General features: G+C 43.2%; 451 protein-coding genes, 24 tRNA genes, 3 rRNA genes, 5 pseudogenes, 6 riboswitches and 4 other annotated features (1 of these 493 cut by a window edge). Of the genes and pseudogenes, 353 read left to right on the top strand and 130 right to left on the bottom strand.

Annotation, left to right across the window (positions count from 1 at the left end; translation table 11 throughout):
* The first annotated feature begins 32 nt into the window (after positions 1-32).
* The 3 genes from WCV65_RS17080 to WCV65_RS17070 all read left to right on the top strand — a co-directional run bounded on the left by WCV65_RS17080 (position 33) and on the right by WCV65_RS17070 (position 2,056).
* Entirely contained in the window at positions 33-674 is a 642-nt protein-coding gene (locus WCV65_RS17080; RefSeq protein WP_338778121.1) for a response regulator transcription factor, read from the top strand.
* 62 nt (positions 675-736) lie between these two features.
* On the top strand, positions 737-1,408 hold the full coding sequence (locus tag WCV65_RS17075; RefSeq protein ID WP_035411005.1) for an SIMPL domain-containing protein: 672 nt from the start codon (positions 737-739) through the stop codon (positions 1,406-1,408).
* Positions 1,409-1,672: 264 nt separating this feature from the next.
* Positions 1,673-2,056, top strand: a complete 384-nt coding sequence (locus WCV65_RS17070) for a hotdog fold thioesterase (RefSeq protein ID WP_338778119.1) — start codon at positions 1,673-1,675, stop codon at positions 2,054-2,056.
* 171 nt (positions 2,057-2,227) lie between these two features.
* On the opposite strand, the gene WCV65_RS17065 is transcribed toward WCV65_RS17070, so the two are convergent.
* From WCV65_RS17065 to WCV65_RS17030, 8 genes are read right to left on the bottom strand one after another with little or no spacing between them, the layout of a single operon-like run.
* Positions 2,228-2,920, bottom strand: a complete 693-nt coding sequence (locus WCV65_RS17065) for a DNA alkylation repair protein (protein ID WP_338778117.1) — start codon at positions 2,918-2,920, stop codon at positions 2,228-2,230.
* Positions 2,910-3,275, bottom strand: a complete 366-nt coding sequence (gene mnhG, locus WCV65_RS17060; RefSeq protein ID WP_035410991.1) for a monovalent cation/H(+) antiporter subunit G — start codon at positions 3,273-3,275, stop codon at positions 2,910-2,912. Before mnhG ends, WCV65_RS17065 begins: the two co-directional genes overlap by 11 nt.
* The gene (locus tag WCV65_RS17055; protein ID WP_035410988.1) at positions 3,259-3,543 is read right to left on the bottom strand and encodes a Na(+)/H(+) antiporter subunit F1; all 285 of its coding nucleotides are present in this window, start codon (positions 3,541-3,543) and stop codon (positions 3,259-3,261) included. The genes mnhG and WCV65_RS17055 overlap by 17 nt, the downstream gene beginning before the upstream one ends.
* A gap of 1 nt (position 3,544) precedes the next feature.
* Positions 3,545-4,021 (bottom strand): Na+/H+ antiporter subunit E, encoded by a 477-nt coding sequence (locus WCV65_RS17050; protein WP_035410985.1) that lies wholly within the window; start codon positions 4,019-4,021, stop codon positions 3,545-3,547.
* 5 nt (positions 4,022-4,026) lie between these two features.
* Positions 4,027-5,508 (bottom strand): Na+/H+ antiporter subunit D, encoded by a 1,482-nt coding sequence (locus tag WCV65_RS17045; protein WP_035410982.1) that lies wholly within the window; start codon positions 5,506-5,508, stop codon positions 4,027-4,029.
* A complete protein-coding gene (locus tag WCV65_RS17040; RefSeq protein WP_035410979.1) occupies positions 5,501-5,842 on the bottom strand; it encodes a Na(+)/H(+) antiporter subunit C in 342 nt (113 codons plus the stop codon). Before WCV65_RS17040 ends, WCV65_RS17045 begins: the two co-directional genes overlap by 8 nt.
* Positions 5,842-6,279 (bottom strand): Na(+)/H(+) antiporter subunit B, encoded by a 438-nt coding sequence (locus WCV65_RS17035; protein ID WP_082883893.1) that lies wholly within the window; start codon positions 6,277-6,279, stop codon positions 5,842-5,844. The genes WCV65_RS17040 and WCV65_RS17035 overlap by 1 nt, the downstream gene beginning before the upstream one ends.
* On the bottom strand, positions 6,276-8,678 hold the full coding sequence (locus WCV65_RS17030) for a Na+/H+ antiporter subunit A (RefSeq protein ID WP_035410975.1): 2,403 nt from the start codon (positions 8,676-8,678) through the stop codon (positions 6,276-6,278). Before WCV65_RS17030 ends, WCV65_RS17035 begins: the two co-directional genes overlap by 4 nt.
* Before the next feature lie 206 nt (positions 8,679-8,884).
* Here WCV65_RS17030 and WCV65_RS17025 point away from each other — a divergent pair, with 206 nt between their 5' ends.
* Positions 8,885-9,121, top strand: a complete 237-nt coding sequence (locus tag WCV65_RS17025; protein WP_338778105.1) for a hypothetical protein — start codon at positions 8,885-8,887, stop codon at positions 9,119-9,121.
* A 69-nt stretch (positions 9,122-9,190) separates the two neighbouring features.
* Positions 9,191-9,748, top strand: a complete 558-nt coding sequence (locus WCV65_RS17020; protein ID WP_035410969.1) for a DUF5366 family protein — start codon at positions 9,191-9,193, stop codon at positions 9,746-9,748.
* 70 nt (positions 9,749-9,818) lie between these two features.
* On the opposite strand, the gene WCV65_RS17015 is transcribed toward WCV65_RS17020, so the two are convergent.
* Together WCV65_RS17015 and WCV65_RS17010 are read right to left on the bottom strand one after the other, a co-directional pair.
* Positions 9,819-10,217 carry a thiol-disulfide oxidoreductase DCC family protein gene (locus WCV65_RS17015; protein ID WP_338782341.1) on the bottom strand — a complete coding sequence of 133 codons (399 nt, stop codon included), beginning with the start codon at positions 10,215-10,217 and terminating at the stop codon, positions 9,819-9,821.
* 1 nt (position 10,218) lies between these two features.
* Positions 10,219-12,084: a transglycosylase domain-containing protein gene (locus WCV65_RS17010; RefSeq protein ID WP_338778102.1), complete on the bottom strand. Its 1,866-nt coding sequence runs from the start codon at positions 12,082-12,084 to the stop codon at positions 10,219-10,221.
* A 233-nt stretch (positions 12,085-12,317) separates the two neighbouring features.
* Between WCV65_RS17010 and kapD the strand changes: the two genes are divergently transcribed.
* Positions 12,318-12,938 carry a 3'-5' exonuclease KapD gene (kapD, locus tag WCV65_RS17005; protein ID WP_035410967.1) on the top strand — a complete coding sequence of 207 codons (621 nt, stop codon included), beginning with the start codon at positions 12,318-12,320 and terminating at the stop codon, positions 12,936-12,938.
* Positions 12,939-12,978: 40 nt separating this feature from the next.
* Here the strand turns inward: kapD and WCV65_RS17000 are convergent, their stop codons facing one another.
* On the bottom strand, positions 12,979-13,356 hold the full coding sequence (locus WCV65_RS17000; RefSeq protein ID WP_338778099.1) for a kinase-associated lipoprotein B: 378 nt from the start codon (positions 13,354-13,356) through the stop codon (positions 12,979-12,981).
* Positions 13,357-13,493: 137 nt separating this feature from the next.
* Between WCV65_RS17000 and WCV65_RS16995 the strand changes: the two genes are divergently transcribed.
* A complete protein-coding gene (locus WCV65_RS16995; protein ID WP_338778096.1) occupies positions 13,494-13,682 on the top strand; it encodes a hypothetical protein in 189 nt (62 codons plus the stop codon).
* 202 nt (positions 13,683-13,884) lie between these two features.
* Here the strand turns inward: WCV65_RS16995 and WCV65_RS16990 are convergent, their stop codons facing one another.
* The 3 genes from WCV65_RS16990 to WCV65_RS16980 all read right to left on the bottom strand — a co-directional run bounded on the left by WCV65_RS16990 (position 13,885) and on the right by WCV65_RS16980 (position 15,227).
* The gene (locus WCV65_RS16990; protein ID WP_338778094.1) at positions 13,885-14,112 is read right to left on the bottom strand and encodes a hypothetical protein; all 228 of its coding nucleotides are present in this window, start codon (positions 14,110-14,112) and stop codon (positions 13,885-13,887) included.
* A gap of 380 nt (positions 14,113-14,492) precedes the next feature.
* Positions 14,493-14,720, bottom strand: a complete 228-nt coding sequence (locus WCV65_RS16985; RefSeq protein ID WP_156505965.1) for a hypothetical protein — start codon at positions 14,718-14,720, stop codon at positions 14,493-14,495.
* Positions 14,721-14,999: 279 nt separating this feature from the next.
* The gene (locus WCV65_RS16980; protein ID WP_338778092.1) at positions 15,000-15,227 is read right to left on the bottom strand and encodes a hypothetical protein; all 228 of its coding nucleotides are present in this window, start codon (positions 15,225-15,227) and stop codon (positions 15,000-15,002) included.
* A 224-nt stretch (positions 15,228-15,451) separates the two neighbouring features.
* On the opposite strand from WCV65_RS16980, the gene WCV65_RS16975 reads away from it, so the two are divergent.
* Positions 15,452-16,003 carry a superoxide dismutase family protein gene (locus WCV65_RS16975; RefSeq protein ID WP_338782339.1) on the top strand — a complete coding sequence of 184 codons (552 nt, stop codon included), beginning with the start codon at positions 15,452-15,454 and terminating at the stop codon, positions 16,001-16,003.
* A 7-nt stretch (positions 16,004-16,010) separates the two neighbouring features.
* Here WCV65_RS16975 and WCV65_RS16970 read toward each other — a convergent pair whose 3' ends face one another.
* Entirely contained in the window at positions 16,011-17,357 is a 1,347-nt protein-coding gene (locus tag WCV65_RS16970; protein WP_338778091.1) for a HAMP domain-containing sensor histidine kinase, read from the bottom strand.
* A 130-nt stretch (positions 17,358-17,487) separates the two neighbouring features.
* Positions 17,488-18,657 carry a MalY/PatB family protein gene (locus tag WCV65_RS16965; protein WP_338778090.1) on the bottom strand — a complete coding sequence of 390 codons (1,170 nt, stop codon included), beginning with the start codon at positions 18,655-18,657 and terminating at the stop codon, positions 17,488-17,490.
* Positions 18,658-18,734: 77 nt separating this feature from the next.
* Between WCV65_RS16965 and WCV65_RS16960 the strand changes: the two genes are divergently transcribed.
* Positions 18,735-18,998, top strand: a complete 264-nt coding sequence (locus tag WCV65_RS16960) for a DUF1871 family protein (RefSeq protein ID WP_156505964.1) — start codon at positions 18,735-18,737, stop codon at positions 18,996-18,998.
* A gap of 43 nt (positions 18,999-19,041) precedes the next feature.
* On the opposite strand, the gene WCV65_RS16955 is transcribed toward WCV65_RS16960, so the two are convergent.
* Complete coding sequence (locus WCV65_RS16955; RefSeq protein WP_035412403.1) at positions 19,042-19,869, bottom strand: alpha/beta hydrolase; 828 nt, start codon at positions 19,867-19,869, stop codon at positions 19,042-19,044.
* A gap of 226 nt (positions 19,870-20,095) precedes the next feature.
* Here WCV65_RS16955 and WCV65_RS16950 point away from each other — a divergent pair, with 226 nt between their 5' ends.
* Both WCV65_RS16950 and WCV65_RS16945 read left to right on the top strand, forming a co-directional pair.
* Positions 20,096-20,596 carry an Lrp/AsnC family transcriptional regulator gene (locus WCV65_RS16950; RefSeq protein WP_338778089.1) on the top strand — a complete coding sequence of 167 codons (501 nt, stop codon included), beginning with the start codon at positions 20,096-20,098 and terminating at the stop codon, positions 20,594-20,596.
* A complete protein-coding gene (locus tag WCV65_RS16945; protein WP_338778087.1) occupies positions 20,596-21,798 on the top strand; it encodes an aminotransferase in 1,203 nt (400 codons plus the stop codon). Before WCV65_RS16950 ends, WCV65_RS16945 begins: the two co-directional genes overlap by 1 nt.
* A gap of 241 nt (positions 21,799-22,039) precedes the next feature.
* On the opposite strand, the gene WCV65_RS16940 is transcribed toward WCV65_RS16945, so the two are convergent.
* Positions 22,040-22,336 carry a helix-turn-helix transcriptional regulator gene (locus WCV65_RS16940; protein WP_051860836.1) on the bottom strand — a complete coding sequence of 99 codons (297 nt, stop codon included), beginning with the start codon at positions 22,334-22,336 and terminating at the stop codon, positions 22,040-22,042.
* A 154-nt stretch (positions 22,337-22,490) separates the two neighbouring features.
* On the opposite strand from WCV65_RS16940, the gene WCV65_RS16935 reads away from it, so the two are divergent.
* The 3 genes from WCV65_RS16935 to yugI all read left to right on the top strand — a co-directional run bounded on the left by WCV65_RS16935 (position 22,491) and on the right by yugI (position 25,196).
* A complete protein-coding gene (locus WCV65_RS16935; protein ID WP_035412394.1) occupies positions 22,491-23,048 on the top strand; it encodes an RNA polymerase sigma factor in 558 nt (185 codons plus the stop codon).
* On the top strand, positions 23,041-24,687 hold the full coding sequence (locus tag WCV65_RS16930; RefSeq protein ID WP_338778082.1) for a hypothetical protein: 1,647 nt from the start codon (positions 23,041-23,043) through the stop codon (positions 24,685-24,687). Before WCV65_RS16935 ends, WCV65_RS16930 begins: the two co-directional genes overlap by 8 nt.
* A 116-nt stretch (positions 24,688-24,803) precedes the next feature.
* Positions 24,804-25,196 (top strand): S1 domain-containing post-transcriptional regulator GSP13, encoded by a 393-nt coding sequence (gene yugI, locus WCV65_RS16925; protein WP_035412386.1) that lies wholly within the window; start codon positions 24,804-24,806, stop codon positions 25,194-25,196.
* A gap of 171 nt (positions 25,197-25,367) precedes the next feature.
* Here yugI and WCV65_RS16920 read toward each other — a convergent pair whose 3' ends face one another.
* The gene (locus WCV65_RS16920) at positions 25,368-25,601 is read right to left on the bottom strand and encodes a DUF378 domain-containing protein (RefSeq protein ID WP_035412381.1); all 234 of its coding nucleotides are present in this window, start codon (positions 25,599-25,601) and stop codon (positions 25,368-25,370) included.
* A gap of 183 nt (positions 25,602-25,784) precedes the next feature.
* Between WCV65_RS16920 and WCV65_RS16915 the strand changes: the two genes are divergently transcribed.
* Positions 25,785-26,948 carry an iron-containing alcohol dehydrogenase gene (locus tag WCV65_RS16915; protein WP_338778077.1) on the top strand — a complete coding sequence of 388 codons (1,164 nt, stop codon included), beginning with the start codon at positions 25,785-25,787 and terminating at the stop codon, positions 26,946-26,948.
* A 52-nt stretch (positions 26,949-27,000) separates the two neighbouring features.
* On the opposite strand, the gene WCV65_RS16910 is transcribed toward WCV65_RS16915, so the two are convergent.
* Positions 27,001-27,525, bottom strand: coding sequence for a GNAT family protein (locus WCV65_RS16910; protein ID WP_051860835.1), 525 nt, complete (start codon positions 27,523-27,525; stop codon positions 27,001-27,003).
* 187 nt (positions 27,526-27,712) lie between these two features.
* On the opposite strand from WCV65_RS16910, the gene WCV65_RS16905 reads away from it, so the two are divergent.
* Together WCV65_RS16905 and WCV65_RS16900 are read left to right on the top strand one after the other, a co-directional pair.
* Complete coding sequence (locus WCV65_RS16905) at positions 27,713-29,062, top strand: glucose-6-phosphate isomerase (protein ID WP_035412375.1); 1,350 nt, start codon at positions 27,713-27,715, stop codon at positions 29,060-29,062.
* 93 nt (positions 29,063-29,155) lie between these two features.
* Positions 29,156-29,560, top strand: coding sequence for a YugN-like family protein (locus WCV65_RS16900; RefSeq protein WP_338778074.1), 405 nt, complete (start codon positions 29,156-29,158; stop codon positions 29,558-29,560).
* A 247-nt stretch (positions 29,561-29,807) separates the two neighbouring features.
* Here the strand turns inward: WCV65_RS16900 and WCV65_RS16895 are convergent, their stop codons facing one another.
* Together WCV65_RS16895 and WCV65_RS16890 are read right to left on the bottom strand one after the other, a co-directional pair.
* Positions 29,808-30,797 (bottom strand): potassium channel family protein, encoded by a 990-nt coding sequence (locus WCV65_RS16895; RefSeq protein WP_338778072.1) that lies wholly within the window; start codon positions 30,795-30,797, stop codon positions 29,808-29,810.
* Positions 30,790-31,047 carry a protein mistic gene (locus tag WCV65_RS16890; RefSeq protein ID WP_338778070.1) on the bottom strand — a complete coding sequence of 86 codons (258 nt, stop codon included), beginning with the start codon at positions 31,045-31,047 and terminating at the stop codon, positions 30,790-30,792. The genes WCV65_RS16895 and WCV65_RS16890 overlap by 8 nt, the downstream gene beginning before the upstream one ends.
* A 130-nt stretch (positions 31,048-31,177) precedes the next feature.
* On the opposite strand from WCV65_RS16890, the gene WCV65_RS16885 reads away from it, so the two are divergent.
* The 10 genes from WCV65_RS16885 (at position 31,178) to WCV65_RS16840 (ending at position 44,225) form a co-directional block, all read left to right on the top strand.
* Positions 31,178-32,500 carry a hemolysin family protein gene (locus WCV65_RS16885; protein WP_338778068.1) on the top strand — a complete coding sequence of 441 codons (1,323 nt, stop codon included), beginning with the start codon at positions 31,178-31,180 and terminating at the stop codon, positions 32,498-32,500.
* Positions 32,501-32,589: 89 nt separating this feature from the next.
* Complete coding sequence (locus WCV65_RS16880; RefSeq protein ID WP_338778066.1) at positions 32,590-33,825, top strand: dicarboxylate/amino acid:cation symporter; 1,236 nt, start codon at positions 32,590-32,592, stop codon at positions 33,823-33,825.
* A gap of 357 nt (positions 33,826-34,182) precedes the next feature.
* Positions 34,183-35,850, top strand: a complete 1,668-nt coding sequence (locus tag WCV65_RS16875; RefSeq protein WP_338778064.1) for an alpha-glucosidase — start codon at positions 34,183-34,185, stop codon at positions 35,848-35,850.
* Positions 35,851-36,025: 175 nt separating this feature from the next.
* A complete protein-coding gene (locus WCV65_RS16870) occupies positions 36,026-37,648 on the top strand; it encodes a response regulator (protein ID WP_338778062.1) in 1,623 nt (540 codons plus the stop codon).
* 86 nt (positions 37,649-37,734) lie between these two features.
* Positions 37,735-38,097, top strand: a complete 363-nt coding sequence (locus WCV65_RS16865) for a response regulator (protein WP_035412351.1) — start codon at positions 37,735-37,737, stop codon at positions 38,095-38,097.
* Position 38,098: 1 nt separating this feature from the next.
* Positions 38,099-40,978, top strand: coding sequence for an ATP-binding protein (locus tag WCV65_RS16860; RefSeq protein ID WP_338778060.1), 2,880 nt, complete (start codon positions 38,099-38,101; stop codon positions 40,976-40,978).
* A 634-nt stretch (positions 40,979-41,612) separates the two neighbouring features.
* The gene (locus WCV65_RS16855) at positions 41,613-42,116 is read left to right on the top strand and encodes a phosphoribosylanthranilate isomerase (RefSeq protein ID WP_338782336.1); all 504 of its coding nucleotides are present in this window, start codon (positions 41,613-41,615) and stop codon (positions 42,114-42,116) included.
* Positions 42,117-42,409: 293 nt separating this feature from the next.
* Entirely contained in the window at positions 42,410-43,207 is a 798-nt protein-coding gene (locus WCV65_RS16850; RefSeq protein WP_338778058.1) for a phosphotransferase, read from the top strand.
* 299 nt (positions 43,208-43,506) lie between these two features.
* Positions 43,507-43,905: a secondary thiamine-phosphate synthase enzyme YjbQ gene (locus tag WCV65_RS16845; protein ID WP_035412342.1), complete on the top strand. Its 399-nt coding sequence runs from the start codon at positions 43,507-43,509 to the stop codon at positions 43,903-43,905.
* 65 nt (positions 43,906-43,970) lie between these two features.
* Positions 43,971-44,225 carry a hypothetical protein gene (locus WCV65_RS16840; protein ID WP_035412339.1) on the top strand — a complete coding sequence of 85 codons (255 nt, stop codon included), beginning with the start codon at positions 43,971-43,973 and terminating at the stop codon, positions 44,223-44,225.
* A gap of 5 nt (positions 44,226-44,230) precedes the next feature.
* Here WCV65_RS16840 and WCV65_RS16835 read toward each other — a convergent pair whose 3' ends face one another.
* Positions 44,231-45,046 (bottom strand): protein-glutamine gamma-glutamyltransferase, encoded by an 816-nt coding sequence (locus WCV65_RS16835; protein ID WP_035412337.1) that lies wholly within the window; start codon positions 45,044-45,046, stop codon positions 44,231-44,233.
* 237 nt (positions 45,047-45,283) lie between these two features.
* On the opposite strand from WCV65_RS16835, the gene WCV65_RS16830 reads away from it, so the two are divergent.
* The 3 genes from WCV65_RS16830 (at position 45,284) to WCV65_RS16820 (ending at position 47,795) form a co-directional block, all read left to right on the top strand.
* Positions 45,284-46,669: an L-cystine transporter gene (locus tag WCV65_RS16830; RefSeq protein ID WP_338778053.1), complete on the top strand. Its 1,386-nt coding sequence runs from the start codon at positions 45,284-45,286 to the stop codon at positions 46,667-46,669.
* A 120-nt stretch (positions 46,670-46,789) separates the two neighbouring features.
* On the top strand, positions 46,790-47,287 hold the full coding sequence (locus WCV65_RS16825; RefSeq protein ID WP_338778051.1) for a DinB family protein: 498 nt from the start codon (positions 46,790-46,792) through the stop codon (positions 47,285-47,287).
* A 166-nt stretch (positions 47,288-47,453) separates the two neighbouring features.
* Complete coding sequence (locus WCV65_RS16820; RefSeq protein ID WP_338778049.1) at positions 47,454-47,795, top strand: DUF3243 domain-containing protein; 342 nt, start codon at positions 47,454-47,456, stop codon at positions 47,793-47,795.
* A 55-nt stretch (positions 47,796-47,850) separates the two neighbouring features.
* On the opposite strand, the gene WCV65_RS16815 is transcribed toward WCV65_RS16820, so the two are convergent.
* Positions 47,851-48,510: a type 1 glutamine amidotransferase domain-containing protein gene (locus tag WCV65_RS16815; RefSeq protein WP_338778047.1), complete on the bottom strand. Its 660-nt coding sequence runs from the start codon at positions 48,508-48,510 to the stop codon at positions 47,851-47,853.
* Positions 48,511-48,654: 144 nt separating this feature from the next.
* Here WCV65_RS16815 and WCV65_RS16810 point away from each other — a divergent pair, with 144 nt between their 5' ends.
* On the top strand, positions 48,655-49,395 hold the full coding sequence (locus WCV65_RS16810) for an alpha/beta fold hydrolase (RefSeq protein WP_338778045.1): 741 nt from the start codon (positions 48,655-48,657) through the stop codon (positions 49,393-49,395).
* A 155-nt stretch (positions 49,396-49,550) separates the two neighbouring features.
* On the opposite strand, the pseudogene WCV65_RS16805 reads toward WCV65_RS16810, so the two are convergent.
* Both WCV65_RS16805 and WCV65_RS16800 read right to left on the bottom strand, forming a co-directional pair.
* Positions 49,551-50,588: pseudogene (locus WCV65_RS16805) on the bottom strand (MFS transporter); the annotation flags it as partial.
* 10 nt (positions 50,589-50,598) lie between these two features.
* Complete coding sequence (locus WCV65_RS16800) at positions 50,599-51,015, bottom strand: MerR family transcriptional regulator (protein ID WP_338778043.1); 417 nt, start codon at positions 51,013-51,015, stop codon at positions 50,599-50,601.
* Between the two features lie 133 nt (positions 51,016-51,148).
* On the opposite strand from WCV65_RS16800, the gene sspJ reads away from it, so the two are divergent.
* Complete coding sequence (gene sspJ / locus WCV65_RS16795) at positions 51,149-51,307, top strand: small acid-soluble spore protein SspJ (protein WP_338778041.1); 159 nt, start codon at positions 51,149-51,151, stop codon at positions 51,305-51,307.
* Positions 51,308-51,351: 44 nt separating this feature from the next.
* On the opposite strand, the gene WCV65_RS16790 is transcribed toward sspJ, so the two are convergent.
* Positions 51,352-51,639, bottom strand: coding sequence for a DUF3817 domain-containing protein (locus WCV65_RS16790; RefSeq protein WP_197491626.1), 288 nt, complete (start codon positions 51,637-51,639; stop codon positions 51,352-51,354).
* A gap of 249 nt (positions 51,640-51,888) precedes the next feature.
* Between WCV65_RS16790 and WCV65_RS16785 the strand changes: the two genes are divergently transcribed.
* Both WCV65_RS16785 and WCV65_RS16780 read left to right on the top strand, forming a co-directional pair.
* Complete coding sequence (locus tag WCV65_RS16785) at positions 51,889-52,785, top strand: sulfite exporter TauE/SafE family protein (RefSeq protein WP_338778039.1); 897 nt, start codon at positions 51,889-51,891, stop codon at positions 52,783-52,785.
* A gap of 319 nt (positions 52,786-53,104) precedes the next feature.
* Positions 53,105-54,253 (top strand): glucosaminidase domain-containing protein, encoded by a 1,149-nt coding sequence (locus WCV65_RS16780; RefSeq protein ID WP_338778037.1) that lies wholly within the window; start codon positions 53,105-53,107, stop codon positions 54,251-54,253.
* A 42-nt stretch (positions 54,254-54,295) separates the two neighbouring features.
* Here WCV65_RS16780 and WCV65_RS16775 read toward each other — a convergent pair whose 3' ends face one another.
* Positions 54,296-55,474 (bottom strand): glycosyl hydrolase family 18 protein, encoded by a 1,179-nt coding sequence (locus WCV65_RS16775; RefSeq protein WP_338778035.1) that lies wholly within the window; start codon positions 55,472-55,474, stop codon positions 54,296-54,298.
* Positions 55,475-55,659: 185 nt separating this feature from the next.
* Here WCV65_RS16775 and gnd point away from each other — a divergent pair, with 185 nt between their 5' ends.
* From gnd to WCV65_RS16710, 13 genes are all read left to right on the top strand, one after another.
* Positions 55,660-56,562: a phosphogluconate dehydrogenase (NAD(+)-dependent, decarboxylating) gene (gene gnd, locus WCV65_RS16770; RefSeq protein ID WP_338778032.1), complete on the top strand. Its 903-nt coding sequence runs from the start codon at positions 55,660-55,662 to the stop codon at positions 56,560-56,562.
* Between the two features lie 196 nt (positions 56,563-56,758).
* The gene (locus tag WCV65_RS16765; RefSeq protein ID WP_035412302.1) at positions 56,759-57,049 is read left to right on the top strand and encodes a hypothetical protein; all 291 of its coding nucleotides are present in this window, start codon (positions 56,759-56,761) and stop codon (positions 57,047-57,049) included.
* 46 nt (positions 57,050-57,095) lie between these two features.
* The gene (locus WCV65_RS16760; RefSeq protein ID WP_231889970.1) at positions 57,096-57,434 is read left to right on the top strand and encodes a CHY zinc finger protein; all 339 of its coding nucleotides are present in this window, start codon (positions 57,096-57,098) and stop codon (positions 57,432-57,434) included.
* Positions 57,435-57,478: 44 nt separating this feature from the next.
* Positions 57,479-57,587, top strand: a riboswitch (TPP riboswitch).
* Positions 57,588-57,638: 51 nt separating this feature from the next.
* Positions 57,639-57,741, top strand: a riboswitch (TPP riboswitch).
* Between the two features lie 65 nt (positions 57,742-57,806).
* Positions 57,807-58,421, top strand: a complete 615-nt coding sequence (locus WCV65_RS16755; protein WP_035412299.1) for a thiamine phosphate synthase — start codon at positions 57,807-57,809, stop codon at positions 58,419-58,421.
* Positions 58,415-59,500 carry a glycine oxidase ThiO gene (thiO, locus tag WCV65_RS16750; protein WP_338782334.1) on the top strand — a complete coding sequence of 362 codons (1,086 nt, stop codon included), beginning with the start codon at positions 58,415-58,417 and terminating at the stop codon, positions 59,498-59,500. Before WCV65_RS16755 ends, thiO begins: the two co-directional genes overlap by 7 nt.
* Positions 59,501-59,504: 4 nt before the next feature.
* Positions 59,505-59,708, top strand: coding sequence for a sulfur carrier protein ThiS (gene thiS / locus WCV65_RS16745; protein ID WP_035412296.1), 204 nt, complete (start codon positions 59,505-59,507; stop codon positions 59,706-59,708).
* Position 59,709: 1 nt separating this feature from the next.
* Positions 59,710-60,480 (top strand): thiazole synthase, encoded by a 771-nt coding sequence (locus WCV65_RS16740; protein WP_338778024.1) that lies wholly within the window; start codon positions 59,710-59,712, stop codon positions 60,478-60,480.
* Entirely contained in the window at positions 60,473-61,492 is a 1,020-nt protein-coding gene (locus tag WCV65_RS16735) for a ThiF family adenylyltransferase (protein ID WP_338778022.1), read from the top strand. The genes WCV65_RS16740 and WCV65_RS16735 overlap by 8 nt, the downstream gene beginning before the upstream one ends.
* A 141-nt stretch (positions 61,493-61,633) precedes the next feature.
* Complete coding sequence (locus WCV65_RS16730) at positions 61,634-62,599, top strand: ABC transporter ATP-binding protein (RefSeq protein WP_338778020.1); 966 nt, start codon at positions 61,634-61,636, stop codon at positions 62,597-62,599.
* On the top strand, positions 62,596-64,116 hold the full coding sequence (locus tag WCV65_RS16725; RefSeq protein WP_338778018.1) for an ABC transporter permease/substrate-binding protein: 1,521 nt from the start codon (positions 62,596-62,598) through the stop codon (positions 64,114-64,116). The genes WCV65_RS16730 and WCV65_RS16725 overlap by 4 nt, the downstream gene beginning before the upstream one ends.
* 167 nt (positions 64,117-64,283) lie before the next feature.
* Positions 64,284-65,828 carry an alpha-amylase gene (gene amyS, locus WCV65_RS16720; protein WP_338778016.1) on the top strand — a complete coding sequence of 515 codons (1,545 nt, stop codon included), beginning with the start codon at positions 64,284-64,286 and terminating at the stop codon, positions 65,826-65,828.
* A gap of 157 nt (positions 65,829-65,985) precedes the next feature.
* Positions 65,986-66,465 (top strand): hypothetical protein, encoded by a 480-nt coding sequence (locus WCV65_RS16715; RefSeq protein ID WP_051860832.1) that lies wholly within the window; start codon positions 65,986-65,988, stop codon positions 66,463-66,465.
* A gap of 83 nt (positions 66,466-66,548) precedes the next feature.
* The gene (locus tag WCV65_RS16710) at positions 66,549-67,718 is read left to right on the top strand and encodes an AI-2E family transporter (protein ID WP_338778014.1); all 1,170 of its coding nucleotides are present in this window, start codon (positions 66,549-66,551) and stop codon (positions 67,716-67,718) included.
* 86 nt (positions 67,719-67,804) lie between these two features.
* On the opposite strand, the gene WCV65_RS16705 is transcribed toward WCV65_RS16710, so the two are convergent.
* The 3 genes from WCV65_RS16705 to WCV65_RS16695 form a co-directional block, all read right to left on the bottom strand.
* Positions 67,805-68,635, bottom strand: coding sequence for an undecaprenyl-diphosphate phosphatase (locus WCV65_RS16705; RefSeq protein ID WP_338778012.1), 831 nt, complete (start codon positions 68,633-68,635; stop codon positions 67,805-67,807).
* A gap of 143 nt (positions 68,636-68,778) precedes the next feature.
* On the bottom strand, positions 68,779-69,309 hold the full coding sequence (locus WCV65_RS16700; protein WP_338778010.1) for a DUF420 domain-containing protein: 531 nt from the start codon (positions 69,307-69,309) through the stop codon (positions 68,779-68,781).
* 694 nt (positions 69,310-70,003) lie between these two features.
* Entirely contained in the window at positions 70,004-70,984 is a 981-nt protein-coding gene (locus tag WCV65_RS16695) for a zinc-binding dehydrogenase (protein WP_338778007.1), read from the bottom strand.
* A gap of 130 nt (positions 70,985-71,114) precedes the next feature.
* Here WCV65_RS16695 and WCV65_RS16690 point away from each other — a divergent pair, with 130 nt between their 5' ends.
* The 14 genes from WCV65_RS16690 (at position 71,115) to gvpU (ending at position 78,842) form a co-directional block, all read left to right on the top strand.
* Complete coding sequence (locus WCV65_RS16690; RefSeq protein WP_338778005.1) at positions 71,115-71,486, top strand: helix-turn-helix domain-containing protein; 372 nt, start codon at positions 71,115-71,117, stop codon at positions 71,484-71,486.
* Positions 71,483-72,343 (top strand): LysR family transcriptional regulator, encoded by an 861-nt coding sequence (locus tag WCV65_RS16685; protein WP_035412264.1) that lies wholly within the window; start codon positions 71,483-71,485, stop codon positions 72,341-72,343. Before WCV65_RS16690 ends, WCV65_RS16685 begins: the two co-directional genes overlap by 4 nt.
* Positions 72,344-72,633: 290 nt before the next feature.
* A complete protein-coding gene (gene gvpQ / locus WCV65_RS16680; RefSeq protein ID WP_051860831.1) occupies positions 72,634-73,212 on the top strand; it encodes a gas vesicle protein GvpQ in 579 nt (192 codons plus the stop codon).
* A gap of 22 nt (positions 73,213-73,234) precedes the next feature.
* Positions 73,235-73,498 (top strand): gas vesicle structural protein GvpA, encoded by a 264-nt coding sequence (gene gvpA, locus WCV65_RS16675; RefSeq protein ID WP_035412262.1) that lies wholly within the window; start codon positions 73,235-73,237, stop codon positions 73,496-73,498.
* A gap of 76 nt (positions 73,499-73,574) precedes the next feature.
* Positions 73,575-73,841 (top strand): gas vesicle protein GvpO, encoded by a 267-nt coding sequence (gene gvpO / locus WCV65_RS16670; RefSeq protein ID WP_035412425.1) that lies wholly within the window; start codon positions 73,575-73,577, stop codon positions 73,839-73,841.
* A gap of 27 nt (positions 73,842-73,868) precedes the next feature.
* Positions 73,869-74,783, top strand: a complete 915-nt coding sequence (gvpN, locus tag WCV65_RS16665) for a gas vesicle protein GvpN (protein WP_338777999.1) — start codon at positions 73,869-73,871, stop codon at positions 74,781-74,783.
* Between the two features lie 12 nt (positions 74,784-74,795).
* A complete protein-coding gene (locus WCV65_RS16660) occupies positions 74,796-75,560 on the top strand; it encodes a GvpL/GvpF family gas vesicle protein (RefSeq protein ID WP_035412258.1) in 765 nt (254 codons plus the stop codon).
* Positions 75,557-75,814 (top strand): gas vesicle protein GvpG, encoded by a 258-nt coding sequence (locus WCV65_RS16655; protein WP_035412256.1) that lies wholly within the window; start codon positions 75,557-75,559, stop codon positions 75,812-75,814. The genes WCV65_RS16660 and WCV65_RS16655 overlap by 4 nt, the downstream gene beginning before the upstream one ends.
* 9 nt (positions 75,815-75,823) lie before the next feature.
* On the top strand, positions 75,824-76,666 hold the full coding sequence (locus WCV65_RS16650; RefSeq protein ID WP_035412254.1) for a GvpL/GvpF family gas vesicle protein: 843 nt from the start codon (positions 75,824-75,826) through the stop codon (positions 76,664-76,666).
* The gene (locus tag WCV65_RS16645) at positions 76,644-76,904 is read left to right on the top strand and encodes a gas vesicle protein (RefSeq protein WP_035412251.1); all 261 of its coding nucleotides are present in this window, start codon (positions 76,644-76,646) and stop codon (positions 76,902-76,904) included. The genes WCV65_RS16650 and WCV65_RS16645 overlap by 23 nt, the downstream gene beginning before the upstream one ends.
* Positions 76,879-77,187 carry a gas vesicle protein K gene (locus tag WCV65_RS16640; protein ID WP_051860830.1) on the top strand — a complete coding sequence of 103 codons (309 nt, stop codon included), beginning with the start codon at positions 76,879-76,881 and terminating at the stop codon, positions 77,185-77,187. Before WCV65_RS16645 ends, WCV65_RS16640 begins: the two co-directional genes overlap by 26 nt.
* Positions 77,188-77,232: 45 nt before the next feature.
* Positions 77,233-77,541 (top strand): gas vesicle protein, encoded by a 309-nt coding sequence (locus tag WCV65_RS16635; RefSeq protein ID WP_338782332.1) that lies wholly within the window; start codon positions 77,233-77,235, stop codon positions 77,539-77,541.
* A gap of 54 nt (positions 77,542-77,595) precedes the next feature.
* The gene (locus WCV65_RS16630; protein WP_338777989.1) at positions 77,596-78,438 is read left to right on the top strand and encodes a YtxH domain-containing protein; all 843 of its coding nucleotides are present in this window, start codon (positions 77,596-77,598) and stop codon (positions 78,436-78,438) included.
* Between the two features lie 26 nt (positions 78,439-78,464).
* On the top strand, positions 78,465-78,842 hold the full coding sequence (gene gvpU / locus WCV65_RS16625; protein WP_338777987.1) for a gas vesicle accessory protein GvpU: 378 nt from the start codon (positions 78,465-78,467) through the stop codon (positions 78,840-78,842).
* 103 nt (positions 78,843-78,945) lie between these two features.
* Here the strand turns inward: gvpU and WCV65_RS16620 are convergent, their stop codons facing one another.
* The 4 genes from WCV65_RS16620 to WCV65_RS16605 form a co-directional block, all read right to left on the bottom strand.
* Positions 78,946-79,308 carry a P-II family nitrogen regulator gene (locus tag WCV65_RS16620; RefSeq protein ID WP_035412240.1) on the bottom strand — a complete coding sequence of 121 codons (363 nt, stop codon included), beginning with the start codon at positions 79,306-79,308 and terminating at the stop codon, positions 78,946-78,948.
* Between the two features lie 17 nt (positions 79,309-79,325).
* Positions 79,326-80,552: an ammonium transporter gene (locus WCV65_RS16615; protein WP_035412237.1), complete on the bottom strand. Its 1,227-nt coding sequence runs from the start codon at positions 80,550-80,552 to the stop codon at positions 79,326-79,328.
* A 224-nt stretch (positions 80,553-80,776) separates the two neighbouring features.
* Positions 80,777-82,270 (bottom strand): peptide MFS transporter, encoded by a 1,494-nt coding sequence (locus tag WCV65_RS16610; RefSeq protein ID WP_338777983.1) that lies wholly within the window; start codon positions 82,268-82,270, stop codon positions 80,777-80,779.
* Positions 82,271-82,408: 138 nt separating this feature from the next.
* Entirely contained in the window at positions 82,409-83,779 is a 1,371-nt protein-coding gene (locus tag WCV65_RS16605) for a L,D-transpeptidase family protein (protein ID WP_338777981.1), read from the bottom strand.
* A 163-nt stretch (positions 83,780-83,942) separates the two neighbouring features.
* On the opposite strand from WCV65_RS16605, the gene WCV65_RS16600 reads away from it, so the two are divergent.
* From WCV65_RS16600 to WCV65_RS16590, 3 genes are all read left to right on the top strand, one after another.
* Positions 83,943-84,368 carry a VOC family protein gene (locus tag WCV65_RS16600; protein WP_338777979.1) on the top strand — a complete coding sequence of 142 codons (426 nt, stop codon included), beginning with the start codon at positions 83,943-83,945 and terminating at the stop codon, positions 84,366-84,368.
* Between the two features lie 281 nt (positions 84,369-84,649).
* On the top strand, positions 84,650-87,301 hold the full coding sequence (locus WCV65_RS16595) for an ATP-binding protein (protein WP_338777977.1): 2,652 nt from the start codon (positions 84,650-84,652) through the stop codon (positions 87,299-87,301).
* 15 nt (positions 87,302-87,316) lie between these two features.
* Complete coding sequence (locus WCV65_RS16590) at positions 87,317-88,174, top strand: protein-glutamate O-methyltransferase CheR (RefSeq protein ID WP_035412226.1); 858 nt, start codon at positions 87,317-87,319, stop codon at positions 88,172-88,174.
* Positions 88,175-88,235: 61 nt separating this feature from the next.
* Here the strand turns inward: WCV65_RS16590 and WCV65_RS16585 are convergent, their stop codons facing one another.
* Complete coding sequence (locus WCV65_RS16585; protein ID WP_035412223.1) at positions 88,236-89,375, bottom strand: fused response regulator/phosphatase; 1,140 nt, start codon at positions 89,373-89,375, stop codon at positions 88,236-88,238.
* A gap of 105 nt (positions 89,376-89,480) precedes the next feature.
* On the opposite strand from WCV65_RS16585, the gene WCV65_RS16580 reads away from it, so the two are divergent.
* The 7 genes from WCV65_RS16580 to WCV65_RS16550 all read left to right on the top strand — a co-directional run bounded on the left by WCV65_RS16580 (position 89,481) and on the right by WCV65_RS16550 (position 95,195).
* Positions 89,481-89,885: a hypothetical protein gene (locus tag WCV65_RS16580; protein WP_338777970.1), complete on the top strand. Its 405-nt coding sequence runs from the start codon at positions 89,481-89,483 to the stop codon at positions 89,883-89,885.
* Positions 89,886-90,190: 305 nt separating this feature from the next.
* Positions 90,191-91,066 carry an SMP-30/gluconolactonase/LRE family protein gene (locus WCV65_RS16575; protein ID WP_338777968.1) on the top strand — a complete coding sequence of 292 codons (876 nt, stop codon included), beginning with the start codon at positions 90,191-90,193 and terminating at the stop codon, positions 91,064-91,066.
* 97 nt (positions 91,067-91,163) lie between these two features.
* Positions 91,164-91,925 carry a sugar phosphate isomerase/epimerase gene (locus WCV65_RS16570; protein WP_338777966.1) on the top strand — a complete coding sequence of 254 codons (762 nt, stop codon included), beginning with the start codon at positions 91,164-91,166 and terminating at the stop codon, positions 91,923-91,925.
* Positions 91,926-92,119: 194 nt separating this feature from the next.
* Positions 92,120-92,488: a GntR family transcriptional regulator gene (locus WCV65_RS16565; RefSeq protein WP_035412212.1), complete on the top strand. Its 369-nt coding sequence runs from the start codon at positions 92,120-92,122 to the stop codon at positions 92,486-92,488.
* Positions 92,489-92,502: 14 nt separating this feature from the next.
* Complete coding sequence (locus tag WCV65_RS16560) at positions 92,503-93,192, top strand: ABC transporter ATP-binding protein (RefSeq protein ID WP_338777964.1); 690 nt, start codon at positions 92,503-92,505, stop codon at positions 93,190-93,192.
* Positions 93,189-94,016, top strand: a complete 828-nt coding sequence (locus WCV65_RS16555) for a hypothetical protein (RefSeq protein WP_035412206.1) — start codon at positions 93,189-93,191, stop codon at positions 94,014-94,016. Before WCV65_RS16560 ends, WCV65_RS16555 begins: the two co-directional genes overlap by 4 nt.
* Before the next feature lie 12 nt (positions 94,017-94,028).
* On the top strand, positions 94,029-95,195 hold the full coding sequence (locus WCV65_RS16550; RefSeq protein ID WP_035412203.1) for a hypothetical protein: 1,167 nt from the start codon (positions 94,029-94,031) through the stop codon (positions 95,193-95,195).
* 40 nt (positions 95,196-95,235) lie between these two features.
* Here the strand turns inward: WCV65_RS16550 and WCV65_RS16545 are convergent, their stop codons facing one another.
* Positions 95,236-96,078: an STAS domain-containing protein gene (locus tag WCV65_RS16545; protein ID WP_035412201.1), complete on the bottom strand. Its 843-nt coding sequence runs from the start codon at positions 96,076-96,078 to the stop codon at positions 95,236-95,238.
* 347 nt (positions 96,079-96,425) lie between these two features.
* Between WCV65_RS16545 and WCV65_RS16540 the strand changes: the two genes are divergently transcribed.
* From WCV65_RS16540 to WCV65_RS16530, 3 genes are all read left to right on the top strand, one after another.
* Entirely contained in the window at positions 96,426-97,193 is a 768-nt protein-coding gene (locus tag WCV65_RS16540) for an SDR family oxidoreductase (RefSeq protein WP_035412199.1), read from the top strand.
* 66 nt (positions 97,194-97,259) lie between these two features.
* Positions 97,260-98,735, top strand: a complete 1,476-nt coding sequence (locus tag WCV65_RS16535; protein WP_035412196.1) for a methyl-accepting chemotaxis protein — start codon at positions 97,260-97,262, stop codon at positions 98,733-98,735.
* Positions 98,736-99,073: 338 nt separating this feature from the next.
* Positions 99,074-99,568, top strand: a complete 495-nt coding sequence (locus WCV65_RS16530) for an STAS domain-containing protein (protein ID WP_338777957.1) — start codon at positions 99,074-99,076, stop codon at positions 99,566-99,568.
* Here the strand turns inward: WCV65_RS16530 and WCV65_RS16525 are convergent.
* Complete coding sequence (locus WCV65_RS16525; protein WP_338777955.1) at positions 99,565-100,140, bottom strand: CBO0543 family protein; 576 nt, start codon at positions 100,138-100,140, stop codon at positions 99,565-99,567. The genes WCV65_RS16530 and WCV65_RS16525 overlap by 4 nt on opposite strands.
* Before the next feature lie 94 nt (positions 100,141-100,234).
* Here WCV65_RS16525 and WCV65_RS16520 point away from each other — a divergent pair, with 94 nt between their 5' ends.
* From WCV65_RS16520 to WCV65_RS16500, 5 genes and pseudogenes are all read left to right on the top strand, one after another.
* On the top strand, positions 100,235-101,047 hold the full coding sequence (locus WCV65_RS16520; RefSeq protein WP_338777953.1) for a uroporphyrinogen-III synthase: 813 nt from the start codon (positions 100,235-100,237) through the stop codon (positions 101,045-101,047).
* Between the two features lie 109 nt (positions 101,048-101,156).
* Complete coding sequence (fdhF, locus tag WCV65_RS16515; protein ID WP_338777951.1) at positions 101,157-104,165, top strand: formate dehydrogenase subunit alpha; 3,009 nt, start codon at positions 101,157-101,159, stop codon at positions 104,163-104,165.
* The gene (locus tag WCV65_RS16510; protein WP_035412183.1) at positions 104,158-104,694 is read left to right on the top strand and encodes a DUF1641 domain-containing protein; all 537 of its coding nucleotides are present in this window, start codon (positions 104,158-104,160) and stop codon (positions 104,692-104,694) included. Before fdhF ends, WCV65_RS16510 begins: the two co-directional genes overlap by 8 nt.
* Before the next feature lie 75 nt (positions 104,695-104,769).
* Positions 104,770-106,025, top strand: a pseudogene (locus tag WCV65_RS16505) (OFA family MFS transporter).
* 84 nt (positions 106,026-106,109) lie between these two features.
* Positions 106,110-106,286: a hypothetical protein gene (locus WCV65_RS16500; protein ID WP_197491623.1), complete on the top strand. Its 177-nt coding sequence runs from the start codon at positions 106,110-106,112 to the stop codon at positions 106,284-106,286.
* Between the two features lie 49 nt (positions 106,287-106,335).
* Here the strand turns inward: WCV65_RS16500 and WCV65_RS16495 are convergent, their stop codons facing one another.
* Complete coding sequence (locus WCV65_RS16495) at positions 106,336-108,378, bottom strand: molybdopterin-dependent oxidoreductase (RefSeq protein ID WP_338777950.1); 2,043 nt, start codon at positions 108,376-108,378, stop codon at positions 106,336-106,338.
* 428 nt (positions 108,379-108,806) lie between these two features.
* Here WCV65_RS16495 and WCV65_RS16490 point away from each other — a divergent pair, with 428 nt between their 5' ends.
* The gene (locus tag WCV65_RS16490) at positions 108,807-109,742 is read left to right on the top strand and encodes a DUF3298 and DUF4163 domain-containing protein (RefSeq protein ID WP_338777948.1); all 936 of its coding nucleotides are present in this window, start codon (positions 108,807-108,809) and stop codon (positions 109,740-109,742) included.
* Positions 109,743-109,871: 129 nt separating this feature from the next.
* Here WCV65_RS16490 and WCV65_RS16485 read toward each other — a convergent pair whose 3' ends face one another.
* Positions 109,872-110,363 carry an SH3 domain-containing protein gene (locus tag WCV65_RS16485; protein WP_035412174.1) on the bottom strand — a complete coding sequence of 164 codons (492 nt, stop codon included), beginning with the start codon at positions 110,361-110,363 and terminating at the stop codon, positions 109,872-109,874.
* 228 nt (positions 110,364-110,591) lie between these two features.
* On the opposite strand from WCV65_RS16485, the gene WCV65_RS16480 reads away from it, so the two are divergent.
* From WCV65_RS16480 to WCV65_RS16465, 4 genes are all read left to right on the top strand, one after another.
* A complete protein-coding gene (locus tag WCV65_RS16480; protein WP_035412171.1) occupies positions 110,592-110,843 on the top strand; it encodes a FeoA family protein in 252 nt (83 codons plus the stop codon).
* Complete coding sequence (locus WCV65_RS16475; RefSeq protein ID WP_338777940.1) at positions 110,836-111,552, top strand: FeoB small GTPase domain-containing protein; 717 nt, start codon at positions 110,836-110,838, stop codon at positions 111,550-111,552. Before WCV65_RS16480 ends, WCV65_RS16475 begins: the two co-directional genes overlap by 8 nt.
* The gene (locus tag WCV65_RS16470) at positions 111,530-112,915 is read left to right on the top strand and encodes a nucleoside recognition domain-containing protein (RefSeq protein ID WP_035412164.1); all 1,386 of its coding nucleotides are present in this window, start codon (positions 111,530-111,532) and stop codon (positions 112,913-112,915) included. The genes WCV65_RS16475 and WCV65_RS16470 overlap by 23 nt, the downstream gene beginning before the upstream one ends.
* A 111-nt stretch (positions 112,916-113,026) precedes the next feature.
* Positions 113,027-113,410, top strand: coding sequence for a VOC family protein (locus WCV65_RS16465; protein WP_338777937.1), 384 nt, complete (start codon positions 113,027-113,029; stop codon positions 113,408-113,410).
* Between the two features lie 68 nt (positions 113,411-113,478).
* On the opposite strand, the gene WCV65_RS16460 is transcribed toward WCV65_RS16465, so the two are convergent.
* The 3 genes from WCV65_RS16460 to WCV65_RS16450 form a co-directional block, all read right to left on the bottom strand.
* Positions 113,479-114,192: an FTR1 family protein gene (locus tag WCV65_RS16460; protein WP_338777935.1), complete on the bottom strand. Its 714-nt coding sequence runs from the start codon at positions 114,190-114,192 to the stop codon at positions 113,479-113,481.
* Positions 114,193-114,370: 178 nt separating this feature from the next.
* On the bottom strand, positions 114,371-116,764 hold the full coding sequence (locus WCV65_RS16455; protein ID WP_338777933.1) for a penicillin acylase family protein: 2,394 nt from the start codon (positions 116,762-116,764) through the stop codon (positions 114,371-114,373).
* A 170-nt stretch (positions 116,765-116,934) separates the two neighbouring features.
* The gene (locus WCV65_RS16450) at positions 116,935-117,120 is read right to left on the bottom strand and encodes a hypothetical protein (protein ID WP_035412153.1); all 186 of its coding nucleotides are present in this window, start codon (positions 117,118-117,120) and stop codon (positions 116,935-116,937) included.
* Positions 117,121-117,465: 345 nt separating this feature from the next.
* On the opposite strand from WCV65_RS16450, the gene WCV65_RS16445 reads away from it, so the two are divergent.
* Positions 117,466-118,443, top strand: coding sequence for a peptidoglycan-binding protein (locus WCV65_RS16445; protein ID WP_338777930.1), 978 nt, complete (start codon positions 117,466-117,468; stop codon positions 118,441-118,443).
* A gap of 95 nt (positions 118,444-118,538) precedes the next feature.
* Here WCV65_RS16445 and WCV65_RS16440 read toward each other — a convergent pair.
* Positions 118,539-118,611, bottom strand: a tRNA-Ala gene (locus tag WCV65_RS16440).
* A gap of 211 nt (positions 118,612-118,822) precedes the next feature.
* Here WCV65_RS16440 and WCV65_RS16435 point away from each other — a divergent pair.
* The gene (locus WCV65_RS16435; RefSeq protein ID WP_035412150.1) at positions 118,823-119,164 is read left to right on the top strand and encodes a hypothetical protein; all 342 of its coding nucleotides are present in this window, start codon (positions 118,823-118,825) and stop codon (positions 119,162-119,164) included.
* A 40-nt stretch (positions 119,165-119,204) separates the two neighbouring features.
* On the opposite strand, the gene WCV65_RS16430 is transcribed toward WCV65_RS16435, so the two are convergent.
* On the bottom strand, positions 119,205-119,699 hold the full coding sequence (locus tag WCV65_RS16430) for a DinB family protein (protein ID WP_051860828.1): 495 nt from the start codon (positions 119,697-119,699) through the stop codon (positions 119,205-119,207).
* Between the two features lie 67 nt (positions 119,700-119,766).
* Positions 119,767-121,386 carry an AMP-binding protein gene (locus WCV65_RS16425; RefSeq protein WP_338777928.1) on the bottom strand — a complete coding sequence of 540 codons (1,620 nt, stop codon included), beginning with the start codon at positions 121,384-121,386 and terminating at the stop codon, positions 119,767-119,769.
* 122 nt (positions 121,387-121,508) lie between these two features.
* On the opposite strand from WCV65_RS16425, the gene WCV65_RS16420 reads away from it, so the two are divergent.
* Positions 121,509-122,381: a DMT family transporter gene (locus WCV65_RS16420; protein ID WP_035412142.1), complete on the top strand. Its 873-nt coding sequence runs from the start codon at positions 121,509-121,511 to the stop codon at positions 122,379-122,381.
* A 100-nt stretch (positions 122,382-122,481) separates the two neighbouring features.
* On the top strand, positions 122,482-123,015 hold the full coding sequence (locus WCV65_RS16415) for a GNAT family N-acetyltransferase (RefSeq protein WP_035412140.1): 534 nt from the start codon (positions 122,482-122,484) through the stop codon (positions 123,013-123,015).
* A 38-nt stretch (positions 123,016-123,053) separates the two neighbouring features.
* Here the strand turns inward: WCV65_RS16415 and WCV65_RS16410 are convergent, their stop codons facing one another.
* Entirely contained in the window at positions 123,054-123,245 is a 192-nt protein-coding gene (locus tag WCV65_RS16410) for a hypothetical protein (protein WP_338777925.1), read from the bottom strand.
* 160 nt (positions 123,246-123,405) lie between these two features.
* On the opposite strand from WCV65_RS16410, the gene WCV65_RS16405 reads away from it, so the two are divergent.
* Entirely contained in the window at positions 123,406-124,578 is a 1,173-nt protein-coding gene (locus WCV65_RS16405) for a processed acidic surface protein (protein WP_338777922.1), read from the top strand.
* Positions 124,578-125,216 (top strand): class D sortase, encoded by a 639-nt coding sequence (locus WCV65_RS16400; RefSeq protein WP_338777920.1) that lies wholly within the window; start codon positions 124,578-124,580, stop codon positions 125,214-125,216. The genes WCV65_RS16405 and WCV65_RS16400 overlap by 1 nt, the downstream gene beginning before the upstream one ends.
* Before the next feature lie 12 nt (positions 125,217-125,228).
* Here WCV65_RS16400 and thiT read toward each other — a convergent pair whose 3' ends face one another.
* Positions 125,229-125,807 carry an energy-coupled thiamine transporter ThiT gene (gene thiT, locus WCV65_RS16395; RefSeq protein ID WP_035412132.1) on the bottom strand — a complete coding sequence of 193 codons (579 nt, stop codon included), beginning with the start codon at positions 125,805-125,807 and terminating at the stop codon, positions 125,229-125,231.
* 94 nt (positions 125,808-125,901) lie between these two features.
* Positions 125,902-126,002: riboswitch (TPP riboswitch) on the bottom strand.
* Positions 126,003-126,145: 143 nt separating this feature from the next.
* Between thiT and WCV65_RS16390 the strand changes: the two genes are divergently transcribed.
* From WCV65_RS16390 to WCV65_RS16270, 25 genes are all read left to right on the top strand, one after another.
* Positions 126,146-126,361: an MGMT family protein gene (locus WCV65_RS16390; RefSeq protein WP_338777914.1), complete on the top strand. Its 216-nt coding sequence runs from the start codon at positions 126,146-126,148 to the stop codon at positions 126,359-126,361.
* Between the two features lie 330 nt (positions 126,362-126,691).
* Positions 126,692-128,230 (top strand): 16S ribosomal RNA (locus WCV65_RS16385).
* Positions 128,231-128,475: 245 nt separating this feature from the next.
* A 23S ribosomal RNA gene (locus WCV65_RS16380) occupies positions 128,476-131,402 on the top strand.
* A 133-nt stretch (positions 131,403-131,535) separates the two neighbouring features.
* Positions 131,536-131,651 (top strand): 5S ribosomal RNA (gene rrf / locus WCV65_RS16375).
* The 16S, 23S and 5S rRNA genes sit together here with 21 tRNA genes alongside, the layout of an rRNA operon.
* A gap of 343 nt (positions 131,652-131,994) precedes the next feature.
* A tRNA-Val gene (locus WCV65_RS16370) sits at positions 131,995-132,070 on the top strand.
* 308 nt (positions 132,071-132,378) lie between these two features.
* Positions 132,379-132,454 (top strand) — tRNA-Thr (locus WCV65_RS16365).
* 36 nt (positions 132,455-132,490) lie between these two features.
* Positions 132,491-132,566, top strand: a tRNA-Lys gene (locus WCV65_RS16360).
* A 15-nt stretch (positions 132,567-132,581) separates the two neighbouring features.
* Positions 132,582-132,663: transfer RNA gene (locus WCV65_RS16355), tRNA-Leu, on the top strand.
* A gap of 11 nt (positions 132,664-132,674) precedes the next feature.
* Positions 132,675-132,749 (top strand) — tRNA-Gly (locus WCV65_RS16350).
* Positions 132,750-132,758: 9 nt separating this feature from the next.
* A tRNA-Leu gene (locus WCV65_RS16345) sits at positions 132,759-132,844 on the top strand.
* A 15-nt stretch (positions 132,845-132,859) separates the two neighbouring features.
* Positions 132,860-132,936: transfer RNA gene (locus tag WCV65_RS16340), tRNA-Arg, on the top strand.
* Between the two features lie 3 nt (positions 132,937-132,939).
* A tRNA-Pro gene (locus tag WCV65_RS16335) sits at positions 132,940-133,016 on the top strand.
* Between the two features lie 14 nt (positions 133,017-133,030).
* Positions 133,031-133,106 (top strand) — tRNA-Ala (locus WCV65_RS16330).
* 22 nt (positions 133,107-133,128) lie between these two features.
* Positions 133,129-133,205, top strand: a tRNA-Met gene (locus WCV65_RS16325).
* A 4-nt stretch (positions 133,206-133,209) separates the two neighbouring features.
* Positions 133,210-133,286: transfer RNA gene (locus WCV65_RS16320), tRNA-Ile, on the top strand.
* Between the two features lie 13 nt (positions 133,287-133,299).
* A tRNA-Ser gene (locus WCV65_RS16315) sits at positions 133,300-133,392 on the top strand.
* A gap of 91 nt (positions 133,393-133,483) precedes the next feature.
* Positions 133,484-133,560 (top strand) — tRNA-Met (locus tag WCV65_RS16310).
* A gap of 4 nt (positions 133,561-133,564) precedes the next feature.
* A tRNA-Asp gene (locus WCV65_RS16305) sits at positions 133,565-133,641 on the top strand.
* A gap of 156 nt (positions 133,642-133,797) precedes the next feature.
* Positions 133,798-133,873, top strand: a tRNA-Phe gene (locus tag WCV65_RS16300).
* 14 nt (positions 133,874-133,887) lie between these two features.
* Positions 133,888-133,963, top strand: a tRNA-His gene (locus tag WCV65_RS16295).
* A gap of 6 nt (positions 133,964-133,969) precedes the next feature.
* Positions 133,970-134,043 (top strand) — tRNA-Gly (locus WCV65_RS16290).
* Positions 134,044-134,057: 14 nt separating this feature from the next.
* Positions 134,058-134,131, top strand: a tRNA-Ile gene (locus WCV65_RS16285).
* Positions 134,132-134,137: 6 nt separating this feature from the next.
* Positions 134,138-134,212 (top strand) — tRNA-Asn (locus WCV65_RS16280).
* A 62-nt stretch (positions 134,213-134,274) separates the two neighbouring features.
* Positions 134,275-134,365, top strand: a tRNA-Ser gene (locus WCV65_RS16275).
* Between the two features lie 7 nt (positions 134,366-134,372).
* Positions 134,373-134,444 (top strand) — tRNA-Glu (locus WCV65_RS16270).
* Between the two features lie 58 nt (positions 134,445-134,502).
* Here WCV65_RS16270 and WCV65_RS16265 read toward each other — a convergent pair.
* Positions 134,503-134,973 carry a GNAT family N-acetyltransferase gene (locus tag WCV65_RS16265; protein ID WP_338782330.1) on the bottom strand — a complete coding sequence of 157 codons (471 nt, stop codon included), beginning with the start codon at positions 134,971-134,973 and terminating at the stop codon, positions 134,503-134,505.
* A gap of 554 nt (positions 134,974-135,527) precedes the next feature.
* On the opposite strand from WCV65_RS16265, the gene glgB reads away from it, so the two are divergent.
* Genes glgB through WCV65_RS16240 form a run of 5 tightly spaced genes read left to right on the top strand, consistent with a single transcriptional unit; the run spans position 135,528 to position 143,472 of the window.
* Positions 135,528-137,456, top strand: coding sequence for a 1,4-alpha-glucan branching enzyme (glgB, locus tag WCV65_RS16260; protein ID WP_338777912.1), 1,929 nt, complete (start codon positions 135,528-135,530; stop codon positions 137,454-137,456).
* Positions 137,401-138,570 (top strand): glucose-1-phosphate adenylyltransferase, encoded by a 1,170-nt coding sequence (locus WCV65_RS16255; protein ID WP_338777910.1) that lies wholly within the window; start codon positions 137,401-137,403, stop codon positions 138,568-138,570. Before glgB ends, WCV65_RS16255 begins: the two co-directional genes overlap by 56 nt.
* A 39-nt stretch (positions 138,571-138,609) precedes the next feature.
* Positions 138,610-139,638 carry a sugar phosphate nucleotidyltransferase gene (locus WCV65_RS16250; protein ID WP_338777908.1) on the top strand — a complete coding sequence of 343 codons (1,029 nt, stop codon included), beginning with the start codon at positions 138,610-138,612 and terminating at the stop codon, positions 139,636-139,638.
* A complete protein-coding gene (glgA, locus tag WCV65_RS16245; RefSeq protein ID WP_338777906.1) occupies positions 139,635-141,089 on the top strand; it encodes a glycogen synthase GlgA in 1,455 nt (484 codons plus the stop codon). Before WCV65_RS16250 ends, glgA begins: the two co-directional genes overlap by 4 nt.
* Positions 141,076-143,472, top strand: a complete 2,397-nt coding sequence (locus WCV65_RS16240; RefSeq protein ID WP_338777904.1) for a glycogen/starch/alpha-glucan phosphorylase — start codon at positions 141,076-141,078, stop codon at positions 143,470-143,472. The genes glgA and WCV65_RS16240 overlap by 14 nt, the downstream gene beginning before the upstream one ends.
* A gap of 45 nt (positions 143,473-143,517) precedes the next feature.
* On the opposite strand, the gene WCV65_RS16235 is transcribed toward WCV65_RS16240, so the two are convergent.
* Positions 143,518-144,243 (bottom strand): lipase family protein, encoded by a 726-nt coding sequence (locus WCV65_RS16235; RefSeq protein ID WP_338777902.1) that lies wholly within the window; start codon positions 144,241-144,243, stop codon positions 143,518-143,520.
* A gap of 236 nt (positions 144,244-144,479) precedes the next feature.
* Between WCV65_RS16235 and WCV65_RS16230 the strand changes: the two genes are divergently transcribed.
* Positions 144,480-145,313 (top strand): LysM peptidoglycan-binding domain-containing protein, encoded by an 834-nt coding sequence (locus WCV65_RS16230; RefSeq protein ID WP_338777900.1) that lies wholly within the window; start codon positions 144,480-144,482, stop codon positions 145,311-145,313.
* Between the two features lie 37 nt (positions 145,314-145,350).
* Here the strand turns inward: WCV65_RS16230 and WCV65_RS16225 are convergent, their stop codons facing one another.
* From WCV65_RS16225 to WCV65_RS16215, 3 genes are all read right to left on the bottom strand, one after another.
* Entirely contained in the window at positions 145,351-145,815 is a 465-nt protein-coding gene (locus WCV65_RS16225; RefSeq protein ID WP_035409889.1) for a TspO/MBR family protein, read from the bottom strand.
* A 373-nt stretch (positions 145,816-146,188) separates the two neighbouring features.
* Positions 146,189-146,932: a TraR/DksA C4-type zinc finger protein gene (locus WCV65_RS16220; RefSeq protein ID WP_338777897.1), complete on the bottom strand. Its 744-nt coding sequence runs from the start codon at positions 146,930-146,932 to the stop codon at positions 146,189-146,191.
* Between the two features lie 86 nt (positions 146,933-147,018).
* Positions 147,019-147,954 (bottom strand): 1,4-dihydroxy-2-naphthoate polyprenyltransferase, encoded by a 936-nt coding sequence (locus WCV65_RS16215; RefSeq protein ID WP_338777894.1) that lies wholly within the window; start codon positions 147,952-147,954, stop codon positions 147,019-147,021.
* A 247-nt stretch (positions 147,955-148,201) separates the two neighbouring features.
* Here WCV65_RS16215 and WCV65_RS16210 point away from each other — a divergent pair, with 247 nt between their 5' ends.
* The 8 genes from WCV65_RS16210 (at position 148,202) to WCV65_RS16175 (ending at position 156,384) form a co-directional block, all read left to right on the top strand.
* Positions 148,202-149,614, top strand: coding sequence for an isochorismate synthase (locus WCV65_RS16210; protein WP_338777892.1), 1,413 nt, complete (start codon positions 148,202-148,204; stop codon positions 149,612-149,614).
* On the top strand, positions 149,601-151,352 hold the full coding sequence (menD, locus tag WCV65_RS16205; protein ID WP_338777890.1) for a 2-succinyl-5-enolpyruvyl-6-hydroxy-3-cyclohexene-1-carboxylic-acid synthase: 1,752 nt from the start codon (positions 149,601-149,603) through the stop codon (positions 151,350-151,352). Before WCV65_RS16210 ends, menD begins: the two co-directional genes overlap by 14 nt.
* Positions 151,345-152,148 carry a 2-succinyl-6-hydroxy-2,4-cyclohexadiene-1-carboxylate synthase gene (gene menH / locus WCV65_RS16200; RefSeq protein ID WP_338777888.1) on the top strand — a complete coding sequence of 268 codons (804 nt, stop codon included), beginning with the start codon at positions 151,345-151,347 and terminating at the stop codon, positions 152,146-152,148. The genes menD and menH overlap by 8 nt, the downstream gene beginning before the upstream one ends.
* A 13-nt stretch (positions 152,149-152,161) precedes the next feature.
* Complete coding sequence (gene menB / locus WCV65_RS16195; RefSeq protein WP_035409875.1) at positions 152,162-152,980, top strand: 1,4-dihydroxy-2-naphthoyl-CoA synthase; 819 nt, start codon at positions 152,162-152,164, stop codon at positions 152,978-152,980.
* A 93-nt stretch (positions 152,981-153,073) separates the two neighbouring features.
* A complete protein-coding gene (locus WCV65_RS16190; protein ID WP_338777886.1) occupies positions 153,074-154,534 on the top strand; it encodes an o-succinylbenzoate--CoA ligase in 1,461 nt (486 codons plus the stop codon).
* Positions 154,534-155,640 carry an o-succinylbenzoate synthase gene (gene menC, locus WCV65_RS16185; RefSeq protein ID WP_338777883.1) on the top strand — a complete coding sequence of 369 codons (1,107 nt, stop codon included), beginning with the start codon at positions 154,534-154,536 and terminating at the stop codon, positions 155,638-155,640. The genes WCV65_RS16190 and menC overlap by 1 nt, the downstream gene beginning before the upstream one ends.
* A 130-nt stretch (positions 155,641-155,770) precedes the next feature.
* Positions 155,771-155,944, top strand: coding sequence for a hypothetical protein (locus WCV65_RS16180; protein WP_338777880.1), 174 nt, complete (start codon positions 155,771-155,773; stop codon positions 155,942-155,944).
* 227 nt (positions 155,945-156,171) lie between these two features.
* Positions 156,172-156,384 (top strand): hypothetical protein, encoded by a 213-nt coding sequence (locus WCV65_RS16175; protein WP_338777877.1) that lies wholly within the window; start codon positions 156,172-156,174, stop codon positions 156,382-156,384.
* Between the two features lie 222 nt (positions 156,385-156,606).
* Here WCV65_RS16175 and WCV65_RS16170 read toward each other — a convergent pair whose 3' ends face one another.
* The 3 genes from WCV65_RS16170 to WCV65_RS16160 form a co-directional block, all read right to left on the bottom strand.
* A complete protein-coding gene (locus WCV65_RS16170) occupies positions 156,607-156,768 on the bottom strand; it encodes a DUF1540 domain-containing protein (RefSeq protein ID WP_338777875.1) in 162 nt (53 codons plus the stop codon).
* A 65-nt stretch (positions 156,769-156,833) separates the two neighbouring features.
* Entirely contained in the window at positions 156,834-157,880 is a 1,047-nt protein-coding gene (locus WCV65_RS16165; protein ID WP_211560109.1) for a cytochrome d ubiquinol oxidase subunit II, read from the bottom strand.
* A 35-nt stretch (positions 157,881-157,915) separates the two neighbouring features.
* Positions 157,916-159,277 carry a cytochrome ubiquinol oxidase subunit I gene (locus WCV65_RS16160; RefSeq protein WP_051860765.1) on the bottom strand — a complete coding sequence of 454 codons (1,362 nt, stop codon included), beginning with the start codon at positions 159,275-159,277 and terminating at the stop codon, positions 157,916-157,918.
* A gap of 264 nt (positions 159,278-159,541) precedes the next feature.
* Between WCV65_RS16160 and WCV65_RS16155 the strand changes: the two genes are divergently transcribed.
* A complete protein-coding gene (locus WCV65_RS16155) occupies positions 159,542-160,189 on the top strand; it encodes a pentapeptide repeat-containing protein (RefSeq protein ID WP_051860764.1) in 648 nt (215 codons plus the stop codon).
* 184 nt (positions 160,190-160,373) lie between these two features.
* On the top strand, positions 160,374-160,631 hold the full coding sequence (locus WCV65_RS16150; protein ID WP_035409867.1) for a type B 50S ribosomal protein L31: 258 nt from the start codon (positions 160,374-160,376) through the stop codon (positions 160,629-160,631).
* 47 nt (positions 160,632-160,678) lie between these two features.
* Here the strand turns inward: WCV65_RS16150 and WCV65_RS16145 are convergent, their stop codons facing one another.
* A complete protein-coding gene (locus WCV65_RS16145; protein ID WP_231889905.1) occupies positions 160,679-162,253 on the bottom strand; it encodes a M4 family metallopeptidase in 1,575 nt (524 codons plus the stop codon).
* A gap of 679 nt (positions 162,254-162,932) precedes the next feature.
* A complete protein-coding gene (locus WCV65_RS16140) occupies positions 162,933-163,907 on the bottom strand; it encodes a metal ABC transporter substrate-binding protein (protein ID WP_338777869.1) in 975 nt (324 codons plus the stop codon).
* A gap of 388 nt (positions 163,908-164,295) precedes the next feature.
* On the opposite strand from WCV65_RS16140, the gene WCV65_RS16135 reads away from it, so the two are divergent.
* A complete protein-coding gene (locus WCV65_RS16135) occupies positions 164,296-164,856 on the top strand; it encodes a carbonic anhydrase (protein WP_035409979.1) in 561 nt (186 codons plus the stop codon).
* On the opposite strand, the gene yidD is transcribed toward WCV65_RS16135, so the two are convergent.
* A complete protein-coding gene (yidD, locus tag WCV65_RS16130; protein WP_338777865.1) occupies positions 164,837-165,076 on the bottom strand; it encodes a membrane protein insertion efficiency factor YidD in 240 nt (79 codons plus the stop codon). The genes WCV65_RS16135 and yidD overlap by 20 nt on opposite strands.
* Before the next feature lie 188 nt (positions 165,077-165,264).
* Between yidD and WCV65_RS16125 the strand changes: the two genes are divergently transcribed.
* The 5 genes from WCV65_RS16125 to WCV65_RS16105 all read left to right on the top strand — a co-directional run bounded on the left by WCV65_RS16125 (position 165,265) and on the right by WCV65_RS16105 (position 168,412).
* Positions 165,265-165,738: an S-ribosylhomocysteine lyase gene (locus tag WCV65_RS16125; protein WP_338777863.1), complete on the top strand. Its 474-nt coding sequence runs from the start codon at positions 165,265-165,267 to the stop codon at positions 165,736-165,738.
* A 343-nt stretch (positions 165,739-166,081) separates the two neighbouring features.
* The gene (locus WCV65_RS16120; RefSeq protein ID WP_338777861.1) at positions 166,082-166,531 is read left to right on the top strand and encodes a FixH family protein; all 450 of its coding nucleotides are present in this window, start codon (positions 166,082-166,084) and stop codon (positions 166,529-166,531) included.
* Between the two features lie 144 nt (positions 166,532-166,675).
* Positions 166,676-166,945, top strand: a complete 270-nt coding sequence (gene rpsN / locus WCV65_RS16115) for a 30S ribosomal protein S14 (protein WP_338777860.1) — start codon at positions 166,676-166,678, stop codon at positions 166,943-166,945.
* Positions 166,946-166,975: 30 nt separating this feature from the next.
* Positions 166,976-167,311: a hypothetical protein gene (locus WCV65_RS16110; RefSeq protein WP_338777859.1), complete on the top strand. Its 336-nt coding sequence runs from the start codon at positions 166,976-166,978 to the stop codon at positions 167,309-167,311.
* Between the two features lie 162 nt (positions 167,312-167,473).
* Positions 167,474-168,412 carry a manganese-dependent inorganic pyrophosphatase gene (locus tag WCV65_RS16105; RefSeq protein WP_338777858.1) on the top strand — a complete coding sequence of 313 codons (939 nt, stop codon included), beginning with the start codon at positions 167,474-167,476 and terminating at the stop codon, positions 168,410-168,412.
* A 197-nt stretch (positions 168,413-168,609) separates the two neighbouring features.
* On the opposite strand, the gene WCV65_RS16100 is transcribed toward WCV65_RS16105, so the two are convergent.
* Both WCV65_RS16100 and ytzI read right to left on the bottom strand, forming a co-directional pair.
* Entirely contained in the window at positions 168,610-168,753 is a 144-nt protein-coding gene (locus WCV65_RS16100; RefSeq protein ID WP_156505868.1) for a lmo0937 family membrane protein, read from the bottom strand.
* A 96-nt stretch (positions 168,754-168,849) separates the two neighbouring features.
* Positions 168,850-169,014: a YtzI protein gene (gene ytzI / locus WCV65_RS16095; protein ID WP_338777857.1), complete on the bottom strand. Its 165-nt coding sequence runs from the start codon at positions 169,012-169,014 to the stop codon at positions 168,850-168,852.
* A gap of 141 nt (positions 169,015-169,155) precedes the next feature.
* Here ytzI and WCV65_RS16090 point away from each other — a divergent pair, with 141 nt between their 5' ends.
* A complete protein-coding gene (locus tag WCV65_RS16090) occupies positions 169,156-169,596 on the top strand; it encodes a Dps family protein (protein ID WP_338777855.1) in 441 nt (146 codons plus the stop codon).
* A 32-nt stretch (positions 169,597-169,628) separates the two neighbouring features.
* Here WCV65_RS16090 and WCV65_RS16085 read toward each other — a convergent pair whose 3' ends face one another.
* Positions 169,629-170,099, bottom strand: a complete 471-nt coding sequence (locus WCV65_RS16085; RefSeq protein ID WP_338777854.1) for a MarR family transcriptional regulator — start codon at positions 170,097-170,099, stop codon at positions 169,629-169,631.
* A gap of 348 nt (positions 170,100-170,447) precedes the next feature.
* On the opposite strand from WCV65_RS16085, the gene WCV65_RS16080 reads away from it, so the two are divergent.
* Genes WCV65_RS16080 through WCV65_RS16060 form a run of 5 tightly spaced genes read left to right on the top strand, consistent with a single transcriptional unit; the run spans position 170,448 to position 174,147 of the window.
* The gene (locus WCV65_RS16080) at positions 170,448-171,086 is read left to right on the top strand and encodes an efflux RND transporter periplasmic adaptor subunit (protein WP_338777853.1); all 639 of its coding nucleotides are present in this window, start codon (positions 170,448-170,450) and stop codon (positions 171,084-171,086) included.
* Between the two features lie 43 nt (positions 171,087-171,129).
* Positions 171,130-172,752, top strand: a complete 1,623-nt coding sequence (locus WCV65_RS16075) for a DHA2 family efflux MFS transporter permease subunit (RefSeq protein ID WP_035409842.1) — start codon at positions 171,130-171,132, stop codon at positions 172,750-172,752.
* A gap of 27 nt (positions 172,753-172,779) precedes the next feature.
* Positions 172,780-173,304 carry an NAD(P)H-dependent oxidoreductase gene (locus tag WCV65_RS16070; protein ID WP_035409840.1) on the top strand — a complete coding sequence of 175 codons (525 nt, stop codon included), beginning with the start codon at positions 172,780-172,782 and terminating at the stop codon, positions 173,302-173,304.
* A gap of 16 nt (positions 173,305-173,320) precedes the next feature.
* A complete protein-coding gene (locus WCV65_RS16065; protein ID WP_338777851.1) occupies positions 173,321-173,668 on the top strand; it encodes a hypothetical protein in 348 nt (115 codons plus the stop codon).
* A 35-nt stretch (positions 173,669-173,703) separates the two neighbouring features.
* Positions 173,704-174,147 (top strand): MarR family transcriptional regulator, encoded by a 444-nt coding sequence (locus WCV65_RS16060; RefSeq protein ID WP_338777850.1) that lies wholly within the window; start codon positions 173,704-173,706, stop codon positions 174,145-174,147.
* 112 nt (positions 174,148-174,259) lie between these two features.
* Here WCV65_RS16060 and WCV65_RS16055 read toward each other — a convergent pair whose 3' ends face one another.
* The gene (locus tag WCV65_RS16055) at positions 174,260-174,463 is read right to left on the bottom strand and encodes a hypothetical protein (protein WP_338777849.1); all 204 of its coding nucleotides are present in this window, start codon (positions 174,461-174,463) and stop codon (positions 174,260-174,262) included.
* Between the two features lie 117 nt (positions 174,464-174,580).
* Between WCV65_RS16055 and WCV65_RS16050 the strand changes: the two genes are divergently transcribed.
* The 3 genes from WCV65_RS16050 (at position 174,581) to ytkD (ending at position 175,920) form a co-directional block, all read left to right on the top strand.
* Positions 174,581-174,979, top strand: a complete 399-nt coding sequence (locus WCV65_RS16050) for a phage holin family protein (protein ID WP_338777847.1) — start codon at positions 174,581-174,583, stop codon at positions 174,977-174,979.
* 63 nt (positions 174,980-175,042) lie between these two features.
* Positions 175,043-175,378, top strand: a complete 336-nt coding sequence (locus WCV65_RS16045) for a hypothetical protein (RefSeq protein ID WP_035409830.1) — start codon at positions 175,043-175,045, stop codon at positions 175,376-175,378.
* Between the two features lie 68 nt (positions 175,379-175,446).
* Entirely contained in the window at positions 175,447-175,920 is a 474-nt protein-coding gene (ytkD, locus tag WCV65_RS16040; protein ID WP_035409829.1) for an RNA deprotection pyrophosphohydrolase, read from the top strand.
* A 30-nt stretch (positions 175,921-175,950) separates the two neighbouring features.
* On the opposite strand, the gene WCV65_RS16035 is transcribed toward ytkD, so the two are convergent.
* The 3 genes from WCV65_RS16035 to WCV65_RS16025 are packed head-to-tail and all read right to left on the bottom strand — an operon-like array spanning position 175,951 to position 178,522.
* On the bottom strand, positions 175,951-176,763 hold the full coding sequence (locus WCV65_RS16035) for an ABC transporter permease (RefSeq protein WP_035409827.1): 813 nt from the start codon (positions 176,761-176,763) through the stop codon (positions 175,951-175,953).
* Positions 176,750-177,520, bottom strand: a complete 771-nt coding sequence (locus WCV65_RS16030; protein ID WP_338777842.1) for an ABC transporter ATP-binding protein — start codon at positions 177,518-177,520, stop codon at positions 176,750-176,752. The genes WCV65_RS16035 and WCV65_RS16030 overlap by 14 nt, the downstream gene beginning before the upstream one ends.
* A 15-nt stretch (positions 177,521-177,535) precedes the next feature.
* A complete protein-coding gene (locus tag WCV65_RS16025) occupies positions 177,536-178,522 on the bottom strand; it encodes an ABC transporter substrate-binding protein (RefSeq protein WP_338777840.1) in 987 nt (328 codons plus the stop codon).
* A gap of 126 nt (positions 178,523-178,648) precedes the next feature.
* Between WCV65_RS16025 and WCV65_RS16020 the strand changes: the two genes are divergently transcribed.
* From WCV65_RS16020 to WCV65_RS16010, 3 genes are all read left to right on the top strand, one after another.
* The gene (locus WCV65_RS16020) at positions 178,649-179,440 is read left to right on the top strand and encodes a prolyl oligopeptidase family serine peptidase (protein ID WP_338777839.1); all 792 of its coding nucleotides are present in this window, start codon (positions 178,649-178,651) and stop codon (positions 179,438-179,440) included.
* Between the two features lie 42 nt (positions 179,441-179,482).
* A complete protein-coding gene (locus WCV65_RS16015; protein WP_035409820.1) occupies positions 179,483-179,725 on the top strand; it encodes a DUF2584 domain-containing protein in 243 nt (80 codons plus the stop codon).
* 167 nt (positions 179,726-179,892) lie between these two features.
* The gene (locus WCV65_RS16010) at positions 179,893-182,364 is read left to right on the top strand and encodes an alginate lyase family protein (RefSeq protein ID WP_338777837.1); all 2,472 of its coding nucleotides are present in this window, start codon (positions 179,893-179,895) and stop codon (positions 182,362-182,364) included.
* A 59-nt stretch (positions 182,365-182,423) separates the two neighbouring features.
* Here WCV65_RS16010 and pckA read toward each other — a convergent pair whose 3' ends face one another.
* Positions 182,424-184,010: a phosphoenolpyruvate carboxykinase (ATP) gene (pckA, locus tag WCV65_RS16005; RefSeq protein WP_338777835.1), complete on the bottom strand. Its 1,587-nt coding sequence runs from the start codon at positions 184,008-184,010 to the stop codon at positions 182,424-182,426.
* A gap of 1,022 nt (positions 184,011-185,032) precedes the next feature.
* On the opposite strand from pckA, the gene WCV65_RS16000 reads away from it, so the two are divergent.
* The 11 genes from WCV65_RS16000 (at position 185,033) to WCV65_RS15950 (ending at position 196,786) form a co-directional block, all read left to right on the top strand.
* Positions 185,033-185,287: a hypothetical protein gene (locus WCV65_RS16000; RefSeq protein ID WP_338777834.1), complete on the top strand. Its 255-nt coding sequence runs from the start codon at positions 185,033-185,035 to the stop codon at positions 185,285-185,287.
* Positions 185,288-185,415: 128 nt separating this feature from the next.
* Positions 185,416-185,545, top strand: a riboswitch (SAM riboswitch).
* Positions 185,546-185,758: 213 nt separating this feature from the next.
* Positions 185,759-186,952 (top strand): methionine adenosyltransferase, encoded by a 1,194-nt coding sequence (metK, locus tag WCV65_RS15995; protein ID WP_338777832.1) that lies wholly within the window; start codon positions 185,759-185,761, stop codon positions 186,950-186,952.
* A 367-nt stretch (positions 186,953-187,319) separates the two neighbouring features.
* Positions 187,320-188,009, top strand: coding sequence for a response regulator transcription factor (locus WCV65_RS15990; RefSeq protein ID WP_338777830.1), 690 nt, complete (start codon positions 187,320-187,322; stop codon positions 188,007-188,009).
* Positions 188,006-189,049, top strand: a complete 1,044-nt coding sequence (locus WCV65_RS15985) for an ATP-binding protein (protein ID WP_338777828.1) — start codon at positions 188,006-188,008, stop codon at positions 189,047-189,049. Before WCV65_RS15990 ends, WCV65_RS15985 begins: the two co-directional genes overlap by 4 nt.
* 2 nt (positions 189,050-189,051) lie before the next feature.
* On the top strand, positions 189,052-190,194 hold the full coding sequence (msrB, locus tag WCV65_RS15980; protein WP_338777826.1) for a peptide-methionine (R)-S-oxide reductase MsrB: 1,143 nt from the start codon (positions 189,052-189,054) through the stop codon (positions 190,192-190,194).
* 118 nt (positions 190,195-190,312) lie between these two features.
* The gene (locus tag WCV65_RS15975) at positions 190,313-191,545 is read left to right on the top strand and encodes an ABC transporter substrate-binding protein (RefSeq protein WP_338777825.1); all 1,233 of its coding nucleotides are present in this window, start codon (positions 190,313-190,315) and stop codon (positions 191,543-191,545) included.
* Complete coding sequence (locus WCV65_RS15970) at positions 191,526-193,184, top strand: ABC transporter permease subunit (protein WP_338777824.1); 1,659 nt, start codon at positions 191,526-191,528, stop codon at positions 193,182-193,184. Before WCV65_RS15975 ends, WCV65_RS15970 begins: the two co-directional genes overlap by 20 nt.
* Before the next feature lie 3 nt (positions 193,185-193,187).
* The gene (locus WCV65_RS15965) at positions 193,188-194,141 is read left to right on the top strand and encodes an ABC transporter ATP-binding protein (protein WP_338777823.1); all 954 of its coding nucleotides are present in this window, start codon (positions 193,188-193,190) and stop codon (positions 194,139-194,141) included.
* Positions 194,125-194,787, top strand: coding sequence for a TVP38/TMEM64 family protein (locus WCV65_RS15960; RefSeq protein ID WP_338777822.1), 663 nt, complete (start codon positions 194,125-194,127; stop codon positions 194,785-194,787). The genes WCV65_RS15965 and WCV65_RS15960 overlap by 17 nt, the downstream gene beginning before the upstream one ends.
* Complete coding sequence (locus WCV65_RS15955) at positions 194,780-195,361, top strand: CDP-alcohol phosphatidyltransferase family protein (protein ID WP_338777820.1); 582 nt, start codon at positions 194,780-194,782, stop codon at positions 195,359-195,361. Before WCV65_RS15960 ends, WCV65_RS15955 begins: the two co-directional genes overlap by 8 nt.
* Before the next feature lie 12 nt (positions 195,362-195,373).
* On the top strand, positions 195,374-196,786 hold the full coding sequence (locus tag WCV65_RS15950) for an FAD-dependent oxidoreductase (protein WP_338777818.1): 1,413 nt from the start codon (positions 195,374-195,376) through the stop codon (positions 196,784-196,786).
* 52 nt (positions 196,787-196,838) lie between these two features.
* On the opposite strand, the gene WCV65_RS15945 is transcribed toward WCV65_RS15950, so the two are convergent.
* The 3 genes from WCV65_RS15945 to WCV65_RS15935 all read right to left on the bottom strand — a co-directional run bounded on the left by WCV65_RS15945 (position 196,839) and on the right by WCV65_RS15935 (position 199,331).
* Positions 196,839-197,981 (bottom strand): glycosyltransferase family 1 protein, encoded by a 1,143-nt coding sequence (locus tag WCV65_RS15945; RefSeq protein WP_338777816.1) that lies wholly within the window; start codon positions 197,979-197,981, stop codon positions 196,839-196,841.
* Positions 197,982-198,016: 35 nt separating this feature from the next.
* Positions 198,017-198,577 (bottom strand): phosphatase PAP2 family protein, encoded by a 561-nt coding sequence (locus WCV65_RS15940; protein WP_338777814.1) that lies wholly within the window; start codon positions 198,575-198,577, stop codon positions 198,017-198,019.
* A gap of 226 nt (positions 198,578-198,803) precedes the next feature.
* Complete coding sequence (locus tag WCV65_RS15935) at positions 198,804-199,331, bottom strand: gamma carbonic anhydrase family protein (RefSeq protein ID WP_338777812.1); 528 nt, start codon at positions 199,329-199,331, stop codon at positions 198,804-198,806.
* A gap of 107 nt (positions 199,332-199,438) precedes the next feature.
* On the opposite strand from WCV65_RS15935, the gene WCV65_RS15930 reads away from it, so the two are divergent.
* Positions 199,439-200,251 carry an alpha/beta hydrolase gene (locus WCV65_RS15930; RefSeq protein WP_338777810.1) on the top strand — a complete coding sequence of 271 codons (813 nt, stop codon included), beginning with the start codon at positions 199,439-199,441 and terminating at the stop codon, positions 200,249-200,251.
* Positions 200,248-201,318 carry a tetraprenyl-beta-curcumene synthase family protein gene (locus WCV65_RS15925; RefSeq protein ID WP_338777808.1) on the top strand — a complete coding sequence of 357 codons (1,071 nt, stop codon included), beginning with the start codon at positions 200,248-200,250 and terminating at the stop codon, positions 201,316-201,318. Before WCV65_RS15930 ends, WCV65_RS15925 begins: the two co-directional genes overlap by 4 nt.
* A gap of 43 nt (positions 201,319-201,361) precedes the next feature.
* Here the strand turns inward: WCV65_RS15925 and WCV65_RS15920 are convergent, their stop codons facing one another.
* The 5 genes from WCV65_RS15920 to WCV65_RS15900 all read right to left on the bottom strand — a co-directional run bounded on the left by WCV65_RS15920 (position 201,362) and on the right by WCV65_RS15900 (position 205,319).
* The gene (locus WCV65_RS15920) at positions 201,362-202,111 is read right to left on the bottom strand and encodes an amino acid ABC transporter ATP-binding protein (protein WP_338777806.1); all 750 of its coding nucleotides are present in this window, start codon (positions 202,109-202,111) and stop codon (positions 201,362-201,364) included.
* Between the two features lie 12 nt (positions 202,112-202,123).
* On the bottom strand, positions 202,124-202,807 hold the full coding sequence (locus WCV65_RS15915) for an amino acid ABC transporter permease (protein ID WP_035409787.1): 684 nt from the start codon (positions 202,805-202,807) through the stop codon (positions 202,124-202,126).
* Between the two features lie 15 nt (positions 202,808-202,822).
* Positions 202,823-203,611: an amino acid ABC transporter substrate-binding protein gene (locus WCV65_RS15910; protein ID WP_338777802.1), complete on the bottom strand. Its 789-nt coding sequence runs from the start codon at positions 203,609-203,611 to the stop codon at positions 202,823-202,825.
* A 173-nt stretch (positions 203,612-203,784) separates the two neighbouring features.
* Positions 203,785-204,357, bottom strand: a complete 573-nt coding sequence (locus tag WCV65_RS15905) for a class I SAM-dependent methyltransferase (protein ID WP_338777800.1) — start codon at positions 204,355-204,357, stop codon at positions 203,785-203,787.
* Entirely contained in the window at positions 204,354-205,319 is a 966-nt protein-coding gene (locus tag WCV65_RS15900) for a TIGR01212 family radical SAM protein (protein ID WP_338777798.1), read from the bottom strand. Before WCV65_RS15900 ends, WCV65_RS15905 begins: the two co-directional genes overlap by 4 nt.
* 154 nt (positions 205,320-205,473) lie before the next feature.
* Here WCV65_RS15900 and WCV65_RS15895 point away from each other — a divergent pair, with 154 nt between their 5' ends.
* The 9 genes from WCV65_RS15895 (at position 205,474) to WCV65_RS15855 (ending at position 211,253) form a co-directional block, all read left to right on the top strand.
* Positions 205,474-205,737 (top strand): YtzC family protein, encoded by a 264-nt coding sequence (locus WCV65_RS15895; RefSeq protein WP_035409777.1) that lies wholly within the window; start codon positions 205,474-205,476, stop codon positions 205,735-205,737.
* A 14-nt stretch (positions 205,738-205,751) separates the two neighbouring features.
* Positions 205,752-205,901 carry a hypothetical protein gene (locus WCV65_RS15890; protein ID WP_035409773.1) on the top strand — a complete coding sequence of 50 codons (150 nt, stop codon included), beginning with the start codon at positions 205,752-205,754 and terminating at the stop codon, positions 205,899-205,901.
* A gap of 66 nt (positions 205,902-205,967) precedes the next feature.
* Positions 205,968-206,141, top strand: a complete 174-nt coding sequence (locus WCV65_RS15885) for a hypothetical protein (RefSeq protein WP_156505866.1) — start codon at positions 205,968-205,970, stop codon at positions 206,139-206,141.
* 83 nt (positions 206,142-206,224) lie between these two features.
* Positions 206,225-206,920, top strand: coding sequence for a hypothetical protein (locus tag WCV65_RS15880; RefSeq protein ID WP_338777795.1), 696 nt, complete (start codon positions 206,225-206,227; stop codon positions 206,918-206,920).
* Positions 206,921-207,023: 103 nt separating this feature from the next.
* Positions 207,024-207,413, top strand: a complete 390-nt coding sequence (locus tag WCV65_RS15875) for a GntR family transcriptional regulator (protein ID WP_338777793.1) — start codon at positions 207,024-207,026, stop codon at positions 207,411-207,413.
* The gene (locus WCV65_RS15870; protein WP_338777791.1) at positions 207,406-208,284 is read left to right on the top strand and encodes an ABC transporter ATP-binding protein; all 879 of its coding nucleotides are present in this window, start codon (positions 207,406-207,408) and stop codon (positions 208,282-208,284) included. Before WCV65_RS15875 ends, WCV65_RS15870 begins: the two co-directional genes overlap by 8 nt.
* Positions 208,278-209,228 carry an ABC transporter permease subunit gene (locus WCV65_RS15865; RefSeq protein ID WP_338777789.1) on the top strand — a complete coding sequence of 317 codons (951 nt, stop codon included), beginning with the start codon at positions 208,278-208,280 and terminating at the stop codon, positions 209,226-209,228. Before WCV65_RS15870 ends, WCV65_RS15865 begins: the two co-directional genes overlap by 7 nt.
* 17 nt (positions 209,229-209,245) lie before the next feature.
* Positions 209,246-209,944, top strand: coding sequence for an ABC transporter ATP-binding protein (locus tag WCV65_RS15860; RefSeq protein ID WP_338777787.1), 699 nt, complete (start codon positions 209,246-209,248; stop codon positions 209,942-209,944).
* Entirely contained in the window at positions 209,934-211,253 is a 1,320-nt protein-coding gene (locus WCV65_RS15855) for an FtsX-like permease family protein (protein WP_338777785.1), read from the top strand. Before WCV65_RS15860 ends, WCV65_RS15855 begins: the two co-directional genes overlap by 11 nt.
* A gap of 50 nt (positions 211,254-211,303) precedes the next feature.
* Here WCV65_RS15855 and WCV65_RS15850 read toward each other — a convergent pair whose 3' ends face one another.
* Entirely contained in the window at positions 211,304-212,401 is a 1,098-nt protein-coding gene (locus WCV65_RS15850) for an AbrB family transcriptional regulator (protein WP_338777783.1), read from the bottom strand.
* A 263-nt stretch (positions 212,402-212,664) separates the two neighbouring features.
* Here WCV65_RS15850 and WCV65_RS15845 point away from each other — a divergent pair, with 263 nt between their 5' ends.
* The 7 genes from WCV65_RS15845 (at position 212,665) to WCV65_RS15815 (ending at position 221,652) form a co-directional block, all read left to right on the top strand.
* On the top strand, positions 212,665-213,864 hold the full coding sequence (locus WCV65_RS15845; protein ID WP_338777781.1) for an MFS transporter: 1,200 nt from the start codon (positions 212,665-212,667) through the stop codon (positions 213,862-213,864).
* A gap of 371 nt (positions 213,865-214,235) precedes the next feature.
* Entirely contained in the window at positions 214,236-215,348 is a 1,113-nt protein-coding gene (locus tag WCV65_RS15840) for an IS110 family transposase (protein ID WP_338777767.1), read from the top strand.
* A gap of 675 nt (positions 215,349-216,023) precedes the next feature.
* Positions 216,024-216,233: a hypothetical protein gene (locus WCV65_RS15835; protein WP_338777779.1), complete on the top strand. Its 210-nt coding sequence runs from the start codon at positions 216,024-216,026 to the stop codon at positions 216,231-216,233.
* A gap of 142 nt (positions 216,234-216,375) precedes the next feature.
* A complete protein-coding gene (locus WCV65_RS15830) occupies positions 216,376-216,882 on the top strand; it encodes an SMI1/KNR4 family protein (RefSeq protein ID WP_338777778.1) in 507 nt (168 codons plus the stop codon).
* A gap of 200 nt (positions 216,883-217,082) precedes the next feature.
* A complete protein-coding gene (locus WCV65_RS15825) occupies positions 217,083-217,415 on the top strand; it encodes a DUF4257 domain-containing protein (RefSeq protein ID WP_338777776.1) in 333 nt (110 codons plus the stop codon).
* A 92-nt stretch (positions 217,416-217,507) separates the two neighbouring features.
* Positions 217,508-217,726: a binding site (T-box leader), on the top strand.
* Between the two features lie 75 nt (positions 217,727-217,801).
* Positions 217,802-220,216: a leucine--tRNA ligase gene (gene leuS, locus WCV65_RS15820; protein ID WP_338777773.1), complete on the top strand. Its 2,415-nt coding sequence runs from the start codon at positions 217,802-217,804 to the stop codon at positions 220,214-220,216.
* A gap of 323 nt (positions 220,217-220,539) precedes the next feature.
* Positions 220,540-221,652 (top strand): IS110 family transposase, encoded by a 1,113-nt coding sequence (locus tag WCV65_RS15815; RefSeq protein WP_338777767.1) that lies wholly within the window; start codon positions 220,540-220,542, stop codon positions 221,650-221,652.
* A gap of 532 nt (positions 221,653-222,184) precedes the next feature.
* Here the strand turns inward: WCV65_RS15815 and WCV65_RS15810 are convergent.
* Entirely contained in the window at positions 222,185-222,418 is a 234-nt protein-coding gene (locus WCV65_RS15810) for a hypothetical protein (RefSeq protein WP_338777771.1), read from the bottom strand.
* 129 nt (positions 222,419-222,547) lie between these two features.
* On the opposite strand from WCV65_RS15810, the gene WCV65_RS15805 reads away from it, so the two are divergent.
* From WCV65_RS15805 to WCV65_RS15795, 3 genes are all read left to right on the top strand, one after another.
* Positions 222,548-222,856 (top strand): rhodanese-like domain-containing protein, encoded by a 309-nt coding sequence (locus tag WCV65_RS15805; RefSeq protein WP_338777769.1) that lies wholly within the window; start codon positions 222,548-222,550, stop codon positions 222,854-222,856.
* Positions 222,857-223,149: 293 nt separating this feature from the next.
* Positions 223,150-224,262 (top strand): IS110 family transposase, encoded by a 1,113-nt coding sequence (locus WCV65_RS15800; protein WP_338777767.1) that lies wholly within the window; start codon positions 223,150-223,152, stop codon positions 224,260-224,262.
* A gap of 690 nt (positions 224,263-224,952) precedes the next feature.
* Positions 224,953-225,174: a hypothetical protein gene (locus WCV65_RS15795; protein ID WP_338777765.1), complete on the top strand. Its 222-nt coding sequence runs from the start codon at positions 224,953-224,955 to the stop codon at positions 225,172-225,174.
* Positions 225,175-225,383: 209 nt separating this feature from the next.
* On the opposite strand, the gene WCV65_RS15790 is transcribed toward WCV65_RS15795, so the two are convergent.
* The 3 genes from WCV65_RS15790 to WCV65_RS15780 are packed head-to-tail and all read right to left on the bottom strand — an operon-like array spanning position 225,384 to position 227,366.
* On the bottom strand, positions 225,384-225,851 hold the full coding sequence (locus WCV65_RS15790) for a DUF2691 family protein (RefSeq protein WP_338777763.1): 468 nt from the start codon (positions 225,849-225,851) through the stop codon (positions 225,384-225,386).
* Positions 225,852-225,893: 42 nt separating this feature from the next.
* Positions 225,894-226,538 (bottom strand): response regulator transcription factor, encoded by a 645-nt coding sequence (locus tag WCV65_RS15785; RefSeq protein ID WP_338777762.1) that lies wholly within the window; start codon positions 226,536-226,538, stop codon positions 225,894-225,896.
* Positions 226,539-227,366, bottom strand: coding sequence for a histidine kinase (locus tag WCV65_RS15780; protein ID WP_338777760.1), 828 nt, complete (start codon positions 227,364-227,366; stop codon positions 226,539-226,541).
* Between the two features lie 310 nt (positions 227,367-227,676).
* Here WCV65_RS15780 and WCV65_RS15775 point away from each other — a divergent pair, with 310 nt between their 5' ends.
* Together WCV65_RS15775 and WCV65_RS15770 are read left to right on the top strand one after the other, a co-directional pair.
* Complete coding sequence (locus tag WCV65_RS15775; RefSeq protein WP_338777757.1) at positions 227,677-229,065, top strand: PepSY domain-containing protein; 1,389 nt, start codon at positions 227,677-227,679, stop codon at positions 229,063-229,065.
* A 40-nt stretch (positions 229,066-229,105) separates the two neighbouring features.
* On the top strand, positions 229,106-229,636 hold the full coding sequence (locus WCV65_RS15770; protein WP_338777754.1) for a copper resistance CopC family protein: 531 nt from the start codon (positions 229,106-229,108) through the stop codon (positions 229,634-229,636).
* A gap of 117 nt (positions 229,637-229,753) precedes the next feature.
* On the opposite strand, the gene WCV65_RS15765 is transcribed toward WCV65_RS15770, so the two are convergent.
* From WCV65_RS15765 to nikA, 5 genes are all read right to left on the bottom strand, one after another.
* A complete protein-coding gene (locus WCV65_RS15765) occupies positions 229,754-230,524 on the bottom strand; it encodes a dipeptide/oligopeptide/nickel ABC transporter ATP-binding protein (RefSeq protein WP_338777753.1) in 771 nt (256 codons plus the stop codon).
* A gap of 90 nt (positions 230,525-230,614) precedes the next feature.
* Positions 230,615-231,421: an ABC transporter ATP-binding protein gene (locus WCV65_RS15760; RefSeq protein WP_338777750.1), complete on the bottom strand. Its 807-nt coding sequence runs from the start codon at positions 231,419-231,421 to the stop codon at positions 230,615-230,617.
* A gap of 11 nt (positions 231,422-231,432) precedes the next feature.
* Positions 231,433-232,200: a nickel transporter permease gene (gene nikC, locus WCV65_RS15755; protein ID WP_338782325.1), complete on the bottom strand. Its 768-nt coding sequence runs from the start codon at positions 232,198-232,200 to the stop codon at positions 231,433-231,435.
* 38 nt (positions 232,201-232,238) lie between these two features.
* Positions 232,239-233,174, bottom strand: coding sequence for a nickel ABC transporter permease (gene nikB, locus WCV65_RS15750; RefSeq protein ID WP_338777748.1), 936 nt, complete (start codon positions 233,172-233,174; stop codon positions 232,239-232,241).
* Positions 233,171-234,700: a nickel ABC transporter substrate-binding protein gene (nikA, locus tag WCV65_RS15745; RefSeq protein ID WP_338777745.1), complete on the bottom strand. Its 1,530-nt coding sequence runs from the start codon at positions 234,698-234,700 to the stop codon at positions 233,171-233,173. The genes nikB and nikA overlap by 4 nt, the downstream gene beginning before the upstream one ends.
* Before the next feature lie 411 nt (positions 234,701-235,111).
* Between nikA and WCV65_RS15740 the strand changes: the two genes are divergently transcribed.
* The 4 genes from WCV65_RS15740 (at position 235,112) to WCV65_RS15725 (ending at position 239,098) form a co-directional block, all read left to right on the top strand.
* On the top strand, positions 235,112-235,936 hold the full coding sequence (locus WCV65_RS15740; protein WP_338777743.1) for a class I SAM-dependent methyltransferase: 825 nt from the start codon (positions 235,112-235,114) through the stop codon (positions 235,934-235,936).
* Positions 235,929-237,251 carry an opine metallophore biosynthesis dehydrogenase gene (locus WCV65_RS15735; protein ID WP_338777742.1) on the top strand — a complete coding sequence of 441 codons (1,323 nt, stop codon included), beginning with the start codon at positions 235,929-235,931 and terminating at the stop codon, positions 237,249-237,251. The genes WCV65_RS15740 and WCV65_RS15735 overlap by 8 nt, the downstream gene beginning before the upstream one ends.
* A complete protein-coding gene (locus tag WCV65_RS15730; RefSeq protein ID WP_338777741.1) occupies positions 237,244-238,137 on the top strand; it encodes a DMT family transporter in 894 nt (297 codons plus the stop codon). The genes WCV65_RS15735 and WCV65_RS15730 overlap by 8 nt, the downstream gene beginning before the upstream one ends.
* Before the next feature lie 61 nt (positions 238,138-238,198).
* Complete coding sequence (locus tag WCV65_RS15725; protein WP_338777739.1) at positions 238,199-239,098, top strand: GTP-binding protein; 900 nt, start codon at positions 238,199-238,201, stop codon at positions 239,096-239,098.
* Between the two features lie 51 nt (positions 239,099-239,149).
* Here the strand turns inward: WCV65_RS15725 and WCV65_RS15720 are convergent.
* Positions 239,150-240,336 (bottom strand): annotated as a pseudogene (locus WCV65_RS15720) (GTP-binding protein).
* A 180-nt stretch (positions 240,337-240,516) separates the two neighbouring features.
* Positions 240,517-241,692 (bottom strand): FAD/NAD(P)-binding protein, encoded by a 1,176-nt coding sequence (locus tag WCV65_RS15715; protein ID WP_338777737.1) that lies wholly within the window; start codon positions 241,690-241,692, stop codon positions 240,517-240,519.
* Between the two features lie 154 nt (positions 241,693-241,846).
* On the opposite strand from WCV65_RS15715, the gene WCV65_RS15710 reads away from it, so the two are divergent.
* The 4 genes from WCV65_RS15710 (at position 241,847) to WCV65_RS15695 (ending at position 244,396) form a co-directional block, all read left to right on the top strand.
* Entirely contained in the window at positions 241,847-242,854 is a 1,008-nt protein-coding gene (locus tag WCV65_RS15710; RefSeq protein ID WP_338777735.1) for a permease, read from the top strand.
* 12 nt (positions 242,855-242,866) lie between these two features.
* Positions 242,867-243,838, top strand: coding sequence for a TIGR03943 family protein (locus WCV65_RS15705; RefSeq protein WP_338777733.1), 972 nt, complete (start codon positions 242,867-242,869; stop codon positions 243,836-243,838).
* Between the two features lie 137 nt (positions 243,839-243,975).
* Positions 243,976-244,212: a DUF2553 family protein gene (locus WCV65_RS15700; RefSeq protein ID WP_338777731.1), complete on the top strand. Its 237-nt coding sequence runs from the start codon at positions 243,976-243,978 to the stop codon at positions 244,210-244,212.
* 4 nt (positions 244,213-244,216) lie between these two features.
* Positions 244,217-244,396 carry a sporulation protein Cse60 gene (locus WCV65_RS15695; protein WP_035409708.1) on the top strand — a complete coding sequence of 60 codons (180 nt, stop codon included), beginning with the start codon at positions 244,217-244,219 and terminating at the stop codon, positions 244,394-244,396.
* 444 nt (positions 244,397-244,840) lie between these two features.
* Here WCV65_RS15695 and WCV65_RS15690 read toward each other — a convergent pair whose 3' ends face one another.
* The gene (locus WCV65_RS15690) at positions 244,841-246,124 is read right to left on the bottom strand and encodes an NAD(P)/FAD-dependent oxidoreductase (RefSeq protein WP_338777729.1); all 1,284 of its coding nucleotides are present in this window, start codon (positions 246,122-246,124) and stop codon (positions 244,841-244,843) included.
* A 173-nt stretch (positions 246,125-246,297) separates the two neighbouring features.
* On the opposite strand from WCV65_RS15690, the gene WCV65_RS15685 reads away from it, so the two are divergent.
* Complete coding sequence (locus WCV65_RS15685; protein ID WP_338777728.1) at positions 246,298-247,923, top strand: polysaccharide biosynthesis protein; 1,626 nt, start codon at positions 246,298-246,300, stop codon at positions 247,921-247,923.
* 32 nt (positions 247,924-247,955) lie between these two features.
* Positions 247,956-248,684 carry a pseudouridine synthase gene (locus tag WCV65_RS15680; RefSeq protein ID WP_338777726.1) on the top strand — a complete coding sequence of 243 codons (729 nt, stop codon included), beginning with the start codon at positions 247,956-247,958 and terminating at the stop codon, positions 248,682-248,684.
* A gap of 60 nt (positions 248,685-248,744) precedes the next feature.
* On the opposite strand, the gene WCV65_RS15675 is transcribed toward WCV65_RS15680, so the two are convergent.
* Positions 248,745-248,966, bottom strand: coding sequence for a DeoR family transcriptional regulator (locus WCV65_RS15675; protein ID WP_035409698.1), 222 nt, complete (start codon positions 248,964-248,966; stop codon positions 248,745-248,747).
* 416 nt (positions 248,967-249,382) lie between these two features.
* Between WCV65_RS15675 and WCV65_RS15670 the strand changes: the two genes are divergently transcribed.
* Entirely contained in the window at positions 249,383-249,535 is a 153-nt protein-coding gene (locus tag WCV65_RS15670) for a hypothetical protein (protein ID WP_338777725.1), read from the top strand.
* A gap of 112 nt (positions 249,536-249,647) precedes the next feature.
* On the opposite strand, the gene WCV65_RS15665 is transcribed toward WCV65_RS15670, so the two are convergent.
* Complete coding sequence (locus tag WCV65_RS15665) at positions 249,648-250,946, bottom strand: NCS2 family permease (protein WP_035409695.1); 1,299 nt, start codon at positions 250,944-250,946, stop codon at positions 249,648-249,650.
* 179 nt (positions 250,947-251,125) lie between these two features.
* On the opposite strand from WCV65_RS15665, the gene pepV reads away from it, so the two are divergent.
* A complete protein-coding gene (gene pepV, locus WCV65_RS15660) occupies positions 251,126-252,508 on the top strand; it encodes a dipeptidase PepV (RefSeq protein ID WP_338777723.1) in 1,383 nt (460 codons plus the stop codon).
* A gap of 366 nt (positions 252,509-252,874) precedes the next feature.
* On the opposite strand, the gene WCV65_RS15655 is transcribed toward pepV, so the two are convergent.
* The 3 genes and pseudogenes from WCV65_RS15655 to WCV65_RS15645 form a co-directional block, all read right to left on the bottom strand.
* Positions 252,875-253,729 (bottom strand): DUF2785 domain-containing protein, encoded by an 855-nt coding sequence (locus WCV65_RS15655; protein WP_338777721.1) that lies wholly within the window; start codon positions 253,727-253,729, stop codon positions 252,875-252,877.
* Between the two features lie 78 nt (positions 253,730-253,807).
* A pseudogene (locus WCV65_RS15650) lies at positions 253,808-254,126 on the bottom strand (IS1595 family transposase); the annotation flags it as partial.
* 84 nt (positions 254,127-254,210) lie between these two features.
* Positions 254,211-254,378: a hypothetical protein gene (locus WCV65_RS15645; RefSeq protein ID WP_338777719.1), complete on the bottom strand. Its 168-nt coding sequence runs from the start codon at positions 254,376-254,378 to the stop codon at positions 254,211-254,213.
* Between the two features lie 192 nt (positions 254,379-254,570).
* Here WCV65_RS15645 and WCV65_RS15640 point away from each other — a divergent pair, with 192 nt between their 5' ends.
* The 14 genes from WCV65_RS15640 to WCV65_RS15575 all read left to right on the top strand — a co-directional run bounded on the left by WCV65_RS15640 (position 254,571) and on the right by WCV65_RS15575 (position 268,449).
* Complete coding sequence (locus WCV65_RS15640; protein WP_338777717.1) at positions 254,571-255,797, top strand: acyl-CoA dehydrogenase; 1,227 nt, start codon at positions 254,571-254,573, stop codon at positions 255,795-255,797.
* A 10-nt stretch (positions 255,798-255,807) separates the two neighbouring features.
* Entirely contained in the window at positions 255,808-256,584 is a 777-nt protein-coding gene (locus WCV65_RS15635) for an SDR family oxidoreductase (protein WP_338777715.1), read from the top strand.
* Between the two features lie 46 nt (positions 256,585-256,630).
* Positions 256,631-257,383, top strand: coding sequence for a glucose 1-dehydrogenase (locus WCV65_RS15630; protein WP_338777713.1), 753 nt, complete (start codon positions 256,631-256,633; stop codon positions 257,381-257,383).
* A gap of 18 nt (positions 257,384-257,401) precedes the next feature.
* Positions 257,402-259,024, top strand: coding sequence for a long-chain fatty acid--CoA ligase (locus tag WCV65_RS15625; RefSeq protein WP_338777710.1), 1,623 nt, complete (start codon positions 257,402-257,404; stop codon positions 259,022-259,024).
* A gap of 57 nt (positions 259,025-259,081) precedes the next feature.
* A complete protein-coding gene (locus WCV65_RS15620; protein WP_338777707.1) occupies positions 259,082-259,651 on the top strand; it encodes a TetR/AcrR family transcriptional regulator in 570 nt (189 codons plus the stop codon).
* 294 nt (positions 259,652-259,945) lie between these two features.
* Positions 259,946-260,830 (top strand): 3-hydroxyacyl-CoA dehydrogenase family protein, encoded by an 885-nt coding sequence (locus WCV65_RS15615; RefSeq protein WP_338782323.1) that lies wholly within the window; start codon positions 259,946-259,948, stop codon positions 260,828-260,830.
* Entirely contained in the window at positions 260,830-261,609 is a 780-nt protein-coding gene (locus tag WCV65_RS15610; RefSeq protein WP_338777706.1) for an enoyl-CoA hydratase, read from the top strand. The genes WCV65_RS15615 and WCV65_RS15610 overlap by 1 nt, the downstream gene beginning before the upstream one ends.
* Before the next feature lie 14 nt (positions 261,610-261,623).
* Entirely contained in the window at positions 261,624-262,028 is a 405-nt protein-coding gene (locus WCV65_RS15605) for a thioesterase family protein (RefSeq protein WP_338777705.1), read from the top strand.
* Positions 262,029-262,045: 17 nt separating this feature from the next.
* A complete protein-coding gene (locus tag WCV65_RS15600) occupies positions 262,046-263,110 on the top strand; it encodes a phosphotransferase family protein (protein WP_338777704.1) in 1,065 nt (354 codons plus the stop codon).
* Entirely contained in the window at positions 263,091-263,834 is a 744-nt protein-coding gene (locus WCV65_RS15595; protein ID WP_338777703.1) for a 2-phosphosulfolactate phosphatase, read from the top strand. The genes WCV65_RS15600 and WCV65_RS15595 overlap by 20 nt, the downstream gene beginning before the upstream one ends.
* 262 nt (positions 263,835-264,096) lie before the next feature.
* Positions 264,097-265,881: an acyl-CoA dehydrogenase family protein gene (locus WCV65_RS15590; protein ID WP_338777702.1), complete on the top strand. Its 1,785-nt coding sequence runs from the start codon at positions 264,097-264,099 to the stop codon at positions 265,879-265,881.
* Between the two features lie 15 nt (positions 265,882-265,896).
* Positions 265,897-266,667: an SDR family oxidoreductase gene (locus tag WCV65_RS15585; RefSeq protein WP_338777701.1), complete on the top strand. Its 771-nt coding sequence runs from the start codon at positions 265,897-265,899 to the stop codon at positions 266,665-266,667.
* A gap of 14 nt (positions 266,668-266,681) precedes the next feature.
* Positions 266,682-267,455 carry an enoyl-CoA hydratase gene (locus WCV65_RS15580; protein WP_338777700.1) on the top strand — a complete coding sequence of 258 codons (774 nt, stop codon included), beginning with the start codon at positions 266,682-266,684 and terminating at the stop codon, positions 267,453-267,455.
* Positions 267,456-267,465: 10 nt separating this feature from the next.
* Positions 267,466-268,449 carry an NADPH:quinone oxidoreductase family protein gene (locus WCV65_RS15575; RefSeq protein WP_338777698.1) on the top strand — a complete coding sequence of 328 codons (984 nt, stop codon included), beginning with the start codon at positions 267,466-267,468 and terminating at the stop codon, positions 268,447-268,449.
* A gap of 95 nt (positions 268,450-268,544) precedes the next feature.
* Here the strand turns inward: WCV65_RS15575 and WCV65_RS15570 are convergent, their stop codons facing one another.
* Positions 268,545-269,183, bottom strand: coding sequence for an alpha/beta fold hydrolase (locus WCV65_RS15570; protein ID WP_338777696.1), 639 nt, complete (start codon positions 269,181-269,183; stop codon positions 268,545-268,547).
* Between the two features lie 213 nt (positions 269,184-269,396).
* Between WCV65_RS15570 and WCV65_RS15565 the strand changes: the two genes are divergently transcribed.
* Together WCV65_RS15565 and WCV65_RS15560 are read left to right on the top strand one after the other, a co-directional pair.
* Positions 269,397-271,073, top strand: coding sequence for a long-chain-fatty-acid--CoA ligase (locus WCV65_RS15565; protein WP_338777694.1), 1,677 nt, complete (start codon positions 269,397-269,399; stop codon positions 271,071-271,073).
* Positions 271,070-272,071 carry a phosphotriesterase-related protein gene (locus WCV65_RS15560; protein ID WP_338777692.1) on the top strand — a complete coding sequence of 334 codons (1,002 nt, stop codon included), beginning with the start codon at positions 271,070-271,072 and terminating at the stop codon, positions 272,069-272,071. Before WCV65_RS15565 ends, WCV65_RS15560 begins: the two co-directional genes overlap by 4 nt.
* Before the next feature lie 40 nt (positions 272,072-272,111).
* Here WCV65_RS15560 and WCV65_RS15555 read toward each other — a convergent pair whose 3' ends face one another.
* From WCV65_RS15555 to WCV65_RS15545, 3 genes are all read right to left on the bottom strand, one after another.
* Positions 272,112-273,533 carry a substrate-binding domain-containing protein gene (locus WCV65_RS15555; RefSeq protein WP_338777690.1) on the bottom strand — a complete coding sequence of 474 codons (1,422 nt, stop codon included), beginning with the start codon at positions 273,531-273,533 and terminating at the stop codon, positions 272,112-272,114.
* Positions 273,534-273,641: 108 nt separating this feature from the next.
* Positions 273,642-276,197: a bifunctional lysylphosphatidylglycerol flippase/synthetase MprF gene (gene mprF, locus WCV65_RS15550; protein WP_338777688.1), complete on the bottom strand. Its 2,556-nt coding sequence runs from the start codon at positions 276,195-276,197 to the stop codon at positions 273,642-273,644.
* Positions 276,198-276,313: 116 nt separating this feature from the next.
* The gene (locus WCV65_RS15545; RefSeq protein WP_338777687.1) at positions 276,314-276,667 is read right to left on the bottom strand and encodes a MerR family transcriptional regulator; all 354 of its coding nucleotides are present in this window, start codon (positions 276,665-276,667) and stop codon (positions 276,314-276,316) included.
* Positions 276,668-276,763: 96 nt separating this feature from the next.
* On the opposite strand from WCV65_RS15545, the gene WCV65_RS15540 reads away from it, so the two are divergent.
* From WCV65_RS15540 to WCV65_RS15525, 4 genes are all read left to right on the top strand, one after another.
* A complete protein-coding gene (locus WCV65_RS15540) occupies positions 276,764-277,525 on the top strand; it encodes an SDR family NAD(P)-dependent oxidoreductase (RefSeq protein WP_338777685.1) in 762 nt (253 codons plus the stop codon).
* Positions 277,526-277,666: 141 nt separating this feature from the next.
* Positions 277,667-278,836 carry an MFS transporter gene (locus WCV65_RS15535; protein WP_338777683.1) on the top strand — a complete coding sequence of 390 codons (1,170 nt, stop codon included), beginning with the start codon at positions 277,667-277,669 and terminating at the stop codon, positions 278,834-278,836.
* Positions 278,837-278,923: 87 nt separating this feature from the next.
* The gene (locus WCV65_RS15530; protein WP_338777681.1) at positions 278,924-279,151 is read left to right on the top strand and encodes a hypothetical protein; all 228 of its coding nucleotides are present in this window, start codon (positions 278,924-278,926) and stop codon (positions 279,149-279,151) included.
* Between the two features lie 16 nt (positions 279,152-279,167).
* Positions 279,168-280,379, top strand: a complete 1,212-nt coding sequence (locus WCV65_RS15525; protein ID WP_338777679.1) for an MFS transporter — start codon at positions 279,168-279,170, stop codon at positions 280,377-280,379.
* Here WCV65_RS15525 and WCV65_RS15520 read toward each other — a convergent pair.
* A complete protein-coding gene (locus tag WCV65_RS15520) occupies positions 280,376-281,248 on the bottom strand; it encodes an AraC family transcriptional regulator (RefSeq protein WP_338777677.1) in 873 nt (290 codons plus the stop codon). The two genes, WCV65_RS15525 and WCV65_RS15520, sit on opposite strands and share 4 nt — an antisense overlap.
* 191 nt (positions 281,249-281,439) lie before the next feature.
* On the opposite strand from WCV65_RS15520, the gene WCV65_RS15515 reads away from it, so the two are divergent.
* Positions 281,440-282,273: a phytanoyl-CoA dioxygenase family protein gene (locus WCV65_RS15515; protein WP_338777675.1), complete on the top strand. Its 834-nt coding sequence runs from the start codon at positions 281,440-281,442 to the stop codon at positions 282,271-282,273.
* On the top strand, positions 282,270-283,058 hold the full coding sequence (locus tag WCV65_RS15510) for a sugar phosphate isomerase/epimerase (RefSeq protein ID WP_338777673.1): 789 nt from the start codon (positions 282,270-282,272) through the stop codon (positions 283,056-283,058). Before WCV65_RS15515 ends, WCV65_RS15510 begins: the two co-directional genes overlap by 4 nt.
* Before the next feature lie 169 nt (positions 283,059-283,227).
* Here the strand turns inward: WCV65_RS15510 and WCV65_RS15505 are convergent, their stop codons facing one another.
* Positions 283,228-283,584: a helix-turn-helix domain-containing protein gene (locus tag WCV65_RS15505; RefSeq protein WP_035409589.1), complete on the bottom strand. Its 357-nt coding sequence runs from the start codon at positions 283,582-283,584 to the stop codon at positions 283,228-283,230.
* Between the two features lie 180 nt (positions 283,585-283,764).
* Here WCV65_RS15505 and WCV65_RS15500 point away from each other — a divergent pair, with 180 nt between their 5' ends.
* The gene (locus WCV65_RS15500) at positions 283,765-284,559 is read left to right on the top strand and encodes an SDR family oxidoreductase (protein WP_338777670.1); all 795 of its coding nucleotides are present in this window, start codon (positions 283,765-283,767) and stop codon (positions 284,557-284,559) included.
* A gap of 93 nt (positions 284,560-284,652) precedes the next feature.
* Here WCV65_RS15500 and cysK read toward each other — a convergent pair whose 3' ends face one another.
* Entirely contained in the window at positions 284,653-285,585 is a 933-nt protein-coding gene (gene cysK, locus WCV65_RS15495; RefSeq protein ID WP_338777668.1) for a cysteine synthase A, read from the bottom strand.
* Positions 285,586-285,719: 134 nt separating this feature from the next.
* Between cysK and thpR the strand changes: the two genes are divergently transcribed.
* From thpR to WCV65_RS15465, 6 genes are all read left to right on the top strand, one after another.
* The gene (gene thpR, locus WCV65_RS15490) at positions 285,720-286,286 is read left to right on the top strand and encodes an RNA 2',3'-cyclic phosphodiesterase (protein ID WP_338777666.1); all 567 of its coding nucleotides are present in this window, start codon (positions 285,720-285,722) and stop codon (positions 286,284-286,286) included.
* Positions 286,286-286,672 carry a CidA/LrgA family protein gene (locus WCV65_RS15485; RefSeq protein ID WP_338777664.1) on the top strand — a complete coding sequence of 129 codons (387 nt, stop codon included), beginning with the start codon at positions 286,286-286,288 and terminating at the stop codon, positions 286,670-286,672. The genes thpR and WCV65_RS15485 overlap by 1 nt, the downstream gene beginning before the upstream one ends.
* On the top strand, positions 286,669-287,349 hold the full coding sequence (locus tag WCV65_RS15480) for an LrgB family protein (protein ID WP_338777662.1): 681 nt from the start codon (positions 286,669-286,671) through the stop codon (positions 287,347-287,349). The genes WCV65_RS15485 and WCV65_RS15480 overlap by 4 nt, the downstream gene beginning before the upstream one ends.
* Before the next feature lie 11 nt (positions 287,350-287,360).
* Positions 287,361-288,302: a nuclease-related domain-containing protein gene (locus tag WCV65_RS15475; protein WP_338777660.1), complete on the top strand. Its 942-nt coding sequence runs from the start codon at positions 287,361-287,363 to the stop codon at positions 288,300-288,302.
* 134 nt (positions 288,303-288,436) lie between these two features.
* On the top strand, positions 288,437-290,581 hold the full coding sequence (gene pulA, locus WCV65_RS15470) for a type I pullulanase (protein ID WP_338777658.1): 2,145 nt from the start codon (positions 288,437-288,439) through the stop codon (positions 290,579-290,581).
* A 259-nt stretch (positions 290,582-290,840) separates the two neighbouring features.
* Entirely contained in the window at positions 290,841-291,647 is an 807-nt protein-coding gene (locus WCV65_RS15465) for a phosphotransferase family protein (protein WP_338777656.1), read from the top strand.
* Position 291,648: 1 nt separating this feature from the next.
* Here WCV65_RS15465 and WCV65_RS15460 read toward each other — a convergent pair whose 3' ends face one another.
* Entirely contained in the window at positions 291,649-291,927 is a 279-nt protein-coding gene (locus WCV65_RS15460) for a YtzH-like family protein (RefSeq protein WP_035409567.1), read from the bottom strand.
* A 232-nt stretch (positions 291,928-292,159) separates the two neighbouring features.
* Here WCV65_RS15460 and trmB point away from each other — a divergent pair, with 232 nt between their 5' ends.
* Complete coding sequence (gene trmB, locus WCV65_RS15455; RefSeq protein WP_035409565.1) at positions 292,160-292,813, top strand: tRNA (guanosine(46)-N7)-methyltransferase TrmB; 654 nt, start codon at positions 292,160-292,162, stop codon at positions 292,811-292,813.
* 133 nt (positions 292,814-292,946) lie between these two features.
* On the top strand, positions 292,947-293,789 hold the full coding sequence (locus WCV65_RS15450) for an MBL fold metallo-hydrolase (protein ID WP_338777652.1): 843 nt from the start codon (positions 292,947-292,949) through the stop codon (positions 293,787-293,789).
* Between the two features lie 149 nt (positions 293,790-293,938).
* On the opposite strand, the gene WCV65_RS15445 is transcribed toward WCV65_RS15450, so the two are convergent.
* Positions 293,939-294,250, bottom strand: a complete 312-nt coding sequence (locus WCV65_RS15445; RefSeq protein WP_338777651.1) for a hypothetical protein — start codon at positions 294,248-294,250, stop codon at positions 293,939-293,941.
* A gap of 108 nt (positions 294,251-294,358) precedes the next feature.
* Between WCV65_RS15445 and WCV65_RS15440 the strand changes: the two genes are divergently transcribed.
* Together WCV65_RS15440 and WCV65_RS15435 are read left to right on the top strand one after the other, a co-directional pair.
* Positions 294,359-295,432 carry a M42 family metallopeptidase gene (locus WCV65_RS15440; protein ID WP_338777650.1) on the top strand — a complete coding sequence of 358 codons (1,074 nt, stop codon included), beginning with the start codon at positions 294,359-294,361 and terminating at the stop codon, positions 295,430-295,432.
* 25 nt (positions 295,433-295,457) lie between these two features.
* Complete coding sequence (locus WCV65_RS15435; RefSeq protein WP_338777649.1) at positions 295,458-295,988, top strand: DUF84 family protein; 531 nt, start codon at positions 295,458-295,460, stop codon at positions 295,986-295,988.
* Positions 295,989-296,031: 43 nt separating this feature from the next.
* On the opposite strand, the gene WCV65_RS15430 is transcribed toward WCV65_RS15435, so the two are convergent.
* Positions 296,032-296,472, bottom strand: coding sequence for a YtoQ family protein (locus WCV65_RS15430; RefSeq protein ID WP_338777648.1), 441 nt, complete (start codon positions 296,470-296,472; stop codon positions 296,032-296,034).
* 140 nt (positions 296,473-296,612) lie between these two features.
* On the opposite strand from WCV65_RS15430, the gene WCV65_RS15425 reads away from it, so the two are divergent.
* From WCV65_RS15425 to murC, 6 genes are all read left to right on the top strand, one after another.
* Positions 296,613-297,113: a hypothetical protein gene (locus tag WCV65_RS15425; protein WP_035409549.1), complete on the top strand. Its 501-nt coding sequence runs from the start codon at positions 296,613-296,615 to the stop codon at positions 297,111-297,113.
* Between the two features lie 77 nt (positions 297,114-297,190).
* Positions 297,191-297,505 carry a thioredoxin family protein gene (locus WCV65_RS15420; protein WP_035409548.1) on the top strand — a complete coding sequence of 105 codons (315 nt, stop codon included), beginning with the start codon at positions 297,191-297,193 and terminating at the stop codon, positions 297,503-297,505.
* A gap of 24 nt (positions 297,506-297,529) precedes the next feature.
* Positions 297,530-298,348, top strand: a complete 819-nt coding sequence (locus WCV65_RS15415) for a DUF1444 domain-containing protein (RefSeq protein WP_035409546.1) — start codon at positions 297,530-297,532, stop codon at positions 298,346-298,348.
* Between the two features lies 1 nt (position 298,349).
* A complete protein-coding gene (ytpR, locus tag WCV65_RS15410; protein WP_338777647.1) occupies positions 298,350-298,955 on the top strand; it encodes a YtpR family tRNA-binding protein in 606 nt (201 codons plus the stop codon).
* Positions 298,956-299,549: 594 nt separating this feature from the next.
* Positions 299,550-302,264, top strand: a complete 2,715-nt coding sequence (locus WCV65_RS15405) for a DNA translocase FtsK (protein ID WP_338777646.1) — start codon at positions 299,550-299,552, stop codon at positions 302,262-302,264.
* A 264-nt stretch (positions 302,265-302,528) separates the two neighbouring features.
* Positions 302,529-303,827, top strand: coding sequence for a UDP-N-acetylmuramate--L-alanine ligase (murC, locus tag WCV65_RS15400; RefSeq protein ID WP_338777645.1), 1,299 nt, complete (start codon positions 302,529-302,531; stop codon positions 303,825-303,827).
* A gap of 183 nt (positions 303,828-304,010) precedes the next feature.
* Here murC and WCV65_RS15395 read toward each other — a convergent pair whose 3' ends face one another.
* Entirely contained in the window at positions 304,011-305,129 is a 1,119-nt protein-coding gene (locus WCV65_RS15395) for an aminopeptidase (protein ID WP_338777644.1), read from the bottom strand.
* Positions 305,130-305,347: 218 nt separating this feature from the next.
* Here WCV65_RS15395 and WCV65_RS15390 point away from each other — a divergent pair, with 218 nt between their 5' ends.
* The 5 genes from WCV65_RS15390 (at position 305,348) to ccpA (ending at position 309,584) form a co-directional block, all read left to right on the top strand.
* Complete coding sequence (locus tag WCV65_RS15390; RefSeq protein ID WP_035409537.1) at positions 305,348-305,785, top strand: DUF948 domain-containing protein; 438 nt, start codon at positions 305,348-305,350, stop codon at positions 305,783-305,785.
* A gap of 29 nt (positions 305,786-305,814) precedes the next feature.
* Positions 305,815-306,267, top strand: a complete 453-nt coding sequence (locus WCV65_RS15385) for a YtxH domain-containing protein (protein WP_035409534.1) — start codon at positions 305,815-305,817, stop codon at positions 306,265-306,267.
* A gap of 86 nt (positions 306,268-306,353) precedes the next feature.
* Positions 306,354-306,683 carry a bacillithiol system redox-active protein YtxJ gene (gene ytxJ, locus WCV65_RS15380; protein ID WP_035409532.1) on the top strand — a complete coding sequence of 110 codons (330 nt, stop codon included), beginning with the start codon at positions 306,354-306,356 and terminating at the stop codon, positions 306,681-306,683.
* A gap of 581 nt (positions 306,684-307,264) precedes the next feature.
* On the top strand, positions 307,265-308,341 hold the full coding sequence (locus WCV65_RS15375) for a bifunctional 3-deoxy-7-phosphoheptulonate synthase/chorismate mutase (protein WP_035409530.1): 1,077 nt from the start codon (positions 307,265-307,267) through the stop codon (positions 308,339-308,341).
* Positions 308,342-308,582: 241 nt separating this feature from the next.
* The gene (gene ccpA / locus WCV65_RS15370) at positions 308,583-309,584 is read left to right on the top strand and encodes a catabolite control protein A (protein ID WP_035409528.1); all 1,002 of its coding nucleotides are present in this window, start codon (positions 308,583-308,585) and stop codon (positions 309,582-309,584) included.
* Positions 309,585-309,632: 48 nt separating this feature from the next.
* On the opposite strand, the gene WCV65_RS15365 is transcribed toward ccpA, so the two are convergent.
* From WCV65_RS15365 to WCV65_RS15355, 3 genes are all read right to left on the bottom strand, one after another.
* Positions 309,633-310,808, bottom strand: a complete 1,176-nt coding sequence (locus tag WCV65_RS15365) for an acetoin utilization protein AcuC (protein ID WP_338777643.1) — start codon at positions 310,806-310,808, stop codon at positions 309,633-309,635.
* On the bottom strand, positions 310,805-311,449 hold the full coding sequence (locus tag WCV65_RS15360; protein WP_338777642.1) for an acetoin utilization AcuB family protein: 645 nt from the start codon (positions 311,447-311,449) through the stop codon (positions 310,805-310,807). Before WCV65_RS15360 ends, WCV65_RS15365 begins: the two co-directional genes overlap by 4 nt.
* Before the next feature lie 69 nt (positions 311,450-311,518).
* Positions 311,519-312,151: a GNAT family N-acetyltransferase gene (locus WCV65_RS15355; protein WP_338777641.1), complete on the bottom strand. Its 633-nt coding sequence runs from the start codon at positions 312,149-312,151 to the stop codon at positions 311,519-311,521.
* 457 nt (positions 312,152-312,608) lie between these two features.
* On the opposite strand from WCV65_RS15355, the gene acsA reads away from it, so the two are divergent.
* From acsA to WCV65_RS15325, 6 genes are all read left to right on the top strand, one after another.
* Positions 312,609-314,324, top strand: coding sequence for an acetate--CoA ligase (acsA, locus tag WCV65_RS15350; RefSeq protein WP_338777640.1), 1,716 nt, complete (start codon positions 312,609-312,611; stop codon positions 314,322-314,324).
* Between the two features lie 502 nt (positions 314,325-314,826).
* Positions 314,827-315,789 carry a YafY family protein gene (locus WCV65_RS15345; protein ID WP_338777639.1) on the top strand — a complete coding sequence of 321 codons (963 nt, stop codon included), beginning with the start codon at positions 314,827-314,829 and terminating at the stop codon, positions 315,787-315,789.
* A 74-nt stretch (positions 315,790-315,863) separates the two neighbouring features.
* Positions 315,864-316,496, top strand: a complete 633-nt coding sequence (locus WCV65_RS15340; protein WP_338777638.1) for a type 1 glutamine amidotransferase family protein — start codon at positions 315,864-315,866, stop codon at positions 316,494-316,496.
* 298 nt (positions 316,497-316,794) lie between these two features.
* Positions 316,795-317,550 (top strand): DeoR/GlpR family DNA-binding transcription regulator, encoded by a 756-nt coding sequence (locus WCV65_RS15335; protein ID WP_338777637.1) that lies wholly within the window; start codon positions 316,795-316,797, stop codon positions 317,548-317,550.
* Complete coding sequence (gene pfkB / locus WCV65_RS15330; RefSeq protein WP_338777636.1) at positions 317,547-318,461, top strand: 1-phosphofructokinase; 915 nt, start codon at positions 317,547-317,549, stop codon at positions 318,459-318,461. The genes WCV65_RS15335 and pfkB overlap by 4 nt, the downstream gene beginning before the upstream one ends.
* A gap of 12 nt (positions 318,462-318,473) precedes the next feature.
* A complete protein-coding gene (locus WCV65_RS15325) occupies positions 318,474-320,354 on the top strand; it encodes a fructose-specific PTS transporter subunit EIIC (RefSeq protein WP_338777635.1) in 1,881 nt (626 codons plus the stop codon).
* Positions 320,355-320,727: 373 nt separating this feature from the next.
* Here the strand turns inward: WCV65_RS15325 and WCV65_RS15320 are convergent, their stop codons facing one another.
* Positions 320,728-321,612, bottom strand: a complete 885-nt coding sequence (locus WCV65_RS15320; RefSeq protein ID WP_338777634.1) for a putative glycoside hydrolase — start codon at positions 321,610-321,612, stop codon at positions 320,728-320,730.
* Between the two features lie 35 nt (positions 321,613-321,647).
* A riboswitch (cyclic di-GMP riboswitch) is annotated at positions 321,648-321,738 on the bottom strand.
* A 65-nt stretch (positions 321,739-321,803) separates the two neighbouring features.
* Between WCV65_RS15320 and WCV65_RS15315 the strand changes: the two genes are divergently transcribed.
* Genes WCV65_RS15315 through pelG form a run of 5 tightly spaced genes read left to right on the top strand, consistent with a single transcriptional unit; the run spans position 321,804 to position 328,638 of the window.
* Positions 321,804-323,030: a hypothetical protein gene (locus WCV65_RS15315; protein ID WP_338777633.1), complete on the top strand. Its 1,227-nt coding sequence runs from the start codon at positions 321,804-321,806 to the stop codon at positions 323,028-323,030.
* Complete coding sequence (locus WCV65_RS15310) at positions 323,027-323,935, top strand: hypothetical protein (RefSeq protein ID WP_338777632.1); 909 nt, start codon at positions 323,027-323,029, stop codon at positions 323,933-323,935. Before WCV65_RS15315 ends, WCV65_RS15310 begins: the two co-directional genes overlap by 4 nt.
* The gene (locus WCV65_RS15305) at positions 323,932-325,782 is read left to right on the top strand and encodes a DUF2194 domain-containing protein (protein ID WP_338777631.1); all 1,851 of its coding nucleotides are present in this window, start codon (positions 323,932-323,934) and stop codon (positions 325,780-325,782) included. The genes WCV65_RS15310 and WCV65_RS15305 overlap by 4 nt, the downstream gene beginning before the upstream one ends.
* Positions 325,779-327,215 (top strand): GT4 family glycosyltransferase PelF, encoded by a 1,437-nt coding sequence (gene pelF / locus WCV65_RS15300; protein ID WP_338777630.1) that lies wholly within the window; start codon positions 325,779-325,781, stop codon positions 327,213-327,215. Before WCV65_RS15305 ends, pelF begins: the two co-directional genes overlap by 4 nt.
* Entirely contained in the window at positions 327,175-328,638 is a 1,464-nt protein-coding gene (gene pelG / locus WCV65_RS15295; RefSeq protein ID WP_338777629.1) for an exopolysaccharide Pel transporter PelG, read from the top strand. The genes pelF and pelG overlap by 41 nt, the downstream gene beginning before the upstream one ends.
* A 203-nt stretch (positions 328,639-328,841) precedes the next feature.
* On the opposite strand, the gene WCV65_RS15290 is transcribed toward pelG, so the two are convergent.
* The gene (locus WCV65_RS15290; protein ID WP_338777628.1) at positions 328,842-329,693 is read right to left on the bottom strand and encodes a YihY/virulence factor BrkB family protein; all 852 of its coding nucleotides are present in this window, start codon (positions 329,691-329,693) and stop codon (positions 328,842-328,844) included.
* A 163-nt stretch (positions 329,694-329,856) separates the two neighbouring features.
* Between WCV65_RS15290 and WCV65_RS15285 the strand changes: the two genes are divergently transcribed.
* Positions 329,857-330,009 (top strand): YjcZ family sporulation protein, encoded by a 153-nt coding sequence (locus WCV65_RS15285; protein WP_082883724.1) that lies wholly within the window; start codon positions 329,857-329,859, stop codon positions 330,007-330,009.
* Positions 330,010-330,154: 145 nt separating this feature from the next.
* Here the strand turns inward: WCV65_RS15285 and WCV65_RS15280 are convergent, their stop codons facing one another.
* Positions 330,155-332,998: a transglycosylase domain-containing protein gene (locus WCV65_RS15280; protein ID WP_338777627.1), complete on the bottom strand. Its 2,844-nt coding sequence runs from the start codon at positions 332,996-332,998 to the stop codon at positions 330,155-330,157.
* A gap of 122 nt (positions 332,999-333,120) precedes the next feature.
* Positions 333,121-333,345 (top strand) — a binding site (T-box leader).
* Between the two features lie 56 nt (positions 333,346-333,401).
* Here WCV65_RS15280 and tyrS point away from each other — a divergent pair.
* Positions 333,402-334,661, top strand: coding sequence for a tyrosine--tRNA ligase (gene tyrS / locus WCV65_RS15275; RefSeq protein ID WP_035409500.1), 1,260 nt, complete (start codon positions 333,402-333,404; stop codon positions 334,659-334,661).
* Positions 334,662-334,908: 247 nt separating this feature from the next.
* Here the strand turns inward: tyrS and rpsD are convergent, their stop codons facing one another.
* Entirely contained in the window at positions 334,909-335,511 is a 603-nt protein-coding gene (rpsD, locus tag WCV65_RS15270) for a 30S ribosomal protein S4 (RefSeq protein ID WP_035409497.1), read from the bottom strand.
* A gap of 340 nt (positions 335,512-335,851) precedes the next feature.
* Here rpsD and WCV65_RS15265 point away from each other — a divergent pair, with 340 nt between their 5' ends.
* Complete coding sequence (locus tag WCV65_RS15265; RefSeq protein ID WP_338777625.1) at positions 335,852-337,681, top strand: diguanylate cyclase; 1,830 nt, start codon at positions 335,852-335,854, stop codon at positions 337,679-337,681.
* A gap of 216 nt (positions 337,682-337,897) precedes the next feature.
* On the opposite strand, the gene WCV65_RS15260 is transcribed toward WCV65_RS15265, so the two are convergent.
* Positions 337,898-338,377 carry a GAF domain-containing protein gene (locus tag WCV65_RS15260; RefSeq protein WP_035409495.1) on the bottom strand — a complete coding sequence of 160 codons (480 nt, stop codon included), beginning with the start codon at positions 338,375-338,377 and terminating at the stop codon, positions 337,898-337,900.
* 131 nt (positions 338,378-338,508) lie between these two features.
* On the opposite strand from WCV65_RS15260, the gene refZ reads away from it, so the two are divergent.
* Complete coding sequence (refZ, locus tag WCV65_RS15255; RefSeq protein WP_035409494.1) at positions 338,509-339,141, top strand: forespore capture DNA-binding protein RefZ; 633 nt, start codon at positions 338,509-338,511, stop codon at positions 339,139-339,141.
* On the opposite strand, the gene hisJ is transcribed toward refZ, so the two are convergent.
* Positions 339,113-339,934: a histidinol-phosphatase HisJ gene (gene hisJ / locus WCV65_RS15250; RefSeq protein ID WP_338782321.1), complete on the bottom strand. Its 822-nt coding sequence runs from the start codon at positions 339,932-339,934 to the stop codon at positions 339,113-339,115. The two genes, refZ and hisJ, sit on opposite strands and share 29 nt — an antisense overlap.
* A gap of 401 nt (positions 339,935-340,335) precedes the next feature.
* Between hisJ and ezrA the strand changes: the two genes are divergently transcribed.
* Positions 340,336-342,045 (top strand): septation ring formation regulator EzrA, encoded by a 1,710-nt coding sequence (gene ezrA / locus WCV65_RS15245; RefSeq protein WP_338777622.1) that lies wholly within the window; start codon positions 340,336-340,338, stop codon positions 342,043-342,045.
* Positions 342,046-342,084: 39 nt separating this feature from the next.
* On the opposite strand, the gene brnQ is transcribed toward ezrA, so the two are convergent.
* A complete protein-coding gene (brnQ, locus tag WCV65_RS15240) occupies positions 342,085-343,428 on the bottom strand; it encodes a branched-chain amino acid transport system II carrier protein (protein ID WP_338777620.1) in 1,344 nt (447 codons plus the stop codon).
* Between the two features lie 199 nt (positions 343,429-343,627).
* Here brnQ and WCV65_RS15235 point away from each other — a divergent pair, with 199 nt between their 5' ends.
* From WCV65_RS15235 to WCV65_RS15215, 5 genes are all read left to right on the top strand, one after another.
* Entirely contained in the window at positions 343,628-344,773 is a 1,146-nt protein-coding gene (locus WCV65_RS15235; protein ID WP_338777618.1) for a cysteine desulfurase family protein, read from the top strand.
* 4 nt (positions 344,774-344,777) lie between these two features.
* Complete coding sequence (thiI, locus tag WCV65_RS15230; protein WP_338777616.1) at positions 344,778-345,986, top strand: tRNA uracil 4-sulfurtransferase ThiI; 1,209 nt, start codon at positions 344,778-344,780, stop codon at positions 345,984-345,986.
* Positions 345,987-346,088: 102 nt separating this feature from the next.
* The gene (locus WCV65_RS15225) at positions 346,089-346,292 is read left to right on the top strand and encodes an alpha/beta-type small acid-soluble spore protein (protein ID WP_035409483.1); all 204 of its coding nucleotides are present in this window, start codon (positions 346,089-346,091) and stop codon (positions 346,290-346,292) included.
* 177 nt (positions 346,293-346,469) lie between these two features.
* A complete protein-coding gene (locus WCV65_RS15220) occupies positions 346,470-348,047 on the top strand; it encodes an acyl--CoA ligase (RefSeq protein WP_338777612.1) in 1,578 nt (525 codons plus the stop codon).
* A gap of 108 nt (positions 348,048-348,155) precedes the next feature.
* Positions 348,156-349,754 (top strand): amidohydrolase, encoded by a 1,599-nt coding sequence (locus WCV65_RS15215; protein ID WP_338777610.1) that lies wholly within the window; start codon positions 348,156-348,158, stop codon positions 349,752-349,754.
* An 88-nt stretch (positions 349,755-349,842) separates the two neighbouring features.
* On the opposite strand, the gene WCV65_RS15210 is transcribed toward WCV65_RS15215, so the two are convergent.
* Complete coding sequence (locus tag WCV65_RS15210; protein ID WP_035409476.1) at positions 349,843-350,643, bottom strand: NAD kinase; 801 nt, start codon at positions 350,641-350,643, stop codon at positions 349,843-349,845.
* 173 nt (positions 350,644-350,816) lie between these two features.
* On the opposite strand from WCV65_RS15210, the gene sppA reads away from it, so the two are divergent.
* The 7 genes from sppA to WCV65_RS15175 all read left to right on the top strand — a co-directional run bounded on the left by sppA (position 350,817) and on the right by WCV65_RS15175 (position 356,351).
* Positions 350,817-351,812: a signal peptide peptidase SppA gene (gene sppA, locus WCV65_RS15205; protein ID WP_338777607.1), complete on the top strand. Its 996-nt coding sequence runs from the start codon at positions 350,817-350,819 to the stop codon at positions 351,810-351,812.
* 13 nt (positions 351,813-351,825) lie between these two features.
* Positions 351,826-352,317: an RDD family protein gene (locus WCV65_RS15200; RefSeq protein ID WP_338777605.1), complete on the top strand. Its 492-nt coding sequence runs from the start codon at positions 351,826-351,828 to the stop codon at positions 352,315-352,317.
* A 193-nt stretch (positions 352,318-352,510) separates the two neighbouring features.
* Complete coding sequence (locus tag WCV65_RS15195) at positions 352,511-353,206, top strand: DUF2953 domain-containing protein (RefSeq protein ID WP_035409470.1); 696 nt, start codon at positions 352,511-352,513, stop codon at positions 353,204-353,206.
* 11 nt (positions 353,207-353,217) lie between these two features.
* A complete protein-coding gene (gene ytfJ, locus WCV65_RS15190) occupies positions 353,218-353,697 on the top strand; it encodes a GerW family sporulation protein (protein WP_035409468.1) in 480 nt (159 codons plus the stop codon).
* A gap of 136 nt (positions 353,698-353,833) precedes the next feature.
* A complete protein-coding gene (locus tag WCV65_RS15185; RefSeq protein ID WP_338777599.1) occupies positions 353,834-354,454 on the top strand; it encodes a hypothetical protein in 621 nt (206 codons plus the stop codon).
* Between the two features lie 210 nt (positions 354,455-354,664).
* On the top strand, positions 354,665-355,165 hold the full coding sequence (gene tpx, locus WCV65_RS15180; protein WP_338777597.1) for a thiol peroxidase: 501 nt from the start codon (positions 354,665-354,667) through the stop codon (positions 355,163-355,165).
* Between the two features lie 214 nt (positions 355,166-355,379).
* A complete protein-coding gene (locus WCV65_RS15175) occupies positions 355,380-356,351 on the top strand; it encodes a class I SAM-dependent methyltransferase (protein ID WP_338782319.1) in 972 nt (323 codons plus the stop codon).
* Between the two features lie 72 nt (positions 356,352-356,423).
* On the opposite strand, the gene WCV65_RS15170 is transcribed toward WCV65_RS15175, so the two are convergent.
* Complete coding sequence (locus WCV65_RS15170) at positions 356,424-357,623, bottom strand: MFS transporter (protein ID WP_338777595.1); 1,200 nt, start codon at positions 357,621-357,623, stop codon at positions 356,424-356,426.
* A 311-nt stretch (positions 357,624-357,934) separates the two neighbouring features.
* Here WCV65_RS15170 and pxpB point away from each other — a divergent pair, with 311 nt between their 5' ends.
* The 5 genes from pxpB (at position 357,935) to WCV65_RS15145 (ending at position 363,015) form a co-directional block, all read left to right on the top strand.
* Positions 357,935-358,642 (top strand): 5-oxoprolinase subunit PxpB, encoded by a 708-nt coding sequence (pxpB, locus tag WCV65_RS15165; protein WP_338777593.1) that lies wholly within the window; start codon positions 357,935-357,937, stop codon positions 358,640-358,642.
* 1 nt (position 358,643) lies between these two features.
* Positions 358,644-359,636: a biotin-dependent carboxyltransferase family protein gene (locus WCV65_RS15160; protein ID WP_338777591.1), complete on the top strand. Its 993-nt coding sequence runs from the start codon at positions 358,644-358,646 to the stop codon at positions 359,634-359,636.
* Position 359,637: 1 nt separating this feature from the next.
* A complete protein-coding gene (locus tag WCV65_RS15155) occupies positions 359,638-360,390 on the top strand; it encodes a 5-oxoprolinase subunit PxpA (RefSeq protein ID WP_035409458.1) in 753 nt (250 codons plus the stop codon).
* 16 nt (positions 360,391-360,406) lie between these two features.
* Positions 360,407-361,597, top strand: coding sequence for an NRAMP family divalent metal transporter (locus WCV65_RS15150; RefSeq protein WP_338777587.1), 1,191 nt, complete (start codon positions 360,407-360,409; stop codon positions 361,595-361,597).
* Positions 361,598-361,830: 233 nt separating this feature from the next.
* Complete coding sequence (locus tag WCV65_RS15145; RefSeq protein ID WP_338777586.1) at positions 361,831-363,015, top strand: acetate kinase; 1,185 nt, start codon at positions 361,831-361,833, stop codon at positions 363,013-363,015.
* Between the two features lie 33 nt (positions 363,016-363,048).
* On the opposite strand, the gene WCV65_RS15140 is transcribed toward WCV65_RS15145, so the two are convergent.
* The gene (locus tag WCV65_RS15140) at positions 363,049-363,312 is read right to left on the bottom strand and encodes a hypothetical protein (RefSeq protein ID WP_338782317.1); all 264 of its coding nucleotides are present in this window, start codon (positions 363,310-363,312) and stop codon (positions 363,049-363,051) included.
* Positions 363,313-363,513: 201 nt separating this feature from the next.
* Between WCV65_RS15140 and WCV65_RS15135 the strand changes: the two genes are divergently transcribed.
* The 3 genes from WCV65_RS15135 to WCV65_RS15125 are packed head-to-tail and all read left to right on the top strand — an operon-like array spanning position 363,514 to position 366,337.
* On the top strand, positions 363,514-364,725 hold the full coding sequence (locus WCV65_RS15135) for an argininosuccinate synthase (protein WP_338782315.1): 1,212 nt from the start codon (positions 363,514-363,516) through the stop codon (positions 364,723-364,725).
* Entirely contained in the window at positions 364,722-366,128 is a 1,407-nt protein-coding gene (argH, locus tag WCV65_RS15130; protein WP_338777585.1) for an argininosuccinate lyase, read from the top strand. The genes WCV65_RS15135 and argH overlap by 4 nt, the downstream gene beginning before the upstream one ends.
* Before the next feature lie 47 nt (positions 366,129-366,175).
* Entirely contained in the window at positions 366,176-366,337 is a 162-nt protein-coding gene (locus WCV65_RS15125) for a hypothetical protein (protein ID WP_338777584.1), read from the top strand.
* Positions 366,338-366,353: 16 nt separating this feature from the next.
* Here the strand turns inward: WCV65_RS15125 and WCV65_RS15120 are convergent, their stop codons facing one another.
* Positions 366,354-367,667: a cytosine permease gene (locus WCV65_RS15120; protein WP_338777583.1), complete on the bottom strand. Its 1,314-nt coding sequence runs from the start codon at positions 367,665-367,667 to the stop codon at positions 366,354-366,356.
* Positions 367,668-367,843: 176 nt separating this feature from the next.
* On the opposite strand from WCV65_RS15120, the gene WCV65_RS15115 reads away from it, so the two are divergent.
* From WCV65_RS15115 to WCV65_RS15090, 6 genes and pseudogenes are all read left to right on the top strand, one after another.
* Complete coding sequence (locus WCV65_RS15115; protein WP_338777582.1) at positions 367,844-368,608, top strand: SDR family oxidoreductase; 765 nt, start codon at positions 367,844-367,846, stop codon at positions 368,606-368,608.
* Positions 368,609-368,861: 253 nt separating this feature from the next.
* Positions 368,862-369,020: a hypothetical protein gene (locus tag WCV65_RS15110; protein WP_338777581.1), complete on the top strand. Its 159-nt coding sequence runs from the start codon at positions 368,862-368,864 to the stop codon at positions 369,018-369,020.
* A 147-nt stretch (positions 369,021-369,167) separates the two neighbouring features.
* Positions 369,168-369,392, top strand: a complete 225-nt coding sequence (locus tag WCV65_RS15105; RefSeq protein ID WP_338777580.1) for a hypothetical protein — start codon at positions 369,168-369,170, stop codon at positions 369,390-369,392.
* 6 nt (positions 369,393-369,398) lie between these two features.
* On the top strand, positions 369,399-370,517 hold the full coding sequence (ald, locus tag WCV65_RS15100) for an alanine dehydrogenase (RefSeq protein ID WP_338777579.1): 1,119 nt from the start codon (positions 369,399-369,401) through the stop codon (positions 370,515-370,517).
* Positions 370,518-370,695: 178 nt separating this feature from the next.
* Positions 370,696-371,375 (top strand): annotated as a pseudogene (locus WCV65_RS15095) (metal-dependent hydrolase).
* Positions 371,376-371,645: 270 nt separating this feature from the next.
* Positions 371,646-372,962: a CBS domain-containing protein gene (locus WCV65_RS15090; RefSeq protein ID WP_035413626.1), complete on the top strand. Its 1,317-nt coding sequence runs from the start codon at positions 371,646-371,648 to the stop codon at positions 372,960-372,962.
* Positions 372,963-372,994: 32 nt separating this feature from the next.
* Here WCV65_RS15090 and WCV65_RS15085 read toward each other — a convergent pair whose 3' ends face one another.
* Positions 372,995-373,297 (bottom strand): YtpI family protein, encoded by a 303-nt coding sequence (locus WCV65_RS15085; RefSeq protein WP_035413625.1) that lies wholly within the window; start codon positions 373,295-373,297, stop codon positions 372,995-372,997.
* 150 nt (positions 373,298-373,447) lie between these two features.
* Between WCV65_RS15085 and WCV65_RS15080 the strand changes: the two genes are divergently transcribed.
* Entirely contained in the window at positions 373,448-374,395 is a 948-nt protein-coding gene (locus tag WCV65_RS15080) for a bifunctional oligoribonuclease/PAP phosphatase NrnA (RefSeq protein ID WP_338777578.1), read from the top strand.
* A 2-nt stretch (positions 374,396-374,397) separates the two neighbouring features.
* Here WCV65_RS15080 and WCV65_RS15075 read toward each other — a convergent pair whose 3' ends face one another.
* From WCV65_RS15075 to WCV65_RS15065, 3 genes are all read right to left on the bottom strand, one after another.
* The gene (locus WCV65_RS15075; RefSeq protein ID WP_035413630.1) at positions 374,398-374,622 is read right to left on the bottom strand and encodes a hypothetical protein; all 225 of its coding nucleotides are present in this window, start codon (positions 374,620-374,622) and stop codon (positions 374,398-374,400) included.
* Positions 374,623-374,716: 94 nt separating this feature from the next.
* Positions 374,717-375,220, bottom strand: a complete 504-nt coding sequence (ytrI, locus tag WCV65_RS15070; RefSeq protein ID WP_035413622.1) for a sporulation membrane protein YtrI — start codon at positions 375,218-375,220, stop codon at positions 374,717-374,719.
* Entirely contained in the window at positions 375,217-375,549 is a 333-nt protein-coding gene (locus WCV65_RS15065; RefSeq protein ID WP_035413620.1) for a YtrH family sporulation protein, read from the bottom strand. The genes ytrI and WCV65_RS15065 overlap by 4 nt, the downstream gene beginning before the upstream one ends.
* Positions 375,550-375,801: 252 nt before the next feature.
* Between WCV65_RS15065 and dnaE the strand changes: the two genes are divergently transcribed.
* The 8 genes from dnaE (at position 375,802) to WCV65_RS15025 (ending at position 386,541) form a co-directional block, all read left to right on the top strand.
* A complete protein-coding gene (gene dnaE / locus WCV65_RS15060; protein ID WP_338777574.1) occupies positions 375,802-379,167 on the top strand; it encodes a DNA polymerase III subunit alpha in 3,366 nt (1,121 codons plus the stop codon).
* Between the two features lie 107 nt (positions 379,168-379,274).
* Positions 379,275-380,510 carry a malic enzyme-like NAD(P)-binding protein gene (locus WCV65_RS15055; RefSeq protein WP_338777572.1) on the top strand — a complete coding sequence of 412 codons (1,236 nt, stop codon included), beginning with the start codon at positions 379,275-379,277 and terminating at the stop codon, positions 380,508-380,510.
* 5 nt (positions 380,511-380,515) lie between these two features.
* Positions 380,516-381,145, top strand: coding sequence for a GntR family transcriptional regulator (locus WCV65_RS15050; RefSeq protein ID WP_338777570.1), 630 nt, complete (start codon positions 380,516-380,518; stop codon positions 381,143-381,145).
* 103 nt (positions 381,146-381,248) lie between these two features.
* Positions 381,249-382,103 carry an acetyl-CoA carboxylase, carboxyltransferase subunit beta gene (gene accD / locus WCV65_RS15045; protein WP_035413614.1) on the top strand — a complete coding sequence of 285 codons (855 nt, stop codon included), beginning with the start codon at positions 381,249-381,251 and terminating at the stop codon, positions 382,101-382,103.
* Positions 382,103-383,080, top strand: coding sequence for an acetyl-CoA carboxylase carboxyl transferase subunit alpha (gene accA / locus WCV65_RS15040; protein WP_035413613.1), 978 nt, complete (start codon positions 382,103-382,105; stop codon positions 383,078-383,080). Before accD ends, accA begins: the two co-directional genes overlap by 1 nt.
* A 222-nt stretch (positions 383,081-383,302) precedes the next feature.
* Positions 383,303-384,262: a 6-phosphofructokinase gene (pfkA, locus tag WCV65_RS15035; protein WP_035413611.1), complete on the top strand. Its 960-nt coding sequence runs from the start codon at positions 383,303-383,305 to the stop codon at positions 384,260-384,262.
* Positions 384,263-384,313: 51 nt separating this feature from the next.
* Positions 384,314-386,074, top strand: a complete 1,761-nt coding sequence (gene pyk, locus WCV65_RS15030) for a pyruvate kinase (protein WP_035413609.1) — start codon at positions 384,314-384,316, stop codon at positions 386,072-386,074.
* Positions 386,075-386,154: 80 nt separating this feature from the next.
* On the top strand, positions 386,155-386,541 hold the full coding sequence (locus WCV65_RS15025; protein ID WP_035413607.1) for an FxsA family protein: 387 nt from the start codon (positions 386,155-386,157) through the stop codon (positions 386,539-386,541).
* 49 nt (positions 386,542-386,590) lie between these two features.
* On the opposite strand, the gene ytvI is transcribed toward WCV65_RS15025, so the two are convergent.
* Positions 386,591-387,697 carry a sporulation integral membrane protein YtvI gene (ytvI, locus tag WCV65_RS15020; protein ID WP_338777560.1) on the bottom strand — a complete coding sequence of 369 codons (1,107 nt, stop codon included), beginning with the start codon at positions 387,695-387,697 and terminating at the stop codon, positions 386,591-386,593.
* A gap of 86 nt (positions 387,698-387,783) precedes the next feature.
* Between ytvI and WCV65_RS15015 the strand changes: the two genes are divergently transcribed.
* From WCV65_RS15015 to WCV65_RS14895, 25 genes are all read left to right on the top strand, one after another.
* Positions 387,784-388,242 carry a DUF441 domain-containing protein gene (locus WCV65_RS15015; protein WP_338777558.1) on the top strand — a complete coding sequence of 153 codons (459 nt, stop codon included), beginning with the start codon at positions 387,784-387,786 and terminating at the stop codon, positions 388,240-388,242.
* A gap of 375 nt (positions 388,243-388,617) precedes the next feature.
* Complete coding sequence (citZ, locus tag WCV65_RS15010) at positions 388,618-389,736, top strand: citrate synthase (RefSeq protein WP_035413602.1); 1,119 nt, start codon at positions 388,618-388,620, stop codon at positions 389,734-389,736.
* A gap of 132 nt (positions 389,737-389,868) precedes the next feature.
* Positions 389,869-391,164: an NADP-dependent isocitrate dehydrogenase gene (icd, locus tag WCV65_RS15005; RefSeq protein ID WP_269449385.1), complete on the top strand. Its 1,296-nt coding sequence runs from the start codon at positions 389,869-389,871 to the stop codon at positions 391,162-391,164.
* Between the two features lie 102 nt (positions 391,165-391,266).
* Positions 391,267-392,211 carry a malate dehydrogenase gene (gene mdh, locus WCV65_RS15000; protein WP_035413597.1) on the top strand — a complete coding sequence of 315 codons (945 nt, stop codon included), beginning with the start codon at positions 391,267-391,269 and terminating at the stop codon, positions 392,209-392,211.
* A 133-nt stretch (positions 392,212-392,344) separates the two neighbouring features.
* On the top strand, positions 392,345-392,821 hold the full coding sequence (locus WCV65_RS14995; protein WP_035413596.1) for a MaoC/PaaZ C-terminal domain-containing protein: 477 nt from the start codon (positions 392,345-392,347) through the stop codon (positions 392,819-392,821).
* 193 nt (positions 392,822-393,014) lie between these two features.
* Positions 393,015-393,737 (top strand): response regulator transcription factor, encoded by a 723-nt coding sequence (locus tag WCV65_RS14990; RefSeq protein WP_035413594.1) that lies wholly within the window; start codon positions 393,015-393,017, stop codon positions 393,735-393,737.
* Positions 393,730-395,490 carry an ATP-binding protein gene (locus WCV65_RS14985; protein ID WP_035413592.1) on the top strand — a complete coding sequence of 587 codons (1,761 nt, stop codon included), beginning with the start codon at positions 393,730-393,732 and terminating at the stop codon, positions 395,488-395,490. Before WCV65_RS14990 ends, WCV65_RS14985 begins: the two co-directional genes overlap by 8 nt.
* 605 nt (positions 395,491-396,095) lie before the next feature.
* Positions 396,096-397,088, top strand: a complete 993-nt coding sequence (hflK, locus tag WCV65_RS14980; RefSeq protein WP_338777551.1) for an FtsH protease activity modulator HflK — start codon at positions 396,096-396,098, stop codon at positions 397,086-397,088.
* On the top strand, positions 397,078-398,007 hold the full coding sequence (locus WCV65_RS14975; protein WP_035410947.1) for a protease modulator HflC: 930 nt from the start codon (positions 397,078-397,080) through the stop codon (positions 398,005-398,007). Before hflK ends, WCV65_RS14975 begins: the two co-directional genes overlap by 11 nt.
* A 117-nt stretch (positions 398,008-398,124) precedes the next feature.
* Positions 398,125-400,758 (top strand): DNA polymerase I, encoded by a 2,634-nt coding sequence (polA, locus tag WCV65_RS14970; protein WP_338777548.1) that lies wholly within the window; start codon positions 398,125-398,127, stop codon positions 400,756-400,758.
* A gap of 17 nt (positions 400,759-400,775) precedes the next feature.
* The gene (gene mutM / locus WCV65_RS14965; RefSeq protein ID WP_338777546.1) at positions 400,776-401,627 is read left to right on the top strand and encodes a DNA-formamidopyrimidine glycosylase; all 852 of its coding nucleotides are present in this window, start codon (positions 400,776-400,778) and stop codon (positions 401,625-401,627) included.
* An 82-nt stretch (positions 401,628-401,709) separates the two neighbouring features.
* Complete coding sequence (gene ytaF / locus WCV65_RS14960; protein ID WP_211559739.1) at positions 401,710-402,342, top strand: sporulation membrane protein YtaF; 633 nt, start codon at positions 401,710-401,712, stop codon at positions 402,340-402,342.
* A gap of 14 nt (positions 402,343-402,356) precedes the next feature.
* Positions 402,357-402,959 (top strand): dephospho-CoA kinase, encoded by a 603-nt coding sequence (gene coaE, locus WCV65_RS14955; RefSeq protein WP_338777542.1) that lies wholly within the window; start codon positions 402,357-402,359, stop codon positions 402,957-402,959.
* Between the two features lie 457 nt (positions 402,960-403,416).
* Positions 403,417-404,436, top strand: coding sequence for a glyceraldehyde-3-phosphate dehydrogenase (locus WCV65_RS14950; protein WP_035410932.1), 1,020 nt, complete (start codon positions 403,417-403,419; stop codon positions 404,434-404,436).
* A 354-nt stretch (positions 404,437-404,790) separates the two neighbouring features.
* Positions 404,791-405,171 (top strand): adenosylmethionine decarboxylase, encoded by a 381-nt coding sequence (gene speD / locus WCV65_RS14945; protein WP_035410928.1) that lies wholly within the window; start codon positions 404,791-404,793, stop codon positions 405,169-405,171.
* 139 nt (positions 405,172-405,310) lie between these two features.
* On the top strand, positions 405,311-405,712 hold the full coding sequence (locus tag WCV65_RS14940; protein ID WP_338777540.1) for a cytosolic protein: 402 nt from the start codon (positions 405,311-405,313) through the stop codon (positions 405,710-405,712).
* A 65-nt stretch (positions 405,713-405,777) separates the two neighbouring features.
* Positions 405,778-406,239, top strand: a complete 462-nt coding sequence (gene nrdR, locus WCV65_RS14935; RefSeq protein ID WP_035410924.1) for a transcriptional regulator NrdR — start codon at positions 405,778-405,780, stop codon at positions 406,237-406,239.
* 70 nt (positions 406,240-406,309) lie between these two features.
* Entirely contained in the window at positions 406,310-407,740 is a 1,431-nt protein-coding gene (locus tag WCV65_RS14930) for a DnaD domain protein (RefSeq protein WP_338777537.1), read from the top strand.
* A 23-nt stretch (positions 407,741-407,763) separates the two neighbouring features.
* The gene (gene dnaI, locus WCV65_RS14925; protein ID WP_338777535.1) at positions 407,764-408,696 is read left to right on the top strand and encodes a primosomal protein DnaI; all 933 of its coding nucleotides are present in this window, start codon (positions 407,764-407,766) and stop codon (positions 408,694-408,696) included.
* Between the two features lie 123 nt (positions 408,697-408,819).
* Positions 408,820-409,662, top strand: coding sequence for a putative sporulation protein YtxC (gene ytxC, locus WCV65_RS14920; protein ID WP_338777533.1), 843 nt, complete (start codon positions 408,820-408,822; stop codon positions 409,660-409,662).
* Between the two features lie 360 nt (positions 409,663-410,022).
* Positions 410,023-411,954, top strand: a complete 1,932-nt coding sequence (gene thrS / locus WCV65_RS14915; protein ID WP_338777530.1) for a threonine--tRNA ligase — start codon at positions 410,023-410,025, stop codon at positions 411,952-411,954.
* A 248-nt stretch (positions 411,955-412,202) separates the two neighbouring features.
* Positions 412,203-412,332 (top strand) — a sequence feature (ribosomal protein L20 leader region).
* Positions 412,333-412,437: 105 nt separating this feature from the next.
* Complete coding sequence (gene infC / locus WCV65_RS14910) at positions 412,438-412,941, top strand: translation initiation factor IF-3 (RefSeq protein ID WP_035410914.1); 504 nt, start codon at positions 412,438-412,440, stop codon at positions 412,939-412,941.
* Between the two features lie 21 nt (positions 412,942-412,962).
* The gene (gene rpmI / locus WCV65_RS14905; protein ID WP_035410913.1) at positions 412,963-413,163 is read left to right on the top strand and encodes a 50S ribosomal protein L35; all 201 of its coding nucleotides are present in this window, start codon (positions 412,963-412,965) and stop codon (positions 413,161-413,163) included.
* Positions 413,164-413,203: 40 nt separating this feature from the next.
* The gene (gene rplT / locus WCV65_RS14900; protein ID WP_035410911.1) at positions 413,204-413,563 is read left to right on the top strand and encodes a 50S ribosomal protein L20; all 360 of its coding nucleotides are present in this window, start codon (positions 413,204-413,206) and stop codon (positions 413,561-413,563) included.
* A gap of 135 nt (positions 413,564-413,698) precedes the next feature.
* A complete protein-coding gene (locus tag WCV65_RS14895) occupies positions 413,699-413,971 on the top strand; it encodes a DUF1294 domain-containing protein (protein WP_338777525.1) in 273 nt (90 codons plus the stop codon).
* Here WCV65_RS14895 and WCV65_RS14890 read toward each other — a convergent pair.
* Positions 413,968-414,363, bottom strand: coding sequence for a sigma-w pathway protein ysdB (locus WCV65_RS14890; protein ID WP_338777523.1), 396 nt, complete (start codon positions 414,361-414,363; stop codon positions 413,968-413,970). The two genes, WCV65_RS14895 and WCV65_RS14890, sit on opposite strands and share 4 nt — an antisense overlap.
* A 95-nt stretch (positions 414,364-414,458) precedes the next feature.
* Between WCV65_RS14890 and WCV65_RS14885 the strand changes: the two genes are divergently transcribed.
* Together WCV65_RS14885 and WCV65_RS14880 are read left to right on the top strand one after the other, a co-directional pair.
* Complete coding sequence (locus WCV65_RS14885; RefSeq protein WP_035410907.1) at positions 414,459-414,953, top strand: dUTP diphosphatase; 495 nt, start codon at positions 414,459-414,461, stop codon at positions 414,951-414,953.
* A gap of 70 nt (positions 414,954-415,023) precedes the next feature.
* Positions 415,024-416,109 (top strand): M42 family metallopeptidase, encoded by a 1,086-nt coding sequence (locus WCV65_RS14880; protein WP_338777521.1) that lies wholly within the window; start codon positions 415,024-415,026, stop codon positions 416,107-416,109.
* Between the two features lie 333 nt (positions 416,110-416,442).
* On the opposite strand, the gene sspI is transcribed toward WCV65_RS14880, so the two are convergent.
* Positions 416,443-416,652 carry a small acid-soluble spore protein SspI gene (gene sspI / locus WCV65_RS14875; RefSeq protein ID WP_035410902.1) on the bottom strand — a complete coding sequence of 70 codons (210 nt, stop codon included), beginning with the start codon at positions 416,650-416,652 and terminating at the stop codon, positions 416,443-416,445.
* Between the two features lie 114 nt (positions 416,653-416,766).
* On the opposite strand from sspI, the gene WCV65_RS14870 reads away from it, so the two are divergent.
* The 4 genes from WCV65_RS14870 (at position 416,767) to WCV65_RS14855 (ending at position 421,988) form a co-directional block, all read left to right on the top strand.
* Positions 416,767-417,519 (top strand): RNA methyltransferase, encoded by a 753-nt coding sequence (locus WCV65_RS14870; RefSeq protein WP_338777518.1) that lies wholly within the window; start codon positions 416,767-416,769, stop codon positions 417,517-417,519.
* Positions 417,520-417,880: 361 nt separating this feature from the next.
* Positions 417,881-418,915 carry a phenylalanine--tRNA ligase subunit alpha gene (gene pheS / locus WCV65_RS14865; protein ID WP_035410896.1) on the top strand — a complete coding sequence of 345 codons (1,035 nt, stop codon included), beginning with the start codon at positions 417,881-417,883 and terminating at the stop codon, positions 418,913-418,915.
* A gap of 14 nt (positions 418,916-418,929) precedes the next feature.
* On the top strand, positions 418,930-421,344 hold the full coding sequence (gene pheT / locus WCV65_RS14860; protein ID WP_338777513.1) for a phenylalanine--tRNA ligase subunit beta: 2,415 nt from the start codon (positions 418,930-418,932) through the stop codon (positions 421,342-421,344).
* Between the two features lie 131 nt (positions 421,345-421,475).
* Positions 421,476-421,988 carry a GNAT family N-acetyltransferase gene (locus WCV65_RS14855; protein WP_338782312.1) on the top strand — a complete coding sequence of 171 codons (513 nt, stop codon included), beginning with the start codon at positions 421,476-421,478 and terminating at the stop codon, positions 421,986-421,988.
* A gap of 41 nt (positions 421,989-422,029) precedes the next feature.
* On the opposite strand, the gene rnhC is transcribed toward WCV65_RS14855, so the two are convergent.
* Positions 422,030-422,968 (bottom strand): ribonuclease HIII, encoded by a 939-nt coding sequence (gene rnhC, locus WCV65_RS14850; protein ID WP_338777511.1) that lies wholly within the window; start codon positions 422,966-422,968, stop codon positions 422,030-422,032.
* A gap of 123 nt (positions 422,969-423,091) precedes the next feature.
* On the opposite strand from rnhC, the gene zapA reads away from it, so the two are divergent.
* The 12 genes from zapA to trxA all read left to right on the top strand — a co-directional run bounded on the left by zapA (position 423,092) and on the right by trxA (position 435,119).
* On the top strand, positions 423,092-423,349 hold the full coding sequence (gene zapA / locus WCV65_RS14845; protein WP_035410884.1) for a cell division protein ZapA: 258 nt from the start codon (positions 423,092-423,094) through the stop codon (positions 423,347-423,349).
* An 8-nt stretch (positions 423,350-423,357) separates the two neighbouring features.
* The gene (locus WCV65_RS14840; protein ID WP_338777509.1) at positions 423,358-423,903 is read left to right on the top strand and encodes a CvpA family protein; all 546 of its coding nucleotides are present in this window, start codon (positions 423,358-423,360) and stop codon (positions 423,901-423,903) included.
* A 58-nt stretch (positions 423,904-423,961) separates the two neighbouring features.
* Positions 423,962-425,683, top strand: a complete 1,722-nt coding sequence (polX, locus tag WCV65_RS14835; protein WP_338777507.1) for a DNA polymerase/3'-5' exonuclease PolX — start codon at positions 423,962-423,964, stop codon at positions 425,681-425,683.
* Positions 425,684-425,703: 20 nt separating this feature from the next.
* Positions 425,704-428,070: an endonuclease MutS2 gene (locus tag WCV65_RS14830; RefSeq protein ID WP_338777505.1), complete on the top strand. Its 2,367-nt coding sequence runs from the start codon at positions 425,704-425,706 to the stop codon at positions 428,068-428,070.
* Positions 428,071-428,088: 18 nt separating this feature from the next.
* Complete coding sequence (locus WCV65_RS14825) at positions 428,089-428,493, top strand: DUF350 domain-containing protein (RefSeq protein WP_035410870.1); 405 nt, start codon at positions 428,089-428,091, stop codon at positions 428,491-428,493.
* 216 nt (positions 428,494-428,709) lie between these two features.
* Entirely contained in the window at positions 428,710-429,210 is a 501-nt protein-coding gene (locus WCV65_RS14820) for a DinB family protein (RefSeq protein ID WP_338777502.1), read from the top strand.
* Positions 429,211-429,342: 132 nt separating this feature from the next.
* Entirely contained in the window at positions 429,343-431,031 is a 1,689-nt protein-coding gene (locus WCV65_RS14815) for an AMP-binding protein (RefSeq protein WP_338777500.1), read from the top strand.
* 137 nt (positions 431,032-431,168) lie between these two features.
* Complete coding sequence (locus WCV65_RS14810; RefSeq protein ID WP_035410861.1) at positions 431,169-431,756, top strand: TetR/AcrR family transcriptional regulator; 588 nt, start codon at positions 431,169-431,171, stop codon at positions 431,754-431,756.
* A 22-nt stretch (positions 431,757-431,778) separates the two neighbouring features.
* On the top strand, positions 431,779-432,552 hold the full coding sequence (locus tag WCV65_RS14805; RefSeq protein WP_338777497.1) for an enoyl-CoA hydratase: 774 nt from the start codon (positions 431,779-431,781) through the stop codon (positions 432,550-432,552).
* An 83-nt stretch (positions 432,553-432,635) separates the two neighbouring features.
* Entirely contained in the window at positions 432,636-433,409 is a 774-nt protein-coding gene (locus WCV65_RS14800) for an electron transfer flavoprotein subunit beta/FixA family protein (RefSeq protein ID WP_338777496.1), read from the top strand.
* Positions 433,410-433,475: 66 nt separating this feature from the next.
* On the top strand, positions 433,476-434,453 hold the full coding sequence (locus tag WCV65_RS14795; RefSeq protein WP_338777495.1) for an electron transfer flavoprotein subunit alpha/FixB family protein: 978 nt from the start codon (positions 433,476-433,478) through the stop codon (positions 434,451-434,453).
* Positions 434,454-434,804: 351 nt separating this feature from the next.
* Entirely contained in the window at positions 434,805-435,119 is a 315-nt protein-coding gene (gene trxA / locus WCV65_RS14790; protein ID WP_035410850.1) for a thioredoxin, read from the top strand.
* A gap of 357 nt (positions 435,120-435,476) precedes the next feature.
* Here trxA and WCV65_RS14785 read toward each other — a convergent pair whose 3' ends face one another.
* Positions 435,477-435,986, bottom strand: coding sequence for a hypothetical protein (locus WCV65_RS14785; protein WP_338777493.1), 510 nt, complete (start codon positions 435,984-435,986; stop codon positions 435,477-435,479).
* 99 nt (positions 435,987-436,085) lie between these two features.
* Here WCV65_RS14785 and uvrC point away from each other — a divergent pair, with 99 nt between their 5' ends.
* Positions 436,086-437,858: an excinuclease ABC subunit UvrC gene (uvrC, locus tag WCV65_RS14780; protein ID WP_338777492.1), complete on the top strand. Its 1,773-nt coding sequence runs from the start codon at positions 436,086-436,088 to the stop codon at positions 437,856-437,858.
* A gap of 65 nt (positions 437,859-437,923) precedes the next feature.
* Positions 437,924-438,099: riboswitch (Lysine riboswitch) on the top strand.
* A 116-nt stretch (positions 438,100-438,215) separates the two neighbouring features.
* A complete protein-coding gene (locus WCV65_RS14775; protein ID WP_035410844.1) occupies positions 438,216-439,448 on the top strand; it encodes an aspartate kinase in 1,233 nt (410 codons plus the stop codon).
* A gap of 38 nt (positions 439,449-439,486) precedes the next feature.
* Here the strand turns inward: WCV65_RS14775 and WCV65_RS14770 are convergent, their stop codons facing one another.
* Complete coding sequence (locus WCV65_RS14770; protein ID WP_338777490.1) at positions 439,487-439,942, bottom strand: YslB family protein; 456 nt, start codon at positions 439,940-439,942, stop codon at positions 439,487-439,489.
* A gap of 572 nt (positions 439,943-440,514) precedes the next feature.
* Here WCV65_RS14770 and WCV65_RS14765 point away from each other — a divergent pair.
* From WCV65_RS14765 to WCV65_RS14715, 11 genes are all read left to right on the top strand, one after another.
* Complete coding sequence (locus WCV65_RS14765; RefSeq protein WP_035410837.1) at positions 440,515-441,123, top strand: succinate dehydrogenase cytochrome b558 subunit; 609 nt, start codon at positions 440,515-440,517, stop codon at positions 441,121-441,123.
* Between the two features lie 31 nt (positions 441,124-441,154).
* The gene (gene sdhA / locus WCV65_RS14760) at positions 441,155-442,918 is read left to right on the top strand and encodes a succinate dehydrogenase flavoprotein subunit (RefSeq protein WP_035410834.1); all 1,764 of its coding nucleotides are present in this window, start codon (positions 441,155-441,157) and stop codon (positions 442,916-442,918) included.
* Complete coding sequence (gene sdhB / locus WCV65_RS14755; RefSeq protein WP_035410832.1) at positions 442,915-443,676, top strand: succinate dehydrogenase iron-sulfur subunit; 762 nt, start codon at positions 442,915-442,917, stop codon at positions 443,674-443,676. The genes sdhA and sdhB overlap by 4 nt, the downstream gene beginning before the upstream one ends.
* A 272-nt stretch (positions 443,677-443,948) precedes the next feature.
* Complete coding sequence (gene gerE, locus WCV65_RS14750) at positions 443,949-444,173, top strand: spore germination transcription factor GerE (protein ID WP_035410829.1); 225 nt, start codon at positions 443,949-443,951, stop codon at positions 444,171-444,173.
* Positions 444,174-444,322: 149 nt separating this feature from the next.
* On the top strand, positions 444,323-444,769 hold the full coding sequence (locus WCV65_RS14745; RefSeq protein ID WP_035410827.1) for a MarR family transcriptional regulator: 447 nt from the start codon (positions 444,323-444,325) through the stop codon (positions 444,767-444,769).
* Between the two features lie 9 nt (positions 444,770-444,778).
* Complete coding sequence (gene racE / locus WCV65_RS14740; protein ID WP_338777487.1) at positions 444,779-445,594, top strand: glutamate racemase; 816 nt, start codon at positions 444,779-444,781, stop codon at positions 445,592-445,594.
* Between the two features lie 117 nt (positions 445,595-445,711).
* On the top strand, positions 445,712-446,788 hold the full coding sequence (locus WCV65_RS14735; protein ID WP_035410821.1) for a GerMN domain-containing protein: 1,077 nt from the start codon (positions 445,712-445,714) through the stop codon (positions 446,786-446,788).
* Between the two features lie 117 nt (positions 446,789-446,905).
* On the top strand, positions 446,906-447,664 hold the full coding sequence (gene rph / locus WCV65_RS14730; RefSeq protein ID WP_338777486.1) for a ribonuclease PH: 759 nt from the start codon (positions 446,906-446,908) through the stop codon (positions 447,662-447,664).
* A gap of 4 nt (positions 447,665-447,668) precedes the next feature.
* A complete protein-coding gene (locus WCV65_RS14725) occupies positions 447,669-448,262 on the top strand; it encodes an XTP/dITP diphosphatase (protein ID WP_338777484.1) in 594 nt (197 codons plus the stop codon).
* Positions 448,263-448,275: 13 nt separating this feature from the next.
* Positions 448,276-448,788 carry a metallophosphoesterase gene (locus WCV65_RS14720; protein WP_338777482.1) on the top strand — a complete coding sequence of 171 codons (513 nt, stop codon included), beginning with the start codon at positions 448,276-448,278 and terminating at the stop codon, positions 448,786-448,788.
* A gap of 135 nt (positions 448,789-448,923) precedes the next feature.
* Positions 448,924-448,997 (top strand) — tRNA-Arg (locus tag WCV65_RS14715).
* Positions 448,998-449,423: 426 nt separating this feature from the next.
* On the opposite strand, the gene WCV65_RS14710 is transcribed toward WCV65_RS14715, so the two are convergent.
* On the bottom strand, positions 449,424-449,753 hold the full coding sequence (locus WCV65_RS14710) for a helix-turn-helix domain-containing protein (RefSeq protein WP_338777480.1): 330 nt from the start codon (positions 449,751-449,753) through the stop codon (positions 449,424-449,426).
* Between the two features lie 350 nt (positions 449,754-450,103).
* A complete protein-coding gene (locus WCV65_RS14705; RefSeq protein WP_338777478.1) occupies positions 450,104-451,864 on the bottom strand; it encodes a zinc-ribbon domain-containing protein in 1,761 nt (586 codons plus the stop codon).
* Between the two features lie 1,313 nt (positions 451,865-453,177).
* Here WCV65_RS14705 and WCV65_RS14700 point away from each other — a divergent pair.
* The 7 genes from WCV65_RS14700 to WCV65_RS14670 form a co-directional block, all read left to right on the top strand.
* Positions 453,178-454,515, top strand: coding sequence for a hypothetical protein (locus WCV65_RS14700; RefSeq protein WP_338777476.1), 1,338 nt, complete (start codon positions 453,178-453,180; stop codon positions 454,513-454,515).
* A 115-nt stretch (positions 454,516-454,630) separates the two neighbouring features.
* Positions 454,631-454,703, top strand: a tRNA-Lys gene (locus tag WCV65_RS14695).
* An 863-nt stretch (positions 454,704-455,566) separates the two neighbouring features.
* Complete coding sequence (gene ilvE / locus WCV65_RS14690) at positions 455,567-456,472, top strand: branched-chain-amino-acid transaminase (RefSeq protein WP_338777474.1); 906 nt, start codon at positions 455,567-455,569, stop codon at positions 456,470-456,472.
* Between the two features lie 21 nt (positions 456,473-456,493).
* Positions 456,494-456,736 (top strand) — a binding site (T-box leader).
* A gap of 114 nt (positions 456,737-456,850) precedes the next feature.
* Positions 456,851-458,572 (top strand): acetolactate synthase large subunit, encoded by a 1,722-nt coding sequence (gene ilvB, locus WCV65_RS14685; RefSeq protein ID WP_338777472.1) that lies wholly within the window; start codon positions 456,851-456,853, stop codon positions 458,570-458,572.
* Entirely contained in the window at positions 458,569-459,084 is a 516-nt protein-coding gene (gene ilvN / locus WCV65_RS14680; RefSeq protein WP_338777470.1) for an acetolactate synthase small subunit, read from the top strand. The genes ilvB and ilvN overlap by 4 nt, the downstream gene beginning before the upstream one ends.
* Before the next feature lie 15 nt (positions 459,085-459,099).
* On the top strand, positions 459,100-460,140 hold the full coding sequence (gene ilvC / locus WCV65_RS14675; protein WP_338777468.1) for a ketol-acid reductoisomerase: 1,041 nt from the start codon (positions 459,100-459,102) through the stop codon (positions 460,138-460,140).
* Positions 460,127-461,373 carry the 5' portion of a 2-isopropylmalate synthase gene (locus WCV65_RS14670; RefSeq protein ID WP_338777466.1) on the top strand. Its footprint extends 298 nt past the window's final position, so 1,247 of the gene's 1,545 nt are visible here — the first part of the coding sequence; the start codon lies at positions 460,127-460,129; its stop codon lies beyond the right edge, outside the window. Before ilvC ends, WCV65_RS14670 begins: the two co-directional genes overlap by 14 nt.

Here is a 461,373-nt window from a genome sequence, read left to right as displayed (position 1 = left end):
TAGGACTAGTTTCATGGAGAGGTAGGAGGGCTATGATACATATTTTAGTAGTAGATGATCACCCGGCAGTCCGGGAGGGTACGAAAGCCATCTTGGAAAAAGATCCTGAGGTAACGGTCGATTTTATGAATCCTCCCTTTACGCTCGAGGCAGTTGAGCAGATGGATTTCTCAAGCTTTGATGTGATATTAATGGATTTGAATTTAGGCGATGTTAATGGAATGGAACTATCCAGAGGGATTGTTGAGCAGAAATCGGATTGCAAGATCATACTTTATACAGGGTATGAAGTGGAAGATTATTTTGAAGAAGCGATTCGCATGGGGATCCATGGGGCAATTAATAAAGCTGAGTCCAAAGAGAAGATTTTAGCATATATTCGTCACGCGATTAAGGGTGAAATTATTCTTCCTTATAGCTACCTGCAAAGCTTGCTATCTCAGCAGAAAATCAAGAATTCCGAGCAGGTTCTTGAGACGGACTGCCTGAATGAGCGGGAGAAGGCGATTTTGCAGGAGGTTGAGAAGGGGCATACTAATCAGGAAATTGCTGATAACCTCCATTTAAGCAAGCGCTCCATTGAATATAGCCTGACTTCTATTTTTAATAAACTTAATGTAGGCTCAAGAACCGAGGCTGTTTTGATTGCAAAGTCTGAATCAATTATTGATTAAGGGCAATTACCGTTTGCTTCTCACATATAGTTAGAAGAAATTCTCTAATAGGATGTGAGTGCATGCAATACGGGGGATATATGCCTGTTTCAGGCGGCCAGGCGAGGGACAGAAAAGAGTATTTGATGGAAGTGACCGGACAAGGCAGTGCGGAAGCAAGTCCGGATACAGCCATTATTCAGCTTGGAATCGTAACAGAATCCAAGGATGTAAAAACAGCACAGGATGAGAATAAGGCCCGGTTGGAAAAAGCCGTTAATGCTTTATACAGGCAGGGAATCGATAAAGGAGATATCCAGACGATTTCATATAATATCTCCCCTAAGTACTCCTTTCAGGACGGGAAACAAACGCTTGAAGGGTACGAGGTCGTGAATTTGCTATCTGTTAAAACAGAGAGGCTTGATCAGATCGGGGCGATTGTTGATACCGCTGTCAATAATGGAGTAAACCGGGTTGACCGGGTTCAGTTTAAGCTTGAAAATACAAAGCCATATGTGGAAGCCGCTTTAAGGGAAGCCGTTAAGCAGGGCTTTGAAAAGGCGTCAGTACTAGCCCAAAGCTACCAGGTATCGCTTCAATCTACACCGGTAAAAGTAGTAGAAGTGTCAAAGGGGTTCGTTCCCTTTGAAAGAGAAGGCGCTGCATTCATGGCTTCTTCAGCCCCTACTCCCGTTTTTCCAGGGTCATTAACGGTTACTGCGGAGGTGCGGGTTCACTATCGATACGGGTAGAAAGACCTGTGAATAACAGAACTTTACAAAAAATAAACAAATTCTCAATATTTCCATGATATTTATCCCTTATGATGATAGTCATGTATCATGAACGAATCATATTAGGGGGATGGAATGAATATTTTGGCGGTTATTCCCGCATTGTTCTTATTTGCAGTTTATTTTTGTTTTGTGGCCAGCCTTTTGAAAAAATAACCAGACATTTCAGCTTAAAAAGCTTTATGATAATAGATAGGATGAGAACATGGGGGAGGGGTAAGAATGGATATTACAAATACAATGATTGAGACCTTAGGGATTGAAGTGAAGGAGGTTTCCGATCAAGGTGTTATAGCGGTTATGCCTGTTGATGAGAGGACAAGACAGCCGTTCGGCATTTTACATGGAGGTGCATCTGTTGCTTTAGCTGAAACAGCAGCAAGCATAGGAGCATTCCATTTCATTGATCAGGATACGGAGATTTGTGTAGGGCTTGAGATTAATGCCAATCACATCCGTTCTAAAAAAGACGGTTTTGTCACTGCACATGCGGTTCCATTTCACAAAGGCAAATCGACGATGGTGTGGGATATTAAAATAACAGACGAAGAAGGACAGCTAATCTGCATTTCAAGATGTACTATGGCCGTTATCAAAAAGAAATAAACGAAAGGAGCAGAATTGATTCTGCTCCTTTTTATTTGCGTGGACCGTTTTGTTTAATATTACTGCAAGTGAGATAAGAAAACTTTAGGGGAATTTGAAAATCATGAGAAGGGATGAAAAAATTGGACTCAAATTCATCCAAATTCAATACAAACAAAAAAGAAGCGGAATTTACTCTGCTCCTTTTTCTATTTTATTTACATATTTCAATGCTTCCCGTCTGCTTAAGGGTTTTAGTTCTTCGGCAGAGGTAAAAGCGATTACCCAGTCAGGATCGGTCTTAGAATATTCCCTCAGAGCCCAGCCGATTGCTTTTTGAATGAAAAACTCATTAGAATCAGACATGCTGCAAATATATTCTGCAAGCTTTTTTTTATTCGTTTTTTCCTTATACTTGAGCTGATATAGAAGGGCAGTGCGTTTCACCCACATCGATTCATGTTTAATCCAGCGATCCGGTTGAGATGCTAAACAAGGATTCTGTTCAATCAGGTATCCGGCAATATGCGAAGCAAGAAGATCGACTGTATCCCACCATGGCTTCGTAACGATTAATTCCATTACAAAATCCAAATCGCTGTTCTTCAGAAGTTTCTTCTTTTTGATAAGCAAATCGATTCCTGCATATACACATTCCCTATAGGGAGATAAAAACAGCCTATGAACAATAACTTTTAATTCGCTGTTCGTTTCAGGCCACCCGTTTTCCGCTGCATATTGTGTGAGGAGTCTTTTTCGTTCAGGAGCCTTGATACCGAGAAAGGTAAATTGATTTTTCATATAGGCTTCCATAGCTTCTTTGTTTCCTGACACCGCATGGCGCTTCATTCGTTCAATAAGGTCTTCAGCGTAATCAGGTTTCATGCTGTTTAATCTCCGCTGCCCTTTTCTTCTGAAGATCGTTTTGCACACTATTCTCCCATAAAGGAATTTTCGTGTTGAAGGCGGCCCTCATGATCAAATGTCCTGCAACAGGTGATGTAATAAATACAAACACAATTCCTAGCAATACTCTTGAGTTGAAATGCCCTTGTATCAGGAGAAAGTATAGAAAAACTCCGAGCAGCAGAAACATAACACCTAAGGTTGCCCCTTTGGACGCTGCGTGGTTCCGGGTGTAAACGTCAGGGAGCCTCAGGACGCCAATGGAGGCAATTAAACAAAGCAAGGCACCAAGAAGGATAAGGGCGGCAATGATCCATTCACTGATTGCGGTCATTTTCGATTATTTCTCCTTTCTCAAGAAATTTGGAGAAAGCCACTGTGCCGATAAATGCAAGAATTCCAAGTAATAGGATTACATCCAAAAAGGCATTGGTCTTCAGGAGGACGGAAGTAACCCCTGTCAGTCCAATCAGGTTAATGCCGATTGCATCAAGGGCGACGACCCGGTCGGGAACGGTCGGACCTTTTACAAGGCGGTAAAAATAGAAGAGGGTGGAGAGGGCCAGAATGAGTAAAGACAGCTTCATGACTGTTTCGAACATATTACCGGCTCACCTCCTTGATTGCTTTCTCAAATGAATCGCGTATATCTTTCCTGGCTTCTTCTTCACTGCTTATATCCATAGCATGAATATAAAGAGTTTTGTTGTCGTCTGAAATTTCTACTACCAGTGTTCCGGGTGTTAAAGTAATCAAATTAGAAAGAACAGTAATTTCCCATGCTTTTGTAAGCTCGGTTTCATATGAGAAGATCCCGGGAGTAAGTTTCAGCTTCGGTGTGATGATGATTTTTAAGACTGAAAGATTGGCCATGATCAGCTCTTTCATAAAAATGGTAAGCAGGGTAAAAACAGCGATCACATTCATAAGATAAAACCGGGTTGAGAAAAAACGCCTCATCCCAAAGATAATCAGCAATCCGAAGAGTAATCCAACGGTAAAGGTTACAAGTGTGTATGTATTTTGAAGAAACATCCATAAAAATGCAATAAAGAAATTAAGCAATAACTGAAAAGCCATTTACATCACTGCTCCTTTAAAACGGCTTCTATATATATTGACGGGTCCAATAAAGTCTCAGACGCCTGTGTAATAAAAGGGGCGATGAATTCTGTTCCCAGTCCGAATGCTGCAGACAGCGCCACCAGGATGACTGCAGGATACACCATTCCTTTTACGGAAGGATTCCCATTTATAGGTTTTTCCTCGCCCCAAAAGCCGTTAATAAATATTTTCATAACCGAATAGAGGACGAGCAGACTGGATAAAAGAACGACTAGCGATATCGCATATTCACCCGCCTCAAATCCGCCTTGAATAACCTTAAGCTTACCGATAAATCCGCTTAGCGGAGGTATGCCTGCAAGGGCAATGGCTGACAGGAAGAACATCCATCCGGCGAGCGGATAATGCTGAATCAGTCCCCCCATTTTCTTTAAATTAGAGGTTCCGGTAATACTGATCATAATTCCTGCCAGGAAGAAAAGAGCCCCCTTGATGATCATATCGTGGAGCAAATAGTAAATCGAGCCCTCGATTCCTGCCGGGTTAGCCACAGCTACCCCGAACAGAATAACACCTACTGCCGTAATAATATTGTAGATCACAATCTTTTTAACATCCCAATAAGCTATGGCTCCAATAACGCCAAACAGAATAGTTAAGGCAGCAAGCCACGCCAGAATTCCATGAGTGAAGGCTTTATCATGAATAAAAATCAGCGTGTACACTCTCGTAATGGCGTACACTCCAACCTTCGTCAGCAGGGCGCCGAATAGGGCTGATACCGCTGCTGGCGGTGCCTGATAGGAACCTGGCATCCAGAAGTACAGAGGGAAAATGGCCCCCTTCATTCCAAACACAATGAGAAATAGAATGGCAATTACGGTCAGCAGCCCCGATTGTCCGTTTTCGCTTATTTTGACACTCAAGTCCGCCATATTAAGTGTGCCTGTAACGGCATAAAGAAATGCGACTGTAATGACGAATAGAGCGGAGGAAAAGATATTTACCGCAATGTATTTAATGGATTCCCTCAGCTGCCTTTTTGTTCCGCCCAATACCATTAGAACATAGGAAGCCATTAACAGGACTTCGAAGAATACGAACAAATTGAATATATCTCCTGTTAAAAAAGCACCGGTAACACCCGTCAGCAAAAATTGGACGGCAGGATAGTAAAAAAAGTACTCCCGCGCTTTTCCCACTGTACGGAAAGAATACAAAACCCCTGTCAATCCTATAATACTAGTGGTCAGGACAAGCAGACTGGCATACATGTCCGCAACAAAGGTTATTCCGTAAGGCGGGGCCCATCCTCCAATTTCCACAATCTGAATTCCGTTTTTGTGAACAGTCCAAACGAGAATGGAGGATGCAGTGAGAGCGGCTATAGAAAAAATGACGCTCAGAATTCTTTGTACAATTGGCTTTTTATTAAAGAAAATTAATAATATGCCGCCTATTAAAGGGAAAATCAGCGGCATCATGACCAGGTTGTTACTCATGTGAATCAGTTCCTCTCATGTGATCCATGTTATCCGTTCCAAGCTCCTGATAAGACCGGTACGCAAGAACGAGCATAAAGGCCGTCACTCCGAAACTGATTACTATGGCGGTCAGGATCAGTGCCTGCGGCAGCGGATCAACGTACGATTTTGCCTTTTCCCCAAGAAGCGGCGCAGCCCCGCCTTTAAGTCCGCCCATCGTTAAAATCAGCAGATGAGCACCATGACTTAGCAGTCCTGTCCCGATAATGATTCTAAGCAAACTCTTTGAGAGCATTAAATAAGTGGCGGCCATAAATAATATTCCGCATACAATCGACATCATCACTTCCATTATTCAGTCTCTCCAATCGTTTGAATGATGGTCATGGTAACGCCCACAACAACCAAATATACTCCAAGGTCAAAAGCCGTTGCAGAGGCGACCTCGACCTCTCCCAAAACAGGAAGGTGAACCGGCCCGTGCGCATGTGTCAAAAACGGGACCCCATACAAGAAGGAGGCTAGTCCTGTACCAAGCGCAACAAGCAGGCCAGTTGCCGCGACTTTTAGAAAATTAACCGGAATGACGGTAGCAACCGTTTTGACATCATACGCTAAAAGCAGAAGGACAATTGCAGATGACGTCATAAGTCCTCCGACAAAACCTCCTCCTGGTGTATAGTGGCCAGCGAAAAAAATGTATATGGAATAGATAAAGATGATAAAAAAAACAATATTCACAACGGTTTGCAAAATTAAATCGTTCGTTTTCAAGTTGGTTCGCTTCATGACTCTTCCCCCTTCGACAACCGCAGCTTGACCATCGCAAAAATACCAAGAGCAGCTATTCCCAGGACAGTTATTTCAAATAAAGTATCAAAGCCCCTGAAGTCTACCAGAATGACGTTGACCATATTTTTGCCGCCTGCCTCTTTGTAGCTGTTTTCTATAAAGTAGGAAGAGATGGTTTCTGAAACTCTTTGACTGTTTGCAGACAGGGCAATTAGTGTGACAACTGTTCCAACTCCAAGGGAAACCAGGAAATTCGCAAGTTTAAACGGGAGTTTCTCCCGTTTTTGCAGTTCCGGCAAATAATAAAAGCATAGCAGGAATAATGAGACTGAAATTGTTTCGATAACGAGCTGTGTTAATGCAAGGTCAGGTGCCCTGAAAAATACGAAGAACAGTGCCACCCCGTATCCGACTGATCCAAGGGCAATGATGGATGTCAGTCTGGATTTTGCAAATAAAATTGTTACGGCACCCAATATCATGACAGCAGCGAGAACAATTTCGTATATGCCGATGGGAGCATTTCCGGCTGTTTCAAACGTAAAGGCGGATTTAGAAAAAAGTGCCCATCCTGTCATCAGTACAACAAATGTAAAAATGTAGCCAAGATAGTCGCGAAGGAAACCCGTCATATAGAGCTCCTGTACTTTCAAGGATCCTTTATCCAATCCTCTTAAGGATACATCGTAAGCCTTATTGAGCGTAAGTTTTTCCGGAAACAGTTTGTATACCAACTTCCACTTTGCCAAACCCAAATACAGCAGGATACCAAGGCCAATAACGCCAAGAGTCATGTACAGCTCAGGGCCCCATCCATGCCAGTGTGAGATATGAACATGAAACTGTTCCCCGTCCTCCAGTAAGTATGGAAGGATGGAGGCTGTTGCCGGTTCAATAATGCTGAAAGACAGCACATTTGGAAAGATCCCGAATAAAACGACAAGTGACGCGAGAATAATCGGCGATATAAGCATTCCAAGAGGTGCTTCATGTGGTACCTTATCTAATTTTTCCGGCTGATATTTTCCAGTAAACGTCTTGAACACAATAATCATACTGTAGATGAATGTGAAAACACTTGCAATCCAGGCTAAAACCGGGAACAGAATACCCCATGTTTCCACATTGAATAAATTAAATTCTAAGAGTTTCAGCATGCTCGTGAAAAACATTTCTTTGCTCAGGAAGCCATTGAAAGGCGGCAGACCCGCCATAGAAAAGGCACCGATCACTGTTATGGTAAAGGTAATCGGCATAAAGCTCATTAAGCCGCCTAATTTTCTTATATCTCTAGTTCCCGTTTCATGATCCACAATTCCGGCTGCCATAAACAAACTTCCTTTAAACGTAGCATGGTTGATCAAATGAAAGATCGCCGCCACCACTGCAGCTGAAAACATTTTATTATCCAACGACTCAAAATGAAGCGAAGCCGAGCCGGCACCCAATAGGGACATGATCAAACCGAGCTGGCTAACCGTTGAAAAGGCAAGAATGGCTTTCAAATCAGTCTGTTTAATGGCATGGAATGAACCCCAGGCAAGGGTAATGATTCCGATTCCTGTTACAAGCCAAAACCACTCTGGAGCAAGTCCAAAAACAGGGGTGAACCTGGCAGTCAAATAAATGCCGGCTTTGACCATAGTTGCTGAATGAAGGTAGGCACTAACAGGTGTTGGCGCCTCCATAGCATCGGGAAGCCATATGTAAAACGGAAACTGGGCCGATTTTGTAAAAGCTCCAAGGAGAAACAGCAGCATGGCCGGGAGAAAATAAGGATGCTCCATAATTATAGGCGCCTGTGTGACCATTTCCCGGATGCTGAATGTATTCGTCACCAGATAAAGCAGGATGATGCCGCCAAGCATGCAAAGCCCGCCAAATACTGTAATCATCATGGATTTTAACGCGCCGTACCTTGATTTTTCACGAGTATGCCAATACCCGATAAGCAAGAAGGAGGAAAGGCTCGTTAATTCCCAGAATGTATACAAAACAATCATATTATCTGATAATACGATCCCAAGCATGGCCCCCATAAACAGAAGCAAATAGACATAGAACGTATGGAGCTGTTCCTTTGCTCTCGGCAGATAATAGATGGAATATAGGATAACGAGTGCACCAATCCCTGTTATTAATAGGGCAAATAACAGGCCGAGTCCGTCCACATAGGCAGTAAATTGAATGCCCAGTGATGGGATCCAATTAACGGTAGAGTATGTATTCGAGCCGCTGCTGACCGGATTTATGTATCGGAAGAAATAAATAAAAAGAAATACCGGAAGAAGAAGGACGAACCACCCGGTATGTACGCTTTTGAACCATTTATAAAGGAATGGAACGAATAGAGCCATTATAAAAGGAAGAAGAATGGCTAAATGCAGCAATGACATGGTTTACCCCCAATCTAAGTAATATAAAAATAGCGAACGGATTTGGAAATGGAAGGAAGTTTCCTCTTTTTTCTAGTATGAACCTGAGAGAAAAATTTATCATTTATTTTCAGGTTCATATGAACTCATAATAATCATAACAAATAATAAATTTTTTGTATAACGCTAAGATTTAGAGAGATGATGAACAGCAAGGAGTGATCTTCATGCTGAAGGTAAAAGCAATAGCCGGTTTATTAATTTTAACCGTTTTGAGTACGCTCATCTGGTTTGCACAGCTTCAGGCGAATGAACATCATGGCAAACAGTTTGTTTTATATCCGAATAGGCGAGTCGGCGAACTTGAAATGAATGGACCGCGTAATATTTGGCATGTTCCAGAACCGAAACGAGTGGAGTCGTTTAGCCCCAGAGAATATGTAAAAGTCATACCTCGTTCGTAAAAAAGAGTCTTTACAAATATTTCCCGCCTAAGCATAATGGAAAAGAATGCTTATGGAAGGGACGACTTTATGAGAAATACTTATTTCACCAGCTATTTTCCTTTAATCTCACTATTGCTCTTTAGTACTTCCTTATCCATTTCCACTGTCATGTACGTATCAGACGTGCTAAAAAAAATCGGCATATATAACAGTATGCTTGATTTCTTTTCGGAGAGTGAAATGAAAATTGCGTTATTTGCGTTATTTGCTCTTCTTTATTTTATGATTTTCTCTGCGCTGAAACTGATTGCCAATACAGTTACCGAACTTTCCTTTCTTTTTTTCTCACAAGATGCGGAAGGAGTTACACTGAATAAAATAAGAGCGGGATCAGCCTTCTATCTTGCTGGAGGGGCTATTTCTCTCTTCCTCGTTCAATTCAGCTGGTTAATCGGAGGGATTTTTCTTTTATCGACCCTTTGTTATTTTGTATTTATCATCTATCAGGCAAGCTCAATGGTAACATCGTGGTCTCTTATAGGAATGGTTTTATTTAATATCCTGTTCTGGTTTGTATTTACCCTTGGTTTGTTTTATTTATTCCTCCGCCTTTATAATGGTCTTATTAATAGTTTGCCGATGTAAAAAAGGCTGTCAATCCTTAGTGGATACGACAGCCTTTTATTATTTTAGCTTTGTTAAACTTGGCTAAGGACTATTCTAAAAAACGTTTCCGAATGGAGGGGTCAGGAAGCATGCAGCTGTCCTTTTTGCCAAACCACTTGTACCTGTTTCGTGCAATGAAGGAATATCCCGCATCTCTTATGGGTCTTGGAATGATGAGCAGAATGCGCAGCATGTTCATGGGAAATGGGAGAAGGCCGGCTGTTTTAAGGGCCGCTTCCGATTTTACATACACGTTGTCATCAAAGGCGAGGACAAAAGAATCGAAATTTTCGCAATCAAGCTGATTTTTTTTCAGCAGCTCCAATCCGGTTTCGGACTGAAGCGAAGCAAACCTGAATACTGCATCTTTATCCCGCTTAATGACAAACTTTACAATACCCTCGCATAAATTGCAGACTCCGTCAAAAAGAATGATAGGGTGGTTCATTTTATCTTTCTTCTGCAACTTGGTCACCGCCCATGATCATTTTCCAATACGCAAGGAGACTTCCGTCTTTATATATAGATTCAATCGAACCATTATTGTCTTTCCCAAACCAGACGGCAGCGGTGTAGGAATCGGTGAGTCCGGAGAACCATAAATCATTGTAGTCATTCGATGTTCCGGTTTTTCCGCCTATATAATTTGTTTCAAAGGCTGCTTTTTTACCGGTTCCCTTTTTTACGACGGATTCAAGCAAGTCCCGCATGACTGTGTTCGTTTCATTGCTCCACACCTGCATAGGGGTATCCTTCCATTCAAAGAGGACCGTTCCATCTATAGAAAGGATTCTTTTAATGGCTCTTGCCTGTTGATACTGTCCGCCGTTGCCAAAGGCTGTATAGGCATTTGCAAGCTCAAGAGGCGAGAATCCTATTTTAACTCCTCCCAGAGCAGCTGCATAATTATCAGGAGGAATACTGCCGCTGAATGAAAAAGGCTTAAGATACGCAGCTGCCTTCCCGATGCCGACGTCTTTCAGCATCCTTACGGCAGGGGTGTTATAGGATTGGCTAAAGGCCTTTTCAAGAGTCACCATGCCATACTCTTTTTTACTATAGTTTTCAGGACAAAACGTTTCAATGCATAAACGGTTGGCATTAATGAGGCTGGACTTGGACGCCTTTGTCTTTTCAATATAGGGAACATAATCCAAAAGCGGTTTAATAGCGGATCCAGGCTGTCTCTTCGCCTGGAAGGCTCTATTAAATTCATGCTTCTTATAGCGGTTTCCGCCGCTCATCGCCACAATTTGATGCTTCTTATGATTGATGATGACCGCCGAGGATTGATGGCTTTCATCCGAATATTTTTCATTTGCCGTATAGAGTCTTTCCTGGAGAAAAGGATCTAAATACGTTTCGATTACGATGCCGGATCTGATTAACTCAGCAGCAGCGCTTTTAATCTGTTCAGGGTTTTTAAGTTTGTCCTTGCTGGCCACAGCTTTTTTTAGTTCTTCCATTACATAGTCCGTATAATCAGGATAGCGTTCTTCCTTCTTTTTAATGGCTAATTCAATCGGCTGGCTTTTCTCGGCTTTCAGCTGATTCTGATTCAGCATTCCAATGTCAGCCAAAAGCTGCAAAAGCCTTTCCTGCCTTTTTTTAGTCCTGTCAGGATGCTTTAGAGGATTATAGAAGGAAGGGTTATTCGGAATCGCAGCTAAGTAGGCCATTTCAGCGGTCGTTAAAGCCTTCAGCGATTTACTGAAGTAATAATCTGCCGCCGCTCCGACCCCATATACACTGTTCTGAAAGTAGATTGTATTTAAATAGCTTTCCAGGATTTTTTCTTTTGACCATTTCCGCTCCAGCTGGATGGAGATCAGCAGTTCACTGAGCTTACGGTTATAGGTTCGCTCATGATTTAAATATAAGTTTCTGGCAAGCTGCTGCGTAATTGTGCTGCCGCCCTGGTCAAGAGACTTATTTTTAGCATTGAATAGCATGGCTCTTGCCGTCCCTTCAAAATCAAGGCCGGTATGCTCATAAAAGCGTTTATCCTCTGATTGCAGAAAAAGCTCCTTCATTTGTGGGGGGATATCAGCGTACCGGATGAAAATCCGATTCTGTCCCTCGGTGGTCAGCTCGGAGATAACCGCACCTTCAGAGTCCTTTATATAACTGTTCATAAAAGCAGAAGGTTCTTTGAGAGGAAGCCGTTCATCAAGGGCCTCAGGGAGGGACCTCAGACTTTCAACAGCCTGTCCGGAGCTGAGCAGGAGGGATAAAAGTATAGGGATAAGCAGCAGGATGAAACTCCAGCCAAACCATTTTCTCAACGCTGTCACATTCTTTCGTCTAGGCTCCATTATCTTTAATAGGCAGTAAAACCTTTAGAGGGACCGAATTTGGAACCCTCCACTCTGATGTAATCCTAGCATTGATTTCCAAATCTGAGAAGGATTTTTTCGCGCACAGAGACAAGGGAAACGTGCAGAAAAAATGTGTGCTTTTCCGATTAAAATTTTTCTAAAAATACAGTTAAATTAAGGAGGGCGGTGATATAATGGTAATAAAATGCAGGGAAGAAAGGAGGAAGAGCATGGACGGGTCAAAACCTCTGCTGTTTATTGATTTTGAATTCAGCATGCCTGACGGTAATTCAGGCTATAAAGGCTTTTATGCTGAAATTATTGAAGCTGGTCTCGTCTTTTCAAAAAACGGAAAAGTTGAGCAGGAATTTTCATCCTTTGTCACGCCTGTTAAAGGGAAACGTCTTACAGAGCGCTGCAAATCATTTCTGGGGATTACTCAGGCCCAGGTGGATCAGGGAATTTCTTTTTCTAAATTAATTGAAGCTCTCAATCGGCTGGACTCTCCTAAAAAAGTGGTAACCTGGGGAAACATGGACATGAAGGTTTTAAGAATGAATTGTGAAAAAAACCGGTGCGCTTTTCCGTTTGAAAATGATGAATTTATCGATTTGTCTATGGAATATAAGAAATTTTTCGGGGACAGAAATCAGACAGGTTTATGGAAAGCCGTTGAGGAATATGGGAAGAAAGGAACGGGGCAGCATCACAGGGCCCTGGATGATGCATTAACAACGATGAAAATTTATAAGCTGATTGAAAAAGATAAGAAATATCTAGAAAAGCCAAATCCCACTACGATTGGTGACCGTGTAGATTTCTCCAAACTTCTAAGCAAGTTTGCAACATAAAGCCAAATCACTAATCATTGTGATTTGGCTTTATGTTTAGTTAGAGTTTATAATCATTTTCAAGCTGATCAAGACAGGCCAATGACTTTTTAGCCCATAAAGATTCATCATTGTTTAGTAAAATTCTCATTTGATCAATTGACTTGAGAAGCGACATGCTGTAATCCGGCAAATCCCCTTCCAGAGGTTTGACCATGTTTTTCGGCACATTGGTTTGTTCGTTGTAGCTCAGTGCCCGCCTTTCATGAAAGAGGGGAACCTCTGCCTCCTTAGGAATGTGCAAATCCCCCTGCTGCGGATGCTTTAAAACGGCCTTCACCTGTACAAGAATATGCATAGGCCGGATCGCTGTTACAACCCCTGCGTACTTCCCTGTTTTGTAAATCCCCGTTACATAATCGCCTGGCTGAAATTCCATACAACTCATTCCCCATTCCGCTCATTTTTGTACCATTTTACCACACATAAAGGCAGTCCAAAAAAAGGACTTGGTATAATTCGGCAGAAAGCTGTATAGTGAAGACAAGACTGCACAAGAAAGGTGGATCCGCTTACATGGGTTTTGTCCTATCCTTGTTCCTTTATTTCCCTGAAGATAAAGCCGAGTATATCCCCGCTGCCTTCCATATGGCTATTTTCCTGCTATTAGCCGTTCTGGCTTTCCGTTTTATCATTAAGCTGTCAAAAAAGGAAGAGCGTGAAGTAAACGAGAAGTATAAACATATAAAGGAAAAAGATTTATAGTGTGCGCACGGGCAGTTGTCCTGCGTTTTTTTTATGAAATTTTTATGAACGAGTTTGGAAAGGGGCTGACTCGGTCAACCGGCTAAAAAGAATGGCGGAAAGGGCATATAAGTGAGCACTGACAAATAAAGTGCACTATCGGCCAGAAAAAAGGGTATGGCCAGATCCTGGTCTAGAACGGCTAAATTAACCTGTCGGCCGGCTAAATTAACGGCAGAACGGACAAATAAAGTGCGCCAATGGCCAGAAAAAGTGGTACGGCCAAATCCCAGTCTGGAACGGCTAAATTAAAGTAGGGAACGGCTAGATTGAACGGCAGAACGGACAAATAAAGTGCGCCGACGGCCAGGAAAAGTGGAACAGCCAGATTCCAGTCTGTAACGGCTAAATTAAAGTAGGGAACGGCTAGATTGAACGGCAGAACGGACAAATAAAGTGCGCCGACGGCCAGGAAAAGTGGAACAGCCAGATTCCAGTCTGTAACGGCTAAATTAACGTGTCGAACGGCTAAATTACGGGCAGGACGGACAAATAAAGGGTTCCAACGGCCAGAAAAAAGGGTACGGCCAGATTCCAGTTTGGAACGGCTAAATTAATGGGAGGAACGGCTAAATTAACGGCAGAACGGACAAATAAAGTGCACCAATGGCCAGAAAAAGTGGAACGGCCAGATTCCAGTCTGAAACGGCTAAATTATCGGTAGGAACGGCTAAATTAACGGCAGAACGGACAAATAAAGTGCGCCCACGGCCAGAAAAAGTGGTACGGCCAGATTCCAGTCTGAAACGGCTAAATTAATGGGAGGAATGGCTAAATTAACGGCAGAACGGACAAATAAAGTGCGCCAATGGCCAGAAAAAGTGGTACGGCCAAATCCCAGTCTGGAACGGCTAAATTAAAGTAGGGAACGGCTAGATTGAACGGCAGAACGGACAAATAAAGTGCGCCAATGGCCAGAAAAAGTGGTACGGCCAAATCCCAGTCTGGAACGGCTAAATTAAAGTAGGGAACGGCTAGATTGAACGGCAGAACGGACAAATAAAGTGCGCCGACGGCCAGGAAAAGTGGAACAGCCAGATTCCAGTCTGTAACGGCTAAATTAACGTGTCGAACGGCTAAATTACGGGCAGGACGGACAAATAAAGGGTTCCAACGGCCAGAAAAAAGGGTACGGCCAGATTCCAGTTTGGAACGGCTAAATTAATGGGAGGAACGGCTAAATTAACGGCAGAACGGACAAATAAAGTGCACCAATGGCCAGAAAAAGTGGAACGGCCAGATTCCAGTCTGAAACGGCTAAATTATCGGTAGGAACGGCTAAATTAACGGCAGAACGGACAAATAAAGTGCGCCCACGGCCAGAAAAAGTGGTACGGCCAGATTCCAGTCTGAAACGGCTAAATTATCGGTAGGAACGGCTAAATTAACAGGCAGAACGGACAAATAAAGTGCGCCGACGGCCAGTAAAAGTGGAACAGCCAGATTCCAGTCTGAAACGGCTAAATTAATGGGAGTAACAGCTAAATTAACAGGCAGAACGGACAAATAAAGTGCGCCAACGCTTGAACGGCGATGTGCAGGCGTACTCTGTGATTTGTATAAATCCCTCTTCCTAAGAAAAAACTAGCCTACAAAGGGTTTTTTACTCCGCCTTAGCGGATGGTATTAACCCCACAAGGCTTGAGAGGAAACGGCCGCAAGCTTAAGCAGGATAACTTCGGAGTTTCACTCTACGGATGGAGGTTCGGGTTTTGAGAAAATGGATGGGAATGTCCGCAGCAGCACTTATTTTGGCAGGCGGCTGCAGTCAAAAGGAGCTGACCTCATTCGGGGTCGAAATGTTTAACACAGACGGTGATTCACTTGGAACAATTAAACTATCTGAACAGCCTGAAGGCGTTAAATTTGATATTGTATTGGAAGGTCTTCAGCCGGGGGAGCATGGATTGCATATTCATCAAAATCCGGAATGCCAGGGGCCCGATTTTATTACAGCCGGCGACCATTACAATCCTGATAACAAACAGCATGGACTGCTGAATCCGGAAGGGGCACATCTTGGTGATCTTCCTAATATTGTGGCAGAGAATGATGGGAAAGCACAAGCTAAACTCTTTGGCCCGAAACTCACGTTGAAAAAGGGTGCGAAAAACTCGCTGCTCTTTAAAGAAGGGACATCACTCATTATTACTGAAACAAAGGATGATGGAATGTCTCAGCCTGCTGGAGAATCAGGTGCCAGAATAGCATGCGGGAAGATTACAGAAAAAGAAGCTATGCGCAAAGACAAAAAAGAAATTGATATTGAAGCAAAGCCCTGACGGCCAGTCAGGGCTTTAATTTATGGTCTGAGAATTCGCCCTGATGTTTTGATGAGGAAGGGAGGGGGGATTCTGCTGGTTTATATATGGGCAGCGATACGGTTGCAGAGGTTCCGGAACCAGGCTCGCTTTTATAACGCAATGTTCCTTCGTGCTGCTCTACAATTGAGAACGTCACCGTCAGTCCAAGACCTGTTCCCCTCTCTTTTAGAGTGAAATATGGCTCGCCGATTCTTGCAAGCTGTTCAGGCGTCATGCCGACTCCATTGTCTTTAATTTTTATCCGGATATAATCATGGGAAGAATAAGCCGTAATTTTAACCTCGCCATCTGATTCGGAAACAGCCTCAACTGCGTTTTTGAGCAAATTTAGAAAAACCTGCTTTAACCTTGATGAATCACCGTGTACGTATAAATCCGGAGCAATGCTGTTTTTGAAATGGACATTTTTAAAATTGGCATAGGAGGTCATAATTTTAACCACTTCATCCAAAAGATTGCTTAAAGAAAGCTTGTTTTTCTCGAAGTACTGCTGTTTGGCAAGATTAAGGTAATCCGTTATGATCTCCTGTGCACGGTCAAGCTCGGATAGAACGAGGGTGATGTATTCTTCATTTTTTGGATCCATATTTTTGCGGTCGGTCCCAATGAGCTGAATAAATCCTCTAACTACTGTGAGCGGATTTCGTACTTCATGGGCAACGCTTGCTGCAAGCTCGCTGACGATAGAAAGTTTTTCGGATTTAATAAGTCTTGCCCGAAGGAAGGCATTCTCTTTCGTGGAGTTTACACAATAGATGGTCATTAGAAGCACAAAGGTAAATAATAGGAAGCTGAGGAACATTTCAAGCAGACTTTCGGCTAATGAGAACGGAATCAGCTTAAAAAATATAAGAATCGTTAGAATCAGGTAGGTTAAGGATGTTTTGATTCCGCTGAAAAGGAATCCGAGCAAAAGCTTTGTTTGAATAGTAAAGTCATTCCATTTTGATTGAAGCATGAGAGGAACAATTAAAAAAAGAGGGGTAATGATGAGGGATATCCAAATGACATCGCCTCCCGAATATAATCGATAGAGCAAGGCAGTACAGGTAACCGAGATGCCGGTCATAGGTCCTCCGTATAAAACCGCCGCCAAGTATGGTATGTAATGCAATCCATACGGAAGTCCGTCTATCACATAAATGGGGAAAATCATGCAAAGCACAGCTGAGAGGCTGCAAAGCAAATAGATGAGAAAAAGATTGGGTTTCGGAATAGTGGGTGTCGGCCTGTTGAGCCAGATTGCCTGATAGAGATAGATGGGGAACAGGATAAATGTCACTTGCAATATTAAATCCTTCAAATTCTCCATAAAAGTCTCCTATGTCATTGATAGTGTTATTATACCATTAATGGAAAAAATATGTTGTTTTTGTGTTTGTAAAAAATGAAGTTTAAACCTGTATCCAAGTAAAAAAGCCCTCCTTCAGGAGAGCTTCGATTTAGGAGGAAAAGGCTGTTTTTACCCTTGAAAGTCCATCTTTTAAAGTTTCGATCGAACAGCCCGCGTTGAGTCTGGCAAAACCCTCTCCGCCGGGACCGTATTTTGTCCCTTCCTCGAGAGCCACCTTTCCTTTATGGAGGAGCCGTCTTTTGATTTCTTTGTCATCAAGCCCCAGTCCCCGGCAATCCAGCCATAAGAGATAGGAGGCATCCGGTTTGATAGCAGTCACCCCCGGAACTTGATTGTTAAGAAAATCAATGGCATATTCCATATTCCTTTCTATGTAGGCGTTTAGTTCGCCAAGCCATGCTGCACCATGGCTGTAAGCCGCCTCCATTCCTAAACTTCCAAGTGCATTGAGGGTAAAGAATCCCTGCCGATGAAGCGTTTCATCCATTCTTCTTCTCAGTGAGTCGTTTTCAATAACCATCACAGAGGCTTGAAGGCCGGCAAGGTTGAATGTTTTGCTTGGAGCGAAGCAGGTTATGGAACGGTCTGAAAATTCTTTGCTGATGGATGCAAAGGGGACGTGCTTATTCCCGAACAGCATCAGATCAGAATGGATTTCATCTGAGACCATAAGTACATCATGCTCTGCGCATAGTTCGCCTATTTTCTTTAATTCGTCAACGTTCCAGGACCTGCCCCCAGGGTTGTGCGGATTGCATAAAAGCATCATTTTTACTTCGGGATCATCCATTTTTTTTGCCAAATCGTTAAAATCAATTTCATAACGCCCTTCCTCAAGAATAAGCTGGCTATTAACAATTTCCCGTCCGTTTCGTTTGACCATGTCAAAAAACGGTGTATAAACAGGGGATTGAATCAGTACTTTTTCTCCTGGCTCCGAATAGGCTTGGATTGCAAAGCTTAATGCTGTTACGACTCCCGGGCTGAACAGGATCGCCTCTTTTTTAAACCGCCAGCCATTTCTTTTCTCTGCCCATTCTGTAATCGCAGTCTTGGTGCTTTCTCCTATAGAAGAATACCCGAATATTCCATGGTCGATTCTTTTCTTTAACGCCTCTAGAACTTCTGCTGGGGCTTTAAAATCCATATCGGCTACCCACATAGGGAGAACATCAGATGTGCCGAAAATTTCGTTGGTTAAGTCCCACTTAACGGAGTTGGTTTGGCGGCGCTCAACAATTTCATCGAATTTATTCATTTCTTCACCTCTTAAACGGATTTCTTCTTTATATCGTAAATGTGATAAAATAAATTTGCAAAAATACAGTCCGGGTGATGATGAATATGGAAACACAAGCTGCAAATGAAATTATGATGGAAATCCTATATAAATGGGATCCATTGGGCTACGGAGAAGGATTTTATGATACCGAATCTGTAGATGTCGTTCAGGCTGTGCATGAATTACATCATTCTTCAGAGCTTGCGAAACGAATTCAATCCATTTACGAACATTCCTTCGAAAAATGGATTCCCATTGAGGATTGCTTGCAAATGGCTCATCAATTACTATTGGTTAAGGAGCAGGCAAGCTGCTGAATCAAAAAAAGCCGGTGCATAACCGGCTTTTTTCTCTTTTTCCTTAAGCATGTGAAAAATTCATGATTCTGTCCATTACATGCATCGGTCTTTCCTCAGGAACAAGATGTCCTGTTTGAGCCAATTCAAACAATGATGCGTTGGGCAAATCTTTACTCATTCTTCTCCCTACTTCTACTGGTACGATCTTATCTTCCTGTCCCCAAATCAAAAGGCTCGGTACTTCAATTTTCTTTAAATCTTCCTGTGAGAGATCCCCTTCTCTGTCCCGGATCATACGGGTCAGTGCCATGAATATGCTGTCGTCAATAAATGGCTGCATATAACCGTCCATCATTTCCTGATCAATCAAAGAACGGTCATAAACGACATTGCAAAGGTTTTTGAAAACTCCCTGGCTGGAAAGCCAATGCTTAATGCAAAGATAAAAATAGGGAACATAGGATCCGCATATCATATAGTGCTTCATGCGCTTCATGTAGCCGGAGCTGCAAAGCAAGACGACTTTTTTAAACATTTCCGGTTTTTCCTTTGTCGCATACAGTGCCACCTGGCCCCCCATGGAATGCCCTACCAGCACCGCATTTTTTACTTCAAGTTTTTCCAGCAGCTCAATGACAACCTTTGCCATATTGGAATAAGAGTGTACAAATCGGATCGATTTTTCTGTTTTTCCAAATGGAGGAAGATCAATGGCGATAATCCGGAATTCTTCCTGAAGCAAAGGAATAAGTCTTCTATAGCTGAACGTGGAAGATAAAAATCCGTGAAGCAATACCATGGTCGGTTTTCCGGGATGTTTTTCATATAGCTCATAATGAATATTGATGCCCTGCAGATTCATTGTAGAATGGCAAAAAGTTGGGTTCATAATCAACACTCCAGCCATGATAGTTATTGACAGGTATTCGTAAGAAACGGCAAAACGTGTCCGTTTGGAACAAATTTTGACCGATTTTTTATTATTGTGTCCGGGAAACGAAGTCCCACTCATGTAAAAAATACCCCGATTGGCTATTTCGAAAACAGAATTTTCAGTTAAAAAGATTGTTTTCATGTTATAATGTTCTGAAGATTTTACTACAGGAGGGGTTAACGTGAAACTGAATGAAAAAGAAACAGAGGTGCTGGAGATCCTGGAAGAAAACAGCAGGCTGTCGATTGACTCCATTGCAAAAATGGCTGGAATATCCTTTGAAGAAACCGAGCAGATTATTCATAAATTAGAGCGGGAAAAAGTCATTATCGACTATGCGGCAACGATTGATTGGAGAAAAGTAGAAGGTCATGAAGGTGTGACCGCCATGATTGATGTGAAGGTCGCTCCTAAGCGCGGTGTCGGTTTTGATGAAATTGCAGAACGGGTTTATCGCTTCAAGGAAGTGCAATCTGTATATCTCATGTCCGGAGCTTATGATTTAAGTGTCGTGATTGAGGGGCGTTCCATGTCGGAAGTGGCCAGATTTGTGTCAGAGAAGCTTTCAACACTGGATTCTGTTCTTTCGACAACGACTCACTTTATTCTAAAAAAATATAAGCATGATGGACGCATTTTTGAAACTGGAGAAGAAGATAAACGGATGGTGGTCACTCCGTAATGGATAGTTCCCGTTTCTTATCAGCCAGTGTAACCGAACTCAAGCCTTCCGGTATCCGGAAATTTTTTGATCTCGCTGCCAGTATGGAAGGCGTCATCTCACTTGGAGTGGGTGAACCGGATTTTGTCACATCATGGAGTGTGCGTGAGGCATGCATTCTTTCTCTTGAAAAAGGTCATACAGCATATTCCGCCAATGCCGGTCTAATGGAGCTCAGAGAGGAAATCAGCTTTTATCTTGATCGGAAATTTCATGTGAATTACGAAGCGGAACGTGAAATTTTGGTTACAGTAGGAGCAAGCCAGGCCTTGGATTTAGCCTTAAGAACCATAATCAACCCCGGTGATGAGGTGATTATTCCCGAGCCATGCTTCGTAGCATATGGGCCTCTTGTGAAGCTGGCGGGCGGAATTCCCGTTTATGTATCCTCCAACTCGAACAATGGGTTTAAAACGCTCCCGGGTCAAATAGAAAAGGCAATTACTCAAAATACAAAGGCTGTTTTGATTTGTTCTCCGAGCAATCCAACCGGATCAATGCTCAGCAGAAAAGATTTTGAAAAAATATCAAATATTATAAAGCAGCATGATCTCCTGGCCATTTCGGATGAGATTTATGCGGAGCTTTCCTATGATGAGGAATTCACGAGTCTCGCTTCATTGGAGGGAATGAGAGAGAGAACCATCACAATCTCAGGATTTTCAAAAGGTTTTGCGATGACGGGCTGGAGATTGGGATTTGCAGCTGCTCCAGCACCTTTGCTGCAGGCGATGCTCAAAATTCATCAATATTCAATGATGTGCGCCCCTACGATGTCTCAGCATGCAGCACTGGAAGCACTAAGAAATGGTGAAGAAGATGTACAGCGGATGAAAACAGATTACCGGAGAAGGCGGAATTATTTTGTCCGATCTTTAAACGAAGCGGGATTTCCATGTCAAACGCCGGGCGGAGCATTTTATGCTTTTCCCTCAATTGAATATAGCGGATTATCATCTGAGGAATTTGCTGAGCAGCTTCTGCTGGAGGAAAAAGTAGCGGTTGTGCCCGGAATTGTTTTTGGCTCTTCTGGAGAGGGTTTTGTCAGATGCTCGTATGCATCATCACTTTCTCAGCTTGAAGAAGCATTGAAAAGAATGGCTTCCTTTATGAAACGCAGACAGCATGCAGGGGCACAGTGGAAAACACTTCAGGATTTTTAAGCAAAAAAAAGGACAAAGCGAATTCGCTTTGTCAGATAATAAAAGGGGGGAATACTAGAAAGCCTTTGATGGTTTTAGTATTCCCCCCTGTTTATCCTATTAAACCTTTTTTATTCACTTTTTTTATATTTTTTCGAATGCGTGATTTCCGCTGCAATCAACAGATGTTAATAATTAACATCATGCTTTAACATACCTTTTCGAAAAGAATTTGCATGAAGTTACTAAAGTCATCTTCTAATCATTCATTTGTCTTTCTGAGGATAAGCTTTGCTCTTTTTATGCCGGCTTCTTGGATGAGCTCTTCCAATTCAGAATCCATACATGAAGATGCTGTGCGGCGTTTTTCCAAAAGCTCCGATGCAGGAATATCAAGGACAGTTGAAAATTTTAATATGCTTAATGTATCCGGCAGTTGTTCTCCTGACTCATATTTTTCAATAGTGGAGACGCCCACTCTCATTTTTAAGGCAAGCTCCTGCTGCGACAGATTTCTTTGCTCACGATAATGCTTAATGTTTTCCCCAATTCTTTTCATGTGAAAATCCCTCCATTAAACATCTTATCTTCCTATTCTTATCCTACTTTTAAACCCGCTGTTCTGCGCTTCTTAAAAATGGATTTTCTGTGAGCAACTTTTGAAACTTTCATTAACAAACCTTCGTTATATGTGCGAAAGGGGGGGGAACACCATGCAGGAGGATGAACTGGTAGCGAAAGCAAAACAGGGCAATACGGCAGCATTTCATCAGCTGGTTGAAAATTATCGGCCTGTTGTAGAACGGTTTGCATACCAGCTTGGTAACCGCCAGGATGACATCGACGATATTACCCAGGAGGTCTTTATTCGGGTTTATCGGTTTCTTGATCAATTTACAAAAGCGAAATTCTCTACCTGGCTTTATAAAATCACGCTGAATGTAACGAGGGATGCTGCAAGAAAAAGAGCATCCGCATTAAGAAAAGTGTTCAAGCTTCAGCATGAGCAGCATGAAGAGTACCCTGCTGCAGAAGCGATTATCATTAAAAATGAGAATGACCGCGCTTTACATATATGTCTCCAGAAGCTTGATGAAAAATATAAAGTGCCCATTATTCTTTTCTTTTTTCACGAAAAAAAATATGAAGAAATTGCAGAAATTCAGAGTTTGACTCTCTCCACAGTGAAAACGAGAATTTTGAGAGGAAAAGCCAAGCTCAAAAAACTATTGGAGGATTTTGAAAGGAAAGAAGGTGAAACACATGGATGAACAAACCTTTGAGGAACGCCTTAGACAATTAGGGCACTCATATGATGGAATGCCGGACAGGACAAGTGCACAGGAAATCACTAAAAACATCCTTCAAAGGGAGGGAAAGAAACGCCGTTTACGTTTGAGCATGCCGGCTGCCGCAAGCATCGCTGGAATCATCCTGATCGGCGGGCTGCTTTCATTCCAGCTTTTTAAAGGTCCTGAATCTTCGCCAGGTGAGGGGAAACCGGGGATTTTATCACAGGAACAAGACCCTCCATCAACAGAGAAAATAAAAGAAAAATCCGAAGAAGCGAGGGCCCTTTACAATGAGCGGCTTAAAAAGCTCAAGGAAAAGCTAAGAAATGAAGACGCGGAATTATATCCTTTCGTTCAAGAAGCAAATCAATCAATAAAAAAATTCTCATTAAGGCCTTTTGCAAATGAAAAGGAGCTTCAAAACCAGTCGGAGCAGCTCCAGGAAAAGGTTAAAATGCATGTTTCCTCTATTGATGAACAAATGGATATGCTTCAGGAAAAAGCTAAGCAAGGAGAGACTATCTCAGATGATGACCTTCTTCTGCTTCTTGCAAAGCAGGATCAAATGTATGATAGATACAATGAAAAATGGGAAAATAGTGCGGATCTGATTGCTCCTGATTTTGAATCTTTTAAAACGGTCATTGCTTCCATGAACGACGGGACCTTTGAAAATGAAAAGCTTAAGCCTGTTGTAGAAGAAATTAGAGGGGCTGGCTACCGGTTCTTTGATGCGGGAGAAGGGATGATTAATATTCAGCCGGATTACGGATGGCCAAAGCAAAAGCTCGGCGGAAGAATTTCAGCTTCCTATAGTGAGTGGGCGGATTTCAACCTCAACAAACCGTATATGGCTGACAACACGATTATTGATGATATAAAAGCTGGAGAAAGACTCGTGGAAATGGAAGAATTTGCACTGAGCAACCCCAACTTCACCAGAATGGATAAAGTGAAAACGGCATATCGTGATCTTTTTCAAAACTATGTGAGCAAAGGGTTCTTTGATCCAAACCGTAAAGCCCCATCTCAGGAATTTGAAGAAAGTTTACTGAACTTAAAACGAAAATTTCCGGACTCGGATACCTTTAAGGAGATCGCGCTTTTACATCAGAAGTATAAGGATGGAAAGCTGGATAAACAGGAGAGTTACGCTATACCTCCATCCATGCAGCCAGCTGTACCCGAATTTTCACAGCCGGTAATCCTTTTTCCTTTAACAGAGCAGATGAGCGGCATGTACAAAGACCTTCAGGCATCAAAGGATCCAGTAGCGCTCATTGCTGAAACGGGGTATAAAGGAAACATGAACACGGAGCAAATCACGGTTTTAAGGATTTATCTTTATGCGATGCTAAAAAAAGATTATGAAACGGCATATATACTCACAGATACGAAAAAGTCAAAATCCGAATTTATTCAGGAAGCTCAAAAAGCGAAGGCTGATTTTTTATCTTTAAATACAAAAGCCAAGTATTTAAAAGTGAATGCCTCTGATGGAGAGGAGGGCATTACAGCCCTTGAACTGTATTCATTGGAAGGGATCGAACAAACATTTTATCTGAAAACAGGCGGGGGAGGTTTATCTTCGCGAGTACAAATTGGCAGGCAGGAATAATGGCAGCAGGTTTATCCTGCTGTTTTTATTTTTTTTGAAAAAAACCGCAACTTGTGATATACTTTTTACTTGCGTATATGTAGACCGAAATATAAAATTTTTAGGAGTGTTTAATGATGACAGCCACTTATGAAGTTGGAAATGTATATACAGGAAAAATTACAGGCATTCAGCCGTACGGAGCGTTTGTAGCGCTTGATGGCGATACTCAAGGCCTTGTTCATATTTCTGAAGTAACACATAGCTTTGTTAAGGATATTAACGAGCATTTGAAAGTTGGAGAGGAAGTTCAAGTGAAAGTTCTTTCCATCGACGAAAAAGCAGGCAAAATGAGCCTTTCAATCCGCGCGACTCAAGAAGCTCCTGAGCGTCCTGAAGTGAAAAAACAGCCAAGAAAGAAACAACCGGCTGCTTCAGCTGCTACTTCTTACTCTTCCGGTGATTCTGCACAAGGTTTCAACACACTGAAAGAAAAGCTTGAAGAGTGGATCGAACAATCCAAAAAGTAATCAACAACTCCAGAAGACATCCGCATATAGCAGGGTGTCTTTTTTGTTGCTTTAAATAGGCAGTAAGCTAAGTAATCAAGCACCTGCGAACTGCAATCAACAGCAAAGTTTAACAGCGCTAAAAAAAAAGAGGCACTCAATGCGAGTGCCCTTCTTCATCCATATAAATGGTTATCTCATATCTGGCTTCGGTTCAGTGCGTCCAAGTTCCGCAGCAGGCTTGAAAAGAAGACCAATGTTAATCAAACCGGCAATTCCAACTAAACCATAAATGATGCGGGAAAGGGCTGCATTCTGTCCTCCGAAGATTGCTGCTACCAAATCAAATTGGAAGAAGCCGATCAATCCCCAGTTAACAGCTCCGATAATAGTAAGTACAAGTGCTGCACGCTGAATTCCACTCATGCATATAACCTCCTGTTGTTTGATTTATTCCATATTAATTTGCGGACTGGTTAAAAAATTATGCACGTCAATTAAATTTGATTAAAATGCAAAAAACAGAAAATACTAACCGAAGCGCATTTCTTTACAAAAGATTGTGCGAGGGTAGATAATACAGATGTAAATTTGAGGAGGCGATTTTAAATGGAAAACTTTACATACTATAATCCAACTAAGCTGATTTTCGGAAAAGGCCAGCTGGAGCAATTGAAGAACGAACTGCCTCAATACGGCAGCAAGGTATTGCTTGTATACGGAGGCGGAAGCATTAAACGCAGCGGACTTTATGATCAAGTCATTTCTGTACTGAACGAAATAGGAGCGGAAGTATCTGAGCTTGCAGGAGTAGAACCGAATCCGCGTCTTACAACAGTAAGAAAAGGTGTGGACATCTGCAAAACGGAAGGAATTGAAGTTATTCTTGCAGTCGGAGGCGGAAGCGTAATTGACTGTACAAAAGCAATTGCAGCAGGCGCTAAGTATGATGGAGATGCATGGGATATTGTTACGAAAAAACATGCTCCCGCTGATGCTCTTCCATTCGGAACGGTTCTTACACTTGCAGCGACCGGTTCAGAAATGAATGCAGGTTCTGTTATCACGAACTGGGAAACACAGGAGAAATATGGATGGGGCAGCCCGCTTACATTCCCTAAATTCTCGATCCTTGATCCAGTTAATACATTCACTGTACCAAAAGACCATACTGTATATGGCATTGTCGATATGATGTCCCATGTATTTGAACAATACTTCCACCGTGCGTCCAATACTCCATTACAGGACCGCATGTGTGAATCTGTTCTTAAAACAGTTATCGAAACCGCTCCAAAATTGCTGGAAGACCTTGAAAATTATGATCTTCGTGAGACGATTTTATACAATGGTACGATTGCTCTTAACGGTACACTTCAAATGGGAGCGCCTGGTGACTGGGCATCTCATAATATTGAGCATGCTGTTTCAGCTGTATATGATATTCCGCATGCAGGCGGATTAGCGATTCTTTTCCCAAATTGGATGAAGCACAATCTTCATGTAGATGTCAGCCGCTTTAAACAGCTTGCTGTTCGAGTGTTTGATGTCAATCCTGAAGGGAAAACGGATGAAGAGACAGCTCTTGAAGGAATCAGCCGACTGCGTGAATTCTGGAGCAGCCTGGGGGCGCCGAGTCGTCTTGCTGACTACAATATCAATGACGAGAACCTTGACATGATTGCAGACAAAGCAATGATTTACGGGGAGTTCGGACGTTTTAATGCGCTTAAAAAACAAGATGTAGTCGACATCTTGCAAGCATCATTGTAAAAAGTAAAAAGTAAAAAGTAAAAAGCTGATTTTCCTTATGGGAATCAGCTTTTTAAGTACTTTCATCATTGTGTATAAACAGAGCCATTGTGATCATGTCGGCATATTCGCCATCGGCATAGCGGATTTCCCTGCACATCCTGCCTTCTTCTTTAAACCCCAGAGCTTCATAGAGCCGGATCGCCTTATCATTATTTGAGAACACCTCCAGAGTGATTTTTTCAAGCCCTTGCTCAGCTTTGCACCACTCAATCATTCGTCTCATTAATTCCTTGCCGATTCCATGACCTTGAAAACTATTCTTGACGGAAATCCCGAAGGAGCAAACATGACTCCTCCTGTTTCTTTTATGCCGGTTTACGCTCAGCATGCCAATTAAACTGCGTCCTGCAAAGGCCAGTAAAATCATCCCGCCGTCCTGATAGGTTTGTTTAATCCAGTACTCTTCATCTTCAATCGATGGTCGATACTCACCCGCTTCACTGATCATGTAGGGCGTTTCGCCAAGAATTTTCTTTATATACCTTGTCATTTTAAAAGCATCTGCCTGCGTGGCAAAACGGATCATCGTTCTCATGGGTTCCTCCTAGATAGGCTTGAAATCAGGAAAAATTTCCATCTAACTATTAATGTAACAGCTTTTCAGGAGGAGTCAAAAGAAAATTTGGTCTTGGCATCGCTTACAATCAGGGCTTGGCTTGATTTAAGGATACAGTTTGGTTAAAGTGAAAGAGGCAAACAAATTAAGATTGGAGGATGAATATATGACACATGTTCGTTTTGATTATTCCAAAGCGCTGTCATTTTTCAGTGAGCACGAAGTTACATACCTGCGTGATTTTGTTAAAGTAGCGCATCATTCCATACACGAAAAAACAGGGGCCGGCAGTGATTACTTAGGCTGGGTAGACCTTCCTGTTAACTATGATAAAGAGGAATTCAGCCGCATTCAAAAAAGTGCAGCAAAAATCAAAGAGGATTCCGACGTATTGGTTGTCATCGGGATCGGCGGTTCCTACCTTGGAGCAAGAGCTGCGATTGAAATGCTGAATCATTCCTTCTACAATGTCCTTTCCAAAGAAGACAGAAAAACCCCTCAGGTGATTTTCGCTGGAAATAACATTAGTTCTTCATACATGAAAGACTTAATGGACGTCTTAAAAGGCAGAGATTTTTCAATTAACGTGATTTCTAAGTCTGGAACGACTACCGAGCCTGCCCTTGCTTTCCGTATTTTCCGCAAGCTTTTAGAAGAAAAGTATGGAAAAGAAGAAGCGCGCACCCGCATTTATGCTACAACGGATAAAGCACGCGGTGCTCTTAAAACGCTTGCTGATGAAGAAGGCTATGAAAGCTTTGTGATTCCTGATGATGTGGGCGGACGCTATTCTGTATTAACAGCTGTAGGACTTCTGCCGATTGCTGTAGCAGGAAACGATATTGAAGCAATGATGAAGGGTGCAGCGGATGCGATGAACGATTTCTCAAGTTCTGAGCTTGAAGAAAATGCTGCCTACCAATATGCCGCTGTTCGCAATGTTCTATACAGCAAAGGTAAAACCATTGAAATGCTGATTAACTATGAGCCTGGTCTGCAGTACTTCTCCGAGTGGTGGAAACAGCTCTTCGGCGAAAGCGAAGGAAAAGACCAAAAAGGCATTTTCCCTTCTTCAGCTAACTTCTCAACGGACTTGCACTCTCTTGGACAATACGTTCAGGAAGGACGCAGAGATTTGTTTGAAACAGTCTTGAACGTGGAAAATTCCCGTCATGAATTGCTGATCGAAGAGGAAGAAAATGATCTTGACGGTTTGAACTATCTTGCCGGAAAAAACGTGGACTTTGTTAACAAAAGAGCGTTTGAAGGAACAATGCTTGCTCATACAGACGGAGACGTTCCAAACCTGATTGTCAATGTTCCACAGATGGATGCATACACATTTGGCTATCTTGCGTACTTCTTTGAAATTGCCTGCGCGATGAGCGGCTATCTACTTGGTGTCAATCCGTTTGATCAGCCTGGTGTAGAAGCGTACAAAGTAAACATGTTTGCATTGCTTGGCAAACCTGGATTCGAAGAGAAGAAAGCAGAGCTTGAAAAACGCTTAAAATAAGAAAACAAAAGGAACTGTCCAATTTTGGGCAGTTCCTTTTTGTATGAAAGCCTGTGTAAAGGAAAACCTACCTTTTAGAACGGAGGTGTTCCTATGATTGAAATTCCTTCAAAGCTTGAAGGTCAGCAGTTTAATTTATTTGATTTGGAGTCAGAGCTTAAACCGCTTGGATATTCCATCGGCGGAGGCTGGGATTATGAGAAAGGTTCATTTGATTACAAAATCGATGATGAAGTTGGATATCAGTTCCTGAGACTTCCATTTTTTGCAGCGAGCGGTGCTTTGGACTCTAAAAATACAACTGTAGAGCTCGGTACGCCTTATTTATTATCTCATAAATATCAAATCGGTCTCGATGATCATGCAAGGATCGGCAACTTGCAGGCATCCTTTAATCAATTTTCGGAGCCGCAGGTTAAGGATGCTTCTTTTCCAGAGAAGTATATTGACCTTGGAAAATCATTAGTAAAAGAACTTGAAACGGTTCTTCTTTCCTAATAGCTCTGTAAACTTAGCTGTTCATTTCCTGTGCAATTTAAAATCAAAATCATTCTTCAAGTTAGCCATCCAAATAAAGAGACAAAATGAAAACCGAAGACTGCTCGCGATGTATGAGCATGTTTCCGGTTTTCACTTTTGCACACGTGGTTTTTATTAATTTATTCATAATCGTTTAATCTGTAGCGAAAATAAGCAATAACCCGGATTTTACAATACAAAAAATAGATTTAATACTGTTGGTGTTTCAGCAAATAAACAAAATCGCCTTATCCCCTTCGTGCACGGTGAAATCAGCTGCGGGGTTATAAATCAGCTGATCATTACGCTTTATTCCGACAAGGATGCTTCTATGTTCAAGAAAGTAGAGGCTAAGATCCTTGAAAGGGGTCTCGCACAGCGGAATAGGGATATCATTCACCTCGATATGCTTCCCTTCACCCGGATTGACCATCTCTGTACTTTCCCGAACGGAATGCTTGTGCAGGACTCCATTTACCATAATGTGACTGGACAATTCAAATGTTTTAACAATTTCATCTGCCCCTGCACGAATCGCATTTGCTGCCTGATGGGCTGTTTGAATTTCTGCAATGGTATATGTATCAGGGTTTAATCCTTTTACGGCAAGAATAATGAGAATGGTTTGCATATCCGCTTCTGTTTCATTCTTATGCTGATCAGAGGTGATGACGACAGTCCTCGCTTTCACCGAGTTTGCATGGAGCAGTGTGCTGTCCTGTATAGCGGGCCCTTTGATAAAATGGATGTGGTCAATCGGAGATTCCTCTAGCGTCTGATCAATTAATACGATTTTCTGCTCAGGGGTTGCTTTCATCATGGATCGGATCATCTCAGCAGATTTTGCATTCCATCCTATGATAATGACGTGGTCTTTGCTTTTGAACATGAGACTCCCCCTTTTATAACGGTGCTGAAGCTCCACAGCCGCTGCTGCAAAAGTAGCGAAAAAAGCTGTCGCGAAAGCTGCCCCAAGCAATATAATCAGCATTCCCACCGCTTTTCCCACTATGGTTTTTGGGACGATATCACCAAATCCAACCGTGGAAATTGTTACAACTGTCCACCACAATCCATCAAAAAGAGTAGGATAGGTTTCAGGCTCAATCCATGTCATGATCATAGCGAAAATCAGAATCAGGAACAGGACAAATAGCGCAATTCGTGCATAAACAGGAAGCTTCTGCCAAGCCGTGATTAAGAGGCTTTTACTCATTTGCTTTTCCTGTTTTGCTATCTGTGAAGGAGAGAAACTCTTTAATTAGCGTATTGATCTTGTGCTCAATTGTCTTTTCACCATAAATCTCGATAGCCTTAAGAATGATGTTCTCTGTCTCGGCAGTAAAACGGAGGATCGGTTTGTCTTCTTCCGATTGATTATAAATCTGGATAAATACATCCAGTGCCTCATTCATTTGATCAATAGCTTCGCTAAGGTTTTCCTTCTCTTTCCCTGAGATTTTCATGGTTTCACCTTCTGCATCCAGTCTTTATTGTGTAGTATGCACTTGTTAATCCATCTTCTTTCTGGATAACTCCGAAAAAAACTGCAGAAACTAGCAGGAGCAATGGTATGGGAGAAGGAGCTGTTTATAAATGATCGGGGTCAATTTACTTTTAGTGTTTTTATTAATCGCTGCAACTGCCTTTTTTGTGGCAACAGAATTCGCCGTTGTAAAAGTCCGCAAATCACGTATTGACCAGCTCGTCGCAGAAGGGAACAAAAATGCCGTCTATGTAGAAAAGGCAATCAATAACCTTGATGAGGCACTTTCTGCCTGCCAGCTTGGAATTACAATCACCGCTCTTGGTTTGGGGTGGCTCGGGGAACCTACAGTGGAAAAGCTCCTTCATCCTCTCTTTCACAAATTAGCCTTGCAAGAACCGCTGTCATCTATTCTTTCTTTTGTGATTGCCTTTGCTGCTGTTACATTTCTGCACGTGGTTATTGGTGAACTTGCCCCTAAAACCGTAGCGATTCAAAAATCAGAGGAAGTCACCCTGCTATTTGCTAGACCGCTGCTGGTATTTTATAAAATCATGTTTCCTTTTATTAAAGCGTTAAACGGGTCAGCAAGAGTCATTGTAAGGCTGTTCGGTTTCCACCAGGCATCCGAGCATGAAGTAGCGCTTAGTGAAGAAGAACTGAGAATCATTTTATCCGAAAGCTTTGAAAAAGGAGAAATCAATCAGTCTGAGTACAAATATGTAAATAAAATCTTTGAATTTGATAACCGGCTGGCGAGAGAAATTATGGTGCCAAGAACGGAAATGGTAACAGTTGACCTAAATGAGAGCGTCCGTGAAAACATGGAAATCATGAGAAATGAACGGTACACAAGATACCCGGTCCAGGCAGAGGATAAAGACAATATAGTCGGCATCATCAACATAAAAGAAGTCTTTCATGCGCTGTATCTAAGCAAGGATGTTAAAATGGCAGACATGATTCGGCCTGTCATTAAAGTAATTGAAACCATTCCCATTCAGGATTTGCTGATGCGGATGCAAAAAGACCGAATTCATTTAGCTATTTTAGTTGATGAATATGGCGGGACTGCGGGTCTTGTCACTGTAGAGGATATCATTGAGGAAATCGTTGGGGATATCAGGGATGAATTTGATGCAGATGAGCAGCCTTATTTAAGGAAAATCGCGGAAGGACATTATTTTGCGGATGGAAAAATTTTGTTAGAGGAAATTAATGACCTGCTCGGTACGGAGCTTGAAGAAGAAGAAGTGGATACATTAGGAGGCTGGATCCTGACAAAGAAAATTGATATTCAGCAGGGCGAGTCCATTTCTGAAGGAACGCTTACGTTTCTTGTAATGGAAATAGAAGGACATCATATTAAGCTGATTGAAGTAAAACAATCGAAGGCATACATGCCGAAGGAAGAAACCGGAAATGACTGCTAAAAAGAAATTCCATTGAATTCATCCGATATTTCTGATAGCATTATTCTGTTATTCTGCACTTATTAGAGATATTGGATGGAGGTTCATTTATGAAAGCCTATCGCTTTCCGATTATCCTTTTATCTTCCATCATCATTGGAGCGGTAATAGGATTAATTTTTGGAGAAAAAGCCGTTGTACTTAAGCCATTCGGCGATGTATTTTTAAATGCAATGTTTACCGTTGTTGTTCCGCTAGTATTCTTTACAATTGCTTCGTCCATCGCAAAGATGGGAGGCACGAAGCGTCTTGGAAAAATCATGGGGAGCATGCTTGGTGTATTTTTATTTACCGGGCTGATTGCGGCTCTTTACATGCTCGTAATCGTGAATATTTTCCCGCCTGCTGAAGGTGTGAATATGAAATTTGAAAAGCCGGAAGCAGTTGAAGAGGTGAGTCTTGCTGATCAAATCGTAAGCACGTTTACGGTACCTGATTTTGCAGACCTATTCTCAAGGAGCAATATGCTTTCCCTTATCGTTTTCTCTGTTCTGCTTGGAATTGCTGTTTCAGCAATCGGTGAAAAAGGAAAGCCGTTTTCACAGTTCCTTACTTCAGGCTCTGAAGTGATGATGAAAATCGTTTCTTATATTATGTATTATGCACCGATTGGATTGGGTGCCTATTTTGCCACACTTGTTGGGGAATATGGTCCGATGCTGCTTGGAACCTACTTCAAATCAGGAATTCTTTATTATGTTTCTGCATTCGTTTATTTCTTCGCAGCGTTCACAGTCTATGCATTTATGGCAGGTAAAAAACAGGGAGTTAGAGTATTTTGGAAGAACATGCTCTCGCCAACCGTTACCTCTCTTGCCACCTGTTCAAGTGCTGCCTCCATCCCGGTTAATCTGGAAGCATCAAGAAAAATGGGAGTTGCGCCTGATATCAGCGAAACAACCATTCCTCTTGGGGCAGCTCTCCATAAAGACGGGTCCGTAATTGGAGGAGTACTGAAAATCGTTTTCCTTTTTGGGATCTTTGGAAAGGAATTTGCGGATTTTGGAACGATGACAAGCATAGTGCTTGTAGCGATTTTGGTTGGAACCGTCATGGGAGCTATTCCAAGCGGCGGAATGATCGGCGAAATGCTGATTTTAACTCTATACGGTTTCCCGCCGGAAGCACTGCCGATTATCGCAGCTATTTCTACCATCATTGATCCTCCTGCAACCATGCTGAATGTAACAGGGGATAATGCAGCAGCAATGCTCGTATCCCGATTGGTGGAAGGTAAAAATTGGATGAAGAAACAAGCCGGACGTATTTCTTCTAAAACCGCATAAAGACATTAAAAGCTCAGATATATTTCTGGGCTTTTTTTAAAAGGCTCTGTTAAAGCCTGGTGTTGATTATTAACACCTGTTGATTGGAGCGGAAGGCGTGAGACTCCTGCGGGAGCAGCGGGACAGGTGAGACCCCGCAGGCGCAAAGCGGCGAGGAGGCTCAACGCCCGCCCCGCGGAAAGCGAACGCCTGCAGCGGAAATCAACAGCTAAGTTTAACAGAGCTAAAAAATAAAATATGTTCATTCTTTAACATTTTTAGAGTATAATATGGTTTAGAAATTTATCTTATGTTTTTTTGAAATGTAAGCGAATACTTAACAGGGCAGCTGTCCCTTTGATAAAAGGAGTGTCATAAATGAAACGCATCTGGTGGAAAGAAGCGGTAGCCTATCAAATTTATCCGCGCAGCTTCATGGATTCAAATGGTGATGGAATTGGAGATATTAAAGGAATCATTTCAAAATTGGATTATTTGCAGGATCTTGGAATCGATGTCATATGGATTTGTCCGATTTTTAAGTCTCCAAATGCAGATAATGGATATGATATTAGTGACTATCAGGATATTATGGAAGACTTCGGAACAATGGAGGATTTCGATTTGCTCCTCAAAGAGGTTCATGCACGCGGTATGAAATTGATTCTGGATCTTGTAGTGAATCACTCAAGTGATGAGCATCCTTGGTTTATTGAGTCCCGTTCTTCTAAAGATAATCCAAAGAGAGATTGGTATATTTGGAGAGACGGCAAAGATGGCAAGGAACCGAACAACTGGGAAAGTATTTTCAGCGGGTCCTCATGGGAGCTTGATGAAAAGACCGGTCAATACTATTTGCACGTTTTTGCTGCGAAACAGCCTGATCTGAACTGGAAAAATAAAGACATGCGCACGGCTGTATACGATATGATCAATTGGTGGCTGGATAAAGGAATTGACGGCTTCCGTGTAGATGCAATCTCGCACATCAATAAAAAAGAAAACTTCCCGGATCTGCCAAACCCGCATGGACTTGATTATGTATCTTCATTTGACTACCACATGAACGTAGATGGAATCATGGAGTATTTAACTGAGCTGAAAGCGCAAACGTTTGCGCGTTATGACATCATGACAGTTGGAGAAGCAAACGGTGTAAAGCTGTCTCAGGCTGAAGAATGGGTTGGAGATGAAGATGGAATCTTCAACATGATCTTCCAATTTGAGCACCTTGGTCTTTGGGATAATGGAACAGAGGGACATGTAGATCTTGTCGAATTGAAAAAGACATTAACCAAATGGCAAAAGGGTCTTGAAGGAAACGGCTGGAACGCTCTTTTCCTTGAAAATCATGATCAGCCGCGTTCTGTTTCCACATGGGGAAATGATACAGAATATTTGACGGAGAGCGCAAAGTCTCTTGCTGCGATGTACTTTTTAATGCAGGGAACTCCTTTTATTTATCAAGGCCAGGAACTCGGTATGACGAATGTCCGATTCCCATCCATTGACGACTATGATGATGTAGCTATGAAAAACCTTTACAAGTTTGAAACGGCCAAAGGACGTCCTCACCAGGAAATCATGGAAATCATCTGGCTGAAGGGACGGGACAATTCCCGGACTCCAATGCAATGGAATAACGAAGATAATGGCGGTTTTACTGCAGGTACTCCGTGGTTTGGAGTGAACGAAAACTATGACACCATTAATGTTGAAAAACAAATGGCGGATCCGGATTCTGTATATCACTTTTTCAAAGACTTGATTAAAATCCGAAAAGAAAATGAGGTATTTGTATACGGTGACTACGATCTAATCTTGCCGGAAGACAAACAGATTTATGCGTATACTCGAACACTGGGATCTCAAAAAGCGCTTATTATCAGCAATATCAGCTCTAAACCCGCTTTCTATCAATACAGCGCCCTGCCGCTGTCAAGCGAAGCTCTTCTGATTTCCAACTATGAGTGCGCACTCCATAAACACATGACATCAGAAACACTGAAACCTTACGAAACTCGCGTCTATCTTTTTGCGGAATAAAATGGTATATTCGACCTAGTTCGACGCCGTTTTTATTTTCAGAGGATATAACGGCTCATTAAGCAAATGGATTTCATTTGCTTTATGGGCCTTTTTTTATTCACCTTAATCCTCACGCTTTAAAATGGAAATATAGGTAAAATAAAGTGGATCTTGAAACAATAGGAGTATCTCAATGGAAAAATATAAAGCAAAATTGCTTGAAAATATCCGGAAGCAGCTTCAGAGCTGGTATAAGGGAACGGAAGAAATCAATGGAAAAGAGCTGTATAAATTCCTTCATTCTCTGGCCGGAACAGCACCGACAATCGGTATGCAGAAAATTGGGGATGCAGCAAATCTGCTCATGAAAAGATATATGGAGATTCCGGGGGAAATGTGGTCAACAGAAGCCATCCAGCAATTTCTTTCTCCATTACTGGCAGTTGCATACGATGAAGATTCAGTCGATTTTACAGGAGAAGCCCTTTCCAAAAAGTATGCTCCTGAAGAGAAAGACCTTATTATGCTCATAGATGATGACCCGACTCTCCTAATCTATTTAAAAGACGAATTGGAGAATGAAGGATTTACAGTTATGGCTTTTACTGAAGGGAAAAAAGCATTAAAGGCTTTCTTTGATCTGGATGCTTCCTGTGTCATTATCGATATTCATATGCAGGAGAAAAGTGGACTGGATATTCTGGAAGAATTCAAAAGGTACACCAATTTCCGGTTTATTCCGGCTGTCATGATCAGTGTTGATGATACTAAGGAAACGAGAATGAAAAGCTACCAGCTGGATGCGGACGATTTTATTCCTAAGCCATTTGATTTGGATGAATTAATCGTACGGGTGAGAAGACTTGTTACGAAGAAAAAGAACATGAAGGAACTGATTATGCTTGATGAACTGACCCGTGTTTACACGAGAAAGCATTTAAGTCCATCTTTTCTTCGTATCGCTCAGCAAATGGATCGGGAGCATCAGCCCTTCAGTGCAGCAATGATTGATCTGGATCATTTTAAATCCATAAATGATACATACGGCCATCTTACAGGAGACCGGGTCCTGGCCGGGTTTGCGAATCTGCTCAAGCAAAATCTTCGCACTGGTGATCTTGCATTTCGGTATGGGGGGGAAGAATTTCTCGTTTTATTTCCAAGGACTGATGTAAATACGGCCAAACAGGTTTTGAATAGGATTCTTAATCGCTTCATGGAACACCCATTTGAATCAGATGGTGAATCATTCCGAGTCTCCTTTTCAGCAGGGGTCTCGGCAGCGTGCTTAGCGGAGGGACTTGAAAATACGGTCAAGGCTGCAGACCATGCTTTGTATAAAGCAAAACAAACAGGACGTGCAAAAATTACAGCGGTTGAAGCTCTGGGTCCTGTAGAAGCTATGCGTAAAAATCTGCGTTTTGCCATCGTTGATGATGACCCGATTATTCGGACGATTCTTCAAGATCTATTCCAAAGCAGCAGCTTAAATGAAAAGTTCCTTTTAAATGTCCAAACCTTTGAAGACGGATTGCAATTTCTTCAGTCAGACTGGCATCTTAAAGATCCACACTCCTTCTCCTTCATTGTCCTGGATGGTATGATGCCTGAAATGGATGGGATTGAAGTGCTGAAGGTTATTCGGAGTCTAGAGCATCAAGAACAGTTCACGGTCGTTATGCTAACAAACAGGACCAGTGAAGAGGATATTACAACCGCCTTGAAGCTGGGAGCGGATGATTACGTAACAAAGCCGTTTAAACTAGCAGAAATCGAATCTAGAATCTTTCACCTTATTAAGAAAATCAGCAGCTAAGGAATAAAGGTAAAGAATGAGCCTTCTTAGGCCGATAAATAGGAAGAAAACACAAAGCGGCTATATGCAGCTAAGGGGGATTAATGATGGCTCGCCTTTTACTTGCTGAGGATGAAGAGGTTTTACGGATGCTCGTATCTGACACATTGGAAGATGACGGACATGAAATCGATGAGGCTAGTGACGGAGAAGAAGCACTGAATAAAATAATGGCTCATGATTACGATTTAATCGTGCTTGATTATATGATGCCGGTCTTTACGGGTCTTGAAGTCATTGAAAAAGTCAGAGCTATACCCGAAAAGAAACATTCCAGGATACTAATGCTCAGTGCAAAAAGCCAGGTATCAGATCAGCGGGCGGCAATGGAAGCGGGAGCCGATTACTTTATGGCAAAGCCATTCAGCCCAATCCAGCTGTCTGAAAAAATAGAGGAGATCTTGAAATAGAATGAAGAAAAGTCTCACCAGGCAATTCAGTTTTTTGACCATTTCCATTCTGATTATATGCGTTTCCCTATTTGCATTTTTTTTAATCAATCAAAACAGAGAAGCTTCATTGTTCAGTGAAAACAATAAAGCGCTAAATAAAAAAGAAAACCTGGCCATTGAATTGGATTATGGTTTTAATTTGGCCATCTCCGAGTTCCGGGCTTACTTCGCCTTTGGGAACGAGGGGTCAGAATCCACCTATAAAAGCAATGCAGCAAAACAGCAGGAGGAAGTCCGGCTGACATTAGAAAAACTTGAAAAATGTGCAAGTGAAAAAGAAGATCTGGCTTTTTATCAGGCAGCACAAGCTTTCTATCAATATTATTTTGAAGAGGCAACTCCAAAAGCGGTTAAACTCTATGAGTCCGGTGACCGTAATGGCGTAGCCAAGCTAGCCATTCAGGGCGGAGGTTCTGAAAACGTCAGGAAATTCCAGGAAAGCATGAAAAATTACCGTGTCAGTCTGGACCGGAAACTTGAAGAAAATGAACAGCTTTATACAAAAGGACTGCAAAATAGACAGATCAGCTTTTCTATTCTGCTCATTCTGCTGCTTGGAGGCATGTCTTTCCTGATCAGAATGTTAACAAGAAGAATCAGCAAGCCTTTAGTTGAGCTTACCGCAGCGGCGAGCAACATAGCTTCGGGAAGGGAAGTGCTGTTTGAAAACCGTACGAGCCGGGATGACGAGCTGGGTGTCCTTCATCAGGCATTTGAACGGATGAGCTACAGCATCCATGAAAAAGAGCAGGATTTAAGCGCTCAAAACGAAGAACTCGTTGCCCAGCAGGATGAGCTCCAGGCTCAGCAGGCTGAGCTTGAGGAAGTGCTTGAGCAAATGAGGGACAGGGAAAATCAGCTGGAGCTCCGGAATGAATTGATTAATGGCATTTCAAATACGCTTGATAAAAAAGAGCTGCTGAAGAGCATCATTGCCACACTTGCACCGATTGCGCGAGCAGACAAAGCGATGATTGTTCTTATGAATTATAGGGAGCATGCTTCTGCAGGTGTAGAGGACTTGGAGGCTGAGCAATTTCTGCAAAATCTTCATTCAGGTTTTACAAAAAAGTTAGTAGAAAACCGAACACCCTTTACAGTGACAAGAGAAATGATCGCATCTGAAAAGGGTTATCACCAATCCCTCATGTACTGCTTCGATTTGTTTTTACCTGTGTTTTCTTCAGCTGGAGATCTTGAAGCCGTCCTTCTTTTCACAAGGTATTCAGGAGATTTTTCTCAGGACGAAATCAATAACTATATGACACTTGTAAAAAACATTTCGATTTCACTGGAAAAAATTAAACTGTACGAGCAGACAGCGGAAGAGAGACAGCTGAACAGGGATATAATGAATACGGTCCATGAAGGCATCCAGCTTGTTGATACCAGGGGAACCATTCTTTTAATGAACAAAACCATGCATGAACTGATCCGGGATTGGGAGGAAAAGCCGTCAGAGAAAACACCATTTACTAAATGGATGGCAGCATTTGAACCAAACATTAAGGATCAAGCGGAATTTAGGACCTTTTTTCAAAAGGCAGTCTTTGCAGAAGTAAAAGACCAAGAGCTTGAATCCTTCCATTACCAGCTTCGGGGAGATTCGGGAACGCAGGTCATTAAAGTATATGTAGAGCCCCTTTACCGAATGGACCATCGAATAGGAACCGTAATCGTTCACCGCGATATTACTCATGAGTACGAAGTGGATAAAATGAAATCAGAGTTCGTCAGCACGGTTAGCCATGAACTTCGAACACCGCTTGCAAGCGTACTCGGGTTTACAGAGCTGATGCTGCATAAAGAACTCAAACCAGAACGCCAGAAAAAATATTTAACGACGATTTTCCAGGAAGCAAAGCGTCTCACATCCTTAATAAATGACTTTTTGGATGTCCAGCGTATGGAAGCCGGAAAACAAACCTATGAAAAGAAATACGATGACTTGTTTCCCCTTCTGCAGCAGCTTGCTGAATTGCAGCAAATTCACGCCGCTCAGCATCTGATAAAACTGGAACGAATGACAGAGCAAACGCTGGTGCTTGGAGACAAGGATAAACTATCACAGGTATTCAGCAATCTGATCAGCAACGCAATCAAATATTCTCCTAATGGAGGAAATATTGAAATTCTTGTCTATGAAGAGGAACAGTACTTGAATATCTCCGTCAAAGATGAAGGACTGGGGATTCCTCCGGAAGCGATGGATAAATTATTCAATAAGTTCTACAGAGTCGATAACTCCGATCGCCGAAGAATCGGCGGAACAGGTCTTGGGCTTGCAATTGTAAAAGAAATTGTCAAAGCCCATGAAGGAATGATCAGTGTTCAATCTGAGCTAGGAAAAGGCAGTGTATTCACAGTGCGCCTCCCGCTTGTTATCCAAATGGTAAATGAATCTGCGGAGGAAACTTCATCAGATCATACTTACACCAATGTCATTATTATTGAAGATGACTTGAATCTGGCGAATCTGCTGAAGACCGAGCTAGAGGAGAGCCATCTAAAGGTTGAAATATTTACAAACGGAAAAGAAGCATTGCATCAAATCAGAGAGCAGCGTCCAGATGCCGTCGTTTTGGATATTATGCTCGATGACCCGTCCTACACCGGATGGGATGTGCTTGAAGAAGTAAAGGGATGTGAAAAGTTGAAACAGGTGCCGATCTTCATTTCATCGGCCCTTGAAGAGAAAGAAAAAGGAATTCAGCTTGGGGCAAGCGATTATCTAGTTAAGCCCTATCAGCCGAGCCTTTTATCAAAACTCATTCTTCAAACCCTCCTGCAGCGGGACTTGAATGGACAAATATTAATTCCGGCAAGCGAAATGGATTAATTGGAAAGACACTCGATTATGTGGCGGGTGTCTTTTTCTTGGCTACAAATAAGTTTGGTTTTGGCTGATTTCCGCTGCAGGATACTCCCTTTCCGCGGGGCGGGCGGTGAGCCTCCGCGGCGCAAGCGCCTGCGGGGTCTCACCTGTCCCGCTGCTCCCGCAGGAGTGTCGCACCTTCCGCTCCAATCAGCCTAACCCATAATTGTTCGAATTACTTTTTTAAAAGCTCTGTTAAACTTGGCTGTTGATTTCCCTTGCAGGCGTTCGCTTATCCTTTGGGGGCGGTGAGCCTCATGCCTTCCGCTCCAATTAATAGGGGTTAAAAATCAGCATAATTCTTGCTTTAACATAGCCATATTTAAAAAACCCCCGGAATGGCCATACAGAATCCCAGGGGTGAGGACAATTTAAATCATTTTCTCTGAGCAGGACTTATTAGACAGCAAGGTGTTCCGAAGCACCTTTTAACATCTGTTCCCATTCTTCTTGAATGATAAAAAAGCGTGGATTAAACAACCATCCATTTTCAAACGGGTGATTACCTGAATATTAACAATAAGGTATAGGGATATAATTCCAATTGCAGAAGCGTATGATAAACTTCAATTAAATGAAGCTGAAAGTGGTGGGGGAAATAGATAATCACAAGTTTAATGAGTTCATTAAAATTTCCAAAAAACTAAATGAAATTGAGGTTATTCCGTTGTTAATGGGATCGGTTGGTTTAGAAGTGATTACGGGGGAGAGCTGGGATGCTCAAGACATAGACATTCATGTACCAGGCGATAAAAGAGGATGGGAAGTGCCGCCGGAACGATCTATACATAACTGGATGGATATTGTGAAAATCATGACCTTAATGGAGTACAGCCTAATTGACTTGCATGAGCACGGGTTCTATAAAGAGGGATTATCAGTTGAATTTGGTATTATCGACACTTTACCAAATTTCGCAGGGGTACAATTAGAAGATTTAGAAATACATCAAATGGGGAACGCAAAGTATTATTTACTAAATCCTTCGCAGTATTTGAATGTTTACAAATCTTCTTCAAAGGATAGTTACCGGGCAGACAAAAATAATTATAAAGATTTAAGAAAAATAGATTACTTAAAAAATATGATAGGCTATGTTTAAATTTCACATGATTATTTTGGTGATATTTGGTAATATATAATTAGAGATGTAAAGAGAGGGGAATCTGTTCATATGTGGAATGCCTTGAAATGATCGTTAATTAGATAGAGACAATTGCAGTCCTTTGCTTTAAGGATGCGTTTATTTGTCGATCTTAAATCATTCAAGGGACACATGGTGTGGACAATTATATTCCAAATGCCGAGCAGATACCTTTGTATATCTGCTTTTATTTTTGGGTGAATTCATCTCTATTGACACAATCATACAGTCCCTAAATTGGGGGAATTTTAATGGATAGTCAGTACGGCAGCGAAGAAAAGCTAACAGGAGGGAATGTCTCCAGCGTATATCGGCTGGGGCTTACTGTTCGACGAGAATTAAAGCCTGATAGTGTAAAAGTTCATACATTGCTCAATCACCTTGAAAGCAAAGGCTTGAACGGTGTGCCAAAGTTTCTGGGTATTGATGAAAAAGGCAGAGAGATTTTATCCTTTATTGAAGGAGAAGCCGGGAATTATCCGTTAAAGAAATATATGTGGTCGGATGAGGCTTTAAAAGAAATTGCAAAGATGCTTCGCCGCTATCATGATGCGGTAAGTGACTTTCCGATAAAAGAATCCTGGCAGCCTATCGATAACACCCCGCAGCCCTTTGAGGTGATGTGCCATAATGACTTTGCCATCTATAACATTATTTTTCGTCAAGAAAAACCAACAGGTGTGATTGACTTCGATCTGGCTGCTCCTGGTCCTAGACTTTGGGATATCGCCTATACTCTTTACACGTGCGTCCCTTTAAGCAGATTGCATCATACGGAAGCTGGTGAGGCCGTTTATTACGACCCGCTAAAGGATAGTGAACGGATAAAACATAGAATTGAGAAATTTTTTGATTCCTATGGCATAGAGGGAATGAAAACAGGGTTTTTAAAGATGGTATTGCTGCGAGTAGAAGGATTATGTAAAACCATGCAAAGGAAAGCCAAAGAAGGCGATATGGCGTTCCAAAAAATGATTGATGAAGGACATTATCAACATTATCAAGAGGACCTTCAATTCATTCGTGATTATGGAAAAGAGTGGGTTTAAGAGTGGGATTTTGTTGAACTAACGGATTTAAAGTAGGTATAGGAGTAAGCATGAGGGATCTTGATTCTGTATGTTTATCTCAAGGATGTTTTGAACTAAGTTCTTTGAAAAATAATAGGTTTGGCTGATTTCCGCTGCAGGATACTCCCTTTCCGCGGAAAGCGAGTCCTGCTGCGGAAATCAGCCATACTCATTCCAATTTGAAGCTATCAATTAATAATAGTTTCCGTTTAAACATTCTCCCACTGTGATATTAAATAAACAATGAGTAGTTTAAAACTTGGAAAAGGAGTTTTCTCATGATCACTCATACAATAGAGACAAGGGAGCACGATGAATTTAAAGAGATTACAGAGCTTGTTCAGGAGGAGGTAACCAAGTCCGGCACGAAATCTGGCTTTGTCTTTGTCTACTGCCCTCATACGACAGCCGGAATCACCATCAATGAAAATGCCGATCCCGATGTAAAAAGAGACATGATTGAAAGATTCAATGCCGTATTCCCTTGGGAAATGGATTCAGACCGCCATATGGAAGGAAATACAGCAGCTCACATGAAAGCAAGTACCGTCGGAGCATCCGAGCAAATCATGATAGCAGACGGCCGTCTCGTACTTGGAAGATGGCAGGGAATTTATTTTTGCGAGTTTGATGGTCCGAGAACCCGCAGGATTTTCATAAAAATAACTAGTGATTAATTGTTTCCAGCACATTCACACTTGAATCCTGTACAGAGTGTTTTACACTTGAGAGGGTGATGAATTTGGAGATTGTGGATTATTCCTATAAAAAAAGAGGAAATGTTGAGTTTGTTTTTTCCCCATTTCCTCATTCCAGAGTTCTTCTTTGTCCGATAAAAAATTACTTCTTTGTCCGGTATGTAAAATGGGATGACCGGGATCCCATTGTGGAGCGGGCCGATTTGGAGCACATGGAGTGGCTCGTAAACAAGCACTTCGGATTAGAAGCCTGGTACAAGCGGAGAAGGGCCTTTAAGCAGCCCGCAGAGCCTGAATAGACGGCTTATAATGCGGATGTTGAGCTCCCAATCCTTGAAACAATTGCTCTATTTTGATAATAAACAGGCAATCCGCTGTTTGCCGGGCTGAAAAAGTACAAATATTTATAGTCCGGCCTGGTTGTCTGTGAAAGAAGATAGGCAGAACGCTTTGACCATGGATACCGGTATCCATTCAGGCTTTTGATTACCGCGTCTGCATCTTTGATCCCCATCCCATGTCCAAAATACTCTTTATTCCCCATCATGATGGTGTTTTCACCCCTCCATTGAGGATATTGGGCGTCGAAATCCGGGTTATTGAAGTAAAGGCAATCCCCCGGGATAAAATCATTTCCGCGCTGAGTACGGATGTTTAGATCCTCATCATGCCGCCAATCCCTTAATACGATGCCTCTGAATAAACGATCAAATGCCTGGGCACCAAGGCTGTCGAGGGCTGCTTTATAAAATAAAATCACAATAGCCGTAGCGCATTCGAATGCGTAAAAGCGGCCATTCCTAAAAATATCCTGAATTCCCGCCGAAGAAGGAACCCCCTGCCTTAAGATAAAGGCTCCCCTCTCAGTCAAAATCCATAAAGCCGGATTACACATTGACGTTTCAAAAGTAGCAAATTCGGCACCGCTATACGTTAATGCTCTCGCAGCCTCAATGACCTTGCTTCTCATATTTAACTCAAACGAAAATTGTTCCAAACTTACAAATACATACTTTTCTTCGTATTTATCCATATTTAAGATCATTTCTTTTTGAACAGATGTTTTCGCTTCTTTTTTTAGTTTGCTGTAATCCATTTCCTTGTTCTGAATGATAATCAAGAGAGTTCCTCCCCACCAGGCATATAGTTAAGTCTATGCCGGGGATGGGCGAAAGGATTATTGATTTCAGAATGCGGAATCATTCATATTTACCTTTGAGGCACAGTTTTTGAAATACATCTTACATGACAAGCCAGAAAAAATCATATAAGATAAGGAAGTCGAAAAATATCCCTACTTAATTCATTGGAATTATCGTATTATTATGGCGGGAGAAAAAATAAGGAGGAATTTAGTGTGGGTTTTGTAATCTTAAATATTGTTTTGCTGCTGCTCATCATAGCAGGTCTTTTTTACATGCAAAAAAAGCATGTCTCATTTTCTAAACGGGTGTTTACCGCATTAGGAATCGGAATTGTGTTCGGATATGCCCTGCAGGCCGCATATGGCGCTGAATCGGAAGCGCTTATATCCTCCATAGACTGGTTTGGCATAGTGGGGGACGGTTATGTAAAGCTTCTTCAAATGGTTGTTATGCCCCTTGTGTTTATATCCATTGTTGCTGCTTTTACCAGGCTGAAACTGTCAGCGAATATCGGGAAAATCAGCGGACTAATTTTAGCCGTTTTATTAGGAACAACGGCTATCTCAGCTGCTGTCGGAATTACTTCAGCTGCAGGCTTCGGACTGGAAGCCATTCAAATTGATCAAGGTGACGCAGAAAAAGAAAGAGCGGCGCAGATCGAAGAAAAATTCAGTGAAATCGAAGGACAGACATTTCCTCAGAAGGTAGTTGAATTGCTGCCGGCAAATCCATTTCTTGATCTGACGGGTGAACGTCCTTCTTCAACGATTGCTGTCGTTATTTTTGCGGCCTTCATAGGAATTGCTTTCCTTGGAGTGAAAAGGAAGCAGCCAGAACAGGCTGAAATGTTTTCAAAAATCGTTGACGCTGTTTATGCAATTGTCATGAGGATTGTAACACTGATCTTGCGTTTGACTCCGTATGGAGTACTTGCCATTATGACTTCGACAGTGGCGCTAAGCGATTTTGATTCAATTTTAAAACTGGGTAAATTCGTCATTGCATCATATATAGCGCTAGCAGTCATGTTTATCATTCATTTGCTTATTATTTCTATTTCAGGATTGAACCCGATTCTTTATGTGAAAAAAATAATACCTGTATTATCGTTTGCCTTCACATCCAGATCAAGTGCAGGTACACTGCCGCTCAATGTAAGCACGCAGACTAAAAAGCTGGGAGTGCCAGAAGGAATCGCGAACTTCACCGGGTCTTTCGGCCTTACAATTGGCCAAAACGGCTGTGCAGGGATTTATCCAGCGATGCTCGCAGTCATGATTGCTCCGACACAGAATATCAACCCTCTTGATCCGGCATTTATTCTAACGCTGATCGTCGTTGTAGTAATTAGCTCCTTTGGAGTAGCGGGAGTGGGAGGCGGAGCAACATTCGCTGCCATTCTGGTCCTGTCCACAATGAACTTGCCGGTTGCTTTAGCAGGTCTGCTCATCTCTGTGGAACCTCTGATTGATATGGGGAGAACCGCTTTAAACGTTAGCGGAAGCATGACAGCAGGGATTGTAACAAGCCGCGTAACGAAGGAACTGGATACAGAAACGTATAATAACCGGCATGCTGAAAACGCAGAGGCTTATTAAATCCTGCTGGAAAGTACGAGAAGACATCTTTAGAAACAACCCCCTCCTTTAAGCAGACAAACAGTTCCTCGTGATACAATAGCATGGAACAAAGTTCTGCTAATCCGAGGAGGGAATTATATGTTTGCAACAGTTAAAGATTTTTTAAACGAATGGCAACAGGAGTCTTTGTTAACCCAAAAAACACTGGATGTGCTGACAGATGAATCACTAGGCCAGGAAGTTTCGCCGGAACTCTACAGCATCGGTAGCGTTGCTTGGCACATTACTGGATCTGTTTACTATTTTCCTTCACAAATTGGAGTAGAATTTGAGCATCCTGATCTCCAAAAAAAAGCACCTGAATCCGCTGCTGAAATTAAAGAGACTTACATAACACTCAGCCAGCGCTTAGCAGAAGCATTGCCGGACCAGGTCACGGACGAGAGAATGCACGAAGTGGTTGATCTTTTTGGATATAAGCTTCCTGTACAAGGTGTACTTCGTTTACTTATCCAGCATCAGGCACATCACCGTGCACAGCTGACCGTACTTATGAGACTTGCTGGATTGAAGGTCCCTGGAATTTATGGACCAAGCAAGGAAGAATGGGAAGCAATGAATGCGCAAAGAAGCTAATATGTGAAAACTTTTGAAAAGCCGGGTTCACTCCCGGCTTTTTTCTATGCTTATAAATCGGATAAAGCGTCTGATGCTTGTTAATACAGCAATTATGATGAAAAAGTGTTTCAACATTTCCGGTAAGGGAAAGGATAAGTAGCATATTAAATAAGGAGTGTTTCAGATGTCCGAGAAAAATCATATGATTGACCGAACAGGCGATGTAGATCCAGGTAAAATTGAAGACGTAGTCAGCCGGATCGGTGTAGATAAACAGGAAGAAATCCTTGAAAACTTTGATGGCTTCAAAAAGTATTTAAGGGAAAAAGTAGATGTAGGCAAAAAAATAGGCTTGAGCGAGGAGCAGCTGGCGAAAACGACTGAGCGAGTCGCCAATTATCTGGCAGATCACGTAAACCCGAAAAACCGGGAAGAGTATCTGCTGCAGGAGCTTTGGAAATCGGGGGATAAACAGCAGCAGCACGCATTAGCTCATATGCTTTTAAACATGGTGGAGAAAGAATAGTAAACGAAAAAAGTACTTCCTGACGCGGAAGTACTTTTTTTCTGGATGAATTCTTTTAAGAGTTGATCGCCTTTACAAAAGCAATGGCAGCCGATTTACTGCTTTGAGGGTTTTGGCCGGTAACAAACCGCGTGTCAGCGACGACATGATCTGAATAGGCAGCTGCTCCCTCAAATTGCGCACCCTGCTCTCTCAGTTTGGATTCAAGCAGGAATGGCATTAAGGAATCAAGTCCTGTCTGCTGTTCTTCCTCATTTGTAAAGCCTGTTAAGCTGACTCCGTCGACAAGCCATTTGCCGTTTGATAGCTTCGTTCCGACAAATCCTGCCGGCCCATGGCAAACAGCGCCAATTACTTTATTATTTTCAGCAAAATAGGCAAGAGCTTTTTGAAGAGCAGGATCTTCCGGAAGATCAAACATCGTTCCATGGCCTCCAGGCAGGAAGATCCCGTTGAAATCCTGCGGGTTCAGTGCAGAAAGCACTTCCGTATTTTGAAGCATAGCGATGGCATCATCCCATTCATCCGGAGGCGTTCCTTCCACGCTATTAGGGTCAATAGGAATTCTTCCTCCCTTAGGACTCGCTGCTCTAACTTGAAACCCGCTATTTACAAATTCATTATAGGGCTCTGCAAATTCACCAAGCCATAAGCCTGTTTCATGCTCTTTATCAATCTCGCTTGAGTTAGTTAATACCATTAAAATCTTTTTCATGTCATTTATCCCTCCCAGGGTTTTCAGTACATTGTATATTTAACCTATATAGGTGCACTCTAACCGTATTTTTTTTCTTTTTAGCCTTGGCTGAGAAAATTTGGGTTAAAATAAGATGAAATTCTGAGGGGAATGAGGAACAGCATGAAAAAATGGCTGAAGATATTTATCGCAATTTTAACAAGCGCCGTCGTCCTGCTCGCTGGAGGATTTTTTGTCTGGTCCCAATTTACTTATAAGCCGTCGAAAGATCTGACCAGGCTTGTTCCGGAGGACTCGTACACTGAAACAGACGGGATCTTATATTTTGACCCTTCCGGCACTAAAACAGAGGCAGGAGTCATTCTGTATCCCGGCGCGAAAGTAGAACCTGAAGCTTATGCATTCATCGGACAGGAGCTTGCAAAGACGGGGATTACGGTGGCTATTCCGGAAATGCCATTTCATTTTGCCATTCTCGGAACCGGAAATGCAGAGAAAGCTCAATCATCCAGGCCTAAAATAAAAAAGTGGTATATTGGGGGCCATTCTCTAGGAGGCGTGGCGGCAGCAAATTACGCAGCAAAGCATGAGAAGTCAGTGGAGGGCGTGTTTTTTCTTGCATCTTATCCAGCTGAATCAGCGAAATTAAAGCAGACGAATGTGGACGTTTTATCGATATCCGCTGCCAATGATGGACTTACGTCACTTGATGACATTGAAAACTCAAAGAAAAATGTTCCTGATGATGCCCTGTTTTATGAAATAAAAGGCGGAAATCATGCGCAGTTTGGACTTTACGGAAAGCAAAAGGGGGATCATTCAGCAGAGATTCCAGCAGAAGAGCAGCAAAAGCAGATTATTCAATACATCGAAAATTGGATAAAAAGAGGGAGCGGCAAGTAATACCGCTCCCTCTTGCTATGTGCAGGGAAACATAAGCCCCGCGTCATTCATTATTGAACAGTTTCTGTTTTTTTCTTAGGAGAATAGGCAAAAAGCAGTGCGATTGCTCCGACTATTGCTGCAATTAAAAACGGAATTTTCACTCCTGCAGCCTGCCCTACTAATCCTGATACAACAGGTGCGAATGCAGCTCCCAGCCAGCGCAGAAAATTATATCCTCCTGAAATAATGCTTCGTTCAAAAGGAGCCTCCATTACATGGCTTGTGAATAGAGCATTGTTCAACCCGGATACGAGACCGGAAAGAATAATGATCATAATCATAAGAGGGGTCGAGCTGACGAAAAAGAGCAATAATAGCAGTACCGTGAAAATAGCCAGCGTTACTGGGAGAATCTCTTTTGCCGTCCATCTCTTTTCAAGGGTGTGACTAAGCCCGGCGGAACCGTATGCAAGACATAAACCCCATCCGAAGAAAACGAATCCAATCTGGATCGTATCCAGTTTTACAACAAGAGGGGAATAAGCCAGCACCACAAAGAAACCATAATAATAAAGCATTCCAGCAAGCGCCGTTTTAATAAATGGCTTGTAGGCGAAGAGCTGCTTTAGTTCTTTAAGCCCGGCGGGTTTCCGCTTTTGTTTGTTAACAGGTTCATATACAAACAGCATGACCAGCAGGAAGGCAGCAAAAATAAGAAGACCTGTCGCCATAAACGGGAATCTCCATGAATGACCGCCAAGTACTCCTCCTAATAAAGGACCGCCAGCCATTCCGAGACCGATTGCTGCTTCATACAGCCCGACTGCTTTATGAGAGTCAATGGATAGGGCAATGAGCAGTGTCATGGCTGTTGCGAAAAACATGGAGTTCCCAAGCCCCCATCCAGCCCGGAAAATGGAAAGCTCCGCAATGGTATTGGAGACGCCGCAAATAAAAGCAAAAACCGTCACGATGGCCAATCCGACGGCCATCATTCGTTTATCTCCAAAGCGGCTTGCTAAAATACCTGCAGGGATCATCATGATCGCCATTGTTAAAATATATGCTGTAAACAGTAACTCGACTTGCCAATGAGTAGCTCCAATTTGGTCTGCAATTACAGGAAGAATCGGGTCTACGACTCCAATTCCCATAAAGGCAAGAAAAGTTGCGAGAACGGTTATATTCCGTGCAAATGCTTGTTTTTTCATTCCAATCACCTTACTCTTTCAAAAGTTGTGCTGCTTTGTCCTGAAGCTGTGAAATCTCATTTCTGAAATCCTGCATCCGTTCCATTTTTTTATCAATCATGAAGATTTGTTCGGATAGCCCGGCTGCAATATGCTCGAGTTCCTCTCTTCGTTTTGAAGTATCACTTGAATTGCGGTAATCCTCGCGATGGTGCTGAATTTTTTCACGGAGCTTTACAAAGTCCTGAAGCTCCTGAAGGGAAAAACCAAGGATATCTTTTGCGAGCACGACTTTTTTTAACCGTTCAATGTCATCCTCACTATACAGACGGGTACCGCCATCTGTTCTTTCAGGCTCTTTAATCAAACCCAGCTCTTCATAATAACGAATGGTCCTTTTGGTCAGGCCTGTTTCTCTTGCTGCATCATCAATCTTAAACTTATTCATCCGCACCATTCCTTTCGTACTAAACTAACCTTAACGTTAACGTTAGATTTTGTCAAGAACTCTGTGTTTACTGTATAAATATGACCGATTTTTCTCATATTAAGAGGGATTCATTATTATAGGAGGTGAGCATATGGGTATTTTTGGTAAAGACAACAAATCAGAAAAGCAATCGCACCAAAGCCAAAACGATGGCCAGGCTCTTCAATCTGCTCTTTCAGATGCAGAACAGGCGCTGCAAGGCGATCCTTTGAAAGAAGCAGTTGAGAAAAAGAAAAATAACCACCGTTAATAAATGGCATAAAAAGAGAACGGGCTTTTACAGACCCGTTCTTCTTATTTTTCAGGCAGCTTTTTATTGAGGAAAAACGTTCCGAATGGAATGACGGAGGCGACAAGTGCTAATCCCATTTTGATAATGCTCCAGCGGTGGCGAAACGCAGCATTTGCAACAGCCAGAATAAATAGGACAAAAAACAGTCCGTGAAGGGAGCCGACAATTGTTACTGCCATTGGCATGTCTGCGAAATACTTAAGCGGCATAGCGATTCCAAGAAGAACGATAAAAGAAATTCCCTCAATTGTTCCTATGAACCGCAGTCTTTTGATTGGGGTAGAAACCAGCATATTCAATCTCCTTCCTAAACGTGTGCTAGGACTATTATATACAATCCTTTCAGCACTTCATGTCCATTTTGTTATTTGTCACAATACGTACACAGAAAAAAAGAAATTGTCGTTAAAAACACAGTTGACTTATCGGAATTATTTGAATAAACTTGCATTAATAGATACAGAGACTGATCGGTCAACCGAAGGTCCTGAACGTTAACACGTTCAGGGCCTTTTTCAGTCCAAAGAGGAGGAGAAACTTTGAATAAGCTCATTATTTTTATTTTCGTAGGACTGCTTGCCCAATTTATCGATGGTGCGCTTGGAATGGCATACGGGGTCACATCAACAACCTTGCTCCTTACCTTTGGCATAGCGCCTGCTATTGCATCTGCCTCCGTGCATATTGCCGAAGTAGCAACAACTGCGGCATCTGGGGCGTCCCATATTAAGTTTGGGAATGTGGATAAAAAAACGGTATTAAAACTGATTATTCCAGGTTCAATCGGAGCGTTTGCAGGAGCCTGTTTCTTAAGCAATCTTCCAGGTGATCTTGTAAAACCCTATGTATCGACTTTCCTTCTTGCTCTCGGGATTTACGTCACCATCCGCTTCCTATTTCTTGTCCGGCAGCAGCAGAAAGTAGAAGATAAACTTGAAATATCTGCTAAAAAAGCGGTTCCGCTTGGACTAATCGCTGGATTCTTTGATGCAACCGGCGGTGGAGGCTGGGGGCCAATTGCGACGCCAGTGCTGCTTTCCCAGAAAGGCACCTCAGCTAGAAAAGTAGTCGGAACTGTAGACACAAGCGAATTTGCCATAGCTTTATCCGCATCCATTGGATTTATTATCTCTCTTGGATGGGAACAGGTGAATTGGCTGTGGGCAGGAGCCTTAATGATTGGCGGAGTCATCGCTGCTCCGCTTGCTGCCTGGCTGGTCCGTAAAGTACCTGCTCATTTACTTGGAGTTCTTGTCGGCGGTTTTATCGTGTTAACAAATGCAAGAACACTATTGCAAATGTGGGTGCCAAATCAAAGTTTTCATCCAGTCATTTACGGTATTATTCTTCTTTTATGGGCTGCAGCGATAGCATTCTCTGTTTTAAAATATCGTGAAATATCACGAAAAGAGGAAGCGGGGGAATATCAGCTGTAGAGGAATTCAAAAAATGAGTGCATTTATCTAAATTTTAAAGTGAAAATCAAGCAGCAAAAACAGGGCAGCACCACGTGGCCCTGTTTTTTTGACGATATTTAAATTATGTATGGTAATGTTTACATCTGTTGATTGAAATGAATACCTGCAACGGAAAAACAGCCGAGTTTAAAAGCGTTATTCGTATAAATCGGTTAAGCATTTTTCCGCAGAAATAGACAAATTAATTAATAATTTACAAGAAATAAATACCTATTCATCTATTATTTGCTATAATATGACTTGTTGTTCACTAAATGGAAAAAGGAGTTATACTGATATGCTAAAAGACACCCGTCCATATCCCTTGTTGCTGGTAACGGTATTACTGTTAAGCTTCATCATCCCTACCCCTCCTGCCAAAGCGGAATCTATGTCCATAATGGGATCCTCCATGCTGACCTCGAAGCAAATGGGCGATTATGTCCTGCTAAACAATCCAACTCCCAAACTAACAACTGTTACAATCTATCAGCTTGCGGAAATTTATCTTGAAACGGGCAGAAAAGAAGGCGTCCGGGGAGACATAGCGTTTGCCCAGGCTATCCATGAAACCGGTTTTTTTAATTACGGCGGCGATGTGGTTCCGCAGCAAAATAACTATGCTGGAATCGGCACAACCGGAGGCGGAGTAAAAGGTGCATATTTTAGCACACCGGAAGAAGGAGTACGCGCGCACATTCAGCATTTGAAGGCTTATGCCAGCACCGAACCGCTGTATACCGAGCTTGCAGACCCCCGTTTTAAACTGGTTAAACGCGGCATCGCCCCATTATGGTCTGACCTGAATGGAAGATGGGCAGTTCCAGGCAGAGGCTATGGGGAAAAAGTTTTGGAAATTCACTTCGATATGGCAAAAATTACGCTTGCTATCCCAAAAGTGTATTTGCCGGCAAACCACAAATTGCCGGTTGCAAAGCTAATGATTAAATCAGAGGTACCAATGCTTGCACCTGACGGGTCCCTCTTCAAAATGCTGAACAAGGATGAGAGTATCCGAGTTTACGGTGTTTTAGGAAACAGCTATGACGTTGGCGGCGGGTATTTAATTGAAGCCAATAGCAGCAAAATGAGTGCGTACATAGGCAGAATTTTAATAAAAGACTCAAAAACTGTGATATACAGCCCGGACGGATCTGTTCTCAGACCGGTCCTTAGCGGAGAAGCTCTTCGGGTTTATGATTACGATGAAGAGGCGTATCAGGTAGGCGGAGGCTATTATGTTTCCGCAGCGGACAAGCCTATTTATCACCTTGGCCGCATTCAGTTTTCAGCTGACACGGCTATGATTAGCCCGGATGGGACTGTTTACAGCACATTAAAAAAGAATACAGAGTCCCGCGTTTATGGAATTAATGGAAACCAGCTGGATCTTGGCGGCGGCTATACCGTAACCTATGATCCGCAGCAAATGAAATATGTAAATTAACCAAAAACCGGACAGCCTCTGCGGCTGTCCGGTTTTTGTTCTTCATTTAGGATGTTTGATTTTAAACAGTTCATTTAAAAGTTCCCAGTTTTCAGGGAATGGCTCCCCAAGAACCCAGTAGGCAACTCCGCGTAGTTTATAGTCCTGAATAAGTTTAAATTTAGCTCGGGCACTCTGTTCATTTTCAAACCAGACCACATGCTTTTTCCCATCGTCTCCTTTGTAGTAAAAGAAAGGAGATTGACTTTTATTGTCAAACTGAACTTCTGCTCCTTTTGCAACGGCAAGGTCAGCAGCTTCCTGAGGAGCAATTCTTTTAGCAAAGGCACTTCCTTTCTTATAAGGAAGGACCCAATCATATCCATAAAGCGGAGCACCCATGACAATCTTTTCTCTTGGTATTTCTGTAAGCGCATAATCAACTACTTTCTTTACTTGTTCAATTGGAGATACAGCCATTGGGGGTCCGCCTGACCATCCCCATTCGTAGGTCATCAAGATTACAAAATCCGCCAGCTCTCCATGGCGTTTGTAATCATGAGCACCATGCCAAGGTCCAGCCTGCTCATCGCTCGTCTTAGGAGCAAGGGCTGTAGATACAAGATAGCCTTCTTTTTGAACCCGTGGAATGATGGTTTCCAGGAATCCATTGAAAAGGGCACGATCCTTTTCACGAATATGTTCAAAATCAATATTCAATGCTTTATAGCCTTTAGCTTTCATCGTATCAAGCAGGCTCGTCATTAATTTTTCAGAGGCTTTTTTGTCTGTGAAAATTTTATGGGCAATATCCGGTGAAAAATTTCCATCCATAAAGTTTGTAAGGACGAGCATTGGAACTGTGGAAGTGTCTTTAACGGATGAGAGCGGCTTTTGATCATCCAATGGAATCAGGCTGCCGTCTTCTTTAACCCTGTAGCTGAAAAAGGCGGTATAGGAAAGAAGATTCCCCGTATTGCGGACTTCTTTTGAGGCTGCATTCGCATCTACCGGCTCAAGGAACCCAATAGTTTCGATTTTCCGTTTTTTAAATTCTGTCTCAGAAGGATTGGTATCCTTCGTTTTGTTGCTGATTTGATCAACACGCGGTTTCTCATTTACCTGATTGGCAGAGCGCATCATTTTGTTCTTCGTTTCGCTGTCATTAGCGTTTCCGGTATTGCCCATGCATCCGGAGAGAAGCATGGTGAATCCTAGAAGGAAAAGGGTCATCCTCTTCATTCGGATCCCTCCTTTTTTTTCTTAGATTGTCTAACAGATGCTAATTTATGCATGGGTGCTGAGAGGAAGGAAATAAGTGGTTTACATTCCTTTCCAGAATATTATTCGTCAAATTTCTCTGGAAAATGGTATAGTATTAAAGGAGATTTACATAGCTACGTGCACAGATTGAAGGAGGCAGCATCATGCAAATTGGATTAATTGGACTTGGAAAAATGGGCTACAACCTGGCCCTTAATATGAAAGATCATGGCTACGATGTCATAGCAAATGACGTAAGTGCAGAGGCACTTCAAGCTATACGGGGAGAAGGAATCGAGACGGCTGACAGCATCCAAATGCTTGCAGAAAAACTTCCTTCGCCGAAAATCATCTGGATGATGGTTCCTGCAGGGGAGATAACAGAACATGTCATTCAGCAGGTATCCGCTCATATGAGTGAAGGAGATATTCTGATTGATGGCGGAAACTCCAATTACAAAGAAACAATCAGACGGGGCCAGCAGCTCAAAGAAAAAGGAATTTACTTCGTGGACTGCGGAACAAGCGGCGGAACAGAAGGTGCAAGAAACGGGATTTGCACCATGATCGGAGCAGAACCTGAAGCGTTCGCGGCAGTTGAGAAGCTGTTCAAGGATCTTTCTGTTGAAAACGGATATCTTCATGCAGGCAAGCCCGGAAGCGGACACTTCCTCAAAATGGTTCACAATGGCGTGGAATACGGAATGATGCAATCCATTGCTGAGGGATTTGAAATTCTGGACAAAAGTGATTTTGATTATGATTACAAAGAGGTTTCACGAGTATGGAACAATGGATCGGTTATCCGCTCATGGCTCATGGAACTAATGGAAAATGCATTCTCTAAAGACCCGGAACTTGCAGGAATCCGCGGTGTCATGAACTCTTCAGGTGAAGGGAAATGGACAGTGGAAGCAGCGCTTGATTTCCAGGCTTCAGCGCCTGTTATTGCCATGTCATTGTTCATGAGATATCGTTCCCAGGAAAATGATACGTTCCACGGCAAGGTCGTTTCTGCCCTACGAAATGAATTCGGCGGACATGCTGTTGTGAAAAGTGAAGAGTAATTGATCAAAAATTGACCCCGCCGTATGAGTATACGGCGGGGTTTGTTTTTAAAAAATTACGGGTTTCTAAGCAGCGGAAATCTGTCTTGAGAACGGATATGAAGAGTCCTCCCTCTTCGTTTTAATGTTTAGCAATATGAGCATGGGGTAATTTAAATACTAACATCACATCACTTGTTTGAAAGGAGAATCACCCATGAATAAACGAAATGGATTAATTATTTCAGGTGTTGCTTTATCAACTGCAGGTGTTGCTGCTACCGTCTATTTAAAAGACAGATCCAGACGAGAGAAAGTGACAGACGGTGTTAAACAGGCTCAGGACAAAGTTGTTTCCATGTTCTCAAAAAGCAAAAACAAAGAAGAGGATAACTTTCCAATCGATAAAGGCGGCAATCCCGATCCTCAGGATGTCGAAGATAACAAAATGGTCTCTGAAGGAGCCCAGTACAGCGTCCAATACTATAATGATAATAAACAGCAGTAGGATGAAAAGCCCCAATCCTGATTTCCAGGATTGGGGCTTTTACTGTATGATAAATGCAGAGGTGATGAAAATGGTCAAAGGATCTCTTGTAGACGATGAAACCCGCTGCACCCATTACCATAGCCAGCTTGATATCATTGCGATCAAATTCTGGTGCTGCAAAGAGTATTATCCATGTCATATTTGCCACGCGGAACATGCAGATCATCGAGCCCAGGTTTGGCCAGCCGAAATGTTTGATGAGAAAGCCGTCTTATGCGGAAAGTGCGGAAATGAACTGACGATTCATGACTATTTGGAATGCGGTTCTGTTTGTCCGGAATGCAAAGGAAGCTTTAATCCGGGGTGCAGCGCTCATGCCGGCTTGTATTTTCAGGTTCTTTGATTATTTTTCCTGCAGTGGTATAATAATAGAATATTACCAATATTTAAGTTTGCTAGGGGAGCCGGTAGTCCGGCTGAGAGGAAAACACATGAGTTTTTGACCCTTTAACCTGATCTAGTTCGTACTAGCGTAGGGAAGCGGCACTGTTCATATATGTATGTTCAGCCCATTTCCCTACGCGAAATGGGCTTTTTTGATGGAAAAAACCTTCACTGGGGGTGCCGATGCGGCTGAGAGAAGCGATTCGCTTTAACCCTTACTACCTGATCCGGATAATGCCGGCGAAGGGAAGTGGTATGCAATTGCTTTTTTGCAGCCGCTTCTCTTACAGAGGGCGGTTTTTTGCTGCTCTTAAATTGGAGGAAACAGCAGATGGAATTTCATGTCGTTACAAATGGAAAGCTTGGATTCGAAGAAATCACCGAATTTATGAAACTTGCAGGTTCAAAGATTGATTATCTCCACATAAGGGAGAAAGAAAAAACAGCTATGGAGATTTATGAAGGTGTCCGATTCCTCATAGCGTCAGGCATTCCCGAGGAGAAATTGATTCTGAATGACAGGACGGATATTGCTGCGGCGGCAGGGGTAAGGAGGGTGCAGCTCGGATATAGGAGTCTTTCGCCTTCTGTGGTCAAATCAGCAGTTCCGGACATTCACGCCGGACAATCGGTTCATTCGCTTAAAGAAGCTTTAAGTGCCGAAGAGTCAGGTGCTGATTCCGTTCTTTTTGGACATCTTTTTGAAACGGAAAGCAAAAAAGGCGTGCAGCCGAAGGGAATTGAATCAGCAAAGAAACTGGCATGCCGGCTTTCCGTTGATGTCCTCGCAATTGGAGGAATTGAACCTATGCATATTCAAGCTTTGTCGGAAGGAAAGATTGCTGGATTCGCAGTCATGTCCGGAATTTGGGAGAGCAGAAGCCCGGTCAGAGCAGCAGAAGAGTATAGGAATGCCATTACGGCATGCAAGGAGGTGCGATTATGAAGGAAGTAGACGTATGTATTATTGGGGGCGGTGTAATTGGCTGCTCTATAGCGTACGAGCTTTCCAAAAAAGGATACAAGACAGCTATTTATGAAAAAGGAAAAGCCGGTCAGCAAAGCTCAAGTGCTGCAGCGGGTCTGCTTGGTGTACAGGCTGAATGGGATGAATATAATCCGCTGTTTGACCTGGCTAGAGAAAGCAGAGAGATGTTCCCCAAGCTTGCAGAAGAATTAAGAGCTGTCACAGGAATTGACATTGGCTATGAGGAAAAAGGAATTTATAAAGTAGCTGAAACAGACGAAGAACTTGCTCAGCTTGAAAAAACAGCCGCATGGCAGATGGGGACAGGAGAGCCTGTGCAGCTTATGACAAAGGATGAGCTGAAAGAAAAAGAGCCGCTGCTATCAAATTCCGTTCTAGGAGGAGCCTATTATCCTAAGGATGGGCACGTCATCGCACCAGCATTAGCGAAGGCGTATGAGCACGCTGCACTGCTTAATGGAGCAAAGCTATTTGAGCATACCGCTGTTGATGAAGTATTGATGGATAACGGAAAAGCTGCAGGAGTGAGAGCGAATGGTGAGATGATCATGTGCGGCAAGGTGATTATTGCAGCGGGAGCATGGAGCACTCCGTTTTTAAAGACTTTTAGTCCTTTAAGTGAAACGTATCCTGTTAAAGGAGAAATGATCAGTGTGCTGAGTAAAGAAAAACTGATCAGTAAGCCTTTATATAAAAATGGTTTTTATATCGTACCTAAAAGAGGCGGCAGGTACTTGGTGGGCGCTACCGTGAAGGAGAGGGATTTTTCTAAAGATGTTTCGCTTTCCGGGATGATGCATTTGATGGAAACTGCAAAGCGGATTCTGCCGGCAATTGCCCAGGCGGACTTTGAAAATGCATGGAGCGGGCTCCGGCCTCAAAGTGCCAAAGGAGCCCCTTACATGGAAGAACACAGTGAACGAAAAGGTCTTTACGCTTGCACCGGCCACTTTCGCAACGGAATTCTCTTGAGCCCTGCTTCAGGAAAGGCTATGGCGGAGTTAGTTGTAAAAGAATCAGCATCCATCGGGAGGTAATGCAATGAAGGTGAAAATTAATGGGAGCTGGACGGAAATTCCAGATTCAATCCATTCAGTTGCCGAACTGGCTAAGCATTTGAATATTGATGGCAAGCCAATCGTAATTGAAAAAAATGCACAAATCCTGGAGCGGGAAGATCATCAGGATGAAGCTGTTGCACACGAAGATCATTTTGAAATCGTTACATTTGTAGGAGGCGGATAACATGCTGAAAATAGGACCCCTTTCATTTCAATCAAGACTGCTGCTTGGAACGGGAAAATATCCCGATTTTGATGTTCAAAAAAAGGCGATTGAAGAATCAGAAACAGAAATATTAACATTTGCGGTTAGAAGAATGGATATATTTGAAAGCTCTCAGCCAAACCTGCTGGAAAAGCTGGATTTGAACCGTTATTCTCTTCTTCCCAACACAGCTGGCGCTAAAAACGCGGAAGAAGCGGTGCGGATTGCGAAGCTCGCGAAAGCTTCCGGCCTTTGTACGATGATTAAAGTAGAAGTCATCGGTGATTTTCAGACGCTTCTCCCGGATCCTTTTGAAACGCTTAAAGCATGCGAAATCCTTTTAGAGGAAGGATTTATCGTCCTTCCTTACATATCGGATGATGTCATATTGGCAAAACGCCTTCAAGAAATGGGCGTTCATGCAGTCATGCCGGGAGCGTCACCGATTGGATCAGGAATGGGCATTGTCAATCCGCTCAATTTAAGTCTCATTATCGAACAGGCTTCTGTTCCGGTTATTGTGGATGCTGGAATTGGGAGTCCGGCAGATGCGGCCCTTGCCATGGAAATGGGAGCGGATGGAGTCCTCCTTAATACAGCGGTGTCAGCTGCAAAAGATCCTGTTAAAATGGCCGCTGCCATGAAGCTTGCCATTCGTGCAGGCCATCTTGGCCGGGAAGCAGGCAGAATTCCGAAGAAACGGTACGCATCTGCAAGCAGTCCAAGTGAAGGAATGAGCGTCATTGAGTGACCGGTATTCAAGGCAGACACTTTTTTTACCGAATGGAGAAAAAGGACAGGCTGAAATCTCCTCAAAAACCGTTCTTTTAATCGGATGCGGTGCACTGGGAAGCGGAATAGCTGAAACTCTTGTCCGGGCAGGAATAGGCAAACTGATTCTTGTGGACCGGGATTATGTAGATGAGAGCAATCTGCAGCGGCAGCAGTTGTTTACAGAGCAGGATGTGGCAGAACAGCTCCCAAAAGCGGAAGCTGCTAAAAGAAGACTGCAGCAAATCAATCATATGACTGACATAGAAGCCTGTGTCATGCATGCCAGCCCTGCTTCCACTGCAAGAATTGTAACCGGTGTTGATTTGATCATGGATGGCACCGATAATTTTGAAACACGATGGATGATTAATGATCTGTCCCACCGTTACGGCATTCCGTGGATTTACGGGGCGTGTGTAGGAAGCTACGGTCTATCCTGCACCTTTATTCCGGGAACCGGACCTTGCTTAGCGTGTCTGATGGGCAGTATGCCAATGGGAGGCGAAACATGTGATACGGCAGGGATTATAGCTCCTGCTGTCAGTATGACCGTTTCTCATCAAACCGCTCAGGCATTAAAAATTCTATCAGGAAACATCCACGCAGTCAGAACAGAACTTTATTCATTTGACGTATGGAATAACAGTTATTCAGCATTAAAAGTGAAAAACATGAAGAAAATGAACTGTAAAACGTGCGGTTCTGATCCTGATTATCCATATTTGAAGGATGAAAACACCGCGAGGACGGCCGTTCTTTGCGGAAGGAATACCGTTCAGATCAGGCCCCCAGAAGATGTGAAAATCCGCTTTGATCATATTGCGGAGAGGCTTGCAGGAAAAGTAGAAAACCTATCCTTCAATCCATTCCTGCTTTCCTTTACAAAAGGGTCATTTCGTCTGGTTGCGTTTAAGGACGGCAGAGTACTGATTCATGGTACAAAAAAGACCGATGAAGCAAGATCATTATATAACCGCTACTTTGGTTAAAATAAGGAGCCGGCCTTTTACTGGCTCCTTATTTGCTGTTACCATCAATGTGTTTAATTCCTTAAATTAACGCTTAATGATACAGGAAAACGGGTAACAAATAAGATGTTTGTGAAATCATTCATAGAAATAGGTGAGAAAATGATCCGATTTGAAAGAGCTACAAAGGTTTATCCAGATGGGACAAAGGCAGTACATACAATGGATTTGGAAATAAAAAAGGGAGAATTCTTTGTTTTTATCGGTCCAAGCGGATGCGGGAAGACAACCACGATGAAAATGATCAACCGCTTGATCGATGCTTCAGACGGGAATGTTTTCATTCAAGGAAAAAACGTTCAGGATTATGAAATTCATGAGCTAAGATGGAATATTGGCTATGTGCTGCAGCAAATTGCCTTGTTTCCTCATATGACGATTGAAGAGAATATAGCAGTTGTCCCTGAATTGAAAAAGTGGAAATCAGATCGAATCAGAAATCGGGTCGATGAGCTTCTTGAAATGGTCGGGCTTGATCCTGACACATACAGAAGCCGGAAACCAAGCGAGCTATCGGGAGGACAGCAGCAGAGGATCGGTGTCGTCCGCGCCCTTGCGGCAGATCCTGATATTATTCTGATGGATGAACCCTTCAGCGCACTGGATCCAATCAGCAGAGAAAAGCTTCAAAACGATATAGCAGATCTTCAAAAAAGAATCAAAAAAACGATTGTTTTTGTAACCCATGATATGCAAGAGGCTTTGGCACTTGGGGACCGCGTCGCTATCATGAAAGATGGTGAGCTGATTCAGGTCGATACACCAAATGGACTTATTCAAAATCCGGCAAACGATTTTGTAAAAGAATTTATCGGTTCAAGAGCCGTACCTGAGCGCAGAGTCCGTCAGGCGAAAATCGGTGAGCTTTCATATGCATTTCAGCCGGTGCCTGCGGAGTTTCCTGATCTGCCGATTAACCACGATGCGTCTGTTCAAGAAGCAATTGAACGCTTAAAAGGAAAACCTGCTCTCGCCGTTGAAAAAAATGGGGCCATTATGGGCGTTATAACTTCAGAAGGTATGATGGAATACCTGGCTGGACAGCTCGGAATGGAGGAAGTCAGATGAACTCATTCATTACCACCTTCCAGGAGCGGCAGGACCAGCTGTGGACAGCCCTGCTCGAGCACATTCAAATATCGTTTATTGCACTCATCATTGCTGTGATTATTACGATTCCGCTCGGCATTCTATTGACGAGAAAAGCAAGGCTTGCTGAAGGAGTAATCGGAGTTACAGCTGTCTTGCAAACCATTCCTTCACTTGCTTTGCTGGGACTGCTTATTCCCCTTGTAGGGATAGGGGTTGTGCCGGCTGTTATTGCGCTCGTTATTTATGCACTTCTCCCGATTCTGCGGAATACGTATACCGGGATAAAAGAAGTCGATCCCTCTCTTGTTGAAGCAGCAAGAGCAATGGGAATGAATAACAGAAAACGCTTATTCAAAGTAGAACTTCCGCTGGCATTGCCCGTTATTATGGCCGGAATCCGAACAGCTATGGTATTGATTGTCGGAACGACCACTCTTGCTGCATTAATTGGAGCAGGAGGGCTCGGAAAGCTGATTCTTCTTGGAATAGACCGGAATGATAACATGCTGATTATCCTCGGAGCGATTCCTGCCGCCCTGCTTGCCATCTTTTTTGATGTATTGCTAAGACTGGCAGAAAAAGTTTCTACAAGAGGTTCAGCAAAAAAAGCTGGAATTGCAGCGCTGGTCATCGCTCTCATTATCGCGGTGCCGCTCGCCTGGGGATCAGGCAAAAAGGATATCGTCATTGCAGGAAAATTGGGCTCTGAGCCTGAAATCCTTATTAATATGTACAAACTGCTCATTGAGCAGGACACGGATTTAGAAGTAGAGCTGCAGCCGAGCCTCGGCAAAACCTCCTTCCTTTTTAATGCTCTTGAGTCCGGTGAAGTGGATATCTATCCTGAGTTCACCGGCACTGCACTTTCTACATTCCTGAAAGAGGAACCTAAAGGCGGGGACGAACAAGCCGTCTATGAGCAAGCAAAAAAAGGCATGAAGGATCAATACAGCATGGCCTATTTAGAGCCGATGCAATTTAACAACACCTATACGCTTGCTGTTCCAAAAGATACAGCCGAGCAGTTTGATTTAAAAACCATTTCTGATCTAAAGCAAGTTCAGCAAAACATGAGAGTAGGATTCACCCTTGAATTCTCAGACAGGCAGGATGGGTATAAGGGAATTCAAGAGCTCTATGGAATTAAATTTCCGGCATTAAAGACGATGGAGCCGAAGCTTCGCTACAGTGCAATTCAATCCGGTGAAGTGAACTTAATTGATGCGTACTCAACCGACAGCGAACTGGCGCAATACAAACTCGTTACGCTGGAAGATGATAAGGGTTTATTCCCTCCTTATCAGGGAGCCCCTCTCTTAAAGCAGGAAACGCTGGAAAAATATCCAGAGCTGGAGGAGCCGCTCAATAAGCTGGCTGGTCAAATTACAGATGATGAGATGAGAAACATGAATTATCTCGTAAACGTTAAAGGAGAAGCAGCTGAAAAAGTAGCAAAGGATTATCTAGTGAAAACGAAACTTCTGAAAAAGTAACTTTGCTTAGCCGTGCACAATCGCACGGCTTTTTTTATTTATAAGGAGTAAAGACTTATGTTCAGAATAATAAGAATAAACCATTGTACTCATGAACGGAGACTAGTAATCGTTGTATATTCACATATGTAAGCGCTTTATTTTACTAAAGGAGAGGAAGCGGTTTAATGGCGAAGAGAGTGAGAAGAATAACAGGTTTTGTTTTGATTTTTGTGCTAACGTTTGCACTGCTGATCCCGGCACAGCGATCCATGGCGGCAGACAATGGAACGATGATGCAGTATTTTGAATGGTATTTGCCAAATGATGGCCAGCATTGGAACAAAATGAAGAATGATACGGCTTATTTATCAAGTATAGGGATCACTGCCCTTTGGATTCCTCCAGCTTATAAAGGGGCCAGCCAGGCGGATGTTGGCTACGGTGCATACGACCTTTATGACCTGGGAGAATTTAATCAAAAAGGGACGGTTCGAACGAAATATGGAACAAAAGCTGAACTTGTTTCTGCCATCACCTCTCTTCACAGCAAAGGCATTAACGTATATGGCGATGTCGTAATGAATCATAAAGGCGGAGCGGATTTTACTGAAAATGTAACAGCAGTCGAGGTCAATCCGAACAACCGAAACCAGGAAACATCCGGTGACTACCAAATCCAAGCCTATACGGGCTTTAACTTTCCTGGCAGGGGCAATACCTACTCCAGCTTTAAATGGAACTGGTATCATTTCAACGGAACAGATTATGATCAATCCAGAAACCTAAACAGAATCTATAAATTCAGGGGAACCGGAAAAGCATGGGATTGGGAAGTATCAACCGAATACGGAAACTATGATTACTTATTGTATGCGGATGTCGATTACGATCATCCGGATGTTGTAAACGAAATGAAAAAGTGGGGAACCTGGTATGCCAATGAATTAAAGCTGGATGGATTCCGGATTGATGCTGCGAAGCATATTAAGCATTCTTTCCTTGGAGACTGGGTACAGTCAGTCCGCACATCCACTGGAAAAGAAATGTTTACAGTGGCAGAGTATTGGCAAAACAATCTTGGATCTCTTGAAAATTACTTAAATAAATCCGGCAATAATCACTCAGTATTTGATGTACCTCTCCACTATAACTTTCAGGCAGCCTCTTCACAAGGCGGTTACTATGATATGAGAAATCTATTAAATGGAACGGTTACTTCCAAACAGCCAACAAGATCGGTAACGTTTGTAGATAATCATGATACACAGCCAGGACAGGCTCTGGAATCAACTGTGCAAAGCTGGTTTAAACCTCTTGCTTATGCTTTCATATTGACACGGGAGTCTGGGTATCCAAACGTGTTTTACGGGGATCTTTACGGAACAAAAGGGACAAGCGGCAGAGAAATTCCTTCATTAAAAACAAAGATTGAACCTTTATTAAAAGCTAGAAAAGACTTCGCATACGGTACCCAGCGGGATTATATCGACAATCAGGATGTAATCGGCTGGACAAGAGAAGGAAATACTTCCAAATCCAATTCAGGACTGGCGACTCTTATTACGGACGGTCCGGGAGGCGCTAAGCGGATGTATGTCGGTACACAAAATGCAGGAGAAGTCTGGTATGATCTAACGGGGAATAGAACGGACAAAGTAACTATAGGTTCAGATGGCTGGGCGAACTTTAATGTAAATGGCGGATCTGTATCCGTTTATGTCCAGCAGTAATAACCGTCAAAAAAGGACTGCCATATGGCAGTCCTTTTTTGCTTGAGTCATTCAATCGGTGCTTGTGCAAACCTGTCGGAAAATTCCTTCCATTTACACAAATGCTCTGTTCGATTATCCTTAATATGACATGTACTCGAACAGGAGGGACATAGGAATGAACTCACGCTATGAATCCAGAACCTATAATAATAGAAAAAATAAACGCAGGCCGAAGTGGGTAAAGCGGCTAGGAGCTGTGGCTGTGGTCATTGCTCTTCTTGCAGGGGCAGCCTATTATTTTATTCCTAAAATGGCTTCAGACCAAATTTCAGGCTATTTAGATGCAGAAGTCGAGAAAAACGGCGGCTATGAAAGGATTAGAAATGCGGCGAATGCCAACCCTGAAGTAAAGAAATTCCTGGAGGAGGGGGCAAATGCTGACCCTGACTCCCTCCCATTTACGTCAAAGGAAGATGCTACAAGAGTGGTTATGACGAAGGTTGGACCAGGTAATCTGCAGAAAATCCAATCCATGTCAAAGGATGGTTTGGACGCAGGAGAGCAGCAGGAAGTCCTGAGAATAGCAGAAGACCACCTGTCTGCAGATGAAATACTGGCACTCAAGTATGTTGCCAATAAAGAAATCAATCAATAATTGGATGATTAAAGACCAAATTGTTGGGGAAAAAACAATCATCACTCTAGTGAATCTTTAACCAGTGAAGGAGCTTATGGACCTTGGAGAAAAGAAAGAATCCAATTATACATTTTCTAGGGGGCAGAAAAACCGCTTATGTGCTAGGTATTTTATTGCTCCTTGGGTTGAACATTTTCCTGTATACAAAAGTTTCATTTATTTTCAAACCGATTACTGCCTTTATAGGGACAGTCGCACTTCCGGTGATTTTGGCGGTTGTGGCATACTACCTGCTCAGACCGATTATGAGATTATTAATGAAAGCAGGGGTCGGCAGGACGACCTCCATTTTCTTATTGCTGATTCTGATTATAGGATTACTTGTGCTTTTAATTATGTCAGTCGTTCCATTTCTGGTAGACCAGACGAAAAGTCTATTCACCTCGTTTCCGGGATATTGGGATAAATTTATAACCGGATTTGAATCGTATGTAGAGGGACAGTCCTATCTCGCCCCTATATATGAAGATTTGAAGGACCGCAGCTCTGGAATCTTCAGCTCAGTTGGAAGCAATGCTTCAAATGTCGCTTCTGAAACACTCAGCGGGTTTACTAAAGTACTAAGTGCATTAACGAGCGTAACCATTGGATTGGTAACCGCTCCGTTTATCCTTTTTTATTTGCTGAAGGAGGGCGAAAAACTCCCTAATGCATTTATACGTATCCTTCCACCGAGAATGCGCGGGGGGACTAGAAAGGTATTTCGCGAAATTGATGAGCAGGTTAGAGCCTATATCCAAGGCCAGCTGCTAGTGAGTCTTTGTATAGGAGTCATGCTGTACATCGGCTTCCTTATTATAGGCATGGACTATGCAGTCGTTCTGGCAGCCATCGCCAGCGTGACAAGCGTTGTCCCCTACCTCGGCCCTGTGATAGCCATAACACCGGCCATTATTATTGCCATTGTCACATCGCCATTTATGCTATTGAAACTTGCGTTTGTCTGGACGGTTGTTCAGCTGCTGGAAGGAAAGCTCATCTCGCCTCAGATTATGGGGAAATCCCTTCGTGTGCATCCGATCACCATTATTTTTGTCCTGGTAACGGCTGGACACCTTTTCGGAGTCCTTGGGGTAATTCTTGGAATACCAGCATACGCGATCATAAGAACATTTGTATTCCAATTTTTCAAGCTTTACAAGCGCCGCTACAACCGTTATTATGCCACCTCCCCAATAGACGAGCGGTATGAAGAGGATAAGATTGAGTAAAGCAGAAGAGACAAGATTAGGAAAAAGAAAAAACCTGCTGAAGGACGGCTTGTCCCGCGGCAGGTTTTTTGGTTTTTAAATATGATTTACATGATCATCAAAAGAATGATAATCGCAATAACGATACGGTAGATTGCAAACGGAATCAGCTTCACACGATTAATCATTTTTAAGAAGAACCGGATTGAAATCAGTGCGAAAATGAAAGCTGTGATGAATCCTACGATAAAGAAGGGAAGTGAATCGCCCGTGATGAATTCCCAGTGCTTAAGCAGGGAGATTCCGCTTGCGCCAGCCATAACCGGCACAGCCATAATGAACGTGAAATCAGATGCAGCTCTATGACTGATTCCAAGCAATACTCCCCCGGAAATCGTTGAGCCAGAACGTGAAAACCCCGGCCATAGTCCGATACATTGAAACAGTCCCATCATGAAGGCTTGTCTGTAAGACATTTTATCAACAGTCTCTGTTTTCACCTTCGGCTGAAGCAAATCTGCTGCAATCATCAGGAGAGCACCTCCGATCAGACCAATCACAACGGTCTGAACAGAGAATAGGTTTTTATCAATATAATCAGCAAATGCAAAACCTAAAATCCCTGCCGGCAAAATCCCGATTATAACCGTTATTAGAGAAAGCTTTGATCCGCTTGGATTTTCAATTGCAGATTTTTTTGTTTTAATTCCGAGCATATCAAAAAATCTTTGTCTGAAAACGACAACCACAGCCAGTATCGATCCAAGCTGAATAACGACTTTAAATGTGTTGGCTACTTCTTCCCCAAACAACTTTTGGGATTTTAGCCACAAATCATCAACCGCAATCATATGACCTGTTGAAGAAACAGGTGCAAATTCCGTAAGTCCTTCAACAATTCCAAGTATCATGGCAACAATTAAATTCCAAATATCCATATCTTCTCTATACCTCGACTTTTTTCATACTTTACAAATTTAGCGTCCTTACAAAAATACCATATTTATTAATAGTTGTGGTAGACCATTTATTAGGAAACGAAAAAACAATGCCCTAATCCGGGAAGGATCAGGGTCATTTTTTAATAGTATGGAGAAATCATTAAATAGACAATAACACCAGTCAAACTAACATACAGCCAGAGAGGCATCGTCCAGCGCGCGATTTTTCGGTGCTTTTCGACTTTCATATTCAATCCCCGTGCAAGTGTAACAAGTGCCAGCGGAACAATAACGACTGAGAGGAGAATGTGAGAGATCAGGATAAAGTAGTAAATCGGACGGATAATCCCCTCGCCTCCAAATGGTGTATTCGGCGCCAATGCATGATACGTTACATAAGAAACCAGAAACAGTGCTGTCGTAGTGAACGCTCCGAAAATATAATTCCGATGGCGCTTAATATTCTTCTGTTTGATGATGGAATACAAAGCCGCCAGCAGGAAGATGAACGTAAAGCTATTCATTACCGCATTGAAAAACGGCATAAAGGTTAAATCGATATGACCAAGGTTATTTCCCTTCGGCATAAAGTACAAGACTGCCACTAGCGCGTTTATCGCAATGGTCAATGTAACAATAATCGGTGTATAATTACGCTCTTTAGTATTCATATAGTAGCTCCTTTAAAGTTGCTTTCACTTTGCTATTATAGATTTTTTTAAGGTCAGAGTAAAATGCAGAGAGGCAATATGAGGGATTTTTCTTAAAAAATATTACAGAACGTTGAACGGACTGGATGTGAGGAGAGACGAAACAGAGGGGGTACCAGGCATTGACGGAAACTAGTAGGAATACCAGGTGCCAGGGCAAAGCGAGGAAATCGGTGTAATGCCAGGCAAGAATGCCAGGCAAGAATGCCGGGCAAAGCGAGGAAATCGATGTGATGCCAGGCAAGAATGCCAGGCAAAGCGAGGAAATAGGATGATGCCAGGCAAGAATGCCAGGCAAAGCGAGGAAATAGGATGATGCCAGCCAAGAAAATGGGATGATGCCAGGCAAGAATGCCAGGCAAGGCAAGAAAATGGGATGATGCCAGGCAAAGTAAGGAAATCGGTGTGATTTCAGGCAAGAATGCCAGGCAAGGCAAGAAAATGGGATGATGCCAGGCAAAGTAAGGAAATCGGTGTGATGCCAGGCAAGAATGCCAGGCAAAGCAAGAAAATGGGATAATGCCAGGCAAAGCTAGCAAATCGGTGTGATGCCAGGCATGTAAAAGAAAACCGGGTAACCGAAAGTCCTGCGTTATCCTGAACAATTTTATTTCTCAACAAAAAAAGAGCTGGCGTCAAGCCAGCTCCAACCAGTTTATTCAGCTATTACAGCCACAATCTTCCCTTTAACATGCCGCTCCGATAGGCGGACAAGTGCATCGGGAATCTCTTCGAGTGAAATTGTTTCAGAGAGCAGGGAGTCGATTTTCCCATCCTTAAGCAGCTGCAGCATTTCATCTCCCATTGCTGCTAAATCTTTTTGGGATTCGAAATCTGCTTTATGGATAGCTCCGAGAGCAATTTCATGGAAGGAGATGACCTTGGTAAATGGTTTAAGACTGGATGTGTCAGGTGCTCCTGCGATGTGTGCGAGCTGGCCGCGGTAGGCGATATAATCCAGAGCTTCTGTTGAGGTTTGACGGCTAACCGTATCAAGTACGGCATCCACCCCGCGTCCGTTTGTTAGCTCGAGTACTCTTTCTTTTACATCTTCTGAACCATAATCGATTACGTGGTCGGCTCCTAGAGATTTCACGTAGTCATGGTTGGATGAGGAAGCCGTTGTGAAAACCTCAAGTCCTGCGTTTTTGGCAAGCTGAATTGCAAATCCGCCAACTCCGCCTGCTCCCCCTTGAATGAGGATTGTTTTGAATGTATGAAGCGGAAGCTTTCTGAAAAGAGCTTCATACGCAGTATATCCAGCAGTAGGAAGAGCAGCAGCATCTTTAAAAGAAATTTCATCAGGTATGCGGGATACCGTATGAGCGGTCGTTACAGCAAACTCTGCGAAACCGCCGCCTTTTGTCATATCACCGTGATAAACCACGCGGTCTCCTTTTGCCCACTCTGTTACACCCTCACCAAGTTCTTCAATGGTACCAGCAACATCTAAGCCCAATACATGCGGGTAGCTCCAGCCTGGATTTCCGTTGGCAGCTGTTTTATAGTCAACAGGATTAAGGCCGACTGCATGCACCTTGACGAGAATTTCTCCTTTTTGAGGCGACGGTGTTTTTAATTCGCCGGTTTTCATTTGTTCCCATTTGCCTTTTTCCTCTAGCAGCATTGCTTTCATTCGGCTCAACTCCTTAAAATTAGTATTGTCCATTCCATTGTATATAATAGATATAATTGACTGTTTTGTACAAGAAGGCACTTTTTTGTACGATAGTTACCGTTCGGAAACTTCGGCAGGAGGATAAGGGATGAAGAAATTAAATGATGAGTATCAATGTGCAATTAATCTGGTTATTGATTTAATTGGAGGAAAGTGGAAGGTTCTGATCCTGTGGAATCTTAACGGTGAAACGAAAAGGTTCTCAGAGCTTTTAAGATCAATGCCCTCTGTTACTCGCAAAGTGCTTGCCCAGCAGCTTAGAGAGCTTGAAGAGCATGGTTTAGTTACTCGAAAAACTTATGAAGCTGCCCCTCCAAAAGTAGAATATTCTACGACTGATATGGGAAAGAAACTGCAGCGTACCCTAAACGAAATGTGTTTGTGGGGAGATGAATATGCAGAAAAGCATCAGATTAAAATGAAAGAATGCTGGACAGGGAATGAGGCTGCAGCGGAGTGATTGACTTTGAATGGTATCGGAGCTTTATCAGTATATATAAACATCAATCCGTATCGGAAGCGGCTAGATCCCGCATTCTGACCCAGCCTGCTATGAGTCAGCATCTAGCGGCATTGGAAGCAGAAGTAGGGGAAGCTCTTTTTACCCGGACTACAAGAAAGATTACCCCAACAGAGCGGGGGAAGGAACTGTACTCAAGGCTTGCCCCTTTAATAGAAACTTTGGAAAAAACAACGCTGGAGATCAGACATTCAATCCAGTCGTCACCTACGATCATGATTGGCTCGCCAATCGATTATTTCTCTGTTAGAGGCTTAGAGAAACTCAAGAATTCCTCCCTCAGAGTGATCCATCATCAAGGAGAGTCAGAGGAGCTCTTTGACATGCTTGATCAAAACCGGGCCGATGTGATCATTACGACCCAGAGGTTCAGTAAGCCTGGAATAGAATATAAGCTTATTGAAAAAGAGGAATTTTTTGTTTCCATTCCAAATGGTATGGCCGGACCAGCAGATGAGGACAACGCCGAAGCTTGGCTGCTAAGCAAAAAATGGATAAGCTACGGGATGGAGCTGCCCATTATCAGAAGACTGTGGCGTGAGCATTTTAAAAAGAGGCCGGAACTCGATCCGCATTACGTCATCCCGGATTTGAGAGGTATTTTAACAGCAGTTGAGAAAGGAATTGGAATCAGCCTTTTGCCGCATTATCTGATTGATGATTCGGTTAAGCGAGGGACAGTAAAAACGGTACTTCAGGAATATACGGTGTTAAATGAAATTTATTTAGGCTATAAAACGAAAAATAAAACGGATCCATTTTTTCAGGAGGTCATTGATGAGCTTTTGAAAGGATAATTCACCCGGCAGAAATTAGATCTGCCGGGTTTTTTCGTACTCGCACGTTAATATGCCAGAAAAGATCATTGAAATCCAAATTGTAATCTAACTGAAATAATTTTAATGAAAGGCTTCAAAAGCTGATTGTGACGGTAAACATTCATTACAGATATATCTTTCTGATAGAGGATGATGACGGCAGAAAAAATACCCAGTTTGATAGGCCGGGAGATACGGGTAACACCCACAATAGAACGGAATTGAAAGCGGCACTCCCGCCTTTCAGTTTAGAAAGGAGGACGCAATCAATGAGCTCTAGTAATAAAGACCGTTTTAAAAAGCTTGGCTATGGAAGCCTTGCTGCCGCTGGAATGAGTGCCATGCTCATACCGGGTGTCCGGGAAAAAGTCCTTCCAAAGGCAGTAAGATGGAAAGCTAAGGAAAAAAAACATGAAGTTAAAGAAGAAATGAATGAAGAAAAAGAAGAACTAAAGGATGCAGCTAAAGACAGAATAGCACATGAAATGAAAAAACGTGTTCAGAAGAAGATGCAGTCCAAAGTAAATGAAGCTGCGGGTAAACTGGAAGCAGCAAAAGAAGAAAATGCCGAGAATGTGCATTCAAAGGCGGAAGAAATGAGAGATAAAGTTCAGGAAGCTTTATTAAATGTAAGATCCAAGCTGAAAAACTTTAAAGAAGCCGGAGAAACGTTTCAGGAAAAAATCAGACCTGATGATAAGGGCCGTTTGAAAAGCGTCAGAGATTTAAAAGGCGTGAATCAGCTAAAGAGCGCCTCGCAGGTGAAGAGTGCGGCAAATATGAAGAAACCTAGCCAGATTAAATCAGCAACGGATATTAAAACAATCAGTTCAATTTCAAATTCTTAATTAAAGAAGGGAGAAAGATAAAATGGCTGTTCAAAAAAGTACGGATAGTTCAAGTCTAGCAGAGGTAGTCGATCGGATTCTGGATAAGGGTGTAGTAATTGATGTTTTTGCCCGCGTATCACTGGTAGGTATTGAACTTATTACAATTGAAGCCAGAGTCGTTATTGCGAGTGTTGATACATGGCTCCGCTACGCAAATGCTGTAGGGCTGCTTAGAGATGACGTGGAAGAAGATAACGCACTGCCGCAGCAGTCGAACGAACGCGATAAACAATTCAGCATCTAACAGAGACTAAAAGAAGCCTGCCGGGGGAATAAAGACCCGGCGGCTCCTTTTAAATGTGAAAACGGCGGTGAATCCAGTGAAGATTAAAGAAGTAATGAAATCATTAAATGAATTCTTCTCAGAGCATATAGCTCCCCCCCATAAAATAACTTCCATTGAACCTACTGAAGAAGGATGCAAAGCTGTTGTGGAAGTCGTGGAAGAACGTGAATATATGAGAAAGTATGCCAAGGATGAAATGCTTGGGGTGTATGATGTGACATTGGATGCGGAATATGATGTGACCTCATATACCCGTAAAAGTCTAAGACCGAGAAGCGCCATGATGGATGAACAGGAATAGCAGACAGCGTGATTGGAGGGGTAAGAGATGACCGTACTGAAAGAAGCTAAACAGGCTGGAGCAAAAAATCCGGATACTTTTTATAAAGAAGCATTTGCGGACATTATGGAAAGATCCGCTTCTTATATTAAGGCCGGATATCCAGTCCATTTTACAGGCCCATCCGGAGTAGGGAAAACCACCCTTGCTCTCAATCTTGCGAAAAAGAGAAAAAGGCCTGTTATGCTCATGCACGGAAATCACGAACTTTCCAATGCAGACCTAATTGGTTCCTTCACAGGATATACAAGTACTAAGACAGTCGACAACTACATCCGTTCCGTTTATAAAAGAGACGAAAATGTAACAGAGACTTGGAAAAACGGAAGGCTGCTGGAAGCTGTACAAAATGGGTACACCCTCGTTTATGACGAATTTACCCGATCCAAGCCGTCGACGAACAATCTGTTTTTATCGATTCTCGAGGAAAAGGTTCTTCCCCTATACGGCACTAAGCATACAGAGCCTTTTGTTAAGGTGCATCCTGAATTTATGGTCATCTTTACGAGCAATCCTGATGAATACGCTGGCGTTTATCAGACTCAGGAAGCTCTGCTTGACCGGCTGATTACCATACCGCTCAGCTTTATTGAACCAGAAACAGAAGCAGGAATTATAGCCAAAAAAACAGGCGTCACAGCAGAAGAGGCAAAAAGCATTTCTCACTATACATCCAGTCTAAGGGACCTATGCAGGAAAAAAGGCAAGGAAGGTCCGAGTCTAAGAGCTTCCATAATGATTGCACAAATGGCGTATGATCAGGAAATTGAGATTGATGGAAAAAATGAAGCCTTTCAGCAGCTATGCCAGGATATTGTCTGGTATCAAATGCGAAAATCTCTTGAAAATGAAAGTGATGCTAAGATTCAGCAAATCATTCTATCAGAATGCAAGAAAATTTAGGGGTGACCATTGATGAGCGAAACTGGAATATATATTTTTTGCGGCATACAACAGCCTGAAACAGGTGCAGATTTCGGCGAAATGACGCTAGAAGGAAACGACTACTCTATTTTTACTATTCATTATGAGGATGCAGCGATTGTTGCTGCAGAAGTTCCAATGAAGATTTACCATCCGAACAAGGAAAATGTAATGGCCCATCAGCAAGTTGTGTCTTCCGTAATGAAGAAAAATGATACGGTGATTCCAATCAGCTTCGGAAACATCTTTAAATCCCAGGAAGATGTTCAGATGCTATTGAAAAATCTTTATCCGCAATTCAGCAAGCTTTTCCCTGAAATTAAAGGGAAAATGGAGCTTGGTTTGAAGGTTGTCGCGAAAGAGGACTGGATCAATGAAGAGCTTTCAGGCCGCAGCGACATTCTAAAAATGAAGGATTCGGTTAAAGGCAAGTCTGAAGAGGCAAGCTATTACGACCGAATCAAGCTTGGCGGAATGGCTCAGGAGTTTTTCGAGAAGCTTCAGAGGCAAATAAAAAAAGAAGTATTTGAACCACTGCAGCAAATTTCAGAGGCAGCAAACAGCAATAAACTGATTGGTGAAAAGATGCTTTTAAATGGCGCATTCCTTGTTGACCGTAAATATGAAGAACTGTTTGACAGCAAAGTAAATGAAATCCATCAAAAGTGGGAAAATAAAGTAGACTTCCATTATTCAGGACCATGGCCTGCTTATAACTTCATAAACATCCAGCTCAAGGTAGAAGAAACCTCATGATTCATAAACTCTTCACCGCCCCATTGAACCTTGTGGTCAAGGTAGGAGAGAAGATAAAAGAAGAAGCGGATAAAGAGCTGTTTGATATTCCGACGATTCAGCAGAAGCTTATCCAGCTTCAAATGATGTATGAACTGGAAGAAATAGAAGAGCAGGCTTATAAAGAGCAGGAAGAACAGCTGTTAATGAGATATGAAACGGCTAAAAGACTGGAAATGGAAGAATACGAAGAGATGCTGAAGCAGGAGAAGTGAGGGATTAATATGAGTAAGTTAATTTATTTATACGGGTTGGTCCCTACTGAAGAAGCAGCGGCAGCAGCAGTGCCATCTTTTAAGGGATTCGATCAGGAGCATGATGGCTATTCTATAGAGTTCGGAAGTGTAACAGCGGTCATCTGCGAGCTTGATCCGGCTGAATATTCCGAAGAACAAATTAAAGAAAAAGTAAATGAGATGGAATGGCTTCACGAAAAAGCATTCCATCACCATGAAATGCTTATGATGCTTGAAAAAAGCTACACACTCATACCAACAAAATTCTGTACCATTTATTCATCACTTGAAAGCCTGACCGAAACGGTGAATCAGTATCAGGAGCGTATGCTCGAGCTATTCAGGTATCTGGAAGGCAAGGAAGAATGGAATGTGAAAATTTATAGCGATGACAGCCAAATGAGAGAGTCATTTGCAGAAAATAATCCGACTGTTTTGGCCAAGAAAGAAGAAATAGCCCAGCTTCCGCCCGGAAGACAATATTTTGAAAAAAGAAAGCTCGAGCAGCTTGTGGATCGTGAAATGGAACTTGAGAAAAACAGGATTTGTGAGCAAATTCATGAAGACCTGGTTCCATATTCCGACGACAGCACGATTAAGAAAACATGGAGCCAGGATGTAACGGGCAGGGATGAGCAAATGTGCTGGAACAGCGTTTACTTGCTCCCTAAGGACCAGATAGCGCAGTTCAAGGAAAAAATTCAGCTTGCAGCGGAAGCTCATCAGGAATCAGGCTGGAAGTTTGAGCCGACCGGACCTTGGCCGCCCTACCATTTCGCAAATCTGCTAGCAGGTGAGGAGAGAAAACATGGATCAGCCCCGGCAAATTGATAACAGCGATGTATCCTTGCTCGATATCCTGGATGTCATTCTTGATAAAGGCGTAGTACTGAGAGGGGATCTCATTATTTCAATTGCCGGAATTGATTTGATTTATCTTGATTTACGAGTCTTGATTTCTGCTGTGGAAACCCTTGTAGAAGCAAGCGGAAATAATACACTTTCATCGACCGAAATGGATCGTGAAAGAGAGGAGCTTGTTTATGTCACAGAATCCCGCAGGCGCTAAAACCGGACTTCAAAGCAGCAATGGAAAGATCAATCTGGATCCGGATTCTGCTGAGCAGGGTCTTGCCCAATTAGTCCTGACGGTTATTGAGCTTTTAAGACAGCTTGTAGAACGCCACGCCATCCGCCGTGTTGACGGAGGAACGCTTACTGATCAGCAAATTGAGGATCTTGGGGTTGCTCTTGCAAACCTTGAAATAAAGATGGAAGAAATGAAAGACATTTTTGACTTAAAAGATGAAGACTTAAATATAGACCTTGGCCCTCTCGGCAATTTGATTTAATCATAGGGATCGCCAACAAAGCGAGGAGGAATTAAGGTGAATGAAATTCAGCATAACAGCGGCTCGAGTTCGATTGTAGATGTTCTTGAGAAAGTTTTGGATAAAGGTGTAGTCATTGCCGGTGACATTAAAATCGGCCTGGCGGACGTAGAACTTCTTACAATCAAGATCAGGCTGATTGTCGCCTCTGTGGATAAAGCGAAAGAAATAGGCATGGACTGGTGGGAGAATGATCCTTATCTAAGCACCAAGGCTGCCAATAACAACAGTGAGGCGCTTGAAGAAGAAAACAAACGCCTGAATGAAAGAATTAAATCATTGGAAGAAAAAATGGATTCTCAAAGACTCGTTTAATAAAAAATAGATTTGAAGTTTGCTAACTTAATTGAACCTTAGGAGGAATAGAAAATGGAACAAAACAATCAAAAACAATCAAAAGTAAAACCGGTAAAAGCAGAGAATAGCAAGCAGGATAAACAGCAAAGCCAAGATAAGACGGCTAAAGCTAAACGTCCGGCTGTTGATAAAAACTTCCTGTCCGGATCACTTGTAGGAGCACTTGCAGGAATCGGCGCTACATTGCTTCTTGCTCCTAAAACAGGGAAAGACATGAGGTCGTCTATTGGAAAGCAATCATCTTCTGTATTAGACAGCTGCAAGCAATTCGGAGGCAGCACGAAAGAAAAATTGTCCTCCCTGAAGGACAAAAGCACATCCAAAACGCAGGAAGCAGCCGACAAGATTAAAAAATCCGCTCTGTATATCGTGAAAAAAGAGGATAAATCAAAGTCTGAAGAGCAGGAAACAGCTGAGAATGAGCAGAAGGATGCTAAATCCCAAACAGCAAGCACAGCCACTGAAGAACAAGAGGAAACGTCATCTGCAAAAGAAAACGAAAAGATGATCCAAAGTGCAGTTGATGAAGAGAACGAATCAAAAATAGATGATACAGATCATAATAAAGAAGAAACGAATGAAGTGAAAAATACAGCAGGAACTGAAGAAGCGGATTCAGATAATCAGGATGAAACTGATGATCAAGATGATAGCGAAACTGGATCAGGTGCCCAGGCTAAGATGGAAGAAGAATCTGTTGTCGAAACAGAAAAGCCTAAGCCTGCTCCTGCTAAAACAGCTGCGCGGACAAGAACAGCAAAAGCGAAGAAAGCACCGGCTGCAGCAAAGAAAGCAGCGGAAGAGAGTAATGAAACAGTCGTAAAGAGTGAAGATGATACAGTTCAATCAAACTAAATAGATGAATTAAAGGAGGGCCTGTCATGAGTGGAAGTGCGAAGGATAGTATTTTGGAAATGCTGACGCACGCAGCAAATAAGCATGATTTCTCACTGGATATTACGTTAAACATGAAGGGTTCTCTTATTACCGGAACACTCGTCTCAGCCAGAGAATATTTTGAAGAAATGAGCGGGAAATTCGAGGGGGGAAATGACCTCTCCAAAGCAATCAGCGAAAAATTGCTGGATGCAAGCAAGCAAAACGTTGAGCAGGCAGAGGATGTTACGTTTATCCATCTGAAGAATACGAGGATCTATTGCGGAGACAGCAAGCCGACTCCTTCAAAAAGCGAGTTTTTATGGAGAGGAAGACTGGATCAGACAGATGGCTTCTTCATTGGTAAAATCTCTGAAGACTAAGAGTTTTTTTAGAAAAGTGAGCAATGGATGGCCTAATTAAACGAGTAATTATCTTTATCTCTATAAAAAGCCAATCGGATTTTCCGATTGGCTTTTAAACTTCTTAATCTTTATTTTGCAAAGCCTCGCAGCCTTCATCACCATTTCGAATCTTAATGGCATTTGATAACTCATAAATGAAAATCTTTCCATCTCCGGGTTTGCCTGTTTTAAGAATTTTGCAGGCGAGATCAATGACATCCTGTACCGGAACCTTGCAAACAACAATTTCAATTTTGAGGCGTTCATACATATTTATTTCTTTTTTCACTCCGCGGTAGAGCTCTGTAAATCCCTTTTGGAGACCGGCACCGAAAACATTGGACACTGTTATCCCGCTAACCCCTATTTTAACGAGCTCCCTTTTAAACTCTTCAAAACGGTCCGGACGGGAGATAATTTCGATTTTGGTTAATTTATCACTCATAATTTACGCCCCGCTTCCTAAAGGTTAGACTCTTGATAAGCTTTTTCGCCATGTAAGGTAAGGTCAAGACCCATTGATTCCTCTTCTTCACTGGCACGGATGCTTACTACAAAGCTTACAGCTTTAATTAGTATAAAAGTGACCACCCCTACGAAAACATAGGTTGCACCTATTGCAATCAGCTGTTTCAGCAATAGCCCTGCATTTCCGTAAAAAAGTCCGTCAGCACCGGCAGAGTTTACAGAAGTAGTAGCAAATAGTCCTGTTGCAATTCCGCCCCATGTTCCTCCAATGCCATGTAAGCCAAAAGCATCTAAAGCATCATCATAGCCGAGCTTTTCTTTAAGGAAGAAAACTCCCCAGAAGCATACGGCCCCTCCCACCAGTCCGATTATGATGGAGGCGGACGGAGTAACAAAACCGCATGCAGGAGTGATAGCGACCAGACCAGCTATTGCTCCTGAAATTGCTCCCAGCATCGTAGGTTTTTTATTGATAAGCCATTCTACGGCAATCCAGCCGATAATTCCAGTAGCTGCAGCGGTGTTTGTATTAATGAATGCCGTCATCGCTACATCGTTAAGTGTAAGAGCACTCCCAACGTTAAAGCCGAACCAGCCAAACCAGATGAGTACTCCCCCGAGCAAGGTTAATGGAAGATTATGAGGAGATACGGAATTTTTGCTTTTTCTCGTTCCGATAACAAGGGCCAAAACAAGACCTGCTACGCCGGAAGAAATATGAACTACATTTCCCCCTGCAAAATCCAATGCGCCTAAATCACGCAGCCATCCTCCTACACCCCAAACCCAGTGTGCAACAGGGGCATATACAAGGAACGTCCACAAAACACTGAACAGGACAAAGGCTGAGAAGCGCATACGTTCTGCGAAAGCGCCTGAAATAATTGCACATGTGAGAACAGCGAAAGTAAGCTGGAACATCATATACAAGCTGTGAGGGATTGTGGCGCTGTAATCAGGATTAGGCTCAAAAGAAACGCCTTGAAGTCCCACCCAATCCAGTCCGCCTATAAAAGGGTTTCCTGCTGTTGAAAACGCAAGTGAATAGCCTGCGATGATCCATAAGACCGAAATAATAGCAATAGAGCTTAAGCTGTACATCGCTGTGCTGAGTACATTTTTGCTTCGAACCATGCCTCCGTAAAATAAGGCAATACCAGGTGTCATTAGCCAAACTAGCAACGTTGCTACAAACATTAATATCGAATCGCCCATCTGCATTGCTGATTCCTCCCCTAAGTCAATTGAAATACTTCATGTTAGTTTATATGACATCAGTTGTTATATAAAGTATCATATGTGAAAGGAAGCAGAATATCAATAAGAATTTTCAAATAAATCAAATGTTTTTTATGTAAACGAATACAACGTGTTAGAAAATCTAACATATAAAAACGTAAAAAAGATCCACCCTCCTTAGAGAGTGGATCTTAAATGGATTTACTTTATCTTACACCCTTCATAAGCCTTTGAATAGCAGGGGAAACCGTGAATAGAATCAAACCGAGAACAATAGCTAATCCGCCTATTATTCCAAAATATACAATCTCGGTTTCGGGTTTGTAAAATCTAACCACCTGTGCATTCATTGCTTGAGCTGCTGCACTTGTTAAAAACCATAAGCTCATGGTTTGCGAAGAGAAAGCAGAAGGTGCAAGTTTAGTTGTAGCGGATAATCCAACTGGAGACAGGCAAAGCTCTCCAATAACAACTAAGAAGAAGCTTAGAACGAGCCACCATGGATTAACAAGTGATTCTGTTCCATTAATGGAGGCAGGGAAAATCATAACAATGAACGATAGACCAGCGAAAATCAGACCGAAAGAAAATTTCTTAGACGTTGAAGGCTGGCGGTCGCCAAGCTTAATCCACATCCAGGCAAATAACGGTGCCAATGTGATGATGAATAAAGGATTTAATGATTGGAACCAGGAAGCTTTCAATTCGAACCCGCCGATGTTCAATTGAGTGCGCTCAGCAGCATATGCAGCCAGGATGGTAGAGCCTTGCTCCTGAATCGCCCAGAATACCATTGCGGCGATAAACAGCGGAATGTAGGCAAGCAGCCTTGACTTTTCAACGGCAGTTGTCTTTTTGCTGTTATACATCACAAGAAAGTATGTGGCAGGAATAAGAATACCAAGAATACTTACTATTAAGATAAATAAATCGATGGTTAAAATACCTTGCTGAGCTAATACAAAACCAATGATAAGGACAATCGCAGCCCCAATCCCGATTTGTGTAAAAGTTTTCTTTCTTTCAGCAGGTGTCAGCGGGTTCGGAACGTATGAACCTGCTTGTCCAAGGTTTTTCTTTTTAGTAGCTGCAAAAACAATTAATCCCAGAAGCATTCCGATTGCAGCAAGTCCAAATCCTAAATGGAAGCTGTACATTTCTCCAACTGTTCCGACAACTAATGGGGAAAGGAAAGCACCCATGTTGATTCCCATATAGAAAATGCTGAAGCCTGAGTCGCGGCGTTCATCTTTTTCAGTATAAAGGTCACCAACAATGTTTGAAATATTAGGCTTTAACAGACCTGTACCAAGAACAATCAATACCATAGAAACTAAGAATGCAGTAAACGTTCCTGGTAAAGCAAGTACGATATGACCGAACATGATTAATATTCCGCCGTAAAAGACGGTTCTGGTGGATCCTAATATTCTATCTGCTACCCATCCGCCGATAATTCCGGACATATAAACAAGAGATCCGTAAATGGAAGTAATAGCCAGTGCGGTTGATTGGTCAATGCCCAGTCCGCCTTTTGAAATACTATAATACATGTAATACACAAGAATGGCTTTCATTCCATAATATGAAAATCTCTCCCAGAATTCAGTGAAGAATAGGGTGAATAAGCCTCTTGGATGTCCGAAGAATCCCTTTTGAGGGACACTTGCTGCTACTTTATCATGGTCCAAAGGTGTCATTTAAATTACCTCCCTCTTATAAGATACTATATTACTATCATCTTTAATTCGTTGTCAAAATATTTCGAGTTGAAAAATTAGGTAAAAAGCATGATTTTGAAAAGGATTACATAAAAAAAACCCTTAGTTAAGGGTTTTCTAGCCAAGCTTTTTATTCAGTTCAATATAACGTTTGTTTAAGCTTTCATCAATTGTTTTAAGTAAAGGATAGCCGAGATCCTTTTGAATTTCGATGGAGCGGTCCTGAAGTCTTTCCAGCTTTCGGAGTTCTTCTGCGGCTTTAGAAGTGGAGCCGGATTTTACAAGTGCATCAATTTTATTCATTAAGCGATGCATGGAAACTTGATAAATTGTCCGCTCGCGCGCAATTTTTGCAGGTTTTACATAGAGCTTCAGCAAAGAATCGCGGTTTGCCGATCCGTAAACTTCGCCAATCTGTTTCTCTGTTTGGGCAATAGCTGCGGATACTCGGTTATATTGACTGTCGATCGAGATTAGATTTGAGCTTGTAATGGCCTTGTTGTAATCAGCTGTCCTGATTTGCAGCATCATTCCGTAAAGGCTTGCCTCCTGGCTTTCCAGACTCCTATTGATAGGTGCGGGAAGGGGTGGATAGCCGCCGGCTTTTTTAATCTGAACTGCACGGTTTTTAAGACGATTCAGTGTTTGCAGCTTCGATTCTGCTTTCGAACTATTTTTGGCTGATACGTCTGCTTTAATTGAATTCATCAATCTAAATTGTGAAATTTCATAAATGCTTCTTTCAACCGTTTTTTTAGCAGGGTTCAGGTATTTTTTTCCTAATTCATCCCTGTTGCTTATACCGGAAACTTTGCCGATTAGCGATTCTGCTTTCTTTAATTCATTTGTTAATCCATCGTACAATCCGTTTACTTTTGAAATACTTCCGGTATTGACAGCCGTTTGATACTGAGCCGTTTTTTGAAAAAGGATTTTCCCTTGGCTGTCAGCAGCTGCATAGCGGGAATAATCCGCATTTAAAGAGTACCCGTTTTTCTTTGCAATTGTTTCAAAGGATTCACTGGATTTTAAAATAACGGCTTTCGTCATTTTATTCACCTGAGGATAAAGCCATCTGACTTCTGAATTATGCATTCTGATGCAGCCTGAACTCACATAGTGCCCGATGGAGTTTTCATTATTATTGCCGTGAATTGCGTAGGTTGTCCCGTAGGTTCCTCTTGCATCAAGTCCAAGCCATCTGTCCCCTAGAGGATTTCTCGGATCTCCTCCTGGGATATTGTCCTTATAATATGGCCGATTCATGATCTTTGTGACAACCCGAAAAGTCCCTTCTGGAGTTAAGTCATCACTTCTGCCTGTCCCTATGCTGAAAACACGAACAAGCTTGCCGTTATTAAAAAAGGCTAATTTGTTGATAGCTTTATTTACAATGAGTAATTGTTCTCCGCTTGCTGAAGCCGGAGTAACGTGTCCGCCAAGCAAAAAACTGAAAATAAGAACAAAACTTAACGTTATTTTTTTCATAATGCCCCCTGTATTTCTATATTTATATAAATATACCAATTAATTATAATCATAATTACCTGATAAATATGTAAAAATTTGTAGAAGTGGAAAAAATATTTAAAGGACAAAGGGAAAAAGTGCTGAACATTTTATGATAGCAAAGTTAAAAGGAGGAAAAGAAATGATCCCTCAAAGAGTATCGCTCCTAACGATTGGAGCAAGAAATGTAAAAAATCTCAGGATGTTTTATCAAAAGCTCGGATGGACAGAAGCGGAAATCAGTTCAGATCAATATGCGGTTTTTAAAACAGCAGGGGTTCTTCTCTCACTTTATCCCCTGGAAGAACTTGAGAAAGATGCTGAAGTTAAACTGATTAGCGAGGGATATAAGGCAGTCTCATTTGCAATAAATGTAGATGAATCGCAGCAAGTAGATGAAGCAATTGAAGAGATAAGGAGGGCAGACGGTGAAATTCTCCGTGAACCGAGTGATGCTTTCTGGGGAGGGAGGATTGCATATTTTGCAAATCCGGAACAGAATCTATGGGAAATTGCATGGAACCCCTCTTCGGTATTTGATGAAAGGGGAGCGATGCTTGAATTCTAATAAAATGTAAAAAAGGCACCTGAATCATCAGGTGCCTTTGCGTATTGCGGCGAGGGACCAAACGCCACATCGTTTGTACCTAAAAGGTGCGTCCCCCGACTTATGCAACTCAGCTCATCGCCCTAGTACTATAACACATTGTTTGTATAGACACAAGCAGTTTTTTTTATTAGTGGAAAACAGGGTTGATAAACCAGGGCGTAAATGTGTTTTGCTAATAGGCAGTAAGCAGTAATTAGTATATAATCTCTTAGAGAATACAAAAGGGGACGAAGGAAACCATGAAAATCGGAATTAGGAATAAAATCCTATTCGGCTATGGCGTCATATTAATTTGCTTAATTATTTCAATTTTACTGATAAGCAATCAAATATCACAAATGCAAAAGCAGAGAAATTTCATAATAAATCACGATATCCAGGTTTTTGTTTTAACCGGTCAGGTTGAAAAGTCACTTCTGGAAATGCAGACCGGCCAGAGAGGCTACGCCATTACTGGAAACAATGAATATGTGAATGCCTACGAGGTTTCCAGAGATTATTTAGAAGATGATTATGCTGAGCTTTACAATTTAATCAAAGATAATCCCTCCCAGCAGGATAAACTTCAATCTATTAAGAGTTCAATCGATAATTGGATTACCAAAACAAGTGAACCGATTATCAGATTAAAAAATGATGGGCAGGATGCTCAAATCCGGAATTTCTATTCGCAAAATCCGGATGCATCTGCGATTAAGTCGGTCCGCGATCAGTTTGAGACATTCCGCGGTACTGAACTGAATTTAACGAAACAGCGGGCAGCGAGTCTCGACACGCAAAACTTATCATTGCGATACACCATGTATGGTCTGATCGTTCTCACGACAATTATTGCACTTGTGATTGGACTTGCCATTTCCAAATCCATCGTTTCTACGGTTCAGCAGGTTATTGGCAACATTAAAGCAATGACAAGCGGGGGAAATCTATCCAGCAGGCTGAATGTACGGACAAATGATGAAATAAAAGAACTGGCAATAGCCACAAATGGATTGCTGGATGTTATGGAAGACCGCAGCTGGGTGCAAACCGGCATCAATACGGTGAATACCCAGAATCAGGGGATTTCTTCCCTTGAGCCGCTTGGAGAAACCTTCCTAAAAAACCTTGCTGATATGACAGACTCGGCAATGGGTGCTTTTTATGTGAAAGACGGCGATGTTTTTGTGAAAAAAGCCGGATACGCATTTGGAACGGAAAATGCCAAAAACTCATTTGCCTATGGCGAGGGACTGGCGGGGCAGGCAGCTATTGACAAGAAGGTTGTTTGCGTTAATGATTTGGGTGCTGATTACCAGCCCATTTCCACCAGTATGGGGAATATTAAACCGAGCAGTTTGATTGTTGCGCCAATTCTTTATAAAAGCAATGCGATCGCCATTATTGAACTATCAAGCTTAGGTGATTACGAGCAAAAGCATATTGAGCTTCTTGAGGCTTTGACCGAGTCCATGGGGCTCACCGTTAACAGTGTGCTCGGCCAAATGGAGATTAAACGCCTGCTTGCTGAATCACAGGCAATGACAGAAGAACTTCAGACTCAATCAGAGGAACTGCAGACCCAATCAGAGGAACTTCAGATGCAGTCAGAAGAACTGCAAATGATCAACGAGCAGCTTGAGTCCCGGAGCGAAGATGCAGAGGACAAATCGAAAGAGCTTGAGAATGCAAAAGAGGAGCTTGAAGCTCAGGCAAAGCAGCTTATGGCTAGCTCCAAGTATAAGTCGGAGTTTTTGGCGAATATGTCTCATGAGCTAAGGACTCCGCTAAACAGCATTCTTATTTTGTCAGAAATGCTTGCAGAAAACACAGGGAAGAAGCTTGCCTTGGAAGAACAGGAATTCGCAGAAATTATCCATTCATCCGGCCAGGATCTTCTAAACTTAATTGATGAAATACTGGATCTTTCCAAAGTAGAGTCAGGAAAGCTTGAAGTTCATTTCAGCGAAGTAAATGCAGCTGGAATCCCTGAATATATTGACCGGAATTTTGCTCATATTGCTGCCCAGAAGGGACTGTATCTGAATATCACTAAATCTGATGCAGTTCCAGATATAATCTATACAGATGAAAAGCGGTTAAACCAAATTATTAAGAATCTGCTTTCTAACGCATTCAAATTTACGTCAGAAGGCGGCATCACAGTCAATATCGATACAATTCCGGAAAATCAAATCCGCCTTACAGTTAAAGATACAGGAATAGGAATACCTAAGAATAAACATGATATTATTTTTGATGCCTTTCAGCAGGGAGATGGAGCTACTGTAAGGAAATATGGGGGAACAGGACTTGGCTTATCCATCTGCAGAGAACTGGCCAAACTGCTTGGCGGCAGCATTTCACTGACAAGCGAAGAAGGAAAAGGGAGTACGTTCACATTAAGTATTCCTGTTCACCCCGATTTATCCGGTATTACAGAAGAGCAGAAAACACAGATGGAGGCGGCCGCTGCGGCAGAAATAAAAATTGCCCCGGCAATAACTCAGGCAGAACCTGCTGCGGAGGGAAATGCTTTTGCTGGCAGAAACGTATTAATTGTCGATGACGACCACCGAAATATCTATGTACTTGAAGCAGCATTAAAAAATGAAGGCATGAACGTCATTTCAGCAGAAAACGGACAGAAATGCCTGGATATACTAAAAACAAACGACTCTATCGATTTAATCTTAATGGACATTATGATGCCTGTGATGGATGGCTACGAAACGATGAAAACCATTCGTGAGGATTATAAAATGACCGAGGTTCCAATAATTGCCTTAACAGCTAAAGCCATGAAAAATGACCGGGAAAAATGCCTTGAAGCAGGAGCCTCTGATTACATCAGCAAACCGCTTAAAATGGAACAGCTGCTTTCTGCAATGAGAGTCTGGCTTACAAACTAAAAGAGGTAAGAATATATGGAAGAAAATAAATCAACAAATACGGATGCTGCGTTATTTAGTCACCGGGAAGAAATTGAAATGGATTTGCTTCTTGAAGGGGTCTATCGTTTATCTGGCTATGATTTCCGCAACTATATGCGTTCTTCTATTGGAAGAAGGATTCAGAACCGCATGAGAATGGAGCAAATCCCTACTATATCGAGACTTCTTGAACAAGCTATTTATGAGCCGGAGATGCTCGATAAGCTGTTAAATGATTTTTCGATTAATGTAACGGAAATGTTTAGAAATCCAAGTTTTTTCAAAACCTTCCGTGAACAGGTCGTCCCGATTCTCAAAGAGCTCCCTGCGATTCGAATTTGGCACGCCGGGTGCTCTACCGGGGAAGAGGTTTATTCCATGGCGATTCTTCTTGAGGAGGAAGGCCTCGCAGAGCGTACCCATATCTTTGCAACAGATATGAACGAACGAGTCCTTGAGTTAGCCAAACAAGGAAGATTTGTGCTTAACAAGATGCAGAATTACACGAAAAACTATTTTCTATCCGGAGGCACCCGTTCATTTTCGGAGTTTTACACAACAGATGAACGATTTGCCTATTTAAAGCCGGAGCTTCTGAATAACATAAGCTTTGCTCAGCACAATCTTGTAACGGATCAATCATTTAATGAATTTCACGTCATCATCTGCAGAAATGTCCTTATTTATTTTACCGGGGCTTTGCAAAATCAGGTTCATCATCTCTTTCACGAAAGCTTATGTGATGGAGGATTTATAGGATTGGGAGATAAAGAGTCTCTGAAATTCACAGAAGTGGCTTATAATTATCAGGAGTTTAATGCCAGTGAAAAAATTTACCGGAAAATAACGTGAATTCTAAAAGCATAAAAATACCCGATCGTATTCCGGATCGGGTATTTCTTTTTTATATGGGTTATTTGTTCCCTTGAATCATCAGAAGGCACATATCATCTTTCTGAGGAGCGTCCTGTTCCTGGAAGCCGAGCAGATGGATTGGCGAGATGGCAGCACCTGACCATTTTTGACCTGCGATGTATTTAAGCTTCTCAAGCATGGTATTTTCATCTTCCCCATGATTTTCGTAAACACCGTCTGTAAACAGGAGAAGCTGAACGTTATCCGTGTAAGATAGTACTGTACTGCTAATGCTGATTTCCTCGAAAAATCCAACCGCACAGCAGCCTTTATCAAGATCAACCAGTTCGTTATCAAGCAAAGCATACCCAGGAGGATGACCTGCATTTACATATTCCACTGTTTTTGCTTCTGTATCAATCACCAGATAAATCGCCGTGAAATAATAATTATGCTCCTTCGTCTGATTTGATAAAAGTGCCATATACCGGTTCAGCTCTTCGATAACGAGAACAGGGTCGGCCAGCTGTTTAATCGAATCTCTTAACACAGAAGAGATATACATGCAAATTAGGGAAGAGGAAATACCATGACCCATCATATCAAGGAGAATAACGCCGTATTTATTCTCACTGAACCTGTGCCAATAGTACATATCTCCAGCCAATTTATTCGATGGCAAATGGGAAACATGGATGCGAATATTCTCTTCATTGAGCGGGGGATTCAATAAACTCTTTTGAATTTGCATAGCAAGATCAAGTTCATGAGAAAGTTTCTGCTCCTGCTCGGCATGCCAGTCCTTTTCCTGTTTAAGGCGAAGGGCCACTCTAATCCTTGCCAGAAGCTCTACTTTATTGATAGGTTTTGTAATGTAATCATGCCCTCCAACATCAAGCGCCTCTGCAAGTTTATTCGAGTCTTCCAGAGCAGTAACGAAGATTATTGGTATTTCACGCAAATGTTCGACCTGCTGAATTCTTCTGCACGTCTCAATTCCGTCAATTTCAGGCATCATAATATCGAGCAGGATCAAATCAGCTTCCGGCTTAGCGGCAGCTGGTGATTCCATTTTTAAATAGTCAAATAGAGCTTGAGCAGAGGAAAGAGACACATTATCCTCATAGCCTGCATTTTTCAGGATTTTTTCTACAACAAATAGATTAACTGGATGGTCATCAACAATTAGAATTTTCATTACCGGCTCCATACTTAGAATTTAATACTATTATTATACTACTAGATGATGGAAAGCGGGAGATTTGGTGTTGGACTGGCGGGAAAATCGTCTGCAGAACTAAACATGCCGGCTGAAAAACGGTCCAACGCGGCTGGAAAGAGGGCGGTTCCGGCTGGGAAAATTGGTTTGGCTGGAAAGAGCCGTGGAGCGGCTGGAAATCAGAAGGAAACGGCTGGAAACCGGCCCAGCCCGGCTGATAAAAGTACGGTTCCGGCTGGAAAAATTAGTTTGACCGGAAAGAGCCGTGGAGCGGCTGGAAAGCGGAAAGAAACGGCTGGAAACCGGCCCAGCCCGGCTGATAAAAGCGACGTTCCGGCTGGAAAAATTAGTTTGGCCGGAAAGAGCCGTGGAGGGGCTGGAAAGCGGAAAGAAACGGCTGGAAACCGGCCCAGCCCGGCTGATAAAAGCGACGTACCGGCTGGAAAAATTAGTTTGGCCGGAAAGAGCCGTGGAGCGGCCGGAAAGTAGAAGGAAACGGCTGGAAACCGGCCCAACCCGGCTGATAAAAGCACGGTTCCGGCTGGAAAAATTAGTTTGGCTGGAAAGCGCCTGAGACCGGCCGGAAAGAGGAAGAGAACGGCAGGAAAACGACCCGAACCCGCTGGAAAGAGTACGGTTCCGGCTGGAAAAAGCAGTTTGGCTGGAAAGCGCCTGAGACTGGCCGGGATCTCTGGTTTTGTTCCCATCAAAAAAACAACTATGAATAGAAAGCATAATTCTCCCCCAAATAGGGAATGAAGAAGTAGTATTATAATTGATTAGGAGGAGATTAGATGAATCAGGCGGAACTGGTTTATGATGCAAAAGCGATTTTAGCTGAAGGCCCTGTTTGGGATGACAGGGAGGGCTTGTTATACTGGATCGATATTCATGGAAAAGCCATACATATTTTCAATCCTGACACAAAAAAAGACCGTCTAATTGATACTGGAGAAAAGATTGGTGCGATTTCTCTATCTGAAAAAGGCGATTTGATTGCCGCCTTGGAGAATGGATTTTACCGGATTGATAGTAAAACGGGTAAAAAGACATTTCTTACTGATCCGGAAAGCGATAAGCCGGATAATCGATTCAATGACGGAAAATGTGATCCGACGGGGAGATTTCTTGCGGGCACGATGCAGAAAGAGGGCCAGGGTACTACGGGGGCTTTGTACAGTATGGATGAGAATCAAAAGGTCCGGAAGCTGATTAATGAAGCAGGCATTTCAAATGGTCTTGCATGGAATGAGAGCGGGGACACTTTTTATTATATTGATACTCCTACACAAAAGGTTGCTGCGTTTGATTATGATTTGAATTCAGGGAGCTTATCGAATAAACGGATAGTGATTGAAATACCCGAGGATGAGGGCCATCCGGACGGAATGACAATCGATGCTGAAGGAAATCTATGGATTGCACATTTTAATGGATCACGTGTTTCCAGATGGAATCCAAATACGGGAGAAAAGCTTGAAGAGGTAAAGCTTCCGGTGTCACAGGTTACATGTTGTACATTCGGAGGGGATCAGCTTGATGTGTTGTACATTACAACCGGCCGTGAGAATCTGGAGGATGCTGCATTGGCTGAACAGCCGCTTGCAGGTGCCATTTTTCAATATAAAACCAATGCGAATGGAAAAAAGGCTTTTCGTTATAAAGGATAAACGACAGAATCCGGCTCAGGCCGGTTCTTTTTTTTCTTATTCCTTTTGAAAATCATGATAAAATAAGAATGTGAGATTAATAGGGGAGGGTTTATTTATGAGTCAATTGCCGATTTCTGTTCAGATGTATACATTAACAGATGAATGTGAAAAGGATTTTTTGAAAACGCTTAACAAGGTGGCTGAAATTGGTTTTGACGGTGTGGAGTTTGCCGGGTATTACGGAGTTAATCCTGCTGAGTTGCGAAAAAACCTGGATGAGCTTAATCTGCGGGCTTCTGGAAGCCATTTCGTTCTTAAGGAGCTTGAAGAGAATTTAGAGAAACACATTGAGGCTCAGCATATATTAGGGAGTAAGCATCTGATTATTGCCTATCCTTATGACCGGATGGAGAAGGAAGCTGAATATCATGAGCTTGCCCAAAAGCTGAATGTAATGGGACAAAAAATACATGAAGCCGGACTTACGCTAAGCTATCATCATCATGAATTTGAATTGCTCACATTTGGGGATAAAACGGGTTTGGACATTTTAATGGACGAAACGAATCCGGAATGGGTACAAACAGAACTAGATGTATATTGGCTTACACATGCCGGAAAGAATCCCGCCGAATGGATTCAGAAGTACAGCAATCGCTTATCGCTCGTACATATGAAGGATATGGAAGCAAGTGAAGACAAAGCCTTCGCCGAGCTGGGTACAGGAGTAATCGATTTGCAGGCCGTTGTGCAAAAGGCTGCGGCAGCAAAAGCTGAATGGCTTGTAGTTGAACAGGATGTGTGCAAAAGGCCTCCGCTTGAAAGCATTTCAATCAGCTATCAGTATTTAAATGATCTCAAGGTTAAAGGGGTTTAATAATCCGCGACACTGGAGTTCTTAGCTGAATATATGAGTGAATAAGAGCATGATTACACAAAAGAAGCTGTTTCTATACAGCTTCTTTCTTTTTTGGAAAAAATTGATTGACGGGATAGGTGTATTACATATATAGTACAAATATAAAGTGTGTGAACCAAGTAGTACACACAGTTTGAGTGTGGAGGTGTATGATGAGCACGATTTTTAATAATAGAGACCCTGTTTACCTTCAGGTGGTCCGCTACTTCAAAGAGCAAATCGCCACCGGAAAGCTAAAGGCAGGGCAGGAAATTCCGTCCAGGAGGGAGATTGCAGGAATGCTGAGTATTAACCCCAATACGGCGCAAAAAGCGTACAAGGAAATGGAAGAGCAGCAATTGATTTTTACAGAGAGAAATGTTCCAAGTAAAGTAACAACCGATACCTCCATTTTAAATCGCGTACGGGAGGAACTGATTATGGAGGCGGTTGATTCGTTTATCCAATCCATAAAACCAATACAGGTTCCTGTAGAGGAGCTTGTCCAAATTATTCATGAGAAATACAGTCAGACCGAATAGCAGGGGGGATCAAAATGATTGAAGTAAAAGGGATAATAAAGAAATTCGGATTTAAAACGGTACTGGATGAAGTAACATTTGAAGCCGCCAAGGGTGAGATTACTTGTTTAATAGGGATTAATGGGGCAGGAAAGACAACGGCACTAAAAGCCATCATGGGGCTTACTCCCGTCCAGTCCGGTAATATTCTGATTGATGGAGAAAAGCTGAATAAAAAAACGCTGGAGAAAATTACGTACATACCGGATACGCCGATCATGCAGCCCGGAATGACAATCCAGCAGTTCATGGAATTTATGGAGGATTTTTATCCGAACTGGAACCGGGAACGGGCATTTGAGCTTCTTCATTTCTTTAAATTGAATAAAGGGGACAAAATTTCATGCCTTTCAAAAGGAAATGCAGCGAAAGCAAGCTTGCTTATGGGCTTGTCGCTTGATACCGACTATCTCCTGATGGATGAGCCTTTTTCAGGAATTGATATTTTCAGCAGGGAACAGATCACCAATGTATTCACAAGCCATTTGATTGAGGGGCGGGGCGTCATTATTACCACCCATGAAATTCAGGACATTGAGCATCTGATTGATCGGGTGGTTCTTCTTGAAAATGGGAGAGTCTGCAAACAATTTAATGCAGAGGATATGAGAATCTCAGAAGGCAAATCTGTAATTGATGTGATGAGAGAGGTGTATAACGCATGAATCGCTTTTTAAAGCTTGTGAACTTCGAGGTAAATCGGTTTGCGAAAATCTATTTTGGACTGATTATTCTAACCATTCTCGGACAAATGATCGCGGTGTTCATGGAATCAAATAACCTGGTCCGGCATGCAACTGAATACATGGGAAAACAAAGAATTAGTGCTGAACAATACGTTTCGACCATGCAGCCGCTGAGTTTCTCATCCATTGTAAACAGTTTGTTCTATATGGGACCTATACTCCTCTCAATATGCGCGCTATTATTTTACGTTTTTTTTATCTGGTACAGAGATTGGTTTGCCAACAATGCATTTATGTACAGGCTGCTGATGATTCCGGTTTCCAGAATGAATATTTACTTTGCTAAAACCGCGGCGATTCTCTTAATGATCTTTGGTCTGGTGGCACTTCAACTTCTGTTATTACCATTCGAATTTTCCATTTATCAATCCATTGTTCCGCAGGATTTGAGGGGCCTTACCCCGCTTTCATACGTTATGAATTCCAACGCTGTACTCAGTATGATCGTCCCTTCCACCTTTCTGGAATTTGTTTTGTACTATGGCGCTGGAATTACACTGGTACTTGTATTAAATACGATCATCCTGTTTGAAAGAAGCTATAAATGGCTTGGTGCAGGAATTGGGATTGGATATGGTGTTCTGGCTTGCTTAGTTGCTTTAATCCCGGTGTTTTTGGCCGGAACATTGGACCAGTTATATCCAATTGAAATCATATATATCGGGATAGCCTGTGTGGGTGCAATTGCGGTTCTATCTGTCTTTATGAGCCGATTCCTGCTGGCTAAGAAGATTACGGTATAAGGAGCATATATAATGAAAAAATATTGGAAAACGATGCTGATCACCATCATCGCAGTTTTAGGAATAGGGTCCTTTTATGTCCAGTCTGCTTATACAAAAAGCCTTCTTCCTGATTTCAAGATAAAAACAGAGAGCGGAAGCAAAGACATTGGAAGCAGTATTTCTTTATTCGGCAGCTATTACATGAAGGATAATCAAGAATATACAAATGAGAGCCTCCGCATTACGGAAAAGGGATCGGAATACCACAGCCGTCTTTCGATCATCGACCAGCAGGACAGAAGATGGTTTGGTAATACAGATTTCGAGAGAATTCATAAAGATTACCGGGATTTTATGAGAGGCAATAAAGAGTTTGGAGAAATATTTGAAGACGAAAAATGGCTTGTGAGCGCTCAATTGGCTCAGGAGGAAGAGGAAAAGAGAGTGTTCACTTTTGCCATAATGGACAAAAATACAAAAAAACAAATGAAGTTTGATGCAAAGATTCCTGTACAGGATCGATCTTTGTTCTATGTAACGGATGTTCAGAGAGTAAATAATCAACTAAAGGTACTTGTCTATGGAAGTTCAGATGCAAACAGGGAAAATTACACACTATACACGTTTAATATAAAGAGCCGGGAGCTAGCTGCAGAACAGCGTTTCGGCGAGACAGAAACGAAGAATAAAGAAAACTATTATATCACCTTATTCAATGAATTGGATCCGTTAAGACAAAGCGATTACACTGCATATATTAAAAATTATTACAAGCAGGATGGTGAAGACAATCAGCTCGAGCGGAGAGAGTATTATGTAATAAACAATAAAACTGGAACAGAGGAAAAAATATCTCTGCCTTCCAGTAAGGGTGAGATTCAGGATCTGTTCCTTGAGAATTCGCACGTGTACTATACTGTTTCTGAAAATGGAAAAATGAAAGCACTCCGTTATGACATCAAGGCTGGAAAAATTGATCTGGAAAGGTTTATCCCTATTTCTAAGAAATCCTTTGAAGCCGTCGACTTTAAGGAAGGTGTTATGTACGCCGCAGGTAAGAAGAATTCAAATGAATCCTATATAAAAGCCTTCAGCATGAAAACGGGTGAAGAAGTGTATTCAGGGAAGATCGTAAATCGTTCAGTAAAAGCAAATATGACTCTAGACATTCATTCAATTTCTATACCAAGAAACTAAGAGGCAACGCCCTGAAAAGAACAGCAAAAAAGGACATCCATTAGATGTCCTTTTTTGCTGAAACGATCGCTTGAGATAAAGTGGAGCGGATATTGGTTTTCTCAAAAGAAAGCCCAAGCTGCATAGCTGTCATGGCAATTTCAGGACGGATGCCTGAGATTGTAGTCTTAACGCCTATTAAATTTAGGGTATCAATGAGCTGGAAAATTTGCTGAGCGACCATCGTATCAATGATCACAACACCTGATAAATCGATAAAAAGATGTTCAACACCCTTTTGTGAGCATTGTTCCAGCGTATTTTCAAGAATAATTTTAGCCCTTGCTGTATCAATATCCCCTACAAGCGGCAAAAGAGCATCTTTATTGGCGAGGCTAATAACAGGAGAACTAAGCTCGTAAATCATTTCCTGCTGTGCTTTAAGCAGCTGTTTTGAATTGTTCTCGGCTTCCTCTACAAATTTTAAAACGGCAATATCAAAGACTTCCAGCACTTTGTTCATCCAATCATTAGCCAGTTCGCGCGAAACATCATCACGGTGCTCATGAATAAATGCGTTGATCAGTTTGATATACTGCTTGCGGACTCTTTTAAATTCTCTAATAACCAAGTAATTAGGCGTTCTAAGATGGGCTCCGTCCTTTGCAATTTGATGAACCCATTCGTAGAATTTAACTAAGAATGTTTCTTTATCCTCTATAAATATATCAGGTGCATGCATATGGAATTCCAAATTTTGTGCTTTTAATCCCTTAATCACTTCAGGGTCTTTAGAACCATAAACAGTAGAAGGATCATAATTTTCCAGCGTACTGTACCAGTCCTCAGTAAGATTATTAGCATGCTGGCGGAAGTAGTCGCGCAGCGCCTGATTCATATCCATAAATTTCACCCCTAAATAATAAACTCTATTCATTAGTTTACCAGAAAAAAGAAAGAGTTTGTGATATGGGGAAAAATAATAGGGGAAACAGTTGGATAGCGAGAAATGCAAACCGTGCTTTTTTTAGGACCGACCGTCCTAATCGAAAGGAATATCCAGACTGATGGTTTTTTAGTAAAACACTTTATTGATTTACCGTGGCTTAACTAGCTCTGAAAGACCATTCCAGCAGCCGCCAAGAAATAAAGGTTAATACCCTGCGATACTATTTTCTTCATTTCTCTTCATAAATTCAGGAAATAGCCGATTTATATAAATGTAGCAGTAATCAGAGGAGGCCCACAAAAATGAGATTAAAGGATAAAGTAAGTGTTGTAACAGGCGGAGCAGAAGGAATCGGCAGAGAAACAGCGATAAGACTTGCAAAAGAGGGCTCAAAAGTAATTGTTTCTGATTTTAATGAAGAACTAGGAGAGCTTACAGTTCGCGATATTCAAGAAAGCGGCGGAGAAGCGCGCTTTTTCAAAGCAGATGTAACAAGCTTTGAACAAGTAGAAGCACTTGTAGAATTCACGGTACAGACGTTCGGGAATATTCATGTAATGTTCAATAATGCGGGAATCGGAATTACAAAACCATTTTTAGATCATTCACCTGAGGATTATCATAAGGTTGTAAATGTGAATCAGCATGGTGTTTATTATGGAATGCTTGCGGCAGCCCGGAAAATGAAGGATCTGGGTACGGAAGGCGTGATTATTAACAATGCTTCTGTGTTCGGATTTGTCGGAACACTTGGAATTACGGGCTATCAGGCTGCAAAAGGTGCGGTTGTTATGCTGACAAAGCATGGTGCACTTGAACTCGCCCCTCATGGAATCCGAGTAGTAGGAATTGGCCCTGCAGCGGTTAATACAAAAATTGTTCAGGGGTACAGAGATGCTGGATTGCTTGAATATATGAAGAAGCAGCAGCTTACCAGAAAGCTGATTGAGCCTGAAGAAATTGCTGCTGTAACAGCTTTTCTGGCAACAGATGAAGCTCGCTCACTTAATGGATCTATCGTAATGGCGGATGATGGATTTGCAAGTTTTAAATCAGATATCAGGCCTTAACTTACACCAGGCGGCAGTAGGGCTGCCGCTTGTCTTTTAAATTATTCGGGTAAAAGGGGTATTCACATGCAAAATGTTCAGCAGATGATTGAAGCGGACATCAAAAAGAAAAATGTATTAATGTACACAGCTTTCTCCATATCACTTGTTCTTGCTCTATTAAAATCGATTGGAACGAAAGAAACAGAAACGATCATCCTCTTTGCAGCAGAACTTATCCTATTTACAGCTGTTTTCTTCCTATTCCAAAAGATCCTCAAAAAATATCTTCTTTTTCCTTATGCAAGTGTGGTTCTGGTAAACGTGTTTACGATCACGGGAATATTTGTTGCTGGAGGAGGATGGACTGTAGTAGTTGTCACCTTCTTTTTGGCGATTTTTGCAGTTGTACATTTCCAAAAACTGATTTTCGCGATTGGATTTACACTTGGTTTAGTTACCATTATTCTTGCAGGCATGTATAGTGCGAAGGAATTGGCCTCGATTCAGACGAACATCGCCACAGTTATTCTTGCCTATGTACTGTCAGGTCTGATTTTGTCTGTACTCATCCATTTAAATAGGCAACAGTCGGAACATGTTCGTCAGCTTGTTATTGAAACAGAAGCGAAAGCGGCAGAAGAGAGCAGTCAAGCGGCTCAGCTTCATGACAGTATGAAACATATTCTTGAAAGTGTTTCCGTTGCAAGCGAACGCATTCAAAGCAACCTTAGAGCTCAGAGTGATATGAAGGCAGGGATCAATGAAATGGCTGCTGGAAGCTATCAGCAGACAGAGCAAATTTCAAATATTTCTCAAAACACCTCTGTTTCCCATGAAATGATGATGAAGCTGAGCAATCAAATGAAAGAGCTTTTAGAGGAAGCGGAACAAACGCGGAAAATAACTGGGGAAGGAGAAAGCAAGGTTTCCCATTTTACTCAGGATGTTACGGAGATTAAAGTGACGATTTCGGACCTTAACCAATCGTTTCATGAGCTGAGTGAAAAGGTAAAAGAAACCAACACTTTCTCCAACAGCATTAAACAAATTTCGGAACAAACCAATCTTTTGGCTTTGAATGCATCCATTGAAGCTGCACGGGCGGGCGAAGCTGGAAAAGGATTTTCAGTCGTTGCAGAAGAAATCCGCAAGCTTGCTGAAATGACAAACAAAACAGCTGAAAGTATAACAGCCAATTTAATGCAAGTTAACCAAGATAATTCACTTACCCTGAAAAAAATGGAGGAAAGCGAAAGGAAAATTGTAAAGGTTTTAGACTCATCTGAAGATGTTGGTAAATATTTTGAAACGCTGAAGAGAATGATCCAGAAAATGAATGAAGATTTTCTTCATACAGAAAAAGTGTACAGCAAAGTGGTTGACAGCAGCTCAGAAGTAGAAAAATCAACAGCAGAGCTTGCTGCGATTATTGAAGAGTCGAGTGCAGGACTCGAAGAAATGAATGCTTCTGTCGAAACGCTCACCGCTGATAATGAAATGATTTCTGGCTTAATGATTCAGACCTCAGGCAAAGCGAAAGAAATTATGAGTGTGCGTTAAATTTAATTGTTTTCATACGGTATGTGTGGATTGTAAATACTGCAGGGCTCCTTGCAAGCGCAGTGCATCAGGAAGGCTAAAGGTTTGAGCACCCCTGAAAGAATATCCGTGTCATCTGCCGTTGAATTAAAATAGCCAATTACTAAAAGGAGCCTGCAGAAGGCTCCTTTTTACTCGTGAAAAAAAATGCTAGAATTATTACAATGTAATGTCTCTTTCGCAGGAGGCTAATGAGTAGTTTAATTCCATTTTTAAGAATGCTGTGCAGAATTTGCAGCATGGGATGGCTCCTGCTGAGTATAAAGATGGGTTTAAAATAAATGAAAGTCAGGTGAAATATGAAAGGTGAAGAAAGTGAATTAGAGGAATTACGAGCTGAAATTAGAGCGCTGAACCAGAAGGTAACGGACTGCGAGCAGTTAATAAAGGATTTATCTGCCCCCATTATCCCTTCTATTGTACCTGAGACCATTCTGATTCCATTTACGGGAAGGCTGGATGCGGATCGTTTCGAGCTGATGATCACGAAGATTACCGAGTACACTTTTTCTGCAAATGTGAGTACTGCGGTCATTGATTTTACTGCTATATCCAAAAAGGAGATAGGGGAAATTTCTATTTTTGGGAGATACATTGAAAATCTGACTTCAACTTTAAAACTCATGGGTGTACAAGTACTGTTTGTTGGCTTTAACCCTGCTATTACACAAATTCTTGCAGAGTCCGGTATGGCTTTTGTGAAGGAGTTGAACACTTTCTCATCCTTCCGCACAGCTTTGCAATATTTAATGAAGGAAAAAGGCATGGTTTTTCAGAAAATTAATGAGAGTTAAATGTTTTCAGTTGTTTTCTTTAAATGAATAAACACGTTTGTAATCCATTTTGCAATTAGTGCAACACTGAAATAGCCGATAAACAAAGTTAAATAGCTTGCTCCGCGATTCAGCTGAAAAAGCTCAGCAGCAACCATGATTGGTTTAAAGATAAAGGACATGAATGCACTGTACAAAGCCATATAGAGATAATAGTTTTTCTTATGTTTCAGCACCCATTGATAAATGAGCATGTAAGAGACGGGAGCCAAAGAAACGTCCAGCGCAAAACTCACAGGGAGAAAAGGGATCAGCTTGTAGGGAAATAACCAATAACCCTGGCTGGCACCAAATGCGTCAATATAGACATACCAGACATGGGTACTATATCCGTAAAAACCAAGAAAAAAGGCCTTTTTCCTGTCTATAGCAAAATAAAGAAGAATGAGCGGGAGAATCAGGAAGCCGATATTCAGCCAAAACTGCCAGGTATGAAAGGATGAATAAGTGAGCCAGTAATGGAGCCATGCTTTTGTATGCTCCAGCTGGAGTGATTGGATTGTATCTAAGAGTTCCTTCTGATGATTTCCCATATTCTCCTCCATGATTTTAATTGATAAAGTTAGTTTTACGGTCTTTTGGCCGTTTCATGCATGAATCGGCTAATATTTCAAAAGGAGGTTTGGGATGAAAAAGCTTTTTAATAAAAAAATTGTTTTTGCAGGACAGAGAAAAGCAGAAGAAATAAAATCAATCATCGAAAATTATGGGGGAACGTATCTTCATCGTCCTGCTCAAGGAACCGTTTTCTTAAATGACGAACAGCTTGAGAAAGACGTTCGGAACATTATAAGCGGTTATTTTGACTGGATTATTTTAACGACAGGGATGGGATCTGAGGCTCTTTTAAAGAAGGCTGCAGAAATAAATGCAGAAAAAGCATTCTTAGAAGAATTAAGAAGGCTTTCAATTGGAATCCGGGGATATAAAACCGCCAAATTTCTTGCCGGCATGAATCTTGAATCAGCAGTTAGAGATGATGATGGGAGCAACGACGGTCTGCTTAGGGAATTGAGAAAGCATCACTTCAGCGGAAAGAAAGTAGCTATTCAGCTTCATGGCGAGCGCGCTCCTAAACTGATCGAATTTTTCAAAGAACAAGGAGCCGAATGTGTGGAAATCCAGCCGTACCTCCACGTTCCTCCTAATGAAGAAACAATGAAGTCTCTGGTGAATGAAATTCTTCAGAATGATATTGATGCTGTTTATTTCACAAGCAAGCCTCAAGGAAGGTTTCTGATGGAATTCGCTAGAAAGATTGGAGTAGCTGAAGAAGTGACACAAGCGTTTTCCGAGCATGTTGTTGCTTTAGCAGTTGGAAAGGTAACAGCACAGACTTTAAAGGAAGAGGGAATTAACAGACTGGTTGTGCCTGATCATGAACGGATGGGCAGTGCAATTGTGGAGCTTGGGAAATATTATGAGGATAGGAAGGAATGAAGGCAGCCTGATTGGGCTGTTTTTTTGCTGTCTAAAAGTGAGCGATTTTAGGAATAGGACCGAATAGTTTTCAAATTCAGTTTATTTCTAATAGGTTGGGGAAAGGAAAATGATAGAAGTTCTTTTTTCGAAATTTTTCAGCGGAGAGGAAGAGGAGACATTGCCGGAAACATTTAATGTGAAAATAAACGGGATTGATGCAATAGCGAGTGAAGATCAGACGATTCTTGAGCTTTTGTCGGCTTCTTCAATTGAGGTACCGAACGTTTGCTATCATCCAAGTCTTGGAGCAATCGAAACATGTGATACATGTTTAGTAAAGGTGAATGGAGAATTTGTAAGATCCTGTTCTTCCACACTTAAAGATGGTGACACGGTTGATACGGACTCGAAACCTGTAAAAGAAGCGCAGATTATCGCCATGGACCGGATACTGAAAAATCACGAGCTTTACTGTACGGTTTGTGATTACAACAACGGCGGATGTGAAGTACATAATACGGTTAAAGAAATGAAAATTAATCATCAAAGCACACCTTTTGCACAAAAACCTTACCCTGTGGATCATTCCCATCCATTTTACCGGTATGATCCTGATCAGTGCATTCTTTGCGGAAGGTGTGTTGAAGCTTGTCAGAATGTTCAGGTAACAGAAACACTATCAATTGATTGGGAACGCGAAAAACCGCGCGTTATCTGGGACAATGATGTTCCTATTAATGAATCTTCCTGTGTTTCCTGCGGTCATTGCTCCACAGTGTGTCCATGCAATGCCATGATGGAAAAAGGAATGGAAGGCGAAGCGGGATATATGACGGATATCCAAAAAGAAACCCTTCGTCCAATGATTGAAATTACGAAAAATGTTGAAACAGGCTACGGATCAATCTTAACGATATCAGATATGGAATCGGCAATGCGCGAGGAAAGAATTAAGAAAACGAAAACGGTTTGCACATATTGCGGAGTAGGATGCAGCTTTGACATCTGGACCAAAGGCCGGGATATTTTAAAAGTAGAGCCTCAGGCTGAAGCGCCTGCTAACGGAATTTCTACGTGTGTTAAAGGGAAATTCGGCTGGGATTTTGTAAACAGCGAAGAGCGGCTGACCAAGCCGCTGATCCGTGAAGGCGATGAATTCCGAGAAGCCGAATGGGAAGAAGCTCTAGAATTGATTGCTGGCAAGTTCACGGAAATAAAAAATGAGCATGGACCTGGCGCTTTAAGCTTTATCAGCTCTTCAAAATGTACAAATGAAGAGTCTTATTTAATGCAGAAGCTTGGAAGAGCGGTCATAGGAACGAACAACATTGACAACTGTTCAAGATATTGCCAAACCCCCGCTACCATGGGGTTGTTCAGAACGGTGGGCCATGGAGGAGATTCAGGAGGCATTAAGGATATAGAAATGTCTGACCTGGTTCTGGTAATTGGCTCCAACACGTCTGAATCTCATCCTGTTTTATCTACAAGAGTGAAGCGGTCCCACAAGCTTCATAATCAAAAATTAATCGTTGCCGACTTAAGAAAACATGAAATGGCTGAGCGTTCCGATTTATTTGTAAAACCTAATCCAGGATCTGATATTGTATGGCTCTCTGCCGTGACTAAATATATCGTCGATCAGGGCTGGGCTGATGAAACCTTTTTAGCAAACAAGGTGAATGGCTTGAAGGATTACGTTAGAAGTCTTGAACCGTACACCATGGAATATGCCTCAGAAGCTACAGGGATCAGCATTGCCGATTTAATTAGAATAGCGGAAATGATCCATAAAGCAAAAACGGTTTGTGCTTTGTGGGCAATGGGAGTTACCCAGCATCTTGGAGGAAGCGATACAAGTACAGCTATCTCTAACCTTCTGTTAATTACCGGGAACTACGGCAAGCCGGGGGCTGGATCCTACCCGCTGCGCGGACATAACAATGTACAAGGGGCAAGTGATTTTGGAAGTATGCCGGACCGTTTCCCATCCTATGAAAAGGTAACAGATCCATCGGTCCGCAGCAAATATGAAAAGGCTTGGGGAGTCGATCTGCCAGCTGAACCCGGATTGAATAACCATGAAATGATTGCTGCTATCCATGACGGAAACCTGAAGGCGATGTATGTCAAAGGCGAAGAAATGGGAATCGTCGACTCCAACATCAATTATGTGCAGGCAGCATACGAAAAGCTGGACTTCTTTGTTGTACAGGATATTTTCTTTACCCGTACCGCACAATTTGCTGATGTTGTTCTTCCTGCAAGCCCCAGTCTTGAAAAAGAAGGGACGTTTACGAATACAGAGCGCAGAATTCAGCGTCTTTACCAGGTGCTTGAACCCCTTGGAGACTCTAAGCCGGACTGGAAGATTATTATGGAGATTGCAAATAGACTGGGTGCCGGATGGACCTATGATCATCCGAGTGAAATTATGGCGGAAGCTGTTCAGCTTGCACCGCTGTTTGCGGGAGTAACCTATGACCGCTTAGAAGGATACAAAAGCCTTCAATGGCCAGTTGCGGAAGATGGAACGGATACTCCGCTTCTTTTTACCGATGGATTTCCATTTCCTGATGGAAAGGCACGGCTTGTTCCGCTTGCGTGGACTCATCCTCTTTCCTATGAATCTGAATATGACGTTCATGTGAATAACGGGCGTCTTCTTGAACACTTCCATGAAGGGAATATGACCTATAAATCAAAAGGAATTACAGGTAAAACGCCAAGGACCTTCCTGGAAGTATCTGCGGCATTAGCAGAGGAGAAAGGGATAAAAACCGGATCACTAGTCAGACTTGTCACCCCTTACGGTCAGGTGAAAGTGCAGGCGCATATAACAGACAGAGTTCGCGGCAAGGAAGTTTATCTCCCTATGAACGACAGCGGGGAAGCAGCCATTAATCTGCTGACAAGCAGCTATGCGGACAAAGATACGGATACTCCGGCATACAAAGAAGTGAAGGCGAAGCTTGAAGTGCTAGAAGCAGAAGGAATCGATCCGCTGCCGAAGGTGAACCACCGGAACGGGAATCCGAAGCCTCAAACAGGGGTGGAAGTTCAAAGGAAATGGGCCCGGAAGGATTATGTCTTCCCGGGAGATTTAGTGAAAAAGGAGCGAAACCATAATGGCTAATGCGACCACTAAAATCAAAAGGCTTGAGTTGAGTGAAGAGGATCAGCGGAAAAAAGACTTGCGTGAAGTGGAAGATGCATTAGTCTCCAATAAAACAGCCATCCTTGAATCGCTTCAGCTTATGCAGCACATGCAGGATCGAGGAATATTGTCTCTACTAAACGGTTTATTCGGGCAGGGAGATAAAGTATTGCACGTCCTGGTGAAGGCACTCGATAAACCGGAAAATACAAACACACTGAAAAACATGCTGCTTATGCTAGGCGTACTCGGCACCGTCAATGTACAGCAGCTGGAACCCCTTTTGATTAAATTGAACAAAGGGGTGGAAAGGGTGGCGGAAAAAAAGGATACAGATCATAAAACCGGTTATCTGGATATCGTCCGATCACTGAAGGACCCTGAAATTAATAGAGCCGTAACCTTGATGCTGACATTTTTAAAAGGGGTCGGCGAGGAGACGGAGCATATGGAAAAAAACAAGCAGCAGGAAGCCGGCGAAAGGGTAGACCGGGGAGAAAATGCATAATAGGTTCAATGGACAGGTACATGGCAGAAGTGTGCCTGTCTTTTTAGAAATATGGATAAGACGGGAGAGAAAAAGATGAACAAGACGAAAAATCGCTGGCTGATTGCAGCTGCGGCTGTCGGCATTCACATTTCCATTGGTTCTGTATATTCCTGGAGCGTATTTACAAATCCTCTGCTTGAAAAACACGGCTGGAGTTTAAGCGCCGTCTCCTTAACATTCAGTATTGCTATTCTGTTTCTTGGATTATCTGCAGCATTCATGGGCCATTTCGTTGAAAAATATGGACCTAAAAAATCGGGAATCATATCCTCAGTCTGCTTTGGAGCGGGAATGATTGGAGCAGGATTCGCTGAGAGCATAGGCTCCCTTTATCTTCTTTATTTTTTTACGGAGCTTTAGGAGGGATAGGTTTGGGAATCGGGTATATTACTCCGGTATCTTCGCTTGTTAAATGGTTTCCTGACCGCCGCGGACTTGCTACAGGACTTGCCATTATGGGGTTTGGATTTGCCTCATTAATTGCGAGCCCGATCATCGCTTCTCTGATTAACAATGCAGGTATTGCGAATACGTTTTACCTGTTAGGTGCTGTTTATTTTGTCCTCATGATTTGTTCTTCTCTCTATTTATCCCCGCCGCCTCAAGGCTGGATGCCCAAAGGAATGGAAGATAGCCGCTCTTCTGAAAAAACGGGTGGAGACCTTGCTCAGCTGACAGCGAATGAAGCAGTCAGGACCATTCGTTTCTGGGCCCTGTGGGCGATGCTGTTTATTAATGTTACATGCGGAATTGCCATTATATCAGTAGCTTCCCCGATGGCCCAGGATATTGCAGGCTTAAGTGCAGGTGCAGCCGCGGCAATGGTAGGTATTATGGGTCTGTTTAACGGGTTTGGAAGGATCGGCTGGGCATCAGTCTCAGATTACATTGGGCGTCCGAATGTGTATACCGCTTTTTTTGCCATTCAGGCTATCGCATTTTTATGCCTTCCCAATTTAACAAACGCTTTCCTTTTTCAGCTTGTAATCTTTATCATCCTGACTTGCTATGGAGGAGGATTTGCCTCTATTCCCGCCTACATCGGCGATTTATTTGGTACGAAACAACTGGGGGCCATTCACGGATATATTTTGACTGCCTGGGCAGCCGCCGGCCTTACGGGTCCCCTGCTTGTATCAAACATAAGAGAGCTGACAGAAAGCTATTCGATTACTCTGTATTTATTTACTGGAGCCTTTCTCGCAGCACTGGCCATTTCGCTGCTTATCCGCTTAAACATCCGCAGCATAAAAAAGAATCAAGGGCATCAGCAGGAGAAAGCGCTTTAAAAAAGGAGAATTTTTGCAATCCCGATTTACAGGAATTAGAACGAATATTATATGGTATAATTGCTATAGAGAGGGAGTGTCCTTTTGAAAAACTCAAACAACCTGTTTCACTCTGGTGAAAGGGCCATTATTAAGAAAACGAAAGAACCCGTGACGATTGCAAAATGCCAATACGTCAAACATATGAAGAAGTTTTCGTACATTGTGAACGAAAATCCCAGTACCTTTTATTTTGAAGAGGAACTGCAGAAGCCGGAATAAGGACGCATCAAAACAGGCCCCCTGCCTATTAGGAGGCCTGTTTTTTTGACTACCTTTTTTTCTCAAGCTTAACTCTGCCAGAAAAGAAGACAGCGCCTCCGCCCATATCGGCTAGCCGGTCAGGAGTGAGGGAATTGACAAGCTGTTTTGTACCTGGGGTGTCAGCCCACAAACCTTGAGTAACTAAGACACCGGGAAGTACAGTATTCCCAACAGCAGCAGTTAGTTCACATTCTCCCCGGTCATTCCATACTCTCGCAAGATCCCCATCCTCAATTCCAAACATTGCGGCATCCTTATCGTTCATAAACAAACGAGGCTGCTTTTCAAGGACTGTATGTTTTTCATTATGGCTAAAGGTTGAATTCAAGAAATTATGGTTAGGGCCTGGAACAAACAAAAAAGGGAAATCCCCGTCCTCAACAAGAGGTGAGTAAGTCGGAAGTGCAGGATAACCATGGGATTTCATCTGCTCGGAATAAAGCTCAATTTTTCCGCTTGGCGTAGGGAGGTTACCCGGAAACAGCGGTTTTACATCGGCTTTCACAAAATCATGCTTTGAAAGTTCGTCATAGCTGATGCCCTGTATATATGGATTGTCGGATTGATCTACCGCCTGCCGGATTAATTCTTCTTCCGAAACGTTAAATAAAGCGGGATCCATGTTGAACGCTTTGGCCAGCATGCGAAAAAGCTCGACATTTGATTTAGATTCACCAAACTTTTCGATAACAGGCTTCTGGATTTGCATATAGTGATGCCAATAGGATGTATAAAAATCCGTGTTTTCAAAGGAAGAGGAGGCAGGCAGGACAAGGTCTGCGTAAGCAGCAGTTTCTGTCAAAAATAAATCATGAACGACAGTAAACAAGTCTTCCCTGGCAAGACCTTTCCGAACTTTATTTCCTTCCGGGGCAACGACAGCAGGATTGCTATTATAGACGAACATTGATTTGACCGGCGGATCCAGTTCGAGAAGGGCGCGGCCAATCTCATTCATATTAATGACCCGTGCGCTTTTAACCTGAAGCAGATCCGGTCGTGTCAGTGCTTCACTGTCATGCTGCAAATAGCCCGAATTCCCTTTGATCGCACCACCGCCTTTTTTTAGCCACTGCCCGGTAATCGCGGGAAGGCAAGCAATCGTTCGAACGTTCATCCCCCCGTTATCATGATGCTGTATTCCATTTCCGATCCTGATAAATGAGGGGGAGGTTTTACCGTACATTCTGGACAGCGTATATAAATCATTAACTGGTATGCCGGTTATGGACGATACGGTCTCAGGATCATACTGAATAACGTGTTCTTTTAATTCTTCATATCCTACAGAATATTTCTCCAGAAAAGCTTCATCCTCGTAATTTTCCTTAAAAAGAATATGCATCATACCGAGAGCCAGGGCACTGTCTGTCCCAGGAAGAATCGGGATAAACCAGTCTGCCATACGGCCGGTCTGATTCTTGTGAACATCGATTACGACAATCTTTGCGCCATTCTTCCGTGCTTTTTGCGCGATTGTCACTTGATGCATATTCGTGCTCACGGCATTGATTCCCCAGAAAATAATCAGTTTGGAGTGAATCGTTTCCTCCGGATCAATCCCGAAGCTTCCACCCATCGTGTATTTGTAGCCGAACGAACCCGCTACAGAACAAATGGCACGATTCAGCAAGCTCGCTCCAAGCTGATGGAAAAACCGCCGGTCGATTCCTTCCGATGAGAGGAGCCCCATGTTTCCGTAAAAGCTGTAGGGTAGGATGCTCTCAGGTCCAGCACTTTCAATCAGTTTCATCCAGCGGGACTTAATGGTTTCAATCGCTTCATCCCACGTAATCCTCTCAAACCTGCCCTCTCCTTTTGGTCCCACCCGTTTCATTGGATAGGCAAGGCGTTTCGGATCATAAAGACGTTCTGTCATATGCCGCACCTTATTGCAAATGCTTCCTTTCGTAACCGGATGATCAGGATCTCCTTCAACCTTCACAATCTTCCCCTTCTCCTTATGTACCAGCAGCCCGCACTGATCCGGACAATCCAACGAGCAAACCGATTTAAAGACTCCGTCAGGCTGTTCAATATAAGATAACAACGCACTTCCCCCTTGGCATTCATTGTTATCCCTAATCTTAAACGAAATTGGATAGGGGATAAAGTGAAACTTCCGTCAGGCGGTTTTGCTGACGGTTAGTTGAACCAATCGGGCCATTACGGGCAGTTAAGGAAAAAGCGTCCGCCAGCATATTTTCAAAGAATCCAAAAAGCGTGCCCCATACTGCCCGTTATGGCGGGATAAAGTGAAACTTCATCAGCGTGTTTTTCGCTGATGATTAGTTGAACCAATCGGGTGAATATACCGCATTTGGTTATTGGATAAAACTTACTTTAATGGATTTTAATGATGAAGAACCTGCCTAATCAGGGTATAGATTACTAGTACTTGTCATAGGGATGAAACATTTTGATTACATACACCGTTTAATAAGAAGTTAGCTATTAAAAAACAAAGGGGATGTAATGATGAAAAAGGCATTACCAATTGTTCTCGCTGCTGGTCTCGCTTTCGGCGCTATGCCTTATGAACCTGCTGCAGCCGCTTCTTCCGGATGGACCAATAACGAATTAAAGCCGGGACAGATCGGCAGAGTTACGGCAATTCAGGATATCAGTGTTTATGAGAAATCAGGTACAAGCTTTAAAGCAGTTTCCAGTTTGAAAAAAGGCCAAGTCTCAAGAGTTTACACAAACCGTAATGGATTGTTTGGTATTGGCGGAGGGAAGTTCGTAAAGGCAGATGGTTCCGTAGCCTATGAAACGCCTTCAAAATCCAGATATGAAGCAGTAAACGGGATAAAATCAATAAAAATAACCGCTAAAGATGCGCCGGTTGAATACCCGCAAATGATAGGAATGAATAACAAAAATGCTGAACAGTCAATTAATGCTGTGATACTTAGACAAGCAAACCAACATGTAGAAAATTACAAGAAAGCTAAGCTGCAAGAAGAAAAGAATAAACAGCAATGGGAAAAGGACGGCAAGCCTTATCCATGGAAGCCTTATGAATACAAAGCAAGCTATGAAATTCACTTCAATAAAAATCATTTGCTGAGTGTGGTCGTTTATGAATATCAATATATGGGCGGGGCACATGGTATGACAGTTGCGAAAACGCTGAATTTTAATTCACTTAATGGTTCCCGTTTCGATTTAACAACAGTGATAAAAAATAAAACAAGCGTGGTGAAAAACTATGCCGCAGCAGATTTGAGAAATCAATCCAACAGAAATCAAACCGCAATTTTTCCAGATGCATTAAAGGAAATTGTCATTGACAGCAATAGGGAATGGACATTTCATAATAAAGGACTGAAATTAATTTTTCAGGAATATGAAGTTGGCCCTTATTCGTCTGGAATGCCCGAAGTGATTGTACCTATGTCTGTATATCAGTAAGCCTATAAGGCCCGGCACATCATATTAATGAAGGGGATTACTTTTAACGGCTATTCTCATAGAATGATTAAATTGCAAAAACCGCATTCTCCTCGAATGCGGTTTTTATATGTCCTTGTTTAAAATCGTTCATTCAAATCCCATCAAATATTTAGAACTGGCCCAGCCTTTTGTTCCGTTGTAATCAATTCGTGCCCAATCACCAGCCCATTCATGAACGGTTACTTTTTTTCCAGCCGGAATAACGAGGAGGCTTGCTGAAGAAGCGGCTGCACTTTTTCTTAAATGCAGGTTCGTTTTAGTAACACCTGTTCCGGCTATTGGCAGCATGAATTTTGCACTCGCATAAGCTATTTTGCCTTTATATTGAAAAGAGACCCATCCAGAAGTGGTAATTCGCTGTATTTCAATTTTTACTCCCTTTCGCAGCGATCCTAGAACTTTTGACTGAGTATTGGCTGCTGCCCGAATGTTTAATTTGCCGGCAGTTACCTCATACGTATAAGCTGCAGAGGCTTGAGCTGTACTGGCTTCAAAGAATGGAAGAGCTGAGCTGAGCGGAAAGGAAAGGATGCCGAGAGCTAATACGGAAGCAGTTGATGCTTTTTGCCATTTTTTCATTTTTTTCACCTCAAATAATTTTTTTCTTGCTTGTATATGGAACGGAATTAGGAATAAAATTGTTTCATTTCTTTAGCTTATAGGCGAATAGTTTAGCAGTAATCCTCCCATCATCAGGAGAGAATTTCTTTCATCAATGGAGAATGACAATTGACATTTTAAAAATAGAATCATATGATAAAAGAAAAAGTTGCGCTAGGTAAAAAAACTAGTTAGGGTGAAAAATAAATGACCAATACTAAAACAGTTTGTCTATACCAAGCGAATAAAGGGGATACCTTAAAAATTACTTCACTTTCCCTTGAAGGAGTTATGCGCAGAAGACTTCTTGATTTAGGCTTTGTCCCTGGAGCAGTGGTGAAGGTAGTCCGCAGAAGTCCGCTTGGCGATCCCATTGCCTTTCGAGTCAGCCAAACGACGATTGCCCTTCGAAAAGAAGAGAGTATGAGAATTGAAGGAGAGTTGATCACTCATGAATAATGTGTACAGAGTCGCATTAGCCGGAAATCCCAATACCGGGAAAAGCACCCTGTTCAACGCTTTGACCGGTCTGAAGCAGCACACAGGAAACTGGGCTGGAAAAACCGTTGATATGGCAGAAGGAACGATGCAGCATAAGGGCGAAACGTATAAGCTCATTGATCTTCCCGGGACCTATTCTCTTTTCTCAAATTCAAAGGATGAAGAAGTTGCGAGAAATTATATCGTCTTTGAAAAGCCGGATATTACATTAGTGGTACTCGATGCAACATCACTTGAACGGAATATGAATCTCGCTCTTCAAGTGCTTGAAATGACAACGAACGTTATTGTTTGCGTCAATTTAATTGATGAAGCGGCGAAGCGGGGCATCAGTATTAATGATCAGCATCTGACAAGAAGACTAGGAGTGCCGGTTGTAAAAATATCAGCACGCAATAAAACGGGATTCCCACTGCTGTTTGATACGATGGACCGGCTTGTGAAAGGGATTATCCAATGTCAGCCGGCCCTGATTAGCTATCATACGGCTATTGAGGAAAAAATCAGCAAAATCGAACCGCTTGTCCGTCCGCTCATTGACGATGACCTCTCTGCAAGATGGGTTGCCCTGAGACTGCTGGATGGAGATGAATCCCTTTTGGATGAATTAAAAGGCCGTATGGCGCAAAAGGAGGAGTTGACACGTGGACTTAAGTATCCAGTTTGACAAAGTATTAAACGAGGCAAGAGACATATCGTCTGCTGAGATACGCGATGAGATTGTTCAGAGTCTTCATGAAAAAAGCAAGGAGCTTTGTGCAAGGACCGTTACGTTTAGTAAAACAAAAGAAGATGTTCGGACTGAAAAACTGGATGCTGTTCTGACATCACCGATTTTTGGATTTCCGATCATGCTGATCATGCTCGGGGCAGTTTTTTATTTAACGATTGCAGGAGCCAATGTGCCATCCTCCATGCTTGGTGAATTCTTCAGCTGGATTGAAGGGTACTTAACAATTTTCTTCCAGTGGATGGGGGCACCTGAGTGGCTATACGGAATATTGGTACTTGGTCTGTTCCGGGGAACGACTTGGGTAATCAGTGTGATGCTGCCGCCTATGGCGATTTTCTTTCCGGTGTTCGCCCTGCTTGAAAACTTCGGATACCTTCCGCGCGTGGCTTTTAACATGGATCGCATTTTCAAACAGGTTGGAGCCCATGGAAAGCAGTCTTTGACGATGGCGATGGGATTTGGGTGCAACGCCGCTGCTATGATGTCTACCCGAATCATTGAATCTCCCAGAGAGCGGATGCTAGCGATCTTAACGAATAACTTTGTGCCATGCAACGGACGCTGGGGAACGCTTATTATCCTTTCATCCCTATTCATGGCAGCTGGGTTTACAGGAGGCTGGGCTTCACTTGTCACAACAGCTGTCATTGTCGGAATCGTATTATTTGGAGTTATCGTTACTTTTTTCGTTTCCTTTGTCTTATCAAAAACCGCTTTGAAAGGCGTTCCAACTCATTACACCCTGGAACTTCCGCCATACCGAAAACCAAAAGTATGGGATACTGTGGTCCGGGCTTCATTAACCCGTTCGATTTCTGTTCTGATGAGAGCGGTAAAGATTGCGGCACCGGCAGCCATGCTTACATGGATTCTTGCAAATGTATTTATCGGGGATACAAGTATTCTGATGTACTTCGTTAACTTCCTTGATCCTTTTGGAAAAATGCTTGGAATGGATGGCTACATTTTAGCGGCATTCCTGATCGGCTTGCCGGCTAATGAAATCGTATTGCCTGTTCTTTTAATGGGTTATCTTTCGACCGGATCTCTTACGGAAGTGGATAATCTGATGGATTTAAAGCAAATTTTCCTTGATCACGGCTGGACGTGGCTAACAGCTTTAAATATGATGCTGTTCTCGCTTCTTCACTTCCCGTGCGGCACGACACTCATCAATATATATAAGGAAACAAAAAGCAAAAAATGGACGTTCATGTCTTTTATCATCCCGACCGTTATAGCCATCGCTGTGACATTTATTCTTGCTCAGGCGGCCTTTCTGTTTGGATGGGTTTAAGGAGTAGTGATTAAAAAGAAGCAAAGATCCTTTAAATGAAGGATCTTTGCTTCTTTCTTTTGGTAAAATAAAGGGATAAAATGGTACTAAAATGTGGGGAGGATGATAAAAATGAAAGCTGCGGCAGTCCCAATTAAGAATCAAATGAATGGTGTATTTGTTCATGTGAAGAATTTAAAGGCATCTGTAGCATGGTATTTTGACCTGCTCGGGCAGGAAGCAGATTTGGACAAGATTCATTCGCCAGTCTGCAACATCCCTATCAATGGAACAACCTCTCTCACCTTGGATGATCACAGCTTTGATGCTCAATTTAAAGAAAGCATCAGCGGGAACCCGATTTTCAATCTTTATGCTCCTGAAATAGAGGAGGCTTATGCTTTTGTGAAAAACAAAGAAATTAAGATTGTAAGAGAACTGGAATGGGCGGGAGAAACAGCATGGTTCAATATACAGGATCCTGACGGAAATGTAATCATGATTGCTAATTGCTAAACGAAAGAAAACAGCCGGGGGGACCCGGCTGTTTTTCAATAACGATCTGTGTTTGGTGGTTTTTTATTTCACACGTCCGCCTGCTTGCGGGTTACTCTCATTCTTTTTATATCATCCTTCAAAAGGATGTAAAGAGAAGGAAGCATAAATAGGGCAAAGCCTGCTTTCTCCAATAATTCTCCGCCGTCCTCATAAAATTTCAAAAGGCTTTCTCCAAACATTTCGGCTCCAAGGAAAATCAGAACAACACCGAGTACTTTGAATAGAACAGATAAGTTCAGTTTCACCGCTGTTTTAAATAGTACGATCGTGGTGGCCACAGCAAGAACAATCCCTAGGATATTTCCTGCAGCAATCAATCCTGCGTGATGTGAGATCTGGGTAAGATTAAAGATCATCAGTTCGAGGCCCTCTCTGAATACGGAAAGAAAAGCCAAAATAAACAAACTGATTTTTGATGCATTGGAAGAAACTTTAGACGTAACCGAATTACTTACATCGCTGTTCCGGTGCAGCCATAAAATAAAGTAAGCGATGAGTCCGGACGCTGCCAGCATCATGATTCCTTCGAACAGTTCTTCAGAAGTGCCTTCCATCTCCTGAGCGCCGGAAAAAACGATCAGTCCGCCGATTATGCTGACAATCAATCCGATACCTGCTCCAAGGTAGACGGATGATTTAAGATCGTGCCGATTAATTCTGGTTGTATGTATTAAAATAATTCCGATAATGAGTGCTGATTCCAGCCCTTCGCGTAATGCAAGAAATAAACTCGACCACATATATGCCATCCCCCGTAATTTATAATGAAATTCATTCTCATTTATATAATAGTGAGAATGAATTTCAATGTCAATATGATTTTAGGAGAATAGTTGGGTATTCTTTTTGAGATTGGGTTTATAGGCTGATTTTAAAAAAGTCATGCATCTCTTTTTCAGGATGCATGACACCATCTAATTACTTTCCCGGTTCCAGTTTCAGTACATCTTTTTTTGAACCGTAACTGGTCAGCGAGGTTTCATGATATGTTCCTTCTACCCAGTTTTTTAGCTGATTGCTGTACCATTCGCTCCTAAAATGCCCGGACTGCCCGGGACTGTTATTGTGATAAGCCTTTGACAAATCAGAAAGGTCAGCTACGAAACGCCATGGAGCACCATGATCAACTACTCCATTTTCTTCATAAGCAGCGGCTTGAACCGTCACCTGGCTGCCTCCGACAGGGAGGGGCTTTTGCCTGTTGAAAACCCACTCGAGTACAGGTGAAGCAGAGGAGAGCGGGTGGGCGAAATAAACCTGATGATAGTCCCCCCACTTCCATGCTTTTGGATCTTTGCCGTATTGATCTTGAATGGCAGCAAGGACGCTCTTCAATGAGGAGTGCAGAACGTTTTGGATTCCTCCTTTTTCTTCAATCCAAACCGATTTTTCTCCGTCTAATGCTTTTCGCAGTAATTCATCGACCGCCTGCTGTTTCCCCTCAAATAGTTCCTCCATTTTCTCAGGGATTTTATCCGCAAACAGAACCCTTGGAAGTTCTTTCATCCATAAATGGAAGATGAGTGGGGCACCGTATTCAGGGTTATCCTCGTAATTCCAGTTCTCAAGAAGGGAGAGGGCTCCTTTTTCCTGTGATGTGAGTTTTTGTTCTTTGAGTGCTTTAAGGAATGAAGGAACAAATTCTCTTGCATAAAGATCCTTTTGATCCATCTGAAGTTTCTTCATGTCATTTACAGTCACCTTATCTTTGCTAGTTAAAAACTCCTCAATCCTCATATACCGATATGGCTGTGCCCAGTGATGACTGATATGGTATGGATAACGGTCATCTATGACTTTGTTATTGGCAGTTGCCAGAAAGCCTTCTTCCGGATTCACGCTTCGCGGGAGCTGATTCCATGGAATGAAACCGGACCATTCATAATCATCTGTCCAGCCTGGAACAGGAAGCAGTCCGTCCCCATTTTTGCGGATTGGAATTTTCCCGTTTGCTTTGTAAGCGATTGTTCCATCCTGGCCGGCAAAAACGAAATTTTGAGTTGGAACGTGGAATTCTTCCAATGCCTTTTCGAATTCATTCCAGTTTTGAGCACGGTTCATGTTAAGAACAGCCTGCAGTTCTGTGCTTGGCATCAACGCGGTCCATTTCATCGCAAGAACCGTATCTTTTTTCTGATCTAATGAAAACTCGGAAATGACAGGACCATGCCTCGTTTCTGTCACTTCATAGGGAATGGTTTTTTTGCCTTTAACAGCAATGGGTTCTTTTATTATCTTCGCCTGTTCCCATTTTCCGTTATGGAGGAACTTTGAATCATCTTGCGGACTGCGTTTCTCAATGTACAGATCCTGTACGTCGGGACCCGTATTTGTTACACCCCATGCAATTTTCTCGTTATGTCCGAGAATGATCCCGGGAACACCTGCAAAAATGACCCCGCTCACATTCTGGGATGGAGAGGTGAGGTGCATCTGATACCAGATGGATGGCGTGGCCAGCCCGAGATGAGGATCATCAGCTAAAAGAGGCTTGCCTGTAACGGTTTTCTTGCCGCTCACAACCCAGTTGTTGCTTCCGTTAAATTCGCGTGGAATGACGGCACTTGCAAACGTATCCTGAATATCGAGCTTTATATTTTTATAGCTTGAGAGGATAGCAGGAGCATCCTTTGGATAACTTGGAAAAAGCTCAAGTGCTTCTTCTTTTGAAAGATGATCCATCGCCCAATAACGAAACGCCTGTCCCTGCCAATGCCCGCCTAAATCAAACGCCATATATTTTCCGATTGTAAGGGAGTCAAGTGGGGTCCACTTGGAAGGCTCGTATCCAAGCAGAGTAAACTCCAATGGAAGTTTTCCCTCTTTTTTTGCCTCCTTTATATGCGCATTGACCCCATCTGCAAACCATTGGAGAACTTGAAGAGACTCTTGATCATAAGCCGATAGGGACGCCTGTGCTGCCCGCCTTAACCCAAGCGTTCTGAAAAATTTATCACGGTCTATGGTGGCCTCTCCAACTACTTCGCTCAGCATACCAGAGGCTTGTCTTCGGCTCAAATCCATTTGGAAAAGCCGGTCCTGAGCCTGGATGTATCCTTGAGCCATATACAGGTCTTTTTCACTGCCCGCTTTTATATGAGGCACACCCTCCTGATCTCTAGTAACCACCGTTTCCTGTGTAAGTCCTGCAATGACTGTTTCTCCGGACAGCTTTGGCAGACTTCTATTAGTGTAAACGTTTACAAAAATAACGCCTGAAATAAGCAGCAGGGTAAAAACAGAAAGGCTTATGAGAAGCCATTTTCTTAACGGACGCTTTTTCTTTATCTCCAACGGAGTATTTGCTTGCATGTCATTGCCCCCTTCTATTATTTTTCTATCTATAATTCATTTATATAGGAATTAGGGAGGGTTAGCACGAAGTATTTTCCAATATATAGAAAATTCAGTAAGAAAATGAAAAGCTAGTAAAGTTTGAGTAAAAAGAAAAAAGCCTTATGAAAAGGCCGATACTTGCAGACTTAAGATCGCTGGATTACAGAAGTGGAATAGCTTTTTATCATCTTTTGCAAGTTTTTATGCCCTTCCCTAAGCTTAATCGTTTCTTCAATAATTTTTTGGAAACCTTCTAAATCTCTATCCGAAGCATTCAATACTGATTTTGGCAGACCTTCTGCAAGCTGCTGTAAAGTAAATTCCTGAATCATGTCATTAACCACCTTTTTAAGTTTTTCGCGCTGATCAACTCTGTTCTTCACAGGCTTTTTATCATCCAGTTCCTCCAGGAGTCCAGCACTTTTTCATTACACAAAAGCTATTCTTATTATTTTGAGAAAAACCGCTGTTTTCCTCCTCCATTCAGGGGTAAATTTATCTTCAATTCTCAGCAAAATCTAATGCGAAAAATCATGATTATAGAAATAACGACAGGATATTCCCCGGATTATCTGTTTTTTACCATTTCATATATTAAATTGGTAAAATTGGAACTTCTCTGCTCAGCCCGCGCATAGATATAAATGTTTAAAAAATTGAACCGGGGGTTGAGGTTTTTGCTAAAGAAATGGCTTATTGTGTTTTGCAGTGTATTTCTTCTGTTCTTTTGGGCAGGTATACCGGGTGCATCTGCAGCAGCAACCAAGTTTATCATCATAAATAAGTCGTCAAACAAGCTTGCTTATTACGAAGACAGCAAGCTGAAACGGGTGTTCAAAGTAGGAACAGGGAGAAGCCAGTCCCTTACACCTGAAGGGAAATTCAAAATTGTTCAGAAAATCATAAACAGACCTTATTATAAAGGAAATATTCCAGGAGGGGATCCAAGAAACCCGCTTGGTAATCGGTGGATGGGGTTTAATGCACGAGGAACATCCGGTTCCACTTATGGAATACACGGTAACAATAATCCAGGCTCAATTGGAGGATATGTCAGCAGCGGCTGTGTCAGGATGTATGATAATGAAGTTGAATGGCTGTATAGTCAAGTGCCAATCAATACAGTCGTAATTATTACAAGCTCAGGGAAATCCTTTGATGCGATAGCCAAATCTTATGGATACAACGTTAAGCCAGGCGGGAATACCGGAACTACCGGAGATACGCTTAAAATAGGAAGCAGAGGAGATGCAGTAGCAGATCTTCAGCGCAAATTAACAAAGCTTGGATTCAACACAGGGGGCATTGACGGTGTTTTTGGTCCTGCTACAGATAAAGCTGTTCGTGCTTTCCAAAAGAGCAAGAGGCTTACTGCAGACGGAATTGTTGGGCCCAAAACATGGAGTGCACTAAATGGATCAAGTTCGCAGCCCGGGACTACCCTTGCGAACAGCGGAACACTAAGAAAAGGCAGCAAGGGCTCTGCAGTAAAAGAGCTGCAGCAAAGACTGACTGCACGTGGATACAACACAAGGGGTACTGATGGAATATTCGGCGCAAACACTGAAAAAGCCGTTATCGCCCTTCAAAAGGCCAGCCGTCTCACAACTGATGGGGGAGTGGGACCGGCAAAGAAAAAAGCCATTTTAAAATAAGGTGCAAAAGTGGTTTCTAACCATTTGATGAGCGAAATGCCGTAATATGTCTGAAAACAAGAAAACACCCTTGCATCCGCAAGGGTGTTTTTAGATGGAGACTAGCGGGATCGAACCGCTGACCTTTTGGCTGCCAGCCAAACGCTCTCCCAGCTGAGCTAAGCCCCCGTAATATTTTTATGCGTTAGCGCATAATATAAATCATAACGATTTTTCGAAAAAAGTCAATATTGTTTTATGATTATTTAAAAATAATTTTGTAAATAGATAAAAAGTGTAAAAAGGCCTAATATTTACAATCAATTTACATAAAGTCACTTTATCCAGAAGCGAATTGAACCGATAATACTATTAGATAGAAAGGCGGGAGGCAATCAGCATGAAAGTGGCGCAGGCAGTGCTCGGATTAGGGCTGGCTCTGTTTTTGATTTACGAATTTTTCGGTGATGAATTAATTAATGCGGCCGGGTTCAAATCACCTATCCAGCATGAAGTACTGGCTGATCAGGAAGTGACGAAGGATGAAGCGCTTCTTCTAGTTGTAGATTTTCTCGAACGGAGCGGAAAAGGGGAAGCTGGAGCTAAATTCCTCGTTGAAACAAAGAATGAATACATTTGCAGTGCCTCCTGGTTTGAAGACGGCACGACTGCGTCAGGAAATGAAGATGTTACGTATTCAGTCGACCGTGTAACAGGCGACGTGAAACTTATCCAAAAATAATAAGCAGCCGGGCTGAGGAAGGCCGGCTGCCGAACGCTGGTTAAGCACCAATTTTTTCTTTTGCTTCTTTAATCTGGAGAAGATGGCGCTCCTCATGGTACCCCACAAATTCAACCCATTGTTTAATGGATAGTTCTCCTAAGACAGGGTGTTTTAGAGCTCTTGAAGTAAGATCGAAATCTTTTGCAAGCAGCTCAGTGAAATTTATAAGATCTCGTCTGGCTTCTTCGAGTGCAGTTATTACCTTAATCCGGTCAATCGGTACAGGACTCGGCACCACATAGTCAGGTGCGGGAACCTTGCGGGACCGGTCGGTCACAATTTCAAGCTGTTTTTCTTCAACCGTTTTATCCTCTGCATGATGGATGGATTTTTTAAGGCTTTCCAGTACGACTTTCTCCATTTTTTGAAGGTGGTCTACAACCTGCCCAACGCTCCATTCATCAGTTGAAGGCTTTTCATTAAACTCCTCATTTGATAGTTCATTGAGTGTGTTAAGCAATTCTTCTCGCACTTTTTTCATGTGTTCATACATAGCCGATTCCTCCTCTTCACGTTCATCATATCAAAACCACTGATGGAAGTCCCTTCATACACTCCACTTAAACTCTCTCTTTAATCCAGTCCAGTGCCTGTTCCCGCAGCTTGAATTTCTGTATTTTCCCAGATGCTGTCATTGGATACTCATCCATGAAAAAGCAGTATTCCGGAATTTTATAAAAAGCGATTTGCCCTTCACAGTATTCTTTAATATGCTGCATCGTCAGGTTGGCTCCCTCTCTGACTCGGATGCAGGCAGCCGTTCGTTCTCCGTATTTTTCATCGGGCACTCCAATAACCTGTACATCTACAATATCAGGGTGCCGGTATAAAAACTCTTCGATCTCCCTGGGATAAATATTCTCACCGCCTCTGATAATCATATCCTTGAGGCGGCCTGTAATTTTAACGTAGCCTTCTTCGTCCATTGAAGCGAGATCACCTGTATGCAGCCACCCGTCAGCATCGATTGCTTCACTTGTCGCTTCGGGCATTTTATAATAACCCTTCATAACGTGATAGCCTCTCGTACACAGTTCTCCCTGTTCATTTGAAGGCATTTCATTTCCTGTTGCAGGATTGATAATTTTAACTTCAACATGCGGATGAGGTTTCCCGACTGTCTCTACTTTTCTTTCAATAGAGTCATCTACAGTTGTTTGGGTAATGACAGGAGATGCCTCCGTTTGACCGTAGCAAATCGTAATTTCGTTCATCCCCATCTGATCCATTACTTTTTTCATCACTTCGATCGGACAAGGAGAGCCTGCCATAATACCTGTCCGGAGAGAGGAGAGATCATAAGATGGGAAAGAATCCAGTGAAAGTTCGGCAATAAACATCGTCGGAACTCCCTGCAAGCCGGTGCATTGTTCCCTTTCCACTGTTTCGAGCACGAGATCAGGGCTGAATTCTATTGTCGGGACCATGCAGGCCCCAACTGTAACTGCAGCCATTGTACTCAATACGCAGCCGAAACAATGGAAGAACGGTACGGGAATGCAAAGCCTGTCCTTATGTGTCAGCTTCATCGAGCTTGCGATTAAATAACCGTTATTGACAATGTTATGATGGGTAAGCATAACGCCTTTTGGAAACCCTGTCGTTCCCGAAGTGTATTGCATATTAATGGCATCATGCTGATCAAGCTCGCTTTCTCTTTGTTCCAGTTCTGCATCTGAAACTGCAGCTGCATGCATTAAAAATTTATTCCAGCCAGTCATTCCTTCAGGACATGAATCACTGCCTATGTAGATTTGGTGTTTCAGCTTCGTTAGCGGATGGCTGGCTCGGCTTTTGATTGACTGAATCATTTCTGTATAGGAAGTCCCTTTATAGCCGTCTATTAAAAATAAAGCAGCTGAATCGGATTGCTGTAATAAATATTCAAGTTCGTGAACCTGGTAGCTCGTATTAACCGTTACAAGAACCGCGCCCATCCTTGCTGTAGCAAATTGGAGAAGCAGCCACTCAGGGACGTTGGTTGCCCAAACAGCGATATGGTCTCCTTTTTTAATACCGATTCCCATAAGAGCCTTTGCAATTTTTGCCGTTTCCTCGTAGAATTCTTGATAGGTATAACGGATTTCTTCTTTAGAATAGACAATAGCTTCACGGCTTCCAAACTCCTGAACCGTTTCCTGAAACATTTTCCCGATTGTCACTTGCTTTAAAGAATTCATAGGACCTCCTCATATCGCTAGAGTTAACGCTTTCATTATACAATATTAACAGAATATTTTAAAAACTATCCTTCTACAAATCTCGCCTTTTTGCAGATGTTTAGTAGGGTGAGGAGATTAATGTGAACAAACAAAAAACATATGCATATATCGCTCTATTTATTGGGGTGCTCTCTGTCTCGGCCTCTGCCGTAATGGTCAAGCTGACCACCACTCCGCCGCCGGTAACGGCTTTTTACAGAATGTTCTTTTCAGTCCTTCTAATGATGCCTTTTTTCCTGTTAGCAAGGGGATCGGGCATCAAGGAAATGACTAATAAAGACTGGCTCTACATTTCAATGGCAGGAATATTCCTGGCCTTTCATTTTATTTTATGGTTTGAGTCCCTCGAATTAACCTCCGTTGCAAGTTCAGTGGTTCTCGTTACGCTTCAGCCGCTATTCGCATTTGCTGGAACTTACCTGCTTTTTGGTGAGCGGGTAACGCGTCAAGCCGTGTGGAGTGCGGCGATTGCCATAATCGGGAGCTTAATCATCAGCTGGGGGGACCTGCAAATCAGCGGATGGGCACTGGCAGGAGATTTGCTGGCGTTAACCGCCTGTTTTATGGTTACTGCCTATCTTCTATTTGGACAGGAAGTAAGAAAGCGGCATTCGCTGATTTTACATACAACTCTTGTTTACGGGATTAGCGCGGCGACTTTGCTGCTTTATTGCTTAGTATTTTCGTATAGTTTAGACCCAGGAAGCGGCGAAAATCTGATGTGGCTTTTGCTATTGGCCATTTTTCCTAATCTGCTTGGCCATTCTTTATTTAACTGGGCTTTGAAATGGATTAGTACGAACACAATTTCCGTCGCCATTTTATTTGAACCTGCCGGTGCGATCATCCTTGCCTATTATGTGCTGAATGAACAAATCATGTTGACTCAGGCAATCGGCAGTGCCGTAATATTTGCAGGAATACTAATTTTTATGGCTGGGGATATGAAGTGAAAAAGATTCTGCTTACCATTCTAAAAGAAATATGGATGATTAAGGAAAGAAATTGGGTATAGGAGAATAGTGAACTTTAGAATGGCGTAGGGGGACTATTATGTATAAAATCCGGAAAGCAAAAAAAGAAGATATAAAAGGGATTGCGGAAGTTCATGTGGATAGCTGGCGGACTACTTACCGGGATATCGTTGATTCTGCCTATTTAAACTCGCTTACATATGCAGAGAAGATGAGCCAGTGGGAGCAAGCCGATCTCGATCATCTGTTTTTAGCCGAAGATGAAGAGGGGAGAATCGTCGGGTTTTCAAGCTATGGAAAGGAACGTACTGAAAAGCATGGGTTTGATGGTGAAATATATGCCATCTACCTTCTGGATGAGGTGCAGCGAAAAGGGATTGGCAGTGCGCTGCTGTTAAATTCGATAGATGATCTCATTGAAAAAGGATTCCAATCTGTCATGGTTTGGGTAATCAGTGAAAATCCTTCCCGGGGATTTTATGAATCCTATTTTCCTGAATTAATAGGGGAAGAAACATTGTCAATTGGAAATCGGGAGCATATTGAATATGCTTTTGGATGGAAGGATATTGAACGGCTTAAATCGATGCTGCTGCAAGGCAATCGAGTATAACAGAAAGATAAGAAGGGCCTCCAATCTGGTAGGCCCTTCTAATTTAGCTGCTGGTAGAACAAATTAGCCAGTATGGCAAACATGAAGGCAAGGGGCACATTAAATACTAATCCCCAGCCGAATACAAGACCTTCCTCATTGCTTACCCGAATTGCTTCCCTATAACTGATTAAAAAATGAATAATTGATAACAGCATGCAGCCTAACATAAAAGAAAAGGTTGGATTCATTGTCTAGCCTCCCGCATCTCCTTCCTATTACTCTAGTACATTCACCAGCAAGCGAAAATAGAACCATCTACTAGATAGACAATAAAAATATTGTGCTATACATTACAAAAATTTCAGTATATAATTTTCTAGATTACAAATATTACAGGGGGACACTGCGGTGAAAAAATATTTCGCGGCATGTCTTGTACTGCTTCAGCTGCTCGTTGCACACACAGCACTGGCTGCAGGCAAGATTGACGTAAACAGCAGCAGCTACAAAGCCTATTTAAAAGAAATTAACTTGACACATGGCCAGTTAGAGACATATTTAGAAAATTTCGATTACAGAATGTTTGATGAATTTGAAGATGTAGAAGATTTAAGAAGTCATCTGGGAAGAAGGGTGACAGATGATGTTCTTAAAGAAATCCTTGCAAAATATGAATTAACAGAAGATCAATTAACAGACCTCCTTGTTGAAAACGGGGATTTATTCGATGGGGAAAAAGTACAGGATGTTTTCTATTTTGAAAATTATCTGCTTGAAACAATTCAAATTGCGGGAGACTATCCGACTGAAATTAATGATTCGACGCTTCAGGAGCTTTGGGAAAGCTACGACTTTGTCTCCCGTGAAGAGTTTGACCAGTTTATGAAGGATCACGGCCTGGTTTTAGAAGATTATGATTCGATCGAAGAGCTTGATGAAGAAATCTATAATTTCATGGAACTTCCGGATATGGAATCTGAGTTTGAAGAAATTTTTGATCAGCTTGGTTTAACGGAAGAAGAGTTTGAGCGTTTGGCTGCACACTTCGAAAAAGTATATCAAAACAATCCTTATATTGACGCACAGCTGATGCAGCTTGGTGACAGAATGATGGCAATCGGTGATTTTGAAAGTGTAGATGAGCTTTCTGAGAAAGACATTCAAGAGATGATTTCCATCTACGGTGAAATGATGGATTTGCTGAATTTGCAGGCGAAATACTACCTTGTTAAGGATGGAATCAAAAAAGAGCTCTCTTTGCAGACAATGATGAGTCTGAATGATGTGGATGGGGCAGACCTTTTCGTCGAGCTTTATGATTTGGATAACAAACTGATTTTAGATATGACCTTAACTTCTGAAATGATTGGATCAGAATTAATTAAAGAAACAGGTAAGGACTTAGTAAAAACGTCTGAAGCAGTTTCATCCATTAAGAAACAGACGGAAAAACCGGGAGCAACAGTTAAAGGAGCTAAAATGCCTAAGACAGCAGGATTTCATGCAAACTGGATGATTGCCGGAGCTTCTTTAATAGCGGTTTCCGTTTTAATTAGAAGAAAGCTGCGTACATCCATCTGATGAAACATTTCCTTTCAACAGTAAAGAAGAAGCGTACGCTTCTTCTTTTTAGTGCCGCGATCCTCTTTGCTGCCGGAGTTTACTTAACTAGTACGAATGCGTTTAAATTAGCAAAAGCTTACTTTTTCTATGAACAGCAGAAAGCGGATTACCATGTGATTAAAACGGCGCCGGCTAAAGCAAGTGAGACAGAAGGCGCTAAACCTTCTCCTTTATATGAAACAAGGCCGGTAAAAGGGGAACGGATGGGGGAATTAATCATCCCAAAACTAGATGCAGTCCTTCCTATTTACCATGGGACAGAAGAAGACGAGCTCGAAAAAGGAGTTGGGCATTTTGCTCAATCTGTCCTTCCAGGGGAGAAGGATAACTCTGTTTTATCTGGACACCGGGATACTGTCTTCAGACAGCTTGGAAAAGTAGGGGAGAACGATCTGCTTATTGTCAAAACATCTGCCGGCACATTTACTTATAAAATTCGCAAAGTCCGTATTGTAGACGAAAACGACCGTACGGTGATTGTACCTAAACCAAGGGCTACATTAACTGTTTCCACATGCTATCCGTTTGATTTTATTGGTTCGGCACCAGAACGCTACGTTTTAATTGCAAATCTTATTAAAACAGAAAAACCGTAAGCCAATATTGGCTTACGGTTTTTTTGCATTGCTTTTGATTAGCCCGGGTGAATTCATAATGACTAACCATATTGCAAGTGCAGCGACAATCCAGGTAGGGATCATCCAGGTTGAGTTGTATACAAGTGAGTAGGTGAAAACGGGAGTGCCCTTTGGTGCATATGAGCCGAAAAAGACAATTCCTGATAAAACATGCGAAGCAAGCCGAAGAATGGAACCAAGCAGGGTAGCCGCCATAACTGCGGTCAGAGTTCTCCATTTATTTTGCTTCAATGCAGAATGTACCCATCCTGCAAACAAGCCGCTCATCCCGGCAAGCATAAAAGGCAGCGGATAGTCCAAAATAGCTTGGGCGGGATGTACGATAAATGCAGGTGCCAAAATCGGCTGCAGAATTCCGGTCAGAAGGCCTGTGAGCAATCCGCCTTTGAGACCCCACCTGAAGGACATAATAAATATTGGAATCATTCCAAGTGAAAGTGACCCGCCTTGAGGCATCTTAATGAAGAAACTTGAGAGCATGTCCAGCAACAGTGCCAGAGCAGTTAAAATAGCTGTTTCGGATAAGAATAGAAGTTTTTGATTTTTCATATGGGCTCCTTTTACAGGCATCGACCAAAAGGAGAAAATAAAAAAGCAATGCGGGGAATGCTCTTGCTTCCACGCACTGCTTTAATCACGAAGTTAAACGATCAAGCCACATCCCTACGCAAGCATTAACTAACAGGTTCAAAGGGTCTAGAACAGATTGTTCATTCTCAGCCGAAGGCTCCCCTAGTGGTCGTATACCGAATTATTTAATTATTTTCACTATACACTATCACACAAATTTCGACAATAACTATTTTACATTTAATAGAATGATGATACTTACGTGCCGCATTTTTGGTACTATTAATTTACCTTATCAAACCAGAAGGAGGAAGAGAATGAAACCATTTACCGAAAAAGCTATTCAAATCATCAAAAATATACCGGAGGGCCGGGTTATGACGTATGGACAAGTTGCATTTGCAGCGGGAAGTCCTAGAGGAGCGAGACAGGGTGTAAGAGTTCTTCATACGATGAGCAGTAAATACAGTTTGCCTTGGCACAGAGTAATCAGTTCTAGGAGAACTCTCCATCAAGGATCAGGATGTTCTTGAAGAGCAGAAAAAAGCCTTATCTATAGAAGGAGTTGAAATCGAAACAGGGAATAAAATATCGCTGCAAAAATTCCAGCATCATTTTCATAGAGAAATTTGAAAAAAATGATTGTCCTTTTAGAGATATAGTGATATATTAATATTTGTCGCTGAAAACAGAAGATATTTCCTTTTGAAACATTGTTGAAAAAGATGTTGACTCTTGTCTAACGGCGTGATATATTATTAAAGCCGCTAACGAAGCGGTTGCAAAAAATGATCTTTGAAAACTAAACAAATCGAAGTGCCAACGTTAATTCTAGAGCAACAAACAAGAGCTAGTCAAACTACTTTTTGGAGAGTTTGATCCTGGCTCAGGACGAACGCTGGCGGCGTGCCTAATACATGCAAGTCGAGCGGACCTCTTCGGAGGTCAGCGGCGGACGGGTGAGTAACACGTGGGCAACCTGCCTGTAAGACTGGGATAACTCCGGGAAACCGGAGCTAATACCGGATAACTTTTCGAACCGCATGGTTCGGAGATAAAAGACGGTTATGCTGTCACTTACAGATGGGCCCGCGGCGCATTAGCTAGTTGGTGAGGTAATGGCTCACCAAGGCGACGATGCGTAGCCGACCTGAGAGGGTGATCGGCCACACTGGGACTGAGACACGGCCCAGACTCCTACGGGAGGCAGCAGTAGGGAATCTTCCGCAATGGACGAAAGTCTGACGGAGCAACGCCGCGTGAGTGATGAAGGTTTTCGGATCGTAAAGCTCTGTTGTTAGGGAAGAACAAGTGCGGGAGTCACTGCCCGCACCTTGACGGTACCTAACCAGAAAGCCACGGCTAACTACGTGCCAGCAGCCGCGGTAATACGTAGGTGGCAAGCGTTGTCCGGAATTATTGGGCGTAAAGCGCGCGCAGGCGGTCTTTTAAGTCTGATGTGAAAGCCCCCGGCTCAACCGGGGAGGGTCATTGGAAACTGGAGGACTTGAGTACAGAAGAGGAGAGTGGAATTCCACGTGTAGCGGTGAAATGCGTAGAGATGTGGAGGAACACCAGTGGCGAAGGCGACTCTCTGGTCTGTAACTGACGCTGAGGCGCGAAAGCGTGGGGAGCGAACAGGATTAGATACCCTGGTAGTCCACGCCGTAAACGATGAGTGCTAAGTGTTAGAGGGTTTCCGCCCTTTAGTGCTGCAGCTAACGCATTAAGCACTCCGCCTGGGGAGTACGGTCGCAAGACTGAAACTCAAAGGAATTGACGGGGGCCCGCACAAGCGGTGGAGCATGTGGTTTAATTCGAAGCAACGCGAAGAACCTTACCAGGTCTTGACATCCTCTGCCACTTCTAGAGATAGAAGGTTCCCCTTCGGGGGACAGAGTGACAGGTGGTGCATGGTTGTCGTCAGCTCGTGTCGTGAGATGTTGGGTTAAGTCCCGCAACGAGCGCAACCCTTGATCTTAGTTGCCAGCATTCAGTTGGGCACTCTAAGGTGACTGCCGGTGACAAACCGGAGGAAGGTGGGGATGACGTCAAATCATCATGCCCCTTATGACCTGGGCTACACACGTGCTACAATGGATGGTACAAAGGGCTGCAAAACCGCGAGGTTAAGCGAATCCCATAAAACCATTCTCAGTTCGGATTGCAGGCTGCAACTCGCCTGCATGAAGCCGGAATCGCTAGTAATCGCGGATCAGCATGCCGCGGTGAATACGTTCCCGGGCCTTGTACACACCGCCCGTCACACCACGAGAGTTTGCAACACCCGAAGTCGGTGGGGTAACCCGTAAGGGAGCCAGCCGCCTAAGGTGGGGCAGATGATTGGGGTGAAGTCGTAACAAGGTAGCCGTATCGGAAGGTGCGGCTGGATCACCTCCTTTCTAAGGAAGAATTATCAGCACCCATGTGGTGCAGCAATTAACGGACGCACTTCGACTTTGTTTAGTTTTGAGAGATCATTCTCTCTATACACTTGTTCTTTGAAAACTAGATAACGATATGAATGTCAAACATTCACACGAGTAAGCAAATAACCTTACGATTTTCTTCTGCGCTTGCGTAGATAGAGAACATCAAGTCTGAAAACATCTGTTTTCAGCTCTAACGAAGATAACGTCTGTTATCAGGTTAAGTTAGAAAGGGCGCACGGTGGATGCCTTGGCACTAGGAGCCGATGAAGGACGGTACGAACACCGATATGCTTCGGGGAGCTGTAAGTAAGCGTTGATCCGGAGATTTCCGAATGGGGAAACCCGCTGCTCGTAATGGAGCAGCATCCTGATCTGAATACATAGGATCTGGAAGGCAGACCCGGGGAACTGAAACATCTAAGTACCCGGAGGAAGAGAAAGCAATAGCGATTCCCTGAGTAGCGGCGAGCGAAACGGGATTAGCCCAAACCAGAAGGCTTGCCTTCTGGGGTTGTAGGACACTCAACACGGAGTTACAAAGGAACGGGGTAGAAGAAGCGGTCTGGAAAGGCCCGCCAAAGAAGGTAACAGCCCTGTAGTCGAAACTTCGTTCCCTCCTGAGTGGATCCTGAGTACGGCGGGACACGAGAAATCCCGTCGGAAGCAGGGAGGACCATCTCCCAAGGCTAAATACTCCCTAGTGACCGATAGTGAACCAGTACCGTGAGGGAAAGGTGAAAAGCACCCCGGAAGGGGAGTGAAACAGATCCTGAAACCGTGTGCCTACAAGTAGTCAGAGCCCGTTAACGGGTGATGGCGTGCCTTTTGTAGAATGAACCGGCGAGTTACGATTACGTGCAAGGTTAAGTTGAAAAGACGGAGCCGCAGCGAAAGCGAGTCTGAATAGGGCGATTGAGTACGTGGTCGTAGACCCGAAACCAGGTGATCTACCCATGTCCAGGGTGAAGTTCAGGTAACACTGAATGGAGGCCCGAACCCACGCACGTTGAAAAGTGCGGGGATGAGGTGTGGGTAGCGGAGAAATTCCAATCGAACCTGGAGATAGCTGGTTCTCTCCGAAATAGCTTTAGGGCTAGCCTCATAGTGAGAGTCTTGGAGGTAGAGCACTGATTGGACTAGGGGCCCTCATCGGGTTACCGAATTCAGTCAAACTCCGAATGCCAAAGACTTATCTATGGGAGTCAGACTGCGAGTGATAAGATCCGTAGTCGAAAGGGAAACAGCCCAGACCACCAGCTAAGGTCCCCAAGTATCCGTTAAGTGGAAAAGGATGTGGGGTTGCTTAGACAACCAGGATGTTGGCTTAGAAGCAGCCACCATTTAAAGAGTGCGTAATAGCTCACTGGTCGAGTGACCCTGCGCCGAAAATGTACCGGGGCTAAACGGATCACCGAAGCTGTGGACTGTTCTTACGAACAGTGGTAGGAGAGCGTTCTAAGGGCTGAGAAGCCAGACCGGAAGGACTGGTGGAGCGCTTAGAAGTGAGAATGCCGGTATGAGTAGCGAAAGAGGGGTGAGAATCCCCTCCACCGAATGCCTAAGGTTTCCTGAGGAAGGCTCGTCCGCTCAGGGTTAGTCGGGACCTAAGCCGAGGCCGAAAGGCGTAGGCGATGGACAACAGGTTGAGATTCCTGTACCACCTCTTTTCCGTTTGAGCAATGGAGGGACGCAGGAGGATAGGGTAAGCGCGCTGTTGGATATGCGCGTCCAAGCAGGTAGGCTCAAGGGATAGGCAAATCCGTCCCTTGGTTAAGGCTGAGCTGTGATGGCGAGGGAAATGAAGTACCGAAGTTCCTGATTCCACACTGCCTAGAAAAGCTTCTAGCGAGGAAAATGGTGCCCGTACCGCAAACCGACACAGGTAGGCGAGGAGAGAATCCTAAGGTGATCGAGAGAACTCTCGTTAAGGAACTCGGCAAAATGACCCCGTAACTTCGGGAGAAGGGGTGCTCTTTAGGGTGAATAGCCTTGAAGAGCCGCAGTGAATAGGCCCAGGCGACTGTTTAGCAAAAACACAGGTCTCTGCGAAGCCGCAAGGCGAAGTATAGGGGCTGACGCCTGCCCGGTGCTGGAAGGTTAAGAGGAGAGGTTAGCGCAAGCGAAGCTTTGAATTGAAGCCCCAGTAAACGGCGGCCGTAACTATAACGGTCCTAAGGTAGCGAAATTCCTTGTCGGGTAAGTTCCGACCCGCACGAAAGGCGTAACGATCTGGGCACTGTCTCAACGAGAGACTCGGTGAAATTATAGTACCTGTGAAGATGCAGGTTACCCGCGACAGGACGGAAAGACCCCGTGGAGCTTTACTGCAGCCTGATATTGAATTTTGGCACAGCTTGTACAGGATAGGTAGGAGCCTTGGAAACCGGAGCGCCAGCTTCGGTGGAGGCATTGGTGGGATACTACCCTGGCTGTGTTGAACTTCTAACCCGCGGCCCTGATCGGGCCGGGAGACAGTGTCAGGCGGGCAGTTTGACTGGGGCGGTCGCCTCCTAAAATGTAACGGAGGCGCCCAAAGGTTCCCTCAGAATGGTTGGAAATCATTCGCAGAGTGTAAAGGCACAAGGGAGCTTGACTGCGAGACCTACAAGTCGAGCAGGGACGAAAGTCGGGCTTAGTGATCCGGTGGTTCCGCATGGAAGGGCCATCGCTCAACGGATAAAAGCTACCCCGGGGATAACAGGCTTATCTCCCCCAAGAGTCCACATCGACGGGGAGGTTTGGCACCTCGATGTCGGCTCATCGCATCCTGGGGCTGTAGTCGGTCCCAAGGGTTGGGCTGTTCGCCCATTAAAGCGGTACGCGAGCTGGGTTCAGAACGTCGTGAGACAGTTCGGTCCCTATCCGTCGCGGGCGCAGGAAATTTGAGAGGAGCTGTCCTTAGTACGAGAGGACCGGGATGGACGCACCGCTGGTGTACCAGTTGTCTTGCCAAAGGCATCGCTGGGTAGCTATGTGCGGACGGGATAAGTGCTGAAAGCATCTAAGCATGAAGCCCCCCTCAAGATGAGATTTCCCATCGCAAGAGTAAGACCCCTGAAAGATGATCAGGTTGATAGGTTCGAGGTGGAAGCGTGGTGACACGTGCAGCTGACGAATACTAATCGGTCGAGGACTTAACCTTTATTCAAGTAAGGCTGCTTTACTCGTGCAGCACATCGTTATCTAGTTTTGAAAGAGCAAAAAAGATTAAAAAATATCTTGATTTCTCCTGAAATCATAGTATAATAAATCTTGTCGCTTTTTTTAAGAATATGTCTGGTGACTATGGCAAAGAGGTCACACCCGTTCCCATACCGAACACGGAAGTTAAGCTCTTTAGCGCCGATGGTAGTTGGGGGTTTCCCCCTGTGAGAGTAGGACGCCGCCAGGCATATCTTATTTTGAATGCTATATTCGGATTACAAACCGAAACAGCCATTCAACAAAATGAATGCAAGAGGATTGGGAAGAGCAAGCAGTGCTAGAAACCGAAGGAGAGAACACCGGAGCGCAAATGAGTGCGTGAGGATGTGAACGACTGAAGGTGACAACGCAATGCGCCGCTCATCACAAGCCGAAATAGCCACTCCACAAAGTGAATGTAAGAGGGTTGGGAGGAGCAAGCAGTGCTAGGAACCGAAGGAGAGAACACCGGAGCGCACATGAGTGCGTGAGGATGTGAACGACTGAAGGTGACAACGCAATGCGCCGCTCATCACAAGCCGAAACCATATGGAGGATTAGCTCAGCTGGGAGAGCATCTGCCTTACAAGCAGAGGGTCGGCGGTTCGATCCCGTCATCCTCCACCATTTATGTAATTTTATATGCGGTGTAGCTCAATTGGTAGAGCACGATCGAAAATGCATCCTGAAATTTCTTCAGCGCATAGATCGAGCAGCTTCTTGACTAAACATCCTGAGATCTGGGCGACCTTATCAAGCAGGAACGGCTTTATACCGTAACTTTTATATGCCGGTGTAGCTCAATTGGTAGAGCACGATCGAATATGCATCCTGAAATTTCTTCAGCGCACAGATCGAGCAGCTTCTTGACTAAACATCCTGAGATCTGGGCGACCTTATCAAGCAGGAACGGCTTTATACCGTAACTTTTATATGCCGGTGTAGCTCAATTGGTAGAGCAACTGACTTGTAATCAGTAGGTTGGGGGTTCAAGTCCTCTTGCCGGCACCACTTTCTTGGTAGCAGCATTTATGCTCTATTAAAAGAGAGCCATTAGCTCAGTCGGTAGAGCATCTGACTTTTAATCAGAGGGTCGAAGGTTCGAGTCCTTCATGGCTCACCATTTACCTTTTTATATGCGGGTGTGGCGGAATTGGCAGACGCACTAGACTTAGGATCTAGCGCCTTACGGCGTGGGGGTTCGACTCCCTTCACCCGCATCATTACTATTGCGGAAGTAGTTCAGTGGTAGAACACCACCTTGCCAAGGTGGGGGTCGCGGGTTCGAATCCCGTCTTCCGCTCCAATCCTTTACGCCGGGGTGGCGGAATTGGCAGACGCACAGGACTTAAAATCCTGCGGTAGGTGACTACCGTACCGGTTCGATCCCGGTCCTCGGCACTCTTATAATAATTAGCGCCCGTAGCTCAATTGGATAGAGCATTTGACTACGAATCAAAAGGTTAGAGGTTCGAGTCCTCTCGGGCGCGCCATATCGGGAAGTAGCTCAGCTTGGTAGAGCACTTGGTTTGGGACCAAGGGGTCGCAGGTTCGAATCCTGTCTTCCCGACCATTTCCTTAAACGATGGGGCCTTAGCTCAGCTGGGAGAGCGCCTGCCTTGCACGCAGGAGGTCAGCGGTTCGATCCCGCTAGGCTCCACCAATAAATATATAAAACACTATATGGCGGCGTAGCTCAGCTGGCTAGAGCGTACGGTTCATACCCGTGAGGTCGTGGGTTCGACCCCCTCCGCCGCTACCATATAGGACCTTTAGCTCAGCTGGTTAGAGCAGACGGCTCATAACCGTCCGGTCGTAGGTTCGAGTCCTACAAGGTCCACCATCATTTATTCTTTGGAGGAATACCCAAGTCTGGCTGAAGGGATCGGTCTTGAAAACCGACAGGGGGGTCAAACCCCGCGGGGGTTCGAATCCCTCTTCCTCCTCCATATATTCTTTATTTTTCAGGTATGATCTATGCTTAGATAGTAATACTGAATAAGAGCAATGTTAAGTTTTAAAAGCATAGCTTTCTATCACCGCGGGGTGGAGCAGTCTGGTAGCTCGTCGGGCTCATAACCCGAAGGTCGCAGGTTCAAATCCTGTCCCCGCAACCAAAATGGTCCGGTAGTTCAGTTGGTTAGAATGCCTGCCTGTCACGCAGGAGGTCGCGGGTTCGAGTCCCGTCCGGACCGCCATTTATTTTTTCGTAGTACATAGGATAATTGAAAAAAAAGTAAGATGCTTTCAATAAGCAAGCGTAAAGGTCGAGGAAGCGATTGAGTGAGCACCGAAGCGTATAGAATACGTGAGGATGTGATCGAAAGAGCTGATCCTGCCGGAAAATTTATAATGGCTCGGTAGCTCAGTCGGTAGAGCAATGGACTGAAAATCCATGTGTCGGCGGTTCGATTCCGTCCCGAGCCACCATTTATATTGAAGTGGCGGTTGTGGCGAAGTGGTTAACGCATCGGATTGTGGTTCCGACATTCGTGGGTTCGATTCCCATCAGTCGCCCCATTTCATGCGGGTGTAGTTTACTGGTAAAACCTCAGCCTTCCAAGCTGATGTAGTGGGTTCGATTCCCATCACCCGCTCCATTTCAATTGAATATGGGCCTGTAGCTCAGCTGGTTAGAGCGCACGCCTGATAAGCGTGAGGTCGATGGTTCGAGTCCATTCAGGCCCATTTTGTTCCGCAGTAGCTCAGTGGTAGAGCTATCGGCTGTTAACCGATCGGTCGCAGGTTCGAGTCCTGCCTGCGGAGCCATTTTCATTATAAGCGTTAAACAGGTTTGTGAGAATCCTTTCACAGATCATCTATTTATATATGGGGAAGTACTCAAGTGGCTGAAGAGGCGCCCCTGCTAAGGGTGTAGGTCGCGTAAGCGGCGCGAGGGTTCAAATCCCTCCTTCTCCGCCATCTGTCTGGCCCGTTGGTCAAGCGGTTAAGACACCGCCCTTTCACGGCGGTAACACGGGTTCGAATCCCGTACGGGTCATTGAAAAAACGCTGCGTCTGCAGCGTTTTTTGCGTTATTCTTTTAAAACTGAAGCAGTTCAATCGGCAATCCAAAATCGCTTAACCACGGTTCCACATTCTTCGATAAACTCCGAATCGAATTTTCCTCCATTTTTTAAAATCGTTTTCTCCGATGCAATATTGGACTTTTCACATGTAACAAGCACATTTTTAATCCCCATTCGTTTTGATTCAGCCAGAGCCAGGGACAGGATTGCTGTAGCATATCCTTTTTGCCGTTCAGAAGGTCTGATTCCATATCCGATGTGTCCTCCCCGCTCTTTTAAGTACTCATTCAGCCTATGTCTGATATTAACAGCTCCAACAATGCGACTCTTGCCCAAAAGAAGCCAATAGGTAGAATGGGGAACAAATTGCTCCGGAATATTTTTACCTTGCTCCTGCTCCTCTAAATAATGGAGATACTTTTCAAAGTCAGCTGGGCTTTCAGCTACTACCCATGGAACAATTTTTTCTTCTGAGTTTTTCCATTCCTCATAAAACTCCATATATGCCTCTTTTAATCTGAAATCCGGTTTGGTTAGAGTTAGCAAGGCAGCGGCCTCCTTGTGCGTCATCTTTTTTTAGAAATATAGTCCAAGCCAGAGGAATCTGTAAGCTTTTTTTGACACAGCTGCTCCATTTTTGAAAGAATTACTGTTTTTAAAAGTTAATTAAGAATATATTGACGAAACATAACCTTTTCCTCACTGTGGTAATTCCTTCATTTTTTCCTGTAATTTAGCTTTTTTAGAAAATTAATATTCGACTAATTACGACACTTTTTTTCAAATAATCATGTTTTTAAAATAATGCTTTTATTTGTTCGTTATAGAGGAAGGCCCTCGCAGCAAAGGGTTTACCTCTATTTTTTTTATACTTTTCTTAATTCTATTTAGAAAAATAACATTGTGTTCACCTGCGATAAATATTTGTTAGATTATGTCTAATTATAAAAGCGTTTGCACAAAAGGATTTTTTTTTCAAAGTAGAGAATTAAAAAGTAGTAAAAGGGGTATATAGATTGAGATACACTCTAAAATGCGGGGAGGGTTTATGCTGAATGATTGCAAGTCCTACAGATTTTGAGGTTCATTTGTTTCATGAAGGAAGCCTGTTTAAGAGCTTTGAACAATTTGGCGCTCATTTTAAGACTATTGATGGAGTAAGCGGAGTTCAATTCACTGTGTGGGCACCGCATGCGAAACAGGTAAGAATTGCCGGTGATTTTAACCAGTGGAAGGGCACGGATTACGTACTTGAGAAAGTAAGCGATGAAGGGATATGGACTGGGTTCTTTCCGGATTTGAAGCTAGGAGATGTTTATAAGTACGAACTGATTGCCAAAAATGGTTCCAGGCTGCTGAAAGCTGACCCGTTTGCTTTTTATTCAGAGCTTAAACCTAATACAGCTTCTATTGTAGCCGATTTAGAAGGGTACAAATGGAACGATCAAAAATGGCAGCGAAAGAAAAAAACAAAAAACATTTATCAAAAGCCTGTCTTTATTTATGAGGTTAATTTAGCTTCCTGGAAGAAGAAAGAGGATGGAAGCCTTTATTCATATAAAGAACTAAGCGAAGAGTTAATACCTTATGCAATCGATCATGGTTTTACACATATTGAGCTCATGCCGGTGATTGAACATCCATATGACCGCTCATGGGGCTATCAGGGAACAGGATATTTCTCTGCCACAAGCCGTTACGGCACACCAAAGGAGTTTATGGAGTTTATTGATGCCTGCCATCAAAACGACCTTGGAGTAATCATGGATTGGGTTCCGGGACATTTTTGCAAGGACGCACATGGTCTATATATGTTTGACGGGGAGCCGGTATTTGAATATTCAAACTATAATGATCGGGAAAATGTAATTTGGGGTACAGCCAATTTTGATTTGGGCAAACCGGAAGTACATAGCTTTTTGATCTCGAATGCCCTGTTTTGGCTGGAGAAATATCATATAGATGGTTTCCGCGTAGATGCGGTAGCCAACATGCTTTATTGGCCAAATAGTGATTCGTTTGAAAATCCATACGCTGTAAGTTTTTTGAAAAAGCTGAATGAGACAGTTTTTGCCTATGATCCTCATACACTTATGATTGCTGAAGACTCTACTGATTGGCCTTTGGTTACTAGCCCTGTTTCGGAAGGAGGCTTGGGATTCAATTATAAGTGGAATATGGGCTGGATGAATGATGTGCTGGAGTATATGGAGACGGACCAGCATGACCGCAAGCATATTCATCATAAGATGACTTTTTCTCTCATGTATGCTTTCAATGAAAATTTCATTCTTCCATTCTCTCATGATGAAGTCGTTCATGGAAAAAAATCACTTCTCAATAAAATGCCCGGTGATTACTGGCAAAAGTTTGCTCAGCTGCGCTTGCTGCTAGGGTACATGCTTGTACATCCAGGGAAAAAGCTTCTTTTCATGGGGTCTGAATTCGGCCAGTTTGATGAATGGAAAGATCTTGAACAGCTTGATTGGTTCCTCGAGGATTATGAGCTTCACCGTGATACGAGGGTTTATTTTAAAGAACTTATGAATGTTTATAAAAAGCAAAAGCCTCTTTATGAATTGGATCATTCTCCGGAAGGATTTGAATGGATTGATGCAGACAACGCGGAACAAAGTATTTATTCCTTCATGAGAAAAGGATCTAAAGAAGGGGAAGTGCTTATTGCAGTCTGTAATTTCAAAAGCGATGTGTACCACGGCTACAAAATCGGGGTACCGGCAGACACGAGATATGTAGAGATTTTGAATAGTGATGATGTTCATTTCGGAGGTTCGGGTCAGGTGAATCTCAAAGAATTGAAAGCTGAAAAAGAGGAACTTCATGGCCAGCCGTATAGCATCAGCATGACGGTCCCGCCATTTGGTTTTAGCTTGTTGAGAGCAATTAAAAAGAGAAGGGAGAACAACAATGAAAAAGAAATGCGTAGCAATGCTTCTCGCAGGGGGGAAAGGCAGCCGTCTTAGTTCATTAACTAAGAATTTGGCGAAGCCTGCCGTTCCATTTGGAGGGAAATACAGAATAATCGATTTTACACTGAGCAATTGCACGAACTCTGGGATTGACACTGTAGGGGTTCTAACACAGTACCAGCCGCTCGTTCTTCACTCTTATATCGGGATTGGAAGCGCATGGGATCTGGATCGTAAAAATGGAGGAGTAACTGTACTTCCACCATATGCTGAATCCTCTGAAGTAAAATGGTACAAAGGCACAGCGAGTGCCATCTATCAGAACTTAAACTATTTAGAGCAATACGACCCTGAATACGTATTGATCCTCTCTGGTGATCACATTTATAAGATGGATTACTCTAAGATGCTGGACTACCATGTGGAAAGGAACGCTGACGTATCGATTTCAGTTATTGAAGTCCCATGGGAAGAAGCAAACAGATTCGGGATTATGAACACGAACGAACAAATGGAAGTCGTTGAGTTTGATGAAAAGCCTCAAAATCCTAAGAATAACCTGGCTTCAATGGGCGTTTATATCTTTAAATGGTCTGTTCTTCAGGAATATTTGGAAATGGATGAGCGTAATCCTTATTCCAGCAATGACTTTGGAAAAGACGTTATTCCGCTCCTGATCGAAGAAAAGAAAAAGCTTGTAGCTTATCCATACAAAGGGTACTGGAAAGACGTAGGAACTGTGAAAAGTCTTTGGGAAGCAAATATGGATCTATTAAAAGATGATCCTGAGCTTAACCTGTTCAGTCAGGATTGGAGAATTTATTCCGTCAATCCGAACCAGCCGCCGCAATTTATTTCTGCAGAAGCAGAAGTAACTGATTCTCTGGTAAATGAGGGCTGTGTCGTATATGGAACCGTACAGCATTCCGTCCTGTTCCAGGGTGTAACAGTGGGCAAAGATAGCTTCCTTAAAAAGTGTGTTGTGATGCCGGATGCGGTAATCGGAAACAACGTCTATATTGAAAATGCCATTGTTCCAAGCGGAATGACTATTGAAGATGGTACGGTTATCCGTTCAAACCCTGGATTAGAAGAAGTCCTCCTTGTTACTCCTGACTATATTAGACAGCAGCAAGTGGCTGCGCGCGATGCAGAAGTCACTGAATAAAAGAACGTAAATTACTTGAGACGAAAGAGGTGGCAAAGCATGAACATGAGCATGCTTGGAATTATTGATGCAACAGCGCATAGCCAGAATATTGATGATTTAATACAAAATCGTTCAATGGCTGCTATTCCCTTTGGAGGAAGATATAGATTAATAGATTTTGTCCTTTCTAATTTGGTTAATTCAGGAGTAGACAGCGTCGCTATATTCCCTAAATACCAATACCGTTCTTTAATGGATCACCTTGGATCAGGAAAAGAGTGGGATTTAAACAGAAAGCGCGACGGGCTGTTCTTTTTCCCTTCTCCGCATTTGCATGATGAATACGATGAATTTGGATCGTTCCGCCAGTTCAAAGACCATTTCGATTACTTTAAAAGAAGCCGTCAGGAATATACGGTTATTACAAACAGCCATACCGTTTGCAACATTGATTTCTGCAAAGTCCTTAAGCATCATATTGAAATGGGCTGCGATGTAACGGAGATCACTAAAGAAGGCAATTCTCTGCAAATGTACGTGCTTAAAACCTCACTGCTTAAAGATTTAATTTCCTCCTATGATAACAATGGTTTTACAACATTAAATCAAGTCGTCAATGAAGGCAGATCCCAGCTAAATATCTGTGAATATGCATTTAACGGGTATGTTTCCGTGATTGATTCCATTCAATCTTATTTCCGCTACAGTCTTGATTTATTAAAGCCTGAAGTTTGGAAAGAGCTTTTCCCTAAAGCTGCGCCAATTTATACGAAAGTAAAGGATGAACCTCCTACTAAATATCTTAAATCCTCTTATGTACGAAACTCTATGATTGCAAACGGATGCCGTATTGAAGGGCATGTAGAAAACTCAATCATCTTCAGAGCGGTTCATATTGGCAAAGATACGGTAATAAAAAATGGGATAATTATGCAGAAATCGTCTGTGGGAGAAAATTGCGTGCTTGAAAACGTTATATTAGATAAGGATGTTAAAATCGGTAATCACGAAGTTCTGAAAGGCACCATGGAGCATCCAATTGTCCTGCGCAAAGGATCTGTTCAAGGAGTGCTGATTAAGTCGTGAAAATTCTGTTTGCCGTATCTGAATGTGTGCCTTTCGTTAAATCCGGCGGATTGGCAGACGTAGCTGGAGCACTGCCAAAAGAACTTACCCGGTTAGGATCTGACGTGAGAGTCATCATGCCAAAGTATGGGCAGATTCCCGAAAAATACAGAAAGCAGATGACAAAAGTAAAAGAGATTGAGGTAGCTGTAGGCTGGAGATCTCAGTTTTGCGGCATTGAAGTATTTGAAATGGACGGAGTTACGTATTATTTTCTGGATAACGAATATTATTTTAAACGTGACTCTCTATATGGGCATTACGATGATGGAGAAAGATTTTCGTTCTTTTCAAGAGCCGTCCTGGAAGCAATTAAAGCGATCGATTTCCAGCCTGATATTATTCATAGCCACGATTGGCATACAGGCATGGTCGCTTATTTCCTGAATGAAGTGTATGCAGCCGATCCATTTTATACTGAAATGAAAACCGTATTTACGATCCATAATCTTGAGTTTCAAGGCGTTTTCCCACAGGAGATCATTTATGATCTCCTGAATCTGGGACATGAGGATTTTACAGCTGATAAACTCGAATTTTATCAATGCGTGAACTTCATGAAAGCGGCAATTATTTCTTCTTCAGCCATTACGACCGTCAGCCCAACCTATATGGAAGAAATTCAGACTCCTTATTACGGGGAGCGTCTTGATGGATTGCTTAGGGCAAAAGGTGCCTCCTTGCACGGGATCTTGAATGGAATCGATGACACAATTTATAACCCGGCAAAGGATGCGTTCCTAAATACACCATTTGATGTGTCAAGCCTTGAGAAAAAACAGGAAAATAAAGCTGCTTTGCAAAAAATGTTCGGACTTCCAGAAAGACCTGAAGTTCCGGTTATTTCCATGGTTACCAGGCTGACTAAGCAAAAGGGTCTTGATCTTGTCCGCCATGTGATGGAAGAGATGGTGGATAACGATACGCAATGGATCATCCTTGGAACAGGCGAAGCCGAATTTGAAAACTTTTTCCGCCATATGGAACATAAATATCCGGAAAATGTAAAAGCGTACATAGGTTTTGATGAGCCATTAGCCCACAGAGTGTATGCAGGATCTGACTTGTTCCTTATGCCGTCTAGATTTGAACCGTGCGGACTAGGGCAGCTGATTGCTCTTCGATATGGCTCAATACCTGTTGTTCGTGAAACCGGCGGCCTGAATGATACCGTTCTTTCCTATAATGAAGCAACTGGTGACGGAAATGGGTTTTCATTCAAAAATTTTAATGCACATGACATGATGCATACAGTCAGACGTGCTCTCTCTATTTACAGAGAGGATAAAGAATTATGGAACCAGCTTGTTAAGAACGCCATGAGCCAGGATTACAGCTGGTCTCAATCTGCCAGCAAATACAATCAGCTTTATACTGATTTGATGGGAAGTGGGAGTATTGTTCTCAAGTAAAGAATCTTTCCAGAAAAGCTTTCTTAAGAGACTGGAAATGACATATGGAAAGACGTTCAGAGAGTCTACCAGCAGGGACCAATACAATACTTTAGGCAATATGGTGAGAGAATACATCAGCACGAACTGGATTGAAACGAATGAAAAAAACCGCTCAGCCAACAATAAGCAGGTCTACTATTTCTCAATAGAATTTTTACTCGGAAAACTAATGGGGCAAAACCTGCTGAACCTTGGTATTCGGGATGTTGTAGAAAAGGGTCTTGAAGAGCTTGGAATCAGCTTATCGGATATTGAAGAGTCCGAATCGGATGCAGGTTTAGGCAATGGCGGTCTTGGCCGCCTTGCTGCTTGTTTCCTTGATTCACTTGCTTCCCTTGATCTTCCAGGCCATGGCTGCGGAATCCGATATAAACATGGACTGTTTGATCAGAAGATTGCAGATGGCTATCAGGTTGAGTATCCGGAACAATGGCTGCGCCATGGAAACGTGTGGGAAGTCAGAAAACCCGATCAGGCAGTTGATATTGCATTTTGGGGATCAACTGAAAGCCGTGAAGTGGATGGAAAACTGGAATTCAAACATGTTTCGCCGGAAACGGTCGTAGCCGTGCCTTATGATATGCCTATGATTGGATACGAAACCAGCACCGTAAATACGCTTCGATTATGGAGCGCAGAGCCCGCCCATCATCCTCCTCTAAATAGAGACTTACTTACCTATAAGCGGGAAACTGAGGCCGTTTCTGAATTCCTTTATCCGGATGATACACATGATGAAGGAAAAATTTTACGCCTCAAGCAGCAGTATTTCCTTGTATCAGCCAGCTTGCAGAGCATCATTCGCTCCTTTCGTAAAAAGAATGGCAGCCTTCATAATTTTCATGAAATGGTGGCCATTCATATTAATGATACCCATCCAGTATTGGCGATTCCGGAATTGATGAGAATTCTTTTGGATGAAGAACGAATGGAATGGGAAGAAGCCTGGGAAATTACCACAAAAACGATCTCCTACACGAATCATACAACCTTGTCAGAAGCCCTTGAAAAATGGCCAATCTATTTGTTTAAACCACTTCTTCCAAGAATCTATTTAATTGTGGAAGAAATTAATGAACGCTACTGTAAAGCTTTATGGGAGAGATATCCGGGAGACTGGAACAGAATCGAGCAAATGGCGATTCTTGCCCATGGATTGGTTAAGATGGCTCACCTTGCGATTGCTGGAAGCCATAGTGTCAATGGGGTGGCAAAAATCCATTCCGATATCCTCAAGATGCGTGAAATGAAGCTGTTTTATGAATTTGAGCCTGAGAAATTTAATAATAAGACAAATGGGATTGCCCACAGAAGATGGCTGCTGAAGGCAAATCCAGAGCTTGCAAGCACAATCACAGAGGCAATCGGCGAGCGCTGGGTGAAGGATCCTGAATATTTAATTCAGCTGAAACGTTTTATCTATGATGAGGGAATGAAAGAAAAAACCGCTAAAATTAAACAGGTGCGTAAGGAACTTCTTGCGCAGAAAATTTTTGAGCAATCTTCTATGAAGGTAGATCCATCCTCTATTTTCGATGTGCAGGTCAAGCGTCTGCATGCTTACAAACGGCAGCTGCTTAATGTGCTCCATATTATGTATTTGTATAACCGGATAAGAGAAGATTCCAACTTCTCCGTCTATCCGCGTACTTTTATTTTCGGGGCAAAGGCTTCACCAGGCTACTATTATGCAAAAAAAGTCATTAAGCTAATTAATTCCTTAGCTGAGAAGGTGAATTCCGATCCTAAAGTCTCCAAGATGATTAAGGTGGTTTTCATGGAGAATTACCGTGTTTCCCTTGCAGAGTCCATTTTCCCTGCGGCTGATGTAAGTGAACAAATTTCCACTGCTTCTAAAGAGGCTTCAGGTACAGGAAATATGAAATTTATGATGAATGGTGCTTTAACCCTCGGTACTCTAGATGGAGCGAATGTAGAGATTCTTGAATCAGTAGGCCCTTCTAATATATTTACCTTTGGTCTTACTGCAGAACAAGTGCTGGACTACTATGAAAATGGAGGATACCGTTCAACCGAGTATTACCATCACGATGTACGGATTCGCCAGGCAGCGGATCAGCTGATTAATGGTTTCTTCCATGAAACAGAAGGGGAATTCGAAGCGATTTATGATTCGCTTATCGCCCATAATGATCAATATTTTGTTCTGAAAGACTTTTCATCCTATGCAGAAGCACAGGAGAGGGTAGAGCAGACCTTCATAAATAGAGGGGAATGGCAGGAAAAATCTTTAATAAATATTGCGTATTCCGGTTCATTTTCCAGTGACAGAACCATTAAAGAGTACGCAGATGGAATTTGGAGAATTAAGCCGATTTAACTTCGCTCAAAAGCGCCGCTCCCATACAGGAGGGGCGCTTTTCGATTATGGAAGTTTCTCCGCAGCTTTATAGTATGTTTCCATACTATGGTTTCCGGCAATGGTTCCGGTTTGAAGAGAAAATAAGCATTGATTTGGAAGATGGGCGTAGTAATAGTTTTTGCCCAGACTGTAATCTGTTATTTTACTTGGCGGCAGAAGGGGGACAAGATCCTCTTTGTTTACAAACCTGCAATAGCGGATGCCAGATTTACTATAAGCAGAGACGAATCGTCTGTTTCCTGTTTTAGGGCTGCCGAAATTATACATATATATATTGGAGTTCCCAGTATTTTTTGAAGCGTCCAAAGAAGCAAGGGTTGCAATGCCGGCCCCGAGACTGTGTCCTGTGAAGTATAGTTTTTTTCGGGAAGAGCGGTTTCTGATGATTCTGTATAAATCTGTTCGAAAAGATTGATAGATTCCAAGAAAGCCATCGTGAACCAGGCCGGCGGATGTATATGGATAAGGAACCTGCTCAATATCCCCTGTAGCAGCCCAATCAGGTTCTGACTGGCTTCCCCTAAAGGCAACGATGATGTGCCGGTCCGATTCAATAATAAATCCAAACCACTTGTTTTGACCAAGTATATTCCCTCTTAATGAGACCACATTGACAAAGCCTTCAGGGGCTTTAAATTCCCCGCCATTCTGTGCCCCATCATAAGCAAGGAGGCAGCAGTCTGCAAGCAGGACAGCAGTCTTTCTGTCAGGCTTATTTAGATCATCCATTCGATTTCCTCCCGTGCCTTTTGCTTCTAACATATGCATGCTCGTGAGAAATGGAGCCATAGGGAATTGGGTGAAAATCCAGGAAGAGTCTAAACGTACCTGTTTTTGTAAAAAATCTCTTTTTTATAGGACAATCCGTTTGGTTTTTTCTAACTGCGAAGTAAAGAGCTGGGGCAGTTCGAATCCTCTCATGGGATAGGTGACTACCCAACTATAAAGAGGAGGAATGCGGCAACATGAAACATACGTATATGCCAGTTATTCTGGCTGCAGCGTTTTCAGCTGCGTCTATCACAATCCCTGCAGCTGCAGAGGAAACAGTGACCGTACAAAAGGGCGATACTCTTTCAGAACTTGCGAACAGCCACAATATGACAGTTACTCAAATGATGCAGGTAAATGGTTTGGAAGGCGATCTTGTTTTTCCAGGACAATCACTAAAAATCGGCGATAGAATTACTGAAGTAAAGGGAGCATCCATACATACAGTCGAAAGCGGAGAAACTCTGAGCGGTATAGCTTTAAAGTACAAAATGAGTGTAGCTGAGCTTAAAAGCTTAAACAGCCTCCAATCCGACTCTATCTATGCTGGACAAGAGCTTGAAGTGAATGCAGATCAGAATTTATCCTCTCTGGACAGCGGGCAGTTTCCTCTAAATGAAGGTACGTATGATCCATTTGTAGATACATGGGGAAAATCAAGAGAGTATGGCGGGGCAAGGGTTCATGAGGGTACAGATATCATGGCTAATGAAGGCACCCCAGTGTATGCCGCTGCTGACGGAAGCGTTTCACGAAAAGGATGGAATGAACTTGGCGGATGGAGATTGACAGTCAATACACCGGATGGCTACAACGTTTATTATGCTCATCTTTCTAAATATGCAGATGGAATCGATCCAGGAACGGATATTAAAAAAGGGCAATTAATCGGGTATGTAGGAAGCAGCGGGTATGGTCCTGAGGGCACTACAGGAAAATTTGTCTCCCATTTGCATTTCGGTTTGTATGACTCGAGCTTTAAAGCCGTTAATCCTTATCCATATTTAACTCAGTGGGAAGCTAATTAATCAAGAGAGCCTTGTCCGGCGGCAAGGCTCTTTGTGTTTATAAATTCATCGAGTAAAACATAAACGATAAGAAGGTGGCAAATGAAGTCCACAGCACATATGGAACAAGCAGAATACCCGCTATTTTTCGAATATTTAACGCAAAGACAGTTAAAATGATTGCAGAAATGGCAACAATGGCGCAGTCAATCGTTGCAAGACCAAGGTTTTTTTGACTGAACTGGAAAAAGCTGAACAATTGATTAGAAAGATAATTCACAATTAGTATGATCCAAAATGCAGGCTTAAGGTTGTTAAGTCCCCCTGCTTTTCGATCAATGATGGTAATTGAAGCCGCAATACAAGCGAAAAGAATTGACCAAATCATTCCGATTGTACCTCCGGCAGGTGTCCAAGCAGGTTTATTCAGCGCATCATACCAGCTTTGATCAATTTGAAACAAAAATCCGCTTATTAAAAATAAGGCATATGTAATAACAAAAATAAGTATGGATCGTACCATGGATGCTCCTCCTCGTTTAACTGATCATTTACCAAACCCCCGCTTCAACTCAGGATCTATGGTAAATGCTTAAAGGCGGACCTCGTTGAAAACCGCTGTATTTCTTTCTATTCACTTATGCTAGCGGTTTAAAACCTGTGGATAGGCTTAGAAAATGGGCGGTGTCCGGAAAATAAGGACTCAAAGCACCTTTCACATGGGATTGGCTTAGGCTGATTTCCGCTCCATCAGCTTAATCCATTATGGTTAAGTAAACAGAAAAATTCATTCATCAGAAACGAAAAACAAAACCCGGAGCGCTTCCGGGTTTCTGCATTATTCTCAGGGGAGCCTTTTAGCTCCTCTATCCTTCGCAGGAAACGAGACCCGGGTGTCAATCGGTATATCGTTCTTTTTCAGATGCAGGAAGATCTCCAAAGGAAGTCATGATGCCTTCTTCGTCAAGGGCGTCCTCATATTTTTCATGTTCATCATTTGGATAGATGGTCACGTTTTTGCCTTCGATATCCGTTCCGGCAAAATTTTCGTAATCCTCTACATAACCTATGCGCTCGTCCGATTCAATGTATGCATCCTCATAATCCTCCATTGGATATTCAAAATCTGAAGGAGATTCCGACGACCCAAAGCTTGCTGTTTCCTGATACGCATCCTCTGCGTCAAATGCGACTGAATCTTTATCGTCAGAAGTGAATCTTCCAAATGGAGGAGACAGTACTTCTTCCTCAATGGGACGATCTGAGGATATGGACTGGTTGGGCGAGTGCTCTTTGCATGTAGTGGCAGATGGGATTGCTTCTAATCGTTCAGCTGGAATATCTGTGCCGCATATTTCACATTTTCCGTAAGTCCCTTTTTCAATCGCCATTAACGCCCGGTTAATGTCACTCAATTCCTCTTCTGCATGTTCATTTAAGGCAACATCTTTCTCACGCTCATACAGCTCAGTTCCTTCGTCTCCAGGGTGATTATCATAGCTGGATAGTTCACCCACTGTGTCATGCGGATGTCCGCTTTCAAGGCCAAAGTGACCGTTCTCGCCGAATCTTTGTTCAAGCTCTGTTTTCGCAGTCTGAAGTTGTTCCCGGAAGGCATTCAGCTGGTGATCGGTTAGCATAGCGGTTCTCCCTCCATACATTGTAATTTGGAATCCTGTACTTAGTATGAGCAAACTGCAAAAAAAAACACGGTCAAGGACCGTGTTTAGAATAGATAGCTGATAAATAGTCCGGCAGCAAGCAGCAGGCCAAACTGTGTATTGGTTTGTGCTGTAGCTACCATAGCGGGCATCATTTCAATTGGAAGACTTTTTCCTCTGAAAGCTTTAACAGCAAAGACTGACTTTGGCACACTCAGGAAGACAAGAAGACTCCAAAAAGATGCGGTCCCTGCAATAATAAAGGCAACAATAAAGATATAAGAGCAGATGAATAGCAGAGCAAGGAAATCAATTGCTTTTTTACGTCCCATTAAAATGGCCAGCGTTTTGCGTCCGTTTTCTTTATCGCCGTCCAAGTCCCTGATATTATTGGAAAGCAGAATGGCTCCGACCAATAAAGATACAGGCAATGAAATGAGAAATGCTTCCATGCTGATTGTTCCTGTTTGGATATAAAATGAAATTAAAATGATAACGACTCCCATAAAAAGACCAGCTGTCAGTTCTCCAAACGGTGTATAGGCAATAGGCAGAGGCCCGCCTGTATAAAGATAGCCTGCAATCATGCATAGCGTACCAATCGCAGCAATCCACCAGCTGGATTGGAAGCAGATATAAATGCCGAGTAAGGTTGATATCCCGAAAAAGGCAAAAGCTAAATTAAGAACAGTTTTCGGCTTAACACCATTCCGGACAATTGCTCCTCCAATTCCTACGGAGTTTTCGTTATCAAGACCCCTTTTGTAATCGAAATACTCATTAAACATATTAGTGGCTGCCTGAATGAGTACTGAGGCTGCGAGCATTGATAAAAACAGCCAAATGTTAAATGATCCTTCCTTCATGGCCATTACGGTTCCAATCGCTACCGGAATAAAGGCTGCCGTTAAGGTGTGAGGCCGTAAAAGCATCCACCAAATCCGCCAATTTTTATCAGGTTCTATGGAAGGAGCTGAATGCGGTTGTGTATCAGGGTGCATTTCTCTTCTCTCCTTTAGTTCACAATAGAAGACAATCTTCTTCAACTATAAGTGTAGTTAAATAGACACTTACTGTCAATGAATCCTTACTGTCATTGCTTCTCAAGGGTTTCCGATTTATTCGGATTCCAAAACGTATTATAATAAGGATAAGAAGCAGAACATGCCTGTTTCATTCTATTGACACACCCTTTATGCGGGTGTATGTTAGAAAAAGCGATTTTTACGGATTACGGGGGTATGCAAGGTGATTACCACAATGCGCAAAACATTCAGGGAGACTTTAGCCTTAGCTGTTGATGATGCCAAACAGGGGCAGCAGGTTATCGTCAGCCGAACCATTCCTGTTCCACATATAAACCCCCTTCATTTTTTTGCTGCAGCGGAAGATCTTTATTCAGGCGAGAGAACATTCTGGATGTCGCCTAATTCAGATGAGACGATGGTTGGAGCGGGAAATGAATGGATTATAGATACAGCTGAACAGTCCAATGCAAGATTTACGGAGATTGAAACCGAATGGAAGCGCTTTAAAAAATATACAGATTCGTCAAATTCTGATAAGGGCCCGATCTTAATGGGCGGATTTTCCTTTGATCCTTTTAAAAATGAGAACCATCTCTGGGAGCCTTATAAAGAAGGCAGGTTTGTTCTTCCGAGTTTTTTAGGTGTATGGAAAAAAGGCCAGAAACCTGAGGTCACAATTGCAAAGGTGATCCTGCCTAATGAAACAGTGGAAGAGGCAGAGGCTGACTTCACTGAACGGGCCTTGTATGTAAAGAAACTTTGCCGCGGTAAAATTACAGCTGGCAGCACTCCTGCGCCATTCGAAATGAATGAGCACCATACAGAAGAATGGCTCGCTTCTATTACAAAGGCGACAGAATCCATTCGTAATGGAGAACTTGATAAGGTTGTCCTTGCAAGAGACATTACCCTTGATTCTGAAACGCCGATTGATGTCCAGGGAGCCCTGAAAACACTGATTAATGAGCAGCAATCCTCTTTCCGGTTTATTTTTGAAAACGGCAGCTCAAGCTTTATTGGAGCTACACCGGAGAGGCTCGTGCAAATAAAAGATCAGCACGTCCGTTCTGCATGTCTTGCCGGAACAATAAAACGCGGGTCATCAGATAAAGAGGATCAGCTGCTTGAGCGTGAACTGCTTGAGGATCAAAAAAACCTGGAAGAACATGCATATGTCGTAAAAATGATAAGAGAAGCTCTTCTTAATCATTGCTCTGATCTTCAATGTCCAAATGGACCGGGAATTTATAAAACCAAAAATGTTCAGCATTTATATACACCGATCGAGGGAGTATTGAATAACCAATCATCGCTCCTTGATATCGTTAAACACTTGCATCCAACCCCGGCACTTGGCGGTTTGCCTCAGGAAAAAGCAATGAGCATGATCAGAGAAATTGAACCGATGCACCGCGGGTGGTATGCCGCGCCGATTGGATGGCTTGACACAGAAGGAAATGGCGAGTTTGCTGTTGCGATCCGCTCAAGTCTTGTGAAGGAAAATTCGGCTGTTTTATACGCAGGGTGCGGAATTGTTAAAGATTCAAATCCGAAGATGGAATATGAAGAGACAAAAATGAAGCTAAGGCCGATGCTTTCAGCTTTAGGAGGCCTGAAATATGACAGGACGTGATTCTTTAACCCGTTATGCTGCAGGATTTATTGATGAGCTTGCAGCACAGGGGATAACCGATGCCGTAATCAGCCCGGGCTCAAGATCAACGCCCTTTGCCATTCTGCTTGCAGAGCACCCTGAAGTAAGGACTCATCTCCAAATCGATGAGAGATCCGCCGGTTTTTATGCTCTGGGAATGGCAAAGCGCCTGCAGCGGCCCGTTGCTTTATTGTGCACATCCGGTACAGCTGCTGCCAATTACTTTCCTGCAGTGGTAGAAGCTCACTATTCAAATGTTCCTTTAGTCGTGCTGACTGCAGATCGTCCGCATGAATTGAGGGATGTTGGAGCTCCTCAAGCCATTAATCAAAATGAACTGTACGGAAGCTATGTCAAATGGTTTACTGATGCAGCAATCCCAGAGGATCAGCCCTTTATGCACCGCTATGCCAGAACTCTCGCGGCACGGGCATACAGCGAGTCAGCAGCCGTGCCAATGGGACCGGTTCATTTGAATTTTCCATTCAGAGAGCCCCTCATTCCTAATCTCGGACTTCCATTCCTGTGGCGGGAAGAAGGAACGAGAGAAAAGCATGCTCGTAAAGCGCAGACAGTCTCGATGGCTGCCGGCTCAGAAATTAAAAGGCTGATGGAGTCACTGAGCGGTGTGGAAAAGGGAATGATTGTATGCGGGGAAATTCATGGGCAAGAATACAAGGAGGCGGTGGCAGCTCTTGCATCAGCGACGGGATTTCCGGTGCTTCCAGACCCGCTTTCCAATATGCGGACAGGTCCTCACTCGAAAGACATGATTATTGAGAATTATGATTCCATATTAAAAGATGAAGCATTAAGAGAGAGGCTAAAGCCAGAAGCGGTCATCCGGCTGGGGGCCATGCCTGTTTCTAAGCCGCTGTTCCTTATGCTCAGAGATTCACCAGAAATTTATCAGATTGTCGTTGATCAAAACGGCAAGTGGCGCGATCCTACTTTAGCAGCTGCAGAAATGCTTTCTGTTGATGAAGCGGCCTTTTGCCGAGAGCTTACAGCTGAAATCAGCATAAGAAAAAATAATGAGTATGCTTTGGCGTGGAAGCATGCCAATCAAATTTACAGAAATCATCTGCCTTTACTTGACGAGGGCGGCGATTTATTTGAAGGAAAAGCATTCCTCAAGCTGATGGAGCTTATGCCGGATGATTCCCAGCTATTTGTAGGAAACAGTATGCCCATACGGGATGCTGATACGTATTTTGGAGTAACAGATAAGAATATTACCCTCTACGCCAATAGAGGGGCCAACGGGATTGATGGTGTCGTTTCCTCAAGCCTGGGAGTGGCGGCAGCTTCTAAATCTCCTACCGTTCTTGTCATAGGAGACTTATCCTTTTATCACGATTTAAACGGTCTTTTGGGAGCGAAGTTGAATGATCTGTCTTTGACCATTGTCTTGCTGAATAACGATGGCGGAGGAATTTTTTCATTCCTGCCCCAATCTGCCGAAGAAAAGCATTTTGAGCAATTATTCGGTACACCTATTGGCCTGGACTATGGAAAAGCGGCTCAATTATATGGAGCAGAGTATTCTCTTATTCACAGTTGGGAAGACTTCGCGTCAGCTTTTAAAACGTCTGCGGGACAAAAAGGTATCCGGATTATTGAGGTTCCTACAAACCGCAAAACACGTGTCAAAATACATCGTGATTTGCTGCAATTTGTTTCCCAGGAAATAATGAAAGATGTAAGCTATGATTAAAACAATCAGAGGTGTGAGCTATCATTTCCAAGTCATAGGTGAGGGTTCTCCTCTTTTGCTCCTGCATGGATTTACAGGTGCAGTCAGCGATTGGGAAGAAATGATCCCAGTACTCACAGGCAGGAAGCTCATTCTAATTGATTTAATCGGTCATGGGAAGACGGAGGCACCTGCTGAAGAAGCACGCTATACAATGGACGAAGTATGCAAGGATCTAGCTGTTATTTTAGATGAGCTGGATATTAACAAAGCAGCTGTTGCCGGCTATTCAATGGGTGGCCGCACAGCTTTGAACTTTTCCATGCTGTTTCCGGAAAGAGTGTCACATTTGATTCTTGAAAGTGCCTCTCCGGGTCTTAAGACGCTTGAGGAGAGAACAAGGCGATCAAACAGCGACAGACTTTTAGCAGAAAAAATAACAACAAGCGGGGTTGCTTCATTTGTTGATGTATGGGAAAAGCTGCCGCTGTTTTCAAGTCAGGCAGCTCTTCCGCAAGAAAAAAGACGGGCTATTCGGGAACAGCGTCTTTCAAATAGCACGATAGGACTTGCCAACAGTCTCAGGGGGATGGGTACGGGTATTCAGTATAGCTGGTGGGGACAACTACACCAATGCCTTCTTCCCGTTCTTATACTGGCTGGAGAGCTTGATGCCAAGTTTTGCAAAATAGGAAGAGAAATGGACGAACTGTTCGAAAATAGCCGGTATATAGAAGTAAATGATGCAGGCCATGCAATCCATGTGGAACAACCCAAGATTTTTGGTACAATAGTAAATGGGTTTCTAAAACAATAGGGAGGTTTTCAGAATGTCATTTGAATGGGTAGCAGAACGTAAGTATGAAGATATTCTTTATGAAACGTACAATGGAATTGCAAAAATCACCATTAATCGCCCGGAAGTACATAACGCATTCCGTCCAAAAACGGTAATGGAGCTTATTGATGCTTTTGCTTATGCAAGAGATGACTCCAATGTGGGAGTTATTATCCTGACAGGTGCCGGTGAAAAAGCCTTCTGTTCAGGCGGAGACCAAAAAGTACGCGGCCATGGCGGTTATGTAGGCGAAGACCAAATCCCTCGTCTGAATGTTCTTGACCTGCAAAGACTGATCCGTGTGATTCCTAAACCGGTTATCGCAATGGTAGCAGGCTATGCAATAGGAGGAGGACATGTTCTTCATATCGTCTGTGATTTGACGATTGCAGCGGATAATGCCGTATTTGGACAAACAGGACCTAAAGTGGGAAGCTTTGATGCCGGATACGGTTCAGGCTATCTTGCACGAATCGTAGGCCATAAAAAAGCCCGTGAAATTTGGTTCCTTTGCCGTCAATACAGTGCACAGGAAGCATTGGATATGGGACTTGTTAATACCGTAGTACCACTTGAACAGCTTGAAAAAGAAACCGTTCAATGGTGTGAGGAAATTCTTGAAAAGAGCCCGACTGCTATCCGCTTCCTTAAAGCTGCATTTAACGCAGATACAGATGGTCTTGCAGGAATTCAGCAATTTGCCGGTGATGCAACTCTTTTATATTACACAACGGATGAAGCGAAAGAAGGAAGAGATGCGTTTAAAGAAAAACGCGATCCTGATTTCAAGCAATTCCCTCGTTTTCCTTAAACCGAAGCTTTACAGGCAGCCCTTAACCGGCTGCCTGTCTTTGTATTAAAAGCTTGGTTAGTTTGGATAACCATTAAGAGAGGAGGCAGAACCATGGAAACAACGACTATGCCGAACTGGCTGAAGCAGCGGGCGTATATGACACCTGAGAGGATTGCTTTAGAGACAGCGGAAGAATCCTTAACTTTTTTAGAGCTGCATGAAGAAGTGCTGGGAAGGGCTGGCGCTTTAGGGGGCCTTGGAATCCAGAAAGGCGATCATATTGCCATTCTGATGGGGAACAGTGCAGAAATGGTTAAAATTATTCATGCAGTGTTTTATTGCGGGGCAACTGCAGTCCTTTTAAATACAAGGCTTACAGAAGAAGAATGGGAGTATCAGTTTCTCGATTCGAAAGCAAAACTCATCATTGCATCTCCGGAATATTATGACCGCGTACCAGTAAATGAAAATAAAAAATTATCCTTAATGGACGCCGTACGTTTATTACAAAAACCTGCAGTCTACGAGGAAGAATACGATTTAAATCAAACTGCAGTCATTATGTACACTTCCGGTACGACAGGAAAACCGAAAGGGGTCATGCAAACGTTCGGCAATCACTATTGGAGCGCTGTTGGTTCTGCACTAAACCTTGGTTTGCATACGGAAGACAAATGGCTGGCAGCAGTGCCTTTGTTTCATATAAGCGGGCTTTCTATTTTGTTCAGAAGTGTTATTTACGGAATGACCGTTAGCCTCCATGAGCGTTTTGATGCCGAATCCATTAATCAATCCATCATCCATAATAAAACCAGTATTATTTCAGTGGTGAGTACGATGCTTGACGGGATGCTGGAAAACCTTAAGGAGTGTTCCTATCCAAAAACATTCCGATGCATGCTTTTAGGCGGGGGGCCAGCGCCTGCGTCCTTGCTGAATCAATGCAAAGAGAAGGACATTCCTGTCGTTCAAACCTATGGTATGACGGAAACCTCCTCACAGTTTGCAACACTCTCCATGGAAGATTCGCTTCGGAAATTAGGCTCTGCCGGAAAACCGCTTTTCCCGTGCCAAATAAAAATTGTGAAAGAATCCGGAGATGAAGCAGGGACAAACGAGCCGGGTGAAATTATGGTTAAAGGCCCGAACGTCATGAAAGGATATTGGAACAGGCAAGAGGCTACAGCGAGAGCGCTTGAAAACGGCTGGCTTCATACAGGTGACATCGGGCGAATGGATGAGGATGGTTTCCTTTATGTTCTGGACAGGCGCTCAGATTTAATCATCTCAGGCGGCGAAAACATATATCCTGCAGAAATTGAATCGGTGCTGATGGAGCATCCTTTGGTAAAGGAAGCAGGAGTTACAGGAGTTACAGACGAAAAATGGGGACAGGTTCCATACGCATTCGTAGTAGCATCAGAAAACCTGACTGCGAATGAACTGCTTCACTTCAGCGCTAAAAAATTGGCAAAATATAAAGTGCCCAAAGGGATTACATTTGTAAGCGAACTCCCGAGAAACGCCTCCCGCAAGCTTCAAAGACATGTATTGAAAGGGATGGTGCAATGATGAAAATTAAAAAAATAACCTTGCATCTGACGGAAATGAAGCTTGTTGAACCGTTTGAATCAAGTCTTGAAAGAGTAGAAAACAGGGAAAGCATGATCGTAGAAGTTCAGGACGAACAGGGCATAGCCGGATGGGGGGAGGGTGTCGCTTTTTCCTCTCCCTGGTATACAGAGGAAACGGTTAAGACGAGTGTGCATATGCTTGAAGATTTTCTGATTCCAATTTGTCTGAACACAGATTACTCCCACCCAAATGAAGTAAGTGCTTCCTTTTCAAGCTTGAAACGAAACCGGATGGCGAAGGCGGCTCTTGAAATGGCGTGCTGGGATCTGTATGGCAGGCAAACTGGGCAGTCCTTATCAAACCTATTGGGAGGAACGAAACGGCATATTGAAGCTGGTATCGTAATTGGGCTGGCCCCTTTAACAGAAATGCTTGCTTCAATAGAACGTGCACTTGCTTCCGGATATAAAAGATTCAAGGTGAAAATCAAGCCTGGAAGAGATATTGAATTAATCAGGGAAATTCGAAGGGTTTATCCTAATTTGCCATTGATGGCAGATGCGAACTCCGCCTATTCACTTGATCAGGCAGACCTGTTGAAAGCACTGGACGAATTTGAATTAATGATGATTGAACAGCCGTTAGCTGCGGATGATATCATTGACCATGCTGTTTTGCAAAGAAAAATCCAAACTCCGATCTGTCTTGATGAAAGTATTGAATCGGCAGATGACGCCAGAAAAGCAATAAACCTGGGCAGCTGCCAAATCATCAATATTAAACCAGGCAGGGTAGGAGGACTAACGGAGACAAAAAAAATTCACGATATCTGCCAGGGACAGGGAATTCCAGTTTGGTGCGGAGGAATGCTTGAAACGGGAATTTCCAGAGCCCATAATATTGCCGCCGCGTCGCTTTCAAATTTCTCCATTCCAGGGGATATATCGTCCTCGTCAAGATATTGGCATGAAGACATCATTGTACCTGAAGTCATCGTAGAAAACGGAGAAATTATCGTTCCTGAAGGTCCAGGAATCGGATTTGAAGTAAACCGGCAGCTATTAAAAAAATATACAAAACAGATTTTTTCGTTTTCTAAATAACCTCCTAAGCCGGGGTTATTATTTTTTTACAAGTAAAAACGCTAAATAAAGGAAGATAAAAGCAATATGCTGCTTTGCCCCAAGCCTTTTTCAGCGCTATACTTTCGTGGAAAGGAGGGATCCCTATTTTATGAATGCTTGTGCTGGATCCAGTGATCACGATCCGCTGAAAAGGAAAAGGTTTATAGCCGCCCTGCTGTTAAAACGCAATGTCTCCCCTGACACCGTCAAGGAGCTGACTCAGCTCTCCAAAGACGAAATTCAAGACCTGCTGCTTCAAGCCCAGCAAACTCTAACCCAATAACCCATCCAAAAGCGCTCATCTGTTGGCACCAGTACGATTTACTGGTGTTTTTTTGTTGGAATTCATCTTAAACAGCATTGCAGTCGAACCCAGGGCTTCACTCCTGAAACGATTTTATTTGCCGAACTTGAACGGATTTGAGATGTTAACGTCAATTTATCAGCGAATTAATGCGGGTTGGAAAGTTCCGGATAACGGGGGGAACCGTGGTGTGAACGGCTGAAATAATGGAAAGTCAGCAATTAACAGGGAAAAGTCAGCAATTAATAGGGAAAAGTCAGCAATTAATAGGGAAAAGTCAGCAATTAACAGGGAAAAGTCAGCAATTAATAGGGAAAAGTCAGCAATTAATAGGAAATAGTCAGCAATTAACAGGGAAAAGTCAGCAATTAATAGGGAAAAGTCAGCAATTAACAGGAAATACTCAGCAATTAACGTAAAAAGTCAGTAAATAATGCAGGTCGCAGATACCTCCTACTCTGTCTTAGCTGGAAAGCAGCGGGCAACCGCCGGAAACGGCACATGAACTTGATTCCACCCAAAATCTAGGACTTTCCACCCAAAACAATTTTCCAGCCGAACTAGCCATTTTTACTTTGGTGAAGTCCCTCACTGTAGCCCGTTCCGCAATAAAAAACCCGGCCAAGTAAGGCCGGATTTACTCAAAGATCCTGCGGTTTGAATGTTTTACAGTCTGTTTCTTCACTTTTGCTTGCATGATCCCCTGCATGGCTGACTACATAGATGGCATCGGCCGTACAGTTGTTGCCTTGGCCCCAGTAGGTGCAGTTGTTTACTTCACATTGAATTTTTTGATGGGACATAAGTTATTCCTCCTTCACTTTCCTTTTATTTTTTCACTTTGGCTCCAAGTGCATACCTGTTATCTTCAGGATTCATTTTCCTCTGCGGTTTTGGGGTTTTTCATAAATAAGTTCCAGAAGAAAATGAAGCCAGGGAATAGAATGGCAAACCCTACAATGTAGCTGATAAATAGAGCATGAAATGTATTGGGATCAGTAAATCCTGCGTCGAGTGTAATATCCGGATAAATCATATATGGAAGATGGGCGCGTCCGTAGGCATAGCTTGCGAAAAAATATTGCAATAAAACAGCGACCATGGCAATTCTCGGTCTTCCCAGAGTGTTTCTGTTTTTAAATGGAATAAACAGAGCTGCTCCGGCAATTAAAAACATGACCACCGAACTGATGAGTGCAGGCAAATATTCCATCATATTGCTGTAAATCCAGCTCGCTTCTGAACGAAGCGTCAGCATGATAAGAAAAGCCATGACAAGTGAAATCGGGCCAGTAATCAGAGCGTCTCTCCGATAAACTTCATAGGCTTTTTCTTCGCCGGCAAGATTGCGTGAGTAGTCGGCAAGCAGCAGAGAGGAGAGAAATAAGGTGCTGCTTACGGCAAATCCTATAAAGGCGAAAACATTGGGACTTGTGAAAACCGTACCAATTTGAAGCTGGTGGACACCATCCACTACTTTGATGTACTTGCCGTGCGTAATAGGCAATATAGAAATCAATAGGGCTGGAATGATAAACCCTGAAATTCCTGAAATATAGGTTAAGGCACGTTCATAATCCTTTGCAATATGGGAGAAGACGAGAAAGCCGCTTCGGATTGCAAGAAGTAAGAGAATCATGCTTCCCGGTATGAGCAGGACGGTTCCAAGAATATAGGCTGCCCCCGGGAAAAAACTGAATACAGCCACGACTATGGCCACGATGAAAACATTTGTTACTTCCCATGTCGGGCTTAAATAGCGGTTTGCGATATTGGTTGCTTTTGTCTTTTTCTGATTTAAGTAAATCATCGACCAAAAGCCTGCGCCAAAGTCCATTGTTCCCATTACAGCATAGATAAAAATAAAACCCCAAAGGACTGTGATCGCGAGTAGTGCATCAGCGGATACGCCCATTTTGTGCTGCCTCCTTATGTAGTCGCTCCAGCGCTTTAATAAACATCTACACCATTTCCTTCACCGGAATTACCTTGAGCAGCCGCAAGATCTTTTTCAACGGTATTCCGCTTGAAGTAATAAAGAAGGACAAGAAGAACGGCGGTCCCTAATATGGCGTACACAACAGTAAAGCATAAAAACAGCGTTCCAATATTTCCGGATTTGGTCACGACCTCAGACGTTTTAAGCAATCGGTAGATCACCCACGGCTGACGGCCTGTACACGCAAAAATCCAGCCGAATTCGATGGAAAGAAGGGATAGGGGTCCGGCTGGAATGCAGACCCATAAAAACCATTTAGGGAAAGGCCTCTTTACGAATTTCTTCCACACAAGACCGAATAGTGAAAGTCCGATCAGTGCACTGCCGATTAATACCATTGCGTTAAAAAGGGTGTGAACGAATAATGGAGGCCAATATTCCTCCGGGAAATCGTTAAGGCCTTTTACTTCTGTATCAAAGCTGTTGCCAGCAAGAAAACTCAGCGCCCAGGGGATTTCAATCCCATATTTTATTTCCTGCGCCTCTCTATCAGTGAATCCGCCTATTGCAAGCGGCGCATGGTCCTGGGTTTCAAACAAGCCTTCTGCAGCGGCTAGTTTTTCAGGCTGATACTCATGAAGCATTTGAGCCGATTCGTGCCCATTAATAGCAGTTAAAAAGGAGGACACGAGTCCAATTAGAAGGCTCATAATAAATGCCTTTCTGTGAAAGGTGAATAGCCGCTCGTTTTTTCTATTTTTCAGCATTTTATAGGCTGCAATTGTGGTGATCATAAAAGCACCGGTCATAAAGGCTGAAAACGCTACATGAGCAGCGGAAACAAGGAAGCTGGGATTAAAAAATGCCGCCCATGGATCAACGTCCACAATCTCTCCATTTTGAATTCTAAAGCCTGCAGGAGTCCCTTCGAAAGCATGAACATTCGTTATCAGAACGGCTGATGCTGTGGCGCCGAGAAAAATAAAAAATACACTAAGAAGTCTTGTTTTCGGTCCGATTCTGTCGTATGCGTAAACGTAGATGGACATGAACAGAGCTTCAATGAAAAATGCATAAATTTCGATTTGAAAAGGAAGAGACATGACTCGTCCAATTACCTCCATAAAGCCTGGCCATAAAAGCGTCAGCTGCGTTCCTGCAATAGTTCCGGTAGGAATTGCCACTCCAAGGAGAACAGCCTGACCCTTTGTCCAGCGCTTGGCCATAATCGAGTAATCAATATCCTTCGTACGCTGAAACATGATTTCAGCAAAAAAGATCATCAATGGAATTCCTACCCCGAGTGTTGCAAAGATAATATGAAATCCCATCGTCGTTCCAAAAAGAGAGCGAGCAAACACTAAATCTGTCATGACAATCCGCCTTTCCTATCTGATTTCCTTTCCTTATTATCCGCTTTTTACCAATCATTATTCGTGTTATCACTCTAGAAAAGCAGACAGCTGATATGGCTGGGTTCATATAAAGCCAGACCTGAAAAACGGGGTACTTAAAGAATCGTCTCCTTCTGAGAACACAATGACTAACCAAAATAAAGACTTATATGAAAACCCCTTGCTATGGTATGTTTTCATTAATGTTTTTTAAAATTTTCCTTTGAAGGGTGCTAATGCTTCGTGACCTTAAATTTTAAAATGGAACGTCCAAAAATCCCAAAAGATCTTAAAGAGGGAAATTTTCAAGACGTATTTAATGATGAAGACCCATATATGTGCAACTGTCTGATTTCAAACACCGAGGCTGATTATGCGGAAATTGATAAATTAACTCTTTCCAAAGCAGTAATTAATCATGTCCGTCTGGTAAATGCTTCTTTTAAAAGAATTGATTTAACAGATGCTGTTTTTGAAAACTGTGATTTGTCCAATGTTGATTTAAGCGAGGGAAATCTAAACAGAGTCGTTTTTAAGGACTGCAAACTAATGGGGCTGAATGTTTCGGAGGCTAATCTCGGAAATGTAACCTTTGAAAACTGTCTGTTAAATTTGGCTGATTTTGTGGATGCCCGTTTAAAACACATTCAGTTTGAACGGTCATCTCTGCAAAATGTGAATTTTTACGATGCCAGATTTAATAAGATCATATTTGAACAATGTGATTTGAACCGCGCTGATTTTACTGGCACTGCTTTGAAAGGAATAGACATAAGCAGCTGTCATTATGATCAGCTGAGTGTAGAGCCGGGGAATTTGGAGGGCTGCGTCGTTTCTTCTGAGCAGGCAATCGGTTTTGCTGCGCTGCTGGGGCTGCGTATTAAAGAATAAGGATTGAGAGACGCTCTTCTATAAAAAGGCGTCTTCTTTTTGGGCTGCTGCAGGAAGCTGTGCTGCCTGATCATCAATCCTGTTCAGCTTGCCAAGTCAAAAAAGCTGCTTTATTGACACAGTCCCAGTCATTTGTTATTATTAAAACGTAAACATTACGATTTACAAGAAAGGGGTATTAAACATGAAACAAGCCATACATCCAAACTACCAAAAAGTCGTCTATATGGACGTGAATAGCGGATTTAAATTTTTAAGCGGCTCAACTAAAGGTTCCAATGAAACAATTGAGTGGGAGGACGGAAATACCTATCCGCTCATTAAAATGGAAACGACTGCAGATACTCATCCTTTCTATACTGGCAGACAGAAGTTTGCTGATAAAGGCGGCCGCGCCGATCGTTTTATGAAAAAATACAATATGCAAAAAGAAGAAGAATAAAAAAAGCCCGCTTCCAAGAATGGAAGCGGGCTTTCATATAGTACGGGTTAGTTGACGCCTACTTGTGTCCAAGCATTTGCAACGGCATTGTATGTGCTGCTTCCGCTGCCGTATAAATCTGCAGCAGATTGAAGAAGGGCTGCACGGGCATTGCTGAAGCTGCTTGTAGGAGTGAGGTATCTTGTTAATGCACGGTAGTAGATTTTTTCTGCTGCCGCTTTTCCAATGCTTTGATTTGTGTAGTAGAATGCTTTATTCGGAATTCCGCTGTTGGTATGAACCCCGCCATTATCAGAAGAAGTATATACATAGTTTGCGAAGTTGCTTGGCTGGCCATAAGCCTCCGGATTGGAAAGGCTTCTTAAAGCATCCCCGGATCTGCCAGGAGTGTAAACATCTTCACCCAATAGATAGTCAGCCGGATCAAGGAAATATCCGAATACATCCGACATGGATTCATTCAATGCACCAGACTGGTTTTGATATTGCAAGTTCGCTGTTCTTTCAGTCACAGCATGTGTAAGTTCATGGGCTACTACGTCCAACGATCCGGAAAGAGCAGTGAAGGTTGTGCCGTCGCCATCTCCGTAAACCATTTGGGCTCCGTTCCAGAATGCGTTGTTATAGCGGCTGCTATAGTGGACGGTCGAGCGGATTGTGCCGCCGTTGCCATCGAAGCTATTGCGCCCGTGTGTGTTGTAATAGTAATCATACACTTTTCCTGCATAGTAATGAGCATCTACGTCTGCACGCTGATTGGAAGCATTAAAAACGTTATCGCTGTCAACGGAGTAGGAACCAGGAAGGGCGGAACCGTTTCTCGCTGTGAACGTCTCGATTACCCCATTCATCGGTTTTGTTATGTCATACAGATAATAAGTATTGCTTGAAAAGTAAGTATTCAGGGATTTCGTATCTCCAAGCACCCCTGTCCCGGACCCGGTTGCATCTGCTACTGCATTGTAAGAATCAATAATTTCTCCTGTATTTGCATCAACGTAAATTTGCCAGTTGGCCCCGTATGGTTTAATGAATTGAAGCTGAACTTTATAAGCCAGGTGGAATTGATCGTTTTTCTTGTAAAGAACGAGCTCGCCTTTTTCATTTGAACTTTTCACATTGCTTTTCTTGACAGGACCTTGAGGAATGGACTGTTCTTCAGCTTCGGTTTCTTTTTTAGATAGATTAATAGATTTCCATGCCAAATCTGCAGCCTTAGATTTGGAGATTTTTGCTTTTGTACTCTTAACCTGTGCTTTAACATCATCATGCAAAGCACCGTTTGCAGCAGTTACTGTACCGTTTTTATCCGTATGAACAATGTATACAGCGCCATCCACCGGTACACCATTTACCGATTGAATGTATTTGTAGTGGGTAAATCCAAGTTCATCTTTTTCTTCGCTCAAGAGAGTCAGTTCATTGGAGGGATCGATCTTTATTGAGTTGTCTTGCTTAAGGAAGCTTCTTGCATCTGCTTCTTTTTGAACTTTAATAGAGGATTTAATACCGGCATGAAAAGATGGGCTGCCTTTGTCTTTCAGCCATTGCTTCTGGACAAGCTGTGCTTTCTCTTGAAAATTATTGTCTTTTGGACCAGTCAAAGCAGATGCAGACGGCAGGGCGGAGCCTAATGTTAATGCAGTACCAATAACTATTGCAGCAAACTTTTTGTTCAAACGAATTCCCCTCTCCAAATATGAAATTGTGTATTACAAATAGAATAGTAGCACCATAAGAAGGAAAAACATATCAAAAGTTTTCTAAAAATTCAAAATGATTAATAGGACTCATATAGCATTGATAATTATAGGGAATAGGATTCAAACGGAAGATAATGTAACAAAATATGATTCTGCATATAAGAAAATATGAAAATTTTAAGAAAAAATCCTTTAGGAAATTGATTTTTTTATTGAAAAATCTTCTCAATTATATGCTTTAAAGCGAAAGTGAATCCGTTTTCTAATATAGTAATTTAGAAGAGGGTTAAATTCGGTATGAAATATGAGAGGATTTGCAAAGGGTAAAAGACCTATCAACCCTATGGGTTTACCATTTTTTATCGACATTTATAGGCCGTTAACTGTGCCTTCAGGAGGTTGAATGCATAAGGGGTTAATGGCAAAATACTCATTTTTCCCATCGCAGCATGGATAAGTCTGATCATTCAAGTCAATATCGACAAGGAGTATGCGTTTTCAATGGAGATTGGAACGGTATTTGGAGGAAGGGAGTATAGTCGTAGCTATATTCGTTTAAAAAACCGCGAGGCCGGATGGCGTCGCGGTTTAACTTTCATTATTCGGTCAATGCAATTTTCAAGGTTTCTAAATTTTTTCTCATAAGACTGAAATAATCCTCACTGTTTTTTGCATCTTCTTCCGTTACGGATTCCAAATTGCTCACAGTTAAAGGAGTTGCGCCAATTTCATTCTGCACAATCTCTGATAGCTTGCTGCTGATGTTTTTTTCGAAAATGACATGTTTGATCCCATGTGCTTTTGCATCCTTAATAATGGAGCTGATCTGCTTTTGAGATGGCTCATCTGAAGCTGATAAGCCCATTATACTAATTTGCTCAATTCCATAGCGTTCCTGCCAGTAGCCATAGGCTGCATGGGAAACGAGAATTTCTTTTTTATCCATTTTGGAAAGAGTATCTTTATATTCCTTGTCCAATTTCTCAAGGTTTGCCTTTAATTCGGCGAAATTCTTCTCAAAGGTTTCTTTGCCTTCAGGGTGTTTTTTAACGAGTGCATTCTTTATGTTTTCGGCCATCTGGATGGAGCGGATTGGATCAAGCCAGACATGAGGATCAGTATCTCCATGTTCATGTCCTTCATGCGCGGCTTCTTCCGAATGTTCATCATGGCCTGCTTCTCCTTCATGAGAATGAGCTGCACTTTTAGCGAGCTCAATGCCTTCTGCTGCCTTAACGATTTCAACATCCTCATTCTTTAGTGTCTCAGCCGCTTTATCAGCAAACCCTTCAATGCCTGCTCCTGTGTAAATAAAAGCATCGCCCTCTGCAATTTTAACCATGGTTTTAGTGGAGGGTTCAAAGGAATGTGCATCCGTGTTAGGGGGATACACACTCTCAACTTCCACTAAATTGCCGCCAATTTTTTTTGTGAAATCTTCAAGGGGGAAAATCGTCGTATATATTTTCAATTTGCCATTCTTCGCCTCGTTCGTCTCACCGCTCGATGAACAACCCGCCAGTGATGAGGCCGCAGCGAGCAGCAAAATTAAAGCAAAACCTATTTTTCTCATTGTGTTTCTCCTCTCGAAATAAAACAGTTCCTAATATCCTTCGCCATTATATCGTAAAGGTTACGATTTGAGAACCGGCAATAGCTAGAAATTTAGTAAATATCGTCACTTTTCTACTATAACGCTTTTTTGAAGTAAAACAAGGCTGAAGAAACGCAAGGTCCTGCAGGTTCGAGTCCTCATGCAATTGGCGCTGCCTGCCGCTAAGGATAAACGAGCATCCGAAAAAAATATGACAGCAGAAAAAATCGCTCTTGCAGTCCGTTCGTCAAATGCAGGGAGTTCGCATTTTAATCATTTTAGTATCAAACGTGATATATGAAATAGACATGATTGCAATGGTATATGCTATATTGGATGTGATATGAATGCAAAGGAGCAGATGACAGTGAAGATACTTGATAACATTTTAGAACACAACCAGACATTCGTCGAAACCAAACAATATGAAAAATTTGAAACAAGCAAATTTCCTGATAAGAAGCTCGTAATTCTTACATGTATGGATACAAGGCTGGTGGAGCTTCTTCCAAATGCCATGAACTTTAGAAACGGCGATGTGAAGATTGTAAAAAGTGCAGGGGCTATAGTGGCGAATCCGTTTGGAAGTATTATGAGGAGTCTGCTGGTTGCTGTGTATGAGCTTGGGGCTGAAGAAATATGTGTTGTCGGTCATCATGACTGCGGGATGAGCAAACTGAATGCAGCGTCCTTCCTGGAGAAAACCAAAAAACGAGGCATCTCTCAAGAAAAAATTGATCTGCTTCGCTACTCTGGCTTAGATTTAGATAAATGGCTTCAGGGCTTTGATAAAGTACAGGATAGTGTTTTACATAGTGTAGATGTAATAAAAAATCATCCCCTGCTTCCGGCCGATGTTAGGGTTCATGGACTGGTGATTGACCCTGGAACGGGCAAGCTTGATTTGATTACGAATGGGTATGAGTAGATTTTTTCTTCTCTGGAACCGGATCAAACCCGCCTGGATGCATAGGATTGCATTTAAGAATTCTTAAGGCTGTCAGCCAGCTTCCTTTTATAGCTCCGTACTTTTGAATGGCCTCTAAACCGTAATTTGAGCAGGTAGGGTAAAAACGGCAAGAAGGCGGAGTCATTGGAGAGATAAATTTTTGATAAAATCGGATGAGCTTCAAAAACAATGTTTTCATGATACGCCTCCCTTTATTAGTGATATGAACGAGTAAACGCCCGGATAAAGGTACCTTAATGTTATAAATTTAAGCTATAGGGAATAAAAAAGCAAAGAACAGAAAAAAACACCAAAGCCAATTAAGTTGATGGTTCTTATCGGAATTGTTACAATAGGTTTATAGAAAATTAGCTGGGAGTGAAAAATATGCCATCAGTAGAAAGTTTTGAGCTTGATCATAATGCAGTTAAAGCACCTTACGTAAGACATTGCGGCGTCCATAAAGTAGGATCCGATGGTGTTGTTAATAAATTTGATATCCGTTTCTGCCAGCCGAACAAACAGGCAATGAAACCTGATACGATTCATACGCTTGAGCATTTGCTTGCTTTTAATATTCGTGACCATGCAGAAAAGTACGAGCACTTTGATATTATTGATATCTCGCCTATGGGCTGTCAAACGGGTTACTATCTTGTAGTCAGCGGAGAGCCGACTGTAAAGGAAATTATCGATCTTCTCGATGATACATTAAAGTCAGCAATTGAAATTGACGAAATTCCAGCTGCAAATGAAAAGCAATGCGGACAAGCGAAGCTTCATGATTTGGATGGAGCGAAGCGTCTGATGAAGTTCTGGCTTGATCAGGATAAGAAAGAGCTTGAAAAAGTATTCGGTTAATCATTTGAAAAGCCTGACAGCAATCCGCTGTCAGGCTTTTTTTAAAAGATAAGAACGTATGAATTTTTTACTTTTGTCCAGCTCCTGGCGCTAGCTGTTCGGCCGCTTCGCTCTCTCGGTCGAGGGCCTTCACGATGAAGGCCCGTTCAGCGTTGCGACAGGACGTCGCGCCTTTAGCTGAACAACCTAACTTGGGCGCCTCTCGGTCGGGGGCTCCACCGTCTCTCACAGCTGAGCAAGCGCCCTCCGCTTTTCTTATGAATCAATTTTTTCCCATCTTCTATAGAAACCGCTTACAGTCTTTCTTATAATAGAAGAAAGTCGAATACGGGATGGGATACTTATGAAATGGAAAAATTGGACATTGCTTGTACTATTTTCTGCCGTTTTATTTCTGACGGCAGCATGCGAGGCAACAGGCAGTAAAGCTTCAGATGTCCCAGAAATGGTCAATGCAAAAATCAGTGTACCGAAAGTGATTCGCAAAAATGAAACTCAAAATTATGAAGTGAAAGTGACACAGGGGAAGGAAATGGTTCAGGATGCAAGCTCGGTTGAGTTTGAAATCTGGGAGTCAGGTTCGAAGGAACAAAGCGAAATGGTAAAAGCAGAACATAGGGGAAACGGGGTCTATTCCATTTCAAAGGCGTTTAAAAAGGATGGGATTTATTATTTGCAAACCCATGTAACAGCGAGAGATATGCATGTGATGCCTAAGTTTAAGCTAATAGTTGGGCATGCTGCAGATAACGGAAATGATAAAGAAGAGAAGGAATCAGGCCATCACCATTAACTCCGCCACGCGGGGTTTTTTATTTACTGCTTGATTTGAGTAGGAGGGATATGATTTAATTATTAAAACGTAATGATTTCGATTTAAGGCATGGCGTTAATATAATAGCCAGTGAAAACTGATTAAGGAAAGGAAGTAAGGCAAATGGCAAAAAAATCAATGATTGCAAAAGAAAAGCAGAGGGAAGCCACTGTTAAAAAATATGCTGCGTTAAGACAGGAACTGAAAGAGAAAGGAGACTTCGAGGCGCTGAGAAAGCTTCCAAGAGACTCTTCCCCAACAAGATGTCATAACCGGTGTGAGCTGACAGGCAGACCAAGAGGATACCTTCGTAAATTCAATATGTCCAGGATCGCATTTCGCGAGCTTGCACATAAAGGACAGCTGCCAGGTGTGAAAAAGGCCAGCTGGTAAATTTATCAGCATGTAAAAGGGAGTATGAACATGAATGATCACCTGATGGAAATTATGGTTCGCGATATTGTAGCCGGATTGCCTGCAAAAAAAAGAGAAGTATATCGCTATGTAGTAAGAGCTGAACAGGAATTGGCAAAGCAAAGTGAGACGAAGGAACAGTTTTTGAAGATGCTGACAATTTGTGCCCCCCATTACCAGGCTGCAGATCAATTTCAAATAACCATTGATGACCTATTGAAATTGATGCTTGACATTGAGGATGAAATAACGGCCGGTTTGGATAAAAGACTTGAAAAATACAAGTGGCTGGATTACTCGGATAGCCAGCCTGCGAACCGACTTCAGTTTCTTTGTATTCTTTAACCAGCTTAACGATCCTAAAGCTGCTTTGAGGTATTAAGGACTCGTCTAATGCAGAAAATCCCCTGCCGAAAAAATAAGAAAGATGTGATAGAATAGAGAACGGAAGCAGGGTTCAAAGCGGACGCTGCAAAAAACTCTATCTACAGCAAGGAGCAGGATACGATGGAAAAAGTATTGGTTTTCGGTCATAAAAATCCAGATACAGATACAATTTGTTCAAGCATTGCTTATGCAGAGCTTAAGAATAAGCTTGGTATGAACGCGGAGCCTGTTCGCTTAGGTTCAATTAATGGTGAAACACAATATGCGCTAGATACGTTTAATAAACAGGCACCGCGTTTAGTAGAAAAAGTAGCGGCAGAGGTTAACCATGTCATTCTCGTTGATCACAATGAGCGTCAGCAAAGTGCGGATGATATTACAGAAGTAAGCGTTCTTGAGGTAATTGATCATCACCGTATTGCAAATTTTGAGACAAGCGATCCATTGTATTACCGTGCTGAGCCAGTGGGCTGCACCACGACTATTTTAAATAAAATGTATAAAGAGAACGGCGTAGAGATTGAAAAGGATACAGCGGGTCTCATGCTTTCAGCCATCATTTCTGACTCTTTGCTTTTCAAATCACCTACATGCACAGAGCAGGATATTGCAGCAGCAAAAGAGCTGGCTGAAATTGCCGGGGTGGACCTCGAAAGCTACGGATTGGAAATGCTGAAAGCCGGAGCTGATTTAAGCAGCAAAACGGTGGAAGAACTCATTTCTCTGGATGCAAAGGAATTCCAAATGGGAACACGCCGGGTTGAAATTGCTCAGGTAAATGCAGTGGATCCTAATGATATCCTGGTTCGTCAAAGCGAAATTGAAGCGGCAATTGCACATGTGGTTGCTGAAAAGGGCTTGGATCTGTTTCTTTTTGTCGTAACAGATATTCTTGAAAGTGATTCCATTGCTCTTGCTTCTGGAAGAGAAGTTGAAGCAGTAGAACGAGCATACAATGTGAAGATCGAGGATAGCAGAGCGCTGCTAAAAGGCGTTGTCTCCCGCAAAAAGCAAATCGTTCCAATATTAACTGAAACATTCAGCTCAACAAACAGCTGATAAATGAAAGGCCCTCCTGCAATCAGGAGGGCCTTCTTCTCTGCATTTGTAATGAACATAAATAAAGAACCGAATCCATTCGGTTCTGTTCATAAGTATTTTTTGCAGCACCTACACAGCGTAAGCCCTTCCTCTCAAACACCCTTGCAGCCCCGAAGCTGCGCCAGTTGAATAAGTGCGCTTATTTTAAATGGCATCTACAGCCTTTTCCGTTTAACAAATTTGACTACAATCAGAGCCAGTACAATGATTAAAATCAGGTTAATTGCAGCTCCGGCTATTTTGAAAACTAAGCCGACTAGCCAAACGATCAGCAAAATCCATATAATCGTCCAAAGCATCGCTCATTCTCCTTTTCGAACATGTGGTTGTATGTATTAGATTCCCCGAACTTCGAAGATTAAAACATACAGGAACCTATTCAAAATAAAAAAACTCTACTTTTCAGCAGAGTCCTTTTTATTGACTGGAGGACTGATTTCCTCCTCCTCCATGGGGTCAATAGTGTGTTCATATTTGTATGCTTTATTGGTTGTAACCACACTTAAGGCTAATACAACGAAAACAATAAGGATGCAAATTCCAAGAATCCATAAGTACATGGTTGTTTCCTCCTTACTGAACAATCCAAATCGAAAACGCTTTCCTTCATATTACCATGCAATAAGGATATTGGGATGCCTTTCGAGACATGATAAAGAGGGAGATTCTTAGCATATTTATTATCGAAGGAGGAATACATAATGTCTCAAAAATTGCTGGACACGGTCAATAAGCAGGTTGCCAATTGGACCGTACTGTATGTAAAACTGCATAATTACCACTGGTATGTAACAGGAAAAGATTTCTTTACACTGCATGCTAAATTCGAAGAGTTTTACAATGAAGCGGGTACAAATATTGACGAGCTGGCAGAGCGGCTGCTTGCCCTTCAAGGAAAACCTGCTGCTACCATGAAAGAGTGCCTCGTGCTCTCGAGTATCCAAGAAGCAGAAGGCGGCGAAACAGCTGAGGAGATGGTACAGCAGCTGCATAAGGACTTTTTGCAGGTTGCTGAAGAACTGAAAGAAGGGATGGAGCTTGCCGCTGAGGTAGGAGACGAAACAACAGGGGATATGCTTCTTGCTATTCACCAAAGTCTTGAAAAGCACAACTGGATGCTGAAAGCGTATCTCGGAAAATGAACGAAAAAACGGAACCCTCGGGGTTCCGTTTTTTATTGGTCTTGCTTTTCGGCGGCGTCTTTTTGAAGAATCCCGGCCTCGATTTTATTCAAAATCCTGAAATACTCTTCTCTTTCCTCCATATTCAGCACGGAAAGCATTTCTGTCCAGAAGAGGTTCCGCTGCTCAATCATACTTGCTACAAACTGATCTCCCTGGTCTGTGAGGACAATCCAGACAATTCTCCGGTCTTGGCTGTCTCTTGCCCTTTTAAGGAGTAAATCGTCCTCCAGCTGGTTTAAAAGGGTGGTGGTAGCCCCCGATGTTAAAAGTAATTTCTGGGAAATTTCTGCTACTTTGCATTTTTTTTGCTTGAAGACGAATTTAAGGATGTGGTACTTAGTGGGGGTCAGATTATACGGCATTTCTTTAATTTTCATCTCGATCAGCTGGCGCTTATGCATAAATAAGGTATCTTTTATCTCATCCAGCCTTTCCAGCTGACTGCTTAAATTGTTTTTCATGAAGGTTCCCCTTTTAAAATAATGAAGTAAGCTTTCACAGTATATAGCCTGACCGAAGATAACTTCGTTCGAGCTCCTGAGCCTTGCCCGTCACCCATCCATCAAAGGATAAGTACTTATATTTTTTTCCGGGGCTGTTCAAGGCAAATGTCTTATATTTCTTTCCCTTTTCTCCTATAAATTTAGTTCAACTTTTATCCAATGTAAAGTAAGGCAAATGTTTTTACTGTAAAAATACGAAAAAATATGTTAAAGTTACGAATCGTAAATACCTTTATTAAAAAGTAACTTTATTATGAAGTATTTTTATAATGGTGAGATCAAATACGAAACAAGGAGGAATTTTTTATGTCCAGAGGACGGCTGATTTTGATTAATTTTGTAGGGATTGTTGTGATTCTTGCACTAGTCGCAGGAGGCGTTTATTACTACTTCCAGCAGACCAATTATGTAACGACTGATAACGCAAAGGTGGCGGGTGACCTTCATACAATTAAGGCCCCTGCAGCCGGAAAAGTATCCGGTATGAATGTTGAAGAAGGCGACGAAATCAAAAAGGGTGCCGAAATTGCAAAAATCGGTGCTGCAACCAGCACTCAGTCAATAAAGGCTCCTGCAGACGGAACCATTATTAAAAAACAAATGGATAATGATCAAATGGCACAGCCTGGCCAAACCATTGCAAGTGAAGTAAACCTCAGTGAACTGTATATCACAGCTAACCTAAAAGAAGATAAGCTGCAGGATATCGAGGTTGGGGACGATGTAGATGTAACGGTTGATGGTGACGGTGGGACAGTCATTGAAGGCAAGGTTGAAAAAATCGGGTATGCAACCAACTCCATTTTCTCTTTAATGCCAAAATCCAATGATGACGGAAATTATACAAAAGTAACTCAAACCGTACCTGTAAAAATCTCTATTACGAATTATTCTGAACAAGTGCTTCCAGGAATGAACGCTGAAGTGAAAATTTCTAAAAACTAAGTCAGATGTTTCTGAAAGCTTTAAGGAAAGGAGGAAATGAGTGATGACACAAAATGCAGCTAAATCAGAGAGCGGCGTCAGGCAGCATATGCCGCTGCTGATTGTATTAATGCTCGGTTTGTTCCTTGCCATTTTGAATCAAACGCTGCTGAATGTAGCCATACCCCATCTCATAACAGAGTTTGGTGTAACGGCCAATACAGCTCAGTGGCTTCTTACTGGATATATGCTTGTAAATGGAGCGCTGATTCCACTATCCGCTTATCTCATTAAGCGTTTTGCAGTAAGACGATTGTTCTTATTCGCTATGTTTTGCTTTACATTAGGATCCTTGATTTGCGGATTGGCTGGAAGTTTCCCGGTGATGATGACGGGGAGGCTGATCCAGGCAATAGGCGGGGGAGTATTGGCTCCGCTCGTGATGACGATTATTGTGTTTATTTTCCCTCCGGAAATGCGCGGGAAAGGGATGGGGATTTTTGGACTCGCGATGATGTTTGCCCCGGCTATCGGGCCGACGCTATCAGGTTTTGTGGTTCAAAATTATGATTGGCATTTGCTCTTTACCGGAATGGTTCCACTTGGAGCTATCGTATTAATCATTGCTTTCTTTAGATTAAAAGACATCACACCTCCAGAGAATATAAAAGCGGATATTTTATCGATTTTCACTTCTTTAGCGGGTATGGGTTTATTGCTGTACGGATTTAGTGAAGCGGGAAATGATGGATGGACAGACCCTGTTGTTTTATCATCAATGGGTGTCGGAATCATTCTTCTAGTTGTTTTTACAATTAAACAGCTTAAATCTGAAGACCCTCTTTTAGATGTAAGAGTGTTTAAATATTCAATCTTTACCTTATCGAGTATTATCAACATTGCGATTACAATATGCCTGTTTTCAGGGATGTTCCTGCTTCCCATTTATTTGCAGAACATTCGGGGCTATTCACCGCTGGATTCAGGACTGCTTTTACTTCCGGGTGCCATTGTCATGCTGATTATGTCACCTGTTTCAGGTATTCTATTCGATAAATTCGGGCCAAGACCACTCGGAATTATTGGAATGGTGATAACAACTGTTACGACATATGAATTTACTCAGCTCACAATGGATACGACCTATAATCATATCCTGGTCTTGTATATGATTCGCACATTCGGAATGTCTTTCCTTATGATGCCGATCATGACCGCCGGGTTAAATCAGCTTCCTGACAGACTTAGCAGCCATGGTTCAACAATGGCCAATACATTTAGACAGGTGGCAGGTTCCATTGGAATCAGTTTCCTTACAACCATTTATTCAAACAGAACGGATTACCATTTGGAAGCGCAGGGTAGTCAGATGAATACTTCTGATCCATTCTTTGCCCAAGCGTTCAGTGAATTTACACAAAAAATTGCTCAGATGATGAGCCTGTCACCTGAAGAGGCGCAGCAGCAAGCTGTTCAGCTCTTATATGCCAAAGTGGTCAAGGATTCGACGATTCACGGAATTAATGACGCATTTTTCTGGGCAGCAGGTATTTCACTAATTGGACTTGTGCTTGCATTCTTTATGAGAGATGTGAGGAAAGACAAAAAGGTTTCGGAAAAACCTTCTGTTTCTAAGCGTCAAGAAGAAATAAGGATGCTCCCTGCACCTAAAAACGTACATTCATAAACAGCCGGAAGAGTTGGGGGAATTATAATGAAAATCTGTATCGTATACGACAGTGAAGGCGGACATACGGAAGCTCTTGCCCAAGCAATTGCAGCAGGTGCTGAAAAATCCAGGGAAGCCACTGTTTATCTAAAAAGCGTCAAGGACGCAGATGTATATGACCTTCCTGAGATGGATGCCATCATATGGGGATGCCCAGGTCACTTCGGTACCATCAGTGCCGGATTAAAGACTTGGATTGATAAACTGGGCTATCTTTGGGCAGAAGGAAAGCTGATCAATAAAGTGGGAGCCGTTTTTTGCACAACGGCAACGACCCATGGCGGTCTTGAAGCCACATTGTTAAACCTGATTACTCCTATGCTTCATCAGGGGATGATTATTGCAGGACTTCCGGGAAACACTCCTGAGAATGCTCTCTACGGTTCCTATTATGGAGCCGGTATTACGTGCCCTGTAGAAAGCACTGAAGTCATTTCTGCAAGCGATCGTGCATTAGGGATGGCTTTAGGGGAACGAGTAGCAGAAGTTACGAAACGCATGTCAAAATAACAGTAGGTGAGTGCAGATGTTAGGCGGTTTATTAATAGTAGTTGCGGTCATATTGCTTGCCATCATTATAATTGCGAATACGAAGGCAATGTCCAGGTCGAAAAACAGGAACGATCTGCCAAACAGCAGGCAGCAGGACGGCAGCCAGCCTGCAGAGCAGAATGGAAAAGAAACAAATCCTGCACCTGCTGCTTCACCGGAACCTGCTCCTTCGGAATCTAACAATATGAATGATCATGCATACCGTAAAGCGTTATCCCAATTTAAGAATATAGAGTGCGAGGAAGCAGCGCACGATTCTAAAATGGATGATGATGCGTATCGAAAAGCCTTGCAAACATTGAATAAAGGGAAACGGCAGTAAATTCTGCAGCTGCCCTTTAGGAAAGAGGTGGGGCCATGTTGAATCCGAAAGAAATGGAATGGCTGGAGCGGGTTCAGGAGAAGACCATTTTATTCAAAAGAAAGGTTTCATTGCTGGTAAAGGAGAATCTTGAGCCGCTTGGGATTACTCCATTCCAGCTGCAAATCTTATGGCTGATTGGAAAAGATGGAGAAATGGGAACAACTCAGCTTGCAGAAAAATTAAAAGTGAAGCCAAGTGCTGTCACGATGGGAACGAATCAGCTCCATAAAAGAGGCTGGCTGAACAGAATCCATCTGGAATCCGATCGAAGACAAATCCGCATAACCCTTACGGCTGAGGGGGAACGGCTTTTGATGAAAGCAAAAGGCACGCACAATGAACTGGCGTCTGAACTTTTTTCTTGTTTTGATGAGAAGGAGCTTGCAGATTTTTTCTGTTTAGTTGATAAGCTTGAGCAGAATACTTTCGTGAAATAGGCATTTTTTAAAGGCGGGATGATGGTGGAATGCTAAATTATGCAGGCCATCATCCAGACAGCCCTATATCGTTCATTAAAAGTACATCCGAAAGAGGGATGTGCTTTTTTTGTTATTCTGTCTCTTTTTCTACTTTATCCAGGATGGATTGAGCCAGGATATCTCTAAGGTCCTCCGCATCCATGTTTTTAGTGAGGTGAAAAACCTCTGCTTCTGAAAGTCCGTTTACATAACTTTCAATTGCAGCTTCCAAGTCTTCTGTATCGGTTCGAAAGTTCATGGCGATGTCTTTTGTAAAATGTTCTTTCCAGTCCAAGGTAAGCCTCCTTTTTATTGAGAAATAAGCCCTTTTTCATTATCTCTTATGTTTGTCCATACCCCTCTGGCCGTAATGAATAGCATAAACTATACCTCTAGTGAAAGGAGGGATGAAGTGAGCAAGGATGCAGATGTCATGACGTTATATTCTTTCACCATGACGGTTCTGACATTTTTACTTGGAGAATTAGAGCAGATGATGTATGTTCTTTTTGCTCTAATGGTTATTGAATTTATTAGTTTTGCGATTTCGAAGTCGATAAATGGCGGATTGTCATTACGGGATGTTTCCATTGAGATTTCCAAAAAAGCACTGATTCTGATTATGGTTGCTGTTGCTAATTTACTGGACAAGGTTATTCCGATGGGATTCTCCATAAAAGATTTTACAATTATCTTTTATATTTTTTACGAAATGCTTTATATTATTACACACGTTTCAAGCAGCGGCTTGCCGGTTCCTCAATTTGTAAAAGACGCACTTGATCTTCTTAAAAATAAAATGAAGAAGTGAGTGCCGAATAAAAGCATGAAGATGCTGCAAAATAAGGAAAAAGGCTTGAAGGTGTGATTGTTTATGGAAGGTTTTGAAAAGAAAACGTATTATGTGACAGTTGGAAGCGGAGAAATATCACAGCTGTCTGATTCATCTGTATGGGATTACCGTATTGAGGCGACAGATGATCAAATCATTGAGCTGAGGAGTTATTTTGAGCAGCAGTATGCATCAGACTGGAAAGGCTTTTTCAGGACGCATGTACCCTATTTGCCTTACCACTTCGACCGGCCTAATGATGCGGTCGATCAGGCGAACATGAATATCTATAGAATGATTTATGAACTAGGGGATGCAGAGGCGAAGCAGCATATCGATGAGCAGAAGATTCTGAATAATATTGAGGATCAAACCTAGCAGAATTTATACAATGTCATCCCATTGTGATAAAATAGAATTGGAAAAGTCGAAAATTGAGGGATCACATGTATCGTTTTAAGGATTATTATCACAATCAGGTTCAGCTATCTTTTGAAAAGAATCCATTTTCCAGCCTTCCGAAGCATGTATGGGTCGTATGCCGCTTTCAGGATAAGTGGCTTTTAACCAACCATGGGGACCGCGGGTATGAATTTCCCGGCGGCAAGGTCGAGGAAAATGAGACGGCAGACGAAGCGGCAATTAGAGAAGTAAAAGAGGAAACAGGCGGTATTGTGTCGTCTCTCCAGTACATGGGGCAGTATCGTGTTTCCGGAAAAGAAAAAACAATTATAAAAAATATTTACTATGCGGCTGTTTCCGAACTCATTCATCTGGATGATTACATGGAAACAAAAGGTCCCGTCCTTCTGGATGAACTTCCTGATAATATACAGCAGGACAGGCGTTTTAGTTTCATTATGAAAGATGAAGTGCTGCAGCAGTCTTTAAAACGGATTATAGGGAACATACAGGACTAAAAGGGCTTGCCGCATACCGGCAAGCCTATTTCAATCCGAATTTTTAATCAGCCTTTTTTCAAGCCAATCGACAAGCTGATACATAATCGTAGCAAACACAGCGATAAGCAGAAGACTAAGAAACACCAAAGTAAAATTGAACACTTGAAAGCCATAAATAATCATGTATCCAAAGCCTTTGGATGATACGAGAAATTCTCCTACGATGACCCCGACCCAGGATAATCCTACATTTACCTTTAAAGAGGAAATAATGACTGGAAAGGAAGCAGGGAGGACGGCTTCTTTAAAAAGCTGTAGCCTTGAGGCGCCAAAGGTTTGCAGCACCTTTAAATAATTCGGATCCAATCCCCTGAAGGATGTGTAAACGACGATGGTGGTAATAATGACAGAAATGATCGCTCCCATTGCTACGATGGAAAAGAAGCCGGGACCGATTGCAACAATTAAGATTGGGCCGAGCGCAACCTTAGGCATAGCATTCAATATAACCAGATAGGGATCCAGTATCCTGGACAGCCTTGGCGACCACCAAAGGATTGCAGCCAGGAGGGTTCCTGCAAGCGTTCCTAGAATAAACCCAAGAACCGTTTCGAAAATTGTGACACTGGCGTTTGCGTATAACGTTCCATCCTGCCACTTCTCCAAAAAGAGCAGCCATATTTTTGATGGTGCACTGAATATAAGCGGATCTATCCAATTATTCTTGCTTGAGATTTCCCAGATACTGAAAAATGCTGCAAAAATAAGGAGCTGGTATAAACGGACGACCATTTTTTCGCGCTTTAACCGATCCAGATAATGGTCATGAAGCTGCTCCAAATGAGTTTTAACCTTGTTCAAGCTGATCCAGCTCCTTCCATATCGATTGGAATAGTTCGTTATAGAGAGGATGCTGCCTGGACTCAAAAGGGGCCAGTTCTCGAATTTCCCGGGGAATAGGAAACATTTTAGCGATTTTCCCCGGATTCGCAGAAAAAAGAAAAATCCTGTCGCTCATGGCAATTGCTTCACCAATGTCATGAGTGACAAGCAAAGCGGTTTTCCCATATTCATGAAGCGTGAGCTGTACGAGATCTTCAAGCTTGAGTTTCGTTTGATAATCTAAAGCTGAAAACGGCTCATCCAGGAGCAGAAGGTCAGGTTCGGTGGACAATGTCCTAATCAGTGCCGCACGCTGGCGCATCCCTCCGGATAACTGCCGTGGATATTTTTTTTCGACTGATGAGAGCCCCATCTCTTGAAGGAGCGATAAAGTCCTTTTTTCAGATTCCGGAGTCAGCTTTTTCTGAGTTTTAAGACCGATTAGAACATTTTCTTCGATGGTTTTCCAGGGAAAAAGATAATCCTGCTGCAGCATATAACCAATTTTCCTTCTCATTTCCTTAATTGGCTCTTCTCTGATCAGGACCGTTCCTTCAGTTGGATGAAGCAGACCTGCGATAATGGTAAGAAGAGTGGTTTTTCCGCAGCCGCTTGGGCCGAGAAAGGAGATGAACTCTCCTTCTTCGACGGTCAGGCTGATGCCCTCTAGGGCGGTTGCGATGGTGTCTTTTGTAAAATAAGAATGAGACAGATTTTGTATGGACAGGAACGCCATCCTTTAACCTCCTTACTATTTTGGAGCTTTTTCTGCAAACTGTGTATTCACAAGTTTGCTGTGATCAATATGCTTCGGAAGCTCGCCTGCTTCATTCATAATGTTTTGAAGGTTTTCCCACTCTTTCTCGTCAAGGATGGGATCTTTAGCAAATGAATCTTGCTCCTTGTATCTGCTGACAACCGTTTCGATTAATGAAGGATCCGTGTCTTCAAAATGCTCGGTAATGGCATCGGCAATTTCTTTAGCAGAGTGCTTTTCTACCCAGCTCTGTGCCTTCTGAATAGCATTTGTGAATTTCTGGACCGAGTCGCCATTTTTCTTAATAAAGCTTTCCTTGGACATGAACGTGGTGTATGGGATTAGACCGGATTCAGTACCAAAGGAAGCGACAATATGTCCTTTGCCTTCTTTTTCAAAGATGCTTGCCGTCGGCTCGAAAAGCTGAACATAGTCCCCGGTCCCAGACGCAAAGGCATTGGCAATATTGGCAAAATCAATATTTTGTATCAAGTTCAAATCGGTTTGTGGATCTATACCATGCTTTTTCAAAACAAACTCTCCGGCCATTTGAGGCATTCCGCCTTTACGCTGTCCAAGGAACGTGCTTCCTCTTAAATCATCCCAATCAAACGAATCAGTTTTTTTTCTTGCCACAAGAAAGGTGCCGTCGGTTTGTGTGAGCTGCGCGAAATTAATGACCGGGTCTTTAGATCCTTGAGCTTCTACATAAATAGAAGTTTCTGAACCAACAAGAGCAACGTCGGCTCCTCCAGACAGAAGTGCGGTCATGGTTTTATCACCGCCGAATGCGGTGGTCAGTTCGACATCAAGACCTTCGTCCTTAAAGAAGCCTTTAGAGATAGCGACGTAAAGAGGAGCGTAAAAAATAGACCGGGTCACTTCCGCTACTCGAATTTTCTGGACCTTGTTTTGCGTGCAGGCTGAAAGTGGTAATGCTATTAGGACAAGCGCCATTAAGCTGATGAACCATTTTTTCAAATCCGGTTCCTCCTTTTGGTCGGTTTTGCGCCTGAGAATAGGCCGCATACCGCAATAATCTGATCTAAGATAAACTATGAAAAAGATAAAAATGTGTGAATGCCTATATAAGAAAGTGGGATGCAGATGAGAAATGGAGATATTTTAGATAAACAGAAATATCCATCACCACACCCTGATATTGACCTGCACCTTGTCACCTATTGGTCAGGAGGTCTGAAGGTGAAAGGACTGCTGGCTGAGCCTAAAAAAGAGGGAACCTATGATGGGTTTTTGTATTTAAGAGGCGGAATAAAGGGAGTAGGCATGGTTCGGCCAGGCCGAATTGTCCAATTCGCCTCAGAGGGCTTCGTCGTAATGGCTCCATTTTATCGGGGAAATCAAGGTGGAGAAGGAAATGAAGATTTTGCAGGAGAAGACAGGGAGGATGCTCTTTCAGCGATTGATCTTCTGATGAGGAATCCCAAAACGGATGAAGAAAGAATCCACGTATTTGGATTTTCAAGAGGCGGAGTTATGGCGCTAATAGCTGGAAATGAAAGAAGTGATGTCTGTTCGGTCGTCACATGGGGTGGCGTCTCAGACATGCTCCTCACCTATGAGGAACGCGAGGATCTAAGGAGAATGATGAAAAGGGTGATAGGAGGCAGTCCAAATAAACGGCCTGACGCTTATTCCTTTAGAACACCGCTCAACAATCTGGAAAAATTACAAGCTCCGCTGCTCATCATCCATGGAGTTAAAGATCATAACGTGTCCGTTGAACATTCATATCTTCTTGAAAAGCGGGCACTTGGATTGGGAAAGAGAGCTGAAGCGTGGTACTTTGAGGAATTTACGCATTACTTTCCTCCGCATATAAACAGGGAAACGGTTGAAAGACTGACACAATGGATGAAAAGGCAGCCGTCTGTCTGATATGGTAAACTAATACTAATTGTGCAAAAGGAGAGATTTGAGATGGGAATGCCCCTTGAATTGAATACGATGATTGTAACGAAGGGCAGAGAAAAGCGGATGGAAGAAAACGTATTTACCCTCCAAAAGGATGGATACCGACTATATCCGCTGGATCTTCCAGTAGAAGTGAGAAAGACAAAAGAGGGAGAAGTAAGCGGGAGAGCGGTGATCAATAAAGTAGAATGGGAAAACAGCAAGACCATTCTTACCTATCAGCTTATAAAACTAAATTCAACGAACTAAGGAGTCCTTTTAATGGGACTCTTTTATTTTTAGACTGACGGGCTCTGGAGCAGCGGAAATCAAAGTAAGAAAAAAATCCCGTTTTTTTATAAAAAAATGTGAAATAATACCGTAAGTTAGTCGATATGTAATAGTGAGAAAGATACAAAACTTCGGAGGTAATGACTTTGACTTTTCGACCCTTTAAGGGTGTTCTTTTCGTATTGTCCCTGCTGCTTATCCCTCCCACATCCGTTGCCGCTGCATCAAATCCTGATTCAGGAAGGCTGAACGAAGCGTTCGTCCATTCCTCTGGCTATGAGTCTTTAGTTTCAGCCAGAGCAGAAAAGTTTAAAACAGCTCCGATTCGCTATACAAAACCAGTAAATCATCCCGGTTCATCAACCGCTGCCTCAGGGTATACTCCAGTTATGAACACTCAACCTGCTAATCCAAGACCACAATCCTTTATCGGTGCATTAGAACTTCAAACAGCAAAAAAGAGAGTTGTAAACGATACATGGGCAAAAAATTATTTAAAAAGACTTGAAAGCGAATCAAATTCCTTTCTTAAGCTTGATCAAACCATCCCCCGAAAACCTGCAGGCTATGCTTCATGGTATGTGTGCAAGGATGGAACGCCGCTCGAATACAAGAATGGACAAAACTATTGCCCGAGCGATAAACAAATATATGAAGGAGAAAAGATTGAAGCCGGACGGCTAGCCTACGAGCATAATGAAAGAGTCAGACAGATTAAGATTTTCGCAACAGCTTTCGCTCTGAACGGCAATGAAACCTATGCAGAAGCTGCACAGCACCTATTGCTTCAATATGCGGACATGTATAAAGATTTTACGAAGCAGGATAAGGGCGGAAGATGGTACTATCAATCTTTGGACGAAGCGGTTAGTGCCGTGGATCTGGCATCAAGCTATGACCTGCTTTACAGCAGCCGATCCTTCACTGCGGAAGAAAAGGAAAAAGTTGAGAAAGAATTGCTTTTCCCGATTGCTGAAACATTGAAGCAAAATCCGTACAGCAAATCCAACTGGCAGGCATGGCACAATGCAGCCATTGGAATGATTGGTGCTGCGGCGGGTAATAAGCAGCTTCTTGATGAAGCCATTAACGGAAAGCGCGGATTTTACTTCCTAATGGATGAAGCCGTTCTCGAGGATGGATTCTGGTGGGAGGGGTCCATGGCCTATCACACGTATGCACTGGCTCCGCTTAGTATACTGGCACAAACCGCGTCCCATTGGGGCTACGACTTGTACAGTATTGAAAAGTTTAAAAAAATGTTTGATATCCCGCTTTTATACAGCTATCCGAATTTTATTCAGCCTGCGAATAATGACGGTGGAAAATTCGGGAGCACGATAACGAACTATACATCCTCCCGCGGATATAATGACTATGAGCTTGCCTATTCAAAATATAAAGATACGGGCTATGCCTGGTTTCTCCATACAAAATACGAAAAATTAAGCCGGACAGGTGATTTTGCTCTGTTTTTCGGAAGCGACAGCATTGAAGAGGCCGCTGAAGTGCCAACAGAATCCCTTCAGCTTACGAGCATTGGCCAGGCTATATTAAGACACCCGGATTCCAGAGACGAGCAGTCCTATGTTTTGATGGATTATGGAGAACATGGAGGCTCTCACGGGCATTATGATAAGCTGAATATCGATTTATATGGAGCAGGGATGCTTTTGGCCCCTGACTTTGGCACACCTGGATATACTCATCCGCTTTACAGGGGATGGTATAAGCAATCCATCAGCCATAATACGGTTACGATTGATGGAAAATCACAAAGTGAAACAAAGGGAGAAATGCCGATTTTCTCCAGCAGTCCGAATTTTAAATATATGTATGCAGCGGCAGATGGCGCATATGAAGGTGTCACGTATGAAAGAAGCATGTGGATGGAAGATGAATTTATGCTGGACTGGTTTTTCGTTAAAGATGACGCCAAAACCCATCAGTATGACCTGGCATTGCATGGCCTGGGGGAATTTGAAACGGAATTGCCTCTTCAGCCGCTTGGCAGCCCGATCGGAAGGGGAGGAGGCTATGAACACCTGAAAAACCCAAAAGGATCTGGGAGCATCGAGTCTCCTTGGAGAAGCTCCTGGGATCAAAATGGAAAAGGGCTTCGCACATTCTCCATCCCATTTGAAAAATCATTTGTATTCACAGCAGATGGTCCAGGTCCCTCTACATCGCCAAGTCAGCTGACTCCAACGATGATCCAAAGAGTAACGGGGAACGCAGCACAATTTGTCACCATTCTCCAGCCTTATACAAAGCCGAATACACCAGCTGTAACTGGAAAGAGAGTCGGACAATATGGCATAAGAGCTGACAGTCCATCCGGAACGTATCATTTTTTCCAGAACCATCAGGAAAAAACAGCAGGAAAATTAACGGCCGCTAAGGCAGAATCAAGGAAAAGAGCAGATTATCGTTTTGATGATAACCTGAGCGCGAGTATTGCTGCAAACGGAGAATTAAAAGTAACCTTGAAAGAAGCAGAAATACTTGAAAACACGACATTGGTCTTTAACAAAGGAACGATCACGTCTGTTTCAGTTAACGGAAGAGCCTGGAAAACGGCATCCCAAGGCCGTTACATCATGGCTTTTCAAAAATGAACGAAGAAGAGGAGCATCCGGGGGTATCCGGATGCTCCTCTTTTAGATGGATGTCCTTATTAAACGAGTGGTCCTCCAAGTTCAGCGATATCTTTTCTGATGGAAGAAAACTTCGTAAAGTTATGGTTGAATTTTTCAGCAAGCTGTTTTGCTTTTGCTTCATATGCCTTCTGATCTGCCCATGTTTTGGATGGGATAAGCACTTCATCCGGCACACCGGGAACATGTGCAGGGATTTGAAGGCCGAAAATCTGATCCGTCAGCATTTCTGCTGAAGCAAGATCTCCTTCAAGAGCAGCCTGAACCATTGCTCTCGTGTACTCAAGCTTCATACGTTTGCCTGTGCCGTATTCCCCGCCAGTCCAGCCTGTATTAACAAGGTAGACATCGGCATTATGCTCTTCAATTTTCTTGCCGAGCATTTCAGCGTAGCGCTGTGCAGGAAGCGGCAAAAACGGAGATCCAAAGCAGGTAGAGAACGTAGCCTGCGGAGAGGTAATTCCGCGCTCAGTTCCTGCAAGCTTGCTTGTATAGCCGCTTAGGAAATGGTACATGGCCTGCTCCTTCGTCAGCTTGCTGATTGGAGGGAGCACACCAAAGGCATCCGCTGTCAGGAAAATAATTGTATTCGGATGACCGGCAATGCTTGGCAGCACGATATTATCCATGGAATCAAGAGAGTAGGCTGCTCTCGTATTCTCCGTGTAAAATGCATGGTCATAGTCCGCTATTCTCGTTTCCTCATCCACTACAACATTTTCAAGTACAGAACCGAAGCGAATCGCATTGAAAATCTGCGGTTCCTTTTCCTTGGACAGGCTGATGCATTTTGCATAGCATCCGCCTTCAATATTGAAAACACCGCTTGAAGACCAGCCATGCTCATCGTCTCCGATCAGCTTGCGGTTCGGGTCAGCTGACAAAGTCGTTTTCCCTGTACCGGACAATCCGAAAAACAGGGCCACATCGCCTTCCTGGCCCACATTTGCTGAGCAGTGCATTGGGAAAATGCCGGCTTCAGGAAGCAGATAGTTCATGATGGAGAAAACAGACTTTTTCATTTCTCCTGCGTATTCCGTGCCGCCAATCAGGATGGTTCTTTTCTCAAAAGAAATGATAATGAACGTCTCTGAATTTGTTCCATCTACAGAAGGATCTGCTTTAAAATTTGGTGCTGATACAATGGTAAAAGGCTCGATATTGTTTGAAGCTGTTTCTCCGTCCGGACGGATGAACAGCTGATTTGCAAAAAGATTGTGCCAGGCGAACTCATTGACTACCTTGATCGGCAGGCGATACCTTTCATCTGCACCTGCAAACCCATCAAACACAAACAATTCATTCTGCATTTTTAAGTATGAAAGAACCTTATTGTAAAGCTTATCGAATGTCTCGCTTGAAATTGGCTGATTCACATTGCCCCAATCAATTTTGCTATTTACGCTATTTTCTTTTACAATAAATTTATCTTTAGGCGAACGCCCTGTATAAGCTCCAGTCGTTGCACGGATGGCACCGGTTGAAGTAAGAACGGCTTCGTTTCTTGATAGAATTTTTTCAACTAGCTGCGGTACCGATAAGTTTTGAAAAACATTCTCCCCTTCAAGTAAAAGCGAAAGCCCGTTTGTTGCCGCAAGTGAATTCATCCCCATACCTTCCTTTGCTTGTGATTAAGTGGTTTTCATAATTAGTATAACACATTTAAGTTAATAGTCTATACTAATTGATGTATTTTACGCTCGAACTTGGAAAGTGCCACCGCGTATAACCAGATCCTGATAAATTTGGCTTGGAAGCGGGATTGATTGGGCTGGACACGGAGCGGGAACGGCTGGAAAACGGGGCTGAGTTGCCGGAACATGATCGGAATCGGCTGGAAAGCGTGCTGATTGGCCGTAAATGAAGTGGGATCGGGTGAAAGGGTTTTAAATCGGCTGGGAAACTAGAGTGGTTGAAAAGCATTACACAATATATCGACCGAAATATGAGTATATCGACCGAAAAAAAATTATATCGACCGAAATTTAAATATATCGACCAAAAAAAAATTATATCGTCTATTTTCTCAATATATCGACTATCCGACATGGTTTGATAAATTTCGCAGGTGCGTATACGCAGGTTCGGATAGTACGCCATGCTGGAAAAAATAGTTTGGCCGGAATAGCGGGAGGACCGGCTGGAAAACCGCGCTGACCGGCCGGAAACGAAGCAGGACTGGCTGGAAAACGTACCAAACCGGCTGGAAAAAATAGTTTGGCCGGAAAAGTGCCGGAATCGACCGGAAAACCGATCTGATCGGCCGGAAACGAAGCAGGACTGGCTGGAAAACGATCCAGACCAGCTGGAAAAAATAGTTTGGCTGGAATAGCGAAGGGATTGGCTGGAAAACCCGTCTGACCGGCCGGAAACGAAGCAGGACTGGCTGGAAAACGATCCAGACCGGCTGGAAAAAATAGTTTGGCCTGAAAAGTGGTGGGACCGGCTGGAAAACCGGTCTGATGGGCCAGAAACGAAGCAGGACTGGCTGGAAAACGTACCAGACCGGCTGGAAAAAATAGTTTGGCTGAAAAAGTTGTGGGATTAGCTGGAAAACCAATCTGATCGGCCGGAAACGGAGTGGGACTGGCTGGAAAACGTACCAGACCGGCTGGAAAAAAAAGTTTGGGTGAAAAAGTATTGGGATCGGCTGGAAAACCGATCTGACCGGCCGGAAACGGAGCGTGACCGGCTGAAAAACGTACCAGACCGGCTGGAAAAAAAAGTTTGGCCGGAAAAGCGAAGGGATCGGCTGGAAAACCCGTCTGATCGCCCGAAAAGCGACCGGGACCGGCTGGATAAGAAGCTAAACCCGCCAGAAAACGGCCCAGATCCGCTCGAAAAGTGCACCGCCGAACAAAAAGTAAAATTCATCCCCAACTAAAATAAATCTATAACTGAATCCATCATAAGCCCATCTTTCCTGCTGCCCTGTCTTTTTTGGGAGAAAGCTTGTCATTTTTTGTTGACATTTGCGGGAAATTTGGGGTAATATATGTCCTTGAACGGATTCTCTTATCCCGAGCTGGCGGAGGGACAGGCCCTATGAAGCCCAGCAACCTGCAAGACTTGAAAACGTAATGTTTTCACTCATGCAAAGGTGCTAACCTGACGCAAGGCTGTAGTCCTTGAGCGATAAGAGTGAAAGGCTGAAAATCAACTCCTTTCCTCTATTAAGTGGGAAGGGTTTTTTTATGCAGTCTGGAATCTTTTCCCTTTATGACTATTGTTAGGGAAGATTCTTAAATAAAGCGAAAGATAAGTAATGGGAACGAGTTCCGTCTCAAAAAAAGAGGGGAAGTACATAACTGAACCTTACCAATAGAACAGCTGAATTTTCAGAGGAGGAATTACTATGTCGATTAAACGCCATCTTTTCACATCAGAATCCGTTACGGAAGGACATCCGGATAAGATTTGTGACCAAATTTCAGACTCCATTTTGGATGCCATTCTTGCCAACGATCCGAATGCACGTGTAGCTTGTGAAACATCTGTTACAACAGGACTTGTTCTTGTAGCTGGAGAAATCACGACTTCGACTTATGTCGATATCCCTAAAATTGTTCGTGAAACAGTTAAGGAAATCGGTTATACACGCGCAAAATACGGCTTTGATGCTGAAACATGTGCCGTTCTTACTTCGATCGATGAACAGTCAGCTGACATCGCAATGGGAGTTGACCAGGCACTTGAAGCACGTGAAGGCCAAATGACAGACGCTGAGATTGATGCAATTGGAGCGGGTGACCAAGGGCTGATGTTCGGATTTGCATGCAACGAAACGAAGGAGCTAATGCCTCTTCCTATTTCACTTGCACACAAATTGGCGCGCCGTCTGACAGAAGTACGCAAGGAAGAAATTCTTCCATACCTTCGTCCAGACGGGAAAACGCAAGTTACGGTTGAATATGATGAAAACAACAATCCGGTTCGTGTAGATACAATTGTTATTTCTACACAGCATCACCCTGAAATTTCTTTGGAGCAAATTCAGCGCAACCTTAAAGAATTTGTTATCAAACCTGTCGTTCCTGCAGAATTGATTGATGAGAACACGAAATATTTCATCAATCCGACTGGCCGCTTCGTAATCGGAGGACCTCAAGGTGATGCAGGTCTTACTGGCCGTAAAATCATCGTTGATACGTATGGCGGATATGCTCGTCACGGCGGTGGAGCATTCTCTGGTAAGGATGCTACAAAAGTGGACCGCTCTGCGGCTTATGCAGCTCGCTACGTTGCGAAAAACATCGTTGCTGCCGGGCTTGCTGACAAATGTGAAGTTCAGCTTGCGTACGCAATCGGTGTAGCACAGCCGGTATCCATCTCCATCGATACATTCGGAACAGGTAAAGCAAGCGAGGAAGTTTTAGTTGAAGCGGTTCGCAATAACTTTGATCTTCGCCCTGCAGGCATTATCAAAATGCTTGATCTTCGCCGTCCAATTTACAAGCAGACTGCTGCATACGGTCACTTCGGCCGTACAGATGTTGAGCTTCCTTGGGAGCAAACAGACAAAGCAGAAGCACTTCGCTCTGTCCTTTAATCAATTCCCGTATGGGTGCCTATAAAACAAAAACGTCTGGAACGTAACCGTTCCGGGCGTTTTTTTATTTTCAAGAGATTGGAGATAATAAAAATGATCTTTTTATCCGTTTATCACGTTTTCTTGTTAGAAAGATCATGCCAGTTTAGGGTTAAACAGAGCTGAAGCATTTCCATAAAAAATGAATTGTTCATACTTATTTAATCTTTTCCTTATCCTTTCATAATTTTCCGGGTTTATGATGCGATTAAGAGCAGAGAGCATGATTCTTAGGCGAGATTGGCTGGCTGGGATATAGTAAAGAGAGGGCTTTTTTCCAAGACACTCTGTTGGATAAAGAAAGTATAGATCAAAGGGGTCAATACACATGCAGAAAATATTACTTGTTGATGATGAACCCGCTATTCTCGATGTTTGCCGGCGCTATCTGGAAAGAGAAGGCTACAGGGTTGATTCAGCGGTCAATGGATTTGAGGCGGTCGAGCAGTGGAAAAGGGGACGGCCAGATTTGATCGTTCTTGATCTCATGATGCCTGAAAAGGACGGCTGGACTGCTGCGGAGGAAATCCGAATGGAGGACGAGGATGTTCCAATTATTATGCTCACCGCTCTGGGACAGGAACGGGACCGGCTCCTTGGCTTAACCTTAGGGGCGGACGATTACTTAACCAAACCGTTTAGCCCCAGAGAACTTGTATTAAGAGTGAAGAACATGTTAAGGCGGACCTCGAAATACAAAAACGCAGAAAAGCAGTCCATTACAGTCGGCTCTATTTCCATCGAATTATCGACAAGACAAGTTAAAGCGGGTGAAAAAATCATAGAGATGACCGCCAAAGAGTTTGATATGCTCTGGCTGCTTGCCAGTCACCCGTCTCAAGTATTCTCCAGGTCCCAGCTGCTTGAAAAGGTGTGGGGATATGATTTTTCAGGAGATGGAAATACCGTCAATGTACATGTCCGGAGACTGAGAGAGAAGCTTGAACTCAATCCAGCAGAACCTCAGTATATTAAAACAGTATGGGGAATCGGCTATAAATTGGAGCAGCCGGTATGAAAATCAGAACGCTTCTCATCTTGGCAAATTTTTTAAGCACACTGCTGATCCTGATGTTTTTGCTGATTAGTTTTGTGCAGATGTCGATCCCTAACGAATCCATTTTAATCTTGACGATTATTACTTTCGCTGCGGGTTCCATTTCTGCTCTGGCTCATTTTTTTCTTACGGGTCCTCTTATGAAAGCTGTGAACCAGGTGAAAGCTGAATCGAAGAAAATGTCAGAGGGCCAGTTTGCGGTCAGGGTTTCTGAAAAAGGTCCCGCTGAAATTAAAGAGCTTGGCAGCCATTTTAATGAAATGGCAAAGAAGCTGGATCACATGTTTCAGGAAGTGAAGAGATCGGAGGCTTACAAAACGGAGCTGATTGCCAATGTATCGCATGATCTGAGAACACCGATTGCCTCCATTTTGTCCTATGTTGAAGCTCTTCAGGATGGCGTAGTGAAAAGTGAGCAGGAGAGAAATGAGTACCTTGAAACGATTAAAAAGGAATCCAATCGTTTAAGCAAGCTGATTCAAGAGCTATTCGAACTGTCTCAGCTTGATAGCAAGCAGATACCATTCCGTCCTGAAACCGTCCATGCTGATCAGCTTGTTCTGGATGTTCTCCAGCAGTTTGAGCTTATTTTTAAAGAAAAACAAGTGCAGCCAGAAGTCCGTATGGAGAATGGAATACCATCAATCCCAATTGTCAGAGATCAGATTATGAGAGTCTTATCGAACCTTATTCAAAATGCAGTTGCCCATTCGCCTGTTAACAGTGTAATTCTGCTTAGAGTAAAGCAAGTGGACCAATCCGTCCTATTTTCCGTGAAGGATCAGGGACAGGGAATAACATTATCTGATCAGAAGCGGATTTTTGAACGGTTTTACCGAGCAGAAAAGTCAAGAAACAAAGCGCTGGGCGGGTCAGGGCTAGGCCTTGCGATTGCCAAAGAGTTTATCGCTCTCCATCATGGAGAGATCGGTGTTAGAAGCGAAGAGGGCAAAGGAAGTGAATTTTGGTTTTCGCTTCCGCTAAAACAGAAAGGAGAATGACCATGAAAATCTGGGTGCCGATTATTGTCATAGCGGGTATTGCAGCTGTTTTGTTTGTAGTTGCCCCAAATTTAGGGGAATATTTTACAAAACGATCCTATGGAACACAGCCTGTTGAAGCTGTGGAGGCCGATTCAACAAAAGCGACAGCAACCTTTGCAGGAGGATGCTTCTGGTGCATGGAACCGCCGTTTGAAAAACTGGACGGCGTTTACGAAGTCATTTCAGGCTACACAGGCGGAGAAAAGAAAAATCCTTCCTATGAAGAGGTTTCCTCAGGCTCCACTGGACATGTTGAAGCGGTGCAGGTTGTTTACGATCCTTCTAAAATTTCCTATGAGGAGCTGCTTCAAGTATTTTGGAGGCAGATCGATCCGACAGACAGCGGCGGTCAATTTGTAGACAGAGGAGATCAGTATGTGTCCGCTATTTTCTATCACAGCGAGGAGCAAAAAGCCGCAGCAGAAAAATCCAAAGCAGATCTGCAGGCATCGAAAAGGTTCGATTCCAAGCTCGTGACTGAAATCAGAAGCGCGGATACGTTTTATCAAGCTGAAGAGTACCATCAGGATTATTATAAAAAGAGCTCGGTTCAATATAAATTTTACAGAAACAATTCAGGACGCGACCAGTTTTTAGATGAAGCCTGGGGGAAAGACCGTGAAGTGAAAATAAAGGAAAAATCAAAAGCTGTCTCAAGCTATGCGAATTTTAAAAAGCCTTCTGATGCAGAGCTGAAAAAAACTCTTTCTGCAGAGCAATACAAGGTGACCCAAAAGGATGGGACGGAGCGGTCGTTCAGCAATGCCTATCATGATTTGAAGGACGACGGAATATATGTAGACATCGTATCTGGTGAACCGCTGTTCAGTTCAAAGGATAAATTCGATTCTGGAACCGGCTGGCCAAGCTTCACCAAGCCGCTTGTTCCCGGAAATATCGTTGAAAAAGAGGATAACGGTCTGTTTATGACAAGGACAGAGGTACGCAGCAAGTACGCTAACTCTCATCTTGGCCACGTTTTTGATGACGGGCCAAAGCCTACAGGACTCCGCTATTGCATGAACTCTGCAGCACTGAAATTTATTCCAAAGGAAGATCTTAAGAAAAAGGGCTATGAAGAATTCGCAGATGAATTTAAGTGAAATGGAAGGCTGGCTTGAATTGCCGGCCTTTTGGATGCTTGATGCTCTGCATGAGGATTTAATATAGGTCTCTTGGGGTATTAATATTTGTCTATCTTAATGAAAAAGGGGATTGTGCATGAAGCGATTATTGGTCTTATTTATGATTATACTGGCACTAGCCGGCTGCTCTTCCAAGGCCGATACAGAAAAGGACAGCCAAAAAGTTCTTGCATCCAGCTGGTCTGATATTGAAAAAGAGGCTGCGGGGAAAAAAGTGAGGCTCTTCATGTGGGGCGGTGACCCTGGGATCAATGCTTATATAGATAAGTACGTTAAACCGGCGGTCAAAGAAAAAAACAATATCCTTTTAGAAAGAGTTCCAATGGATACCTCTGAAATTCTTCAAAAGCTGGAAACAGAGAAAAGAGCAGGACAGACAGAAGGAACAATCGATATTGTTTGGCTGAATGGAGAGAACTTTAAGAACGCCAAGCAAAACAATCTGCTTCTTGGCCCCATTACTGAAAAACTGCCGAATTACACGAAATACTACGATACAAGATCCCTTGAAAACCTTTATGACTTCGGTCTGGAAACAAAGGGTTATGAAGCACCATGGGGGAAAGTGCAGTTTGTCTTCCATTATGATTCATCTAAAATTATGGATCCGCCTAAAACGATAGAGGATTTAAAGAAATGGGTGAAAGCCAATCCCGGCCAGTTCGCCTACCCTGATCCGAAAGACTTCACAGGAAATGCTTTTATCAGACACTTGTTTTATGAATCAGCAGGCGGGGCAAAGGGTCTTCTCGATAAAGGATATGATGAAAAATTTGCAAAAACAGGCAGTGAACGGCTTTGGAAGGATTTAAATGAGCTGGAGCCCTATCTCTGGAAGAAGGGAAAGCTCTATCCGAATGATCTGACCGAGCTTGATAAGCTCTACGCTAATGGGGAGCTTGCCATGACAATGGGCTATAATGAGGCCCGCGCAGAGAGTCTTATTGAGAAAGGCGTATTCCCTGAATCGACCCGGTCCTTTGTTCTTGAATCAGGCTCGATTGGGAATACGCATTTCCTCGCCATACCAGCCAATAGCTCAAATAAAGAGGCGGCTTTAGCGTCAATTAATTTCCTGCTTTCACCGGAAGCACAAATCAAAAAGCTCTCACCGGAATATTGGGGGGAGAGTCCGGCTTTGGATTATTCAAAGCTATCCAATCAGCAGAAGGCTGAATACGATGAAATTAAGCGGGGAGACAGCGTGTTGAAGCCGGAGCAATTAAAAGATGCTTTCCTTCCGGAGATTGATTCACGGTATGTGAACTGGTTAAAGGAGAACTGGACGAATGAAGTGGTTCAAAAATAAATCGGTGCCGGGTGCGGTTATACCGGCTCTTGTTTTATCGGGAATCCTGCTCCTGTCCGGAATTCTTTTTTCACTGTATGAAAGTGCAGCAATGGATGGAAATATAAGTTTAAAAGCCTATGCAGAGATCTGGAATGGGAAAAGCTTTCGAATGTCCTTTTTATACAGTTTTTCACTTGCCTTGATCTCATCGCTGCTCGCCATTGCAGCAGGATTATGGATTACGAGAAAAATAGCCCCGTTTATGAGGCGTCCTTTTTTCAAGCTACTTGCCTGGTCCCCCATTCTTTTTCCCCATTTTGTCTGGGGATACATGCTTTTGCTCCTGCTTGATCAGACGGGCTGGATTCCTCAGGTGCTGACCGAGATTGGTTTTTTGCAGCAGCCCGGGCAATTTCCCGTCCTGATCAGAGACGAATGGGGGATAGGGATAATCCTTACGTACGTCACGAAGGAAATTCCTTTTGTGATTTTGATGCTCCTGCCCCTCTATCTTTCTATGGATGGCAGGAGGAAGGACGTCATTACCTCACTTGGGGGCTCGCGGTGGGACGTTTTTAAAACGGCAGAATGGCCAGTGGTGTTCCCTGTCCTTATTGAGACCTTTCTGATCTTGTTCGCTTTTATCCTGACAGCTTATGAAGTACCGGCACTGCTTGGGATCACATTCCCTAAGATGGTTTCTGTTTTGGCTTTTGACTGGTTTTACAACGGGGATTGGTCACAGCGCCCTTTGGCATATGCGGCGATGATCACCGTCACGGTTTTAATTATATTGGTGACTGCTATTTTCTATTTTTTATGGGGCAGAAAAAGAAGAATGGTACCGTCCAGTTCTGGAATCACCGTTTTTAGGAAAAAAGGCTCCGCCGCTGTTTTCAGCATTTATTTACTTTTCGTATTTCTTCCGATTGGTGCTCTAATTGCTAGCAGTGTGATGCAAAGGGACCGGAATCATCTCTTGAATTCGGAATTTACATGGAGAGCCTGGAGGGTGATTGCAGAGGATCCGCTGCTTGTACAGTCCATATGGACATCAGTCGGTATCGGAACGGCTGTCGTGCTGCTGAACTTTGCAGCAGGCATTCCAGCGGCACGGGCTTTGGCTTTCCGGCAATTTAAAGGAAAGACGCTCGCGGAGACAATTCTTCTTGCTCCAATCCTCATTCCCGCATTGCTAATTGCAATGGGATTGCATATAGCGTTTATCCGCCTCGGTTTGGCAAATGAGTGGAGCGGGGTCGTGCTGATTCAGCTGCTCCCGACCCTGCCGTATACCATTAAAATATTCAGAGCAGGCTTTGAACAAATGGGGCAAAGCTTTGAGCAGCAGGCTAAAACGCTCGGAGCATCAGGGCTGGAGATTTTTACGTCCATCCATCTTCCGCTCCTGCTTTCTTCATTCCGTTCCTCTGCATTCCTGATTTTTGTTATATCGCTTGGCCAGTTTATTTTAACAAGCTTAATAGGCGGAGGGAGTGTATTGACGCTTGCTCTTGTCTATTTTCCTTATTTTGAACAGGCGGATACAGCAGTTATGGCCGCTTTCTCACTGCTGTTTGCCATCATTCCCATCGGAGTTTGGATAGCATTTGAAGCGGTGTACCGGATCTTTGCTCCATATAAAGGGAGGTTTTGAGAAATGCCTTATTTAGTTTTTAATGGTACGAAGCAATTTCATAAGAAGAAAATCTTAGACGGAATTCAGCTCTCTATTCAGAAGGGGGAAATCCTATCTCTTATAGGGCCTTCCGGGACAGGAAAGTCCACCCTCCTTAAGTGCCTGGCAGGAATAGAAGCCCTGGATGAGGGTCAGTTTTTCCTGAATGGAAAGGACGTAACCCTTGTTCCTGCAAGAAAAAGAGAGGTGGTTCTCGTCTTTCAGCAGGCGCTGCTGTTTCCTCATATGACCGTTGTCGAAAATGTAGAGTATGGTCTTAAGATTCATAAAGTAAAAAAAGAAGCAAGAGAGCAGAAAGTAAAAAGGATGCTCGAAAAGACGGAAATGCTGCACGCGGCCAATCAGTATCCGGATGAACTGTCCGGAGGGGAGCAGCAAAGGGCTGCACTCGCAAGAGCCCTGGTGCTTGAGCCGAAGCTTTTGCTGCTCGATGAACCATTTGCGAACGTGGATCCTCTTTTGAGAGATAAATTGAGAATTTGGGTGAAAAGCCTGCTTAAGGAGCAGAACATTACATCCATTTTTGTTACACATGATATGGAAGAAGCAGCGATGATCGGCGACGAGATTGCCATATTGCATGAAGGAGCCATTCTTCAGAAGGGGACAGCACGAGAGATTTATTTGCGGCCGGCAAATGAAAAGGCGGCATCCTTTTATGGAGATGGCATGATGCAAAAACAGGAATTTATTCCCTCTCACAAGCTCTGGATATCTGAAGTCCCTTCTGAGCATGCTTGGGCAGGCAGGGTAGAAGGGGAATTATATAAATACGGACAGTCTTTTTTCCGGCTTTCAGTGGACTCCGGGGAACAGTGGATCACACTGCCATCATCGCTGCCTTTAAAAGAAGGGCAGACTGTTTACATCTGCAAAAACCCGGAGGAGGCTGCTTTCCTTGAAAAAAACAGCTAGACTGCTGCTGCTTGCTTTCGCGGCCGGCCTTCTCATATGGTTTAATCAGAGTTATTTGAACATAAGTCCGGAAATGATTAAAGGATGGATTTTATCGCTTGGTGCGGCTGGGCCCGTCGTGTATATTCTGCTTTATACAATTCGTCCTCTGACCCTCTTTCCAGCTTCGATCCTGTCACTGGCGGGAGGGCTCGCATTCGGTCCCATTTCCGGAATGATTTATATAATGGCAGGTGCAAGCGGAGGCGCACTGGTTGCATTCTTTCTCTCTCGTACCTTCGGCAGAAAAATGGTTCCAGATTCCGAATGGATTAGTTCTTTAAAAAAGATCATCGAAAAGAATGGTTTTCTGTATGTTCTCGTGCTGAGGATCCTGCCAATCGTAAATTTCGACCTGATCAGCTACGCGGCCGGCCTGACGACCATTCGCTGGGGCACCTTTTTGCTCGCGACCATTATTGGAATCATACCTGGTACGTTTGCCTACAGCTTCCTTGGATCGAGTTTTACATCAGATAATAAAATGATCATTTTTATTGCCATTGGCATTTTTATCATACTTGCCATCATTCCTATTCTCTTTAGAAAAAAAATGAAGAAATGGCTCTTTTCGAATGAAGAAAATGAGGTGAAGAAGGATGCTTGATACGCATGGAAGGAAATATGTGCAGCCTGCAATTGATGGGACGGCCTCTGTTTTACTGAGGTGGAAGCTCACTGCAAATCAAGTAACAGGAATCGCATTTCTAATCGGATTGTCATCTGGGGTTTTTGTGTATGTGGGGCAGCCTCTCCTTGCAGTAGCGTTTTTATGGATATCCGGCTTTCTGGACGCGGTCGATGGAACAATGGCCAGAAAAACGAAGCCTTCCGCCTGGGGAACCGTTCTTGATATTACGTTTGACAGGGTCGTGGAGATCAGTGTGATTTTAGGTCTTGCCTTCGCTTACCCCGAAGCGCAGTGGGCTCTTCTTTTACTCAGCGTTTCGATAATTATTTCCATGACCATCTTTTTGACTGTTGGTGCACTCAGTGAAAAACAAGGGGTGAAATCCTTTTACTATCAGGCAGGAGTGGCGGAACGGACAGAAGGGTTTATCCTTTTTTCACTGATGATTATCTTCAGCGGCCAGCTTGTCTGGATGACCTTGCTCTTCTTCGCTGTTGAAATGTTTACAGCTTTTCAAAGACTGTTTGAAGCGAAACGATTACTCAAGTAGGGGGAAGCAGAAATGAAGTATGATTTAATTGTCATTGGAGGGGGCTCCGGCGGATTAACTGCTGCTGCCGGTGCGGCTTCCTTTGGCGCAAAGGTTGCTCTTATTGATAAACGGGATACTCTCGGCGGAGATTGTTTGCATGTAGGCTGTGTGCCGTCTAAGGCACTGATTCATCAGGCGAATGAATTCTACAAAGGAAGGAATGCAGCTGCCAGACATGGATATGAGCTGAACGCAGATTTTAATCAGGTCAAGAATGCCGTGAAAACAGCTGTAGCAACCATTCAGCATCATGATTCGGATGACCGCTTTGAACAGCTTGGAGTGGACATTTTTCATGGTACTGCCGAATTTTCAAGCTCTCAAGAAGTGATAGTCAACGGCCAAAAGCTGATGGGAAAGCGGTTTGTTATCGCGGTGGGATCAAGTCCGCTCATCCCGGATATTGATGGATTAAAGGACGCTGGCTTTCAAACGAACGAAACCATTTTTTCCATGCCGGTTTTCCCGAAAAGGCTGGCTATTATAGGCGGAGGGCCAATTGGCGTGGAAATGGGACAGGCTTTCGCGAGACTCGGCAGCGAGGTCACCATCATAGACCGTTCTTCAAACATCCTTGCTAAAGAGGATGAGGATGTCAGAGATTTCATAACCGCTAAGCTGTCTGAAGAATTGGAGATCCGCTCAAATACAGAAGTGGAGAAGGTTTCTCTTTCAGGACAGAATAAGGTCCTGCATCTTAGATCAAATCAAAAAGAAGAAATGCTTGAAGCAGATGAAATTCTTTTAGCTATGGGGCGCGTTCCGAATACAAAAGGACTGAAAGCGGATAAAGCGGGTGTAGACCTGGATGATAAAGGCCATGTAAAGGTGAACGCTTATCTTCAGACAAACCTGAAGCACATTTTTGCAGCAGGCGATGTAATCGGACAGTATCTTTTCACGCACGCAGCAGGCCAAGAGGGGAAAACCATTGTACAGAATGCTCTATTTGGTGTAAAAGGAAAAATTTCATATGATCATATGCCGTGGAACGTTTATACAAGGCCGGAGGTTTTTCACCTCGGGTTAACGGAAAAAGAAGCAAAAGAACAGCATGGCAATGTGACCATTTATAAAAAAGCTTTGGATGAAGTGGATCGGTTTGTAACCGAACAGGAAACCGGATTTGTCAAATTAATTATGGATCAAAAAGGAAAGATCCTGGGTGCCCATGCGGTCGGCGAAGGGGCAGGGGATTGGATGCAATCCGTTGTTTTTGCAAAAAGCAGCGGGAAAAAGCTGAGAAGTCTTTCGGGAATGGTATACCCCTATCCGAACCGGGCAGCCGGCATCCAGTCGGCAGCAGATTTATATTGGAGGGAAAAGCTCTTTGACGGGGGCTTGAAAAAATGGGCGGCCAGATACATTAAGTGGTTCCGCTAATAAAGAAAGGCCACGGCTGGTGAAGAGCCGGGGCCTTTCTTTATGGTGGTGATTAAGCGTAGCGAACTTCTTCAGGATGAATGATAACTTCTTCATAATCGTTTAAAAGTCCATCGAATATGCTGTCCCAGGTCTGGGTTAAGGCATAGGCTCTTGCATTTCGGGACATTTCCTCCCGTAATCGGTGATTTTCCAGCAAAGAGGAAATGGCTTCTATAAACGCTTCAGGGTTTCGCGGCTCGCACAGCAGCCCGTTCTTTCCTTCAGAAATGATATTCTTTACACCCCCGGAGTTTGCACCAATAACGGGGGTTCCGCAGGCAAGGGACTCAAGGACAACATTTCCAAAGGTTTCGGTAGGAGATGGGAAGACAAACAAATCAGAAGAAGCATATATTTTTGCAAGATTCCTGCCGCTGACGTAACCGGCAAATGTCATGTTTTCAGGAGCGTCCTTCATCATTTCGAGCTTGGATGGACCGTCTCCCACGATAAGAAAGTGAACTTTTTCCCTTAAATGGGCAGGCATTGTTTTCGCTGCGGCCATCAGCGTCTGTATGTCTTTCTCAGGAGCGAGACGGCCTGCATAAGAGAGGATAAACGGTTCTTTAATATTGTATTCCTCATGGGCATCAAAACCCTCTAAACTTGGAGAAAACACGGAACAGTCTACCCCTCTTCCCCAAATACGCAGATTGGGGAACCCTTGTACTTTAAGCTGTTCTAGGGTTTCGGGAGACGGCACAAAAAGTTTTTTAAATGGTCTGTGAAACCAATGCATGTATTTCCAAAGTATTTTTGAAAAGAACTGAAGGTCGTAATACTCAAGATATTGATCGAAATCCGTGTGATAGGAACCAACGATCGGTATGTTTAATTTTTTTGCATAATGCATTCCGCATAAACCGATATTGAAGGGAGTAGCGATGTGGACGAGATCGGGCTGAAATTTTTGGAGCTCTCCTTTAACCTGAAGCATGTTGGGCCAGGCAACACGGCATTCAGGATACAAAAAGAAAGGGAAGCTCGTAAAACGGTGAATGTGACTGGAAAATAAACTTTCTTTCGTGCTCTCCGGTGCAAATACACGATATTCATGGCCGTTCGCTTCAAGGTAGTCTGTGAACCGTTTTAATGTACGGGCTACACCGTTGACATCGGGAGCATACGTATCAGTAAACAATGCGATTTTCATCGAACCCCTCCAGACATTAAAGTCGAACCGAATAATCAAGTGAAATGAATCAGATTCGGGAACCACTTGCTGACCATCATAAATGTCATGATGCTTGTAGATGTGCCAAGCAGGCATCCTGCCAGTACGTCAGAAGGATAATGAAGTCCAAGATAGATACGGGAAAGCCCCACACTAATTCCTAAAGGGATCAGAATCAAGGCAAGACTGGGCATGAAAAGCAAGAAAGGTATAATGACGGAAAAAATGGCTGTTGTATGTCCGGATGGAAAAGAATGATCTTCTAATGGATTGGCAGGCACCTTCGTCTCCAAAAGTGAAATATACGGCCGTTTCCTTGGATACATTTTTTTTACTATGGCAACTGGAATGTGGCTTAATGCTAGAGATGCCGCACTGGCTATCGCTACCCATTTAACAGGGCCCTGCGCAAATAAAATCATGGCTAAGCAGACTAAAATGGTTAGAGTCGCTCCTCCAACATGCGTGATATTCCGAAAGTACAAGTTGAGAAACTTGCGGTCAAAATGTCTGTTGACGCTTCGGAAGAGCTTGCATTCGAAATCATACATGTTTGCAATCAGCTTGGTTTTCATATAATCAGATGCTCCTTTACAAACGCCTTTTATACTATTCTAATTTAGAATTATTTAGTTAATAATAAGAATTTGTAAAGAAATTCAATCTTTTTTTTTCAATTCCTTTAAGAAGACGTGAAAAACCTGATTTTCCAATGGATGAGGGCATCATTCTTTTGAAGTCATGCCCCGCCATGATAAAATATAGTCAATCTACCGTCAGCGGGGGATTAAAAACAGCAGCTTACTTCCCTTTTTGAATAGGGGTGGCCTTTTTATAAATTTGCGCCTTTTCCGTGTATTCTCTGCGGATGCGGGCCATATCCTTCAAATCCTCGTGATTCAGGGGACGGATTACTTTAGCGGGCCGTCCGAAAGCCAGGGTATTGGGAGGGATTTTTTTTCCGGGAGGAACGAGACTTCCTGCTCCAATAAAGGCGCCTTCACCGATCTCAGCTCCGTCTAAAATCAAGGAACCCATGCCGATTAAAGCATTTCTTTTGATAATGGAGCTGTGGAGAATGACCTGATGGCCGACGGTAACATCATCTTCAATAAGTAATGGATTGCCGGGGCTTTGATGAAGGCAGCATTGATCCTGGATATTTACCCGTTTTCCGATAATGGTTGGTGCTACATCCCCCCGGATCACCGTATTGAACCAGATGCTTGACTCATCACCGATTTTGACATCACCGGAAATGGTTACATAATCAGCAATAAAAGCACTTTCTGATATTTCAGGTATGTATTGGTTATATGGATAGATCATTTACTAAACATCCTTTCACGTAATTAGGGAATTCTAATTACATTATAATAAAACAAAGGCTCCTTGTAAGGAGATGCAGGAAAATTGTGAGAAAGGGAGGGATTCTTATGTGGAAATGGGAAGCAGACCGTCCTAAGGGAGTAATTGTCATGATTCATGGCGCAGCCGAGCATCACAGACGCTATAAATGGCTGATTGAAAACTGGAGATGCGCGGGCTATAACGTCATTATGGGGGACTTGCCGGGACAGGGAACCTCAACCAGAAGAAGAGGACATATTCAATCCTTTAATGAATACATAAATGAGCTAAGTTTATGGCTGACGGAAGCAGATAAGTATGATCTTCCTTTGTTTCTTCTCGGACACAGTATGGGAGGCCTGATTGCAATCAGAGCCCTGCAGGAAAAAGAACACAATCTAGCCGGCGTGATTCTATCATCGCCCTGCCTTGGTTTAATGCATAAGCCGAATCGGGCATTGGATGTTCTTTCAAAGGGTCTGAATGTGGTATATCCCGCACTTCTGATGAATTCCAATCTGTCTATTGAAATGGCGACACGCAATAAGTCGGTTATTGAAATTGACGAAAATGATCCCCTTTATGTAACGAAAGTTTCGGTCCGCTGGTACAGGGAACTTGTACATGCAGTGGACCAGGCGAACGACAAACAAAATAAATTCCCGGATATACCGGTCCTTCTTATGCAGGGAGGCGATGATAAAATAGTGGATAAGAACGCCGTTAAATCGTGGTTCAACCGTTTGGATGCCACCGAGAAAACATACAAGGAATGGAAAGGGTTTTATCACGAAATTTTCAATGAACCTGATCGTGATCAAGTGTTTAAAATGGCCCACGCTTTTGCCGAATATCATCTTCCGGAGCTGCCGAAAGAAAATTGGAGTGAAAATACATGACCATCCCGACATCTCCCTTTTCGCTTATGAAAAAGGTGTACAAAAATGTATTTCCTCTTGTCCACCTTTATTTGGATGAGTGGAAGAAAAAGGCTGAATCCATTCCAAATGCAGAGCTGAGAAGTCAGGCTTTGGCAAGTATCACTGAAAAATCATTCCACTGTGAAGGCGGGGGCATTCTTGCGATATTGGCAGGGCCGAATATGAAAGAATGTGTCGAGTTTATTGTCGCCTACCAGACGATCAGCGATTACTTGGATAATCTATGCGACCGCAGCACATCGCTCGATCCAGATGATTTCAGGATGCTGCATCAGTCCATGCCGGACGCACTTACGGTCGGGGCGGAACTGAAAAATTATTATTCATTCCGGGAGGATCAGGATGATGGCGGGTATTTGCATGATCTTGTCATCACATGCCAAAGACAGCTGGGAAAGATAGATGGTTACCCTCATATAAAAGACACGCTGCTTGAGCTTTCCGGGTATTACTGCGATCTCCAAGTACATAAGCATGTCCAAATTGAAGAGAGAGTGCCGCGTCTTGAAACATGGTTCGAGCATCATCGAAGCGCACTTCCTGAGATGGAATGGTACGAATTCTCTGCCTGCAGCGGTTCAACCCTAGGCATTTTTTGCCTTGTCGCATACGGCTTCCAAAATTCCTACGATCAGCATTTGGCCAAGCAGATCCGTGACAGCTATTTCCCTTACATTCAAGGACTTCATATTCTTCTTGACTACTTAATTGATCAGGAAGAGGATCGTGCAGGGGGAGATTTGAATTTTTGCAGCTATTATCCAACAGAGGAGAGCATGATGAAGCGCCTCAAGCATTTTATTGAAAAGGCTGACAGCAGTTTAAAAGGAATTCCTCATGAAGGATTTCACAAGCTGATCAATAGAGGCTTGCTCGGCGTGTACCTTTCTGACCGGAAAGTAACGTCCAGAAAAGAGCTGAATAAGCTTGCCAGAACGTTATTGCGAAGAGGCGGCGGAACGTCTCTGTTTTTCTACCTGAACGGCAGAGCGTATCGCACGTTCCAGAAAATAACCGCTCAGTGAATCAAAAAAAGCTGCAGAATTTTGCTTCTGCAGCTTTTTGCTCTTAAATAGTTGCCTGTACCTTATTCAGAAATTGAAGGGTACGGGCATTTTTCGTTTGATCAAATACTTCCTGAGGAGAGCCCGTTTCCACAACCGCCCCATTATCCATGAAGATGACGAGATCGGCTGCATCTCTTGCAAAGTGCATCTCATGCGTGACGATCACCATGGTCATCCCTTCATTTGAAAGGTCTTTCATGACCTTCAGCACTTCACCGACAAGCTCAGGGTCAAGAGCAGAGGTAGGTTCATCAAACAGAAGAACATCCGGATCCATCGCCATAGCACGGGCAATTCCAACACGCTGCTGCTGACCGCCGGACAATTGATGAGGGTACATATCCGCTCTGTCCAAAAGGCCAACCTTTTCCAGCTGGAGGAGGGCCTTTTTCCTGGCTTCGTCTTTAGACAGTCCCTTAACCACGACCTGGCCTTCCATTACGTTTTGCACAGCTGTTAAATGCGGAAATAGGTTATAGCTTTGAAAAACCATTCCGGTTTGCTTTCTGAACCCTGCCACCGTGCTTGTCTTCAGCTTTTGCTTTTCGGAGAACTGAATGGTCTCCGTTCCAAGCTGAATCGTTCCTGCATTCGGTACCTCCAGCAAATTCAGGCAGCGCAGCAAAGTCGTTTTGCCGGAACCGGAAGGACCGATAATGACAGCTGTTTTCCCTTTTTCAATCGTCAAATCAATCCCTTTTAGAACTTCGAGTTCTCCAAAGCGTTTATAAAGATTGCTTATTCTAATCATGACAGCCCCTCCTTATTTGGCAATGCCGCGTTCAAAACGGCGTTCCAGTTTGGTTTGCAGCCAGGAAAGTACGGTGCTGAAAATAAGATAGATAAAGGCTACTTCGATATACAGCCAAAGCGGTTCATAGTATACGGCCGCGATTTGCTGCCCTTTTTGGAACATTTCCGTAACCGTGATGGTTGCTGCAAGCGATGTATCTTTAACAAGACTAATAAACGAGTTCCCAAGCGGAGGAATGGATACACGCACCGCCTGCGGAAGAATGATTCTCCGTATTGCCTGCGCTCTAGTCATATTAATTGAATAAGCTGCTTCCCATTGTCCCTTTGGGATAGACAAAATGGCAGCACGGATGATTTCCGAGGTGTAAGCACCCTTATTAAGGGTGAATCCAATGACCGCGGCTGTGAATGGATCCAGTGTAATCCCAACGCTTCCCAGTCCAAAGAATAGGATAAACAGCTGAACGAGCAGCGGTGTTCCCCGGAAAACCCAGACGTAGAAGCCTGATATGGCTGTAAGGATCCGAATATTGGACATGCGGGCTAGGGCAACGAAAAACGCTAAAATCAGACCAAGGGCAAAAGTGATTAGGGTCAGAGGAATGGTAAAGGCAATTCCTGCTTTTAAAAGCGGAAAAAAGGATTCGGTTAGAATCCCTATAATCCGCTGTGAACGTTCATCAGCAAACATATTCACTCAAATCCTTTATTTCGAGACATCTGTTCCGAACCATTTTTCGGAGATTTTCAAGTAAGTACCGTCTTTTTTCATTTCAGCCAATGCTTTGTCGACTTCTTCTTTTAGCTTTCCGCTGTCTTTGCGGAAAAGGAATGCATTTTCTGTCGCTTCTTTTTCTTCATAAACTTTCTTAATTGGAAGCTCAGGACGCTGTTTTTTCAAATCAAGGTATGAAAGACTGTCATTGATTGTCGCATCGATTCTTCCAGCAGCAATCAAATCAATGGATTGATTGAAGCCATCCACAACCGTATTAGTTGCACCGTTTTGTTCAGCAATTTTACGATAGTTGCTGTCCAGTGACTGCCCCACTTTTTTGCCTTTTAAATCTTTTAGGGATTTAATCTCGTTATTGTCTTCCTTTACGATAAGAACCGCTTTTGAAACGATGTAAGGCTCAGACATATCGTACTTCTCTAAACGTTCAGGGCGGATCGCTACTTCATTGGCAACCATGTCATAGCGTTTGGAATCAAGACCTGCAATCATTCCATCCCATTTTGCTTCGATGAATTTAGGTTTAATATCAAGGCGTTTAAAAACCTCTTTTGCAATCTCTACATCAAATCCTGTAAGGTTTCCCTGTTTGTCATGAAACGTAAATGGCGCGTATGTACCTTCCGTTCCAATCGTAACTTCGCCTTTTTCTTTAATGGAATCATACAGACTTCCAGCGCTTTCTTCTTTTTTCGAACCGCAGGCAGCTAATGCAAGCAAAGCAGCCGCTATAAGAAAAATGGATAAAAATCTTCTCATTTTTGTAATCCCCCAGTTAGTTGATAGGTTTAATTTATTTAAAAAATACTTTATAAGATTAAGGCAGAAATTGTCGAAAGTCAACGAAGAAATCTCGAATTTAGTATTTTATTTTTCGGGTGAATTTATTCTTCCCTGCAAACGAAAAAACCGGCTCATCGGCCGGCGCTTTTTTATCTTTTTTCAATTGCACAAATAAAGGGGGGATTATTCTTTTGATTAATAAACTGATACTGAATCACATGGGCTTCATCCTGTGGAAGGTTTTTTGCAAATTCAAGGACCGCGTTTTTTTCTATTTTCCCTTCAGGATGCCCATGGTAAATGACAAGAACGATGATTCCCTCAGGCTTAAGCATGCGGAAAAGCTGGCTGATGCCTGCAATGGTGGAGTCAGGGGACGTCACAATTTCTTTATTGCCTCCGGGGAGATAGCCGAGGTTGAAAACCGCTCCGGCAAGCTTTCCGTGGTATTCAGCAGGAATGGATTCTTCAGCGCACTCGTGGCCTTTATGAAAAAGGGTTACACGGCTGCTGAGATTTTTCTCCTTAAGGAGCCTCTCGGTTGCCAGGACGGCATCCTCTTGAATATCGAAGCTGAATACCCTGCCCGATTCACCTGTTAATCCGGCCAGAAAAGCTGTGTCATGACCATTCCCCGCGGTTGCATCCACTGCGATGTCACTAGGCTGAACAGCAGAAGAAAGCAAATTTCTGCAGAAGGGAAGAATCCGGGTTACCTTCATGTTATGTCCACCCTCTCTGCCTGAAAAAATTTCCCCTGAAAACTGCCGCGCCGCTCCATTTCCGCGTCAATCGCATTAATAACCGACCATTTATTTACGCTCCACATCGGCCCGATCATTAAGTCAATCGGACCATCCCCCGTAATTCGGTGAACAATCATTTCAGGAGGAATGACCTCCAGCTGATCGCAAACGAGCTGAACATAATCCTCGAATGACAGAAACTCAAGCATCCCTTTTTCATACTGCTTCACCATCGGAGTGCCCTTCAATAGATGAAGAAGATGAATTTTAATCCCCTGCACATCCAGTTTTGCCACTTCTCTTGCGGTATGCATCATCATTTCCCAATCTTCCAGCGGAAGTCCGTCAATAATATGAGTGCAAACCCGGATTCCATGCTTCCTTAATTTGTTTACTCCTTCAACATAGGAAGGATAATCATGGGCCCGGTTAATAAGCAAAGCCGTCCGTTCATGAACCGTCTGAAGTCCGAGCTCTACCCATAAATAAGTACGCTTGTTCAGCTCAGCCAAATACTCCACCACATCATCCGGAAGACAATCCGGTCTCGTCGCAATGGACAGGCCGACAACATCTTCAAATCCAAGCACGGTTTCAAACTTCTCTTTTAAAACCTCAAGAGGAGCATGCGTATTCGTATATGCCTGAAAGTAAGCCATATACTTTCCATCTTTCCACTTCTGATGCATTTTTGCTTTCACTTCATGGAATTGGGTTGTAAGATCATCCGCCCGGCTGCCGGCAAAATCTCCGGATCCTGCAGCACTGCAAAAGGTACAGCCTCCGTAAGCGACCGTTCCATCGCGGTTTGGGCAATCAAATCCCCCGTCTAACGCCACTTTGAATACTTTATGTCCAAAGAAATCTTTTAAATGATAATTCCATGTATGATACCTTTTTTTATCGTTCGCATATGGAAAAGGGTTGGACTGAATCAAATCAGAAAAGCCTCCCGAAAAATTTTTATCGTCATTAAGCCATTTTAGCACGCTCGTTTTTTGAATGACAAATTTTCTCGGTGTTAAAACGCCCGCCATCGTAAACCCTATAAAAGTGAAGCATCGAACCTGAATAATGGAAGGAGATTATACAATGGCCACAAGGCAATCGGTTGAAGAATATATGCAAATGTGCACAGACACATACAACTATGCAAAAGAGCAATTTGAAAGCGGAGCAAAGCAGGAGCATTATCATGACCAGGAATACACAGAAGCCCAATCCAAGCTCGAGGACGCCGTAAATGAACTAAACAAACTCACATTAAGCTGTGATGATCAGCAAAAAGAACAGCTGTATAGAATGAGGCTTCAATTGCAGCAGCTGCAAAACGAAATGATTCTTCAAAGACATTAAGGAGGTTCACACCCATGAAAAAACGTTCCGATCAGAACAACCCAGAACAAAAAACCGGCCAAAGCGAATTTTCCAATGAACTCGATCCAGTATCCAAGGCAAAACAGAAATACGCAAAGCAAGGCCAGCCAATCAAATCCAAACAGCATCCTTCTGAAAAGTAAAACAACGTCATCCCTCGTTTTCCTTAAATAAAAAAAGGGAAGAAGAATAATGGGAGGAGATGCGTTATGAAAACATATATCGTTCAGTATACAGACAAAGAAACAGGCGAGCGGGTCTTCGACGGACCCGCCTTCGGAAGCGAAGTAGAAGCCATGGAAATGCAGCGGGAGCTCGAAGAAAAAGGCCACATGGACGTAACCGTTGAAAGTGAAAATGACATCCAGCTGGACCGTGAATAGGGCAAGAAGTTATGGAGGGCACCCTGAGTTTTTGGGGGTGCTTTTTTGTTTGGGGGTTTATTGGGGAAGGGGGGACCGAATGCGTGAGGGACTTGGGACAGTGTGAGGATGCCGGGCAAAAGGCGTGGGAAACGTGGAACCGTGTGGGGATGCCAGGCAAGAATGCCGGGCAAACCGGAAAAAGGGTTCGATGCCAGGCAAACCGGAAAAAGGGTGCGATGCCAGGCAAGAATGCCAGGCAAACCGGAAAAAGGGTGCGATGCCAGGCAAGAATGCCAGGCAAACCGGAAAAAGGGTGCGATGCCAGGCAAGAATGCCAGGCAAACCAGAAAAAGGGTGCGATGCCAGGCAAGAATGCCGGGCAAACCGGAAAAAGGGTGCGATGCCAGGCAAGAATGCCGGGCAAACCGGAAAAAGGGTGCGATGCCAGGCAAGAATGCCGGGCAAACCGGAAAAAGGGTGCGATGCCAGGCAAGAATGCCAGGCAAACCGGAAAACAGGGTGCGATGCCAGGCAAGAATGCCAGGCAAACCGGAAAAAGGGTGCGATGCCAGGCAAGAATGCCAGGCAAACCGGAAAAAGGGTGCGATGCCAGGCAAGAATGCCGGGCAAACCGGAAAAAGGGTGCGATGCCAGGCAAGAATGCCAGGCAAACCGGAAAAAAGGTGCGATGCCAGGCAAGAATGCCAGGCAAACCAGAAAACGAGTGCGATGCCAGGCAAACCAGAAAACGAGTGCGATGCCAGGCAAATAAAATTATTCATCTCTCCCCTCCATAAAAATGCCGTTGACAAATGCTCCACAACTGTATATTGTAGTAAGTGTATTAATCATTGTAGTACACCTAATACAGTTCATTCAATATAAGAAAGTAGGGAGATCATGATACAAATTGATCCTCGCAGCTCGACGCCTATTTATGAACAGGTGGTTCAGAGTATGAAGGAGCTGTGTTTAAAAGGGGCTCTAAAACCGGGGGATAAACTTCCTTCTGTTCGTGAATTAGCGACCATTATCATTGCGAATCCAAATACTGTGGGAAAAGCATACAAGGAGCTTGAACGTGAAGGCATTATTGAGACGTTAAGGGGCAGGGGAACCTTCGTTTCGGAGAATGTCAAAATAAAACTGGATGAGGGGAAGATGGAAATGCTTAAGGAGCAGCTGAAGACATTGATTATAGATGCGGCTTATGCAGGGATAGATATTAATGAGCTCCATGAGTGGATTGATGAGATTAAGAAAGAGGTTGGGGGAAGGAAAGATGCTTGAGGTTCGGAATCTGTCTAAGAAGATGAATGGGGAGCTTATTTTAAGCAATATTTCTTTTACAATTCATGCAGGAGAAATATTTGGGCTTCTTGGGAGAAATGGGTCGGGTAAAACTACGCTGCTTCGCCTGATTGAACAGGTGCTCATACCAGATCAGGGTGAGATTTTGTTTAATGAGCTTCCTATTGCTTCAAATCCTGAGGTGAAAAGAAAGATTATATATGTGCCAATTCAAAATGGATTTTACGAGCGTTATTCTTATAAACAGCTGATTAGAATACTTAAGCCGATGTATCCGGATTTTGATGTTACGTATGCCAATGAACTGATGAACAGGTATGGTCTGTCTGAAACGAGAAAGTACCGTGATTTGTCTACGGGCTTGAAAAAACAGTTTGCTTTAATCATTGCTTTTGCTATGAGGCCTGATCTTATTTTGCTGGATGAACCAACGGATGGGATTGACGCTGTAACCCGCCACGATGTTCTCGAGTTAATGATTGATGAGGTGGCCCTCCGAAGCACAGCGATTGTGATCACTTCCCATAGACTTGAAGACATTGAGAGAATTTGCAGCCGTATTGCATTTCTAGAGGATAATACAATCTCGAACCTAGTGGATATGGAAGATGTAAAAGGGGATTACTTGAAGGTTCAGTTAGCTTTTGAAAACGACCATCATCTTCAAATTCGTGAGAAAGGGATTCCCATCCTTGATCATACAGGGGTATTCTATACAGTTTTATTGGAGAAAAGAAACAGCGGGCAAAGAGAGTGGCTTCAATCCCTGGAACCGAGAGTCTGGAATGAACTCCCAGTCAGCTTAGAGGAAGTATTTATTGCGAGGTTTGGAGGTAAACGGAGATGGTAATAAAGGGGCTCATACTTAAAGAATTAAGGCAATCAGCTGTTCTTATTGCTGTGTCGATGATTATTTTGATTGGAAATATGCCCTTTATTTTATGGGAGGATTACTCTTCGTTCATTACCAATCGTATTTCTGGTCCATATGAATTTGATTTTTCATCAAAATTTTTTATGGGGATTATTTTAATTATCTCATTTTCCCTGGCAGTCGGTTTTTTAGGCAGTGAAAAACAGCGCGGGAGCATGGATTTCACTCTGGCTCTTCCTTATTCCCGAAGCACAATTTTCTGGACGAAATGGCTCACTGGAATATGCGTCATTGTCGTTTCCCTGCTTCTTTCTTATGGAATTACTTTGCTGCAGTTAAGTTTATATCATGGCACGGCGATCAACGGCAGTTTTCTTCATTATTTTTGCATGACCGGCGTTTCGCTGATTATGGTATTTACATTAGTATTTGCTGCGGGCTGTATGACAGGTACATCGCTTGCTCAAGGTATAGTGGCTATTAGCACGGCAATGCTTCCTCTTTTAGTAGTAGGGGTAGTTGTTATGAATTTATATCCGTTTATGGAGCACCCGCCGTCAAGTCTGGTGAATCTTTCTGAAGAAATGGCGATATTCTTAGCTCCTTCTTACTTTGCTTATGCTAAGGAATTGTCATATACTCAGATGCTTGCTCCTCTATTTATGACTTTAGTTTATCTGATTATTGGATATGCTTCCTTCTTGAAGCAGCCTATGGAGCGAAACGGTTATTTCTTCAGCTGGAAGCAATTAAATTTACCTGTCTTTATTATCGTGGTATTACTTGGGACATTAGGATTTGGGGGGATTTCTTACGGCTCATCAAATTCTATTACCGGATATGTAATTGGGTTGTTAATAGGTGCCGGAATAGGTGGAACCCTGGGATACTTTCTAATATATAAAAAGGCAAAATTATAAAGCAGGGAGAGGACTTCATGATACAAATCAACGACCTATCTCATTCCTTCTTTGTCGGCAAAAAAGGGAAGGAGAGGGAAATTCCGGTGCTGACCGGTATTTCCCTTGATATTGAAAAGGGTGAAATTGCTTCAATTGTCGGCCGGAGCGGATCAGGGAAATCGACGCTGCTGAATTTGATTTCAGGATTTATGAAGCCGGTTGCGGGACAGATTCTTATTAATGGACAGGATGTAACTCAATTTAATGAAAAGAAGTGGGCGGAGTTCCGACTAGAGAACTTTGGGTTTATCTTTCAGAATTTTCAGTTGATACCGAGTCTGTCAACCTTTGAAAATATTGCTCTTCCTTTAACACTTAGAGGAGTTTCTGCATCTCAGCGGAAAATCAGAGTGAATGAAATGCTTGGCCGTGTTGGTCTTTTAGAGCAGGCGAACCATTATCCAAATGAGCTTTCGGGCGGTCAGCAGCAGCGTGTCAGTATTGCGAGGGCTCTCATTTTGAATCCTCAGATCATTCTCGCGGATGAACCGACTGGAAGCCTGGATTCAGAAACAGAAAAAGAGATTCTCGGTCTGATACAAGAGCTGAACCGTGAAAAGGGAATTACCTTTTTCATCATTACTCATGATGATGAAGTAGCGGAAATCAGTCATAAGCGCTTCAATCTTCATGATGGCGTTTTAGTGAACGGGGGTGTGCCGGTTGAAGCTTAAGGATCAGATCGGATTTGTCCGGCAAAATATTAAAAAGAACCGCCTTCGTGTTTTCATGACCATTCTAGCGACAACGATGGGCTGTTCCTTCCTGATTGTATTAGCTTCGGTTGGGTTTGGATTTCAAAAAACGCTGACAGATGAAATTCAAAAGCAGCAGATCCTTACGGAAGTGAAGGTTGAAGGAAAACAGGATGGAGAAGAATCTGCCAAGCCCATTACGAGCAGCTTAATAAAGGATATTGAGGAAACCGAAAATGTGAAAGCGGTCGTTACGAGAAACATGATTGAGGCCCCGGCAAAAGCTCAGTTAGAAGGAAGAACGGGACAAAATTTCACATCGATTGTTACAAATATGAAGCAGGAGAAAAAAGCGAATCTATCCCTGGACCGGGGGAAAATGCCAGAGAAGCCGAATGAAATTGTGGTTGGCTATCATTTTGGAAAACAGCTTCTCACTGAAAATGAACAGAAGCAGCTTGATGCATACAACTCAAATCCAGAAGGCAATGTGAAGAGACCTGAAGGATACAAAAAGGACTTGCTGAACAAAAAAGTAACTTTTGTGTATACCGATTTAAACGGGAAAGAAAAGTCTTATCCGTTTGTCATTACGGGAGTATCCAAAAAGCCTGCAAGAGATTTTATGGAAGACACAAATGTGATGATCGGGGACAATATGCTGAAAGAGCTGGCTCCGCTCGTCAATCCGGATTTTGATTATGAGAAGGAAATCACATATAGCAATGTGAACGCTTATGCGTCATCCATTGATCAGGTGGATGGACTGACAAAAGCACTTAAGGACAAGGGCTATCTCGTTTACTCGATTACAGAGGAGCTTGAAAGCATGAATTTGTTTTTCACTGCCTTTAAGGTTGGGCTGATCTTTGTAGGGACGGTAGCTGTACTAATCGCCTCCATTGGTATCTTCAATACGATGACAATGGCCGTAACGGAGCGAACGCAGCAAATTGGAATTATGAAGGCGATCGGTGCGCAGCCAAACATGATTAGAAGGCTGTTTTTAATGGAGAGCGCATGGATTGGGGTTGCAGGGTCTGTGATCGGGGTTGTCATTTCTTATGGAATAAGCTGGGCTGCAAATAAAATTGTACCGCTTATCCTGCAGTCAACAGCTGGCGGGGGTGAGGCCGCTCCTTTTGATATGCAGATTTCCTATATCCCGGTGTCACTCGTTCTTATTGCAGCCGCCATCAGCATTGGAGTGGCCATCCTATCCGGCCTGCGTCCAGCTGTAAAGGCGACGAATATTGATGTTTTGTCTGCACTTCGGCGTGAAATTTAATTAGCGCAAAAAACCAGTTAGGATCACCTAACTGGTTTTTTGCATGCCATTTATTCTATTTTCGATGCCTCTGCAGCCAAACTTCTTTTCAAAATCGTTCTAAAAATAACCCTGATGAGCGGGGGAACGGCAAGGAAGATAAATAGAATCCGGAATAGCTGGTAGCAAACTACGACTGAGAGATCAGCGTTTACTTCCTTTCCAATCAGCGCCATTTGGTCCATTCCCCCTGGGGATAGGCTTAAAAAGGCGCTAACAAAGGTGATGGGATGAAGCTGTGTAAGAAGAAGACTCAAGCCGATGGAGCCGGAAATCAGCAGCAATCCGCTTAGCAAAGCAAGGAAAGCAATTCTTACCTTATTTTTTAGTCTTTCAGGCTTCAGCATGAGTCCGATGTACGCACCGATCATCAGCTGCGAGATATTCAGGATGGATGGAGGAAGAGGCGGTCCGTCATACCCTGATAGATTCAGAATAATGGTCACAATCATCGGTCCGAGCAAGTAGGCCGTCGGCAGTTTTAATTTTTTTCCGATGATTGCTGCCAGTATACAGATGACTGCGAAAATCCAAATGTGAGGGAATAGCCCGTCCCAGCCGGCAGCCCTCTGAACGCCTGCAGCATGATGGTCCGGATTTCCAAACAAGGGACTGAAAATGAGCAGCGGTACACAGAAGACAATCATTATCAGCCTGGATACCTGGAGAAAGGTGACAACAGTTATGTCGATCCCCTTTGTTTCCTCTGCAAGTGGAATGATCTGGCTCAGCCCGCCTGGTATACTGCCCATTAAAATGGTGGGAAAAGAAATCCCGGATAGCTTGGAAACGAGTATTGAAATGATGGTTGAAAGCATGAGAAGCATCGCGGTCAGCAGGATCATGGCGGGAAGCTGCAGTCCAATTTGATGCAGTGCCTCCATTGTAAACGACAATCCAATCGTATAGCCGACGATCACCATGCCTGAATTTCGTATTTGCTGAGGCCAGTATAGCTTTGTGCTATGAAAAATGTTTGATCCGATCAGTACAAAAACCATGGAGCCGATCAGCCATGGTATTGGCATTGAAATAAGCTGAAATATGATTCCGCCGGTCACTGCAAAAAGCAGCGTGATCAGAAATGAAACCCATTTATTGTTTTGCATAGCTGCATTCCTTCTTTTCTGAAATTGCATGTTTGTTTCCATTATAAAGTCTTTCCAAATCATATGCGAATCACGCAAATTGATAGATTCCTGAACCGTTAAGAAAAAACCGACCTAAATCAATGGGATTTCTCTGATTGTAACTTCCAATTATCTGAAATGTTTTTTATTTAATCATCCAGCATTCTTCTATTGAAAAACGTGCCAAAACCTCATACACTAGCTAATGGAAATGAAAGATTTATACAGAAGGAGGGGTTCGTATGCCGCGTTCCCTATGGCTTCTCGTAATTGGGATGATCATAAATGTAACCGGGGCTTCTTTTTTATGGCCTCTTAATACGATATATATACACGATGAGCTGGGAAAATCGCTGACCGTAGCAGGCGTCATCCTTATGCTGAATGCAGGCGCTAGTGTAATTGGAAATTTAGCGGGCGGGGTTTTGTTCGATAAAATCGGAGGCTATCGCTCGATTTTGCTTGGTATCATCATTACGCTTGCAGCTTTGATTGGAATGATTTTTTTCCATGGCTGGCCGCACTACGTTATTCTGCTTACAATCGTTGGATTCGGATCAGGGATTGTTTTCCCCGCAACCTATGCTCTAGCAGGCAGTGTCTGGCCTGAAGGCGGAAGAAAATCATTTAACGCGATTTATGTAGCACAAAACGCCGGGGTAGCCATCGGTTCCGCATTAGGCGGACTGGTTGCATCCATTTCATTTCAATGGATTTTTATGGCGAACGGATTGCTGTATGTTCTCTTTTTTTTGGTGGCATTTTTCGGATACCGAAATATTCAAGGGCAAACGATTCATCCGACCGCCCTGGTAACAAAAAAACCAGGCATGAAGGACCGCACAAAATTCACCGCGCTATCCATCCTGTCCATTGCCTACCTGCTTTGCTGGGTCGCCTACGTACAATGGCAGTCAACAATTGCCGCACATACTCAAACGCTGAACATTGACCTGAAGCAATACAGTCTCCTATGGACGATTAACGGACTGATGATTGTACTTGGCCAGCCTTTGCTTTCTGCTTTTGTTAAACGCTTTGCAAAAACGCTCAAGTCCCAAATGCTGATTGGAATGGGAATCTTCATGGTATCCTTCGTCATCGCTGCAACAGCAGGCGGATTCTCCGGATTCTTGACTGCCATGATCATTTTAACCATTGGGGAAATGCTCGTTTGGCCTGCTGTGCCTACCATTGCAAATGACCTCGCTCCAAAAGGAAGAGAAGGCTTCTACCAGGGATTCGTAAACAGCACAGCGACCGCTGGAAGAATGGTAGGCCCTCTGTTGGGAGGTATTTTAGTAGACTTGTACAACATGCCGGTCATGTTTGCCGTGCTGATTGGCCTGCTTGTTATTAGCTTCTTCATTACGATGATATACGACCGCAATATAAAATATCTTTCAAATCAAGACCTTTCCGCCGAAACGGTGAAAGGGTAAATAGAAGCCTGAGATGGATGTTGGATCCTTCTTGGGCTTTTTTGATAGGCGATTGTTTGGGAGTAATGAAGTTTTATAGAAAATGGACAAAAATTTTTTGAAGGAAAACAACCAGGCTACAGCAAAGTGTAAACCTTGTCCTTTTTGAAATTAAATATTAATCGAAAATAAGGTTAGTTGATGGCGGCGGAAGGCAGGGAGACTCCAGCGGGAGCAGCGGGAAAGGTGAGACCCCGCAGGCGCAAAGCGGCGAGTTATCATGAACGAAACTAGCCCCTTACTCGTAAAATCGTAGGTTGATTTGGTTAGACTGTTTTTGTCAAACAAAACAAAACCAAATCAGAGCTACATTACGGAAGGAGCTAGCTATTATGCAGGATACCATTAAATACGTAGGTTTAGACGTATCAAAAGAAAATATTGCCGTTGCGGTCGCAGAAGAAGGACGGGAAGCACCGAGATACTGGGGGGTCATTCCTCATACGCCTGAAGCCGTAAAAAAATTGATGAAGAAGCTGGGCAGCCCAAAGTCCCTTCGTGTCTGTTATGAAGCCGGTCCTACCGGATATCCGTTATACAGACTATTACTAACATTGAACATTCATTGTTCAGTGATTGCCCCAACTCTTATTCCGAAAAGGCCTGGAGATCGAATTAAAACCGATCGCCGAGACTCTGTTCGTCTGGCTCAATTATATCGGGCTGGGGAGTTAACGTCCGTTTATGTTCCTACTCCAGAAGACGAAGCCCTTCGGGATCTGGTACGTTGCCGGGAAGATGTGAAAGAGGATGAGTTAAGGGTGAAACACCGGTTAAGCAAATTTTTACTACGCAACGATATTAAGCCACCGGCAGGTGTAAATAAGTGGACCAACAAGTACTTCAGATGGCTGGATACCCTTCATTTTGAGAATTCTTCTTTGCGGGTTACGTTTCAGGAGTACTATTATCAGCTTAAAGAAATCGGTCAAAGACTCTTAAGGCTGGAAGAAGAAATTCGGGTTCACTCAAATGAAGGGGTACATGCCCGGAAAATTCAGGCCCTCCAATGTTTGAGAGGTGTTGCCCTTGTCACCGCCTCGAGTGTTGTGGCAGAAATAGGTTCGTTTAAACGATTCCCAACCCCTAATCACTTCATGGGGTATGTCGGGTTGATTCCAAGCGAATATTCGAGTGGAGAAAGCAGACGGCAAGGAAATATAACCAAGACAGGAAATCGGCATGTACGACGGTTATTGGTCGAAGCCGCTTGGAGTTACCGATATAAGCCTGCGGTTAAAGGAGAATTGGCACGAAGACAAAGTGGACAATCTCCGACCATTCAGGCCATATCCTGGAAAGCACAAAATCGCCTTCATCAAAAGTATTACCGCTTACTATCCAGAGGAAAAGAGAGCAGTAAAGCCATAACAGCTGTAGCGAGAGAGTTAGCTGGGTTTATTTGGGCCGTGATGCAAGAAGTCGAAGATGTCCCAGAATCGTAAAAAGATGTCGTGATCCTGACGTGTTGTAGACCGATTCAAAATAGAATAGGGAGAATAGGGCTCGAAGGCAAAGAGTAAAACCGGAAAGGAAAATCCACGCGCCTCCTCTGTGCTAGTCCCATGTGGATGAACGCACGTCCCGAGTTTGTGGAAAAGTCCTTTATACGGAAAGATAAAATGTGAGAACCCACGAATATCAGAGTGCTAACCGCCGTTGAAATTTTTGCCTTCGTGCCGTGTCCTTCCTGTCTATTCTATAAACAAGAAAGGAATTATATTCAGTCGCTGCCTGTCAAATAAAACACAAAAAAAGAAGCGAAATACGCTTCTCTTCTTAAAGCTGTTCAAAAACAAAGTAAAACATTAGGTTGCAGGGGGCTCTTGAAAGTTTCGTTCATATCAGGAGGCTCACCGCCCGCCCCGCGGAAAGCGAGCAGCCTGGAGCCGCCATCAACCCCGTCGAACTGATTTCCAAACCAAAGATGTTTGCGAATTTAACATTTAGAAGATTGGCAGGTTACTTACGGAGTTGTTGTTTAAATCAGATATTTCTATCTGTTTAACTCGACTCCAGCTCATGGTATTATAATTAACAGCTTATAAACTTTTAGGCTTTACCTAATAAACGAACGGATGCCGAGAAAAGCCTCCGCTAAAATATGGAGGTGTAAGAGAATGAATAAACGATGGACAATCGATAAAATTAGAGATTTTGTTGAGAAAAATTCGGATAGCACCCTGCTGTCAACGGAATATCACGGTTTTTCTCAAAAGCTGCAATTTAAATGTGCATGCGGAAGTACCTTTGAAAAATCATTTACAAAATTTAAAAACAATAACCAGCGTAAATGTGACGCATGCCAGCCGCCAAAAGCGTCAAGATAACCTACTGCGAATATATAAAGTGCCGATTTCTATTAAAGAGAAGTTGGCACTATTTTGTTTTATAGCATAAGCTCCGGCATTTCTTTTCAATAGAGGCAGTCCGTATCCGCAGCTTTTGATCCTATAAAAAAGAGGTGATAGCTTGGAGCTCTACAATTGTATAGATTTTTGGGCTGAAGGCGAAGAACCTGTATCGGATGCAGATATTAGGCTTGCTGAGAAAAAGTTAGGAGTAAAACTTCCTCCATCCTATAAAGAATTACTAAAAGTAAAGAACGGCGGAACGTTAAATTACCCTAAGTTTTTTTTAGAAGAAAAAGATAAAGAACGAATAACTATTCCAGAGATCAATGGAATTGATTTTGAAGGAGAAAAAGGAATTCTTGCTTCTAAGCATTGGATTAAGGAGTGTGGTCTGCCTAATCATATAATCATTCTTTGGGGTGATTATCATAGTTGGATTGCATTGGACTATAATGAAACCAATCAACATCCCACAGTAGTTTATTTATATACAGATTATGAGAATTGGAATTGGAACCAGATCGAAATAGCGAAGGATTTTGACCGTTTTCTAAAAAAATTATCCCGTGGTTACATTTTACATCCTGAAAAATTAAAACCAAGCTATACGAGAAAGAAAAAGTGAATTTTACGTCTTTGAAATAGAGAATCCCATATCAAATTAGTACATTTGTTCGATATAGAAAATAATTCCAATTAATCAGGCGGTTTACCCATTCATTTTGTATAATAGAAATAAAAAAGCCTTTCCCATCCCCGTGGGACCGCCGATCTGCATTTTTTATTCAGCTTTGCCAGAATAAAAAAGAAGGAATGGTGGTGTAATTGACAGCTCAAATCTTAATTGCCAGTATCATCGGAGGCATAATGGGGATTGTTAGCCACATAAAAAAAAGGGGGCGTCTTGAAAAACCGAGAATGACGAAACGTTTTATCTATCTTGGATTCTATGAAGACTTTGCAGTTGGAACGATCGCGGCCATCATGCTGGTCCTCTCCTCAGAACCGCAATCCTCTTTTCAATTAGTCCTGCTATCCATCATCGCCGGATACAGCGGGGAAGCCGTACTAAAAAGCTTTGAATTTTCCGCTCAGCAAGAACAGCCTGAAGGTCCCCCAACCAAAAATTGTCCAAGTCACAAGCCGCCTCTCCCTTAAGCAATGCCTCTTTGCTGACAGCATTCCCTTAAAAAATCGCAACCAGCTTGCATATCCCTCAAATTTTTTATAAAATAGCATTAGAATGAAATAGTCGAACGGTGACAAGGAGCAGTAGTGAACAGGATGCACCATAGAGAGCTGACGGAAGGTGCAAGTCAGCAGCAAATGTTCATGAACTCGCCTTAGAGTTTGCAGATGCGAAAGAAATCAGTAGTGTCTGCCGTGCATTCACGTTACGAATGTCAAGCGAGTGTAGTTTGTATACACTAATTTGGGTGGTACCGCGGGAGAAAGCTCTCGTCCCTTTTTACAGGGACGGAGCTTTTTTTATTTTTCACGGCCGCGTACTCGATGTCCGTTCAGCGAAAACAAGGAGGATGTATATGAGTTTCAGTCATAAGAAAATCGAACAGAAATGGCAAAAGCATTGGCTTTCCAACAAGACATTTAAAACAGGTGAGGAACCGAACCGCCCTAAATTTTATGCGCTTGATATGTTCCCGTATCCGTCAGGAGCAGGTCTTCATGTAGGGCATCCGGAAGGATTTACAGCGACAGATATTCTTTCCCGTATGAAACGGATGCAAGGATACAATGTTCTTCATCCGATGGGATGGGATGCATTCGGACTTCCTGCAGAACAATTTGCACTGGATACAGGAAATGATCCGGCAGTATTCACGGAACAGAACATCAACAATTTCAGACGCCAAATCCAGGCACTTGGCTTTTCTTATGATTGGGATCGTGAGGTCAACACGACCGATCCTCATTACTATAAATGGACACAATGGATTTTTCTCAAGCTTTATGAAAAAGGCTTAGCCTATATTGATGAGGTTGCCGTGAACTGGTGTCCGGCACTTGGTACCGTTCTTGCGAATGAAGAGGTCATTGACGGGAAAAGCGAGCGCGGCGGACATCCGGTCGAACGCCGTCCGATGAAGCAGTGGATGCTGAAAATTACAGCCTACGCGGATCGTTTGATTGAAGATTTGGATGAAGTAGACTGGCCGGAGAGCATTAAAGAAATGCAGCGCAACTGGATTGGCCGTTCCGAGGGGGCTCACGTTCATTTTGAAGTAGATGGACATGATGAGAGCTTCACCGTTTTCACAACAAGACCGGATACTCTTTTCGGTGCAACCTATGCGGTTATTGCTCCTGAGCATGCGCTAGTGAGCAAGATTGTAACAGCTGATCAAAAAGAAGCGGCAGATGCTTATATCAATCAAGTGAAATCCAAGTCTGATCTGGAAAGAACGGATCTTGCAAAGGATAAAACCGGTGTCTTCACGGGTGCATATGCCATCAATCCAGTGAGCGGCGAAAAAATGCCGATCTGGGTGGCAGATTATGTATTGATCAGTTACGGTACAGGGGCGATTATGGCGGTACCTGCCCATGATGAACGCGATTATGAATTCGCTGTGAAATTCGAGCTTCCGATTAAAGAAGTCGTTCAAGGCGGCGATGTATCGAAAGAAGCTTACTCCGGTGATGGAGAGCACGTAAACTCTGAATTCCTGAACAGATTAGGGAAAGAAGAAGCGATTCAAAAAATGATTGAATGGCTGGAAGAGAACAGCAAAGGCGAAAAGAAGGTAACATACCGCCTGCGTGACTGGCTGTTCAGCCGCCAGCGCTACTGGGGCGAGCCAATTCCGATCATTCATTGGGAAGACGGCACCATGTCCGCTGTTCCTGAAGACCAGCTTCCGCTTGTGCTTCCGAAAACAACAGAAATCAAACCGTCCGGTACAGGCGAATCCCCGCTTGCCAACATTTCAGAATGGGTGAATATAACAGATCCTGAAACGGGCAAAAAAGGACGCAGAGAAACGAACACGATGCCGCAATGGGCGGGAAGCTGCTGGTATTACCTGCGCTACATCGATCCAACGAACGAAAACCATCTAGCGGATCCGGAAAAAATCAAACAATGGCTGCCGGTTGATACGTACATCGGAGGAGCCGAGCATGCGGTGCTTCACCTTCTATACGCCCGTTTCTGGCACAAGTTCCTTTACGACATCGGCATGGTTCCAACGAAAGAACCGTTCCAAAAGCTGTTTAACCAAGGAATGATCCTTGGCGAAAATAATGAAAAAATGAGTAAATCCAAAGGCAACGTCGTCAATCCGGATGAAGTTGTTGAGAGCCATGGTGCCGATACGCTTCGTCTTTACGAAATGTTCATGGGACCGCTTGAAGCTTCCATCGCCTGGTCTGAAAAAGGACTGGATGGAGCAAGACGTTTCCTTGACCGCGTATGGAGACTGCTGATTGAAGATGACGGCAAACTGACTTCGAAGGTTACAAACAGCGGAAATCAGGCTTTAGAAAAGGTGTACCACGAAACCGTGAAAAAAGTGAGCGAAAACATTGAAGGGCTACGCTTTAACACGGCGATTTCACAGCTGATGGTATTCACAAATGATGCATATAAGGCAACTGAGCTTCCGAAAGAGTATATGGAGGGCTTTGTGAAGCTTCTTTCTCCAATCGCTCCCCATCTTGCGGAAGAGCTTTGGGAAAAGCTTGGTCACTCTGCTACCATTGCCTACGAAAACTGGCCGCAGTATGATGAGTCCAAGCTTGTGGAAGATGAAGTGGAAGTGGTCGTTCAATTCAACGGCAAGGTAAAAGCAAAGCTTCTAGTTCCAGCCCAGGCTTCGAAGGAAGAGATGGAGAAAATTGCGCTTGAAGATGCAAAAGTAAAAGAGCAGCTTGAGGGCAAAACCATCCGTAAAGTAATCGCCGTACCTGGAAAATTGATTAATATCGTTGCGAACTGAAAAGGTATTAGGGGCTGTCTGAAAAGTCCTGAATAGAGGAAATAATGGAAACCAAAAACCCCCTGAGTGCTTCGTGAATGGAGCATCCAAGGGGTTTTTTTACACGTATTTCTGAACAATCCTGGTATGGCTGATTGGAGCGGAAGGTGCTTGACTCCTGCGGGAGCAGCGGGACAGGTGAGACCCCGCAGTGGCGAAGCCAAGAGTTATCATGAACGAAACTAGCCCCTTACTCGTAAAATCGTAGGTTGATTTGGTTAGACTGTTTTTGTCAAACAAAACAAAACCAAATCAGAGCTACATTACGGAAGGAGCTAGCTATTATGCAGGATACCATTAAATACGTAGGTTTAGACGTATCAAAAGAAAATATTGCCGTTGCGGTCGCAGAAGAAGGACGGGAAGCACCGAGATACTGGGGGGTCATTCCTCATACGCCTGAAGCCGTAAAAAAATTGATGAAGAAGCTGGGCAGCCCAAAGTCCCTTCGTGTCTGTTATGAAGCCGGTCCTACCGGATATCCGTTATACAGACTATTACTAACATTGAACATTCATTGTTCAGTGATTGCCCCAACTCTTATTCCGAAAAGGCCTGGAGATCGAATTAAAACCGATCGCCGAGACTCTGTTCGTCTGGCTCAATTATATCGGGCTGGGGAGTTAACGTCCGTTTATGTTCCTACTCCAGAAGACGAAGCCCTTCGGGATCTGGTACGTTGCCGGGAAGATGTGAAAGAGGATGAGTTAAGGGTGAAACACCGGTTAAGCAAATTTTTACTACGCAACGATATTAAGCCACCGGCAGGTGTAAATAAGTGGACCAACAAGTACTTCAGATGGCTGGATACCCTTCATTTTGAGAATTCTTCTTTGCGGGTTACGTTTCAGGAGTACTATTATCAGCTTAAAGAAATCGGTCAAAGACTCTTAAGGCTGGAAGAAGAAATTCGGGTTCACTCAAATGAAGGGGTACATGCCCGGAAAATTCAGGCCCTCCAATGTTTGAGAGGTGTTGCCCTTGTCACCGCCTCGAGTGTTGTGGCAGAAATAGGTTCGTTTAAACGATTCCCAACCCCTAATCACTTCATGGGGTATGTCGGGTTGATTCCAAGCGAATATTCGAGTGGAGAAAGCAGACGGCAAGGAAATATAACCAAGACAGGAAATCGGCATGTACGACGGTTATTGGTCGAAGCCGCTTGGAGTTACCGATATAAGCCTGCGGTTAAAGGAGAATTGGCACGAAGACAAAGTGGACAATCTCCGACCATTCAGGCCATATCCTGGAAAGCACAAAATCGCCTTCATCAAAAGTATTACCGCTTACTATCCAGAGGAAAAGAGAGCAGTAAAGCCATAACAGCTGTAGCGAGAGAGTTAGCTGGGTTTATTTGGGCCGTGATGCAAGAAGTCGAAGATGTCCCAGAATCGTAAAAAGATGTCGTGATCCTGACGTGTTGTAGACCGATTCAAAATAGAATAGGGAGAATAGGGCTCGAAGGCAAAGAGTAAAACCGGAAAGGAAAATCCACGCGCCTCCTCTGTGCTAGTCCCATGTGGATGAACGCACGTCCCGAGTTTGTGGAAAAGTCCTTTATACGGAAAGATAAAATGTGAGAACCCACGAATATCAGAGTGCTAACCGCCGTTGAAATTTTTGCCTTCGTGCCGTGTCCTTCCTGTCTATTCTATAAACAAGAAAGGAATTATATTCAGTCGCTGCCTGTCAAATAAAACACAAAAAAAGAAGCGAAATACGCTTCTCTTCTTAAAGCTGTTCAAAAACAAAGTAAAACATTAGGTTGCAGGGGGCTCTTGAAAGTTTCGTTCATATCAGGAGGCTCACCGCCCGCCCCGCTGGTCGCTGAGCAACCTGGAGCGGAAATCAGCCAAAGCAAACAAGAGGTAAAAAGGTCTAGAAGCTTTAAATCGGACTTACTGGACAGACACTTTTTTATTATAGATCTTATTCTCTGCGCTCGTTTCCCCGTTTAAAGTTACCAGTCACCTTTGCCAGAATCAGCTGAATCTCGTGTTCCTCCTTGGCGAGATTTAATCGGGCTAAAAACTTCTCCGCCTCGCCCCCCTTTAATATTTTCACCTGTTTTCCGTTATAGAAAAGAAAGACCGACTGATTCTTTGCAATTTGAAAACTGAAGGGCTTCTCATCCAAACGGTTTCGTTTATCTATTTCCTTCACATCATCCCCTCCTGTATAGAACGTCTATTCACCAGTAAGCTGCAGAATTCCTGCAAAATCCGACGATTCGCACCCCGCATGCCCGCCTGCTATAATAAAGATATTATGGATAAGGAGCTGAATGCAGTTATGATTAAAGAAATCTCACCTTCAGAAGTACAGGAGAAGCTTCAAAACGGAGAAAATATTGAATTAATTGATGTGCGCGAAGACGAGGAAGTAGCAGAAGGCATCATTTCAAAAGCGAAGCATATTAAAATGGGAGATATTCCGGCCAGAGCAGGAGAGCTTGATAAAGAAAAAGAGTACATCTTTATTTGCCGCTCAGGACGCCGCAGCGAAAATGTCGCTGCTTTCCTTCAGGAGCAGGGCTACAAAGTAGTTAATATGACAGGCGGCATGCTTGAATGGAAAGGCGAAACCGTACCGAAACAATAATATGAATTGGAAAACCCCAGGTATGCTTTGAATTGAAGCAAACCGGGGGTTTTCTTTGTGAAAGTCTCTGTTAAAGCCTGATGTTGATTTTTAACACCTGTTGATTGGAGTGGAAGGCGCGAGACTCCTGCGGGAGCAGCGGGACAGGTGAGACCCCGCAGGCGCAAAGCGGCGAGTTATCATGAACGAAACTAGCCCCTTACTCGTAAAATCGTAGGTTGATTTGGTTAGACTGTTTTTGTCAAACAAAACAAAACCAAATCAGAGCTACATTACGGAAGGAGCTAGCTATTATGCAGGATACCATTAAATACGTAGGTTTAGACGTATCAAAAGAAAATATTGCCGTTGCGGTCGCAGAAGAAGGACGGGAAGCACCGAGATACTGGGGGGTCATTCCTCATACGCCTGAAGCCGTAAAAAAATTGATGAAGAAGCTGGGCAGCCCAAAGTCCCTTCGTGTCTGTTATGAAGCCGGTCCTACCGGATATCCGTTATACAGACTATTACTAACATTGAACATTCATTGTTCAGTGATTGCCCCAACTCTTATTCCGAAAAGGCCTGGAGATCGAATTAAAACCGATCGCCGAGACTCTGTTCGTCTGGCTCAATTATATCGGGCTGGGGAGTTAACGTCCGTTTATGTTCCTACTCCAGAAGACGAAGCCCTTCGGGATCTGGTACGTTGCCGGGAAGATGTGAAAGAGGATGAGTTAAGGGTGAAACACCGGTTAAGCAAATTTTTACTACGCAACGATATTAAGCCACCGGCAGGTGTAAATAAGTGGACCAACAAGTACTTCAGATGGCTGGATACCCTTCATTTTGAGAATTCTTCTTTGCGGGTTACGTTTCAGGAGTACTATTATCAGCTTAAAGAAATCGGTCAAAGACTCTTAAGGCTGGAAGAAGAAATTCGGGTTCACTCAAATGAAGGGGTACATGCCCGGAAAATTCAGGCCCTCCAATGTTTGAGAGGTGTTGCCCTTGTCACCGCCTCGAGTGTTGTGGCAGAAATAGGTTCGTTTAAACGATTCCCAACCCCTAATCACTTCATGGGGTATGTCGGGTTGATTCCAAGCGAATATTCGAGTGGAGAAAGCAGACGGCAAGGAAATATAACCAAGACAGGAAATCGGCATGTACGACGGTTATTGGTCGAAGCCGCTTGGAGTTACCGATATAAGCCTGCGGTTAAAGGAGAATTGGCACGAAGACAAAGTGGACAATCTCCGACCATTCAGGCCATATCCTGGAAAGCACAAAATCGCCTTCATCAAAAGTATTACCGCTTACTATCCAGAGGAAAAGAGAGCAGTAAAGCCATAACAGCTGTAGCGAGAGAGTTAGCTGGGTTTATTTGGGCCGTGATGCAAGAAGTCGAAGATGTCCCAGAATCGTAAAAAGATGTCGTGATCCTGACGTGTTGTAGACCGATTCAAAATAGAATAGGGAGAATAGGGCTCGAAGGCAAAGAGTAAAACCGGAAAGGAAAATCCACGCGCCTCCTCTGTGCTAGTCCCATGTGGATGAACGCACGTCCCGAGTTTGTGGAAAAGTCCTTTATACGGAAAGATAAAATGTGAGAACCCACGAATATTAGAGTGCTAACCGCCGTTGAAATTTTTGCCTTCGTACCGTGTCCTTCCTGTCTATTCTATAAACAAGAAAGGAATTATATTCAGTCGCTGCCTGTCAAATAAAACACAAAAAAAGAAGCGAAATACGCTTCTCTTCTTAAAGCTGTTCAAAAACAAAGTAAAACATTAGGTTGCAGGGGGCTCTTGAAAGTTTCGTTCATATCAGGAGGCTCACCGTCCGCCCCGCGGAAAGCGAGCGCCTGCAACGGAAATCAACAGCCAAGTTTAACAGAGCTTTGTGAAAATAAGTTCGTTCTAAAGAAATCAGCCAAATCAATCAAATTGTAAAAAGGGGAGTGAGCATTAAAACGGACTTAATGGACACCCTTTCTTAAACTTTTCTCAAGTCAAATCTATAACGAATTATGGTTCTAAACAGCACGCTAAACTTATAGTTTATATGAAGGAAATAGATGTTTTTTCTAATCCTATTCATATAAAGCAGGTGAGATCATGCTGACTACGGTTCATTTTTTTGACGGTAAAAACGTTGTATTGAGCCAGATGCTTAAAAGAGTTCCAAGCGTTGGAGAAGACTTGAAAATTAAAGGGAAATTAGGAAAAGTTTCAGAGGTTATCCAAACCGATGACAAAAATGTTCGTGTTCTTGTTGCTTTTCAGAGCGTCATTAAAAGTAAAGCGGCTGCAGACAACTCCAAAAAGAAAAAAAGGTAGCATTGGTTGCATAGAACAAGATCATCCTCCTGTGAAATTAAAAGCCGGTATCGAGATGATCGATACCGGCTTTCTCCTTCTTTTAAAAGGATATGTTAAATAATTGCGTTTATATTTAAAACTAACGGTATTTTTTGGTCTTTAATTTAATTCCTATGAAGAAAAGTACGCGGTATTTGAGCAAAGATTTATTAAATATAAATTAGCTGCTACCACACGGATAGTCTAGTTCTTATATCGTTTTTGTCCGTTATATAGTGAAGATTATTAAAACATCTTAATTTTGCATTTTGATACAAGCTTTCAAGTCTTATATTGTCTTTACAATAAATTTCCACATATACAGAATCAAAGACTAAAAGTACGAGCTGACAATTGCTGTTTACAAATTCCTCATACGTCTCAACACGTAATGAACTTTCGCCTTTGGGAAAGGCTTGTAAATTTACAAAGATGAGATAATATTTATTTTCTTCTAAAAGTTCTCTAAGAAGTAAGCCATCCATCCTGCTTACCTCGTCTGGGAAAAGAGGTTCCTGTAACTCATCTCCCTTTACTAAATATGATTCTTCGCCTCCGCTAGTCCATACGAATTCAGATATTTCAAATGACATTAATGCATTCATAAGAAATCTTCCGTATTCATTGGGGATTTCGAAACTGATCCCTCGTTTCATTTTTACCTCCTGTCTTTATTTGAGTCTTGGTTGGTTTATTTTTTACTCAATTAACCCCTGCTTAAATGCATAATGGGTAAGCTGAACGCGATTTTCCAAATGAAGCTTGCTTAGAATATTCTTTAAATGGCTCTTCACTGTATGCTCCGATATGAAAAGCCTATCTGATATTTCTCTGTTCGGCAGCCCCTTTGCGACGAGCTGAAGGACCTCGAGTTCCCTGGAGGACAGAGGGGTAGGATTGACATCAGCTTCAGGCTTGTTTTGAGGAAACTCCTTTAATATACGAAACGCGATTTCTTTGGACATCGGCACTTCATCCAATGCGAACGCTTTAAGGTATTCATACCAATCCCCGGATTGTATATTTTTGAGCAAGTATCCTTGAGCCCCATGCTTTAATGCATCGAATAAATTCGTCACATCATCAGATACGGTAATCATGACAATCTTTACATATGGAAATTTTGTTTTGATGATTTTGGTTGCTTCAAGACCGTCCATCACAGGCATTTGAATATCCATCAGGATAATATCCGGCATTAGCTTTTCCGTCATTAGAATCGCCTCTTCGCCGTTCTGAGCTTCTCCCACAATGATAAAATCACTGTATTCCTCTAAGATGATCCGAATTCCTTCCCTGGCATGACTATGGTCATCGGCAACTACTATACGAAATGGCTGCATTTACTTATACTCCTTTTCAAGAAGAATCCTCGTTCCTTTATTTCCTTCCTCTTTTGAAAACCTCCAGTTCATTTCCGAAGCACGTCTTTGCATAATCTGCAGACCAAATCCATTCTCCATATTAATAGGCTCCGCTGGAAAACCAACTCCGTTATCCCGAATTTCACATGTCCAGCCCTTCAAGGATTCCTGTCCGCTAATCCAAACTCTATTTGTCTGTGCATGTTTTATCACATTCATGACAGCTTCTTTTATACAAGCAAAAAGTTCTATTTTTTCTTTAGCGGAAAGCTTCTCTTCCTTAATGTCCCATTGGAAATCTACTTCCATTGAGTGGTTTTTTTCAAGCTCTGATAAGTATTGCTGAATGGATTTTGTCCAGCTGAACAGTTCAGGATCAGGCAGCTGCTTTAAGTTTTCAATCGCCCGCCGTGTATCTTCATAAATTTCTTTCAATGTTTGGTTCGTATCCTGAAATTCAGAATGTTTTTCAATGCCTGTTTTCTTCCCGAATTTATTTAATTTTACCGAAAGAAGAAATAAAGATTGGGCAACACCGTCATGAAGCTCTCTTGCAAGGTTCTCCCTTTCAATCAGGGCTGCTTTTCTTGCCCTCTCCATCTTCAATTCTTCCTGGATCCCTTCAAGCATCGAAAATAATTTCAATAGAAAGAAAATGGTTGCTGCAAAAACAATAGCGGGGGTTAATAGATTTCCCATGTCCATCGATAAGTACGGTAATAAAAAGGCATGCCTAATATATTCCCATAGACCGATAGCGGCCGTCGGGAGAATTAGGATCATCCACTTGATTTGTTTGTATGTCAAATTTTCACCTTATTTCAGCAGAGTTGCTTCTATTTTAGCATTTTCGTCACATTTCAGTAGGGATATCTTATACAAATCACTCTTTAGAGTCATCATCCCATGGAAATAAGAATTTATAATTGGGAACGTATTCATTAGCGTAGATAAGGATGGAGGAGATCACATGAAAGAATTGGGACTTGCTGCATTTATTATCATCCTTTTTTTATCGGCAGCGGGTTGCAGCCAAGGGGGTTCACATGAGGAACATAAAAATCACCTGGTACATTCGGAGACAAAGCCTTAGGAATAAACCGCTGGAGGGAATAGGATGGAAGCTCTGAAGTTGGATCCTGGCAAAGAAAAAGAAAGTAAAAAAGAAAGAAGCTCTATTTATCAAACGGTTTGGAGATGGCACTTTTATGCTGGAATCATATTTGCACCATTCCTGATCATTCTAGCATTCAGCGGAGGCGTATATTTGTTTAAGCCTCAAATTGAATCTGTACTATATAAAGATCTTTATTATGTACAGCAAGAGGCGCCTGGAAAAGAAATAACGGCAGCAAAACAAATAAAACGCGTTCAGGACGAATATCCGGAAAGTACGATTACAGCGATTAAGTTCTATGGTGATCCTGCAAGAACGACTGAAATCAATGTGATGACCAAAGTATCGGCAAAATCGGTTTACATAAATCCTTATACCGGAAAAATACAAGGTTCTCTAGCAGCCGAGGAAAAATTTACGGAACTCTTCAAAAAACTCCATAGTGAGCTTATTGTCGGAGGAACCGCTGCAAACCGTCTTGTGGAGCTTGCAGCTTGCTGGGCAGTCATTTTGCTCGCTACCGGATTGTATATATGGTGGCCTCGGAACAAACAATCGATTTGGGGAACGGTTCTTCCAAGATTTAATGCGAGGGGAAGGACATTTTGGAGAGATTTGCATGCAGTCCCCGCCTTTTGGCTTTCACTAGGTATACTGGTTTTAATTGCAACAGGCCTTCCATGGTCAGGGGTAATGGGGGAGCAAATTAATAAAGCCGCTACAGCAACCAATACTGGCTATCCTCCCTTTGCATTCAGTTTTATGGGAACCCCTGAATCTGACATAAAAACAAAGGATGTAGCAGAAGATGTACCTTGGGCAACAGAAAATCAGCCAGTTCCCGCTTCTGACAGTGGAAGCAGAACCCTAACGGTTGAGGATATCCAGGCAATCGCGTCTCACAAGAAAGTTGAAAAGCCTTACAGCATTTCACTTCCTGAAGGAAAAAAAGGGGTTTATACGATCGCTGCGTCCAATCCGAATCCAATGAAGGATGCCACGCTTCATATTGATCAGTACAGCGGGAAGGTGCTGACAGATGTCCGGTTTGCTGACTACGGATGGATGGCTAAAGCTATTTCCATTGGAATTGCGTTTCATGAGGGAACTTTATTCGGAATCGCTAACCAGATAATCGGACTGAATTTATGTATCGGCCTTATGGTCGTTGCCTCCAGTTCTTATGTGATGTGGAAGAAGAGAAAATCGAATGGCAAGCTGGGTTTTGTGGCCCCGGCTCAAAATAAAAAAGTAACGAGAACCGTCTTTTTTATCATGCTGGTTTTGGGAATCGTGATGCCGCTGGTGGGAATCTCAATCATTGCTGTATTTCTGATTGATTGGCTCCTCATCAAAAGGATTAAGCCTTTAAATGCCTGGTTAAACTGACAGCGAGAATCTATAAAACTAAATGGAGATGTGAACAGCAATGAAAAAAATAGCCCTGATGCTTTTTTTAGCACTTTTATTTAATAGTAATGTGGCCAGTGCCCATTCAAAATTGGAAACCTCAACACCAAAAGCGGGAGAAACGATAACAGGGAAGCTTCCTGAGATTTCTCTTACCTTCAATACAACAATCGAGGAATCAAGCAAATTTATACTTCTGCACGAAGGAAAAACCGAAGTGCCTGTAAGTGATATAAAAATTGACGGCAGTACGCTTACAGGAAAGATTCCAGATGAATTGAAAAATGGTTCCTACACGGTAGAGTGGGATATCGTCGGTGCAGATACTCATGTAGTAAAAGACTCCATGAACTTCAATGTTCAAAGAGAAACAGCAGCGGCAGAGGACAAATCCCCGCAAACTCAAGAGGAAGAAAAGCCTCAAACGCAGGAGCCTAAGACCTCCTCAGAGCAGGAAAAAACCTCTTCTTCCTTGCCAATCATAATTGGCGGAGTGCTTGTGGTGTTAGTGATTGTGTTCCTGATCAGCATGTTCAGGAAGAAAAAATAAAGAAAATTCCTCATCGGTTAAAGAAGGGCATCCTGATTCAGGATGCCCTTCGGTGTTTGCTGAGTTAAGCTGTACTCTGCAAATCAGCAGCAGTTCCATAGATTTTGTGATTGGAAGCTAGTCCTCAAATACGTTCACCAGGGCTTTCGTATAAGGATGACGGCTCTCTGCAAATAAATCCTCTCTATGAAATTGATCAACGATCCGTCCATCCTTCATGACGAGGGTGCGGCTGCCCATAAAATTTACAGCGGCTAAGTCGTGAGAGATGAATAAATAGGAAATCCCCAGGCTTTCCTGCAAGTCCTTCAATAAATTGAGAATTTTCGCTTGAATAGAGACATCCAGGCTGGCAGTTGGCTCATCTAGGATAATGAGAGAGGGGCGTATACTGATGGCTCTTGCAATGCTTACTCTTTGCTTTTGCCCGCCGCTTAGTTCATGAGGATAACGATGAAGATAGGAAGAAGAGATTCCGACGATATTCAGTAGCTCGGCCGCGGTGCGCTCCCGGCCCTCTCTTCTCCTTGGTACAAGGGAAAACGGATTTCTTTCCTGAATATCCAAGGGTTCCATTAATGAATCCATAATTTTTAGTTTTGGATTTAAGGATGCAGCAGGATTTTGAAAGACGGCCTGAATGTCCTTTCTCACTGCGCGAACTGTTTTCCTATTTAATGAGTTGAGGCGGTTTTCCCCAATCCAAATCTCTCCTTGTTCGGGCTTTTCTAGTCCGAGAAGACACTTGGCGAGCGTACTTTTTCCGCTTCCGCTTTCTCCGACTATGCCGACACATTCGCCTTTTCTGACCGTTAATGATATCCCGTCAACAGCTTTTTGAAGGGGGTTATATTGCTTTGAAATTTTTCTTGCTGCAAGGATTTCCATTTCAGTCTCCTTTAATAAAATGTATGATCCAGCATGATTGATTTTGAATAAGGCCCTGTTAGCAACCCGCCTGTCTTATTAAAGAAAGCTTTAGGAATCAGCAGTCATCAGCCGCTCCTGATGACTGCTTTTTAATTTGGGAATAGCGGAAAGCAAGGATTTTGTATATGGGTGCTCAGGCCTATGGAACAAGGCTGTTTTTAATCCTGATTCTACAATCGTTCCATTATGCATGATCGCTATTTTATTCGCATATTTTTTCGCATGCCTTAAATCATGAGTAATAAATAGTACGGCGCAGTTTGTTTTCCTTTGCATTTTTTCAATTAGCTTCAGAACAGATGCTGCAGTGAGGCTGTCAAGTGCGGTGGTTGGTTCATCTGCAATCAGCAGTGTCGGCTCCAGGATCATGGCCATTGCGATTGCCGCCCTTTGCAGCTGCCCTCCGCTAAGCTGAAAGGGGTAACTCGCGTACACCCTTTCTTCAGGAAGTCCGACTAGCCTCAGTGCTTCATATACCCGTTCATTTCTTACCTTTTTTGAATCGCCTGTATGGGCTTTTAACATTTCATTAAATTGCTTTCCAATGGTCAAGAAAGGTGTAAAAGCCCCTTTATAATCTTGGAATATATAAGAAATCTCTTTTCCAAGAAGTGGCCGCAGGTTATTTTCTTTTATAGTTAACAGGTTTAAGCTGTTGAGTAAAATGGTTCCTGCTGTAATGGTCAATTCAGAAGGAAGAAGCCTGCCAATTGAAGCGGCCATAACGGTTTTTCCGCTGCCGCTCTCACCAGCCACAGCCATCCAATCTCCTTTTTCAATGGCAAGGTCTAAGCTGTGGATGATTTTCTGATTTCTATGATGAATAGAGAGATTCGATATTTCTAGGACATTCATTCCTTTCCTCCTTATCGATTTTTAACATCCAGCTTGTCTCTTAGCTGATCTCCCATTAAATTGAATACCAAAACAACGAGCATGATGGCTAATCCGGGAATAATCATCAGCTGCGGGGCATTGTAAAAAAATGCTTTTGATTCATTCAGCATGGCTCCCCATTCAGGGGAAGGGGGCTGCGGTCCAAGTCCGATATAGGAGAGGGAGGCAATCATTAAGATTACTTTTCCAATGTCGAGCGTTACCATCACTAGTAGATGGCCAAGAACATGCGGAAGCAGGTGTTTTCTAATAATCAAAGCTGAACTGGCCCCATTAATTTTAGCCATCTGAACATAATCTTTTTCTTTTTCAGAAATAACGACGCTCCGGACAAGCCTCGAATATCCCACCCATTTCACCATGACAATGGCCATAATCAAATTAACCAGTCCAGGTCCAATTAGACCCGTTAAAATAATGGCGATGATATAGTCGGGAAATGCCATAAATGCATCGGCTATTCTCATAAAGAAGCGGTCTGTTATTCCGCCTGCATATCCGGCAATGAGGCCTATAGGAAGTCCAATAATAAATGAGATAAACAGAACCAAAAAAGCGGTACCTACAGTGCTCTGTGCTCCTGCCAGTATTCTTGAAAATAAGTCTCTGCCCATATGATCGGTGCCTAAAAAATGCTCGCTGCTAATAGGCAAAAGACGGTCACTCATATTGATTTTTGCGGGATCAACCGGATCAAGGAATGAAGCAATCATTAAGGCTGCAATGAACACGAGCATCCATCCAAATTTATCCCGTCCGTTAAGAGGCGATGGCATCATCTTTTATTCGCCTCCTTAATGCGTAATTCCGGATTGATATACCGGTAGGAAAGATCGACCAAGATGTTAATCATACAGACCAATGCTCCCATTAATAAGATATATCCTTGAATAATTGGGTAGTCTCTTTTTAGAATCGCATCTACCACGAGCTTTCCTGCTCCGGGATACCCAAACAAAACCTCAATAATAACAGTGCCTCCCAAAAGACTTCCAAGACTAATCCCAAATATCGTAATCACAGGTGTAAGGCTATGACGGAAAGTATGATGAATGAAAATTCGGGAGTTTGACAGTCCCCTTGCCTTAGCAGAACGGATAAAATCCTGGCTCAAGCTTTCTAGCAGACTGGATCTCAGAATTCTCACATACACTGCTGCCATAGCAATCCCTAGAGTCAAAGAAGGCAAGATGAGGTGGGATATTGATCCCTTGCCCATCGAAGGGAAGATGCCTAATTTCACTGAAAATAACTGAATAAAAAGAAGCCCCAGCCATAAGCTTGGAACAGCAGCCCCTGCAAGAGCAAATATCCGGCTAAGATGATCCTGCCATTTTCCCTTATAAAGAGCGGCAAGCGTTCCAAGAGGAACAGCAATGACAGTCATCACCAAAAGTGAAGAAAATGTCAATTCGAGAGTGGCAGGGAATGTTTTCAATAGCTCATCTATGACAAGCTGTTTTGTCATATAGGAATGGCCAAAATCCAGCTGAAAAAAGCGGATCAGCCACTTGCCATATTGAAGAAGTATGGGATCGTTCAATCCCAATTCCTTTCTGAGGCTATCCATCTGTTCTGCTGATATGGCTGTATCATCTGTCTTCATCATAGACCTTACTGGATCTCCCGGTGCTGCTTGGATCAAAACAAAACTCACAGCGGATAAAATCAGCAGGAAAAGGATGAATTCACTTATTCTTTTAACTATCATTGGTTTTTAGTTTTCACATCAAGGTCTTTAGTAATCATGTAATACTCACTTTTGGAAGTTTCCCAATTCAAGACGTCATCTTTATACGCTACGAAATTTTTGGGGTGAACGATAAAGGAATGCAGGGTTTCTTTATCAATGATTGCTGAAGCTTCTTTAGCCAGTTTGGCACGCTCTGCTTTATCAACTGTTTCATTAAGCTTTTCAATAGCCTTTGTTAATTCTTTATTCTGTAAATTACTGTGATTCATGGCTCCGCCTGGCATGTAAACAGCATTAAAGAAGTAGGCGGCATCTCCACGGGGGTCAGAAATCATACTATACGTAGCGATGTCCCAGTCGTCTTTTTCAGCCATATATTCATCAATATTCTCCGCTGTCTGGATTTCGATATCCAGTCCAAGCTCTTTTGCATTGGCCTGAAGAAGCTGGGCCATTAATGGAAGCTCTGGACGGTAGGAATAGGTCAGGACTTTTAAGGACAGCGGTTTTCCATCATTAAATGCCTTTCCATCTTTCATGTCAATTCCAGCTTTGCTAAGATAGCTTTTTGCTGAACGTATACTAAATTCCTTCTTTGCGTACTCAGGCGAAAAGAGAGAGTCCGGCACAAAAGGTCCTTCGGCAGGAGAGGCTTGTCCAGCCAGTGTTTTTTGTGCAACTTCATTGCGATCAAGGAGAACGTCAAACGCTTTTCTTACGTTTGGATCCTGTAAAAGCTCATTTTTAAAATTATATAAGAGAAATTGATCCCTGAGGCTCGTTACGAAATCCGTTTTAATGGCTGGATCTTTTTTTAGCGCTTCCATGCTTTCGAGGGCAGGGCGATAGGAGATGTCTGCGTCACCTGATTGAAGGGCGGCTGTCCTTGCATTCGCATCCTCATTAAACATCATCGTTACCTGATCAAGTTTCACATTTCCGTCCCAGTAATTACTGTTCTTTTGGAGCTTGAGACTGCTGTTAGCATCAAAGGACTGAATTTTAAAAGGCCCGGTTCCTACAGGTTTTTCCTCGATGTTTTCAGCTTTGCTGTCTATGATGGCTGTGTTGGGATGAACCAGTTCAGAAGGAAACTGAGGGAGCGGCTTCTCTGTAATGATTGTCAGAATTTGTTTATCTGCTTCCATCGATTTAATTTTCAGGGACGCCTTCATGGCTTCACTGACCTCAATATTCCGTTGGAGAGAATCTTTAACAGCTTCGGCATCTACTTTTTTCCCATTTTGAAAATGAATGCCCTCTTTTATTTTCATAACCCATGTCGAGCCATTATCTTTAGATTCCCAGCTTTCTGCAAGCCATGGCTCAAGCTCCTGGTTTTCGTCCACTTTGATCAGTGTCTCACTGATCCCTGCTCTGACGGGAGTGAAATTCAAATGAGGATCCAGTGTTTCACTGGGGAAGTTAGACAGAAAGGTAAGCTCTTTCTTTTTCTCGTTACCTTGTGATTGCTGAGACGTACATGCAGTTGAAAATACCAATAAAAGACTAATGATTAGGCCAAGACTATATTTTTTTTTCAAGTAGTGCTCCTCCTTTGATCCTATGAAACTAGGTACAGCTGACAATCGTTTTTACTTGTTAGAAAGTTGTAAATTCGTATGTATTAAAATTCAGACTCCTTTCAAAAGTTATACAAGTAGTAACCATTACGACTTATAAATAGTAACCATTACGATTTATAAGTTGGATTTTAGCATTATATTTTAGGAGAGTCAATTGCAATTTTAACTTCGGTAGAGACCGAATGCTGCATAGGAGGATTTAGAAAGAAGTGCCACGGTGATGATTTGCAAGAAAGAGAAAGATGAAAATTGCTGGGGTAAATCGTCCGTTTAAATTAGGAAATGCAGGCTCTTGTCGGTTATTCGAGAGCATGATATGATTCCTTGGTAAATCGTAATTATTTCGATTTAAAAAGGAGGGTGATTGCTTTGAAGGATAAATACGAGATTTTATTAACTTTGAAAGTAAAAGAATATGAAATGAATGAACTTTTAGGTTTCGCAAAAGAGTGCCCGGATTGCTTTGAGCTTTTGAAAAAGAAACTGGATGAACTTCCTGCTTTCATACAAAACGGCAAATATGAAAAACAGTGGGAGGCTTGCAAAAAAGATGAAGAGGTAATCAAATATACAAACCGTTTGAGAAAAGCATCTGTACAGGCTGTATGCGATATAGAGAAGTACCACTCATCTCATGCAGGGGTCTCGAATATTTCCTCTTATATCAGTCAGTTGTCTGGCAGCGTAATGAAGGAAATGACTGCGTTTGGTATAAACAGAGATTCTAAAGTGCTTATTATCGGGTCAGGAGCATTTCCTGTCACAACACTTACCATCGCTAAGGAAACCGGGTCAGAAGTTGTTGGTGTTGATATCGACCAGGAAGCAGTCCGTATGGCACGGGAAATAGCGCTTACAGCAGGTGTCCAAGCCGAGTTTACAAGTGAAAAGCTAGCTCTTCTGCCCTTTCTTAAAAAAGCAACACATATCGTCATTGCTTCACTGGTAGAGGATAAAAAAGGTGTACTGAAGGATCTGTATCAGCATGCAAAAAGCAATGTGAAAATCTTATTGAGGTATGGAAATGGCTTGAAATCTGTTTTTAATTATCCATATATGCCATCAGGCTCTAAAGAATGGATTCAAACATTAATCAATGAAGATGAACCTGGCTTTTATGACACAATCCTCATTGAAAAAGCAGGCTGTCATCAGTCCTCGGGCAGTTCAGAGAGGACTTATACATATGAATGAGTTGAGGGTACATTCAAAATTCGGCCGGATTTTGATTGCGGGAGCGGGTCCTGCAGCTGTCCAGACCGCGGTCGTTTTGAACAGCCAATGGGGAAATCCAATTGGAATGGCAAACCGTGAAGGATCCCGATCAATGGCGTTTACTGCAGAGCTTATGGAAAATAACTATACCATTCAAGCAATGGCCGAGCTTGAACGCTTAAAAGATTTTGCCGGTTCGGCTGTTCTGGAAGCATTTTACGAGGGCTATCCATACATAGAGGGACAATGGGAAACCCTGATTTTATGCACTCCGAGTGATACTTATTTATCGATATTAAAAAACATGAAACCAGCAGCCCTTATATGGATCAAAACAATCGTTTTGATCTCACCTAATGCGGGTTCGAATTTGCTGGTCAGAGGGTATTTGAAAAAAGTTAATTTGAATGCAGAGGTCATCAGTCTTTCATCCTACTATGCGGCAACTAAGCTAAAAGAAAAGGATATGCTTACAATTGCTCTGACCAAGGCTGCCAAGAAAAAAATTTATGCTGGATCGAGCATGCAAAACAGTCCTTCTCTTTTAGCCATTCAAAATTTGCTGGAAGAAATAAAAGTTACATGTGTTCTTGTAAAGGATCCTTTGGAGGCGGAGTCAAGAAGCATTACAACCTTTGTGCATCCTCCTTTTTTCATGAATGACTTTTCTTTGAATGAAATACTTACTGTGAATGCATCTCATAAATCGCTCTATAAACTATTTCCAGAAGGACCCATTACAAAGGATACGATTCAGATTATGGTTAAGCTTTGGAAAGAGTTGAATGGATTATTTACAAGGTTTAATATTGAACCGGTTAATCTTCTCCAATTTTTAAATGATGATAATTATCCAGTGCTCCCGGAGTCACTTTCCAGAGAGGACATCGAAGGATTTCTATCCTCTGAACAGACCAAACAAGAGTACCATCTGTATGTCAGGTATGCCTCTTTATTAAATGATCCGCATTCGGAGCCGGACCGGAACGGACGGTATTTTGAATTTTCAAAAGTGCCTTACCCAAAGGTATCAAAAGAACCGGATGGCAGATGGAGGTTTCCGCGTATTCCGTTTGAGGATTATAGAAATTTGAAAAGGCTGACGGGTCTCGCCCGGTATGCAAAAACTGATATGCCAGCTGCAAAAGAACTCATTCAGCTATTCGAAAAACGAGTGGAGGAATTTTGTGATTACCATCAAGTGGATAAACACTTGATTATTCCGAGGGAGACTTCGATTGCAGAGGAAATACTGATGATTGTATCAGAATGGGAGGGGCGCCAAAATGAATAGAGGTATTCTCATGGCTGTTTTGTCATCTCTCATTTTCAGTGTCATGAATGCTTTTGTTAAGGCTGTAAGCTTAAATATTCCTATCGGTGAAATCGTTTTTTTCAGAAGCGCGATAGGTGCCATTTTAATATTCTTTATGATGAAAAAGAAGAAGGTAACTTTTTCAAAAACAGGCATTCCGATGCTTGCACTAAGGGGGGCATTGGGAGCATTATATTTGATCGCCTATTTCTATACCATTGCAAATTTGCCTCTTACGGATGCAAGTATACTGGCTCATTTGTCGCCGTTCTTCGCCATTCTGTTTGCCTTTATGTTTCTTAAAGAAAAGCTTTCCAAAACAGTGTGGATGGTCATCCCAATCGCGTTTTTAGGGGGGATGCTGGTGATCAAACCATTTGATTACAGTACTTATTCCATTTACGCCTTAGCAGGTATTTTAAGTGCTGTTTTCGCAGCAGGGGCAGCTACTTCTATAAGGTATTTAAGTTCAAAACATCATTCCTATGAAATTGTATTCTACTTTTTGGCGACGGCAGCCGTCATTTCCATTCCTTTAATGTGGAATCAGTTTGTTATTCCATCCTCATCAGAATTGTTTTTTTTGATTTGCATAGGAGTGGTTTCTTTGCTTGGACAAATTTTTCTAACGAAAGCTTTCACGCATGAAAATGTGGTAGTAGTGGAAGTAACAAGGTACATCGGAATAGTGTTTAATGCTCTATGGGGCCTTTTGTTCTGGTTTGAAGTGCCTGACATCTATACGATTGCAGGAGGTGTTTTAATAGTAGGGTCCTGTATCATGCTGTCTAGTAGAAGAAATACCACGCACCCTGGAGTGGAGCATAAAAGGATTATGAACAGGAAGAAATTTTCCCGGCAATGAATTTGACAAAGCAAAACGTTAATATTACGATTTGAGGAAATCAAAAAGGGGGCGGATGCAAGTGCAGGCGATTCCTGTATATGTGATAAGCGGATTTCTTGGCAGCGGTAAAACAACGGTTTTGCTGAAGATGCTTGAACGATTAAAAGAGCGAGGGAAAAAGACCGCCGTGATCTTAAACGAGCTGGGGGAAGTGAACCTGGAGGCTCATTTGTTTCAGGGAGAAACTATGTATGAGCTCTTGGATGGCTGCATCTGCTGTACCATTAAAGGGGATCTATCTGAAACGCTCATAAGAATTGCCGGGGAGCTTCCGGATGAGCCGGTCGATGTCCTTCTCATTGAAGGAACAGGTGTTGCAAATCCAGCTGAAATCAAAAGTGCTTTGATGGATCCTTCAATAAGCCGTACATTTGAGCTTCATTCCATGATAGGCATTGCAGACGCTGCTCATTTTTTAGAATATCAGAGCATCTTTACTAGTTCTAAGGAAATCAGAATGCTGATGAAGGAACAGATTGAAACAGCGGATTTGCTATTAATGAATAAGGTAGATCTTATTCAGGATCATAAAAAAAATAAGATCCGCAGGAAACTGGAAAAGATGGTTTCGTCTGAAACGTCTATTATTGAAAGCATTTATGCTGATGTCTCATTTTCTGAGCTTGAAAAAAAAAGGAGCAGAATTGGAGAGGCAAGGGGTGCATTGCATCACCATGGAACGGCCATTAAAACATTCAGGATTTCTCCGGCCCAGTGGACGATCCGAGAGCTGGAAGAGCGGTTGAAAGCGAAACCTGGTTTGCTTAGAGCAAAAGGAATCGTATCGGTGGAAGGGGGACAGGCTTACTCCTTTCAGTATGCTTCAGGAATAATGGAACAAGAAGCTATAAGCGGAACAGCAGAAGAGACGGCTGTTATCTTAATCGGAACAGGTGATGACTTTACTCCAGAACTATAAAAAATCCGCGAGCCCATCAGGCTCGCGGATTTTTTATAGGGATGTCAATCATTAATCCTGTATGGTGAACGGAGGGATAGGATCTTGGAGCAAAGTCCAATCTGAATTCATCTCCTTATCGGAGAGAAGGCAGAGATCCAGTGATTGAATCAGTTTATCCTGATTAAAATGGAGTCCGATAAATACCATTTCCGTCATGCGGTCACCAAACTCCTCATCCCATTTGACTAATAAATCCGGATCTTCTATTATCGCTGCTTCCCTTCCCTTTCCTTATCCGGATAGGAAGCTACCCACTCGCCGGCTCCCTGAATCATGATGGAATTGCCTGCTTGTGAAATGAGTCCAGCCATATGGTTTCTCGTAGGAAGCCAAAAAAAGCCTTTAGCTCTTACAATCTCAAGCGGCCAATTTTCAAGCCAATTCATAAATCTCGCGGGATGGAACGGCCTTTTCCTTCGATAAACGAACGATGATATTCCATACTCCTCCGTTTCAGGTACATGCTCCTCATTTAATTCCTTTATCCAGCCAGCCCCCTGGCTCGCTTTCTCAAAATCAAACAGCCTTGTATCCATAATTTCTGAAAGGGAGACCTTGCTATAGGAGACAGGCAGGATTTTTGCCTCAGGATTCAGCTTTCGCAGCAGGGCGCTGAGCTCGGTCTGGTCCTCTTTTTGAAGGCAATCGATCTTATTGAGCAAAATGACATTAGCGAATTCGATTTGGTCAATAAGCAAATCAATCACTTCCCGGGTATCCTGATCATCCGTTCCTTGTTTACGATCAAGAAGGCTGTCGCCGGAAGCATAGTCATCCCAAAAGCGATTTCCATCTACAACAGTTACCATGGTATCAAGCCGGCAGATTTTTGATAAATCGATCCCTGTTTCTTCATCAGAATAAGTGAAGGTTTGAGCAACGGGTATGGGCTCGCTAATACCGGAAGATTCAATCACAATGTAATCAATGTCACCGGCCTTGGCAAGTTTTTCAACTTCGATGAGTAAATCCTCCCGCAATGTGCAGCAAATGCAGCCATTCTGCATTTCTACCAGCTTTTCTCCCGTTCTGGAAAAACCGCCTTGTTTCACTAAACTTGCATCAATATTTACTTCACTCATATCATTAACGATCACCGCAATTTTCTTTCCCTCATGATTGTTCAGCAAATGATTTAATAATGTCGTTTTCCCAGCTCCCAAATATCCGCTGAGAACCGTAACAGGTATTAGCATAGTCAATTTGTACACTCCTTATAAGGTTTAAATAGTAATTATTACGATTTGAAGGACAGAACTAAGTTCTTCTGGCGGGGAGCAGCTTACTCTGCACCAGCAAAATCATACAAATAGAGGAAAGTTAAGATTAGAAATATATAATAATCGTAAGAACCGCTAAAGTATGTCAAAAACATTTCACGCAAAAATAGAAGCAATTCTTTCAGCAGCCTGCCTGGCTCCTGTAATATTCCTCGCAACGGGACCAACTTCAAGCTCCGCCAGTGCGCCCATTACAAACAAATCCGGAGCCCATTCTAATTTATTTGAAACGATTGGATACCCGCAGGGAGCACATGGAAGGTTTTTATTTTTTATTAAAGGCTTCAAAAGCTGCTGACCGGGAAGCTGGCTGTCAAAACCGGTTGCCATTAAAATCGTTCCTGCGGATACAGGGGCAGGACTCGATTCCAGCTGCATCTCGTAGAAGCCGTTTTTATTTTTCGTTAGCCCCTGAATGTTCGAGTTTAGTATTTTTATTACTCGATCTGTCTTCAAACGATTTAACTTAAGAGCGATTTCCCTGGGCATTGTCCCTCTGTGCCGGGCTTCTTTTATTTTTTTACGGCGGATCGTGTAATCAGAAATCTTTCTGAAACTGGATTGGTTTTTATCTCCTATCCAAGCTGGATCGCTATCAAAATCTTTTATCCGGATTTTATGACGTGAAACCTGGGTGACCTTTCCGGGGAAAGATTGAGCAAGTTTAATTAACAGATGAGCAGCGGTAATTCCTCCGCCTACGACAGTAATCGGCTCTTTTAATTCTTCAAAAGGAGGAAGGTGCTGATCAAATACGTGATAGACTTCTTCGTCATCGCTCTCCCTGAAATTCCTCGCCCATTCTGGAATATGAGGCTGCCCTCCAATCCCTAACGCCAAAATGACTCTTGCTGTGTGAAAGCGTCCGGTGCTTTTTGTTTCAACCTGCCATCCTGTCTCTTTTTTGGTTATGGAGACTGCCTCATCTTTTATCCAGCAATCTTTTACATTCAATTTTTTGATGAGTTCATCGCAGTGTTCATTAAATATCGAAAGAGAGGGGCGTTTATAGCGTCCATAAAAACATAATGAATCTTGCTTTTTTTTTGAATACTTCTGCAGCCCGAATGGATCAGCCTCTAAATGATGAACAGAGGGAGAACGCAAATAAGGCATGGAGATAAGGGACGTGCATGTTTTCCAATTAGCAAGAGGCTCTGAATGAGGATCCATAATTTTAATGCCTTTACTGCTGAATCTCCCGCTTTCTATAAGAAAGGAAGCAGCGGATATACCTTGTATGCCGCCTCCAATAATAATCCAGTCAAACATAAGATCCTCCTTTCTTTAAAACGAAACAATTACGATTTATATTAAAGGAAACCATTCCATTTTACAAGCATACTTGCTAAACTGATTAAGAAAATCATAAAGATGCGAAAAATTACATAGAATGCAATAAAACAACTAATAGGAGTTTAATAGAATGACTAAACAAAAAAGTACATGGGTCAAAGAAACGGCTGCCTTTGGATTAATCGCCTTGTTCCTCTACCTGTTTTTCTTTGTTGATTTGCAGCAGGATCAATGGAATGTACCGCCTAATCTATTAACAGTCAACACGATCTTCCTCAGCATTGTCCTTGAAGCCATTCCATTTATTATGCTGGGAGTATTTATATCGGCACTTATTCAAGTTTTTGTGTCAGAAGAGACGATTCGCCGGGTTCTGCCGAGAAATGCCTTGCTGGCTCTTTTCCCCGCAGCCCTGCTGGGAATTATTTTCCCTGTATGTGAATGTGCAATCGTTCCGGTTGTGAGACGGCTCATAAAAAAGGGAATGCCCCTGCATATAGGGGTCGTGTTTCTTGTAGCAGCGCCTGTTCTTAATCCGGTTGTTTTTGCGTCTACTTATTATGCATTTCAATCCAAACCGGAAATTGCCTATGCGAGAATGGGTCTTTCTTTTGTCGCTGCTATATTAATAGGGCTGGTAATCTGGCTGCTATTTAAAAAGACGAATCAGCTTAAGTGGTCGAAAGAAGAATTAATGGGAAAAGGACCTAAACATGAAGCTTCACCTGATATTGGAAAATGGAAATCCACGTTTTATCATGCTGGAGATGAGTTTTTTGATATGGGGAAATATTTGCTCCTTGGAGCCTTGATTGCAAGTGTTTTTCAAACATTTCTTGATCGGTCAATCCTTCAGACACTCGGTTCGAATGAGTTTCAATCACCAGCCATTATGATGGGACTGGCCTATATCCTTTCACTATGCTCGGAGGCGGATGCTTTTATCGCGGCCTCGTTTGGCAGTACCTTTACAGCTGGATCGCTATTAGCTTTTCTTGTTTATGGCCCCATGATTGACTTGAAAAATACCATTATGCTGCTCGCATTCTTCCGCACGAAATTCACACTCGTTTTAATTGGCGTCATAACAGGTGTTGTCTATATTTTAGTGCTGATTTGCCAAGCACTTATACTTTAAGGAGGAAAGGCTATGGAGGAACCGGATTACAGGTATCATTTATTCATCAGAGGAATCATTCTGACAGGCTTTTCTATGCTGATCTTCAAGCTGATTTTGACTGGAAATATTCAAAATTTTATAGCGCCAAGAATGGTGCCCTTTATGTATTTCGCTTCCGTTTCGTTTCTTATTCTGGGATTTGTGCAAATGTGGAGGAGCGGATCAAAAAAACAAGAAGAGGTTGTTTGTGATTGCGGATTTGATCATGGAAATAAAAAAATTCCTGTGCTGTCAATAGCTGTATACCTTGTATTCATTTTTCCGATTGTCACGGGGTTCATGTTTCCAAAGGTCATTCTGGACAGCTCAGTTGCTGAAAAAAGGGGATTCAAGTCGGGAACTGCCCTAGCAGCCTCGGATGATCCGGGAGAGAAACGTGCAAATGGGACAAGCCGTGCTGAAGAGTATCTCGAAAATCCAGAAGAATATATGAAAAAGCTGGATGAGCGCACCAAGGGATCCGATGAAACCGATAAAGTAATGGAGGAAATGGCGAAGGAAAATCCTGATGGTGTTATCGTTGAAGACGAAGTGATTGAAAAGGCATATAACAAGATGGAAAAACAAATGAAGGAAAAGGACAAACTTATCTTTACTGACGATCATTTTATTAAAATGACAAATATCATGGATGAGAATCCAGGATATTTTGAAGGAAAAAAGGTTGAAATTATAGGTTTTGTTTATAGAGAACCTGGTTTTACAGATGAACAGCTGGCCATTTCAAGGTTTGGAATATCATGCTGCGTAGCGGATGCCAATGTTTATGGAACCATCGCTGAACATAAAGGTGCTAAAAAATTCAATAAGGATCAATGGGTAAAGGCAGAGGGAGTGCTGTCAAAAAATGAGTTTAATGGAAAGCAGCTCCCTGTTATTAAAATTACGAAGATTGTGTCAATAAAGCAGCCCGAAAATCCTTATGTATATGAAAGTTATTGAGCAGCGATAGAGTATTGATGATATTTTTCAGCTCCTTTTAAATGGAGACAGGAGGCGCTGAAAAATATGGTATAAACTGAAAGCGTTAACATAAATAACCCCTCCTTTCATACATTGAGGTAAAGGGGGAATGGGCGATGAGTGAATACCATATGCTCGACATCACAAAGCGCGTAACAGCGAAATTAAGTGACGACCTCATTGAATTGTACTGCGGAAAAGATTGCATCGGACTGCTTGTCATAAATGAAGAGGGCAAGCAATATGATTTAATGGAAGGTTTTATACTGGAAGAAGGCAGGATTTACAAATTGTATGACCGAAACTGCGGCCAGCAGCAATATGCGGAGGGCTGCGACTTAGGGTGGTGCTGATTCAATGAAAGTAGCTCTGTTTGATGAAGAGCATGAAAAAGACCTGGAGAAAGAGGTAAACCGCTTCTTATCCTCCATCGATGATGAACAGCTGGTGGATATAAAATTTTCTGTAGCAGCCTCATGTGATTCCGGTGGTGAGCAAGTGTACTGTTTCTCAGCTATGGTCATGTACCGGGCATGAGGAACAGTGTGCTTGCTTTTTTTTAGGCGGGGGCTGGACTCGATCTATTTAGTGAGGCTTGATATAAAGGGATCGAACTGGAGTGGCGGTGGAAACTTATTTAGGTCGGGTGCAACTGGAATGTTGGCCGAAACGGTGTTATTTCGTGTGAAATTCTTATATAGCGGGATGGAATACGGATGTCTTGGGTGATATTAAGATAGATCTCGACCGAAATATGGATATCTGGACCGAAATACGGATATCTCCTAGGCGAAATTCGAATATCGACCGAAATTCGAATATATCGACTGAAATTTAGATATATCGACCGAAATTTAGATATATCGACCCAAATTCGAATATATCGGCTATTTTTTAAGAATATTGACTTTTCGACAGCTTTCGCTAATGCCCGCAGCCCCATATGCAGCCCCTTATAAAAAGCAAAAAAGCCCGGCAAATTCACACCGGGCTTTCCTCTTTATATTTCGCGTATTCTGCGGCATTGTGTCCTGCAAGTTTTCCGGTAATGAGGGCGGCCGTTATATTGTACCCCCCTGTATAGCCGTGAATATCAAGGATTTCACCGCAGAAATAAAGACCAGGCATTAGCTTGGAGGCCATTTCTTTCGGATGAATTTCCTTTACGGATACACCGCCGCCTGTAACGAATGCTTTATCGAGCGGCAGGGTGCCATCGACCTTAAACTCAAATTGCTTGCATGATTTAGCGAAAGCTCTGAGCTTATCATGGGGAATCTGGGCATACGTTTCACTCGGATCGATGGATTGCTGTTCCAGTAAGAATAGCAGATACCTCTCAGGAAGCAGCCCTTTATAGAGATTTTTAAGGGCTTTTTTCGGTTCATCTTTTCCAAGCTTCACGAGCTCCTGAAAAATTTCCTCTTCTTTTCGGCCAGGCAAAGCATCAATGGATACTCTGACATACTGCGCATTGAACTTCTTCATCGTTTTCACGATATACTGGCTGCAGCGAAGGACGGCTGGTCCTGAAATGCCAAAATGAGTAAAGAGCATGTCCATTTTATGGGTTATGACTGTTTTTCCTTTAGGATTGAGCACGCTCAGAGCCGCATCTCTTAATGCGAGTCCCTGAAGTGATTTATTTTTGATAAAGGGTTCGCTTGATGTAACAGGAACTTCGGTCGGGAATAGGTCGGTGATGGTGTGCCCGGCTTTTTCAGCCCACGCATATCCGTCGCCTGTGCTTCCTGTGTGAGGCACACTTTTTCCGCCGACGGCTGTTACGACGGCATCACAGGAAATAAACTCGCCGGTCTTCAAGGTGACGCCCTTCACCTGTTGATTTTCATATTCAACCTGATTTACCGGCTCGTTGACCCTGATTTGAACCTTGAGTCTTTTAAGCTCCTCAAGCAGCGAATCGACGACAGACTGAGCTTTATTGGAAACGGGAAACATCCGTCCGTGATCTTCTTCCTTCAGTCCGACTCCAAGTCCTTCAAAAAAGGAAATGATATCTTCATTGCTGAATTCTGAGAAAGCACTATATAAAAATCGGCCATTGCCGGGTATATGCTTAATAATTTCATCCACAGGCAGCCTATTGGTCACATTGCAGCGTCCGCCTCCGGAAATCGCGAGTTTCCGGCCAAGCTTGCTGCCCTTATCGATGAGCAGAACCTTGGCGCCCCTGCTGCCGGCAGATATTGCCGCCATAAGTCCTGAGGGGCCGCCGCCGATTACGATTACATCATAGTTCATCTTTTCACAACCTTCGTTTTCATTCCGCAAATCTCCATTCATTATAGCCGAAAGCAGGAGAAAGAAAAATGCCAAATCCGAACAACTTTTCCTCTTCGTGCATTCGTGTGTTAAAATAGAAAAGTTCAATTAATAGAAGAACCCTATCTTTCACAAGAATGGTGATAACCTTTATGTCGGATAAATTGTTAAAAGGCACGTTTATATTAACTTTAGGTACATACATATCGAGATTGCTCGGGATTATTTACATGGTACCATTTTTTGCAATGGTCGGTAACGAAGGAACCTTTCTCTATCAAATGGGATATACTCCATATGTTATTTTTCTAAGTATTGCAACAGCAGGTTTTCCAATGGCTGTCTCCAAATTTGTATCGAAATATAACTCTATGGGCGATTATCAGACCAGCCTGAGAATGTTCCGTAATGGAATGATTGTCATGCTTCTTATGGGCTTAGCCAGTTTTGCAGCCTTGTATTATCTTGCTCCGGACATTGCCCAGGCCTCTCTTGACTCTAAAAAATCTCCAATTGAGGACATTGAGAATGTTACGTATGTGATTCGGATGCTAAGCGTTGCACTGATAATCGTACCTATTATGGCTCTCATCAGAGGTTTTTTTCAGGGGCATCAAATGATGGGCCCGACATCCGTGTCTCAGGTAGTCGAGCAGCTGTTCCGGATTATTTTCCTGCTGGCCTCCGTGTATGCAGTGCTTCATATTTACGATGGCTCACTTGTCACCGCTATTGGATATGCGACTCTGGCTGCGGCAGTTGGAGCGGCTGGGGGACTTTTGGTTCTGTATGCATATTGGAGAAAGCGAAGACATACCCTTGAGGCGATGAAAGAAAATACAATACCGCCTTCCGATATCAAAATGAGAAAGCTCTTTAGAGAACTCCTCGCCTATTCGCTTCCTTTTGTATTTGTAGGTCTCGCGATTCCTCTTTATCAGTTGATTGATCAGGATTCGATGTATCCTGCTTTAACGGAAAAAGGATATACGCTTAAAGAATCCAAAGATATTTTTGCTTATGTGCAATTTCAAGGCAGATCTTTAATTATGATTCTGGTTTCATTAGCTACTGCATTTGGTCTAACTCTTGTTCCATCTATCACAAGAGCCTTTACAGCAGGCGGGATGCGTCAGGTGCACCAGCAGATCAACCAGGCCTTTCAAATCATCATGTTTTTAATTTTGCCGGCCTCAGCAGGAATGATCATTCTCGCCGGACCGATTTATAAACTGTTTTTTGATTATTCTCAAGAAGCAGCATGGCTCCTCCAATGGCAGGCACCATCTGCCCTGCTCTTTTGCTACTTCACCGTAAATGCTGCGATCCTGCAGGGGATTAACAAGCAGAAGCTTGCGGTTATCAGCCTTGCAGTCGGGTTAATCGTTAAAGCGGCAGTAAACTATCCGCTGGTGCTGTGGCTGGGAGGAGAAGGATCAATTCTTGCGACTTCTCTTGGCTTCGCCGTTTCCATTCTGTACGGGTTTGCTATGATTAAAAGACATGCGAAGTTTAGTATGAATAAATTCTTTAAAAGAACAATCTTCATTCTGATTTTGACTGTTATGATGGGTATTATTGTTTCGGTTGTACAGTCATTTGCCGAAATCTTTATTAACTTTAAAGCTGGAAAAGTACAGGCTGGTTTCTTGCTTGCATTGACGATTGGCGGGGGGGCGACAGCTTATCTTTATGGAGCTTATAAATCCCGCCTTCTTGAAAAACTCTTCGGCTCACGGTTTGCATTTTTGAACAGAAAAAACAAAGGAAAGGCCTAAGAGCCTTTCCTTTTAAAATGAGGTGGAAGTAAATGAGAATAGATAAACTTCTGGCTACAATTGGTTATGGAAGCCGCAAGGAAGTAAAGAAAATGCTGAAAACAGGCGCTGTGCTTGCGGATGGTGTCGTCATTAAGGATGCCAAGACACATGTGGATCCTGAAAACCAGATGGTGACGGTAAATGGTGAACAGGTAGAGTACAGGGAGTTTATTTACCTGATGATGAATAAGCCTCCCGGCGTTTTATCAGCTACAGAGGATATTGCACAGCATACGGTAATCGATCTGCTGACTCCAGAGGATGCGGTCAGAGAGCCTTTTCCAGTTGGCAGATTGGACAAAGACACGGAAGGCCTGCTTGTGATAACGAATGATGGACAGCTTTCCCACCAGCTTCTTTCTCCAAAAAAGCATGTTCCGAAAACGTATTATGCGGTTATTTCAGGTGAGGTCACGGAATCTGATATCTCTGCTTTCAAAATAGGAGTAACCTTGGATGATGAATATGTAACAAAGCCTGCGAGACTCATTATTCTAAAAAGCGGGGAAACCTCTGAAATTGAACTGACGATTACAGAAGGGAAGTTTCATCAGGTGAAAAGAATGTTTGAGGCGGTCGGTAAGAAAGTGACGTACCTAAAGCGGCTTACGATGGGTGATTTAGAGCTGGATGAGGATCTTGAACCTGGAGAGTACCGGGATTTGACCGATGAAGAAGTGGAGATTCTGCGAAATAGCAAACCGGCAGATTTTATATAAAAAAGAGGAGCCAGAATTTTTGGGCTCCTTTTTTATGTATAGGTTCTTACCATGCTTGCGTTACGAAGTGAGTTTTACTTTCTTTTTTGTAGTCGTCCACTTACCTCTGCTGGGGCTCTTGACAAGCTCGTTGTATGCTAACACATTTAAATCACGCTGAATGGTTCTTGGTGTTATACCAAACTCGTCAACAAGCTGCTGTGTTGTAACTGTACCTCTTTCCATGATGTACATGTAGATAGATTTGATACGGTTTAGCATACGATTAGTTGAAGGTTTCAAAAAACCACTCCTCATTATTGGATTGAACAGGTCTAAAGACCCGAAGCAATCTAGGATGTCAACCACTGAAAATGTCTTCGTATTACCCTATTTAGTTGGTATAGTTGATGCTACATTTATATTTTACACGATATCGCTGGAAAGATTCTACCTTGAGGCTTGAATTTACACAATATTAACATATTCATATTTAAAAACATACTTCAGTTTACTATATATGCTATTTTCGATCCTTTATGCCAGCTGGCACACATATTATGAATTTTTCTCAAATTCGACTTCTGCCTAGTTCTATAGAAACAGAATGTTAATATGAAATATGATTTTCTAAGCTAAGGTTCAAATCTTTGGATTGCCTGCGGCTGGGAGCATTCCTGAAATGGTTCAGCATCAGGTAACCGGACTAGTTTATTCCAATGAAAATGATCTGGCCAAAGCAGCAGGCAAGGTCATACTATGAGACAAAGCTTGGTCAGCCAGAATACCTTCCTTATGGAGGATTGATTTATACCGTACCTGAGGACAATATTCCGTTTTATGTGAACAGAAGGACGTGGGAATCCAATTAAGAATTCACTCCCGCAAAATTGCAGCTTACCGAATCTATCGCTCTGCAGCATTTAACGTTGTCCATAAAAAAAATGCCGCCAGCTCTGTATACAGAGTATTGGCGGCATTTTTTTAATGTGACCCAATAACAACAAGATGAATAAAGAACAAAACGGCAAAGATATAAACAAAAGGATGAACCTCTTTCCATTTGCCCTTAGCTGCTTTCATGAGCGGGTAAGAAATGAATCCCAGGGCAATACCTGTTGCAATGCTTGAAGTAAGGGGCATGCTAAGAATAACAAGGAATGCAGGGAACGCTTCGTCCAATTCTCCCCAGTTGATGTTCGCAATGGATCCCATCATCAAGCTTCCGACAATGATCAGGGCAGGAGCCGTAATCGCCGGAATCCCGGATACTGCGCTTACTAGCGGAAAGAAGAAGGAGGATATTGCGAACAGAATGGCGACTACGAGCGCAGTAAGACCTGTTCTTCCTCCAGCGGCAACACCTGCGGATGATTCAATGTATGCTGTCGTAGGACTTGTACCAAACATGGCGCCGATTGTTGTAGCGGACGAATCTGCAAGCAATGCTTTTCTTGCATTAGGAAGCTCTTTGCCTTTCATAAGGCCTGCCTGCTGGGCAACCCCGATCATCGTTCCGGTTGTGTCAAAAATCGTCACAAGCAGAAAGGAGAATACAACAGCGTACAAACCGTAATGAATGACATCACCAAATGCAGTAATAGGGTTGATGATGATTCCTTCAGGCAGATGCGGCAGTGCCATTACTCCGGTAATCTTAAGCTGACCGGTAAAATAGGCAATGAGGCCGGTCGCGATCATTCCAATAAAGATTGCGCCGTTAACATTGCGTGTCATCAGAACGAGTGTAATAGCAAGTCCGACTAAGGTGAGCACGACAGGTGCTGAATGAAGATCCCCCAGTGCTACGAGATTTTGAGGATGATCGGCAACAATTCCGGAAGTACGGAGTCCGATAAAAGCGATAAATAATCCAATTCCGGCTGTAATTCCATTTTTCAGGTTTGAAGGGATCGCTTCAATCAGCTGTTTTCGGAATGGAGTAAGGGAAAGGATGACAAAAATAATACCAGCAACAAACACGGAAGCAAATGCTACTTCATAGGAAATGTTTGCTTTTCCTCCAACGACGGAAAAAGCAAAATAGGCGTTCAGGCCCATTCCCGGAGCGATTGCGATAGGGTAGTTCGCGAAAAACGCCATCCACAGGGTTCCGATGATGGATGCGATAATGGTTGCAACAAATACTTGCTGAGGAGGTACTCCGGCAGCAGATAGAATTTGCGGGTTAACTACCACGATGTAGACCATGGTAAGAAAAGTCGTAAAGCCAGCGATTATTTCAGTTCTTAAAGTGGTTTGGTTCTCTTTTAGTTTAAACATGGGAAACCTCCAAATAATACGAACATTATTTCAAAACCTTAATAATAATATTCGTTTTTTATTAAAAATGCAAGGGGTATGTTTCTTTTTTGTGCCCCGTTCTTTCATAGAACCTATTCGTTTGGTATCTTATCATATATAGAGCAAAATCATACATAGAGCAGAAGAGGGGTTTAAAGATGTTTAATTGGATTGAAGAAACAGAAAAAAGACGGGAACAGATCATTAAGGATACTCAGGAATTTTTGCGCATTAAAAGCGTATTGGATGAGGAAGACGGACAGGAAGGAGCTCCTTTTGGGAAAGGAATTCAGGAAGCGTTTGAGCACTTGCTGAATAAAGGCGAGAAGGATGGCTTCATTTCAAAAAACCTGGACGGCTATGCAGGTCATTTGGAAATGGGCAAGGGGGATGAACTGCTTGGTATCCTGTGCCATATTGATGTGGTTCCTGAGGGAGACGGATGGACTTCAGATCCTTATGGAGCGGAGATACGGGACGGAAAAATATTTGCGCGCGGCGCACTGGATGATAAGGGGCCGACAATGGCAGCTTATCACGCGATGAAGCTTGTTAAGGATTCAGGTGTGGAGCTGAATAAAAAAGTCCGCATGATTATCGGAACGGACGAAGAGAGTGACTGGCGCTGTGTAGATCACTATTTTAAACACGAGCAAATGCCTGATATCGGATTTGCACCAGATGCGGATTTCCCGATTATTCATGCGGAAAAAGGGATTATTGATGCGAAACTCCAATTTAATGGAGAATCAGCTGATTCCGGTAGCTTAACCCTTGTTTCCTTCTCCTCGGGCCGCCGCTTTAACATGGTGCCTGATTTTGCGGAAGCTGAAGTAAAAGGAACCGATGAACTCGAGGCTCAATTTTCAGCATGGCTTGAAAAAGAAGATGTAAAGGGTTCTGTTAAAAGAGGAAGCGGACAAACGGTCCTTCAGGTTGAAGGGGTTTCCGCACATGCGATGGAACCGAACAATGGAAAGAATGCCGGAGTCAGCTTAGCATCATTCCTTGAAACACTCGATTTGGACGAAGCCGGAAAACGATTCGTTTCTTTTATTAAAGACCATTTTGATGGGGATACAAGGGGTCAGGCTCTTGGAATAAAAGCGAACGATGAGGTGAGCGGAGATTTAACGGTTAATCTTGGAACGATGAAATTTTCAAATCAGACCGGCGAGCTTGGAATCAACGTCCGCTATCCGGTTACCGCATCATCCCAGCCAATCAAGGCTGCTTTTGAATCCATTGAAGGTGCGGAACTGACCATGTTCAATGACTCACCATCCCATTATGTAGAAGCGGATCATCCGCTTATCCAAACGCTTTCCAAAGTGTATGAAGAGCAAACCGGGGAGAAAGCGAGCCTGATTTCCATTGGCGGCGGAACATATGCCCGCTCACTGAAAGCGGGCGTGGCATTCGGTCCGCTGTTCCCTGGCAGACCGGATATTGCTCATCAAAAGGACGAGTATATTGAAATAGAGGACCTAATCCGCGCAACCGCAATTTATGCGCAGGCGATTTATGAATTAGCGAAATAAGTTTTTGATTAGATTTTTAACTAAATGAAAAGCTATGTTAAACAATCATGTTGATTTTTTAAATAGCTCTTTTAAACTTGGCTGTTGATTTCCGCTGCAGGCGCTCAGCGACCAGCGGGGCGGGCGGTGAGCCTCCTCTTCGCTTCGCGACTGCGGGGTCTCACCTGTCCCGCTGCTCTTAGCACGGAGTCTCACGCCTTCCGCTCCAATCAACAGGTGTTAAAAATCAACACCAGGCATTAACAGAGTCTTTGAAATAAAGAAAAGGAACTCCGTTATTTTGGAGTTCCTTTGACTAATTAAAGCCCCCTGATAAGGACCAAGTATTATGCTTAATCTCATATCACAGATAGTGAAGAGGTTTCTTCAATGGATTTTTGTTAGGCACTGTTCAATACTTTTCTGAAATGATAGTAATTTAGAATTACCGTTTATTTTAATGTGAAAACTTTTTAAGAATGTTTTAATATTAAACACTAAGAGCCAATACTTTTCATCCTCAAGCTGCTCCTTTTGAGCCATTAATTCAATCGGTAAGTGTTGCATTAATTCTTCTATTTCTTGAACATCCAATCCTCTTTCCAGCATTTCAAGTATAGGTATTAATATCCTTTCATCTTCATCGTGGACATAGACACTGTTAGATATTAGAATCTTACTCCACAATGTCTTTAGTATTTCTGGATAAACTTCTGTGTCTAATTTTGGATTTTTCACCAATTCTTCAAAAGTGTCAGCTACGTGTGCAATACTGTGTGCCCACCCTTTGCCAGCGACATATCCTCTTAAATCTCTCTCAAGGTTGATGTACTTAATTAACTTCTCTTTAATGCTATAAACTGTGCTTGGTGATAAAAAATTTGCTTGATTATCTCTGTTCAAGATTATTGCTATTAAAAGTGTAGTAAACGCTCTTGTGAATACAGTATCCGTTTCTTTTTCACCGATTCCTTTAAAAAGAAGGTCATTCAAACAAGTATCTAATAATTCATTTAAAATTTCAGGTTCTAATTGATTACTCTCAATTATCAATCTATAAAAAGAGGTATAAATCAACTGGTCGCGGAGTTCACCATCTGTTGAACCGATATGCTCTATCATAGATTTTAATATAAATAACCTATCCGCCTCTTGCCAGTCACTTTCTCCATATTTTATTTTAGTTAATATACTTTTTAGTTCACTTTCATCCATAGAAACTTTACCTAATAATAAACTCATAACTATCCCCTTTTACTATGTAATATTATTTATTCAAATTAGGAACTTAACTTGTTCCATATAACTGCCCCTTGATGATCAATATCGCTTTGATATTCCTTTGGAAAATTCTGATAACCTAAATTTATCATAGGTGGCATCTATTGAGAACAGGCAGCCTTCAACAATCATCTTGCTAACGGTTGTGTCGTCATTTCGGTGCCTGATTTGGTCTAAAAATTGAAACCAGCTCAAATAATGCTCGAGGTATTTCACTGCCGCTCCATTAACCCGATTTATATTTTCCTTCAAGAGATTGTGATAACCATTCAAATTTTGAATATGGTACACACCTCTAACACGTTCCTTACCATCTGATTTGAAATCTGTAATGCTCCACACTTTTTTCTTTTGCGTACTATCAACAGAGTTATTTAACATATCTAAATCAAAAAGGGCACAGAAACTGGCGGGACCTATGCCTGTCTGTGCCTTTCTGCTTTTAAAAGATTTTTGTTAGCCCCCACATAATGATTGCCGCAACGGGAACAAGCACCCAAATGTTCGATCCTATATTGTGTGGCTGCTGCAATTTTGACTCCAGTCTTTCGATCTTTTTGTTCAGCTCATCGATTTTTTTCTCGAGTTCATCCTGATTTAATCCGGTCATCTCTCATCAGCCTCTCCATATTTTCTTCTTTATCTGTATTGGCTGAGGCCGAAAAATAGACCCGGTATGTCATTCAGTATCGGTAATGACTAAAATTTCAGATTATCGGTTGTAAGATTTAGAATATTTAGTATATGATATAGATATGTTACATACCAACCGGTTAGTTAGCTGACCGAAGGAGGAACCGATATGAATTTTTCGTATTCGGAAAAGGTTCAGGATCTGCAGAAGCGGCTCAATGAATTTATGGATGAGCACGTGTATCCGAATGAAAAACGGTATGAAGAAGAATTAAACAGCCAATCATCGAGATGGTCAGCTGTTCCCGAAGTCATGGAAACGTTGAAAAAAGAAGCTCAGAAGCAGGGTCTGTGGAATTTGTTTCTTCCAGACAGTGAATATGGAGCAGGCTTGACGAACGTTGAATATGCTCCTCTATGTGAGATTATGGGACGGTCGCTAATCGGTCCTGAGGTGTTTAACTGCGGGGCTCCTGACACAGGAAATATGGAAGTGCTTGTCCGCTATGGAACAGAGGAGCAAAAAAAGCAGTGGCTTGAGCCTTTGCTTGCCGGAGAAATCAGATCCTGTTTTTCAATGACAGAGCCTGATGCTGCTTCCTCTGATGCTACGAATATCTCATGCCGCATAGAAAGAGATGGCGATGAATACGTCATTAACGGTACGAAGTGGTGGTCTTCAGGGGCAGGTGATCCTCGCTGCAAAATTGCGATCGTGATGGGGAAAAACGATTCGGATGCACCGAAGTATGAGCAGCAGTCGATGATTCTTGTTCCCCTGGATACAGCTGGAGTGAAAATCGAACGGACATTGCCGGTTTTCGGATATGATCATGCCCCGCATGGCCATGGGGAAATTTCATTTACGGATGTCCGCGTTCCTGCATCCAATATGATTTGGGGAGAAGGAAAGGGGTTTGCCATTGCCCAAGGGAGGCTGGGACCCGGGAGAATTCATCATTGCATGAGATTAATTGGAGCTGCTGAACGTTCGCTTGAGGAGTTATGTAAGCGTGTACAAAGAAGAGAAGCGTTTGGCAAACCGCTTTCTAAACAGGGTGTTGTACAGGACTGGATTGCTGAATCACGTATCGACATTGAGCAGGCCAGGCTTTTGACGCTTAAAGCAGCCTATATGATGGATACGGTCGGCAATAAAATAGCGAAGCCTGAAATTGCGATGATTAAAGTAGTCGCACCGAACATGGCTTTACGAGTGATCGACAGGGCCATTCAGGCATTCGGTGCAGCAGGAGTCAGCGAGGATGTTCCGCTTGCTGCACAGTGGGCGAATGCGAGAACGCTCAGACTTGCAGATGGACCGGATGAAGTGCATAAAGCACAGCTTGCAAGGCTTGAATTGAAAAAATACGACGTCTCCCTGCAGACGGTATGAGGTGAAGCGAATGCATGTAAATGAACTATTCAACTTAAGAGGCAAAACCGCGATTATTACCGGCGGGGGACGAGGGCTTGGTGAGCAGATTGCGGAGGCGCTTGCCGAGGCAGGGGCGAATATCGTGCTTTGTTCAAGGAAAAAAGAAGCCTGCGAGCAAACGGCTTTAAGACTCGAGAAAGAAACAGGCTGTCATGCGATGGCCCTTGCTTGCGACATTACGTCACAGGAAGATGTAAAAAGGACTGTTCAGCTTGCGTATGAACGGTTTGGCGCCATTGATATTTTAGTTAACAACAGCGGTGCCACCTGGGGTTCGCCTGCTGAGGATATGCCTCTTGATGCTTGGCAAAAAGTATTGAATGTAAATGTAACAGGCACGTTTTTAATGTCGCAGGAAGCTGGCCGCTACATGATCCGGCAGAGAAGCGGAAAAATCATCAATATATCATCCGTTGCGGGTCTTGGCGGTGCGGATCCGAAATATATGGATACCATCGGCTACAATACGAGCAAGGGTGCGGTTATTACGTTCACGAAGGATCTCGCAGCCAAGTGGGGTCAGCACAACATCAATGTCAACGCCATTGCACCAGGTTTTTTCCCTACTAAAATGTCACAGGTCATCATAGAAAAGGGGAAGGAAGGTCTTCTTCAGCGTACTCCGCTTGGCAGATTTGGATCTGATCAGGAGTTAAAAGGAGCAGCTGTTTTTCTGGCTTCGCAGGCGTCTGATTATGTGACAGGTGATGTACTGGTGGTAGATGGAGGCACGCACGTTTTGTAAAAGCAGGTTTGGAGACTGAAATACAAAAGAGAGCAGGGAGACCAGTATGAAGCTAGCGGGGAAAACAGCGGTCGTGACCGGTGGAGCCGGCGGAATTGGCCGGGCGGCGGCTCTCCTTTTTGCAAAGGAAGGGGCAAGGGTAGCCGTAGCGGACGTAATGGAAGAGGGGGGCCAGCAAACGGTCTCTCAAATCCGCGACGATGGCGGAGAAGCCATTTTTATTAAGACAGACGTAACGTCAGAGGATGAAATCAAGCAGCTTATGGAGCAAGCGGCGGAAACCTATGGATCTCTCGATATATTATTTAATAATGCCGGTGTCAGCAACGAGAGTATGAGACTTGCAGAGATGTCCCTTCAGGAATGGCAGCGGGTCATCGATATCAATTTGACGGGTGTTTTTCTTGGGATGAAATATGGAATTCCGAAAATGCTGGAGAGCGGTGGCGGAAGTGTGATTAACACCTCAAGCATCCTTGGGCTAAAAGGGAAGAAGCTCCTTGCGCCTTACAATGCTTCAAAAGCAGGCGTGATTATGCTGACGAAAAATGCTGCGCTTGAATACGGGAAGAAAAAGGTCCGGGTAAATGCGATTGCCCCGGGAGTCATTGATACAGATATTATTAAAGACTGGAAGCTGGATGAAAAAAACTGGCCGATTATTTCCTCCGCTAGTGCTCTTGGCAGACCGGGAAGACCGGATGAAGTCGCAAAAGCCGCACTCTTCCTCGCAAGCGATGATGCCTCATTTGTAACGGCCAGTACGCTCCTTGTTGATGGGGGCACGTTAACTTACTGACAGATGGAGGGATGAAGGATGGAGACAACGAATCAATGGTTAGCAAGCTACCCGCCAGGCATTGACCATGATTGCCTGATACCTGACATACCGATTCATGAAATGCTTCGCTCAACTGCTGAGGTGCACGGGGAAAAGACCGCGATCACGTTTTACAAAAAAACATTCAGCTACAAGGAACTTGCAGGATTGGCCGGGAAATTCGCTGCGGCTCTTCAAAAAAATGGTGTGCAAAAAGGCGATCGGGTGGCCATCATGCTGCCGAACTGCCCCCAATATGTCATCGCCTATTACGGTATCCTGGCTGCAGGCGCGATTGTCACTCAAGTGAATCCGATGCTGATGGAGAGAGAGCTTTCCCATATTTTAACGGACTCCGGTGCGGAAACGCTCATTGTGTATGACCTGCTTTATCCGAAAGTAGAAGCAGTTAAGGAAGAAACGAGTGTAAAACAAGTGGTCACGGTAAGCCTTACACCAGGATACACCGAAAAGCCTGCAAATGCGGCCTTCAGCTTTGATTCCTTTCTTGCAGAAGCAGCAGAAGCTCCCATTCATGTTCCGATTGAACCGGAGCATGACATTGCCGTCCTTCAGTATACCGGCGGAACGACAGGAAGATCGAAGGGAGCGATGCTTTCCCATCGGAATCTTGTCGCAAATGTTTACCAGTCCTATGAGTTCTTTAAGAATGATATTGTAATCGGAGAGGAAAAAAGCTTATCGGTTATCCCGTTTTTCCATGTCTTCGGTATGACTTCCTGTATGAATCTATCTGTATTAACGGCAAGCTGCATGGTTTTGCTGCCGCGATTTGACCTTGAGGAAGTTCTTGAAACGATTAAGGAAGATCAGCCAACGATGTTCCCTGGTGTACCGACCATGTATGTAGCGCTCACAAGCCATCCTAAAGCGGAAGAGTACGATCTTAGCAGCATCCGGATCTGCAATAGCGGCAGTGCACCCATGCCGGTTGAGCTTATGAGAGAGTTTGAACGAAAAACAGGGGCGAAGGTACTCGAGGGGTATGGCTTATCTGAAGCGTCGCCTTGTACCCACTGCAACCCGAACTTTGGGGAGCGCAAACCAGGCAGTGTTGGAATCGGTTTTCCTAAAACCGCTTATAAAATTGTCGATGTTGCTACAGGCCTTGAGGAACTTCCGAATGGAGAGCTTGGAGAAGTGGTCATCAGCGGACCGCAAATTATGAAAGGCTATTGGAACATGCCGGAGGAAACGGCTGCCGCATTAAGGGACGGATGGCTTTTTACCGGTGATTTGGCCAGGGTAGACGATGAGGGCTATCTTTATATCGTAGACAGAAAGAAGGACCTGATTATTGCGAGCGGCTATAATATCTATCCACGCGACGTGGAAGAGGTGCTGTATGAACATCCAGCTGTACAGGAAGCTGTAGTGATAGGTGTTCCGGATCCATACCGGGGTGAAACCGTTAAAGCGATTCTGGTGTGCAAAGAAGGCAAAAGTGCTTCGCCTGATGGAATAATTGAATTTTGCCGCAATCAGATGGCTGCCTATAAAGTGCCGCGCGAGGTAGAGTTCCGGGGAGAGCTGCCGAAAACAAACGTTGGGAAAATTTTAAGACGTGCTCTAAGAGAAGAATCAGCAAAGAAACTCTAATCTTAAGCGGCTATGCTATAATCGGAGCAAAACCGGCTAGATCGAGAGGACATAAGCATGAAAGAACAAATCAGACAAATGAGTATTCAGCTTTTTGCTGAAAAAGGGTTCAAGGAAACATCGATTCAGGATATCGTCAACGCGCTGAATGTCACAAAAGGAACATTCTATTATTATTTCACAAGCAAAGAACAGCTGCTGATGGACATTCATTTAAGCTATATTGACAGTCTTCTTCAAAAGCAGAAGACCATCCTCGAAGATCCGCAAAAAAGTTATAGAGAAAAATTGCATGAGGTCGTTTATTTGCTCATTCACGATATAGAAAAAGAGGGATTGAGCGCGAAGGTGTATTTCAGGGAAATGCGGAATTTGAGCGAACCCCATCTTAGCCTCATTGCCTCTAAACGCGATTTGTTCCGCAGGCAAATTGAAGAAATTCTGCGGTCCGGGATGGAAAAACAGGAATTCAGAGATGATCTGCCAGTGGATATTGTCGCCCTCGGAGTACTGGGAATGGCCAACTGGAGCTACTTCTGGTTTGACCCATCCGGCCGTGAAACGGATTCTAGCATCTCAGACATCTTTATTAAAATACTGCTTGAGGGATTGAAGGGAAGCACTTGATGCTTTCTTTCCTTTCAGCATACCAACCGGTCAGTAAGGTGTAAAAGCATGAGTGCCTAGAGAAATACATCCGTTCTAAAAATCAGGCTAAATTAAAGAATGTTTTAATTTTCTAAACACCTGTTGATTGGAGTGGAGGGCATGAGACTCCTGCGGGAGCAGCGGGACAGTGAGACCCCGCACGCGCAAAGCGCGGAGGAGGCTCACCGCCCGCTCAAGGATAAGCAAATGCCCGCTAACTGCAATCAACAGCCGAGTTTAACAGAGCTAAAAATTAAAGAAGGAGAGCTGTTTATGAAAAAAGAAGACATCAAAACGATCGCCGTCATTGGCGCTGGACAAATGGGACATCAAATTGCCATGCTGTGTGCGCTTGGAGGATATAAAACCATTTTGCAGGATGTAAATGAAAACGCTTTATCAAATGCCGATGCCGTCCTCCAAAGATTAATAGACAAGCGGGTGCAGAAAAACAAGCTGTCAGAAGAGGAAGCGAAAAAGGCGTTCTCCCTCCTCACCATGACTGCAAGCTTAAAAGAAGCTGCCGCAAAGGCTGATTTTATTATTGAAGCCGTGGTGGAAAAGCTGGAGGTAAAAAAAGAAGTGTTTGCACAGCTGGATGAATATGCGAAGCCTCATGCGATTTTAGCCACGAATTCTTCAACGATTATGAACTCTTATATCGCGGGAGCTACGAACAGACCGGATAAAGTGATCAATATGCACTTTTTCTTTCCTGCCCTTGTGATGGACTGTGTGGAAGTGGTGACAAGCGAAAAGACATCTGAAGAAACAGCGCAGCTGACAATGGGCGTATGCGAAACCATTAACCGGACAGCGGTTCTTCTGAAAAAAGAAATTTCAGGCTTCATCGCCAACCGGATTCTTGGAGCGCTTCAAAGGGAAGCAGTTTACCTTTATGAGAACGGCTATGCAGACTATAAAGACATCGATACCATTTGCCGGAAAGCCCTCAATCATCCTATCGGACCGTTTGAGCTTATGGATTTATCCGGTATTGACGTCGGTTATTATGTTATGCAGCAGCGGTATGCAGAAACGGGAGATCCTGCCGACAAGCCATTCGGCTGCATTGAAGAAAAAGTAAAACAGGGCCATCTTGGAAGAAAAACCGGCAAGGGCTGGTATGAATACGCGAAGGAAGAGGTGAATCAATAATGGAAAATGTGATCAGAAGAGATAAACAAGGTTCGATTATGATCCTGACCATTGACCATCCGCCGCTAAATGTAATGAGCCAGGGTGTTCTGCGAGAACTGGATCAGCTGCTTGATGAAATGAGAGATGACCAGGAGATCGTTTGTGTCATCCTGACCGGTGCTGGGGACCGTGCGTTTATGGCAGGAGCGGACATTAAGGAGTTTCCGAGTTTGATAGGGAAAAAGGGAATCAAATCACAGTTCATGGAATCCCACGCTGTTCTGAATAAACTCGATGATTTTCCAAAGCCGGTGATTGCTGTATTAAATGGGCTGACGTTCGGTGGAGGCTGCGAGCTTGCGCTGACGTGCGATATACGAATTGCAGAAGAACACGTTCAAATCGGATTGCCTGAAATTAAACTCGGTCTATTCCCAGGAGGCGGCGGGACACAGCGGCTTCCGAGAGTAATAGGGGAAGCGCGGGCAAAGGAAATGATGTTTACCGGAGATCCGATTGATTCAGCCAAAGCGAAAGAAATCGGTTTGGTGAATGAAGTCACGCCAAAAGGTGAGGGTCTTCAGCATGGCTTGAAGCTCGCTGCGAAAATCAGCCGTTTTTCATTGCCTGCCCTCTCAAGGATTAAACGCTCTGTTGATGAAGGATTGGGTGTTTCCTTAAAGGATGGGCTGGAACGGGAGGCCGAGCTTTTTGAGGAGGTTTTCCAGACGGATGATATTAAAGAAGGCGTACAGGCGTTTATTGAAAAAAGGAAGCCGGAATTTACCCACCGCTAAGGAGGCATAACGACATGCATGATGAGATAAAGGTCAAAGTCAGATTTTGTGAAACCGATGTCTTAGGGCACGTGAATAATACGAGCTATTTCATCTACATAGAGGAAGCGAGGGTTCAGTTTTTCGGAAAACTGGGCTCCCCGCTAACGGCGGATAATTGGCCGTTTATCCTCGCTTCTGCTTCCTGTGATTTTATGGAGCAGGCCTATTTCAATCAGGAGCTGATTGTGAAAACGGCGATTTCAAAGGTAGGCGGGAAAAGCTTTCATCTCGAACACATCATTGAAGATGCAAACAGCGGAAATATGATTGCAAAAGGAAAAGCAGTGATTGTCTATTTTAATTTTACACGGCAGAAGAGTGAAGAAATCCCGGATGAGCTTCGGAGCGTGCTTGAAAAATATTTGGCTCACGCCTAAAAAGGGAGGCGTCAAGGATGTCCTATACAATCCCTGTAAGAGAAGGGGAAGAGCTTCAGCTGCAGAAGCTTGAGCGGTATTTAAAAGAGCGGTTTCCGGTAATGTCGGATCAGCCGCTGCAAATTGAGCAATTTGGAGCGGGTGCTTCCAACCTCACCTATGCATTAAAAGCGGGAGACTGGGAGGCGGTGCTGAGAAGACCGCCGCTCGGTCCTGTTGCACCGAAGGCTCATGATATGAAAAGGGAGTTTAGTATATTAAAAGCGCTGCATCCGCTGTTTCCTGAAGCGCCTAAGCCTTTCTTATATGAAGAAGATCCTTCAGTGGCAGGCAGTTCGTTTTTCCTGATGGAGAGAAGAAGAGGGGTCATGGTGGATACCGTGCTTCCAGAAGGTATGGAAATGACGGAAGAAAAGGGGCGGATGCTTTCTGAGCTTATGGTGGATAAACTCGTACAGCTCCACTCCATTCCTTATCAGGATTCAGACTTAATCCATCTAAGCAAGCCTGAAGGATTTATGGAACGTCAGGTGGGCGGCTGGATTGAACGATACCACCGGGCAAAGACTGAAGAAATTGAAGCGGTCGACTCCTTGACAGGGTGGCTCGAAAAGAACCTTCCTGCGTCCGGTTCTCCATCTGTCATTCATTATGATTACAAGCTGAACAATGCTCTTTTTACTGAGGACTTAACAGGTATGGCGGGTTTATTTGATTGGGAAATGGCGACGATCGGCGACCCGCTTGCTGATCTTGGAGCAGCTATGAGCTACTGGGTAGAGGAGGATGACCCGGATTCACTCAAATTCGGCTTTGGGAAGCCCTCTATTACCGTTCATCCCGCCTTTTATTCAAGACAGCAGTTTGCAGAACGCTATGCAGAGAAAAGCGGCCGCAATTTAGAAGAATTTCCTTATTATCTGGCTTTCGCTTATTTTAAACTGGCCGTAATCTGCCAGCAGATTTATTACCGCTATCAAAAGGGCCAGACAAAGGATAAACGCTTCGCTAAGTTTGCGCCGTTTGTCTGCACTTTAATCGATCAGGCAATGAGAACAGCAAATGGGACGTTTCATGGGTAAAATCCATGTTTTATTGAAAAAGGAAGAGATTGAGCAGGAAAAGATTGCCGGGAAAATCGCTGTCGTTTTTGATGTGCTGCTTGCGACAACGACCATAACGAGCATCCTTGCCAACGGTGCAAGGGAAGTTATTCCGGTGCTAAACGGAGAAGAAGCACGAAATACAGCCGCCGCACTTGAGGGGAATTCGTTTGTCCTGATTGGGGAGTATGAGGGGAAAACGATTGAAGGCTTTCTTGATCCAGGGCCTTCTATGTTGAAAGAACATGTTTGGGGAAAAACGGCCATTCTCTCAACAACGAATGGAACCGTTGCAATCAGAAATTCAGCATCTGCAAAAGCGGTGTATGCGGCCAGCTTCCTTAATGCAAAGACAGTGGCAGCGCAACTGAAGTCGGAACATTCTGAAGAAACTCTGATTCTCATTTGCTCCGGATCCTCCGGCCAGTTCTGTGTGGAGGATTTTCTAGGGGCCGGCTATCTGATTGAACTTCTTACATTGGGTTCAACATGGGATTTGACCGATTCGGCGCTTGCGGCAAAGCTCTTTTATTCAAGTCTTAAAAGTCAAAAAACAGAAATACTGTCTGCCTCAAGAGTCGGAAAGATGCTCAGCCAATACGGATTTGCAGAAGAAATTGCCTATGCGGCCCAAACAGATGTTTATGATGTCCTGCCCATTTTAAAAAACAGATCGCTGAAGCGTTTTAAGCAGATACCCTGAAAGCCTGGGCTTCATTCCGATGAGTATGGGGTGAGGTATGCAGGATACGGTTTTTAAAAAGGCTGCGTTAAAGCATGGTGCTGATTTTTTAATACCTGTTGATTGGAGTGGAAGGCGCGAGACTCCGAGCTAAGAGCAGCGGGACAGGTGAGACCCCGCAGGCGCAAAGCGGTGAGGAGGCTCACCGCCCGCCCCGCTGGTCGCTGAGCGCCTGCTAACTGCAATCAACAGCCAAGTCCAACAGAGCTATTAAAAAAGGAGAGTGAAAGAATTGCAGACAGCCTCTGTAAAAATTAAAGGCGGAAGCTTTATGTATGAAGCTTCAGATTACCGCACCATCTTTACACCTGAAGACTTTACCGATGAGCAAAAAATGATGGCTTCAACAGCGCGGGCTTTTGTTGAAAGGGAAGTGGATCCATACCGTGAAGAAATTGAAGAACAAAATTTTGAGCGGGTTGTCGGGCTTTTGCATAAAGCGGGAGAGCTTGGCCTGCTTGCCCACAGCATTCCAGAGACATACGGCGGACTGGGATTAGACAAAATCACGAAAGGAATCGTTGGAGAAGTGATTGGGAGAACGAGCGGCTACGGGGTCGCCCACTCCAATCATACGTGTATTGCGACCCTGCCTATTACGTATTTTGGAACAAAGGAACAGAAAGCTAAATATCTCCCGAAGCTTGCATCCGGTGAATACATCGGTGCGTACTGCCTGACTGAGCCCGGTTCTGGATCGGATGCACTGGCTGCGAAAACGACTGCTGTTCTGAATGATGCCGGAACGCACTATGTGCTGAACGGATCGAAGCTGTACATTACGAACGCTGCTTTTTCGGACACGTTTATCATCTACGCTAAAATTGATGGCCAGCATTTCTCTGCCTTTATCGCTGAAAAAAGCTTCCCAGGTTTAACCTTAGGACCCGAAGAGAAAAAGATGGGGATCAAAGGCTCGTCAACTAGAACGGTGCTGCTCGAAGATTGTCTTGTACCGAAAGAAAATCTGCTTGGGGAACCGGGAAAAGGTCATGTGATCGCTCTGAATGTTTTAAATCTGGGCAGGTTTAATCTAGGTTCAGCCTGTATGGGTGCATCCAAGCATGCACTTAAGCTCGCACTTGAATTTACGAAAGGGCGCTTTCAGTTCGGGCGCAGCATCGCAGACTTTCCGGCAACGAAGGAAAAACTTGCCCTCATGGCTTCAAGAATTTATGCGGCGGAGTCGATTCAGTATCGAACAGCAGGTCTCCTTGAGGATGCGCTTGGTGATTTATATGAAGCAGAGGATCACAGGCTGATTGGAAAACAGATGATGGAGTACGCTGCCGAATGCGCAATCTGCAAGGTGTTTGGTTCAGAAACCCTCGATTATGCGGCAGATGAATCCCTGCAGCTGCATGGAGGTGCGGGCTTTATTCAGGAATATCCGATTGAGCAGGTGTACCGGGATTCACGGATCAACCGGATATTTGAAGGAACGAATGAGATCAATCGTCTTTTGCTGCCTACCCACTTTTTGAGGAAGGCTGCAAAAGGAGAGGTTGAATTTGAAAGCATGGTATCGAAGGCGTATAAAGCCCTTCAAGAGGATATAAAAGGCATCGGCAGGCTTCTTGAAAACGAAGAAATGATTGTTTCAGCACTCCGGAATACCCTGCTTGTCTGCTTTGGAGCTGCCTTTGAGAAATACGGCGGGAACATGAACGAAGAACAGGAGACGCTTTTGAAACTGTCCAATCTGGCAGCGGCTTTGTTTTCTGCAGAATCCTCTCTGCTCCGCGCTAAAAAGACGCTGGATGCAAAAGGAGAAGAAAAAGCAAAGCTAATGGTTAGCCTATGCCAAACGGCGGCGGAGGAAGCATTGTATGAAGGCGAAACTCTAGCCAGGCAGCTCGTTCATCAATTAGTGGCCGATGACCGGAAGAACCTTCTTCTTTCCCGGATCAGCCTTAAATTTGCTGAACTCGGTTCAGCAAACCGTGTAGAAAGAAACCGTTTTATAGCGGACGCTCTTCTGCAAAAAGAATCTTATACCGTTATGTAGGGAGGAAGAAACTTCATGCGTTTTTCACAGCGGACAGCAGTAGTAACGGGCGGCGGCGGCAGCGGAATCGGGATGGAAACGGCCTGTATGCTCGCCAAAGAGGGAGCCAGGGTGATCCTTGTCGGACGGACCGAGGATAAGCTCTCAAAGGCGGCAGCGTATATAAATGAACAGACAATACAGGAGAAGGCCGTGTTTTTTAGGGCAGATGTGACGAACGAAGAAGAAATTCAAGCCTTAGCTCAATATGTAAAGGAAGCCGGTTCGCTCGATATTCTCGTGAACAATGCCGGAGGGTCCGGGCAATCCAAAATTCTTGAAACGTCATTAGAAAACTGGGACGAGGTCCAGTCCCTGAACCTGAGAAGCGTTTTTCTTGTGAGCAAGGTACTTGGGAAACTCATGATTGAGAGCAGCAAGGAGAAAAGGATGGATCGTGCGATTGTGAATGTGGCATCCCTTTCCGGCTATAAAGCAGGTTCTCATATTCCTCATTACAGCGCAGCCAAGGCAGGTGTCATTAATTTTTCTAAGGCCCTTGCTCTGGAGCTTGCCCCATATGGAATCCGGGTCAACTCCGTTTCACCTGGATTTGCGGAGACGCCTTTAACCGAAGAAGGACTGCAAAATACTCAATTTGCCGCTGCGATTGAAAAAAACACGGCATTGCGGCGGGTGGGCAAGGCAGAGGAAATCGCTCATGTCATTGCTTTCGCTGCATCTGAGCAGGCGTCCTATATGACAGGCTCCGATTTACTTGTTGATGGCGGATGGCTCATTAAATAAAAGGAGGAAATATAATGTCTCATTTATTGGTTGAACAAAGCGGACCGGTTTTATCGATCACGATGAACCGTCCGGAATCGTTAAATGCATTCAGTGCAGAAATGATTGTTGGAATCACCGAGGCGCTTCGTATGGCAGAGGCAAATGAGGAAATAAAAGCCGTGATTTTGTCGGGGGCTGGCCGCTCATTCAGTGCAGGCGGGGATGTCAAAACAATGGGCCAGGTTAACGGACAGCAAATATACGAGCACCTTGGAAAATTGAATGAGTGTATTCTTGCTATTAAAAACCTTGGCAAGCCAGTCATTGCTGCGGTTCATGGTTTTGCAGCAGGTGCTGCGTTTAACCTGGCGCTTGCCTGTGATTTTATCTTTGCAGCGGAGGACAGCAAATTCGTCATGAGCTTTGCCCAGGTGGGGCTGATTTCCGATGGAGGAGGCCTTTATTTTCTCCCGCGTTTGATAGGGCCGCAGCGGGCGAAGGAGCTGTTTTTCAATGCAGAGCCAATCGATGCAGTGACGGCAAAGTCCTATGGCATTGTCAACCGGACGGTCCCGCTCGAGCAGCTAAAGGACGAGGTGAGCTCCTATGCTTTCCGTCTTTCCCAGGGACCGCTTCAGGCATTCGGCCAAATGAAGCGGATTATTGAACAAGCCTCCTATTCCCGATTAGAGGACATTCTTGAGCAGGAGAGGCTGACACAGCCGATGATGATTGAAACAGCTGACCATCAAGAAGGAGTCTTGGCATTTAAAGAAAAAAGAAAACCGGAATTTGAGGGAAAGTGAGGAGAAGAAGATGAAAGCGATTCAGCTGAATGAATATGGCGGGCCAGAAGTGATGAAGGTCGTCGATCTTGAAACACCAAGCCCGGGGGAAAAAGAAGTATTGATTAAAATTGAAGCAATCGGAGTGAACTATGCGGATACAGCAAGACGAGAGGGACAGTATGTCATCGATACTCCGCTTCCATTTGTTCCGGGAGCTGAGGTGGCTGGAACAATCGTTGAAACAGGGAGTGAAGTAAAGAGGTTCAAACAAGGGGATAAAATCGTTACTCTTCTGGGAACGTCAAGAGCTACCGGCTATGCGGAATATACAGTAGCGGATGAACGCGGTCTTATTCCCGTGCCGGCAGGTGTTGATCTTCATCATGCGGTAGCGATGCCGCTGCAGGGTTTAAGTGCATATCATGTCTTGAAAACAATGGGCCGGCTTGAAGAGGGAGAAACGGTTCTTATCCATGCGGCAGCGGGAGGAGTAGGCTCGATTGCAGTTCAGCTTGCCAAGCTTTTTGGAGCAGGGAAAATCATTGCAACGGCCAGTACAGAAGAAAAGCGTCAGGCTGCATTAAGTCTTGGTGCAGACGAGGCTGTCGATTATACGATGGAAGGCTGGGAAAAGGAAGTACTTAACCTTACGGAAGGTAAAGGGGTGGACGTGGCGCTTGAAATGGCCGGAGGGGATATTTTCAGAAAAACTCTTTCCTGCATGGCACCGTTTGGACGTCTCGTCATCTACGGAGTAGCAAGCGGAGAACAGGCAAAGCTGTATCCTTCGTCGCTTATGGGGCAAAACCTGTCTGTCATTGGCTTCTTTCTCCCGCAAATGATGCGCAAGAAAGAGCTTTACACACAAAGCCTGCATGAACTGCTTGCCTTTTTAAGCGAGGGGAAGCTGCAGCTGACAATAGGAGGCGTCTACCCGCTTGAGAAAGCGCCGGAAGTTCACCGGATGCTTCAAGGGAGGGAAACGAAGGGGAAATTAATTTTGGTGCCGTAAATTTAAAAAAGCCAGAGGAAAGAATCCTTTGGCTTTTTGCGCTCTCATTTTCAGGAAGTAAAAAGGGCCTGCCTCATTGAGACAGGCCCTAATCATTAATTCGTATTTTTGCCCCCGCCATTTAATCCTTCTTTAATAAGTTCGTTAACTTGAGTGTTCGCAAGCATTCCAAGATGGCCCGGTCCGCTGATTTGAACATTCTTCGCTCCTTGAAGAGGGGATAGCCATTTATTTACGACAATGTCATTCGTACTGTAGATAGAAGTATAGAGAATTTTATGGTTAGGATCATCGCCGGCAGGCGCCTTCGATGTCACCATTTTATTTGGCGATCCGAATGTAACAACGTCGTCAACCTTGCTTCCGCCGCTGTTCAGAATATAGGTGAGGGCATTCGGTCCTCCCATGCTGTGTCCCACAATATCGACCTTGCTTTTCCCGGTTTTCTCAAGAACTTCATCTACATATGCAGCAAGCTGCTTCGCGTTATTCTTGTTATTTCCCGACTTATCGCGCATTTCAATCGCAAAGAGTTCATTGTCGGACCAGCCTTGTGCTTTTAAGTAATTTTCAATGCTGTAGAAGCTTGCGCCGATTCCGCCTGCACCATGAATGAAAATAACAGGATTACGGTCACCGGTCTCTGCTTTTGATACAGATGGCTGGATGGTTAGAGCTGAAAAAAAGATAGCCGCGGACATGATGAGTGAAAGCATCAATCTATAATTCTTCATAATCTCCTCCTAATGGTATGGCTGTATTTTACTAACTTAAGTGTCTTTTATATTGGGAGTACATTCAAGCGGCAATTTTTACTAATAAGAACACCTTCCATTGAATGTCGAATTTAAGGGAAGAAAAAAATACGATGCGTAAGAGGAAAACGGAGTAATGCCTCGAAAATCAAAAGAGTAAGCGTTTACAAAACATGGGATGAGGTGGATAAATTGAATCAGGATCATTTTAAATTTTGGCCGGTAAGAACTTCCACAACACTGACTTTGCCGGAAACTACTCTATATCACAACCTTGAGGTAACGGCTTCCAGATATCCCAGTAAAACAGCGATCGATTATTACGGAAATGAAATGAGTTTTGGAGATTTATTAAAAGAGGCCGATGAACTGGCTGGTTTTCTGCAGCAAAAAATGAATGTGACGAAAGGGGAGAGCGTTCTCCTCTATATGCAGAACTCACCTCAATTTATTATTGGATTTTATGCCATTCTTAGAGCGGATGCAGTGGTCGTTCCAATCAATCCAATGAACACCGCAGATGAACTCCGTTTCTATGTAAAAGACTGTGAAATAAAAAGTGCCATAGTGGGACAGGAATTATATGACCGGGCTGCACCGCTAATAAAAGAAGGCTTGATTACACAGGTCGTCGCTGCTGCCTATTCTGATTATGCCGGAACTCACGAGTTGAATTTGCCGGAAGAGGTTCGTGCAGAAAGAAGAATGTTTAATGAAGAAGGACATTTTTTATGGAAGGAGGCATTAGGTGCAGGGTGCATACCGCTTCCGTCCGCTTCAGGACCGGATGATCTAGCTGTTATGCCTTATACGTCCGGGACTACCGGATTGCCAAAGGGCTGTATGCATACAAATCGGACCGTTCAGGCAAATACATTCGGTGGATACCACTGGCTTAATGCAACTTCCGATGCCGTCAGCCTTGCAACCCTTCCGCTCTTTCACGTTACCGGCATGATCCATAGTATGCATATTCCGATCATGTCAGGGGCGACCATGGTGCTGATGACAAGATGGGAACGTGAATACGCGCGCAGCATCATCCGTGAGAAAAAGGTAAGCAACTGGGTCAACATTAGTACAATGCTTATTGATTTCCTGGCGAATCCGAAGCTGAAAAAGGAAGATATGGCGTCACTTCAGGGACTTGCAGGCGGAGGAGCGGCCCTCCCGGCAGCAGTAGGAGAAAAGCTGTTTGATCTGACAGGTCTCCATTTTGTCGAAGGCTATGGGCTTTCTGAAACGATCGCCCAAACTCACTTTAATCCGCCGGATCGTCCAAAGCTTCAATGCCTCGGCATTCCATCCTTTGATGTGGATGCGAAAATTATCGATCCCCTCACTCACGAAGAGCTGCCGATAGGCGGAGAAGGAGAAATTGTTGTAAACGGACCGCAGGTTTTTCTTGGCTACTATAACAGACCGGAGGAAAATGAACAGGCGTTTATAGAAATTGATGGAAAAAGATATTTCAGGACAGGTGATATCGGCAAAAGGGACGAGGAAGGCTATTATTTTATGGTCGACCGCGTAAAGAGGATGATTAATGCATCCGGATTTAAAGTATGGCCGGCGGAAGTAGAATCGCTGCTTTATAAGCATCCGGCTGTTCAGCAGGCCTGTGTAGTAGGAATTCCGGATGAGAGAAGAGGAGAGACCGTAAAAGCCTTTGTCGTTCTCACACAGGACGGGCTTGGCACCGCGCCTGAGGAAATCATAGACTGGGCGAAGCAGAATATGGCAGATTACAAGTATCCAAGAGTGATTGAATTTAGGGAATCTCTGCCGATGACTACAAGCGGAAAATTGCTGTGGAGACAGCTGCAGGAAGAGGAACGCCAAAAGGTGAGCGGAGGAATCGAGCGATGAATCAGGGGGTAGAAACGGTAACTGGAGCCATAACTGCAGATGAGCTGGGGAAAACACTCATCCATGAGCACTTTCTATTCGGCTATCCAGGATACAGCGGAGACTTGACGCTGGGCGGAATGAATACAAAGGAAGCTCTGGAAACGGCTGAAACGATTGCGTTGTCCTTAAGAAGCTTTGGAGTAGAAACCGTTGTTGATCCTACTCCGAATGAATGCGGGCGAAATCCGGAATTTTTAAAAGAAGTATCAGATAGAACCGGACTGCAGATCGTATGCGCGACAGGCTACTATTACGAAGGAGAAGGCGCCACCCCCTATTTCAAATTCCGGCAGCAGCTTGGAACAGCGGAGGATGAAATTTATGAAATGTTCATGACGGAGCTTACTGAAGGAATTGGCGAAACAGGAGTGAAAGCAGGAGTGATCAAGGTGGCTTCAAGCAAGGATCACATCACCTCTTATGAAGAAATGTTCTTCCGGGCAGCAGCAAAAGCTCAAAAGGAGACAGGAGCTGTCATCCTAACCCATACACAGGAAGGAACAATGGGACCGGAACAGGCAGAACTCCTTATATCGGAAGGAGCCTCGCCGGAAAAAATAGTCGTCGGTCATATGTGCGGAAATACGGATCCTGCTTATCATCGAAGGGTCTTGGAACGAGGCGTCTATATCGGATTCGACCGTTTTGGCCTGCAGGGGATTGCGGGGGCAAGGCCTGATGCAGAAAAAATAGAGACGCTCAGCGTACTGCTGAAAGAAGGTTATGGCAATCAAATTCTGCTCTCGCATGATACGGTAAATATCTGGCTGGGCAGACCGCCTGAAATCCCGGAACCGATCGCTGTACAATTGAGAAACTGGCATCCGGTCCATTTATTTGAAAACATTTTGCCCAAGCTGAATGACCGCGGATTTTCTGAAGAGGAGCTCGAAGACTTATTCACTAAAAATCCGCAGCAGCTCTTTTTTCAAAAGCAGCAGGCAGACATCCGCTAATTGAAACAGACGCCCCGGGAATCCCGGCGGCGTCTATTTGTTAGTTCTTAATATATCCGACTTTTTCAACGAGCTCCTGCCCCTGAGACCCTTTCATCCATTCAAGAAACGGCGGGATTGTTTTCTTTTTGTTCGATTTTAAGGTAATCGCATAAAGAGAGGCGGTAAAAGGATATTTTTCACTCGCAATATTTTCCGGACTTGGGCTTATCCCATTAATGGAAAGAAGTTTAATCTTTTCATTTTTTCTCATTCCAGTAGCGAAAAAACGGAAGGAAAAGCCGATGGCATTATCAAAATTCCGGTAATCCGCAACCTGCTCAATGATACCGCCCATCCCAGCAGGGGTTTCTTCCTTCAATGGCTGAATAATCGGTTTATCACCCATGATTTTCTCAAGCAGCGTCTGGCTCCCTGAATCTGCTGGCCGCTGGAATGCAACAATGTTTTTAGATTTGCCTTCAAGCTGAGACCAGTTCTTCAACTCACCTGAATAGATCGATTGAATCTCGGAAACCGTTAAACGATCAATCTGATTCTCAGGATTGACAAAAAAGACAAACGCCTCTTTTCCTATCGGGGTCATAACGAGCTCTGCCCCGGCTTTTTTAGCCATTTCCCGTTGTGCAGAAGACGGTTCAGCCCCGAAATAAATATCCACTTCCTTAGAGAGTAAGCGCTCAAAAGCATAGATCGTATTGGTAAAGCTGATAATCTCTTTTTGATTATTAGCTGCTTTAGCATTTTCGTAGACGGCATTGGCAAAAGCTGAATAAACAGGATAGGCGGCTTCTGCCCCGTCCATGACAGGCATCTGCTTAGGATCTTTAATCACATATTCTGAGGCTTCGTCCAATTTTGGGAGTACATGATCAGGATTTGACACACGGTATGGGGACAAATCAGTGCTTGAATAGCCTCCACCGTATTTAAATCCGTAGGAAGGAAGAACACTCTTGCTTCGCTGCCATTGAACGGCCATTCCAGAGCCAATTGCCAAAAGGACAATGGAAAACAGGATAAGGGTATTCCTTCTTGAAATCATATGTAATTTTTTCAACGCGGCAAACTTAATCACGATAGGCAGAACAAACGCCAGTTCAAATGCAAGCGGAGCCCATAGGAAAATCCGTCCTTCCCCTTCCATGTTAGCCATGAAAAAAACGGGTAAAAAAGGAAGGTGAAGAAGGGAATAGAACATCCATGGGCTTTTTCCCAATGCCCCCCAGGTAATAAAAATAAATATTGCCCAGAGTGAAGCAGTGTAGGCGATGGGAAGGATGCAGTAAAAAGTATTTTTTTCTTCTAGCTTCCGTGATGTCAGCCATCCGAACAATAGCCCGCCGATGAGTAAAGAAATAAGAGATGCCTGCAATGTACTATTTATGGCAGACGTAAGAAACAATGCTAAAATTGAAAAACCAAACTGAGCCAACCCTACTTTTAAAAACAGTTTTTTCACGTGAGAGTACTCCTTCATTATTCAACTAATGAAATTGTACCTCTTCATCACAATTGGAACAATAAGGAAAATTAATTATTTTGTTTATTCAGTGAGAAGTCCCCCGCTTCAATTTTTCTCTATGTCTTTTTGAATGAGTCTCGATAGCTGCAGCATCGTAACAGGAAGAGCGGATCTGGAGCTGAAGGCCAAATATTTTGGTTCCCAGCGGCTGGCAAATTTTTCTTTGTATTTTCGAATTCCTTCAAACTGGTAAAAATACTGGCCATGCCTATAGATTCGTGCAGCTGCTTTTTCACTCCAGAAGGCATACTTATTTTGGCCGACATTTGATAACGGAGCCATTCCTAAGTTAAACCACTTATAGCCCTGTTCTTTCATATGAAGCATGGTTGAAATGAAAATCATATCCATCGTGCCGCTCGGAACCTCCTGTGAATACCTCATCAAGTCAACGGATATGGTCTCGCCGTCATATACCGGAATAATGGTTGCGAATCCCATCATCGTTCCGGCGGAGTTTCTTAATACAGCTACCGGAGCCCGCTGAATATAGTCCCTGTCAAAATAGCCTAAAGAGAACCCTTTCTCTTTTCGGCCGTTAAGCCAGTCTAAGGAGACAGCCTCTAATTCCTGAATAAAAGAATCTGAAAAAGGAGGTTCGGCAATCGTAAAGTCATATCCTTCTCTCTCAAATTTATTTCTGACGGTACGCAGATTTGTTTTTTTCTTTCCTGTCAGCGTAAATTCTTCGAGATTCACATACGCTTCTTCTCCAAGCTTAAAAAACTGATAGCCATTTTCATGGTATAAGGAGAGCCAATCCTTTTCTGTTTGATAGAAAATAGGTGCCAAGCCTCTAATATCAGCGTATTCCCTAAGCTCCATAATCGCCTTTCCAAAAGAATTTCGGTCTCCGATTGGATCGCCCAGCACGACTAATTTATCAGAATAAACGGTGTACATCATAAAAACGTCCCGGTTTTTATTCCAAAAATATTCTTTATCCCCCATCAATGCCAAATGAGTTAATACATTGCCTTTCGTGTACTCCAGAAATTCCAGCAGCTCGGCCGAGTTCCTGGCAGTCTGTTCCTTTTTCATTAAAAAGGTGAAGCCGATCGTGTTGAAAAGAACAGCAAGAATGAAGCCTGATGCAGCTGTGATGATGAGCTCTCCTGGGGTTTTTATTAGTACATCCTTCACAGAAGCAGGCAGAGACAGCTGTTCAAACGGCTGATCAAAGAAACCGATTGATATATAGCCGAGCAAAGCACAAAGAGTCAGAGCCATCATATAGATTGAAGCTTTCCATGAAAAGGGGTGGCGTTCCCGGTAAAAATGATTTTTTGAAAGTCTTAAGAGGGCAAGAATGGCCATTAAAAATAGAGATTCTTCATAGTCCAGCCCTTTAGAAAATGTAAACAGTGCTCCTCCCAAAAGAGCCATATACGTTAGCACATAAGCGCTTTTCACTTTAAGCTGTATGGAACGGGATAGCAAAATCAGCGAAATTCCTGCTGTTACTGATAACAGATCAGAAATATTCATAACGGGCTCAGATAAAAGCTTTTCTGCAAACTTGATCCTTTCCAGAATTCCAGGCGTTGCAGCAGATAAGAGAAGAAGAACCCCGCTAAGAAAAACTAAGACAGCGAGTGCCCAGAAGCTCAAATTAGGAATTAGCGAATTTGGAATGAAGGAGAACCGTTTCATCCATTTGTTATTTTTAAACGGATCAGCAACGGTATCCCGCGTTTGGGAGTAAGCTTCCGATAAAGCGAAAAACAGCCCAATAACGAAAGGAATGAGAGAGTAAAAGACCCGATAAAAAAGCAGAATGATCAAGATTTGGCTGTCCTGTGCACCGGCATGATTCAAACCGACTAACAGCAGCAAGTCGAATGAACCAATCCCACCAGGAACTAAACTGATGACACCGGCAATCGATGCAAGAACAAAAATCGTCAGCATGGAAACAAAGGGAATATTCGTCCCTGTTATGAGAGCAATAGCCCAAAGAACGAGGGAAGCTGCAATCCATTCCAGAAGGGAGGCAGCAATTCCCCAGGCCGTCCACCGATTTATTGAAAAGAAAGGTTTTTTGTTTTTCAATACGAGACAAGTAAGGAGGTAAACAGGCAAATATAAGGCCATTCCCCATAATAGAAATTTCACCCATGGGTAGCTAGTATAAATGGGGATCATCGTTCCGGCTGAAAAAATCGGCAGCCATGCAAGAATAGAGATTCCAGTTAGCATAATAGGCATCAGCCAAACGATGGAAGATAAAAAAATCATTGAATCCCTTACATGATTTTTCAGCAGCAATCCCCTTAGAGCTGCACCCGCAAAACCTCCAAATCCTATAACACTATTAAAAGTATTGGCAATCCAGGAAACTTTTAAAAAGGTATGCCAAGGCAATGACACGTTTAATTTTTTGGTCAAAACGAGGTCGTACGCCATTAAGGCTGACACCCCGGCTAATCCAATCAAAAGCATAGCAGCGATTTGCATAGGTTCAAGGGATTTCAGCTGAATTAACAGGCTGGAAGGATCGATTTGGTTGATTTCCTTCTTTCCTTCCATATAAATGAAAATGATGATGACAAACGGGATCAAAATCTTAGCCAGTTTGACTAAGTTTACTTGCTTTCCCATAATGATTCTCCTTTGCGTGCAACCAGATAAAATCTTATTTCGATAGGGCTGCAAATGATGATAGCAAGCACCCGGTACAAACAAGTTTAACAGGTCTTAATGATAAGAATGAAGGATTAATAGAGGCTCTTTCGATACGCATCAATCTTTTCTTCAAGCATTTGATCGGTAACAGACAAGACAGCGAGCTGTTCCTGGATACTCTTTCGATGTTCCTCTAGGAGCTGAAGTCTTGCCATGTTTGTATGATCGCCTAATTTGTATAATTGTGCATACTCTTTAATTTTCGCTACAGGCATTTGGGTTTCTTTTAATTTAAGAACAAACTGCAGCCATTTAAGATGCAGATCATTGTAAATCCGGTCTCCATTGGATTTACGTTCCGGTTCGATAATTTCTTCTTTTTCATAATATCTTAATGTATGCGTACTGATTCCTAAAGCTTTAGCAGCTTTGCTGATTGTGTACATATAAACCTCCGGATTTGACTTAGAGTTAACTCTAATCAGTATAATGAAATCGTAAAAGAATCACAATATAGAATGCAGAAAATAGGAGGAGATCATATGAAGTATACGGTTATTACAGGGGCAAGCTCAGGTATCGGATATGAATCGGCGCTGGCCTTTGCTGCCCGCGGCAAGAACTTAATTATTACGGCCCGCAGAGAGGACGAGCTTCAGAAGCTTAAATCAGAGGTTCAAAGCATTAACGCTGATCTTGATGTTGTGATCCGTACGGCTGATTTATCTTCATCAGAAGAAGTACACCAATTTTACGAAGGTCTTAAAGATTATGAACTCGAAACGTTTATTAATAACGCAGGTTTCGGGAACTTCGCAGCTGTTGGTGAACAGAACTTGAATAAAATCCAAACGATGCTTCATCTGAATATCGAAGCGTTGACGATTTTATCCTCACTTTTCGCAGGAGACTACTCTGATAAAGAGGGCACACAGCTGATTAACGTTTCATCAGGAGGCGGTTATACCATCGTAGCCGATGCCGTTACCTACTGCGCGACAAAGTTTTATGTGAGTGCTTTTACTGAGGGTCTTGCACAGGAACTTAAATCGAAAGGTGCTCTTATGCAGGCAAAAGTACTTGCTCCTGCTGCAACAGAAACGGAGTTTGCCAAGCGTTCGATGGACCTTGACAGCTTTGAATACGAGGGTGCCGTTCAGAAATTCCATACGGCTAAAGAAATGGCCGGCTTCATGCTTGATCTGTATGACAGTGAAAAAACAGTCGGACTTGTGAACGGAGAAACGTATGACTTCGAACTGAAGGATCCGGTTTATCCTTACGCAGACCGGAATCGCAGGTAAGAGTAAGAGGCGCTGGATCGCGGATCCGGCGCTTTTTTTTTGCACTCGCATTCATGGAAAATGAGAGCCAATACCTCCCTGATCAATGATATAGTTAGAGAAGCTGATTTTAAATGCGTTTACAGAAAGAAGGATAATGATTTGGAAGCTTCTCTAGCAAAAAAACGGTCTGTGAAATTGAATTTTTATCTATTTTATTTTCTGGTGTTTTTCGGTATTGGGTCTCTCTCCCCGCTTCTTTCGGTTTATTTACGGGATGAGATTGGTCTTTCAGGGAGCCAGATCGGTATGGTGCTTTCGATCAGTCCGGTTGTGATGATTCTGATTCAGCCAGTCTGGGGAATATTGAGCGACGTAACGAAAAAGCCTGTTCACCTCCTCACCGCAGCAATTGCAGTGACGGCTTTGATGGGAATCGCCTATTCGGCCGTTTCAAGCTATTCACTCATTATTGGCGCCGCAGCGATGCTCGCCATATTCCAGGCAGCCATCATTCCATTATCGGACAGCATCTCGATTAACTATGTTCAAAAAACAAAAATGGACTATGGTTCGATACGGCTTTGGGGAGCCATTGGATTTGCCGTATCGGTTCTGGCTGTCGGAAAACTGGCGGAAACCACCAGCCTGTCCGTTATTTTTTATACGTTTACGCTTGTTATGGGTTTAGGGATGGTTTTTGCGTGGCAGCTTCCGAGAGAAAGCAAGCCGATAAAGGTGAGCTTTAAAAAAGGGATGAGTGATCTTGTCAAAGCACCATCGTATTTTATCTTTTTGGCTGTTGCTTTTCTCGTTCTCGGGCCCATCCTCGCCAACAATTTTTATTTTGGTATTTTCGTAGATGATTTAGGGGGAGGGCTTGCGGGAATTGGACTGGCATTCATGCTTGCTGCCGGAAGCGAAGCACCCGTTATGAAATTTGCAAACCGCTGGATTGGGAAATTCGGAATGAAACAGATTCTCCTTCTTGCCGCCATTGTTTCAATGGCAAGATGGTTCTTATATTTCTTCGAACCCCCGCTTGCTCTCGTCTATGCAACAACGGTGGCACAAGGGTTTTCAACAGGGCTGTTTATTCCCGCCGCACTTCAATATGTAAAAGATCTCGCACCGGTTTCTGCAGGGGCTACAGCAATCAGTCTCTATTCCGCAGTAGGAAATGGCCTGGGCAACTGGTTTTGCACGTTTCTCGGCGGATTTATATTAGAAGCGTATTCCGTCTTTTCCGTCTATCTATTCTTTGGCATATTATCGCTGCTTGCCGTTATTCTGCTGCTGTTTGTGAAGCAGGAGCCGGGGGCGCCAGCCTGAGCTATGCTGCCCCCTTATGTAAAGGGGGGCTTTTTATTATGGCGTGGAATAGGTGTATGAAAGGTAACAAGGACTTTTGGAAGCAGAATGGGCCCTTCATTTAGTGCCATTATCAATCCTCGGTCGATTATTTTCAGCCAGGAGGAAGTGGACCAAGCGGCTATTAAAGAAATAGAACTTAGAAGCGCACACTACATTCCTGCAGAACACCTTCCAAAGCTTGTTATTAGTGATTGGAAGAAGGATTATCTATATGGGCTGCAAAGCCTTGGACTGGATTTAATGGTTACCGGTCCGATCAAAGAGGATAAGTGAAGGAGGACTATCAGACATGGCAACATTTTTCTTGATGATCATCTATTTAGCTTTCATCAGCTTAGGGCTGCCGGATTCCGTACTTGGTGCGGCTTGGCCTGTCATGCAGGGAGACTTGGGCGAACCAATGGATCGGGCTGGCCTGCTCTTTATGACGATTGCTGCAGGGACCATTATTTCCAGTCTGGCAAGCGGTAAAATCCTTAATCGGTTCGGTACCGGTCCTGTCACCCTTGTCAGCTGCCTGATGACAGCTGGCGGACTTTTGGGATTTTCTATTGCCCCTTCACTGATTTGGCTGATGATTTGTGCCATTCCGCTTGGTCTTGGGGCAGGTGCTATCGATACTGGATTGAACAATTATGTGGCTATTCATTATAAAGCGCATCACATGAGCTGGCTGCATTGTTTCTGGGGTGTAGGAGCAACGCTCGGACCGATTATTATGGCGCAATCCATTTCTGCGGAAAACTCATGGAGAAACGGATATCTCATCATTGCTTTGATTCAGCTTGCTTTAGCAGCCATCTTATTTTTCACCCTGCCTTTATGGAAACGTGCCGCGGGTAAGAGTGAGCCTGTGAAAGAAGAAACATCTGAAGCGGAACAGCCATCCGGAAAACCGGTCAAGGCGTATAAAATCAAGGGAGTTCATCTGGCTCTGTTTTCTTTTCTGTTTTACTGCGGTGCTGAAGCTGCAATGGGGTTATGGGGAAGCAGCTTTCTGGTGGATACGAAGGGGCTGCCGGCCGCAACGGCTGCCCAGTGGGTTTCCCTTTATTACGGGGGAATTACTGTTGGGCGCTTAATAACGGGTTTTATCACATTAAAGGTAAGCAATCGGATGCTGATTTTAGCAGGGCAGGGGATTGCGTTAGCGGGAGCTGCGCTATTGATCCTGCCATTGCCGGCTGGCTTTGCACTCGCAGGCTTTGTTTTGACCGGCCTTGGATTAGCCCCGATTTTCCCGTGCATGATGCATGAAACCCCTGTTCATTTTGGAAAAAAGCATTCCCAGGCTATTGTGGGCTATCAAATGGCATTTGCCTTTACAGGAAATACATTTCTTCCGCCTTTGCTTGGATTTGCATCATATCATACGACAATGGGGATTTTTCCGCTGTTTATTATCGCTGCAATTGCTGCGATGCTGTTCAGTTCAGAGAGATTAAATCAATTAATGAAGGAAAAAAGGAAAGTAAAAGAAGGGAACCACCCTGCTTTTTAATCAGCTGGATCCGATTGCTTATTTTTCTTTCTGAACTCTCCGGGGGTACAGCCCAGCTGTTCTTTAAACCTGCTGTGAAAATAGGAAACGCTCTTGTACCCGCATGCATCCGATATAAACGAAACAGAAGAGTCCGTTTGCAATAAGAGCTCTTTGGCTTTAAATAATCGTTTCACTCCCAAATAAGCGGGCAGCGTCAAGCCGGTTACACGTTTAAAAATCCGGCTGAAATGTTCAGGACTGACTAGAGCCTGCTCGGCGAGGGCAGGCAAGGTAAGTTCATGATCACTAAAATGAAGATCAATATAGAATAATACCTCTTTCATCCATATCTCACTCTTTGAAAGCTTTCGGGATGTTTCCGGAATAGCAGGCTGCTGTCTGGCAATCAGCAGAAGAATCCCCTGGAGATGAGCGAGCAGCGCATGACGGTATCCAATTTCTTTTTTTAAAAGCTCAGTATGCATGCGGATTAAAATTTCTTCATGCTCTTTCATGTGTTCAGCGATGAGGAGATAGTGGAATTCTTTTTGGGAAAATGGTGACAGAAAGGAAAAGAAATCACCGAGCTCCATGGATTGAATAAGTGCAGGGTGGAATAAGACCACAGTGCAGAGGAAAGGATTTCTCTTAGAAGGATTCGCATGATGAATGACATTTCCCGGAATGAGGAAAAGGTCATTTTTTTTCATTGGATAAAACTCTTTATCGATAAAAAAGGTGCCCTGTCCATCAAGGACGAACACAATTTCATACCAATCGTGAAAATGATATAAATGCGGCTCCTGCTCCGGATTTCCTTTCAAATGATAAAAAAACACAAAGGGAAACATTGGATCAAAGCTGTGCGACTCTCTAACGGCATCCATTGATCAATCGTCCTTCCGAATTAAGCGGCCTTTTACATATCTTATAGCAAAAGTCTGGTTTCAACAATTAAAAAAACATCAAAAAAACGCACATTCAGGCACAAAAAAATAGAACATCTCTCTTTCCGCAAGCCTTATGATAACGTTAACAGGCAAAGCCGTCTGTAAACAAGAAGAAATGAGGGATTGTTTTGAAAAACCAATTGGAAACGCTTCCGGACTTAAGCAGTGAATTTAGTCTTTCTCAGAATCAAATTCAAGAATACCAGGATAAAGGCCATATTTGTATACGGGGAGCTGCTTCAAAGGAAGAAATTAAAGCTTATCGCGACGTGATTTATCAAAGAACGCTTGAACATACTGAAAAGCTTGCACCTTTATCAGAAAGGGATACGTACGGAAAAGCCTTTGTACAGGTAATGAACCTGTGGGAGCAGTCAGAGGATGTTAAGAAGTTTGTTATGGCGCGCCGGTTTGCAAAGATTGCAGCCGATCTGCTGGGAGTTGACGGCGTCCGGATTTATCATGATCAGGCACTGTTTAAAGAGCCGGGCGGGGGTCATACTCCATGGCATCAGGATCAGACATACTGGCCGATTGACACAAATAAAACCATCACTATGTGGATGCCGCTTGTGGATGTAACGGATGAGATGGGATCGATGTCGTTTGCTTCTGAATCCCATAAACGCGGATATATCAGCAAGCTTGGCATCTCGGACGAATCCCACCGGACGCTCGGCGATTATATTGATGCAGAGGGATTAGAAAAAGTGACGTACGGGGGAATGAACGCTGGGGACGCCACATTCCATTATGGATGGACACTGCATAGCGCGGCTGGTAATCCAACGGACCGGACAAGAGAAGTCATGACCATTATTTATATGGCAGACGGTACAACTGTATCTGAAATAGATCACGAAGCAAGGGAAAATGACTTAAAGCAGTGGATGCCTGGATTGAAAACAGGAGATCAAGTAAATAGCCCGCTGAATCCCCTTGTTTACTCCAAGACAACATGAAGTTGAAAAGAATCAAATCGCTGTGGGGGATGGAGGGTTCTCTCAGCGAACAGTTCAAAGCGGTCTCAGACGCAGGGTACAGCGGAATTGAATCCCCCCTGCCTGCTCATGGGCGGCAAAGTGAATTCAAGGAACTGCTTCAGGAGCATCAGCTCGATTACGTTGCTCAAATTTTCGCAGAGGATACAAGCAGTTTTGAAAAGCAGGTGGCGGATGCGGCAGAATTTCAGCCCCTCTTGATAAATTCCCAAAGTGCGAAAGATGATATGCGTTATGAAGATCAGCTGATTTTCTTTACAAAGGCTGTTCAAATTGAAGAACAGGCACAAATCCTGATTGGACATGAAACGCATCGGGGGAGAGCGATGTTTACTCCCTGGAGTACGGCCCATTTGCTTGAAGATATTAAGGATTTAAGCATAACAGCGGATTTCAGTCACTGGGTATGTGTATGTGAGTCCATGCTGCAAGATCAAGCCGATCGGCTTGATCTTGCCATTCAGCGAACCGTCCATGTCCATACGCGGGTGGGATTTAGCCAGGGCCCGCAAGTACCAGATCCAAGAGCCCCGGAGTATAAGGAAGAGCTGGATATCCATGCAGAATGGTGGAGGAAGATAGCGGAAGCACACCGAAAAAAAGGAGCCGGATACTTAAGCTTTACACCAGAATACGGCCCACCAGGATACATGCACACCGAGCCGTATACGCAGCGGCCATTAGCTGATTTATGGGATGTCTGCCTGTGGATGGGGAACTTTGTGGAAGAGCGTTTGAGGGTTTAAAGGAATTAAGACGGTCAGCCTCATCCCTTCTTAAATTAGCCATCCCGACTGAGGTCAAAAATAGTATAAACAACCTTCGCGGCAAGGGGTTAGTCAGGTTACTTGTTGTCTAAGGGCACAAGTAACTTGGAATCCCCTCTTTCAAATTTCTGCATGACGCTTAATCTGTTCAGTCATTCAAAATGCTTTTTTCTAAAACATCATACTTATTTTCAAAATTCCGTTCAATATGAACTTCACCCCAAGCACATAATGCATCGAGAATATCCTTCAGAGTCCAGCCATAATCCGTCAGTGAGTATTCTACTCGCAAAGGGACCTCGTGAAATACCTCTCTTAAAATAAGCTTGTCTTCTTCTAATTCCTTAAGCTGCTGAATAAGCATTTTTTGCGATATACCCGGCATAAGCCTTTTCAATTCACTATTCCTTCTTGTTCCAAGAATTAAATGGCACAAAATAACTACTTTCCATTTTCCTCCAATTACTTCGAGCGCTGCTTCTACAGGCATCGTGTATTTCTTCATTTAAATTTTGCCTCCAAATCTATAGGTACTAAACGGTAACTTCGGCACCGGATGGTAACTTAATAACTGTAAAGTGCGTACTTTTCACGTTGAAAATTATATTGCATACTGAATGAGCTAGCAAATGATAGGCAAAATGAGAAAACAAAAACAAAATACCTTGAAAGCGAGATGTTTGTATTGAAACTAAATTTAACTGATAAATTAGTACTTGTAACAGGATCAACAGCTGGAATCGGGAAAGCAGCTGCCGTCAGTTTTCTTAATGAAGGAGCAAGAGTTATCATTAATGGACGGTCAAAAAAAAATGTGGATTCAGCCGTGGCAGAACTTTCTTCCCTTGGTACGGTTTACGGTATAGCAGCGGATGTTTCTAAAAAAGATGAAACGGACAGCCTGATTGCACAAATCAAGGAGCTAGGAGATTTAGATATCCTTGTTAATAACACAGGGGTGTTTACTGTCAAACCATTCGAAGAGGTAACAGATGAAGAGTGGCTGGATTACTATCAAATTAATGTAATGAGCGCTGTACGCCTTTCACGGGCATTCCTTCCTGATATGATTAAACGAAATGAAGGCAGAATAATTAACCTGGCCAGTGAAGCGGGCATCAAGCCATATCCAGAGCTTGTTCCTTATGGGGTTTCAAAGACGGCTCTTATCACTTTATCCAGAGGGTTGGCCGAGGTAGCTAAAGGAACGAATGTAACGGTTAATTCTGTCTTGCCAGGCCCAACATGGACGGAAGGGTTTGGTACCTTCATTAACGATATGGCAGCAGAAAACGGCATGGATCTGAAAACATATATTAAGGAATATTTCAAAAACGATCAGCCTACTTCTCTGATTCAGCGGTATGCTACTGTCGAAGAAGTAGCGGATACAATCGTTTTCCTAGCTTCATCCAAAGCATCAGCAATCACTGGAACCGCACAAAGAGTAGAAGGCGGTATAATTCAAAGCATCCTCTAAATCAATTTAAAAGCGCCGGGTATACGCTCCGGCGCTTTTTATAATTGTACATCTAAACATAGAGACGGATCGATAATAAGCTTTTTTCTTGTATTAATTAAAAGTAAACAAATCGGTAGACAGGTAGCGTTCCCCTGTATCGCAGGCAATGCATACCACTGTATCCTCAGGCGTCAGGCGCTTAGCCACTTCGATTGCAGCGAAGCATGCAGCACCGGATGAAGGCCCGACAAGGATTCCTTCTTCTTTCGCAAGCCTTCTCGCCGTTGTGTAGGCTTCTTCATCCTCTATGCGGAAAATTTCATCATATACTTCCTCGTTCAATATAGATGGAATGAACCCCGGGCTTGTTCCAACGAGTTTATGCTTTCCGGGCTTTCCGCCTGAGAGGACAGGAGATCCGGCAGGCTCCACTACATGCACAGTAAGGTCTTTCAGGTGTTTTTTCAGTTCTTCACCAGTTCCAGTAATGGTTCCGCCGGTGCCGGAGGTTGCAACGAATGCACGTAGCTTTTTGCCTGCCCCCTCCATTGCCTCCAAAATTTCAACAGCGGTCGTTTTCCTGTGGGCATCCGGATTGGCCGCATTTTCAAATTGCATCGGCATGTAGCTGTCTTCAATTTGCTCGGTCAGTTCTTTAGCTTTTTTAATAGCCCCCGGCATTTTTTCATCTCCCGGAGTAAGGACGACCTCTGCTCCATATGCCTTTAACAGGTTAATTCGTTCCTGGGACATCGTATCAGGCATCACTAATATGGCTTTATAGCCTCGCGCGGCAGCGTTCATGGCAAGGCCAATGCCGGTATTGCCGCTAGTTGGTTCAATAATCGTCGACTTCTCAGTAAGCAGTCCGCTTTTTTCCGCTTCGGAAATCATCTGGAAGGCTGCGCGGTCTTTCACGCTTTTGCTCGGATTGAAAAACTCCAGCTTCAGGTAGATTTGTGCTCCGCCTTCAGGAGCAAGCCGGTTAAGCTTCACGAGCGGAGTTCTTCCAATCAAATCTGCCATATTATTTGCTACATCCATTCGTCATTCCTCCAGGTACTATTTGAAAATATCATATCAAAAATTATGATGGTTTACCTAGTCATCGAATTGTGTATCCAATCCGTTCATTTGGTAGAATAGGAATAAGAGTTTTTAGCAAAGAGGGTAAAAAAATGGGCACACATTATTTTCTGGCTGTCCGAATCCCAAGACAGCAGTCAGCTATTATTCAATCATTGATCAAACAGGAATGCAGCCGCATGCCGTTCAAACGGTGGGTTCACCCGTTTGATTATCATATTACACTTGCATTTCTCGGTGAGCCGCCTTCCGGGGAGCATCTTCTTCAGTTAAGCGATGATTTATCCGAAATAATAGAAGGGAGGCTGCCTTCTTTTCATTTGGACTTTGCAGGAATTCAAACATTCGGAGCAGCAGATTCGCCAAGAATCTTATGGCTTGGTGTCCGTCCGTCTAAAACTTTGATGGAATTGAGAGAGGAAGTCTATTCTTGTTGCATAAAGAATGGTTTTCAGCTTGATCCAAGACCTTTCAAGCCTCATATTACCCTTGCGAGAAAATGGGACGGAAAAGATCCATATTTGAATCCGGACGGCTGGAACCCTGAGTCCATTCCTTCATTTGAAGTGCCAGCCATTGATTTGCTGCAGACAAATGTAAACGAAGAACCTAAGTACAAGACGATTCGTTCTTTCCCTCTAACAGGAGCGGATTCTTAATGCTATATGTAAAAATCGCTATTCAAGTCGTTCTCCTTTTTGGAATCAGCATGTTTGGTATGTATATACAAAAGGTTTCCCATTTTCAAGTGCCCGGCAGCATGATTGGCATGATTCTGCTTTTCTGCTTGTTAAGAGCAGGATGGATGAAGCCGGAATGGGTTAGAGAGGGAAGTTCGTTCTTGCTGAGAAATTTAACCCTTTTATTTGTACCCGGGACAGTGGGGCTGATCCAGTATCTTCATCTATTTGAGGGAAAAGGGATTCTTAGTGCAGCAGCTGCATTTCTCAGTACGTTTTTGGTTATGTCTTTGACTGCCTGGGTGACGGAAAAATCACTTAAACGAAAAGCAGCAAAAAGCAGAAGAGAGGGTTTGGAGTCATGATTATGGCCGTCTTATCCTTTGCAGGAACCATTCTTCTTTTTAATGGAATGAAAAAGGTTCATACGTATCTTCCGACTCCTTTGCTGCTTCCCATTGTAACAAGTACAGCGATCCTTATTATGGTTCTGCTCCTGACGGGTACGGCATATCAGGCTTACATGGAGGGCGGAACTTTTATTAGCATGCTCCTTGGTCCTGCCGTCGTCGCTCTTGCATTTCCCCTTCATGATCAGTGGGACCGTTTAAAGAAGCATATTCTGTTGCTTGCCGGTGCTTCCTTTGCCGGGACATTGATTGGGCTTTTCAGCGGAATGTATATGGCCATCCTGTTCGGAATGGATTCTGAAATTATTCGTTCGTTAATGCCGAAATCTGTCACCGCTCCGATCGCAATGGATATCGCATCCATGATTCACGGAATTCCAGCGTTAGCCGCCGTATATGTCATGGTAGCAGGAATATCAGGATCGATGTTCGGCCCCTTCCTCATGAGAAAGCTCTTTATCCGAAATCCAATCGCAGTTGGAATAGGGTATGGTGCTGCATCCCATGGTGTCGGTACGGCCAGGGCCCTGGAATACGGGGAACAAGAGGGCGCGGTCAGCTCAGCAGCGATGACCTTCAGTGCTATTTTTGCTTCATTATTATGTCCGCATATTGCGGCACTACTTTTATAAAGGAGACCGATATGGGTCAATTGATCAAACTGAGAGATTACATATCAAGATATGAAATAGATCCTTATCACTATACGGGTCAATACATTCGTTTGAAAAAACATCAATGGGAGAGGATTAACAAGGCCTGGGAGGAAAGGCAGTTCGACCCCTATCTTGTACCGTTTCCTGCAGAGCCTGATCATGGGGAAGAAAAAGCTTCTTTTTGGGAAAAATGGCCGTTTCGAAAACAAAGAGAACACGAAGAACCGGTTTCCGAGTCTTCGTCTTTTGCGGCTGAAGAAGACCCTGATATGCTGTTTAGCCATGTGCCTGCTTCCAATAATGATTTAAAGCATGAATTTCTGGATAAGATCTACCGCTTTCAGCTGAAGTGGGCGAGCTCGACAATTCGTGAGCAGTCGGATTTTGACAGACGCTATTTTTATGACGAGACACTTCAATTTTTCCTGAAGCGGCTTCCCGATCATAATTTGTATATGCACAATGCCGTTCTCGAAGTGAAAAATGCGGCCGTTGAGATTGGTCCTGTTCTTATAACGCCTGCCGGAATTCAGTGCATTTCCTGGATTACAGGCAAAAAAGAGGATATACTTGTCGGCTCCGGAGAAAGATTTTGGACCATTAAAAGCGGGAAATATACAAAAAAAACGTTAAATCCTTTGCTTGATTTACATCGTACAACCACGATTATTTCAAGAATTATAAAAAGCAGGGGAATTGATTTTCCTGTGATGAAACGGCTTATTTTTGAACATGGTTATGCTGATTTTCAAACACCCCCTTATGAGGTGGAGGTAACTGATAAGAGATGTTTCGATGAGTGGTTCAGCAAAATGAGAAATTTATCTTCACCGATCAAACATGATCAGCTGAGGGCAGTAAAAGCCATTCTTGACTGCACTCTAACCCGTTCCAGAATCCGCAGTGACTGGGAGGAGAAGGGAAATTAAGGGAAGTCCTCTAACACACGAAGGGCAATTGCACATAAAATGAATTATAGATCCGGTAATAAGTGGAGAGACTGAACAATTGCAGGTATTCATCGTAATTTATTCATTTACAGTTTCTCCAGGGGGGAAGAGCAATGACGAGTGTAAACAGCCCATTTGAAGCTTACTTAGATGATCTTCATACCATTACCATTTTGCTGCCGGGAGATCGTCAGCATTCCTTTAAAAAAACGTTTACAGTGACAGATGAAGCAGGGAACGAATCTCCTTTATCTATGTCAGATTGTTATGATATTGAAAATTTTGTAAAATGCATTTGTCATTCAAGCATCCAGCTGAAAGCCGGTGAACGGCAAGTGGTTACTGATTCAAGCGGCCTCTCTGCAGAATTGCTGATGGGAGCTGTAATTAGAACGGCGGCTTTTGATGAACTATACGGATATGACGGTAAACTCGGAGTTGAATTTACGGAAGCCCAAATTTCTTTAAAAGTATGGGTGCCTACAGCAGTAGAGGTTCGTCTCCTATTGAGCGATCCTGCCCAGCAGATAATCGAAATGCCGATGAGAAAGGCAGGCCAAGGAATATGGCGTGCTCAAACTGGCGTGGATCAATACGGGAAATTTTATAAATACCGTGCCTTGATTAATGGAAAATGGAGAGAAGCAGCAGATCCTTATGCAAAAGCTGTGACGATAAACGGGGAGTGGGGCGTCCTTTTGAATCCAGCAGACGCTCAGGTGGATAAAATTCCGGTTGCTCCTTTGAACCAGGTTACGGATGCCATTATTTATGAACTGCATGTAAGAGACTTTTCCATTCACGAAAACAGCGGCATGAGCGCGAAAGGGAAATTCAAAGCGTTTACAGAAAAAAATACGGCTTCAAAAAAAGGTTTTACTACCGGGATGTCCTATATTAAAAGTCTCGGGGTTACCCACGTTGAACTTCTCCCGATCTATGACTTTGAGGGAGTTAAGGAGGGCGAGGAAGACGGAGGCTACAATTGGGGCTACAATCCTGTTCATTTCAATGCACCTGAGGGCAGCTACTCGACGGACCCGGATAATCCGATGGCAAGGATCAGAGAGCTGAAAGAATGCATCCAGTCATTGCATGAAAATGGACTGAAGATGATTATGGACGGCGTATACAATCATGTGTATGATATGAATCTGTCTTCCTTCGAAAAGCTTGTTCCAGGGTATTTTTTCAGAATGGATGAGCATGGCTATCCGTCCAATGGAACAGGGGTCGGCAATGATTTTGCTTCTGAAAGAAGGATGGCAAAAAAGTTCATTTTGGATTCTGTCCGCTATTGGCTGGAGGAATATGATATAGACGGCATTCGTTTTGATTTAATGGGAATCCTTGATCTTGACACGATGAGGAAGGTTAGGGAGCTTGCCGCTTCGATTAAGGAAGATGCGGTTCTTCTTGGCGAAGGCTGGGATTTATCAACACCTCTCGGAGCTGATCGGAAAACAACTATAATTAATGCAAAGAAAATTCCAGGAGTGGCCTTTTTCAATGATCGTTTCCGGGATGTGATAAAGGGGAGTACCTTCCTTCATGGAGACAGGGGCTTTTCAATGGGGGATGAAGGGAAAAAAGATGAAGCGCTCTCTGCTATTAAGGGGATTGTTCAATACAGCCAAGGTTCAGTCAAATGGCTTGAGGATCCTTCCCAATCGGTCAATTACGTAGAATCCCATGATAATCATACGTTTTGGGATAAATTAAAAATTGCTGTACCGGATGCTCCGGATGAAAAGCTTCGTCAGTATCAGAAACTTGCCTCATCAATGGTGATTCTGTCACAGGGAATCCCATTTTTGCATGCAGGACAGGAGTTTTACAGAACGAAACAGGGGTGCGAAAACAGCTATAACCAAAATGATGACATTAATCATTTAGATTGGAACATGAGAGAAGCATTTGAAGCGGACATAAAAGAAATAAGACAGCTGATCCAATTAAGGAAGTCTCATGGAGGGTTCAGACTAAGCAGCAAAGAAAAGGTTGAGCGTCATTTTCATATCCTTCCCTCTCCGCCATACGCCATTTATTATCTATTGAAAAATGTCGGGGAGTATGGAAATTGGTCAAATATTTTAGTCATTCATCAGGCGTGGGAATTTGACACGGAATTTGCTTTGCCGGATGAAGATGAGTGGGAGATTGCTTACTCCCCGGGAGCTCAAGACGGAATTTGCTTGGTTGAAAAAGGAAGCGTGAAGCTGAAAAACATAGGAACGTATATATTGTTTAAGCCTTAGGCCTTAGTTTTTCTTGACGGGAAATACCAGTAAACGATAAAATTTAAAAGGACGGCTATTGGATGTTACTTTGTGATTGCCTCAATTAGCGGTCTTTTTATTTTTTTTATATGATGACATTCTTAAAATGAATTAATATTTAAATATAACGAGTGGCTCTCATGATGAACTGTTTTTGAATGAGTCCATCTTTATTTGCCCTCGCCTGTAATAACGCTGTAAGGGCTTATTGATAAAAATCTTAACATGAAATGATGGGTTGACATTGAATCAAAATTGGCTGGAACATCTGCTCGGACAAGAGTGGGAGCTTTCTCCTGCAGGAGGGGCTACGGGAGAAGCTTATTATGCCCGACATGGGGAACAAAAGCTTTTCTTAAAACGAAATAGTTCGCCATTTCTTGCCGTTCTCTCAGCAGAAGGAATTGTTCCAAAGCTGGTTTGGACAAGGAGAATGGAAAACGGTGATGTAATCACGGCGCAGCATTGGCTGGAAGGCCGGGAGTTAAAGCCTGCTGACATGGATGGAGATCATGTAGCCTCGCTTTTACATAAGATTCACCATTCGAAAGAGCTGCTGGATATGCTGAAGAGGCTGGAAAAGCAGCCGCTGACGCCCTCATCTATTCTTGAAGATATTCGGGATACACTTGAGTTCGAAACATACTTTCTTCCTGAAATAGAAGAAGCTCTGCAATACCTTCATGACCGGCTGCCCGATGTGGAAATAGAAGAAAAAGTGGTATGCCACTGCGATTTAAATCATAACAACTGGCTGCTTGCGGATAACGACCAGCTCTATCTGATTGATTGGGATGGTGCTGTTATTGCGGATCCAGCTATTGATTTGGGGAACCTGCTGTATTCATACATTGAGGAAAGCCGCTGGAGTGACTGGCTTTCCCAATATGGCCTTGAGCTAACAGATCATCTGCGTCTGCGAATGTATTGGTATGTACTCGCTCAGACGATTGTTTCTCTCATGTGGAACCGCTCAAAGAACCACGCAAAGGAAATGCATCAGGCAGTACAAAATTTAACGTTGCTCCTGACACGGAAAATTTAAATTACGAAAAGGAATCGATATCCTGTATCCATTGGGTTAGATTCTGCTGCTGTGAAGTAATGTGCTGATTCAGTTCAGATGCGGACTTTCCATTTTGACTGTATTCGTAAATATTCTGAAGGACACTTTTAACATTTTGGTCAATCTGTGCATTGACCATCAAAGATTTAATGAGCCGTTCAATTTGTTCGCATTCCGCAACGGTTCCGCAGCAGTCTGCTTGCTGCTCAGTCAGAATATCCTTTAGCAGTGTGACTTGATGATGATAATCCAGGGGCATGGTTCATCTTCCTTTCATTTTTGCTATACCTTTAAGATGTTCAACTGAATTCTTTTTATCCCGCCAAAAAATTACGCTCCGGCATGCAGCAGCTGCCGGTTTTTGTCTGTATAAAACCTATGTTGATTCTCAAATCAACCTATTTTGCAGGTGCGGCAAGTATTGCGCAATACGAAAAGTCATGCTATTTTGTAACGAGCAGAATCTGAAAAAATGTACATGAGGTGTTACGATGCGAGTAAGAAACAAACCGTGGGCAAGCGAGTTTTTACAGGAAAACCGTCATATTGCGATCGCGCAGCCTTCTGAATTAAAAGGGAAATGGAAGGAGTTTTTTGGGAATTCCAATCCTATTCATATAGAAGTCGGGACAGGAAAAGGGCAATTCTTATCTGGAATGGCTAAAGCAAATCCTGATATTAATTACCTTGGCATTGAGCTTTTTCAAAGTGTGATGGTCATTGCCGTGCAGAAGGTCATTGATGCAGAAGTGGATAATTTGAAGCTTTTAAATGTGGATGCGGCGGTTTTGACGGATATTTTTGAGGACGGCGAAGTGGACAGGCTGTATTTGAATTTCTCTGATCCATGGCCTAAGAAGCGTCATGAAAAGCGCCGTCTTACTTATAAAACGTTCCTCGGCCTCTATGAGCGCTTGCTTGTAAAAGGAGGAGAGATTCACTTCAAAACCGATAATCAGGGTCTGTTTGAATTTTCATTAAGAAGCTTTTCGGAATACGGAATGCTGCTTACTTTTGTGAGCCTTGATTTGCATCAAAGCGATTTTGAGGGAAATATCATGACCGAGTATGAAGAAAAGTTCTCCAATAAAGGCCAAAGAATTTACCGGTCTGAGGCAAAATTTCAAAACGAGCCTAGTGAATAAGAATGAACAGGAGCCTGATTGTATCTGCCGGCCGGCAGATTCTCAGGTTCTTTTTCTTTCTCTGTTTCCATTGAACGGCTGCGCTTTCAGATAGGCAGAATTACTGTTAAAATGAAGCAGGGAGGGATTTTATATGGAAACATTGCGAATTGGTGAGATAAAGCTTACTTGGCTGAACGGCGGGGATACTCATATGGATGGGGGCGCCATGTTTGGGGTTGTACCGAAACCCCTCTGGTCCAGGAAATATCCTGTGAATGAGCGGAACCAAATTGAGCTTAGAACAGATCCGATTCTGATTCAGAAGGATGGGAAGAATATCCTTGTTGAGTCTGGCATTGGAAAAGGCAGGCTAACAGATAAGCAGCTAAGAAATTACGGGGTAACGGAAGAGTCAAAGGTTGAAGAATCTCTTAATGAACTTGGCCTTACTCCACTGGGCATTGATATCGTCCTGCTTACGCATATGCACTTTGATCATATTACCGGGCTTACAAAAGAAGTTGACGGTGAATTACAATCGGTCTTTCCGAACGCATCCATTTTTACAAGTGATATAGAATGGAACGAGATGAAAAATCCGAACATTCGGTCTAAAAATACATATTGGAAAGAAAATTGGAGAGCAATCGAGCACCAGGTTATACCGTTTACCGGCAAGGAAGAAGTTATTTCTGGTATTAAAATGGTACACACAGGGGGCCACAGCAACGGCCACAGCATTCTGATATTAGAGGATGCGGGAGAAACGGCCGTTCATATGGCCGATTTGATGCCGACACATGCCCACGATAACGTGCTTTGGGTTCTGGCCTACGATGACTATCCGATGACGTCCATCGAGCAAAAAGAGAAATGGCTGAGCTTTGCCGCTGAAAAGGAAGCGTGGATCACGTTTTACCATGATGCCAAATACAGGGCAATCAAATGGAATGCCTCAAAGGAAACAGTAGACACTGTGGATAGAATAAAATAAGTTTTTATAAAAAGGCTATGTTAAAGCTTGGTGTTGATATTTTACACCTGTTGATTGGAGTGGAATTTAAAACCTCTAACTGCAATCTGCAGCTCAGTTTAACAGAGCTAAAAAAAGAAACAGAAGATATTCTTCTGCTTCCAAACGGATTACGAAACCTTGTTCACTTCAAGCAAGAGTCCTGTTCCTGCGTGCACGATGGCCTCGTACTGCTCAAGTGATCCTTCGATGGTTCTCGTGATTCCGGTTTTATACACTTTATGACTGGATTCGTGGATGGAATAATCCTCTGGAACCGTATAAATCCAGGATCCTTCAATCGGTCCCTTTTTCTTAAATTCCTGCTTAACGAGCTGGAGTGCTTTATCGGACGAAATAAATGGGGATTTGAGCTGGTCTTTTAAAAGGTACGCTGCTGCGAAGCCTATTCCAATACCGGCAATTAAACCTTTGCATTTCATGACTATCTGCCTCCTTCAGCTTTTTCTATCTTAGTATACCTAAGTTAGCCGTCCTTGTTAAGCCAGGTGATTACATATACAGACAAAATTCGAAAAGAGGTTAGCGAAATGAATAAAGAAACTTTGGATCTTTTTAGAACGCTTACGGAGCTTCCAGGAGCACCGGGAAATGAGCATGAGGTAAGAAAATTTATGAGAAGCCAGCTTGAGCAATACTCAGACGAAGTGGTTCAGGACCGTTTGGGCGGGATTTTTGGTGTGAAAAAGGGAAATCCGAATGGTCCTGTCATCATGGCAGCCGGTCATATGGATGAAACCGGGTTTATGGTTACTTCCATTACTAAAAACGGAATGCTCCGCTTTCAGCCGCTCGGAGGCTGGTGGAATCAAGTACTCCTTGCACAAAGGGTCATCATCCATACGAATAACGGTCCAATTCCGGGCGTGATTGGTTCCATTCCTCCTCACCTATTGAGTGAGGAACAGCGGAACAAACCGATGGAAATTAAAAATATGCTGATTGATATAGGTGCAGACAGCGCGGAAGATGCCAGGCAGATCGGAATTAAACCGGGTCAGCAGATTATTCCGGACAGTGCTTTTACCCCAATGGCCAATCCTAAAAAAATAATGGCCAAGGCATGGGACAACCGATATGGCTGCGGGCTGTCAATTGAACTTTTAAAGGAACTCAAAGATGAAAAGACCGATAATATTCTATATTCTGGTGCTACGGTTCAAGAAGAGGTTGGCTTGCGCGGGGCCCAGGCAGCTGCCAATATGATCAAACCGGACTTGTTTTTCGCCATGGATGCAAGCCCAGCTAATGACATGACAGGGGATAAAAAAGAATTCGGGCATCTTGGTAAAGGGGCACTTCTGCGGATCCTTGACCGGTCGATGGTCACTCACAGGGGGATGAGGGAATTTGTCCTCGATATGGCGGAGACACACAGCATCCCTTACCAGTATTTTGTTTCACAGGGCGGAACGGATGCAGGACGGGTACATACCTCGAACGAAGGCGTTCCATCTGCAGTCATCGGGATATGCTCAAGATACATTCACACACATGCTTCCATGGTTCATGTCGATGATTATGCTGCGGCAAAAGAATTGCTTGTTAAATTAGTAAAAGCATGTGATCAAAGCACGGTGGATTCGATCCGGGCAAACAGCTGATTCCCATGTACATGGAGGGAAAAAAATGATTGTAAGCATCGGGACAACCAATCCGGCAAAGGTCAGAGCTGTAAAACTGGCCTTTGCAGAAATTGATTTAATACAGGAATTCATTGAAGCTGATGTTTCGTCAGGCGTATCCAGCCAGCCTTTTTCAGATGAAGAAACGATGAAGGGAGCCATCAACCGGGCCGAGGCTTCCAGAAAAGAAACTGGAGCTGATATTGGTATTGGGCTGGAAGGCGGAGTCGTTGAAACCTCATTTGGCTTCTTTCTCTGCAATTGGGGAGCGTTAACAGATGGAAGTCTTTCTCAGCCAATCGTTGCCGGCGGAGCCCGGATTCAGCTTCCTCTTGAAATCGGCGCTGAGCTTGTAAAGGGCAGGGAACTAAGTGACGTGATGGATGAATTTTCTCACCGGACGGAAACAGGGAAAAATGAAGGGGCAATGGGAATCTTCACAAACGGAGCAGTGGACAGGACGGAAATGTTTGCCCACGTTGTGAAACTGCTTGCAGGCAGATATCAATATGAAAAAAGCAGGCAGTCTCTTTAATAGAGAGCTGCCTGTTTTTTAATCATATAAAGCTTTTGATCAACTATTCCTTATCGTAAATGTAGGACAATATTTGAATGGCCTGGCTAACAGTTTCAACAGTGACACTTGCTTTGCTGGAAAGTTCTTTAAGAGGATGATGCAGCTCCTTCGGTCTAATTAATATAAGCGGCTTGCCCATTTCAATCGCGGCACTTGCATCCATAGCGGTATTCCATTGCTTATAGGATTCACCGAATAAGGAGATGACAAGATCCGCTTTTTTCAGCAGCAAGGTCGTTCTCAAATTGTTAATTCGGGAGGCGGCTTCATCTTTATAAATTGAATCAGGCTGCTTCCCTAAAATTTCTTCGCCGATTTGGTCGGAGCGCTCATGATTTTCCATTGGGCCAGTGAATGTAATAGGCAAGTGAGCTGCTTTTCCTTTCAGCTCGGTCCTCCAGTCACTATGGATTTCTCCAGCCAAATAGACATGAATATTCATATCAATTCCCCCAATAATCAGATTCTACCTGTCAATACCCTAGCCGCAATGAAGAAAAACCGAAATTAAGGGAGGTTTATCCTTAAAATGGGAATGGTATAGGTAAGCACGTAATTGATATTTGATTGGAGGGTCAAGCAATGAAGAGGTGGATAAGCCTATTAACCGTTATTTTACTTGCTCTTACTGCAGGCTGCGGCGGAATTTCTGATAAGGAAATGAAAAAGCAGGCCGAAGAAAGTGCCTCAAAAAGCTTTGGTGAGAAGCCTCAAAAGCCAAATGAAAAGATTGAGAGCGGTTCATTTTACTTGCCGGAAAATTACAGCATCTCCTCTAAGAAGGCGAACAATGCAATCCTGACTAAGGGAGGGCAAAAGTTTTTGCTTTTCATAAATAAAAATGAACGAAAAGACAGTAAAGCTTCCTACGATTTGCTTCGCAAGGAATACAAGAAAAGGCTTGTTGATAAAACATTTAACGCGGATGGAGAGTTCGGCTACCTTTTCGTTCGAAATACAAAGGGAAAAGAATATGAAGCAATAGCAGGGATCGGCGGAAATAAACTGACCGCTTTAATTAAAAAAGAAGAGGTTCCAGAAGCAGCGGGCCAAATGATGAAGGTGCTTAAATCCATCCAATGAAACATGCGGATGGATTTAAGCCTCTTTTTTCTGGTATGATTCAACTATGTGAAATCTAGAAATCGGAGGATCATCTAATGGAAAAATTACAATCTATGGAACAATATAAAGAAATCATTCAAAAAGAGAATACAGTGCTTATGTTTTCAGCAGACTGGTGCCCGGACTGCCGGGTGATTGATCCATTTCTTCCAGAGCTTGAAAAGGATAATCAGGCATTTACATTTTATTATGCAGACCGGGACGAATTCATTGATCTTTGCGCGGAGCTGAGTGTATTTGGTATACCAAGCTTTGTCGCTTTCAGTAAGGGACAGGAAACAGGGCGTTTTGTAAGTAAAGACCGAAAAACAATTGAACAAATCCAGGAATTCCTGAATTCAATTCAATAATCGGCTGACGGGAGGATACCGCGGATGAAGCCAAGAAAACTTTCGCAACTAATAGAAGAAAAGCTGAGCAGCCATCAATGGTCATTTCATTATGACCGTGAAAAAGAAACGCTTCGAATAGAAGATCCTGCTATCAAAAAAGGAATAACAATCGGGCTCAATGAAATTGCAGCCCGTTATGAAACAGAAAAGGACAAGGCTATAGAAGAGGTCATCTATCATGTAGAGGAAGCACTGCTTGCTATGAAAAAAGAAAGCGGTTTGGAAGGAAAGGAAAAGTCAATTTTTCCGGTTATCCGTTCTACTTCTTTTCCAGAAAAATCAAGCGAGGACATCCCGCTGCTTTTTGATGAGCATACAGCTGAAACAAGAATTTTCTATGCACTCGATATGGGAAAAACGTATCGGCTAATTGATGCTGCTATGATGGAAAAAGAGGGATGGAACCGTAAAAGAATAAAAGAAACGGCATTTTTTAACCTAAGATCGTTAGCTCCTTCTGTAAAAGAAGATCAGGTGGCGGGCAATACGTTTTACTTTTTCAGAGCCAATGACGGATATGATGCAAGCCGGGTTTTAAATGACTCCATACTTGAATCGTTTAAAGAACGAATTTCTGGTACAATGGCTTTGGCACTGCCGCACCAGGATGTTTTAATTATTGCTGACGTTCAAAATGAGGTGGGGTATGACATACTCGCCCAAATGACAATGAGCTTTTTTGCAAGCGGCCGGGTCCCGATTACCGCGTTGTCTTTCTTATATGAGGAAGGCGAATTGGAACCTGTTTTTATTCTGGGGAAAAACAGAGCAAATAGACCGAAAGACGGAAAGGAAGAATAAAATGAATGTTTTTTATAACCGCGAAGGCGTAGGCGATACCCTGCTTGTTTTTATCAATGATATCCCGCGTGAAAACCGGACATTTGAACGAAAACAGGATGCAGTAAAAATCTTTGATGCGGAATCGAATGAGCTCGCTGGCTACAATCTGTTCAACGCATCCAAATACATAGCCGTGAATGGCGCAGGACCAGTCGAATTAACAGAGGCAATTGTGGAAGATATTAATAATGGCTTATCCCAAAATGGTTTTGAGGAGCGCCTGAGCGTAGATTTCTCCCCTAAATTTGTTGTCGGACACGTCCTTTCCAAGGAGAAGCATCCAAATGCCGATAAGCTGAATATCTGCAAGGTAAATATAGGAACAGAAGTGCTTCAAATCGTTTGCGGAGCACCGAATGTAGAAGCAGGCCAACATGTAGTGGTCGCTAAAGTCGGCGCCGTGATGCCGAGCGGAATGATGATTAAGGATGCTGAACTGCGAGGTGTTCCTTCCAGCGGAATGATCTGCTCAGCACGTGAATTGGACCTTCCGGATGCACCACAGGAAAAAGGAATTTTAGTCCTTGATGAAAACAGGACTCCTGGAGATAACTTTTTTCAGTAATTTGCCCCTTGAATAACGATTGAACCCACTGAAAACCATATTTTACATCGAAATTTATGATAAGATAAAAGTCACTAGGATAATTAATCCAGTGGCTTTTTTACTTATAGCTCTGTTAAAACTTAGCTGTTGATTGCAGCTAGCAGGCGTTCGCTTATCCTTGAGCGGGCGGTGAGCCTCCTCGCCGCTTTGCGGCTGCCGGGTCTCACCTGTCCCGCTGCTCCCGCAGGAGTCTCACGCCTTCCGCTCTAATCAACAGTTGTTGAAAAATCAACAGAATTCTGTAACATAGCCGTACTTATAAAAGAATGATGTGTGGTTTAAGACCCATAGAGGCTGCCGACGGAGCTCGACACATTGAAAAGCGCTGCATCCTGCTTCCAGGCTGATGGGGCAAGCATGCCACCGAAATCTGTAACCAGAATGGACAAGCTTTCCTGGGTTCTGCTTCTAAAAATGAATAATGAATGAATATAACTCCTTTCAATAGGGTATAAACTTTGTGGTGTAAACCTTTGAAAAATAATAGTGTCGGTGAAACATGGCTTCTATTAAGATGAACAAACAACATGATGCTGAAAGAGTGATAATGAAATGAGCTGGATGTCAAAATTTAAACAGTTTCTTTTTGGTGAAACAGAAGAAATTGTAGAAGTTGTGGAGTATGTAAGAGTAGACGATGAAGAAAATGTAGAAGAAATAAAGCGTGAAAGCAAGCAATCTCATCATCAGGCGCCGCCGAAAAATGTGCGGGCATCCGGAAATCAGTACGAAACGAAAATTGCTTATCAGTATCCGGCCGGAAATTTTCGGTTTCCTGCGATTCCGGATGAGCGGAAGCGTCAGGCAAGGCCACAAAGGCCCGTTACTGCCAAACCTATCCATTCTCCTTCGGAAAGAACGAGAGAGATTAGCAGAAGGGATGAAGGGTTTAGACCGTCTGCAACTGTTTCAAAACCGGCAGCAATAAGAAAAGTAGAGCCTGAAACGAAAAGTGTGAAGAAGCCTTTCCAGCCGACCATCATTCCATCTCCCATTTATGGTTTCCGCAAGAGGTCGGAAATGGAGTCTCTTCCATATAAAATAAGAGAGAAAACCATTGCTGAAAGCAGGATGGATGAAGAAGAAACACTTCGCAAGCTATCCATGCACAGTTCTTCTTTTTATAAAAAAAGAGCAGCTGAGGCTGCTCAAAAGCAAGTCGCTTCTGATAAGAAAGAATTTTATGCTAAAGGGACCAATCCGATTCCTGATTACCCGCCGCATGTTCAAGATGATAAGTCTGAAGAAGCACCGCTTGCAATGGACATGGGAACTCTTTCCAAGAGCCATGAGGACCCAATTTTCGAAATGAATGGACAAAAGACTTCTTTTGCAGAGGATGAAAACTCTGTATTTGTTTCAAAAGAAAATAAAGAAGAGGTTTTGGAGAAGCAAGATGAATCCGTTCTTCTTATAGAAGAAGACGATGAAATGGAAGAAGATTTGGTAAAAGAACTCCACGAACCTCTATATTTTGCTGAGGAGGAGGACACCGGATCAAATATTGAAATCGTGCATAATGGCTTCGATGAAATAGAGAACGCAGCTGACCCTGCAGCAAAGGAGATTCCTATTTTAATGGAAGAGCCAGCCTCTATTCAAAAAAAGGAAATGGCTGAAATAGCTGATCCAGCTCTTGAAGAAGTGCGAAATTCATTTACTGCAGAGCCGGAGCAGGCACCAGAAACATCAATGTATACAGAACCGGATGCACCTAAACCGCTGCAATCTGATTCCGTAAAACCATTAAATACAGAAAAAAAGTCTGCATCTGCTTCTGTTCCATACAACGTTCTCATGCTGAATCGGGACCGCAATCGGATAAAAGACCGTGCTCAAGAGGGCTCTTATCTTTTTCCGCCGCTTCATTTGCTGAGCATACCTCCTAAAGAGGCTTCAAATGATCAGATGTGGCTTGACTCTCAGCGGGAACTTCTGGATAGCACGCTAAAGAATTTCAACGTAAGGGCCAAGGTGGTTCATGTTACACAAGGACCCTCGGTTACGAGATTCGAGGTTCAGCCGGAACCTGGTGTAAAAGTAAATAAGATTACGAATTTGTCAGATGATATTAAACTTAGCTTATCAGCAAAGGATATCCGGATTGAAGCTCCAATTCCAGGAAAAAATGCAATCGGAATTGAAGTTCCGAACCTTCAGAGCAAAACGGTTTCTTTAAGGGAAATCATTAGGTCACAGGAATTTAAAAACAATCCTTCTCCTCTTACAGTGGCACTCGGACTTGATATCTCAGGACAGCCCATTGTAACAGATTTGAAAAAAATGCCGCATGGATTAATTGCGGGAGCTACAGGATCTGGAAAAAGCGTCTGCATCAATTCAATGCTGATCAGTCTGCTGTATAAAGCAGCTCCGCACGAGGTGAAAATGCTGCTGATTGATCCAAAAATGGTGGAGCTTGCTCCATACAACCGGATTCCTCATTTAGTCAGTCCCGTTATTACGGATGCAAAAGCGGCTACAGGTGCATTAAAATGGGCCGTTGAGGAAATGGAAAGACGGTATGAGCTGTTTGCACACTCCGGTGTGAGAGACATCAGCCGGTACAATGAACTGGTGAAAACTCATAATCAGGGTGAACACATGCCATATCTCGTCATTGTGATTGACGAGCTCGCCGATTTGATGATGGTAGCTCCGGGGGAAGTGGAAGAAGCCATCTGCAGAATTGCTCAAAAAGCGCGTGCCTGCGGAATTCACTTAATTGTTGCTACTCAAAGGCCTTCTGTAGATGTCATTACTGGACTTATTAAAGCAAATATCCCAACAAGAATTGCCTTTTCTGTTTCATCACAAGTGGATTCCAGAACGATTCTTGATGTCGGAGGGGCAGAAAAGCTTTTGGGCAGAGGGGATATGCTGTTCCTTGAAAATGGGACGTCAAAGCACTTAAGAGTACAGGGAAATTTTGTTTCAGATGATGAAATGGAGCAGGTTGTTGCTCATGTAAAAAAACAAATGGATCCTTTATATCTGTTTAACCAGGAGGAATTTTTGAAAAAATCCTCCATTCAGGCAGATGAGGATGATTTATTTTTAGAAGCATGCGAGTTTGTTGTCACACAAAATGGAGCATCGACATCAAGCCTCCAGCGGCGTTTTCGAATTGGATATAATCGTGCGGCCCGTCTGATTGACATGATGGAAGAGCAAGGAATCATTTCAGAAGCAAAAGGAAGCCGTCCGCGCGATATTTTAATTTCTGAAGATGATTTACTGCCCGGCCAGGAAAGCAATCTCCTTTAATTCCATAATTGGGATAATCAAACAATCCGCGGGATAAATAGGTCCTGCGGGAAATTGACACTGCATAAAAAGAGGCTTATAGTAGTTAGGGTTACTTTTGATAGGTTAGGGCAATACAAGTAAAAACGAGAAAATATCACTCCGTTATCGACGAGAATATCAACGATGAATGGAGCGGTTGCAAAATTAGATGAACGTCATATACTGTAAAAAAGCTGCGGGCGCATGCCCAACATACAGATAGACGTTGCTGGAGGTTCAATTATGACTGTTTATCATTTTGTTGGAATTAAAGGAACAGGAATGAGTGCACTGGCACAGATTCTCCATGATATGGGGTACGGGGTTCAGGGTTCCGACATTGACAAAACGATCTTTACTCAAAAAGCACTTGAAGACAGAGGGGTTACAATTCTCCCTTTTGATAAAGAAAACATTAAACCGGGACTTACGATCATAGCAGGAAACGCTTTTCCTGATACTCATGCTGAAATTGCAGAAGCAATGAATCTGGGTCTTCCGGTTATTCGCTATCACCGTTTCCTCGGCGAATTTATGAATAAGTATACGAGCGTCGGAGTTACTGGAGTTCATGGAAAAACTTCCACTACCGGGCTGCTGTCACATGTCATTCAGGGAGCTGAGCCAACCTCTTTCCTGATTGGAGACGGTACAGGTAAAGGGCTCCCTGATAGTAAATACTTTATCTTTGAATCCTGCGAATACCGCAGACATTTCCTGTCTTACTATCCGGACTATGCCATCATGACAAATATCGATTTCGATCACCCTGATTATTTTGCAAATATTGAAGATGTGTTCGATGCTTTTCAGAAAATGGCCCTGCAGGTTAAAAAAGGGATTATTGCTTGCGGAGACGATGAGCATTTGCAGCAAATTCAGGCAAAAGTACCGGTCGTCTACTACGGGTTCGGAGAGCAAAACGATTTTCAGGCTAGAAATGTTGTGAAAAGTACGGATGGAACCAGCTTTGATGTATTTGTAAGGAATACCTTCTACAGCTCTTTCAAAATTACAGGCTTCGGTGATCATAGTGTACTCAATGCATTGTCAGTCATTGCTCTGTGCCACTACGAAGAAGTGAATGTGGAAATTATTCAGGAGCGTTTGCTTACCTTCGAAGGTGTAAAGCGCCGGTTTAATGAAAAAGTGATCGGCAGCCAGGTGCTGATTGATGACTATGCCCATCACCCTACTGAAATCAAGGTAACAATCGAAGCAGCAAGACAAAAATATCCGGATCGTGATGTCATCGCGGTCTTCCAGCCGCATACATTCACCCGCACCCAATCCTTCATGCAGGAGTTTGCGGACAGTCTGAAAAAAGCGGATTACGTCTACTTATGTGATATTTTTGGATCTGCCCGTGAAAATGCCGGCAAGTTAAGCATTGACGACTTGATTGCGAAAATCGATCAATCCGCTTTAATTCAGGAAGCTGAAATGGATGTACTGAAAAAGCATGAGAACGGCGTGCTTGTTTTCATGGGTGCAGGAGATATTCAAAAATATCAGCGTGCATATGAAAATGTACTGGCCTAAAACTGCTTTCTCTGTTTAAAAATTAGAAAGGTTAGGCTGATTTTCCCTGCAGGCTGCTCCAATCAGCCTAACCATATTTTTTAAAATGCCAATATAAAAAACACAACCCCCGGAATGCTCTTACACAGCGTCCCGGGGGTTTCAATTTCAATCGGTTCCTCTCAGCAGAACCTTTAAACAGGATTATGATTTAAGATTCTCCGGATTCAATCCTTCCAGTTCAGGGATTACGAATCGGCCGTCTTTGCGGATTAAAACATCGTCAAAATAAATTTCTCCGCCTCCGTATTCCGGACGCTGAATCATGACCATATCCCAATGGATATTAGAATGGTTGCCGTTGAACGCGTCATCGTAGCATTGGCCAGGTGTGAAGTGGAAGCTGCCGTCGATTTTTTCATCAAACAGAATGTCCTGCATCGGGTGAAGGATATATGGATTTACGCCAATTGCAAATTCGCCTACAAAACGTGCTCCTTCATCCGTATCAAAGATTTGATTAATACGCTCTGAATCATTCGCAGACGCTTCAACAATCTTTCCGTCTTTAAAAGTAAGCTTCACGTTTTCAAAGGTAAAGCCGTTGTATGGCGACGGAGTATTATAAGAAATCGTTCCATTAACTGAATCTTTTACTGGAGCAGAATAAACCTCCCCATCCGGAATATTCAAATGGCCCGCACATTTAACAGCTGGGATATCTTTAATGGAAAATGATAGATCAGTCCCAGGACCTGTTAAACGGACCTGATCTGTTTGATTCATCAGACTGGCTAATGCATCCATTGCTTTATCCATTTTGCTGTAGTCAAGATTGCATACATCAAAATAGAAGTCTTCAAAAGCTTCTGTGCTCATTTTCGCTAGCTGGGCCATGGAAGCGGTCGGATATCTGAGTACGACCCATTTCGTTTTAGGAACTCTTATTTCACTATGTACTTTCTTGCCTAGTGTTTTGCTCGAAACCTTCATTTTTTCATCCGGGACATCAGCGTGTTCATTAATATTGTTTCCTGAGCGGAGCCCAATGTACGCGTCCATGTCTTTCATAACATTGGCTTCATACTCGGCAATTTTTGAGTAATGCTCCTTAGTCGCACCCATAAGAAGAGAACGGTCCACCTGCTGATCCTTCAGCAATACAAATGGATGGCCTCCTGCTGCATAGGCTTCCTTTACTAGTGCAGTCACAAGCTCTCTTTGAAGACCAAAGTTTTCAATCAGCACCTTTTCACCCTTTTGGAGTCTGACGGAGTAATGAATTAAATTATGTGCCAGTGTCTGTATTCGCGGATCTTTCATTGCAACAACCCCCAATTTTTTGTGTTCTTTCCCATTTTACCTGAAAAAACTCCAAAAATTGAAATTTTCTGCCTTTCCCCGCCAGGTTTCTAAAAAATTTTTGTCCGGGGTAGGAAATGAGGTACGGTATGTAGAATTGGCTAATAGAAAGTATTTAAAATGTTTATAATGTCATGTGACGGGTAAATGGTTATTAAATTCATGGGAGGTGCCCTATCTTGGAAATCATCTTGTATTTAAGCATCGCACTAATAGCAATCGCCTTTACAGTGCTTGTTATTTTTGTATCCAAAACACTGAAATCTGTGCAGGCGACACTAGATAATGTAGCAGGGACTATGTCAGGGCTGGAAAAACAAGTTCAGGGAATTACGACAGAAACGACAGAACTCCTACATAAAACCAATTTGCTCGCCAACGACATTCAGCAGAAATCTGAAAAGCTGAACACAGTTGTTAATGCTGTGCAGGGAGTAGGACAGTCACTTCAGCAGCTTAACCGTTCTGTAAGCAACGTATCCACCTCCGTTTCAAACGGTTTGGATAAAAACAAAGAACAGATTTCACAGGTTGTTCAATGGAGCAATGCAGCAATGGACATTTGGCAGAAATGGAAAGTGAAAAAAGAAAGATCAAAAACTTCAACTATGAACTAAACAGATATTGAAAATGGGGAGGAATCAGGATGAGCAAAGATGGGATCAATAGTAAAGATTTTATGATCGGCACCCTTATTGGAGGAATCGTTGGAGCTTCAGCAGCCCTGTTGCTTGCTCCCAAATCCGGTAAGGATTTACGAGATGACCTCGGAAGCCAGGCGAACCTGGTTGCAGAAAAAACGAATAAAATGACGAATGATGCTTTGGGCAAAAGCAGCGAATGGGCAAATAAGGCGAAGGAAAAAACAGCTTCTCTGTCTCAGACGGTCAGCAGCCAGTCTTCTTCCATTATGAATAAAGTGAAAGACATCCGCAGCGGAGACAAAACGCCTGAACAGGATCCAATGAATGCAGAAGTATCAGCAATTGATGAACTGGCTGAAGAAGCAGCCGCATCATCCCGTACGTCAGCATTTGACTCCCAGGAGAACGTTTTGCAGGAAGCCCGCGAATTTGCGGAAAAAGACTCTTCAAAGTAATCCTCTTTAAGGGAAATTTAAAGGTTAACGTTTAAAATCGGCAGGAAGACTTCTGCCGGTTTTTTATATAAAAGGAGGCAAAGAAAGTGAAAGAACAGATTAAGGAAATCAGTGAATTTGAAAGCCTGCTTCAAACCCATGATCAATTTTTATTTGTGAAGCATAGTTTGACGTGTCCAATCAGCAAAGAAGCTTTCAGGCAGTTTTCCCAATTCGATTCTTCTCAGAATGACTTGAAATCGTTTTACCTTCATGTACAGGAATCAAGAGAACTTTCAGCCTATATAGCAGAGAAACTGGGAATTAAGCATGAATCACCCCAAGCTATTTTAATCGATCACGGTTCGGCAGTATGGAATGCATCCCATTGGAATATTACCGCAGACTCACTCAAAAAAGCGGCATCATCCTTATAAGGAAGGGGCTGTCTGAAAAGTCCATAAGAGAGGAAATAACGGAAACCAAAAACCCCCTGAGTGCTTCGTGTATGGAGATTCCAAGGGGTTTTTTTGCACGTGTTTCTGAAAAATCTTGGTATGGCTGATTGTAGCGGAAGGTGCTTGACTCCGAGCTGAGAGCAGCGGGACAGGTGAGACCCCGCAGACGCGCAGCGTTGAGGAGGCTCACCGCCCGCTCAAGGATAAGCAAGCAGCCTGGAGCGGAAATCAGGTAAAAAGGTCTAGAAGCTTTAAATCGGTCTTATTGGAAAGTCCCTTTTTTAATTTTTGGCAATGTTAAAGTTTTGCACCTGTTGATTGAAGCAATCGCCTGCTAGCTGCAATCAACAGCCCAATATAACAGAAGCAAAAAATAAATAGGCACTTATCTTCTCTAATTTACATAAAATGCTTTATCGCTTAAAAGCGTTTAAATGTTAAAGAATTTTTTCGTGACATAGAGAGTAAAGTTGTTTATAATAACACTAATCAGAAACGCGGGCGTGAACATAGCGATTCATAACTTGCGTAATATAAGATACAGCGAAAGGATGAGTAGAATGAGTCACGCAGAATTAGAAGCACTCCGGGAAAGAGCAGATGAGATCAATCTTCAAATTCTTAAACTAATCAATGAACGGGGCAGACTGGTTCAAGAGATTGGAAAAGCAAAAGAAGCACAGGGTGTCAATCGTTATGACCCGGTGCGCGAACGCAAAATGCTTAACCAAATTCTTGAGTCTAATGACGGACCTTTTGAGCAGTCTACTCTTCAGCATATTTTCAAGGAAATTTTCAAAGCGGGATTAGAGCTGCAGGAAGACGATCACAGCAAAGCGCTTCTTGTATCAAGAAAGAAAAAGGCTGAAGATACCGTTGTTATGGTAAAAGGCGAGCCAATTGGAGATGGAGGCCAATCCTTCATCGTTGGGCCGTGTGCGGTTGAAAGCTATGAGCAGGTTGCAGCAGTGGCTGAGGCTGCTAAAAAACAAGGAATTAAAATTTTGCGCGGCGGTGCCTTCAAGCCAAGAACAAGCCCATACGATTTCCAGGGCTTAGGATTAGAAGGCTTGAAAATCCTTAAAAAAGTAGCGGATGAATACGATCTTGCTGTAATCAGTGAAATTGTTAATCCTGCAGATATAGAAATCGCTCTTGATTATGTAGATGTCATTCAAATCGGTGCACGCAATATGCAGAACTTTGAACTTCTTAAAGCTGCCGGTGCCGTTCGCAAGCCTGTCTTGCTTAAGAGAGGCCTTGCTGCTACCCTGCAGGAATTCATGAATGCTGCTGAGTACATCATTGCCCAGGGAAATGATCAAATCATTCTATGCGAGCGCGGTATACGCACATATGAAAAAGCAACTCGCAATACGCTGGATATATCAGCCGTTCCTATTTTAAAACAAGAAACCCACTTGCCTGTATTCGTAGATGTAACGCATTCTACAGGAAGAAAAGATCTTCTTCTCCCAACAGCAAAAGCTGCATTAGCAATTGGAGCAGACGGAGTAATGGCAGAGGTTCACCCTGATCCGGCCGTAGCCCTTTCCGATTCTGCCCAGCAAATGAACATCGACGAGTTCAACCACTGGATTTCTGAACTCAGACCAATGGTGAAAGTAAAAGCATAATAATGGGAAACAGCCTGTTCTTGAGCAGGCTGTTTCTTTTTGTTAAGCATAAGTAAGCGCTTAATGAAACTGAGTATTCAAAATCCATGTTAAAAGGGTGTAAATTCGTTGCTTACGCTTTCATTGTATCGTATGATTAGGTACATGAATGTAGAAATAGAGCGATGATACTATTATTTTGTCAAGTTGCTCATACTACATATAAACAGGACATGCAGGCAAGTTAAAGGAGTGTATAAAAATGAGCAATATCACCATATATGATGTGGCGCGGGAAGCAAATGTATCAATGGCAACCGTATCACGTGTCGTGAATGGCAATCCAAACGTAAAACCTACAACAAGAAAAAAGGTGCTCGAATCCATTGAGCGACTAGGCTATCGCCCGAACGCAGTCGCAAGAGGCCTGGCAAGCAAAAAGACAACAACAGTAGGTGTAATCATTCCGGATATTTCCAGTATCTTTTATGCAGAACTGGCTAGAGGAATAGAAGACATTGCAACGATGTATAAGTACAATATTATTTTAAGCAATTCGGATCAAAATCAGGATAAAGAGCTCCATTTACTTAATACAATGCTTGGAAAACAAGTGGACGGAATTCTGTTTATGAGCGGAAACGTTACAAGCGCCCATACTGAAGAATTCAAGCGTTCTCCTGTTCCTATTGTACTTGCTGCCTCTATAGACATGGAAAACGAAACACCTTCCGTTAACATTAATTATGAACAGGGTGCTTATGATGCGGTAACTATGCTTGCTGATAAAGGGCACAAACGGATCGGCTATGTTTCAGGTCCATTAGAAGAGCCGACAAATCGTGAAAAGAAGCTAAACGGCTATAAGCGTGCACTTAAGGATGCAGGAATTTCATTTGACGAAAATCTCGTTACTGAGGGAGATTATACTTACGACTCAGGGATTGAGGCGTATGAAAAACTCGAGGAATTATCAGACAAGCCTACAGCGATTTTTGTAGGTACAGATGAAATGGCATTAGGTGTGATTCATGCAGCCCAAGATCGTGGACGCAGCATTCCTGCTGATGTAGAAATCATCGGATTCGATAATACACGTTTGGCTACAATGGTACGTCCGCAGCTTACGACAGTCGTCCAGCCGACTTATGACATTGGAGCGGTTGCTATGCGTTTACTGACTAAGCTAATGAACAAAGAAACAGTTGAAGAAAAAGCAGTTGAACTTCCGCACCGCATTGAAGTGCGCCAGTCAACGAAATAAACAGTCAAAAAGGCACCTATTTTAAGGTGCCTTTTTGATTGGATTACATTATCCATTAACATTTTTCCTAGTCATTTGATTTTGCTGTATGATTTGCAGCGCTTTAGCAACCGTGTTCGCATTCTTTTCTTCAATTTCAGATTTGCGGGGAATCGGTTTGTAAAGGGGCCTAGGGTCTTCCCAGCACAAAGGAAGAGGAACTGGTGATTGGGATTGCCAGGCATCCAGCCAATCCTGGGGAAGAGGACCTGAAGGGATCTCGTTTTGCATTTGCAGCCAAACCATGGCCCAGGCTCTTGGAACGACCCGCCATATATCATAACCGCCGCCGCCCACGGCAATCCACCTGCCATCGCAATATTCATGAGCCAGTTCGTGAGCAATCTTTGGAATCTCTTTGTAAATGTCCATCGTTGATGAAAGATGTGTAAGCGGGTCTAGATAATGAGCATCGGCACCATTTTGTGAAAAGATAACATCCGGTTTAAAGAATTTGACAACTTCCCGAAATGATTTTCTGTAGGCATCGAGCCAGGATTCATCTTCTGTAAACGCATCAAGAGGGATGTTGAAGGAATAGCCGTATCCAGCCCCATGCCCGCGTTCTGTCACATTTCCTGTCCCGGGAAATAAATACCGCCCGGTCTCATGCAAGGATAATGTGCAAACAGTCGGATCATCATAAAAAGTCCATTGGACTCCGTCCCCATGATGGGCATCCGTATCTACATACATAACTCTTGCCTGGTATTTTTCCTGCATATATTTAATGGCTACTGAACTATCGTTATAAACACAAAATCCAGAAGCCTTCCCCCGGAACCCATGATGCAGCCCGCCTCCTAAATTTAAAGCGTGCTTGGCTCTTCCGGACATTACTGCATCAACTGCCTCAAGCGTACCTCCCACTAGCGCTGCACTTGCATCATGCATTCCTGCAAAGATGGGCGTGTCCTCTGTGCCAATCCCGTAATTACCTGCTTCCTCTTCTCCTAATTCTCCTTTTCCTGCTTTTTGTACAGCCTCAATATATTTCCGGTCATGAATCAATGCAAGTTCTTCAGCTGAAGCTTTCCTTGCGGGAATCATCATACTGTCATCGATTTTCCCCATTTTCTTAAGCAAATCCAATGTCAGTTTTACACGAAGCTGGTTAAATGGATGATGCTGGTTAAACTGATAGTTCAGGTAATCCTCAGAGTATACAAATAGGGAGTCCTTCATAACGGCATCCCCGGCATATTTGGCCATAAAACATGGTAACCGGCCGCCTCCAAATCAGAAATAATGCCAGTAGGGTTCATGGTTTGCACCCTGAATACAAGGATTTTAAAATGCTCATCCCGATCTGGGTAAACGAGGACGCTTGCTATATTAATATTGCGCTGCTGAAAAATGCCTGATACTTCGGATAGCAACCCTGCCCGATTCGGCACTTTTACCTCTATTTGCGATCCCGGCTGATTTGCTCCCGTAAGCTGAACAAAAGTATGAAGCAGGTCTGATTCGGTAATGATCCCTGTAAGTTTACCTGCTTTTAATATAGGCATGCAGCCGATTTTCCGTTCATAAAAGATAGATGAAATTTCTTCAACGAAATCGAGCGGATGTCCTGTTACCACATCCGTCTTCATAATATTTTCGAGCGGCTGGTCTAACTCGTCCACTTTTTCGATTAGCTGAAATACTGAAGGGCTTGCGTCTTTAACATCCCGGTCTGAGACAATCCCGGCAAGTGACCCATTTTCATTAACGATTGGGATATGCCGGATTCTTTCCTTCTTCATCACATCGATTGCTTTTGCTAATGTATCCCCTGGATAAAGTGTGATGACCTTTTTGTTCATGATCTGATCGACAATCATGCAATTCCATCCCCTTTGCTGCCTTGGCTTACAGTGTTCCGAAAAATTGATAGAAAATGAGAATTTACCCTAGTACATGAAACGGTTTTTAAAGCGAAGTCTATCAAATTTCTGAATGGAGTCAGGAACGACTCTTTTTCCAATCCTAGCCATTAAGCAATTGGCAGGATGGGAGCTGATCTCCGGTTCATCCGTTGCAAACCATTCAAGTCCGCCGGCATTCATCATTTTTTCCATTACTTTACGATATTCCCAAACGTTTAAGCCTGTTCCTTTTAAATCCCAATGCCAGTAATATTCTGTTGTGATGATGATGTAATCTTCCATTTTGTCATCCATCATCGACACTCTCAGAAGGTTTTTTCCGGCCGCGCATCCTCTAAACTCTGGAATTACTTCAATGGCACCAAGCTCAATCAAATTTTCCATCTTTCCTTCTGACCATCTCTCCAAAGGGTCCGGGTACAGATACGTTACATATCCGACGATTGTATGTTTATGGCGGGCAATGAGAATTCTTCCCTCGGGCAAATCGGCTATTTCAATTAATGCTTTATGCTGCTGCCCTGGAGGTCTGAAAGCCACTAAATCTCTGTGAAATTCATAGTCTGCCAGTTTACCGGATGCAATTGGGCCTTCAATTATAAGAGAGCCGTTAGGAGTTTTCAATTCCATGGCATTATAGGTTTTTTTATGTTCCATTCGGTCACCCGCCTCTTTCTGCATCATTAAATAGTAGGTTTTTTCGAAGAATTGGTCTATTAAGGTTTCCTTGTAACCCATTCTTTAAAGCGGCAGAAGCCCTGCTAGGCAAAATTAGCCGCTATTGTTTAAGTTAAAGTTAAATTTGGCTGTTGAATTTCGCTGCAGGCGCTCAGCGACCAGCGGGGCGGGCGGTGAGCCTCCTCCTCGCTTCGCGCCTTTGGTGTCTGACCTGTCCCGCTGCTCCCGCAGGAGTCTCACGCCTTCCGCTCCAATCAACAGGTGTTAAAAATCAACACAAGACTTTAACAGAGCCTAAGTTAAAGCTAAGTTCAAACTTCCTTCTATTATACTACAAACAGTAAAGCGTTTTCATATTGATATTATTTAAAAATTGAGAAAAATCAACTCGTATACTATAATAAATATTGAATCAAGAACAGAGGGGGATTCAGGGATGAAATTGGAAGCGCTGCCAGCGTCGAAGGGTAATCATAATCTAAAAGACTACGATGAAGCGTATGAGAATTTTAACTGGAAAGATGCGGAGAAGAATTTCTCCTGGCATCAAACGGGAAAATTAAACGCAGCCTATGAAGCAATTGATCGTCATGCAGAGACCCATCGGAAGAATAAAGTTGCGCTTTATTATCGAGACCCTTCCCGAAACGAAAAATATACGTTTAAAGAAATGAAGGATCTATCTAATCAGGCAGGCAATGTACTCCGCCAGGCGGCCAATGTTGAAAAAGGCGACCGGGTTTTCGTCTTTATGCCGAGAACACCTGAACTTTACTTTATCATTCTTGGCGCCATTAAAGCAGGAGCGATTGTCGGGCCGCTATTTGAAGCATTCATGGAGGGCGCGGTGAAGGACCGTCTTTTTGACAGCAGTGCTAAGGTCATTGTGACGACACCTGACCTGCTTGATCGGATTCCTCATGATGAGCTTCCGGAATTAAAGCACATTATTCTAGTAGGAGATGAGACGGTCGAAGGCGACTTCATCCATTTTCAAAAGGAAATGGAAAAGGCAAGAAAGGATTTTGAAACAGAGTGGCTGGATGCTGAGGACGGCATGCTCCTTCATTATACTTCCGGTTCTACAGGGAAGCCAAAAGGTGTCCTTCATGTTCAGCGGGCCATGATCCAGCATTATCAGACAGCTGAATGGGTTCTTGATATGAAGGAAGATGACGTATATTGGTGCACAGCTGATCCAGGGTGGGTAACGGGTACCGTCTATGGGATTTTCGGACCTTGGCTGCACGGTGCGTCAAATGTTATTGTCGGAGGCAGATTCCAACCGGAAGCCTGGTATCAGACAATTGAGGATCTGGGGGTTACGGTTTGGTACAGTGCTCCGACAGCCTTTAGAATGCTGATGGGGGCAGGGGATGAAATTATCAAAAACTACGATCTCAGCAGCCTGCGCCACGTATTAAGCGTCGGGGAGCCTCTCAATCCGGAGGTAATACGGTGGGGAACAAAAGTATTCAGCCAAAGAATTCATGATACGTGGTGGATGACGGAAACCGGAGCCCAAACCATCTGCAACTACCCGAGTCTTGAAATTAAGCCGGGGTCAATGGGAAAACCGGTACCAGGAGTCAAGGCGGCCATTGTTGATGATCAGGGGAATGAACTGCCTGCCTATCAAATGGGAAATCTGGCAATTAAAAAGGGCTGGCCTTCCATGATGTATGCGATATGGAACAACAAGGAAAAATATGAATCCTATTTTATGCCCGGCGACTGGTATGTATCAGGGGATTCCGCTTATATGGATGAAGACGGATACTTCTGGTTCCAGGGAAGAATTGATGATGTAATTATGACATCGGGGGAGCGCGTAGGCCCGTTTGAAGTAGAAAGCAAGCTGGTTGAACATCCGGCAATCGCAGAAGCCGGGGTAATCGGCAAGCCCGACCCTGTGCGCGGAGAAATCATAAAAGCATTTATTGCATTAAGAGACGGCTATGAGCCATCTGATGAATTGAGCGAGGAAATCCGGACGTTTGTAAAGAAAGGTCTGGCTGCACATGCTGCCCCAAGAGAAATTGAATTCAAAGATAAGCTTCCTAAAACACGAAGCGGAAAAATCATGCGCAGAGTATTGAAGGCCTGGGAGCTGGATCTGCCAGCAGGTGATTTGTCGACAATGGAAGACTAATTGCATAATTGGGATACCGTCAGGAAAATGCGGATTTACAGCGCTATGCCTATTTTCCTGACGATTCTCCCCTTTTTAACACGTTAAGAAAGTTTCAGTGGTCTTAAATGGTATTACAGCTAAGCTGTTTTGTCTAAAGGAAGAGCCTAATTTCCCCATATTAAAGAAAGCCAAGACCGTTGCTTCTCTTATACAATAGATAATCGCAAAATATCCTCATAATTTTCTTCAATGACTATTTATGTATTTGTCCACGTAAAATAGCTTCCATCCAACGCACATCCATTAGACAATTTGATATGTCCAACTCTTCTTTAACACGACCCTCCATCACAATTTGAATGACTCCAAACTGCAACGAGACCCCTCTATCAAAAAGCTGCCCTTTTAAAGAAAACCAGCCCGGGGATGGGCCACATTATATATCAAGCTATCTGAAAAGAACAGTTGATGATTTATACTAAAAATAACAGGAAATAATCTCATATAGAGGTGAAAGTACATGCCTAAAATTGACAATATGTTAGCGATTCTATGGATGCTTCGTTCAGGTGAAAAAATTACTGCAAAGCAAATTTCAGAAAAGTTAGAGATGAATATAAGGACTGTGTATCGTTATATTGATACAATTTCAACAAGTGGTGTACCTATAATTTCAGAACCAGGACATAACGGTGGATACACTTTATTGAACAATTTTATTGAGGCGCCTCTTTTTTTTGATTTTGAGGAGCAAACTTCACTATTTCACGCTGCTGTTTTTGCAGAAGAAGCCGGATATTATGGAGGTGAAGCACTAAATAGGGCTATTTCAAAACTAAGTAAATACTCAAATCAAGAGCAGGAAACAAAGATAAACCAACATTTAACTAGTCTTGAAGTAATAAGTCAATTAAGTTCACTCTCTATGGAACCTTTTTTGAAGGAGTTGGAGCAGGCCGTAGCTGACGGGTACTCTGTAAAAATTCTTTACCATAAAAGTGGCGAAAAGCAATTAAATGATAGATTGGTCGATCCGTATAGAATTATCTATTGGAATAATAAGTGGTATGTGATTGCATTTTGTCATCTTAGAAATGATATCCGTAGTTTTAGAGTAGATCGAATTGAGGGTCTAATGCTCACCGAAAATAAGTTTAACCGGCCAGAAAATTTTTCAGCACGTGACTTTTTTATAAAAAGCCTTCTCCCAGCTATAGACGATAAGGAAGGGATTATTTCTTTAGTTATTAATGGGGATAAAAGTGTGTTGGCTGATATTTGCCAACATTGGTTTTTAGGACATTATTTACAAGAACGGACTTCAAATCAAGCAGTTTTTCTTCTTGAAAAAGATGTGATCCATACGTATGTACCTTATTTACTTTTACCATACAATAAATCTATTAAAGTTATTGAGCCGATAAGTCTTAAGAAAAGACTTATTGAAGTTCTGTCGGAATTAATAAATTTTCATAAAGTATGAAAACTTCCCTGACGTTAACTGTCAGGGAAGTTTTATTATACTAGCTATATCAATTGTGATTGGAGTGTTATTGGATGCAAACAAGAAAGGCTTTTCTATATGTATTTAATACAATGTCGGACTGGGAATATGGATATTTAATTGCTGAACTAAACTCAGGAAGATATTTCAAAAAAGATTTAGCACCTTTAAAAGTAATTACAGTAGGAGCTAATAAAGAAATGATTTCTACAATGGGAGGAGTGAGCATAAAACCGGATATTCCCCTTGATGAATGTACTCTTGAGAGGAAAGATCTTTTAATCTTACCAGGAGGGACTACTTGGAGTGAAGAAATTCATCAGCCTATTTTAGAAAGAATTGGCCAAGCTTTAAAGATTGGCACGATTGTGGCTGCAATTTGCGGTGCAACAGAGGGCCTCGCGAATATGGGATACTTAGATACTAGAAAGCATACAAGCAATAACTTGGAATATACTAAAATGGTATGTCCTAACTATAAAGGAGAAAAGTTCTATGAGTTGGGATCTGCGGTATCTGATGGGAATTTAGTTACTGCATCGGGAATAGCTCCTCTGGAATTTGCCATGGAGGTACTGAAAAATATAGATGTATTTACATCAGATGCATTACATTCATGGTATAACCTAAATAAGACTCAAAAACCTGAATACTTCTTCCAGTTAATGAATTCAATAAATAAATGAAGTAACTGAAAAGCTCAATTCCTCTATTTAGATTTGTGGAGAAGTTAAGCTTATTAATCTGGAATTTCTTTATCTTTGTAAATCCGCATTATTACTGATGCTACCTCTAATAGAGTTACCCCGAGCCCGTAAGTTGGTTCGGTTTTTTTTATGATTTTTTTGAACAACATTGAATGAAAAAGACTGTTTTTGAATATTATCAAATAAATATTGATTGAATTTGAATGTTTTTGATTGATTTATGTAAGGGCTTTCGCTACAATGTGGTCATAAGGCACTATTTATTGGAGGTGCGCAGATGCTTACACCAGAGCGCCACGGCAAGATTCTTGCCATGATTGAAGAAAAAGGAATCGTTAATATCCAGGAGCTCGTTGATGCTACCCATTCTTCTGAATCTACAATTCGAAGAGATTTAAGCCAGCTTCATAAAGAAAAAAAGCTAAAACGGGTTCACGGCGGAGCAGAACTTCTTCATCAAAAGGGAACAGAGCCGAATATCGCGCAAAAGGCAGATATTAACCTTGAGGAAAAGCAAAAAATAGGGAAGTTTGCAGCAGGCCTTGTGAAGGACGGAGACCGGATTTTCCTGGATGCCGGAACTACTGTGCTGCAAATGATTCGCTATCTTGAAGGCAAGGACATATTAGTTGTAACAAATGGCCTTACCCATATTGAAGAGCTTTCCCAATATCAGATTCCTGCCTATTTAATAGGCGGTTATGTAAAGCAGACAACAAGAGCATTGATCGGTGCACGGGCTACCTCAAGCTTGAGTGAATACCGTTTTGATAAATGTTTTATGGGTGTCAATGGCATTCATGCTGAATCAGGCTATACAACACCTGACCCTGAGGAGGCAGCAGTAAAGACAACTGCCATCCGCTGCTCACAAACGGCTTATATGCTTGCAGACCGCAGCAAATTTGATGAAACCGCGTTTGCAAAAATTGCGGACCTGCACGAGGCCATCGTGATTACGAATGAACTTGATGAGGATTTGCTTGAAGAATATGCTGAAAAAACAGAGATAAAGGTTGTGAGCACATCATGATTTATACATGTACATTGAATCCTTCTATTGATTACTTCATTCAGCTGGAAGAATTTCAACTAGGAAGTCTGAATCGTTCAAAGGAAACGCAGCTTTTCCCGGGCGGAAAAGGCATTAACGTTTCAAGAGTAGCGAAACGGCTGGGAACGGAAAGTACGGCCCTTGGTTTTGCGGGAGGATTCACAGGTGATTTCTTAAAAAACTTCCTTCAATCAGAATCAATAGCAGCAGATTTTGTTGAGGTCCTTGATAATACAAGAATCAACGTCAAGCTAAAAACCGGAATGGAAACAGAAATTAATGCTTCAGGTCCTATTATTACAGGCGAGCAGCAGGAGCAGCTGATTTCAAAAATAAACCAGCTGGAAAAAGGAGATTTATTAGTTCTTGCCGGAAGCATTCCTTCCTCAATGCCTCTGACATTTTACAGCAAGCTTTCTGAAATCTGCAAAAATGCAGGCGCAGAGACAGTAATTGATACGACTAGTCCGGCACTGGAGGAAACATTGCAATTCGAACCGCTTTTAATTAAGCCGAACCATCACGAGCTGGGAGAGCTGTTTCACACAAAAGTGTCCACGGTAAATGAAGCCGCTTACTTTGGGAAAAGGCTTATCAGCTTAGGTGTCCGGAACGTCATTGTATCAATGGCTGGTGAAGGAGCAGTATTTATTAATCAAGATCAGGTTCTTAAAGCTGCTGTTCCAAAGGGAATCCTAAAGAATTCTGTAGGTGCAGGAGATTCGGTTGTAGCAGGGTTCCTGGCGTCTTATACAAAATTTGGTGATTATGAGGAAGCGTTTCGGGCTGGAACAGCCGCAGGAAGCGCGACAGCTTTTTCGCATGATCTTTGTACAAAGGAAGAAGCAGAAAAACTGCTCGAACAAGTAAAAATAGAGAAAATTGGATGAGGAGGCTATAAGATGAGAATTACAGATTTGCTGACTAAAGATACCATCCTGCTGGATTTATCTGCGGCTTCAAAACAAGCAGTGATTGAAGAACTTGTAAATAAGCTGGATCATGCCGGAAAACTGAATGATCGTGAATTATATAAAGAGGCGATTCTTGCCCGTGAAGCACAAAGCACAACAGGAATTGGAGAGGGCATTGCTATCCCTCATGCCAAAACGAGTGCTGTGAAAAGTCCTGCTATTGCATTCGGCCGTTCGAAAACCGGCATCGATTACGAGGCTTTAGATGGGCAGCCAAGTCATTTGTTCTTTATGATTGCAGCTGGAGAGGGTGCAAATAATACCCATTTAGAAACACTCTCTTCTTTGTCCAGCTTCCTCATGGACCCTGAATTCAGAAAGAAATTGGAGAAAGCAAGAACAGAAAATGAAGTGCTGGAAGCCATCAATTCAAAAGAGGATGCGATGTCTGAAGAGGAGGAGGAATCTGTATCGGATTCAGCTGAACAGCTGGTTCTCTCTGTGACAGCCTGTCCAACCGGGATTGCTCATACGTACATGGCGGCTGACGCTCTGAAAGCTAAAGCAAAAGAAATGGGTGTAATGATCAAAGTAGAAACGAATGGTTCAAGCGGAGTGAAGAATCTGTTAACGCAGGATGAAATTGAAAGGGCTTCCGCGATCATCGTAGCAGCTGACAAGCAGGTGGAGATGGAGCGGTTTGACGGCAAGCATGTGATAGAAGTGCCGGTTGCCCAGGCAATCAGAAAGCCGCAGGAGCTAATCGAACGTGCCCTGAAACAGGATGCTTCTACTTATAAAAGGAGCCAGGGCAGCTCGCGAAAGAACGATGAGGGCCAAAAAGAAAAAGGACAGAGAACGGGATTTTATAAGCATTTAATGAATGGTGTATCCAATATGCTCCCATTTGTAGTAGGGGGCGGTATACTGATTGCAATTTCCTTCATGTTCGGAATTAACTCCGCAAATCCTGAAGACCCAAGCTATAATCAAATCGCAGAAATTTTGAATACCATCGGCGGAGGAAATGCATTTAAATTAATGATTCCGATCCTTGCAGCATTCATCGCCATGAGTATTGCCGACAGACCCGGTTTTGCACCAGGAGCAGTTGGAGGCCTGCTTGCTTCTAGTGGAGACGCAGGCTTCCTTGGGGGACTGATTGCCGGTTTCCTTGCCGGATATATCGTTTTATTTCTGAAAAAGGCATTCAGCCGGTTACCGAATGCACTCGAAGGAATTAAACCAGTTTTGCTTTATCCGCTGTTCGGGATTCTATTTACAGGAGTCATCATGATCGTAGTGGTAATTCCACCGGCAAAAGCGTTAATGAATCTTCTTGACGGCTGGTTAATAGGGATGGGTACAGGAAACCTAATCCTTCTTGGATTAATTCTTGGAGGCATGATGGCGGTAGATATGGGCGGACCGTTGAACAAAGCGGCTTACACATTCGGTCTTGCGATGATTGACGCTGGAAACTTTGCTCCTCATGCAGCTATTATGGCTGGAGGAATGGTACCTCCACTTGGTATGGCTCTTGCAACAACGTTTTTTAAAAGTAAATTTACGAAGCAGGAAAGGGAAGCAGGGAAAACGGCATACATTATGGGAGCTACCTTTATTACAGAAGGAGCGATTCCGTTTGCTGCTGCAGATCCAGGAAGGGTCATTCCAGCATCAGTGATTGGCGCAGCGACAGCCGGAGCACTATCGATGCTGTTTAACATCAAGCTTCCTGCACCTCATGGAGGAGCGTTTGTTATTCCAGTTGTAGATGGCAATCCGTTCTTGTATATTGTCGCCATCCTTATCGGAGCAGCAGTAACAGCTCTTATCATTGGATTCTGGAAAAAGCCTATAAAATAAATGACGAAAGAGACTGCGGAATATAGACCGCAGCCTCTTTTTTGTATTCCGCATGTTTCTCTAAATTAAAGGGTAATGGGTTAGGAAGAATACTTATTGTGAAATAAGTTACCTTTTTTCCTGAATTTTAAATATTCTAAATAGACTAAGTCGTTAGAAATGGGTAGAATGAATTATAACGAATGGTAGGACCTTACAAAAAACCAGACTCGCATTTGAGGCGAGTCTGGTTTTACTGAGCCTATTCGAATATTGCCAGCATCTTACGGCTGTGCTACAAATAATGTAAGTCAATTAAGTGGATTAGAGTCTAATAAGAATGGAGAACTAGTTATTGTCGAAAAATACCGGGTGTTTTAGGTTGATATAATAATTACCATCTATTAAAGTCTTTTGTTGCTTTATAATGAATAAATCCTTGCTGCACGGAATACCAATCACTCTTAGAGTGCTGTTCAAAAGAAACAGTAAGAACTTTAAGTCCAGTTTCCTTCTGAATGGCTTTTAAATCGCTCATCTGATTTTTAGACCAAGCATCTTTAGAGACAACATTGTGGTTGAAATTCTCCCACATAATCGCATCTACATAATTTTTACTCGTAGTTTTAAGAGTCTCCATTCCCCAATTCTGGATAATTCCAAGTGCTGGGTAGGCGTTTTTTACACTTTTCAGCAACTCCCCAAGACCTGCGCGCTGTTTAGCAAGCTCGTCAGGATTTTCGCTGAAATAATCATCTATATTTCCAACGGTGTCAAAAAAGACGCCGTCCATATTTTTACTGTGAACCTGGGCTTCAATCTCTGAAAGCAGCAATTGTCTGAAGTGCGGGGAAGCCATATTCATCAGGTAGGAATCCCATTGCTGAATATAGTATTTCTGACTGGATTGCTGATAGTAATCGGCAGGCTGAAGTTTTTGCAAAAATGCGGTATTCCAATTATCAGCTTCCATCGAGTTGATGTAGCCGAATACTTTCGTACCATTTGCCTTAATCGTTTCGATTTGGGTTTTGGTGTAAAGAAGGGGCTCTATTATGACAAGGTCATAAGCCTTCATTTTATTGATGATAGCCGGGGTGGGAGCATCGTAGAAAATTTTGTAGGTTTTCACGTTATCAAACACTCCATTTGCAGCAGAAACATTTTGGACAGAAGCAGCGGGAGAAGAAGTCGTTAAAGCAGAAGCAGCGGGAGATAAAGAAATAATACTAGATACAGCAAAAAAAGCCAATACAAAAAATCTGATTACGTTATTCATTTGTAATCCCTCCGTTTTTTAACGAGGGATGGTAGCTTCGCAGGCTGGCGATCGGTACTTCTTTGTAGAAGTCGACGACCCATGCCTTTGCGTCCTTGCTTTTCAGCAAGTTTGCCCATCACCTTTTGTCCTAATCATATCAGCCTATTTTTCTGAACTCAACCTATTTTTTATAAAAGGAAGTGATTCTAATGATCTATAGACAAACTAATACTATTCTAAAATTAACTGAAGCGATTGGACTATCCGTCTTAAGCATCTTCCTGATTTTCCTCTTTTCGGACAGTCTCCCTATGCTGAATGAGGTGCTTTGGTCTGTTGTGATTGTCCTTATTTCTATGAGATATGGCTTATATTTTGGATTAATTCCCTTTTTCATAGCCTTTTTCACCTCGCTTGCATACGAATATCAAAGCGGCGGGGATCTATATTTGTATCTGACAGATTTCAATCAACTGCTCCCGCTGGTGCTATTCTTTTTCCTTCTTCTATTTACTGGACTTTCAAGTAAATCCCACAAAGAAAGATATTCCGATATAACATATTTATATGAAGAAATTTCTGAGGATAAAAAGCTTCTGGAAGAAACATTAGACGAAGCATTATCTGTAAATGAGAGTTATAGAAGAAGATTTTTAGAATCAGAGGATCAGTATGCAGAAATGTATGAAATGATCACGGCGCTTCATTTTACAGATTCGGACACGATTTTTAATGAAATGGTGCGTATTGTTAACCAGAAATTTAAAGGGAGCCAGCTCGTTTTATATCTAATCTCCAATCACGGTGATTCAATCCGATCCAAAATAAATACAAACAGGGAAGGAAAGCTGCAATCGAATTATTGGATGGATGAAATGCCTTCTCTGTTAACTAAAGTGATGCAGGAATCTTCTCATGTGCTGTTTAGATCACGGGAAGATGATTCTGCCTCCCCGGTACTCGCAGGTCCGGTTTTTATTTATGGAGAAAAGAGGTATATACTGGCGGTGGATGGCATTGATTTAAAGGCTTGCACAGCTCAGCAAGTTCAGTGGCTTGACTGGTGCTTAAAGTGGATGGGCACAAGACTCGGCTTTGCCTATAAATATGAGCGGGAGCAAAATCAGCATGAAAGATATCCTGGTACGGGGATCTTTCAGCTTGCTTCCTTTTTTAAACGATTTAATGCAGAGCTTGAAAGGGCAGAAAAGATCGGGCAGCCCTTTGTTATTTTCGAACTGAATACAGCGGGCCATAATCTGAGTGAAATCGATCTCTTAATGAAAAACCAGCTAAGGGAGCTTGATACAGCGGGGTGGGATGAAGAGATGGAAGTTCTTTATGTGCTCCTGCCAGGTGTAGAACCTGTAAATGAAAAGGCAGTGAAAGAAAGATTGCAGAGAGCTCTTGCAAAAGAGGTGGATTCGTTAAAATGATATGGATTTTTGCCGCAGGGTCTCTTTTAGGAATTATCGCATCCATTTTTTTGTCTAAATTTTACTATGTCAAAAAAATTGAACAGAATCAGTATGGTCTTCTTATATTATGGATTCTTCTTTCATTCTCAGTTCCTGTCCTTGGTTTCGTGTATGGCTGGTTTTTGCTTTTGGCATACATGAGAAAACAGGATGATACCTTTATGGAGGAATATTCAAGCTATATTCATAATAAGGTATACAATTTTGAAAGTTTGAGAGAAACATTGAGGCAGGATCGTGAATTGCTTAACATGACCAGCCACAGTACGGAAAATACGTGGATGATGAAAAATCTCTTGCTGCATATGTCGAATGAAAATACGGTCAATCAGGAAAAAATCATTAAAAAGGGTCTTAACCATCCTGATATGGAGGCCGTACATTATGCAGCGACCATCACAAATGTTCTACACGATCGGTTATCAAATCTTATCCAGCAGCAAAAAAGAGAAAAGGTCACGGACCGGCCGTCCTCTTACAGGCAGCTGCTGGACTCCTATCAGGATTATCTTTCGAGCGAATTGCTTTCTTCTGCGATTCGAGAGAAAACCGAGGCTGAATATGAAGCTTTTTTGAGAGAGGCAGCTGAAGCATTTCCAGATGATCCAAAGTATACAGAAGCACTTGGCTTATATTTATTCGAAAAAAATCCTGACGAAGGAGAGCGTATTTTTGAAGGGCTTTTAAAACAAAACCCTAATTCTGCTAACGTCATGTGGGGATGGCTGAAGATTTCCTATACAAAAGAAAGATGGGAGAAGGTTTTTGAACTGGCCGATCGGCTTAGAAATCATCCAGACTTGGTTTCTTTCCCTGGAAATCAGCAAGAAATTATCCGATATTTAGGAGGGGAACAAAAGTGAATGGACGGATTCCCCGATTTGCTATTTTTACATTTGGAGCAGTCATTCTATTGCTTGCAGGAGTGCTATTTATGAATTCCGATCATTTTTATTCCAACTTGCCGCTTAGCCCAAATGAGAAGCCGGCAGAAAAAGTTTCTTATATGAATTCGATTCATCCGGAAAAGAAGGCCGGGAATATGAAAATCTATTTAACCGAGCCTGAAAAGGGAGATAAGTTAAGTGAAGGAACATTTTTTAATATAAAAAAAGCACTGGAATACGCGAAAATTCAGTATCAGGTCATTGCTGCTGAGAAAGCAGGCACCCAAAAACCATCCCCGTATACTCTGCTTATTTTAACGGGAGAGGATACAGCCCGCTGGGATTTTAATTCGATTGAACGATTTGTAAATGACGGCGGCCGGCTTTTTTTAGCAAACCGGTTTTCTGATGCTGAATGGAATGAATTGCTCGGTATAAAGAAAGCGGATGGATTTGCTGACGAAGTAAAAGGCATTACATTTTCAGATTCGTTTTTTAAAGGATATCCTGACCTGGATTCAAATTCGAACTATTTCTCTAACAGCATGCTGAAAACAGAGCTGCAGCCTGATGCAAAGACTTATATGTCCGCCGGATCGCTTCCTTTACTATGGACTCGTGACGCAGGCTCAGGCAGGGTTGTAAACTGGAACGGGACAAGCCTGCAAGATAAAAGTACACGCGGCCTGATTGTTCAATCAATTAGTCTCGCTTTCCCTGCATTTGTCTCTGGACAAATGGGAGGAAAAGTCATGTATATAGATGATTTTCCAGCCCCGATTGCTGAAGCAGAGTCAAAAAAAATCAGGAAGGAATATGGTATGGCCTATCCTGAATTTTATAAAAAAATATGGTGGCCGGACATGAAAGAAATCAGTCAAAATTATGATTTTCCATACACTGGTGCCATTATCGGGACGTACCTTGACAAGCCCCGCCTTTTAACAGGACAGCTGATGGAAATGAACCAGAAAGATTTGCTTGCCTATGGCAGGCAGCTGCTATCGATAAACGGAGAGCTTGCATTGCATGGGTATAACCATGAAGCACTAGTGACCGAAAAAGAGCCGATTTCCACTGAGTTTGGATACCGCTACTGGGAGTCTCAATCAGAGATGGAGAGTTCGCTCCTTGAACTTAGAGGTGTTCAGGAGGAGCTTTTTCCTGATCAAAAGCTAAAGACCTATGTTCCGCCATCCAATTTGCTGAATCGATCCGGAATCTCTGCTTTAAGGCACACCATGCCGGATTTGGAGGTCCTTTCAAGTCTTTATACTGGTGACCCTTCCAATGGGAGTTTAATTCAGGAATTTGGCTATGATTCTGTTTATACGGATTTATATCATTTTCCAAGAATTAATAGCGGCTATACGTTTACAAAAGAGGATCAGTTTCAGCTGACGGATGCTATAGCAAACATGGGGGTATTCTCTCATTTTATTCATCCGGACGATGTACTGGATGAAGACCGCTCCAAAAATGCAAGCTGGGAAAGTTTAAAGGGAGAGTATGTGAATATGCAGGAGTTTCTTGCAAAAAACTTTGGATACGTAAAAGGCTATAAACAAATAGATGCAAAAAAAAGAATGGCTGCCTATCAGGAAGGTCAATGGTCAATTTCCTATAAAGAAAACGGGGTGGAGATTCACGGCTATCACGTCCCTCAGCCTTCTCTGTTTTATTTAAGGCTGGAGCAGGGGAAAAAACTGAAAGAGGGAAGTTATCCATTCGGGAAAATTGAAGAGCGGCAGCCTGGACTGTACTTATTACACATGAACAAGCCGGATGCTGTCATTGAATGGGAAGAGGCGAGCAGGAAATGAGAGTAGGAATGATCGCTGAAGGGAGTTATCCTTACGTAAGCGGCGGAGTATCAAGCTGGATCCATACCTTGATTACCGGAATGGAAGATATCGAATTCTCTCTTTTTACGATTACTCCAGAAAAGAAAAAGAATAGTGAACTGAAATATTCACTTACGAAGAATACCGTTCATCATCAAAATGTGGAATTAATAACGGATTTTCCGGATAAGAAGGTAAAATCCAATCTTACAGAAGCAGAACTGTCGCTTCTGTTCAAATGGTTTACCTTCCAAACGCTGGATCCTAAGGCACTGCTTATACTTGGGAATCAGGAAAAAATGGGGTCGGTGGAAGAATTTTTTGAAAGCGAGTCTTTTTACACTCTTGTACAAGAATGCTATGAATATGAGGAGCTGTATGGGTCATTCCTTGATTATATGTGGATGTGGAAATCCATGTATACACCGGTCATGCATCTCCTCCAGCAGGATTACAGCAAAGTCGATGTCATTCATTCAGCTTCAACCGGATATGGAGGGTTAATCGGGTCCTATATATCCATTGTACAAAACATTCCTTTTATCATTACGGAGCATGGAATCTATTCGAGGGAGAGGGAAGAGGAAATCCTTCAATCATCATGGATTCCAGTCATATACAAAAAAAGGTGGATTCGTTTTTTTCATCATCTTTCCAGGATTGCCTATGAACAGGCAGAGGACGTTATCACGCTGTTTGAAAAAAACCGCGGCTATCAGCTGGAGCTCGGGGCTCCGGCTGAGAAAACGGCGATTGTTCCAAATGGAATAGACATCAATACCTCGTTAACTCTTCAAGGAAAGAAGCCGGTTTTTCATATTGGAGCTATCGTTAGAATTGTACCGATCAAGGATATAAAAACGATGATCTATGCGGCCAATACGTTAAGAAGATGGGGATATTCGTTTCATTGGTCTATTTTAGGGTCCGATGAAGAATTACCCGAGTATGCACAGGAATGCAAGGATTTAGTTGTCAGTCTTGAGCTTGAGCAATGGGTTACGTTTACCGGTAAGGTGAATGTTCAGGATTACCTGCTGTCCTTCGATGTATGTGTTTTGACCAGTTTGTCAGAGGGGCAGCCGCTGGCTATTCTAGAGGGAATGGCGGCATCAAGGCCATGGGTGGCAACGGATGTAGGAAGCTGCAGAGAACTCATCGAAGGAAGAGAAGAAGATCCTTACGGCGCTTGCGGCTTTGTCATCCCCCCGATTCAGCCCGAGGAGCTCGCGGATCGATTGAGGTGGTTTATGAATCACCCGGAACTTCTTGAACGAATGGGGAAAAATGGACTTAATCGTGTGAAGAATGACTATCTTCTTTCGGATGTGATTACATTTTACAGAAATTTATATGTAAAGAGAGGTGAAAATGTTGGCCGGCATCGGATTCCAGCTGCAAAAATTATTTAAAGAAGATTATTATTCTTCCAGGCTAAAGGCCTATTTGTATTCTCTTTTTGTTACGGCGGGACCGTGGCTGATTGTTATTTTCACCATTCTTATGCTGCAGGTCCTGCTGAAGACAGTCCCTGGGGTTAACGCGCTTAATAAACAGCTGTTTATGATTTCTGTCTCTTACTGCTTTATGTTTTCTCAAGTTCTATTTGGTTTTCAGCAGCTCGTTGTAACGAGGTATACGGCTGATTGCCTTTACGAAAAAAATGAGGAAAAGGTATTTTCCTCTTATCTTGGTTTTTCGGCGGTGACGGCTGCGGCCGCCATCCTTTTATGGCTTATATTTGCCTTGCTGTCACCTCTGCAGTGGGAATATAAATTTATGATGCTGGGATTATTTTTACTTCTTAACTTAATATGGATTATGCTGCTTTACCTGTCGGGCGCCAAGAATTATCAATCCATTGCCTTAGCCTTTCTGGCGGGGGGGGTCTTGTCAGTCAGCTGCATGTTTATATTGCTGAAATGGAATCCATTCCCTCAAGGAGAATGGACGCCGGCATGGATTATGATGGGCAGTTTTACGGGTGGAATCGCAGTGACCTTTCTCTGGCTCGTGAATGCTATGCTGAAAACTTTCCCAAATCGGGCTGCGTCCATGCCATTTGAATACTTAACTTATTTTGATAAGTATCCGCAGCTTGCGTTTACAGGGATTTTTTATAATGCCGGGTTATGGGTGAGCAATTGGATTATATGGGTATCGGGCGGGCAATGGCTTTTAGATACCTTTCGTTACCACCCGGGATATGATACGGCCGTGTTTTATGCTTACTTAACGATATTGCCGTCATATGTCATTTTCGTCGTTTCCATTGAAACAAGATTTTATGAGAGATACCGGGATTTCTTTTCCTTCATAAATGATGGGGGGACGTTAACTCAGATCAGAAAGTCAAAAGCAAAAATGCTGCTTGTGCTTAAACAGGAGATTGAGAGGCTTGTCAGAAATCAAGGGTTTATTTCCCTGGCGGTTCTTTTTTTAGCTCTCTTTATATTCCCGCTGTTTTTTAATGCAGACCTCATATTAGGCATATTCCGGATTACACTGATTGGGGCTTTTTGCAACGGAATGACCATGATCATGATGCTTCTGCTGCTTTATTTTGATGACCGGAAGGGGGCTCTTTTCACTTCCGCTGCCTTCTTCGGGGGGATTGCCCTGTTTACGCTGCTCATGCTTCCAGCAGGGGAAGCAGCCTATGGAGTCGGTTTTACAGTGGGCAGTCTGCTCAGCTTTGTTTACTCATCGTTCAGACTGTTCCAATATGTTTCTAAAGCTGATTATTACGCTTTTTGCAAATCCCGCCATACTCCTATAGAAGGCCCTTTTCACAATCTGTCCCGCCGGTTAAACCGATTGGCAGGTGCTGAATAATGCGTTCTCCAAAAAAAGGACTGTTTAGAAATTCAGTTTTCAAAAGTGCTGCTGCTTGGGTGTAACACCTTCTGCCCCATTAGCCTAACCCATAATTGTTCATTACCTATTTAAACATGCGAAACCCCCGGAATGCTCACTGCGTCCCGGGGGTTTCAATTATCATTTCATCTCAGCGGGCTTATTTGACAGCCCCATTTTTCTTATAAAGATGCTTTTTTATCATCTGTTTCTTCTGTGTAACAATGCTCATTCGTCCTTTTGCAAAAACGGATCGCATTAATTTCTCCGCCAATGAGAATGACAAAGCCTGATAAATACAGCCAGGTCATTAGTACGATCACTCCTCCGACACTTCCGTATGTCGCCTGGTAGTTCCCAAATTGGCTGACATAAAGAGAGAAACCGAACGATATCAGCTGCCAGAGCAGCGTTCCGACAATGGCCCCTGGAATGACGTCCCTCGGCCTAAGACCAAGGTTTGGCGAAAAGTAATAAATGATGCCAAGAATTAATGCCATCAATACAAAGGCAATCAGCCATCGAATGACCGTAAATAAACTGTCAGTCAATGCGGTATCCGGAAATATGCTTTTAATTCCGGAAAGAAGGACATCCCCGAAAATAGGAAGGACAAGCGTAACCACTAAACCAAGCACAAGGCCGATGGTTAAAAGAATAGCCATCCCTCTAACCTTCCAGAATGCTCTTGATTCCTCCACCATATGCGCTTTATTTAATGATCTCATCACAGCATTTGTTGCATTCGATGCGGACCAGAGTGTACCGATGATTCCTAAGGAAAGCAGGCCCCCGTTGGGTGTTGAAAGGAGAGATGTGATTTGCTCCTCCAGCAGCTGGCCGGACTCTCCAGGTGCAAATTCCTGAACAAACTTCCCTACGGTTTGCGGATCAATTGAAAAATAGGGAAGCAGAGTAAGTGAAAAAATAAGAAGCGGGAAAAGGGACAGCAGGAAATAATAGGCAAGAACGGCTGCCAAATCCCCTAATTCGTGCTTTTGAATTCGATGAATAAGTTCCTTGATGAATGTCATATCTGGCCTCCTGTAGTAGGGTTCTTATGCTTATGTTACCCTGTGGAAAATCATTTTGAAACCTATGCTGGCTTTTGTACGGATAATTGGGGGATGTGAACTGTTCCACATTTATAGGGAGGGCCATATACTATTTTGAATATACAGAAGGGAGGCTAACAAAATGAGTGATGGCGGATATTGCGGAAATAACGGATTTGCTTTAGTAGTAGTTCTGTTTATTCTTTTGATTATCATCGGAGCTTCTTACGTCGGTGGCGGATCTTGTGGATCTTGCGGAACTTGTGGTGGATACGGCGGAGGATACGGCTGGTAATTTGTAAGAGCATGGAGCTTTACAGTATACAAGTTTTTAAAGCTGAATATGTTTTATAAACAAATCCCCGGAATGCTCACACAGCGTTCCGGGGATTTCAAGTTCATTTAATCCTTCTCAGCAGGACTTATTAGACAGCCGGAGTTTAACGGTCTGTCTGTACAATTCCTCCGGCTGAAGCATCCTGTAAAGCGGCTCCGTCGTTCGTTTCAGCGTTCTTCGCTTCTTTTTCATCATCCGGCTTTGCTTCCTCAGGAGCGGGATTACCGGCAATTCTGGAAGGGGGCGATTCGTTTCCTGAAGAATCAACCGCAGTTACATAGTATGAGGCTCCTGCTGTACCTATTGTGAGACCTGTTCCATCTGAAGCAGCTAAACTGGCGATTTTTACGAAGCTGCCGGTTCCGCCAGTGGACATATAGACTCGATATCCGAGAACATCAGAGTTATTGGAGCGGCTCCAATTCAGGGTGGCGCCGTCTATGGATACTCCGGTAATTTTGGATGGCTGGAGTCCATCCTCCTGAAGCGTACTGCCTGAATAGACAACCAGACCTCCTAAGTCGCTTGAATACTTATATAGGTCTTCAGGGGATTGGAATCCCAGCCGGTCTAAAAGGTCTTGTTTGATCATAGGACCCTCGTATACAAAATCTGCTGGTGCACTTGCTGGAACTTCAAAGGCTACACCATCCTTAAGAACGTACTTTCCCGTTTTCAGGCTGTCATCTACAGTGCCTGGCGCATATTTTACATTGAACAAATCAGATTTAACCAAGCCTGCCTGACGGCAAAGATCAGAAGGAAGGGCTCCGGATAAGGCGCAATAGGAGAATTCAGCAATTCCTTTTGGCATCCTGAATGGCTCCTCCGGTGCAATCAGTTCCGGATTCTTTTCATATGCAGCATTCATAAGCGATGCCCAGATTTCCTGGCCACGCCGGCTGTAGGTTTTCCCTCGGTACGTACCAATTGTTGCATTGGTGTCATAGCCGATCCATGTCCCAAATGTTACGTTCGGGTTGGCTGCAACAAACCAGGAATCCTTTATATCCTGGCTCGTTCCCGTTTTTCCTGCCCAATCAGCCTTGAAATTTAAGAGACGTGGTACACTTTTTCCTGTACCATCTGACAGCACATCTCTAAGCATGTCAATTGTCAGATAGGCAGTCTGAGGGGAAAATACATCTTCAGTATCCATTTCATGCTGATAAATGACCGTTCCATCTGTTCTCTCGATACTCTCAATCAGGTACGCATTAATAAATTTTCCGTTGTTGGCAAAGGTTGAATAGGCATTCACGTTTTCTTCTACGGAGACATCACCGCCTCCGCCGAGCGGAAAAGAAGCGAAATCGTTTTTTTCGTCAGGAATTGATGTGATGCCCATCTTCTTTAAATACTTGATCGGCTTTGAAGGCATCAGCTTCTCATAGCCTCTGACAACCGCTACGTTATAGGATTTGGCCAATGCTTCCCTTGCACTTACCAGTCCATGGAATTTTCGGTCAAAGTTATTAGGCTTGTAAGAGTCACCCTTTACTTGCTTTTTCTCATAGGGAAGGTCAGCCAAATAGCTTCCGGGCTGCAGAAATCCTTCTTCGATCGCAGGCCCGTAAAATACGAGGGGTTTCATGGTTGACCCGATTGATCTTAGGGTTGAAGTGGCATGGTTAACTTGTTCCCTCTCATAATCGCGGCCACCGACGAAACTAAGAATTTTTCCTGTTTTGTTTTCCAGCAGCAAAGCGCCAAGTTCTATCGGTTCATTTACTGACTCCTGCTGCCCTGTATCAGGATTTTTCTTTTGCACGGTATTGACCTTGCCGTAGTCTTTATAATTTTTTGCTGCCTGCTGCATCGCTTCATATATATCTTTATTGATGGTTGTGTGAATGCGGTAGCCGTTTTGTCTTAGCTCGCGATCAGCAAGAGTCAGGTAGTCACTCTTTAATTTTGAATTACGTGAAAGATCCTTAGGCAGAAAGCCATCTTCATCCGCTAGATGCTCCATCAAAATCTCTTTTGCCCGTTTCTCAATTTCGTCTGTCAGGAAAGGATATTGCTGACGATGGCGGTTTTCATTCCCTTTTTTAAACTGTAAAGAGATATCCTCTGAAGAAGCGCTTTCATATTCACTCATGGTAATAGCCTTTTCGCTAAGCATCCGGCGAAGGACGGTTTTCATGCGATTGATGCCTGGAGACAGATCTTTTTTCAAAGTTCCTTCATTCGTATAAGGTGTATAAGCAAAGGGACTTTGAGGCATTCCGGCAATAAATGCCGCTTGAGCAATACTAAGATTATTTGCGCTCACACCAAATATTCCCTGGGCAGCCGTTTCGGCTCCCGCAATGTTGCGTCCTGAGTTATCCCGCCCGAAATCCGCCATATTTAAATAGGCTTCGAGAATTTCTTCTTTTTCAAAAAAACGCTCTAAGCGAAGGGCAAGCAAAATTTCTTTTGCTTTACGGTCAAAAGAAAGTTCATTCGTAAGAACCTGATTCTTAATCAGCTGCTGAGTCAGTGTGCTTCCGCCGCTCTGCATATTGGCGTTCGTAAATTCCTGATAAAGTGCTCTGAAAATCGCTTTCGGAACCACTCCATCATGTTCATAAAAAAATTCATCCTCAGTTGCAATGATGGCGTCTTTTAAATGAGGAGAAATATCATGAAGTTTTACTTTTGTTCTGAAAAGATCAGATCTTAGCTTACCAACCAATTCATTGTTATCAAAATAAACTTCTGTCGTTTCTTCATAATTATTGATGTCTTTTTTCAATTCATTGTAGCTAATAATATCTTCATTCTTTACAAGAGAGGCAAAGTAACCGGCTCCTGCGCTTCCGGCGAAAATGACGAAAGTACCAATTAGTATAAGGGCGATGAGGGTCATATTCCATAAAACCCCGTAAGCAATCCGCAGTCTTTTTTTCAAAATTTCCTGTTTAGCAGAATCCCAAGACCATTTCTGTATCCATTTCTCCATTCCAATCCTCCCCCTTGAAGCAAAAATATTATAACACAAAATTAACTGAAAATTTGTATCATTTGTCGTAAAAACAGATTTGACATAATGGCCTGTATTGTGGTAAAAATTCAATATGTGAATATTGAGCAACGACTGGATTACAGTAACAGCTGTTTCCCTGTTTCAGAGAACTGATGGTTGGTGAAAATCAGTACATAAACAGACTGTGAATTACATTCCATGAGCATCTGAAGCTGCAATACGCGGCTGAAGACGGCTGCGGCCGTTATCTGATTGAGCGAAGAATGGTTATTTGTTGAACCATTCTTAAGTAGGGTGGTACCGCGACGAAATTCGTCCCTTCATTTTTATAATGAAGGGGCTTTTTTATTTTTCATCAAAACGAAGAGGAGTATGTCACATGAATGAATTATTGTCTGATTTAAAATTTAGAGGTCTGGTCAGCCAGATTACAGATGAAACAGGTCTTGAGGAACTGTTGAATAAGGAATCCATTAGATTATACTCGGGATTTGATCCAACAGCGGATAGTCTTCACATTGGCCATATGCTGCCTATTTTGACGCTGAAAAGATTTCAGCAGGCTGGCCACCATCCCATTGCACTGGTTGGGGGCGGAACAGGGTTAATCGGTGATCCGAGCGGTAAAAAGGCAGAGCGTACGCTGAATACTGAGGATATTGTCCAGCTCTGGTCTGATCGGATCAAAGAACAGCTCTCAAGGTTTCTGGATTTTAAAGCAGAAGCAAATCCGGCTGTCATTGCCAACAACTTTGACTGGCTTGGAAAAATGGATGTTATTGCTTTCTTGAGGGATGTAGGAAAATACTTTGGTGTGAACTACATGCTTGCTAAAGATTCTGTTAAAACGCGGATTGAATCCGGCATCTCATTCACAGAGTTCAGCTACATGATTCTGCAGTCATACGATTTTCTTAACCTGTACCAAAACAAAGGCTGTAAGCTTCAAATCGGTGGAAGCGATCAGTGGGGGAATATTACCGCAGGCCTGGAGCTGATCCGTAAAACGGAAGAAGAAGCTAAAGCATTCGGGCTGACGATTCCGCTCGTAACAAAGGCAGATGGCACGAAATTCGGAAAAACCGAGGGAGGAGCTGTTTGGCTGGATCGCGAAAAAACATCTCCATACGAGTTCTACCAGTTCTGGATCAACGCAGATGATCGTGATGTAGTAAAATACCTGAAGTACTTTACATTCCTTTCTCATGAAGAAATCAACGCGCTTGAAAAAGAAGTTCAAGAAGCTCCTGAAAAACGAGCAGCTCATAAGCGTCTAGCAGAAGAAGTAACCGCAATGGTTCATGGACAAGAAGCTCTTGACCAGGCGATTCGCATTTCCCAAGCGCTATTTAGCGGGGAAATCAAAGCGCTCAGCGGAGAAGAAATCAAACAAGGATTCAAAGACGTTCCGTCCCATCAGGCAAGCAGCAAAGAGATCAGCCTGATCGACCTGCTTATTGAAGCTGGTATCGCTCCTTCAAAAAGACAGGCGAGAGAAGACATTACAAACGGGGCCGTTTACGTGAATGGCGAGCGCAAGCAGGAATTGGATTATGCACTGCATGCAGATGACCGGATCGATGACGAATTTACAATTATCAGACGCGGTAAAAAGAAGTATACGATGGTACAGTTTTAATTGGTTGTAAAAAAGCGCCCATAGTTTTGGGCGCTTTTTTCTGTTTTTGCGGGGGCCTTGCACTGACCCCCGCTCTGCTAAAGCACTAAACCTCCGTCCCCGTTAGTAGAAAGCCGTTGCGGGATAAGGGTTCGTCCGCTTCTTGCCCGTTCCCCCAGCGCGTTGCTGCACTGGGGGTCAGTGCAAACAATTAACCAAAACAAAAAAACCACCGAACAAAAGTTCAGCGGTTTTTTCTTCAAATCGATTAACGAGAGTAGAACTCAACGATAAGAGATTCGTTAATTTCAGCTGGAAGCTCAGAACGCTCAGGAAGACGAGTGTAAGTTCCTTCAAGCTTGTCAGCATCAAAAGTCAAGTATTCTGGAACGAAGCTGTTTACTTCTAGAGCTTCTTTCACGATATCAAGGTTGCGGGATTTTTCGCGCAAAGTGATAACTTGACCAGTTTTAACTTGGAAAGATGGAATGTCAACGCGGCCGTTGTCAACCATGATGTGACCGTGGTTTACCAATTGGCGTGCTTGGCGGCGTGTGCGCGCAAGACCAAGACGGTAAACAACGTTGTCAAGGCGGGATTCAAGCAAAGCCATGAAGCTTTCACCAAGGATCCCTTTCATTTTTCCAGCTTTAACGAACGTGTTGCGGAACTGGCGCTCGTTTACTCCGTACATGTGACGAAGTTTTTGTTTTTCTTGCAATTGAAGACCGTACTCAGAAAGTTTTTTACGTTGTCCAGGACCGTGTTGTCCAGGAGCGTAAGGGCGTTTTTCCAATTCTTTACCTGTACCGCTTAGAGAGATTCCAAGACGGCGGGATAGTTTCCAGCTAGGGCCAGTATAACGAGACATTATATGACTCCTCCTTGTGTTTTTATTTTGTATAAAATAAAAACCAGACCGAACCTTACATGTATGACCATTATGTTTTCATGCATCCTCGCTCCAGCAGCAGGGAGTTACTCGATGCACCTCGTGTCAGGCACGGGAACAAAATGGGGACATCTATGCGATTCTGAGGCTGCAATATTTTACACAACAAAGAACATTATATGACGTAGTGACGGTGATGTCAACAGTGCGTTTAATTGATAGGCTGTCAGGGAAAGTTAATCTATGGAAAGAGCTAGTTTTATGATATAATAAAATCATTAAAATTTACTTAATTTGGAATTTAACGGGTGGTCCAAACATGCAAGAAATCATCAGCAAGGCTGCATCACTGAACGGCCGTTTTTTTGCCTATTTATATAATGAAAGAACAGATCATTCCATTGAGAAGGCGTCAAGGTGGCTAGCCTCTGAATTGAAATCTGTATTTAATGCTGACCAAGCAGCAATTTACTGCTATTATTCTGCAAATGTTCCATTGCTGCCCTATTTTACGGCGAGCACTTCATCCTTTCAATCCCCTGTTTCTTCTACAGAGGAAGACCGGGATGAATTGTTTGAGAATGGCTTTTCCAAAAAGACTGACCAATGCAGGATGCTGATCGGTGATCCTCAGAAAGAATGGTTTGCGGTCCTTGAGATGATTGGAGCTGAATTGACAGGTACCGATGATCTTAATGAAGTAAGCCATGCATGCAGCCAGTTTCTTTTTTATTGCAGAGAGATTGAAACGAGTGTGTTGAATTCAAGAAAGCATACTCATCTTTATGAGCTGACTGAGCGGTTCCATTCCTCAATGGATAAGGATCAGGTTCTTTTTGAACTTATTGAAGCCCTTCAAAGCATGTATTCTTCCTACATTTTCTATTTATTTCTTTCACATGACAATGACAGCAGACTTGAACTGCCGACAAAGGATTTATATTTCGATGAAAAAGGTTCTACGGACTGTGCGATGGAAGCTTTTTTAACGGGGACCATTAAAATGGACAGAGCCTCCTCTGAAAATATCCATGTATTCGTTCCTCTCAAAGGGAGACAGGGAATATACGGAGTGCTCGAGGTCATCTCTGACAAAATAAGTCCTCTCAAGGAATCGGAAATTAAGTTTATTATGATGCTGGCGAATGCGGCTGGAAACGCGATGGAGAATGCCCAGCTTTATCAGCAGTCTAAAAAAGTGATAGAGGATCTGAGGCTAATCAATGAAACATCTCACCAGCTAAATAAAAACATGCCGCTTAAAGATACGATGAAATTTCTTTCAGAACGGATTATCCATTCCTTTAATGCACAGGAAGCAGGTTTCTTTTACAAAGATTCGTCCGGAAGCTACCAGCTTTTACCCGGCAGTACAGGCTTCTTTATTACTCCCGAAGCAGAGTCCTATCTTTCCTTCGTTCGGACAAAGATTATGAATGAGAAAGAAGGTATTTTCATAGGGAACCTCTCTGCTCAAAACGTGCCAGGGCTTTACAAATGCCTAATGGCCGTTCCGATGATGGAGAATGAGCAGGTCAGAGGTTTTGCTATTGCTGTACATGAAACGCCATACCATTTTACATTTGAAACCTTTAAGCTTCTCCAATCGCTGATTCACCATTCCACACTTGCCTTGACAAATTCAATGCTGCGCGAAGAACTGGAGGCACTTGTTAAGACGGATAACCTGACAAAGCTGTTTTCGAGAAACTATTTAAATGAACGGATCCGGCAATCAATGAGTCAGGAGAGAAATGGGGTCTTTCTGTTAATAGACATTGATAATTTCAAAAACATCAATGACACCTATGGTCATCAGACAGGCGATGAGGTTCTTATTCAAGTAGGGAACATTATTAAAAGCAATGTGAGAGAGCATGATGTTGGAGCAAGATGGGGCGGAGAAGAACTCGCAATTTACCTGCCGCAGGTGGAAATCGAGTCAGGTATTGCGGTTGCAAACCGCCTTGTGGAACGGGTTAGAAAAATCACATCTCCTTCCATTACTGTATCCTGCGGTATTTCCTGGTGGGAAGCGGACCGGGAGGATACGCCTAAACAGCTGTTCTTAAGAGCAGACAGGGCTCTTTACAAAGCGAAAAGCAATGGCAAGGATCAAGTGGTCATTCAGGCAGACTCTGAAAAATAATAGGCAATGTTAACGCATGAGGTTGGTTTTTTTACACCTTGTTGATTGGATTGAACGTCTGCAGCGCCACTCAACAGCCAAGTATAACAGAAATAAAAAAAGCGCCCGGACATAAATCCAGGCGCTTTTTTCAGCTGGCTGTATTACCTCATCCTCCGCTCCAATTAGCAAGGACAGGTATTATTTATAGAACCTAATTAAACAAGAGCTCATTTGTTAAATAAACGGCAGCAGTGCTTCTGCAAAAAGTTCAATATATTCTTTGTCCAGCTCATTAAACCGGTTTTTAACAGGGCTGTCGATATCGAGGACACCAATGACTTCTCCGTTTTTTACTAAAGGTACGACTATTTCAGAATTGGTTGCTCCATCACAGGCGATGTGGCCGGGAAATTGATGTACGTCTTCAACGAGCTGGGTTTCACCAGACGCCGCGGCCGTTCCGCAGACCCCTTTGCCAACAGGAATTCTCACACAAGCGGGCAGTCCCTGAAATGGGCCGAGAACGAGTTCTCCTTCTTTCATTAAATAAAAGCCGACCCAATTAACCTCTGTAAGAAACTGGTTCAGCAATGCGGAAGCGTTAGACAGATTGGCAATCTGGTCCGGTTCCCCTTCGAGAAGAGCCTTCAGCTGTTTAATAACAAGCTCATAATTTTCTTTCGTGTTATTTGAGTATTTTTCGACATGAAACATGATTTATCTCCCTCTTTCATTCAAATATAACGAACGGGATCTTCCCCAAAAGGAACTTTGTCGAGAAGATCATAAAGGATTCCCCCTTCTTCTATGGAAAGAAGTAGGAAAGAATACAAGGGGTGAGCCGGATGAAACAGGAAACCTTTAATCTGACAAAGGAAAAAATCATTCAATCAGCTATTTCTCTGTTTAATACGAATGGTTTCACTGGTACTTCCGTCAGGGCAATTGCCAAGAAAGCAGGCGTCAATGTTGCTCATATTTCGTATTATTTCAACGGTAAAACCGGATTGATGGAATATCTTGTTTCCGATTTTTACGAAGGATATTTAAATGCCATGGACGGGGCCATTCTGGCTGATCTTGATAAAAGTCCGGTGAGCAGGCTGACCCGTTTAGTTTTTAACATTTTAAGCTATCAGCATGAACGGCGTCAATTAACCCGGTTTGTATATCGGGAAATTACATTGGATACGATGCTGATCAGAGAAGTGATGAGTACGTATATGCTGAAAGAAAAGTTTTTACTGGCTTCATTGCTGGAAGAGGGTATGGGTGACGGAAGCCTGAATAAAATACCGATTGGCCATTTTATTGTCCAGCTGAAAGGGATGCTGACAATGCCTTTCCTTCAGCCCCAGTATATTGCGGAAGTTCTTTACCTTCAGCCGCATGAAGATTACTTTGTTAAGCAGTATTTCCATGAACTTGAAAGCTGGATGATTTCATTGCTTACTCCGAAGAAAGAGGCAATCCTGTAATCAATCTTTCAAAGGCTTGATAATCTGCTCCCGTATCTTCAGCCATATGGGCATCTGAACCGTACACAAGCGGAATGCCCTTTTCGATGGCAAGCCTTGCCGCACTGTTATATGGATAGGGATTTTGGCAATGTTTTTTTCTCAAGCCCGCCGTATTGTAATCAAGCTCATAGCCCCCCGCTTTTATTAAATCAAGCAGGCTGCTGATTCGTTCCAAGTCCTGACCGGGTGCAGGGAACAGCAGCTGGAATTTATGAGCGAGTGTGATATGGCCGATTCGTTTAGGCTTCCAGCTGCCCAAATCGGAAAGAATGGATTTTTCAACTGTCCGGTAATAAAGATTATAGGTATCCTCAACAGAGCCTGCCGCCCGGCATATCTCGGCAAAACCCTCTTCACTGTAGTCCAAGCAGTAGTAGTTTCCGTTATTCAGCAGAAAATGAACGGAAAGAATGGAATCGTCCATTATTTCTCCATAATTGTTCAGGAATTTGGATGTGGCTGCTTCAAAGCCCTCGATATAATCTATTTCAAACCCCAGATTAATTCTAATTTCCTTCGAGTAAGCTTTTTTAATTTCCAGAATGGAATGGATGTAGAGTTCAAGCTGTTCCATTGGCAAAGCGCTGTCCTTCTCAGGTACAGGATCGGAAAATCCTTCAGGAAGCGGAGCGTGTTCAGTGAATGAAATCTCTTTAAACCCAAGCTCAATAGCTCTTTCGGCATAGCTTTTAAGACTGTCCGGGGAGCCGTGAGGGCAAAAAGGAGTATGGACATGACCGTCTATTTTTATCAAATTCTTTTCCCCCTTGGTATAAAGCAGGATAATAGCATGTAAAAAATTAAAAAAACTGGTCAAAAAATATCGTTAACATGGTATCATAAAAACATTGAAATAACATAACTTTTGCAAGTGTTATACATAGAATGTGCATGTGACAAATGAAGGGTATGGAACGAGTCAGTAGATTCTAACATGACAGCGGCAAACCGTTTTTTTTTCAATGAGAAAAGTCTGTGTACTGACACAGCATTATTATAAACAATTCTTGAAACTGATAAAGCAGCGGACCAGCCGTCTCATGATTCTTTTTCCGGCGTGCCGTTTTGAACGCTTGAGCAGACGTAAGCCGCAAGCAGCTCATGGGGCTATCAGAGCTTGTGCTTTTCTTATATACAGCAAGGGGGCCCATTATGGAAGTCGTTATTGGTTTACTGGCTGCACTCGTTATCTTTTTCGCAGTCGGTTATTTTATCAGGAAAAATATATACCGGGAAGTCGACCGGCTTGAAGCGAGAAAAATTGAAATTATGAACCGGTCGCTCGCAGACGAGATGTCCAGAGTAAAAGAACTAAAAATGACTGGACAAGCGGAAGAGTTATTTGAAAAATGGAGACAGGAATGGGATGAAATCATTACGTCCCAGCTTCCAGAAGTAGAAGAACTGCTATTCGATGCAGAAGACCATGCGGACAAGTACCGATTCAAGAAATCAAAAGAGGTACTCGCCCATATTGAGAGGATGCTTGAGGCAGCCGATCAGAACATTGAACAGATCATCGAAGAAATCTATGAGCTTGTAACGAGCGAAGAGAGAAACAGCATTGAAATTGAAGATGTAAAAGAGAAATTTAAAAAAGCGAAAAAGACTCTGCTTGCCCACAGTCATACGTTTGGAAGAGCGCATGCAAAGCTCGAGACAGCGCTTTATGAAGTGTATGAAGAACTAAAGCGGTTTGAAGCAGAGACAGACGCAGGCAATTATTTGGCTGCTAGAGAAATCCTTACAAAACAGAATGTTATTTTGGATGAGCTATGCGCCAAAATAGAGCTCATCCCTGCCATGCTTGCAGACTGTCAGAGTGCAATACCGAACCAGCTGGCTGAAATTTCGGATGGATACAAGGAAATGGCAGAACAGGGATATTTTCTTGAACATATTCAAATTCAAAGTGAAGCGGAGCGGATATCCGGGACGCTCATCATTTTCCAGGAAAAGATTTGCGAACTTGAATTGGACGGAATCAGCGAAAGTCTCCAAGAGATCCATGAATCGATTGAGACGATGTATGATCTTCTTGAAAAGGAAGTGCACGCCCACCACTTTGTGTTATCTGAAACAGTGAAGACAGAGGGAGCACTTCATGAATTAACAGCTGCTAAGCTTATTTCAAAGGAAGAAACGGACACGGTAAAGAAAAGCTATCATCTAAGCGAAGAGGAAACATCCAGACTGCGCAGCATTGATAAACAAGTAGCGGCGCTTCAAAAGCGCTTCCATCACATTCAGGATAAAATGGCGAGTGAAAAAATTGCTTATTCCCTTCTGAAAGAAGAACTGCTGGAGCTTGAAAAACAAACATCTGAAGTTCGCAAAGACCATAACGAGTACCGGGAGATGCTTCATGCCCTTCGAAAAGAAGAGCTGCTGGCACGCGAGCAGTTAACAGAGGCAAGGCGTTTGCTTAATGAATCTGCAAGATTGATCAGCAAGAGCAATGTGCCTGGTTTGCCAGCTGCTTACTCCGACCTGTTAAAAGAGGCTCAGAGAACAATCGCTTATGTATCTGAGAAGCTGGATGAAATTCCGCTGGATATGGTAGCGGTCAATATCCTGCTTGAAGATGCCGTCTCTGCTTCTGCTAAAGTGCATCAGCAAACAGAAGATATGATTGAACAAGTATATTATGTTGAAAGGATTATCCAGTATGGGAACCGGTTCAGAAGCCGGAATGAAAGGCTTTCAAAAGATCTGCATGAAGCAGAGAATCTCTTCCGGCATTATGAATATGAAAGCTCATTAAAGAAGGCGGCAACGGCTATTGAACATGTAGAACCGGGTTCCTTTGAAAAAATTGGAACGCTTGTTGAAGAAGATTTAGAAGAATTGAAAAACAAATAGAGACGGAAAAAAGGACAGATCCATTGGATCTGTCCTTTTTTAATGACTCTCTTTTGTTTTAAGATTTGGCCTGCGGATAAGAGCAATTACATATCCGATAAGGGCACCGGTTATAGCGGGTACAACCCATCCGATGCCTAGTGAGAATAATGGAACAAAGGCATCGAAAAGCTCATAGAGAGAACCCAATTGTATTTTTGCTGCTTTTAAACCGTCGGCGATACTGATGATTCCTGTTAAGAACAGGCTAACAGCGTATACTTCCGGAGCCCTGTTAAAGATCTTGTCAATGAGTGACAGCAAAATCAGAACGATGGCAAGCGGATAAATCGCTGTCAGAAGAGGTACCGAAAATGCAATGAGCTGTGTTAGGCCAAAGTTCGCTATAACTGTAGAGAAAATGGTCAGTATGAGAATAATAACACTGTACGAAACCTTTGGTAGAATTTTCGAAAAATATTGCCCGCAAGCTGATACAAGTCCAACGCTGGTTGTTAGACATGCAAATGTAATCGCAAGTGTGAGGACAATGTTTCCTAATGAACCAAAGAGGACATTGGCTGATTTGGATAATATGAGTCCTCCATTGCTTTGAAGCCCGACGGCGTCGACGCTTGTTGCTCCCATGTAGGCAAGAGAAAGATAAACCAGTGCCAATCCGGCAGCTGCAATGAGGCCTGACTGTATGCAAACCTTTGTAATGGATTTGCTGTTCGTTATTCCCTTGTCCCGAACAGCGTTAATGACAACGATCCCGAATACAAGTGCGGCAAGTGTGTCCATCGTTAAGTAACCCTCTAAAAATCCTTTGAAAAATGGACTATCCTGATAAGCAGGCTGCGGGGCTTTTGCAGCTCCCATCGGCGTAGCAAATGTTTTAATGGCAAGCAATGTGAGAATTGCCAGTAAAGCAGGGGTTAAGAGCTTTCCAATTCTGTCTACAAGCTTGCTTGGATTTAGTGAAAGCCAGTACGTTACACCGAAAAATAGCAGGGTGTAAATGAATAAGGACATTCCGTTTTTAGCCATTCCCTCTGGAAGAAATGGTGTAACGCCTATTTCATAGGCGACGGTTCCTGTTCTAGGAATGCCGAATAGCGGACCAATTGCTAAATAGAGAACAATGGTAAAGACGATTCCGAAAACGGGATGAATCCGGCTCCCTAATGTTTGGACATCAGAGCCTGTTAAACCAATCGCAATCACTCCAAGCAATGGCAGCCCCACACCTGTTATAAGGAATCCGGCTATGGCAATCCATACGTTTGTGCCTGCTGCTTGTCCTAGCGACGGGGGGAAAATCATGTTTCCGCCTCCGAAAAATAAGGCAAACAGCATTAGTCCAACGACAAACGTTTCTTTAGTTGATAAACCTTGTTTCATGATAAGCCTCCTGACTCTGACAATACATACCGGTAAGATATTACCACAGCTTTATGAAAAATGTCGAATTGTTCAACTGTTTTAATTTTAATTATATTCAAAAAATTTAACTCGTCAACGAATAGATTTCTCCATTTCAATATTCCGCCCTATATGATAACATATTACGATGTGTGCATTTATCCATGGAGGAATGAAAATGCTATATTTAGACAACAGTGCCACAACAAAACCATATCCAGAGGTTCTGGCATCCTATATACAAGTCACCAATGATTTTTTCGGCAACCCTTCATCTCTTCATAAAATGGGGAGCATGGCTGAAAATCTTATGAGGCAGGCACGAAAGCAGACAGCGAATCTCCTTGGCGCTGAAGAAGATGAAATCGTGTTTACCTCAGGAGGAACGGAAGCCAATAATCTCGCCATTAAAGGTACGGCTTTTATGAAAATGCATAGAGGCAAGCATATTATTGTATCTGCTGTTGAGCATCCATCTGTAATGGAAGCCTGTTTGCAGCTGGAAAAGGATTTCGGCTTTGATTTGACAATCCTTGCCGTTAATGAAGAAGGAAGAGTCAGCCCCTCGCAATTAGAAAACGAAATAAGGGAAGATACGATTTTAGTATCTGTCATGCACGTTAATAACGAAGTAGGAACCATCCAGCCAATTGAAGAAATTGGAGCGTTACTTGAAGAGTATCCTAACATTTCATTCCATACGGACCATGTTCAGGGAGCGGCAAAGATTCCTCTGGATCTGAAAGGGGCAGGTATTGATTTATGTTCCCTTTCAGCCCATAAGTTCCATGGTCTTAAAGGTACTGGAATATTATATGTAAGAAAAGGCATCCGTCTAACACCGCTTCTTTCGGGAGGCGAACAGGAAAATCACTATCGGTCCGGTACGGAAAACGTACCCGGAATTGCGGCCGCAGCAAAAGCGCTTCGAATGGCTAAGGAGGACTATGCTCGGTTGGGAAAGGCTCTTGAAGAAACGAAAATGCAGGTTATGAAAAGGCTGAGCACAATGGAAGGTGTTGTACTGAATACCACTAAAGGTCATTCAGCTCCGCACATCATTCACTTCTCTGTTCCAGGGATTAAATCCGAAGTTCTCGTTCATAGGCTGGAGGAGAGCGGGATTTATGTATCGACCACATCTGCATGTTCTTCTAAAAAGAGTTTACCGAGCAAAACCCTTCTGGCGATGGGCAAAAGCAAAGAAGAAGCTGAAAGCGGAATTAGAATCAGCCTGGATATCCATACAGACCGTTCACAGCTGGAAACCATGTTTACAGCTCTCGAGCAGGCCATTAAGCATATTATGAAAATGAAGAGGTAGAATGATGCGATTTGAACATATACTCGTACGGTTCGGGGAGATTTCCACTAAAGGGAAAAACCGCAGCAAATTTGTTGAAAGACTTAGAAGAAATATAAAAGAAGTATTAAAAGACTTTCCTGCTATCCGATTTCAGTCAAACCGGGACCGGATCTACATTCAGCTAAACGGGGAGCCTCATCAGGAAATTTCGAAAAGACTGACAGGTATTTTTGGTATTCATTCTTTTAGCCTTGCAGCGAAGTGCGAGAGTGATGTTGAAGAAATTAAAAAGACAGCTTTGGAAGCTATCAATTCTGTATACCAGCCCGGTGACACCTTTAAGATCAGTGCAAGGAGAGCGGATAAGACCTTTGCTGTGCCATCTGACGAGATGAACGGCATTCTTGGAGGACATATTCTTTCAAATACTGAAGAGCTCACCGTAAATGTACGGAAGCCCGATCATGAGATTAAAGTAGAAGTTCGTACAGAAGGAACATACATTATGTTTCAGGATACGTTCGGTCCGGGAGGCCTGCCTGCGGGAATCAGCGGGAAAGCGATGCTTATGCTTTCAGGAGGATTGGATAGCCCTGTTGCTGCTTATATGACGATGAAAAAAGGGGTTGAATTGGAGGCTGTCCATTTTTTCAGTCCCCCTTATACAAGTGAAAGAGCGAAACAAAAAGTCATTGACCTCGTCGAACAGCTTTCCAATTATGGAGGGAAAATGAAGCTTCATATCGTTCCTTTCACAGCGATTCAGGAACAGATTCAACAGCAGGTGCCTGAAAACTATACGATGACTTCTACAAGAAGAATGATGCTGCGAATTACGGATCAGCTCCGGATTAAAAATGGAGGGCTTGCAATTGTTACAGGTGAGAGCTTAGGACAAGTGGCAAGCCAAACGCTTGAAAGTCTGTTTGCTATTAATGATGTAACAGCGACACCGGTCATCAGACCGCTCGTTTCATTTGATAAACCGGAAATTATCAAGATTGCTAAAGAGATCGGGACACACGATATTTCCATTCGTCCATATGAAGATTGCTGTACAATATTTACTCCGGCAGCGCCAAAAACTAGACCGAAGCTTGATAAAGCCAACCGATACGAAAGTTTTGTAGACTTTGACAGCTTGACACAGGAAGCGGTCGATCACACCGTAACCATTGATTTTACGGATAAAAAGGATGCCGCTGACAAAAGTTTGGACAGTCTGCTCTGAACCTTTAAATCAGGGAAATTGTTAGTAACAATTACCAGAAAGATTTGAAGAATGAAGACATGTGTTATTACACACTCTATATTCACAAGGAGGTGAGAACACATGGCACAAAGCAGACAAAACCAACTAGTAGTTCCAGGCGCACAACAAGCGATCGACCAAATGAAATACGAAATCGCTTCTGAATTCGGTGTAAACCTTGGAGCAGAAACTACTGCACGCGCTAACGGATCTGTAGGTGGAGAGATCACTAAGCGTCTCGTTTCTTACGCACAATCAAACTTGGGCGGCGGTTACAAAAAATAATAAATAAAACATGGCTACAGGAGCAGGGGCAACCCTGCTCTATTTTTTTTGAATTCTGAAATGTATTCAGCCCCTAAAGAACAGCATCCCCTTTAGCGCTAATTAAATTGTTATTATTCAAAAATTTATAAAAATTTTGTATAATTAAAAAGAAGAATGCAAAGGGGGAGTCAGGATATGAAACGGGAGAGCTTACTTGCACCTGATTATTACAATTTGGTTAGCGAAATAGAGAAAATTGCAGATGCCGGGAAAACGGCACTTATTTGGGAAGACGGGATTCAGCGCAAAGAACTTACATATGGCGAATTAATAACGGAAGCAAACAAAATTGGAAGCGCTTTAATAGAAGCGGGTTTGCGCCAGGGGGACAAGCTCCTAATCATGACACCGCGTATTGTGGAAGCCTATGCCGTTTATATGGGTGCTTTAAAAGCCGGAATAGTTGTCATTCCGAGTTCTGAATTGCTAAGACCTAAGGATCTCCGCTACAGAATTACCCATGGTGAAGTAAAAGGGATCATCTGCTATGAGCAATTCACAGAACAAACCAATGAAGTAGAGGAAGCACAAGATTTACTTAAATGGGTGATAGGAAAGCCTCAGCCTGGCTGGCGCTCGCTGACGGAAGAGATGAGCAGGCAATCTGGTGAATTAGAATTTGCAGACACCAAAAATGACAGCACTGCCTTTCTTTCTTATACATCCGGTACGACCGGCAATCCTAAAGGCGTTATCCATACACATGGTTGGGCGTATGCACATCTTCGGACGGCTGCTGCCAACTGGCTCTCCATTCGTAAAGAGGACAAGGTTTGGGCTACAGCTGGACCGGGCTGGCAAAAATGGATTTGGAGTCCGTTTTTATCCGTACTTGGAATGGGGGCAACCGGCTTTATCTACCATGGTAAGTTTGAAGCGTCTCACTATCTGCAGCTGCTTCAGGATCAGCAAATTAATGTTTTATGCTGTACTCCCACAGAATATAGACTGATGGCAAAAGAACAGGATTTATCCCGTTTCAACCTTTCCAGCCTGCACAGCGCGGTTTCCGCAGGAGAGCCTTTGAACAGGGAAGTTATAGACATTTTCAGGAAGCACTTTGGAATTGAAGTGCGCGATGGATACGGACAAACCGAGAATACGCTGCTGGTCGGGGTAATGAAGGGAATGGAAATTAAAGCGGGATCAATGGGAAAACCTACGCCCGGCAATACGGTAGCAATCATAAACGGCAACGGTGAGGTTTGCAAGGAAAATGAAGTAGGAGACATTGCGGTACATCGCTCCACTCCAGCCCTTTTTAAGGAATATTACAAAGATGCGGAGAGGACTGCTATGCAATTCAGAGGGGATTATTACTTGACAGGCGACAGGGCAAGAATGGATGCGGACGGTTATTTCTGGTTCGAAGGACGTTCTGATGATATTATCATCAGCTCGGGCTATACGATAGGACCCTTTGAAGTGGAGGATGCGCTTATAAAACATCCGTTTGTAAGAGAGTGTGCTGTTGTTGCGAGTCCGGATGAAATTAGAGGTAGTGTGGTAAAGGCATATGTAGTGCTCGGTGACGGTGCAGATGCCGAAGATCCTGGTCTTGTGAAGGTTCTGCAGGAGCACGTTAAGAAATTGACAGCGCCTTATAAGTATCCTCGTAAAATAGAATTTGTAACAGACCTGCCAAAAACCGCTTCCGGAAAAATCCGGAGAGTCGAGCTCCGTCAAAAAGAGGAAATGAGAGAAAGTGTTTAAATTTTATAGGTAAAATAAAGGAGCCGGGCAGACGCCTGGTTTTCTTTATGGCGGCGGTATGCTAGAATTTCCATATTTCAATGAAATACATAGAAAGAGAGGATAATCATGGGAACGTTATGGCACGGCGGCACGATCTATACAATGGAAGGCGAAAACAAACAGGTAGAGGCCATCTATACAGCAGGAAATAAAATTGAGGCAGCAGGCGATGAGAAAGCAATTAGAGCTGCATATGGGGATACCATTGATGAAGAAATATATCTAAAAGGAAAAACCGTGTTTCCTGGCTTTGTGGACAGTCACCTCCATTTAATAGGTCATGGTGAGAAATTGATGAGGCTTGATTTTTCTGATATGGAAAGCCACGAAGCCATTAAAGCAGCACTTGCAGGGAAAATTGCAGAAACTGCGCCGGGAGAATGGGTGATCGGTGAAGGGTGGAATGAAAATCAGCTGGGCGAAGGATGGATGTTTGACCGGGCGGTTCTTGATGAAATGTCCGCAGAGCATCCAATTGTCTTAAAAAGGATATGCCGGCACGCTATTTTAGCAAATTCAGCTGCACTAAGGCTTGCAGGAATTGAGGAAGAAACGGCGGATCCGGCAGGCGGAATTATTGGCCGCAGGGAGGACGGTTCACTTTCTGGATTTTTGATGGACAGAGCCCAGGATATCGTATTGTTTGAAACGATTCCTCCTGTTTCAAAGGAATACCTGAAAAAGGCGCTCAGCAAAGCTGTTCAGGACTGCTTCACGTATGGTTTAACCGGGGGGCATTCCGAGGACTTGTCCTATTACGGAGCCATGCAGCTTCCGATTGATGCCTATAATGAAGTGCTGTCCGAAGACATGCCGTTTAAGGCACACCTGCTTATCCATCACCTTGTAATAGACGAGTTTGAGCAGAACCGCATAGAGGATCAAAGATTTATTGAATATGGGGCTATGAAAATCTTTGCAGATGGAGCACTTGGCGGCAGGACAGCGCTATTAAGCGAGCCGTATTCGGATGATCCCCATGTAAAGGGAGTTGCCGTCCATACTCAAAAAGAATTGAATGAACTAATAGTAAAAGCAAGATCCTATAATAGGGAAATTGCCATCCATGTAATTGGAGATCAAGCATTTGAGATGGCTCTGAATGCAGTCGAATTGCATCCTCCCGCCATTGGAAAGAGAGACCGTTTCATTCATGCACAAATTCTCCGGCCTGATCTCATCGAACGGCTGCAGAATATGCCGATCATCCTTGATATCCAGCCAAGATTTACAGCCAGTGATTTCCCTTGGATTATCGAGAGGCTTGGAGAAGAAAGGGTAAAAACATCCTTCGCCTGGAAAACTCTTATAGACCGTGGAATCCCATGTGCCGGGGGATCAGACGCACCGATTGAACCGATTGATCCGCTCTTAGGGATTCATGCAGCTGTAACAAGGAAAAGCATCCATACACCAGAGGAGCCGGGATACTTCATGAAAGAAGCACTTTCCACGTATGAAGCAATTAAGCTTTATACAATAGGCAGTGCAGCGGCAATCCATAAGGAACACGAAAGAGGAAAAATTCAGCCCGGGTTTGACGCAGATTTTACCATTCTCGATTGCAATCCCTTTACAATGGAAGATCCGGATGAGCTCCTCAAAACGAAGGTGGCAATGACAGTCGCAGAAGGAAAGGTTGTTTATGAAAAGGCAGATTTCTGAATCCAGGATCTGCTCAGATATGTTCTCTTAACTGGCTCTGAATCAAGAACAAAGGCCGCCCCCAATCAGGGGACGGCCTTGCTATTGCTTACAAAAAGCTGCGTTTCACTTTTTCCCAGAAGGAGTTGTCCTTCAATTTTACCGTTTTAATGATAGAAGGGCTTAATGTCACTTCAATCTGCTGCACGCTGCGGATGCTCAGTGCTTCATTATCCATCCCGATTACCGGATAGTCATTTCCATCTTGAGCTACCTCTAATCTTAATCTTCTGCTGCCGCTTAATACAAAAGAAGAACCTAATGTTCGATATCGGTTATTGTTTAGAGAAGCAAGCTCGCTTACTTGGAAACAAGGCAGAAGCGGATCAATGACAGCCCCGTTCACAGATTTGCTGTAAGCTGTACTTCCCGTTGGTGTAGAAATGATCATTCCATCTCCGCGGAACGTTTCAAAGTGAATTTCATCAATATGCACGTCGATGACAAATGTTTTAATAATCCCTGATCGGATGGTGCATTCATTTAAGCATTTAAAAGAAGCGGATTCATCAATTTTTACATCGATAACAGGGTATTTCCGGACTTCAACCTGCTCCGTCGTAATCGCTTCAATAATTTTTTCTGTATCATCCAGTACAAAATCGCAATAAACGCTGGCGGACCCTTTTGTGCTGATTCCTACATACAGGCAGTCATCTCTAAAATTTGTTTTCCTGACAGCCTGCAGGAATGTACCGTCTCCTCCGATGCTTGCAATAATGTTTGCATCCTTTGAATGAGATACAACCGTAAACCCGTATTTTTCAGCAAGCTTCGTCAATGATTCTACTTTGGCACCTATATCATCCGAGTTCCGATAATAAAAAAATACATTGCGGCGATTGGTCATGGTACATCCTCCTTTGAAATGGAAATGTTATCCTTGAAGAGTAAAATTATGATACAATGTGTTATGTTGTTTATTTTACCATTTATCCCTTAAGTCATGTTCTTTTTTACTGATACCAGGGAACATTTTTGACGATAGAAATGAAAGTAAATGAAACTGAAGGAGGATATGGAATGAATGGAAAAAGGTGGGCTGCGTTAGGCATCGCCCTTGTATTAGTGATCGTTTCAGCAATCTTCAATACGGTTACGACGTTCCAAAGCGCTGCAAATGAAATGTTTGCAATGAATGATTCAGAATTCGATGAAGAAATCATTCAGGAGGGTTCTGCAGAAAATAGAATTGCTGTCCTGGAAGTAGATGGGGTTATTCAGGATACGGGAGAGTCGGCTTCTTATTTTCAAAGCTCTGGATACAATCATCAGGAGTTTCTGAAAAAAATTGAAGAGGTTCAAAAGGATGATTCCGTTCAGGGAGTTATACTGAAAGTGAATTCTCCTGGCGGCGGAGTAGTTGAGAGTGCAGAAATACATAAGCATTTAATGGAATTAAAAAAGAAAACGAAAAAACCGCTATATGTGTCCATGGGAACAACGGCTGCTTCAGGAGGCTACTATATTTCAACGGCAGCAGATAAAGTTTTCGCTGCTCCTGATACGCTTACCGGGTCACTTGGAGTCATTATGGAAGGTGTAAACTATGGTGAGCTCGCGAAGCAATATGGCGTGAAGTTCGAAACGATTAAAAGCGGTCCATATAAGGACATTATGTCTCCATCGCGTGATATGACAAAAGAAGAGCGCAATATCCTTCAAGGTATGGTAAACAACGCCTACGAAGGATTTGTGGATGTTATTTCTGAAGGCCGGAAAATGACTCGTGAAGATGTAAAAAAAATCGCGGACGGACGCATCTATGACGGACGCCAGGCGAAAGAAAAAAAGCTTGTTGATGAACTAGGATACATTGATGACACTGTAGCTGCAATGGAAAAGGATCTAAAAATCGAGAATCCTGAAGTTTTTGAATATAAACAAAGCTCAGGCTTTGATTCTCTGCTTTCCTTGGGAGCTAAAAAGGTATTCAGTGATGAGTATCAGATGTTTGGCTTATTCGAACTATTTTCTAAACCGGCTAATAGCCGTTTGATGTACATGTATTCAAAATAAAGGAGGGCGTTTAATGGACACGACATTTGACGATACAGTGGAACGGCCCTCTGTCCTTACATCGGAACCCGTTCGCTCAGAACCGGTTTATGGAGGGTTTTGGATTCGTTTTTGGGCTTATCTTGTTGACCTTGCTGTTATCGCAGGGATCAATGTTATATTGATCAAACCCATATTTATCTTTTCGGGAACTGATGGAGGAAGTTCGATGTTCTCTCCTAAACCGCTTCTGGAATTGCTTATTTTCTTTCTATACTTCGTGCTGATGACGAAATTTCTAAATCAGACGCTTGGTAAAATGATATTCGGCATCCGGGTGGTTTCACTAAATCAAGAAAAACCACTATCATGGGGAACGATCCTTTTTAGAGAACTTGTCGGGCGATTTATCAGTAAAACGGTGTGGATCGCTTACATTGTAGCGGGATTTACTCCCAAAAAACAGGCACTGCATGATCTGTTTGCGGATACGGCAGTCGTTCATGAAAACATGTATAGAAATTAATATTGAAAGCTGCTTCCTATCGTATTGGGAAGCAGCTTTTTTTGCTCTGCTAGAGATGGGAGCGGGAGGGGCCGGACATGGAGTTAAATGTTCAATCTCCCCTTTTAAGTCCAGTCCAATAGGCAAGTTTACAGACTTTCGATTAAAGAAAGGCGTACTGGGCGATACTTAATTGCTGAAAGGAGCGGTATAGATGATTTGGGTTTATGGAATTCTTTTATTTCTTTTTCTTTTTATGCTGCTTATTGCCTTTACGAAGCTGACCATCACCGTTGAATATTGCCGGATTGGAAAAAATGATGACTTGAAAGTAAAGGTAAGAGCATGGGGCGGATTGCTTCGCTATACATTCAAGGTTCCTGTTATAAAAGCAAATGAGAAGGATATGAGTGTAAGCGTAGTTAAGGAATCCAATATGGGCCAAGAAAAGAACAGCGGGAAATCACAGGAAGATCATATTACAGAAAGTGATGTGAAAACGGGAATTCGTGATTTCAAAGAACTGGCAGGGCATATTACAGGTCTTCATACCATTGCAAGAAAATTTCTAAAGCATATTGAAATTACACAATTTGAATGGCATACCAGATTCGGGTTAGGGGATTCTGCTTCTACAGGCAGCACTGCCGGAATGCTTTGGACTATAAAGGGTTTAATGTGCGGAGCGGCAGGAAACTATATGAAGCTCAAAACACAGCCGGTTCTATCAATTGTTCCGATTTTTCAAGGTCTTTGTCTGGATACGATGGTAACAGGTATGGTCCGGTTTCGAATCGGGCATGCTATTATCGGTGGATTGCGATTCGTTAAATATTGGAAGGGCGGAAAGCCATCCTTTGGCAATAAGCCTTTATCCAAAATATTTGGAGAACACAATAATACTGCATAGGGGGCAACATTATGAGCGACCATCCAATTCAAGGTCTAATGAAAACGGCTATGGAAAATTTAAAGCAAATGGTAGATGTAAATACGATCATTGGAGATCCAGTCGAGACTCCTGATGGAAGCGTGATCTTAACGGTATCAAAGGTTGGATTTGGTTTTGCTGCAGGCGGCAGCGAATTCGGCCAGGCAGGTTCAGGCGAGGATCAATCTTTTGCCCAGCCTCAGGCAGGACATGTGTCCGGAAACAGCAGTCGCAGCAGAATGCCTTTTGGCGGAGGGAGCGGAGGCGGAGTTTCCATCACACCAATTGCCTTCCTGATTGTCGGCCATAATGGAGTGAAAATGCTTCATCTGGATGAAAGCACCCATTTATATGAAAGAATTCTGGAATCTGCACCGCAAACGATCGAGAAAATCCAGAAAATGTTTAAAAAAAATGATTCCGGATCAAACGGTCATCCTTCTTCTATGAGAGATGATATTGACTTTTAATAGCAAAAGGGAACCCGCTGATTGGCAGCGGGTTCCCTTTTTGTATTAAGCCGTTCGATAAGTTCAGCCAGGATGTCCAATCAAAAAAAATTTGAAACCATATACTGGATTATCTTGAGTGTAGGAGGAAAGCGATTTGGTATATGGCTGCTGTTTGATTTGTCTTCTAAAAAAATGCACGTGTACAACGACGTACGAACCAATCACCGTCGAGTTGCCTGCACTGCCCGGTTTGGACTCATTGCCACAATGCCTATTATTTTATTTGGACAATTGTTTCTCGGAGGAACAAAAATCAAGAATTACTCAGACAATTGCCGGTGTCATTAGTTTTTGGCAGGAGTTCTACGAAGAAAAAGCCGCTGCCGGGACTTTATCAGCAGGAACTGCTTCGGTTCAATCCAGACTTGTAAAAAATATCGATTTTATTAAAAATATCGATTTGAATGCAGGTTTAGGACCTTTTTCTCAAAGCTTCAGAGAATGGGCAAATAACCGGAGAAACGTCATGAGCGGGGAAGAAGCCTTGGATTCAGCTATGGAACTCCTAACGCAGCGTTTTAAGGATATTGGGGAAGGTCATGCATTAGCAAAATTCACTTTAGGTGATCAGGAAACAAGCTCTTCCAAAGCTGGCTGGAAGGCAGATGGTCAAGTAAGGGATACTCTAAGTACAATCATTAACCCCGCAGCATTAAATAAAGCAATTAGTGATTTGGAGTTAATCGGAAGCTTGCTTCGTACTTGGTTCCGTTAATGAAGCATACATCTTCACCGTCCTCTAAGCGTTATAAAAGGTCTGAGTACAGACCTTTTTTAATTCGCCTCGTTATGCCTCCAAAGTTATCTGCGATTTTTAAATTTTGTAAAATTCAGTAAATAGAATGAGGTTAAGTTTGCAAAGCCTCCCGGGACAAGCTATCATGAAATTGTACATAGATCCATAGATGATAGAGGAGGAATAAACATGGCGAATATTACGTTTAAAGGCAATCCTGTAACCTTGCCGAATAAAGAAGTGAAAAAAGGGGACAAAGCACCAGATTTCCGCGTCTTGGCCAACGACTTGTCTGAAGTAACACTTGAGGACTCAAAAGGTAAAATCCGCATTGTTTCAGTCGTTCCGTCTATTGATACAGGGGTATGCGATGCACAGACAAGAAAATTCAATGAAGAAGCAGCGAAGCTTGAAAATGTTACGGTTTTAACAATCAGTAATGACCTTCCATTTGCTCAAAAACGCTGGTGTGCTGCAAACGGACTGGAGAATGTCGTGACACTTTCCGATCACCGCGATCTTAGCTTTGGAGAGGCATATGGAGTGGCGATTAAAGAACTCCGCCTTCTTGCTCGTTCCGTTTTCGTTATCGACAGCAATAACGAAGTGGTACACGCTGAATATGTTAGTGAAGCTACGAATCATCCTGATTATGAAGCAGCAATTGAAGCCGCTAAGGCTGCCAAATAATATTGTTCCTAAAGCCTCCGGTTAATTTTTCCGGAGGCCCCCGCCATGCGGTCAGTTCCGCGCTTCAACAGGACGTTTTGCACTGCCCAGACCTTCATTCCTTCAAGGCGCTTGCGCTTTTTTTCAGGCATAAGCCTTGTCTTTCAGCCAGAGCTTATCTAAAATGGTAGGAAGTATGCTCTAGGAGGAGAAGTGGATGCAAACCGTTTCAAATATGGAAAAGCTGTTTACTGCTTTAAATGAATCATCTGAACAGCTGGCCGAAGAATTGCAATTATCCTATATAGAAGCAGTAGCCGAAACCGGGGAGAACTTATTTCACGGTGATGTGCTGCAGGATGAGTTAAGTGAATTGGCTAAGAAAAAAGTAAAAAAACTTTATGCTGACATCCAGCTTGATACATATGAATTAGAAGAGATTAGAAAAGCGTTCCAATTGTGTGTGCTAAAGGGCCTGAAGGAAGGCGCCCATCCAAACCACCAGATGACTCCGGATTCAGTAGGGATTTTTGTTGGGTATCTCGTTCAGCGCTTCATGAGTAATAAGCCTTCCTTTTCACTCTTGGATCCGGCAGTCGGAACCGGCAACCTGCTTACAGCTGTTTTAAATCAGCTTAAGGATCATAAAGTGGAAAGCTCAGGGGTGGATGTAGATGATCTCCTGATTCAGCTATCTTATATAAACGCGAATCTTCAAAAGCATCCCGTTCAATTTTATAACCAGGACAGTCTCCAAAATTTATTTGTTGATCCTGCCGATGCTGTCATTTGCGATTTGCCTGTAGGTTACTATCCAAATGATGAAGGAGCGTCAGCCTTTTCGCTCAAAGCAGATGAAGGCCACTCGTATGCTCACCATCTCTTTATTGAACAAAGCATGAACCATGCAAAACCGGGTGGATACCTGTTTTTCATTATCCCTAATCAGCTTTTCAGTTCCAAGGAAGCTCCTAAACTGAATGCATTTATAAAGGAGCAGGCCTATATACAAGGGTTATTGCAGCTGCCTTTGTCTATGTTCCAGGGAGAACAGCATGCCAAGAGCATTTTTATTCTCCAGAAAAAAGGGGAAGGCGCTGCCCCTCCTAAGCAGGCAATGCTTGCTGACCTGCCGAAATTCTCTAATTTTGAAGGAATGCAGGCGATGATGAAGCAGATTAATGAATGGTTTGAAAAAAGCCGCTAAAAATAGACCGGTTCTGGCAGGTGCCAGACCGGTCTATTTTTTAATTGGTGCAAAGGATATGCTCTTTTATTCTCAGGAGGAAAGTCTGTTTTTCCTCAGAATGGTGTATCCTGCTGATAGAAGCAGAATTCCTGAGGACAGCATAAAAACCAAATAAATCGGAAGTTTCTCCGCCGCAGCTCCTACAGCAAGCGATCCTAGTCCGAAGGTAAGAGCGAGCATAGAGCTTTGGGCTGAATAAACCTTGGATAGGAGCGCGGCAGGTGTAAATCGCTGAACAGCTGTCTGCAGACATACATTTTTAAGCTGCTCCATCATCCCGAAAAAAGCAGATGCTGCCAATGCAAGCCAAGGTACTGCGGTTATTCCGAAAGTAAAGGCTGCAGCACTGACTCCAAATGCGCCAGTGATCAGCACCTTCCGGCTGTTCCGGTCAATCCATGAAGCATACCGGACACCTAAGAGTCCTCCGGCAATCAGTCCTGCGAAAAAGCTGGCATTAATATATCCCCACCATTCTTCTCCCATCTGCAGCTGATCTTTAACATAAACATAAAGGATGGCGGCAATCCATACGGCTCCTGCCGCTGTTTCAAGAAGCAGGATGAAATGGATGGCCCTTAGAGATGGACTCTTCCAAATTCTAATCCATCCTTCCTTCAAGCGGCTCCATATTTCTTCCTCCTTCAAACTGCTTTCAATAGGGATAGGCTGAAGCTTAATTCTCTTTAGCAGAATAGTTGAGAAAGCATATAATCCAGCGGACATCCAAATTAAACTCATGGACCCGATTAAAGCAGCCAGCACTCCGCCTGCTGCCCAGCCTCCAAGCTGTACGCTTTGATCCATACTCGCGGTAAAGCTGTTCGCTTTTACGAGATCATCCGAAGGTACCAGGCCGGGAAGCATAGCATTTTTGGCAGGGGCCGCCCATCCATCCAAAATAGAGATTATGATAATGCATAGGAACATAAAGAGTAAATTCCCCGATTGTCCGGAAGTTATTCCAAGCGCCAGCAGGAGAAGGAAGAGCGTTTTTCCTGCCTGGGAAAAAACTAGAACCCCATCTAATTTCCAGCGGTCAAGAAGGAGAGGCGCGGCAAGCCCGCTTGAAAATTTAGAAGCCGTAATGGCAAAAGGAACGGCTGCTAAATAAAATGCCGATCCAGTCGCTTCGTAAAGCAGGGCAATCAGCCCTACTGCATAAAAAATATCGCCTGCATTTGCGATCGTCTGTCCAATCCATAAGTAGCGGAAGTTTGCAGTTTTCATATAGGCACATCCCCTTATCGTTATTTTTAGGAAGGATTGTACCTTTACATCGGACGAGCTCCTTTCGAGTGGAATATGATGATTGATTGAAAATCTTACATCGTTAACGACCTCGCATCCGTTCCATTTTTTTCAATTATATAAGAGTTGATCTTGTATTGTCTGCATGTTTTAGTAAAAGGGACGAAAAATAGTAATTGCTGGTACAGCGCAGAAATGAATACCATCTCCTATTCATTTGACAAAATTTGATTTGTGCTAAAAAAATTGGTTATGTACAATATAACAATCAGGCAGAAGGGGGGAAGGAAATGAAAAGAGCAGCTTACTTTCCAATAAGCGAACAAGCCTTGCTTGTAGAACTTGGGCAAGAAATAAGTGAAGACCTTCGGATAAAAATCAGATTATTAACGGATCAGCTGGATCAGGGTGATTTTCCATGGCTGACAGAATACATACCTGCATTTACAAATGTAACCATCATTTTTGATTTGCTTTATTTTAAGGAAAGCCCTGGCCAATCCCATGAAAGGATCCAGGAAGAAATCGAGAAAATCATTTCCTCAATGGAGCAGGAAAGCGTGAAAACTCCAGGCTCTGAGCCGGTAAAAATTCCAGTGTGCTATGACGAAGATTTTGGAATGGATCTGGATGAAGTAGCAAATCACAATGGTATAAGCAAAGAGGAGGTCATTGCTCTCCATACTGAAGGCGTATACCCCGTATACATGATTGGCTTTTCACCGGGGTTTCCTTACTTGGGGGGAATGACTGAGAAAATAGCAGCACCTAGAAAAGAGAAACCGAGACCGAAAATACCGGCCGGCTCTGTAGGCATCGCAGGAACTCAGACAGGGGTATATCCTCTTGAGACACCCGGAGGCTGGCAAATCATCGGCAGGACACCGCTCTCATTGTTCGATGCCTCCAAACAACCGCCAGCACTCTTAAAGGCAGGGGATTCCGTTCAGTTTTACCGGATTAGCAAAGAAGAATATAACCGTTTAAAGGAGTTATAGCATGAGCTTGAAAATCCTCCAATCCGGTCTGCTGAGCACGATTCAGGATAATGGCAGATTCGGCTTTCAGAAGTATGGTGTAATTAAAAGCGGAGCAATGGATCTTTATGCACACCGCCTTGCAAACATTTTAGCCGGAAATCCAGAAGATGAAGCAACCCTTGAGATGACCCTGCTCGGGCCTTCCATTGAGTTTACGGAGGATACCATAATTGCCCTTACAGGAGGCAATCTTTCTCCGAAAGTTAACGGGCAGCCCATTCCGCTATGGAGACCCGTCTTTGTAAGATCAGGAGCAAAGCTCGAATTCGGTGCACCTGTCTCAGGCTGCAGAACGTATATGGCTGCATCAGGAGGCTATGACCTGGAGCGGGAGCTTGGCAGCCGTTCAACTTATCTAAAGGCACGAATAGGCGGAGTGAATGGACGCGCGCTAACAGAAAATGACGAGCTGAATATTAGAGAATCCGATTTGATCGGCAAGGCAGCCATCAGGAATTCAGAAGCCAAAGCCATTCCGGCAAGCTGGTATATGAAGCCGGACTATAACGTAGTAAACAAAACGGTCAGATACATAGAAGGCAGAGAATATGAGTGGTTTACAGAGGATTCGCAATCCGTTTTTAACACGGAGGAATTTACGCTGACGAGCCAATCCGACAGAATGGGATACCGGATAGAGGGACCTGTTTTAGCATTAAAAGAAAAAAGGGAACTCCTGTCTGAAGCAGTGGGATTTGGAACCATCCAGGTACCTGCAGGAGGACAGCCGATCATTTTAATGGCCGATCACCAGACGACTGGCGGCTATCCGAAAATGGGGCAGGTAATCGCGGTTGACCTGCCGCACCTGGCACAGCTAAAACCGGGTGAAAAGATTAAGTTTGAAAAGACCACCATTGAAGAAGCCCAAAAGCTTTTCGTTCAAAGGGAAAAGGAAATTGATTTTATCCGAAACATGGTGAGGGACAAGTTCGAAAAGGGGGTTCTTTAACATGCGGGCCGATTTAAACTGCGATCTGGGGGAAAGCTTTGGATCCTACACAATCGGAAACGATGAGGAAATCCTTCCTCTTGTTTCATCCGTTAATATTGCCTGCGGCTTTCATGCGGGAGATCCGTCCGTAATGAGAAGGACGGTAGGACAAGCATTGGCTAATCATACAGCAATCGGTGCCCATCCAGGTTTTCCTGATCTTCAGGGTTTTGGGAGAAGGGCTTTGGCCATTTCCGCGCAGGAAGCATATGACATCGTCCTGTATCAGATTGGGGCGCTTGACGGATTTGTCCGTTCCGAGGGAGGAGCTCTGCATCACGTGAAGCCCCATGGAGCACTTTATAACATGGCTGCTGCTGATGCATCCCTGGCTGGAGCGATAGCGAAAGCCATTTATACATATGATTCATCGTTAATCCTGTATGGTCTTTCCGGAAGCGAGCTGATAAAAGCCGGACAGGACATCGGATTAAAAACAGCAAGCGAGGTTTTTGCTGACCGTACCTATCAAAATAACGGGGCATTGACTCCAAGAAGTCAATCCAATGCCCTGATTAAAGATGATCAAACGGCCATTGATCAGGTGAAGAAAATGATTACCGAACAAAAAGTGATCAGCACAGATGGGGAAGAAATCTCATTGACTGCAGATACTGTTTGTATACATGGCGATGGAGCACACGCTCTGGAATTTGCAAAAAAAATTAGAAAAGAGCTCCAGGAATCAGGAATTCAAATTAAAACGATGTAACGAGGGAGGGATTTGTATGAAAGAAAATCGTTTAAGTGTACTAATGGGGGCTGCCTTTCTAATGGCAACCTCAGCAATCGGGCCTGGGTTTTTAACCCAGACAACCTTTTATACGGAAACATTAGCTGCTTCGTTTGGGTTTGTTATTTTAATTACCATCATCCTGGATATTGGGGTGCAGCTGAATGTATGGCGGATTATTGCCGTTTCTGAAAAGAGGGCGCAGGACATTGCTAATATGGTACTTCCAGGTCTTGGGATTTTTGTAGCCGTTCTCATCGTATTTGGCGGGCTTGCCTTTAATATTGGAAATATAGGGGGAGCAGGACTTGGGTTCAACGTGCTTTTCGGAATTGACCAGAAGCTCGGCGCTATCATAGCAGCCGCGATTGCCATTATGGTCTTTGTGTTTAAAGAAGCCGGCAAGCTTATGGATAAGTTTGCCCAAGTAATGGGCTTCATGATGATCCTTCTTACGATTTATGTAGCGTTCTCAAGCCAGCCGCCAATTGGCGAAGCCGTGACGAAAACATTCATGCCGGATACCGAAAAAGATTATTTTATCGCTATTGTTACTCTTGTAGGGGGAACAGTGGGAGGCTATATTACATTTGCAGGAGGACATCGCCTTCTAGACGCAGGTATTAAAGGTAGAAATGCCCTGAACCAAGTAAATCAAAGTGCTGTTACAGGGATCGCAGTAGCATCACTTATGAGGATTTTCCTTTTTCTTGCATCTCTTGGAATTGTTGCACAGGGACTTACAATCAGCAAAGACAATCCGCCGGCATCTGTGTTTCAGCATGCTGCCGGAGATCTGGGATATAAATTCTTCGGTGTTGTCCTGCTGGCAGCGGCCATCACTTCGGTTATCGGTGCAGCTTATACGTCTGTTTCCTTTATCCAAACCTTCAGTCCTGTTATTCAGAAGTACCAAAAATCAACGATCATTGTTTTTATCTTAATTTCTGCAACCGTTTTTGTTGCCCTCGGAAATCCAGTTCAGCTTCTTTTGCTGGCAGGGGCATTAAATGGTCTCATTTTACCGATTACATTGGCTGTAATGCTTATAGCAGCATACAAAAAGACAATAGTAGGGGATTATAAACATCCTATTGTCCTTACGATATTCGGTGTTATTATCGTTATTGTTATGGCTTTCTTAAGCATTTCTACGATAACAGCAAACTTTTCAAAGCTTTTCTGATTCAATTCATAAAGCAGTTTGGGGAATCCCTCAAGCTGCTTTTTCACTTGTCCCAAATATCAGGAAAAGTCCGAAAACAATGACTTTTATCTGTAAACGATTGCATGTACCGGTTTATATTGCATTGTGTTCCGGGCAATGTTTAAATGGAAAAGTCAGATATTTTTCGGAACTTTAACGAATGATAAGAATAGATCGTTCAACTTGTACGATTACTTAAAGGAGCGGTAATAATGGCTAAAATAATTGCGATTAACGCTGGGAGTTCTTCACTTAAATTCCAGCTGTTTGATATGCCCAGTGAAGATGTAGTAACGAAAGGGCTTGTAGAAAGAATCGGTCTTGAAAATGCTACATTTACCATTACTGTAAATGGCGAAAAGCAAACAGAAACAACAAATATCCCGGACCACGCGGTTGCGGTTAAAATTCTTCTTTCTAAGCTAACGGATCTTCATATCATTTCTTCTCTTTCTGAAATTGAAGGAATTGGCCACCGGGTTGTACATGGCGGCGAAAAATTCAGCGATTCTGCTCCAATAACGGAAGAAACGTTAGCTGCAATTGAAGAACTTTCCGACTTGGCGCCTCTTCACAACCCTGCCAATATTGTTGGAATTAAAGCATTCCAGGAAGTTCTGCCAAACGTACCGGCTGTAGCAGTATTTGATACGGCTTTTCATCAGACGATGCCTGATCAATCCTTCCTTTACAGCTTGCCATACGAGTATTATGAAAAATACGGCATTCGTAAATACGGATTTCACGGAACATCTCATAAATACGTTTCTGAACGTGCATCCGAAATGCTCGGCAGACCTCTTGAGCATTTGCGCCTGATTTCCTGCCACCTTGGAAACGGTGCAAGTATTGCAGCCATTGAAGGCGGAAAATCTATTGATACGTCAATGGGCTTCACCCCTTTGGCAGGTGTTGCAATGGGAACACGGTCAGGAAATATCGATCCGGCGCTTATCCCATTCATCATGGAAAAAACAGGATCTTCTGCAGATGAAGTATTGAATATCCTGAACAAGAAAAGCGGACTGCTTGGAGTTTCCGGATTATCAAGCGACCTTCGCGACATCACGACGGCCGCAAAAGAAGGAAACGAGCGGGCGGAGACGGCTCTTGAGGTGTTTGCAAGCCGTATCCATAAATACATCGGTTCCTACGCTGCCCGCATGAGCGGGGTGGATGCGATTATCTTTACTGCCGGAATCGGCGAAAACAGTGCAGAGGTGCGTGCCCGCGTGCTGCGCGGCCTTGAATTCATGGGTATTTACTGGGATCCAGCCCTTAACGACACATTCGGCGACGATCGCTTCGTAAGCTATCCTCATTCACCGGTTAAAGTCATGATCATTCCGACGAATGAAGAAGTCATGATTGCACGCGATGTTATGCGTTTAACATAATGTAAAAATAGCCTCCTTTGCAGGGGGCTATTTTTAATGATGAGCTTTTCCTGCAAGAGGATCAGCTGCTCTGTACCACAGCCAAAGATCATTAATGACAGAAGCGAGACCTGCTATTTCTGAATTATATAAGCAGGCCGTTTCGAAATGCTCCTCATTGTCCATAAGTCTTTGCTTCGCTCGAATCAGATCCTCTAACTCCGAAATCCGATCTGGAATTTTGCCTCTCTCCTTTTCCCATTCAGCCATCATGATGGACCGATCCTTCATTGATCGGAATTTTGAAGGAATGTGAATGCCAAGACGGTTATCAAAAATAAAATCAGGTCCCAAACCAAAATTCCTCCTTTTGTATGAGCATACATTCTTTTATATAAAAATTCACGAAAAGATTGCATTTAAGGGTTGAAAAAGGTTCGAATCCTTGTTAAAGTCTTCTCTAAGATGTATTTTTATAAATATAAAAGTATTTTTATACAATGATATACAGAGAGGGAGATTACAATGAAACAAAAAGTAGTATTAGCATATTCCGGCGGTTTGGATACCTCCGTTGCAATTAAATGGCTTCAGGAGCGCGGCTATGATGTTATCGCCTGCTGCCTCGACGTTGGAGAAGGAAAAGACCTGGCATTCATTCAAAGCAAAGCATTAGAGGTCGGTGCGTCCGAATCGTACGTCATTGATGCAAAAAAAGAATTTGCAGAAGAATATGCCCTGCTTGCCCTGCAGGCCCATGCGCTTTACGAAGAAAAGTATCCACTCGTATCCGCTCTTTCACGCCCTCTCATTGCTAAAAAGCTAGTGGAAGTAGCTGAAAAAGAAGGAGCATCTGCAGTAGCCCATGGCTGTACAGGGAAAGGAAATGATCAGGTGCGCTTTGAAGTGTCTATTAAGGCTTTAAACCCTGACCTGGAAGTTATTGCACCGGTACGGGAGTGGAGTTGGTCGCGTGAGGAAGAAATCGAATATGCCCAGAAGCATAATATCCCGATTCCCATTAAATTAGACAGCCCGTTTTCAATTGATCAAAATCTATGGGGCCGCAGCAACGAATGCGGAGTATTGGAGGATCCTTGGGCCGCGCCGCCTGAAGAGGCCTATGATCTCACTGCTCCGCTTGAAAAAACTCCGGATCAGCCGGATGTCATTGAACTGACCTTTGAAAAAGGGGTTCCTGCAGCGATTAACGGAGTCGAGTATTCCCTTTCTGAAATCATCCTAAATTTAAATGAATTAGCAGGAAAGCACGGTGTCGGAAGAATCGATCACGTTGAAAACCGCCTGGTCGGAATTAAATCGAGAGAAATTTATGAATGTCCCGGAGCGGTAACGCTGCTGAAGGCACATAAAGAGCTTGAAGATTTAACGCTCGTTAAAGAGGTAGCCCACTTTAAGCCGATTATCGGGCAGAAGCTGACAGAGCTCATCTACAATGGCCTTTGGTTTTCAACGCTTAAGCCTGCATTGGAGAGCTTCCTGAAGGAAACTCAGAAGCATGTGACAGGGGTTGTGCGTGTGAAGCTCTTTAAAGGCCACGCAATTGTGGAAGGCCGTAAATCCGAGTTCTCACTATATGATGAAAAACTTGCTACTTATACAGCAGAGGATGCTTTCGATCATCAGGCTGCGGTCGGCTTCATCTCTCTCTACGGGCTTCCGACAAAGGTAAGCAGCATGGTTCAAAATAAAAAGAAGGTGGAAGCATGACCAAACTATGGGGAGGCAGATTTCAGAAAACCCCTGAAGAGTGGGTAGATGAGTTCGGCGCTTCAATCGGGTTTGATCAGCAGCTGGCTGAAGAAGATATAAAAGGCTCACTGGCGCATGTGCAAATGCTTGGAAAAACCGGGATTTTGACTCAAAACGAAGCAGAGCTTATAAAGAATGGCCTTCATACATTGCAAAACAAAATGAAAAATGGAGAGCTTTCTTTCTCTGCCAGATACGAAGATATTCATTTGAACCTTGAGAAACACTTGATTGATGAAATTGGACCGGTTGGCGGTAAACTTCATACCGGCAGAAGCCGGAACGACCAAGTTGCAACGGATATGCATCTTTACTTGAATGACCATGTTCAAATCATCACTACGAAAATTGAAGCACTTCAGCAGGTGCTGGTTCAAAAAGCGGAGGAACATGTATATACGATTCTTCCGGGCTACACCCATTTGCAACGAGCACAGCCTATCTCTTTTGCTCATCATCTGCTTGCCTATTTTTGGATGCTTGAAAGAGATAAGGAGCGCTTCCGTGATTCTCTAAAGAGAATTCGCCTATCGCCTCTTGGGGCTGGAGCGCTTGCTGGGACCACATTCCCGATCGACCGTGCCTACACAGCGGAAATTCTTGGATTTGACGGGATTTACGAAAACAGCCTGGATGCCGTCAGCGACCGTGATTTCATCCTGGAATTTCTAAACAATAGCTCCATCATGATGATGCACCTATCCAGATTATGTGAGGAAATTATTCTTTGGTGCTCTCAGGAATTTCAGTTTGTGGAGCTCGATGACACCTATGCAACCGGAAGCTCCATGATGCCTCAAAAGAAAAATCCGGATATGGCAGAGCTCATTAGAGGGAAAACCGGACGGGTTTACGGGAACCTTTTCTCTCTTTTAACTGTGATGAAGGGGCTGCCTCTTGCGTACAATAAAGACCTTCAGGAGGACAAAGAGGGAATGTTCGACACTGTGAAAACGGTCGAGGGCAGTCTTGAAATTTTTGCAGGTATGATAGATACCATGACGGTTAAAAAAGAAAACATGGGCCTTGCCGTTCAAAAAGATTTTTCAAATGCCACTGAGCTTGCCGATTATCTTGCGAAAAAAGGCATGCCATTCAGAGAGGCGCATGAAGTAACAGGAAGACTCGTATATCAATGCATTCAAAGAGGCTGTTATTTAAAAGACCTTTCGCTGGAAGATTACCTGGAAGCGTCAGGGCTTTTCAGTGAAGATCTTTATGATGCCATTGATCCCTATGAGGCGGTGGCCAAACGGATGAGTGCAGGCGGAACCGGATTTGAAGCAGTGAAGGCTGCGCTTGAAAAAGCCTATTCAAAGCTCCAAAAGGAAAATGTTACCTTGCAAGCGAACGCGACTTAACTCAAACACTAGGACAGGAACCCATTAACCTTGAGGAGGGCTGTCCTGTGAAAAAACAAGAACCGAAAAATTCGTCCATTCAATATGATTCTGCAGCAGATCAGGAAACGTCAGATCAAATCAAAAATGCATACGAAAGCGGAGTCGTAGAGCAGAATTTTGATGAAAATTTTACCGAAGATCAAGCAGAAAAAGCAGATGAAATCTAAATGAGTAAAGCTGGCATCAATCGGTGCCAGCTTTTTTTCGAATGATTAAGATATAAAGTACACATGTTGCTATAAAACTGATAAAACCCGGACCAGTGCCTGAAGGGACCAGCCAGTAAATAAGAATTCCTGCCGCCATAGAAAACACAGCCTGCCTGTTAACACTCCCCATTTGTAAAAGATCTTTATCAGATATCGTTCCTTTTTTCACCATTAGAAAATCGGATACGATGACAGCAGATAACGGAATGGATAAACTGCCGAGGATCGAAATCCAGCTTTTTGCCTCGGTAACTACTGCAGGCATCGTACTAAGGATAATGCCGGCTGTTCCGAATAAGACCGCACTTTTAATTCTTCCAAGGGAAGGGAATATATTCAGCAGGCTGAAGCTTCCCGTGTATGCATTGCTTAAATTGATTGAAATGAGAGAAAGGATCGACGCAGCCAGAATAATAGAGAAAAGCAAGGATGATTCTGTAAGCCTTGATGCTGATAAAAATGGATTCATTTCAGCAAAATAAGAAGCACTGAAGATACCTAAAAAAGCTGTCATTGAAAACCCGATAAAGTTACCCGCAAACATTCCCCAAAATCCGTGAAGTGGCGATCTGGCATACCTGGTCATATCGGCAGAAGCACTTACACCGGCTACATACTGGACAAAAACAAGACTCGCAAACAGCAGCATCGTCAAACTTCCCGCACTATCTGCACTCTGAGTACTTACAGATGCAGTTACCCTCGTATTTGTAGTAAAGTATAAATAGATAATGATTCCTTCTCCTGCGAGTAAAAAAGGAAGGAAATAGGCAGTGGCCTTTTTCACAGCATGAAAACCTACAATTGTAATTCCAATCATTATGGCTCCAAGTCCAGCAGCAGCCAAAGGAAAAGAAAGGCTCTGAACACCAAATCTTTTCAAGCTTTCAATCAGCATCCACGTTCCGCCGATTGTTTGAACGGAAAACCAGTAGAGCGAGATTAAAGAACGAACGGGAGATGCGGCGTATTGCCCAAGGCGGCTCCCGAGAATACTCCGGATCGCATACTGAGCAGGCAGACCGCTGACAGAACCCGGCAATGACAGAAAAGATACAAGCAGAAAGGCTAAAAAGGCACCTGCGATACAGCTGAAGAATGCCTGGCTGAAACTCAGCCCGCCTTCCATAACAGCCAAAGCCGGCAGCAGAACATTGCCGGCATTAAATGAAAAAGCAAATTGGATAATGAAATACTCAATCCAACCCGTTTTTCTAAGCTCTGCGGGCACCGCTTCAAGTCCGAAGCGCTCAAGGCCGTACAGAGGCTTTTTATCAATTGGAATCATCCCAGTAACCTGCCTCCAGATGTTTTAGAACCGTTTATGAAATTTAAAGAAGAGCTGGGAGCGGACATAAAACGCATCGGCAGCTTTTGCTAAAAGGTTCACCTTATTATTACAGCAATGCAAAAAGGATACAATATATTCCTTATATAAACCACAGCTCGAAAGGAGCTTAGACGATGAAGCACGCCATCATTACCGCCGGAACAAAGGGACTCGGAAAAAAAGTAACTGAAGCTTTTCTTCAAAAGGGGTACTCGGTTACCGCCACTTTCCGAAGCGATCGGGAAGCAGCAGAAGCATTAAAAAATGAGTTTCAGCATCTATCCGGGAGGCTGCTTCTTCTTCAAGGAGATGTAACCAAAAAAAGCGATTTGGATGCCATTATCGATAAGACGATGCAAGCCTATGGAAGAATCGACTGCCTCATCAACAACGCCGGGCCTTATATATTCGAACGAAAAAAACTGGCCGATTACTCAGATGATGAATGGTACAGCATGATCGAAGGAAATTTAAGTTCCGTATTTCACCTTTTCAGAAAAACAGTGCCCATTATGAGGGAACAGAAATTCGGCCGCCTCATTACATATGGATTTCAGGACGCAGCAAGCGCGCCCGGATGGCTGCATAGGTCCGCCTTCAGCGCCTCAAAAGCAGGTCTTGCTTCCCTAACGAAATCCATCGCATACGAAGAAGCCGAAAACGGGATCACCGCTAACATGATTTGCCCGGGAAATATTATGGGAGACATGAAAGAAGCCACAATTGATTCCGCCCGCAGCCAGCATGACCCAAATACCCCAATCGGACGGTCCGGGACAGGCGAAGACATTGCCCGCATTATCACGTTCCTGTGCGACGACCAATCGGACTTCATCACAGGCGCCATTATCGATGCAAATGGCGGAGCAGATGTACTTAGACGAAAATCAGGAAACTAGCGAAAAGAACGGACTCATAAAAGATGAGAGTCCGTTCTTTTCTCGTTATTCCGCCCTTTTTTGCAAGCAGCTTTTCCAATGATGATAGACATTCATATGATGGAGAAAGACCAAGTGATTTGAGCAGAAAATATATGAAGAAGAAATTTAAAGCAACGATCAGGACAGGGGAAGCTTTAGCAGCAGGGTAATTGTAGAGGAACGGGGATTTGTCATAGATCCGATTTGTCAGACAAAGCGGCCAGTCCATAGTTTGTCAGGCAAAATCGTCAGACAAAGCGGTCATTCTGTCGTTTGTCCAGACCAAAAGAGTTTGGCTGGAAAGGCTCTGGAATTGGATGGAATCACGGCTGAAGTGGCTGGAATCACGGCTGAAGTGGCTGGAATCACGGCTAAAGTGGCCGGAAAGTAAGCAAGTTCGGCGGGGAAACGAGAAGGAACGGCTGGAAAAACGAGTTTGGCTGGAAAGGTGGCGGAATCGGCTGGAATTACGGGGGAAGTGGCCGGAAAGTAAGCAAGTTCGGCGGGGAAACGAGAAGGAACGGCTGGAAAAACGAGTTTGGCTGGAAAGGTGGCGGAATCGGCTGGAATCACAGGTGAAGTGGCCGGAAAGCAAGTAAGTCCGGCTGGAAAACGAGAAGGAACGGCTGGAAAAACGAGTTTGGCTGATTCATCGTTTGTCAGACAAAATCGTCAGACAAAGCGGCCATCCTATCGTTTGTCAGACAAAGCCAAGTCCTTATACTATCAATATGACTTTCACAATCGCTATATCAGGAGGTGACACACCATGAAAATCGGAATTCCGAAAGAAATAAAAAATAATGAAAACAGAGTGGCGCTGACTCCTGCTGGTGCTTACGGGCTGGTTAAGGCTGGCCATGAAGTCATCGTTGAGACAGGTGCAGGGACTGGTGCCGGTTTTTCAGATCAGCAGTACGCAGATGCTGGGGCGGCAATCATACAAGACCCAGAAAATGTCTGGAGCGCGGAAATGGTGATGAAGGTAAAAGAACCGGTAGCTTCTGAATATTCCTATTTCAGAGAGGGGCTGATCCTGTTTACCTTTCTTCATCTGGCTGCGGAGCCTGAATTAACCAGGGCACTATTAGAGAAAAAGGTGACTGCCATCGCTTATGAAACCGTCCAGCTGCGAGATGGTTCGCTGCCTCTCCTTACACCGATGAGTGAGGTTGCGGGAAGAATGGCTGCTCAAATCGGAGCAGAGTTTTTGGAGAAGCATAAGGGCGGCAAGGGGATTCTTCTGGCAGGTGTACCGGGGGTTTACCGCGGAAAGGTGACAATTATCGGCGGAGGGACAGCGGGAGCCAATGCGGCTAAAATTGCTGCAGGTCTTGGCGCAGAGGTGCGTATATTGGATGTAAGTGCCGGCAGACTCCGGCAGCTTGAGAATGTGTTTGGTGAACGAGTGATGACACTGATGTCTGATCCGTATCATATTCATGAATCGGTTGTGTGGGCGGATCTCGCGATCGGGGCGGTTCTGATTCCTGGAGCCAAAGCGCCAAAACTCGTGTCTGAGACGACGGTAAAGGGGATGGAGCAGGGGTCTGTCATTGTAGATATTGCGATTGATCAAGGAGGAATTTTTGAAACGGCAGACCGCGTATCGACCCATGAAAATCCTGTTTATGAAAAACATGGCATCCTTCACTATGCGGTAGCCAATATGCCTGGCGCTGTTCCGAGAACCTCTGCCTTGGCCCTCACAAATGTAACCTTTCCTTATGCCCTTCAAATTGCGAATAAAGGATTTAAAAAAGCCCTGAATGATGATGATGCCCTGAAAAATGGACTGAATACGTGCGGGGGCTTCGTGACGTATAGAACGGTGGCGGAAGAGGGGCAGTTTCCATATAGTGCCCCGGAATCGTTTTTAGGGAGATAACAGGTTCGTTTGCGCATCCCTGCTGTGGATAATGTTGGCTTCACGAATACGCCAAATTCCTTTCACTTCATGGTTTACATGCCGCTAAAATGTGCTATAGAAAGGTGTATGGGGAGCTCATACCCAGTCATTATGATATAGTTTTAGTGAGACAGACTATGACAGTGAGGTGCTTATAGTGGAGATTACATTTCATGGACATTCAGTGTTGGAAATTCAGGCAATGGGAAAACGATTTTTATTGATCCGTTTATTACGGGAAACGGACAGTGTGATTTGAAAGCGGAGGATGTCAAGCTTGATGTGATTTTACTCACCCATGGACATAGCGATCATGTGGGGGATACCATTCAGCTTGCAAAGGATAACGATGCGCTCGTGGTGGCGCCGTTTGAATTGGCCAATTACTTGGAAACAAAGGGTTTGAAGGTGCATCCGATGCATATCGGCGGTTCCCATCAGTTTGAATTTGGTACAGTGAAATTGACACAGGCTTTCCACGGTTCCAGCTATACGGAGGAAGACGGGACGATTGTTTATACCGGTATGCCAGCGGGAATTCTCTTTACGGCAGATAATAAAACGGTTTATGCTGCAGGAGATACCGCATTGTTCGGGGATATGAAAATGTACGGTGAGCGCCACACAATTGACGCTGCCTTCCTGCCGATCGGTGATAATTTTACTATGGGCCCTGAAGATGCTGCTGCGGCAGCAGAATGGCTGAAAGCGAAAAAAGTGATTCCTGTCCATTACAATACGTTCCCTGTAATTGAACAGAATCCTGAAGAATTTGTTTCCCTTTTACCCGAGGGAGTGGGCCACATCCTTCATGCTGGTGATAAAATCACCCTGTAAATTTTAGAGAGTGTGTAAAAGACAGAATTTCCGATGCCGGGAATTCTGTTTTTTTGCCTGTGGCAATGTGAAAGCATGGTGTTGAATTTTAACACCTGTTGATTGGAGTGGAAAGCGAACGCCTGCTAACTGCAATCAACAGCCCAGTTTAACAGAGCTTTGCCTATAAATAGTTGTAAAATCTAACAAATCGATAACCTTCGTTGAAAGTGCGGGGTAACCAGGCTTATAATAAATATTGGAAATATGAGCAGACAAAGGGTGAAAAGCTTGGCGACAAAGCATGAGCAAATTATAAAATATATTGATTCGCTTGGAGTCGGTGAAAAAATATCCGTCCGGCAAATTGCTAAAGAGATGAATGTAAGTGAAGGAACCGCTTACCGTGCAATTAAAGAGGCTGAAAATAAAGGATTTGTCAGCACGATTGAACGAGTCGGTACCATACGGATTGAGCGGAAGAAAAAAGAGAACATTGAAAAATTAACATTTGCTGAAGTAGTAAATGTAGTTGAAGGACAGGTTTTAGGGGGCCGTTCGGGTCTGCATAAAACACTTAATAAATTTGTTATTGGCGCTATGAAGCTTGAAGCCATGATGCGTTATACCGGTGCCGGAAATCTGCTGATTGTCGGAAATCGGACAAATGCTCATCAGCTTGCTTTGGAAGCGGGGGCAGCCGTTCTTGTGACCGGGGGCTTTGATACAGATGACCATGTAAAAAAGCTGGCGGATAAGATGGAGCTACCGGTGATCTCTACAAGCTATGATACTTTTACCGTTGCGACGATGATTAACCGGGCCATATATGATCAGCTGATAAAGAAGGAAATTGTGCTGGTGGAGGATATTTTAACGCCTGCCGATCAGACAATTTGCCTTCATGGAACGGATAAAGTAGAGATGTGGTATGAGTACAATCAGGATACTGGCCATGGACGGTTTCCTGTTATAGACCGTAACCGGAAAGTATTGGGGATGGTCACATCTAAGGATATTATGGGCCACGACAGAGGGAGCTCGGTTGAGCGGGTGATGACCCGAAATCCGATTACGGTAAATGGGAAAACATCTGTAGCCTCTGCTGCACAAATGATGGTTTGGGAAGGCATTGAAGTGCTTCCTGTCACCGATGCTCACAATAAGCTTGAGGGAATGATTTCAAGGCAGGATGTATTGAAAGCCCTTCAAGTGATCCAGCGGCAGCCGCAGATTGGCGAAAAGCTCGATGATATTGTGACGAATCAATTTGTTGATACGGATGAATCAAAAAATGCACATGTCTATAAGTGCAGCGTCACACCGCAGATGACAAATCATTTAGGAACCATCTCGTACGGAGTATTTACGACGCTCGTAACGGAAGCGGCAAACAGGCTTTTGCGTTCACAGAAAAAAGGAGATTTGGTTGTTGAAAACCTATCGATTTTCTTTATGAAGCCCGTTCAAATGGAAACACTCATTGAGATTCATCCCCGCATTCTCGAGGTAGGAAGAAAATTCGGAAAGATGGATGTGGATGTTTACAATGAAGGTGTTATTGTCGGGAAAGCAATGATGATGGTTCAAATCATGGAACGAAGCTAAAAAGGGTTCCGGCCGATGTGGCCGAACCCTTTTTATATGGACATTTTCTGATGTTCTTTATCTGCAAGCGGACGGTAGTGCCTGCGCATTTTTTGCCCTGCCCAGAAACTGCCGGCTCCAAGGATTATAAAGATGATGCCGATCGAAATGGAAACGGCAGATGGATAGAGGAAAAATTGATTGACTCCGAATAAAAAGACAAAGACTCCAAGAGCCATTCTTGATTTGCCGGAATAAAGGCCTCGTTCCATTGGTTTACCGGACCGGTAGTACTTTAGTTTGTAGAAGAAATAGAAGGAAAATGCAGCTACAATTAGAAACGCCAGTATAGGCATGTATTCAGCTCCCAACACTGTAAGTTACTTCTAATCTTATCTCTGGACGTCCTTTTTTTCCATCTTTGTTTTGAAATAAGAAAAGCATTCTTTAGTTTCCTTATTGGTTGTGTTTTAATAAATGGTATAAAGAGACTAAAGGAGAAAGTGATGAGAGACCAAATACTGAATACGATTAAACAATATGAAACCATCATAATTCACAGACATGTGCGCCCCGATCCCGACGCGCTAGGATCGCAATGCGGACTTGCTGAAATATTAAAAACTTCTTTTCCGGAAAAAAGAGTCCTTGTAACCGGCGAAACAGAGCCTTCACTTGAATTCTTATACAAAATGGATACTGTTTCAGATCAGGATTACGATGGGGCGCTTGTGATTGTGTGTGACACAGCAAACCAGGAGCGTGTGAGCGACCAGCGTTATCACTCAGGAGCGATGCTTATTAAAATCGATCATCATCCAAATGAAGATCAGTATGGAGATTTGATATGGGTCGATACGTCTGCAAGCTCTGTCAGTGAAATGATTTACGAGCTTTTCCTTGAGGGTAAAGGAAGCGGACTTGAAATCAGCCAAAAAGGCGCGGAACTAATCTATGCAGGAATTGTTGGGGATACCGGAAGATTTTTGTTCCCGAGTACAACCGATCGCACCTTTAAATATGCGAGTGAGTTGATTGACCACGGTTTTTCCATTAATAAGCTATACAGCAGCTTGTACAAGACAAAAATAAATGTGGCTAAATTGAGCGGATATGTTCTTCAAAATTTCGAAGTATCCCCATCAGGAGCAGCGAGCGTTATCATTAGACAGGATTTGCTTGAAAAATACGAGACGACCGCTTCAGAAGCTTCACAGCTTGTCAGCATTTTAGGGGATATTGAAGGAATGACGGCTTGGGTCTTTTTCGTGGAAGAAGAGGATCAAATCCGGGTACGTCTCCGTTCTAAAGGGCCTGTTATTAATGAATTGGCAAAAAGATACCGGGGAGGCGGGCACCCGCTGGCTGCCGGCGCCTCCATCCATCAATGGGAAGAAGCGGAACAGGTTTTTGAGGAACTGGAGCTTATATGCAGGGATTATCAGCAGAAATAACCCTATAACGGTGTCTTTGGCAGCCGTTTGATTTCTTGATCTCCTGAGGTTTCAGGGATAAACCAGGATCCCATCTCAGTTATATCCTCATAAACCTTGAGTTTAAGCTTGCTGATTTCTTTTTTCAGCAGGCTTGCCATTTCCGGCGACTCAGCGTAAGCAGAATACCCTTTTTTCATCCGTTCCACCTTTTCGTTTACAAACATTTTCTGTGTCAGCAACTCCATACTTATCCCTCCTTTTTTATTTGCAGCTGTAAATATATTGTATCCAAGGAAGAAGGGATTTGCGATAAAAATGAATAAAAATCCAAAAAAACACTTAATCAACGAATGAAACCTCTACTTCAAGGTAAAGGGTTGTATAAATAGTCATTTCCTTAACTAAAAGCCGATAGTCCTTGTCATCAATCCGATATACTTTATTTTCTATTGCCTTTTTAATAATTTTTCGGCTTTCAAAGATGCTTTCCAAATCCCTCTCAAGCAAATCAGATAGATCTTTCTTTGCCTCAATTTCTATTTTGTGGATCGTTAACGGACTCAGCTTGAATCTTTCCCCATTTGTCAGCTTCACATTTAATTCCTGAACAACAAGTTTCTTGTTGACTTCTTCATTCAGTTCTCTTGAATCCTCCTGATAAATGCTGTTTTTGCGGGTCAGTTCAAGTACTGCTGATTTCTGCTCCTGAATAATTTTCACCTGCTTTTCCTGAAGAACGCCATACGTGAAAAGAAAGACGCACCATGCAGCTGCCGCTCCAGCCATCATCCCGGCAAAAAAACGCTGCCATCCAGGCTGTCTGTGATAAGGCGGAATTCTCATGAAAGGTGCTCCTGTGTAAGCCAGGTTATAATAATCCAGCCTGTCTGGGCTCCCCCCATAGCGGAAACAATCAGCATGACTTGTTTTAAAATATCCCTAGTCTCTCCGTTAAACAGACCGCGTTCAAAGCTGTAAAAGGCATCGAAGGTTCCGCCGATTGCCGCGACAAGAGCCCAAATCTTAAGACGGTTAGCAAATTCAACAATGGTTGTCATTGGGGGTTCGCCTGATAAGTAAGCTCCAACCCCTCCAATGATGCTTCCTCCTAAGAGAACCCCTAGAGCAATGAAATAGCTATCAATAAAAGCAGGCAAAAATGCTTTTTCCATACGTTCATCATCCCCTTGCTTCAATATATGGACAGACTGTTCAAAGTATGTTCCGGCAAAATTAAATCATGCTCTGCTGAACTGGCCTGCTGTTTGCAGGGGGGAGAGGATCTTTAAAGAGTCCCGAGCAATTTAATATCCTGTAAAAATCCACAGCGAGCTTTTGCATAGGTTTCAAGAGAGATGAAGTTTGTGAAGAGCGCACGCTTGTTCTATAATAAAAATAATGAATGCCGTTAGGATGGGATGAAGATGCCGTTTGTTCACCTCCAATTACAAAGCTCTTACAGTTTGCTGAATAGTTCTGTGCGCCTGGACAGGCTTGTCCAAAAAGCGGCAGAGCTTCATTTTAATACGCTCGCTTTAACTGATCAAGGCGTTATGTATGGTACAGTGGCCTTTTATAAACAGTGCAAAAAAAATGGAATTAAACCGATTTTCGGCTTGACCGCCGCAGTTCTTCCCCAAGGTGATACCATTCCCCAGGGATACCCGCTCATTCTCCTTGCAGAAAACTACAAAGGCTATCAAAATCTGCTGAAAATCAGCAGTGCTCTTCAAACGAAGTCACCAAATGGAATCCCCGATCGATGGATGAAAAGCTATCGGGAAGGGCTTATTGCCCTTTCACCAGGCAGAGAAGGATGGATTGAAACCTTGCTTGAGAACGGGGAGGTTGAGGAGGCAGAACGTGCTGCTGCACATTATCTGGAGTTATTCGGTGAAGATTCCTTCTATTTAGGTATTCAAAAAACCGAACAGACGGAACAAGAGGAGAGTTTGAATCAATCTATTCTAAAGGTCTCCGCCACATCCGGTGCAGGTTTGGCTGCTCTGAATGACGTTCATTATCTCGAAAAAGAAGACTATCTTGCTTATCAAAGTTTAATTGCTATTCAAAATGGCGAGAAGCTAAACGAGGATACAGCGGAAGATTCTAAAGAGAGGTATTTTAAATCTGCACAGCAGATGGCCGAGATTTTCAATAATTTTCCAGAAGCGCTGGAGAACACGCTTAAGATTGCTGACCGCTGCCATGTAGAACTGGGACTTGGAAAAGCGAGGCTTCCATCCTTCCCCGCACCGGGCGGGGAGCCTGCTGATGAATATTTGGAGCGGGTTTGCCTGGAAGGGCTGAAACAACGTTATCCTGAGCCTGCAGAAGATGTTTACCGACGGCTTACGTATGAACTTGATGTGATTAAAAACATGGGCTTCAGCGATTATTTTCTAATTGTTTGGGATTTTATGAAGTTTGCTCATGAAAACCGGATTCTGACAGGTCCGGGCAGGGGATCTGCAGCTGGGTCGCTCGTTGCATATGTGCTAAAAATTACGGACGTTGATCCAATAAAACACCGGCTCCTGTTCGAACGGTTCCTAAATCCGGGAAGAATCAGCATGCCGGATATCGATATTGATTTTCCGGATACAAGAAGAGATGAAGTCATTGAGTACGTGGCTGAAAAGTATGGCTCAAACCATGTTGCGCAGATCATTACATTCGGTACACTCGCTGCCCGTGCCTCTATAAGGGATACAGCGAGAGTTATGGGGATCTCTCCAAAAGAGGCGGATCAGCTTGCGAAAAAAGTTCCTTCAGGTCCTGGAGTGACACTTGAGAAAGCGTTAAAAGAGTCTCCGGCATTTCTGAAGGAAGTACAGAATTCTCCTGCAGCTGCTAAAATCGTTGAAATTGCCTCGAAAATTGAGGGATTGCCACGGCATGTATCCACCCATGCTGCCGGCGTTGTATTCAGTGAAGATCCGCTTACATCAGTCGTTCCGCTAAGAGAAGGCCACCAGGATGTGTATTTAACACAATACTCAATGGATCATCTGGAAGAACTCGGCCTGCTTAAGATGGATTTTCTGGGTCTCAGAAACCTGTCGCTGATTGAATCAATCGTGAAAATGGTGAAGGCTCAAACAGGTACCGCTCCTTCATTTGAAAAAATAGACTATGATGATCTGAAAACCTTTCAGCTGCTGAGTGAAGGGGATACAACAGGAGTTTTCCAGCTGGAGTCAGAAGGAATGCGCAGCGTGCTTAGGAGGCTGAAGCCTGAAAGCCTTGAGGACATTGCTGCCGTTAATGCCCTGTACAGGCCGGGTCCGATGGAGAATATTCCAAACTATATAGAACGAAAGCATGGTAAGGCACCGATTGCCTATCCTCATCCTGATTTGAAAGAGCTATTGGAGCCTACTTATGGAGTCATAGTCTATCAGGAGCAAATCATGGAAATCGCTTCAGTGATGGCGGGGTTTTCACTGGGGGATGCCGATTTGCTGAGACGAGCAGTCGGAAAAAAGAAGAAAAGTGTTTTGGACGAAGAAAGAAAGCACTTTGTAGATGGATGCACGAAAGAAGGATACACAGCAAAAACTGCGAATGAAGTATATGATTTAATCGTCCGCTTTGCAGATTACGGATTTAACCGGAGTCATGCGGTTGCATACAGTATGATCGGGTTCCAGCTTGCTTATTTAAAAGCCCATTATCCTTCTATTTTTATGACGGCCCTGCTGACCAGTTCAATTGGGAACGATGAGAAAACTGCCCAATATGTGAAGGAAGCCCGCGGCAAAGAACTCAAGATTCTGCCGCCATCAGTGAATAAGAGTGAAGTCCCTTTTAAGCTTGAAAATGGAGCAATCCGGTATAGCCTTTCATCTATTAAAAATGTTGGAATTGCCGCTGTGAAAGATATTTTCAGAGCCAGGCAGCAAAAGGCTTTTGCCGACCTTTTTGATTTTTGTCTGAGAGTTTCAGCGAAAACGGCGAACCGGAGAACTCTTGAGGCCCTTGTTTTCTCAGGGGCGTTTGATGAGTTCAATATTGGGAGGGAGTCACTGCTTGCTACATTGGATGTAGCGCTCGAGCATGCCGAATTAATGAGGCCTGAATCAGGAGACGGCCAAATGGATTTGGGCTTTGAAGACGAATTTACATTGAAGCCAAAATACATTGAGGTTGAACCGTTTACGATTGCCGAAAAGCTTCAGTTCGAAAAAGAATCGCTTGGATTTTATTTTTCCGATCACCCTGTCAGCAGCTTTAAGGAAATCCTGGCAGCTCAAAAGACGGTCAAGCTGGATCAGATCGAGAGAAAAGCAGGATCGTATATTCGAGCAGGTGTTTATTTATCAAAAGTCCGAACAATTCGTACAAAAAAAGGGGATCTCATGGCGTTCCTTACGATGAGTGACGAAACAGGAGATGCGGAAGGCGTTTGTTTTCCAGGCCAATATGCGAAGCTTTCGGAGATCATCAAAGAGGGAACACTTTTGCTCGCGGAAGGAAAAGCAGAGCTGCGTGATGATTCCGTGCAGTTTATTTTGCAAAAAGCGGAGCCTTTAAAGGACATCAGTAAGCCGGTATCGGCAGGGACATTATTCCTTAAAATCGAAAATCGGGACCGGAGTGCAGAGAGAATGGCCATGCTTAGGGAAGTACTCGGAAAGCATACAGGGAACACGCCGGTCTACCTTTTCAACCCTGAGGATAAAAAAACCGTCCAGCTGAACGGGTATAAAACGGCTGCCGCCTCGGAAGAATGCATTGGGATGCTGAAAGCTCTCCTCGGTGAAGATCATGTTGTGCTGAAAGAATAAGGAAGGCAGACAAATTTTTTTTGTCTGCCTTCCTTGCATGTGTTATAGTTTTTATATTACATAGGTGGTCTGACCACTGCATTGGAAATGGATGAGGAGTGAGAGGAATGTCTTTACGAGAAGAAGCGCTGCATATGCATCGTGTGAACAAGGGGAAACTGGAGTCTAAATCAAAAGTACCGGTCAGAAATGCAAAGGACTTAAGCCTTGCGTATTCTCCTGGTGTGGCAGAACCATGCAAAGCAATTTATGATGATAAAAGCAAAGTTTACGATTATACCATGAAGGGGAATATGGTGGCTGTTGTTTCTGATGGAACTGCGGTTCTTGGACTTGGGAATATTGGTCCTGAAGCGGCTCTCCCGGTTATGGAAGGGAAAGCGGTTCTGTTCAAAAGCTTTGCCGGTGTAGATGCTTTTCCAATTTGCCTGAATACAACGGATATTGATCAGATTGTTGAAACGGTTAAGCTCCTTGAGCCGACATTCGGCGGAGTGAATTTGGAGGATATTGCAGCACCTAATTGCTTCGTTATTGAGGAGAGGCTGAAGAAAGAAACAAACATTCCAATTTTCCACGATGATCAGCATGGGACAGCGATTGTGACAGCTGCCGGTCTTTTGAATGCGCTGAAGCTTGCCGGAAAGAAAATGTCATCGATCAGAGTAGTGGCAAACGGTGCAGGAGCTGCCGGAATTGCCATTATTAAACTGCTGTACCGCTATGGTGTAAGAGATATTATTATGTGTGATTCCAAGGGAGCCATTTATGAAGGACGTCCTGCAGGAATGAATGAAGTGAAAGATCAGGTGGCCAAGTTTACGAACCGTGAAAAAAAAGAAGGAACGCTTGCTGATGTGCTGACCGATGCAGACGTGTTTATCGGTGTATCCGTTGAAGGCGCCCTGTCAAAAGAAATGGTTCAAAGTATGAAGGAGAATCCGATCATTTTTGCAATGGCCAATCCGGTTCCGGAAATCATGCCTGAGGATGCCCGTGAAGCAGGAGCCATGGTCATCGGAACCGGCCGTTCGGACTTCCCGAACCAGGTGAATAACGTCCTTGCTTTTCCCGGCATTTTCAGAGGGGCGCTTGATGTACGTGCCACGCATATCAATGAACAGATGAAAATGGCAGCTGTTGAAGCCATTGCTGGATTGATTGATGAATCTGAAATCCGGCCTGATTATGTCATTCCTGCTCCTTTCGATCCGAGAGTGGCACCTGCTGTGGCGGCCGCTGTAGCAAAAGCCGCAATGGAAACAGGAGTGGCGCGCATCAAGGTTTCACCGGAAGAGGTTGCTGAAAAAACAAGACAGCTTGCCATTATCGGCAAGGAATGAGTCCAGTGAATAACGTGCCTGGTCCAAAGTCGAGAGTCTATGAAGAGACGCTTCAGCAGATCAGATTGATCATAAAGAAGGACGGACTATTGCCGGGAGATAAAATTCCATCTGAACGAGAGCTGGCCGACCGGTTAAACGTCGGCCGCTCTTCTGTTAGAGAGGCATTGAGGGCACTCGAACTTCTGGGAATCATTGAGACAAAAAGAGGAGAAGGAACGTTTATAAAGGACTTCAGCGAAAATCATCTTGTCAGCGTTCTCGGTCTTTTTGTACTGGAAGACTCAAAGGCTATTGAGGATATTTTTGAGATGAGTGTTTTGATAGAGAAAGACGCTTTGATGAAAATCTTGCAATCCTTTGACAAGAAGAAGCTTATCCAGCTCGATCAGGATTTCAGGAAAGGAATTAATAATCCGCAGGAGCTTATGGGCAAACTGATTCATATGGGTGGAAACCATCTGCTTTTTCGAACGTGGCTCGTTCTTGCTGACTACCTGAAAGCAGGCAGCAAGCTTAAGGAACCGCCGATTCCGATTTATGAAGAGCTGATGTCAGCGCTCGTGCTGAACAACAGAAACCTTGTCCTTCAAGTATACGAACGGATTTCCAAGTACAAAAATCTCTCTCTATGACACCGTTTTACATAAAATGCGCATCTTTTTCGCTAAAGTAACATATAAATACTTGTCTGCTATCATTAAGATTAAGAGAAATACTCGTTAGGGGGTACTCAGATTGCTTAAGGATCTTTTTTCAAAGAAAAAGAAATACGCTTCCGTCCCTTCTGAACAAGCCAGGCAGGATGTTCCTGAAGGCATCATGACGAAATGTCCAAACTGTAAGAAAATCCTGGTAACAAAAGAATTAAATAAAAACCTGAAGGTGTGCGTGAACTGTGATTATCATTTACAGATGAATGCAAAAGAGAGAATAACGAGTTTGTTCGACGAGCATTCGTTTAAGGAATACGATAAGGATATGATTTCAGAAAATCCACTGAACTTTCCGGATTATGAAGAAAAGCTGGAAAAAGACCGCAAGAAAACGTCGCAAAATGAAGCGGTCGTTACCGGAGAAGGAACGATTGACGGAATCCGTACAGTGATCGCTGTGATGGATGCAAGCTTCCGTATGGGGAGCATGGGTTCAGTTGTTGGAGAGAAAATAACGAGAGCGGTTGAACAAGCGAAAAAGAACAAGCTTCCGTTCATCATCTTTACCGCTTCAGGCGGAGCGAGGATGCAGGAAGGGGTGTTAAGCCTCATGCAGATGGCGAAAACAAGCTCTGCATTAAAATTGTTCAGCAATGAGGGCGGCTTAACGATTTCGGTTATGACTCATCCTACTACCGGAGGAGTTTCTGCCAGCTTTGCATCACTCGGTGACTATAATCTTGCAGAGCCAGGCGCATTAATCGGATTTGCCGGAAGAAGGATTATTGAGCAGACAATCCGCGAAGAACTTCCTGAAGATTTCCAGACAGCGGAATTTTTGCTAAAGCACGGGCAGCTGGATTCAGTTGTTTCACGCCTTGAACTGAGGGAAACACTCGCCAGAATTTTGGATCTTCATCAAGGAGGCAGGCACTAATGGTTGGAGAGCTTGAGTTTGAAAAACCGGTAATTGAACTAAGGAAGAAAATAGCGGAGCTGAAAGAATTTACGGCTACGGCAGATGTTGACCTTTCTTCAGAGATTGAGAGGCTTGAATCCAGGCTGGAAAAGCTTGAAAAGGATATTTACTCAAATATCAGCCCATGGGACAGAGTGCAAATTGCCAGACATCCGAAGCGTCCGACTACAATGGATTATATGGACATTCTTTTTACCGATTTCTTCGAGTGCCATGGTGACCGTTATTTTGGAGATGATGAAGCCATCGTCGGCGGAATCGCCAAGTTTAAAGGAACCCCGGTAACGGTTATCGGACATCAGCGCGGAAAGGATACAAAAGAGAATATCCGCCGCAATTTCGGCTCTCCTCACCCTGAAGGATACCGGAAAGCACTCAGACTAATGAAACAAGCGGATAAATTCGGACGTGCCATCATTACGTTTATTGATACAAAAGGAGCTTATCCCGGAAAAGCTGCAGAGGAGCGGGGCCAGAGCGAAGCCATTGCAAAGAATCTTTTTGAAATGGCCGGACTTTCCGTTCCAGTGATTTGTATTGTGATTGGAGAAGGGGGAAGCGGAGGTGCTCTAGGAATCGGTGTCGGAAATCATTTGCTGATGCTTGAGAACTCCACCTATTCTGTTATTTCACCTGAAGGAGCGGCTGCGCTGCTTTGGAAGGATTCAGGCCAGGCAAAAAGGGCAGCTGAATCCATGAAGATAACTGCCCCCGATCTTAAGGAACTGGGGGTCGTTGATGAAATCATCAGCGAGGTAAAAGGCGGAGCACACCGTAATTTACAGGAGCAGGCTCTTTTAATTGAACAGCATTTGAGCAAATCCATGGAGATACTGTCGAAAATGGACAAGAGTAAGCTTATCGAACACCGCTATCAAAAATACAAAGCGATTGGCCAGGTATCATTTGCCGAAGAAATGCTTGGCATGCATTAATGAAACGTGCTCCCCTTTCTTAAGGGACACGTTTCTATTTGTGTTAAAATTAGGAATTCGAAAATATCCAACAAAGTTTTTCTTTCTAGAAAAAAGTGTTGTATAATGAATACGGTTAGAAAGGCATGAAGAATTTTCGACAAAAGTCGATTTGTATTTGTACTGCCAAATCCTTCATGTTATCTTTAAAGCACATACATATTACCTATTGGGGTGAGGAAGTTGAAAAGAATCGGCGTTTTGACAAGCGGAGGAGATTCCCCAGGGATGAATGCAGCCGTTCGCGCTGTTGTCCGTAAAGCGATTTACCATGATGTTGAGGTTTTTGGCATCTATCATGGATATGCCGGATTGATTGCCGGAAACATTGAAAAATTAGAACTTGGCTCTGTGGGGGATATTATCCACCGCGGAGGTACAAAGCTTTATACAGCCCGCTGTCCGGAATTCAGAACAGTTGAAGGACGGGAAAAAGGGATTGAACAGCTTAAAAAATACGGAATAGAAGGTCTTGTTGTCATTGGCGGAGACGGCTCATACATGGGTGCGAAGAAGCTAACTGAAATGGGCTTTCCTTGTGTAGGCGTGCCTGGAACCATTGACAATGATATACCGGGAACGGATTTAACAATCGGTTTTGATACAGCCTTAAACACCGTTATCGATGCGATTGATAAAATCCGCGATACAGCAACGTCCCACGAACGCACATATGTCATTGAAGTAATGGGACGCCATGCAGGAGATATCGCGCTGTGGTCCGGTCTTGCCGGAGGAGCGGAAACCATTTTGATTCCTGAGGCCGACCATGACCTGGACGATGTAGTTGCCCGTCTTAAAAGAGGCCACGACCGCGGCAAGAAGCACAGTATTATCATCGTTGCAGAGGGTGTGGGAAGCGGCGTGGAGTTCGGCAAAAAGATTGAGGAAGCTACCCGTTTCGAAACCAGGGTTTCTGTTCTTGGACACATTCAGCGCGGAGGATCGCCGACTGCTGCGGACCGTGTGCTTGCCAGCCGTTTAGGTGCTTACGCAGTTGAGCTTCTGCTTGAAGAAAAAGGCGGACGATGTGTAGGAATTCAAAACAATAAACTTGTCGACCATGATATCATCGAGATTCTCGAAACGAAGCATTCGGTTGACCCGAAACTATATCAGCTGTCTCAGGAATTATCCATTTAACGCAGCCAATTTGGTATCGTTTCCATAATAGAATTAGGAGGAATTATCTGCATGCGTAAAACAAAAATAGTTTGTACTATTGGTCCTGCAAGTGAATCTGTCGAGAAGCTTACAGCATTAATGGAAGCAGGAATGAACGTATCCCGTCTTAACTTTTCCCACGGAGATTTCGAAGAGCACGGCAACCGCATCAAAAACATCAGGGAAGCTTCAAAGCTGACTGGCAAAACGGTTGCGATCCTTCTTGACACAAAAGGTCCAGAGATTCGTACACATTCCATGCAGGATGGCGCGATCGAACTGGAAAGAGACAAAGAAATCATTGTTTCCATGAATGAAGTGACCGGAACAACTGATAAATTCTCCATTTCCTATGAAGGACTCGTAGAAGATGTTCATGCTGGATCTATCATCCTTCTTGACGATGGACTAATCGGTCTTGAAGTTCTTGAAGTAAATAAAGCTGCCGGCGAAATCAGAACCAAAATCCTTAACAGCGGTACGCTTAAGAATAAAAAAGGCGTCAATGTTCCGGGTGTGAGTGTAAACCTTCCTGGAATTACAGAAAAAGATGCTAAAGATATCGTATTTGGAATCGAGCAGGGAGTGGACTTTATTGCGGCTTCTTTCGTCCGCCGTGCATCTGATGTGCTTGAAATCCGCGAGCTTCTTGAAGAGCATAAAGCAACGGATATTCAAATCATTCCAAAAATTGAAAACCAGGAGGGAGTCGACAATATCGACGAAATCCTTGAAGTTTCTGATGGCTTGATGGTAGCGCGCGGAGATTTGGGCGTTGAAATTCCTGCTGAGGAAGTTCCTCTTGTACAAAAAGACCTGATTAAAAAATGCAACGCACTTGGAAAGCCTGTTATTACAGCTACACAAATGCTTGACAGCATGCAGCGCAACCCGCGTCCTACACGTGCAGAAGCAAGTGACGTAGCCAATGCGATTTTTGACGGTACGGATGCAATCATGCTGTCCGGTGAGACAGCTGCTGGACAATATCCAATTGAAGCGGTTCAAACGATGCACAACATTGCTTCCAGAGCTGAAACTGCTCTTGACTACAAAGGAACGCTGTCTAAGCGCCGCGAACAAACGGGCATGACGATTACAGATGCAATCGGCCAATCTGTAGCACATACAGCACTGAACTTGAATGTCAGTGCCGTTGTGACACCGACTGAAAGCGGACATACAGCAAGAATGATTTCCAAGTACCGTCCTCAGGCACCAATTGTAGCTGTGACTTCTTGTGAGTCTGTATCCAGAAAGCTTGCTCTTGTTTGGGGAGTCTTCTCAAAAACGGGAACGAAGGCTGGTTCAACGGATGAAATGCTTGAGAATGCTGTTCAGGAATCCATTAACACAGGTATTGTCAAACATGGTGACCTGATTGTTATTACGGCTGGTGTGCCAATCGGCGAAGCGGGTACAACGAACCTTATGAAGGTTTATATTGTCGGAGATATCCTTGCTAAAGGTCAAGGTATCGGCCGCAAATCTGCATTCGGCAAAGTCGTTATTGCAAATAATGCGGAAGAAGCAGCTTCCAAAATGACGGAGGGTGCGATCCTTGTCACGAGAGGAACAGACCGTGAGATGATGGATTCATTGAATAAGGCTTCGGCTCTTATTGCAGAAGAAGGCGGATTAACGAGCCATGCTGCAGTAGTAGGGCTTAGCCTTGGAATTCCTGTAATCGTAGGGATTGAAAATGCTACATCGCTTTTAGAGGATGGAATGGAAATAACGGTTGACGGCACTCGCGGTGCGATCTACAAAGGTCATGCAAGCGTAATTTAATAAGTAGAAAGGGAAGGACGCTGTTCCTTCTCTTTTTTTACAAAAACCTGCGCATTTTTGCCGGATGGGAGACGAGGCAATTGAGATGGCTTGTACTTTTGCTTATAGCTGTACCCGCTCTTGAAATTGGTTTGCTTATATGGTCTGGAAGGACATTGGGGCTGATCCCTACCGTTCTGTTGATTGTTGCCACAGGATTAGGCGGAGCGTGGCTGGCCAGGCAGCAGGGGCTTGAAACATGGAAAAAGGCCCAGCAAAATATGAATGCAGGACAGTTGCCGGGAAATGCACTTATTGATGGAATCTGCATTCTCATCGGGGCCGTTTTACTAATGACTCCTGGATTTATCTCAGATGTCGCAGGGTTCTTTTTGCTTTTTCCGGTTTCAAGAAAAGGAATCAAACCGTTCATACTCCGAGCGATTCAAAAACGGATGAACAGGGATCGAATCACCATCATCAGATAAAGAAAAAGGACGGGATTCCAGTTCAACCGTCCTTTTTTCTGTTTGTCTTCTATTTTTGAACAATATACTTCCAAAGGTCGTGGAAGAGCCGGAGCTTATACATGCTTTGGACGATAACAAGGATGACGGGCCCAAGTGCCATTCCCAGAAGGCCAAAGCATTTGTATCCGGCATAAATACTCATTAGAGTGAGCAGCGGATTGAGCCCGATCGACCGCGAGTAAATTCTCGGTTCCAGAATCTGTCTTGCCATCATGACGATGATAAACAGGATTGCCAATCCGCTTGCGAGCTTCGTTTGACCCATAAGCATTAAATAGAGGGCCCAAGGGATAAAAATCGTGCCGGTTCCTGCGTATGGAATAAAATCGACGATCCCAATAAAGAGGCTGATGGTCAAAGCCTGAGAGACGCCGAGAATAAGAAGGCCGGGAAATACAATTGCAAGTGTAATGGTGTTCAGCAGCAGCTGGGCTTTAACAAGACCGGTCAGTGCATGGCCCAGCTCAGCGCCAAATAGAAAGATTCGGCTAACGGCTGCCTGAGGGAGCTTCTTATTTAAGAAAAGAATGACATGATCCCAGTCTTTGCAGATGAAAAAGGCGGCGATGACGATAATGACTATTACACTTGCAGCATTAGGAATCCACATAATGATCGCAGGGATAGCATTAAGCGAGGCCCTCAATATACTGCCGGCTTCCCCAATCAAGCCGTTTCCTGCCTGCTGCAGCTCTGCAATAATAGTCGTTTGCTGTGCTGTGCTCAATGCAGAAAATTGTTCTGAAATTTTCTCTATGAGGGGGGAAACCTGATAGGAGAGAATATGGTTAAACGCTCCAGACATAGTATTTAAATAGGCGGGCAGAGATGAAGCAGCATGCTGAATCACTGCAATGGATTCCAATGTCAATAAAGCGGTTAAGCCCGTTACGATGACAATGAGGCTTATCAGGACGAGTCCTGCGGATACCCCGGCAGGCAATCCTGTTTTTCTATGCAGAAGGTCGGAAGGTTTTTTAATAAACCATGCTAGAAAAAAGGCCAAGATGAATGGATACATGATTGGAATGGCGGCAAAAAGCAGGAGAATAATTCCGGCTAAAGCGCCAGCTGCAATCAATCCTCTTATGATAGCGGCTGCAAGTGCATTCAATAAGCGATCCTCCTCTTTAAGGAAGGGTTGTACTATTATACTTACTCCTGAAATACGGAAACATGTCAAAAATGAGGGGGGCTACGATGAGTCAGGCAAGTCTTTTTCTTCTTATTCTTCTCGGAATAGGGGTCTTTGCTAAAAATCAGTCACTGATGATCGCTGTAGGTTTTTTGCTTGCCGTCAAATGGACGGGGCTTGATGCGAAGCTATTTCCGCTTCTGCAGTCAAAAGGAATCAATTGGGGAGTGACGGTTATTACCATTGCGGTCCTTGTGCCGATCGCTACAGGGGACATAGGGTTTAAGCAGATGGGAGATGCGCTCAAATCCTATTACGCATGGATTGCAGTGGGCTCAGGAATTGCCGTGGCATTAATTGCTAAAAATGGCGTGACGCTGCTTGCGCAGGATCCTCATATTACAGCAGCGCTTGTCCTGGGAACCATTTTGGCCGTGGCTCTTTTTAATGGGGTTGCGGTTGGTCCATTAATAGGAGCGGGGATTGCCTATCTTGTGATGCAATTCGTTAAACTTTTTGGCTAATATAGCAATTACATGAATTTGAACAAAGGGAAATGGCGTTAAATCAAGCATTTCCCTTTTATTAAATTTTTTTGGCAAATTTTTTTGTGCGCTTTTAGGTGCTTTCGATTCACAAATGTCAGATTATTGTTTATAATGACAATAGGCAACAAATTTATTGTATGCCTTTCCAAACAGAGAGATGATTTATTGGGACTTTTCTGATTATTTGCTTATGTGAAAATGTAAGCATTTACTTTTCCTGTGAATCGCTTTCATAATGGCAGCTTGCTGAGCAAGCGCTCATTCATTTTATGTTTGATAGAATAAGAGAAGGAAATCCTTTCTTTTAATCTTAAACAATTCAGGGAAAATTGCGCAAAGGAGAGATTGGATATGACAGCAACTCGCGGTCTTGAAGGGGTAGTAGCGACTACTTCTGCAGTAAGCTCCATCATCGATGATACCCTTACATATGTGGGTTATAACATTGATGACCTGGCAGATAATGCAAGTTTTGAAGAAGTAATCTATTTGTTATGGCATGGGAAGCTTCCTGCAGAGGAAGAGCTGGCACAAATTAAAACACAGCTTGCAGATAATGCAGGCATTCCGCACCAGGTAATTGAGCATTTCAAACAGTATTCAATTTCTGAAGTTCATCCAATGGCAGCTATTCGTACAGCTGTATCCATGCTTGGTCTTTTTGATCCGGAAGCGGACGATATGTCCAAAGAGGCAAACTACCGCAAAGCAATCTGTCTCCAGGCTAAGCTTCCAACGCTTGTAACAGCATTCAGCCGGATCCGTAAAGGTCTTGCACCGGTTGAGCCGCGGCCTGATTATGGAATTGCTGCGAACTTCCTTTATACGCTGACAGGGGAAGAACCGAGCCATGTTGCTGTAGAGGCTTTTAATAAAGCGCTTGTTCTGCATGCAGATCATGAATTGAATGCTTCCACTTTTACAGCTCGCGTATGTGTCGCAACTTTATCTGATATTTATTCCGGAGTTACAGCGGCAATCGGAGCTTTGAAGGGGCCTCTTCACGGCGGAGCCAATGAAGCTGTAATGAAGATGCTGACTGAAATCGGCGATGTGGAAAATGCTGAAGCATATATTCAGGAAAAACTTTCCCGCAAAGAAAAAATCATGGGCTTCGGGCACCGCGTCTATCAAAATGGAGACCCGCGTGCGAAGCATCTAAGAGAAATGTCCCAAAAGCTTTCCAACCTGACAGGTGAAAGCAAATGGTATGAAATGTCCCTTAAGGTGGAAGAGATTGTCACTTCTGAAAAATCGCTTTTGCCGAATGTGGATTTTTATTCCGCGTCTGTCTATCACAGTCTTGGAATCGATCACGATTTATTCACACCGATCTTTGCGGTCAGCCGTGTTTCAGGATGGCTTGCCCATATTCTTGAGCAATATGAAAACAACCGCCTGATCCGCCCGCGTGCCGATTATATCGGTCCGGACAAACAGCGCTATATACCAATTGAAGAGCGTTCTTAATTCATACGAAGAAAACCGCAGGATGGTGCTTTAAATTTTCAGTCTGAAAGCAGGCGGAAAGAATTCAGCAGCATTATTCGGTTAGAGGTTGACTGAAAAGTTAACCTCTTTTACCATTTTAATGTGGGCAGTATACATAAACGGGAGGTAAGAAACATGACAAACGGTGAAAAAATTACAGTATCTAACGGTGTATTAAATGTTCCGAATCAGCCAATCATCCCTTACATTGAAGGAGACGGAATCGGTCCTGATATCTGGGCATCTGCATCCCGCGTTCTTGAAGCGGCGGTTGAAAAAGCTTACAGCGGCGAGAAAAAGATCGTCTGGAAAGAAGTTCTTGCAGGAGAAAAAGCGTTCAATGCTACAGGAAGCTGGCTGCCTGAAGAAACACTTGATACGATCCGCGAGTATATGATCGCGATCAAAGGACCTTTGACAACTCCAGTCGGAGGAGGAATCCGTTCTCTTAACGTAGCACTTCGCCAGGAACTGGACCTTTTCACTTGCCTTCGTCCAGTCCGCTATTTCACTGGTGTTCCTTCACCGGTTAAAAGACCTGAAGATACGGATATGGTCATCTTCCGCGAAAATACAGAGGATATTTATGCCGGTATTGAATATGCAAGCGGCTCAGATGAAGTGAAAAAGCTGATTGACTTCCTTCAAAACGAAATGGGCGTAAACAAAATCCGCTTCCCTGAAACATCTGGAATTGGAATCAAGCCTGTGTCTCAGGAAGGAACTTCCCGTCTTGTACGCGCAGCGATTCAATATGCGCTGGATCAGGGACGCAAATCCGTAACACTTGTACACAAAGGAAACATTATGAAATACACAGAAGGCGCGTTCAAAAATTGGGGCTACGAGCTTGCTGAGAAAGAATTCGGCGATAAAGTATTCACATGGGCTGAATATGACAGAATCGTAGAAAAAGACGGCAAGGACGCAGCAAACCATGCACAAAGTGAAGCAGAAGCAGCAGGGAAAATTATTGTGAAGGATTCGATTGCCGACATCTTCCTTCAGCAAATCCTTACACGTCCAAGCGAGTTTGATGTTGTGGCCACAATGAACCTGAATGGTGATTATATCTCCGACGCTCTTGCTGCACAAGTAGGCGGAATCGGTATCGCTCCTGGAGCGAACATTAACTATGAAACTGGACATGCTATTTTCGAAGCTACACATGGTACTGCTCCTAAATATGCCGGACTGGATAAAGTAAACCCTTCATCCGTTCTTCTTTCTGGCGTACTTATGCTTGAGCACCTTGGATGGAACGAAGCAGCAGAATTAGTCATTAAATCTGTGGAAAAAACCATTGCTTCTAAAGTTGTAACCTACGACTTTGCCCGTCTGATGGATGGCGCAACAGAAGTTAAATGTTCTCAATTCGGGGACGAGCTTATTAAAAACATGGGCTAATAGATTGATAAATTACAGGCAATGCTGATTCCGGCATTGCCTGGCTTTACATTCATTACCTTTTAACGGTCGGATTATTTTATCGTATGGGAGATGGAGAAAATGAACAAACGCAAAAAAATTTCTGTCATCGGGGCCGGCTTTACAGGAGCAACTACTGCTTTCCTTCTTGCAGCAAAAGAATTGGGCGATGTTGTACTTGTGGATATTCCGCAAATGGAAAACCCTACAAAGGGAAAAGCGCTTGATATGCTTGAGGCAGGTCCGGTTATGGGTTTTGATGCAAATATTACAGGAACGTCGAGCTATGAAGATACGGCTGGATCCGATGTAGTTGTCATTACTGCAGGAATTGCCAGAAAACCTGGAATGAGCAGAGACGATCTTGTGGCAACCAACGAAAAAATCATGAGAAGTGTTACAAAGGAAATTGCAAACTACTCTCCGGACTGTACAATTATCGTTTTGACAAATCCAGTCGATGCCATGACATACGCTGTCTTCACTGAATCCGGTTTTCCTAAGCACCGCGTAATCGGCCAGTCCGGTGTTCTTGATACAGCAAGGTTCCGTACATTCGTAGCACAAGAGCTGAACCTTTCTGTTAAGGATGTAACAGGATTCGTTCTTGGCGGCCATGGAGATGACATGGTCCCTCTTGTAAGATATTCCTATGCTGGCGGAATTCCATTGGAAACACTGATTCCTAAAGAACGTTTGGATGCCATAGTGGAAAGAACACGCAAAGGCGGCGGAGAAATTGTGAACCTTCTAGGAAACGGCAGTGCTTATTATGCTCCGGCTGCTTCCCTGGTTGAAATGACGGAAGCAATTGTAAAAGACCAGCGCCGTGTCATTCCGGCTATTGCTTATCTTGAAGGAGAATACGGGTACGATGGGATTTATCTTGGAGTTCCGGCAGTGCTTGGCAAAAATGGGTTAGAGCAGATTATCGAGCTTGAACTGACAGACGATGAAAAAGCGGCACTCAGCAAATCGGCTGAATCAGTAAAAAATGTTATGAAGGTTCTTGCTAATAACGAATAGAACGACACGGAAATTGGAGGAAACTCCAATTTCTTTTCATATGGGTTTGTTTCCGCTGATCTATTAAAGGAAATATCAGCGGGCAAGGCTACCATTTTAATGTAAGCGATTACTTTTAGGGGGTGCGATATAGATGGTTTTAGGAAAAAAACGAAAAATCGGGCGGCCGATTGAAGAGATAAATACAGGGGAGAAGCTGACCCTGACCGAAAAAATGGAGGATAAAGATTTGCTTTTGTACCTGGGGCTTACGAATGATGCCAATCCGCTTTACATCCAGCATGATTATGCATCCCTGACCCCATTCAAGAAACCGGTTGTTCCGACAATTATGCTTTCCGGATTTATTACCTCAGCTATTTCTAAGTATCTTCCAGGTCCCGGGAGCCATGTGACTAAACAGCATTTGGATTTTCATTTGCCTGTATATCATTACGAGGTGATTCAATTCTTTTTTGAAGTGAAAGACGTAGATGCAGAGCAGGGACGAATCCGAATTTCTGTAGAGGCATTTAATGATGCGGAGAAATTAGCAGCGAGCGGAATTCTTGAGGTCATTCCCCCTATCTATTCAGAAACCCAAGATGGACAGGCATTCGAAAATTTTTAACAGGTTTATCCAATGAGAACGGGCTGATTCAATTGAATCAGCCCGTTTTTAGGTTTTTTTATCTTATTTTCAATGAAATTGTCCTAAATATCTTTGGAAGTTGCCATCTTCCCCTTTTGTAGGAGCCGCTTCTTTGACTATAATAGAAGTAATGGCAAAGTGCCATTTAGGAAAATACGACTTGGAGGCCTTTATGAGTAAGAAGATACTAGTAGTGGATGATGAACATTCCATTTTAACTTTACTTCAATATAATCTCGAGCAATCAGGATATGAAGTAGTAACAGCTATGGATGGCAGTGAAGCACTCCACAAAGGGCTGACTGAATCTCCTGATTTAATGGTTCTTGACTTAATGCTTCCAAAGATGGACGGAATTGAAGTGTGCAAACAGCTTCGCCAGCAAAAGGTAATGGTGCCGATTTTGATGCTGACGGCAAAGGATGATGAGTTCGATAAGGTGCTGGGCCTCGAGCTTGGAGCAGACGATTACATGACCAAGCCGTTCAGTCCAAGGGAAGTTGTTGCAAGAATTAAAGCCATTTTAAGACGCACACAATTTTTAACGGAAACCGATACGAAGGAAGAAATGGAAACATCTGAAAAAATCGTCATCGGCGATTTGCGGATTCTGCCCGAGCATTATGAAGCCTACTACAGCCAGGAGCGTTTGGAGCTTACACCTAAAGAATTTGAACTTCTCGTATACCTTGCGCGCCATAAAGGAAGAGTGCTAACAAGGGATCAGCTCCTCAGCGCTGTGTGGAACTACGATTTTGCAGGAGATACCCGTATTGTGGATGTACATATTAGTCATTTAAGGGAAAAAATCGAACGTAATACGAAGAAGCCTCTTTATATAAAAACAATTCGCGGACTTGGCTACAAGCTTGAGGAGCCAAAGTCGGATGAATAAATTCCGCTCCCGCCTGCTATTTGCGCTCATTACCTTAATCATTGCCGTTTTAGTAGGGCTGGGATTGCTTCTTGGACAAATTTTTAATAGCTACTATGTCGATACGTTTAAAGAACGGATTGAGAAGGAAGCAAAGCTGACGGAATTGCTTATTTCTGAAGCAGGACTGGAATCAGAAAAAACAGCTTCTCTTTTGCAGCAGGCAAGCAAGGCTGCTCAAGCGCATATTTCCGTTATAAACAAAGAAGGCCGGGTCGTATATGATGCAGGGAGCCGCCACCCCAATGATGAGCAAATAGCGAAGAAAGCCTTTAACGATCTGAAAGAGAGCAAGGATGGCAAACGCTTAAACGGGCAGGCTGAAGGCCTGTATTATTATGCGATGGAAATAAAAGATAACAGCGGGAATACAGCCTGCTTAATTCTCAGCACTCCAATTGAATCGCTCAAACAGGTGAATCAGCAAATCTGGGGTCTTCTTGTGACGAGTCTTGGTCTCTCCCTCATTGTGATTCTGCTGCTTGGATTTAGAATCACTTCTCAGTATACGAAGCCGATCGAAAGTGCTACCAAAGTGGCTATGGAACTTGCGAAGGGGAACTACAAGGCCAGAACGTATGAAGACCATATGGACGAAACCGGCATGCTCAGCCAGTCAATCAACATACTGGCGAGAAACCTTCAGGATATGACCAGAGCGCAGGAGATGCAAAAGGACCGTTTGGAAACCCTTATTGAAAATATGGGGAGCGGCCTCATACTAATCGATGGCAGAGGCTACATTAACCTGGTAAACCGGGCATATAAAGAAACCTTTCATGCTGATGGGGAAAATTTTCTTTACCGCCTTTACTATGACGCATTTGAGCATAAAGAAATTGTAGATATTATTGAAGAGATTTTTATGACGGAAGTCAGGGTGAGAAAACAGCTGCAAGTCTCAATTGGAATTGACCGGCGCCATTTTGAAATTTACGGGGCTCCGATTATCGGAACCAATGATGAATGGAAAGGAATTGTTCTCGTATTCCATGATATTTCCGAGCTGAAGAAGCTTGAGCAGATGCGTAAGGACTTTGTGGCCAACGTATCTCATGAGCTGAAGACTCCGATTACATCCATTAAAGGATTTTCTGAAACGCTTTTGGACGGGGCCATGTCAGATCAGCAGACCCTCGAGTATTTTCTATCCATTATTTTAAAGGAAAGCGACCGGCTTCAAACCCTCATTCAGGATTTGCTCGATTTATCCAAAATTGAGCAGCAGGCGTTTAAATTAACCTTTAATGATTGTGATCTGCATGAAATTCTTGATGATATAGTGGCCATACTATCCAGTAAAGCTGAAGAGAAGGAAGTTTCGTTAACCGTTGACAGCGAAGCGCAGGTGATACCGGCAATTGGCGATATGTACAGGATTAAACAAATTTTTATTAATCTAATAAACAACGCATTAACGTATACTCCTAAAGGCGGGACTGTTCATATAACGTTAAGGAACGGGAAAGACCATGCGATTGTGACGATTTCAGATACAGGAATCGGGATTAGCGAAGATGAAATTCCGAGGATCTTTGAACGTTTCTACAGAGTGGATAAGGCAAGAAGCAGAAATTCCGGCGGAACTGGTCTAGGACTTGCGATTGTTAAGCATCTTGTGGAAGCACATAGAGGACAAATCAGTGTCAGCAGCAAAGTCGGGGAAGGGACTACCTTTACCGTTAAATTTAACAAACGGAAAATTACGGAATAGTTTACAATACCTTTACAAGGTATTTATTCTTACTTAACATATCCCTGATAATATAATAGATGAAAACCCCTTCATCCAAGGAGCCAATCTTTAGGACGAAAGCAAATCTGCTTTCGTCCCTTTTTTTTCAGCACTTTTAAACTTGTCTGTTGATTTCCGTTGCAGGCGTTCGCTTTCCGCGGGGCGGGCGGTGAGCCTCCTCGCCGCTTTGCGCCTGCGGGGTCTCACCTGACCCGCTGCTCCCGCAGGAGTCTCACGCCTTCCACTCCAATCAACTGTGTTAAAAATAAACATCATGCTTTACATAGCCTCTCTTTTCAAGTAAAGGGATTGATTTACTCCATACCCATCATGCTTATTTTTCCGCGACTATATCGTCATATATCCGGTTGGTTACTGGCGAATGCTTCTGTAACCCCTTAAGAGCGTGGTCAGCAACAAAGACTTCCAGCCGCAAAGAAAACCAACCGTTCTCACGGGTGGATTTTTTTATGTCCCTGAAAAAAGCATTCTTCCCACCTTTTTCTCAAATTTTCCATAATATGAAACTTCTAAGACACATAAACGTAAGTAAGGTATACAAAGAATGGCGGGGGGCAATAAGGATGACACTCAAACGATTGTATACACTGACAGGATTTGCTGCCGTAATCGTGATAGCGATTATTCTGGTCTTTACCACCTGGTTTACGGTTGACGAGTCAGATCAGGCGGTCATTATGACACTTGGAGAGGTTCAGGATACGGTTACGGAATCAGGCTTGCACGTAAAGTGGCCATGGCCAATTCAAAAGGTTGAGAAGCTTTCCAAAGAGACATTCAGTCTGCAATTTGGCTATGAGGAAAAAGATGGAGATGTGAAAGATTTCCCGGCAGAAACGAAAATGATTACGGGTGACGAGAACATCGTTCTTGCCGACATGGTGGTGCAATGGAAAATCTCTGATCCTAAGAAATTTTTATTCTCTTCAGAAGAACCGGAAGAAATCCTTTATGATTCCACCTCTTCCTCTTTAAGAAGCATCATTGGAAGCTCAAAAATAGATGACGCGCTTACTTCAGGTAAAGCGGACATTGAAAAGGAAGTGCAGGAGCTCTTAGGAGAATTGATGGCTAAATATGATATTGGGATTTCGATTCTGGCGGTTAAGCTGCAGGATGTGGATTTGCCGAATGAGGAAGTCAGAAAATCGTTTACGAATGTAACGGACGCCAGGGAAACAATGAACACAAAAATCAATGAAGCGAAGAAATATGAAAATCAAAAAAGAGAAGAAGCACTTGGAGAGAAGGATGCCATCATTTCTAAAGCCCAGGGGGATAAAACCGCACGTATTCAAAAAGCGATTGGCGAAACATCTAAATTCAACGCATTATTCGCTGAATACAAAAACGCCAAAGAACTTACTCAAAAGCGTTTAATTCTTGAGACGATCGACCAGGTTTTGCCGAACGCCCAAATTTATATCATGAAGGATGACGGCAATACGATGAAATATTTGCCGCTCATCGATCCTTCCAAAGGTGCACAAAATCCAGCTCAGCCAGCCGCACCGAAAGCTTCAGAAGAAGGGAGTGGCAGCAAAGATGGCCAATGAAAACATCGTAAATTTTAAAGAGAAAATTCCCGGCGGCTATTCAAAATATATCCGTTTCGGATTGTTCCTGATCCTTTGTGCTTTGCTTCTAATTGTCCTATTCTCCAGCATTTTTATTGTGCAGGAAAATGAATACAAAGTGGTCCGTCAGTTCGGAGAAGTGGTGAACATTATTGAAAAACCGGGTCTTCATGCAAAAGTTCCTTTAGTCCAAAGTGTTTCTTCTCTCCCAAAATACCAGATGACCTACGACGTTAAAGAAGCTGAAATCAATACAAGGGATAAAAAACGCATGATTATCGACAATTATGCCGTCTGGAAAATTAAAGACCCGAAAAAACTCATTTCCAATGCCCGCAATATGGTGAACGCTGAAGCGAAAATGGCGGAGTTCGTTTTTTCTTCCATTCGTTCCGAATTGGGGCAGCTGAATTACGATGAGATCATTAACGATGAAAAATCCTCAAGGGGAAGCTTGAATGATAAAGTGACCGCGCTTGTGAATGACTCACTTGAACGGGATCAATATGGAATTGTTGTAACGGACGTAAGAATTAAAAGAACCGACCTTCCTGAAGCCAATGAAAAGTCGGTCTATACGAGAATGATTTCAGAACGGGATTCAACTGCGCAGGAATACCTTTCAAAGGGAGATGCGGACAAAAACAGAATAACTGCCAATGCAGATAAATTAGTGAAGGAAACTCTCGCAAAGGCTGAGTCGGATGCAGATGTCATCAGAGGACAGGGGGAACAGGAAGCAGCAAAAATCTACAACAAAGCTTATTCGGCCGACACGGGATTTTATGGGCTGTACCGCACATTGGAGTCCTATAAGAAAACCATTGACGGAGAAACCGTCATCATCCTTCCATTTGATTCTCCATATGCTCAAACCCTGCTCGGGCAAACAAACTGAATAGAAAGCCGCCATTTTTCTTTCTCTGTTAACTCATGATAGAATATGAGGAAGAATAGGACGGCTTTTTTGCTGTTGAAATATTTCAAAGCGCTTGCGCTTTAAGGAGGAAGAACGTTGGCCAGTAAAAAATTAGTCCTGATTGACGGGAACAGCATTGCTTACCGGGCTTTTTTCGCATTGCCTCTGCTGAATAACGACAAAGGTGTACATACGAATGCCATTTATGGCTTCACCATGATTTTGATGAGAATTTTAGAGGAAGAGCAGCCTACTCATATGCTAGTGGCGTTCGACGCAGGCAAGACAACCTTCAGACATAAAACGTATTCAGAATATAAGGGTGGCAGACAAAAGACTCCACCGGAGCTCTCAGAGCAGTTTCCATTTATTCACGAATTGCTTGATGTTTATAAAATTCCCCGCTATCAGCTGGAGAATTATGAGGCTGATGACATTATCGGTACGCTCTCGAAGCATGCTGAGAAAGATGGCTTTGACGTGAAAATCATTTCAGGGGACAAGGACTTGACCCAGCTCGCAAGTGAGCATGTAACGATTTCCATTACGAAAAAAGGGATTACAGAGGTTGATTCCTATACTCCTGAATTTGTAAAAGAAAAGTACGGCCTGACACCTGATCAGATTATCGATATGAAGGGTCTAATGGGCGACAGTTCGGATAATATTCCAGGGGTACAGGGAATTGGCGAGAAAACAGCCATTAAACTTCTAAAAGAGTACGGTACGGTTGAAAACGTACTTGAGTCGCTTGATCAGCTGAAAGGAAAGCTGAAAGAGCGTCTGGAAACTCATCGCGATGATGCAATCATGAGCAAGGAGCTCGCAACGATAAACCGCGATACCCCCATTACAATTTCTCTCGATGACATTCTATACAGCGGATATAATCCGCAGGAAGTACTCCCTGTTTTCAGAGAGCTTGGCTTTAAGACATTGATTGATAAATTCGATACGGGCTCTGAAACGGATGAACCGGAAGAAATTGAAGATTTGCCATTCACTGCTGCAGAGGAAATAACAGATGAGATGCTTGTGGATGATTCCATTTTCGTTGTTGAGGTATGGAATGAAAATTATCACCGCAGCGACATCGCTGGTTTTGCCATTATTAACGAAAACGGCCGTTTTTATCTTCCTTATGGACTGGCTATGGATTCCGACCCCTTCAGGAAATGGGCGGAAGATGAGCACATGAGGAAAACGGTTTTTGACGCTAAGAGATCGATCGTCGCCATGAAGTGGAAAGGCATTGAACTTGCCGGGGTGGATTTTGATGTGCTTCTGGCTTCTTATATTCTGGATGCCTCTCAAACAGTTGAAGATGTAGCTGGAATCGCCAAGATGAAGGGAATTACCGGAGCAAAAACGGATGAATCTGTTTACAGCAAAGGAGCAAAGCGAAAACTTCCGGAGGATGAAATTCTTGCCGACCATCTTGTCCGTAAAGGTGAAGCGCTCAGCAAACTCAGCAAAATCCTGGAGAAAGAGCTTCGTGAAAATGATCAGTACGAGCTTTATCATGATCTGGAAATGCCGCTTGCGATTATTCTCGGAAAGATGGAAGCGATCGGTGTAAAAGTGGATGTAAATAAGCTGAAGGAAATGGGTGCGGACTTGGGTCAGCAGCTGCAGGCGCTTGAAAACAAAATCCATGGTCTTGCAGGAGAGTCCTTCAATATTAATTCACCTAAGCAGCTCGGGGTCATTTTGTTCGAAAAATTGGGCTTGCCCCCTGTGAAAAAAACGAAAACAGGCTATTCCACATCAGCGGACGTTCTTGAAAAGCTTGCCGACCGGCATGAAATTGTGGAGCAGATCCTTTTATACAGGCAGCTTGGCAAGCTTCAATCCACTTATATCGAAGGACTTTTAAAAGTGGTTCATGAGGACACCCATAAAGTTCATACACGGTTTAATCAGGCTCTGACCCAAACAGGCCGTCTTAGCTCGACAGACCCGAATCTTCAAAACATACCCATCCGTCTTGAAGAAGGCCGGAAAATCCGTGAGGCATTCGTTCCGTCAAAAGAAGGCTGGGTGATCTTTGCTGCCGATTACTCCCAGATCGAACTGAGAGTTCTGGCGCATATTGCTCAGGATAAAAACCTGATGGAAGCGTTCCGTAATGACATGGACGTTCATACGAAGACTGCCATGGATGTTTTCCATGTAGAAATGGACGAAGTGACCTCGAATATGAGGCGGCAGGCAAAAGCCGTAAACTTCGGCATTGTATACGGAATCAGTGATTACGGACTTTCTCAAAGCTTAGGCATCACAAGAAAAGAAGCAGCTGAATTTATCAGCCGTTATTTAGAAAGCTTTGATGGGGTTAAAGAGTATATGGATGACATTGTTAGAGATGCAAAGCAAAAAGGCTACGTTTCCACCCTGCTGCAGCGCAGACGCTATTTGCCCGAAATCACAAGCCGTAATTTTAACCTTCGCAGCTTTGCAGAGCGGACGGCAATGAATACACCCATTCAAGGGAGTGCAGCCGATATCATTAAAAAAGCGATGATTGATATGGCGAGAGAGCTTGAAGAACAAGAACTTCAGTCCAATCTCCTTCTCCAGGTGCACGATGAACTGATTTTTGAAGCGCCTCCTGAAGAGATTGAAATTCTAAAAAAATTAGTTCCGCAGGTCATGGAGCATGCAGTTGAGCTGGATGTTCCATTAAAAGTGGATTATGCCTACGGAGATTCCTGGTATGATGCAAAGTAGCAAAAGGATGTGTGAATGTGCCTGAACTACCGGAAGTAGAAACCGTCAGAAGAACCCTTTCTGAACTAATAATAGGGAAGTCCATCGCGGAAATCGAAGTTCGCTGGCCGAAGATGATTAAACGGCCGGATGATGTTCTTCAATTTCAGGATGCGTTAAAGGGACAAACGATTCAGGATATAGGAAGAAGAGGGAAATTTCTTATGTTTTCACTGGATGATTATGTCCTGGTGTCACACCTTCGAATGGAAGGGAAGTATGGGCTTTACCAGGATGGGGAAGAGGCAGGAAAGCATACACACGTAATTTTCCGCTTCAGTGACGGCACCCATTTGAGATATGATGACGTAAGGAAATTCGGAACGATGCATCTTTTTGAAAAAGGAACAGAGCAGCTGGATCTTCCTTTATCCCAGCTTGGTCCTGAACCCTTTTCGAATGAGTTTTCACGAGACTATTTAGCTGAAAAGCTTTCACGGACAAATCGGATGATCAAAGTCGTGCTCCTAGATCAGCGCATCGTGACCGGCCTCGGCAATATATATGTGGATGAAGCATTGTTCAGAGCAGGTGTTCATCCTGACAAACCAGCTAAAGAATTGTCAATTGAGGAAATAAACGTTCTAAGGGACAAAATTATTGCAACGCTAAATGAAGCGGTGGAGCAAGGCGGAAGCACCATTCGCTCTTATCTCAATTCCCAAGGGAAAATGGGGATGTTCCAGCTGAAGCTTTACGTTTATGGAAGAAAAGGGGAGCCGTGCAAACAATGCGGAACTCCTATTGAGAAGAAAACGACCGGCGGGAGAGGCACTCATTACTGTCCGAACTGCCAGCCGCTTGACGCGGGGGTCAGTGCCGATGCTTAATCCTTTCATTTCAACACGTCACTTTTGATGGGCAAATGTCATATAATGCACGAGAACCGAACGGAAGGGGCCCGTGCCTTATATGACATCCATTTCACTTTTTATTATGGCTTTTGCCATAAGTCTGGACAGTTTTTCTGTCGGATTCAGCTATGGACTGAAGAAAATGAAAATCCCGATAAAATCACTGCTCATTATTGCTTTATGCTCTGCTTTTAGTTTGCTTGCGGCCATGCTGCTTGGCCATTTGCTCAGCTCATTTATTGATCCGGAATGGACGAAAAGAATGGGCGGGATCATTTTGATCGGAATCGGAGCATGGGTGCTATACCAATTTTTCAGGCCTTCCAAAGACCTTACTAGAGAAGAACGGGAAAAAACACTTTTTAACCTGGAAATCAAATCGCTGGGAATTGTCATCCACATATTGAAAAGACCATCAACAGCTGATTTGGATGGCTCCGGCCATATTGCCGGGATAGAAGCGCTGCTGCTGGGGACTGCTTTGTCTTTGGATGCATTTGGTGCCGGCTTCGGGGCTGCATTGCTTGGGTTTTCGCCTTATGTTATGAGTGTGACAGCTGCCGTAATGAGTTCCGTCTTTCTGCTTGCCGGCATCAAATCAGGCCATCTGTTCTCAAAATGGTCATGGATTGAAAAATTCAGCTGTCTTCCCGGGATTCTCTTAATCTTTGTTGGATTTTGGAAGCTATAAGGGAGACGATTTAAATGACACTAGTAATTGGCTTAACGGGAGGGATTGCCAGCGGTAAAAGCACCGTTTCCTCCCTATTGAAGGAGCTGGGCTTCCCGATTGTCGATGCAGATGTAATTGCAAAAGAAGCCGTCGATCAAGGGAAACCTGCCTATAGCAAAATTGCTGAAGTATTCGGGCATCGTGTTTTGCAGCCTGATGGTGCGATTGACAGAGCGCAGCTTGGAAGTGAAATTTTTGCTGATCCTGAAAAAAGAAAGATGCTAAATGAGATTGTTCATCCGGAGGTCAGAAAAGAAATGATCCGCCAGCGGGATGAATCTATTCAGCAAGGCAGCAAAGCGGTCATTCTGGACATTCCGCTTCTTTTTGAAAGCAAACTCACCCATTTTGCTGACAAGAGTCTTCTAGTTTATGTGACCCCCGAAACTCAGCTGGAGCGTTTGATGAAAAGAAACGGCTATACCCAGAAAGAAGCTCAGCAGCGGATTGATTCGCAAATGCCGCTCGATGAAAAGAAATCACTTGCAGATGAAGTGCTCGATAACAATGGAACAAGGGAAGAGACGGAAATTCAGCTTCTCGGGATACTTAGAAAATGGAAGATCAGCGAGTAACAGAAAGGACTGTCTAAATAGTCCTGCTGAAAGGAAAGGTATTATAAATGCAACCCTCGGGACGCTGTTATTGAGCATTCCGGGGGTTGTATTTTTGTAATAGGTATATAGAACAATTATGGTTAGGCTGAGTGGAGCGGAAGATTCTTGACTCTGCGGGACCAGCGGAACAGGTGAGATCCCACAGTCGCCAAGGATAAGCAAGCAAACTGGATTGGAAATCTGCCAAAACCAAACGAATCTCGAACAGAGGAGGCAGCTTAGAAACATGCTTTCTGGACAGCCCTCTTTTACCTTTTAACCAATTGTGCATCTTATAACCCGGACTATTCCAATAAAAACAATGAAAAATATAGAAAATTAGTCGTTTTCATCTTTCCAAAAACCTCGAATGTGATATACTAATTACATAATTAACACTTCTAGTATAACACAAAGGCGGAAGGGGTCATTTAATATGAACGTAAATGTAGCCATAAACGGGTTTGGAAGAATCGGAAGGATGGTATTTCGCAAGGCGATTATGGGTGAAGATTTTCGTATTGCTGCAATCAATGCAAGCTATCCGGCCGAAACTCTTGCACATCTGATTAAATATGATACAAATCACGGGAAATTCGATGGAGACGTTATTCCAGCTGGTGATCACTTAATTGTAAACGGTCACAAAATTCTTCTGCTTAATAATCGGGATCCCAAAATGCTCCCTTGGAAGGATCTGGATGTTGATATAGTAATTGAGGCTACAGGAAAATTCAATTCAAAGGAAAAAGCGATGGATCACATTGCTGCCGGTGCAAAGAAGGTTGTCCTGACCGCTCCGGGTAAAGATGAGGACGTTACGATTGTGATGGGTGTCAATGAACATATGCTGAAAGAGGAGCATCAAATTATTTCAAATGCATCCTGCACAACTAACTGCCTTGCCCCGGTTGTAAAGGTTCTGGACGAACAATTCGGAATTGAGAACGGGCTGATGACGACAGTCCATGCCTATACAAATGATCAGAAGAATATAGATAATCCGCACAAAGATTTAAGACGTGCCCGGTCGTGTGCACAATCCATTATTCCAACAACAACCGGAGCAGCAAAAGCCCTTTCGCTTGTCCTTCCCCACTTGAAAGGGAAGCTTCATGGAATGGCACTTCGCGTTCCGACACCTAATGTCTCTCTTGTCGACCTTGTTGTTGATTTAAAACGCGAAGTAACGGCCAGTGAAATCAACGAAGCTTTTGCAAATGCTGCTTCCGGCTCGATGGAGGGCATTATCCGGTTTACAGCGGAGCCTTTAGTTTCAGTCGATTTTAATACAGATCCGCATTCCGCTATTATTGATGGGCTTTCAACGATTGTCATCGAAGGGAAAAAAGTAAAGGTTCTGGCCTGGTATGATAATGAATGGGGTTATTCCTGCAGAGTTGTTGATTTGGTGAATCTGGCTGCTGTAAGTTTAAGAAAGCCATTAAATGTATAATCTTCTTTCTTGAAGGCTTGGCGATTTTTCGCTAAGCTTTTTTTATAGGCAAAATAAATGCTGTTTTGCCATTAGATGCTGCACGATGTTACTGCGAAAGGGGTTAGAAATCTTAAAGGATCTAATTGTGTATAAAATGTTCTCAATTTCAGGAAAATATTTTTTCGTGAAGTGTGTTGCAAAAACTATTCAAAGGAAGTATACTATTTTTCGTGAACTTCTTGAGAGCAAGGTGTTGTGGCTACTTAAAGGGTTAGGACCTCTTAGGACTAACTTTCCCCCGTGGTAGTATGGCATGCCAATGTGCGGAGAATTTCATTCAATGCCAAATATGAATAAGGGGGATCCATGACTATGGAAACAATGGGACGACACGTAATCTCAGAACTATGGGGCTGTGATTTCGATAAGTTGAACGACATGGATTATATTGAAAAAACGTTTGTTAATGCTGCTTTAAAGTCTGGTGCAGAAGTTAGAGAGGTAGCTTTTCATAAATTTGCTCCACAAGGTGTGAGCGGGGTTGTCATTATTTCTGAATCCCACCTAACCATTCACAGTTTTCCTGAACATGGGTATGCGAGTATTGACGTATACACATGCGGAGATTTAAATCCGAATATTGCTGCCGACTACATTGCTGAGGCACTTAGTGCACAAACACGTGAGAATATCGAAATTCCACGCGGCATGGGACCTGTTCAAGTAAAACAGTCTCAAGCAAAAGCTCAGTAATTTTGAAGTTTGATAATGTCATTGGGTAAAGAGGTGTGAAGATTCATTCACACCTCTTTTGATTATCCGGAAAAAACAGTATGATAGAGATAAATACATATAACACCCATTCAGGGTGTTGCAGAGGAGAAGAAGATCTTTGAGTCTATTAAAAAAAGTTCAAGCTTTCTTTTCAGCACATAGCGAAACAGCTGAGACGCATCAAGATCCTGAATTGAGAAGCCGCTACTATAAAGCAACGGCAAAAAAAGCAATGGAAGCCGTACAGGCTGCAGCAGCTGTCAGAGGCGGCTGTAAAGTTACATCCGTTTCAGAGGAGCGCGGGGAAATCAGTGTGCAGATTCAAAAACCTAAATCTGCTCTTTTGGTAGCAACAGTCATCTCTGTAAGACCATTTGAGACGGCCATTGATTTTTCCGTTTCATCCGACACGGCTCTTCCGACAGATTTCGGCTATAGCAGAAAGGTCATTCTGGAGTTTCAGCAGAAATTAGACAGTGAATTAAAATTTGTCGGATCCGGACTGAATTCAGGCAAATAAAGAAACGATAGATCATATAGGGCATAGCCCGGTTACCATGCATGGATTGGAGCTGTTAATAAAACATGAAGTGTCCTACTTGTCATAATCAGGGTACACGGGTGCTTGATTCCCGACCGGTTGAAGAAGGCAAAGCCATCCGGAGGAGACGAGAGTGCGAAGAATGCCAATACCGGTTTACCACATTTGAAAAAGTGGAAGAGATCCCGCTGATTGTGGTAAAAAAGGAAGGGACGCGCGAAGAATTCAGCAGAGAAAAAATGCTGCGCGGTCTGATTAAAGCATGTGAAAAGAGACCTGTTCCCCTGACAAAGCTTGAGGAAATCGTCCAGGATATTGAAAAAGAATTAAGAAACAATGGCGTTTCAGAAGTGAAAAGCGATAGTGTTGGAGAAATGGTCATGGATCGCCTTGCACAGGTGGATGAAGTCGCTTATGTCCGCTTCGCTTCTGTATACAGACAATTCAAGGATATTAATGTTTTTATAGATGAGTTAAAGGAATTGATTAAGAGGGAAAGCAATTAGGAGTACGGATCATTGATACTTCCGGCTCCTTTTCCCCATCGCTATTCTTATAAATGGGGAGGCAATCGGAGTGAAGGATTATCATTGGAAGGAACTAATTCCGGGTGACAGGTACCGGGCGAGAAGCCAGGGCATCCTCCAGGAATACGACCGGAAGCTTGTAACTATGCTTTATCAGCCGCTTCTCGGTACGGCTGCTCTTGGTTTATATATGACCTTGTGGGCAGAGCTTGAACAGGACCGGGTATGGGGAAAGGAACATCCCCACCACCGCTTGATGACATTGACTCAAATGAATTTAAAAAGCTTTTATTCTGAACGGATTAAGCTTGAAGGAATTGGCTTGCTGACTTCCTATTTTCAAGAAATGGACGGCAGCCGCATGTTCATCTATGAGATTCAGCCTCCTCTTAAACCGGATGCATTTTTTAACGATGGAATGCTGAATATTTATTTATATAATCGGGTTGGACATACAACCTATATGCAGCTTAAACAATACTTCACGGATGAAGAACGCGGTACTGCTGAAAATGTGACCCGATCGTTTGATGAGGTATTTCAGTCCCTTCAGCCGAGCGAGATGACGATGACGCAAGGCGATGAAGGACCCGGCGATGAAAGAGAATACATCGGAGAAACAGACGGGAATGAGCCGAACCTCTCACCATCCGTGTTTGACTTTGATTTGCTGTTTGAAGGGCTGTCAGAATCGGTTATCTCTAAAAAATCAATTACGGAGCCTGTCAAGGAAACCATTGTGAAGCTGTCCTACGTGTATGGAATTGATCCGATCAATATGAAAAACCTGCTCATGGATTCGCTTCAGCCGGATGAATCCATTGACAGGGAATGGCTTCGCAAGAGTGCCAGAGAGTGGTACGATTTTCAATATGGCAAAAAAACGCCGAAACTCGTTGAGATCAATAAAATTCAGCCGGTTATGCAGCGGACCGTCCTTGAAAACAAAGAGCTGACGAAGGAACAGATGATTATCCGCCAGCTTGAAACGATATCCCCTTATCAATTTATGAAGGATCTGTATGAAGGAGCGGAACCGACGCTTGCGGATATGCAGATTATTGAAGAAGTTATGATTGGGCAAAAGCTAATGCCGGGTGTTGCAAATGTGCTCATTTACTATGTAATGCTGCGTGCCGATATGAAACTGTCGAAGGGGTTCGTTCAGACAATAGCCGGTCATTGGGCCAGGAAAAAGGTTTCGACAGTGGAAGGCGCCATGCAGCTTGCCAAGAAAGAGCATAAGAAATACCTGGAATGGGCTGGAGGCAAAAATAAACCTGCATCTTCATCCAGGAGGAAGCCGGTCAGAAGTGAAATGCTTCCGGATTGGCTGAAAGATCAGGAAAATGAGCAGAAGCCGGATCAAGAAGTTTCAGTTAATCCTGATGCCGGTCAGCAGGCAGCTCTCGAAGAGGAAAAGCAGAAAATGGCAGAATGGATTAAAAATTATAAAAATCCGTCAAAATCAGAATCCTGAATCCGGATAAGAGGTGAACATGAATGGAGCCGATTGGAAAATCGATGAAAAACGTTACAAACAGGCCTGACTTTAAAAAAAGGCTGAGCTCCTTAAAAGAGGAGGTTTTGGCTAATCCTGATATACAGGCATTCATTTCTGCAAACAGCAGCAAAATTGATGAGGCAGTTATTGAGATAAGCTTAAATAAACTTTATGAATACACCCAGCAAAGCATTGAGTGCAGAGATTGCCCGAGCCTCGGCGAATGCAAAAACCTCTTGCAGGGCTATCACCCCGAGCTGGTTCTGCAAGGGAAAACCATCGATCTCCAATATGATCAATGTCCAACAAAGGTTGTTTCCGACCAAAGAAAAAAACATGAGTCTTTGATTAAGAGCTTATATATTCCTAAGGATGTTCTCGCAGCCCAGTTTCAGGATATTGAATTTGACGATCATAGCCGTGTTAAAGTTTTTGGGCTGATTAAAGAATTTATGGAAGCTGCTGATCAAAAGAAAAGACAAAAAGGCATTTACCTTCATGGTGCCTTCGGAGTAGGGAAGACGTATATTATGGGTGCGATCGCAAATGAACTTGCCCATAAAAACATTCCCTCCATGCTCGTGTATTTGCCGGAATTTATGAGAGAGTTGAAAAACTCCATTCAGGATTCCACGCTGGATGAAAAAATGGATGCCGTAAAAAAGGTAAAAGTGCTGATGCTTGATGATATTGGAGCCGAGTCCATGTCCAGCTGGACAAGAGATGAAATTCTTGGCGTGCTTTTGCAATACCGAATGACGGAAAACCTCCCAACCTTTTTTACTTCAAATTTTGATTTGAAGGAGCTTGAACATCATCTCTCTTATACCCAAAGAGGAGAAGAGGAGAAAGTCAAAGCAGCCCGTATTATCGAAAGAATGAAATACCTGGCCACACCCGTTAAGCTTGAAGGTGCGAACCGCCGCCAGTAAAAACTGTCCATACCGGGCAGTTTTTTTGTACTCTAATTCCATGCAAATTTGGAAAAACCCCTTCTAAACATCATCCGCACTCCATATACATAAAGCAGATGTTCGCTATGGGGGGGACAAACTTTGCTTGAGATTTTCTTTGAATCCGAAAAAGATGCACATTCACTATATTTGTGGCTGCACAGCAGGCCGGATAAAGCCGGGGTGTCCGTCCGGCATGGAAAGCCGGGATATGTGGAAGCCGAGCAGGATCATAAGGGACAAGGGTTTCAAACCTTTCTCGTTCCTGCACTTGCGGAATACATTGCGGAAAAAGTAGAAAATTCCTTTATCATTTCCATCATTCAAAACCAATTTTATTTCACAGATGAAGATGAACAGCAGCAGATCCTCAGCATTGCCCATTCCATTATGGAAGGGGAACGGACAGAAATCCCAAACCTTCAGAAGTTTTCGGATAAAAAGGCCTGCATTGAAGAGGCTCTCACCCAGTTTATTAAACCTGAACTCAGCTTCTCCTTTGAATCGTTCGTCCATTTCCGGCTTCATCATTATTTAAAGCGGCTCACTAAATATGCAGAGGCCGCCATTGAAGAATATAAGCTTGAACAGGAGTATCAGAACTTTATCCAGGTGCTAAGGGATTACTTGCTCCAAAAGCTTTCGGCCTTGCCGGAAATCCATGTGTTCCATCGCAGGCATTTTCTGCTGTTTACGGAGGATTACAGGGAATTAACGGATTCAGAGCTGCGGAGGATGACAGACAAAAACCTGCTTTTCCATCATCCGCTGTATATTGACACAGCTCTGCTTGCACCGCTTGTAAGCATTGCACCGGAAAGAATTTTTCTTTATACAGATGAACCGGATCACGGGATGGTGCAGACGATTCAAAATGTATTTCAGGAACGGGTCATCCTGCATCCGGAAGTTTTGTTTTATTTGAAATCAAAAAAAATCCCTTAAAGCTTCTTGATTTCTTTACAGAAAAAGTCTATAATCGAATCAAATTCAACCACAATCAGTTTCGATGAGGATATGAGGATGCGTGAATGGTTTTCAGAGAGAAAAGGCACTGGCTGAAACCTTTTTAACCGGCAAGGCACACCTTACCCCCTCTGAACTTCAGTCGTGAACAGGTGCGTCCTCACTAATGACTGACGGGCTTTCCCGTTACAGATGTTAGAGCCGAGCAAAGGTTTATTTAAATCTTGCCGGGAACTAGGGTGGAACCACGATGAAGCTTTGTATAATTCTGTATACATAACTCGTCCCTTTTACAGGGGCGGGTTTTTTATTTTTCCAAAAACAAAAGGAGTGATCAGGATGTCTGAAGCAATACACATTACATTTCCAGACGGAGCAGTGAAGGAGTTTGTGAAAGGTACGACAACCGAAGACATAGCGGCATCCATCAGCCCGGGTCTTAAAAAGAAGTCTTTAGCAGGAAAGCTTGACGGTGCTCTTATTGATCTGCGTACACCTATTCAGGAGAACGGGACGATTGAAATCGTCACTCAGGACTCTCCTGATGCACTTGAAATTCTGCGCCACAGCTCGGCCCACTTGCTTGCTCAAGCAATCAAGAGACTATATGGAGAAGTGAAGCTTGGCGTAGGTCCGGTTATTGAAAACGGATTTTACTATGATATCGACATGGAAGAGTCCATTTCTTCAGAAGATCTTCCTAAAATTGAAAAAGAAATGCAAAAAATCATTAATGAAAATATTGAGATTGTCCGTAAAGAGGTTTCAAGAAACGAAGCGCAAAAACGTTTTGAAGAAATCGGCGATGAACTGAAGCTTGAGCTGCTTGAAGCGATTCCGGCGGATGAAACAGTGACCATTTATGAGCAGGGTGAATTTTTTGACCTATGCCGCGGTGTCCATGTGCCTTCCACTGGAAAACTTAAGGAATTTAAGCTTTTGAGCGTAGCGGGAGCTTACTGGAGAGGCGACAGCAACAATAAAATGCTGCAGCGCATCTATGGAACAGCCTTCTTCAAGAAAGCAGATCTGGAAGAACACATGCGAATTCTTGAGGAAGCGAAAGAGCGCGATCACCGTAAACTTGGCAAGGAATTGAGCTTGTTTACAAATTCTCAAAAAGTCGGCCAGGGTCTGCCGATGTGGCTTCCAAAAGGAGCAACAATCCGCCGGATTATTGAACGCTATATTGTCGATAAAGAAGTCCGCTTAGGCTACGATCACGTTTACACACCAGTAATGGGAAGCGTAGATTTATATAAAACTTCCGGTCACTGGGATCACTATCAGGACGATATGTTCCCTGTGATGAGCATGGATAATGAGGATCTGGTTCTTCGTCCGATGAACTGCCCGCATCACATGATGATTTATAAGCATGATATTCACAGCTACCGTGAACTTCCGATCCGGATTGCAGAGCTTGGAACGATGCACCGCTATGAAATGTCTGGAGCTCTGTCAGGCCTTCAGCGTGTTAGAGGAATGACATTGAACGATGCTCATATCTTCGTTCGTCCTGACCAGATCAAGGAAGAGTTCATCCGTGTTGTCCGTCTTGTGGAAGAAGTCTATAAAGATTTCGGTCTTGAAAATTATTCTTTCCGTCTTTCTTACAGAGATCCGGAGGATAAAGAGAAGTACTTTGATGACGATGCGATGTGGGAAAAAGCGCAAAGCATGCTTAAAGAAGCGATGGATGATCTTGGACATGATTACTTTGAAGCAGAAGGAGAAGCGGCCTTCTACGGTCCGAAGCTCGATGTGCAGGTAAGAACGGCTCTTGGCAAGGATGAGACTCTCTCAACTGTCCAGCTTGACTTCCTCCTGCCTGAACGGTTTGACCTGAACTATGTAGGGGAAGACGGCAAGCAGCACCGCCCGGTTGTGATCCACCGCGGAGTCGTATCCACAATGGAACGTTTTGTTGCCTTCCTAATTGAAGAATACAAAGGTGCCTTCCCGACTTGGCTTGCACCTGTTCAAGTGCAAATTCTCCCTGTATCACCGACTGTGCATTTAGATTATGCGAAAAAGGTACAGGAGCAGCTGCAGGCACTGGGTCTTCGCACAGAACTTGATACACGCGATGAAAAAATGGGCTATAAAATCCGTGAAGCACAAATTCAAAAGATTCCTTACATGCTTGTCCTTGGAGACAATGAAGCAGCAGAAGACGCAGTGAATGTCCGTAAATACGGAGAGCAGAAATCAGAAACGATCCCTTATGCACAGTTTGCTGAAATGATTTCTAAAGAAGTCAACAGGTAATCGTACGGGATCATTTAAGCGGATTGCTCAGGCGCTTTCTTTGGGCTTCAATGTCTGCGCTGTCCGGGGAAAGCCAAGTATACTGGAGCGGACCATCCTTTTTTCTTATTGTTGAAACAGGCAGTGAAAAAAATCTATTGCAAACACTGGACACGTCTGCTACAATCAAAAACAGTGATTCAGTAATGCCGCTTGACTTCCTATAACACAGATGGTATGATGTTTTAGGTTAATTGAATAGTTGTTTGATGAAAAAGCAGAAGCACCCGCTTCTCACCTGATTGACGCAATTTGCAGTTAGCAGGTATGACGAGATCAAAACTTGGTTATTTGAATTCGTAGTGTGGGTGTGTCATGCGCCCGCACTTTTTATATGCTTAAAAATCGCAAAGAAACGCTCAGGATGGTTGACAGCTGAACTTTTGCTGTAGCCAAACACTATTCAGTAATAAACCATGGAGGTGGCTAACTATTAGCAAAGACATGTTGGTAAACGATGGCATTCGTGCTCGTGAAGTGCGTCTAATCGGACAAAATGGTGACCAGCTTGGAATTAAATCACGTCAGGAAGCGCTTGAAATTGCAACACGCGCAAACCTGGATCTAGTAATGGTTGCTGCAGGAGCTAAACCGCCTGTATGCCGGATCATGGATTACGGTAAATTCCGCTTCGAGCAGCAGAAGAAAGATAAAGAAGCACGCAAAAACCAAAAAATCATCAGTATTAAAGAAGTTCGCTTCAGCCCGACTATTGACGAGCATGATTTTAATACAAAACTTAAAAATGCACGCAAGTTCCTTGAAAAAGGCGATAAAGTTAAAGCTTCAATCCGCTTTAAAGGACGTGCTATTACTCATAAAGAAATCGGCCAGCGCGTTCTGGATCGTTTCTCTGAAGCTTGTGCTGACGTGGCAACTATCGAGTCTTCACCTAGGATGGATGGACGCAGCATGTTCTTGGTATTAGCACCGAAATTCGAAAAGTAATCACACGAGGAGGAAACCCCTATGCCTAAAATGAAAACTCATCGCGGCTCTGCTAAACGTTTCAAAAAGACTGGATCTGGTAAACTTAAACGTTCACACGCTTACACAAGTCACTTGTTCGCTAACAAATCCACTAAAGCGAAACGTAAGCTTCGCAAAGGTTCATTGGTTAGCAAAGGCGATTTCAAACGTATTCGCCACATGCTTGATAACATTAAATAATTTCAAAATAGATCGGAAACAAAACTAGGAGGTAAATGACATGCCAAGAGTAAAAGGCGGTACAGTAACACGCAAACGTCGTAAAAAGGTCATTAAATTAGCAAAAGGTTATTACGGTTCCAAACACACGCTTTACAAGGTAGCGAACCAGCAAGTAATGAAATCTTACAACTACGCTTTCCGCGATCGTCGCCAGAAAAAACGTGACTTCCGCAAACTTTGGATCACTCGTATCAACGCAGCTGCTCGCATCAACGGTCTTTCTTACAGCCGTCTAATGCACGGATTGAAGCTTGCTGGTATCGAAGTGAACCGCAAAATGCTTGCTGATCTTGCTGTTGCAGATGCAAAAGCATTCGCTCAGCTTGCTGATGCTGCTAAAGCTAAATTAGACAAGTAAGTTTAAAATTAAAGAGGCTGGTTCCTTTACAGCGTGACAGATTGCTGCATCTCCGATATCTTTTAGATAGGGGATTGCCGTACATCTTCCGTGTGAGGGATCGGCCTCTTTTTTGTACGACAGGAGCTGAAAAGAATGATAGGAGCATTGGTGATATTTTACGCAGGGCTAACGGCTGCCGGTTATATGATTATGGCTGCTGATAAACGGAAAGCTGAAAGAGGGCAGTGGAGAATCAGCGAACGGACTCTTTGGCTTGTGTCTTTCGCAGGAGGAGCCTGGGGTTCCTTATTGGGTATGTATAAGGTAAGACATAAAACAAAGCATCCCGGATTTAAGTACGGGATGCCATTGCTCGCGGCAGGTCATGCAGTTCTCGCTATTTATTTAGCTGGGGTGCTGTATTAAACGGACGGTTTTTCGTCAAGAAACTCATGAATCGGGCTTTTCCAGTCAATTTTAGCATAAGGATAGCGTTCTTTGACCAGGCTTTCCAGATAGCGGAAATCTTCAAGGCTGAGGCCCTGAAGCTTTGAAACCGTACTGCTCCAGATAAAAATCGAGATGACTTCAAACGACTGGTCTGTAGTACCGAGGTATTTTTCTCCTTCAAAAAGCGCTCCTTTGTAGGTGATGAGAAAGTTTTTCCTGACGTTTTCCTGATCATCGAGGAAGTATAGTTCCTTTCTTTCCCGGGCCAGCTCAAGCTTGCGTTTCGGATTGAGGATAAATTTTACCCCGCGGTAGAGGAGAAAGAAAATAAGCCCAATTAGGAAAAGGCGTATGAGCAAAACAAACATGTTCAGGCCTCCAGCTATTTTTTCTTACATACGTATAACAAGCTAAAAAGGTTTCAAAAAGATGAAAATTTTAATTTAAGAGAGGAGATTTCATCATGAACGTATCGGTACTTTTTGAGATGCAAAGGGAGCTTGACGCGAAAATCAGGCATCAGCATTCTCTGGAACATGAAAACCTTGCTCAGCGGAAAACCCTCGCCCTGCTGGTGGAGCTTGGCGAACTGGCGAATGAAACACGCTGTTTTAAATTTTGGAGCACAAAAGCTCCTTCAGATAAGCAGGTGATTCTTGAGGAGTATGTAGATGGCATTCATTTCATTCTCTCACTTGGAATTGAATATCAGTATGAAAAACAAACGGTCCTGGATCTTAAATCCGGCAGCAGGGACGTCACGCTTACTCATCAATTTCTGATGGTATATGACTCCATATCTTTATTTGACAAACAGCCAAGCCTGAATTCCTATTTGACAGTGTTTGGGGAATATTTATATCTTGGCGAAATGCTTGGATTTACGGCAGAGGATGTAGAGAAAGCGTACCTTCTTAAAAATGAAATCAATCATGAAAGGCAGCAAAAAGGGTATTAGGGATTTTTTGCTGTAATGTCCATTTTTTGAGTATAATAGGGATGAACGATTATTTAAAGGGGGCAGTACAATGGCGCAATTGGATGAAGCTTTGCAAATGCTGAAAGACTTAACGGACGCAAGAGGTATTCCCGGAAATGAACGCGAACCGCGGGAAGTCATGAAGAAATACATAGCTCCATATGCTGATGAAGTGGTAACAGACGGTCTCGGAAGTTTAATCGCAAAGAAGACCGGAGATGAAAATGGTCCGAAAATTATGCTTGCCGGACATTTGGATGAAGTTGGATTTATGGTAACGAGCATTGATGATAAAGGATTTCTGCGCTTTCAGCCGGTAGGCGGATGGTGGGGACAGGTTATGCTTGCACAGCGTGTTACCATCATAACGCGAAAAGGAGATGTGACGGGAATTATCGGTTCAAAACCGCCTCATATTCTGCCTCCAGAAGTACGCAAGAAACCGGTTGATATTAAAGATATGTTTGTGGATATCGGTGCTTCAAGCAAAGAAGAAGCAGTGGAATTTGGAATCCGTCCAGGAGACCAGATTGTTCCTTATTTTGAATTTACGGTAATGAAAAATGAAAAGATGCTTCTTGCAAAGGCTTGGGACAACCGCATTGGATGCGCAATCGCCATTGATGTCCTGAAGCAGCTGAAAGAAGTGCAGCATCCGAATATCGTATACGGTGTAGGAACTGTGCAGGAAGAAGTAGGACTTCGCGGCGCCAAAACATCGGCTCAGCTTATTAAACCGGATATCGCATTTGCGCTTGATGTCGGAATTGCGGGTGATACTCCCGGTGTTACAGAGAAAGAAGCGCTAGGCAAAATGGGAGATGGGCCTCAAATCATTCTTTATGATGCATCCATGGTTTCCCACAAAGGCCTTCGTGAATTGGTAACAGACACTGCTGATGAATGCGGAATCCCTTATCAATATGATTCTCTTGCAGGCGGCGGAACGGACTCAGGAGCAATCCACGTGACAGCGAATGGTGTACCTGCTTTATCCATTACCATTGCAACCCGCTACATTCACTCCCATGCTGCCATGCTTCACCGTGACGATTACGAAAACACGGTGAAATTGCTTGTGGAAGTTATTAAGCGTCTTGACCGAAGCACGGTTGATTCCATTACGTTTGATTAATATGGAAGCAATGAAAAGGGCTGTCTAATAAGCCCTGCAATGAGGAAATGATTAATCAAAACCCCCTGAACGCTTTGTGTAAGCATCCAGGGGGTTTTGGTTTTTACATAGTATTTTTGAACAATTATTGTATAGGCTGATTGGAGCGGAAGGTGCGCGACTCCTGCGGGAGCAGCGGGACAGGTGAGACCCCACAGGCGCTTGCGCCGCGGAGGCTCACCGTCCGCCCCGCTTCAGCATCCTGCAGCGGAAATTGGCCAAAACCAATCTGCCTTTAAAATGCGAAAAGTGCTTAGAAAACTGACTAAAACTGAATATCTGGACGCCACTTTCTTACTTCTTTAAGCCATTTTCAAGTGTTTCAAGCATTTCCTGTTTTTCCGTGTTATCGGCATGCTGCCAGATCACTTCGAACAAAACGCCCAGTCCCGGTAGCATTTTTTCTTCTCCGCTTTGGATGGCATCGACAATTGTATGCTCAAGTTCATCCTGGGAATTGCCTGTTACATTATGCAGTACGGCATTGCGCAAATTTAAGTTCATCGCTAATTCCTCCTTATTAAATAACATCTGACCGTAGCATCTGCTAATTTCAATTTTATTATGTACAGAAGAAAGGATATAATGGAGGGAGCATTGGATAAAGGAGTTTGAACCTTGAAAAGAATTGAATCCGCCCAAAACCCTAAAGTGAAACAATGGCGTAAATTACATACAAGAAAAGAACGCGAGAAGAGCGGGACCTTTCTCGTGGAAGGCTATCATCTTGTGGAAGAGGCTTTAAAGAATAAGCAGCAGATATCTGAAATCATTTTAGGTGAAAACACGAATATTCCAAAAAACTGGAATTTAAATGGAGTGGACCTGTATTTAGTAACGGAGGCTATCCTAAAAGCGCTGGCTGAAACCGAGACGTCTCAAGGAGTATTTGCCGTGTACCGACATCATGAATATAAGGATGAACAGCAGTGGAAAAGAGTACTGCTTCTTGATGCCGTACAAGACCCCGGAAATCTTGGGACGATTATCCGTACAGCAGATGCGGCAGGAATGGACGGGATAATCCTCGGAGAAGGCACGGTTGATGCCTACAATGCAAAAACCCTTCGCTCAAGTCAGGGATCTATTTTTCACATCCCTGTTGTAAGAGGCAATATTCGTGACTGGATAGAAACCCTTAAAAGCCAATCCATTCCTGTTTACGGTACAGCATTAGAGAATGCATTGCCTTTTAAAGAAGTGGAATCTCAGCCCGCTTTTGCGTTAATGCTCGGAAATGAAGGGAAAGGGGTATCCGCTGAACATCTTGCCGGGACCGATCAAAATCTGTACATTCCGATTCATGGCCATGCAGAATCTTTAAATGTCGCCATTGCAGCCGGTATTCTTCTGTACCATTTACGCGGATAAGGTTGCGAATCAGACTTGTTTTCACTATAATAAAGCTATTCAGGTTGTAAAATAAAATAGTAGAATCGGCGTTGATGGAGAGCAGTAGTTTGCATGGATCAGCCAATAAGGGAGAAAATGCCTTAGACTGGAAGCATTTTTTTGGCTGCCGCAAATGAATTCACCTCCGTAGCCGGCACCAGGACCGTGTACATACGTAAAGGTGCCCCGGTTAATAACCGTTATCCGTTCCAAAGCGACAGACTTTTTTGCGATCCGCAAAAGTCTTGAACAAGGGTGGTACCGCGAATTCAAACCTCGCCCCTTTACCAGGGGCGGGGTTTTTTTATTTTCCAAACAGCCGTATAAAAGGAGGATTTCCATGCAGGAGCAATTAAAACAATTGCAGCAAGAAGCACTTCAAAAGATTGAAGAGGCAGATGGTTTGAAAAGCTTAAACGACATCCGTGTTGCCTACCTCGGGAAAAAAGGGCCGATTACAGAAGCGTTAAGAGGGATGGGAAAGCTTTCTGCTGAAGAACGCCCGAAAATGGGAGCGCTGGCGAATGAAGTCCGCGAAGCTATTGCCACAAAGATTACCGAAAAGCAAGACCGTCTGGAAAAAGCGGAGGTAGAGAAGAAGCTTGCTGCCGAAACAATTGACGTCACTCTTCCAGGACGTCCGGTCAAAACAGGCAACCGTCATCCGATCACAGCAGTTGTAGAAGAAATAGAAGATCTGTTTCTTGGAATGGGCTACTCCATTGAGGAAGGACCTGAAGTGGAAATTGATTACTTCAACTTTGAAGCCTTGAACCTCCCAAAAGGTCATCCGGCGCGCGATATGCAGGATTCTTTTTACATTACAGATGAAATTTTGCTTCGTACCCACACTTCTCCTGTTCAGGCAAGAACGATGAAGAAGTATGCGGGAAAAGGTCCTGTGAAAATTATTTGTCCGGGTAAAGTTTACCGCCGTGACGATGATGATGCGACACACTCCCATCAGTTCACTCAAATCGAAGGTCTTGTCATTGATGAAAAGGTCAGCATGAGCGATTTGAAAGGAACGCTTGAAGTATTTGCGAAAAAGATGTTCGGCGATGACCGCGAAATTCGTCTCCGTCCAAGCTTCTTCCCGTTTACAGAGCCTTCAGTAGAAGTGGATGTCTCCTGTTTTAATTGCGGAGGAAAAGGATGCAGCGTCTGCAAAAAAACTGGCTGGATTGAGATTCTTGGAGCAGGAATGGTTCACCCGAACGTGCTTGAAATGGCAGGATTCGATTCAAAAAAATATCAGGGGTTTGCTTTCGGCATGGGGCCAGAGCGCATTGCGATGCTGAAGTACGGCATCGATGATATCCGCCATTTTTATACAAATGATCTTCGTTTTCTTAAACAATTCAAAAGAGCGTAACAGGAGGGATATACATGTTCGTTTCCTATAAATGGCTTAAGGACTACGTGGACTTAAGCGGGATTACTGCAGAGGAACTCGCGGAAAAAATTACCCGCAGCGGAATTGAGGTTGAGGGTGTCGAGGTACTGAATCAAGGAATCAGTGGGGTTGTCGTTGGACACGTCCTTGAAAGAGAGCAGCATCCGAATGCAGATAAATTAAATAAATGCTTAGTGGATATCGGCCAGGATGAACCTGTTCAAATCATTTGCGGAGCTCCAAATGTTGATAAAGGCCAAAAAGTAGCGGTCGCTACAGTCGGTGCAGTTTTGCCGGGTAATTTTAAGATTAAAAAGGCGAAGCTTCGCGGTGAAGAATCGAACGGGATGATTTGTTCCCTGCAGGAGCTTGGAATTGAAGGCAAGCTTGTTCCTAAAGAATATGCAGAAGGCATTTTTGTATTTCCGGGGGATGTTCAGCCGGGAGCAGATGCACTCCAGCAGCTGAACCTCGATGATGAAGTTCTGGAATTAGGTCTGACTCCAAACCGTTCTGATGCCTTGAGCATGCTTGGAGTGGCGTATGAAGTAGCAGCCATCCTAAACCGCGAAGTGAAGTTACCTGAGATATCTTATGAAACAGAGGGAGAAAAAACCTCTGATTATATTTCAGTCAACATTGAGGCGAAGCAGGAAAATCCTCACTATACTGCCGCAATTGTGCGTAATGTCACGATAGCTCCATCTCCGCTATGGATGCAAACCCGTTTGATGGCAGCTGGAATTCGTCCGCACAATAACGTCGTTGATATCACGAACTATGTCCTGATTGAATACGGCCAGCCGCTTCATGCTTTCGATTATGACCGTTTTGGTTCAAAAGAAGTAGTCATTCGAATGGCACAAACAGGCGAAAAATTGCTGACTCTCGATGATAAGGAACGAGAATTAAAAGAAGATCAGCTTGTCATAACGAATGGCAAAGTTCCGGTAGCTCTTGCAGGGGTTATGGGCGGTGCGGATTCAGAAGTGAAAGAAGATACGGTAAACGTCCTCCTTGAGTCCGCTTATTTTGACGGACAAACGGTTCGCAGAGCTTCAAAGGACCACGGACTTCGCAGTGAAGCAAGTGCACGCTTTGAAAAAGGGGTAGCACCTGAACGAGTAATTGATGCTGCACGACGTGCCGTTCAGCTCTTGGTGCAATATGCAGGCGGAGAAGCAGCAGAAGGATTTGCGGAAGTGAAGCATCACGCCCCAGAGCCTAAAACCATTTTTATCTCCGAAGAAAAAATCAACTCCGTTCTGGGAATGAGCATTTCTGAAGAGGAAATTAAATCCATTCTGCTAAGGCTTGGTTTTGCTGTTGAAACGCAAGGAGATAAGCTTAGTGTAACCGTTCCGACGAGACGCGGTGATATTACGCTTGAAGAGGATATCGTAGAAGAAGTTGCCCGGCTTTACGGCTATGATAACATCCCTTCCACTCTGCCGCTATTCCGTTCAACTCCCGGAAAATTGACCGAGTATCAGGCGAAACGGAGAAAGGTGCGCCAATACCTTGAGGGTGCAGGTCTACTGCAGGCGATCACCTACTCTTTAACCAGTAAGGAAAAAGCGGTTCAGTTTGCCTTGAAGGAAACGGAAATGACGCGTCTTTCCCTTCCAATGAGCGAGGACCGCAGCGTTCTAAGGCAAAGCCTGCTTCCGCATTTGCTCGAAGTGCTGAATCATAATTTATCCCGGCAAATGGATCAGGCAGCCGTCTATGAAACAGGTTCTGTTTTCCTTACAAAGGGCAAGGATGAGCAGCCTGTGGAAAAAGAGCACCTGGCTGGAGCAATTACAGGCCTTTGGGAGCAGCATCAATGGCAGGGAGAAAAGAAACCTCTTGATTTCTTCGTAGTAAAAGGAATTCTTGATGGCTTATTCTCTGAGCTTGGACTGTCAGAGCAGGTTGAGTACAAGGCGGCAGCAAGAGACGGACTTCATCCGGGACGCACTGCTGAATTGTATATCAACGGTGTACTTGCAGGAGCTGTAGGGCAGCTTCATCCCACGATTCAGAAAGAAATGGACCTTTCTGAAACCTATGTATTTGAGCTGATGCTTGAAGACCTGATGGAACAGGAAATCGGTGAAATTCAATACACAGTTATTCCTAGATACCCTTCTATTACACGCGATATAGCGTTAGTTGTAGACAAGGAAGTGGCAGCAGGAGAGATGCTGTCTGTCATAAAAGCAGCAGGCGGTACCCTTCTGAAAGAAGCTGTAATCTTTGATTTATATGAAGGCGACCGGATGGAAGAAGGGAAAAAGTCCGTTGCGTTCTCCATCCTGTACCTGGATCCTGAACGGACGCTTACAGATGAAGAAGTAACTAAAGCACATGAAAAAGTTCTAAATGCGGTATCGGAGAAATTCGGAGCAGCGTTAAGAGGATGATGGAGATGCCGCCTTCTTTTTGAAGGCGGTTTTCTTATGTAAAGGCTTCGTTCAATAAAAACAGTGACAAATCTGCTGTTATCTCTTACAATCAAGCCAACTTGATCATCCGGAAGGGGATTAACATGAGTATAAACGAACGGATAGCAAAGGAAATCAATATAGAAGACCATCATATGGACGGACTTTCAAATCTATTAAAGCTCGTGGTAGAAGAAGGCTCGGCTGTTGGATTTATGCCGCCTATGCCACTGGGAGCGGCAGCTGAATATTGGAAAAGCCTGCCTTCAGAAGGGGTGATTCTATTTACCGTTGAGATAAACGGAGTAATTGCCGGAAGTGTCCAGCTGCATCTTTCCCTTAAACAAAATGGCCAGCACCGGGCAGAAATTGCAAAGCTGATGACTCATCCGGATTTTCGAAAAAGAGGGATTGCGCGTCTCCTGATGGAAAAAGCAGAGCAGCGAGCGAGGGATGAGCAAAGGAGTCTCCTTGTACTTGATACAAGAGAAGGTGCTCCGTCAAACAATTTGTATGTCTCAATGGGATATACGGCTGCGGGAATAATCCCCGCTTATGCAAAATCTGCGGACGGAAGCCTCCACTCCACGGTCATTTATTACAAACAGCTCGTCGAGGCATAAAAAAACCCGCCGGGAAGGCGGGCGGACACGGAAACATTCAGTTAATGGCGTTTGCGGCTTGCAATCGCAAGGGCTTTCTCGGTATTGGCAAAGTGTGACTTCGTATATTGGCCAAGATCCTGTTCCCCATTTTTTAAAATCAATTTTGCTGCTGCTTCATCCACTTGCTTGCCGGCACCTTTTGGAAGAGTCATCCCCGCTTTCTTTGAAAGCTTGTCGAACTCTTTTACAAAGGAGTAGCGGGCAATAATGGAAGCGGCAGCTACGGCAAGGTGAATTCCTTCCGCCTTTGTACTGAAATAAGTGTTTTTCTTTGAAAAGGTCTGGCCTTTCAGGTGGCTGTAATAAATATTTGGATCCACAAACTGATCAATCAGGATTGCTTCAGGCTCTTCGGGATGGATTTTGTCAAGCAAATGCCGGATTGCCTGGTTATGCAGCCATGCCTTCATTTTTCCCTGAGTCATGCCCTTTTTCTGAAGCTCGTTGTATTTTTCATTTTTCAAAACGAGCAAACTGTATGGAACCGCATGAATGAGGTTTTTCGCAATTTCAATAATTTGTGGATCCTTAAGACCTTTGGAATCACGAGCTCCCATTTCTTTAATGAGCGGGATATTTTCTTTGCTTACATATGCAGCGACAACGGTAATTGGACCAAAAAAGTCGCCTGTTCCAACCTCGTCAGAACCAATAGCAGAGAGGGATGCGATATTTGGAGGCGGAGCAAAGCCGTTAACGGTTTTGGCAGCAGATTTCGGTTTGGATTCCGCTGGTGCTGAGCCCCAGCGCTGAGCCTCGGTTTCGGCATGCTTGCCCTGAAAAAGAATCTTGCCTGACTTGTAGCCTGTAATGGTGCAGCCCTCTATTTTTGCTGAAAAAACGGCACCTGGGGGAGTCTTTGCAGCCGCGCTGCTTTTGTAGTAATTTGCTGCTTTCATGAGCAGCTCTTGATTTGCCTGAATGACGGAATGGGACAAAAGGATTCTTCCTTCCTTGGTAAATTACGGATTTTCGCCCGGATCATGCTCCACACTGCTTCCCATATTGGAAATAAACGTGTTATGATAAAGATTAGGATTCCGAGGAATGGAGGATGTACGTTGTCGAATCGTTCAAAGACTAAAACGAATGTTGATATATATGGTCAGCAATATTCCATCATAGGAACGGAAAGCACAAGCCATATGCGCCTTGTCGCATCCATTGTAGACGACAAAATGCGCGAAATGAACAGTCATAACCCTTCTCTTGATATTAACAAATTGGCCGTTTTGACAGCGGTGAATGTCGTACACGAATACTTAAAATTAAAAGAAGAATGCGAGCTTCTGGAAAGAAAGCTTTCAGAAAAGGATTGAATGAAAGTATGCTTGATCTGATCCTGGCAGTCTTACTGCTATTTGGAATACTTACCGGTTTGAGGCGCGGCTTTATTATGCAGCTTGTCCATCTTACCGGATTTATCATTGCTTACATTGTAGCATATTTATATTATGATGATTTAGCTCCTAAACTCGAATTATGGATTCCTTATCCATCAATGGGAGAAGGACAGGCTGCCATCTCATTTTTTACTGGGGGACAGCTGGAGGAAGCCTATTACCGTGCAATAGCGTTTGCTATCTTATTTTTCGGTACAAAAATTGTTACGCAAATCATTGGATCCATGCTCGATTTCATAGCTATGCTTCCGGTTATCAAGCAGCTTAACCGCTGGGGCGGGGCTATACTTGGTTTTGCAGAGGTTTATCTCATCGTGTTTATCCTTCTTTTCATCGGAGGTCTTCTTCCAATGGAAAATGTTCAGAATGCTATGAAGAATTCTGCATTATCGAATACAATTGTACATCATACACCATACTTTTCCGATAAGGTGAATGAACTGTGGATTCAATATACCGGCAAGTCTTAAACTTCTCATGACGAGGGGTTTTTTCCCATGTTTACGATAAATGAAGAGGTGATGCTGTGTGGGTATACATAAAAAAGACGTCATTAAGCTTCTTGAAACGATTGCTATTTATATGGAACTTAAAGGAGAAAACCCATTTAAAATTTCAGCTTTTCGAAAAGCAGCCAATGCACTGGAGCAGGATGAAAGAAGCTTAAGCTCCATTGAGGATTTCACGAAGCTGCAGGGAATTGGTAAAGGAACGGCAGCAGTCATACAGGAATTTTTGCAAACAGGAGAGTCTGAGGCTTTGGCCGAACTGAAAAAAGAAGTTCCTGAGGGCTTAATCCCTTTATTAAAGCTTCCTGGACTTGGCGGGAAAAAAATTGCCAAGCTGTATAAGGAATTAGGCGTTGACGGTGTTGAATCGTTGAAAAAAGCCTGCATTGAGCATAAAATACAAGGACTGGCCGGATTTGGCATAAAAACAGAAGAAAAAATACTTGCTGCAGTTGAAGATATAGGAAAGAGACCGGAACGTCTGCCTCTTGCTTTTATGCTTCCAATTGCAAGCGATATTGAAGCCTATTTAGCTGAATGCCCTGATATCATCAGGTATTCTAAAGCTGGATCTATCAGAAGAATGGCTGAAACCGTGAAAGATCTCGATTTTATCATTTCAGCTTCTGAACCTGAAAAGGTCAGGGACTACCTTATGAAAATCCCGCACAAAGGGGATGTGATTGCAGGCGGCGATACGAAGGTTTCGGTAGAACTCATGTATGATTTTGCCGTCAGTGCAGATTTCCGGATTGTAAAGGATGAGGAATTTGCATCAACCCTGCACCATTTTACCGGATCGAAGGATCATAATGTCCGCATGCGCCAGCTTGCCAAAGAGCAGGGGAAGAAAATCAGTGAATATGGCGTAGAGGATTTAGAAACCGGCCATATTGAGACCTTTAAAGATGAGGCTGAATTTTTTGCGCGCTTCGGTTTACCATTTATACCACCCGAACTGAGAGAGGACGGGAAAGAAGTGGAGGAGCGGGTCAATGTGGATGAGCTAGTCTCAAACGATCAGATCCTTGCTGACCTTCACATGCACTCCACATACAGTGATGGTGCCTTTACAATAGAAGAAATGGCCAATGCGTGCCGCGCAAAAGGCTACAAGTATATGGCGATAACCGATCATTCCCAGTATTTAAAAGTGGCAAACGGTCTGACACCCGAAAGACTGAGAGAGCAGCGAAAAGAAATTGACCGCCTCAATGAGAAATTTAATGATTTTACCATTCTCGCTGGAGTGGAAATGGATATTCTGCCTGACGGGACACTGGATTACGATGATGAGATGCTGCAGGAGCTGGACATTGTCATTGCGTCCATTCATTCAAGCTTCTCACAGCCAAGAGAAAAGATTATGGAAAGGCTTAAAACTGCTTTAACAAGCCGCCATGTTGATATCATTGCCCATCCCACCGGCCGGCTGATCGGCAGAAGGGATGGATATGATGTGGATATCGATATGCTGATTCAGCTCGCAAAAGAGACGGATACAGCACTCGAGTTAAACGCTAATCCAAACAGACTGGATTTAAGTGCGGAACATTTGAAAAAGGCTCAGGAGGCTGGTGTGAAGCTCGTCATCAATACGGACGCACACAGCCTGGACATGCTGGAACATATGCCAATTGGCATTTCAACCGCGATAAAAGGAAATGTAAAAGGGGAAAATGTCTTAAATACTTGGGAACTGGATCAGCTTAAACAATTTCTGAACAGACATGATTCCTGAAGATTTGGGAGGTCTGCAAGTTGCAGGAAAAAGGATTGCGTGTTTTAGAATTTCATAAAATCAGGCAGCAGCTGACGAATCATGCTGCCTCATCACTGGGTAAAGAAAGAGCCGAGGCTCTGCTGCCGACAAGGGACCTCAATGAAGCGGAGAAGCGGCAGCAGGAAACGTTTGAAGCAGCTGATATATTAAGAGTGAGAGGTCATGCTCCATTTGGCGGCCTGACCGATATAAGAGCAAGTCTCAAACGGGCAAAAATAGGGGGAGTGCTCAGTGCGCATGAATGTATGAGCACAGCAGGCGTTCTTTATGCAGGGAGACAAATGAAGCAATTTATTTTAGAGCTTGCTGAAGATGAAATCCTGACCATTCCTTATTCAGAGGAAAAGGCCCGTCTTATTGAGCCCCTGTCAGAGCTTGAGAAAAAAATCAATCAGTGCGTGGATGATAATGGAGATATCCTGGATCATGCGAGTGATTTGCTTCGCTCGCTCCGCCAGCAGCTGAGAACGCTTGAATCCCGCGTCCGTCAAAAGCTTGAATCCATGATTCGTTCCTCTGCGGCGCAAAAAATGCTTTCAGATGCCATTATTACCATTAGAAATGACCGGTTTGTTATTCCCGTTAAGCAGGAATACCGTTCATCATACGGTGGAATTGTCCATGACCAGTCATCATCAGGAGCGACTCTGTTTATTGAACCGCAAGCGATTGTTGACATCAATAATTCTCTTCAGCAGGCAAAGGTAAAAGAAAAGCAGGAGATTGAACGGATTTTGCGGGAGCTGTCAGAGGCGATAGCTGTTGAAGCAGATCTTATTCTTTCCAATGTAGAAGTATTGGCCGACCTGGACTTTATGTTTACAAAAGCGAGGTATGCAAAAGCAATTAAAGCTTCTCGCCCGCTTATGAATGACAGAGGCTATATCAAAATGATAAAAGCCCGCCATCCGCTATTATCTTCAGATGAAGTTGTTGCCAATGATATTGTACTCGGAGACTCGTATTCAACAATCGTTATTACCGGACCGAATACAGGAGGGAAAACTGTTACCCTCAAGACGATTGGCCTTTGCACATTGATGGCTCAATCAGGTTTGCAGGTTCCGGCTGCCGATGGATCAGAGATGGCTGTTTTCGATTCTGTCTATGCAGATATAGGCGACGAGCAATCCATTGAACAAAGCTTGAGTACCTTCTCCTCCCACATGGTAAACATCGTAGACATCTTGAAAAAAGCGGATGAAAAGAGTCTCGTCCTTTTTGATGAACTTGGAGCGGGTACAGATCCGCAGGAAGGGGCAGCTCTTGCGATTTCCATCCTGGATGAAGTATACGGCAGGGGATCAACTGTAGTCGCTACAACTCACTACCCAGAGTTAAAAGCGTATGGCTACAACCGGGAAGGTGTCGTAAATGCGAGCGTTGAGTTTGATGTTGAGACATTGAGCCCGACCTATCGCTTGCTGATCGGAGTACCAGGCCGAAGCAACGCCTTTGAAATTTCAAGAAGACTAGGTCTGTCCGAGCATGTCATCGACTATGCTAAGTCGAATATGAATGCAGAAAGCAATGAAGTCGATACGATGATTGCTTCACTTGAAGAAAGCAAAAAAGAGGCGGAAGCAGAAACAGCAGAAGCAGAACAATTCCGCAAAGATGCTGAAGATCTTCATAAAGAGCTCCAAAAGCAAATTCTGGAGTTTAATGAGCAGCGCGACAGACTGTTCGTGGAAGCAGAACAAAAGGCGGCAGAAAAGCTGGATGAAGCAAAAAAGGAAGCGGAAGAAATTATCCGTCATCTGCGCAAGCTTCAAAAGGAACAATATGGATCGATAAAGGAGCATGAGCTGATCCACGCCAAAAAACGCCTGGAGGAAGCTCAGCCTGTCTTTGCGAAATCCTCGCCTCAAAAGAAGCAGGAAAAAGCGAAGGAAGATCATTCTCTTAAACCTGGTGATGAAGTGAAGGTAATCAGCTTCGGGCAAAAAGGAATTCTGCTTGAGCAATCAGGCAACAAGGAATGGCATGTTCAAATCGGAATTTTAAAAATGAAAGTGAAAGAATCCGATCTTCAATATATGAGCAGGCCGAAGCCTGTTGTTGAAAAACCGCTAGCAACAGTAAAAGGGAAAGATTATCATGTTTCCCTTGAACTTGATTTAAGGGGAGAGCGTTTTGAAAATGCAATTTCGAGAGTAGAAAAATATCTGGATGATGCGGTACTGGCCGGCTATCCGAGGGTATCCATTATCCACGGCAAAGGAACCGGAGCATTGCGCAAAGGAGTACAGGAACTCCTGAAAAACCATCGCAGTGTGAAAAATACACGGTTCGGAGAGGCCGGAGAAGGCGGCAGCGGTGTCACCATCGTTGAGCTCAAATAAGGGGAGGTAAACAGCCAGATGAATCCTTTCTGGGAAAATGAACTGGTCCAGACTGCTGCCTATTACAGTGTTGTTGTTTTATGTATGGTCGTGTTCATGAGTATCTTTGAACTTGTAACCAAATATAAAAATTGGGACGAAATTCAAAAGGGAAACCTTGCAGTGGCCATGACAACCGGCGGAAAAATTTTCGGGATCGCCAATATCTTTCGTTTTTCCATTGAACAGCATAACTCGCTTTTTGAGATGATTGGCTGGGGCTGCTACGGCTTCTTTCTATTGCTGCTCGGTTATTTTATTTATGAGTTTTTAACACCAAAATTCCGGATTGATGAAGAAATTGAAAAAGACAACCGTGCAGTAGGATTCATTTCAATGGTCATCTCAGTGGGGCTATCCTACGTCATTGGATCAAACATTTAAGGGGTATGAAATGGAGACTTTAGCAAAAGTGCTGATGGCTGTTTGCGGATTGTTTTTAGTAATTGGTTTGCTTTATCTATTTTTTTGGACTTAATCCGATTGGAAAAGGATTCTCATACGAGAGTCCTTTTTTTAATTCTTCAGGAGATGGAATGAAACAAACGAGTGTTCTATAATGGAGATGAAGAGATTTAAAAATGCAAGGAGGAGCAGTGAATGTATATAACCGTTGCAGATTTTATTGCTGAATGGAAAAAGGAAGCAGGATTAACTCAAAAGCTAATGGATGGTTTGACAGATGATTCATTGAAACAGCAAGTGTATCCGGAAGGGCGTACATTAGGAAGCATTGTCTGGCACTTCACGGTGAATATTCCAGATTATTTAGCCGAGTTCGGACTGGAGATTGACCGTATCGGAACTGAGGAAAATGTGCCATCGTCTGCACAGGAAATAGCAGCAGCCTTCAAGGATGTAAGTGCTGAGGCAGCTAGAGTCATTCAGGAACAATGGAAGGATGAAACACTCAGACAAGTGCAGAAAGCCTTTGGAAGACAAGAATCAAATGCTTCGATTCTGATGGGGCTGATTAAACACATTGTTCATCATCGCGGACAAGCGACCGTTCTTATGCGCCAGGCGGGATTAAAGCCGGCATGGATTTATGGGCCCGCAAAAGAAGATTGGATGGAGATGGGCATTCAGCCGCGGCTTTAAAAACATCCTATTTCAATTCCAGCCCCCTTACTTAGGAAAGAGCAATTAGGCGGTTCAGATAATTTATTTAAAAGTCTGAATATACTGTTATAATAAAGGCGTAAGCCGAAAGTCATAAGGGGGGTAATAGATATGGATTTAATCAGACCATGGCTCGATCAGTATCCCGCGGAAATTCCGCCGGCGTTAAGCTTTGAGCCCAAAACGCTTCAAACCTATTTAGAAGAAACGGCAGGGGAGTTTCCGGAAAAAAAGGCGATTAATTTCCTTGGGAAAACACTCACTTACTCCGTATTGCTGAATGAAGCCAAAAAATTAGCAGGATATCTACAAGGTCTTGGGCTGCAAAAGGGCGACCGTGCAGCGATCATGCTGCCTAATTGTCCTCAGGGGGTCATTTCTTATTACGGTGTACTGATGGCAGGGGGAGTGGTCGTCTCCACGAATCCGCTCTATACCGAACGGGAAATTGAATACCAGCTGAACGATAGCGGGGCGGAATACATCATAACGCTGGATTTGCTTTTCCCGAGAGTGTCTAAAGTGAAAGCGTTAACAAAATTAAAACATGTCATTGTCACAAAGATTCAAGACTATCTGCCATTTCCGAAAAATCTTTTGTATCCGATTGTTCAGCGCAAACAGTCAAAAGTTAAGGTAGATGTTTCCCATGGAGGAACAACGCATTTATTTTCTAAGATTATAAAAGAATCTCAAGCTGTGTTCTCAAAGGTTGAGACGGATCCAGTTGAAGATATCGCGCTGCTTCAATATACAGGAGGAACGACCGGTTTTCCGAAAGGGGTTATGCTTACCCATAAAAATATAGCAGCGAATACCGTAATGTGCTCGGCCTGGATGTACAATTGCCGCCGCGGAGAAGAAAAGGTACTCGGGCTGCTTCCATTTTTCCACGTGTATGGGATGACGGCCGTTATGCACCTTTCCGTTACAGAGGGTTATACGATGATTCTCCTTCCTAAATTTGATGCAGGGGATACATTGAAAACCATTCATAAGGAAAAGCCTACATTATTCCCTGGAGCACCTACCATCTATATTGCCCTGCTTAATCATCCTGATCTGAAAAAATACGATTTATCCTCTGTACAGAGCTGCATTAGCGGTTCGGCTCCCCTTCCTGTAGAAATACAGGAAAGGTTCGAAAAGGAAACCGGAGGCAAGCTTGTGGAAGGATATGGCCTGTCAGAAGCATCTCCTGTTACCCATTCCAACTTTCTATGGGGAAGAAGAAAGAAAGGCAGCATCGGTGTACCTTGGCCGAATACTGACGCTATGATTTTATCCCAGGAAACAGGAAGCCAGGCCGAGCCGGGTGAAAAAGGGGAATTGATCGTCCGCGGTCCTCAGGTTATGAAGGGCTATTGGGGGAAACCGGAGGAAACAGAGGCTGTAATGAAGGATGGCTGGCTGTTTACAGGTGATATCGGGTACATGGATGAAGAAGGGTATTTTTATGTAGTTGACCGCAAGAAGGATATGATCATTGCCGGAGGATACAATATTTATCCGCGTGAGGTTGAAGAAATTCTCTATGAATATGATAAAATACAGGAAGTAGTGGTCGCCGGGGTGCCGGATCCTTACAGAGGGGAAACCGTGAAAGCATATGTGGTCCCTAAGGAAGGCGTGAAAATCTCGGAGGAAGAACTGAATGTTTTTGCCCGACAGCATTTGGCGGCCTACAAGGTTCCGAGAATTTACGAATTCAGAAGTGAGCTCCCTAAGACTGCCGTTGGGAAAATTTTAAGAAGAGCACTTATAGATGAAGAAAAGGAAAAGCTGAAAAACGCCAATTAACGCAGGCAGGGGGGATTTCTCCCATCAGGAAATTTCCCCTTTTTAAAATAGTGGTTTTCGCTTGACACATCCTGGCCAATTTACTATTATGAAAATATGAATGATGATTCATTCATTTCAAAAAGGAAGGTAGTCCAGTGAAACAAAACAAACCGAAATACAAACAGATTATTGATGCGGCAGTTATTGTAATTGCTGAGAATGGATACCATCAGGCACAGGTTTCAAAGATTGCCAAGCAAGCCGGTGTAGCAGATGGAACCATCTATTTATACTTCAAAAATAAAGAAGATATCCTCGTTTCATTGTTCCAGGAGAAAATGGGGCTCTTTATTGAAAAGATTGAAGGAGAAACTTCCGGAAGAACGAAAGCTGCAGATAAGCTTTACGTTCTGATTGAAAAGCATTTTTCTCTCCTTTCAGATGATCATCATCTTGCAATCGTCACGCAGCTTGAATTGAGACAATCCAATAAAGATCTCAGGCTCAGGATTAATGAAGTGCTTAAGGGATACTTGAATGTATTGGATTCTATTATTCAAACAGGGATCGACACCGGTGAATTCAGGGAAGACCTGAACCTGCGCCTTGCAAGGCAAATGATTTTCGGTACAATTGATGAAATTGTCACCACATGGGTAATGAATGAAGAAAAGTATGACCTGGTGGCTCTGGCCGGACAGGTTCATCATATGATTGTCCGCGGCTTTGGGAACAGTCAATAAACCATTTTCAGGAGGGTGAACAGTGGGATACTTAACGATTCAAAAAGAACAATTTGTAGCTTCGGTTAAAATTGATAATCCCCCTGCAAATGCATTAGGTTCCTACGTTCTTGAGGAATTAGCAGGATTCATAGAAGAAGCGGAACACGATCCTTCCATCCGTGTCATATTGCTGTACGGCGAAGGGAAATTTTTCTCTGCAGGAGCTGATATTAAAGAATTCACCACTGTTGCGTCTGGAGCCGAATTTTCAAAGCTTGCAGCAAAGGGCCAGCAGCTGTTTGAAAGAATAGAAAGCTTCAGCAAGCCGGTCATTGCAGCCATTCATGGAGCAGCATTGGGAGGCGGCCTTGAACTTGCAATGTCCTGCCATATTCGTTTAGTGACAGAAAATGCTAAGCTTGGTCTGCCGGAGCTGCAGCTTGGGCTGGTGCCTGGTTTTGGCGGTACACAGCGTCTGCCGCGCTACATTGGCCAGGCAAAAGCACTGGAATTGATGGCGACAAGCGAACCGATCAGCGGGGCGGAAGCAGCGAAGCTTGGACTTGCAACCAATGCGGTTCCGGATGAAATACTTCTTCATGAAGCAAAACAGCTCGCTTTAAAAATGGCTTCTAAAAGTCCGAATACAATCAAAGCGGTCCTTGAGCTTCTAAGCTTTGGAAAGTCAGCAGACTTCCACAGAGGAATGGAAAGAGAAGCCGTTCTTTTTGGAGAAGTTTTTGATAAACAGGATGCAAAAGAAGGAATTCAGGCTTTTCTTGAGAAACGCACTCCTCAATTTAAAGGGGAATAGTTGGACGGGGGGAATTCCCCGGCTATATAATGGAAGCGTATACAAATAAAACGGAATGATATGCGAAACAGGGGGATGGAGAAATGAATATTTTTGTAATCATGAAGCGCACGTTTGATACGGAAGAGAAAATTTCCATCAGCAGCGGAAGAATTCAAGAGGATGGAGCCGAATTTATCATCAATCCTTATGATGAATATGCGATTGAAGAAGCCATTCAGATCAGGGATGCTGAAGGCGGAGAAGTGACTGTTGTCACAATCGGCGGCGAAGAAGCAGAAAAAGAATTGCGCACCGCTCTTGCAATGGGCTGCGATAAAGCAGTTTTAGTCAATACGGAAGATGACCTGGAAGACGGCGATCAGTTTACATCTGCAAAAATCCTTTCTGAGTTTTTAAAGGATAAAGATGCAGACTTGATCCTTGGCGGAAACGTTGCGATCGACGGCGGGTCTGGTCAGGTTGGGCCGCGCCTTGCAGAGCTTCTGGATATTCCTTACGTTACGACAATCACAAAACTTGAAATCCAAGGCCGCAAAGCAACAGTCACTAGAGACGTTGAAGGAGATTCGGAAATTATCGAAACCTCCCTTCCGCTTCTTATTACAGCGCAGCAAGGACTGAATGAACCACGCTATCCTTCATTGCCGGGAATCATGAAAGCGAAGAAAAAGCCGCTGGATGAGCTTGAACTGGATGACCTGGATCTTGAAGAAGACGATGTAGAGCCAAAAACAAAAACCATTGAAATTTATATGCCTGCCAAGAAGGAAGCTGGGAAAATCCTTCAGGGAGAATTGGATGCACAGGTAAAAGAGCTTGTCAGCCTGTTAAGAAACGAAGCAAAAGTCGTATAATCACTGTATCAAACGCTTGTTGGCTATAGCATGTTCGGGAATCCGGAGAAATAGGGGGAAATAATGATGGCAAGAAAAGTTCTTGTATTGGGAGAAGTTCGGGATCAATCACTGCGAAATGTTTCATTTGAAGCAATCGCAGCGGGTAAAGTTGTTTCGGAGGGCGGAGAAATTGTAGCCGTTTTAATTGGCGACCAGGTTTCCGCTCTTGCGGAAGAAATGATTCAATATGGAGCAGACCGCGTTGTAACCGTAGAAGATGAAAAGCTTGCTGCTTATACACCTGACGGCTATTCACAAGCTCTTATGGCTGTTGTGGAGGAAGAAAAACCAGAAGGAATGGTGTTTGGCCATACGGCTTTAGGAAAGGACTTATCTCCTAAAATTGCTGCTAAACTAAACTTAGGATTAGTATCTGATGCTACAGGTGTAGAAGAAGCAGGAGGCAATATCGTCTTCACCCGTCCGATTTACTCCGGTAAGGCCTTCGAAAAAGTAATCGTAACAGAAGGAATCATTTTTGCTTCCATTCGTCCTAATAACATTGCACCGCTTGAAAAGGATGAGTCCAGAAGCGGAGAGGTTCGTTCCGTAACAGCTGAAATTAAAGACTTGCGTACAATTGTGAAAGATGTCATCCGTAAAGCAACAGAAGGAGTAGATCTTTCCGAGGCGAAAGTGATTGTCGCTGGAGGAAGAGGCGTGAAAAGCACGGATGGATTTAACCCTCTTAAAGAGCTTGCTGACGTTTTAGGCGGAGCAGTAGGAGCATCCCGCGGTGCATGTGATGCAGATTACTGTGATTATTCCCTTCAAATCGGCCAGACAGGAAAAGTGGTTACACCTGATCTGTACATCGCTTGCGGAATATCCGGGGCCATTCAGCATTTAGCCGGAATGTCCAACTCTAAAGTGATTGTCGCCGTTAACAAGGATCCGGAAGCGAACATCTTTAAAGTGGCTGACTACGGCATCGTAGGAGACCTATTCGAAGTCATTCCGATGCTGACGGAAGAGTTTAAAAAATTGAAGGTTCATTCTTAATCATAAACGAAATATTATGAAATTCCCTCGGATGATTCCGGGGGGATTTTTTAAGGAAATGACCCTATTCCTGTAATAGAATGGTTTTGAGAAAACGCCCATTAAAACGAAAACGGCCTTTACTATAGGCTATGTAAAAGCATGATGTTGTTTTTTAACACCTGTTGATTGGAGCAAACGGCTGCAGCGGAAATCAACAGCCTGTTTAACTGAGCTTTACAAAGCTAATCAGACTTTTGTGTTTTTCCATATTTAAATGGGAATAATGACATCGAGGCAAATTCTTAGCACACTCAAAGGTTAGGTGCTATACTAAGTGCATATTCTTTAAGATTTTAGGAGGAATACAAGATGGCTATTTCACACGTAACGGATCAAAACTTTTCTGCTGAAACTGGAGAAGGCGTCGTTCTTGCAGATTTCTGGGCACCTTGGTGCGGACCTTGCAAAATGATCGCCCCAGTACTTGAAGAACTGGATCAAGACATGGGTGACAAAGTAAAAATCGTCAAACTTGACGTTGATGAAAATCAAGAAACAGCTGGCAAATACGGCGTAATGAGTATTCCTACACTGCTTGTTTTCAAAAACGGCGAAGTTGTAGACAAAGCGGTTGGCTACCAGCCGAAAGAAGCTCTAGCCGAATTGCTAAGCAAACACGCATAATGAAAAATCAGCCCTCTTCCGGGGCTGATTTTTTTATGTTTAAAATTGGCCGGGCGTAAAACGGCGGGGGATTTATAATCCAAGCCCAGCTGCCCAAAAAATCGGATATACTGGGCAGAATAAATGGAACGGCCAGAATCGAGACTCGAACGGTTGATAAAGGGTAGCGGACGGACAGAATAAATCGATTGGCCAGAAACGGTGTGAGAACAGCCAGAAAACCCGGATCAACGGCCAGAATCCATACGCGAACAGCTAATAAAGTATAGCGGACGGACAGAATAACTCGATCGGCCAGAAACGGTGTAAGAACGGCCAAAATACCCGGATGTACGGCAAGAATCGAGACACGAACGGCTAATAAAGTATAGCTGACGGCCAGAATAACTCGATCGGCCAGAATCGAGACTCGAACGGCTGATAAAGGGTACGGACGGACAGAATAACTCGATCGGCCAGAAACGGTATGAGAACGGCCAGAAAACCCGGATCAACGGCCAGAATCCATACGTGAACGGCTAATAAAGTATAGCGGACGGACAGAATAACTCGATCGGCCAGAAACGGTGTAAGAACGGCCAGAAAACCCGGATCAACGGCCAGAATCCATAAGCGAACGGCTAATAAAGTATAGCGGACGGACAGAATAACTCGATTGGCCAGAAACGGTGTGAGAACGGCCAGAAAACCCGGATCAACGGTCAGAATCCATACGCGAACGGCTAATAAAGTATAGCGGACGGACAGAATAAATCGATCGGCCAGATAAGGCGTGAGAACGGCCAGAAAACCAGGATCAACGGCCAGAATATAGACAAGAACGGCTAATAAAGTATAGCGAACGGCCAGAATAAATGGATCGACCAAAAATGTTGACCGGACGTACAGGTTATAGAAGGCTATTCTTAGTAATTTTCGTGCATTTATCGTACAATAAAAGGCAAATGACTGGATGGAAGTGGTTAGATGAGAGATAAAATCAGAGAAAAATTAGCCCTCCTTCCCGATCAGCCAGGCTGTTATTTAATGAAAGACAGGCAGGGAACCATTATTTATGTCGGTAAAGCGAAGGTTTTAAAAAACCGCGTCCGATCTTACTTCAGCGGTTCTCATGATGGGAAGACGCAGAGGCTGGTTAATGAAATTGAGGACTTTGAATACATCGTAACGTCCTCGAATATAGAAGCGCTGATTCTGGAAATGAATTTAATTAAGAAATACGATCCTAAATATAATGTGATGCTGAAGGATGATAAATCCTTTCCTTTTATTAAAATTACGGGAGAACGGCACCCGCGCCTGATTGTTACGAGGAAAATTAAAAAGGATAAGGGGAAATACTTTGGGCCGTATCCGAATGTGCAGGCAGCAAGGGAAACGAAAAAGCTGCTTGACCGGCTGTATCCGCTCCGGAAATGCAACAGTATGCCTGACCGGGTTTGTCTTTACTATCACATGGGGCAGTGTCTGGCACCATGCGTCTATGATGTTACCGCTGAGACGAACCGGAAAATGGTCGATGACATCAGCCGTTTTCTAAATGGCGGCTACGAAGAAATTAAAACGGATTTAACTGATAAAATGTACAAAGCATCCGAAGCGATGGATTTTGAAAGGGCAAAGGAATACAGAGATCAAATTGTTCACATTGAAGCTACGATGGAGAAGCAAAAGATGTCGATGACCGACTTCGTAGACAGGGATGTATTTGCATATGCGTATGATAAAGGCTGGATGTGTGTTCAGGTATTTTTCGTGCGTCAGGGGAAACTGATTGAACGGGATGTTTCAATGTTTCCTATTTATAATGAACCGGATGAAGAATTTTTAACTTTCCTTGGGCAATTTTATCAGCAGAGCAGTCATTTTCTTCCGAAAGAAATCATGATTCCCGATAGCGCAGATGCAGCTATGGCTGAGCAGCTTTTGAATATTCGTGCTCTGCAGCCTAAGCGTGGAGCGAAGAAGGATTTACTGATGCTTGCCCATAAAAATGCCAAAATTGCTCTTGGGGAAAAGTTCTCTCTTATTGAACGGGATGAAGAGCGGACGATTAAGGCGATTGAAAATTTAGGGGAGAAGCTCGGGATTGCTGTGCCGATCCGGATTGAAGCTTTTGATAACTCCAACATCCAAGGCTCTGATCCTGTTTCTGCGATGATCGTTTTTATCGATGGAAAACCGGCGAAAAAGGAGTACAGGAAATATAAAATCCGCACTGTAACAGGTCCGGATGATTATGAGTCGATGAGAGAGGTAGTAAGGAGAAGGTATACCCGTGCATTAAAGGAAAATCTGCCGCTGCCGGACCTGATCGTAATTGATGGGGGTAAGGGCCAGATTTCTGCAGCTAAGGATGTGCTTGAAAATGAACTGGCGCTGGAAATTCCCGTTGCCGGTCTTGTAAAGGATGACAAGCATCGCACGTCCAATCTCATGCTTGGAGATCCTCTTGAACTGATTCAGCTGGAACGGAATTCACAGGAATTTTACCTGCTTCAGCGAATTCAGGATGAGGTTCACCGATTTGCGATCACCTTTCATCGGCAAGTGCGAGGGAAAAATGCAATCCAATCTATCTTGGATGAGATTCCAGGCATTGGGGAAAAGCGGAGGAAGATGCTGCTTAAGCATTTTGGATCCGTTAAAAAAATGAAGGAAGCTACTGTTGATCAGATCAAGGAAGCGGGAGTACCTTATGCAACCGCAGAGCTAATCTATGAAAAATTAAAAGAATAAGCTTGTGCTTTCCTGAAACCTTTGCTACAATACAAACTAATTTAATACGGTCGTTTAGTTCGTTAAATGACGATAGAGGTGCGAACTTCAATAGTAAGCATAAACAGGAAAATGGTTTCCGTTTACTTATGCTGAAAGGGGAGCGTCGCCGAAGAAGAAAGGGTGCCATTGCTGTTTCTTCTGGTTTTGCATTGAATAAATGCAGGGCTGTCAAGATTAATCTTGGAGAGCTATCTCATTGTATGAATGAAGAATTTTTTCGTTTATGCAAGCAATGAGATGTCTGTCTCATTGCTTTTTATTTTGGCCTCTAACGTTTGAACTTGCGATTTACTTTGACCAAAGGAGCGATAACGCGTGGGACTGATCGTGCAAAAATTCGGCGGAACATCCGTGGGATCTGTAGAAAGAATTTTGAATGTTGCAAACAGGGTGATTCAGGAAAAGGAGAACGGTCATGACATCGTGGTAGTGGTGTCGGCAATGGGAAAAACAACGGATCAGCTCGTTTCACTGGCAGGAGAAATTACGTCGAAACCAAGCAAGAGAGAAATGGATATGCTGCTGACAACCGGCGAGCAGGTCACGATTTCGCTATTAACAATGGCTCTTCAGGAAAGAGGGTATGAAGCGGTTTCCTATACAGGCGGACAGGCGGGCATTTTAACCGAATCCCGTCATGGGAATGCCAGAATTACAAATATTGAGGATGATCGGATCTCAAATGATCTCGCTCACGGGAGAATTGTGGTTGCTGCCGGCTTTCAGGGGAAAGATGAGAACGGAGAAATTACAACACTCGGACGCGGAGGCTCGGATACAACTGCAGTTGCACTGGCTGCCGCTCTTAAAGCAGATAAGTGCGATATCTATACAGACGTAACCGGTGTATACACAACAGATCCGCGCTACATTCAGGGAGCGAGGAAGCTTGCAGGGATTTCCTATGATGAGATGCTTGAGCTTGCTAATCTTGGAGCTGGTGTTCTTCATCCGAGAGCAGTTGAATTTGCAAAAAATTATCAAGTTGCATTAGAAGTGCGTTCCAGTATGCATGATGAACGCGGAACGCTAATCGAGGAGGAAAGTACGTTGGAAGAAAATTTAATTGTTAAAGGGATTGCATTTGAGGATCAGGTTACGAGAGTATCAGTATGCGGTCTTCCGAATGACTTAAGTACGCTTTCTACCATTTTCACTACACTTGCAGAGAATGGCGTGAATGTAGATATCATTATTCAGAGTGTGACAGATAAAGAGAATGCGTCTATTTCTTTCTCCGTTAAAACAAACGATCTTGAAGAAACGATTGACGTGCTTGAAACGCATAAAGGCAAAATAAAATTTAAAAAAATTGAGTCTGAAAAAGGTCTTTCGAAGGTTTCCATTGTTGGCTCTGGAATGGTTTCCAATCCAGGTGTGGCAGCAGGAATGTTCTCTGTTCTGGCAAAAGAAGGCATTCAGGTAAAGATGGTTAGTACTTCTGAAATAAAGGTGTCAACTGTAGTTGAACAGGAGGATATGGTCCGTGCAGTAGAAGCGCTGCATGAAGCATTCGAACTGTCTGGCCAAAAAGCACCCGTAAGATAATGAAAAAACAGGCACCCGAGGGTTTGCCTGTTTTTTGCTTACTCAGTAATCATGTCTTTTTTATCCCATTTTACAGTCAGAATTACTTTTCCGGCCCGGCGTTTCACCTGCTCAAAGCTTTCAGCGGCATGCTTGCCGATTGTTTGCACCTGTTCTGCAATAAATCCGGCTTCCAGCTGAAAGGATGGCTCCTTTTTCGATTGAAAGCGCAGCTGAATGATGTCTGATGATAATTCAAATTCCATTTCACCCTGTTTCTTATGTACGAGAGATAAGGTTCCCCAGCCTGCTTGTGTAAAAAACTGAGGAAGTTCTTCTACAGCTTCCAGCGGGTAATGCCTGGCAAGCTTTCTGCCAGCCCAATAAAGCATGGACTGATACTCCTGTCCGAGGATTTCGGGAAGCAGGATTTCACGAAGCAGCTCATGGCCAAAAGCAGGGACGCTCAAATCCTCAAATGCTCCAGCCTCTACCTGATTACGGATACTTTTCATATTCTTTCCCCTCTTTCTAAGCCCATTATATATCAGAGAGGGGGGGATTAACATGAAATAAAAGGAAGATTAGCAGAGCAGCGTGCATCAATGGAGAGTTCTCGTCTATAAGCTAAGAAACACTCTTGTTTTATAGCCATTTTAAGTTTGGATGACAATTTTACAGCAAGGACCAAAAGTTTATATACATATTTTTTTCTGTATTTCAATATATTAATAAAATTAATTTTGTAAAAATCCATAACAATTCCGAAAATTATAATTTATGAACACGTTTTCTTGACGCTCTATAATGTTAGGAGTAAAATGAATTTGTCACATTTTATCAGTTATTATTAAGGTGGAACAGCGATTAGTTAAAAGTTTCCAACTGCTCAATGCCAGATTGAGATACTTGCTTCCTGATCTTGCAGGTGAAGGAAAAGCCAGCGATTTCAGGAAATATTTTGGGGTAAAATGCTATTTTAATAGCTTGCCAGTAACTAATCCTCTCGTGTTCCGGGCTGAAAAATGGGGATAAGAGAAACCCGATAAAAAATTAGAACGAACTTTGATTAGGGGGTAAAGGATTTATGGCTGGAAATAAGGAGTTTGCGCTGCGCAGACTGCACTCGCTGCTGGGGGTTATTCCTGTAGGAATCTTCCTGATTCAGCATCTTGTGGTTAACAACTTTGCTACTAGGGGAGAACAAGCATTTAATGATGCTGCTCATTTTATGGAAAGCCTTCCATTCAGGATTGTGCTTGAGACGGTAATCATTTTCCTGCCGCTATTATTCCATGCTATTTATGGTGTTTATATTGCTTTTACGGCAAAAAACAATGCTACCCGATATGGCTACTTCAGAAACTGGATGTTTGTGCTTCAGCGTGTATCCGGCGTCATTACATTTGTGTTCGTTTGCTGGCATGTATGGGAAACAAGAATTGCTGCGGCATTTGGCGCATCCGTTAACTTTTCCATGATGGAAAATATTTTAAGCAACCCGCTGATGGTCGCTTTTTACGTAATTGGTGTTGTTTCAACGGTTTTCCATTTTGCAAACGGGCTTTGGTCATTCTGTGTTACTTGGGGAATTACGGTTACTCCGCGTTCCCAGCTAATTTCTACGTATGTAACACTGGCTGTATTCGCGGCTTTAGCTTATGTAGGTGTTAGTTCCATCTTTGCTTTTATTTAATGAGGAGACGTCAATCAAGGGAGTGGGCTAGATGAATAACAATCGTGTAATTATCGTCGGCGGCGGATTGGCCGGCCTGATGGCTACTATAAAGGCTGCGGAAAAGGGAGTCAGTGTTGACTTGTTTTCTTTGGTTCCTGTAAAGCGTTCTCACTCTGTGTGCGCGCAGGGCGGAATCAACGGAGCGGTAAACACAAAAGGGGAAGGGGATTCTCCTTGGGAACATTTTGATGATACTGTTTACGGAGGGGATTTCCTTGCAAATCAGCCTCCGGTAAAAGCAATGTGCGAGGCAGCGCCTTCCATTATTCATTTGCTTGACCGTATGGGCGTTATGTTTAACCGGACGCCGGAAGGACTTTTGGATTTCCGCCGCTTCGGAGGAACTCAGCATCACCGTACAGCGTTCGCCGGTGCAACAACAGGGCAGCAGCTATTGTATGCATTGGATGAACAGGTTCGCCGCTATGAGGTGGCAGGCCTTGTAAGAAAGTTTGAAGGCTGGGAATTCCTTGGGGCTGTGCTGGATGATTACGGTGTTTGCCGGGGTATCACGGCACAGAATCTTTCCTCTATGGAAATCAAATCCTTCCGTTCCGATGCCGTGATTATGGCAACAGGCGGTCCTGGAATCGTGTTCGGAAAATCGACGAACTCTGTCATCAATACTGGTTCTGCGGCATCAATCGTATATCAGCAGGGTGCTTACTACTCAAATGCAGAGTTTATTCAAATCCATCCTACAGCCATCCCCGGAGACGATAAACTGCGCCTGATGAGTGAATCAGCCCGCGGTGAGGGCGGCCGTGTCTGGACTTATAAAGATGGGAAGCCATGGTACTTCCTTGAAGAGAAATATCCTGCTTACGGAAACCTTGTTCCAAGGGATATCGCTACAAGGGAAATCTTTGATGTCTGCGTCAATCAGAAGCTTGGCATCAATGGAGAAAACATGGTTTATCTCGATCTTTCCCATAAAGATCCTAAAGAGCTTGATATTAAGCTTGGCGGAATCATTGAAATCTATGAAAAATTCATGGGTGACGATCCGCGTAAAGTGCCAATGAAAATCTTCCCTGCTGTTCACTATTCTATGGGCGGACTATGGGTTGACTATGATCAAATGACGAATATTCCTGGATTGTTTGCAGCAGGTGAGTGCGATTACTCGATGCACGGAGCCAACCGCCTTGGAGCGAACTCCCTCCTTTCTGCGATTTACGGAGGAATGGTTGCGGGTCCAAGCGCTGCAAGATATGCACAGGGACTTGATACATTTGCTGAGGACATGCCGGCAAGCGTATTTGAAAGGCATGAAAAGGAAGAGCAGGCTAAGTGGGAAGGAATTATGAGCATGGACGGAAATGAAAATGCTTATGTCCTTCACAGAGAGCTTGGCGAGTGGATGACAGCAAACGCGACTGTTGTACGCTATAACGATAAGCTTATGGAAACAGATGAGAAGATACAGGAATTGATTCAGCGTTATGACCGAATCAATATTAACGATACGGCAAAATGGAGCAATCAGGGTGCAGCCTTCACACGCCAGCTGAAAAACATGCTTAACCTTTCCCGTACAATTGTACTCGGAGCTTACAACCGCAATGAAAGCCGCGGAGCTCATTACAAACCGGATTTCCCGGAACGTAATGACGAAGACTTCCTAAAGACAACGATGGCTAAATTCACAGGCGATCATCAAGCGCCTGCTTTGCATTACGAAGAAGTGGATACGTCCTTGATTGCACCTAGAAAAAGGGATTATTCCAAGAAGAAAGGAGCAAAAGCATGAGTGAGAAAAAGATCATCCGATTCGTGATTTCACGGCAGGATTCTCCTGAGGCTGCTCCATATGATGAAGAATTCGAGCTTGAATACCGCCCGAATATGAATGTTATTTCTGCTCTTATGGAAATCAGGAGAAATCCGGTAAATTCAAAGGGAGAAAAAACAACTCCCATTACTTGGGATATGAACTGTCTGGAGGAAGTATGCGGTGCGTGTTCAATGGTCATCAACGGCAAACCGCGCCAGTCCTGTACAGCGCTTGTTGATCAGCTTGAGCAGCCAATCCGTCTTGCGCCGATGAAGACATTCCCGGTCGTACGCGATCTTCAGGTTGACCGCAGCAGAATGTTTGACTCTCTTAAAAAAGTTAAAGCCTGGATTCCGATTGATGGAACGTACGACCTTGGTCCTGGACCAAGGATGCCGGAGAAAAAGCGCCAGTGGGCATATGAACTATCCAAATGTATGACCTGCGGTGTTTGTTTGGAAGCCTGTCCGAATGTAAACAGCAAATCCAACTTCATCGGACCTGCTCCGCTATCGCAGGTGCGTTTGTTTAATGCTCATCCAACAGGGGAGATGAACAAATCTGAGCGTCTCGATGCTTTAATGGGAGACGGAGGCCTTCAGGACTGCGGAAACTCACAGAACTGTGTGCAATCCTGCCCTAAAGGCATTCCGCTTACGACATCCATTGCTGCGCTTAACAGAGATACCAATTTGCAGGCCTTCCGCAATTTCTTCGGAAGCGATCGCTCTTAATAAAGAAGGAAACCGCCGATCTATCAAGGTAGAGATCGGTGGTTTTTTTTTTTGAATAAGGCTAAGTTAAAGCAACATGTTGATTGGAGCGAACGCCCGCAGCGGAAATCAACAGGATAGTCCAATAGAGGTTTGTAAAAATTGGACGCCCCGATCACTGCCCGAAATTTTCAATTCAGTCACCGCTCTGCCTGAAAGCACATACTATATGTTGACTAATCGGATACCCACGTGCAAGCGCAGCTCTCACCTAGCAAGGAGGGTTACAATAATTGAAGGACAAAGAGTATCAATCTAAGCCATTACTCACGAAAAGAGAAAGAGAAGTTTTCGAATTATTGGTCCAGGATAAAACTACTAAAGAAATAGCAGGAGAACTCTTTATCAGCGAAAAAACAGTTCGAAACCATATTTCGAATGCGATGCAAAAGCTTGGAGTCAAGGGGCGTTCACAAGCGGTTGTAGAGCTCCTTCGGATGGGTGAACTAGAGCTCTGATTAACTGCCGGCCGGCCTTTACATAGGACCGCCGGTTTTTTCATGTCTGTCTTTAAGCGGGACTTGCATTTTTAAAGAAAAACGAGGAAAATAACAGAGGGAAACGGCCAATGTATCGTTTCTAATGCAAATGAGCGGGGTATGGCGTGATGAACGATAAACGATCTGAAAAAGGCCATGTAGCGGATATTGAAAAGTCGCTCAGGCGGATTTCGGGGAATATTAAACAAAAAGGCAGAGAAATACTGAATGAATATAAAATAACTCCACCGCAATTTGTAGCACTTCAGTGGCTTCTTGACCACGGCGATATGACGGTTGGGGATCTTGCGGGCAGGATGTATTTAGCGTGCAGCACGACGACAGATCTTGTTGACAGGATGGAGAAGACCAGTCTTGTTGTCCGTATAAGAGATGAGAAAGATAGGCGGGTAGTCAGAGTTCATTTGCTTAAAGAAGGGGAACGAATTATCGAAGCGGTGATTGAGAAAAGACAGGAATATCTCGATCAGCTTTTAATTCATTTTACTCCATCTGAAAGGCTCACTTTTGAGCTTCTTCTGAATAAACTGCAACAGGAAATGAAAGAAGAATGAGGCGATTTTTTGAATAGACCGATAGGAGTCATTGATTCAGGAATAGGCGGTCTGACAGTAGCGAAAGAAATGATGAGACAGCTGCCTAAAGAGGAATTGATTTATTTAGGCGACAGCCAGCGCTGCCCATACGGACCGCGTTCTGAATCTCAAGTACTGCAGTATACATGGGAAATGACAAATTATCTTTTGTCTGCCCATCATATTAAAATGCTGGTAATAGCGTGTAATACAGCAACGGCGATTGCTCTTGAAGATATTAAAAGCAAGGTGGATATCCCTGTTATCGGGGTTATTCAGCCTGGAGCCAGAACAGCAATTAAGCTTAAAAAGAACCAGCATATCGGAGTCATCGGCACAGTGAATACCATTCAAAGCGGTGCTTATGAAGAGGCGCTGAAAGCATTGAAACAGACAGTAACGGTTGAGAGTCTTGCATGTCCGGAATTTGTGCCTCTTGTAGAGAGCGGAAAATATGAAGGGGAGCTTGCTAAAGAAATCGTCAAACAGTCTCTTCTGCCGCTAAAGAACCAATCGCTTGATTCACTGATACTCGGCTGCACCCACTATCCGATTCTCAGACCATTAATTGAAGAGTTTATGGGGCCGGGGGTAAAGGTGATTTCGTCGGGGGATGAAACAGCAAGGGAAGTAAGTACCATTCTTTCCTATCATCAGGCTCTAAATGAAACAGACGGCAAAAAGGATCATCAATTTTTCACTACAGGTCCGCGTGACCTTTTCCAATCCTTCGCATCGAATTGGTTCGAAGAGACAATCGAAAACGTGCACTCCATTAATTTGGAAGAGGCGCTTCAATCGTAAAGAAAGATCCCGTTTGCATGGGATCTTTTTTGCGTATAAAAATGTTCTGAGCGGGCGGTATAAATCCTGCAGAGGCTCGTATACATAGTAGTACAAACTGCCTCAGGAGGGATTATCATGCCTGTTAACAAAAAATTAGCCATTGCTGTTTCTTCCATTGCCGTCACTTCCATTGTGCTATCTGGCTGCGGCATATTCGGCGGAGGAGAGCAAGCGGTCAAAGAAGTGGATCCGCCGCAGGATGTTACGTATACAGATGGGAAGAATGCGGATGTAAAGCCGGCAAATACAGAAAAAGCAGGGGAGCAAAAGGCTCAGACTGTTTCGAGGGATGTATACTTAATCGATAAAAATGGCATGGTTGTTTCACAGGCATTGCCTCTCCCTAAAAAAGAAGGGGCAGCCAAACAAGTGCTGACATACCTTGTTGATGGCGGACCTGTAAGCAATATTCTTCCTGACGGATTCCGTGCAGTGCTGCCTGCGGATACGGAAGTGCTTGGAGTCACCATTAAAGATGGTACAGCAACAGCAGATTTTTCTAAAGAGTTTGCCAATTATAAGCGCGAGGATGAGCTGAAAATTCTCCAGTCTGTTACATGGACGCTTACCCAATTTGAATCTGTGAAAAAAGTGAAAATTTGGGTGAATGGCCATCCGCTTAATGAAATGCCTGTCAATGGAACTCCAATTTCCGGAGATATGGGAAGAGCGGACGGAATTAACCTGGATACGGCAGATGTCACTGATATCACGAATACCCATCCAGTGACCGTTTATTTCCTTGGCCAAAATGATAAAGGAACGTATTATGTCCCTGTCACAAGACGGGTGGATAATAAAGAAAAGGATCCTATTACAGCAGCTGTTACAGAGCTGTTAAAAGGTCCTTCCAGCACAAGCGGGCTTCTGGATGAGTTCCAAGGTCATGTGAAGCTTAATTCGGCCCCGAAATACGAAAACGGAAAAGTGACACTCGACTTTAACAAGTCCATTTATGGCAGCTTTGACGAAAAGAAAAAAGTTATTTCCGAAAAAGTGCTTAATTCCATTGTGCTGACCTTAACGGAGCAGCAGGGTGTGGAGACCGTCGCCTTGACAGTTGACGGAAAGGCTGACCTTCAAAATGAAAAAGGACAGAAACTGGCCAAACCTGTCGCCCGCCCGGCAAATGTGAACACTGGTAGTTTTTAAAGCAGGATTTTTGATATACTATAAAAGGAAAGATAAGAGGCATGCTTGTAATGGAGCTGCCTCTTATTTATTGAGGGGGCGGACGTTTGGCCCGTTAATTGGACGGAGGTTTAGTCGATGAGAAACGATGGAAGAAACAGAAACGAGCTTAGACCGGTTGAAATGGTGACAGAGTTTATTACACATCCTGAAGGATCTGTGCTGATTACGGTTGGGAATACAAAGGTGATTTGCAATGCAAGTATTGAAGACAGAGTGCCTCCTTTCATGAGGGGACAAGGGAAGGGCTGGATTACCGCTGAGTATTCTATGCTTCCAAGAGCTACTGAACAAAGAACAATCAGGGAATCTTCCAAAGGCAAGATTTCAGGAAGAACGATGGAAATTCAGCGTTTAATCGGACGGGCTTTAAGAGCAGTGGTTGATTTGAACAAGCTCGGCGAGCGGACAATCTGGATTGACTGTGATGTCATTCAAGCGGATGGAGGAACGAGAACGGCCTCTATTACTGGCGCATTCACGGCAATGACGATTGCACTGGGCAAGCTTGTAGATAAAAACGTTCTGTCTGAACTTCCAATCACTGATTTTCTTGCAGCAACCTCTGTAGGGATCGACTCAGAGCTGGGTGAAATACTTGATTTGAATTATCTAGAGGATTCTTCTGCCGAAGTGGATATGAACGTGATCATGACGTCCAAAAATGAACTGGTTGAGCTTCAGGGAACAGGTGAAGAAGCCACTTTTTCCAGAAAACAGCTCAATCAATTATTAGATCTTGCAGAAGAGGGTATACATACATTAATTGAACATCAAAAATCAGTTTTGGGTGATTGGGGATCTCATATTGTCAAAAATCTTGAGAAAGAGGGATGAACAAATGAGCCAAATCATTATTGCGACTCGAAATGAAGGAAAGGCAGCAGAATTTAAAGCGCTGTTTGAACCAAAGGGGCTTCAGGTTGCTTCCTTAAACGAATTGCCGGACCTTCCTGAAGTGGAAGAAACGGGCCATTCATTTGAAGAAAATGCGATACTAAAAGCAGAAATCATCTCCAAGCTGACAGGAAAACCTGTTATCGCAGACGATTCTGGCCTATCTGTGGATTCTCTTGGCGGAGAGCCGGGTATTTATTCTGCCCGCTATGCGGGAGAAGAAAAAGATGATGCCGCTAACATTGAAAAGGTTCTTGAAAGCATGAAGGGTGTGGAAAAGGACCAAAGAACAGCCAGATTCAGATGTGCGCTTGCGATTGCTGCACCAGGAAAAGAAACAAAAACGGTTGAAGGCTCAGTGGAAGGATACATCACCGAGAAACCAGAAGGACTTCATGGATTCGGATATGATCCAATTTTTCTTGTGAAGGATAAAGGAGCCACAATGGCCCAGATTTCGCCCGAGGAAAAAAATAAAATCAGCCACCGTGCCGATGCACTGAAAAAATTAGAGAAGCTGATTGGAGAGTACTTTTAACGGGGGGATGGCAATGAACGTTCTCATCATGAGTGACAGCCATGGATTGACAGACGAATTGGAAGAGATAACAGCCCGTCATAAGGATGAAGTAGCTGCTGTTATTCATTGCGGGGACTCTGAGCTGCAGGCAGACGATCCTGGCATCCGTTCTATGTGGATTGTCGGGGGGAATTGTGATTTTGACGGGGGGCTTCCGAATGAGCTGGTAAAGGAAGCAGGGCCGTACCGTTTTCTTATTGCTCACGGCCATTTGCATTCGGTTAAATCCACCCTAAATCATTTAAAGTATAGAGCACAGGAAGAAGATGCATCCATTGTCTGTTTCGGCCACACACATATTGCAGGATCCGAAATAGACGGTAATATCCTGTTCATTAATCCGGGCAGCATACGTCTTCCGAGAGTGCGTCCTGAAAGGTCTTATGCTATAATCAGCCTCGAAGGCAAGCAAGCCGATGTTCTGTTTTATGATTTTTCAGGAAATCCGATAAAAGCACTGGAAAAAACCTATACATTTGCATAAAATATAAGAGGAGGAAGAAATTCCTCCTCTTCCATAAAAAAAGTTTAGAAAAGTTATTGACTTTATTATCGAAAGAAAATATAATAAATCTTGTCGCTGATACAAAAACAAAAAACGACAAACAAAATCATTCATGTCCCAGTAGCTCAGCTGGATAGAGCAACGCCCTTCTAAGGCGTCGGTCGGGAGTTCGAATCTCTCCTGGGACGTCCAAAAATCGGGATCAAAAGCCCGTCAAATCAACCTCTTATATCGTTTAGTGAAACGGTCAGTATAACGGTCGTGTGAGAAATTACACCTGTTATTGACATTAACGCTAAGTGATGTAGGAGGTTTTTTTGTATAACCAAAAGCAAAATCTCAAGTACATCGAGGCACATTATCCATCTGAGATTGACTCATTCCATTTACTTGAAAACGAACAAGTATACCACAACAAATTGCTTGAATATGTTAAAATGGATTGGATTGTTTCCTCAAGTTCCTTGTCTGGATTTTCCTTCTTCATCATTTTTATATGATAACTATAGGAAAATTCAGGAATCCCAATGATTTGAAGTACATCTTTTAATATGTACTTTTCTTTGAGTTCGAATGATAACGCTGCTTGTGCTTTTCGAGATAGCTTTCCGGATTCATCTGAAAAGCCCGCATTTTTTTAAGTATTCCACCTCAAGTCGAAGAAGTTCGTTTTCTCTTTCTAACCTTTGTTCATGGGTCAATTCCTTTTCATTCGTTATTTTATTCTTTTTCGCCTTATCAGACATAGGAGGCCGTCCTTTCGGTTTTTCCAAGGCTTCGGCACCACCTTCATTAAAAGCTTTTTTCCATGAAGCGATCAATGAAGGGTTTGTTATCCCAAAATGAAGGGCTGTATCCATGACTGAAAGACCTGTTCTTTTCATAAAGCTTAATACATACTGCTTAAATTGAACAGAATAACTCCCCTTTTGATTCTTCTTCATTAAACCTTCATATAGTTTGACCCATCACTTGATGGGTGTTGCTAGGCATTCCATTCTTACTAGCTAGCTTGATATACCCTGAATGCCCTTCCTGATATTCCCTTACTTCTGTCAATTTAAAGATTTCACTATATTTAGCCATAAATAAACACCCCAAAAGTTAAGTTTGTACTCTCCCTTTTTGGGGTGCAGTATACTTGAAGGCTTCTTTTTTATAACTGAAAATAAGATTAAAAGAATACCAGAAAGTAAATTAGCTGTAAGGCTGTAGTATATACCAGTGTTAATTGTTAATAAATCTGTGATTTTATGAAGATATAAGATTCTATAAAAGATTTATTATTTAATAATTATCTCCTTGTACCTCCATCAAAATGATATTTACGCTTTTCTCTTTCACATTCATGACAATTAACCCTCTTTTTCACTTCGTCACGTATTGATCGAAATCTCTCATGACCCTTTGTACATAACCACCAGTATTTTTTCCCTGACCCCTTAGTTACCTCATAAGGGGTTATGTCTCCATTTTTACTGTAATTCCATTTTTCAGCTATATTAGGGTGTGTTGTCATAAGACATGTTTCAATGGTTGCGCGTTTGCCGCAACAATATGGACATCCAACTTTTATTTTAGAACGTGTGGATATCACGGCATCCCATTCATGTCCCTGATCACATATCCACCAAACCTTTAAATTAGACCCTGGGCGAACACTACCTGGCTCAAAGGAATTTTTGGTTGGGTGCCATTCTTTAGCTATTTCTGGGAATAAAGTAAGTAAGGATGTCTCTTCTATAACTTTTACCCCTAGACAAATGGGACATTGACTATTTCGAGAACTCCTTTTGTGTACAGGCATTTCGTATTCATGACCGTTAGGACAAGTCCACCAAACAATAATACCACTTCCGTATGAAACAAGTTCGGGAGAAATATTCTCATTTCTCTTGAAATTCCATTCGTCAATTAGTTCAGGTTTTTTGAAAGCTAGACTCTTTTTAACGCTTCGTAATTGCATTTTTTCAAATATAATTAATCGGTCTCTTTTGCTATCAATGTCTATCTCTAAGAATTGTGAGTAATGATTGTTTAGATATTGAATAATCTTCTTAATACAATTATCTAGTGAATCAAAAAAGGCCGTGGAATAATGACCTCCATATCTATGAATGTATTGTCTTTTTGTTTCAATTTGAGTAGTTTGTACGTTTTCTCGGAGTTCAAGCACTTTTAACAAAGTGATACCTAACCTATTAAGACTTTTTTCTTTCAGAATATCTACTTGTTGGCGGTTTTGATTAGAATGAAAAAATCCACCGTTATATTCAATTCCTATTTTTAAGGATGGGATATAGATATCGATTTCCATTCCTTTCATTTCGATTGGTCGAAAATTATTTACCACAGTTAAATCGGATTTTAAATAGTGATAAATTGCTTGCTCAGCAAATGAAGTATGTAGACCTGAGTTACATTTTGCACATTCATTCCCCCTTGTTCGTTGAGAAATTGGACTTTTAAATTCATGTCCCCTTTTACACATCCACCAGACAATTTTATCAGAACCATATGAAACATCTTCGGGCTGTAATTCTTTGTTTTTTGTTGGATGCCATTCCTCAACTAATATAGGGTACAGAAGTGATAAGCGGTTATCGTCTCTCACCTTGCGTCTTCCTTTCAACTTATTATTACATATTTGACAGCCTGTTCCTCTGTTTCGAGACCCTACAACAGCTTGATACTCGTGTCCTTTTGTACATACCCACCATACCTTTTTTCTACTTGAACCAGCTGTAACATCATATGGTGTAAGGGTCCCGTTTTTAGTTTCATGCCATTGAGCAGCTAAGACTGGATTCACTGTTGCCAAACAATTATCCTTGCAAACTTTCTGACCCGAACAATATGGGCAGCCTTTTCCTGCCTTCCTGTTATAAACTGTAGCATCGTACTCATGTCCGTTTGAACAAATCCACCACATTTTACTATTGGTTGTGAGTTTGGGGTTATTCATCAAAATTGCTTCATTTTTTTCTGTGTGCCATTCCTTATGTAAATGAGGGTATTCGGCGATGGGTGTATACTTTTCTATCTGTAAAATCATGCTCATCCTCTTTCAAAATCTTAATCATTTCTAATTTTTCAATTCACCACTTTTACATAGTTGAAAGTAATATGTGTTTTTTTTTCACTTTCAAAGTTTAGATAGAATATGCAAATGAAATAAAAATATTATTATTAGATAGTTTCACCAATATTTGTAGTGAGGACACATTGGTCATTAACACTCTACTGCTATAGTGGAATGACAAAATTGGAAGCCTGAATAAGTTGCATGCTTCATTTATAATACTTATAAAAAAGAATGTACATATTATGCCATGAAGTCATTCAAGTCATCAATACTCTCAGTAATGAACGATTAAAATACATGAAATGTTATGAGAGAAAATTTTTAAAGGTAAACAGATGAATTGAGTTCTATATTCTAAATCAAAAATGGATATTTTAATAAGGAAGAAAAGGTTTGATCGTGTCTAACCTTCATATGTTCGACCGAGATCTTAACGAAATATTAATAAAATCGAAATATTAATAAAATAAATACTATAAAAGAGGTTAATGAATTTAACGAAAAATAAATGAACGAGTTACAATTTTTTAAAACAAAGGTTTAAAATGTAAGATGTGATGATTAATATGCATATCTCTGCTTAGAAAAGGAACTGTTTAATGTTCTTCCAATCCCTGTAATACCAAGTCAGCTACAAATGAACCTATAGAGTCATTTCATTTCTTTGTGTCTAATAATGGCATGTCTAATACAGCAGTCTGCCTAACGAATGTATGTATACTGTATCGCCTTTTCGCAAACGCATTTCCAATGACTGATATTGAGGTCTAATAAAGAAGAGCGGGTGAAAATACTGCAGTTGAAGCTATTAAGAGAGTCAATATGACTAAAGTAACATTTTAACGCAAGGTTAAGGAATATTAAGCAAGTTAATTTAAGGGACCTATCAAGAGGGACTCTTAATTTATGCTGTGACGGTAAGTGGTGGGGGGGTATTTCTGCTTTTTGGTAAGAGACTTTAATAGGTTATAGCCATAGTAAGTTCATCTACACGGTACCATATTGCGTTAAGAAGTGCTCCTACATAATACAACTTTGTGGTATGATTTTCCTGTTCGGGAATTTTTAAAGCAAGTTAGATGAGTGTAAAGTAAGATGTTCTAGAGGTACTAAAGTTAGAGTTAATTACCCATATTAGAATTAGGAAAAAGAATTGAGCAACTAGCAACCACTAATATTTGAAATTATTAGCAATTCTCAGTGTAGTGGGTTAAATGTTTAATTAAGGTTAACATTAATTAAACATTTACCAGCTATTTTAGTTTATAGAGAAGGGGAATAATATGAATGTGTTTGAAGGGCTTGTAAATAAAATTAAAAGTGTTAATTGGGAATTTGAAATCAAAGAATTTCAAAATGTTGACAATAAATGGTTGTTTTTTAAAGTTCCGAAGGAAAGAGAGGGAGAAGAATTATCCATATCAGAAAAGAACATAAATATAGATGTAATAACGAATACAAACTTTGAGAAATTTCGGCTTATAAAAGGATTTGAAGGGATATGGTCAAAAGATTTAAAGTGTATTGAATGTGAGATTGAAACTGGTGCTCCATTCACAAGAAATTTATTAACTGTCCTTCACAAATTATTAGCTGAAGATAATATTGAAAAACCCATAAATGATGTTGATGAAATACAAATACAGGAAAATGAATTAGATGAAGAAAATGAGTCCAATATTAGTAAGGTAAGAGTTTATATTTCGAATAATATAGAGGTTTATTTTGGATATTGTTCCAAAGAGTTTTCTATCTTCTCATCTTTAAAATCCATGATGCCACTTGAAAGAATGATGAATAGAGTAATAACACTTCAAATAAAAGGTATAAATGTTAACTCTCATGAAGAGGCATTGCAGTATTTATTAAAAATATCTAATTCTTTATTTTTTCAGTTTAGCCATTATTTGTACTTCCCGATGAAATTAAGGAATGAGAGATTAAATAGACGTGATAGATTAAAGCATCGTATGAAAACAGATGAAGTTCAAGCATCACTATCTAATTCAGTTATCTTAAAGTATGAATATGATAACGAGCCTATGAGTCTATATATACATGGGAGAAATTCAAGTGATTTACCTCTTAATCAATTTTTAAGTTTCTATCAAACTATTGAATATTATTTCCCTATATATTCCAATATTGAGGCTAAACAAAAGATAAAAAGATTATTAAAAGACCCCCTATTTGACCCAAACAATGATACCAAGTTAACAAAAATTCTTTCCATAGTACAAGCCAATAGAAGTGGGGAGATAGGTGATGAAAGAAGTCAACTTAAAGCAACAGTTAAGAATTGCGTTGAGGATATAGATTTAAGAGAGTTTATCTTAGATAATGATGAAAGAAAAGAATATTTTGAAAAGAATAACGGTAAAAAGTTATCAGCTTGTACAATAAACGCAAAAGGTAAAAGTAATGATATTATAAATGAAGTATGCGAACGGATATATGATATAAGATGTCGAATAGTTCACAAAAAAGCTAATGGGTATGAGGGTGAACTTATTCTTCCTTATTCACCAGAAATTAAGCAAATAATACATGATATAAATCTAGTTGAATTTGTGGCTCAAAAGGTATTAATTGATAATAGTAGTCCTTTTACAACACCATAAAAAACTTAAGACACTTTAATTACAAAAAATGAGATAGTAGAATAAATTTTAGTCAAACGGTCTAAGTTTGAAAAGTGAACGTTATACATAACCGAAAACAAACACTGTTGTATAGAGTAGCTCAGCTGGATAGAGCAACGCCCTTTTATGGCGTCGGTCAGGAGTTCGAACCTCTCCTGGAACGTCCAAAGTCAACGCAGTAAAACTGTGCTTGCTGCAAAAAGAGATACTAACGCAGATTAAATTACTGTGGCAGTATCTCTTTTTTTATGCCTGAAATACTGCGTGAAAAATGCAAATACTTTTCCTGATCTCATAAAGCCATATGATATGAAGCTAACTGACTGACATAATTTATTCCTACAACACGTAAACACTGAAAATTTTTAAAAGCGGTTAATGATTTTTAATGATGTTTTTCTTTTAAAAAGATCAAGTTCAAGCACGATGATGATTTTTAACACCTGTTGATTGGAGTGGAGGGCGAGAGACTCCTGCGGGAGCAGCGGGACAGGTGAGACCCCGCAAGCGCCCGGCGCTGAGGAGGCTCACCGCCCGCCCCGCGGAAAGCGATCGCCCGCAACGGAAATCAACAGTCAAAGTATAACAGTGCTTTTAAAAAAGACGATGCAAGATGCATTTAAGTAAAGTATGAATATAAAATCCCGCTGATCCATTTTCTTCAGCAGGATTTTTATTTTGCTGGTAAAGTATTTTTCTCCCACTCTACTGCCGATCATTCCCCCTCCATAAAAATCCTGTCAAAAAACCCTGTCAGAAAAAAGTACAAAAAAATTGCAAAAAAGCTTTTCCTATAACCGCGCGGATGTAAGCGTATACAAATAGTTTAATTAATCTAAATTATCAGTTAATTCGGAAAAAGGGTGTTGACTCTCGTCTGGAACGGGCGTAAGATAGGTTCAAACATTCAATACACGGCAATGTGACAACTTAAAATCATCCATATAACAATCGTTATAGGATCTTTTTTTACAACTAATTATGTAATGATTTAAAGCGTCTTATCATTAAAGGAAAGGTGTGACCAAGCATGAGTGATCAATGGATCTTCTTGAACGGTGAATTCGTACGGAAGGAAGATGCCAAGATTTCTGTATATGATCACGGATTCTTGTACGGAGACGGCATTTTTGAAGGAATCAGGGTATACAACGGGAACATCTTCCGAATGAAAGAACATATGGACCGGCTATATGAGTCTGGAAAATCAATTTTACTCAATATGCCCTACAATCAGGAAGAATTAAGTGATCTTGTTATTAAAACGGTTGAAAAAAACGGATTGAGAGACGCCTACATCAGGCTGGTCGTTTCAAGAGGGGTCGGAGATCTTGGACTGGATCCTTATAAATGTCCTTCAGCGAATGTGGTCATCATCGTAGAACCGCTGGCTATTTTTCCGAAGCATCTTTACGATACTGGAATCGATATCGTAACGGTCCCTACAAGGAGAAACCGCCCAGACGTTCTCAGCCCGAAAGTTAAATCACTGAACTACTTAAATAATATTCTCGTGAAAATTGAAGCACATCTGGCAAACGTAAGCGAAGCACTTATGCTGAACGATCAGGGCTATGTTGCAGAGGGCTCTGCCGATAATGTATTCATTTACAAAAACGGCAAGCTGCTTACCCCGCCGGGATATATCGGAGCATTAGAAGGAATCACGCGTAATGCCATTATCGATATCGCGAATGAACTGGGCTATAAAGTTTCGGAGGAGCCGTTTACCCGCCATGATGTTTATACAGCGGAGGAAGTATTCCTGACAGGAACCGCCGCAGAAGTCATCGCAGTTGTCAAAGTGGATGGAAGGGTCATTGGAGACGGAGTACCTGGAGAGCATACGAACTATCTGCTTGAAAAGTTTAGAAGAAAAGTCATTGAAGAAGGCGAAAAAGTAAATCTGCCTGATGAAAATCTTCACGTAAGCTAACGAACTATTAAAAATTCATACAGCAAAACAAAGACGAGGATAAGTAGGTATCCGAATACGCCATCTTCAGAGAGCCGGGTTGCTGGAAACCGGCGGTGGCAAGGGTAGTGAACTCACCTCGGAGTGCTCTTCTGAATTGAGTAGGAGGAGCCGGGTGCATCCGAAGCACTCGTTATTAAAATGAACATGATTGTTCCTGAGATGGCCTTAAAGCCATGAAAAAGGGTGGTACCGCGCAGAGTTTCTAACCTCTTCGCCCCTTTGATCCGATAAACACGGGTCTTATGAGGGGTGGAGAGGTTTTTATATTGCTTGACATTGTTCCCGCTGCAGAGAATTTAGGAATGAAACGCTTTTGAAAGAAGAGGAGGCATAAAAATGAAACTGCAAGTAGAGATGGATGAGGCACAGCTCGAACGCCCAGTTAGGATGACCGGAGGAAGCATGCTGATTGAAGCGCTGAAAAGAGAAAAGGTCGAGGTGCTTTTCGGATATCCCGGGGGAGCTGTCCTTCCGCTTTACGACAAACTGTATGGTTCAGGGCTGTTCCATATTCTGACGAGACATGAGCAAGGTGCCATTCATGCGGCTGAAGGCTACGCCAGAATTTCGGGGAGGCCTGGAGTAGTCATTGCTACATCCGGACCTGGGGCAACAAATCTCGTAACCGGACTTGCCGATGCGATGATTGATTCCCTTCCGTTAGTCGTTTTTACAGGTCAGGTAGCTTCAACGGTTATCGGTTCCGATGCTTTTCAGGAAGCGGATGTGCTGGGCATCACCATGCCAATCACGAAACACAGTGTTCAGGTCAGGCATGTGGATGAACTGCCGATTGCCATCAAAGAAGCGTTTCACATTGCTGTAACAGGGAGACCTGGCCCTGTACTAATTGATATTCCGAAAGACATCGCCGTATCAGAAGGGGAATTTAAATACGACCAGGAGCTTGAATTGCCGGGCTATCAGCCTGTTACAGAGCCGAATCATTTGCAAATCAGGAAGCTTGTGGAGGCGGTCAGCCGGGCAAAAAAACCTGTCATTCTGGCAGGAGCGGGCGTTTTGCACGCTAAAGCGTCTGAAGATTTGAAAAATTATGCCGAACAGCAGGATATTCCGGTCGTTCATACTCTTCTTGGCCTTGGCGGGTTCCCGGCAGACCATAGGCTGTTTCTCGGCATGGCGGGAATGCATGGAACGTATACGGCCAATATGGCGCTCTATGAATGCGATCTTCTCATCAATATCGGGGCGAGGTTTGATGACCGGCTGACAGGAAACCTGGATGACTTCGCAAAATATGCCACGGTTGCCCATGTGGATATTGACCCTGCTGAAGTCGGGAAAAATGTACCGGCGCATATACCGGTTGTTGGAGACGCGAAAAGGGTGCTGCAGGAACTCATTCATCAAAACGGAAAGAAAGCGCAAGCGGCAGAATGGCTTGCAAAACAGGACGAATCCAAAAAAGAATTCCCGCTATGGTATGGAGAATCAAAAGATGTGATCAAGCCTCAAAAACTGATGGAAATGGTTTATGAGAACACCGAAGGAAATGCAATTGTCACGACGGATGTCGGACAGCATCAAATGTGGGCAGCTCAGTTTTATCCATTTAAAACAGCCGACAGCTGGGTGACGTCGGGCGGGCTCGGAACAATGGGCTTCGGACTGCCATCTGCAATCGGGGCACAGCTCGCGGATCGGAGCAGAAAAGTAGTGGCTGTTCTGGGAGACGGCGGTTTTCAGATGACCTTGCAGGAGCTTTCCGTTATTTACGAACTTAAGCTTCCGATAAAGATTATTATCTTAAACAACGAATCTCTCGGAATGGTTAGGCAGTGGCAGGAAATCTTCTACGAAGAACGCTACTCCCATTCAAAATTCGTATCGCAGCCGAACTTCAATAAGCTTGCAGAAGCCTACGGAATTAAGGGGCTGACAATTACAAATATGGCAGAGGCTGAAGCAGAACTTAAAAATGCCCTCTGTTCAGAAGAGCCGATGCTGATCAATGTCCTGGTTGAAAAGGAAGAAAACGTTTATCCGATGATTGCTCCAGGCAAAGGAATTCATCAAATGACAGGGGTGAAACCGTGAAACGAATCATTACCATCACCGTGCTGAATCGGCCTGGTGTGCTGAACCGGATCACCGGACTTTTTACTAAACGCCTATATAACATCGAAAGCATCACGGTTGGCCATACCGAGACTGAAGGGGTTTCAAGGATTACCTTTACGGTCGAGGTTGAAGATCATAATCAGGTCGAACAGCTCACAAAGCAGCTGAACAAGCAAATACATGTTTTGAAAGTAACAGACATGACCAATCAGAATGTAGTGGCAAGAGAGCTTGCCCTTATAAAAGTGAGCTCCCCGGCCGCAAGCAGACTGGAAATATACGGAATTATTGAACCGTTCCGGGCATCAGTCATTGATGTCGGGAAAGAAAGTCTCGTCATTCAGGCGACAGGTGAACCGGGTAAAGTTGAAGCGCTCATCGATCTGCTGAAACCATATGGAATTAAAGAGGTTGCAAGAACAGGAACCACCGCATTTACAAGGAGCAGCAAACGGAATACATCTGAAAAAGCAACGTTTATTGTTTAACAAAATCAATTCGAAATGGAGAGATGGACAATGGCAAAGGTTTACTATAACGGGGATGTAAATGAACAGGCACTTCAAGGGAAAAAAATTGCGGTAATCGGATACGGCTCTCAAGGTCATGCTCATGCACTGAATTTGAAAGAAAGCGGACTGGATGTAGTTGTAGGTGTCAGAAAAGGCGGTTCATTTGAAAAAGCAAAACAGGATGGCCATCAGGTTTTTACAGTGAGGGAAGCAGCTGAATCGGCTGATGTCATCATGGTACTGCTGCCGGATGAACAGCAGGCGAAGGTATATGAGAATGAAATTAAAGACGCGCTTGAACCAGGAAAGTCATTAGTTTTTGCCCATGGATTTAATATCCACTTCCATCAGATCGTGCCGCCTGAATTTGTAGATGTATTCCTTGTTGCACCGAAAGGTCCGGGACACCTTGTACGGAGAACCTATACAGAAGGGGCAGGTGTTCCAGCGCTGTTTGCGATCCAGCAGGATGTTTCAGGAAAAGCCCGGGATACAGCCTTAGCTTATGCAAAAGGAATTGGGGCCGGCCGTGCGGGAGTTCTTGAAACAACGTTTAAGGAAGAAACGGAGACGGATTTGTTTGGAGAACAGGCGGTATTGTGCGGCGGTTTAACGTCCCTTGTAAAAGCTGGATTTGAAACACTGGTAGAAGCGGGATACCAGCCGGAACTTGCTTACTTTGAGTGTATGCATGAGCTGAAATTAATCGTGGACCTCATGTATGAAGGCGGCTTAGAAGGGATGAGATACTCTGTTTCAGACACAGCACAATGGGGTGATTTTGTTTCAGGACCAAGAGTTGTGGATGCCAAAGTAAAAGAGTCCATGAAAGCGGTTCTTGAAGACATTCAGTCCGGAAGATTTGCGAAGGAATGGATGGTTGAAAATCAGGTCAACCGTCCTCAATTTAACGCGATCAATAAGCGTGAAAACGAGCATCAGATTGAAAAAGTAGGAAGAGAACTTAGAAGCATGATGCCGTTCGTCAAGCCAAAAGCAAAAGAGGCGGTGACCGCTGGTGCGGAAGATTAATGTATTTGACACAACCTTAAGAGATGGTGAACAGTCAGCCGGCGTCAATTTGACGTTTGGAGAGAAGCTTGAAATCGCAAGGCAGCTTGAAAGACTCGGGGTAGATATTATGGAGGCGGGATTTCCTGCTTCCTCCAAAGCGGAGATGAAGAGTGTCAGAGAGATCGCCCGGACAATCCGCAGCTGCTCCATCACCGGCCTTGCCAGGTCCGTTAAAGGGGATATAGACACCGCTTGGGAAGCGCTTAAAGACGGGGCTGATCCAAGATTGCACGTTTTCCTTGCAACCTCCCCAATCCATAGAGAATATAAGCTGAAAAAATCAAAGGAGCAGGTCATCGAAGCAGCAGTTGAAGCGGTCAAATACGCGAAGACCTTTTTCCCGATTGTTCAGTGGTCAGCGGAAGATGCATGCAGAACGGAGCTTGATTTTTTAAGCGAGATTGTTGGCGAAGTGATTAAAGCGGGAGCAGATGTTGTAAACATCCCGGATACAGTCGGCTATATTCATCCAAAAGAATACGGAGAAATTTTCTCTCATTTAAAAAGACATGCAGATGGCATTGACCGGGTCATTCTCTCGGCTCATTGCCATAACGATCTTGGAATGGCCGTTGCGAACTCCCTTTCTGCCATTGAACATGGTGCCGGTCAAATAGAGGGGACCATCAACGGAATTGGAGAACGGGCAGGAAATGCAGCTCTGGAAGAAATTGCAGTTGCCTTGAAAATTAGAGGAGATCACTATCAATCCTACTTTGATTTGAAGCTGGATGAAATCAAGCGGACAAGTGACATTGTCAGCAAATTGACCGGAATGGCCGTTCCAGGCAATAAAGCGGTAGTCGGTAAGAATGCATTTGCCCACGAATCCGGTATTCATCAGGATGGAGTGCTGAAAGAAAAAACCACCTATGAAATTATTTCTCCGGAATTGGTCGGTGTTTCTTCTAACTCACTCGTTTTAGGAAAGCACTCCGGAAGGCATGCGTTTGGAGCGAGAATGAAGGAATTGGGCTTCACCTTAGAGGATAAAGAATTAAAACGAGCCTTTGACCGGTTCAAAGACTGGTCTGAGAAAAAGAAAGAATTCACGGACGCTGATCTTATTTCTATATTAATGGAGGAAAAAGCGGCAAACGGTGCCTGCGGGTATGAATTAATGACTCTGCAAGTACAGTTCGGAACGTCGAATATAACGACAGCAGCGGTAACGCTCAAAGACCGAAACAA

Origin of the sequence: Metabacillus sp. FJAT-52054 (assembly GCF_037201815.1) — a bacterium.
Taxonomy (GTDB): domain Bacteria; phylum Bacillota; class Bacilli; order Bacillales; family Bacillaceae; genus Metabacillus_B; species Metabacillus_B sediminis.
Note: the sequence above shows the minus strand (reverse complement) of the source record. Positions and strands in the feature narration are given on the sequence as shown.

What these genes read in the sequence shown, in the direction of transcription:
- WCV65_RS17080 (WP_338778121.1), top strand. Translation starts at nt 33, where the DNA reads ATGATACATATTTTAGTAGTAGATGATCACCCGGCAGTCCGGGAGGGT.
- WCV65_RS17075 (WP_035411005.1), top strand. Translation starts at nt 737, where the DNA reads ATGCAATACGGGGGATATATGCCTGTTTCAGGCGGCCAGGCGAGGGAC.
- WCV65_RS17070 (WP_338778119.1), top strand. Translation starts at nt 1,673, where the DNA reads ATGGATATTACAAATACAATGATTGAGACCTTAGGGATTGAAGTGAAG.
- WCV65_RS17065 (WP_338778117.1), bottom strand. Translation starts at nt 2,920, where the DNA reads ATGAAACCTGATTACGCTGAAGACCTTATTGAACGAATGAAGCGCCAT.
- mnhG (WP_035410991.1), bottom strand. Translation starts at nt 3,275, where the DNA reads ATGACCGCAATCAGTGAATGGATCATTGCCGCCCTTATCCTTCTTGGT.
- WCV65_RS17055 (WP_035410988.1), bottom strand. Translation starts at nt 3,543, where the DNA reads ATGTTCGAAACAGTCATGAAGCTGTCTTTACTCATTCTGGCCCTCTCC.
- WCV65_RS17050 (WP_035410985.1), bottom strand. Translation starts at nt 4,021, where the DNA reads ATGGCTTTTCAGTTATTGCTTAATTTCTTTATTGCATTTTTATGGATG.
- WCV65_RS17045 (WP_035410982.1), bottom strand. Translation starts at nt 5,508, where the DNA reads ATGAGTAACAACCTGGTCATGATGCCGCTGATTTTCCCTTTAATAGGC.
- WCV65_RS17040 (WP_035410979.1), bottom strand. Translation starts at nt 5,842, where the DNA reads ATGGAAGTGATGATGTCGATTGTATGCGGAATATTATTTATGGCCGCC.
- WCV65_RS17035 (WP_082883893.1), bottom strand. Translation starts at nt 6,279, where the DNA reads ATGAAGCGAACCAACTTGAAAACGAACGATTTAATTTTGCAAACCGTT.
- WCV65_RS17030 (WP_035410975.1), bottom strand. Translation starts at nt 8,678, where the DNA reads ATGTCATTGCTGCATTTAGCCATTCTTCTTCCTTTTATAATGGCTCTA.
- WCV65_RS17025 (WP_338778105.1), top strand. Translation starts at nt 8,885, where the DNA reads ATGCTGAAGGTAAAAGCAATAGCCGGTTTATTAATTTTAACCGTTTTG.
- WCV65_RS17020 (WP_035410969.1), top strand. Translation starts at nt 9,191, where the DNA reads ATGAGAAATACTTATTTCACCAGCTATTTTCCTTTAATCTCACTATTG.
- WCV65_RS17015 (WP_338782341.1), bottom strand. Translation starts at nt 10,217, where the DNA reads ATGAACCACCCTATCATTCTTTTTGACGGAGTCTGCAATTTATGCGAG.
- WCV65_RS17010 (WP_338778102.1), bottom strand. Translation starts at nt 12,084, where the DNA reads ATGGAGCCTAGACGAAAGAATGTGACAGCGTTGAGAAAATGGTTTGGC.
- kapD (WP_035410967.1), top strand. Translation starts at nt 12,318, where the DNA reads ATGGACGGGTCAAAACCTCTGCTGTTTATTGATTTTGAATTCAGCATG.
- WCV65_RS17000 (WP_338778099.1), bottom strand. Translation starts at nt 13,356, where the DNA reads ATGGAATTTCAGCCAGGCGATTATGTAACGGGGATTTACAAAACAGGG.
- WCV65_RS16995 (WP_338778096.1), top strand. Translation starts at nt 13,494, where the DNA reads ATGGGTTTTGTCCTATCCTTGTTCCTTTATTTCCCTGAAGATAAAGCC.
- WCV65_RS16975 (WP_338782339.1), top strand. Translation starts at nt 15,452, where the DNA reads ATGTCCGCAGCAGCACTTATTTTGGCAGGCGGCTGCAGTCAAAAGGAG.
- WCV65_RS16970 (WP_338778091.1), bottom strand. Translation starts at nt 17,357, where the DNA reads ATGGAGAATTTGAAGGATTTAATATTGCAAGTGACATTTATCCTGTTC.
- WCV65_RS16965 (WP_338778090.1), bottom strand. Translation starts at nt 18,657, where the DNA reads ATGAATAAATTCGATGAAATTGTTGAGCGCCGCCAAACCAACTCCGTT.
- WCV65_RS16960 (WP_156505964.1), top strand. Translation starts at nt 18,735, where the DNA reads ATGATGAATATGGAAACACAAGCTGCAAATGAAATTATGATGGAAATC.
- WCV65_RS16955 (WP_035412403.1), bottom strand. Translation starts at nt 19,869, where the DNA reads ATGAACCCAACTTTTTGCCATTCTACAATGAATCTGCAGGGCATCAAT.
- WCV65_RS16945 (WP_338778087.1), top strand. Translation starts at nt 20,596, where the DNA reads ATGGATAGTTCCCGTTTCTTATCAGCCAGTGTAACCGAACTCAAGCCT.
- WCV65_RS16940 (WP_051860836.1), bottom strand. Translation starts at nt 22,336, where the DNA reads ATGAAAAGAATTGGGGAAAACATTAAGCATTATCGTGAGCAAAGAAAT.
- WCV65_RS16935 (WP_035412394.1), top strand. Translation starts at nt 22,491, where the DNA reads ATGCAGGAGGATGAACTGGTAGCGAAAGCAAAACAGGGCAATACGGCA.
- WCV65_RS16930 (WP_338778082.1), top strand. Translation starts at nt 23,041, where the DNA reads ATGGATGAACAAACCTTTGAGGAACGCCTTAGACAATTAGGGCACTCA.
- yugI (WP_035412386.1), top strand. Translation starts at nt 24,804, where the DNA reads ATGACAGCCACTTATGAAGTTGGAAATGTATATACAGGAAAAATTACA.
- WCV65_RS16920 (WP_035412381.1), bottom strand. Translation starts at nt 25,601, where the DNA reads ATGAGTGGAATTCAGCGTGCAGCACTTGTACTTACTATTATCGGAGCT.
- WCV65_RS16915 (WP_338778077.1), top strand. Translation starts at nt 25,785, where the DNA reads ATGGAAAACTTTACATACTATAATCCAACTAAGCTGATTTTCGGAAAA.
- WCV65_RS16910 (WP_051860835.1), bottom strand. Translation starts at nt 27,525, where the DNA reads ATGAGAACGATGATCCGTTTTGCCACGCAGGCAGATGCTTTTAAAATG.
- WCV65_RS16905 (WP_035412375.1), top strand. Translation starts at nt 27,713, where the DNA reads ATGACACATGTTCGTTTTGATTATTCCAAAGCGCTGTCATTTTTCAGT.
- WCV65_RS16900 (WP_338778074.1), top strand. Translation starts at nt 29,156, where the DNA reads ATGATTGAAATTCCTTCAAAGCTTGAAGGTCAGCAGTTTAATTTATTT.
- WCV65_RS16895 (WP_338778072.1), bottom strand. Translation starts at nt 30,797, where the DNA reads ATGAGTAAAAGCCTCTTAATCACGGCTTGGCAGAAGCTTCCTGTTTAT.
- WCV65_RS16890 (WP_338778070.1), bottom strand. Translation starts at nt 31,047, where the DNA reads ATGAAAATCTCAGGGAAAGAGAAGGAAAACCTTAGCGAAGCTATTGAT.
- WCV65_RS16885 (WP_338778068.1), top strand. Translation starts at nt 31,178, where the DNA reads ATGATCGGGGTCAATTTACTTTTAGTGTTTTTATTAATCGCTGCAACT.
- WCV65_RS16880 (WP_338778066.1), top strand. Translation starts at nt 32,590, where the DNA reads ATGAAAGCCTATCGCTTTCCGATTATCCTTTTATCTTCCATCATCATT.
- WCV65_RS16875 (WP_338778064.1), top strand. Translation starts at nt 34,183, where the DNA reads ATGAAACGCATCTGGTGGAAAGAAGCGGTAGCCTATCAAATTTATCCG.
- WCV65_RS16870 (WP_338778062.1), top strand. Translation starts at nt 36,026, where the DNA reads ATGGAAAAATATAAAGCAAAATTGCTTGAAAATATCCGGAAGCAGCTT.
- WCV65_RS16865 (WP_035412351.1), top strand. Translation starts at nt 37,735, where the DNA reads ATGGCTCGCCTTTTACTTGCTGAGGATGAAGAGGTTTTACGGATGCTC.
- WCV65_RS16860 (WP_338778060.1), top strand. Translation starts at nt 38,099, where the DNA reads ATGAAGAAAAGTCTCACCAGGCAATTCAGTTTTTTGACCATTTCCATT.
- WCV65_RS16850 (WP_338778058.1), top strand. Translation starts at nt 42,410, where the DNA reads ATGGATAGTCAGTACGGCAGCGAAGAAAAGCTAACAGGAGGGAATGTC.
- WCV65_RS16845 (WP_035412342.1), top strand. Translation starts at nt 43,507, where the DNA reads ATGATCACTCATACAATAGAGACAAGGGAGCACGATGAATTTAAAGAG.
- WCV65_RS16825 (WP_338778051.1), top strand. Translation starts at nt 46,790, where the DNA reads ATGTTTGCAACAGTTAAAGATTTTTTAAACGAATGGCAACAGGAGTCT.
- WCV65_RS16820 (WP_338778049.1), top strand. Translation starts at nt 47,454, where the DNA reads ATGTCCGAGAAAAATCATATGATTGACCGAACAGGCGATGTAGATCCA.
- WCV65_RS16815 (WP_338778047.1), bottom strand. Translation starts at nt 48,510, where the DNA reads ATGAAAAAGATTTTAATGGTATTAACTAACTCAAGCGAGATTGATAAA.
- WCV65_RS16810 (WP_338778045.1), top strand. Translation starts at nt 48,655, where the DNA reads ATGAAAAAATGGCTGAAGATATTTATCGCAATTTTAACAAGCGCCGTC.
- WCV65_RS16800 (WP_338778043.1), bottom strand. Translation starts at nt 51,015, where the DNA reads ATGAATAAGTTTAAGATTGATGATGCAGCAAGAGAAACAGGCCTGACC.
- sspJ (WP_338778041.1), top strand. Translation starts at nt 51,149, where the DNA reads ATGGGTATTTTTGGTAAAGACAACAAATCAGAAAAGCAATCGCACCAA.
- WCV65_RS16780 (WP_338778037.1), top strand. Translation starts at nt 53,105, where the DNA reads ATGCTAAAAGACACCCGTCCATATCCCTTGTTGCTGGTAACGGTATTA.
- WCV65_RS16775 (WP_338778035.1), bottom strand. Translation starts at nt 55,474, where the DNA reads ATGAAGAGGATGACCCTTTTCCTTCTAGGATTCACCATGCTTCTCTCC.
- gnd (WP_338778032.1), top strand. Translation starts at nt 55,660, where the DNA reads ATGCAAATTGGATTAATTGGACTTGGAAAAATGGGCTACAACCTGGCC.
- WCV65_RS16765 (WP_035412302.1), top strand. Translation starts at nt 56,759, where the DNA reads ATGAATAAACGAAATGGATTAATTATTTCAGGTGTTGCTTTATCAACT.
- WCV65_RS16760 (WP_231889970.1), top strand. Translation starts at nt 57,096, where the DNA reads ATGATAAATGCAGAGGTGATGAAAATGGTCAAAGGATCTCTTGTAGAC.
- WCV65_RS16755 (WP_035412299.1), top strand. Translation starts at nt 57,807, where the DNA reads ATGGAATTTCATGTCGTTACAAATGGAAAGCTTGGATTCGAAGAAATC.
- thiS (WP_035412296.1), top strand. Translation starts at nt 59,505, where the DNA reads ATGAAGGTGAAAATTAATGGGAGCTGGACGGAAATTCCAGATTCAATC.
- WCV65_RS16740 (WP_338778024.1), top strand. Translation starts at nt 59,710, where the DNA reads ATGCTGAAAATAGGACCCCTTTCATTTCAATCAAGACTGCTGCTTGGA.
- WCV65_RS16730 (WP_338778020.1), top strand. Translation starts at nt 61,634, where the DNA reads ATGATCCGATTTGAAAGAGCTACAAAGGTTTATCCAGATGGGACAAAG.
- WCV65_RS16725 (WP_338778018.1), top strand. Translation starts at nt 62,596, where the DNA reads ATGAACTCATTCATTACCACCTTCCAGGAGCGGCAGGACCAGCTGTGG.
- amyS (WP_338778016.1), top strand. Translation starts at nt 64,284, where the DNA reads ATGGCGAAGAGAGTGAGAAGAATAACAGGTTTTGTTTTGATTTTTGTG.
- WCV65_RS16715 (WP_051860832.1), top strand. Translation starts at nt 65,986, where the DNA reads ATGAACTCACGCTATGAATCCAGAACCTATAATAATAGAAAAAATAAA.
- WCV65_RS16705 (WP_338778012.1), bottom strand. Translation starts at nt 68,635, where the DNA reads ATGGATATTTGGAATTTAATTGTTGCCATGATACTTGGAATTGTTGAA.
- WCV65_RS16700 (WP_338778010.1), bottom strand. Translation starts at nt 69,309, where the DNA reads ATGAATACTAAAGAGCGTAATTATACACCGATTATTGTTACATTGACC.
- WCV65_RS16695 (WP_338778007.1), bottom strand. Translation starts at nt 70,984, where the DNA reads ATGAAAGCAATGCTGCTAGAGGAAAAAGGCAAATGGGAACAAATGAAA.
- WCV65_RS16690 (WP_338778005.1), top strand. Translation starts at nt 71,115, where the DNA reads ATGAAGAAATTAAATGATGAGTATCAATGTGCAATTAATCTGGTTATT.
- gvpQ (WP_051860831.1), top strand. Translation starts at nt 72,634, where the DNA reads ATGAGCTCTAGTAATAAAGACCGTTTTAAAAAGCTTGGCTATGGAAGC.
- gvpA (WP_035412262.1), top strand. Translation starts at nt 73,235, where the DNA reads ATGGCTGTTCAAAAAAGTACGGATAGTTCAAGTCTAGCAGAGGTAGTC.
- gvpN (WP_338777999.1), top strand. Translation starts at nt 73,869, where the DNA reads ATGACCGTACTGAAAGAAGCTAAACAGGCTGGAGCAAAAAATCCGGAT.
- WCV65_RS16660 (WP_035412258.1), top strand. Translation starts at nt 74,796, where the DNA reads ATGAGCGAAACTGGAATATATATTTTTTGCGGCATACAACAGCCTGAA.
- WCV65_RS16655 (WP_035412256.1), top strand. Translation starts at nt 75,557, where the DNA reads ATGATTCATAAACTCTTCACCGCCCCATTGAACCTTGTGGTCAAGGTA.
- WCV65_RS16650 (WP_035412254.1), top strand. Translation starts at nt 75,824, where the DNA reads ATGAGTAAGTTAATTTATTTATACGGGTTGGTCCCTACTGAAGAAGCA.
- WCV65_RS16645 (WP_035412251.1), top strand. Translation starts at nt 76,644, where the DNA reads ATGGATCAGCCCCGGCAAATTGATAACAGCGATGTATCCTTGCTCGAT.
- WCV65_RS16640 (WP_051860830.1), top strand. Translation starts at nt 76,879, where the DNA reads ATGTCACAGAATCCCGCAGGCGCTAAAACCGGACTTCAAAGCAGCAAT.
- WCV65_RS16630 (WP_338777989.1), top strand. Translation starts at nt 77,596, where the DNA reads ATGGAACAAAACAATCAAAAACAATCAAAAGTAAAACCGGTAAAAGCA.
- gvpU (WP_338777987.1), top strand. Translation starts at nt 78,465, where the DNA reads ATGAGTGGAAGTGCGAAGGATAGTATTTTGGAAATGCTGACGCACGCA.
- WCV65_RS16620 (WP_035412240.1), bottom strand. Translation starts at nt 79,308, where the DNA reads ATGAGTGATAAATTAACCAAAATCGAAATTATCTCCCGTCCGGACCGT.
- WCV65_RS16615 (WP_035412237.1), bottom strand. Translation starts at nt 80,552, where the DNA reads ATGCAGATGGGCGATTCGATATTAATGTTTGTAGCAACGTTGCTAGTT.
- WCV65_RS16610 (WP_338777983.1), bottom strand. Translation starts at nt 82,270, where the DNA reads ATGACACCTTTGGACCATGATAAAGTAGCAGCAAGTGTCCCTCAAAAG.
- WCV65_RS16605 (WP_338777981.1), bottom strand. Translation starts at nt 83,779, where the DNA reads ATGAAAAAAATAACGTTAAGTTTTGTTCTTATTTTCAGTTTTTTGCTT.
- WCV65_RS16600 (WP_338777979.1), top strand. Translation starts at nt 83,943, where the DNA reads ATGATCCCTCAAAGAGTATCGCTCCTAACGATTGGAGCAAGAAATGTA.
- WCV65_RS16595 (WP_338777977.1), top strand. Translation starts at nt 84,650, where the DNA reads ATGAAAATCGGAATTAGGAATAAAATCCTATTCGGCTATGGCGTCATA.
- WCV65_RS16590 (WP_035412226.1), top strand. Translation starts at nt 87,317, where the DNA reads ATGGAAGAAAATAAATCAACAAATACGGATGCTGCGTTATTTAGTCAC.
- WCV65_RS16585 (WP_035412223.1), bottom strand. Translation starts at nt 89,375, where the DNA reads ATGAAAATTCTAATTGTTGATGACCATCCAGTTAATCTATTTGTTGTA.
- WCV65_RS16580 (WP_338777970.1), top strand. Translation starts at nt 89,481, where the DNA reads ATGCCGGCTGAAAAACGGTCCAACGCGGCTGGAAAGAGGGCGGTTCCG.
- WCV65_RS16575 (WP_338777968.1), top strand. Translation starts at nt 90,191, where the DNA reads ATGAATCAGGCGGAACTGGTTTATGATGCAAAAGCGATTTTAGCTGAA.
- WCV65_RS16570 (WP_338777966.1), top strand. Translation starts at nt 91,164, where the DNA reads ATGAGTCAATTGCCGATTTCTGTTCAGATGTATACATTAACAGATGAA.
- WCV65_RS16565 (WP_035412212.1), top strand. Translation starts at nt 92,120, where the DNA reads ATGAGCACGATTTTTAATAATAGAGACCCTGTTTACCTTCAGGTGGTC.
- WCV65_RS16560 (WP_338777964.1), top strand. Translation starts at nt 92,503, where the DNA reads ATGATTGAAGTAAAAGGGATAATAAAGAAATTCGGATTTAAAACGGTA.
- WCV65_RS16555 (WP_035412206.1), top strand. Translation starts at nt 93,189, where the DNA reads ATGAATCGCTTTTTAAAGCTTGTGAACTTCGAGGTAAATCGGTTTGCG.
- WCV65_RS16550 (WP_035412203.1), top strand. Translation starts at nt 94,029, where the DNA reads ATGAAAAAATATTGGAAAACGATGCTGATCACCATCATCGCAGTTTTA.
- WCV65_RS16545 (WP_035412201.1), bottom strand. Translation starts at nt 96,078, where the DNA reads ATGGATATGAATCAGGCGCTGCGCGACTACTTCCGCCAGCATGCTAAT.
- WCV65_RS16540 (WP_035412199.1), top strand. Translation starts at nt 96,426, where the DNA reads ATGAGATTAAAGGATAAAGTAAGTGTTGTAACAGGCGGAGCAGAAGGA.
- WCV65_RS16535 (WP_035412196.1), top strand. Translation starts at nt 97,260, where the DNA reads ATGCAAAATGTTCAGCAGATGATTGAAGCGGACATCAAAAAGAAAAAT.
- WCV65_RS16530 (WP_338777957.1), top strand. Translation starts at nt 99,074, where the DNA reads ATGAAAGGTGAAGAAAGTGAATTAGAGGAATTACGAGCTGAAATTAGA.
- WCV65_RS16525 (WP_338777955.1), bottom strand. Translation starts at nt 100,140, where the DNA reads ATGGGAAATCATCAGAAGGAACTCTTAGATACAATCCAATCACTCCAG.
- WCV65_RS16520 (WP_338777953.1), top strand. Translation starts at nt 100,235, where the DNA reads ATGAAAAAGCTTTTTAATAAAAAAATTGTTTTTGCAGGACAGAGAAAA.
- fdhF (WP_338777951.1), top strand. Translation starts at nt 101,157, where the DNA reads ATGATAGAAGTTCTTTTTTCGAAATTTTTCAGCGGAGAGGAAGAGGAG.
- WCV65_RS16510 (WP_035412183.1), top strand. Translation starts at nt 104,158, where the DNA reads ATGGCTAATGCGACCACTAAAATCAAAAGGCTTGAGTTGAGTGAAGAG.
- WCV65_RS16490 (WP_338777948.1), top strand. Translation starts at nt 108,807, where the DNA reads ATGAAAAAGGCATTACCAATTGTTCTCGCTGCTGGTCTCGCTTTCGGC.
- WCV65_RS16485 (WP_035412174.1), bottom strand. Translation starts at nt 110,363, where the DNA reads ATGAAAAAATGGCAAAAAGCATCAACTGCTTCCGTATTAGCTCTCGGC.
- WCV65_RS16480 (WP_035412171.1), top strand. Translation starts at nt 110,592, where the DNA reads ATGACCAATACTAAAACAGTTTGTCTATACCAAGCGAATAAAGGGGAT.
- WCV65_RS16475 (WP_338777940.1), top strand. Translation starts at nt 110,836, where the DNA reads ATGAATAATGTGTACAGAGTCGCATTAGCCGGAAATCCCAATACCGGG.
- WCV65_RS16465 (WP_338777937.1), top strand. Translation starts at nt 113,027, where the DNA reads ATGAAAGCTGCGGCAGTCCCAATTAAGAATCAAATGAATGGTGTATTT.
- WCV65_RS16460 (WP_338777935.1), bottom strand. Translation starts at nt 114,192, where the DNA reads ATGTGGTCGAGTTTATTTCTTGCATTACGCGAAGGGCTGGAATCAGCA.
- WCV65_RS16455 (WP_338777933.1), bottom strand. Translation starts at nt 116,764, where the DNA reads ATGCAAGCAAATACTCCGTTGGAGATAAAGAAAAAGCGTCCGTTAAGA.
- WCV65_RS16450 (WP_035412153.1), bottom strand. Translation starts at nt 117,120, where the DNA reads ATGATTCAGGAATTTACTTTACAGCAGCTTGCAGAAGGTCTGCCAAAA.
- WCV65_RS16435 (WP_035412150.1), top strand. Translation starts at nt 118,823, where the DNA reads ATGAAAGTGGCGCAGGCAGTGCTCGGATTAGGGCTGGCTCTGTTTTTG.
- WCV65_RS16430 (WP_051860828.1), bottom strand. Translation starts at nt 119,699, where the DNA reads ATGTATGAACACATGAAAAAAGTGCGAGAAGAATTGCTTAACACACTC.
- WCV65_RS16425 (WP_338777928.1), bottom strand. Translation starts at nt 121,386, where the DNA reads ATGAATTCTTTAAAGCAAGTGACAATCGGGAAAATGTTTCAGGAAACG.
- WCV65_RS16415 (WP_035412140.1), top strand. Translation starts at nt 122,482, where the DNA reads ATGTATAAAATCCGGAAAGCAAAAAAAGAAGATATAAAAGGGATTGCG.
- WCV65_RS16410 (WP_338777925.1), bottom strand. Translation starts at nt 123,245, where the DNA reads ATGAATCCAACCTTTTCTTTTATGTTAGGCTGCATGCTGTTATCAATT.
- WCV65_RS16400 (WP_338777920.1), top strand. Translation starts at nt 124,578, where the DNA reads ATGAAACATTTCCTTTCAACAGTAAAGAAGAAGCGTACGCTTCTTCTT.
- thiT (WP_035412132.1), bottom strand. Translation starts at nt 125,807, where the DNA reads ATGAAAAATCAAAAACTTCTATTCTTATCCGAAACAGCTATTTTAACT.
- WCV65_RS16390 (WP_338777914.1), top strand. Translation starts at nt 126,146, where the DNA reads ATGAAACCATTTACCGAAAAAGCTATTCAAATCATCAAAAATATACCG.
- WCV65_RS16265 (WP_338782330.1), bottom strand. Translation starts at nt 134,973, where the DNA reads ATGGAGTTTTATGAGGAATGGAAAAACTCAGAAGAAAAAATTGTTCCA.
- glgB (WP_338777912.1), top strand. Translation starts at nt 135,528, where the DNA reads ATGATTGCAAGTCCTACAGATTTTGAGGTTCATTTGTTTCATGAAGGA.
- WCV65_RS16255 (WP_338777910.1), top strand. Translation starts at nt 137,401, where the DNA reads ATGAAAAAGAAATGCGTAGCAATGCTTCTCGCAGGGGGGAAAGGCAGC.
- WCV65_RS16250 (WP_338777908.1), top strand. Translation starts at nt 138,610, where the DNA reads ATGAACATGAGCATGCTTGGAATTATTGATGCAACAGCGCATAGCCAG.
- WCV65_RS16235 (WP_338777902.1), bottom strand. Translation starts at nt 144,243, where the DNA reads ATGGATGATCTAAATAAGCCTGACAGAAAGACTGCTGTCCTGCTTGCA.
- WCV65_RS16230 (WP_338777900.1), top strand. Translation starts at nt 144,480, where the DNA reads ATGAAACATACGTATATGCCAGTTATTCTGGCTGCAGCGTTTTCAGCT.
- WCV65_RS16225 (WP_035409889.1), bottom strand. Translation starts at nt 145,815, where the DNA reads ATGGTACGATCCATACTTATTTTTGTTATTACATATGCCTTATTTTTA.
- WCV65_RS16220 (WP_338777897.1), bottom strand. Translation starts at nt 146,932, where the DNA reads ATGCTAACCGATCACCAGCTGAATGCCTTCCGGGAACAACTTCAGACT.
- WCV65_RS16215 (WP_338777894.1), bottom strand. Translation starts at nt 147,954, where the DNA reads ATGCACCCTGATACACAACCGCATTCAGCTCCTTCCATAGAACCTGAT.
- menD (WP_338777890.1), top strand. Translation starts at nt 149,601, where the DNA reads ATGACAGGACGTGATTCTTTAACCCGTTATGCTGCAGGATTTATTGAT.
- menH (WP_338777888.1), top strand. Translation starts at nt 151,345, where the DNA reads ATGATTAAAACAATCAGAGGTGTGAGCTATCATTTCCAAGTCATAGGT.
- menB (WP_035409875.1), top strand. Translation starts at nt 152,162, where the DNA reads ATGTCATTTGAATGGGTAGCAGAACGTAAGTATGAAGATATTCTTTAT.
- WCV65_RS16190 (WP_338777886.1), top strand. Translation starts at nt 153,074, where the DNA reads ATGGAAACAACGACTATGCCGAACTGGCTGAAGCAGCGGGCGTATATG.
- menC (WP_338777883.1), top strand. Translation starts at nt 154,534, where the DNA reads ATGAAAATTAAAAAAATAACCTTGCATCTGACGGAAATGAAGCTTGTT.
- WCV65_RS16180 (WP_338777880.1), top strand. Translation starts at nt 155,771, where the DNA reads ATGAATGCTTGTGCTGGATCCAGTGATCACGATCCGCTGAAAAGGAAA.
- WCV65_RS16175 (WP_338777877.1), top strand. Translation starts at nt 156,172, where the DNA reads ATGGAAAGTCAGCAATTAACAGGGAAAAGTCAGCAATTAATAGGGAAA.
- WCV65_RS16170 (WP_338777875.1), bottom strand. Translation starts at nt 156,768, where the DNA reads ATGTCCCATCAAAAAATTCAATGTGAAGTAAACAACTGCACCTACTGG.
- WCV65_RS16165 (WP_211560109.1), bottom strand. Translation starts at nt 157,880, where the DNA reads ATGGGCGTATCCGCTGATGCACTACTCGCGATCACAGTCCTTTGGGGT.
- WCV65_RS16160 (WP_051860765.1), bottom strand. Translation starts at nt 159,277, where the DNA reads ATGACAGATTTAGTGTTTGCTCGCTCTCTTTTTGGAACGACGATGGGA.
- WCV65_RS16150 (WP_035409867.1), top strand. Translation starts at nt 160,374, where the DNA reads ATGAAACAAGCCATACATCCAAACTACCAAAAAGTCGTCTATATGGAC.
- WCV65_RS16140 (WP_338777869.1), bottom strand. Translation starts at nt 163,907, where the DNA reads ATGAGAAAAATAGGTTTTGCTTTAATTTTGCTGCTCGCTGCGGCCTCA.
- yidD (WP_338777865.1), bottom strand. Translation starts at nt 165,076, where the DNA reads ATGAAAACATTGTTTTTGAAGCTCATCCGATTTTATCAAAAATTTATC.
- WCV65_RS16125 (WP_338777863.1), top strand. Translation starts at nt 165,265, where the DNA reads ATGCCATCAGTAGAAAGTTTTGAGCTTGATCATAATGCAGTTAAAGCA.
- WCV65_RS16120 (WP_338777861.1), top strand. Translation starts at nt 166,082, where the DNA reads ATGAAATGGAAAAATTGGACATTGCTTGTACTATTTTCTGCCGTTTTA.
- rpsN (WP_338777860.1), top strand. Translation starts at nt 166,676, where the DNA reads ATGGCAAAAAAATCAATGATTGCAAAAGAAAAGCAGAGGGAAGCCACT.
- WCV65_RS16110 (WP_338777859.1), top strand. Translation starts at nt 166,976, where the DNA reads ATGAATGATCACCTGATGGAAATTATGGTTCGCGATATTGTAGCCGGA.
- WCV65_RS16105 (WP_338777858.1), top strand. Translation starts at nt 167,474, where the DNA reads ATGGAAAAAGTATTGGTTTTCGGTCATAAAAATCCAGATACAGATACA.
- WCV65_RS16100 (WP_156505868.1), bottom strand. Translation starts at nt 168,753, where the DNA reads ATGCTTTGGACGATTATATGGATTTTGCTGATCGTTTGGCTAGTCGGC.
- ytzI (WP_338777857.1), bottom strand. Translation starts at nt 169,014, where the DNA reads ATGTACTTATGGATTCTTGGAATTTGCATCCTTATTGTTTTCGTTGTA.
- WCV65_RS16090 (WP_338777855.1), top strand. Translation starts at nt 169,156, where the DNA reads ATGTCTCAAAAATTGCTGGACACGGTCAATAAGCAGGTTGCCAATTGG.
- WCV65_RS16085 (WP_338777854.1), bottom strand. Translation starts at nt 170,099, where the DNA reads ATGAAAAACAATTTAAGCAGTCAGCTGGAAAGGCTGGATGAGATAAAA.
- WCV65_RS16080 (WP_338777853.1), top strand. Translation starts at nt 170,448, where the DNA reads ATGTCCAGAGGACGGCTGATTTTGATTAATTTTGTAGGGATTGTTGTG.
- WCV65_RS16075 (WP_035409842.1), top strand. Translation starts at nt 171,130, where the DNA reads ATGACACAAAATGCAGCTAAATCAGAGAGCGGCGTCAGGCAGCATATG.
- WCV65_RS16070 (WP_035409840.1), top strand. Translation starts at nt 172,780, where the DNA reads ATGAAAATCTGTATCGTATACGACAGTGAAGGCGGACATACGGAAGCT.
- WCV65_RS16065 (WP_338777851.1), top strand. Translation starts at nt 173,321, where the DNA reads ATGTTAGGCGGTTTATTAATAGTAGTTGCGGTCATATTGCTTGCCATC.
- WCV65_RS16060 (WP_338777850.1), top strand. Translation starts at nt 173,704, where the DNA reads ATGTTGAATCCGAAAGAAATGGAATGGCTGGAGCGGGTTCAGGAGAAG.
- WCV65_RS16045 (WP_035409830.1), top strand. Translation starts at nt 175,043, where the DNA reads ATGGAAGGTTTTGAAAAGAAAACGTATTATGTGACAGTTGGAAGCGGA.
- ytkD (WP_035409829.1), top strand. Translation starts at nt 175,447, where the DNA reads ATGTATCGTTTTAAGGATTATTATCACAATCAGGTTCAGCTATCTTTT.
- WCV65_RS16030 (WP_338777842.1), bottom strand. Translation starts at nt 177,520, where the DNA reads ATGGCGTTCCTGTCCATACAAAATCTGTCTCATTCTTATTTTACAAAA.
- WCV65_RS16020 (WP_338777839.1), top strand. Translation starts at nt 178,649, where the DNA reads ATGAGAAATGGAGATATTTTAGATAAACAGAAATATCCATCACCACAC.
- WCV65_RS16015 (WP_035409820.1), top strand. Translation starts at nt 179,483, where the DNA reads ATGGGAATGCCCCTTGAATTGAATACGATGATTGTAACGAAGGGCAGA.
- pckA (WP_338777835.1), bottom strand. Translation starts at nt 184,010, where the DNA reads ATGAATTCACTTGCGGCAACAAACGGGCTTTCGCTTTTACTTGAAGGG.
- metK (WP_338777832.1), top strand. Translation starts at nt 185,759, where the DNA reads ATGTCGATTAAACGCCATCTTTTCACATCAGAATCCGTTACGGAAGGA.
- WCV65_RS15990 (WP_338777830.1), top strand. Translation starts at nt 187,320, where the DNA reads ATGCAGAAAATATTACTTGTTGATGATGAACCCGCTATTCTCGATGTT.
- WCV65_RS15985 (WP_338777828.1), top strand. Translation starts at nt 188,006, where the DNA reads ATGAAAATCAGAACGCTTCTCATCTTGGCAAATTTTTTAAGCACACTG.
- msrB (WP_338777826.1), top strand. Translation starts at nt 189,052, where the DNA reads ATGAAAATCTGGGTGCCGATTATTGTCATAGCGGGTATTGCAGCTGTT.
- WCV65_RS15975 (WP_338777825.1), top strand. Translation starts at nt 190,313, where the DNA reads ATGAAGCGATTATTGGTCTTATTTATGATTATACTGGCACTAGCCGGC.
- WCV65_RS15970 (WP_338777824.1), top strand. Translation starts at nt 191,526, where the DNA reads ATGAAGTGGTTCAAAAATAAATCGGTGCCGGGTGCGGTTATACCGGCT.
- WCV65_RS15965 (WP_338777823.1), top strand. Translation starts at nt 193,188, where the DNA reads ATGCCTTATTTAGTTTTTAATGGTACGAAGCAATTTCATAAGAAGAAA.
- WCV65_RS15955 (WP_338777820.1), top strand. Translation starts at nt 194,780, where the DNA reads ATGCTTGATACGCATGGAAGGAAATATGTGCAGCCTGCAATTGATGGG.
- WCV65_RS15950 (WP_338777818.1), top strand. Translation starts at nt 195,374, where the DNA reads ATGAAGTATGATTTAATTGTCATTGGAGGGGGCTCCGGCGGATTAACT.
- WCV65_RS15945 (WP_338777816.1), bottom strand. Translation starts at nt 197,981, where the DNA reads ATGAAAATCGCATTGTTTACTGATACGTATGCTCCCGATGTCAACGGT.
- WCV65_RS15940 (WP_338777814.1), bottom strand. Translation starts at nt 198,577, where the DNA reads ATGAAAACCAAGCTGATTGCAAACATGTATGATTTCGAATGCAAGCTC.
- WCV65_RS15935 (WP_338777812.1), bottom strand. Translation starts at nt 199,331, where the DNA reads ATGATCTATCCATATAACCAATACATACCTGAAATATCAGAAAGTGCT.
- WCV65_RS15930 (WP_338777810.1), top strand. Translation starts at nt 199,439, where the DNA reads ATGTGGAAATGGGAAGCAGACCGTCCTAAGGGAGTAATTGTCATGATT.
- WCV65_RS15925 (WP_338777808.1), top strand. Translation starts at nt 200,248, where the DNA reads ATGACCATCCCGACATCTCCCTTTTCGCTTATGAAAAAGGTGTACAAA.
- WCV65_RS15920 (WP_338777806.1), bottom strand. Translation starts at nt 202,111, where the DNA reads ATGATTAGAATAAGCAATCTTTATAAACGCTTTGGAGAACTCGAAGTT.
- WCV65_RS15915 (WP_035409787.1), bottom strand. Translation starts at nt 202,807, where the DNA reads ATGTTTGCTGATGAACGTTCACAGCGGATTATAGGGATTCTAACCGAA.
- WCV65_RS15910 (WP_338777802.1), bottom strand. Translation starts at nt 203,611, where the DNA reads ATGAGAAGATTTTTATCCATTTTTCTTATAGCGGCTGCTTTGCTTGCA.
- WCV65_RS15905 (WP_338777800.1), bottom strand. Translation starts at nt 204,357, where the DNA reads ATGAAGGTAACCCGGATTCTTCCCTTCTGCAGAAATTTGCTTTCTTCT.
- WCV65_RS15895 (WP_035409777.1), top strand. Translation starts at nt 205,474, where the DNA reads ATGGCCACAAGGCAATCGGTTGAAGAATATATGCAAATGTGCACAGAC.
- WCV65_RS15890 (WP_035409773.1), top strand. Translation starts at nt 205,752, where the DNA reads ATGAAAAAACGTTCCGATCAGAACAACCCAGAACAAAAAACCGGCCAA.
- WCV65_RS15885 (WP_156505866.1), top strand. Translation starts at nt 205,968, where the DNA reads ATGAAAACATATATCGTTCAGTATACAGACAAAGAAACAGGCGAGCGG.
- WCV65_RS15875 (WP_338777793.1), top strand. Translation starts at nt 207,024, where the DNA reads ATGATACAAATTGATCCTCGCAGCTCGACGCCTATTTATGAACAGGTG.
- WCV65_RS15870 (WP_338777791.1), top strand. Translation starts at nt 207,406, where the DNA reads ATGCTTGAGGTTCGGAATCTGTCTAAGAAGATGAATGGGGAGCTTATT.
- WCV65_RS15865 (WP_338777789.1), top strand. Translation starts at nt 208,278, where the DNA reads ATGGTAATAAAGGGGCTCATACTTAAAGAATTAAGGCAATCAGCTGTT.
- WCV65_RS15860 (WP_338777787.1), top strand. Translation starts at nt 209,246, where the DNA reads ATGATACAAATCAACGACCTATCTCATTCCTTCTTTGTCGGCAAAAAA.
- WCV65_RS15850 (WP_338777783.1), bottom strand. Translation starts at nt 212,401, where the DNA reads ATGCAAAACAATAAATGGGTTTCATTTCTGATCACGCTGCTTTTTGCA.
- WCV65_RS15845 (WP_338777781.1), top strand. Translation starts at nt 212,665, where the DNA reads ATGCCGCGTTCCCTATGGCTTCTCGTAATTGGGATGATCATAAATGTA.
- WCV65_RS15840 (WP_338777767.1), top strand. Translation starts at nt 214,236, where the DNA reads ATGCAGGATACCATTAAATACGTAGGTTTAGACGTATCAAAAGAAAAT.
- WCV65_RS15835 (WP_338777779.1), top strand. Translation starts at nt 216,024, where the DNA reads ATGAATAAACGATGGACAATCGATAAAATTAGAGATTTTGTTGAGAAA.
- leuS (WP_338777773.1), top strand. Translation starts at nt 217,802, where the DNA reads ATGAGTTTCAGTCATAAGAAAATCGAACAGAAATGGCAAAAGCATTGG.
- WCV65_RS15815 (WP_338777767.1), top strand. Translation starts at nt 220,540, where the DNA reads ATGCAGGATACCATTAAATACGTAGGTTTAGACGTATCAAAAGAAAAT.
- WCV65_RS15805 (WP_338777769.1), top strand. Translation starts at nt 222,548, where the DNA reads ATGATTAAAGAAATCTCACCTTCAGAAGTACAGGAGAAGCTTCAAAAC.
- WCV65_RS15800 (WP_338777767.1), top strand. Translation starts at nt 223,150, where the DNA reads ATGCAGGATACCATTAAATACGTAGGTTTAGACGTATCAAAAGAAAAT.
- WCV65_RS15795 (WP_338777765.1), top strand. Translation starts at nt 224,953, where the DNA reads ATGCTGACTACGGTTCATTTTTTTGACGGTAAAAACGTTGTATTGAGC.
- WCV65_RS15790 (WP_338777763.1), bottom strand. Translation starts at nt 225,851, where the DNA reads ATGAAACGAGGGATCAGTTTCGAAATCCCCAATGAATACGGAAGATTT.
- WCV65_RS15785 (WP_338777762.1), bottom strand. Translation starts at nt 226,538, where the DNA reads ATGCAGCCATTTCGTATAGTAGTTGCCGATGACCATAGTCATGCCAGG.
- WCV65_RS15775 (WP_338777757.1), top strand. Translation starts at nt 227,677, where the DNA reads ATGGAAGCTCTGAAGTTGGATCCTGGCAAAGAAAAAGAAAGTAAAAAA.
- WCV65_RS15770 (WP_338777754.1), top strand. Translation starts at nt 229,106, where the DNA reads ATGAAAAAAATAGCCCTGATGCTTTTTTTAGCACTTTTATTTAATAGT.
- WCV65_RS15765 (WP_338777753.1), bottom strand. Translation starts at nt 230,524, where the DNA reads ATGGAAATCCTTGCAGCAAGAAAAATTTCAAAGCAATATAACCCCCTT.
- WCV65_RS15760 (WP_338777750.1), bottom strand. Translation starts at nt 231,421, where the DNA reads ATGAATGTCCTAGAAATATCGAATCTCTCTATTCATCATAGAAATCAG.
- nikC (WP_338782325.1), bottom strand. Translation starts at nt 232,200, where the DNA reads ATGCTCGTGTTCATTGCAGCCTTAATGATTGCTTCATTCCTTGATCCG.
- nikB (WP_338777748.1), bottom strand. Translation starts at nt 233,174, where the DNA reads ATGATAGTTAAAAGAATAAGTGAATTCATCCTTTTCCTGCTGATTTTA.
- WCV65_RS15735 (WP_338777742.1), top strand. Translation starts at nt 235,929, where the DNA reads ATGAATGAGTTGAGGGTACATTCAAAATTCGGCCGGATTTTGATTGCG.
- WCV65_RS15730 (WP_338777741.1), top strand. Translation starts at nt 237,244, where the DNA reads ATGAATAGAGGTATTCTCATGGCTGTTTTGTCATCTCTCATTTTCAGT.
- WCV65_RS15715 (WP_338777737.1), bottom strand. Translation starts at nt 241,692, where the DNA reads ATGTTTGACTGGATTATTATTGGAGGCGGCATACAAGGTATATCCGCT.
- WCV65_RS15710 (WP_338777735.1), top strand. Translation starts at nt 241,847, where the DNA reads ATGACTAAACAAAAAAGTACATGGGTCAAAGAAACGGCTGCCTTTGGA.
- WCV65_RS15705 (WP_338777733.1), top strand. Translation starts at nt 242,867, where the DNA reads ATGGAGGAACCGGATTACAGGTATCATTTATTCATCAGAGGAATCATT.
- WCV65_RS15700 (WP_338777731.1), top strand. Translation starts at nt 243,976, where the DNA reads ATGAGTGAATACCATATGCTCGACATCACAAAGCGCGTAACAGCGAAA.
- WCV65_RS15695 (WP_035409708.1), top strand. Translation starts at nt 244,217, where the DNA reads ATGAAAGTAGCTCTGTTTGATGAAGAGCATGAAAAAGACCTGGAGAAA.
- WCV65_RS15690 (WP_338777729.1), bottom strand. Translation starts at nt 246,124, where the DNA reads ATGAACTATGATGTAATCGTAATCGGCGGCGGCCCCTCAGGACTTATG.
- WCV65_RS15685 (WP_338777728.1), top strand. Translation starts at nt 246,298, where the DNA reads ATGTCGGATAAATTGTTAAAAGGCACGTTTATATTAACTTTAGGTACA.
- WCV65_RS15680 (WP_338777726.1), top strand. Translation starts at nt 247,956, where the DNA reads ATGAGAATAGATAAACTTCTGGCTACAATTGGTTATGGAAGCCGCAAG.
- WCV65_RS15670 (WP_338777725.1), top strand. Translation starts at nt 249,383, where the DNA reads ATGAAAATGATCTGGCCAAAGCAGCAGGCAAGGTCATACTATGAGACA.
- WCV65_RS15665 (WP_035409695.1), bottom strand. Translation starts at nt 250,946, where the DNA reads ATGTTTAAACTAAAAGAGAACCAAACCACTTTAAGAACTGAAATAATC.
- pepV (WP_338777723.1), top strand. Translation starts at nt 251,126, where the DNA reads ATGTTTAATTGGATTGAAGAAACAGAAAAAAGACGGGAACAGATCATT.
- WCV65_RS15655 (WP_338777721.1), bottom strand. Translation starts at nt 253,729, where the DNA reads ATGAGTTTATTATTAGGTAAAGTTTCTATGGATGAAAGTGAACTAAAA.
- WCV65_RS15645 (WP_338777719.1), bottom strand. Translation starts at nt 254,378, where the DNA reads ATGACCGGATTAAATCAGGATGAACTCGAGAAAAAAATCGATGAGCTG.
- WCV65_RS15640 (WP_338777717.1), top strand. Translation starts at nt 254,571, where the DNA reads ATGAATTTTTCGTATTCGGAAAAGGTTCAGGATCTGCAGAAGCGGCTC.
- WCV65_RS15635 (WP_338777715.1), top strand. Translation starts at nt 255,808, where the DNA reads ATGCATGTAAATGAACTATTCAACTTAAGAGGCAAAACCGCGATTATT.
- WCV65_RS15630 (WP_338777713.1), top strand. Translation starts at nt 256,631, where the DNA reads ATGAAGCTAGCGGGGAAAACAGCGGTCGTGACCGGTGGAGCCGGCGGA.
- WCV65_RS15625 (WP_338777710.1), top strand. Translation starts at nt 257,402, where the DNA reads ATGGAGACAACGAATCAATGGTTAGCAAGCTACCCGCCAGGCATTGAC.
- WCV65_RS15620 (WP_338777707.1), top strand. Translation starts at nt 259,082, where the DNA reads ATGAAAGAACAAATCAGACAAATGAGTATTCAGCTTTTTGCTGAAAAA.
- WCV65_RS15615 (WP_338782323.1), top strand. Translation starts at nt 259,946, where the DNA reads ATGAAAAAAGAAGACATCAAAACGATCGCCGTCATTGGCGCTGGACAA.
- WCV65_RS15610 (WP_338777706.1), top strand. Translation starts at nt 260,830, where the DNA reads ATGGAAAATGTGATCAGAAGAGATAAACAAGGTTCGATTATGATCCTG.
- WCV65_RS15605 (WP_338777705.1), top strand. Translation starts at nt 261,624, where the DNA reads ATGCATGATGAGATAAAGGTCAAAGTCAGATTTTGTGAAACCGATGTC.
- WCV65_RS15600 (WP_338777704.1), top strand. Translation starts at nt 262,046, where the DNA reads ATGTCCTATACAATCCCTGTAAGAGAAGGGGAAGAGCTTCAGCTGCAG.
- WCV65_RS15595 (WP_338777703.1), top strand. Translation starts at nt 263,091, where the DNA reads ATGGGACGTTTCATGGGTAAAATCCATGTTTTATTGAAAAAGGAAGAG.
- WCV65_RS15585 (WP_338777701.1), top strand. Translation starts at nt 265,897, where the DNA reads ATGCGTTTTTCACAGCGGACAGCAGTAGTAACGGGCGGCGGCGGCAGC.
- WCV65_RS15580 (WP_338777700.1), top strand. Translation starts at nt 266,682, where the DNA reads ATGTCTCATTTATTGGTTGAACAAAGCGGACCGGTTTTATCGATCACG.
- WCV65_RS15575 (WP_338777698.1), top strand. Translation starts at nt 267,466, where the DNA reads ATGAAAGCGATTCAGCTGAATGAATATGGCGGGCCAGAAGTGATGAAG.
- WCV65_RS15570 (WP_338777696.1), bottom strand. Translation starts at nt 269,183, where the DNA reads ATGAAGAATTATAGATTGATGCTTTCACTCATCATGTCCGCGGCTATC.
- WCV65_RS15560 (WP_338777692.1), top strand. Translation starts at nt 271,070, where the DNA reads ATGAATCAGGGGGTAGAAACGGTAACTGGAGCCATAACTGCAGATGAG.
- mprF (WP_338777688.1), bottom strand. Translation starts at nt 276,197, where the DNA reads ATGGGAAAGCAAGTAAACTTAGTCAAACTGGCTAAGATTTTGATCCCG.
- WCV65_RS15545 (WP_338777687.1), bottom strand. Translation starts at nt 276,667, where the DNA reads ATGTACACAATCAGCAAAGCTGCTAAAGCTTTAGGAATCAGTACGCAT.
- WCV65_RS15540 (WP_338777685.1), top strand. Translation starts at nt 276,764, where the DNA reads ATGAAGTATACGGTTATTACAGGGGCAAGCTCAGGTATCGGATATGAA.
- WCV65_RS15530 (WP_338777681.1), top strand. Translation starts at nt 278,924, where the DNA reads ATGGGCCCTTCATTTAGTGCCATTATCAATCCTCGGTCGATTATTTTC.
- WCV65_RS15525 (WP_338777679.1), top strand. Translation starts at nt 279,168, where the DNA reads ATGGCAACATTTTTCTTGATGATCATCTATTTAGCTTTCATCAGCTTA.
- WCV65_RS15520 (WP_338777677.1), bottom strand. Translation starts at nt 281,248, where the DNA reads ATGGATGCCGTTAGAGAGTCGCACAGCTTTGATCCAATGTTTCCCTTT.
- WCV65_RS15510 (WP_338777673.1), top strand. Translation starts at nt 282,270, where the DNA reads ATGAAGTTGAAAAGAATCAAATCGCTGTGGGGGATGGAGGGTTCTCTC.
- WCV65_RS15505 (WP_035409589.1), bottom strand. Translation starts at nt 283,584, where the DNA reads ATGAAGAAATACACGATGCCTGTAGAAGCAGCGCTCGAAGTAATTGGA.
- cysK (WP_338777668.1), bottom strand. Translation starts at nt 285,585, where the DNA reads ATGGATGTAGCAAATAATATGGCAGATTTGATTGGAAGAACTCCGCTC.
- thpR (WP_338777666.1), top strand. Translation starts at nt 285,720, where the DNA reads ATGGGCACACATTATTTTCTGGCTGTCCGAATCCCAAGACAGCAGTCA.
- WCV65_RS15485 (WP_338777664.1), top strand. Translation starts at nt 286,286, where the DNA reads ATGCTATATGTAAAAATCGCTATTCAAGTCGTTCTCCTTTTTGGAATC.
- WCV65_RS15480 (WP_338777662.1), top strand. Translation starts at nt 286,669, where the DNA reads ATGATTATGGCCGTCTTATCCTTTGCAGGAACCATTCTTCTTTTTAAT.
- WCV65_RS15475 (WP_338777660.1), top strand. Translation starts at nt 287,361, where the DNA reads ATGGGTCAATTGATCAAACTGAGAGATTACATATCAAGATATGAAATA.
- pulA (WP_338777658.1), top strand. Translation starts at nt 288,437, where the DNA reads ATGACGAGTGTAAACAGCCCATTTGAAGCTTACTTAGATGATCTTCAT.
- WCV65_RS15460 (WP_035409567.1), bottom strand. Translation starts at nt 291,927, where the DNA reads ATGCCCCTGGATTATCATCATCAAGTCACACTGCTAAAGGATATTCTG.
- trmB (WP_035409565.1), top strand. Translation starts at nt 292,160, where the DNA reads ATGCGAGTAAGAAACAAACCGTGGGCAAGCGAGTTTTTACAGGAAAAC.
- WCV65_RS15450 (WP_338777652.1), top strand. Translation starts at nt 292,947, where the DNA reads ATGGAAACATTGCGAATTGGTGAGATAAAGCTTACTTGGCTGAACGGC.
- WCV65_RS15445 (WP_338777651.1), bottom strand. Translation starts at nt 294,250, where the DNA reads ATGAAATGCAAAGGTTTAATTGCCGGTATTGGAATAGGCTTCGCAGCA.
- WCV65_RS15440 (WP_338777650.1), top strand. Translation starts at nt 294,359, where the DNA reads ATGAATAAAGAAACTTTGGATCTTTTTAGAACGCTTACGGAGCTTCCA.
- WCV65_RS15435 (WP_338777649.1), top strand. Translation starts at nt 295,458, where the DNA reads ATGATTGTAAGCATCGGGACAACCAATCCGGCAAAGGTCAGAGCTGTA.
- WCV65_RS15430 (WP_338777648.1), bottom strand. Translation starts at nt 296,472, where the DNA reads ATGAATATTCATGTCTATTTGGCTGGAGAAATCCATAGTGACTGGAGG.
- WCV65_RS15425 (WP_035409549.1), top strand. Translation starts at nt 296,613, where the DNA reads ATGAAGAGGTGGATAAGCCTATTAACCGTTATTTTACTTGCTCTTACT.
- WCV65_RS15420 (WP_035409548.1), top strand. Translation starts at nt 297,191, where the DNA reads ATGGAAAAATTACAATCTATGGAACAATATAAAGAAATCATTCAAAAA.
- WCV65_RS15415 (WP_035409546.1), top strand. Translation starts at nt 297,530, where the DNA reads ATGAAGCCAAGAAAACTTTCGCAACTAATAGAAGAAAAGCTGAGCAGC.
- ytpR (WP_338777647.1), top strand. Translation starts at nt 298,350, where the DNA reads ATGAATGTTTTTTATAACCGCGAAGGCGTAGGCGATACCCTGCTTGTT.
- WCV65_RS15405 (WP_338777646.1), top strand. Translation starts at nt 299,550, where the DNA reads ATGAGCTGGATGTCAAAATTTAAACAGTTTCTTTTTGGTGAAACAGAA.
- murC (WP_338777645.1), top strand. Translation starts at nt 302,529, where the DNA reads ATGACTGTTTATCATTTTGTTGGAATTAAAGGAACAGGAATGAGTGCA.
- WCV65_RS15395 (WP_338777644.1), bottom strand. Translation starts at nt 305,129, where the DNA reads ATGAAAGATCCGCGAATACAGACACTGGCACATAATTTAATTCATTAC.
- WCV65_RS15385 (WP_035409534.1), top strand. Translation starts at nt 305,815, where the DNA reads ATGAGCAAAGATGGGATCAATAGTAAAGATTTTATGATCGGCACCCTT.
- WCV65_RS15375 (WP_035409530.1), top strand. Translation starts at nt 307,265, where the DNA reads ATGAGTCACGCAGAATTAGAAGCACTCCGGGAAAGAGCAGATGAGATC.
- ccpA (WP_035409528.1), top strand. Translation starts at nt 308,583, where the DNA reads ATGAGCAATATCACCATATATGATGTGGCGCGGGAAGCAAATGTATCA.
- WCV65_RS15365 (WP_338777643.1), bottom strand. Translation starts at nt 310,808, where the DNA reads ATGAAGGACTCCCTATTTGTATACTCTGAGGATTACCTGAACTATCAG.
- WCV65_RS15360 (WP_338777642.1), bottom strand. Translation starts at nt 311,449, where the DNA reads ATGATTGTCGATCAGATCATGAACAAAAAGGTCATCACACTTTATCCA.
- WCV65_RS15355 (WP_338777641.1), bottom strand. Translation starts at nt 312,151, where the DNA reads ATGGAACATAAAAAAACCTATAATGCCATGGAATTGAAAACTCCTAAC.
- acsA (WP_338777640.1), top strand. Translation starts at nt 312,609, where the DNA reads ATGAAATTGGAAGCGCTGCCAGCGTCGAAGGGTAATCATAATCTAAAA.
- WCV65_RS15345 (WP_338777639.1), top strand. Translation starts at nt 314,827, where the DNA reads ATGCCTAAAATTGACAATATGTTAGCGATTCTATGGATGCTTCGTTCA.
- WCV65_RS15340 (WP_338777638.1), top strand. Translation starts at nt 315,864, where the DNA reads ATGCAAACAAGAAAGGCTTTTCTATATGTATTTAATACAATGTCGGAC.
- WCV65_RS15335 (WP_338777637.1), top strand. Translation starts at nt 316,795, where the DNA reads ATGCTTACACCAGAGCGCCACGGCAAGATTCTTGCCATGATTGAAGAA.
- pfkB (WP_338777636.1), top strand. Translation starts at nt 317,547, where the DNA reads ATGATTTATACATGTACATTGAATCCTTCTATTGATTACTTCATTCAG.
- WCV65_RS15325 (WP_338777635.1), top strand. Translation starts at nt 318,474, where the DNA reads ATGAGAATTACAGATTTGCTGACTAAAGATACCATCCTGCTGGATTTA.
- WCV65_RS15320 (WP_338777634.1), bottom strand. Translation starts at nt 321,612, where the DNA reads ATGAATAACGTAATCAGATTTTTTGTATTGGCTTTTTTTGCTGTATCT.
- WCV65_RS15315 (WP_338777633.1), top strand. Translation starts at nt 321,804, where the DNA reads ATGATCTATAGACAAACTAATACTATTCTAAAATTAACTGAAGCGATT.
- WCV65_RS15310 (WP_338777632.1), top strand. Translation starts at nt 323,027, where the DNA reads ATGATATGGATTTTTGCCGCAGGGTCTCTTTTAGGAATTATCGCATCC.
- pelF (WP_338777630.1), top strand. Translation starts at nt 325,779, where the DNA reads ATGAGAGTAGGAATGATCGCTGAAGGGAGTTATCCTTACGTAAGCGGC.
- pelG (WP_338777629.1), top strand. Translation starts at nt 327,175, where the DNA reads ATGTTGGCCGGCATCGGATTCCAGCTGCAAAAATTATTTAAAGAAGAT.
- WCV65_RS15290 (WP_338777628.1), bottom strand. Translation starts at nt 329,693, where the DNA reads ATGACATTCATCAAGGAACTTATTCATCGAATTCAAAAGCACGAATTA.
- WCV65_RS15285 (WP_082883724.1), top strand. Translation starts at nt 329,857, where the DNA reads ATGAGTGATGGCGGATATTGCGGAAATAACGGATTTGCTTTAGTAGTA.
- WCV65_RS15280 (WP_338777627.1), bottom strand. Translation starts at nt 332,998, where the DNA reads ATGGAGAAATGGATACAGAAATGGTCTTGGGATTCTGCTAAACAGGAA.
- tyrS (WP_035409500.1), top strand. Translation starts at nt 333,402, where the DNA reads ATGAATGAATTATTGTCTGATTTAAAATTTAGAGGTCTGGTCAGCCAG.
- rpsD (WP_035409497.1), bottom strand. Translation starts at nt 335,511, where the DNA reads ATGTCTCGTTATACTGGCCCTAGCTGGAAACTATCCCGCCGTCTTGGA.
- WCV65_RS15265 (WP_338777625.1), top strand. Translation starts at nt 335,852, where the DNA reads ATGCAAGAAATCATCAGCAAGGCTGCATCACTGAACGGCCGTTTTTTT.
- WCV65_RS15260 (WP_035409495.1), bottom strand. Translation starts at nt 338,377, where the DNA reads ATGTTTCATGTCGAAAAATACTCAAATAACACGAAAGAAAATTATGAG.
- refZ (WP_035409494.1), top strand. Translation starts at nt 338,509, where the DNA reads ATGAAACAGGAAACCTTTAATCTGACAAAGGAAAAAATCATTCAATCA.
- ezrA (WP_338777622.1), top strand. Translation starts at nt 340,336, where the DNA reads ATGGAAGTCGTTATTGGTTTACTGGCTGCACTCGTTATCTTTTTCGCA.
- brnQ (WP_338777620.1), bottom strand. Translation starts at nt 343,428, where the DNA reads ATGAAACAAGGTTTATCAACTAAAGAAACGTTTGTCGTTGGACTAATG.
- WCV65_RS15235 (WP_338777618.1), top strand. Translation starts at nt 343,628, where the DNA reads ATGCTATATTTAGACAACAGTGCCACAACAAAACCATATCCAGAGGTT.
- thiI (WP_338777616.1), top strand. Translation starts at nt 344,778, where the DNA reads ATGCGATTTGAACATATACTCGTACGGTTCGGGGAGATTTCCACTAAA.
- WCV65_RS15225 (WP_035409483.1), top strand. Translation starts at nt 346,089, where the DNA reads ATGGCACAAAGCAGACAAAACCAACTAGTAGTTCCAGGCGCACAACAA.
- WCV65_RS15220 (WP_338777612.1), top strand. Translation starts at nt 346,470, where the DNA reads ATGAAACGGGAGAGCTTACTTGCACCTGATTATTACAATTTGGTTAGC.
- WCV65_RS15215 (WP_338777610.1), top strand. Translation starts at nt 348,156, where the DNA reads ATGGGAACGTTATGGCACGGCGGCACGATCTATACAATGGAAGGCGAA.
- WCV65_RS15210 (WP_035409476.1), bottom strand. Translation starts at nt 350,643, where the DNA reads ATGACCAATCGCCGCAATGTATTTTTTTATTATCGGAACTCGGATGAT.
- sppA (WP_338777607.1), top strand. Translation starts at nt 350,817, where the DNA reads ATGAATGGAAAAAGGTGGGCTGCGTTAGGCATCGCCCTTGTATTAGTG.
- WCV65_RS15200 (WP_338777605.1), top strand. Translation starts at nt 351,826, where the DNA reads ATGGACACGACATTTGACGATACAGTGGAACGGCCCTCTGTCCTTACA.
- WCV65_RS15195 (WP_035409470.1), top strand. Translation starts at nt 352,511, where the DNA reads ATGATTTGGGTTTATGGAATTCTTTTATTTCTTTTTCTTTTTATGCTG.
- ytfJ (WP_035409468.1), top strand. Translation starts at nt 353,218, where the DNA reads ATGAGCGACCATCCAATTCAAGGTCTAATGAAAACGGCTATGGAAAAT.
- tpx (WP_338777597.1), top strand. Translation starts at nt 354,665, where the DNA reads ATGGCGAATATTACGTTTAAAGGCAATCCTGTAACCTTGCCGAATAAA.
- WCV65_RS15175 (WP_338782319.1), top strand. Translation starts at nt 355,380, where the DNA reads ATGGAAAAGCTGTTTACTGCTTTAAATGAATCATCTGAACAGCTGGCC.
- WCV65_RS15170 (WP_338777595.1), bottom strand. Translation starts at nt 357,623, where the DNA reads ATGAAAACTGCAAACTTCCGCTACTTATGGATTGGACAGACGATCGCA.
- pxpB (WP_338777593.1), top strand. Translation starts at nt 357,935, where the DNA reads ATGAAAAGAGCAGCTTACTTTCCAATAAGCGAACAAGCCTTGCTTGTA.
- WCV65_RS15160 (WP_338777591.1), top strand. Translation starts at nt 358,644, where the DNA reads ATGAGCTTGAAAATCCTCCAATCCGGTCTGCTGAGCACGATTCAGGAT.
- WCV65_RS15155 (WP_035409458.1), top strand. Translation starts at nt 359,638, where the DNA reads ATGCGGGCCGATTTAAACTGCGATCTGGGGGAAAGCTTTGGATCCTAC.
- WCV65_RS15150 (WP_338777587.1), top strand. Translation starts at nt 360,407, where the DNA reads ATGAAAGAAAATCGTTTAAGTGTACTAATGGGGGCTGCCTTTCTAATG.
- WCV65_RS15145 (WP_338777586.1), top strand. Translation starts at nt 361,831, where the DNA reads ATGGCTAAAATAATTGCGATTAACGCTGGGAGTTCTTCACTTAAATTC.
- argH (WP_338777585.1), top strand. Translation starts at nt 364,722, where the DNA reads ATGACCAAACTATGGGGAGGCAGATTTCAGAAAACCCCTGAAGAGTGG.
- WCV65_RS15120 (WP_338777583.1), bottom strand. Translation starts at nt 367,667, where the DNA reads ATGATTCCAATTGATAAAAAGCCTCTGTACGGCCTTGAGCGCTTCGGA.
- WCV65_RS15115 (WP_338777582.1), top strand. Translation starts at nt 367,844, where the DNA reads ATGAAGCACGCCATCATTACCGCCGGAACAAAGGGACTCGGAAAAAAA.
- ald (WP_338777579.1), top strand. Translation starts at nt 369,399, where the DNA reads ATGAAAATCGGAATTCCGAAAGAAATAAAAAATAATGAAAACAGAGTG.
- WCV65_RS15085 (WP_035413625.1), bottom strand. Translation starts at nt 373,297, where the DNA reads ATGCCTATACTGGCGTTTCTAATTGTAGCTGCATTTTCCTTCTATTTC.
- WCV65_RS15080 (WP_338777578.1), top strand. Translation starts at nt 373,448, where the DNA reads ATGAGAGACCAAATACTGAATACGATTAAACAATATGAAACCATCATA.
- WCV65_RS15075 (WP_035413630.1), bottom strand. Translation starts at nt 374,622, where the DNA reads ATGGAGTTGCTGACACAGAAAATGTTTGTAAACGAAAAGGTGGAACGG.
- ytrI (WP_035413622.1), bottom strand. Translation starts at nt 375,220, where the DNA reads ATGAGAATTCCGCCTTATCACAGACAGCCTGGATGGCAGCGTTTTTTT.
- WCV65_RS15065 (WP_035413620.1), bottom strand. Translation starts at nt 375,549, where the DNA reads ATGGAAAAAGCATTTTTGCCTGCTTTTATTGATAGCTATTTCATTGCT.
- dnaE (WP_338777574.1), top strand. Translation starts at nt 375,802, where the DNA reads ATGCCGTTTGTTCACCTCCAATTACAAAGCTCTTACAGTTTGCTGAAT.
- WCV65_RS15055 (WP_338777572.1), top strand. Translation starts at nt 379,275, where the DNA reads ATGTCTTTACGAGAAGAAGCGCTGCATATGCATCGTGTGAACAAGGGG.
- accA (WP_035413613.1), top strand. Translation starts at nt 382,103, where the DNA reads ATGGTTGGAGAGCTTGAGTTTGAAAAACCGGTAATTGAACTAAGGAAG.
- pyk (WP_035413609.1), top strand. Translation starts at nt 384,314, where the DNA reads ATGCGTAAAACAAAAATAGTTTGTACTATTGGTCCTGCAAGTGAATCT.
- WCV65_RS15015 (WP_338777558.1), top strand. Translation starts at nt 387,784, where the DNA reads ATGAGTCAGGCAAGTCTTTTTCTTCTTATTCTTCTCGGAATAGGGGTC.
- citZ (WP_035413602.1), top strand. Translation starts at nt 388,618, where the DNA reads ATGACAGCAACTCGCGGTCTTGAAGGGGTAGTAGCGACTACTTCTGCA.
- mdh (WP_035413597.1), top strand. Translation starts at nt 391,267, where the DNA reads ATGAACAAACGCAAAAAAATTTCTGTCATCGGGGCCGGCTTTACAGGA.
- WCV65_RS14995 (WP_035413596.1), top strand. Translation starts at nt 392,345, where the DNA reads ATGGTTTTAGGAAAAAAACGAAAAATCGGGCGGCCGATTGAAGAGATA.
- WCV65_RS14990 (WP_035413594.1), top strand. Translation starts at nt 393,015, where the DNA reads ATGAGTAAGAAGATACTAGTAGTGGATGATGAACATTCCATTTTAACT.
- WCV65_RS14985 (WP_035413592.1), top strand. Translation starts at nt 393,730, where the DNA reads ATGAATAAATTCCGCTCCCGCCTGCTATTTGCGCTCATTACCTTAATC.
- hflK (WP_338777551.1), top strand. Translation starts at nt 396,096, where the DNA reads ATGACACTCAAACGATTGTATACACTGACAGGATTTGCTGCCGTAATC.
- WCV65_RS14975 (WP_035410947.1), top strand. Translation starts at nt 397,078, where the DNA reads ATGGCCAATGAAAACATCGTAAATTTTAAAGAGAAAATTCCCGGCGGC.
- ytaF (WP_211559739.1), top strand. Translation starts at nt 401,710, where the DNA reads ATGACATCCATTTCACTTTTTATTATGGCTTTTGCCATAAGTCTGGAC.
- coaE (WP_338777542.1), top strand. Translation starts at nt 402,357, where the DNA reads ATGACACTAGTAATTGGCTTAACGGGAGGGATTGCCAGCGGTAAAAGC.
- WCV65_RS14950 (WP_035410932.1), top strand. Translation starts at nt 403,417, where the DNA reads ATGAACGTAAATGTAGCCATAAACGGGTTTGGAAGAATCGGAAGGATG.
- speD (WP_035410928.1), top strand. Translation starts at nt 404,791, where the DNA reads ATGGAAACAATGGGACGACACGTAATCTCAGAACTATGGGGCTGTGAT.
- nrdR (WP_035410924.1), top strand. Translation starts at nt 405,778, where the DNA reads ATGAAGTGTCCTACTTGTCATAATCAGGGTACACGGGTGCTTGATTCC.
- dnaI (WP_338777535.1), top strand. Translation starts at nt 407,764, where the DNA reads ATGGAGCCGATTGGAAAATCGATGAAAAACGTTACAAACAGGCCTGAC.
- thrS (WP_338777530.1), top strand. Translation starts at nt 410,023, where the DNA reads ATGTCTGAAGCAATACACATTACATTTCCAGACGGAGCAGTGAAGGAG.
- infC (WP_035410914.1), top strand. Translation starts at nt 412,438, where the DNA reads ATGTTGGTAAACGATGGCATTCGTGCTCGTGAAGTGCGTCTAATCGGA.
- rpmI (WP_035410913.1), top strand. Translation starts at nt 412,963, where the DNA reads ATGCCTAAAATGAAAACTCATCGCGGCTCTGCTAAACGTTTCAAAAAG.
- rplT (WP_035410911.1), top strand. Translation starts at nt 413,204, where the DNA reads ATGCCAAGAGTAAAAGGCGGTACAGTAACACGCAAACGTCGTAAAAAG.
- WCV65_RS14895 (WP_338777525.1), top strand. Translation starts at nt 413,699, where the DNA reads ATGATAGGAGCATTGGTGATATTTTACGCAGGGCTAACGGCTGCCGGT.
- WCV65_RS14890 (WP_338777523.1), bottom strand. Translation starts at nt 414,363, where the DNA reads ATGTTTGTTTTGCTCATACGCCTTTTCCTAATTGGGCTTATTTTCTTT.
- WCV65_RS14885 (WP_035410907.1), top strand. Translation starts at nt 414,459, where the DNA reads ATGAACGTATCGGTACTTTTTGAGATGCAAAGGGAGCTTGACGCGAAA.
- WCV65_RS14880 (WP_338777521.1), top strand. Translation starts at nt 415,024, where the DNA reads ATGGCGCAATTGGATGAAGCTTTGCAAATGCTGAAAGACTTAACGGAC.
- sspI (WP_035410902.1), bottom strand. Translation starts at nt 416,652, where the DNA reads ATGAACTTAAATTTGCGCAATGCCGTACTGCATAATGTAACAGGCAAT.
- pheS (WP_035410896.1), top strand. Translation starts at nt 417,881, where the DNA reads ATGCAGGAGCAATTAAAACAATTGCAGCAAGAAGCACTTCAAAAGATT.
- pheT (WP_338777513.1), top strand. Translation starts at nt 418,930, where the DNA reads ATGTTCGTTTCCTATAAATGGCTTAAGGACTACGTGGACTTAAGCGGG.
- WCV65_RS14840 (WP_338777509.1), top strand. Translation starts at nt 423,358, where the DNA reads ATGCTTGATCTGATCCTGGCAGTCTTACTGCTATTTGGAATACTTACC.
- WCV65_RS14825 (WP_035410870.1), top strand. Translation starts at nt 428,089, where the DNA reads ATGAATCCTTTCTGGGAAAATGAACTGGTCCAGACTGCTGCCTATTAC.
- WCV65_RS14820 (WP_338777502.1), top strand. Translation starts at nt 428,710, where the DNA reads ATGTATATAACCGTTGCAGATTTTATTGCTGAATGGAAAAAGGAAGCA.
- WCV65_RS14815 (WP_338777500.1), top strand. Translation starts at nt 429,343, where the DNA reads ATGGATTTAATCAGACCATGGCTCGATCAGTATCCCGCGGAAATTCCG.
- WCV65_RS14800 (WP_338777496.1), top strand. Translation starts at nt 432,636, where the DNA reads ATGAATATTTTTGTAATCATGAAGCGCACGTTTGATACGGAAGAGAAA.
- WCV65_RS14795 (WP_338777495.1), top strand. Translation starts at nt 433,476, where the DNA reads ATGGCAAGAAAAGTTCTTGTATTGGGAGAAGTTCGGGATCAATCACTG.
- trxA (WP_035410850.1), top strand. Translation starts at nt 434,805, where the DNA reads ATGGCTATTTCACACGTAACGGATCAAAACTTTTCTGCTGAAACTGGA.
- uvrC (WP_338777492.1), top strand. Translation starts at nt 436,086, where the DNA reads ATGAGAGATAAAATCAGAGAAAAATTAGCCCTCCTTCCCGATCAGCCA.
- WCV65_RS14770 (WP_338777490.1), bottom strand. Translation starts at nt 439,942, where the DNA reads ATGAAAAGTATCCGTAATCAGGTAGAGGCTGGAGCATTTGAGGATTTG.
- WCV65_RS14765 (WP_035410837.1), top strand. Translation starts at nt 440,515, where the DNA reads ATGGCTGGAAATAAGGAGTTTGCGCTGCGCAGACTGCACTCGCTGCTG.
- sdhA (WP_035410834.1), top strand. Translation starts at nt 441,155, where the DNA reads ATGAATAACAATCGTGTAATTATCGTCGGCGGCGGATTGGCCGGCCTG.
- sdhB (WP_035410832.1), top strand. Translation starts at nt 442,915, where the DNA reads ATGAGTGAGAAAAAGATCATCCGATTCGTGATTTCACGGCAGGATTCT.
- WCV65_RS14745 (WP_035410827.1), top strand. Translation starts at nt 444,323, where the DNA reads ATGAACGATAAACGATCTGAAAAAGGCCATGTAGCGGATATTGAAAAG.
- WCV65_RS14735 (WP_035410821.1), top strand. Translation starts at nt 445,712, where the DNA reads ATGCCTGTTAACAAAAAATTAGCCATTGCTGTTTCTTCCATTGCCGTC.
- rph (WP_338777486.1), top strand. Translation starts at nt 446,906, where the DNA reads ATGAGAAACGATGGAAGAAACAGAAACGAGCTTAGACCGGTTGAAATG.
- WCV65_RS14725 (WP_338777484.1), top strand. Translation starts at nt 447,669, where the DNA reads ATGAGCCAAATCATTATTGCGACTCGAAATGAAGGAAAGGCAGCAGAA.
- WCV65_RS14720 (WP_338777482.1), top strand. Translation starts at nt 448,276, where the DNA reads ATGAACGTTCTCATCATGAGTGACAGCCATGGATTGACAGACGAATTG.
- WCV65_RS14710 (WP_338777480.1), bottom strand. Translation starts at nt 449,753, where the DNA reads ATGAAGAAGAATCAAAAGGGGAGTTATTCTGTTCAATTTAAGCAGTAT.
- WCV65_RS14705 (WP_338777478.1), bottom strand. Translation starts at nt 451,864, where the DNA reads ATGATTTTACAGATAGAAAAGTATACACCCATCGCCGAATACCCTCAT.
- WCV65_RS14700 (WP_338777476.1), top strand. Translation starts at nt 453,178, where the DNA reads ATGAATGTGTTTGAAGGGCTTGTAAATAAAATTAAAAGTGTTAATTGG.
- ilvE (WP_338777474.1), top strand. Translation starts at nt 455,567, where the DNA reads ATGAGTGATCAATGGATCTTCTTGAACGGTGAATTCGTACGGAAGGAA.
- ilvB (WP_338777472.1), top strand. Translation starts at nt 456,851, where the DNA reads ATGAAACTGCAAGTAGAGATGGATGAGGCACAGCTCGAACGCCCAGTT.
- ilvC (WP_338777468.1), top strand. Translation starts at nt 459,100, where the DNA reads ATGGAGAGATGGACAATGGCAAAGGTTTACTATAACGGGGATGTAAAT.